The organism is Alcaligenes sp. GW821-FHT11D07, assembly GCF_058808495.1.
Window position 1 is genome coordinate 577,103 of sequence record NZ_JBXART010000001.1, and the last position, 461,373, is coordinate 1,038,475.

General features: G+C 55.2%; 413 protein-coding genes, 5 tRNA genes, 2 pseudogenes and 1 riboswitch (2 of these 421 only partly in view). Of the genes and pseudogenes, 278 read left to right on the plus strand and 142 right to left on the minus strand.

The annotated features are described in order from the left end of the window. The 9 genes from paaN to AC1RSM_RS02695 form a co-directional block, all read left to right on the plus strand. Positions 1-1,626, plus strand: the 3' portion of a protein-coding gene (gene paaN / locus AC1RSM_RS02655) for a phenylacetic acid degradation protein PaaN (RefSeq protein ID WP_492929213.1). The gene continues 39 nt to the left of window position 1, outside the view; the window shows 1,626 of its 1,665 coding nt (coding positions 40-1,665); its start codon lies beyond the left edge, outside the window; it ends in the stop codon at positions 1,624-1,626. A 14-nt stretch (positions 1,627-1,640) separates the two neighbouring features. After that, positions 1,641-2,432: a 2-(1,2-epoxy-1,2-dihydrophenyl)acetyl-CoA isomerase PaaG gene (gene paaG, locus AC1RSM_RS02660; RefSeq protein ID WP_492929215.1), complete on the plus strand. Its 792-nt coding sequence runs from the start codon at positions 1,641-1,643 to the stop codon at positions 2,430-2,432. Beyond that, on the plus strand, positions 2,432-2,893 hold the full coding sequence (paaI, locus tag AC1RSM_RS02665; protein ID WP_492929217.1) for a hydroxyphenylacetyl-CoA thioesterase PaaI: 462 nt from the start codon (positions 2,432-2,434) through the stop codon (positions 2,891-2,893). The genes paaG and paaI overlap by 1 nt, the downstream gene beginning before the upstream one ends. 75 nt (positions 2,894-2,968) lie before the next feature. Then, the gene (gene paaK / locus AC1RSM_RS02670; protein ID WP_492929218.1) at positions 2,969-4,282 is read left to right on the plus strand and encodes a phenylacetate--CoA ligase PaaK; all 1,314 of its coding nucleotides are present in this window, start codon (positions 2,969-2,971) and stop codon (positions 4,280-4,282) included. Positions 4,283-4,411: 129 nt separating this feature from the next. Next, positions 4,412-4,870 (plus strand): holo-ACP synthase, encoded by a 459-nt coding sequence (gene acpS, locus AC1RSM_RS02675; RefSeq protein ID WP_492929220.1) that lies wholly within the window; start codon positions 4,412-4,414, stop codon positions 4,868-4,870. After that, positions 4,867-5,922: a beta-N-acetylhexosaminidase gene (gene nagZ / locus AC1RSM_RS02680; protein ID WP_492929222.1), complete on the plus strand. Its 1,056-nt coding sequence runs from the start codon at positions 4,867-4,869 to the stop codon at positions 5,920-5,922. The genes acpS and nagZ overlap by 4 nt, the downstream gene beginning before the upstream one ends. Beyond that, entirely contained in the window at positions 5,885-7,708 is a 1,824-nt protein-coding gene (gene uvrC, locus AC1RSM_RS02685; RefSeq protein WP_492931423.1) for an excinuclease ABC subunit UvrC, read from the plus strand. The genes nagZ and uvrC overlap by 38 nt, the downstream gene beginning before the upstream one ends. 39 nt (positions 7,709-7,747) lie before the next feature. Beyond that, positions 7,748-8,320: a CDP-diacylglycerol--glycerol-3-phosphate 3-phosphatidyltransferase gene (gene pgsA, locus AC1RSM_RS02690; RefSeq protein WP_492929225.1), complete on the plus strand. Its 573-nt coding sequence runs from the start codon at positions 7,748-7,750 to the stop codon at positions 8,318-8,320. Between the two features lie 5 nt (positions 8,321-8,325). After that, positions 8,326-9,576: an MFS transporter gene (locus AC1RSM_RS02695; protein ID WP_492929228.1), complete on the plus strand. Its 1,251-nt coding sequence runs from the start codon at positions 8,326-8,328 to the stop codon at positions 9,574-9,576. 167 nt (positions 9,577-9,743) lie between these two features. On the opposite strand, the gene queF is transcribed toward AC1RSM_RS02695, so the two are convergent. Further along, a complete protein-coding gene (gene queF / locus AC1RSM_RS02700) occupies positions 9,744-10,571 on the minus strand; it encodes an NADPH-dependent 7-cyano-7-deazaguanine reductase QueF (RefSeq protein ID WP_492929229.1) in 828 nt (275 codons plus the stop codon). Between the two features lie 309 nt (positions 10,572-10,880). Between queF and aceA the strand changes: the two genes are divergently transcribed. From aceA to AC1RSM_RS02750, 10 genes are all read left to right on the plus strand, one after another. Continuing rightward, entirely contained in the window at positions 10,881-12,188 is a 1,308-nt protein-coding gene (gene aceA, locus AC1RSM_RS02705; RefSeq protein WP_492929232.1) for an isocitrate lyase, read from the plus strand. 705 nt (positions 12,189-12,893) lie between these two features. Further along, on the plus strand, positions 12,894-13,862 hold the full coding sequence (locus AC1RSM_RS02710; RefSeq protein WP_492931425.1) for a hypothetical protein: 969 nt from the start codon (positions 12,894-12,896) through the stop codon (positions 13,860-13,862). Position 13,863: 1 nt separating this feature from the next. Beyond that, positions 13,864-14,049: a cbb3-type cytochrome oxidase assembly protein CcoS gene (gene ccoS / locus AC1RSM_RS02715; protein WP_492929234.1), complete on the plus strand. Its 186-nt coding sequence runs from the start codon at positions 13,864-13,866 to the stop codon at positions 14,047-14,049. A 182-nt stretch (positions 14,050-14,231) separates the two neighbouring features. Then, positions 14,232-15,719: a cytochrome-c oxidase, cbb3-type subunit I gene (gene ccoN / locus AC1RSM_RS02720; protein ID WP_492929236.1), complete on the plus strand. Its 1,488-nt coding sequence runs from the start codon at positions 14,232-14,234 to the stop codon at positions 15,717-15,719. 10 nt (positions 15,720-15,729) lie between these two features. Further along, complete coding sequence (ccoO, locus tag AC1RSM_RS02725) at positions 15,730-16,389, plus strand: cytochrome-c oxidase, cbb3-type subunit II (protein ID WP_492929238.1); 660 nt, start codon at positions 15,730-15,732, stop codon at positions 16,387-16,389. Further along, positions 16,390-16,566 (plus strand): cbb3-type cytochrome oxidase subunit 3, encoded by a 177-nt coding sequence (locus AC1RSM_RS02730; RefSeq protein WP_492929240.1) that lies wholly within the window; start codon positions 16,390-16,392, stop codon positions 16,564-16,566. It abuts the gene before it with no gap. Further along, positions 16,559-17,473: a cytochrome-c oxidase, cbb3-type subunit III gene (ccoP, locus tag AC1RSM_RS02735; RefSeq protein WP_492929242.1), complete on the plus strand. Its 915-nt coding sequence runs from the start codon at positions 16,559-16,561 to the stop codon at positions 17,471-17,473. The genes AC1RSM_RS02730 and ccoP overlap by 8 nt, the downstream gene beginning before the upstream one ends. A gap of 37 nt (positions 17,474-17,510) precedes the next feature. Then, positions 17,511-19,010, plus strand: a complete 1,500-nt coding sequence (gene ccoG / locus AC1RSM_RS02740; RefSeq protein WP_492929244.1) for a cytochrome c oxidase accessory protein CcoG — start codon at positions 17,511-17,513, stop codon at positions 19,008-19,010. 18 nt (positions 19,011-19,028) lie between these two features. Then, positions 19,029-19,232 carry a FixH family protein gene (locus AC1RSM_RS02745; RefSeq protein WP_492929246.1) on the plus strand — a complete coding sequence of 68 codons (204 nt, stop codon included), beginning with the start codon at positions 19,029-19,031 and terminating at the stop codon, positions 19,230-19,232. 65 nt (positions 19,233-19,297) lie between these two features. Then, complete coding sequence (locus AC1RSM_RS02750; protein ID WP_492929248.1) at positions 19,298-19,552, plus strand: hypothetical protein; 255 nt, start codon at positions 19,298-19,300, stop codon at positions 19,550-19,552. Between the two features lie 149 nt (positions 19,553-19,701). Here the strand turns inward: AC1RSM_RS02750 and AC1RSM_RS02755 are convergent, their stop codons facing one another. Next, positions 19,702-20,430 (minus strand): helix-turn-helix domain-containing protein, encoded by a 729-nt coding sequence (locus AC1RSM_RS02755; RefSeq protein WP_492931427.1) that lies wholly within the window; start codon positions 20,428-20,430, stop codon positions 19,702-19,704. A 330-nt stretch (positions 20,431-20,760) separates the two neighbouring features. On the opposite strand from AC1RSM_RS02755, the gene clpB reads away from it, so the two are divergent. Further along, entirely contained in the window at positions 20,761-23,352 is a 2,592-nt protein-coding gene (clpB, locus tag AC1RSM_RS02760) for an ATP-dependent chaperone ClpB (protein WP_492929249.1), read from the plus strand. 271 nt (positions 23,353-23,623) lie between these two features. On the opposite strand, the gene AC1RSM_RS02765 is transcribed toward clpB, so the two are convergent. Beyond that, positions 23,624-24,322 (minus strand): epoxyqueuosine reductase QueH, encoded by a 699-nt coding sequence (locus AC1RSM_RS02765; RefSeq protein WP_492929252.1) that lies wholly within the window; start codon positions 24,320-24,322, stop codon positions 23,624-23,626. Positions 24,323-24,423: 101 nt separating this feature from the next. Next, a complete protein-coding gene (glnE, locus tag AC1RSM_RS02770) occupies positions 24,424-27,174 on the minus strand; it encodes a bifunctional [glutamate--ammonia ligase]-adenylyl-L-tyrosine phosphorylase/[glutamate--ammonia-ligase] adenylyltransferase (RefSeq protein ID WP_492929254.1) in 2,751 nt (916 codons plus the stop codon). Between the two features lie 101 nt (positions 27,175-27,275). Between glnE and AC1RSM_RS02775 the strand changes: the two genes are divergently transcribed. Continuing rightward, on the plus strand, positions 27,276-30,878 hold the full coding sequence (locus AC1RSM_RS02775) for a YhdP family protein (protein WP_492929256.1): 3,603 nt from the start codon (positions 27,276-27,278) through the stop codon (positions 30,876-30,878). 79 nt (positions 30,879-30,957) lie between these two features. Next, positions 30,958-31,839, plus strand: a complete 882-nt coding sequence (gene bla, locus AC1RSM_RS02780; RefSeq protein ID WP_492929257.1) for a class A beta-lactamase — start codon at positions 30,958-30,960, stop codon at positions 31,837-31,839. A 16-nt stretch (positions 31,840-31,855) separates the two neighbouring features. Here the strand turns inward: bla and AC1RSM_RS02785 are convergent, their stop codons facing one another. Continuing rightward, positions 31,856-32,536 carry a GntR family transcriptional regulator gene (locus AC1RSM_RS02785; RefSeq protein WP_492929259.1) on the minus strand — a complete coding sequence of 227 codons (681 nt, stop codon included), beginning with the start codon at positions 32,534-32,536 and terminating at the stop codon, positions 31,856-31,858. Next, the gene (locus AC1RSM_RS02790) at positions 32,529-33,017 is read right to left on the minus strand and encodes a V4R domain-containing protein (protein WP_492929261.1); all 489 of its coding nucleotides are present in this window, start codon (positions 33,015-33,017) and stop codon (positions 32,529-32,531) included. The genes AC1RSM_RS02785 and AC1RSM_RS02790 overlap by 8 nt, the downstream gene beginning before the upstream one ends. Positions 33,018-33,199: 182 nt before the next feature. Here AC1RSM_RS02790 and AC1RSM_RS02795 point away from each other — a divergent pair, with 182 nt between their 5' ends. The 7 genes from AC1RSM_RS02795 (at position 33,200) to AC1RSM_RS02825 (ending at position 41,179) form a co-directional block, all read left to right on the plus strand. After that, positions 33,200-34,723, plus strand: a complete 1,524-nt coding sequence (locus tag AC1RSM_RS02795; RefSeq protein ID WP_492929263.1) for an ABC transporter substrate-binding protein — start codon at positions 33,200-33,202, stop codon at positions 34,721-34,723. A gap of 81 nt (positions 34,724-34,804) precedes the next feature. After that, positions 34,805-35,818 carry an ABC transporter permease gene (locus AC1RSM_RS02800; protein WP_492929265.1) on the plus strand — a complete coding sequence of 338 codons (1,014 nt, stop codon included), beginning with the start codon at positions 34,805-34,807 and terminating at the stop codon, positions 35,816-35,818. Next, complete coding sequence (locus AC1RSM_RS02805; RefSeq protein WP_492929267.1) at positions 35,815-36,699, plus strand: ABC transporter permease; 885 nt, start codon at positions 35,815-35,817, stop codon at positions 36,697-36,699. The genes AC1RSM_RS02800 and AC1RSM_RS02805 overlap by 4 nt, the downstream gene beginning before the upstream one ends. Continuing rightward, positions 36,699-38,585, plus strand: coding sequence for a dipeptide ABC transporter ATP-binding protein (locus tag AC1RSM_RS02810; RefSeq protein WP_492929269.1), 1,887 nt, complete (start codon positions 36,699-36,701; stop codon positions 38,583-38,585). The genes AC1RSM_RS02805 and AC1RSM_RS02810 overlap by 1 nt, the downstream gene beginning before the upstream one ends. 32 nt (positions 38,586-38,617) lie before the next feature. Next, positions 38,618-39,931, plus strand: a complete 1,314-nt coding sequence (locus AC1RSM_RS02815) for an aromatic ring-hydroxylating oxygenase subunit alpha (protein ID WP_492929271.1) — start codon at positions 38,618-38,620, stop codon at positions 39,929-39,931. A 5-nt stretch (positions 39,932-39,936) separates the two neighbouring features. Next, positions 39,937-40,551: an aromatic-ring-hydroxylating dioxygenase subunit beta gene (locus AC1RSM_RS02820; protein WP_492929273.1), complete on the plus strand. Its 615-nt coding sequence runs from the start codon at positions 39,937-39,939 to the stop codon at positions 40,549-40,551. 7 nt (positions 40,552-40,558) lie between these two features. Next, positions 40,559-41,179: a flavin reductase family protein gene (locus AC1RSM_RS02825; RefSeq protein ID WP_492929276.1), complete on the plus strand. Its 621-nt coding sequence runs from the start codon at positions 40,559-40,561 to the stop codon at positions 41,177-41,179. A 224-nt stretch (positions 41,180-41,403) separates the two neighbouring features. On the opposite strand, the gene gdhA is transcribed toward AC1RSM_RS02825, so the two are convergent. The 3 genes from gdhA to trxA (AC1RSM_RS02840) form a co-directional block, all read right to left on the minus strand. Beyond that, positions 41,404-42,744 (minus strand): NADP-specific glutamate dehydrogenase, encoded by a 1,341-nt coding sequence (gene gdhA, locus AC1RSM_RS02830; protein WP_492929279.1) that lies wholly within the window; start codon positions 42,742-42,744, stop codon positions 41,404-41,406. Between the two features lie 141 nt (positions 42,745-42,885). Next, entirely contained in the window at positions 42,886-44,142 is a 1,257-nt protein-coding gene (rho, locus tag AC1RSM_RS02835) for a transcription termination factor Rho (protein WP_492929281.1), read from the minus strand. 69 nt (positions 44,143-44,211) lie between these two features. Beyond that, entirely contained in the window at positions 44,212-44,538 is a 327-nt protein-coding gene (gene trxA, locus AC1RSM_RS02840; protein WP_492929284.1) for a thioredoxin TrxA, read from the minus strand. Between the two features lie 234 nt (positions 44,539-44,772). Here trxA (AC1RSM_RS02840) and AC1RSM_RS02845 point away from each other — a divergent pair, with 234 nt between their 5' ends. The 9 genes from AC1RSM_RS02845 to AC1RSM_RS02885 all read left to right on the plus strand — a co-directional run bounded on the left by AC1RSM_RS02845 (position 44,773) and on the right by AC1RSM_RS02885 (position 56,506). Then, positions 44,773-46,734, plus strand: coding sequence for a DNA topoisomerase IV subunit B (locus tag AC1RSM_RS02845; RefSeq protein WP_492929285.1), 1,962 nt, complete (start codon positions 44,773-44,775; stop codon positions 46,732-46,734). A 20-nt stretch (positions 46,735-46,754) separates the two neighbouring features. Next, positions 46,755-49,064 carry a DNA topoisomerase IV subunit A gene (gene parC, locus AC1RSM_RS02850; protein WP_492929287.1) on the plus strand — a complete coding sequence of 770 codons (2,310 nt, stop codon included), beginning with the start codon at positions 46,755-46,757 and terminating at the stop codon, positions 49,062-49,064. A gap of 61 nt (positions 49,065-49,125) precedes the next feature. Beyond that, on the plus strand, positions 49,126-50,160 hold the full coding sequence (locus tag AC1RSM_RS02855; protein ID WP_492929289.1) for a CDP-6-deoxy-delta-3,4-glucoseen reductase: 1,035 nt from the start codon (positions 49,126-49,128) through the stop codon (positions 50,158-50,160). A gap of 39 nt (positions 50,161-50,199) precedes the next feature. Beyond that, positions 50,200-51,453 carry a D-amino acid dehydrogenase gene (locus AC1RSM_RS02860; RefSeq protein WP_492929290.1) on the plus strand — a complete coding sequence of 418 codons (1,254 nt, stop codon included), beginning with the start codon at positions 50,200-50,202 and terminating at the stop codon, positions 51,451-51,453. Positions 51,454-51,460: 7 nt separating this feature from the next. Further along, positions 51,461-52,774, plus strand: a complete 1,314-nt coding sequence (locus tag AC1RSM_RS02865) for an extracellular solute-binding protein (RefSeq protein WP_492929292.1) — start codon at positions 51,461-51,463, stop codon at positions 52,772-52,774. 103 nt (positions 52,775-52,877) lie between these two features. Continuing rightward, on the plus strand, positions 52,878-53,792 hold the full coding sequence (locus AC1RSM_RS02870) for a TrbG/VirB9 family P-type conjugative transfer protein (protein ID WP_492929294.1): 915 nt from the start codon (positions 52,878-52,880) through the stop codon (positions 53,790-53,792). After that, positions 53,789-54,631 (plus strand): hypothetical protein, encoded by an 843-nt coding sequence (locus tag AC1RSM_RS02875; RefSeq protein WP_492929297.1) that lies wholly within the window; start codon positions 53,789-53,791, stop codon positions 54,629-54,631. Before AC1RSM_RS02870 ends, AC1RSM_RS02875 begins: the two co-directional genes overlap by 4 nt. Beyond that, positions 54,628-55,941 (plus strand): hypothetical protein, encoded by a 1,314-nt coding sequence (locus AC1RSM_RS02880; RefSeq protein WP_492929300.1) that lies wholly within the window; start codon positions 54,628-54,630, stop codon positions 55,939-55,941. The genes AC1RSM_RS02875 and AC1RSM_RS02880 overlap by 4 nt, the downstream gene beginning before the upstream one ends. Then, entirely contained in the window at positions 55,934-56,506 is a 573-nt protein-coding gene (locus AC1RSM_RS02885) for a hypothetical protein (RefSeq protein WP_492929302.1), read from the plus strand. The genes AC1RSM_RS02880 and AC1RSM_RS02885 overlap by 8 nt, the downstream gene beginning before the upstream one ends. Before the next feature lie 327 nt (positions 56,507-56,833). On the opposite strand, the gene AC1RSM_RS02890 is transcribed toward AC1RSM_RS02885, so the two are convergent. After that, on the minus strand, positions 56,834-58,066 hold the full coding sequence (locus tag AC1RSM_RS02890; RefSeq protein WP_492929303.1) for a urate hydroxylase PuuD: 1,233 nt from the start codon (positions 58,064-58,066) through the stop codon (positions 56,834-56,836). A gap of 58 nt (positions 58,067-58,124) precedes the next feature. Further along, the gene (gene uraH / locus AC1RSM_RS02895; RefSeq protein ID WP_492929305.1) at positions 58,125-58,478 is read right to left on the minus strand and encodes a hydroxyisourate hydrolase; all 354 of its coding nucleotides are present in this window, start codon (positions 58,476-58,478) and stop codon (positions 58,125-58,127) included. A gap of 283 nt (positions 58,479-58,761) precedes the next feature. Here uraH and AC1RSM_RS02900 point away from each other — a divergent pair, with 283 nt between their 5' ends. The 7 genes from AC1RSM_RS02900 to trmD all read left to right on the plus strand — a co-directional run bounded on the left by AC1RSM_RS02900 (position 58,762) and on the right by trmD (position 65,438). After that, positions 58,762-59,439, plus strand: a complete 678-nt coding sequence (locus tag AC1RSM_RS02900) for a GntR family transcriptional regulator (RefSeq protein WP_492929307.1) — start codon at positions 58,762-58,764, stop codon at positions 59,437-59,439. 11 nt (positions 59,440-59,450) lie between these two features. After that, positions 59,451-60,386 carry an allantoinase PuuE gene (gene puuE, locus AC1RSM_RS02905; protein ID WP_492929309.1) on the plus strand — a complete coding sequence of 312 codons (936 nt, stop codon included), beginning with the start codon at positions 59,451-59,453 and terminating at the stop codon, positions 60,384-60,386. A 284-nt stretch (positions 60,387-60,670) separates the two neighbouring features. Next, positions 60,671-63,298, plus strand: coding sequence for an alanine--tRNA ligase (alaS, locus tag AC1RSM_RS02910; protein ID WP_492929311.1), 2,628 nt, complete (start codon positions 60,671-60,673; stop codon positions 63,296-63,298). Next, complete coding sequence (locus tag AC1RSM_RS02915; protein WP_492929313.1) at positions 63,298-63,552, plus strand: sulfurtransferase TusA family protein; 255 nt, start codon at positions 63,298-63,300, stop codon at positions 63,550-63,552. Before alaS ends, AC1RSM_RS02915 begins: the two co-directional genes overlap by 1 nt. Before the next feature lie 142 nt (positions 63,553-63,694). Then, complete coding sequence (gene rpsP, locus AC1RSM_RS02920) at positions 63,695-63,955, plus strand: 30S ribosomal protein S16 (protein ID WP_492929315.1); 261 nt, start codon at positions 63,695-63,697, stop codon at positions 63,953-63,955. 32 nt (positions 63,956-63,987) lie between these two features. Continuing rightward, positions 63,988-64,587: a ribosome maturation factor RimM gene (gene rimM / locus AC1RSM_RS02925; RefSeq protein WP_492929317.1), complete on the plus strand. Its 600-nt coding sequence runs from the start codon at positions 63,988-63,990 to the stop codon at positions 64,585-64,587. Positions 64,588-64,679: 92 nt separating this feature from the next. Further along, complete coding sequence (trmD, locus tag AC1RSM_RS02930; RefSeq protein WP_492929319.1) at positions 64,680-65,438, plus strand: tRNA (guanosine(37)-N1)-methyltransferase TrmD; 759 nt, start codon at positions 64,680-64,682, stop codon at positions 65,436-65,438. Positions 65,439-65,512: 74 nt separating this feature from the next. Here trmD and AC1RSM_RS02935 read toward each other — a convergent pair whose 3' ends face one another. Beyond that, positions 65,513-66,481 carry a DMT family transporter gene (locus AC1RSM_RS02935; RefSeq protein WP_492929321.1) on the minus strand — a complete coding sequence of 323 codons (969 nt, stop codon included), beginning with the start codon at positions 66,479-66,481 and terminating at the stop codon, positions 65,513-65,515. Between the two features lie 76 nt (positions 66,482-66,557). On the opposite strand from AC1RSM_RS02935, the gene AC1RSM_RS02940 reads away from it, so the two are divergent. Next, positions 66,558-67,430, plus strand: coding sequence for a LysR family transcriptional regulator (locus AC1RSM_RS02940; RefSeq protein WP_492929322.1), 873 nt, complete (start codon positions 66,558-66,560; stop codon positions 67,428-67,430). Positions 67,431-67,656: 226 nt separating this feature from the next. Here the strand turns inward: AC1RSM_RS02940 and AC1RSM_RS02945 are convergent, their stop codons facing one another. After that, positions 67,657-70,509, minus strand: a complete 2,853-nt coding sequence (locus AC1RSM_RS02945; protein WP_492929324.1) for a valine--tRNA ligase — start codon at positions 70,507-70,509, stop codon at positions 67,657-67,659. Positions 70,510-70,763: 254 nt separating this feature from the next. Here AC1RSM_RS02945 and ndk point away from each other — a divergent pair, with 254 nt between their 5' ends. The 19 genes from ndk to rpoD all read left to right on the plus strand — a co-directional run bounded on the left by ndk (position 70,764) and on the right by rpoD (position 91,778). Further along, positions 70,764-71,189, plus strand: coding sequence for a nucleoside-diphosphate kinase (gene ndk / locus AC1RSM_RS02950; RefSeq protein WP_492929326.1), 426 nt, complete (start codon positions 70,764-70,766; stop codon positions 71,187-71,189). 152 nt (positions 71,190-71,341) lie between these two features. Next, the gene (rlmN, locus tag AC1RSM_RS02955) at positions 71,342-72,490 is read left to right on the plus strand and encodes a dual-specificity RNA methyltransferase RlmN (protein ID WP_492929328.1); all 1,149 of its coding nucleotides are present in this window, start codon (positions 71,342-71,344) and stop codon (positions 72,488-72,490) included. Next, entirely contained in the window at positions 72,487-72,981 is a 495-nt protein-coding gene (locus tag AC1RSM_RS02960) for a helix-turn-helix domain-containing protein (protein WP_492929331.1), read from the plus strand. Before rlmN ends, AC1RSM_RS02960 begins: the two co-directional genes overlap by 4 nt. Then, positions 72,978-74,264 (plus strand): flavodoxin-dependent (E)-4-hydroxy-3-methylbut-2-enyl-diphosphate synthase, encoded by a 1,287-nt coding sequence (ispG, locus tag AC1RSM_RS02965; protein WP_492929333.1) that lies wholly within the window; start codon positions 72,978-72,980, stop codon positions 74,262-74,264. Before AC1RSM_RS02960 ends, ispG begins: the two co-directional genes overlap by 4 nt. 42 nt (positions 74,265-74,306) lie before the next feature. Further along, complete coding sequence (hisS, locus tag AC1RSM_RS02970) at positions 74,307-75,590, plus strand: histidine--tRNA ligase (protein ID WP_492929335.1); 1,284 nt, start codon at positions 74,307-74,309, stop codon at positions 75,588-75,590. Between the two features lie 2 nt (positions 75,591-75,592). Then, a complete protein-coding gene (locus tag AC1RSM_RS02975) occupies positions 75,593-76,228 on the plus strand; it encodes a YfgM family protein (RefSeq protein ID WP_492929337.1) in 636 nt (211 codons plus the stop codon). A gap of 3 nt (positions 76,229-76,231) precedes the next feature. Beyond that, positions 76,232-77,407: an outer membrane protein assembly factor BamB gene (gene bamB / locus AC1RSM_RS02980; protein ID WP_492929339.1), complete on the plus strand. Its 1,176-nt coding sequence runs from the start codon at positions 76,232-76,234 to the stop codon at positions 77,405-77,407. Then, the gene (gene der, locus AC1RSM_RS02985) at positions 77,404-78,762 is read left to right on the plus strand and encodes a ribosome biogenesis GTPase Der (RefSeq protein ID WP_492929342.1); all 1,359 of its coding nucleotides are present in this window, start codon (positions 77,404-77,406) and stop codon (positions 78,760-78,762) included. Before bamB ends, der begins: the two co-directional genes overlap by 4 nt. Then, complete coding sequence (gene hisC / locus AC1RSM_RS02990; RefSeq protein WP_492929344.1) at positions 78,762-79,844, plus strand: histidinol-phosphate transaminase; 1,083 nt, start codon at positions 78,762-78,764, stop codon at positions 79,842-79,844. The genes der and hisC overlap by 1 nt, the downstream gene beginning before the upstream one ends. Before the next feature lie 116 nt (positions 79,845-79,960). Continuing rightward, a complete protein-coding gene (hfq, locus tag AC1RSM_RS02995) occupies positions 79,961-80,197 on the plus strand; it encodes an RNA chaperone Hfq (protein ID WP_003799329.1) in 237 nt (78 codons plus the stop codon). A 78-nt stretch (positions 80,198-80,275) separates the two neighbouring features. Continuing rightward, a complete protein-coding gene (gene hflX, locus AC1RSM_RS03000) occupies positions 80,276-81,364 on the plus strand; it encodes a GTPase HflX (protein WP_492929347.1) in 1,089 nt (362 codons plus the stop codon). Then, positions 81,348-82,667 carry an FtsH protease activity modulator HflK gene (hflK, locus tag AC1RSM_RS03005; protein WP_492929350.1) on the plus strand — a complete coding sequence of 440 codons (1,320 nt, stop codon included), beginning with the start codon at positions 81,348-81,350 and terminating at the stop codon, positions 82,665-82,667. Before hflX ends, hflK begins: the two co-directional genes overlap by 17 nt. A 9-nt stretch (positions 82,668-82,676) precedes the next feature. Further along, a complete protein-coding gene (gene hflC / locus AC1RSM_RS03010) occupies positions 82,677-83,564 on the plus strand; it encodes a protease modulator HflC (protein ID WP_492929351.1) in 888 nt (295 codons plus the stop codon). Positions 83,565-83,733: 169 nt separating this feature from the next. Beyond that, positions 83,734-84,891 (plus strand): ATP phosphoribosyltransferase regulatory subunit, encoded by a 1,158-nt coding sequence (locus AC1RSM_RS03015; protein WP_492929354.1) that lies wholly within the window; start codon positions 83,734-83,736, stop codon positions 84,889-84,891. 74 nt (positions 84,892-84,965) lie between these two features. Continuing rightward, complete coding sequence (locus AC1RSM_RS03020; RefSeq protein ID WP_492929356.1) at positions 84,966-86,261, plus strand: adenylosuccinate synthase; 1,296 nt, start codon at positions 84,966-84,968, stop codon at positions 86,259-86,261. A gap of 153 nt (positions 86,262-86,414) precedes the next feature. Further along, positions 86,415-86,960, plus strand: a complete 546-nt coding sequence (locus AC1RSM_RS03025; protein WP_492929358.1) for a phosphoribosyltransferase — start codon at positions 86,415-86,417, stop codon at positions 86,958-86,960. Between the two features lie 124 nt (positions 86,961-87,084). Then, positions 87,085-87,297, plus strand: coding sequence for a 30S ribosomal protein S21 (gene rpsU / locus AC1RSM_RS03030; protein ID WP_003799344.1), 213 nt, complete (start codon positions 87,085-87,087; stop codon positions 87,295-87,297). Further along, positions 87,294-89,297, plus strand: coding sequence for a DNA primase (gene dnaG, locus AC1RSM_RS03035; protein WP_492929360.1), 2,004 nt, complete (start codon positions 87,294-87,296; stop codon positions 89,295-89,297). Before rpsU ends, dnaG begins: the two co-directional genes overlap by 4 nt. Before the next feature lie 258 nt (positions 89,298-89,555). After that, on the plus strand, positions 89,556-91,778 hold the full coding sequence (gene rpoD, locus AC1RSM_RS03040) for an RNA polymerase sigma factor RpoD (RefSeq protein WP_492929362.1): 2,223 nt from the start codon (positions 89,556-89,558) through the stop codon (positions 91,776-91,778). A 218-nt stretch (positions 91,779-91,996) separates the two neighbouring features. Here the strand turns inward: rpoD and AC1RSM_RS03045 are convergent, their stop codons facing one another. From AC1RSM_RS03045 to xdhA, 7 genes are all read right to left on the minus strand, one after another. Beyond that, positions 91,997-93,301, minus strand: coding sequence for a sensor histidine kinase (locus AC1RSM_RS03045; RefSeq protein WP_492929364.1), 1,305 nt, complete (start codon positions 93,299-93,301; stop codon positions 91,997-91,999). Between the two features lie 3 nt (positions 93,302-93,304). Next, positions 93,305-93,979, minus strand: coding sequence for a response regulator transcription factor (locus tag AC1RSM_RS03050; protein ID WP_492929366.1), 675 nt, complete (start codon positions 93,977-93,979; stop codon positions 93,305-93,307). Between the two features lie 58 nt (positions 93,980-94,037). Next, on the minus strand, positions 94,038-95,339 hold the full coding sequence (locus AC1RSM_RS03055) for a methyltransferase family protein (RefSeq protein ID WP_492929368.1): 1,302 nt from the start codon (positions 95,337-95,339) through the stop codon (positions 94,038-94,040). A gap of 194 nt (positions 95,340-95,533) precedes the next feature. Then, positions 95,534-96,859 carry a guanine deaminase gene (gene guaD / locus AC1RSM_RS03060; RefSeq protein WP_492929370.1) on the minus strand — a complete coding sequence of 442 codons (1,326 nt, stop codon included), beginning with the start codon at positions 96,857-96,859 and terminating at the stop codon, positions 95,534-95,536. Positions 96,860-96,884: 25 nt separating this feature from the next. Further along, positions 96,885-97,853: a xanthine dehydrogenase accessory protein XdhC gene (gene xdhC, locus AC1RSM_RS03065; protein WP_492929372.1), complete on the minus strand. Its 969-nt coding sequence runs from the start codon at positions 97,851-97,853 to the stop codon at positions 96,885-96,887. Then, entirely contained in the window at positions 97,850-100,177 is a 2,328-nt protein-coding gene (gene xdhB / locus AC1RSM_RS03070) for a xanthine dehydrogenase molybdopterin binding subunit (protein WP_492929374.1), read from the minus strand. Before xdhB ends, xdhC begins: the two co-directional genes overlap by 4 nt. Continuing rightward, positions 100,177-101,670 (minus strand): xanthine dehydrogenase small subunit, encoded by a 1,494-nt coding sequence (xdhA, locus tag AC1RSM_RS03075; RefSeq protein ID WP_492929376.1) that lies wholly within the window; start codon positions 101,668-101,670, stop codon positions 100,177-100,179. Before xdhA ends, xdhB begins: the two co-directional genes overlap by 1 nt. A gap of 144 nt (positions 101,671-101,814) precedes the next feature. On the opposite strand from xdhA, the gene AC1RSM_RS03080 reads away from it, so the two are divergent. Both AC1RSM_RS03080 and AC1RSM_RS03085 read left to right on the plus strand, forming a co-directional pair. Next, positions 101,815-102,756 carry a LysR family transcriptional regulator gene (locus tag AC1RSM_RS03080; RefSeq protein ID WP_042481505.1) on the plus strand — a complete coding sequence of 314 codons (942 nt, stop codon included), beginning with the start codon at positions 101,815-101,817 and terminating at the stop codon, positions 102,754-102,756. After that, positions 102,753-103,511 (plus strand): LamB/YcsF family protein, encoded by a 759-nt coding sequence (locus AC1RSM_RS03085; protein ID WP_492929378.1) that lies wholly within the window; start codon positions 102,753-102,755, stop codon positions 103,509-103,511. The genes AC1RSM_RS03080 and AC1RSM_RS03085 overlap by 4 nt, the downstream gene beginning before the upstream one ends. Here AC1RSM_RS03085 and AC1RSM_RS03090 read toward each other — a convergent pair whose 3' ends face one another. The 3 genes from AC1RSM_RS03090 to AC1RSM_RS03100 form a co-directional block, all read right to left on the minus strand. Continuing rightward, complete coding sequence (locus AC1RSM_RS03090; protein WP_492929380.1) at positions 103,512-103,700, minus strand: DUF3008 family protein; 189 nt, start codon at positions 103,698-103,700, stop codon at positions 103,512-103,514. 114 nt (positions 103,701-103,814) lie between these two features. Beyond that, positions 103,815-105,017, minus strand: coding sequence for a benzoate/H(+) symporter BenE family transporter (locus AC1RSM_RS03095; protein ID WP_492929382.1), 1,203 nt, complete (start codon positions 105,015-105,017; stop codon positions 103,815-103,817). Positions 105,018-105,045: 28 nt separating this feature from the next. Continuing rightward, positions 105,046-105,810, minus strand: a complete 765-nt coding sequence (locus AC1RSM_RS03100) for an AraC family transcriptional regulator (protein ID WP_492929384.1) — start codon at positions 105,808-105,810, stop codon at positions 105,046-105,048. Positions 105,811-105,905: 95 nt separating this feature from the next. On the opposite strand from AC1RSM_RS03100, the gene AC1RSM_RS03105 reads away from it, so the two are divergent. Continuing rightward, entirely contained in the window at positions 105,906-107,120 is a 1,215-nt protein-coding gene (locus AC1RSM_RS03105) for an MFS transporter (RefSeq protein WP_492929386.1), read from the plus strand. A 177-nt stretch (positions 107,121-107,297) separates the two neighbouring features. Here AC1RSM_RS03105 and AC1RSM_RS03110 read toward each other — a convergent pair whose 3' ends face one another. After that, entirely contained in the window at positions 107,298-108,518 is a 1,221-nt protein-coding gene (locus tag AC1RSM_RS03110; RefSeq protein WP_492929388.1) for an MFS transporter, read from the minus strand. A 1,133-nt stretch (positions 108,519-109,651) separates the two neighbouring features. Here AC1RSM_RS03110 and AC1RSM_RS03115 point away from each other — a divergent pair. After that, on the plus strand, positions 109,652-110,440 hold the full coding sequence (locus tag AC1RSM_RS03115) for a deaminated glutathione amidase (protein WP_492929390.1): 789 nt from the start codon (positions 109,652-109,654) through the stop codon (positions 110,438-110,440). A 7-nt stretch (positions 110,441-110,447) separates the two neighbouring features. Here the strand turns inward: AC1RSM_RS03115 and AC1RSM_RS03120 are convergent, their stop codons facing one another. After that, positions 110,448-111,095, minus strand: coding sequence for an alpha-ketoglutarate-dependent dioxygenase AlkB (locus AC1RSM_RS03120; RefSeq protein WP_492929392.1), 648 nt, complete (start codon positions 111,093-111,095; stop codon positions 110,448-110,450). Positions 111,096-111,173: 78 nt separating this feature from the next. On the opposite strand from AC1RSM_RS03120, the gene AC1RSM_RS03125 reads away from it, so the two are divergent. Beyond that, a complete protein-coding gene (locus tag AC1RSM_RS03125) occupies positions 111,174-112,040 on the plus strand; it encodes a pirin family protein (protein ID WP_492929394.1) in 867 nt (288 codons plus the stop codon). On the opposite strand, the gene AC1RSM_RS03130 is transcribed toward AC1RSM_RS03125, so the two are convergent. After that, positions 112,018-113,430, minus strand: a complete 1,413-nt coding sequence (locus AC1RSM_RS03130; RefSeq protein WP_492929396.1) for an MFS transporter — start codon at positions 113,428-113,430, stop codon at positions 112,018-112,020. The two genes, AC1RSM_RS03125 and AC1RSM_RS03130, sit on opposite strands and share 23 nt — an antisense overlap. Positions 113,431-113,496: 66 nt before the next feature. On the opposite strand from AC1RSM_RS03130, the gene AC1RSM_RS03135 reads away from it, so the two are divergent. Continuing rightward, entirely contained in the window at positions 113,497-113,934 is a 438-nt protein-coding gene (locus AC1RSM_RS03135) for a helix-turn-helix domain-containing protein (RefSeq protein WP_492929398.1), read from the plus strand. A 305-nt stretch (positions 113,935-114,239) separates the two neighbouring features. Here AC1RSM_RS03135 and AC1RSM_RS03140 read toward each other — a convergent pair whose 3' ends face one another. The 3 genes from AC1RSM_RS03140 to AC1RSM_RS03150 all read right to left on the minus strand — a co-directional run bounded on the left by AC1RSM_RS03140 (position 114,240) and on the right by AC1RSM_RS03150 (position 115,959). Continuing rightward, a complete protein-coding gene (locus tag AC1RSM_RS03140) occupies positions 114,240-114,947 on the minus strand; it encodes a glutathione binding-like protein (protein ID WP_492929400.1) in 708 nt (235 codons plus the stop codon). 112 nt (positions 114,948-115,059) lie between these two features. Further along, the gene (locus tag AC1RSM_RS03145) at positions 115,060-115,284 is read right to left on the minus strand and encodes a DUF3820 family protein (RefSeq protein WP_492929402.1); all 225 of its coding nucleotides are present in this window, start codon (positions 115,282-115,284) and stop codon (positions 115,060-115,062) included. Positions 115,285-115,296: 12 nt separating this feature from the next. Continuing rightward, positions 115,297-115,959, minus strand: coding sequence for a dienelactone hydrolase family protein (locus AC1RSM_RS03150; protein WP_492929404.1), 663 nt, complete (start codon positions 115,957-115,959; stop codon positions 115,297-115,299). Positions 115,960-116,104: 145 nt separating this feature from the next. On the opposite strand from AC1RSM_RS03150, the gene AC1RSM_RS03155 reads away from it, so the two are divergent. Further along, on the plus strand, positions 116,105-116,347 hold the full coding sequence (locus AC1RSM_RS03155) for a hypothetical protein (protein WP_492929406.1): 243 nt from the start codon (positions 116,105-116,107) through the stop codon (positions 116,345-116,347). Positions 116,348-116,460: 113 nt separating this feature from the next. On the opposite strand, the gene AC1RSM_RS03160 is transcribed toward AC1RSM_RS03155, so the two are convergent. The 6 genes from AC1RSM_RS03160 to AC1RSM_RS03185 all read right to left on the minus strand — a co-directional run bounded on the left by AC1RSM_RS03160 (position 116,461) and on the right by AC1RSM_RS03185 (position 123,252). After that, positions 116,461-117,003: a GNAT family N-acetyltransferase gene (locus AC1RSM_RS03160; protein WP_492929408.1), complete on the minus strand. Its 543-nt coding sequence runs from the start codon at positions 117,001-117,003 to the stop codon at positions 116,461-116,463. Positions 117,004-117,319: 316 nt separating this feature from the next. Then, the gene (locus AC1RSM_RS03165) at positions 117,320-118,450 is read right to left on the minus strand and encodes a TIGR03364 family FAD-dependent oxidoreductase (protein ID WP_492929410.1); all 1,131 of its coding nucleotides are present in this window, start codon (positions 118,448-118,450) and stop codon (positions 117,320-117,322) included. Further along, a complete protein-coding gene (locus tag AC1RSM_RS03170) occupies positions 118,450-119,469 on the minus strand; it encodes a putative 2-aminoethylphosphonate ABC transporter substrate-binding protein (RefSeq protein WP_492929412.1) in 1,020 nt (339 codons plus the stop codon). Before AC1RSM_RS03170 ends, AC1RSM_RS03165 begins: the two co-directional genes overlap by 1 nt. A gap of 37 nt (positions 119,470-119,506) precedes the next feature. Beyond that, positions 119,507-120,373, minus strand: a complete 867-nt coding sequence (phnX, locus tag AC1RSM_RS03175; RefSeq protein WP_492929414.1) for a phosphonoacetaldehyde hydrolase — start codon at positions 120,371-120,373, stop codon at positions 119,507-119,509. A 10-nt stretch (positions 120,374-120,383) separates the two neighbouring features. Then, on the minus strand, positions 120,384-122,087 hold the full coding sequence (locus AC1RSM_RS03180; protein WP_492931429.1) for a putative 2-aminoethylphosphonate ABC transporter permease subunit: 1,704 nt from the start codon (positions 122,085-122,087) through the stop codon (positions 120,384-120,386). Positions 122,088-122,175: 88 nt separating this feature from the next. Next, the gene (locus AC1RSM_RS03185; protein ID WP_492929416.1) at positions 122,176-123,252 is read right to left on the minus strand and encodes a putative 2-aminoethylphosphonate ABC transporter ATP-binding protein; all 1,077 of its coding nucleotides are present in this window, start codon (positions 123,250-123,252) and stop codon (positions 122,176-122,178) included. Positions 123,253-123,392: 140 nt separating this feature from the next. On the opposite strand from AC1RSM_RS03185, the gene AC1RSM_RS03190 reads away from it, so the two are divergent. Next, positions 123,393-124,268, plus strand: coding sequence for a LysR substrate-binding domain-containing protein (locus AC1RSM_RS03190; protein ID WP_492931431.1), 876 nt, complete (start codon positions 123,393-123,395; stop codon positions 124,266-124,268). A 6-nt stretch (positions 124,269-124,274) separates the two neighbouring features. Here AC1RSM_RS03190 and AC1RSM_RS03195 read toward each other — a convergent pair whose 3' ends face one another. Next, positions 124,275-126,299, minus strand: a complete 2,025-nt coding sequence (locus tag AC1RSM_RS03195; RefSeq protein WP_492929418.1) for a DUF4139 domain-containing protein — start codon at positions 126,297-126,299, stop codon at positions 124,275-124,277. 233 nt (positions 126,300-126,532) lie between these two features. Here AC1RSM_RS03195 and AC1RSM_RS03200 point away from each other — a divergent pair, with 233 nt between their 5' ends. From AC1RSM_RS03200 to AC1RSM_RS03210, 3 genes are all read left to right on the plus strand, one after another. Continuing rightward, complete coding sequence (locus AC1RSM_RS03200; RefSeq protein ID WP_492929420.1) at positions 126,533-127,213, plus strand: prepilin peptidase; 681 nt, start codon at positions 126,533-126,535, stop codon at positions 127,211-127,213. Between the two features lie 199 nt (positions 127,214-127,412). Next, entirely contained in the window at positions 127,413-129,383 is a 1,971-nt protein-coding gene (gene goxA, locus AC1RSM_RS03205) for a CTQ-dependent glycine oxidase GoxA (RefSeq protein ID WP_492929422.1), read from the plus strand. A 10-nt stretch (positions 129,384-129,393) separates the two neighbouring features. Further along, a complete protein-coding gene (locus tag AC1RSM_RS03210) occupies positions 129,394-130,464 on the plus strand; it encodes an NAD(P)/FAD-dependent oxidoreductase (protein WP_492929424.1) in 1,071 nt (356 codons plus the stop codon). 167 nt (positions 130,465-130,631) lie between these two features. Here AC1RSM_RS03210 and AC1RSM_RS03215 read toward each other — a convergent pair. Continuing rightward, a tRNA-Leu gene (locus AC1RSM_RS03215) sits at positions 130,632-130,716 on the minus strand. 169 nt (positions 130,717-130,885) lie between these two features. Between AC1RSM_RS03215 and AC1RSM_RS03220 the strand changes: the two genes are divergently transcribed. Continuing rightward, entirely contained in the window at positions 130,886-131,458 is a 573-nt protein-coding gene (locus AC1RSM_RS03220) for a PadR family transcriptional regulator (RefSeq protein WP_492929426.1), read from the plus strand. A gap of 2 nt (positions 131,459-131,460) precedes the next feature. After that, on the plus strand, positions 131,461-132,261 hold the full coding sequence (locus AC1RSM_RS03225) for a siderophore-interacting protein (RefSeq protein WP_492929428.1): 801 nt from the start codon (positions 131,461-131,463) through the stop codon (positions 132,259-132,261). Here the strand turns inward: AC1RSM_RS03225 and AC1RSM_RS03230 are convergent. Beyond that, entirely contained in the window at positions 132,258-132,602 is a 345-nt protein-coding gene (locus tag AC1RSM_RS03230; RefSeq protein WP_492929430.1) for a hypothetical protein, read from the minus strand. The genes AC1RSM_RS03225 and AC1RSM_RS03230 overlap by 4 nt on opposite strands. A 118-nt stretch (positions 132,603-132,720) precedes the next feature. Further along, positions 132,721-132,814, minus strand: a riboswitch (SAM-I-IV-variant riboswitch). Positions 132,815-132,967: 153 nt separating this feature from the next. Between AC1RSM_RS03230 and AC1RSM_RS03235 the strand changes: the two genes are divergently transcribed. Continuing rightward, positions 132,968-133,052 (plus strand) — tRNA-Leu (locus AC1RSM_RS03235). 95 nt (positions 133,053-133,147) lie between these two features. Here the strand turns inward: AC1RSM_RS03235 and AC1RSM_RS03240 are convergent. The 7 genes from AC1RSM_RS03240 to AC1RSM_RS03270 all read right to left on the minus strand — a co-directional run bounded on the left by AC1RSM_RS03240 (position 133,148) and on the right by AC1RSM_RS03270 (position 139,402). After that, positions 133,148-134,482 (minus strand): four-carbon acid sugar kinase family protein, encoded by a 1,335-nt coding sequence (locus AC1RSM_RS03240; RefSeq protein ID WP_492929432.1) that lies wholly within the window; start codon positions 134,480-134,482, stop codon positions 133,148-133,150. Between the two features lie 13 nt (positions 134,483-134,495). Further along, a complete protein-coding gene (locus tag AC1RSM_RS03245) occupies positions 134,496-135,770 on the minus strand; it encodes a ribulose-bisphosphate carboxylase large subunit family protein (RefSeq protein WP_492929434.1) in 1,275 nt (424 codons plus the stop codon). Positions 135,771-135,782: 12 nt separating this feature from the next. Next, the gene (locus AC1RSM_RS03250) at positions 135,783-136,322 is read right to left on the minus strand and encodes a VOC family protein (RefSeq protein ID WP_492929436.1); all 540 of its coding nucleotides are present in this window, start codon (positions 136,320-136,322) and stop codon (positions 135,783-135,785) included. 128 nt (positions 136,323-136,450) lie between these two features. Next, entirely contained in the window at positions 136,451-137,251 is an 801-nt protein-coding gene (locus tag AC1RSM_RS03255) for a transporter substrate-binding domain-containing protein (protein ID WP_492929438.1), read from the minus strand. 43 nt (positions 137,252-137,294) lie between these two features. Continuing rightward, a complete protein-coding gene (locus AC1RSM_RS03260) occupies positions 137,295-138,023 on the minus strand; it encodes an amino acid ABC transporter ATP-binding protein (protein WP_492929440.1) in 729 nt (242 codons plus the stop codon). Positions 138,024-138,046: 23 nt separating this feature from the next. After that, a complete protein-coding gene (locus AC1RSM_RS03265) occupies positions 138,047-138,715 on the minus strand; it encodes an amino acid ABC transporter permease (protein WP_492929442.1) in 669 nt (222 codons plus the stop codon). A 3-nt stretch (positions 138,716-138,718) separates the two neighbouring features. Further along, positions 138,719-139,402 carry an amino acid ABC transporter permease gene (locus AC1RSM_RS03270; protein ID WP_492929444.1) on the minus strand — a complete coding sequence of 228 codons (684 nt, stop codon included), beginning with the start codon at positions 139,400-139,402 and terminating at the stop codon, positions 138,719-138,721. A 185-nt stretch (positions 139,403-139,587) separates the two neighbouring features. On the opposite strand from AC1RSM_RS03270, the gene AC1RSM_RS03275 reads away from it, so the two are divergent. After that, positions 139,588-140,628: a LacI family DNA-binding transcriptional regulator gene (locus AC1RSM_RS03275; protein ID WP_492929446.1), complete on the plus strand. Its 1,041-nt coding sequence runs from the start codon at positions 139,588-139,590 to the stop codon at positions 140,626-140,628. Between the two features lie 11 nt (positions 140,629-140,639). Here AC1RSM_RS03275 and AC1RSM_RS03280 read toward each other — a convergent pair whose 3' ends face one another. Continuing rightward, on the minus strand, positions 140,640-141,518 hold the full coding sequence (locus AC1RSM_RS03280) for a LysR family transcriptional regulator (protein WP_492929448.1): 879 nt from the start codon (positions 141,516-141,518) through the stop codon (positions 140,640-140,642). A 155-nt stretch (positions 141,519-141,673) separates the two neighbouring features. Here AC1RSM_RS03280 and AC1RSM_RS03285 point away from each other — a divergent pair, with 155 nt between their 5' ends. The 3 genes from AC1RSM_RS03285 (at position 141,674) to AC1RSM_RS03295 (ending at position 144,892) form a co-directional block, all read left to right on the plus strand. Beyond that, positions 141,674-143,056 (plus strand): M20 family metallopeptidase, encoded by a 1,383-nt coding sequence (locus tag AC1RSM_RS03285; RefSeq protein WP_492929450.1) that lies wholly within the window; start codon positions 141,674-141,676, stop codon positions 143,054-143,056. Positions 143,057-143,109: 53 nt separating this feature from the next. Next, positions 143,110-144,384, plus strand: coding sequence for an MFS transporter (locus AC1RSM_RS03290; RefSeq protein WP_492929452.1), 1,275 nt, complete (start codon positions 143,110-143,112; stop codon positions 144,382-144,384). Between the two features lie 253 nt (positions 144,385-144,637). Beyond that, the gene (locus AC1RSM_RS03295; RefSeq protein WP_492929454.1) at positions 144,638-144,892 is read left to right on the plus strand and encodes a heavy-metal-associated domain-containing protein; all 255 of its coding nucleotides are present in this window, start codon (positions 144,638-144,640) and stop codon (positions 144,890-144,892) included. A 362-nt stretch (positions 144,893-145,254) separates the two neighbouring features. Here AC1RSM_RS03295 and AC1RSM_RS03300 read toward each other — a convergent pair. Then, positions 145,255-145,339 (minus strand) — tRNA-Leu (locus AC1RSM_RS03300). Positions 145,340-145,447: 108 nt separating this feature from the next. Here AC1RSM_RS03300 and rnr point away from each other — a divergent pair. From rnr to AC1RSM_RS03315, 3 genes are all read left to right on the plus strand, one after another. Then, entirely contained in the window at positions 145,448-147,925 is a 2,478-nt protein-coding gene (gene rnr, locus AC1RSM_RS03305; protein WP_492929456.1) for a ribonuclease R, read from the plus strand. Between the two features lie 69 nt (positions 147,926-147,994). After that, positions 147,995-148,741 carry a 23S rRNA (guanosine(2251)-2'-O)-methyltransferase RlmB gene (gene rlmB / locus AC1RSM_RS03310; RefSeq protein WP_492929458.1) on the plus strand — a complete coding sequence of 249 codons (747 nt, stop codon included), beginning with the start codon at positions 147,995-147,997 and terminating at the stop codon, positions 148,739-148,741. Positions 148,742-148,898: 157 nt separating this feature from the next. Beyond that, positions 148,899-150,134 (plus strand): cystathionine gamma-synthase family protein, encoded by a 1,236-nt coding sequence (locus AC1RSM_RS03315; RefSeq protein WP_492929460.1) that lies wholly within the window; start codon positions 148,899-148,901, stop codon positions 150,132-150,134. A 13-nt stretch (positions 150,135-150,147) separates the two neighbouring features. Here AC1RSM_RS03315 and pdxR (AC1RSM_RS03320) read toward each other — a convergent pair whose 3' ends face one another. Next, positions 150,148-151,620, minus strand: a complete 1,473-nt coding sequence (pdxR, locus tag AC1RSM_RS03320; RefSeq protein WP_492929462.1) for a MocR-like pyridoxine biosynthesis transcription factor PdxR — start codon at positions 151,618-151,620, stop codon at positions 150,148-150,150. A 332-nt stretch (positions 151,621-151,952) separates the two neighbouring features. On the opposite strand from pdxR (AC1RSM_RS03320), the gene AC1RSM_RS03325 reads away from it, so the two are divergent. The 3 genes from AC1RSM_RS03325 to AC1RSM_RS03335 are packed head-to-tail and all read left to right on the plus strand — an operon-like array spanning position 151,953 to position 154,887. Next, a complete protein-coding gene (locus AC1RSM_RS03325; RefSeq protein WP_492929464.1) occupies positions 151,953-153,500 on the plus strand; it encodes a cytochrome D1 domain-containing protein in 1,548 nt (515 codons plus the stop codon). Between the two features lie 13 nt (positions 153,501-153,513). Then, positions 153,514-153,858: a c-type cytochrome gene (locus tag AC1RSM_RS03330; RefSeq protein WP_492929466.1), complete on the plus strand. Its 345-nt coding sequence runs from the start codon at positions 153,514-153,516 to the stop codon at positions 153,856-153,858. A 48-nt stretch (positions 153,859-153,906) separates the two neighbouring features. After that, on the plus strand, positions 153,907-154,887 hold the full coding sequence (locus AC1RSM_RS03335; protein ID WP_492929468.1) for a precorrin-2 dehydrogenase/sirohydrochlorin ferrochelatase family protein: 981 nt from the start codon (positions 153,907-153,909) through the stop codon (positions 154,885-154,887). A 1,117-nt stretch (positions 154,888-156,004) separates the two neighbouring features. Here the strand turns inward: AC1RSM_RS03335 and nirJ are convergent. The 7 genes from nirJ to cobA all read right to left on the minus strand — a co-directional run bounded on the left by nirJ (position 156,005) and on the right by cobA (position 161,569). Further along, entirely contained in the window at positions 156,005-157,300 is a 1,296-nt protein-coding gene (nirJ, locus tag AC1RSM_RS03340) for a heme d1 biosynthesis radical SAM protein NirJ (RefSeq protein WP_492929470.1), read from the minus strand. Positions 157,301-157,302: 2 nt separating this feature from the next. Then, positions 157,303-157,800: a siroheme decarboxylase subunit beta gene (gene ahbB, locus AC1RSM_RS03345; RefSeq protein WP_492929472.1), complete on the minus strand. Its 498-nt coding sequence runs from the start codon at positions 157,798-157,800 to the stop codon at positions 157,303-157,305. A 1-nt stretch (position 157,801) separates the two neighbouring features. Continuing rightward, complete coding sequence (locus tag AC1RSM_RS03350) at positions 157,802-158,287, minus strand: Lrp/AsnC family transcriptional regulator (protein WP_492929474.1); 486 nt, start codon at positions 158,285-158,287, stop codon at positions 157,802-157,804. Then, a complete protein-coding gene (gene ahbB, locus AC1RSM_RS03355; RefSeq protein WP_492929476.1) occupies positions 158,280-159,266 on the minus strand; it encodes a siroheme decarboxylase subunit beta in 987 nt (328 codons plus the stop codon). Before ahbB (AC1RSM_RS03355) ends, AC1RSM_RS03350 begins: the two co-directional genes overlap by 8 nt. Then, positions 159,256-160,416, minus strand: coding sequence for a cytochrome D1 domain-containing protein (locus AC1RSM_RS03360; protein ID WP_492929478.1), 1,161 nt, complete (start codon positions 160,414-160,416; stop codon positions 159,256-159,258). Before AC1RSM_RS03360 ends, ahbB (AC1RSM_RS03355) begins: the two co-directional genes overlap by 11 nt. After that, entirely contained in the window at positions 160,413-160,721 is a 309-nt protein-coding gene (locus tag AC1RSM_RS03365; RefSeq protein WP_492929480.1) for a c-type cytochrome, read from the minus strand. The genes AC1RSM_RS03360 and AC1RSM_RS03365 overlap by 4 nt, the downstream gene beginning before the upstream one ends. A 65-nt stretch (positions 160,722-160,786) precedes the next feature. Continuing rightward, positions 160,787-161,569: a uroporphyrinogen-III C-methyltransferase gene (gene cobA / locus AC1RSM_RS03370; RefSeq protein WP_492929482.1), complete on the minus strand. Its 783-nt coding sequence runs from the start codon at positions 161,567-161,569 to the stop codon at positions 160,787-160,789. 572 nt (positions 161,570-162,141) lie between these two features. Here cobA and AC1RSM_RS03375 point away from each other — a divergent pair. The 3 genes from AC1RSM_RS03375 to AC1RSM_RS03385 all read left to right on the plus strand — a co-directional run bounded on the left by AC1RSM_RS03375 (position 162,142) and on the right by AC1RSM_RS03385 (position 163,982). Then, entirely contained in the window at positions 162,142-162,414 is a 273-nt protein-coding gene (locus AC1RSM_RS03375) for an HU family DNA-binding protein (protein ID WP_003799450.1), read from the plus strand. A 92-nt stretch (positions 162,415-162,506) separates the two neighbouring features. Continuing rightward, a tRNA-Val gene (locus tag AC1RSM_RS03380) sits at positions 162,507-162,582 on the plus strand. Positions 162,583-163,001: 419 nt separating this feature from the next. Beyond that, positions 163,002-163,982, plus strand: coding sequence for an MBL fold metallo-hydrolase (locus AC1RSM_RS03385; protein WP_492929485.1), 981 nt, complete (start codon positions 163,002-163,004; stop codon positions 163,980-163,982). A gap of 213 nt (positions 163,983-164,195) precedes the next feature. Here AC1RSM_RS03385 and AC1RSM_RS03390 read toward each other — a convergent pair whose 3' ends face one another. Next, positions 164,196-164,795, minus strand: a complete 600-nt coding sequence (locus tag AC1RSM_RS03390) for a lysozyme inhibitor LprI family protein (RefSeq protein WP_492929487.1) — start codon at positions 164,793-164,795, stop codon at positions 164,196-164,198. 352 nt (positions 164,796-165,147) lie between these two features. On the opposite strand from AC1RSM_RS03390, the gene AC1RSM_RS03395 reads away from it, so the two are divergent. From AC1RSM_RS03395 to AC1RSM_RS03445, 11 genes are all read left to right on the plus strand, one after another. After that, complete coding sequence (locus AC1RSM_RS03395) at positions 165,148-165,747, plus strand: class I SAM-dependent methyltransferase (RefSeq protein ID WP_492929489.1); 600 nt, start codon at positions 165,148-165,150, stop codon at positions 165,745-165,747. A 158-nt stretch (positions 165,748-165,905) separates the two neighbouring features. Beyond that, positions 165,906-166,925 carry a sulfate ABC transporter substrate-binding protein gene (locus AC1RSM_RS03400; protein WP_492929491.1) on the plus strand — a complete coding sequence of 340 codons (1,020 nt, stop codon included), beginning with the start codon at positions 165,906-165,908 and terminating at the stop codon, positions 166,923-166,925. 101 nt (positions 166,926-167,026) lie between these two features. Beyond that, positions 167,027-167,866, plus strand: coding sequence for a sulfate ABC transporter permease subunit CysT (gene cysT, locus AC1RSM_RS03405; protein ID WP_492931433.1), 840 nt, complete (start codon positions 167,027-167,029; stop codon positions 167,864-167,866). Continuing rightward, positions 167,863-168,753, plus strand: a complete 891-nt coding sequence (gene cysW / locus AC1RSM_RS03410) for a sulfate ABC transporter permease subunit CysW (RefSeq protein WP_492929493.1) — start codon at positions 167,863-167,865, stop codon at positions 168,751-168,753. Before cysT ends, cysW begins: the two co-directional genes overlap by 4 nt. Before the next feature lie 18 nt (positions 168,754-168,771). Then, positions 168,772-169,869: a sulfate/molybdate ABC transporter ATP-binding protein gene (locus AC1RSM_RS03415; RefSeq protein WP_492929495.1), complete on the plus strand. Its 1,098-nt coding sequence runs from the start codon at positions 168,772-168,774 to the stop codon at positions 169,867-169,869. A gap of 251 nt (positions 169,870-170,120) precedes the next feature. Beyond that, on the plus strand, positions 170,121-170,894 hold the full coding sequence (locus tag AC1RSM_RS03420) for an energy transducer TonB (protein ID WP_492931435.1): 774 nt from the start codon (positions 170,121-170,123) through the stop codon (positions 170,892-170,894). Positions 170,895-170,903: 9 nt separating this feature from the next. Continuing rightward, a complete protein-coding gene (locus AC1RSM_RS03425; RefSeq protein WP_492929497.1) occupies positions 170,904-171,761 on the plus strand; it encodes a MotA/TolQ/ExbB proton channel family protein in 858 nt (285 codons plus the stop codon). A 2-nt stretch (positions 171,762-171,763) separates the two neighbouring features. Then, positions 171,764-172,264, plus strand: a complete 501-nt coding sequence (locus AC1RSM_RS03430) for an ExbD/TolR family protein (RefSeq protein ID WP_492929499.1) — start codon at positions 171,764-171,766, stop codon at positions 172,262-172,264. Positions 172,265-172,346: 82 nt separating this feature from the next. Continuing rightward, a complete protein-coding gene (locus tag AC1RSM_RS03435) occupies positions 172,347-173,027 on the plus strand; it encodes a response regulator (RefSeq protein WP_492929501.1) in 681 nt (226 codons plus the stop codon). 38 nt (positions 173,028-173,065) lie between these two features. Next, positions 173,066-174,205 carry a sensor histidine kinase gene (locus AC1RSM_RS03440; protein ID WP_492929503.1) on the plus strand — a complete coding sequence of 380 codons (1,140 nt, stop codon included), beginning with the start codon at positions 173,066-173,068 and terminating at the stop codon, positions 174,203-174,205. A 55-nt stretch (positions 174,206-174,260) separates the two neighbouring features. Further along, complete coding sequence (locus AC1RSM_RS03445; RefSeq protein ID WP_492931437.1) at positions 174,261-176,096, plus strand: potassium transporter Kup; 1,836 nt, start codon at positions 174,261-174,263, stop codon at positions 176,094-176,096. A gap of 128 nt (positions 176,097-176,224) precedes the next feature. Here AC1RSM_RS03445 and AC1RSM_RS03450 read toward each other — a convergent pair whose 3' ends face one another. The 7 genes from AC1RSM_RS03450 to AC1RSM_RS03480 all read right to left on the minus strand — a co-directional run bounded on the left by AC1RSM_RS03450 (position 176,225) and on the right by AC1RSM_RS03480 (position 182,869). Beyond that, entirely contained in the window at positions 176,225-176,602 is a 378-nt protein-coding gene (locus AC1RSM_RS03450; RefSeq protein ID WP_492929505.1) for a hypothetical protein, read from the minus strand. 194 nt (positions 176,603-176,796) lie between these two features. Beyond that, on the minus strand, positions 176,797-177,210 hold the full coding sequence (gene mnhG / locus AC1RSM_RS03455; RefSeq protein WP_492929507.1) for a monovalent cation/H(+) antiporter subunit G: 414 nt from the start codon (positions 177,208-177,210) through the stop codon (positions 176,797-176,799). Next, entirely contained in the window at positions 177,207-177,488 is a 282-nt protein-coding gene (locus AC1RSM_RS03460) for a K+/H+ antiporter subunit F (RefSeq protein WP_009461751.1), read from the minus strand. Before AC1RSM_RS03460 ends, mnhG begins: the two co-directional genes overlap by 4 nt. Then, positions 177,485-177,973: a Na+/H+ antiporter subunit E gene (locus tag AC1RSM_RS03465; protein WP_492929509.1), complete on the minus strand. Its 489-nt coding sequence runs from the start codon at positions 177,971-177,973 to the stop codon at positions 177,485-177,487. Before AC1RSM_RS03465 ends, AC1RSM_RS03460 begins: the two co-directional genes overlap by 4 nt. Then, positions 177,970-179,556 carry a monovalent cation/H+ antiporter subunit D gene (locus tag AC1RSM_RS03470; protein WP_492931439.1) on the minus strand — a complete coding sequence of 529 codons (1,587 nt, stop codon included), beginning with the start codon at positions 179,554-179,556 and terminating at the stop codon, positions 177,970-177,972. Before AC1RSM_RS03470 ends, AC1RSM_RS03465 begins: the two co-directional genes overlap by 4 nt. 44 nt (positions 179,557-179,600) lie before the next feature. After that, a complete protein-coding gene (locus tag AC1RSM_RS03475) occupies positions 179,601-179,942 on the minus strand; it encodes a Na+/H+ antiporter subunit C (RefSeq protein WP_492929511.1) in 342 nt (113 codons plus the stop codon). After that, positions 179,942-182,869 carry a monovalent cation/H+ antiporter subunit A gene (locus tag AC1RSM_RS03480; RefSeq protein ID WP_492929513.1) on the minus strand — a complete coding sequence of 976 codons (2,928 nt, stop codon included), beginning with the start codon at positions 182,867-182,869 and terminating at the stop codon, positions 179,942-179,944. Before AC1RSM_RS03480 ends, AC1RSM_RS03475 begins: the two co-directional genes overlap by 1 nt. Before the next feature lie 196 nt (positions 182,870-183,065). Between AC1RSM_RS03480 and hemN the strand changes: the two genes are divergently transcribed. Together hemN and AC1RSM_RS03490 are read left to right on the plus strand one after the other, a co-directional pair. Further along, positions 183,066-184,487, plus strand: coding sequence for an oxygen-independent coproporphyrinogen III oxidase (gene hemN / locus AC1RSM_RS03485; RefSeq protein ID WP_492929515.1), 1,422 nt, complete (start codon positions 183,066-183,068; stop codon positions 184,485-184,487). 123 nt (positions 184,488-184,610) lie between these two features. Beyond that, entirely contained in the window at positions 184,611-185,759 is a 1,149-nt protein-coding gene (locus AC1RSM_RS03490) for an NAD(P)H-dependent flavin oxidoreductase (RefSeq protein WP_492929517.1), read from the plus strand. A 102-nt stretch (positions 185,760-185,861) separates the two neighbouring features. Here AC1RSM_RS03490 and AC1RSM_RS03495 read toward each other — a convergent pair whose 3' ends face one another. After that, positions 185,862-186,398, minus strand: a complete 537-nt coding sequence (locus tag AC1RSM_RS03495) for a hypothetical protein (RefSeq protein ID WP_492929519.1) — start codon at positions 186,396-186,398, stop codon at positions 185,862-185,864. Positions 186,399-186,741: 343 nt separating this feature from the next. Between AC1RSM_RS03495 and AC1RSM_RS03500 the strand changes: the two genes are divergently transcribed. From AC1RSM_RS03500 to AC1RSM_RS03520, 5 genes are all read left to right on the plus strand, one after another. After that, positions 186,742-192,651 (plus strand): alpha-2-macroglobulin family protein, encoded by a 5,910-nt coding sequence (locus AC1RSM_RS03500; protein WP_492929521.1) that lies wholly within the window; start codon positions 186,742-186,744, stop codon positions 192,649-192,651. Continuing rightward, on the plus strand, positions 192,635-194,797 hold the full coding sequence (gene pbpC / locus AC1RSM_RS03505) for a penicillin-binding protein 1C (protein ID WP_492929523.1): 2,163 nt from the start codon (positions 192,635-192,637) through the stop codon (positions 194,795-194,797). The genes AC1RSM_RS03500 and pbpC overlap by 17 nt, the downstream gene beginning before the upstream one ends. 74 nt (positions 194,798-194,871) lie before the next feature. Then, positions 194,872-195,459, plus strand: coding sequence for a hypothetical protein (locus AC1RSM_RS03510; protein WP_492929525.1), 588 nt, complete (start codon positions 194,872-194,874; stop codon positions 195,457-195,459). A gap of 113 nt (positions 195,460-195,572) precedes the next feature. Further along, positions 195,573-196,028: a hypothetical protein gene (locus AC1RSM_RS03515; protein WP_492929527.1), complete on the plus strand. Its 456-nt coding sequence runs from the start codon at positions 195,573-195,575 to the stop codon at positions 196,026-196,028. A 160-nt stretch (positions 196,029-196,188) separates the two neighbouring features. Next, a complete protein-coding gene (locus AC1RSM_RS03520; protein WP_492929529.1) occupies positions 196,189-197,484 on the plus strand; it encodes an aspartate carbamoyltransferase in 1,296 nt (431 codons plus the stop codon). 163 nt (positions 197,485-197,647) lie between these two features. Here the strand turns inward: AC1RSM_RS03520 and AC1RSM_RS03525 are convergent, their stop codons facing one another. From AC1RSM_RS03525 to AC1RSM_RS03545, 5 genes are all read right to left on the minus strand, one after another. Continuing rightward, positions 197,648-199,168, minus strand: a complete 1,521-nt coding sequence (locus AC1RSM_RS03525) for a CoA-acylating methylmalonate-semialdehyde dehydrogenase (protein WP_492929531.1) — start codon at positions 199,166-199,168, stop codon at positions 197,648-197,650. A gap of 79 nt (positions 199,169-199,247) precedes the next feature. Further along, positions 199,248-200,816, minus strand: a complete 1,569-nt coding sequence (locus AC1RSM_RS03530) for a sodium:solute symporter family transporter (protein ID WP_492929533.1) — start codon at positions 200,814-200,816, stop codon at positions 199,248-199,250. Continuing rightward, positions 200,813-201,166 (minus strand): DUF485 domain-containing protein, encoded by a 354-nt coding sequence (locus AC1RSM_RS03535; protein ID WP_492929535.1) that lies wholly within the window; start codon positions 201,164-201,166, stop codon positions 200,813-200,815. Before AC1RSM_RS03535 ends, AC1RSM_RS03530 begins: the two co-directional genes overlap by 4 nt. 16 nt (positions 201,167-201,182) lie before the next feature. Continuing rightward, positions 201,183-201,977: a crotonase/enoyl-CoA hydratase family protein gene (locus AC1RSM_RS03540; RefSeq protein ID WP_492929537.1), complete on the minus strand. Its 795-nt coding sequence runs from the start codon at positions 201,975-201,977 to the stop codon at positions 201,183-201,185. Between the two features lie 44 nt (positions 201,978-202,021). Then, on the minus strand, positions 202,022-203,629 hold the full coding sequence (locus tag AC1RSM_RS03545; RefSeq protein ID WP_492929539.1) for a long-chain-fatty-acid--CoA ligase: 1,608 nt from the start codon (positions 203,627-203,629) through the stop codon (positions 202,022-202,024). Positions 203,630-203,743: 114 nt separating this feature from the next. Here AC1RSM_RS03545 and AC1RSM_RS03550 point away from each other — a divergent pair, with 114 nt between their 5' ends. Continuing rightward, a complete protein-coding gene (locus AC1RSM_RS03550) occupies positions 203,744-204,796 on the plus strand; it encodes a helix-turn-helix domain-containing protein (protein WP_492929541.1) in 1,053 nt (350 codons plus the stop codon). A gap of 18 nt (positions 204,797-204,814) precedes the next feature. On the opposite strand, the gene AC1RSM_RS03555 is transcribed toward AC1RSM_RS03550, so the two are convergent. The 4 genes from AC1RSM_RS03555 to AC1RSM_RS03570 all read right to left on the minus strand — a co-directional run bounded on the left by AC1RSM_RS03555 (position 204,815) and on the right by AC1RSM_RS03570 (position 209,712). Beyond that, entirely contained in the window at positions 204,815-205,714 is a 900-nt protein-coding gene (locus AC1RSM_RS03555) for a recombination-associated protein RdgC (RefSeq protein WP_492929543.1), read from the minus strand. 157 nt (positions 205,715-205,871) lie between these two features. After that, entirely contained in the window at positions 205,872-207,545 is a 1,674-nt protein-coding gene (locus tag AC1RSM_RS03560; RefSeq protein ID WP_492929545.1) for an MFS transporter, read from the minus strand. Between the two features lie 4 nt (positions 207,546-207,549). Then, positions 207,550-209,013, minus strand: a complete 1,464-nt coding sequence (locus AC1RSM_RS03565) for a sensor histidine kinase (protein ID WP_492929547.1) — start codon at positions 209,011-209,013, stop codon at positions 207,550-207,552. Positions 209,014-209,022: 9 nt separating this feature from the next. After that, complete coding sequence (locus AC1RSM_RS03570) at positions 209,023-209,712, minus strand: response regulator transcription factor (RefSeq protein WP_003799515.1); 690 nt, start codon at positions 209,710-209,712, stop codon at positions 209,023-209,025. A 206-nt stretch (positions 209,713-209,918) separates the two neighbouring features. Between AC1RSM_RS03570 and recA the strand changes: the two genes are divergently transcribed. Then, entirely contained in the window at positions 209,919-211,001 is a 1,083-nt protein-coding gene (gene recA / locus AC1RSM_RS03575; RefSeq protein WP_492929549.1) for a recombinase RecA, read from the plus strand. Positions 211,002-211,141: 140 nt separating this feature from the next. Beyond that, positions 211,142-211,639 carry a recombination regulator RecX gene (gene recX / locus AC1RSM_RS03580; RefSeq protein WP_492931441.1) on the plus strand — a complete coding sequence of 166 codons (498 nt, stop codon included), beginning with the start codon at positions 211,142-211,144 and terminating at the stop codon, positions 211,637-211,639. Positions 211,640-211,650: 11 nt separating this feature from the next. On the opposite strand, the gene AC1RSM_RS03585 is transcribed toward recX, so the two are convergent. Further along, on the minus strand, positions 211,651-212,571 hold the full coding sequence (locus AC1RSM_RS03585; RefSeq protein WP_492929551.1) for a LysR family transcriptional regulator: 921 nt from the start codon (positions 212,569-212,571) through the stop codon (positions 211,651-211,653). 116 nt (positions 212,572-212,687) lie between these two features. Here AC1RSM_RS03585 and metE point away from each other — a divergent pair, with 116 nt between their 5' ends. From metE to AC1RSM_RS03715, 26 genes and pseudogenes are all read left to right on the plus strand, one after another. Further along, positions 212,688-214,982, plus strand: a complete 2,295-nt coding sequence (metE, locus tag AC1RSM_RS03590) for a 5-methyltetrahydropteroyltriglutamate--homocysteine S-methyltransferase (protein ID WP_492929553.1) — start codon at positions 212,688-212,690, stop codon at positions 214,980-214,982. A gap of 272 nt (positions 214,983-215,254) precedes the next feature. After that, complete coding sequence (locus AC1RSM_RS03595; RefSeq protein ID WP_492929555.1) at positions 215,255-215,833, plus strand: DUF2889 domain-containing protein; 579 nt, start codon at positions 215,255-215,257, stop codon at positions 215,831-215,833. An 85-nt stretch (positions 215,834-215,918) separates the two neighbouring features. Further along, positions 215,919-217,079 (plus strand): ADP-forming succinate--CoA ligase subunit beta, encoded by a 1,161-nt coding sequence (sucC, locus tag AC1RSM_RS03600; RefSeq protein WP_492929557.1) that lies wholly within the window; start codon positions 215,919-215,921, stop codon positions 217,077-217,079. Between the two features lie 21 nt (positions 217,080-217,100). After that, positions 217,101-217,982: a succinate--CoA ligase subunit alpha gene (sucD, locus tag AC1RSM_RS03605; protein ID WP_492929559.1), complete on the plus strand. Its 882-nt coding sequence runs from the start codon at positions 217,101-217,103 to the stop codon at positions 217,980-217,982. 292 nt (positions 217,983-218,274) lie between these two features. Then, on the plus strand, positions 218,275-218,979 hold the full coding sequence (locus AC1RSM_RS03610; RefSeq protein WP_492929560.1) for a TerC family protein: 705 nt from the start codon (positions 218,275-218,277) through the stop codon (positions 218,977-218,979). Positions 218,980-218,983: 4 nt separating this feature from the next. Next, positions 218,984-219,109, plus strand: coding sequence for a hypothetical protein (locus AC1RSM_RS03615; protein WP_492929562.1), 126 nt, complete (start codon positions 218,984-218,986; stop codon positions 219,107-219,109). Further along, positions 219,106-220,068 carry a hydroxymethylbilane synthase gene (gene hemC, locus AC1RSM_RS03620; RefSeq protein WP_492929563.1) on the plus strand — a complete coding sequence of 321 codons (963 nt, stop codon included), beginning with the start codon at positions 219,106-219,108 and terminating at the stop codon, positions 220,066-220,068. Before AC1RSM_RS03615 ends, hemC begins: the two co-directional genes overlap by 4 nt. Before the next feature lie 6 nt (positions 220,069-220,074). Continuing rightward, on the plus strand, positions 220,075-220,875 hold the full coding sequence (locus AC1RSM_RS03625) for a uroporphyrinogen-III synthase (protein ID WP_492929565.1): 801 nt from the start codon (positions 220,075-220,077) through the stop codon (positions 220,873-220,875). Positions 220,876-220,947: 72 nt separating this feature from the next. Continuing rightward, positions 220,948-222,258, plus strand: a complete 1,311-nt coding sequence (locus tag AC1RSM_RS03630) for a uroporphyrinogen-III C-methyltransferase (protein WP_492929566.1) — start codon at positions 220,948-220,950, stop codon at positions 222,256-222,258. 3 nt (positions 222,259-222,261) lie between these two features. Beyond that, positions 222,262-223,767 (plus strand): heme biosynthesis HemY N-terminal domain-containing protein, encoded by a 1,506-nt coding sequence (locus AC1RSM_RS03635; RefSeq protein WP_492929567.1) that lies wholly within the window; start codon positions 222,262-222,264, stop codon positions 223,765-223,767. 28 nt (positions 223,768-223,795) lie between these two features. Then, entirely contained in the window at positions 223,796-224,332 is a 537-nt protein-coding gene (ppa, locus tag AC1RSM_RS03640; protein WP_492929568.1) for an inorganic diphosphatase, read from the plus strand. Continuing rightward, positions 224,329-225,024, plus strand: coding sequence for a fumarylacetoacetate hydrolase family protein (locus AC1RSM_RS03645; protein ID WP_492929569.1), 696 nt, complete (start codon positions 224,329-224,331; stop codon positions 225,022-225,024). The genes ppa and AC1RSM_RS03645 overlap by 4 nt, the downstream gene beginning before the upstream one ends. 371 nt (positions 225,025-225,395) lie before the next feature. After that, positions 225,396-225,899 (plus strand): sigma-70 family RNA polymerase sigma factor, encoded by a 504-nt coding sequence (locus tag AC1RSM_RS03650; protein ID WP_492929570.1) that lies wholly within the window; start codon positions 225,396-225,398, stop codon positions 225,897-225,899. Between the two features lie 81 nt (positions 225,900-225,980). Continuing rightward, a complete protein-coding gene (locus tag AC1RSM_RS03655) occupies positions 225,981-226,970 on the plus strand; it encodes a FecR family protein (RefSeq protein ID WP_492929571.1) in 990 nt (329 codons plus the stop codon). Between the two features lie 174 nt (positions 226,971-227,144). Then, positions 227,145-229,562, plus strand: coding sequence for a TonB-dependent siderophore receptor (locus tag AC1RSM_RS03660; protein WP_492929572.1), 2,418 nt, complete (start codon positions 227,145-227,147; stop codon positions 229,560-229,562). A gap of 100 nt (positions 229,563-229,662) precedes the next feature. Continuing rightward, complete coding sequence (locus AC1RSM_RS03665; protein ID WP_492929574.1) at positions 229,663-230,793, plus strand: YncE family protein; 1,131 nt, start codon at positions 229,663-229,665, stop codon at positions 230,791-230,793. A gap of 210 nt (positions 230,794-231,003) precedes the next feature. Continuing rightward, complete coding sequence (locus AC1RSM_RS03670; RefSeq protein ID WP_492929575.1) at positions 231,004-231,261, plus strand: hypothetical protein; 258 nt, start codon at positions 231,004-231,006, stop codon at positions 231,259-231,261. Continuing rightward, entirely contained in the window at positions 231,258-232,523 is a 1,266-nt protein-coding gene (locus AC1RSM_RS03675; protein ID WP_492929576.1) for a hypothetical protein, read from the plus strand. The genes AC1RSM_RS03670 and AC1RSM_RS03675 overlap by 4 nt, the downstream gene beginning before the upstream one ends. After that, entirely contained in the window at positions 232,520-233,122 is a 603-nt protein-coding gene (locus tag AC1RSM_RS03680; RefSeq protein WP_492929578.1) for a pilus assembly protein TadE, read from the plus strand. Before AC1RSM_RS03675 ends, AC1RSM_RS03680 begins: the two co-directional genes overlap by 4 nt. Next, positions 233,119-233,739 (plus strand): hypothetical protein, encoded by a 621-nt coding sequence (locus AC1RSM_RS03685; protein WP_492929579.1) that lies wholly within the window; start codon positions 233,119-233,121, stop codon positions 233,737-233,739. Before AC1RSM_RS03680 ends, AC1RSM_RS03685 begins: the two co-directional genes overlap by 4 nt. Further along, entirely contained in the window at positions 233,736-234,617 is an 882-nt protein-coding gene (cpaB, locus tag AC1RSM_RS03690; RefSeq protein ID WP_492929581.1) for a Flp pilus assembly protein CpaB, read from the plus strand. The genes AC1RSM_RS03685 and cpaB overlap by 4 nt, the downstream gene beginning before the upstream one ends. 68 nt (positions 234,618-234,685) lie before the next feature. Beyond that, positions 234,686-235,990 carry a type II and III secretion system protein family protein gene (locus tag AC1RSM_RS03695; RefSeq protein WP_492931443.1) on the plus strand — a complete coding sequence of 435 codons (1,305 nt, stop codon included), beginning with the start codon at positions 234,686-234,688 and terminating at the stop codon, positions 235,988-235,990. Continuing rightward, positions 235,980-237,623 (plus strand): TadA family conjugal transfer-associated ATPase, encoded by a 1,644-nt coding sequence (locus tag AC1RSM_RS03700; RefSeq protein WP_492931445.1) that lies wholly within the window; start codon positions 235,980-235,982, stop codon positions 237,621-237,623. The genes AC1RSM_RS03695 and AC1RSM_RS03700 overlap by 11 nt, the downstream gene beginning before the upstream one ends. After that, a complete protein-coding gene (locus tag AC1RSM_RS03705; protein WP_492929583.1) occupies positions 237,620-238,465 on the plus strand; it encodes a type II secretion system F family protein in 846 nt (281 codons plus the stop codon). The genes AC1RSM_RS03700 and AC1RSM_RS03705 overlap by 4 nt, the downstream gene beginning before the upstream one ends. A 2-nt stretch (positions 238,466-238,467) precedes the next feature. Beyond that, positions 238,468-239,328: a type II secretion system F family protein gene (locus tag AC1RSM_RS03710; protein ID WP_492929585.1), complete on the plus strand. Its 861-nt coding sequence runs from the start codon at positions 238,468-238,470 to the stop codon at positions 239,326-239,328. 440 nt (positions 239,329-239,768) lie between these two features. After that, positions 239,769-240,359: pseudogene (locus AC1RSM_RS03715) on the plus strand (TolC family protein); the annotation flags it as partial. A 5-nt stretch (positions 240,360-240,364) separates the two neighbouring features. Here the strand turns inward: AC1RSM_RS03715 and AC1RSM_RS03720 are convergent. Further along, positions 240,365-241,144: a BPSS1780 family membrane protein gene (locus tag AC1RSM_RS03720; protein WP_492929587.1), complete on the minus strand. Its 780-nt coding sequence runs from the start codon at positions 241,142-241,144 to the stop codon at positions 240,365-240,367. Between the two features lie 14 nt (positions 241,145-241,158). Next, positions 241,159-242,130, minus strand: a complete 972-nt coding sequence (locus AC1RSM_RS03725; protein WP_492929589.1) for a homoserine kinase — start codon at positions 242,128-242,130, stop codon at positions 241,159-241,161. Positions 242,131-242,333: 203 nt separating this feature from the next. Between AC1RSM_RS03725 and dusA the strand changes: the two genes are divergently transcribed. Beyond that, positions 242,334-243,335, plus strand: a complete 1,002-nt coding sequence (gene dusA, locus AC1RSM_RS03730; RefSeq protein ID WP_492929591.1) for a tRNA dihydrouridine(20/20a) synthase DusA — start codon at positions 242,334-242,336, stop codon at positions 243,333-243,335. A 9-nt stretch (positions 243,336-243,344) separates the two neighbouring features. Here the strand turns inward: dusA and AC1RSM_RS03735 are convergent, their stop codons facing one another. Both AC1RSM_RS03735 and AC1RSM_RS03740 read right to left on the minus strand, forming a co-directional pair. Next, the gene (locus AC1RSM_RS03735; protein WP_492929593.1) at positions 243,345-243,806 is read right to left on the minus strand and encodes a CBS domain-containing protein; all 462 of its coding nucleotides are present in this window, start codon (positions 243,804-243,806) and stop codon (positions 243,345-243,347) included. Further along, positions 243,790-245,172: a YihY family inner membrane protein gene (locus AC1RSM_RS03740; protein WP_492929595.1), complete on the minus strand. Its 1,383-nt coding sequence runs from the start codon at positions 245,170-245,172 to the stop codon at positions 243,790-243,792. Before AC1RSM_RS03740 ends, AC1RSM_RS03735 begins: the two co-directional genes overlap by 17 nt. A 56-nt stretch (positions 245,173-245,228) precedes the next feature. Between AC1RSM_RS03740 and AC1RSM_RS03745 the strand changes: the two genes are divergently transcribed. From AC1RSM_RS03745 to AC1RSM_RS03815, 15 genes are all read left to right on the plus strand, one after another. After that, positions 245,229-245,639 carry a DUF2069 domain-containing protein gene (locus tag AC1RSM_RS03745; RefSeq protein ID WP_492929597.1) on the plus strand — a complete coding sequence of 137 codons (411 nt, stop codon included), beginning with the start codon at positions 245,229-245,231 and terminating at the stop codon, positions 245,637-245,639. 9 nt (positions 245,640-245,648) lie between these two features. Beyond that, entirely contained in the window at positions 245,649-247,115 is a 1,467-nt protein-coding gene (locus tag AC1RSM_RS03750; protein WP_492929599.1) for a protein adenylyltransferase SelO, read from the plus strand. 98 nt (positions 247,116-247,213) lie between these two features. Next, positions 247,214-248,275 carry a chorismate synthase gene (gene aroC, locus AC1RSM_RS03755; protein WP_492929601.1) on the plus strand — a complete coding sequence of 354 codons (1,062 nt, stop codon included), beginning with the start codon at positions 247,214-247,216 and terminating at the stop codon, positions 248,273-248,275. Between the two features lie 67 nt (positions 248,276-248,342). Beyond that, on the plus strand, positions 248,343-249,170 hold the full coding sequence (locus tag AC1RSM_RS03760; protein ID WP_492929603.1) for a M48 family metallopeptidase: 828 nt from the start codon (positions 248,343-248,345) through the stop codon (positions 249,168-249,170). A 249-nt stretch (positions 249,171-249,419) separates the two neighbouring features. Continuing rightward, a complete protein-coding gene (gene leuC / locus AC1RSM_RS03765; RefSeq protein ID WP_492929605.1) occupies positions 249,420-250,823 on the plus strand; it encodes a 3-isopropylmalate dehydratase large subunit in 1,404 nt (467 codons plus the stop codon). Between the two features lie 13 nt (positions 250,824-250,836). Next, positions 250,837-251,481 (plus strand): 3-isopropylmalate dehydratase small subunit, encoded by a 645-nt coding sequence (gene leuD / locus AC1RSM_RS03770; RefSeq protein ID WP_230017937.1) that lies wholly within the window; start codon positions 250,837-250,839, stop codon positions 251,479-251,481. A gap of 39 nt (positions 251,482-251,520) precedes the next feature. After that, positions 251,521-252,597, plus strand: coding sequence for a 3-isopropylmalate dehydrogenase (leuB, locus tag AC1RSM_RS03775; RefSeq protein ID WP_492929607.1), 1,077 nt, complete (start codon positions 251,521-251,523; stop codon positions 252,595-252,597). 45 nt (positions 252,598-252,642) lie between these two features. Continuing rightward, positions 252,643-253,767: an aspartate-semialdehyde dehydrogenase gene (gene asd / locus AC1RSM_RS03780; protein WP_492929609.1), complete on the plus strand. Its 1,125-nt coding sequence runs from the start codon at positions 252,643-252,645 to the stop codon at positions 253,765-253,767. Positions 253,768-253,769: 2 nt separating this feature from the next. Then, positions 253,770-255,182 (plus strand): type IV pilus assembly protein FimV, encoded by a 1,413-nt coding sequence (locus tag AC1RSM_RS03785; protein WP_492929611.1) that lies wholly within the window; start codon positions 253,770-253,772, stop codon positions 255,180-255,182. A 12-nt stretch (positions 255,183-255,194) separates the two neighbouring features. Further along, positions 255,195-256,013 (plus strand): tRNA pseudouridine(38-40) synthase TruA, encoded by an 819-nt coding sequence (gene truA / locus AC1RSM_RS03790; protein ID WP_492929613.1) that lies wholly within the window; start codon positions 255,195-255,197, stop codon positions 256,011-256,013. A gap of 184 nt (positions 256,014-256,197) precedes the next feature. Then, positions 256,198-256,815, plus strand: a complete 618-nt coding sequence (locus tag AC1RSM_RS03795) for a TRAP transporter small permease subunit (protein ID WP_492929615.1) — start codon at positions 256,198-256,200, stop codon at positions 256,813-256,815. A gap of 2 nt (positions 256,816-256,817) precedes the next feature. After that, positions 256,818-258,491: a TRAP transporter large permease gene (locus AC1RSM_RS03800; protein WP_492929617.1), complete on the plus strand. Its 1,674-nt coding sequence runs from the start codon at positions 256,818-256,820 to the stop codon at positions 258,489-258,491. A gap of 62 nt (positions 258,492-258,553) precedes the next feature. Beyond that, positions 258,554-259,222: a phosphoribosylanthranilate isomerase gene (locus tag AC1RSM_RS03805; protein WP_492929619.1), complete on the plus strand. Its 669-nt coding sequence runs from the start codon at positions 258,554-258,556 to the stop codon at positions 259,220-259,222. 92 nt (positions 259,223-259,314) lie between these two features. After that, on the plus strand, positions 259,315-260,130 hold the full coding sequence (locus AC1RSM_RS03810; RefSeq protein ID WP_492929621.1) for a prolipoprotein diacylglyceryl transferase family protein: 816 nt from the start codon (positions 259,315-259,317) through the stop codon (positions 260,128-260,130). 150 nt (positions 260,131-260,280) lie between these two features. Then, positions 260,281-260,832, plus strand: coding sequence for a type 6 secretion system effector deamidase TecA (locus tag AC1RSM_RS03815; protein WP_492929623.1), 552 nt, complete (start codon positions 260,281-260,283; stop codon positions 260,830-260,832). 92 nt (positions 260,833-260,924) lie between these two features. Here AC1RSM_RS03815 and AC1RSM_RS03820 read toward each other — a convergent pair whose 3' ends face one another. Continuing rightward, positions 260,925-261,929, minus strand: coding sequence for a bile acid:sodium symporter family protein (locus tag AC1RSM_RS03820; RefSeq protein WP_492929625.1), 1,005 nt, complete (start codon positions 261,927-261,929; stop codon positions 260,925-260,927). An 86-nt stretch (positions 261,930-262,015) separates the two neighbouring features. Here AC1RSM_RS03820 and AC1RSM_RS03825 point away from each other — a divergent pair, with 86 nt between their 5' ends. Continuing rightward, the gene (locus AC1RSM_RS03825; RefSeq protein WP_492929627.1) at positions 262,016-262,843 is read left to right on the plus strand and encodes an AraC family transcriptional regulator; all 828 of its coding nucleotides are present in this window, start codon (positions 262,016-262,018) and stop codon (positions 262,841-262,843) included. Here the strand turns inward: AC1RSM_RS03825 and AC1RSM_RS03830 are convergent. Beyond that, positions 262,792-263,544 carry a glutamine amidotransferase gene (locus AC1RSM_RS03830; RefSeq protein WP_492929629.1) on the minus strand — a complete coding sequence of 251 codons (753 nt, stop codon included), beginning with the start codon at positions 263,542-263,544 and terminating at the stop codon, positions 262,792-262,794. The genes AC1RSM_RS03825 and AC1RSM_RS03830 overlap by 52 nt on opposite strands. Further along, the gene (gene crcB / locus AC1RSM_RS03835; RefSeq protein ID WP_492929631.1) at positions 263,541-263,927 is read right to left on the minus strand and encodes a fluoride efflux transporter CrcB; all 387 of its coding nucleotides are present in this window, start codon (positions 263,925-263,927) and stop codon (positions 263,541-263,543) included. The genes AC1RSM_RS03830 and crcB overlap by 4 nt, the downstream gene beginning before the upstream one ends. 200 nt (positions 263,928-264,127) lie before the next feature. Between crcB and AC1RSM_RS03840 the strand changes: the two genes are divergently transcribed. From AC1RSM_RS03840 to AC1RSM_RS03850, 3 genes are all read left to right on the plus strand, one after another. Next, complete coding sequence (locus AC1RSM_RS03840; protein WP_492929633.1) at positions 264,128-265,780, plus strand: acyl-CoA synthetase; 1,653 nt, start codon at positions 264,128-264,130, stop codon at positions 265,778-265,780. Between the two features lie 74 nt (positions 265,781-265,854). Beyond that, on the plus strand, positions 265,855-266,340 hold the full coding sequence (locus tag AC1RSM_RS03845) for a YajQ family cyclic di-GMP-binding protein (protein WP_492929635.1): 486 nt from the start codon (positions 265,855-265,857) through the stop codon (positions 266,338-266,340). A 48-nt stretch (positions 266,341-266,388) separates the two neighbouring features. Beyond that, positions 266,389-266,907, plus strand: coding sequence for a GNAT family N-acetyltransferase (locus AC1RSM_RS03850; RefSeq protein ID WP_492929637.1), 519 nt, complete (start codon positions 266,389-266,391; stop codon positions 266,905-266,907). A gap of 77 nt (positions 266,908-266,984) precedes the next feature. Here AC1RSM_RS03850 and AC1RSM_RS03855 read toward each other — a convergent pair whose 3' ends face one another. Together AC1RSM_RS03855 and AC1RSM_RS03860 are read right to left on the minus strand one after the other, a co-directional pair. After that, positions 266,985-267,746, minus strand: a complete 762-nt coding sequence (locus AC1RSM_RS03855; RefSeq protein ID WP_492929639.1) for an ABC transporter permease — start codon at positions 267,744-267,746, stop codon at positions 266,985-266,987. Beyond that, a complete protein-coding gene (locus AC1RSM_RS03860; RefSeq protein ID WP_492929641.1) occupies positions 267,743-268,687 on the minus strand; it encodes an ABC transporter ATP-binding protein in 945 nt (314 codons plus the stop codon). Before AC1RSM_RS03860 ends, AC1RSM_RS03855 begins: the two co-directional genes overlap by 4 nt. A 61-nt stretch (positions 268,688-268,748) precedes the next feature. Between AC1RSM_RS03860 and tadA the strand changes: the two genes are divergently transcribed. The 6 genes from tadA to AC1RSM_RS03890 all read left to right on the plus strand — a co-directional run bounded on the left by tadA (position 268,749) and on the right by AC1RSM_RS03890 (position 273,609). Then, complete coding sequence (tadA, locus tag AC1RSM_RS03865; protein ID WP_492929643.1) at positions 268,749-269,306, plus strand: tRNA adenosine(34) deaminase TadA; 558 nt, start codon at positions 268,749-268,751, stop codon at positions 269,304-269,306. Between the two features lie 39 nt (positions 269,307-269,345). Then, the gene (locus AC1RSM_RS03870; protein WP_492929645.1) at positions 269,346-270,308 is read left to right on the plus strand and encodes an LD-carboxypeptidase; all 963 of its coding nucleotides are present in this window, start codon (positions 269,346-269,348) and stop codon (positions 270,306-270,308) included. A 63-nt stretch (positions 270,309-270,371) separates the two neighbouring features. Then, positions 270,372-271,970: an ABC-F family ATPase gene (locus tag AC1RSM_RS03875; RefSeq protein WP_492929647.1), complete on the plus strand. Its 1,599-nt coding sequence runs from the start codon at positions 270,372-270,374 to the stop codon at positions 271,968-271,970. 9 nt (positions 271,971-271,979) lie between these two features. Then, positions 271,980-272,576 carry an IMPACT family protein gene (locus AC1RSM_RS03880; RefSeq protein WP_492929649.1) on the plus strand — a complete coding sequence of 199 codons (597 nt, stop codon included), beginning with the start codon at positions 271,980-271,982 and terminating at the stop codon, positions 272,574-272,576. A 202-nt stretch (positions 272,577-272,778) separates the two neighbouring features. Continuing rightward, on the plus strand, positions 272,779-273,321 hold the full coding sequence (locus AC1RSM_RS03885; RefSeq protein WP_492929651.1) for a peroxiredoxin family protein: 543 nt from the start codon (positions 272,779-272,781) through the stop codon (positions 273,319-273,321). A gap of 24 nt (positions 273,322-273,345) precedes the next feature. After that, positions 273,346-273,609 carry a DUF2024 family protein gene (locus tag AC1RSM_RS03890; protein ID WP_492929653.1) on the plus strand — a complete coding sequence of 88 codons (264 nt, stop codon included), beginning with the start codon at positions 273,346-273,348 and terminating at the stop codon, positions 273,607-273,609. A 60-nt stretch (positions 273,610-273,669) separates the two neighbouring features. Here the strand turns inward: AC1RSM_RS03890 and trxA (AC1RSM_RS03895) are convergent, their stop codons facing one another. Both trxA (AC1RSM_RS03895) and AC1RSM_RS03900 read right to left on the minus strand, forming a co-directional pair. Then, the gene (gene trxA, locus AC1RSM_RS03895; protein ID WP_492929655.1) at positions 273,670-274,050 is read right to left on the minus strand and encodes a thioredoxin; all 381 of its coding nucleotides are present in this window, start codon (positions 274,048-274,050) and stop codon (positions 273,670-273,672) included. A gap of 120 nt (positions 274,051-274,170) precedes the next feature. Then, a complete protein-coding gene (locus AC1RSM_RS03900) occupies positions 274,171-275,463 on the minus strand; it encodes an NCS2 family permease (protein WP_492929657.1) in 1,293 nt (430 codons plus the stop codon). Between the two features lie 184 nt (positions 275,464-275,647). On the opposite strand from AC1RSM_RS03900, the gene tsaD reads away from it, so the two are divergent. Next, positions 275,648-276,706, plus strand: coding sequence for a tRNA (adenosine(37)-N6)-threonylcarbamoyltransferase complex transferase subunit TsaD (gene tsaD, locus AC1RSM_RS03905; protein WP_492929659.1), 1,059 nt, complete (start codon positions 275,648-275,650; stop codon positions 276,704-276,706). A gap of 3 nt (positions 276,707-276,709) precedes the next feature. Here the strand turns inward: tsaD and plsY are convergent, their stop codons facing one another. After that, positions 276,710-277,351, minus strand: a complete 642-nt coding sequence (gene plsY / locus AC1RSM_RS03910) for a glycerol-3-phosphate 1-O-acyltransferase PlsY (protein ID WP_492929661.1) — start codon at positions 277,349-277,351, stop codon at positions 276,710-276,712. Between the two features lie 114 nt (positions 277,352-277,465). Between plsY and surE the strand changes: the two genes are divergently transcribed. From surE to rlmD, 4 genes are all read left to right on the plus strand, one after another. Further along, positions 277,466-278,206 (plus strand): 5'/3'-nucleotidase SurE, encoded by a 741-nt coding sequence (gene surE / locus AC1RSM_RS03915; RefSeq protein ID WP_492929663.1) that lies wholly within the window; start codon positions 277,466-277,468, stop codon positions 278,204-278,206. After that, positions 278,203-279,027: a protein-L-isoaspartate(D-aspartate) O-methyltransferase gene (locus AC1RSM_RS03920; RefSeq protein ID WP_492929665.1), complete on the plus strand. Its 825-nt coding sequence runs from the start codon at positions 278,203-278,205 to the stop codon at positions 279,025-279,027. Before surE ends, AC1RSM_RS03920 begins: the two co-directional genes overlap by 4 nt. A gap of 23 nt (positions 279,028-279,050) precedes the next feature. Further along, complete coding sequence (locus tag AC1RSM_RS03925; RefSeq protein ID WP_492929667.1) at positions 279,051-279,875, plus strand: peptidoglycan DD-metalloendopeptidase family protein; 825 nt, start codon at positions 279,051-279,053, stop codon at positions 279,873-279,875. A gap of 280 nt (positions 279,876-280,155) precedes the next feature. Beyond that, positions 280,156-281,466 carry a 23S rRNA (uracil(1939)-C(5))-methyltransferase RlmD gene (gene rlmD / locus AC1RSM_RS03930; protein ID WP_492929669.1) on the plus strand — a complete coding sequence of 437 codons (1,311 nt, stop codon included), beginning with the start codon at positions 280,156-280,158 and terminating at the stop codon, positions 281,464-281,466. Positions 281,467-281,553: 87 nt separating this feature from the next. On the opposite strand, the gene AC1RSM_RS03935 is transcribed toward rlmD, so the two are convergent. Further along, positions 281,554-282,237, minus strand: coding sequence for a TetR/AcrR family transcriptional regulator (locus tag AC1RSM_RS03935; protein ID WP_492929671.1), 684 nt, complete (start codon positions 282,235-282,237; stop codon positions 281,554-281,556). A 278-nt stretch (positions 282,238-282,515) separates the two neighbouring features. On the opposite strand from AC1RSM_RS03935, the gene AC1RSM_RS03940 reads away from it, so the two are divergent. Both AC1RSM_RS03940 and AC1RSM_RS03945 read left to right on the plus strand, forming a co-directional pair. Next, positions 282,516-283,877 carry an NAD(P)/FAD-dependent oxidoreductase gene (locus tag AC1RSM_RS03940; RefSeq protein ID WP_492931447.1) on the plus strand — a complete coding sequence of 454 codons (1,362 nt, stop codon included), beginning with the start codon at positions 282,516-282,518 and terminating at the stop codon, positions 283,875-283,877. Between the two features lie 150 nt (positions 283,878-284,027). Then, on the plus strand, positions 284,028-286,484 hold the full coding sequence (locus AC1RSM_RS03945; protein WP_492929673.1) for a penicillin acylase family protein: 2,457 nt from the start codon (positions 284,028-284,030) through the stop codon (positions 286,482-286,484). Between the two features lie 155 nt (positions 286,485-286,639). Here AC1RSM_RS03945 and argH read toward each other — a convergent pair whose 3' ends face one another. Continuing rightward, positions 286,640-288,061 (minus strand): argininosuccinate lyase, encoded by a 1,422-nt coding sequence (gene argH, locus AC1RSM_RS03950; protein WP_492929675.1) that lies wholly within the window; start codon positions 288,059-288,061, stop codon positions 286,640-286,642. Between the two features lie 143 nt (positions 288,062-288,204). Between argH and AC1RSM_RS03955 the strand changes: the two genes are divergently transcribed. Genes AC1RSM_RS03955 through AC1RSM_RS03965 form a run of 3 tightly spaced genes read left to right on the plus strand, consistent with a single transcriptional unit; the run spans position 288,205 to position 290,766 of the window. After that, positions 288,205-289,509 (plus strand): mechanosensitive ion channel family protein, encoded by a 1,305-nt coding sequence (locus AC1RSM_RS03955; protein WP_492929677.1) that lies wholly within the window; start codon positions 288,205-288,207, stop codon positions 289,507-289,509. A gap of 19 nt (positions 289,510-289,528) precedes the next feature. Next, positions 289,529-289,867 carry a P-II family nitrogen regulator gene (locus tag AC1RSM_RS03960; protein WP_003799650.1) on the plus strand — a complete coding sequence of 113 codons (339 nt, stop codon included), beginning with the start codon at positions 289,529-289,531 and terminating at the stop codon, positions 289,865-289,867. 56 nt (positions 289,868-289,923) lie between these two features. Continuing rightward, positions 289,924-290,766: an aldo/keto reductase gene (locus AC1RSM_RS03965; protein ID WP_492929679.1), complete on the plus strand. Its 843-nt coding sequence runs from the start codon at positions 289,924-289,926 to the stop codon at positions 290,764-290,766. Positions 290,767-290,797: 31 nt separating this feature from the next. Here AC1RSM_RS03965 and AC1RSM_RS03970 read toward each other — a convergent pair whose 3' ends face one another. Continuing rightward, complete coding sequence (locus AC1RSM_RS03970; protein ID WP_492929681.1) at positions 290,798-292,003, minus strand: MFS transporter; 1,206 nt, start codon at positions 292,001-292,003, stop codon at positions 290,798-290,800. 50 nt (positions 292,004-292,053) lie between these two features. Next, entirely contained in the window at positions 292,054-292,629 is a 576-nt protein-coding gene (locus AC1RSM_RS03975) for a chorismate--pyruvate lyase family protein (RefSeq protein ID WP_492929683.1), read from the minus strand. Between the two features lie 36 nt (positions 292,630-292,665). Here AC1RSM_RS03975 and AC1RSM_RS03980 point away from each other — a divergent pair, with 36 nt between their 5' ends. Beyond that, complete coding sequence (locus AC1RSM_RS03980) at positions 292,666-293,400, plus strand: pseudouridine synthase (protein WP_492929685.1); 735 nt, start codon at positions 292,666-292,668, stop codon at positions 293,398-293,400. Positions 293,401-293,415: 15 nt separating this feature from the next. On the opposite strand, the gene AC1RSM_RS03985 is transcribed toward AC1RSM_RS03980, so the two are convergent. Together AC1RSM_RS03985 and ugpQ are read right to left on the minus strand one after the other, a co-directional pair. After that, entirely contained in the window at positions 293,416-294,270 is an 855-nt protein-coding gene (locus AC1RSM_RS03985) for a 23S rRNA (adenine(2030)-N(6))-methyltransferase RlmJ (RefSeq protein ID WP_492929687.1), read from the minus strand. 23 nt (positions 294,271-294,293) lie between these two features. Then, complete coding sequence (gene ugpQ, locus AC1RSM_RS03990; protein WP_492931449.1) at positions 294,294-295,040, minus strand: glycerophosphodiester phosphodiesterase; 747 nt, start codon at positions 295,038-295,040, stop codon at positions 294,294-294,296. A gap of 285 nt (positions 295,041-295,325) precedes the next feature. Here ugpQ and AC1RSM_RS03995 point away from each other — a divergent pair, with 285 nt between their 5' ends. The 4 genes from AC1RSM_RS03995 (at position 295,326) to AC1RSM_RS04010 (ending at position 299,287) form a co-directional block, all read left to right on the plus strand. Continuing rightward, a complete protein-coding gene (locus AC1RSM_RS03995) occupies positions 295,326-297,284 on the plus strand; it encodes a SurA N-terminal domain-containing protein (RefSeq protein WP_492929689.1) in 1,959 nt (652 codons plus the stop codon). 69 nt (positions 297,285-297,353) lie between these two features. Continuing rightward, the gene (locus tag AC1RSM_RS04000; RefSeq protein WP_492929691.1) at positions 297,354-298,229 is read left to right on the plus strand and encodes a peptidoglycan DD-metalloendopeptidase family protein; all 876 of its coding nucleotides are present in this window, start codon (positions 297,354-297,356) and stop codon (positions 298,227-298,229) included. Between the two features lie 20 nt (positions 298,230-298,249). After that, on the plus strand, positions 298,250-298,933 hold the full coding sequence (locus AC1RSM_RS04005) for an AzlC family ABC transporter permease (protein ID WP_492929693.1): 684 nt from the start codon (positions 298,250-298,252) through the stop codon (positions 298,931-298,933). A gap of 9 nt (positions 298,934-298,942) precedes the next feature. Next, positions 298,943-299,287, plus strand: coding sequence for an AzlD domain-containing protein (locus AC1RSM_RS04010; RefSeq protein ID WP_492929695.1), 345 nt, complete (start codon positions 298,943-298,945; stop codon positions 299,285-299,287). A 558-nt stretch (positions 299,288-299,845) separates the two neighbouring features. Here AC1RSM_RS04010 and AC1RSM_RS04015 read toward each other — a convergent pair. The 7 genes from AC1RSM_RS04015 to AC1RSM_RS04045 form a co-directional block, all read right to left on the minus strand. Beyond that, complete coding sequence (locus AC1RSM_RS04015) at positions 299,846-302,125, minus strand: RelA/SpoT family protein (protein ID WP_492929697.1); 2,280 nt, start codon at positions 302,123-302,125, stop codon at positions 299,846-299,848. A 21-nt stretch (positions 302,126-302,146) separates the two neighbouring features. After that, complete coding sequence (rpoZ, locus tag AC1RSM_RS04020) at positions 302,147-302,350, minus strand: DNA-directed RNA polymerase subunit omega (RefSeq protein WP_003799665.1); 204 nt, start codon at positions 302,348-302,350, stop codon at positions 302,147-302,149. 36 nt (positions 302,351-302,386) lie between these two features. Continuing rightward, a complete protein-coding gene (gene gmk / locus AC1RSM_RS04025) occupies positions 302,387-303,031 on the minus strand; it encodes a guanylate kinase (protein WP_492929700.1) in 645 nt (214 codons plus the stop codon). A gap of 37 nt (positions 303,032-303,068) precedes the next feature. Continuing rightward, positions 303,069-303,398 (minus strand): hypothetical protein, encoded by a 330-nt coding sequence (locus AC1RSM_RS04030; RefSeq protein ID WP_492929702.1) that lies wholly within the window; start codon positions 303,396-303,398, stop codon positions 303,069-303,071. A 15-nt stretch (positions 303,399-303,413) separates the two neighbouring features. Then, entirely contained in the window at positions 303,414-304,196 is a 783-nt protein-coding gene (xth, locus tag AC1RSM_RS04035) for an exodeoxyribonuclease III (RefSeq protein ID WP_492929704.1), read from the minus strand. A 259-nt stretch (positions 304,197-304,455) separates the two neighbouring features. Next, on the minus strand, positions 304,456-304,899 hold the full coding sequence (locus tag AC1RSM_RS04040) for a PACE efflux transporter (RefSeq protein ID WP_492929706.1): 444 nt from the start codon (positions 304,897-304,899) through the stop codon (positions 304,456-304,458). Between the two features lie 538 nt (positions 304,900-305,437). Beyond that, a tRNA-Cys gene (locus tag AC1RSM_RS04045) sits at positions 305,438-305,511 on the minus strand. Positions 305,512-305,676: 165 nt separating this feature from the next. On the opposite strand from AC1RSM_RS04045, the gene AC1RSM_RS04050 reads away from it, so the two are divergent. After that, positions 305,677-307,947 (plus strand): Orn/Lys/Arg family decarboxylase, encoded by a 2,271-nt coding sequence (locus tag AC1RSM_RS04050; protein WP_492929708.1) that lies wholly within the window; start codon positions 305,677-305,679, stop codon positions 307,945-307,947. A 126-nt stretch (positions 307,948-308,073) separates the two neighbouring features. Here AC1RSM_RS04050 and AC1RSM_RS04055 read toward each other — a convergent pair whose 3' ends face one another. Continuing rightward, complete coding sequence (locus AC1RSM_RS04055; RefSeq protein WP_492929710.1) at positions 308,074-308,985, minus strand: LysR family transcriptional regulator; 912 nt, start codon at positions 308,983-308,985, stop codon at positions 308,074-308,076. Between the two features lie 287 nt (positions 308,986-309,272). On the opposite strand from AC1RSM_RS04055, the gene AC1RSM_RS04060 reads away from it, so the two are divergent. Next, positions 309,273-309,413: a hypothetical protein gene (locus AC1RSM_RS04060; RefSeq protein WP_492929712.1), complete on the plus strand. Its 141-nt coding sequence runs from the start codon at positions 309,273-309,275 to the stop codon at positions 309,411-309,413. Between the two features lie 67 nt (positions 309,414-309,480). Here the strand turns inward: AC1RSM_RS04060 and AC1RSM_RS04065 are convergent, their stop codons facing one another. Both AC1RSM_RS04065 and AC1RSM_RS04070 read right to left on the minus strand, forming a co-directional pair. Further along, positions 309,481-310,272: an isocitrate lyase/PEP mutase family protein gene (locus tag AC1RSM_RS04065; RefSeq protein WP_492929714.1), complete on the minus strand. Its 792-nt coding sequence runs from the start codon at positions 310,270-310,272 to the stop codon at positions 309,481-309,483. 62 nt (positions 310,273-310,334) lie between these two features. Further along, on the minus strand, positions 310,335-310,796 hold the full coding sequence (locus AC1RSM_RS04070) for a universal stress protein (RefSeq protein WP_492929716.1): 462 nt from the start codon (positions 310,794-310,796) through the stop codon (positions 310,335-310,337). Between the two features lie 193 nt (positions 310,797-310,989). Between AC1RSM_RS04070 and AC1RSM_RS04075 the strand changes: the two genes are divergently transcribed. From AC1RSM_RS04075 to AC1RSM_RS04185, 23 genes are all read left to right on the plus strand, one after another. Then, positions 310,990-312,171 (plus strand): acetyl-CoA C-acyltransferase family protein, encoded by a 1,182-nt coding sequence (locus tag AC1RSM_RS04075; RefSeq protein WP_492929718.1) that lies wholly within the window; start codon positions 310,990-310,992, stop codon positions 312,169-312,171. A gap of 443 nt (positions 312,172-312,614) precedes the next feature. Next, positions 312,615-313,796, plus strand: a complete 1,182-nt coding sequence (gene bktB / locus AC1RSM_RS04080) for a beta-ketothiolase BktB (RefSeq protein ID WP_492929720.1) — start codon at positions 312,615-312,617, stop codon at positions 313,794-313,796. A gap of 199 nt (positions 313,797-313,995) precedes the next feature. Further along, positions 313,996-314,757, plus strand: a complete 762-nt coding sequence (locus AC1RSM_RS04085) for a class I SAM-dependent methyltransferase (RefSeq protein WP_492929722.1) — start codon at positions 313,996-313,998, stop codon at positions 314,755-314,757. A 96-nt stretch (positions 314,758-314,853) separates the two neighbouring features. After that, entirely contained in the window at positions 314,854-315,822 is a 969-nt protein-coding gene (locus tag AC1RSM_RS04090; protein WP_492929724.1) for an ABC transporter substrate-binding protein, read from the plus strand. Positions 315,823-315,901: 79 nt separating this feature from the next. After that, positions 315,902-316,798, plus strand: coding sequence for an ABC transporter permease (locus AC1RSM_RS04095; RefSeq protein ID WP_492929726.1), 897 nt, complete (start codon positions 315,902-315,904; stop codon positions 316,796-316,798). Continuing rightward, positions 316,798-317,592 (plus strand): ABC transporter ATP-binding protein, encoded by a 795-nt coding sequence (locus AC1RSM_RS04100; protein ID WP_492929728.1) that lies wholly within the window; start codon positions 316,798-316,800, stop codon positions 317,590-317,592. Before AC1RSM_RS04095 ends, AC1RSM_RS04100 begins: the two co-directional genes overlap by 1 nt. 307 nt (positions 317,593-317,899) lie before the next feature. Then, a complete protein-coding gene (locus tag AC1RSM_RS04105; RefSeq protein ID WP_492929730.1) occupies positions 317,900-319,135 on the plus strand; it encodes an efflux RND transporter periplasmic adaptor subunit in 1,236 nt (411 codons plus the stop codon). Between the two features lie 5 nt (positions 319,136-319,140). Continuing rightward, positions 319,141-322,335, plus strand: coding sequence for a multidrug efflux RND transporter permease subunit (locus tag AC1RSM_RS04110; protein ID WP_492929732.1), 3,195 nt, complete (start codon positions 319,141-319,143; stop codon positions 322,333-322,335). After that, complete coding sequence (locus AC1RSM_RS04115; RefSeq protein WP_492929734.1) at positions 322,335-323,798, plus strand: efflux transporter outer membrane subunit; 1,464 nt, start codon at positions 322,335-322,337, stop codon at positions 323,796-323,798. The genes AC1RSM_RS04110 and AC1RSM_RS04115 overlap by 1 nt, the downstream gene beginning before the upstream one ends. 55 nt (positions 323,799-323,853) lie before the next feature. Beyond that, on the plus strand, positions 323,854-324,591 hold the full coding sequence (gene pdxJ, locus AC1RSM_RS04120) for a pyridoxine 5'-phosphate synthase (protein WP_492929736.1): 738 nt from the start codon (positions 323,854-323,856) through the stop codon (positions 324,589-324,591). Positions 324,592-324,641: 50 nt separating this feature from the next. Beyond that, a complete protein-coding gene (locus AC1RSM_RS04125; protein WP_492929737.1) occupies positions 324,642-325,211 on the plus strand; it encodes a nitroreductase family protein in 570 nt (189 codons plus the stop codon). A gap of 324 nt (positions 325,212-325,535) precedes the next feature. Beyond that, on the plus strand, positions 325,536-326,363 hold the full coding sequence (locus tag AC1RSM_RS04130) for an alpha/beta fold hydrolase (RefSeq protein WP_492929739.1): 828 nt from the start codon (positions 325,536-325,538) through the stop codon (positions 326,361-326,363). A gap of 18 nt (positions 326,364-326,381) precedes the next feature. Then, the gene (locus tag AC1RSM_RS04135) at positions 326,382-326,819 is read left to right on the plus strand and encodes a Zn-ribbon domain-containing OB-fold protein (protein WP_492929741.1); all 438 of its coding nucleotides are present in this window, start codon (positions 326,382-326,384) and stop codon (positions 326,817-326,819) included. Beyond that, positions 326,820-327,965: a thiolase family protein gene (locus tag AC1RSM_RS04140; protein ID WP_492929743.1), complete on the plus strand. Its 1,146-nt coding sequence runs from the start codon at positions 326,820-326,822 to the stop codon at positions 327,963-327,965. Beyond that, positions 327,962-328,768, plus strand: coding sequence for an IclR family transcriptional regulator (locus tag AC1RSM_RS04145; RefSeq protein ID WP_492929745.1), 807 nt, complete (start codon positions 327,962-327,964; stop codon positions 328,766-328,768). Before AC1RSM_RS04140 ends, AC1RSM_RS04145 begins: the two co-directional genes overlap by 4 nt. Beyond that, a complete protein-coding gene (locus tag AC1RSM_RS04150; protein ID WP_492929747.1) occupies positions 328,765-329,991 on the plus strand; it encodes a CaiB/BaiF CoA transferase family protein in 1,227 nt (408 codons plus the stop codon). The genes AC1RSM_RS04145 and AC1RSM_RS04150 overlap by 4 nt, the downstream gene beginning before the upstream one ends. After that, positions 329,988-330,821, plus strand: a complete 834-nt coding sequence (locus AC1RSM_RS04155; protein ID WP_492929749.1) for an alpha/beta fold hydrolase — start codon at positions 329,988-329,990, stop codon at positions 330,819-330,821. Before AC1RSM_RS04150 ends, AC1RSM_RS04155 begins: the two co-directional genes overlap by 4 nt. 8 nt (positions 330,822-330,829) lie before the next feature. Beyond that, positions 330,830-331,585 carry an SDR family NAD(P)-dependent oxidoreductase gene (locus tag AC1RSM_RS04160; RefSeq protein WP_492929751.1) on the plus strand — a complete coding sequence of 252 codons (756 nt, stop codon included), beginning with the start codon at positions 330,830-330,832 and terminating at the stop codon, positions 331,583-331,585. A gap of 24 nt (positions 331,586-331,609) precedes the next feature. Then, complete coding sequence (locus tag AC1RSM_RS04165) at positions 331,610-332,365, plus strand: SDR family NAD(P)-dependent oxidoreductase (RefSeq protein ID WP_492929753.1); 756 nt, start codon at positions 331,610-331,612, stop codon at positions 332,363-332,365. 27 nt (positions 332,366-332,392) lie between these two features. Beyond that, positions 332,393-332,929: a type II 3-dehydroquinate dehydratase gene (locus AC1RSM_RS04170; protein WP_492929755.1), complete on the plus strand. Its 537-nt coding sequence runs from the start codon at positions 332,393-332,395 to the stop codon at positions 332,927-332,929. A gap of 37 nt (positions 332,930-332,966) precedes the next feature. Then, positions 332,967-333,944 carry a TRAP transporter substrate-binding protein gene (locus AC1RSM_RS04175; protein ID WP_492929757.1) on the plus strand — a complete coding sequence of 326 codons (978 nt, stop codon included), beginning with the start codon at positions 332,967-332,969 and terminating at the stop codon, positions 333,942-333,944. A gap of 54 nt (positions 333,945-333,998) precedes the next feature. Then, positions 333,999-334,529, plus strand: a complete 531-nt coding sequence (locus AC1RSM_RS04180) for a TRAP transporter small permease (RefSeq protein WP_492929759.1) — start codon at positions 333,999-334,001, stop codon at positions 334,527-334,529. An 18-nt stretch (positions 334,530-334,547) separates the two neighbouring features. Beyond that, positions 334,548-335,834 (plus strand): TRAP transporter large permease, encoded by a 1,287-nt coding sequence (locus AC1RSM_RS04185; RefSeq protein WP_492929761.1) that lies wholly within the window; start codon positions 334,548-334,550, stop codon positions 335,832-335,834. A 121-nt stretch (positions 335,835-335,955) separates the two neighbouring features. Here AC1RSM_RS04185 and AC1RSM_RS04190 read toward each other — a convergent pair whose 3' ends face one another. Continuing rightward, complete coding sequence (locus tag AC1RSM_RS04190; protein ID WP_492929763.1) at positions 335,956-336,366, minus strand: MerR family transcriptional regulator; 411 nt, start codon at positions 336,364-336,366, stop codon at positions 335,956-335,958. A gap of 127 nt (positions 336,367-336,493) precedes the next feature. Here AC1RSM_RS04190 and AC1RSM_RS04195 point away from each other — a divergent pair, with 127 nt between their 5' ends. Beyond that, a complete protein-coding gene (locus AC1RSM_RS04195; protein WP_492929765.1) occupies positions 336,494-337,879 on the plus strand; it encodes a dihydrolipoyl dehydrogenase in 1,386 nt (461 codons plus the stop codon). A gap of 43 nt (positions 337,880-337,922) precedes the next feature. Here the strand turns inward: AC1RSM_RS04195 and pdxR (AC1RSM_RS04200) are convergent, their stop codons facing one another. Continuing rightward, positions 337,923-339,359 carry a MocR-like pyridoxine biosynthesis transcription factor PdxR gene (gene pdxR / locus AC1RSM_RS04200; protein ID WP_492929767.1) on the minus strand — a complete coding sequence of 479 codons (1,437 nt, stop codon included), beginning with the start codon at positions 339,357-339,359 and terminating at the stop codon, positions 337,923-337,925. A gap of 106 nt (positions 339,360-339,465) precedes the next feature. Here pdxR (AC1RSM_RS04200) and AC1RSM_RS04205 point away from each other — a divergent pair, with 106 nt between their 5' ends. The 3 genes from AC1RSM_RS04205 (at position 339,466) to AC1RSM_RS04215 (ending at position 341,078) form a co-directional block, all read left to right on the plus strand. Beyond that, the gene (locus AC1RSM_RS04205; RefSeq protein WP_492929769.1) at positions 339,466-339,903 is read left to right on the plus strand and encodes a GNAT family N-acetyltransferase; all 438 of its coding nucleotides are present in this window, start codon (positions 339,466-339,468) and stop codon (positions 339,901-339,903) included. A gap of 5 nt (positions 339,904-339,908) precedes the next feature. Next, positions 339,909-340,544, plus strand: coding sequence for an FMN-dependent NADH-azoreductase (locus AC1RSM_RS04210; RefSeq protein WP_492929771.1), 636 nt, complete (start codon positions 339,909-339,911; stop codon positions 340,542-340,544). A 72-nt stretch (positions 340,545-340,616) separates the two neighbouring features. After that, positions 340,617-341,078, plus strand: coding sequence for a carboxymuconolactone decarboxylase family protein (locus AC1RSM_RS04215; protein WP_492929773.1), 462 nt, complete (start codon positions 340,617-340,619; stop codon positions 341,076-341,078). Here the strand turns inward: AC1RSM_RS04215 and AC1RSM_RS04220 are convergent. Genes AC1RSM_RS04220 through AC1RSM_RS04240 form a run of 5 tightly spaced genes read right to left on the minus strand, consistent with a single transcriptional unit; the run spans position 341,075 to position 347,030 of the window. Then, a complete protein-coding gene (locus AC1RSM_RS04220) occupies positions 341,075-341,686 on the minus strand; it encodes an SCO family protein (protein WP_492929775.1) in 612 nt (203 codons plus the stop codon). The two genes, AC1RSM_RS04215 and AC1RSM_RS04220, sit on opposite strands and share 4 nt — an antisense overlap. 15 nt (positions 341,687-341,701) lie before the next feature. Next, the gene (locus AC1RSM_RS04225) at positions 341,702-343,774 is read right to left on the minus strand and encodes a M3 family metallopeptidase (protein ID WP_492929777.1); all 2,073 of its coding nucleotides are present in this window, start codon (positions 343,772-343,774) and stop codon (positions 341,702-341,704) included. 14 nt (positions 343,775-343,788) lie between these two features. Continuing rightward, entirely contained in the window at positions 343,789-344,652 is an 864-nt protein-coding gene (gene folD, locus AC1RSM_RS04230; RefSeq protein WP_492929779.1) for a bifunctional methylenetetrahydrofolate dehydrogenase/methenyltetrahydrofolate cyclohydrolase FolD, read from the minus strand. After that, positions 344,653-345,276 (minus strand): response regulator transcription factor, encoded by a 624-nt coding sequence (locus tag AC1RSM_RS04235; protein WP_492929781.1) that lies wholly within the window; start codon positions 345,274-345,276, stop codon positions 344,653-344,655. Then, positions 345,273-347,030, minus strand: coding sequence for a PAS domain-containing sensor histidine kinase (locus tag AC1RSM_RS04240; protein WP_492929783.1), 1,758 nt, complete (start codon positions 347,028-347,030; stop codon positions 345,273-345,275). The genes AC1RSM_RS04235 and AC1RSM_RS04240 overlap by 4 nt, the downstream gene beginning before the upstream one ends. A 266-nt stretch (positions 347,031-347,296) precedes the next feature. Between AC1RSM_RS04240 and aceE the strand changes: the two genes are divergently transcribed. From aceE to AC1RSM_RS04280, 8 genes are all read left to right on the plus strand, one after another. Next, positions 347,297-350,005: a pyruvate dehydrogenase (acetyl-transferring), homodimeric type gene (gene aceE / locus AC1RSM_RS04245; protein WP_492929785.1), complete on the plus strand. Its 2,709-nt coding sequence runs from the start codon at positions 347,297-347,299 to the stop codon at positions 350,003-350,005. Between the two features lie 11 nt (positions 350,006-350,016). Then, positions 350,017-351,732, plus strand: a complete 1,716-nt coding sequence (aceF, locus tag AC1RSM_RS04250; RefSeq protein ID WP_492929787.1) for a dihydrolipoyllysine-residue acetyltransferase — start codon at positions 350,017-350,019, stop codon at positions 351,730-351,732. A gap of 9 nt (positions 351,733-351,741) precedes the next feature. Next, complete coding sequence (gene lpdA, locus AC1RSM_RS04255; protein ID WP_492929789.1) at positions 351,742-353,535, plus strand: dihydrolipoyl dehydrogenase; 1,794 nt, start codon at positions 351,742-351,744, stop codon at positions 353,533-353,535. Between the two features lie 90 nt (positions 353,536-353,625). Further along, positions 353,626-355,017 carry a bifunctional tetrahydrofolate synthase/dihydrofolate synthase gene (gene folC / locus AC1RSM_RS04260; protein ID WP_492929791.1) on the plus strand — a complete coding sequence of 464 codons (1,392 nt, stop codon included), beginning with the start codon at positions 353,626-353,628 and terminating at the stop codon, positions 355,015-355,017. A gap of 38 nt (positions 355,018-355,055) precedes the next feature. Then, the gene (locus AC1RSM_RS04265) at positions 355,056-355,889 is read left to right on the plus strand and encodes an SPOR domain-containing protein (protein ID WP_492929793.1); all 834 of its coding nucleotides are present in this window, start codon (positions 355,056-355,058) and stop codon (positions 355,887-355,889) included. Continuing rightward, positions 355,886-356,374, plus strand: coding sequence for a CvpA family protein (locus tag AC1RSM_RS04270; protein ID WP_492929795.1), 489 nt, complete (start codon positions 355,886-355,888; stop codon positions 356,372-356,374). The genes AC1RSM_RS04265 and AC1RSM_RS04270 overlap by 4 nt, the downstream gene beginning before the upstream one ends. Before the next feature lie 23 nt (positions 356,375-356,397). After that, positions 356,398-357,882, plus strand: coding sequence for an amidophosphoribosyltransferase (gene purF, locus AC1RSM_RS04275; RefSeq protein ID WP_492929797.1), 1,485 nt, complete (start codon positions 356,398-356,400; stop codon positions 357,880-357,882). A gap of 260 nt (positions 357,883-358,142) precedes the next feature. Further along, a complete protein-coding gene (locus AC1RSM_RS04280; protein WP_492929799.1) occupies positions 358,143-359,345 on the plus strand; it encodes a serine hydrolase domain-containing protein in 1,203 nt (400 codons plus the stop codon). Between the two features lie 66 nt (positions 359,346-359,411). On the opposite strand, the gene AC1RSM_RS04285 is transcribed toward AC1RSM_RS04280, so the two are convergent. The 5 genes from AC1RSM_RS04285 to map form a co-directional block, all read right to left on the minus strand. Further along, positions 359,412-359,912 carry a disulfide bond formation protein B gene (locus tag AC1RSM_RS04285; RefSeq protein WP_492929801.1) on the minus strand — a complete coding sequence of 167 codons (501 nt, stop codon included), beginning with the start codon at positions 359,910-359,912 and terminating at the stop codon, positions 359,412-359,414. A gap of 4 nt (positions 359,913-359,916) precedes the next feature. After that, the gene (locus tag AC1RSM_RS04290; protein WP_492929803.1) at positions 359,917-360,630 is read right to left on the minus strand and encodes a MarC family protein; all 714 of its coding nucleotides are present in this window, start codon (positions 360,628-360,630) and stop codon (positions 359,917-359,919) included. 1,038 nt (positions 360,631-361,668) lie between these two features. Continuing rightward, entirely contained in the window at positions 361,669-362,463 is a 795-nt protein-coding gene (locus tag AC1RSM_RS04295; protein ID WP_492929805.1) for a DUF3472 domain-containing protein, read from the minus strand. 139 nt (positions 362,464-362,602) lie between these two features. Beyond that, positions 362,603-365,191: a [protein-PII] uridylyltransferase gene (locus AC1RSM_RS04300; protein WP_492929807.1), complete on the minus strand. Its 2,589-nt coding sequence runs from the start codon at positions 365,189-365,191 to the stop codon at positions 362,603-362,605. 3 nt (positions 365,192-365,194) lie between these two features. Continuing rightward, positions 365,195-365,995 carry a type I methionyl aminopeptidase gene (map, locus tag AC1RSM_RS04305; RefSeq protein ID WP_492929809.1) on the minus strand — a complete coding sequence of 267 codons (801 nt, stop codon included), beginning with the start codon at positions 365,993-365,995 and terminating at the stop codon, positions 365,195-365,197. 511 nt (positions 365,996-366,506) lie between these two features. On the opposite strand from map, the gene rpsB reads away from it, so the two are divergent. The 16 genes from rpsB (at position 366,507) to AC1RSM_RS04385 (ending at position 381,929) form a co-directional block, all read left to right on the plus strand. After that, a complete protein-coding gene (gene rpsB / locus AC1RSM_RS04310) occupies positions 366,507-367,256 on the plus strand; it encodes a 30S ribosomal protein S2 (RefSeq protein WP_492929811.1) in 750 nt (249 codons plus the stop codon). Positions 367,257-367,367: 111 nt separating this feature from the next. Continuing rightward, positions 367,368-368,246 (plus strand): translation elongation factor Ts, encoded by an 879-nt coding sequence (gene tsf, locus AC1RSM_RS04315; protein ID WP_492929813.1) that lies wholly within the window; start codon positions 367,368-367,370, stop codon positions 368,244-368,246. Between the two features lie 93 nt (positions 368,247-368,339). After that, the gene (gene pyrH / locus AC1RSM_RS04320; protein ID WP_094196819.1) at positions 368,340-369,056 is read left to right on the plus strand and encodes a UMP kinase; all 717 of its coding nucleotides are present in this window, start codon (positions 368,340-368,342) and stop codon (positions 369,054-369,056) included. 19 nt (positions 369,057-369,075) lie between these two features. After that, on the plus strand, positions 369,076-369,636 hold the full coding sequence (gene frr / locus AC1RSM_RS04325; RefSeq protein WP_492929815.1) for a ribosome recycling factor: 561 nt from the start codon (positions 369,076-369,078) through the stop codon (positions 369,634-369,636). 25 nt (positions 369,637-369,661) lie between these two features. Continuing rightward, positions 369,662-370,426: a polyprenyl diphosphate synthase gene (uppS, locus tag AC1RSM_RS04330; RefSeq protein WP_492931451.1), complete on the plus strand. Its 765-nt coding sequence runs from the start codon at positions 369,662-369,664 to the stop codon at positions 370,424-370,426. A gap of 13 nt (positions 370,427-370,439) precedes the next feature. Next, a complete protein-coding gene (locus tag AC1RSM_RS04335; protein WP_492929817.1) occupies positions 370,440-371,294 on the plus strand; it encodes a phosphatidate cytidylyltransferase in 855 nt (284 codons plus the stop codon). A gap of 40 nt (positions 371,295-371,334) precedes the next feature. Further along, positions 371,335-372,537, plus strand: a complete 1,203-nt coding sequence (locus AC1RSM_RS04340) for a 1-deoxy-D-xylulose-5-phosphate reductoisomerase (protein ID WP_492929819.1) — start codon at positions 371,335-371,337, stop codon at positions 372,535-372,537. A gap of 11 nt (positions 372,538-372,548) precedes the next feature. Further along, on the plus strand, positions 372,549-373,871 hold the full coding sequence (gene rseP / locus AC1RSM_RS04345) for an RIP metalloprotease RseP (RefSeq protein WP_492929821.1): 1,323 nt from the start codon (positions 372,549-372,551) through the stop codon (positions 373,869-373,871). 52 nt (positions 373,872-373,923) lie between these two features. Beyond that, the gene (gene bamA / locus AC1RSM_RS04350) at positions 373,924-376,266 is read left to right on the plus strand and encodes an outer membrane protein assembly factor BamA (RefSeq protein ID WP_492929823.1); all 2,343 of its coding nucleotides are present in this window, start codon (positions 373,924-373,926) and stop codon (positions 376,264-376,266) included. A 61-nt stretch (positions 376,267-376,327) separates the two neighbouring features. Beyond that, complete coding sequence (locus tag AC1RSM_RS04355) at positions 376,328-376,882, plus strand: OmpH/Skp family outer membrane protein (RefSeq protein WP_189390600.1); 555 nt, start codon at positions 376,328-376,330, stop codon at positions 376,880-376,882. Positions 376,883-376,888: 6 nt separating this feature from the next. Continuing rightward, on the plus strand, positions 376,889-378,016 hold the full coding sequence (gene lpxD / locus AC1RSM_RS04360) for a UDP-3-O-(3-hydroxymyristoyl)glucosamine N-acyltransferase (RefSeq protein WP_492929825.1): 1,128 nt from the start codon (positions 376,889-376,891) through the stop codon (positions 378,014-378,016). 13 nt (positions 378,017-378,029) lie between these two features. Continuing rightward, positions 378,030-378,485: a 3-hydroxyacyl-ACP dehydratase FabZ gene (fabZ, locus tag AC1RSM_RS04365; RefSeq protein ID WP_492929827.1), complete on the plus strand. Its 456-nt coding sequence runs from the start codon at positions 378,030-378,032 to the stop codon at positions 378,483-378,485. Positions 378,486-378,488: 3 nt separating this feature from the next. Beyond that, the gene (lpxA, locus tag AC1RSM_RS04370) at positions 378,489-379,277 is read left to right on the plus strand and encodes an acyl-ACP--UDP-N-acetylglucosamine O-acyltransferase (protein ID WP_492929829.1); all 789 of its coding nucleotides are present in this window, start codon (positions 378,489-378,491) and stop codon (positions 379,275-379,277) included. A gap of 77 nt (positions 379,278-379,354) precedes the next feature. Then, positions 379,355-380,536, plus strand: a complete 1,182-nt coding sequence (gene lpxB / locus AC1RSM_RS04375; RefSeq protein ID WP_492931453.1) for a lipid-A-disaccharide synthase — start codon at positions 379,355-379,357, stop codon at positions 380,534-380,536. Next, positions 380,533-381,138, plus strand: a complete 606-nt coding sequence (gene rnhB, locus AC1RSM_RS04380; RefSeq protein WP_492929831.1) for a ribonuclease HII — start codon at positions 380,533-380,535, stop codon at positions 381,136-381,138. The genes lpxB and rnhB overlap by 4 nt, the downstream gene beginning before the upstream one ends. 8 nt (positions 381,139-381,146) lie before the next feature. Beyond that, positions 381,147-381,929 carry a TrmH family RNA methyltransferase gene (locus AC1RSM_RS04385; RefSeq protein ID WP_492929833.1) on the plus strand — a complete coding sequence of 261 codons (783 nt, stop codon included), beginning with the start codon at positions 381,147-381,149 and terminating at the stop codon, positions 381,927-381,929. 263 nt (positions 381,930-382,192) lie between these two features. On the opposite strand, the gene ppsR is transcribed toward AC1RSM_RS04385, so the two are convergent. Beyond that, positions 382,193-383,026, minus strand: a complete 834-nt coding sequence (gene ppsR, locus AC1RSM_RS04390) for a posphoenolpyruvate synthetase regulatory kinase/phosphorylase PpsR (RefSeq protein ID WP_492929834.1) — start codon at positions 383,024-383,026, stop codon at positions 382,193-382,195. Positions 383,027-383,194: 168 nt separating this feature from the next. On the opposite strand from ppsR, the gene ppsA reads away from it, so the two are divergent. Continuing rightward, a complete protein-coding gene (gene ppsA / locus AC1RSM_RS04395) occupies positions 383,195-385,561 on the plus strand; it encodes a phosphoenolpyruvate synthase (protein ID WP_492929836.1) in 2,367 nt (788 codons plus the stop codon). Between the two features lie 313 nt (positions 385,562-385,874). Here ppsA and AC1RSM_RS04400 read toward each other — a convergent pair whose 3' ends face one another. Further along, a complete protein-coding gene (locus tag AC1RSM_RS04400) occupies positions 385,875-386,624 on the minus strand; it encodes a TetR/AcrR family transcriptional regulator (protein WP_492929838.1) in 750 nt (249 codons plus the stop codon). A gap of 350 nt (positions 386,625-386,974) precedes the next feature. Here AC1RSM_RS04400 and AC1RSM_RS04405 point away from each other — a divergent pair, with 350 nt between their 5' ends. Then, the gene (locus tag AC1RSM_RS04405; RefSeq protein ID WP_492929840.1) at positions 386,975-388,285 is read left to right on the plus strand and encodes an NAD(P)/FAD-dependent oxidoreductase; all 1,311 of its coding nucleotides are present in this window, start codon (positions 386,975-386,977) and stop codon (positions 388,283-388,285) included. A gap of 32 nt (positions 388,286-388,317) precedes the next feature. Here AC1RSM_RS04405 and smpB read toward each other — a convergent pair whose 3' ends face one another. Beyond that, positions 388,318-388,782 (minus strand): SsrA-binding protein SmpB, encoded by a 465-nt coding sequence (gene smpB / locus AC1RSM_RS04410; protein ID WP_492929842.1) that lies wholly within the window; start codon positions 388,780-388,782, stop codon positions 388,318-388,320. Positions 388,783-388,841: 59 nt separating this feature from the next. On the opposite strand from smpB, the gene AC1RSM_RS04415 reads away from it, so the two are divergent. The 5 genes from AC1RSM_RS04415 to mmsB all read left to right on the plus strand — a co-directional run bounded on the left by AC1RSM_RS04415 (position 388,842) and on the right by mmsB (position 393,000). Then, positions 388,842-389,276 carry a type II toxin-antitoxin system RatA family toxin gene (locus tag AC1RSM_RS04415; protein ID WP_207874872.1) on the plus strand — a complete coding sequence of 145 codons (435 nt, stop codon included), beginning with the start codon at positions 388,842-388,844 and terminating at the stop codon, positions 389,274-389,276. Then, positions 389,269-389,622 carry an RnfH family protein gene (locus AC1RSM_RS04420; protein WP_492929845.1) on the plus strand — a complete coding sequence of 118 codons (354 nt, stop codon included), beginning with the start codon at positions 389,269-389,271 and terminating at the stop codon, positions 389,620-389,622. The genes AC1RSM_RS04415 and AC1RSM_RS04420 overlap by 8 nt, the downstream gene beginning before the upstream one ends. A 150-nt stretch (positions 389,623-389,772) precedes the next feature. Then, complete coding sequence (locus AC1RSM_RS04425; protein WP_492929847.1) at positions 389,773-390,921, plus strand: acyl-CoA dehydrogenase family protein; 1,149 nt, start codon at positions 389,773-389,775, stop codon at positions 390,919-390,921. Next, the gene (locus tag AC1RSM_RS04430) at positions 390,918-392,045 is read left to right on the plus strand and encodes an enoyl-CoA hydratase/isomerase family protein (RefSeq protein WP_492929849.1); all 1,128 of its coding nucleotides are present in this window, start codon (positions 390,918-390,920) and stop codon (positions 392,043-392,045) included. Before AC1RSM_RS04425 ends, AC1RSM_RS04430 begins: the two co-directional genes overlap by 4 nt. A gap of 58 nt (positions 392,046-392,103) precedes the next feature. After that, positions 392,104-393,000, plus strand: a complete 897-nt coding sequence (gene mmsB, locus AC1RSM_RS04435) for a 3-hydroxyisobutyrate dehydrogenase (RefSeq protein ID WP_492929851.1) — start codon at positions 392,104-392,106, stop codon at positions 392,998-393,000. Here mmsB and ygfZ read toward each other — a convergent pair. Next, positions 392,975-393,901: a CAF17-like 4Fe-4S cluster assembly/insertion protein YgfZ gene (gene ygfZ / locus AC1RSM_RS04440; protein WP_492929853.1), complete on the minus strand. Its 927-nt coding sequence runs from the start codon at positions 393,899-393,901 to the stop codon at positions 392,975-392,977. The two genes, mmsB and ygfZ, sit on opposite strands and share 26 nt — an antisense overlap. Before the next feature lie 194 nt (positions 393,902-394,095). On the opposite strand from ygfZ, the gene mltG reads away from it, so the two are divergent. Further along, complete coding sequence (mltG, locus tag AC1RSM_RS04445) at positions 394,096-395,103, plus strand: endolytic transglycosylase MltG (RefSeq protein WP_492929855.1); 1,008 nt, start codon at positions 394,096-394,098, stop codon at positions 395,101-395,103. A gap of 85 nt (positions 395,104-395,188) precedes the next feature. On the opposite strand, the gene AC1RSM_RS04450 is transcribed toward mltG, so the two are convergent. Further along, positions 395,189-395,998, minus strand: a complete 810-nt coding sequence (locus AC1RSM_RS04450; RefSeq protein ID WP_492929857.1) for a deoxynucleotide monophosphate kinase family protein — start codon at positions 395,996-395,998, stop codon at positions 395,189-395,191. 136 nt (positions 395,999-396,134) lie between these two features. Here AC1RSM_RS04450 and holB point away from each other — a divergent pair, with 136 nt between their 5' ends. The 3 genes from holB (at position 396,135) to AC1RSM_RS04465 (ending at position 399,209) form a co-directional block, all read left to right on the plus strand. After that, the gene (gene holB / locus AC1RSM_RS04455; RefSeq protein ID WP_492929859.1) at positions 396,135-397,184 is read left to right on the plus strand and encodes a DNA polymerase III subunit delta'; all 1,050 of its coding nucleotides are present in this window, start codon (positions 396,135-396,137) and stop codon (positions 397,182-397,184) included. 17 nt (positions 397,185-397,201) lie between these two features. Further along, the gene (locus tag AC1RSM_RS04460; protein WP_492929861.1) at positions 397,202-397,972 is read left to right on the plus strand and encodes a TatD family hydrolase; all 771 of its coding nucleotides are present in this window, start codon (positions 397,202-397,204) and stop codon (positions 397,970-397,972) included. A gap of 349 nt (positions 397,973-398,321) precedes the next feature. After that, positions 398,322-399,209: an ankyrin repeat domain-containing protein gene (locus tag AC1RSM_RS04465; RefSeq protein WP_492929863.1), complete on the plus strand. Its 888-nt coding sequence runs from the start codon at positions 398,322-398,324 to the stop codon at positions 399,207-399,209. Between the two features lie 59 nt (positions 399,210-399,268). On the opposite strand, the gene AC1RSM_RS04470 is transcribed toward AC1RSM_RS04465, so the two are convergent. The 3 genes from AC1RSM_RS04470 to AC1RSM_RS04480 form a co-directional block, all read right to left on the minus strand. Continuing rightward, a complete protein-coding gene (locus AC1RSM_RS04470; protein ID WP_492929864.1) occupies positions 399,269-400,099 on the minus strand; it encodes a DUF2789 family protein in 831 nt (276 codons plus the stop codon). A gap of 62 nt (positions 400,100-400,161) precedes the next feature. Beyond that, positions 400,162-400,956, minus strand: a complete 795-nt coding sequence (locus tag AC1RSM_RS04475) for an RsiV family protein (RefSeq protein ID WP_492929866.1) — start codon at positions 400,954-400,956, stop codon at positions 400,162-400,164. 12 nt (positions 400,957-400,968) lie between these two features. Next, a complete protein-coding gene (locus tag AC1RSM_RS04480) occupies positions 400,969-401,667 on the minus strand; it encodes a glutathione binding-like protein (RefSeq protein WP_492929868.1) in 699 nt (232 codons plus the stop codon). Positions 401,668-401,789: 122 nt separating this feature from the next. On the opposite strand from AC1RSM_RS04480, the gene arsC reads away from it, so the two are divergent. Continuing rightward, positions 401,790-402,134: an arsenate reductase (glutaredoxin) gene (gene arsC, locus AC1RSM_RS04485; RefSeq protein WP_492929870.1), complete on the plus strand. Its 345-nt coding sequence runs from the start codon at positions 401,790-401,792 to the stop codon at positions 402,132-402,134. 33 nt (positions 402,135-402,167) lie between these two features. On the opposite strand, the gene AC1RSM_RS04490 is transcribed toward arsC, so the two are convergent. The 3 genes from AC1RSM_RS04490 to AC1RSM_RS04500 are packed head-to-tail and all read right to left on the minus strand — an operon-like array spanning position 402,168 to position 403,925. Then, entirely contained in the window at positions 402,168-402,740 is a 573-nt protein-coding gene (locus AC1RSM_RS04490; RefSeq protein WP_492929872.1) for a YceI family protein, read from the minus strand. A 55-nt stretch (positions 402,741-402,795) separates the two neighbouring features. Continuing rightward, positions 402,796-403,359 (minus strand): YceI family protein, encoded by a 564-nt coding sequence (locus AC1RSM_RS04495; protein WP_492929874.1) that lies wholly within the window; start codon positions 403,357-403,359, stop codon positions 402,796-402,798. Beyond that, positions 403,359-403,925 carry a cytochrome b gene (locus tag AC1RSM_RS04500; protein ID WP_492929876.1) on the minus strand — a complete coding sequence of 189 codons (567 nt, stop codon included), beginning with the start codon at positions 403,923-403,925 and terminating at the stop codon, positions 403,359-403,361. Before AC1RSM_RS04500 ends, AC1RSM_RS04495 begins: the two co-directional genes overlap by 1 nt. A 214-nt stretch (positions 403,926-404,139) precedes the next feature. On the opposite strand from AC1RSM_RS04500, the gene AC1RSM_RS04505 reads away from it, so the two are divergent. Continuing rightward, complete coding sequence (locus AC1RSM_RS04505; RefSeq protein WP_492929878.1) at positions 404,140-404,724, plus strand: hypothetical protein; 585 nt, start codon at positions 404,140-404,142, stop codon at positions 404,722-404,724. A gap of 123 nt (positions 404,725-404,847) precedes the next feature. On the opposite strand, the gene AC1RSM_RS04510 is transcribed toward AC1RSM_RS04505, so the two are convergent. Further along, positions 404,848-405,213 (minus strand): SH3 domain-containing protein, encoded by a 366-nt coding sequence (locus AC1RSM_RS04510; protein WP_492929880.1) that lies wholly within the window; start codon positions 405,211-405,213, stop codon positions 404,848-404,850. 270 nt (positions 405,214-405,483) lie between these two features. Here AC1RSM_RS04510 and AC1RSM_RS04515 point away from each other — a divergent pair, with 270 nt between their 5' ends. The 5 genes from AC1RSM_RS04515 (at position 405,484) to AC1RSM_RS04535 (ending at position 410,906) form a co-directional block, all read left to right on the plus strand. Beyond that, positions 405,484-406,608, plus strand: coding sequence for a site-specific integrase (locus AC1RSM_RS04515; protein ID WP_492929882.1), 1,125 nt, complete (start codon positions 405,484-405,486; stop codon positions 406,606-406,608). An 80-nt stretch (positions 406,609-406,688) separates the two neighbouring features. Further along, complete coding sequence (locus AC1RSM_RS04520) at positions 406,689-407,150, plus strand: GNAT family N-acetyltransferase (protein ID WP_492929884.1); 462 nt, start codon at positions 406,689-406,691, stop codon at positions 407,148-407,150. 322 nt (positions 407,151-407,472) lie between these two features. Further along, complete coding sequence (locus AC1RSM_RS04525; protein ID WP_492929886.1) at positions 407,473-407,922, plus strand: aegerolysin family protein; 450 nt, start codon at positions 407,473-407,475, stop codon at positions 407,920-407,922. Further along, positions 407,879-410,044 carry a hypothetical protein gene (locus AC1RSM_RS04530; RefSeq protein ID WP_492929888.1) on the plus strand — a complete coding sequence of 722 codons (2,166 nt, stop codon included), beginning with the start codon at positions 407,879-407,881 and terminating at the stop codon, positions 410,042-410,044. Before AC1RSM_RS04525 ends, AC1RSM_RS04530 begins: the two co-directional genes overlap by 44 nt. Positions 410,045-410,243: 199 nt before the next feature. Beyond that, positions 410,244-410,906, plus strand: a complete 663-nt coding sequence (locus tag AC1RSM_RS04535) for a hypothetical protein (RefSeq protein WP_492929890.1) — start codon at positions 410,244-410,246, stop codon at positions 410,904-410,906. 62 nt (positions 410,907-410,968) lie between these two features. Here AC1RSM_RS04535 and AC1RSM_RS04540 read toward each other — a convergent pair whose 3' ends face one another. Genes AC1RSM_RS04540 through AC1RSM_RS04550 form a run of 3 tightly spaced genes read right to left on the minus strand, consistent with a single transcriptional unit; the run spans position 410,969 to position 414,035 of the window. Then, positions 410,969-412,744 (minus strand): ABC transporter ATP-binding protein, encoded by a 1,776-nt coding sequence (locus AC1RSM_RS04540; RefSeq protein WP_492929892.1) that lies wholly within the window; start codon positions 412,742-412,744, stop codon positions 410,969-410,971. Between the two features lie 11 nt (positions 412,745-412,755). Then, the gene (locus tag AC1RSM_RS04545) at positions 412,756-413,145 is read right to left on the minus strand and encodes a RidA family protein (RefSeq protein ID WP_492929894.1); all 390 of its coding nucleotides are present in this window, start codon (positions 413,143-413,145) and stop codon (positions 412,756-412,758) included. Between the two features lie 11 nt (positions 413,146-413,156). Next, positions 413,157-414,035 carry a PhzF family phenazine biosynthesis protein gene (locus tag AC1RSM_RS04550; RefSeq protein ID WP_492929896.1) on the minus strand — a complete coding sequence of 293 codons (879 nt, stop codon included), beginning with the start codon at positions 414,033-414,035 and terminating at the stop codon, positions 413,157-413,159. 179 nt (positions 414,036-414,214) lie between these two features. Here AC1RSM_RS04550 and AC1RSM_RS04555 point away from each other — a divergent pair, with 179 nt between their 5' ends. Further along, a complete protein-coding gene (locus tag AC1RSM_RS04555) occupies positions 414,215-415,150 on the plus strand; it encodes a LysR family transcriptional regulator (protein WP_492929898.1) in 936 nt (311 codons plus the stop codon). A gap of 176 nt (positions 415,151-415,326) precedes the next feature. Here the strand turns inward: AC1RSM_RS04555 and AC1RSM_RS04560 are convergent, their stop codons facing one another. Continuing rightward, positions 415,327-415,830, minus strand: a complete 504-nt coding sequence (locus AC1RSM_RS04560; protein ID WP_492931455.1) for a 2-thiouracil desulfurase family protein — start codon at positions 415,828-415,830, stop codon at positions 415,327-415,329. 45 nt (positions 415,831-415,875) lie between these two features. Between AC1RSM_RS04560 and AC1RSM_RS04565 the strand changes: the two genes are divergently transcribed. The 15 genes and pseudogenes from AC1RSM_RS04565 to pap all read left to right on the plus strand — a co-directional run bounded on the left by AC1RSM_RS04565 (position 415,876) and on the right by pap (position 435,884). Then, positions 415,876-417,015 (plus strand): PFL_4669 family integrating conjugative element protein, encoded by a 1,140-nt coding sequence (locus AC1RSM_RS04565; RefSeq protein ID WP_492929900.1) that lies wholly within the window; start codon positions 415,876-415,878, stop codon positions 417,013-417,015. Between the two features lie 31 nt (positions 417,016-417,046). Further along, entirely contained in the window at positions 417,047-417,541 is a 495-nt protein-coding gene (locus tag AC1RSM_RS04570) for a hypothetical protein (protein ID WP_492929902.1), read from the plus strand. A gap of 66 nt (positions 417,542-417,607) precedes the next feature. Beyond that, entirely contained in the window at positions 417,608-418,045 is a 438-nt protein-coding gene (locus tag AC1RSM_RS04575; RefSeq protein WP_492929904.1) for a single-stranded DNA-binding protein, read from the plus strand. Positions 418,046-418,205: 160 nt separating this feature from the next. Then, on the plus strand, positions 418,206-418,394 hold the full coding sequence (locus AC1RSM_RS04580) for a hypothetical protein (protein ID WP_492929906.1): 189 nt from the start codon (positions 418,206-418,208) through the stop codon (positions 418,392-418,394). A gap of 579 nt (positions 418,395-418,973) precedes the next feature. Further along, positions 418,974-420,188 (plus strand): Druantia anti-phage system protein DruA, encoded by a 1,215-nt coding sequence (locus AC1RSM_RS04585; RefSeq protein WP_492929908.1) that lies wholly within the window; start codon positions 418,974-418,976, stop codon positions 420,186-420,188. 56 nt (positions 420,189-420,244) lie between these two features. Next, positions 420,245-420,385: pseudogene (locus AC1RSM_RS04590) on the plus strand (competence protein CoiA family protein); the annotation flags it as partial. A 165-nt stretch (positions 420,386-420,550) separates the two neighbouring features. Then, the gene (locus tag AC1RSM_RS04595; protein ID WP_492931504.1) at positions 420,551-421,906 is read left to right on the plus strand and encodes a hypothetical protein; all 1,356 of its coding nucleotides are present in this window, start codon (positions 420,551-420,553) and stop codon (positions 421,904-421,906) included. Next, the gene (locus AC1RSM_RS04600) at positions 421,903-423,822 is read left to right on the plus strand and encodes a hypothetical protein (RefSeq protein ID WP_492929910.1); all 1,920 of its coding nucleotides are present in this window, start codon (positions 421,903-421,905) and stop codon (positions 423,820-423,822) included. Before AC1RSM_RS04595 ends, AC1RSM_RS04600 begins: the two co-directional genes overlap by 4 nt. A 1-nt stretch (position 423,823) precedes the next feature. Then, complete coding sequence (locus AC1RSM_RS04605; protein WP_492929912.1) at positions 423,824-424,900, plus strand: hypothetical protein; 1,077 nt, start codon at positions 423,824-423,826, stop codon at positions 424,898-424,900. Beyond that, positions 424,890-430,418: a DEAD/DEAH box helicase gene (locus AC1RSM_RS04610; RefSeq protein ID WP_492929914.1), complete on the plus strand. Its 5,529-nt coding sequence runs from the start codon at positions 424,890-424,892 to the stop codon at positions 430,416-430,418. The genes AC1RSM_RS04605 and AC1RSM_RS04610 overlap by 11 nt, the downstream gene beginning before the upstream one ends. Before the next feature lie 358 nt (positions 430,419-430,776). Continuing rightward, a complete protein-coding gene (locus AC1RSM_RS04615) occupies positions 430,777-431,475 on the plus strand; it encodes a DUF3577 domain-containing protein (RefSeq protein WP_492929916.1) in 699 nt (232 codons plus the stop codon). Positions 431,476-431,887: 412 nt separating this feature from the next. Next, complete coding sequence (locus tag AC1RSM_RS04620; protein WP_492929918.1) at positions 431,888-432,502, plus strand: DUF3275 family protein; 615 nt, start codon at positions 431,888-431,890, stop codon at positions 432,500-432,502. A gap of 603 nt (positions 432,503-433,105) precedes the next feature. After that, entirely contained in the window at positions 433,106-433,567 is a 462-nt protein-coding gene (locus AC1RSM_RS04625; protein ID WP_492929920.1) for a hypothetical protein, read from the plus strand. Between the two features lie 112 nt (positions 433,568-433,679). After that, on the plus strand, positions 433,680-433,868 hold the full coding sequence (locus AC1RSM_RS04630) for a hypothetical protein (RefSeq protein ID WP_492929922.1): 189 nt from the start codon (positions 433,680-433,682) through the stop codon (positions 433,866-433,868). 486 nt (positions 433,869-434,354) lie between these two features. After that, on the plus strand, positions 434,355-435,884 hold the full coding sequence (gene pap, locus AC1RSM_RS04635) for a polyphosphate:AMP phosphotransferase (protein WP_492929924.1): 1,530 nt from the start codon (positions 434,355-434,357) through the stop codon (positions 435,882-435,884). Positions 435,885-436,020: 136 nt separating this feature from the next. Here the strand turns inward: pap and AC1RSM_RS04640 are convergent, their stop codons facing one another. The 4 genes from AC1RSM_RS04640 to AC1RSM_RS04655 form a co-directional block, all read right to left on the minus strand. Next, the gene (locus tag AC1RSM_RS04640; RefSeq protein ID WP_492929926.1) at positions 436,021-436,479 is read right to left on the minus strand and encodes a hypothetical protein; all 459 of its coding nucleotides are present in this window, start codon (positions 436,477-436,479) and stop codon (positions 436,021-436,023) included. A gap of 18 nt (positions 436,480-436,497) precedes the next feature. Beyond that, positions 436,498-437,700 (minus strand): formate-dependent phosphoribosylglycinamide formyltransferase, encoded by a 1,203-nt coding sequence (gene purT / locus AC1RSM_RS04645; protein ID WP_492929928.1) that lies wholly within the window; start codon positions 437,698-437,700, stop codon positions 436,498-436,500. A gap of 151 nt (positions 437,701-437,851) precedes the next feature. Next, entirely contained in the window at positions 437,852-439,444 is a 1,593-nt protein-coding gene (locus tag AC1RSM_RS04650; protein ID WP_492929930.1) for a multicopper oxidase family protein, read from the minus strand. A 540-nt stretch (positions 439,445-439,984) separates the two neighbouring features. Next, positions 439,985-441,052 (minus strand): DNA-binding protein, encoded by a 1,068-nt coding sequence (locus AC1RSM_RS04655; RefSeq protein WP_492929932.1) that lies wholly within the window; start codon positions 441,050-441,052, stop codon positions 439,985-439,987. Positions 441,053-441,236: 184 nt separating this feature from the next. Between AC1RSM_RS04655 and AC1RSM_RS04660 the strand changes: the two genes are divergently transcribed. From AC1RSM_RS04660 to AC1RSM_RS04680, 5 genes are all read left to right on the plus strand, one after another. Next, positions 441,237-442,436: a tyrosine-type recombinase/integrase gene (locus AC1RSM_RS04660; RefSeq protein WP_492929934.1), complete on the plus strand. Its 1,200-nt coding sequence runs from the start codon at positions 441,237-441,239 to the stop codon at positions 442,434-442,436. A gap of 166 nt (positions 442,437-442,602) precedes the next feature. Next, a complete protein-coding gene (locus AC1RSM_RS04665; RefSeq protein WP_492929936.1) occupies positions 442,603-443,523 on the plus strand; it encodes a LysR family transcriptional regulator in 921 nt (306 codons plus the stop codon). Positions 443,524-443,626: 103 nt separating this feature from the next. Beyond that, on the plus strand, positions 443,627-444,307 hold the full coding sequence (locus AC1RSM_RS04670; protein WP_492929938.1) for a DsbA family oxidoreductase: 681 nt from the start codon (positions 443,627-443,629) through the stop codon (positions 444,305-444,307). Between the two features lie 53 nt (positions 444,308-444,360). Next, positions 444,361-445,392 carry a cyclase family protein gene (locus AC1RSM_RS04675; protein ID WP_492929940.1) on the plus strand — a complete coding sequence of 344 codons (1,032 nt, stop codon included), beginning with the start codon at positions 444,361-444,363 and terminating at the stop codon, positions 445,390-445,392. Positions 445,393-445,595: 203 nt separating this feature from the next. Then, a complete protein-coding gene (locus tag AC1RSM_RS04680; protein ID WP_492929942.1) occupies positions 445,596-446,036 on the plus strand; it encodes a YtoQ family protein in 441 nt (146 codons plus the stop codon). Positions 446,037-446,136: 100 nt separating this feature from the next. Here the strand turns inward: AC1RSM_RS04680 and AC1RSM_RS04685 are convergent, their stop codons facing one another. Together AC1RSM_RS04685 and AC1RSM_RS04690 are read right to left on the minus strand one after the other, a co-directional pair. Further along, positions 446,137-448,599 carry a heavy metal translocating P-type ATPase gene (locus AC1RSM_RS04685; RefSeq protein ID WP_492929944.1) on the minus strand — a complete coding sequence of 821 codons (2,463 nt, stop codon included), beginning with the start codon at positions 448,597-448,599 and terminating at the stop codon, positions 446,137-446,139. 125 nt (positions 448,600-448,724) lie between these two features. Next, positions 448,725-449,042: a DUF4148 domain-containing protein gene (locus AC1RSM_RS04690; RefSeq protein WP_492929946.1), complete on the minus strand. Its 318-nt coding sequence runs from the start codon at positions 449,040-449,042 to the stop codon at positions 448,725-448,727. Positions 449,043-449,183: 141 nt separating this feature from the next. Here AC1RSM_RS04690 and AC1RSM_RS04695 point away from each other — a divergent pair, with 141 nt between their 5' ends. The 4 genes from AC1RSM_RS04695 to AC1RSM_RS04710 all read left to right on the plus strand — a co-directional run bounded on the left by AC1RSM_RS04695 (position 449,184) and on the right by AC1RSM_RS04710 (position 453,841). Then, positions 449,184-450,137, plus strand: a complete 954-nt coding sequence (locus AC1RSM_RS04695) for a LysR family transcriptional regulator (RefSeq protein WP_492929948.1) — start codon at positions 449,184-449,186, stop codon at positions 450,135-450,137. A 102-nt stretch (positions 450,138-450,239) separates the two neighbouring features. Beyond that, on the plus strand, positions 450,240-450,914 hold the full coding sequence (locus AC1RSM_RS04700) for an ankyrin repeat domain-containing protein (protein ID WP_492929950.1): 675 nt from the start codon (positions 450,240-450,242) through the stop codon (positions 450,912-450,914). Positions 450,915-450,974: 60 nt separating this feature from the next. After that, positions 450,975-452,192, plus strand: coding sequence for a cyanate transporter (locus AC1RSM_RS04705; protein WP_492929952.1), 1,218 nt, complete (start codon positions 450,975-450,977; stop codon positions 452,190-452,192). 116 nt (positions 452,193-452,308) lie between these two features. Continuing rightward, positions 452,309-453,841 (plus strand): FAD-dependent monooxygenase, encoded by a 1,533-nt coding sequence (locus AC1RSM_RS04710; protein ID WP_492929954.1) that lies wholly within the window; start codon positions 452,309-452,311, stop codon positions 453,839-453,841. A 19-nt stretch (positions 453,842-453,860) separates the two neighbouring features. Here the strand turns inward: AC1RSM_RS04710 and AC1RSM_RS04715 are convergent, their stop codons facing one another. Continuing rightward, the gene (locus tag AC1RSM_RS04715) at positions 453,861-454,196 is read right to left on the minus strand and encodes a c-type cytochrome (protein ID WP_492929956.1); all 336 of its coding nucleotides are present in this window, start codon (positions 454,194-454,196) and stop codon (positions 453,861-453,863) included. 261 nt (positions 454,197-454,457) lie between these two features. Here AC1RSM_RS04715 and AC1RSM_RS04720 point away from each other — a divergent pair, with 261 nt between their 5' ends. Beyond that, positions 454,458-454,883, plus strand: a complete 426-nt coding sequence (locus AC1RSM_RS04720) for a universal stress protein (RefSeq protein ID WP_492929958.1) — start codon at positions 454,458-454,460, stop codon at positions 454,881-454,883. 201 nt (positions 454,884-455,084) lie between these two features. Then, on the plus strand, positions 455,085-455,873 hold the full coding sequence (locus tag AC1RSM_RS04725) for a class I SAM-dependent methyltransferase (protein WP_492929960.1): 789 nt from the start codon (positions 455,085-455,087) through the stop codon (positions 455,871-455,873). Between the two features lie 4 nt (positions 455,874-455,877). On the opposite strand, the gene AC1RSM_RS04730 is transcribed toward AC1RSM_RS04725, so the two are convergent. From AC1RSM_RS04730 to AC1RSM_RS04750, 5 genes are all read right to left on the minus strand, one after another. Next, positions 455,878-457,041 carry a PQQ-dependent sugar dehydrogenase gene (locus AC1RSM_RS04730; protein ID WP_492931457.1) on the minus strand — a complete coding sequence of 388 codons (1,164 nt, stop codon included), beginning with the start codon at positions 457,039-457,041 and terminating at the stop codon, positions 455,878-455,880. Between the two features lie 154 nt (positions 457,042-457,195). Then, complete coding sequence (fumC, locus tag AC1RSM_RS04735) at positions 457,196-458,593, minus strand: class II fumarate hydratase (protein ID WP_492929962.1); 1,398 nt, start codon at positions 458,591-458,593, stop codon at positions 457,196-457,198. Positions 458,594-458,645: 52 nt separating this feature from the next. After that, complete coding sequence (locus AC1RSM_RS04740; RefSeq protein WP_492929964.1) at positions 458,646-459,689, minus strand: type I glyceraldehyde-3-phosphate dehydrogenase; 1,044 nt, start codon at positions 459,687-459,689, stop codon at positions 458,646-458,648. Positions 459,690-459,701: 12 nt separating this feature from the next. Next, a complete protein-coding gene (locus tag AC1RSM_RS04745) occupies positions 459,702-460,490 on the minus strand; it encodes an SDR family oxidoreductase (RefSeq protein ID WP_492929966.1) in 789 nt (262 codons plus the stop codon). Between the two features lie 3 nt (positions 460,491-460,493). Next, on the minus strand, positions 460,494-461,373 hold the 3' portion of the coding sequence (locus AC1RSM_RS04750) for a D-2-hydroxyacid dehydrogenase (RefSeq protein WP_492929968.1). Its footprint extends 92 nt past the window's final position; 880 of the gene's 972 nt are visible here — the last part of the coding sequence; the start codon falls outside the window, past its right edge — the gene reads right to left on this strand; it ends in the stop codon at positions 460,494-460,496.

The window sequence follows — 461,373 nt, forward strand, 5'->3', positions numbered from 1 at the left end:
GACCAAGCCTTGAGCAGCATTCAGGACCGCACTTTCTGGAGCGCATACCCTGAAAACCCTAGCCCGCGCGTCTATGGCGAAACGGCGGCTCAGGACGGTCAGGCTGCCTTTGACGCATACCGTGACAAGGCTTTTCCTTTGACGCTGGAAGGTGCTCAAGGTGAAGTAGGCAGCGAGCAGTCGCCTTTCGGTTTTGATCTGGGTATCCGTTACCCCAAAGTGCCCGTAGACCAGCTCTTGGCCCAGTCGCAATTGGCATTGGATAGCTGGCGTGATGCAGGTCCCCAGGCTTGGGTGGGTGTCTGCCTGGAAATTTTGAACCGCTTGAACAAGCGCAGCTTTGAAATCGCCCACGCCGTGCAGCACACCACGGGTCAAGGCTTCATGATGGCTTTCCAGGCAGGTGGTCCTCACGCTCAGGAACGTGCGCTGGAAGCTGTTGCCTACGCTTGGCAGGAAATGGCTCGTATCCCCGGTTTGGTTGAGTGGATCAAGCCCCAGGGCAAGCACGATCCCATCCAGATGAAAAAGCAGTTCAAAGTGGTGCCACGTGGCGTAGGTCTGGTGATTGGTTGCTCCACCTTCCCGACCTGGAACGGCTACCCCGGTTTGTTTGCTTCTTTGGCAACCGGCAATACTGTGATTGTGAAGCCGCACCCTGGTGCAATTTTGCCTTTGGCCATTACCGTTGCAATCGCGCGTGACGTGCTGACTGAAGCTGGCTTTAACCCTAACGTGGTGTTGCTGGCCGCTCACGAGCCCCAGGAAGATACGGCACAGCAACTGGCAATGAGCCCGGCTGTCAAACTGATCGACTTTACCGGCAGCAGCCAAAACGGCAACTGGCTGGAAGAAAATGCTCGCCACGCTTTGGTCTACACCGAAAAAGCAGGTGTGAACCAGGTCATTATTGATTCGGTTGAGGACTTCAAGGCCGTTGCTCGCAACCTGGCTTTCTCCTTTGCGCTGTACTCCGGCCAGATGTGTACCGCTCCTCAGAACATCTATGTGCCACGTGACGGTATCCGTACCGCTGATGGCGTGATGAGCTTTGATGAAGTGGCTCAGGGCCTGGCTCAAGCAGTACAAAAGCTGGTGTCCGATCCTGCCCGTGCCGTTGAAATTACCGGTGCTGTGCAAAACGAAGCTTGCGCACAGCGTATTGATCAGGCCCGCCAGCTGGGCATGCCCATCCTGGCCGACAGCCAGACACTGGAGCATCCCGCATTCCCGGGCGCTCGCGTACGTACGCCTTTGGTCCTGCAAGCCCGTATTGATCAGCCTGAGATCCAGCAAGAATGGTTTGGCCCCATCGTATTTGTGGTGCAAACCGATTCGACCGATCAAAGCATTGAAGTGGCTGGTCGTAACGTGATCGAGCACGGTGCATTGACCTTGTCGGCATACAGCACCGATGACGCTGTTACCGCCAAGATCCAGCGCATGGCCGAGCGTTCCGGCGTGTCCCTGTCCCTGAACCTGACTGGTGCTGTGTTCATCAACCAGACCGCAGCTTATAGCGACTTCCACGGCACTGGCGCCAACCCGGCCGCCAACGCGTCCCTGTCGGATTCGGCCTATGTCGCTAACCGTTTCCGTGTCGTTCAGACTCGCTGGCATTTCTAAAGGAGGGTGGCCAGGTGACTGACCAAAGCATTCAATTTCAGCTGGAAAATGGCGTAGCACGCATTACCTTGAATCGTCCCGACAAGCTCAATAGCTTCACGGCCGATATGCACGCTGCCTTGGCTCAAGCGCTGGATAAAGTGGAGCAGTGCGCTGATTTGCGCGTGCTGATCCTGACCGGTAATGGCCGTGGCTTTTGTGCCGGCCAGGACCTGTCCGAGCGTCAGATGAGCGCAGGTGACGCACCTGTGGATCTGGGTGCCACGATCGAGAAATACTACGCACCGCTGGTGCGCCGCCTGCGTGCCTTGGCTGCCCCTGTGGTGGTGGGCGTCAATGGTGTGGCAGCGGGCGCCGGTGCCAACTTGGCGTTGGCCGGTGACATCGTGATCGCCACCCGCTCGGCCAGCTTCATTCAGCCTTTTTGCCGCTTGGGCTTGCTGCCCGATACCGGCGGTACCTTCTTCTTGCCGCGTCTGGTGGGTACGGCACGCGCTATGGGCCTGTCTTTGCTGGGCGATAAGCTCAGTGCTGAGCAGGCGGCGCAGTGGGGCCTGATCTGGGAGTGTGTGGATGATGAGGCCTTCCAAGCTCGTTTGAACGAACTGGCAGCCCATTTTGCTCAGGCTCCGACCAAGGGTCTGGCCTATGCCAAGAAAGCAATTTACGCCAGTGATGCCCATTCGCTTGATCAGCAGTTGGACCTGGAGCGCGATTTGATGCGTGAACTGGGTGCCTCCGAGGATTATCGCGAGGGTGTTAATGCATTCCTGGGCAAACGTGCCCCCCAATTCAAAGGAAAGTGATGCAAAGCAACGCAATGGCTGTTGAAGATCCACAAGCACTGGCTCAACAGGTCAGTGAGCACATGTATGGCAATGACCAGGCATCCCAGGCATTGGGTCTGAGCCTGGACGCTGTGGCGCCCGGTGCGGCCGATATGAGCATGACGGTGCGCGCCGATATGCTCAACGGTCACAAGACCTGTCACGGTGGTTTCATTTTTGCTTTGGCTGACAGTACGTTTGCGTTTGCCTGCAACTCACGCAATGCACCCACTGTTGCGTCCGGTTGCACCATCGATTATCTGGCGCCTGCCTTTGAAGGGGATGTCCTGACCGCCCGTGCGGTCGAGGCGTCTCTGGCAGGTCGCACCGGTGTCTATGACATCGAGGTGGTGAACCAGAACAACAAGCGTATTGCCTTGTTCCGTGGGCGCTCGTACCGGCTAAATGGCACGGTACTGGGCGGAATTGAAAAGAAATAACTTTTTTGATGAAACATACCCTGTGGACCCGGGGGGGTCGGTAGTACCACACCAGCGGCAGGGCAGGAGTAGACCATGACAGCAATTAAAGAACAGGTTGGCCGCGATGCAATTGAGCATGCAAGTGTTGACGAAATTCGCAACTTGCAGCTGGAGCGTCTGAAATGGACGTTGCAGCACGCTTACGAGAATGTGCCACATTACCGGCAAAAGTTTGATGAAGCGGGCGTGCACCCCGACGATTTGAAGCAGTTGTCGGATATTTCCAAGTTTCCTTTCACCACTAAACAGGACTTGCGCGACAACTACCCCTTCAAAATGTTTGCGGTTCCCCGCGAGCAGGTAGCCCGCGTGCACGCATCCAGCGGCACTACCGGCAAACCGACCGTGGTGGGCTACACCGCCAAGGATATTTCCACTTGGGCGGATCTGTTTGCGCGCTCCATGTGGGCAGCCGGCGCACGTCCAGGCGACATCGCTCACGTGGCCTACGGCTATGGTTTGTTTACGGGCGGTCTGGGTGCGCACTACGGTGCCGAGCGTCTGGGTTGTACTGTGGTCCCCATGTCTGGTGGCCAAACGGAAAAGCAGGTTCAACTGATCCAGGATTTTCGTCCCGACGTGATTCTGGTGACCCCTTCGTACTTCTGCAATATTTTGGAAGAGCTCGAGCGTCAGGGTATGGACCCACGTGATACGTCCTTGCGTATCGGTATCTTCGGTGCCGAGCCCTGGACAGGACAGATGCGCCTGGATATTGAAAAGCGTGCTGGCATTGATGCTGTCGATATCTACGGTCTGTCCGAAGTGATGGGCCCTGGTGTGGCGATGGAATGTGTGGAGAGCAAGGACGGCCCGGTGGTCTGGGAAGATCACTTCTATCCAGAAATCATCAATCCGGAAACGGGCGAACCTGTGGCAGAAGGCGAGAGTGGTGAGTTGGTCTTTACCTCGCTGAGCAAAGAAGCTATGCCGGTGATTCGTTACCGTACCCGCGATTTGACTCAGCTGCTGCCACCCACCTCGCGCAGCATGCGACGCATTGGCAAGATTACTGGCCGCAGCGACGACATGGTAATTGTGCGTGGTGTGAACCTGTTCCCGACCCAGGTCGAAGAATTGGTGCTGAAGATGCCTGAGCTGGCTGCCCAATATCAATTGGTATTGAGCCGCAATGGCAATATGGATGAGCTGGAAATTCTGGTTGAAGTGCGTTCCGAGTTCAATCATCTGGACGAAGCTCAGCGCGAACAGCTGGGTCGCCGTTTGAGCCATTCCATCAAGACTTTTATTGGTGTCAGCGCACGAATTCGTGTGCAGTCCTCCGGTATGGTCGAGCGTACGATCACGGGCAAGGCCAAGCGTGTGGTGGACAAGCGCACGTTCTAAGCCCAGCTTGTGTAGATCAAAAACGGCTCTGCTCAGGCAGAGCCGTTTTTGTATTCGGCACTCTCACGGTATCATTGCAAGCTGGTAGGCGGCACATGCCGTTTTTGCTGTATTTTTTATAAAGACATCATGCCTCCAACACTGCCCGGTCTGATTGCCGGCATCGGCACAGACCTGATCCGTATTGAACGGATTGAGCGCGCCTTGGCTCGTCATGGTGAGCGTTTCGTAAAACGCATCCTGGGCGAGCAGGAGCGAGAAGTCTATGCCCGCCGTCAGGCGCGTGATCCGGTGCGGGGCCTGCGTTATCTGGCCACCCGGTTTGCAGCCAAAGAAGCTTTTTCCAAAGCTGTGGGCTTAGGCATGCGCATGCCTATGGCATGGTCGCGCATGCAGACCTTGAATGCTCCCGGCGGCCGCCCTGTGGTGCGCCTGTCTGCGGAGCTGCAAAGCTGGTTTGATGCCCGTTTCGGGGCTGTTCATATTTCCCTGACCGATGAATCCGATATGGCGATGGCCTTTGTGGTGCTGGAAGCCAAAGCGCCTGCCACTCCCTCTTTACCCTTAGCTGAGTCTGATACTAAATGAGTTCTTCCTCGCAAGCAGTATTGCCTCCGGGCCCGGTCATGGTGGACGTGCAAGGCACCGTCCTTACCGATCAGGAGCGCGAGCGCCTGCGCCACCCTTTGGTTGGTGGCGTGATCCTGTTCAGCCGCAACTTTGAAAACCGTGCCCAGCTGACTGCCCTGTGCCAGTCCATTCACGAGGCGCGTAACGAGCCCTTGCTGATCGCGGTTGATCACGAAGGGGGGCGTGTGCAGCGTTTCCGCGAGGATGGCTTTACGACTCTGCCCGCCATGAGTCAGTTGGGCCAGCTCTGGACACGTGATGCGGTCAAAGCAGCCGCCGTCGCAGCCGATACGGGCTACGTGCTGGCTGCCGAGCTGCGCGCTTGCGGAGTGGACATGAGCTTTACGCCCGTTCTGGACTTGGACTGGGGTGTCAGCAAAGTGATCGGTGATCGCTCCTTTCACCGCAGCCCGCGCGCGGTTTCCATGCTGGCTGCCGGTCTGATCCGTGGTCTGAACAAGGCCGGAATGGCGGCGTGTGGCAAACACTTTCCCGGTCACGGCGGGGTAGAGGCCGACTCGCACCATGAAATTCCGGTGGACGACCGTACGCTGGAAGAAATTCTGGACGAGGACGCCGCACCTTACGGTTGGCTGGGCACCTTGCAGTTGCCCTCGGTGATGCCCGCTCACGTGATCTATTCCAAGGTTGATCCTTTGCCCGCTGGTTTCTCGCCGTACTGGATTCAGCGAGTGCTGCGCAAAGCCCTGGCCTATGACGGCGTCATTTTCTCTGATGACCTGACCATGGAAGGCGCCACTGTGGTTGGTGATATTTTGGCACGTGCCCAAGCAGCTCTGGGTGCGGGCTGCGATATGGTGCTGGTATGCAATCGCCCCGATCTGGCGGACGATTTGCTGGCGCGCCTGGATTTCACGATCTCAGAGGAATCGCAAGACCGTATTCGTCGTCTGATGCCCACGACGCCTGCTTTGGACTGGGACGCCTTGCAAGCGGATGAACACTATCAATATGCCCGCGGACTTCAATCTAAAATCCTATCTGTCTGATTTGCCGAATTTGCCGGGCGTGTACCGGCATATCGACGAACAGGGGGAAGTACTGTACGTGGGCAAGGCGCGTGATCTCAAGCGTCGTGTCAGCTCGTACTTCCAAAAAACACTGAGCAGTCCGCGTATTGCCCATATGGTGGCGCGTGTCGCACGCATTGAGGTCACCGTCACCCGCAGCGAGGCCGAGGCCTTGCTGCTGGAAAACAACCTGATCAAGCGTCTGCGGCCGCGCTACAACATTCTTTTTCGAGATGACAAGTCTTACCCCTACCTGATGATTAGCGCCCACCAGGCGCCGCGTATTGCCTATTACCGGGGCAGTACCAGCGGGAAAGGGCATTTCTTTGGGCCATACCCCAACTCTTGGGCGGTACGTGAAACCATACAGATTTTGCAGCGTGTGTTTCGCCTGCGTACCTGTGAAGACAGTGTCTATGCCAACCGCAGCCGCCCCTGTCTATTGCATCAGATCGGGCGCTGTTCTGCGCCCTGTGTAAACCTGATCTCGCCCGAGCAGTATCAAGCCGATGTGCAGCGCGCCATCCACTTCCTGGACGGCAACACCAAAGAAATTCTGGGTGAGCTGCAAGACCGGATGATGCAGGCCTCCGAGGCGCTGGATTTTGAGCAGGCTGCCGCCTTACGCGATCAGATGAAAGCTTTGTCCGCTGTTTTGCAGCAGCAAAGCATGGAGCAGGTCGGCAAAGAAGACGTAGACATCATTGTGGTTCTGAATGCCGGCGGCAAGTTCTGTGTGAATCTGGCCATGGTCCGAGGTGGACGCCACTTGGGCGACCGGGCTTTCTTTCCGACCCAGATCAACGATGACACCCCCAGCGATGTCCTGGCGGCGTTTATCGCCCAGCATTATCTGGAGCGTCGCATGCCACCTGTGCTGGTTTGTTCACACTCCCTGCCAGATGCGGATTTGATGCCCTTGCTGGCGGAGCAGACGGGTGTAAAAGCACGTGTCGTGGTGCGACCCCAGGGAGTGCGCAAGATTTGGCTGGAGCAAGCCACCAAGAATGCAGGTCTGGCTCTGGCCCGTGTGCTCAGTGAGTCCACGGCGCGTGCCGACCGAACCCGAGCGCTGGCGGAAGCCTTGCAGCTGGATCTGGACGAGGCTCAACTGGATACCCTGCACATTGAGTGTTTTGACATCAGCCACACCGCTGGCGAGGCCACGCAGGCCTCTTGTGTGGTTTATAAACACCACGAGATGCAAAACTCGCTTTATCGCCGCTACAACATTGCGGGCATCACGCCGGGGGATGACTATGCCGCGATGCGACAGGTGCTGAACCGTCGTTTCTCGCGGGTTGCCGAAGGTTTAGCCCCACTGCCAGACATCGTTCTGATCGACGGTGGCAAGGGCCAAGTTGAAATTGCCCGCCAGGTTTTTGTGGAACTGGGCCTGGATATTCATGTTCTGGTTGGGGTGGCCAAGGGTGAAAAGCGTAAAGTGGGTCTGGAGACCTTGGTATTTGCCGATGATCGCCCGCCTGTGGCTTTAGGGATAGAGTCTGCTGCACTGATGCTGGTGGCCCAGGTGCGCGATGAGGCCCACCGATTTGCGATCACCGGTATGCGTGCCCAGCGAGCGAAAGCCCGCAATGTGTCACGACTGGAAGATATTGACGGGATTGGCGCCAAGCGGCGTCAGCGTCTGTTGGCCCGCTTTGGAGGTTTTAGCGGTGTTGCGGACGCCAGTATTGATGAGCTTAGTGAGGTTGATGGAATATCCTCTGAACTGGCCGAACGCATTTATCATGCTTTACGATAGGCGAGAGCCTTTGTTTTAAATTAGGTTGGTATCCAAGCTATGCCTTTTAATCTGCCCATTGCCCTGACGTGGCTTCGTATCGTTCTGATCCCCTTGATCGTGGCTTTGTATTACCTGCCCGAGGGATGGTTGGCCGCCGATACTCGGGATCTTTGGGCCGCTGCCGTATTTATTGTGGCTGCGGCAACGGACTGGTTCGATGGCTGGCTTGCCCGTCGCTGGAATCAGACCTCCTCCTTTGGTGCCTTTCTGGACCCGGTCGCCGACAAGCTGATGGTGGGCGCGGCCTTGCTGGTCTTGCTGGACTTGGGCCGTGTTGATGCCTTTATTGCCCTGATTATTATTGGTCGTGAAATCACCATTTCGGCGTTGCGGGAATGGATGGCCAAGATTGGCGCCAGTGGTAGTGTGGCGGTGCATCGCTTAGGTAAATTCAAAACGGCCGCGCAAATGATCGCCATTCCGTGCCTGTTGTATTGGTCCCCGGTGATGGGGCTGCCAACGCGAATCATTGGGCAAGCTTTGATTATTGTGGCGGCGGTACTGACGGTCTGGTCTATGTGCTATTACTTGCAAAAGGCTTGGCCGGAAATCAAGAAAAAGCAAATCTGAGACATATGGCTAATTCACAGACTTCCACGCTGGATGGGATGGGGCCGGATGGTTCGCAGGACTGGCGGGTAATTGGTGTCATTGGCATCGCTCATGCCAGTTCGCACTTTTTCCAGCTGATTCTTCCTACGCTCTATATTTCCTTGGGTCAGGAGTTCGGATACGACTTTCTGACCTTGGGCGGCTTGGTCACCACGTTTTATCTGGTGTCCTGTTTTGGGCAAGCGTCTTCCGGATTTCTGGTGGATCGTATCGGTGCCTTGCCGGTGCTGAAAGTTGGCCTGTCCTGTTTCGTGGTTGCGGCCCTGCTGATTGGTACGGCAACGGGATACGGCATGCTCTTGGCTGCCGCCTTGATTGGGGGCGTGGGCAATGCTGTTTTCCATCCTGTGGATTACTCCATCCTGAACCATCGCGTCAGTCCAGCTCGCTTGGGCCACGCTTTCAGCGCGCATGGCTTGACGGGTAATCTGGGTTGGGCGCTGACTCCTGTCTTTATTACTACGCTGACGATCTACTTTAATTGGCGTGTGGCTGTGTTGGCTGCTGCCGCCTTGATTGCAGCCATTCTGGTGCTGGTACTGTTTAACCGCGAAGCCTTGGCTGGAAAGTCCGCCTCCGGGGGCGCTCAGGCTCGGGCTCAAAGCAAAGAGTCTGTCTGGACGACCTTGTCGACCTTGCTGTCGCGTCCCTCTCTATGGGGGGCATTCCTGTTTTTTGCCTTTGCTACGGCGGCGATGGCGGTGGTGCAAAACTACACCATTCCCATGCTGCACAACACCTATGGCATTGATAAGGTAATCGCGGGTAGCGCCTTGTCTGGCTTCATGCTGGCATCGGCTGCAGGTATGTTTGTGGGCGGCTTTATTGCCTCCACGACACCGCGTTCCGAGGTCATTGTGTTTGTGTCCCTCTGCGTTTCGGGGACTCTGCTACTGATATTGGGCTCAGGTTGGGTCATGCCCTCGTTAGCTTTATTTGTGGTGGGGGCAGCCGGGTTCTGCTCGGGGATCGCTTCGCCCTCTAGGGATATGTTGATTCGCCGCGTTACGCCCAAGGGGGCGACCGGGGCTGTTTATGGTCTGGTTTATTCGGGCATGGATGTCGGGTCTTCGATTGCCCCTGTCGGCTTTGGTTTGCTGCTGGACGTTGGCCTGACTCAGGCACCCTGGTATGGGGCGGCTATTGGCTATTGGACGGCGGCAGGTCTGGCCGTTTATGTGGCTTCTACAGTAGGGCGTGCCACCAAGGCTTGAGCAAGCCGGTTCAAAAAAACTTAGGGCTTTAGCTTGCCCGATAAAAAACCCCAAAAGCACAATTGTGTTTTTGGGGTTTTTTAATGTTTGCCTGGTTTTCTACGCCGTTGTGGCGTTTACCCGCCAAGCCGGAAAGATGAGCGGGTCCTGGAGACAGCTAATACAGATTATTGGCGTGCCAGGCGCGGCTCTTGAACGCTATCAGCATGGCTGCTGCGCCAGGGGTTGATATCTAGTCCACCACGACGGGTGTAGCGTGCGTAGACCAACAGACGCTCAGGCTGGCAGCTTTGCAAAATATCGCTATAAAGGCGCTCGACGCAATGCTCATGAAACTCGGTATGGCGACGCAACGAAACAATGTAGCGCAGCAAGGAAGCGGGATCGATTTGTTTGCCGGTATAACGCACTTGCACGCTACCCCAGTCGGGTTGCCCGGTTACGGGGCAATTCGATTTGAGCAAATCAGACACTAGCGATTCGGTCACGATCTGCGCTTCTGGCAGGCAGCTGAGTAGCCCGCTTTGAGGTGTGTAGTCCTGAATGCTGATATCCAGTTCATCAATAGACTGACCTTCCAGCTTGGCTATGGGCTGACCCTCCAGGGCGCTTAAAGGAAGCAGTGTGACTTGCACCGCCGCACCGGCCACGGCGCTCAAGTCTTGTTCCATGCGCTGAATAAGACTGTCCATATCTTCCACGACCTCATCATTGAAAGAATTCAGATAAAGCTTGAAGGATTTGGATTCGATGATACGCGGGCTATTCCAAGGAATGACAAAACGGGCCAAGGCCACAACCGGCTTGCCCTTAGGATTGAGCCAGGAGATCTCGTAGCCATTCCAGATATCGGCGCCATGCCACTGCTCAGGAACATGGAGGGACTGACGGTTTAAGGCGCGTTCAATACCAAACAAGACACTGGGATCGTACTTTGTGGGATAAACCACATCGTGCCCAAGAGGCGAATCTTTAAGAGGGGAGGTGTTGCTCATCGGCGGGTGCTGCATGAATAAATCAGGAAACCGGTGTAGCAAACAGGCGCCCACCGGGCGATATAAGGACGATTATCCCACATTGTGAAATCCTTGTCTCAGTATGCAAAAAGAGGCTGCGGCGGTGCACTGTTTTTCATTTCACAAACAGGTAAGTCATTTCATATCTCGAAATTAATTATTTATCTATATGATTTTAAATAGAAAAATAATTACTCTTATATAAGATAGAAAACATGGTTGCAGTGCAGCATTTGGGTAGACTGTAGTCATCTTGTTTCACTGTTAAATCCTACCGAGGAGTCCATCATGAATGCTCGAGAAACTGAGATCCGCAATTTGCAAAAACGCTGGGCAGAAGATCCACGCTGGCAAGGTATCAAGCGTGGTTACACCGCTGAGGAAGTTATCCGTTTGCGTGGTTCTCTGGTCGAGGAGCACACACTGGCTCGCCGTGGTGCAGAGCGTCTGTGGCAGTCCATTAATCAAGAGCCGTTTGTAAATGCATTGGGTGCCTTGACCGGCAACCAGGCCATGCAGCAGGTCAAAGCTGGCCTTAAAGCTATTTACTTGTCGGGCTGGCAGGTTGCAGGTGACGCCAACAGCGCGGGCGAAATGTATCCCGATCAGTCGCTGTACCCCGTCAACTCCGTGCCGTCCGTAGTGCGTCGTATCAACAATTCGCTGGCCCGCTGTGATCAGATCCAGTGGATGGAAGGGGTAAACCCTGGCGATGAAGGTTATGTCGATTATTTCGCTCCTATCGTGGCCGATGCTGAGGCGGGTTTTGGCGGCGTGCTGAATGCGTTTGAGCTGATGAAAGCCATGATTGCTGCCGGTGCTGCTGGCGTTCACTTCGAGGACCAATTGGCATCGGCCAAAAAGTGTGGTCACTTGGGTGGCAAAGTGCTGGTGCCCACTCGTGAAGCTATCTCCAAACTGGTTGCCGCCCGTCTGGCTGCGGACGTGATGGATGTGCCCACTATTCTGGTTGCCCGTACCGACGCGGATGCTGCTGACCTCATCACCAGTGATGTGGACGAGTACGATCGCCCCTTCATTCTGGAAGAGCGTACGGTTGAGGGTTTTTTCCGCACCCGTGCTGGCTTGGATCAAGCCATTGCTCGTGGCCTGGCTTACGCCCCTTATGCAGATCTGGTCTGGTGCGAAACCTCGACGCCTGATCTGGAGTACGCACGTCGCTTTGCAGAGGCCATTCATCGCCAGTTCCCCGGCAAGATGTTGTCCTACAACTGCTCGCCCTCGTTCAACTGGAAAAAGAACCTGGACGACGCCACGATTGCCAAATTCCAGCGCGAGCTGGGTGCTATGGGCTACAAGTTCCAGTTCATCACCTTGGCCGGTTTCCACGCACTGAACTACGGCATGTTTGAACTGGCCCACGGCTACGCCCGTAACCAGATGAGCGCCTTCGTTCAGTTGCAGGAAAAAGAGTTTGCCGCAGCACCCCTGGGCTTTACCGCTGTCAAGCACCAACGTGAAGTGGGTACGGGCTACTTTGATGCTGTCACTCAGACAGTTGAAGCCGGTAAGTCCTCGACTACAGCATTGGCTGGCTCCACAGAAGCCGAGCAGTTTGCTGCCTCCGAGGTATAAGCAGGATAGGGAAGGGTAGATAGCCTCTTCTCTGGTTGCAGGCAGCCCACCGTACGCTCCAGTCGGTGGGCTGCTTTTTTATGGGCGACAGTTTGACTGAGGCTAAAAAAACAACATTTTTCCGTCAAGGAATTCTAAAAATCTCAAGCGTAAAGATAAGAGTTTCAGCAGAGCAACGAAGTGGCCTAGCAGTCATGAAGTTCGGTGTGCGAAGGCCGGTGGCGCGGGTGCCAGCCCTAGTCAATTTTTAAATTTAAGATTGAACTATTTGTGAACTGATTGGCATTCTCAGAGCCCATGAAAACTGTCATGGAAAGCCCTGATAATCAAGACGATCGGAGAGGAAATAGGCGTGGTAGACTTCAGCCGCACTAGGTGCTTGTGCCAAAGTGTAAACCGCAACTTTTGCGGCAGATGATTGCAAAGACAAGCAGGTCTGGCAGCAGTTTTGCAAGACCGTGTGGAGGTAGGTTTTGAACAGGCTTGAATCACAGCACAAAAGCTGAGGCAAATTGAGCCTGGTTCGTCCTGATGAAGAAGAAAAAAAAGGCTGCGGATAGCAGCCTGAAAGCATTGAACAGTTAGCGCCGTGTTGGGGGGGTAACGGCCTGAACAAGATGCATAAGGACAACGATATAGGATCGAAGCAAAGTCGTATTGATTTAAATCAAGAATGAAGAAATATCAGTGGCTTATAGTCCTTCCATGCGCGCATATTCGATTTTTTCTCTTCCCAAGCCTCTCACTGATGAACAGCGGTCGCATCGGCGGCACACGCTAGCCCGTTTGGGCTTGGCCTGGCTGGCCGCGATGCAAGTGATGATGTTCGCTTTTCCCGGCTATATGCGCTCCTTCAGCAGCACGCCTGAAGATATTGAATCCTTGTCGCAGGTCATTGTGCTCATGAACTGGGCCGGTTTGTCTTTGACCATGCCCGTGGTGCTGTACTGTGCCTGGCCCATTCTGAGAGGGGCCATCAAGAGCTTGTCCGAAGGCCGCGTCGGCATGGATGTGCCAGTTGCTCTGGGTATCGTCGGGGCTTTTCTGCCCAGCGTACTCAACACCTGGACGCATCAGGGTGAAGTCTATTACGACTCGGTCACCATGTTTGTCGCCTTCTTGCTGACGGCCCGTTATCTGGAACTGTGCGCGCGCCAGTCCGTGACGCAGTCTGCCTCGCATGATTTGATCGAGCGTTTTCGTCAGTCCGTGACGGGCCATTCCGATACTCTGGCTTTTTGGTTCGTCAGCATTCAGTTGGTGCTGGCCGCTGCTTTTGGGCTGGTCTGGTATTGGATGGACCCCTCGCACGTTGTGCCGGTAGTCGTGGCCATGCTGGTCATGAGCTGTCCCTGTGCCATGTCCATGTCGGTGCCTTCGGCTGTGGCTGCCGCCCATGCCGGTTTGCTGGCACGACCCGCCACCAATGAATTTGAAGTTGTGCAACTGACCCAGCAAACAGGGCGCATCGCCCGTCAGAACTTGTATGGGTCTATCGTCTGGCATTTGCTCATGACGCCTCTGGCGGCTTTGGGCATTGTGGCTCCCTGGCTGGCCGCCATCAGCATGCTGGTGTCCTCGCTGGCGGTAGCGGCGAACTCCTGGCGCATTTATCGCAGTCGCACCCGCGAGGTGCCTGCCCAGTGGACCGGCCCTGCCGCAAGGCAGAGTTGATATGTTCGGCTCTTTGCTGGTCCTGATTCCTGTCTCTATCTTTTTGGTTCTCGTTATTGGCATCGCGTTCTGGTGGGCGATTTTTGCTGGCCAGTTCGAAGATGCCAACAAGGCTGCAGACTCTATCTTGCTTGATGATGACTCCACCGTGAGTCTGTCCCGCACAGAGCGTCCACCCGATACCTGATACCTCCTGATTTGTTTTTGAGCCCTGCATATGGTCGGCGACACACAGTCTGCAGGGCGGAAACACGCGCGAGTGCGTGCTTTCCGAAGTTTTTTGATAAGCATCAAGTGGCGGATTACCGACTTGCTGGATGATGTACGTTGTTGTCGCTTGTATTAACAGTATTTGTTTAGGGGAAGCAAATGGGCACTTCCGATGCAGTCGGAAATAACGCCGAAGTCTTCAATTACGGGATAGTGAGGCAGTTCGCCATCATGACCGTATTTTGGGGCGTCATCGGCATGGCAATAGGCCTCTTTATTGCCTTGCAGTTGATTTGGCCAGAACTCAATTTCGACACGCCGTGGCTCAGTTATGGACGTCTGCGTCCATTGCACACGAACGCCGTGATTTTTGCCTTTGGTGGCACCGGCTTGTTCGCAACATCCTACTATGTGGTGCAGCGTACCTGTCAGGCCCGTTTGTTCTGCGACAAGCTGGCAGCGTTCACCTTCTGGGGTTGGCAAGCGGTGCTGGTTGCTGCGGTCATTACGCTGCCTATGGGTTACACCAGCTCCAAAGAGTACGCCGAACTGGAATGGCCCATTGACATCCTGATCACGCTGGTCTGGGTGGCTTACGCCGTGGTGTTCTTTGGCACGATCGTCAAACGCCGTGTGCGTCACATCTATGTGGCCAACTGGTTCTTTGGCTCCTACATTGTGACCATTGCTGTGCTGCACATTTTCAACAACCTGGAAGTGCCTGTCAGCTTCATGAAGTCCTACTCGGCCTACGCCGGTGTACAGGATGCGATGGTGCAGTGGTGGTACGGTCATAACGCTGTGGGCTTTTTCTTGACCACATCCTTTTTGGGCATGATGTACTACTTCATCCCCAAGCAGGCTAACCGTCCTATTTACTCGTACCGTTTGTCCATCGTTCACTTTTGGGCGCTGGCCTTCACGTACATGTGGGCAGGTCCTCACCACTTGCTCTACACCTCCTTGCCAGACTGGACCCAGTCCCTGGGTATGGCCTTTTCCCTGATTTTGCTGGCTCCTTCCTGGGGTGGCATGATCAACGGGATCATGACCTTGTCGGGTGCCTGGCACAAGCTGCGTACCGACGCCATTCTGAAGTTCATGGTGGTGGCATTGTCGTTCTACGGTATGTCGACGTTTGAAGGCTCCATGATGGCGATCCGTACCGTCAACGCCTTGTCGCACTACACCGACTGGACCATTGGCCACGTGCACTCCGGCGCTTTGGGCTGGGTTGCCATGATTACCTTCGGCTCCTTGTACTACCTGATCCCGCGTCTGTACGGCCGTACCGAAATGGCTCGTCCTCGTTTGATCGATCTGCACTTCTGGCTGGCTACCCTGGGCGTTGTCTTGTACATCGCTGCAATGTGGATTGCCGGTGTCATGCAAGGTCTGATGTGGCGTGCTACCGGTGTTGATGGCACCTTGACCTACAGCTTTGTGGAAGTGGTGAAGGCTACGTATCCCTTCTACGCCATTCGCGCTCTGGGCGGTGCCTTCTTTGTGACCGGTATCTTGATCATGTCCTGGAACGTGTTCCTGACAGTTCGTTCGGGTCAAAAAGGCGTCAACCCAGTTGTGCCACTCAAGAATCCAGATGCCCGCGACCCAGCGCTGGTGGGTCAAACCACTTTGCTGGCCTAAGGAGTAAATCATGGCTAATGACACTAATAAGCGCTTCTCGCACGCCACGATCGAGAAAAATACCGGGCTACTGATTATCCTCAGCATCTTGGTGATTTCCATCGCCGGTCTGGTTCAGATCGTGCCCTTGTTCTTTCAACATTCGACAACCCAAGCTACCGAGGGCATTGAGCCTTACGAGCCTTTGAACCTGATTGGTCGCGATATCTACATTCGCGAAGGTTGTGTGGGCTGTCACTCGCAGCAGATTCGTATGCTGCAGTCCGAGGTTCAGCGCTACGGCCCTTACTCGCTGGCCGGTGAATCCGTGTACGACCACCCCTTCCTGTGGGGCTCCAAGCGTACCGGTCCTGACCTGGCCCGTGTGGGTGAGCGCTACAGCGATGAATGGCACCGTATCCACTTGCGCAACCCGCGTGATGTGGTGAAAGAGTCCAACATGCCGGCCTACCCGTGGTTGCAGAAAAACTCGGTGGAAGGTGAAAACATTCAGGCTCGCATGAAGGTGTTGCGTTCGCTGGGTGTGCCTTACACGCAAGAACAAATCGATGCTGCTCCAGAGCAATTGGTAGGCAAGACCGAAGAAGATGCGGTTGTTGCTTATCTGCAAGGTCTGGGTGTGGCCAGTCGCGACGCAGCCGCCAAGGCTGTGGAGCAAGGGAGCTTCTAAATGGTAGCCATCATCAACGCCGTAATGACAACTTTGGCGATGGTGACCTTCCTTGGTATTTGCTGGTGGGCGTTCTCTCGAGGACGCCGCCAGGCCAACGAGGAAGCAGCTCTCCTGCCTTTCGCCTTGCCCGACGAGGGATGCAACGATAAAAACCCTGGGGGTTCGAATGAGTGACTTTTTTTCTAATGGCTGGAGCCTCTGGATTTCCGGCATCGCTTTGCTCGGTATCGTGTTTTGTTTGTGGTTGCTCTACACCCAGCGTTCATTCCTGGGCAAGGCGGCTGAAGTAGAGGAAACCGGCCACGTTTGGGACGGTGACCTGACTGAACTGAATAACCCCGTGCCACGCTGGTGGACCGTGATGTATATCGGTCTGTGTATCTTTGCTTTGGGTTATCTGGTGCTGTATCCCGGCCTGGGTAACTACAAGGGCACGCTGGGCTTTACCGCCGGTCAGCAGGTCAAGCAGCAACAGGCCGAGATCAATGCTCGCCTGGAGCCTGTGTACGCCCGTTACCGCGAAATGCCTATCGAAGATATCGCTCGCGATAAGGAAGCCCGTGAAATTGGTCAGCGCCTGTTCTTGAACAACTGCGCACAATGTCACGGTTCTGATGCCCAAGGGTCTCCCAGCTTCCCTAACCTGGCCAATAAAGCCTGGTTGTGGGGCGGTGAGCCTGAGCAGATTCTGCACACCATTACCGAAGGCCGTACCGGGATGATGCCGCCACAAGCGCAATTCAGCCCTGCTGAAGCGTCTGATGTCGCTCAGTACGTACGTTCTTTGTCGGGTTTGGCGGCGGATCCTCTGCGTCTGGTGTCCGGTAAACGCGTCTACGACAGTGCATGTTTTGCCTGTCACGGTGCCGATGCCAAGGGCAATGCGCTGCTGGGTGCTCCTGACTTGACGGACGATTACTGGCTGTATGGCAGTTCCGAAGCCACTATCGTTCAGACCGTCCTGCAAGGTCGCACCAATCAGATGCCTGCACAAAAAGGCACGCTGACTCCCGAGCAGATCCGCTTGCTGGCAGGTTGGGTGTGGGGCTTGTCCAATGCTGAGCCAGCCCCGGCTAACTAATGTCTTTTAAATCGATCTGACGCCTTCAGGACTTGCAATGAGTAGTGAATCTTCCCAACCCGGCGCTGACCAAGCGCAGGGAACTGTGCCCAAGTGGCAACCTCCACGTAACACCAAAGGAGCGGGTGGAACCTCTCCGCAAGTCGAGAAGGCGCTGGTCGATGTACGCAGCAAAATCTATCCACGATCCGTCAAGGGCGTCTTTGCCCGCTGGCGGGTCTGGATGGTGTATTTCACGCAGATCATTTTCTATGGTTTGCCCTGGTTGGAATGGCATGGCCGCCAGGCTGTGCTGTTTGACCTGCTGGAACGCAAGTTCTACATCTTTGGCATGATCCTTTGGCCTCAGGACGTCATCTACTTGACGGTATTGCTCCTGATATCGGCCTTTTCCCTATTCCTCTTTACCGCAATGGCTGGCCGCTTATTCTGTGGCTATGCCTGTCCGCAGACGGTCTATACCGAGATCTTCATGTGGGTCGAGCGCAAGGTGGAAGGGGACCGTCTAGCGCGTATCCGCTTGGATGAACAAGCCTGGAACGCCCGAAAATTACGTCTTAAAGCGACCAAGCATTTCCTGTGGGTGGTGATCGCTCTGTGGACCGGCTTTACCTTCATTGGTTATTTCGCTCCCATCCGTGAACTGGGTGGCGAGTTGATCGCCTTGTCCCTGGGCCCCTGGCAGTGGTTCTGGTTGTTGTTTTACGCGTTTGCCACTTGGGGCAATGCCGGCTTCATGCGCGAGGCCGTCTGTAAGTACATGTGCCCCTACGCACGATTCCAAAGTGCCATGGTGGACAGCGATACCTTTGTGGTGACTTACGACTTCGTGCGAGGTGAAACCCGGGGTGGGCGATCTCGCAAGATCGATCACAAAGAAGCTGGTATGGGGGACTGTGTGGACTGTAGCCTGTGTGTGCAGGTCTGTCCGACCGGTATCGATATCCGGGATGGCCTGCAATATATGTGCATTGGCTGCGGCGCCTGTGTGGACGTCTGTGATCAGGTCATGGACAAGATGGGCTACGAGAAAGGGCTGATCCGCTACACCTCCGAGCGTGCCATCAAAGAGCGCATGACGCAGCCGCAGGTGCGCCGACGCATGCTGCGCCCCCGGGTGATTTCCTACATCCTGATTCTGGCCGTGATCTGTGGTGCTTTTGTCTACACCTTGGCAACGCGTACACCGATGCGGGTAGACGTCATTCGTGACCGTGGAGCCCTGGGACGAGAAGTACCGGGTGGTCTGATTGAAAACGTGTTCCGTTTGCAGGTGATCAATACCTCCGAGGAGGCCATGGATCTGCAGCTGTCCGTGTCTGGTCTGGAAGGCGCCCGTATTTTCCTGACTGAAAATGGACAGGATCATATTCATGTGGCGGCGGCAGGCAACAGCTTATTGCCGGTCGTGGTGCAAGTCCCAATTAGTAGTGCCAAGCCTGGCCTGTATGATATTTCCATTCAGGCAGTGGGGGAGCACGAAAAGGGCCGCAAGACCTACGTGAACGAACGCAGCAGTTTTTATATTCCTCAGTAACTTTATAAAGAGCAAAACATGGACGATTCAAAAGACAGTGGACCTTGGTGGCGTGAGCCGTGGCCCTGGTTGTTGATGGCCGGGCCTGCTCTGGCAATTATTGGTTGTGCTATTACCATTGTCTTGGCGTTCCAGAACTTCAGTAATCAGGGGATTACTGATGGTGGGGTCAAGCAAGGTTTGGTTGTCAGCAAGTCCGAGCCTGCACGAGAGCAGCGCTAAGAGATTGGATTCACCGTTACGCTAGGGTTGAGAGAAGTATGTTTCCGTTCAAGAAGGGGGTACGAATGACCATCCGATCGTTGATGTGGATACTGTGGCCTTCATTCCTGGTCGCTGGTGTGCTCAGTGCAGTTGTGTTTGCTTTGGTGGACCCGCTGGACATTGTTGTGCTTGGTCATATGCAGGTAGATCGCCTGACCTTTTACACAGTCGCGTTTTTTCTGTTTTGGTTGGCTGTTTCGGTGGCGTGTGCGTTAAGCCTGTATATGTCGTCCGGTTCGCCAGCGGCATTGGCAGAGCCGGCCGACGGCCTGGACTGATTCAGGCCGTACCGAAGAAAAAAAAGCACATGCAAATTGCATGTGCTTTTTTTATGAGCTGGCTTTTCTGCCTTGCTGTCACAGCCTGGATAAGGCGGGCTGTAGAGCGTTTAATGCAAGGGCACCCTATGTGGTAGGAGGCTATCGATTTAATCGCACTCTGTGCCTGCCAGGGTGCGCAGGGCGGCTAGATCCAATAGATGGACTTCGCGTTGCGCGATTTTCAGCAAACCTTCACGTGCGAAGCGCGAGAACAGGCGGCTGACGGTTTCCAGTGTCAAGCCCAGGAAGTTTCCGATTTCTTCCCGGCTCATGCGCAGGATAAATTCGTAGGGCGAATAGCCAAGCAGCGACAAGCGTTGAGACAGATTCAACAAGAAGGCCGCCAAGCGTTGTTCGGAGCGCAGTCCAGCCAATGTCATCATCAGTTGATGGGCACGGTTGATTTCCTTGCTCATCAAACGGCGGAACTGCTGCTGCAAGATGGGCAACTGTGCCGACAAGCGGTCCAGATCGTCCAGGCGGATCACACAGACTTCACTGTCTTCCAGGGCGATAGCGTGTGATACATGTCGGTTCTCAACCAGGCTATCCATGCCCAGGATTTCTCCCGGCAATAAAAAGCCTGTAATCTGGATGTGGCCGGTGGCATCTTCCAGCTGCATCTTGATCGAACCGGAGCGCAGACCATAGATTCCCTCGACTGAATCGGCCAGTCGAAACAACACGCCGCCCTTAGGGATGCGGATGCGCTCCTTGACTAATTCATCCAGCCGCTCCATTTCGTGCTTAGGCATCCCAAGAGGCAGACAAACCTCATTGAGCATACAGCTGGAGCAGCGTATGGAGTCAGCGGTAACCGAGATACGTTTTTGCATAAGCATAAGGAATAGTTTCAGATGGCGAAACGCTAAATCTTTGAGTCAAATCAAGTGTAATTGTAGCTTTTTATTGATGGGTATTCCCGCTAATCCTTAATATGTTTAGTTCTTAAGGCTCGCAGCAAGCGGGGAACGGCTCCCCAAGCCGTGTACAGAGCAGTACGGCTTCAATTGTACCGTTGTTGTTTAAAAGCGATCTAAACACTTGAATACTGGGTTTTTGTCCTTATCTTCAATTCATCCTGTTATTTGTTGCGAGATCTGGGCACGCAGTATTTAGTAACTGTTTGCTTTAGCTTATCGCATGTTTTCTCAAGTGAAAATTTTATGCGAATCGATAAATTGACAACGAAGTTTCAACAGGCTTTAGCGGATGCGCAAAGCCTGGCTGTTCGCGAAGATAATCCCTATCTGGAACCCGCCCACGTACTGGTCGCCCTGCTGGCTGATGCCGATTCTGGCACTGGCAGCTTGTTGGCTCGTGCGGGTGTGGCTATCCCTCGTCTGGAAAATGAGCTCAATCGCCTGATTTCCAACTTGCCTAAAGTGCAAGGGGCAGAAGGTCAGCAGCAGTTAAGCTCGGCCCTGCAAGCGGCTTTGGCCAAGACGGACAAGGAAGCCGCCCAGCGTGGTGATACCTATATCGCTAGCGAACTGTTTCTTTTGGCTCTGGCGGACGACAAGGGCGAAACCGGTCGCGCCTTGCGAGATGCTGGTTTGCAACGTCGCGCCTTGGAAGCGGCTATTGAAGCCGTACGTGGCGGTTCCAATGTGAACGACGCCGAGGGCGATAGCAACCGCGAAGCCCTGGACAAGTACACCACTGACCTGACCGAGCGTGCTCGCTTGGGCAAGCTGGACCCAGTGATTGGCCGTGACGACGAAATTCGTCGCACCATCCAGATCCTGCAGCGTCGTACCAAAAACAACCCTGTGCTGATTGGTGAGCCTGGGGTGGGTAAGACCGCCATTGTGGAAGGCTTGGCTCAGCGTATCGTGAATAACGAAGTGCCTGAAACCTTGAAGGGCAAACGCGTGCTGGTGCTGGATTTGGCCGCTTTGCTGGCTGGCGCCAAGTACCGTGGCGAATTTGAAGAACGCCTGAAAGCGGTGCTGAAAGAGCTGTCCAAGGACGATGGCAAGACCATTGTGTTCATCGACGAGCTGCACACTATGGTGGGCGCAGGGAAGGCTGAAGGTGCGATGGACGCGGGCAATATGCTCAAGCCGGCTTTGTCGCGCGGTGAGTTGCACTGTATCGGCGCAACCACGCTGAACGAGTATCGCCAGTACATTGAAAAAGACGCTGCGTTGGAGCGTCGTTTCCAGAAAGTACTGGTCAATGAGCCGGACATGGAGTCCACCATTGCGATTTTGCGTGGTTTGCAAGAACGTTATGAGCTGCACCACGGTGTTGCGATTACCGACCCGGCTATTGTGGCGGCTGCCGAGCTGTCGCAGCGTTACATCACGGATCGTTTCTTGCCCGATAAGGCCATTGACCTGATCGACGAGGCAGCTGCGCGTATCCGTATGGAGATCGACTCCAAGCCCGAGGTCATGGACAAGCTGGACCGCCGCATTATCCAGTTGAAGATCGAGCGTGAAGCCGTGATCAAGGATACGGACGAAGCGTCTCAGCGTCGTTTGCAGGCCATCAATGATGAGATGGAAAAGCTGCAACGCGAGTACAACGATTATGAGGAGATTTGGAAGGCTGAAAAAGCAGCTGTCCAAGGTTCGCAGGTTGTGAAGGAAGAAATCGAGAAAGTTCGTGCCGAGATGGCCGAGCTGCAACGTAAAGGCCAGTTTGATAAGTTGGCCGAGCTGCAGTACGGCAAGCTGCCCGAGCTGGAAGAGCGCCTGAAAGCGGCTGAAGCCAATATGGACAAGGCTGATCAGGATAAGCCTCGTTTGCTGCGTACTCAGGTGGGTGCGGAGGAAATCGCGGAAGTGGTGTCGCGCGCTACCGGTATTCCTGTCTCCAAGATGATGCAGGGTGAGCGCGAGAAGCTCTTGCAGATGGAAGATTATCTGCATAAGCGTGTGGTTGGTCAGAGCGAGGCGGTACGCCTGGTGTCCGATGCCATTCGTCGCTCGCGCGCGGGCTTGTCTGATCCATCCCGTCCGTATGGTTCCTTCCTGTTCCTGGGGCCAACCGGGGTGGGTAAGACTGAGCTGACCAAGGCATTGGCCAACTTCCTTTTTGATTCCGAGGATCACATGATTCGTATCGATATGAGCGAATTCATGGAGAAGCACTCGGTAGCTCGTTTGATTGGGGCGCCTCCCGGTTATGTGGGTTACGAAGAGGGTGGTTATCTGACCGAAGCCGTGCGTCGCAAACCGTATTCGGTGATTTTGCTGGATGAGGTCGAAAAGGCTCACCCCGACGTGTTTAACGTGCTCTTGCAGGTGCTGGACGATGGTCGTTTGACCGATGGCCAAGGTCGTACGGTGGACTTCCGTAATACGGTAATCATCATGACCTCTAACTTGGGTTCGCAGCATATTCAGCGTTTATCGGGCGAGCCTTACGATGTGATCAAGGAAGTGGTGTGGGAAGAAGTGAAGCAGCATTTCCGCCCCGAGTTCTTGAACCGTATTGACGAGGTGGTGGTGTTCCACGGTCTGGAAGCGGAGCACATTGCGTCTATTGCCCGTATCCAGTTGCAGCGTCTGGATCAGCGCTTGGCTCAACGTGATATGCATCTGGATGTCAGTGAGGCTGCCGTGGAGCAGTTGGCCAAGGCTGGGTTCGACCCTGTGTTTGGTGCCCGCCCATTGAAACGGGCTATTCAGCAGCACATCGAGAACCCGGTGGCACGTTTGATTCTGGAAGGCCGCTTTGGTCCTAAAGATGTCGTGCCTGTGGACTGGAAAGATGGCGAGTTTGTGTTTGACCGCAGCATCCAGTGATGCCGAGGAGCTGAAGGCTGTAGGGCTACCGCTTGATGAGCTTATGCAAGCGGTAGCACCAAGGGTACAAGTAGCCTTAAGCTTAGGAGCAGCCTGACAAGCCGTCGCCATACCGAAGTAAAAAAAGCGCCTTGGAAATCCAAGGCGCTTTTTCTTTGCGTATGAGGCGGGGCGTAGGCCGGTTTTAAGGGTGGCAACTGGGACTGGTTTCTTGCCTAGAGGTGGTTCTTGGCGTGATGCAATCAGCCGCGTTCCAGAACCTTTTCTGGGTTTACGCGTTTTCTGGCTGAGGGGCAGGGGGAGGCGTCAGATCCAGCTCATCCTTGCCGTAGAACTTCACGCCGATTTCAACGCGGGGACGACCGGTGGCGCGGCGGTGGCGATTGGTATCGCGCAGCGAGTACACACAACCGCAGTATTCCTGCTGGTAGAAGTTTTCGCGCTTGCTGATCTCCAGCATGCGTTGCGAGCCGCCACCTTTGCGCCAGTTATAGGTCCAGTACTTCATTTCGGGATAACGGGCCGCAGCACGTTCGCCACAGTCGTTAATCTGGTCCATATCCTTCCAGCGCGAAATGCCCAGGACGCTGGAGATAATGTCGTAGCCATGCTCATGGGCATAGAGGGCGGTGCGCTCAAAGCGCATGTCAAAGCAAACGGTGCAACGTTCCCCACGTTCGGGGGCGTGTTCTAGACCGCGTACACGATCAAACCAGTTATCAACGTCGTAGTCGGCGTCAATAAACTCGATTCCGTGCTGCTCGGCAAAGCGAATATTTTCCTGTTTGCGCAGCTCGTATTCGCGCACCGGGTGAATATTGGGGTTGTAGAAGAAAACGGTGTATTCAATCCCGGAGGCATGCAAGGCCTCCATGACCTCGCCCGAACAGGGGGCGCAGCAGGAGTGCAGCAGTAATTTCTGGCGCTCCTGCGGCATGGTCAGGACTGGACGATTGGGCTGAGTGGACATGAATCTGAATCCGAGAAAAAGGCGTCCCGAGTCGGTCGCACAATAAATCAATGCGCCTATTGTAGATTCTTGGCAAAGTTTAGTGAAATCAATCTGTTGCCCTAGTACCCCAGCACCTGATCCCACAGACGGCTTACTGCCTGACGCTCTTGCGTCAATTCCGTTTGTGGAACACGCGCTTTCTCGGCTCCTTCCAGGCGCAAAGCGTGCTGGCGACGACGCAAACTGCGGTAGGCATCGGCCACTTCCTGAGCATGGTCGGTGTCTATCAAGCCCGCCTGTGCTGCAATACCCAAAAGAGCGATATTGCCCAGGTTTTCCAGCAGCTTGGGATGCTCCCGGCTGTAACACAGCACCAGGTACTGGGTGATGAACTCCACATCCACCATGCCACCGCGATCATGTTTCAGATCAAAAAGCTCACTGCGGTTGGGGTGTCCAGCGCTGATCTTGTCGCGCATATCCAAAATGTCGGCACGCAGTTTGCGGCGGTCGCGCTCCATCAGCAGAATGGAGCGGCGAATCTCATCAAAGCGGGCCTGAATCTGGGCATCACCCGTTACAAAGCGGGCACGGGTAATTGCCTGGTGCTCCCAGGACCACGCGCTGCGGGTCTGGTATTGCTCGAAAGCGTCTACGCTAACAGCCAGCAAACCAGCATCTCCATCCGGGCGCAGGCGCAAGTCAATATCGTAGAGTCGGCCAGAGGAAGTCATGGCGGACAGCCAACTGGTCATGCGGCGTGCCAGCTTGATGTAGCGCTCCACATTGTCCTGGCTGGGATCGTCGTAAAGAAACACCAAATCCAGGTCCGAGGCATAGCCAATTTCCTTGCCGCCCAGCTTGCCGTAGGCAATCACGGCAAAGCGCGGTGGGGTATCGTGCTCCGGCCCCAGGGAGCGGGGGCGCGTCAGCGGCCAAGTACGTTCCAGTGTTTCGGCCAACATCATATCGGCCAGTGCGGAGAGTTGGTCGGCCAGGGCCTCCACCGTCAGCACACCTTCCAGATCCTGCGCCAGCAACTGGAACGTAATCTGGTGCTGCCAGTCGCGCATCATATTCATTTGCTGTTCGACGTCGGCCTGACCATCAGGCAGGCGGCAGGCGTCCAGGTCGCGGCACATCTGTTCGGACAAGGCGTCAAAGTCCGGAATCTCCATCAGCGAATGCCATTCGATCAGGCTGTCCAGCAAGAGCGGGTACTGGGCCAAATATTGGGCTGCCCAAGGACTGGCCGACACAATACGAGCGACACGAGCCAGCGTGTCAGGGTATTCAGCCAACAAGGCCAGATAGGCGCTGCGCTGGGCAATCAGTTCGATCAGGTTGAACAGCCGGGTAGCTGTATTTTCCGGGTCTTGGGAGCGGCAGGCGTAGTCTTGGGCCAGGGGGATCAGACGCTGAACTCGGTCCAGGCTGGCATTGGGCAGACTACGGATGCGATGGCTGTTCAGCAGGGCTTGGCGTAGCTGCTCAATCCGCTCTTGCAGGGCCTGGCTTTGCTCTGCTTGGGGCTCGGGAGTGGCAGGGATTGCAAGAGGTTCAGCGGCCGCCTCTTCACCCATGCCGGCCAGCCGGAAAGCGTTGCGAAAGGTATGGGACACAAAGCTTCTGTGCAGAGCCAGTTCCTTGTCAAAATCGCCAAGGCTCATTCCCAAGGTGGCAGCCAGTTCCGTACGTACGTCATCGTCCTGCGGCAATAGGTGGGTTTGCTCGTCCTCACGATACTGCAGGCGGTGTTCGACACGGCGCAAGAAGGTATAAGCGGCCAGCAGTTTGTCGCAAACCTCCTGATCCAACAGACCGGCGGCACATTGGCCTTGCAGCGCTTTGTGCAAACTTTGGGTTTGCAAAGAAGGCTGGCGTCCCCCGCGAATCAGTTGGTTCAGCTGAACGACAAATTCAATTTCCCGGATACCGCCATCACCCAGCTTGATGTTGTGCCAGGTTTCCACTCCATTGCGATTCAGGGCGCGACGCGTCCAATCCTGCCGGATGCGCTCTCGCAGCCCGCGCAAGGCGGACAGGGCATCAAAGTCAAAATACTTGCGGTAAACAAAGGGCGTGCGCAGCGCCTCAAAATGGTGCACGTCGCTGGCCAGACGGCTGCCCTCAAACGCTTGTGCTTTGATAGGGCGAGCCTTGATCCAGGCATAGCGTTCCCATTCGCGGCCTTGATTGACTAGATAGTTTTCCAGTGCCTGCATGCTCCAGGCCAGAGGGCCTGCGTCGCCGTCGGGACGCAGGCGCAAGTCAGTGCGAAACACCTGCCCGAAGGCATCGGTATCTGACAGTACTGGCATCATGCGTTGCGTCACTTTGCCGTAAAACTCGTGGTAGCTGATCGGGCGGCGTCCATCGGTCTCGCCATCCTCGTCATAGAGCATGATCAGATCAATGTCGGAGGACACGTTTAATTCGCCCCCGCCCAGCTTGCCCATTCCCAAAATAATCATCTCTTGGGGCAGGCCAGTGTCCGGGTTTTTGGGAATGCCGTGTATTTCGGCCAGTTGCTTCGCTACTGTTTCGTAGGCCTGCGCCACCGCCAGATCGGCCAGGCTGCTCATGGCTTGCATCACTTCTTCAAGCGGCGCCCAGCCATTGATATCGCGGATCATCAGCACTAAAAACACCCGCTCGCGCAGCTGACGCAAAGTCTGGCGTACCTGAGCCAAGCGGTCATTATCAGGCTCGGGTAATAAAGTCCTATACCATTGCGCAATCAGGGCAGGGGTCAGCGCATGCTGGGACTGCTGCTCTAGCCAGTCTCCAAATTGTGGCTGAGCGTTTACTTTTCGACGCAAGGGGCCGGACCATTGCATCACCGGCTTCAATATAATGGACGGGCTCATACGATAAGAGGCTTTTCGGAGATAGGGGGAAGACCAGTGGCAATCACAGGTCTGACAATGCCGGAAATGACCGCATCTAACTATACTCGGGAATTGATTGCATGGTAGTTCGAGGGCTTGTGCGACTGGCGCTATTGCTCTATTTTGCGCTGATGCTGAGCCTTGTCGGGCTACGTTACCTGCTCGTGCCCCAACTGGATAATCTGCGTCCTTACCTGGTGCAAAAGATCAGTGAGCAAACCGGCTTGCAGGTCCAGATACAAGAATTAAAAGGCGACTGGCAAGGCTGGAATCCCAATATCACAGTCACCGGCTTATCGGTCTCGGAGCCGGGGCAAGCGCCCATGTTGCAACTGCCTAAACTGGATGCCGACATCAGTTGGAAGTCCTTGTTCAGTGGCTCTTTGCAGCTGCGTCAGCTGAACGTGCAAGGTTTGACGATTCCCGTGCGGCGCGATGCACACGGGCAGATCTGGGTGATGGGCCAGGCTGTGGACCTGGATGAGGACAGCACCGATGAGCCCCAGGCCTGGCAAGGCCCGGCTCGTTGGTTGCTTCAGCAGCGTGGCATACGCATTCAAGGCACCTCCTTGCAATGGCAGGACGATTTGCGGGGGGCTCCCACCTTGAGCCTGCCAGCGATTGATCTGCGGATGGGATATAGACAAGGCTGGCATGAAGTAAATATGGCAGCTGCCTTGCCCGCTCAGTTAGGTGAATCCATCACTTTGGCCTTGCGGGTACAGGGCAAGCGCCGTTTGCCTGCAAGTGCGGATGTCACTGAACTTCCCTGGGAGCTGAACGTACAAGCTCAAGGTGTGGACACGCCTGCTTTGCGCCCCTGGCTGGACGTACCTGTTGAACTGGATAAAGCGTGGCTTGATCTGCGAGCTCAAGCCAGCCAGACGCCAACCACCCAAGCAGTACACCTGGAGATGAGTGCTCAAGTGCGGGATCTGGCTGTGCTGGCGGACAGCGGCGAGCGTGTGCAATTGGGCCAAGCCTCTCTTGAGCTAGACGGGGATTTGATCAGCCTGCAAGACTTGATCCACGGCAGGCGCAGCGGAGATATGCAGTGGTCGCTGGGGATGAGCGACATGGGGTTGCGACTGCCAGACGTGTTTGCTCAGTATGTGGCCGTTGATCACTTGAACGCCCAAGGCACCATTAGCCGTGACGAGCAGGGCCAACTTACTTTAGGGCAGATGAATCTGGCGTTACGCAATCCGGATCTGGATGCCCAATTGAGGGGAAGCTGGCGTGAGGATGCGCACTTTGACGCCGGGGTGGCGGATTGGCAAGGACAGTTCAAGTACCTGAATCTGGGGGCCTTGGTGAATTACCTGCCTTTGACGGTGAATCCTCTGGCGCGCGAGTGGATGCAGGCTGGATTGGTGCAGGGCGCGGTACGGGACGGGACAATCCGTGTGCAAGGCGGCCTGGATACATTCCCTTATGGCTTAAGCCCGGATGACGGCAGCTTTGAGGTGGCCGGGTCTTTGGATGATGGCATTGTGGATTACCAGCCTGCACGTCCGACACGTTTGGCTTGGCCTCGTTTGGAAGGCGTGCAGGGCAGCATACGCATGCACAATGACAATCTGGACATCATGGCGCAGCAGGCACGCATGCCGATCGCCAAGCAAGAAGACATCCAGCTGCGTGATATCCGGACGTACATCACTGCCTTGGAAGAACACAGTTTCTTGAAGCTGGAGGGAGTCTCTCAGGCACCCGCAAACAGCTATCTGGGCTTGGTGCTGCAATCCCCTCTGGATTCCTTGCTGGATGGCCTGCTCTCCGAGAGCCGGGTCAAGGGTGACTGGATTGTTCCCATCAAGTTGCAGATCCCTTTGGATGATGCTGATGAGGCCCAGGTTCAGGGACAAATCCAGATGAGTAATGGAGAGTTCCAGTACATGCCGCAAGCGCCTTCAGTGACTGCTTTGAAGGGGGAATTGGCGTTCAATGAAAAAGGCGTGAGTGCCCAGACGTTGACGGGCAAGGTATTGGGCGGTGCTGCTCAGATCAGTGGGGTGCTGGAGCCGGGCAAGCCTGGTTTGCGCCTGAATGGAGTGCTGACTTCCCAAGGTCTGGAGCAGTATCTGGAACTAAAAGGTGTGCAGCGTTTGCAAGGGCAAACACCTTACAGCCTGTTGATGCGGCTAGACCCCAAAGGCTCGTTTTCTGCGTCTGCCGAGTCAGACCTGACCGGTCTGGCATTAAATCTGCCCGAGCCTTTCGATAAGCCCGCCGCGCGCGCTGCTAAGTTGAAGGCGGATTGGCGTAGTGACTCCGCGACCAAAATGGATCGTTTGCAGATCAGCCTGCAGGATAAGCAGACCTTTTTATTGAATCTGCTCCATGCCCAAGGCTCCAGTCAGGGTAGTTATTTCCAAAGTGGCAGTATGGGAACCCCCGGTTTGGTGGGCTGGCCCAGCCGTGGCCTGGAATTACACAGCCGTTATAAGCGGGTAGATCTGGATGCGTGGGAACAGGTGGTGCAGGAGTTCGGCCAGAATCTGGATGGCAGCCCCTTGCAGTCGTCCCCGCGTCCTTTATTGCCCTTGCTGGAGCGGATTCGTTTGAATGTTGACCAGGCCTTTTTCATGGGGCAAGTACTGGATCAGCTGGAGCTGGAAAGCACTGAGGATGTGGCGGGCAAACTGTATTTAAGCCTGAGAGCGCAGCAGGCAGAGGGGCGTTTGCAAGCACAGCATAAGGATGGTCGCTATACCGGCTTGTTTAGCGCTAATTTCGCCCGTTTGTACATTGATAATCAACGTCCTGATTGGGCGTGGCCGGCACTTGATCTGCCTGAGGATCAGGAGTTGCACCTGCCTGCCATCTTCTTGAAGGTAGATGAGCTGCATGTGCATGGCATGAACTTTGGCAGGCTGGAGGCCAAGGGAAAACCGGGTAGTGCGGGCACCCATTGGAAGCTGGACAGCTTCACCGTGAAGGCTCCCGGCATGCAGTTGAATGGACATGGGTCTTTGACCTTGCGTGGGCCTGAGCGTGGGCTGGAATTGATCGCCAATAGCCAGATTGATAATTTGGGCCACTTTGTCGATACCAGCGGCTTGCTCACCGAGTCGGTTAAAGACGGCGACGGCACCGTTCAGGCGGCTTTGTTCTGGGGGGACTTCCCTTGGACTTTTGATAAGCGCAAAATCAGCGGCCAGTTCAATGTTGATCTTAAAAAAGGGCGCTTCATCAGCTTGAAGTCTCGTTCAGCCAAGCTGCTGGAATTGCTAAGCTTGCAGTCTATTGCACGTTTGAGTCGTCTGGATCTGGACTTGTTTGGCGCCGTCAAACAAGGCTTTGCGTTCGATAGCCTGACTGGCCGCATGAACCTGGAACAGGGCAAGCTGGAGCTAGATAATTACCAGATTCGAGGCCCAGCGGGGGCAATCAGCCTGAAAGGCTGGATAGATATCAAGGATGAGACGCTGGATTTGATCGCTGTGGTCAACCCAAATCTGGATATGAGTGGCGCGGCGATTGCGGCGTACTTCACCGTAAACCCCATGGTGGGGGTGGGCGCTTTGCTGACGCAGTGGCTAATGCAAATTCCGATGCGTAGCCATTTGTCCGTCACCTATGCCGTAACCGGCAATATTGATGACCCGACCTTGAAAGAAATGGATGCGCCAGTAAAGAGCGAGACCAAAACAGAGGCGAGTGCCAGGGTTGAGCCCTGATCCTTGCCTGAATAAGAGCTAAATGGGCATTGGTGTCAGGATAGGGGTGGAAGAGCAAGTCTTCATAAAGGATGAGCAGATGGCGGCATGCAGAATTTCAGGACTATGGGCCGTGTTTGCGCTGGCCGCAGCAGGCTGCTCCCTGAATGTGCAAGGGGCAGGGCCTGATCCGATGATCCTGGCCGCTCAAGAGGCTGAGGCCAAGCTGCAAGCGCGAGTCGGGCTGGCAGTGTTGGATACGGCAGACGGGCGGGAGTGGCACTACCGTGCTGATGAGCGCTTTCCCATGGCCAGTACAAGCAAAGTACTGATTTGCGCTGCCTTGCTTGCTCGCGGGGATAAAGCGCTGAACACCGCGTGGCTTGTTCAAGCAGAAGACATACAGTCGTATGCGCCAAGCACCCAAGATTTGATTGGCCAGAAGATCCCTGCTGAGCAACTGTGTGCCATCACTTTGCGCAATAGTGACAATACCGCTGCTAACGGGGTTTTGGAGTTGCTGGGCGGTCCCGGGGCGGTGACCTCTTTTCTGCGCACGATAGGTGATTCGGTGACACGACTGGACCGCAATGAACCGACGCTAAACGAAGCCAAACCTGGAGATCCGCGTGATACCACCACCCCGGAAGTGATGGTGCAGACACTGCAATCGCTAGTGCTGGGCAGTGCGCTGGAAAGGCCTGCGCAAGAACGGCTGACGGCTTGGCTGCGTAATAACGAAGTAGGTGGGCCTTTGCTGCGGGCGGGCTTGCCAGCCGATTGGCAGATCGCTGACCGGACGGGCAGTGGGGGCTTTGGAACGCGTGCAGCCGTGGCTGTCATGTGGCCGCCAGAGCGTTCCCCCCTGATTGCAGCGGTATACGTGACGCAAACCGAGGCAACTATCGAAGAGCGCAATGCAGCCATTGCCCTGATTGCTAAAGCCATCGCCCACAGCACTCAACACAAGCTTGAGCCTTAAGGGCGACCCGTAGCCATTAACTGCTTTGGCGCTCCAGCATTTCGTCCAGCGTGGCGTAGTAACTCATGGACGCATGACGCAAGTTTGTGCGTACATGCTCTCGGGCTTGATCCGGGTCTTTGTCCAGAAAAGACTGCAAAATGCCACGGGTTGCCTGCATGGACAGCTCGCGATATCGAGTATCGCGCAAGGTGGCTAAACGCACTGCTTCCACATGGTCGCTCAGACGCAAAATCATGGTGCTCATGTGTGGGTTGGGACACAGCGTAATCCAGCTTTCCCGAAAGGCATCGTTGGCAATCATGTATTGCATGGGGTCTTGGGCCTCATGCGCTTTTTCGGCCGCATTGGCGGCCTTGTTCATCAAGGCCAGACCTTCCAGGCTGGCTTGTACGCAGGCGGCGGCCGCGGCCTCTGGCTCCAGCAGCATGCGTATCTCAAAAATCTGAGCAATATCAGCCGGGGTAAAGCGCCGCAGCATAAAGCCGCGTGATGTCCCCTCCAACAGACCTTCATTAGTCAGTTGCAACAGGGCTTCGCGCACCGGCATGCGCGAGACTTGCAGCTCGGCGGCAATTTCATGGTCGACCAGACGACTGTCATAGTTGATGTCGCCACTGCGCATGCGGCTGCGCAAGTGCTTATAGACCTGCTGGCGTATGTTCAGTTTGGGAGCGGCAGGCTGGTTTTTATTCATTGGTTTTGGGTAAGACGGTGAACAGGCAATCAGCATGTTGGCCCTGTGCGCAGCAGTGAATTTCCTGCACCTGGACGTGCTGATCGTAGATCAGTTTGCCAACGGCTGTAAGCATACCAACGATAGGTCGGCACAGGGGCTGATCATGGGGCCCAAACCCCCAGGCAAAGGGACTGTTTTTCACGCTGACCTGCAAACCTGCGCCAGCTGCCGTTTGAATATCCCAGTTCCCCCAGCCTAGCTGTGCCGAAATATCCGCAATGCTGTCCAGCAAAGCCTGCGGGTCGTGATTGATGGCGTCCCAATAGGCCTTGGCCGATAAGCCCCCTTGCTCCATCACAGCTTGCCCCAAGGCATCCAGCGCCTGCGTTCGGGCGGGTTCAGCCAGGCTGCGAAATAGCCCCATCAGTACATCGGCACGCATCATCAGGTAACGCCGATCGGCATCCAGAATCTGGCCCTGAGCTATATCCCAGTTCAATCTATCTTTGAAATCGGTCATTTTTAATAAAAAGTATATTGTTTTGTTTTTAGATAATATGCTGATTTTTAAGGGTATAAATTATAGGGAAAACCATTATCCAATTAATTTAAGAATAAACTATATACTTTTTAGCAAGGCGGGTTGCCGCTGGAGTGAAGTGAAAAAATAAAAGGGGACACATGGTGAAAGCGTTGCGAAAAAGCGTGATGGGGCTGGCCTTGGGGGCGGCCTTGATGATGGGCTGGGGGACGGCCAGCCAGGCCGCTGGGAATGAGTTGAAAATCGCTTTCCCGGTGGATATCCCGTCTTGGGACCCGACTTCGGTTACTTTCCCGGCCGGGCAATCAATTTACAAGGCTGTTTTTGATTCCCCCCTGTTTGTTGGTGACGATTTGCAGGTGGCGCCCCGCCTGATCGAGTCCTGGGAGTGGGCGGATGAGACGGGTCAGGCCTTGAAGGTCAAGCTGCGCGACAAGGTGAAATTCCATGACGGCAGTGACCTCACCGCTGAAGATTTGAAGTTCACTTTTGACCGTGCCATCAACAAAAAAACACTGGCGCTCAATGGCATGCTGCCCACGCTGGAGTCGGTGGAAATTACCGGACCCTTGGAGGCGGTGATTCATTTCAGCTCGCCCACACCCACAGCCCCTAAAGGCTTGGCGTTCCTGTCTGCCTATATCTTGCCCAAGGCGTACTTTGAAAAAGTGGGAGAGGTTGAGTTCCTGAAACGTCCCGTTGGTGCGGGGCCATACAAGCTGAGCGATTACCAGCGTGGTTCCCGAATTACCTTGGAAGCCTTTGAAGACTATTGGCAAGGCGCTCCGGCTTTGAAGCATGTGGTGTTCGAGATCGTGCCGGACTCGTCCGCACGGGTCGCCGCGGTGGAGTCAGGCCGAGCCGACGTGTCGGTACAAATTCCGGTGCGTGAAATCACCCGTCTGGAGAAAAATCCCAAGCTGGAAGCCAAGGTCTATCCCTACAGCGAGATCTATATCCTGCAGATGCCCAGCTATGTAGACAGCTTTAAAGATGTGCATGTGCGGCGAGCCATGAATATGGCGATCGATAAGGAAGGCTTGTCCCGCGCCTTCTACAAAAATGCGGCCCAGCCCTTGTCGGTGTTGGCCACTAAAGGTTCGCCGGGTGATGTGCCGGATCTGAACATTCCGTTTGATAAGAAAGCGGCCGTAGAGGAGCTGGCCAAGGCCGGTTACAGCACGGAAAAACCGCTGACCATCACCCTGTACTCCACCAACAATACCTTCCCCTCGGACTATGACGTGGCGCGCGCCGTAGCGCAGATGTGGAGCCAGATTGGCGTGCAGACTACAGTGGAAGAAATTACGGTAGCCAAGTATCTGGAGCTAAGCCATTCGTCCAAGCTAAGCGGTGTGATGCTGTATAGCTGGGCCAACGCGACGGGCGATCCGGAGATTTTCACGGGCCGTATTCTGGACCCGCGCCTGCGTTTCTCTACCTGGAAGGAAGAGCGTCTGGCTGGCACCCTGGATGAGCTGAATCGCCAGATGGATGAGAACAAGCGCGTAGCGGGCTATCAAGCTTTAAACCGCGAAGCGGCGGAACAGGCCTGGAGTCTGCCGGTGCTGCAGTCCATTTCCACGATTGCCTACAAGAAAGGGCTCAAGCTCAATACCTATCAGACGGGCTACATCTTGCCGCAGGAATACTCCTGGCAGTAAGCCTTTCATGCACCCCGCAGCCTGTGGCCGCGGGGTGGTCTACCGGGCTGGCCCCGGCGTATTTTTCCTGCGGTTCTGTTCATGAAAAACGTTTGCTTCCTGATGGCGCGCAAGCTGGTCTTCGTGCTGGTGACAGCCTTTGTGTTGTCCATGATCGTGTTCTTCATGCTGCGTGTCATTCCTGCGGATTCTTTGGGCATGATGCTGCCCCCGTCGGCTACAGAGGCCGATGCGCAGGCACTGCGTGTTGAACTGGGCATGGATGGTTCAGCCCTGCACCAGTACCAAGTCTGGCTAAGTGGTGTCTTTCGCGGCAATCTGGGCAACTCCATTTTCTTTCACCAACCCGTAACCGGTTTGCTGGCCCAGGCTTTGCCGCCCACCTTGGAGCTGGCCTGTATCAGCTTGTTGATGGCCTTGTTGATCTCCATTCCGGGCGGAATTGTCCTGTACCTGGTGGACAAGAAAAAAATCGAATTTGTGGCTGACTTTGTATTGGTGCTGCTCTTGTCAGTGCCCTCCTTTTTGTGGGGCATTATTTTGATTGTGGTCTTTGGGGTGCTGTTTCCCGTTTTGCCATTTATGGGCCGTATGGAAGGCACGCCAGCAGTCGATGGTGGCACGGGGTTTTTACTGTTTGACCTGCTGGTACGCGGTCAATGGCAAGCCTGGTGGGATGCCTTCTCGCACCTGATATTGCCCGCCCTGGCTTTGGCTCTGGCCTTCAGTCCCATCGTGATCCGGGTATTGCGCTCCAGCTTGATCGAAACTGCCAACAGCCAATACGTGAACGTAGCGCGTTTGCGCGGCGTGCCCGAGTGGCGTGTCTTGCTGGTGCACATGCTCAAGAACGCTGCTTTGCCCACCCTGACATTGATCGGTGTGCAGTTTGGTTTTTTGTTTGGTGGCACCTTGCTGATCGAGGTCATTTTCTCTTTCCCCGGCATAGGCAATTTGATGGTGCAAGCCATCAAGAACCATGACCTGCCCTTGATTCAGGGCGTGGCGCTGGTGTTTTGTTTGATGGTGCTGGCGGTCAATTTCTGTGTCGATGGCTTGTACAGCGTTTTGAATCCACGTTTGAGGTCCGCATGAGCGCGCATCCACATTCTTTTTGGCAAGCGCGGCTACGGCCGGTGCTGGCCCATCCCAAAGTCCTGATCGGTGGCACCTTGGTGCTGATCTTCGCTTTGGTCGCCTTGTTTGCTCCTTTGATTGCTCCCAATGATCCCAATGCCCAGGATCTCTTGGCCACGCTTTTGCCGCCCGCCTGGCAGGACGGTGGTTTGGCCCAATACCCCTTGGGAACGGACGGGCTGGGCCGATGTATTTTGTCGCGCTTGATTTATGGCAGCCGGGTTGCTTTTCAGGTTGCGGTAACAGCGGCAGCTGGCACGATGGTGCTGGGCACTGTCCTGGCCATTTTGGCGGGGTATATCGGCGGTTGGTTTGATCGCGGTGTCAGCTCGCTGGTGGTGCTGTGGATGGCCTTTCCACCCGTCGTTTTTTCCATGATGTTGATGGTGGGTTTAGGCACAGGTCTGTTTAATGTGATTTTGGCCGTAGTGCTGGTGGACTGGACGCGTTTTTACCGTGTCGTGCGTGCCGAAGTGCTGGTCGTGCGGCAGCGGGACTATGTGTACGCAGCGCATCTATTGGGATTTTCACATCTGCGCATCATGTTGCGTGAAGTCCTGCCCAGCGTGGCCCCGCTGATTGTGACCTTGTTCAGTTTGCAAATGGGCGTAGCTATTGTGGTGGAAGCCATTTTGAGTTTTGTGGGCTTGTCCGTGCCCTCGGATGTGGTGGCTTGGGGGGTAATGCTCGCTGATGGTCGTGACCAGATCTACCAGGCGGGCTGGGGATTGATGGCACCTGTCATTGGCATTGTGTTCGCGGTTCTGGGTTTCAATTTGCTGAGTGATGGCCTGCGCACCACGCTAGATCCTCGGCTCAAGCAACGGGGAGCACACTGATGAGCGTGCCAGTGATTGAATTCAAACAAGTCAGTGTGTCGGTGCCGGTGCAAGGGCAATCTGTCGAGCTGCTGCGCAAGGTGTCTTTTGCGGTGCACGCCGGCCGCACCTTGGGCCTGGTGGGAGAGTCTGGTGCCGGCAAGAGCATGATCGGACGGGTGATTTCCGGCATGTTGCCCAGTAATTTGCGCTTGTCGTCGGGACAGGTGTGTTTTCAGGGTTCGGTGGTGACAGGAGCGCAGATGCGTCGCTTGTTGGGGCGCAAGATTGCGTTTGTGCCGCAAGAGCCTTTGTCCTCCCTGAACCCCGTGTTGACCATACGCCAGCAGATGTTTGAGCATCTGGCTCGTCTGGGTATTGCCCGCAATGCGCGTGAGCAATATTGCCTGGAGCGTCTCGAAGAAGTGGGCTTGCCGGACCCGCCGTCCATGCTGGGGCGCTATGCGCACGAACTATCTGGTGGGCAATGTCAGCGGATCTTGATAGCGATGGCCTTTTCCGGCGACCCGGAACTGATCGTAGCCGACGAGCCGACTACGGCTCTGGATGTGATTACCCAAGCGCAAATCATCCGTATTTTGCGTGATGTGCAGCAGCGTCATCAAACCGCCGTTATTTTGATTACGCATGATCTGCGCATGGCTGCCCATGTCTGTGACGAGGTCGCGGTCCTGTATGCCGGCGATGTGGTCGAGCAAGGTCCTGCTGCTGACGTGCTGGATACGCCTTTGCACCCGTACTCCTGGGCGCTGAAAAATGCCACTCCGGCCTTGAATGGTCCGCTCTATGCCTTGCCCTCTTTGGCGGACATCATGCCCGGCCTGAAAGATATGCGTGATTTGCCTGGCTGCCGGTTTGCCCGCCGTTGCCCCAGTCGCAATGCCCTCTGTGAGCAGCGTGCTCCTGAGCTGGAAGTGGTTAGGCCCGGCCACAGCGTCAGTTGTGCGGGGCCCTGTATGACACGTGATGCCGCCAGCTCGTCGGCGCTCCATGTCTTGCCCCAGCCACCGTCAGACGAATTGGCACCCTTGGTGGAATTCCGTGACGTTGAACGCAGCTACCGCGTAATGCGTGGGGGGCGTCGTAGCCTGATGTACGCCTTGAAACCCTTGTCATTGAGTGTGCGGCCCGGCGAGATGGTGGGAGTGGTGGGCGAGAGCGGTAGTGGCAAAAGTACGGTGGCGCGACTGATGATCGGATTGCTGCAGCCCAGTGGTGGACAGGTGCTGGTGCAAGGGCAGGCACGTGAACAGTTCCAGGCCGGGCAGGGGGCCTCTTTGTCGCAGACGATTCAGATGGTGTTTCAGGACCCGGATTCGGCTCTGAACCCACGTCGCACCGTGCAGCAGCTTGTCACCCAGGTTTTAGAGTTGCAGCCCGGTTTGACGGCCGAGCAGCGACGTTTGAAGGCGGATGAATTGATGACTCAGGTGGGGATTGCCCAAGATGCGGGGCAACGGTTTTCATCCGAGTTGTCTGGCGGTCAAAAGCAGCGTGTGAATATCGCGCGGGCTTTGTGTGTGCAGCCGCGTCTGCTGGTGGCGGATGAAATTGTGTCAGGTCTGGATGTGTCGGTGCAGGCCTTGATTCTGAATCTTTTGCTGCGCCTGAATAAAGAGCTGGGAGTGGCTGTGGTGTTCATCTCGCATGACTTGTCGGTGATCCGCTATCTGTGTACTCGGGTCTTGGTCATGAAAAACGGGGAAGTGGTGGAGCAAGGTAATACCAGCGAGGTCTTTGCACATCCCCAGCACCCGTACACCCGTCTGTTGTTGGGCAGTGTGCCACCCGATGACTCCAGTCAGCGATGGCCTGCGCCCCTGGATTGTCAGGCCCCAACAGTGATGCAGGTGGCCCATGTTTCGTCACCTGCTTTAGCAGTCTGAATCTCGTTTTACTCGTATTTACAGGAAGCACTATGAGCTACGCCAATAACGAGGCCGCACTGTCTGGCCTGACCCAGGACCACCAGGTTCATCGGGACGCTTATCTGGATGAGGGGGTTTTCCAACTGGAAATGGAGCGCCTGTTCAGCCGCGCCTGGCTGTATGTAGGCCATGAAAGCCAAGTGCCCAAAACGGGCGACTATATTTCGGTGACGCTGGGGCAAAGCCCGGTCATCATGCTGCGCCACAACGATGGTTCAGTGCGAGTGGTGATGAACCGTTGTGCCCACAAAGGGGCGCGGCTGGTCAGCGAGTCCAGCGGGAACGTGGGCAAGATGCTGCGTTGCCCTTACCACGCCTGGACCTACAAGCTGGATGGCTCTCTATTGGCGGTGCCACTGAAAAATGCTTATGAAAACACGGAGTTCTCTCAGTGTCCGGCTGCTGGTGGCTTGTCCACACCGGGGGCGGTCGAGGTCTATCGCGGTTTTGTGTTTGCGCGCTTGAGCCCAGAGGGTTTCAGCCTGAAAGAGTATTTCGGGGATGTCTTGCAAGCGCTGGACAATATGGCGGACCGTTCGCCGGAAGGCCAGCTGCAGGTAGCAGGCGGTTCGATTCGCACTGTCATCAACTGCAACTGGAAGATGTACATGGAGAACATCAACGACACCGTGCATCCTATCTCCACCCATGAATCAGCCTCCAGCGCAGCGGCCAAGGTGGGCGAGGTCTTCAAAGAAGAGGACCCCACGGCATTGGAGCAGTTGTTGCCCTTTGGCTCAGGCTACGACTTCTATTCGCGTATGGGGGTGGAAACCTACCCGAATGGTCACAGCATTCTGGGCACCAAGTTCAGCATTCATACCGACTACTCCGGTATTCCCGGCTATGAGGCCATGATGAACGAAGCTTGGGGAGAAGAGAAAGCGTCTCGTGTCCTGGGGTTCAACCCGCAAAACGTGGTGTTTTACCCCAGTATGGCGGCCAAGGGTTCACCACAGATTATTCGCGTGCTGCGTCCTTTGGCGGTAGACCGCACCTTGCTGGAGGTCTGGGTATTTCAGCCTAAGGGCGCGCCGAGTGAAATGCTGGATCGCGGCCTGACTTATAGCCGTCTGGTTTATTCGCCCATGAGCGTTGTTGCCCATGATGATGTGCATTTGTTCGAGAGTCAGCAAGCCAGCCTGAAAGCCCAAGGCAACCCGTGGATCAATCTGCTGCGTCAATACGATGCACAGGAAGGGGTGCAAGGCAAAGGCAGTTTTGACGATGCCAATAATGAATGGGTGATACGTAACCAATACCGTGCCTGGAAGCAGGGCATGACGCAGCAGGAGCAGGAGTGATGGAGATGACGCAAGAGCAGGGTCAGCGTAGTGGCCAAGGAGAGCATGCATTGCAAGATAGTCTGCAACCGCAACAGCAATTTAAGGCGCAGGTGCAGCAGCAATTGAATCCGCAGCAAAGCCAGCGTCTGGAGCAAACGGAGAGCCTGCAACAAAGCCTGCAGAACTTTGTGTGGCAAGAGAACGCTTTACTGGACGAGGGGCGTTTTGATGAATGGTATGAGTTATTTGCGCAGGATGGCCTGTACTGGATTCCCGGTGAATCCGGCCAGGAAAGCCCCGAAGGGCGTATGTGCATTGCCTTGGAAAACCGCATGTTGATGCGCTTACGTATTGATCGCTTGTCGCACCATCGTGCCTTTTCCTTGCAACCCGGCGTGCGTGGTCTGCGCGTGATTCAAACCCCGCGCGTTCAGTCCGAACATCCTGACGAGGACGGCTGCTATACCGTTCGAACCAATCTGATTTATTCGGAGTATCAGAAGCAAAAAACCGAGGTTTTGCCCGCTACTGCTTCTTACCGTTTGCGCGCTGTCGATCAGGTTTGGGAGATCGTAGAAAAGCGGGTGGACTTGTTGAGTGTGGATGGATATTTGCCCACCATTCAGCTCTTCATTTAGGTCACCTATGCACACGACTGACACATCACCCAGCTATCGCAGCCTGTCTTGTGAAGGCATGGACGACAACATGGCCTATCGCCTGCTGACGTCCCTGATTGTGCCACGGCCCATCGCTTGGGTATGCACCTTGGAGGAATCGGGCAGTGTGAATCTGGCCCCGTTCAGCTCCTTTAACTACGTGGCGCACAGCCCGCCCATGCTGGCGATCAATATTAATCGCAATGAGGATGGCAGCCTGAAAGACACGGCCCGTAACTTGCAGGCCAATAAAGAATGTGTGGTGCAGATGTGTCGCCAGTCAGATTTAGCTGCTGTGCATGCCAGCGCAGCCGCATGGCCACCGGGGCATAGCGAGGTACTGGAGCTGGGCCTGAGCTTGCTACCTGGTCAGCAAGTTCGCGTCCCCCGTCTGGATGGAGTCGCCGTGCAAATGGAATGCAAGCTGGATCAGGTGGTGGATCTGGGACGTGGAATTAACCAGCTGCATATTCTGCAAGTGCTGGCTTTTCATGTGGATACGGCTTTGATAGACGAGCAGGGCAAGGTGAATATGCAAGATTATCAGCCTTTGGCGCGTTTGGCGGGGCCGTATTATTCGGTGCCGGGAGAGATACTGCAGCCTTGAATCTGCGGCTGCGTTTTTGGGGCGTTGATTGCTTACAAAAATAAAGCCATGCAGAGCTTTCTTAGCGGGCTTTGTTTATCCCTTTGGTAGCTCCTCTGTGTAAAGATTAAGGGCTTGACGATAAAGCGCTTGTTGACGGTCACAAGAGAGTCGTTTCAATCCCGCCAGGATAAAAAAAACCGCCTTGTGGGCGGTTTTTTTGACTACTGAGCAAGGCGCAAAACTTAATAAACGCCTTGATGACGCATGGCATTGGCGACTTTGACAAAGCCGGCAATATTGGCGCCGTTAACGTAGTTGATGAAGTCGCTTTCTTGACCATAGTTCACACAATTTTCGTGGATGTCACGCATGATGGAGTGCAGCTTTGCGTCAACTTGTTCGCGTGTCCAGCTCAAACGCTGGGCGTTTTGGCTCATTTCCAGACCGGATACGGCGACACCGCCCGCATTGCTGGCTTTGCCTGGGGCATACAGGATCTTGGCGTGGATAAAAGCATCGGCCGCATCCAGCGTGCTGGGCATATTGGCGCCTTCGGCAACGCAACGCACACCATTTTTGATCAGGATCTCGGCATCTTTGCCATCCAGCTCGTTTTGGGTTGCGCACGGCAAGGCGATGTCCACCGGGACGTGCCAAGGACGTTTGCCTTCTTCAAAGCGCAGACCGTGCTCTTGGGCGTAATCCACCAGACGACCACGTTGCACATTTTTAACGTGCATCAGGGCAGCCAGTTTTTCGCGGGTAAAGCCATCCATATCCACCACGCAACCTTGCGAGTCGGAAACGGTGACTACTTTCGCGCCCAGATCCAGGCACTTTTCAATGGCGTATTGAGCCACATTGCCCGAGCCGGAAACCGATACGGTCATGCCATCAAAGGACAGACCTTTGCGAGCCAACATTTCTTGTGCGAAATATACGGTGCCATAGCCTGTGGCCTCAGGACGAATCAGGCTGCCGCCAAAGCACAAATCCTTGCCGGTGAATACACTGGCTGCGCTATTGGAGAGCTTTTTCATCATGCCAGCCATAAAGCCCACTTCACGCGCGCCCACACCAATGTCGCCGGCAGGAACGTCTGTGTCTGGACCCAGATGACGGTACAACTCAATCATCAGAGCTTGGCAAAAGCGCATCACTTCGCCATCTGATTTACCTTTGGGATCAAAGTCCGAGCCGCCTTTGCCGCCGCCCATGGGCAGAGTGGTCAAGGCATTTTTGAAGGTCTGCTCAAAAGCCAGAAACTTCAAAATGGACAAATTTACCGAAGGGTGAAAGCGCATGCCGCCTTTGAAGGGACCGATGGCATTGCTGTGTTGAATGCGAAAACCGCGATTGACCTGAACCTGGCCGCGATCATCTACCCAGGAAATACGGAACTGGATAGCGCGTTCGGGTTCAACCAGACGTTCGAGCAGACCATGATCGGCGTACTGGGGGTTTTTCTCGATGAAGGGCCACAAGCTGGTCATGACTTCCCGAACGGCCTGCATGAATTCAGGCTGATGAGGGTCACGGGACTGCACTCTGGCTAGGAACTGTTCTAGAGAGATAGATTTCATTGCAAGCGAACTCTGTTTGCAATACTGAGATTTCGAGTAGAACTCAGCAGATTGAAAGAATGGATGCAGGGGAATGCACCCGATCATACGCCCATCGCAAGCAAGCCTCTCGTATAGAGAGGCTTGCGCAGGATGTTCGATTTACTTCTTCATCATGTCGAAGAATTCGGAGTTGGTCTTTGTGGCCCGGATTTTGTCCAGAATAAACTCCATGGATTCAATTTCATCCATCCCATGGATGAACTTGCGCAGGACCCAAACCTTTTGTAGAAGGTCGGGCTTGATCAGCAACTCTTCACGACGGGTACCTGATTTGTTCAGGTTGATGGCAGGGTAAATACGTTTCTCGGCCAGACGGCGCTCCAGGTGGATCTCGGAGTTACCGGTGCCTTTGAATTCTTCGTAGATGACTTCGTCCATACGGCTGCCGGTCTCGATCAGGGCAGTACCGATAATGGTCAAGGAGCCACCTTCTTCCAAGTTACGGGCAGCACCAAAAAAGCGTTTGGGGCGCTGCAGGGCGTTGGCGTCCACACCACCGGTCAAGACCTTGCCAGAGGCAGGGACCACTGTGTTGTAGGCGCGAGCCAAGCGGGTGATGGAGTCCAGCAGGATCACCACGTCTTTTTTCAGTTCAACCAGGCGTTTTGCCTTTTCGATGACCATTTCAGCCACTTGCACGTGGCGGGTAGCCGGTTCATCAAAGGTGGAGGCAACCACTTCGCCGCGCACGGTGCGCTGCATCTCAGTCACTTCCTCGGGGCGCTCGTCCACTAGCAGGACGATCATGATGGCCTCGGGGTAGTTGGTCGTGATGGCGTGAGCCATGTGCTGCATCATCACGGTTTTACCGGACTTGGGGCTGGCCACGATCAGGGCGCGCTGGCCTTTACCGATAGGCGAGAAGATATCCAGGATACGGCCTGTGATGTTTTCTTCGCTTTTGATGTCGCGCTCCAGGCGCATGGGCTGGTCCGGGTGCAGCGGCGTCAGGTTCTCAAACATGATGCGATGTTTGATGGCCTCAGGCTGCATGCCGTTGACTTTGTCGACCTTGACCAGAGCAAAGTAGCGCTCGCCGTCTTTGGGCGTACGCACTTCACCTTCGATCGAGTCCCCTGTGTGCAGATTGAAACGACGAATCTGCGAGGGCGAGATATAAATATCGTCTGTGCTGGCCAAGTAGGAGGTTTCAGGCGAACGCAGGAAACCAAAGCCGTCTGGCAAGACTTCGAGCACCCCGTCTCCGAAAATTTGTTCGCCTTTTTTGGCGTGCTTTTTCATGATGGCGAACATCAGCTCTTGCTTGCGCAAGCGGTTCGCGTTGTCAATTTCCAGAGTGGCAGCCATTTCTAGCAGCTGCGAGACGTGCAGAGCTTTTAATTCGTTCAGGTGCATGGGTGTGGGGAAGGGCTTTCAGCAGCAGACCGCAGGCCAGCAAAGGGCCTGCGTGCGGTTAATCAGAGATTACAGGGAGCTGTCGAGAAACGCGCTAAGTTGGGACTTGGAAAGTGCGCCAACTTTAGTTTCGGCTACTTTGCCGTCTTTAAACAGCATGAGCGTTGGAATACCGCGAACACCGAACTTAGCCGGGGTGTCGGGATTCTCGTCGACGTTGAGCTTAGCGATGATAACACGACCTTTGTACAGTTCGGCTGCTTCATCAAGCAAAGGAGCAATCATTTTACAGGGACCGCACCAGGCAGCCCAGTAATCAACAAGAACAGGAAGTTCCGATTGGAGGACGTCAGATTCGAAAGAGGCGTCCGTAATATGTGTGATGGAGTCGCTCATGGCTAGATATAAGAAAATAAAGGATGACGAAAAAACTATACGTGTGGCGTGACCTGAGCACAATGTATTCTACGGCCAATTGCGACGGTCTTGTTGCCAATTTTTGACAGGATACCATTGCGTCTGGTTGATAATGTGCGTTCGCTGTGGAAAGCGCGCCAATAAAGCGTTTCCCCACTGCCGCCTAACCACTCGTAAAATAGCGTTTTTCTGTACGATCTACCGGGAATCAAGTTGTCTACTACACGTTACGACGAATCATCTATACGGGTGCTCAAAGGGCTGGAACCGGTCCGTCAGCGCCCGGCCATGTATACCCGCACGGATAATCCCCTGCATATTTTGCAGGAGGTCATCGATAACGCGGCCGATGAAGCTCTGGCTGGTTTTGCCCGCACCTTGACGGTCACCTTGCTGGAGGACGGCGGGGTACAGGTTGAGGACGATGGGCGCGGCATTCCCGTCGGCTTGCATCCTGAAGAGAATGCACCTGTGGTGGAGCTGGTCTTTACCCGCTTGCATGCCGGTGGCAAGTTCGACAAGCTCAATGGCGGTGCCTATGCCTTTTCCGGTGGCCTGCACGGGGTCGGGGTCTCAGTGACCAACGCCTTGTCGCGCCGTCTGGAAGTGCTGGTCTGGCGCGATGGCCAGGCCAACGAAATTGTGTTTGCCGATGGCGAACTGGAGCAGCCACTGGCCCAAACGGGCACGGTGGCCAAGCGCAAAACGGGCACTCGCGTGCGAGTCTGGCCAGACCCCAAGTATTTTGACTCGGCCCAAATTCCCCTGGCACAGCTCACGCATATCCTGCACAGCAAGGCTGTCTTGCTGGAAGGGGTTACGGTGGAGCTGGTGCAACAAAAAACCGGCCAGCGCCAGCAGTGGTGTTATCAGGACGGTTTGCGTGGCTATCTTCAGGAAGAAATGAACGGGGTGGAACTGCTGGTGCCGCTGTTTGAAGGCCGCCAGTATGCACCGCAAGATGACGATAATTTCTCGCCTGGTGAAGGGGCCCATTGGGTGGTGGCCTGGACGCTGGACTCCAATATTGTGCGCGAGTCCTACGTCAACCTGATTCCTACCAGTGCCGGTGGCACGCACGAGTCCGGTCTGCGCGATGGCCTCTACCAAGCCGTGCGCAGCTTTGCCGAGCTGCACAGTCTGATTCCCAAGGGCGTTAAGCTGCAGGCCGAAGACGTTTTTGCCCGCGCCAGTTTTGTGTTGTCTGCCAAGGTGCTGGACCCGCAGTTTCAGGGGCAAATCAAGGAAAAGCTCAATAGCCGCGATGCAGTGCGCCTGGTCAGTGGCTATGTGCGTAATGCGCTGGAACTGCATTTGCACGCTAATGTGGATCAGGGGCGCAAATTGGCCGAAGTGGCCGTGCGTCAGGCACAGGCCCGCACGCGTTCGGCACAGAAAGTCGAAAAGCGCAAGAGCTCGGGCGTGGCCGTTTTGCCCGGTAAGCTGACCGATTGTGAATCGCACGATCTGGAAAATTCAGAACTGTTCCTGGTCGAGGGGGACTCGGCTGGCGGTTCGGCCAAGATGGGCCGCGACAAAGAGTTTCAGGCCATTTTGCCCTTGCGCGGTAAAGTCTTGAACGCGTGGGAAGTGGACCGTGATCGCCTGTTTGCCAATCAGGAAATTCACGATATTTCTGTGGCGATTGGTGTCGATCCCCATGATGCCCAGTCCGAGCCTGACCTGTCCGGTCTGCGCTATGGACGTATCTGCATCTTGTCCGATGCGGACGTGGACGGCTCGCACATTCAGGTTCTGTTGCTGACCTTGTTCTTCCGTCATTTCCCCAAACTGATTGAAGCGGGCCACGTATATGTCGCCCGCCCGCCTTTGTTTCGGGTGGACGTACCTGCCGCCGGGAAACGCCCGGCCCGCAAGATTTATTGTCTGGATCAAGGGGAGCTGGAAGCTACCTTGGAAAAACTGCGCAACGAAGGGATACGCAACGACTCCTGGAGCATCAGCCGCTTTAAAGGTCTGGGTGAAATGAGCGCGGAGCAGCTGTGGGATACCACCATGAATCCGGATACCCGTCGTCTCTTGCCCGTGCATTGGGGCGAGGACGGCATGGACGGAACACAGCAGATGTTCACCATGTTGATGGGCAAGGGCGAAGCCTCGGCGCGTCGCGCGTGGTTGGAAGAAAAAGGCAATTTGGCCGATCTGGATGTCTGAGTCCGCACTAAGAGTTACTTATGGATAGCAATCAATTAGATTTTGAACCGGCGGGAGCGGACGATAGCATCACGCTGGCCAGCTACGCCGAGCAGGCGTATCTGGATTACGCCGTGTCTGTGGTGCGCGGACGTGCATTGCCTGACCTGACAGATGGTCAAAAACCGGTACAACGCCGGATTTTGTACGCCATGGATGCGATGGGCCTGGGGCCCAATGCCAAGCCGGTTAAATCGGCGCGGGTGGTAGGGGATGTGCTGGGTAAGTATCACCCGCACAGTGACCAGGCTGCCTATGACGCCATGGTGCGTATGGCGCAGGATTTTGTGCTGCGTTATCCGCTGGTAGACGGGCAGGGCAACTTCGGGTCGCGTGATGGCGACAATGCCGCCGCCATGCGCTATACGGAAGCGCGCTTGACCCCGTTTTCGCGTCTATTGCTGGACGAGCTGGATGAAGGGACGGTGGACTTCATTCCCAACTACGATGGCAGTCAGAAAGAGCCTGTGGCGCTGCCCGCACGCTTGCCCATCATGCTGCTCAATGGCGCATCCGGGATTGCCGTCGGGATGGCAACCGAGATTCCTTCGCACAACCTGCGTGAAGTTGCCCAAGCCTGCGTTAGCCTGCTGCGCAACCCCAATTTGAGCGATCAGGAAATACACGAGATCGTCCCCGGTCCGGACTTTGCCGGTGGTGGCCAGATTATTTCTTCCACCGCTGATATTGCCGCGGTCTATGCCCATGGCCGTGGTTCGATCAAGGCCCGTGCGCGTTGGGTATTTGAGGAAATGGCCCGTGGCCAGTGGCAGTTGGTGGTCACTGAATTGCCGCCCGGTAGCTCCTCCCAGCAGATTCTGGAAGAAATTGAAGAGCGCACCAATCCCAAGGTGAAAGCGGGCAAAAAATCCTTGAGCACCGAGCAGCAACAGACCAAGGCCTTGATGCTGAATATGCTCGACGCCGTGCGCGACGAATCCGGCAAGCAAGCTGCGGTTCGTCTGGTGTTTGAACCCAAGTCCCGCGCAATTGACCGGGACGAATTTGTGACCACCTTGCTCGCCCAGACCAGTCTGGAGCGCAGTGTGTCCATCAACCTGGTGTGTATTGATGTGGATGGCCGTCCCGGTCAACGCTCGCTGCGCCAGGTTTTGCAAAGCTGGCTGGAGTTCCGCCGCCATACGATGGAGCGGCGTACCAGCTTCCGCTTGAATAAAGTCACGGATCGCATTCATGTGCTGCAAGGGCGCATGGTGGTGTATTTGAATGTGGATGAAGTCATTCAAACCATCCGCGAATCTGACGAGCCGCGTGCCGCCTTGATGGAGCGCTTTGAGCTGAGCGAGCGTCAGGCAGACGACATTCTGGAAATGCGCTTGCGACAATTGGCGCGTCTGGAAGGCTTCAAGATCGAGAAAGAGCTGAAAGAGCGCCTGGATGAACAGGAAGCCCTGCAAAAGCTGCTGGATGATCCCAAAGCCCTGAAACGCTTGATGATTCGTGAAATTGAGGCCGATGCCAAAACCTTTGGGGACGAGCGTCGCACCTTGATTGAGGCCGCAGAGCGCGCTGTGCTGGAGACTAAGGTCGTCGATGAGCCTGTGACCGTGATTGTTTCGCGCAAAGGTTGGTTACGTTCACGTCAGGGCCATGGCCATGACGCGTCTCAATTTAGCTTCAAGACCGGTGATGGCCTGCGCGATGCACTGGAGTGCCGCAGCACCACGGATCTGGTTGCCATGGGGACCGATGGCCGAGTCTATACTGTGCCGGTTTCCAGCTTGCCTTCGGCCCGTGGGGATGGTCAGCCTATTACTTCCATGATTGAAGTCAGCCCCAGTGCGCCTATCGAGCATATTTTGGGTGCACCGCTAGACCAGAACTATCTCTTGGCAGCCTGCGATGGTTATGGTTTTGTGGCCTCTCAAGCGGACATGAATACACGCCAGAAAGCGGGCAAGCAGTTTGTCACCATTGAAGAGGGCAAAAAACTGCTCAAGCCCTTGGCACTGCGTCCGGATGACCAGTACGTGGGGTTGCTCAGCGAGCAAGGGCGCTTCCTGGTAGTAGATATCAAAGAGCTCAAGGTGCTGTCCAAAGGCGGACGCGGCACGGTGCTGATCAAGCTGAACGAGGGCGATAGCCTGAGCCAGTGGGTTGCCTTTGGCGAGGCAGGCCTGGCCGTCAGCGGAATCAATCGCAAGCGTCAGTCCACGATAGTGATGGATCTGGACATGCTGGCCAATTACCTGGGCAAGCGGGCAGGCAAAGGCAAGACCTTGAGCCTGAAGCTGAATGACCCGGTTTTGCATCGGCCCGTGGAGTCATAAATTTTGATTGTCGCCGGAGGCTGGCCCTCCGCCTGATAGCTTTCTTTTTTGAGTGTTGGATATGAGTTTCAAAGTCACGGTTCAGCCCAGCGGGCATAGTTTTGAGGTGCAGCCTGGCCAGTCTGTCTTGGATGGCGCGCTAAACGCGGGGATCGTCTTGCCGTATAGCTGCCGCAATGGCACCTGTTCTTCCTGCCGCGGCAAAGTGATTGAAGGTGAATACGATGCGGGCCGTGCGCCTGAGCAACTGCTAAGCGAAGACGACCGGGCGGGAGGTTACACCCTGTTTTGTCAGGCCAAGCCCAGCAGCGATATGCTGATCGAGTCTCACGAAATTCGGATGGCAAGCGACATTCAGATTCGCAAGATGCCATCCCGTGTAGTGGGCCTGGAAAAAGTGCGTGACGATGTGATGATTGTGCGTCTGCAAATGCCCTCGTCCGAGCCATTTCGCTACTACCCGGGCCAGTACCTGGAATTTATTCTGAAAGATGGCAGCCGCCGTAGCTATTCGATGGCCACGCCACCGCGGGAAGATAATCAGGTAGAGCTGCACATCCGTCATATGCCCGGTGGTGTATTTACGGATCATGTGTTCGGTGCGGGTGCCACGGCCATGAAAGAGCGCGAAATCTTGCGAGTGGAAGCGCCTTTGGGCTCATTCTTCTTGCGCGAGGACAGCAGCGCGCCCATGGTGTTTCTGGCCAGTGGTACCGGCTTTGCACCGATCAAGGCTTTGATCGAGCGTCTTATCCAGACCGGAAGTCAGCGTGAAGTGGCCCTGTACTGGGGTGGCCGCCGTCCTAAAGACCTGTATCAGTCCGAGCTGGCCGAGCAATGGGCCCGTGAATTGCCCAATCTGCGCTTTATTCCCGTGATTTCCGATGCCCAGCCCGAAGATGGATGGACTGGTCGCACCGGTTTCGTACACCAGGCGGTGTTGGCTGATTTGCCTGATCTGTCTGGCTGGCAGGTATACGCCTGTGGCGCGCCCGGTATGGTGGAGGCAGCGCGTCAGGATTTTGTGGAGCAAGCTCAACTGAATCCTGATCATTATTTTGCAGATGCGTTTACGTCCCTGGCAGACGTAAAGTAAGCGTCTTGATCAATTGTTAAACAAGCGGACACAGCACACATGAAAGTAGCAGTTCTGGGCAGCGGCATTATTGGGGTATCAACTGCCTGGTGGCTGAGCCAGCAAGGTTGCGAGGTGGTGGTCGTGGATCGGGGAACCGGTCCTGCGCAGGAAACCTCGCGTGCCAACGGCGGCCAGATCTCGGTCTCGTATGCCGAGCCCTGGGCCAACCCGAAAATGCCGCTCAAACTGCTGAAATGGTTGTTGCAGGACGATGCGCCTTTATTGTTCCGTCCGCGCCTGGACCTGAGCCAGTGGCGCTGGTGTCTGTCTTTCTTGCGAGAATGCATGCCGGGCCGGGTCACTCCCAATGTCCGTGCCTTGGTTGCCATGGCCGAGTACAGCCGCAGCACGCTCAAGCAATTGCGCCCCAGCCTGGATTTTGATTACCGTCATCAGGAAAAGGGCATCATCACCTTCTACCGCGATGCGCAAAGCCTGGATGACTCGCAGCAAATGGCCGATGTCATGCGCGATATGGGCGTGGACCGGCGTATTATGAGCGTGGACGAGCTGATTCAGCTTGAACCGGCCCTGGCCTCGGCGCGCGATCAGATTGTGGGTGGTGATTACACCAAAGATGATGAGTCGGGCGACGCCAACCAATTTACCTGCGGTCTGGCAGCCATGGCCAAGCGTGCTGGCGTGGAGTTCCGTTTTTCTAGTCAGATCACCCGTTTGCTGACTGTTAAGGGCCGCGTTGTAGGGGTAGAGTTGATTGGCCCGGATGGCGGCTATGAGTCCTTGCAGGCTGATGCGTTTGTCGTTGCCATGGGCAGTTTCAGCCCTACGGTGTTAAAGCCACTGGGCATTGCCTGCCCGGTTTATCCGGCCAAAGGCTATTCGGCCACCTTCCCGGTCCTGGTGCCAGAGGGCGTGCCCACTGTCAGCTTGACCGATAAAGATAAGAAGCTCGTTTTTTCCCGTCTGGGAGACAGTTTGCGGGTGGCGGGAACCGCTGAATTGTCGGGCTATTCGCGTAGTTTGAGTCCCGCCCGCTGTCAGGCTTTGTTAACGCAAGTTGCTGATCTGTTCCCAAGCGCATTGGATTTTGATAATGTTCATTTCTGGTCAGGACTGCGTCCTGCCACAGCTTCAAATGTCCCACTGATAGGCCGATCTTCCATCCCTAACCTGTATCTGAATACCGGACACGGTACCTTGGGGTGGACGATGGGCATAGGCTCTGGCCGAGCCTTGGCCGACCTGGTCATGGGGCGCCAACCCGAACCTGAATTTCCTTTTTTATCTTGAAGGATGTATGAAAAATCTACGCGGATTACTGTTGAAACGTGGTGTCTTGGCTTTGGCGATGGCAGCGGGTGGCTCAGCCGCTTTGTTGTTTGGGTCCACTGCCCTGGCAGCCGTTGATATTCAGGTCTGGACCGCCTTGAACTCGCACAATCAGGACGAGTTTGAAGGCTTGGTTCGGGATTTCAATCGTAGCCAGAAAGACGTCAAAGTGACGGTCAAGGCTCATGATACGGAAGCCTCTTTAGAGCAGGTTTTGCAAGCGGGCAAAGATTTGCCCAATCTGGTGCAGTTGGGCGAGATGTCCGGCCTGGACGAAGTCGCCGATCGCTCTTACATCTTGCCGATGCAAACTTTGCTGGCTCGGGAAAAAATGGACAATGTGTCCTGGTTCCTGGCCTCCAACTCCTTTGTGCGCAATGGCCGTGGCCAGTTGCAAGGGTTCCCGTACATGGCGGAAATTCCGGTCATGTATTACAACCTGGACGCTTTTGATAAAGCCAAGATTGAGCCTGCTGTTCCCAGCCGTGTTTGGCTGGACCTGCAAGCCCAATTGGTAGATCTGGCCAATAAAGGATCACGCCGTTGTCCTTTGACCTCGGACCAGTCCGTCTCCATCAATCTGGAGAACCTGGCTGCCGTCAATAACCAGATCTATGGTCTGGCTCCTGGCGCGCAAGTGAAGGGCAAGGTTGGGTTTGAGTTTGACGTGATGTACATCCGCCATTTGTCCATGATGATCAGCTGGGTTAAATCCGAGCTGATGGTCAAACCTGACACCTTGCCTGAATCGCCCCAGCGCTTTGCCAAAGGCGAGTGTGCGGTGATGTTCTCCAACTCCGGTCATATCGGTGAGTACAGTGCAACACGTGGTTTGAAATATGCCATCACGGGCTTGCCGTACTACCCTGAAGTGACTCAAACCCCCGGCAAGCCGTTCGTAACCGGTTCTGCCTTGTGGGCGGTGAAGGGACACAACGCCGAGCAGAATCAGGCAGCAGCACGGTTCATCAGCTGGTTGGCTCAGCCTGAAAATGCAGCTCGCTGGTACCAGAACACTGGTTTCTTGCCGGTCAGCCGCGAGGCCTTCAGTGCCACTAGCAGTGACTACTACAAGGGCAAGGGCGACTGGCAGCATCTGGTAGGTGCTTACAGCAGCGGTGCATCGGGAACGGCCAAGGGCAATTTCCGCAACTATCGTCAGATTCGTGCTGTGTTCAACCAGAGCCTGGAAAGTGCTTTGGACGGACAACAGCCTGCGATGACGGCCTTGCGCACTGCCGCAACTGAAGCCAATCGCTTGGTGGCACAGAAAGGACGCTGATTTATCGCAGCGTATAAGCCGATCTAGCGTCACAGGCTGGCATCACTGAAGATAAACCCCATGCCCTTCAAGGGACATGGGGTTTTTTCTTTGGGTGTCTGCCATGTGTTTTTCTGCCCGTTTTTTCGTACTGATGCTGTGTTGGCTGGGCCTGTCTGCATGTCAGATAGGACGGGGGCCTGATGGCCTTTTGGCCGACCCAGGCGCCCGCGTCTTTAACTTTGATTGGCGCTTGTCAGGCGATCCTCAAGTAGGCCCTCTGCAGATTTTTGACAATGGAGTGCGTACCTGGCTGCATTTTGCGCCTGAGCAGATTCTGCCAGCGGTATTTGGACGGCGAAATGGGCAGGAAATACTCTTGTCTTTAAAACCGTCGGGGCAGTTTCAGCTTGTGGATGATGTATGGCCGGATCTTGTTTTTCGAGCGGGGCGGGCAGAGGCCAAGGCCAGTCCAGTGATCGAAGCAGCAAAAGCGGGCGGTCCGGGAGCCGGCATGGCTCAACAGGGCTCAGCATCCCCAAAGCTCTCTTTGGAGGAAGCCTCCTTACCTCCAAGCCCTATCCAGCAGCTCGCCCCTGCATCAAGTAGAGGCGAGCAAGGGGTAGTGCTTGCGCAGGAGGGCGCTGCAGCGTCTGTGGGGCTGGTAGCAGCGCAGTCATTCAAGCCTAGCTCCACGCTGATGCAAGTACAGGCGCAGGCTCTGGATGAGAAACCCTCGGTTCTGCCTGTGTTCGAGCTGCGCCTGAAAGACAGAACCCTGCGCCAAGCGCTGATGCGCTGGGCCAAACAGGCTAAATGGGTGTTTGGTTCCGAGCACTGGAATGTAGAGGTTGATTTTCCTATCAAGGCGGCCGCCCATTTTGAAGGAGGTTTTGAGTCGGCCGTTGCACAGTTGCTGGCTGCCGCGCAACTCAATGGCCATCCTTTACAAGCCTGTTTTTATTCCAATCAGGTTTTACGGATTCTAGATGGGGCGCAAGATTGTGACCCGGGAGCTGCACCGGAGGGCCGGCCATGAGGCGGTTTTTTCTGGTGGGGGCGGTTCTTCTGCTGGCCGCTTGTTCATCGCTATCCTCTGATCACTATGTGAATCAGCCCTGGCTGGAGAGTGCGATACCTCTGGAAGAGGAAGCAAGAGAGCCGTTCGGGCCTGCTGCGCAGTCCGTGAATAAGCCTTGGCTGCTCGGGGCGGCACAGCCCTTGAAACCATCCCCCGTTTTGCCTGCAATATTGCGCTCTACTCAGACCTTCAGCTTTTCTTTGGAGGAAGCTCTACCGTCTTTGGATGAGATGGCGCGCCGACTGTCTCAGTTGTCTGAGCTGCAGGTGACAATCAGCCCAGAAGCCCGTTTGCCCTTGGCGCATTTTTTGCCGCGCTTAAACGTAGATGAGGGCGTAGGGAAAGAGCCGTTACAGCAGGGCGGCCTGATTCTGGAGCAACTGCGCTTGCCGGAGCTGCTCAATCGTCTTGCCACGGCATACAGCGTGAGCTGGCGTTACCAGCAAGGGCGAATCGAGCTTTACCGAACTGAGACACGGCAGTTTCATTTGCCCACGTCCGTCGGTGCTTTAGCACTGGAAGCGTTAAACAAGCAGTTAAGCACAGGCCCAGTACCGCCTGAGTCGGTGTCAGGAGAGGGGCAGGGCGCGGCTGGTCTACAAAACCTGATAGAGCCCTTTTTGTCCCGCGCAGGCACCTTCAAGCTTGTAAGTGGGATGCCCCCCGTTCTGCTGGTGACGGATACCCCATCGCGTTTGGACGCCTTAGGTCTGTATCTGGATCAGCAGGCTGCACAACTTGTAGGGCGCCGGGGAGTAGCAAGAGAAGAGGCCGCGCTGAATAGGGGGCCGAGATGAGAGCTGATTATCCTGCCCGGGAGTACTGGTTCGGTTTGCAATGGTCCAATACAGCGCCGGGGGCGCGCTGGACTCATGCCCGGCAGGCAGGACAAGCACACTGGGTCTGCTCTATGGAGCCGGGCTTACAAGCTATTGCCTGGACTCCAGAAAAATGGCTTAAAAGCAGGCGAACTCGTTCTGTATTGCGCTTGGCGCAAAAAGGGCCACAGCGGGGCAGCTTGAAAAGGGTGCAAGCCTATTCTGCAGCAGCTTGTCTGGCTGCTCACCATCCCAAACAAAACGTGATGCTTTTGTGGGCGGTGGCGCCCGGCCTATTGTGGTTTCTGGTGCTGGAGCAGGGCGTGGTGGTGGAGAGCAGTGATTGCCTACTGGCTCAGCTTGAGCAGGTGCACAGCTTGCGGCAAACCATGAAGCAACGCTATCCGGACCTACGCGAATTACGACAGCCTGACGATTTATGGCTGTGCCTGGAGGAGGGCAGACGCGCGTGGGCCTGCCTGCAGCGTCAGCCAGAGAAACGACGGTGGGGTTTCAAGAAGATCCCGATACGCCTGTTGTTCTCCTCCTTGCTGGTTGCCACCCTGTCCTGGGCAGCCTTGTCTGCTGATTGGGGTGCCTGGGTAGGGGACGCAGCGGCGGGTGATGTCCAAAAGCCCAGCCCCGTTTCATCAGCCTCAGCAAGTACGCAGGCTGTCTTGAGACTGATTGAGAGCCTTCCCTATCAGGGGGCGGATTGGCAATTGCAGCAAGTTGACTGTCAACGTCAGGCTCTTATGTGGGAGTGCCAAGCCCGGTATGGGTTTGAGCAAGTTCAAAGCTTCAGTGTGGCCATGCAAAACCAAATTCGTGGGTCTACAAATAGGCTGGAATTGATGGCGCAAGGGCAGGCAAGCCTGACACTCAGGCAGCCTTATGTAGAGCAGATAGATGGCTTGCCTTTGCTTGCTCAGCCTCCTGATCTGTTTAGCGAGCTTGCCACCTTGCAGCCCGTCTTTATGCAGCTATCGCTTGATGCTGCTCGCCTGCTTGGGGATGACGATGCAGTTGGTGAGGCAGGGCAAGCAAAATGGCGTAGAGCATGGCGCAGCCAGTCACCGCTGCGCTCGGCTTACTTGCTTGCTGAACAGCTACCCGAATTGCAATGGCACACGCTTAGGCTCAGGCTGGAGTCGCAATCGTATCCCTCGCTGCTGGGCAGCGCGTTTATCGTGGAGTTGGAAGGCTATGTCTATGAAACGACGGAGCAGCAAGCAGCAGAGCGCGCGCAGATATTTGAGCATTCTGTTTGGGATGCTGCCGATGTGTAGCGTGTCCGCTCAGTTCGCGGACCGGAGCCTGGACTCCCACTTAGATCCAGTAGCAACGGTGGCAACTATTGTGCGCGATATGTTGTTGCTGGAAGCCGAGCAGGCTCGTCAGAACCTGTCGTCTTGCGACAGATCCCTCGCTGGCGCGAGTCAGATTGATACGGCGCTTACCGGCACCGTGCAGAGCAAGTCACCGGGGACTTTGCCGAAATTGAAAGCTATTTATGGGCGGGACACCCGTTTGCTAGCCGAAGTGCAGTACGAGGAGCGCGTGTTTTTGTTTCAGCAGGGGCAGCTTTGGCCGGTAGGTCGGGACCGGGATTCGCAGATGCGTTTACTGTCTTTGAATAGTCGTTGTATTGAGCTGGAAATGGGGTCGTCACAGGAACAAACTGAAGACCAAAGCCAAAGCCAAAGCCAAAGCCAAAGCCAAAGCCAAAGCCAAAGCCAAAGCCAAAGCCAAAGCCAAAGCCAAAGAGTGGGTCAGGGGGCAGTGCCAGTCCAGCGTTCAGTTTATGCCCCGGAGCCTGCTTCACACGTCACGAAACTGTGTTTGCCTTCATGACGGGTATTAGCTTATTTGAAATCTTGGTTTGGTTTTGTGAAGGGGGGGGGATGGATTGAAATGAGCGGCATGACAGCTAAGACGCTTGCGTGTACCAAGTGCTGCGAAAGGGGGAGCAATGGCAGCCAGCGTCGTAGCTCAAGTGATGTTGAGGGCAGCATTCAGAGCAGCTCTGACTAATTCCAGTCACCAGGTCATGACGTCTGCTGAATGGAGCCTAGTGCAGCCAGTTTTTAATACAAAAAACCCCGATACGATTTTCATCATATCGGGGTTGGAAGTTACTACGGAGCTAATTGCTCAGTCAGGCTTAAGCCTTATTATGCATTAGTCGCGTTTGCCGTTCCAGGCAGCAATGTCCGCACGTTCCTCGTCGCTCATCTGAGTCATATTGCCCAAAGGCATGTACTTGGAATGAACCACGGTTTTGACTTGTTCTGCATGCAACACGGTATTGTCGATGGTGTCGAGCAACATGCCGGCAGGGGCAGCGGTAAAGCCAAAGTCAGCGTTAGGCTTGGCGGCGTGACACTGCACACATCGAGCATCCATGATTTCCTGGATACGGGCGACCTTAATGGTCTCGGATGCTTCACCGGCCTGTGGGGCACTGGCAACTTCACCTTTCAGGTTGGCAGGAGCGGCCAGGTAGCCCACGATCAGCAGCAGCACCACACCAGCAGCCGGGTAGGCAGGCTTTTTGATGCCAGCGTGCATCAGCACGAAGTATTGACGGATCAGGGCACCGGCAAAGATGAACAGCACCATGATGATCCACGCATTCGGATTGTTATACGTGAACGAGTAGTGATTGCTCAGCATCAGCAGCAAGACAGGCAGCGTGAAGTAGGTATTGTGTACCGAACGCTGTTTGCCGCGTTTGCCATCCAGCGGGTTGGGCGTTTCGCCTGCTTTCAGTGCTTTGACCATGCGGCGCTGACCGGGAATGATCCAGAAAAACACGTTAGCCGACATGCTGGTCGCCATCACGGCACCGGTCAGCAAGAAGGCTGCACGACCGGAGAAGATGTGGGCGCTCAGGTAAGCCACCACAACCATCATGATGGCAACGGCAACGCTTAACAGACCGTCACGGTTCATGTTGGGGCTGATCAGGCGGCACAGGCCGTTATAGACCACCCAACCCAAAGCCAGGAACGCGATCGCCACCACGTTGGCTTGCGTGCCGCTCATTTGCGCAGCCCATTCCCACGGGCTGCCGGGGTTGACCAAATAGAACTCGGGCTTGGTCATGTAGAGCAGGGTGAACAGGAAAAAACCGGACAGCCAGGTGGTATAGGACTTCCAGAAAGACCAGTGCAGGTCATCGGGCAGTTCAGCCGGGTTGGTCAGGTATTTCTGGTTGTGATAGAAGCCGCCGCCGTGGACAGCCCACATCTCGCCAAACACGCCGCGTTTTTTGCTTTCTTCACCTTTGGGTGGTTTCAGCCCGTTGTCCAGCATCACAAAGTAAATGGATTCGCCAATCCAGGCTACAGCGGCGATGACGTGCAACCAGCGCAGCAGCAGGTTGCCGTACTCAAGTAGGTAAGCGTACATAAAGATCTCGTATCAGAGTGGTTTCGTATAGAAGCGAAAAGTCGACTTGGATACGCGATCAGCTGCCGCGATAGGTAGACCAGGACCAGGGGGTCACAACCAGGGGTACGTGGTAGTTGGCATTGGCATCAGCAATGCCAAAGCGAATACCGACCTGATCGACAAAACGTGGCTCGGGCAGGGCCACACCGCTGGCGGCAAAGTAGTCGCCGGCATGAAACACCAGTTCAAAAACGCCCGTGTGCAGGGCCTCGCCTTGCAGCAGGGGCTCATCACAGCGACCGTCGCTATTGGTGTGGGTGGTTTTGATCAGAGTGCGTTGATCGTTTTCGATGGAATAAAGATCGACGCGCACGCCGCTGGCTGGGCGACCTTGAGTAGTGTCAAGGACATGGGTTGATAGCTTTCCCATAAATGTCTCCGGTTTATGGTGATCAAAAAAGGTCCAGCGAGCCCAGTTTTGAGAACCGGCCGGGGGCCAACGGTGCAAGGATCAGTGCGCTGGGTTGAGGCCCCGAAACTGTCGCTCTGTTTGAGGAATCAGATTGTCGACAATTTATGTTGACGATTTTGTGGGGATACCGAATAATTGTCAATAGTCAATAACGAGAAATTCTATGCTTCAGATAAGGCGGCAAGAGGGGACGACGAGCGAATCCCAAGCGCCAAGCGCCTCCTCGCTGCTAGAGGGAGGCTTGGCAGATTCAGAGGTCGGGCGTGTGTATAGCCAGATTTTTGATGCGGTGGTTGATCGGCGTCTTTTGCCCGGCACCAAACTGACCGAAGCCACACTCTGCACTATTTTCGAGTGCTCACGGGCGACTGTACGCGCGGCGCTGGCAGCACTGGAACACGACAAGATTGTGGTCATTGAACCCAATCGGGGTGCCTTTATCTGGAAGCCCACGGCCAAGCAAACACGAGACGTGTTTGAACTGCGGCGTGATCTGGAAGCATTGATCCTGAAAAAACTGATCAGCTTTCCTGATTTGCCCACGCGCCTGGCGGATTTGTATGCGCTGGTAGAACGTGAACAGCGTGCATTCGAGCAGGGCGATCGCATCAGTTGGTTGCGTCTGTCCAATGCGTTTCACGTGATGCTGGCGCGCTGCGCAGGTAATGACGAGCTGACCGAGCTGATGCACACCTTGTGCGCTCGCACCACGCTCATCATTGCGTATCACGATACGCCGGGCGAGCAGGCTTGCTCGTTTTACGAGCACAAAGAGATTTTGGACAAGCTAAGCCAGGGTGACGCCGACGGCGCGCATCTGGCTATGCATCATCACTTAAGTGATTGTGAACATCGCATGAGCGAAGCAGGTGATGGCAGTGCTGCCGATCCTTGGCTGGCACTCAGCGTAAAACGCTAAACGGAGACGGTATGTCCTTGAGTAAGTCTTACCCTCGTGACCTGATCGGTTACGGCAAAAACGCGCCCGATGCACAGTGGCCTGATCAGGCGCGCATTGCGGTGCAGTTTGTCTTGAACTATGAGGAAGGCGGTGAGAACTGCGTGCTGCACGGTGATCCAGGCTCCGAGCAGTTCCTGTCCGAGATCATTGGTGCAGCTGCATACCCGGATCGCCACTTGTCCATGGAATCCATTTACGAATACGGTTCGCGTGCGGGTGTTTGGCGGATTCTGAAAGAGTTTGAAAAACGCGATTTGCCCATGACCGTGTTCGGTGTCGGTATGGCACTGGAGCGTCACCCGGAACTGGCGCAGGAGTTCGTGCGTCTGGGTCACGAGATTGCTTGCCACGGCTATCGCTGGATTCACTATCAGAACGTGCCCGAAGAGATCGAGCGCGAGCACATGCGCCAGTGCGTGAAAGTGCTGACAGATTTGTTGGGCCACCATCCAGAAGGCTGGTACACCGGCCGCGACAGCCCCAATACCTTGCGTCTGGTCGCAGAAGAGGGCCAGTTCCTGTATAGCTCCGACTACTACGGTGATGACCTGCCTTTCTGGGCCGAAGTGCCTATGAGCGATAACAGCGTCAAGCCACAGTTGATCGTGCCCTACACTTTGGACAGCAACGATATGCGCTTTGCCGCGCCCCAGGGTTTTAACACCGGCGACCATTTCTTTTCTTACCTGAAGGACGCTTTCGACGTGCTTTACGAAGAAGGTGAAGAAGCGCCCAAGATGCTGTCCATCGGTTTGCACTGTCGTCTGATTGGTCGTCCAGGTCGCTTCCGTGCTTTGCAGCGTTTCCTGGATTATGTGCAATCGCACGAGCGCGTCTGGGTTTGCCGTCGTGTGGATATTGCTCGCCATTGGGCCGAGCATCATCCCTACCAAGCCAAGGCCTAAGCGAGTCCAGGCCAGGGTTCAGAGCGCCTGGCCTGTTCGGCCCCCATCCTGAATATGAGCAGGGTGGTTTCACATTCCGACTCCGTGGGGTCGGAATTGTTGTTTCTGCCCGCTGAAAACAGTACTATTTGACGCTTACGCAGCCGCTCGTAGAGGGAGTGTGGCGTCCTGGCTATCCACTGCTTTGCCGGGGCGGCAGGTGTTGTGCCAGCGCAGCGCGCGCATGGGCTGCAAGGCTGATCGTCTTATAATAGGCAGTTAAATTTTCCATCGCGTTGCATGTAATGAAAACCTCAGAAATTCGTCAGAAGTTTCTTTCTTTTTTTGAATCCAAGGGACATCACATTGTGTCCTCGGCTTCTCTGGTTCCAGGTAATGATCCCACCTTGCTGTTTACGAACGCAGGGATGGTGCAGTTCAAGGATGTGTTCACGGGTAAAGAAACTCGTCCCTACCATCGTGCGACCAGCTCGCAGCGCTGTGTGCGCGCCGGCGGCAAGCATAACGACCTGGAAAACGTGGGCTATACCGCCCGCCACCACACCTTTTTTGAAATGCTGGGCAACTTCAGCTTTGGTGACTACTTCAAGCATGACGCCATTCGCTATGCCTGGGAATTGCTGACGACGGTTTACAAACTGCCTGCAGAAAAACTCTGGGTCACCGTCTATCAAGAAGACGACGAGGCCTACGATATCTGGGCCTCCGAAATTGGTGTGCCCAAAGAGCGCATCATCCGCATTGGCGACAAAGGTGGCGTGCGCTACAACTCGGACAACTTCTGGCAGATGGCCGATACCGGTCCCTGTGGCCCTTGTTCGGAAATCTTTTTTGATCATGGCCCGGAAGTGTGGGGTGGCCCTCCCGGATCGGCCGAAGAAGACGGCGACCGTTACATCGAGGTCTGGAACCTGGTGTTCATGCAGTTCGAGCGCTCTGCTGACGGCACCATGACACCGCTGCCCAAGCCGTGTGTGGATACGGGCATGGGTCTGGAGCGTATTTCGGCAGTGCTGCAGCATGTGCACTCCAACTACGAAATCGACCTGTTCCAATCCCTGATTCAAGCTGCTGCACGCGAAACCAAGACCAGCGACCTGAGCAATAACTCGCTCAAGGTGATTGCTGACCATATCCGTGCTTGCAGCTTTTTGATCATTGATGGTGTTATCCCCAGCAATGAAGGCCGTGGCTACGTGCTGCGCCGCATTATTCGCCGCGCTTTGCGTCACGGTCACAAACTGGGTCAGAAAGGCTTGTTCTTCTATCGCCTGGTTCAGGACTTGGGTCAGACCATGGGCGAAGCCTATCCTGAGCTGGTTCAGCAACGCGAACGTATTGAGCAGGTGCTGCGTCAGGAAGAAGAGCGTTTCAGCGAGACTCTGGAAAACGGCATGCGCATTTTGGAAGGAGCCCTGGTTGGCTTGTCCGACAATGCCAAGCTGGATGGCCAAACGCTGTTCACCTTGTATGACACCTACGGTTTCCCTGTGGATCTGACCGCTGACATCTGTCGCGAGCGTGGCATGGATGTTGATCTGGACGGCTTTGAAGTGGCGATGGAAAACCAGCGCCAGATGGCACGTGCGTCCGGCAAGTTCAAGACTGCTGAAGGCTTGAGCTACTCGGGCGTGCAGACCCGCTTTGACGGCTACACCACGCTGGAAGGCAGCGGTACGGTAACGGCGCTGTATGTGGACGGTACGTCTGTGCAGTCGGTGGCCCAAGGCCAGCAAGCAGTGGTGGTTCTGGATGCTACGCCTTTCTACGCCGAGTCTGGTGGTCAGGTGGGTGATGCAGGTGTCTTGAGTGGCGCCGATGGCCTGTCCTTCGAGGTGCAGGACACACAAAAAATTTCCAATCAGGTTTTCGGTCACCAAGGCGTGCTGAATGCTGGCACGCTGAGCGTGGGCCAGACTGTTCAAGCTCAGGTTGATACCGAGCGTCGTGAGCGTGTGATTCGTAATCACTCGGCCACTCACTTGATGCACAAAGCCTTGCGTCAGGTGTTGGGCGGCCACGTTCAACAGCGTGGTTCCCTGGTTGATGCGGACAAGACCCGTTTTGACTTCGCTCATGATGCGGCCATGACGGCCGAGCAAATTGCTCAGGTCGAGGCCATCGTGAACGAACAGGTTTTAGCTAACGAAGCTGTACAAGCCCAACTGATGTCCTTTGACGATGCCGTAAGCGGCGGCGCCATGGCCTTGTTCGGTGAAAAGTACGGCGACGAAGTGCGCGTGCTGGATATTGGTTTTTCGCGTGAGCTGTGCGGTGGTACTCACGTTCAGCGCACGGGTGATATCGGCTTGTTCAAGATTGTCTCGGAAGGCGGTGTAGCCGCTGGCGTGCGCCGTGTTGAAGCCATTACTGGCATCAACAGCCTGCACTGGGTGCAAGCGCAGGAGCGCTTGCTGAACGACGCTTCCGCCAGCCTGCGTACCCAGCCAGACGGTCTGGTTGCCCGTATCAGTGCTTTGCAAGGTCAGATCAAGGATCTGGAGCGTGAGCGCGAGCAAATGCAGTCCAAGCTGGCCGCCTCAGCCGGTCAGGACCTGCTGGGCCAGGCCGTGGCTTTGAATGACACTAGCCGTCTCTTGGTGGCCACCCTGCAAGGTGTGGAGCCCAAGGCGCTGCGTGAAATGGCTGACCAGTTAAAGAACAAGCTGCAATCTGCCGTGATTTTGTTGTCGGCTGTTGCTGATGGCAAAGTCAGCCTGGTGGCCGGTGTGACGCCGGACCTGACCTCCAAGGTCAAGGCAGGCGATCTGGTGGGCTTTGTGGCCTCTCAGATGGGCGGCAAGGGCGGTGGTCGTCCTGACATGGCCATGGGTGGTGGTAATGATGCCAGCGTCCTGCCGCAGGCCAATGCATCCGTGCAGGCCTGGGTTGAAAGCAAGTTGGGTGCGTAATGACAGCGTCCGAGACCGGCTCTTTGCCCGATAGCGATCTGCAGGTTGATGCCAGCGGGCTGAAATGCCCCCTGCCTATCTTGCGCGCCAAGAAAGCCTTGGCGCAGCTGGAGTCCGGGCAAGTGTTGCAAGTCATCACGACGGATCAGCACGCCATTCAGGATTTTCAGGCTTTTTGTCGTCAAACCGGCAACGAATTGTTGGCTCAAGACCAGCAAGCTGAAAAAACTCTGCATTTTTTACGCCGTCGTTAAGCCGTCGGCGGTAGAATACTGCTTTGTATGTTGCGTTTCTAGCACTGAATCTGGTGTTTTGCGTGTCTCTTTTGGCATGCATACCAGAAAGGTGCTAGAATTTTTTGTTTACCGTTTACCTTACACAATAAAGGGATTATCAATGGTGGTAATTCGCTTGGCCCGTGGTGGCTCCAAAAAGCGTCCTTTTTACAACGTAGTAGCCGCCGAGGCGCGTCAACGCCGTGATGGTCGCTTCATCGAACGTCTGGGTTTCTACAACCCGGTTGCTGGCGAAGGTCATGAAAACCTGCGTCTGCAAATGGATCGCGTAAAGCACTTCACCGACAACGGTGCTCAGGTTTCGCCTGCAGTGGCTCGCCTGTTGAAAGAATACTCGGCTAAGGTTGCTTCGGCTGCCTAAGTTGATTCACCTGTTTTTTTGTAGCGTTTAGTGTGAAACAATCCGCGATTCCTGCTGACCTTGTTGAGCTGGGACGCATTGTTTCCGCTTATGGTGTGCGCGGTTGGGTTAAGATCCAACCTCATTCTATGCAGACTAAGGCGCTGCTGCATTCAAAAACATGGTGGTTAAAAACGCCCCGGCCTGATTCTCAGGCGGGCGTTTTTGCGTCTGCGTCACCCAGACAAATCCAAACCGCAAAGCAGCATGGTGCAACCATCGTGGCGCAGTTTGAAGGTCTGGATAATCGAGAGCTGGCTCAAGCTCTTAAGGGGCATACCGTTTGGGTATCCCGCGCCGCTTTTCCCAAAGCGGACGAAGATGAATTTTATTGGGTCGATCTGATCGGTTGCCGTTTCTTTGGCGAACAGGATGGCCAGCCCCAAAGCATAGGCGAAGTGGTAGAGGTACTGGATAACAGTGCTCATTCCATTTTGGTTGTGCATCGTGGCCACTGGGATGCCGAAGGCGTGTTTACGCCCGAGAAAGACGAACAGGGCAGGCCGCTTGAGGAACTCGTCCCCTTTGTGCAAGCTATTGTGCATAGCGTGGACATGACTGCTCGCGAGCTGCACAGCCACTGGGCTGTTTGATCGTTTCCATCAGATAGTCTGTGAGCCACAGCCTTTGGGTCTGAATGGCGCTCAGTGCTATTTCTACCTGCTTTTTCTCTTGCTGAGTCCTCATGCGATTTGATGCCCTGACCTTGTTCCCGGACATGTTTACTGTGGTCAGCGAGGCTGGCGTCACAGGTCGTGCGCATAAGCAGGGCATCTGGCAAATGCGTACCTGGAACCCGCGCGACTACACCACAGATGTGCACCGCACCGTGGATGACCGTCCTTATGGCGGCGGCCCAGGTATGGTCATGCTGGCCGATCCTCTGAACGATGCCTTGGATCAGGCTCTGGCGGATCGGGGCGATCAGCCAGAGGTGATTTTGCTCAGTCCTACAGGGCGGCGCTTTGACCAGTCTGTAGCTCAGGAGCTGGCTCAAGGTCCTGGTGCGGTTCTGGTTTGTGGCCGCTATGAAGGAATCGATCAACGTTTTATTGATGCGCGTATTACTCAGGAATTGTCTCTGGGTGATTTTGTGCTGTCTGGCGGGGAAATTGCTTCCTTGGCCATTATCGATAGCGTGATCCGTCTTTTGCCGGGTGTCCTGAATGATGCGGATTCTGCGCGCCAGGACTCCTTTCATGCCGATAATAGCGGCCTGTTGGACAGCCCCCATTACACCCGCCCCGAGGTTTATCGGGATCAATCTGTGCCCGACGTTCTGATGTCCGGTCACCATGGTCGTATTCAAACGTGGCGACGTGAACAGTCTTTGCGTTTGACCGCTGTGCGTCGTCCTGAGTTGATCGAGCAGGCTCGTCAGCGTGGTGAGCTCAGTAAGGCGGACGAGCGTTTTTTGGCGTCTCTGGCGTCCTTGGGCGAATAGCCTCGTAAAAAATAGTCCGCTAAACCTTAACGGCCCGTTCGCAGACGGGCCGTTTTGTATCTGGGTCGCTTTGTTCAGTCGCTTTGACCAGGTTGCAGCTCCGGTTTTTTCGTGGGAATGTCGTCCTTGATATTCAGTGTCTGTCGCCCCCAGCTCATCAAGACCATTCCGCTAATTGCCAGCAAGCCGCCGCCTACCAAGGATGGGCTCAGTGCTTCTTTAAGCCACAGGCTGGAAAACAGAACACCGAACAAAGGCACCAGTGCCAGATACGCACCTGCCGATGTTGCACCCAGAATTTTCACGCCATGCATATACCAGGCAAAGGCCAGGGCTGTGGAACCTAAGGCCAGGGCAACTATGCTGTACCAGGCTTGGACTGGGACATCAATCAGGCCGCTCCAGGCCGAGATGCCCTCGATACTCAGGCTGCAGATTGACAAGAGCAGTGCGCCAATCAGTGTGGTCATGCTGGTGGCGGTCAAAGAATCCACGCTTGTCAGCACTGTGCGGCCTATCAAGGTGTAGCTGACCCAGCACAAGGCGCAGCCTAGCAACAGCCATTCACCTATCCCGTTTTGGCCGGGAATCAGGCTGCTGATAGAACCGGTGCTGAGTGCGTACAAGGCACCAGACACGGCCATCACCACACCCAGGCCCATCTTTTTATTGACCGGCTCGCGAAAGAGTAGCGAGGCCAGAATCAGGATCAAGACCGGATTCAGGGCAACGACCATGGCTGCCTTACCTGCGGGTACTAGCTTTAGTGACAGAAGAAAGAAAATTGAATAGCCAAACACCCCAAAGACAGAAGCATTGAGCAAGCCCAGCCATTGTCTGGAGCCAAGTGTGTACAGGGTTTTCAGGCGACCGCTCCAGCTCATCCAAAGCAGCAGTGCAACGCTGGCAATCAGAAAGCGCAGGCTGGCTGCCGCCAGAGGCGGCATGGCTTGAGCCACGACGCGGCCCCAAGGCCAGGAAGCGCCCCACAGGGCGGACATGCCAATCATGCTTAGGTGTACCGAGTAATTGGGAAATTTCATTAAATCCACTATGGGGAGAATTTCAGTGGATGTACTATTTACTTTTCTGGCTTCATAGTCGAATGAGTAAATACTCATGACCTTTACTCAACTTGAAATTTTCTCTGTGCTGGCCAGAATCGGTAGCTTTTCTCGCGCAGCGACAGCCCTGGGGATTACGCAAAGTGCCGTTAGTCATGCGCTCAAGCAGTTGGAGGCAGAGCTGGGGGTGTGCCTGTTTTCGCGTAGTGTTGCTGCCGTGACCCTGACGGAAGTAGGGGCTCGATTGTTGCAGCGTGCCAATGACATCCTTCAGCAAAAAGAGGCTTTGCATCAGGAGGCCTGCTACGAGCAGGGGATTGCCCGTGGCACTTTGCGTATTGCCTCCTTTGGGGCTTCCTCGTCCTTGCACGTACTACCGCATTTATTGGCCTGCTACCGGCAAACGCATCCCGAAGTGGAAGTGCAGATTGATGAGGGTGTGGACAGCGAGGTGGCGCAGTGGTTGCTGGAGCGGCGCGTCGAGTTGGGATTCGTGATCCTGCCAGATGATCGCTTCGACTTTTTGGCAGTAGCAGAGGATGAGCTGGTTGCTGTGCTGCCTGCAGGGCATCGCTTGGCTGTCTGTGCCAGCGTGTCCGCCAGTGATTTTCATGGCTTGCCTTTTATCCGTACAGCGGCGGGCTCAGGCCCGCATGTGGATCAGTTTTTGGCTGCGGCTGGGGCTGTCCCCAAGACGCTATTTCGTTTTGAGCAATTGTCTTCTATGTTGGGGTTTGTGGCTCAGGGTGTGGCCGTGACGATTGCGGGCAGGCTGGCTTTGCCAGAACCCCCGGAGGGCGTGATCTATCGGAGTCTGGAGCCACGCCGACCGCGTGAAATTGCTTTGGCTGCATTGAATTTCGAGCGGCTTTCGCCAGCGGCTCAGGCCTTTTTGCAGATCGCTCGGAAAATGCATCGCAAGAGGTGATGCTGTAAAGACGGCTTTGCTTCTTGATGCTGCGTTGGGTGTTCTGTTTTTCTGGTGCGACTGGTTTGTGCTTGTGTGGTGTTTTCTTGTTCTTTTGCGCTGTAGGGGCAAGCAGGAGGCGTCACGGGTAAACAGAACAGTTCTGCTGCGTTGAGGGTAAATAGATGCAAAAAGGCCCTGCAGTATTGCAGGGCCTTTTCTTGTCAGCGGGGCTTAGTTCAAGCAATTAGCCCAGACGATCAAACTGCTGTTTCACCTTGGCCAGGGTTTCACCAAACTGAGCCACGCGTAGGCGCTCTTGTTCAACCACGGCGGCGGGTGCGCGTTCCACAAAGCTGGCGTTACCCAACTTGCCTTCGGCCTTGCTGATTTCGCCTTGCAGGCGTTCGATTTCCTTGGACAGACGGATACGCTCCGCTTCCACGTCGATCTCTACGTGCAGCATCAATTGGGTGGTGTCCACAACTTGCACAGGGGCACCTGCGTCGGCGGGGAGCTGGTCCACGATGTCTACGCTTTCCAGTTTGCACAAGCTGGCCAGGTAAGGGCTGTTGGCCGTCAGGATTGCGGCGTCACCTTGGGCAACCAGAGGTACACGCTGGGCCGGCGAGAGGTTCATTTCGCCACGCAGGGCGCGAATGGCGTCCACCTGGGCTTTCAGCTCGGCAACTTGGGCCACGGCCTGCTCATCGATGGCAGCAAGGTTCGCAATCGGGTAGGGCTGGACCGAAATGCTGGTGGTTTCGTCAGCAGCGCGCTTGCCAGCGACAACCGACACTTTCTGCCACAGCTCTTCCGTAATGAACGGGATGATGGGGTGCGCGACGCGCAGAACCACTTCCAGAACGCGGATCAGCGTGCGGCGGGTGCCCAGTTGTTGCTCGGGCGTGCCTTGCTGAATTTGGGTCTTGGCCAGTTCCAGGTACCAGTCGCAGTACTCGTCCCAGACATAGTGATAGATGGCGTTGGCTACGTTGTCGAAACGGTAGTCGGCAAAGCCGCGCTCAGCATCTTGCTCCAGGCCTTGCAGCAAGCTGATGATCCAGCGGTCTGCAAAGGACAGCTCGGCGGGCGCATCGGTGTGCAACTGATGGCCTTCGGTATTCATCAGCACAAAGCGGGTGGCGTTCCACAGTTTGTTGCAGAAGTTGCGGTAGCCTTCGCAACGCTTCATATCGAAGTTGATGTTGCGGCCCAGTGTGGCGTACGCCGCCATGGTGAAGCGCAGGGCATCGGTACCAAAGGCGGGAATGCCGTCTGGGTAGTCCTTTTTGGTGCGCTTGGTGATGCTTTGCGCCTGCTTGGGGTTCATCAGGCCGAAGGTGCGTTTGTGCAGCAGGCCTTCCAGGTCAATACCGTCAATCAGGTCCACCGGGTCAATCGTATTGCCCTTGGACTTACTCATCTTCTTGCCTTCCATGTCGCACACCAGGCCGTGCACATAGACGGTATGGAAAGGGACGCGGCCGGTCAGGTGCATGCTCATCATGACCATGCGGGCAACCCAGAAGAAAATGATGTCAAAGCCGGTAACCAGCACGCTGGAGGGCAGGTAGCGGGCCATGTCCGGGGTTTCTTCAGGCCAGCCCAGGTCGGTAAAGGGCACCAGGGCAGAGGAGAACCAGGTGTCCAGCACGTCCTCGTCGCGGCGCAGCGGGCCAGTCACGCCAGCGGCGCGGGCTTGCTCCAGAGCGTCTTCTTCGGAACGGGCGACAAACAGACGGCCGTCTTCGGCGTACCAGGCAGGAATCTGATGACCCCACCACAGTTGGCGCGAAATACACCAGTCCTGAATATTGTTCAGCCACTGGTTGTAGGTGTTGGACCAGTTGTCTGGGTAGAAGCGCACACGGCCATCGGACACGACATCCAGGGCAACCTGGGTGATGCTTTTGCCGGGATGCAGCGAATCTTCAGGGGCGGGCTTGCTCATGGCGACAAACCACTGGTCGGTCAGCATGGGCTCGATCACCGTATTGGTGCGGTCGCCGCGCGGCACCATCAGCTTGTGAGGTTTGACGGCGTGCAGAAAGCCTTGGGCCTCCAGGTCGGCCACAACTTGCTTGCGGGCAGCAAAGCGCTCCAGGCCTTGGTAGGCGGCTGGAGCGGTGTCGGCAATGTGAGCGTCCAGCGTCAGAATGCTGATCATCTCCAGGCCGTGACGTTGACCCACTGCGTAGTCATTGAAGTCGTGGGCGGGGGTAACCTTCACCACGCCGGTACCAAAAGCCGGGTCTACGTAGTCGTCTGCAATGATGGGGATGGAGCGGCCAACCAGTGGCAGCGTTACGGTCTGGCCAATCAGACCAAGGTAGCGCTCGTCTTCCGGGTGCACCATCAGGGCGACGTCGCCCAGCATGGTTTCAGGACGGGTGGTGGCAACTGTCAGGTGGGTCAGCCCGCCCTGAGGGGTGGTCAGCGGATAGCTGATTTCCCACAGGTGGCCGTCCTCTTCCTCGCTGACCACTTCCAGGTCAGACACCGCGGTACCCAATACGGGGTCCCAGTTCACCAGGCGTTTGCCACGGTAAATCAGGCCCTGCTCGTACAGGCGTACAAAGGTTTCCAAAACACCACGGGACAGATTGTCGTCCATGGTGAAGTATTCGCGTTCCCAGTCACAGGAAGCGCCCAGGCGGCGGAACTGGCCGGTAATTGTATTGCCCGACTTTTCTTTCCATTCCCAGACCTTGTCCAGGAATTTTTCGCGGCCCAGGTCGTGGCGGCTGATGTTTTGGGCATCCAGCTGGCGTTCCACAATAATCTGGGTGGCGATCCCGGCGTGATCTGTGCCAGGAATATAGACCGTGTCGTCGCCTTTCATGCGGTGGTAGCGCGTCAGCCCATCCATGATGGTCTGGTTAAAGGCGTGGCCCATGTGCAAGGTCCCGGTCACATTCGGTGGCGGGGACTGGATGACAAAGGGTTCGGACTGATGATCACCCAAGGGCTGGACGTGTTGGCCGCCCTTGAAAAGGCCAGCTTGTTCCCAGCGCGCATACCAGCGCGTTTCGATTTCCTGGGGTTCAAAGCTCTTGGATAACTGGTCGTCAGAGGTCGGTGCAGATGAGTTGGTCATGGTGATGCGGTCTTTTTGCCTGCCAATGCGCGTTTGGACGCCCTGTGTGGCATGACTAATCCTGGGTAAAAAACGAATGTAAGATGCACTATTTTAAGATGTGGCCGTGCGTCTTTGGCGTGGTAAAATGCCGGGTTGCCGTAAATCTGATGAAAGTGCTTGTTTTCATTAAAAAATTTAGCGCGAACCGTCGGATCTGCATTTTGCTTTACGCAGCAAAGACTACACTATATTGTTCTTAATTGGATTTTCACATGGCTATTGAACGCACTCTGTCCATTATCAAGCCCGACGCTGTTGCTAAAAACGTGATCGGTCAGATTATTTCCCGCTTTGAAGGCGCTGGCCTGAAAGTGATCGCTGGTCGCCTGGTTCACCTGTCCCGTGGCGACGCCGAGCGCTTTTACGGCGTGCACGCCGAGCGTCCTTTCTTCAAGGATCTGGTTGACTTCATGGTCTCCGGTCCTGTGTTCGTACAAGTTCTGGAAGGCGAAGGCGCCATTGCCAAGAACCGCGAACTGATGGGTGCTACCGACCCCAAGAAAGCTGACGCTGGCACCATCCGTGCTGACTTCGCAGAAAGCATCGACGCTAACGCAGTTCACGGCTCTGACGCCCCTGAAACTGCTGCTGTTGAAATCGCTTTCTTCTTCCCAGAGTGCAACGTTTACAGCCGTTAATCGGCTAAACCGCGCAGTACTGGCGGCACTCTGATCAGGACTTGCCCGACCCACCGTCTTTTCAGTGAGCCGGGCAAGCCCTTCAAAAGAGGGCTTTTGGGCTGAATTAGCGCAGAAGCAATCGCCATACCGCGTGAGGGTATTAATTTTTTATGTCATCGCTCGAACCTACCAATCTTCTGGGCCTGGGCCCGGAGCAACTTGTTGAACTGGTCGCCCAATGGGGTGGCAAGCCTTTCCGAGCGCGCCAATTGCAGCGCTGGATCCATCAGCGTCAACAAAGCGATTTTGGGCAGATGACCGATCTGGCGCGCGAGTTTCGCGAACAGCTGACCGCCAATTGCGTTATCACTGCGCCCAGCATGTCGCACGAACATATTTCTGCCGACGGCACCCGTAAATGGCTGTTTGATGTAGGCAGCGACAATGCCGTCGAAGCGGTTTTCATCCCCGAGGACGACCGTGGCACCCTGTGTATTTCCAGCCAGGCTGGTTGTACGGTGGCCTGTCCTTTCTGTTCCACGGGTTACCAAGGTTTTAACCGCAACCTGACGACCTCCGAGATCATTGGTCAACTGTGGTTTGCCCGCCGTGCCTTGCTAAGTGCGCCGGAAACGGCCCGCATTGGCGATGCCGAGCAAACCGGGACCCGCGTGATCAGTAATGTGGTCATGATGGGCATGGGTGAACCCTTGCTCAATTACGACCAGGTTCTGGGTGCCTTGCGCCTGATGCTGGACGACAATGCCTATGGCCTGTCGCGCCGTCGTGTAACGGTCTCCACCTCCGGTGTGGTGCCCATGATGGACCGCTTGGCTAATGATTGCCCGGTGGCGCTGGCTGTGTCGCTGCATGCACCCAATGATGCGCTGCGTGACCGCCTGGTGCCGCTGAACAAGAAGTACCCGCTGCGTGAGCTTCTGGATGCCTGTAATCGCTATCTGGAACATGCCCCGCGCGACTTCATCACCTTTGAATACATCATGCTGGACGGCATTAACGATACCGACCAGCATGCGCAGGAACTGCTCGACATTGCGCGCAATGTGCGTTGTAAATTTAATCTGATTCCTTTTAATCCTTTTCCGCAGTCCGGTCTGAAACGCTCTTCAGCTGCACGGGTCAAACAATTTGCCCAACGGTTGATGGACGGTGGGGTGGTCACCACGGTGCGCAAGACTCGCGGCGATGATATCGCGGCAGCTTGTGGACAGTTGGCGGGCGATATTCGTGATCGCACCCGTATCGAACAACGTTTGCCTGATCGTGCTGTTATTCAAATCAAACAGGAACGTGCATGAGCGAGACTCTGGCCCCCTCCAACCCACCTGCTCCGCAAGCGGGTACAGGTGTAGGCCCTACATTGCGCGAGCTGCGTCTGGCGCGAGCCTGTACGCTGAACGAAGTCTCCACCCGTCTGAAGTTTTCGGTTCGGCAGCTGGAATCCCTTGAGGCCGAGGAGTGGGACCAGTTGCCCGGTGGACAGTCCTTGCGCGGCATGGTGCGCAACTATGCGCGTTTTCTGGATGCGGATATTTCGGCCGTGTTGGTAATGCTGGAGGCGCAGGTCAGTGACGCTGCGGCTCTTAAGCCAGTGCCACGCAGCACCTCTGGTTCGAGCCTGTCCAGTGCCGACTTGAGCCTGTATGCGGATTCGCGTTCCGGTTTTTCCTGGATCTGGATTCTGATCATTATTGTCTTGTTGGTAGTAGCTGGTTTTTATGCCATTGATCGGGGCTGGATTCCCGAAGAGTGGCTGGTATTTGACTGGCTCAAGGAATTGAAGAAATGACGCAGGGCCCCGAAATTTCCTCTGCTTGCCAACCCTTGCCAGTTGGCGCCCTGCCCAAACGGGTAACGCGTGCGGTTGACGTGCGCTGGGGTGATCATGTGGTGAAACTGGGGGGCTCAGCGCCGGTCGTGGTTCAGTCCATGACTAATACGGATACGGTCGATGCGATTGCAACGGCCATTCAGGTCAAGGAACTGGCGCGTGCCGGTTCGGAGCTGGTTCGTATTACCGTCAACACCCCCGAAGCGGCCCGCGAAGTGCCGGCTATTCGCGAACAGTTGGATCGCATGGGCGTGAATGTGCCCCTGGTGGGCGACTTTCATTACAACGGCCACAAACTGCTGGCAGACTATCCTGAGTGTGCTCAGGCCCTGTCCAAGTACCGGATCAATCCGGGCAATATGGGGGGTGGCAAGCGCCGGGACGACAATTTCGCCAAGATGATCGAAATTGCCTGCCGCTACGACAAGGCCGTGCGCATTGGTGTGAACTGGGGCAGCCTGGATCACGAACTGATGGCGCGCATGATGGACCAGAACAACGAGCGTGTTCATCCCTGGACGGCACAAGCTGTCATGCGTGATGCGCTGGTAATTTCAGCTATCAGCAATGCCCAGCGTGCCGAGGAACTGGGTTTGCCCGGCAGCCGCATTGTGTTGTCGTGCAAGGTCAGCCATGTGCAGGACTTGATCACGGTGTATCAGGATTTGTCCTCGCGCTGTGATTACGCTTTGCACTTGGGGCTGACCGAAGCGGGGATGGGCAGCAAAGGCATTGTGGCGTCTACCGCGGCATTGTCCGTATTGCTGCAACAAGGCATTGGCGACACGATTCGTATTTCCCTGACCCCTGAGCCGGGCGGTGATCGTGCCCGCGAGGTCGTGGTGGCTCAGGAGATTTTGCAGACCATGGGTCTGCGCGCCTTCACCCCTATGGTGGTGGCGTGCCCCGGTTGTGGACGCACCAGCAGTACGGTGTTCCAGGAACTGGCTAACGATATTCAAAGTTATTTGCGTGACCAGATGCCTGTTTGGAAGGATCTGTATCCCGGCGTCGAAACCATGAACGTCGCGGTGATGGGCTGTGTGGTCAATGGTCCGGGTGAAAGCCGCCATGCCGATATCGGCATCAGTTTGCCGGGCACTGGGGAAGTCCCTTCGGCACCTGTCTATGTGGACGGCGAGCGAGTCGTGACCCTGAAGGGTGATACTATCGCTCAAGAATTTCAGACCATTGTCCAGAATTACGTTGAGCGCCGCTACGGCAAGGCTCCAACGGTTTGATCAACACGCTTGTCAGTCTATGGCGAGCAAACCATTAGAATTATGACGCAGCAGTTTCAAAAGCTCCGCGCCCTGACGGGCATGAAAGACACCTTACCGGGTGAAAGCGCACAATGGGAAGCCTTGGAGGCTTTGGTGCGGGAATGGCTGGCCAGCTATGGCTACCGGAATATGCGCACACCTGTGCTCGAGCATACACAGCTGTTCGCTCGTGGTATTGGTGAGGTCACCGATATTGTCGAAAAGGAGATGTATTCCTTTACCGACTCGCTCAATGGCGACAAGCTCACCATGCGCCCGGAATTTACGGCGGGCATGGTTCGCGCCACCATCGAGCATAATCTTTTGTACGATCGGCCTCATCGCGTTTACGCCCTGGGGCCGGTGTTTCGTCACGAGCGCCCGCAGCGCGGACGCTATCGCCAGTTTCATCAGATTGACGTGGAAGCCCTGGGCTTGCCCGGTCCGGACGTAGATGCTGAGTTGATCGTCATGTTGGCACGGCTGTGGAAGATGCTGGGCCTGACGGACATCCGTCTGGAACTGAACTCGCTGGGGCAGGCTGAAGAGCGTGCGGCCCACCGTGCTGCCTTGATCGAACACTTGGAAGCGCATAAGGATGTGCTGGATGAAGAAGCCCAGCGCCGTATGTATACCAACCCCTTGCGCGTTCTGGATACCAAGAATCCAGCCATGCAGGAAATGGCGAATGCGGCTCCACGCCTGTTCGACTTTCTGGGTGAAGAGTCTCGTGCTCACTTTCAAGGTGTGTGCGAGCGTCTGGATGATGCCGGTATTGCGTACACCTTGAACCCGCGTCTGGTGCGTGGTCTGGATTATTACAATCTGACCGTGTTCGAGTGGGTAACGGATCGCCTGGGTGCCCAAGGCACCGTATGTGGCGGTGGCCGTTATGACGGGCTGATTGAATTGATGGGCGGCAAGCCTGCTCCTGCGGTGGGCTTTGCCATTGGCATGGAGCGTTTGCTGGATCTGTGCTCGCAAGATGGCGAACAACAGGCCGTGCCCGAATGCCAGGTTTATATGGTTCACCAAGGCGAGGCTGCGCAACGCAAAGCCGCGCTCTTGGCCGAGCAACTGCGTGATGCCGGTTTGCAGGTAATTGTTCACGCCGGCTCCAGTGGTTTCAAATCCCAGTTCAAGCGGGCTGACGCCAGTGGTGCACAGGCCGCCGTTATCTTGGGTGACGATGAACTCCAAAAAGAACAGGCCAGTGTGAAGTGGTTGCGAGCTGCGGATGGCGCCGAGCAGCAACAGTCTGTTGATTTTTCTGAACTCGCCAGTGTTTTGTCAGCAAGGATTTGAGCATGGCCTACGATCTTGAAGAACAGGAAAAACTAGATGCCATGCGCGCATGGTGGGACCGCTGGGGCACCTTGTGCATTGTGATTGCTTTTGCCGTTCTGGCCGCCGTGGCCGGTTGGCGTGGCTGGCAGTGGTATCAGGGTCATCAGGCAGGTCAGGCCATGGGTTATTTTGAAGCGTTGGAAAGCGCCGCTGCCCAGCCCGGAGAAGAATCGGATACCCGAATTTTGGCTGCCAGCAGCACTTTGCGCAGCGAATTTGCCAAGTCTGGCTACACGTCCCGTGGCGTATTGCTGGCGGCTCAGGCCTTGCAGCAACGCGGTAACTTGACCGCAGCACGTGAGCAACTGGAGTGGATGGTCAAAACGGACCACGATCACGCGCTGACACCGCTGGCTCGTTTGCGCTTGGCGGGTGTATTGCTGGAACAGAAAAATTACGATGAGGCCTTGGCTCAGCTGAATAATCCGCCTGCCAGCTTCGCTGGTTTGTTTGCTGATCGCAAGGGCGACATTCTGGCTGCTCAAGGGCAGTACGATGCGGCACGCGAAGCCTGGAAGCAGGCCGTGGAGTTGCTCAAGCAAGACCCCATTTCGCAGCTGGTACAGATCAAACTTGATGCCCTGGCAGGAGCTTAATACATGTCTCTTTCTACTCGCAAAACCCCGTCCTCTGCTATGCGTGCCTTGCGCCTGAGCGCTCTGGCTTTGAGCCTGACCGCGCTGGCGGGTTGCTCCATGTTCTCCAGCAAGGACCCACGGTTTGAGCCTACGCCCCTGACGGAATACACACCGGGTGTGGCTGCCAAAGTGTCTTGGAGCACCTCCATCGGTAGTGGCGCTGATTCAGGCTTTGCTCCTCAGCTGAACGGCTCTTCCGTGTACGCTGCCGCCGTGTCGGGTCAGGTCAGCAAAGTGGATCTGGACACAGGACGTGTGCAGTGGTCCGCCAATGCCGGCAAGAAGCTGACTGCCGGTGCGGGTTCTGACGGTGTGGTTACGGCCGTCGCCTCGGTGGACGGCAATGTCATCGCCTTTGACGATTCGGGCAAGGAATTGTGGCGCAGCCGCAGTAGCAGCGCTGTGAATGTGCCGCCTGTCGTGGGTGCCGGTGTTGTCGTGGTGCGTACCAGCGATTACCGTTTGCAGGCATTTGATGCTAGCACCGGTGATCTGCGTTGGAGCTTGCAGCGCCCCGGTCCAGCCTTGTCGCTGAAAACCAGCATGCAAATGCGCATCATCGACGGTCTGCTCTTGGCAGGTATGCCTAATGGTCGTCTGATGGCGATTGACGCTGCTCAAGGTCATCTGGTGTGGGAAGGCAGTATTTCTGTTTCCCGTGGCGCCACTGATCTGGAGCGTATTAATGACGTAGTGGGTGCGCCCCAAGTCGTCGATCCTTTGCTGTGCGGCGCCACCTATCAAGGTCGGGTTGCTTGCTTTGACGTCTCCCAAGGTGGACGTCTGGTATGGGATAGGGAATTTTCGGCCGGTACCGGTGTCGCAGCGGACAACCATATGTTGTATGCCGCCAATAGCCGCGATCAGATTGAAGCTTTTGCCATGACAGACGGGCAAACAATCTGGACGCAGAATGCTTTGCGTAACCGTGGTCTGGCTCCTTTGGCCGTCTTGCCGCAGGCGCTCGCCGCCGGTGACAAAGAAGGCTATGTTCACTTTCTGTCGCGTACCGACGGCACCTTGTTGGGCCGTGTCAGTGTAGGCGGTGGTGCCATTGTGTCGCCTTTGATCGGAACCTCGCGTGGGGTTGTGGTGCAAACCGGCAATGGTAATTTGGTCTTGGTTGGAATCAATTGAAAAGCGTTTCTTTTAAGCCCGTAGTGGCTTTGGTCGGTCGGGCCAACGTCGGCAAGTCCACTTTGTTCAATCGCCTGACGCGTTCGCGCGCGGCTTTGGTGGCGAACTTTCCTGGCCTGACCCGCGACCGTCATTACGGCGAAGGCCGGGTAGGTGAACGTCCCTACATCGTGGTCGATACGGGCGGTTTTGAGCCCGTCGCTAAAACCGGCATGTTGTTGGAGATGGCTCGTCAGACTCAGCAAGCGATTGCCGAAGCCGATGTCGTTGTCTTTCTGGTCGATGCCCGTGAGGGCGTCAATGCCCTGGACCTTGAAATTGCGCAGTTGCTGCGCAAGCTGGGTCAAAAAGTGCTGTTGGCCGTCAATAAAGCCGAAGGCATGCGCTATGAGGCCGGCGGCGCAGAGTTCCACGAGTTGGGTCTGGGTCAGCCTTACCTGATTTCCGCGTCGCACGGCGACGGCGTTGAAGAGCTGATCAATCTGGCTCTGGAACAAGTGCCCAGCCCAGAGTCTGATGGCGATGACCAGGACGAAGAAGCATTCCAGCATCGTATCAAGTTGGCGATTGTGGGCCGCCCCAACGTGGGCAAATCCACCCTGATCAACACCTTGGTGGGTGAAGAGCGGGTAATTGCCTTTGACCAGCCCGGTACAACGCGTGACGCGATCGAAATTGAGTTCGAGCGTAACGGGGTGGAATACACCCTGATCGACACTGCTGGCCTACGTAAGCGCGGCAAGGTGTTCGAGGCCGTTGAGAAATTCTCCGTGATCAAGACCCTGCAAGCCATTGAGGCGTGCAACGTGGTCTTGCTGATGATTGATGCCCATACCGAAATTTCCGACCAGGACGCCAGCATTGCCGGCTTCGTGGTGGAAACTGGCCGTGCCTTGGTGGTGGGGATTAATAAGTGGGACGGTCTGGACGAGTACCAGCGCGAATGGATTCAACGCGAGTTTGATCGCAAATTGCGCTTCCTGAACTTTGCCAAGATGCACACCTTGTCGGCCTTGAAAGGGCAGGGGATCAATCCTTTGCTCAAATCGGTCAACACTGCGCATGCAGCCGCTTTTGCCAAGCTGTCTACCCCCAAGCTCACCCGTGTGATGCAAGAGGCGGTGGAGCAGCAACAACCGCCGCGCAAGGGTATTTTCCGACCCAAGTTGCGGTATGCTCACCAAGGCGGCATGAACCCTCCGATCGTGGTGATTCACGGCAATGCCCTGGATGCGATTTCGGACAGTTACCGCCGTTATCTGGAAACGCGTTTCCGCGAAGCCTTCAAGCTGGAAGGCACACCGTTGCGGATCGAATTCAAATCATCTAAAAACCCTTATCTGAAGGATGCGTAATGAGTCGTTTGTGGAGTGACCATGTAGCTGGGCTTTCTCCCTATGTGCCAGGTGAGCAGGTGAAGCTGGATAATCTCTTGAAGCTGAACACGAACGAACATCCTTTCGGTCCGTCGCCTAAAGCGCTGGAAGCCATCCGGCAGGCGGCGACCGATGATTTGCGTCTTTACCCTTCCTACAGTGCGCAGGAACTGCGTGATGCCGTGGCCCAAAACCACGGTGTGAAAGCGAATAATGTCTTTTTGGGCAATGGCTCGGACGAAGTGCTGGCCCATGTGTTCAGCGCCTTGTTCCTGCGCGGCGTGCGCCCCGTCCTGCTGCCTGATATCACTTACAGCTTCTACACCACTTACTGTTCGTACTTTGGTGTACCGGCAGATATCGTGCCGCTGCGTGAAGACTTCACGCTGAACGTGCAAGATTATGTGCGTGAGCGCAGCCTGAAGCCAGCCGGCATTATTTTTGCCAACCCCAATGCGCCTACCGGTATTCCGCTTTCCCTGACCGACATTGAGGCCATTTTGGCCGCCAACCCCGACACAACCGTGGTCGTGGATGAAGCCTATGTGGACTTCGGTGGTGACTCGTCGGTGGGCTTACTGGAAAAGTATGACAATCTGGTGGTCATCCAGACCATGTCCAAATCGCGCGCCTTGGCAGGCTTGCGTGTGGGCTATGCCCTGGCCAGCACGGAGATCATCCAGGCGCTGGAGCGGGTCAAGGACAGCTTTAACTCCTATCCCATGGATACCATCGCCCAGGTAGGTGCCGTCGCGTCGCTGAAAGATGCCGAGTATTTTGAGCGTCAGTGCCAGGCCGTGATTGACGCGCGTGAGCAATTGCGTGCGGACCTGGAACAGCTGGGTTTTGAAATTTTGCCATCCAAAGCGAACTTTTTGATGGCAACGCACCCTAAGCATTCGGCAGCTGGTATTCAGCAGGCCCTGCGTGAGCAAGGTATTTTGGTGCGCCATTTCCGCCAAAGCCGTATTGAGCAGTATTTGCGCATTACGGTGGGTTCTCCCGAGCAATGTGCCCGACTGTGCAACAGTTTGCGGCAGATTTTGGGTCAAGGCGCCTGATATACACCTATTAGATAAATATCTCCAGATTGAAACGTGCGGATTCAGGGAAAACCCGGTAAAGTAGTAGGATTCGCTTCCACTTCTGGAAAAACAACATAACCGGAGCCTCACCAATGAGCAATAAAGGGCAAATACTACAAGACCCGTTTTTGAACGCACTGCGCAAGGAGCATATCCCTGTGTCGATCTACCTGGTTAACGGCATCAAGCTGCAAGGTCAGATTGAATCCTTCGATCAGTATGTCGTGCTGCTGCGTAATACAGTCACTCAGATGGTGTATAAGCACGCGATTTCTACCGTCGTTCCTGCACGCCCTGTTACTTTGGCTGCGGATGAGCAGGCTGAGTAAATCCTCACCCAGTTCTTTGTACTCTGAAAGACCCGTCTCGCGGTTCCCGCGGGCGGGTCTTTGTTTCTGGAGCAAGCGTTGAAGGCACTCGTTATTAGTGTGGATATGGGTGAGCTGGACTATCAGCCACATGCCGAAGAGTTCGTCATGCTGGCTGAAGGTGCAGGGGCCCAGATCGTCGAGTTGCTGGTGGTTCGTCGTTCTCGTCCAGATCCGGCTTACTTCATCGGTACCGGCAAGCTGGAAGAAGCTGTTGCCCTGGCCAAGGCCACGGGGGCAGAAGTTGTGCTGTTTGATCGGGCGTTGAGCCCGGCCCAGCAGCGTAACCTGGAGCGCAAGCTGGAATTGCGGGTGGTCGATCGTGTCGCCCTGATTCTGGACATCTTTGCTTTGCGGGCCCAAAGTCATGAAGGGAAACTGCAGGTCGAGTTGGCCCAGCTACAGCATCTGACTTCTCGCTTGACACGCATGTGGAGCCACCTCGAGCGTCAAAAGGGTGGTATTGGCATGCGCGGTCCGGGTGAATCCCAACTGGAGATGGACCGCCGGATGATTGGTGACAAGGTTCGCACCTTGCGCGAACGTCTGGCCAAGGTGCAACGCCAGCGCAGTACCCAGCGTCGAGCACGCTCCCGTAGTGGAACTTTGTCGGTGTCGCTTGTCGGTTACACCAACACGGGCAAGTCCACCTTATTCAACGCGCTGACTCGTGCCGACGCTTATGCGGCCGACCAACTGTTTGCCACCCTGGATACCACTACGCGTCGCGTCTGGATCGAAGGGGCAGGGCAGGTGGTTGTATCGGATACGGTCGGTTTTATTCGAGAGCTGCCGCCTACATTGATTGCAGCTTTCCGGGCCACGTTGGAAGAAACCGTCCATGCTGATTTACTGCTGCATGTGGTGGACGCCGCCAACCCACAACGCGATGAACAAATCGCCGAAGTTCACAAGGTTCTGGAGGACATCGGGGCCCATGAAATCCCCCGAATTCTGGTCTACAACAAAATTGACCAGGCCGGCTATGAGCCACGGGTAGAGCGGGACGAACATGGTACTATTGCCCGAGTCTTTGTTAGCGCTTTAGAGCGCATCGGATTGGATGGGTTGCGTACGGCAATCGTCGAATCAGGTCATTTCGCGGAAAACAATGCGTCTGAACAATAAAATTTTCAATCTCAATGATCCCGGTTGGGGACGAGACAGTGGCAAAAACGGTTCCGAGCCACCTCGCCGCCCCGAGAAACAAGATGGCCCGCCTGACCTCGACGAGGTATGGCGTGACTTCAACAGTCGGTTGGGATCTTTATTCGGTAAAAAGGGACGTCGCTCCCCTCCCGGGGGCATGCCTCCTGGTGGTAGCACGGGTCCATCCATGCCCAAAGGTTCGCCCAAACTGCTGGTTATCGGCGGTGTGGTGGCGGTGGGTTTGTGGTTGGCCAGTGGCTTTACCATCGTTCAGGAAGGTCAGGTTGCGGTCGTCACCCGTTTTGGTGAATACACAAAAACCTTGAACCCCGGTTTGCAGTGGCGTTGGCCCGCTCCGATCGAAGATCATCAAACCGTTAATATTTCCCAGCTGCGTACGTTTGAAGTGGGCTTTCGGGGTAGTGCTCGCAATAAAGTATTGCCTGAGTCCCTGATGCTGACCACTGACGAGAACATCGTCGACATGCAGTACGTGGTGCAGTACCGCTTGCTGCCAACGGGCGCGCCTGATTACTTGTTTAATACCAATAATCCGGACGAATCCGTGCGTCAGGCGGCTGAAACCGCGATGCGCGAAGTGGTGGGCAAACAACCGATGGACTCGGTTCTGTACTCCGGCCGTACCCAGATTGCGGTTGATGTTCAGCAATTGGCTCAGTCCATTCTCGATCGCTACCGTACTGGTATTCAGATCAGCACCGTGGCTATTCAGAACGTGCAGCCGCCTGAGCAGGTTCAGGCAGCCTTTGACGATGCTGTGAAGGCCGGTCAAGACCGCGAACGTCAGATCAACGAAGGTCAGGCTTACGCCAATAAGGTGTTGCCAGAAGCCGCTGGTCAAGTGGCTCGCATGATGCAGGAGTCTGAAGGTTACAAGGCTCGCGTTGTGGGTGACGCCAAGGGTGATACCGCACGATTTGGCAGTGTTGAAGCTGAGTACGTGAAGGCGCCTGGTGTGACTCGTGATCGTATGTACTTGTCTACCATTCAGGAAATTCTGGAAAGCACCAGCAAGGTGCTGGTCGACACGCGTAGCGATAACAACATGATCTATCTGCCTTTGGACAAGATCGTGCGTCAGGTAGGCAGTCGTGGCGAAGCGGATCCTTCCGCACCCGTCGCCTCGGCCGCTTCGCAAGGACAGGTCAGCCGTCCAGCCACTCCGGCTGTGGCACCGAAAGCACCCGCACCGGCTAATCCAGCCAATCTGGATACCTCGCTGGGTTCTTTGGTCAGTCCTTATTCCCCATACGCACGCTAGGAGAGCTTGATGCAACGTTTATTTCCTGCTCTAGTGGCCCTGGCGGTAATTGTCGGTCTGCTGCTGTCTTCCGTTTTCATCGTGCGTGAGCGCGATGCTGCTCTGGTTTTTGCTCTGGGTGAAGTGCGTGGCACGATCACCACTCCCGGTTTGTATTTCAAACTGCCACCGCCGTTTGAAAACGTTGTTTTCCTTGACAAGCGTCTGCAGACGATTGAAACCAAGGACCCCGAGCGTATTCAGACTGCCGAAAAGAAAAACTTGCTGATCGACTCCTACGTCAAATGGCGTATTGCTGATCCACGCTTGTTTTACGTGACCTTCGGTTCCACCGACCGTGGTGCTGTGGAGCGCTTGCAGGCCCAGATCCGTGACGCGCTGAACGCATCGGTCAACGTGCGTACCGTGAAAGATGTGGTGTCTACCGAGCGTGATGCCATCATGCGTGAAGTGCTGACGGCAGTAGAAGCTCGTGCCCGTCCTTTGGGTGTGGAAGTGATTGACGTGCGTTTGCGTCGTATCGACTTCGCTCCTGAAATTTCGGAATCCGTGTACCGTCGTATGGAAGCTGAGCGTACTCAGGAAGCCAACCGCTTGCGTGCAACCGGTGCGGCTGAAAGCGAACGCATCCGTGCTGAAGCCGAACGTCAGCGCGAAGAGCTGTTGGCCGATGCTTACGCACAGGCTCAGGCCATTCGCGGTCAAGGTGAAGGGGAAGCTGCAGCCATCTACTCCGAGAGCTATGGCAAGAACCCCGAGTTCTACCGTTTCTACCGCAGTCTGGAAGCCTATCGCAGTGCCTTCAGTCAGCAGACCGATACGCTGGTCATCAGTCCCGACTCTGATTTCTTCAAGTACTGGGGCAAGCAAGGATCGGCAGCAACGCCAGCTAACTGATCCACGCTAGAGAACTTAGGGCCGCGGGTGTTCCACCTGCGGCCCTGATCGTTTATACTAGCGTGTAAGTTACTAACACCACTTCGCACGCGACTTGGGCGGCTTACAAGCCCCAAGTCGCTTTTTGTTTGGCTGGAACTTTCGTTTATAAGTAGTCCGAGGCACGAGTATGTCCAATTGGTTGTTGCCAGAGAGCCTGGCTGATATCTTGCCTGCAGAGGCGCGCCGCATCGAAGAATTGCGCCGCGATTTGCTAGACTTGTATCGTACTTACGGGTTCGAGCTGGTTGCTCCGCCGCTGGTGGAGTATCTGGAATCCCTGCAAGCGGTTTCTGGCACAGATCTGAATCTGCGTACCAGTAAAGTTGTCGATCAGATCTCAGGTCGTACGATGGGTGTACGCGCTGATATGACGCCCCAGGTGGCGCGTATCGATGCTCACTTGCTCAATCGCGAAGGCGTGACTCGTCTGTGCTACTGTGGTTCGGTTTTGCATGCCCGTCCGGCAGGTTTGTTGTCGGATCGCGAGCTTTTGCAGATCGGCGCAGAAATCTTCGGCCATGCCGGCATCGAGTCCGATCTGGAAGTGGTGCAATTGGCGCTGGAAAGTGTGGGACGGGCAGGGGTGCATCATCCTCGTCTGGACCTGAATTACCCTGATCTGGGGCGCTTTCTGATCGAGCGCGATCCTATTTTGAAAACCCGCGTGGCAGAAGTCTGTGAGCTTCTGAACGCCAAAGATGTGTCTGGCCTGCGTGCCCTGGGCCGTGAGTCGGGCTGTCTGCCAGAAACTACTCGTTATCTGTTGGCGCTGACTTCACTGTATGGCGATGGCAGCGTGCTGGAGCGCGCTCGTAGCGTATTGCCCGATGAGCCGGAAGTGCGTGAAGCGCTGGGCAGCCTGCGCAGCTTTATTGATGCTTTGCCAGGTCACGAGATTACGGTGGACCTGGCCGATATTGGCAGCGGTTACGCCTATCACTCTGGTCTGATCTTCTCGGTGTACGCCGAGGGTTGGCATGATGCCTTGGTCAAGGGTGGGCGTTTTGATGGCATTGGACGCATGTACGGCCGTGCCCGACCTGCTACCGGTTTCAGCCTGGATTTGCGCAAGCTGTCCGCCGGCCTGGCTCCGGCGCAGGTAGCTCGTGCAGTTCGTGCTCCCTGGGGCAATGACTCTGACCTGATTGCAACCGTAAAACAATTGCGCCAAAGCGGTGAAATTGTGATTCAGATGCTGCCAGGACAGGTGCTGAGCCTGGATGAATTTGTGATCGACCGCGAGCTCGTCTTGCTGGACGGTCAATGGCAAGTTAGGGCGCTGTAAGCCAAACGGCTTGTGGCGCAGGTGATTGTTATCGGTCCGGCACTGTGCCGGCCTCCTTTATTCTGATACTAGACATGAGCAAAAACCTTGTGGTGATTGGCACCCAGTGGGGTGACGAAGGCAAAGGCAAGATCGTCGACTGGCTGGCCGAGTCCGCGCATGGCGTGGTTCGTTTCCAGGGTGGGCATAACGCTGGCCATACATTGTGGATTAATGGCAAGAAGACGATTCTGCGCTTGATTCCTTCGGGCATCATGCATGAGCACGTCACTTGCTACATCGGTAACGGTGTAGTGCTGTCGCCTGAAGCCTTGCTGACTGAAATTGCAGAACTGGAAGCGGCCGGTCTGGACGTGCGTTCGCGCCTGCAGATTTCGCCTGCTTGCCCGCTGATCTTGCCCTACCACATCGCTGTGGATCAGGCTCGTGAAAAGCGTAAAGGCGATGGCAAGATTGGTACGACGGGTCGCGGTATTGGCCCAGCCTACGAAGATAAGGTGGCACGCCGTGCCCTGCGCGTACAAGACTTGTACGACCCTGAAATCTTCGACGAGAAGCTGTCCGAGGCGCTGGATTACCACAACTTCGTGTTGACCCAGTACTTGGGCGCCGAGGCTGTCTCCGCCGAACAAGTGCGCGATCTGGCCATGAAGCATGCCGAGCAACTGGCTCCTATGGTGGCTGACGTCACCAACAATCTGTACCAAGCCAAAAAAGCAGGGCAGAAGCTCTTGTTTGAAGGTGCTCAAGGTGCATTGTTGGATATTGACCACGGTACTTACCCCTTCGTTACCAGCAGCAACTGCTTGTCCGGTGCTGCTTCCGCGGGCTCGGGTGTTGGTCCCCAAGAACTGAGCTACGTGCTGGGTATCGCCAAGTCCTACACCACTCGCGTCGGTTCGGGTCCATTCCCCACCGAGCTGCTGGATGACACCGGCATGCGTCTGGCTACCGTTGGCAAGGAATTTGGTTCGGTTACTGGCCGTCCACGTCGTTGTGGCTGGTTTGATGCTGCTGCCATGAAGCGTTCGGTCATGATCAATGGCATTTCGGGCCTGTGCATCACCAAGCTGGATGTGCTGGATGGTGTTGAGCAGATCAAGATTGGTGTGGGTTACCGCTATAAAGGCGAATTCCTGGACGTCTTGCCCTACGGTGCACACGCTGTTGCCGAAGCCGAGCCCGTGCTGGAAGAGATGCCCGGCTGGACTGAGTCCACAGTGGGTGTGACAGACTACGACAAGCTGCCTATCAATGCTCGTCGATATCTGGAACGTATTGCCGAGCTGTGCGATGTACCTATCGATATGGTGTCGACGGGGCCAGATCGCAACGAAACCATCGTATTGCGCGATCCGTTTACCAAATAAGCGATTTCTCGCGGTATAATGCCTTGCACCGTTGTACGGTGCGTACAAAGCGGCCCTTGGGCCGCTTTGTCGTTCTGGATGCTGCGCGGCCTACCAGACTCTTGTTTTGCAGGTATGAAAGGCGCAGCTATTGCATTTATATCTGGAATAATTATGAGTCTGCCCTCTAGTAGCGATACCGATGAATGGGTTTCTTGGGAACAATACAATCGTCTGATTGAACAATTGGCCCTAAGTATTCACGAGTCCGGTTGGAAATTCGAGAAAATTGTTTGCCTGGCCCGAGGCGGCATGAGAGTGGGGGACGTTATTTCGCGCATCTATGATGTACCCCTGGGTATTTTGGCTACCAGCAGCTATCGAGAAGCCGCCGGTACCGAACAGGGTGATCTGGATATTGCGCAATACATCACCATCACTCGAGGCACGTTGGATGGTAATGTGCTGCTGGTCGATGATATGGTCGATACGGGCAAGACTTTTATGCGTGTACGCGATCACCTGCGCGCGCAGTTCCCCGCGATCACCGAGCTGAAAACCGCCGTTTTGTGGTGGAAAGGCCACGCACAAGTCGACCCAGACTACTACGTGTCCAAGTTGCCCACAAATCCCTGGATTCATCAGCCTTTTGAGGACTACGATAGCATTCGCCCTCATCAGCTTGACGCTTGGATTCGCAAGGGTACAGGCCAGGCTTGATCGCTGGCATTCAGACACTTGGTGGATAGCCCATTTGCGCCTTGCTTGGTGTATACGAGCAATCGTGCTACCATAATGGGCTATCTGTTACGCTAACTCTTTATTTACAAAGGTCAGGGATTACATGTCCATTGTTCGCCTGAAAGAAAACGAACCTTTTGAAGTCGCTCTGCGTCGCTTCAAACGCACTATTGAAAAAACCGGTCTGTTGACCGAGCTGCGTTCGCGCGAATTCTACGAAAAGCCAACGGCTGAGCGCAAGCGCAAGCACGCTGCCGCCGTGAAGCGTCACTACAAACGCATCCGCAGCCAGCAACTGCCTCCACGCTTGTATTGATCCCTGAATCTTTTGTTCAGGAACTGCTCGCCCGTGTCGATGTCGTAGATGTCGTCGGGCGATATGTGCAGTTGCGTAAAGGCGGGGCCAACTTGCTTGGCCTGTGCCCTTTCCACAACGAAAAATCCCCTTCATTTACAGTCAGTCCCACCAAGCAGTTTTATCATTGCTTCGGTTGTGGCGCTCACGGATCGGCTATCTCGTTCCTGATGGAACACACAGGGGCTTCATTCCCCGAGGCGGTACGCAGCTTGGCTGGGTCCGTCGGAATGACTGTGCCCGAAGCAGACCGAACTCCGCGTCAACGTGCTGCCGATGCTCGTCGCAAAGACGAACTGTCGCGCCAGCATCAGATTCTTGAGACCGCCCAAGGGCACTACCTGCGTCAACTCAAACAGTCACCCATTGCTATCGACTATTTAAAACGTCGTGGCCTGGATGGGGAGACCGCTGCTCGTTTCGGCTTGGGCTGGACGGGTACAGAGCGACGTGGGCTATCGGCTGTTTTTCCGCAGTACGAAGACAAGCAACTGGTTGAATCGGGCCTGGTGATCGAGTCCGAGGACGGTCGCCGCTACGACCGTTTCCGTTCGCGCGTCATGTTTCCGATTCGCGGCACCAAAGGCCACATTATTGGTTTTGGTGGTCGTCTGATCGAAAAGGGCGAGCCTAAATACCTGAACTCGCCAGAGACAACGCTGTTTTCCAAGGGCCATGAACTCTACGGTTTATGGGAAGGACGTCAGGGCATACGCAAAGAAGGCTTTGTCCTGATTGTTGAAGGTTATATGGACGTGGTGGCCCTGTCACAAAGCGGCTTGCACAATGCCGTGGCAACCTTGGGTACCGCGACTACAGAACATCACATCACTAAATTGATGCGCGCCAGCGACCGGCTGGTGTTTTGCTTTGATGGTGATGCAGCAGGGCGCAAGGCCGCATGGCGTGCGCTCAATACATGTTTGCCATTGGTACGTGATGACGTGTCTATCCGTTTCATGTTCCTGGCAGACAATCACGATCCCGATTCCTTTGTGCGTGAATTCGGCGCGCCAGCGTTTCGCGAGCAGGCTCAGGAAGCGGCGGCCTTGTCGCGCTTTTTCCTGGATGAGCTGGCCGCGCGCCACCGCATGGATGAAGCCGAAGGCCGTGCCGCTTGTGTGCATGAAGCTTTGCCGCTATTGCTGGAGCTGGCCGACAGCACATTGAAGGTGCAGATTCAGCATGAATTTGCCCGGATGGTGCTGCTCACGCCCGATGAGCTGGCGCAGCGCTTAAGTACGGTTGAGCCTGTGCGTCGGCCCACTTTTGAGACACCTCCTGCGCAAGACGGTTTGGTGGCCAGACCCCCCATTCCTGCGCAGCCAGCCTCGTCTTCAGAAGGCATGGAGCCGTTTGATGACGGCTTTGATGGCTCGTTTGCCGATAGCCTGCCTATGGATGGCTGGCAAGAGGAGCCAGAGTGGCATGCGCCGCAGCCCTCGCAGGAACGGTCTTTTACCGGCCGTGGCAAGGGCAAGAATAATCGCCAGCGGCCCGAACGGGCTGTCATGGGTGGCAGCCGTGCGGTTACACCCATGGCCAAGCGATTGCTGCGCTTGTTAATTGCCCATCCCACCCTGGTGGGCGGGTTGGGCGACCAACAACTTGAAATTTTGGCGCAGAGTCCCCACTTACGTTTAGTGCAAGAGCTGATTGCCTTAAGTAATATCAGCTCGGCGCGTCACGCAGGCGCTTTACTGGAAGCCGTAGACCCCGAGTCTGACCTGGCCCCGGTATTGGAAGCGGTCGCCACGGAGCTGTTGGGCGAGGAAGAATTGCCTGATCCGCAAGGCGAATGGCGTGATGCGCTGCATCGCATCGAATTGGATGCGATCAAGGCAGAGCAGTCGGCATTGATTGCTACGGGCTTGAAAGAACCCGAACAGCGTCAGCGTTATCAAGAATTGACACGCCGTATTGCTTTGTTGAATGCTGCTTATACTCGGCAAGTGAAGTAAAATATTGGGTTATGTGTTGTGTTTGTGGCCGGCCAGGGGGTTAAAACTGGTACGCGAGCAAATGCGGCGGGTAGCGGATTGTGAACCACCATATGCCTTGAGCCCATGAGCCAGGGATTAAATTACTTAGGGTTCGCTGGCGCAGCACGCCCAGGAGCAAGCCGGTTATAGACACGCTCATCATCAGGCTCTTGCCTGTACGACTCGGTGGCTACATATTTAGTGCCACAGGGGTAAATGGCGTCTATGGAAGAAAATATGACTCAAACGACTGGTAAAACCTCGACGACGGTCTCTCGGTCTGCTAAGAAAACCTTGGCCGCGACAGCAAAATCAGGGGCATCAAGCTCGGTAGAGCTCGATGAACTTCACGAGAGTGGAGAGCCAGGCGCAGCGCCTGCCAAGAAGGCCGCTAAAAAGGCCGCTGCGAAAAAAACGGTAGCCAAAAAAGCGGCTGCCAAGAAAACGGCAGTGAAAGCCGCTACCGGCGGTCGCCGTGGACGTCCCGCAAAAAATGCCAATAGCGACGGTATTGACTTTGTCGATGACGACGAAATGGGCGAAGAAGAGGTCATTCCTGATCTCAAGCCAGTGGCCAAGCGTGGTGCCAAGCGTGCCAAAGCCGAAAAAGACGTATTCGGTGTGCGTGGTCAGTTGACACCTGAAGAACAGGAAGCACGCCGCAATCGCCTGAAAGCATTGATCAAGCTGGGCAAGGATCGGGGTTACCTGACCTACAGCGAAATCAATGACCACCTGCCCGATGACCTGGTGGACGTCGAAGCCATTGATGGCATTATCGGCACCTTCAGTGACATGGGCATTTCGGTCTACGACCAGGCTCCGGACGCTGACACCTTGCTCATGAGCGATAACGCGCCCATGGCATCCAGCGACGACGACGTCGAGGACGAGGCCGAAGCTGCTCTGACTACAGTGGATTCCGACTTCGGTCGCACCACGGACCCTGTGCGTATGTACATGCGCGAAATGGGTTCGGTGGAGCTGTTGACACGCGAAGGCGAAATTGAAATTGCCAAGCGTATCGAAGACGGCTTGAAACACATGGTCATGGCAATTGCTGCTTGTCCTACCACCGTCAACGAAATCCTGGCCTACGTTCAGCGTGTGCGCGAAGGCGTCATGCAGATCGACGAAGTCGTCGATGGTCTGGTGGACGATGATGGTGAAGAGTACGCCGGTTCTGGTGTGACGGCTGACGACGAGGACGAAGGTCCCGCCGGCGGCATGAGCAGCAAGCAAATCGAATACCTGCGCAACAAGTCGCTCAAGAAGTTCGACATTATTGGCGAATGGTTTGACAAGATGCGCGTGTCTTTCGAGACCGATGGCTACAAGAGCCCCGGTTACGTGCAGGCACAGGAAACCATCCTGAACGAATTCATGGGCATTCGCTTTACCGCCAAGATGGTGGAAAAGCTGGCCGACACCATGCGTGAGCAGGTTGCGATTGTGCGTCAGCACGAACGCGAAATCCTGAACATCTGTGTGGATCGTGCTGATATGCCACGTGCGCACTTCATCAAGGCTTTCCCAGGCAACGAGACCAATCTGGAATGGGTGGTGCAAGAGGTTGCTGGCAACCACGCGTACAGCGCCATTCTGGAACGCCATATCCCTGCCATTCAGGAAGTTCAGCAAAAGCTGATCGACCTGCAAACCAGCGTGGTATTGCCACTCAAGGACCTGAAAGAAGTCAACAAACGCATGACCACCGGTGAAGCCAAGGCTCGTAAAGCCAAACGCGAAATGACCGAGGCCAACTTGCGTCTGGTGATCTCGATTGCCAAGAAGTACACCAACCGTGGTTTGCAGTTCCTGGATCTGATTCAGGAAGGCAATATCGGTTTGATGAAGGCGGTGGACAAGTTTGAATACCGTCGTGGCTACAAGTTCTCCACCTACGCTACTTGGTGGATTCGTCAGGCCATTACGCGTTCGATTGCTGACCAGGCCCGCACGATTCGTATTCCGGTTCACATGATCGAGACGATCAACAAGATGAACCGTATCAATCGTCAGATCCTGCAGGAAACCGGTGTTGAGCCTGATCCCGCAACTCTGGCTCAGAAGATGGACATGCCTGAGGACAAGGTTCGCAAGATCTTGAAGATCGCCAAAGAGCCTATCTCCATGGAAACGCCCATCGGTGACGATGACGATTCCCATTTGGGCGATTTCATCGAGGACAACAACACTGTTTCGCCTTCGGACTCCGCTTTGCACGGTTCGATGCGCGACGTGGTGAAAGATGTCCTGGATTCCTTGACGCCACGCGAAGCCAAAGTGCTGCGCATGCGTTTTGGTATCGAGATGAGCACCGACCAAACGCTGGAAGAAGTGGGCAAGCAGTTTGACGTTACGCGTGAGCGTATTCGACAAATAGAAGCTAAGGCTTTGCGCAAGCTGCGTCATCCTAGCCGTGCTGACAAGCTAAAGAGCTTCCTGGAAAGCCAGTAAGTTTTTTAGCCAGGCATGATAAAAAACCCGACCTTTGCAGGTCGGGTTTTTTTATGTCCTTGATAAAGGTGGGCTTAGCTGCCTGCAGGTCAGGTTCAAAACGGGGATACTGCCAGCCGGTACCTACTACTGCTGCTGCTGAGTCGGGAGCCATCGCAATAGCGTCTATCGCTTCTTCATGCGTTTCCGACCTGAGCACCACGTTCCGCAATAGGCCGTCAGGAAGGGTTCAAATCCAGCGTGAACACGCAACCTTTGCCATTCGGCCCAGTTTGCACGCTTAAGCTCCAGCCTTGGGCCAGCGCCAGTTGGCGCGCCAGAGCCAAGCCTATGCCTCGGTGTTCGCCGTCACGTATATCCCATGTAATTTGTTTGCCACGGCTGAAATGCCGCTCGAAAATCAAAATTTGCTCTTGTTGGGCGATGCCGGGGCCGTCGTCTTGTAAAGTCAGCGTAGATGGGGAAACCCAGCTTAGCTGCAGTTTGCAGGGGGCAGCATGATCAATGGCATTGCGCATCAAGATGCGTAGCAACATGGACAGGGCGTAGGGGTCCAGGGTGTAGGTAAGCGTTTCGGGAAGCAGATTGCTCCAGCGAACCTTGCTGCTACCCGTATCCAACAAGGCGACGGCTTGCCAAGTTTGCTGGGACAGTTCTTTAAGCTCGACTTCGCGTACATGTCGCTCTGCGGTATAGGCCAGGCTCTCTGCTGCATCCAGGCTGGCGGTAACGGCATCAGCCTGTACCATCATGCGTTGCAGCCGCTGTCGTTGCGGGCCGTCGGGCAACTGGAGTACCAGTAGCTCGCAATCACTGCGTATGGCGGTCAGGCCCGTGCGCAGCTCATGCCCCAGATTGGCGGCGAATTCTCGTTCGTGGGTCAGCAGTTCTTCCACTTGTTCCTGCATGCGGTTAAAGGCTCGAATGAGCCGGCCCGCTTCGTCATCCTGGTGCTCGGGCAGTCCGGAGCGGCCAGGGGCCCAATTTTCCAGATGGCGGGACAGCGCCAGCATAGGAGCCACCGCATGGCGGGCCACGCGCCGCCCCAGCAAAAAGACCAGCAAAATAGTGACTGAACCGATCAGAATCAAAAACAAGCCAAATTCACGGACCCGGTCTTCGTGCGGTGTGGCTCGGTACACCAGATAGAGCTGGCCTTGCTCTTTATCCTGGCGCAGTACGTGCCAGGTATCGCTGTTTAAATGAAATTCATAAATGCCGGGTTCCGAAACCTGGGCGAACTTGGGCAGACCGTCAAGAGGCTGGCCGGGTACAAACCAATAGCTGTCCAGCTCGGCTCCCAGCGCTTCGCTGCGGTCATAGGCACTGTCAGGCAATAAAGCGGGATTGCGGGCATAGGACATCAACATGGCATTGACCATCTCGTCCTCCATACGCGCAAAGGCCATATAGGCCAAGCCGCCCATGATGATGACGAGCAGGGCGGCAATCATGGTCAGGGCCCAGGATACCCGCTGGGTCAGGGTGCTCATGAAGCGGCTGCGTCGCATCATTTTTGCCATCTCTTAGGCTTCCTTCTGCAAACGCCAACCCGCGCCTGGCAGGGTTTCGATAGAGCCTGCTCCGGCCTCGGACAGCGCACGGCGCAAAATGTGGATCTGGCTACGCAGAGCTTCGGCAGAAGGGGCGCCTTGAGGCCAAAGTGTTTTCTCCAGTGCCCGTCGCGTCAGAATAGCCTGGGGGTCTCGGAGTAGTGCCTCCAGCAATTGACGTGCTTTAAAGCTTAAATGCAGATCCTGACCGTTCACGCTGACCACTGCCGTGTCCAGGTTGTATTCCAAGGTTCCCCAGTGCAGCGAGCCATGTTGGACTGGCGAGGGGCCACGGCGCATCAGGGCGCGCAGCCGGGCTTCGACCTCGGCCAGTGCAAAGGGTTTAACCAGATAATCATCTGCCCCCAGATCGAAAGCGGTGAGCTTGCTTTCCAACTGGCTGCGCGCTGTCAGCACCAAGGTAGGAATGGGTGTTTGGCTGGATTGGCGCAGCGCCTGAAGCACTCCCAAACCGTCCAGGCCCGGCAGGCCCAGATCCAGCACCAAGGCATCGAAATCCTGTTCTTGCAAGAGTGTCAGAGCGCCATGGCCATCATAGGCAGCATCCACCACAAAGCCTTTAAGCTCCAGATAGGTGTAAAGATTCTCGGCAATGGTCGTATCGTTTTCAACAATCAATACACGCATGACAGCTTGTTCCACGTTGTTGGGGCAGTCTTGTACAGCTTAATCCAGGCCAGACCCATCAGGGTAGACGTAGTAGTACGGGGACAAGCTCATTGATTTGCAGCCACTGTGCCAGTGCGAAGACCGGCCAGATCAAGAAGTAGGGCAGCGCATCACGTAAGGTCCGGGCCAGCCCGCCTAAGGAGACCTCAAGCTGGTCGGGGCTGTTCCATAGACTCAGGCGGGGCGCCATGCGGGGTACGCGCTGGCAGTACGCCTGATAGGTGCTGCCAAACACTTTTTGCAGCAGGATTTCTTCTTCGTCGATCACATTGTTGAACACCGCGTAGACGAACAGGGCCAGTACGGGGCCTAGCAAGAGGCTGCCCGACAAGGCTCCCATGCCGGTGACCGCGCATAGGGAAAATACATACAAGGGGTTACGGCTGATCGAGTAGGGGCCTTGGCTAATCAGACTGGAACCCTTATGCCCGCCTAGATACAGCATGCACCAACAGCGGCCTAGCACCGCGATCAATACCAGGGCCAGGCCTGCCATGCGGGTAAATTGAAAAACTAGAGAGTCCGGCGTCCAGGTCGAGGAAAAAACGGGTAATAGCAGCAGCATCAAGCCCCCAAAAACGCCCAATGTGCGGCGGCGTTGAACTTGGATGGTAGCCAGATGCTCCCAAGCCTGGGCGACGCTTGCTCGTTCACTGTGAGAGGCTGACCAGCGCTTAGGGTTAACTATCAAGGGATAAAACGCCAGGCTACCCAGCAGCCAGACAATGGCCAGCGAGCCAAAGACCTGCGTTAGATTAATGCGTTCTTGATCTGGCTCCAGCACGCCCAGCAAAAAGGCGCAGACCAAGCCTGCCAGCAAACCACCCCAGCGCAGTCTGGCCTGATTCATGGCCCAGCCTGCAAAGTACAAGTGCAGCAGGCCGGCACCGACGGCCACAACTGCGCCTAGCTCCAGCAAGGGTTTGACTTCTGGTAGCCAGCGATAGACAGGTATCAGGCCGCTGGGGGTGGACTGACTTTGTACGACCAGCAAGAACAAGGGGACAGCCATGAATAGCCCTGCTCCCAGCAGCAGTATGGTCTTACTAGGCCGAGCCTCCTGCCCCCGCAAGCGCCGCATTTTCCAGGCAGTAAGGCACAGGCCTGCTGACACGATCAATGCAGTCAGCAGGGCTTGAAGCTCTTTCATTTCGTGAGCCATGTGACCGGCTTGTGGGTTGCCAGCCAGCAAAGGATTGGGCGGAGACCAGTTCTGGCTCAGACTCGCTAGCCAAAGAAACAAGACGGTGACCCCGACGACTTGCGTTAACAGGTAGAACAGGGAATTACGTTGCACCACTGACGATGTGCCGGACATAGTGAGATCTCGCCAAGAAAAAGGGGGAGCCGGGGCTGGCTCCTTATTGACGGGATCAATGTATCGCTGGCACCGTAAAATCCGCGTGAAATCGAAAAACGCGTGTAGATGCTTTTTTGAGTATGCAGAAGAGGGTTCCTGGCAGGCGCTGTAATGCCTGAAATTGCTAGCCAGGAGCCTTGTGTCAGAGGCGTTTAGTGATCGCGTTGATGTACGCAGCGGCCGGCGCTGTAGCTGGCCTGAATGCAGCGGTCATCGCCCAAAATGGCGAACATGAACAGTTGCTCTTCCAAGGAATTGAGCATGGTGCTGCGGCGGGCCATCAAGGGCGTGGCCTTAGGGTCCAGAACGATAAAGTCTGCTTCAGCACCGGGGGCCAGCGTGCCGATTTGACCTTGCATATCCAGGGCACGTGCAGCGCCCTCGGTAGCCATGTAGAACATGGAAGCGGCGGTCAGGTGATAGTGATTCAGGCGTGCCACTTTATGCGCTTCGTTCATGGTGCGCAGCATGGAAAACGAGGTGCCACCTCCTACATCAGTGGCCAGTGTGTGCAGAACCTTGTCCTGACGGATGGACTGGAAGTCGAACAAACCGCTGGCCAGAAACAGGTTGGAGGTCGGGCAGTGCGCCGCGATACTGCCGGTGTCGTGCATGCGGGCACGATCTTGCTCGTCCAGCCAGATACTGTGGCCGTAAATCGCACGCGGGCGCAGCAGGCCAAAACTGTCATAGACATCCAGGTAGCTGCGGTTCTTGGGGAATAGTTCGCTAACCCATTTGATTTCATCTTTGTTTTCAGCTACGTGGGTTTGAACGAAGACATCGGGGTAGGCGCGTGCCAGCTCACCGCAGGCGGCCAGTTGCTCGGGGGTGGACGTCGGTGCAAAACGGGGAGTCAGCGCATAGAGTTGACGGCCTTTGCCGTGCCAGCGCTTGATCAGGTCTTCCGAATCACGGGCTCCGGATTCAGCGGTGTCCTGCAGGTACTCCGGGCAGTTGCGATCCATCATGACTTTGCCGGCAATCATGCGCACATTGCGCTCATGGCTTTCTTCAAAGAAGGCGTCCACCGACTGCGGGTGCACGCTGCCGTAGACCAGGGCTGTCGTGGTGCCGTTACGCAGCAGCTCGTCCAAAAAGACGCTGGCCACTTCGCGGGCATGTTCACTATCGCCAAAACGGCCTTCAGTGGGGAAGGTGTAGGTCTCTAGCCAGGGCAGCAGACCGCTGGATGGGGAGGCAATAATGTCCGTCTGGGGAAAGTGCAGGTGAGTGTCAATCATGCCAGGCATGATGATCTTGTCGCGCAGGTCCAGTTGCTGGGTGCCTGGGGGCAGGCTGGCCGAGAGCTCGGCCCAGTCGCCACAGGATTCAATGCGTCCTTGCTCGTTTACAAGCAACAGCCCGTCGCTGTGATAACGCACTGCTTCGGAAGGATCTTCCAAGCTAGCAGGGTCAGCAATGAAGTACAGCAGTTGGGCGCGGTAGGCACAGGCAGAGTGCAATGGGGTAGTCATGTTTATCCTTGAGAACAACGTCGCATCAGCGACTGAGCTGGCCCATGTCATAGGCATGCGCCAGCAGCTCGGCAGCAACAGCCACGGCAATAATAGAAGGGGCTTTGCCCTTAATGCCGGGCACGCCGATAGGGCAGACCAGCTCTTGAATACGGGACTCGGGCAAGCCACGCTGTTGCAGGCGGCGCTCGAACTGGCGGCGTTTGGTCATGGAGCCGATCAGGCCGACATAGGCGGTATCGGGGCGACGCAAAATTTGCTGGCACAGGGCCAGATCCAGGCCGTGATTATGCGTCATCACCAGAAAATAGCTATTGGTAGGAGCCTGTTCGATCAAGGCATCCGGGATGTCGGTGATCTCCAGGCTGACATTGTCAGGGACTCGGGCGGGGAAAAGCTCAGGTCGCTCGTCAATCCACTGCACCCGGCAAGGCAGGGTGCCCAGGATCTGCACCAGCGCCTCACCCACGTGACCGGCGCCAAACAGCAAAATAGTCAATGGCGGGGGCGGTAGGTCTTCCAGCCAGACTCCTTGCGAACCGTCGTAGTCCAGGCGTGATTCATCCGCTACGGAGGGGCTTTGAATGTCTACTTGCTTGCTGCCGTCGGACAGCAATTGGGAGCGACGGCTGCTGGCTTGCCCGGCTCGTATAGTCTTGTCCAGTTCTTCTAGCCAGGACAGGTCCTCCGGGCCCAATGTTTCGTACAGCAAGGTCACCACCCCACCGCAGCACTGGCCCAGGCTGGGACCCAGCGGCAAACGGCTCAGGCTCCAGCTGGGGCCCGATGCCTGACTGAGCAGCACGCGCGCCTGCTCTGCGGCCACCCATTCCAGGTGACCGCCACCAATGGTCAGCCACTGTTCGGTTTGGCTGAACAGCATGGCCGTACCCGCCGTGCGCGGCGTGGAGCCCTTGGCCAGCGCGACCGAGCACAAGACCAGCCGCTCACCCGCTTTTAGGCGGGCGAGGGCAAGGGATGGCCAGCTACTCATTTCGCTTTACGGATTGCCGCGACTGCACGCATGACCGCTTCGGCGGTAGCAGGGGCGTTCAGCTCTGGCTCGATCTGATAGTCGCCCACGCTGGCGACGGCATCGCGGATCGCATTAAAGACGCAGAAGGGCAGCAGCAAAGGCGGTTCGCCGACGGCTTTGGAGCGGTGGATGGAATCCATCACGTTGCGGCCATCGAACAGATTGACCCGAAAATCCACGGGGCAATCGCTGATCGCCGGGATCTTGTAGGTCGAGGGGGCATGGGTGGTGAGCTTGCCCTGCGCGTTCCAAACCAATTCCTCAGTGGTCAGCCAGCCCATGCCTTGAATAAAGGCACCTTCAACCTGACCAATATCCAGGGCCGGGTTGATGGACTTGCCCACATCGTGCAGGGCGTCCGCACGCAGCAAGCGGGATTCACCCGTCAGGGTGTCAATCAGCACTTCGGCTACGGCGGCACCGTAGGAGAAGTAGTAGAAGGGGTTGCCCTTCATGGTCTTGGAATCCCAGTGCAGACCGGGAGTGGCGTAGAAACCATCGGACCACAATTGAACACGGGCTTGATAGGCGTGTTCAACCAATTGGAAGAAAGGCATGATCTGGTCGCCGATCTCTACCTGGCCGCGTTCAAACTTTACGCTGGACTCATCAACCGAGAACAATTGGGCGGCTACCGTCGTCAAACGCTGACGAATTTGATAGGCCGCGTCTTGAGCGGCTTTGCCGTTCAAGTCTGTACCGGTAGAGGCCGCTGTGGCCGAGGTATTGGCCACTTTGGTGGTGTCGGTTGCTGTTACCCGGATGTGCTCCAGGTTCAAGCCCAGTTCGTGGGCCACCACTTGGGCGACCTTGGTGTTCAGGCCCTGGCCCATTTCGGTGCCGCCATGGTTCACCAGGACGGTGCCATCGCGATATACGTGTACCAGCGCACCAGCCTGGTTAAAGGCAGGCACATTAAAGGAAATACCAAACTTCACCGGCGTCAAAGCCAGCCCTTTTTTCAGAATAGGGCTGCTGGCATTGAATTCCCGTACTTGCTCACGGCGCTGGCGGTACTCGCTGGTGGTTTCCAGTTCCGCAACCAGTTCGTGAATGATGTTATCCACCACGGTCTGGTCATAGGGCGTGATATTGCGGTCTTCTGTGCCGTAAAAGTTGATGCGGCGCACGTCTAGCGGATCTTTGCCCAGACGGCGGGCGATGCTGTCCAGCGCCACTTCCATGACCAAGGCACCTTGTGGGCCACCGAAACCGCGGAAAGCGGTATTGGACTGTGTGTTGGTGCGTCCGCACAGGGCGCTCATATCCACATCGGACAGGTAGTAGGCATTGTCAAAGTGACAGATTGCGCGGGTAGCCACCGGGCCAGACAAGTCGGCTGAGAAGCCAGCATTGGCGGTCATGTCCAGGCGCGCGCCCAGCAGACGGCCTTCGTCGTCGTAGCCAATATCGTATTCGTAGTAGAAACCGTGACGCTTGCCCGTAATCATGAAGTCGTCGTCGCGGTCCAGACGCAGCTTGATGGGACGCTGCAAACGCACAGCGGCCACGCTGGCCACGCAGGCGTACAGGGCCGATTGGGATTCTTTCCCCCCAAAGCCACCGCCCATACGGCGGCATTCCACATGCACCTTATGAGCTCCAACGCCCAGGCAGTGGGCCACCAGTTGCTGCATTTCCGAAGGGTGCTGGGTGGAACACCAGATATGTACCGCGCCATATTCCTTGGGGACAGCGTAGGAGATCTGGCCTTCCAGATAGAACTGTTCCTGACCGTTGCACTGGAACGTGCCTTTCAAACGATGTGGAGCTGCTTCCAAGGCTTTCTTTGCATTGCCTTGAGTCAGGCTCATCAAGGGCAATACACCGGCTTGCGCGGCTTTGGCCTCTTGCGGGGTCAAAATAGCGGGCAGCTCTTCATAGGTGATTTTGCCCAGACGAGCCGCACGGCGCGCCTGATCGTGGCTTTTGGCGATGACGGCAAAGATGGGCTGACCGAAGTAGTGCACGACCCCATCGGCCAGAATCGGGTCGTCATGCAGAATCGGGCCGCAGTTATTGGCGGCCGGGATATCGGCTACGGTCAACACGGCGATCACGCCTGGCGCCTGACGTACGGCTTCCAGGTCCACTTCCAGCAAACGTGCATGGGCTTTTTCTGACATGCCCAGGGCAATATGAGCGGTGCCTTGCAGTTCGGGCAGATCGTCCGTGTAGGTGGCTGTGCCACTGACGTGCAAATCAGCCGACTCATGCAGAAAGGACATACCGACGCGCTTGGGCGTAGCGGTGTTCAGATGCTCGATTTTGTCGATTTTCATCACAAAGTCTCCAGGCTGGCTTGAGCTCGGTGAAAGACATTCAGCTGTGCGGGACTCAAAGCGTGTTCAGGGTGAGTTTCCAGGAAGAAGCGGTACAGCAGGTTAGCGGCGCTTTGATTGCGGTACTCGCTGCTGGCACGCATATCACTGAGGGCCTGGTAGTCCTGCTGCAGGGCCTGCATGGCCGCTTGTACGTTTTCTTCGTTCCATTCCTGGCCTTGCAGGACTTGCTCGGCGTGGCTGGCACGTTTAGGCGTGGCCGCCATGCCGCCAAAGGCGATGCGGGCTTGTTTGACCGTTTTGCCATCCAGTTCAACGGCAAACGCGGCACATACGGCAGAGATGTCCTGGTCAAAGCGCTTGGACAGTTTGTAGGTACGGAATTTCCATTGGCCTTTGTCGCGCGGGATCAGCAGACCCTGAACGAACTCACCGGGCTGCATCGCTGTCTTCTGGTAAGCCAGATACAGGTCTTCCAGCGGCATGACGCGCTCGACCTGGCCTTTACGCAGAACCACACGGGTGCGCAGGGAGATCAAGGCGGGCATGGAGTCGCCAATGGGTGAGCCATTGGCCACGTTGCCCCCCAGGGTGCCTGCGTTGCGGATGGGGAAAGAGGCAAAGCGCTGATGCAGCTCTTTGAGCTCCGGATGGTCCTTGACCAAAGCGCCAAAGGCGTCGTTCAGCAATACACCCGCGCCAATGTACAGATCGTCTTCGCGTGCCGTCAGTTCGCGCAGTTCGGCAACCTGGCCGATATAGATCAAATGGGGCAGATCGCGGAACTGCTTGGTAACCCACAAACCAATGTCGGTACTGCCTGCCAGGATGCGGGCTTGCGGGTATTGTTCGCGCAATTGCGCCAGTTGGTCCAGATTGCGGGGGGCGTGGAAGGTTTGGCCTTGGTATTCATAGGCCAGCATGCCGTCCTGGCGAATGGTGCGCAGCTTGTTTTCAATAGCCTGGCGATCCAGGCTGACAGCGGGGTAGCTGTGCATGGCCTTGGCGGCGTCGATAATAGGGCGGTAGCCCGTGCAGCGACACAGATTGCCGGAGAGCACATCGTCGATCTGGTCTCGGGAAACCGGGCCGTCCTCTGGCGAATGCGTCATGTACAGGCCCCACAGCGACATGATGAAGCCGGGCGTACAAAAGCCGCATTGGGCGCCATGCCAGTCCACTATGGCCTGCTGCACCGGGTGCAGGGTGCCATCGTCCTGGCGCAGGTCCTCAACGGTGTAGAGCACCTTGCCATCAAGGGTAGGCAGCAGCTGGATACAGGCGTTGACGGCCCGCAATTGCAGTTGATTGTTCTGGTCCAGTTCGCCAATCATGACCGTGCAGGCGCCGCAGTCACCCTCGGCACACCCTTCTTTGGTGCCGGTGCTGTGCAGATCCTCACGTATATACTGCAAAACGGTTCGCGTGGTCGGGGCTTGAGCCACCTCTTGTACCTGGCCGCGATAAATAAAACGAATTGGTCTTGTCTCCATGATCTCACTCGACTGGTTTTTTACGGATCGAAGATAGCATCTGCTTAGGGCGCGAACATTTGCTTGTAATGATGTTCACTATATAGGCGTATGAGTGTCTACACGGATCTACGACAGGTAGCCAGTGCTTGTATTATTTAGACCATGCCAAAATTACGAGAACAACTAGACCTACATTTGCTGCGGGTATTGCAGTCGCTGCTCAAAGAGCATAGCGTCTCGCGTACGGCTATCCGCTTGGGCATGTCCCAGCCAGCTGTCAGCAATGCCTTGCGGCGCTTGCGCGAAATCACGGGCGACCCGATCTTGTTGCGCGGTAAAAAAGGGATGGTGCCGACCGAGCGCGGCCCTTTTTTGCTGGCACATGCTACGGAAGCCCTGCAAGCTATCGAGCGAATTTCTGCTACCGCAGAGCCTATGGACCCCAGCCAGTCCACCCGAGTGTTCAATTTGGGGGCACCGGATTATCTGGATGGGGCGTTTATCCCGGATATAGCCGAACGTGTACGCCGTCAGGCGCCGCAGGCCCGTCTGGTGGTGCATACCATCAATCCGGATCTGGACTACGTGCAGGCCCTGGAGGAGGGCGAGCTGGACGTGGTGATCGGTAACTGGCTGGAACCCCCGGAAAAGCTGCATCTGGCGCGCCTGTTTGACGATGAGGTGGTCTGCATGCTGGGCCGGCACCATCCTTTGGCCCAGCGCGGCCTGTCCTTGCAACATTATCTGGAAATGCCCCATTTGGCACCTTCTGCCCATGTAACGGACAAGCGCGGCTTTATTGACGGCTGCCTGGCCGAACAAGGGATTAGCCGTCAGGTGCAGATGGTGGTGCCGTATTTCGGCCTGGTTCCCGGTATTTTGAGCCGCACGGACATGGTGTTTACCACTAATCGTCAGTTTGCCGAGTACTATGCCCGCATCCTGCCCATTACGGTTTTGCCCTGTCCGGTTCACTTTCCACTGATGCGTTTTTACCAGCTGTGGCATCCACGCACGCATAATGCGGCAGAACTATTGTGGTTCAGGCGTTGTATCGCCCAGGCCGCGGGCAGACTGGATGGTTTATCAGAGGGGACACCATGAGCTTACGTATTGATTTGAATTGCGATATGGGCGAGAGCTTTGGCGCCTGGGTCATGGGCCATGACGAGCAAGTCATCCCCTGGGTGAGCTCGGTCAATATTGCTTGCGGCTTTCATGCAGGCGATCCGGCCACCATGCGTCAGACGGTAGCGCTGGCGTTGAAGCAGGGTGTCAAGCTGGGGGCTCACCCCGGTTTGCCTGATCTGGCCGGCTTTGGCCGTCGGGTGATGGCCGTTACCCCCGAGCAGGTATACGACATGGTGGTAGTGCAAGTGGGGGCGCTGGCGGCCGTGGCACGCACTCAGGGCGCGGCCTTGCATCACGTCAAGGCCCATGGGGCGCTCTACAACATGGCGGCACGCGACGGGAATCTGGCCCGTGCCATCGCCCAAGCGGTGGCCGATATTGATCGCAGCCTGATTCTCTATGCCTTGGCAGGAAGTGTGCAGGTTCAGGCCGGGCGAGATGCGGGCTTGAAAGTGGCTCAGGAGGTGTTTGCGGATCGCAGCTATCAGGATGATGGCAGCCTGACGCCACGGCAACAGAGCGGCGCCATGATTACGGATGCTGAGCAATCAGTCACGCAAGTGATGCAGATGATAGAACAAGGCACCGTCACCAGCTTGGCAGGTAAAACGGTGCCTTTATCCGCAGATACCTTGTGTTTGCATGGCGATCAGGCGGGAGCGGCGGAGTTCGCGCAACGTCTGCATCAGGCCTTCAAGCAACACGGTATCCGCGTTCAAGCTATCTGATTATTCCTTGTGCTCAGGCAAATTGCGGCGCGCGGTATCGGTGCTGGCCATCTCTTCCAGCTCTTTTTCCGACATCGTCTTGTACATTTCCAGCGACGCCCCTTTCAAACTGGACAGGGGCGTTTCGCCGCGTTTTGCAGATAAAGCCGCGCCAGCGGCTTTTTGTTGGGCTTGAGATAAAGCAGGCATGATGCACCTCCGAAAAGTGGTCACGCTTTTAGTGTGCCTACAAACAAAGACGGCCAAGCAAGCAAATGTGAAGCTTGTTTGCCGTCTTGAACAGAGGCGGGGCGAAAGGCCCGATCAGGACACTTTTCGTTTCTGAATCAAATAGATGGCCATGCCAAAAACCAGGCCCCAGAAGGCGCTGCCGATATTGAGCAGGCTCATGCCCGAGGCAGTAGTCAAAAACGTCACCAAAGCCGCGTCCCGGGTGTCGGGGGCTTCCAGAGCCATATGGATGCTGTTGCCAATTGTGCCCAGCAAGGCCAGGCCGGCAATGGCTGCGATCAATTCCGTGGGGAAGGCTGCGAACAGGCTGACCACCGTGGCACCAAAAATACCGGCTGCAAAATAGAAAATACCGGCCCAGACGCTGGCGCGGTAGCGCTGACGGGGGTCTGCATCGACTTCCGGGGTCATGCACAAGGCAGCGCTGATCGCAGCCAGGTTATAGGCGTAACCGCCAAAAGGGCCGAAGATCAGGCCAACAATCCCGGTCCAGCTGATGACGGTGGAGTTGGGCGCCTCGTAATTGTGGGCCTTGAGTACCGCCACGCCCGGTATGTTTTGCGAGCTCATGGTGACGATGAAAAAGGGAATTCCCACGCCGATCAACGCAGTCCAGGAAAATTCAGGCCAGACCAGAACCGGCGTAGCGGGTGTCCAGCTCAGAATCTCCATTTTCAGCAGGCCTTGCATTGCGGCGATCACCACGCCGGTTACCAGGGCCAAGGGCACCGCATAGCGTGCCGACCACTGGCGAATCAGCAAAAACACCACGAACATGCTCAGGCACATCAGCCATTGCGTTTGCATGGCGCCAAACAGATCCAGGCCAAAACGCAGCAAAATCCCGCCCAACATGGCACCGGCAATGCTGCGTGGCATGTACTGCATCAGCTTTTGAAAGCTGCCGCTAAGGCCACAGAGGGTGGTCAGCAAGGAGGAAAACAGGAAAATTCCTATAGCCTGGGACATGGGCAGGCCGACCAGGCCCGTGGCCAGCAAGGCTGCACCGGGAGTCGACCAGGCGGTCAGAATCGGAATTTTGTAGCGTAGCGATAAACCGGCAGACAGCAAGCCCAGGCCAATCCCCAAGGACCACATCCAGGAACCCAGTTCTGCGGTGCTGGCTCCGGCTGCCTGCGCGGCTTGAAACACAATGGCCGCTGAGCTGGTGTAACCGACCAGCACGGCAATAAGCCCCGCCGACATATGAGAGATCTGAAACCAACTTAACAAACGATGCAGATATCCGGCGCGGGGCAGGGGTGTGGAGGACATGGGTGTCTGTGTTGTGAGTAAGTAAGACTTAAGAGGATTGGGTCTGGCTTAGATAACGGCTGGGGGTTTCGCCCAAAATAGACTTGAAAACGGTAATGAAGGCACTGATAGAGGTGTAACCCAATTCCCTGGCCGTGCTCTTTACGGACATTCCCGAACCTAGCTTTTGGAGGGCCAGCATAATCATGAATTGTTGCCGCCAGCGCCCGAAACTCATCCCTGTGTGTTTTAGCATATGTCGGGCCAGGGTGCGCTCGCTCATGGCCAGTTCTTTTGCCCAGTCCGCCATTGTGGGCCGCGAGTCAGGGTGCTTGAGCATATGGTGAACGATGGCTTGCAAGACCTTGTCTTCCGGCACGGGCACATGCAACTGGCGCGTGGGCATTTGGTTCAGGGTTTCCAACAACACCAAGGCCAGACGGTGTGTCTGGCTATTCGGTGCATAGTCAGGGTTCAGATCGCTTAAGTGAATAATCATCTCGCGCACCATGGGGCTGATTTCCAGGGTGCAACAGTGATTGGGCAATTGATCCAGGCCAGGCTGAATGTACAGAAAGTGCATCAGGGCCTGATCGTCGGCGCGGGCTCGGTGGGGGATGCCGACCGGCACCCAGACCGCGCAAAGGGGTGGCACCATCCAGTAACCCTTGTCCGTCTGCAAGGTGACAGAGCCGTATTGAGTCAGAATCAGCTGCCCATTGGGGTGCGTGTGCAAGGGCTGTTCGGTGGTGGCGCCCATCTCCACTTTGATGCTGAAAACAGGGCCGCCCTGCGGATCAGTGCTAAAACTCATACATTGTCCGTTTAGAGGTATAAGTTGTCATAATATCCTGTTTGCGTCGGACTCGAAACAAGATAGAGTAGGGTTTTTACCTACTGGCCCTTTTCATGTCCCGCTCTCGTCTCTCATGGTTCTCCCATCCCCTGGTGGTTTTAATAGGGGTGTTGTTGATTGCAGGTAATCTGCGCGCACCAATCACCGGCATTGCGCCTTTGCTTGAGTTGATTCAGGCAGATCTGTCTCTATCCTCAACGCAGGCTGGCTTGTTAACGGCCATGCCTTTGTTTATCTTTGCCGTGGTCTCCTTGCTGGCGGCCTCCATGGCGCGACTGGTGGGGCTGTCCCGCTCCTTGTTCATCGCCTCTGTACTGATCGCTATCGGCGTGGTGATTCGGGTCCTGGGTGGGACCACGGCCTTGTTTTCCGGTATTGGCGTGTTGGCTATTGGGATTGCGCTGGGCAATGTGCTGCTGCCGTCCCTGGTGAAACGGCATTTCCCCATGCGTATCAGTTTCGTGACTTCCTTGTACGTGCTGTTCATGGGTCTGGTGGCAGCCTTTAACTCGTCCTTGGCAGTGCCGCTGGCCGAATGGACGGGGCAAAGCTGGCGCTGGTCGTCCTTGATTGTGGTCGGTGTGATGGCGATTGCCGGTGTACTGATCTGGGGAACTCAGTTGGGGGCGGACCGACGTGCTGCGCAAAATGCGCCTGCTGCGGCTCCTTCAACGGCACCCGTGTGGCGCTTGCCACTGGCCTGGTACATCACCTTGTATATGGGTTTGAACTCGGTGGCGTATTACATGGTGGCCAGTTGGTTGCCTGTCATGTTGGTTAACTACGGTTTCGAGCCCGATCATGCAGGCCAGATTCATGGGTTGATGCAATTGGCCACGGCGGTCCCCGCTTTGTTGTTGATGCCTTTGCTGAGCCGTTTGCACGATCAGCGTCTGGTCGCCTTGGCAGGGGCCTTATTGCAGACTCTGACCTTTGTCGGCTTTCTGGTCTTGCCGTCCTGGTCCTTGCTGTGGTCCTTACTGTTCGGGATTGGCAGCGGCAGCGTGTTCTTGATCGCCTTGTCCCTGATCGGGGTGCGTTCTACCTCCACCTCGCAGGCGGCTTCCTTGTCGGGCATGGCGCAGTGTATGGGCTATCTGCTGGCCGCATTTGGTCCTCCGGCCATGGGTGGCCTGCACGACTTGTTTAACGGCTGGGGATGGGCTCTGGGCCTTTGCTTGCTGGTTACCCTGGCCATGGCTTATGCCGGATGGCTGGCCGCTCGCCCCGCAGTGCCCGCACCGGTAGAAACAGTCAACGTCGTTTAAGACTGCTGACTTCAGCGAGAGATAGAAAAACGGCCTGTAATCAGGCCGTTTTTTGTGTCCGCTGCTGTGGCTGGGTTCGTCCAGGCTCATCTTTACGGGGGGTAAGTAGAACAAGTCTTGGCTTGTGTGCTTTTCCTGAACCTGCTTTGTACGAGGAGCCTAATCCGCCTATGAAGATTAATCCTTGATTCGCAGCGAAATAGAATGCAAAGCCAAGCCGCCCAAGGCCAGCAGCGCTCCGACCCAGGCGGTGGATGTCCAACCCCAGCCCGCGGCAATCGTCAGCCCGCCCAGCCAGGCGCCCAAGGCATTGGCCATATTGAAGGCCGAATGATTCAGCGCCGCAGCCAGTGTCTGTGCATCGCCTGCTACGTCCATCAAGCGAATTTGCAGTGCTGGGCCCAAGGCAACCAGCGTACCGATCAGCATGATGTTCAGCGGACCCAGGATTGGGTGGTGCGCCGTCACCATGAACAGCAACAGTACCGCCGTGGCCCAGATCAGCACCATCCGGATGCTGCGATCCAGATGGCTGTCTGCATAGCGTGCGCCCAACAGATTACCCAGGACCATGCCCACGCCAAACAAGGCCAGCACAAACGGAATGGTGCTGGCTGACAGGCCCGCCAGTTCCATCAAGGTGGATTTGACGTAGCTAAAGACAGAAAACATGCCGCCAAAACCAATCGCACCAATACCCAGCGTCAGCCAGACCTGTTTGCGCTTGAGAGCGCCTAGTTCACGCAAGGGGCTGGCCAGGGTGTTGGCGGGGACGTAGGGAACAAAGCGCAGCACCAAGCCCATGGTCAACAGGGCGATCACGCTGACAAATACAAAGGCAGCTTGCCAGCTGGACCATTGGCCCAGAGCAGTGGCAATAGGAACACCGGCCAGTGTGGCTACTGTCAGGCCCAGCATGACGTAGGCCACGGCCTGGGCTCGGCGGTGAGGCGGGACCAGACGAGCAGCTACTAAAGCGGCTACGCCGAAATAGGTGCCGTGTGGCAAGCCGGCCAGAAAGCGGGAAATCAACACGGTTTCATAGCTGGGTGCAATCACCGTCAAAAAGTTGCCAACGGCATAGCCGCCCATCAAGGCAATCAAGAGACGACGCCACGGCCAGCGCGCGCCCAGTACGGCCAGGACGGGAGCACCGATCACTACGCCCAGGGCGTAGGAACTGATTAAATGCCCGGCAGTTGGAATGTCTATGCCCAGGTCGTGGGCGACATCTGGCAGCAGGCCCATGATGACAAATTCGCCTGTGCCAATCGAAAAGCCGCCCACGGCTAAAGCAAGAATGGCCAGTAGCACCTGACCAGGAGAGGAGGAGGAAAGAGAAGGGGACAAGATGCCAACCTGTGAAACAAGATGCGGGTGCACGCCAGAAACAGGCATGCGAAAGGAAAGCAGTATTGTCGCGCAGTCTGGCTAGGCGGCTCAAGTTCTATGCAACCATCCGTAAGTTATTAGAAACAAGCGCTAATTCTGAATTTTCTGGCTTGGATTATTAATTGATTTATGTCCTAGCACAAATTTATTTATCTAGCTATAGCGTCAGCCCTAAACAACGTATGCAGATTTTTTTATTTATTTTATATAGAATCACGGTATTGGGTGTTTTGTATCCAATCATTTTCCTGTGGTAGCTTTCCCCTGATTTTGCAAGAAATCGGGGGTTTTTTTTATTCAAAATATTATGGATTTCAATCATTAGTGCATTGATAATCCAGGGCTGGAGTGGCGTGTGATCAGGGCCCTAAGGGCTTGTTCTCTGGTTCTTGAGGGGCCGGCCGCATTAAATAAGGGGCTGTGCATTTGCACTGGCCCCTTTGTTTTATTTGCTGCTTTTAAAGGCTTTGAATTAAGCCATATTCACTGAATTAATCAGCATTCTATTATGTCCGGTCATATTGGGTTTTTCCCGCCTGTTTGCCTGAGGAAAAACGGGTAAAGCCGCTTATTGATTGCTTGTTTCAAAAATTACGGCGACTGTAAATCTGCTTTGTTTAGAAAGTGATGATAGGGAAAATAAGAATCTCCCATATCTTATTTGGAATCGCAGCCATGATTCTTTTTCATGCCTTAATAAAAGCCGTTCCAAAATTTGTTTAATCGTGTTGTAAGGGGGATTGATGCGTAGATGCGGAGCAGGGTCGACACGAACATCCAAGCCCTGTAGAACCCGTGCTTGCAGCCCTGATTTTTAGAAATCCTGTTTATAAATCAATTGGGTAATCCTTGTTTTCCTTAAAGCGATTGATTGGACGTATTTGCAAAGTGTTTAGTTTTGCTAAACATTTGCTTATTCGATGCGCATGAATCAGTTCTTTTTATTTAGGGTTCCATTCCTTTTCCGGCTGAAGAGAAATGAAGTGCTGTCGGAAGATGGCAGGCGGGCAATCCCCATTTTTTTCCATTGGTGGCCATCAGGTGGTCAGTCGAGGAAATTGGGATGGGGCCGGTGTGGGGCTGGCCAAGACCGCTTGCTGCGTTAGAATTGTTTAGGCGGCAAATACGAGGAGCAGGTCATGAAAGTTGCATTGGGCCAGATGGCCGTTTCCAAAGATACGCAGGAGAACCTGGACGCCTGCCTGGGGCTGATAGAGCAAGCGATCCGCTCTTCAGCACAGCTGTTGGTATTACCAGAGGGTGTCTTGGCCCGTAATGTGGCAGACCCTGAAGTCGTCCTTAAATCCGCACAAGCCCTGGATGGGGAGTTTGTCAGCCGCTTGAGCGCGGCCACCCGTGACACGGATTTGACCGTGGTGTTCTGCATTCACACGCCCACAGGCGAGGGCAAGGTCTGGAATACCTTGGTGGTTTTGCGCGACGGGCAGGTGCTGGCTCACTACAACAAACTGCACTTGTATGATGCTTTTTCTGTGCAGGAGTCGCGCTATGTGCAGCCCGGCACCGAGATTCCGGCCTTGATCGATGTGGCTGGCTTCAAAGTCGGCCTGATGACCTGCTACGACCTGCGCTTTCCTGAAATGGCCCGTCGCTTGTGCGTGGATGGTGCACAGGTACTGCTGGCACCCTCGGCCTGGCTGAAAGGACCCTTGAAAGAGCATCACTGGCGCGTGCTGACGACGGCGCGTGCCCTGGAAAATACGGCGTATATGGTGGCTGTCGGGGAATGCGGCGAGCGCAATATAGGCCAAAGTCTGGTGGTCGATCCCTTGGGTGTTATTGTCGCCCAGGCGGCCGAGACACCGACCCTGCTATTAGTGGATCTGGACCGTGAACGGCTGGCTTACGCGCGTCGTATTTTGCCTGTTCTGGATAATCGCCGCTTTGCCTCCCCCGAGCTGAGCTAGTCCGCTGTCAGCCGGCCCGTCTAAAGGTCAAGTTCACCCGGCCTGAGCCCCATATTGGATGGGGCGGGCCTTCCAGGCGGCGCACCCCATGAAAGTTCATGCGGGATGGTCCCCACCAGACCAGCACATCGCCGTCACCCAATCGCAGTGTGCGCACGGGATCGCTACGCTTGGCCCCTCCCCATAAAAATAGGGCTTCACGGCCTAAAGACACTGAAATAATCGCGTGCTGCCAGTCACGCTCGTTTCTGTCCTGATGCAGGGACATATGGGCGTGCTCATCGTAATAGTTAATCAGGCAGGTATCGGGCTGGAACGGGCCCTGGCCAGAGGCCTGATGAATCTGCGCCAGCAGCGTGTGAAAAACCTCAGGAATGGCGGGCCAGGGCAGACCGCTTTGCGGGTCGATGGCGCTGTAGCGATAGCCGTGCTCGTCGGATACCCAGCCTAACTGCCCACAACTGCTTTGCGCCGCGGACATACGATGCCCCGAAGGGACCTGCATATGACGCCAGGGCGCCTGCTGCACGACGTCTTTGACGGCTTGGGTCAAGGCGGGGGCGTAGGGCAGAGCCAGACCGGGCAAGGCGATCAGGCCTTCATCCAGAGTCAAAGCGTTATCAGGTTCTGAGTCGAAAAGAGAGAAAGTGGACATGAGGCTTGGGCGAAGCAATCAGGGACCAGAGTATAGTAATCGGGATTGTATTTTTGCGACTTCCCAGTAGAGGTGTCTATGGTCGAGCTGCTTATTCCACAACGTCAACACAGCATTGGTGCGTTTGAAGTGGGGCGCGTTTTGCCCTTTCGCCAACGACGCATGGTGGGGCCTTTTATATTCTTTGACCGTATGGGTCCGCAAGAGCTGACGGCCCCGGTGGGTACTGAGAATGACGTGCTGCCACATCCGCATATCGGCCTGTCCACGGTGACCTATTTGTTTGAAGGTGCCATGACACACCGCGACAGCCTGGGCGTGGAGCAAGCGATTACACCGGGGGCTTTGAACTGGATGACGGCGGGTTCCGGCATCAGCCATTCAGAGCGCTTTGAGCCCATGCGCAACACAGGCGGTCGTATGGATGGTATCCAGGCCTGGGTCGCCTTGCCCGAGCATAAAGAAGAACAAGAGCCGGACTTTGCCCATTACGAGGCCGAGCACTTGCCCTTGATTCAGGACACCGGCTTGGAAGGGCGCCTGATTGCGGGTTCGGCCTTGGGCTTGTGCAGTCCGGCCAGTGTGAACTCGCCCTTGTTCTACATGGAGTTGCGAGTGCAAGCCGGGCAGTCCGTGCCTTTGCCGACAGGCCACGAAGAGCGGGCCATCTACGTCTGTGCGGGTGGGCTGGAAATTGGCAGTCAGCGTTATCCAGCGGGGCAAATGCTGGTGTTCGCCAAAGGGGATAGCCCACGCATTGTGGCCGATCACGATAGCCATTTGATGCTGCTGGGCGGGGAGCCTTTAGGGCCACGCCATATCTGGTGGAACTTCGTGTCCTCGCGCAAGGATCGCATTGAGCAGGCCAAAGATGATTGGCTGAATGGCCGTATTAGCCTGCCGCCTATGGATGATGAGCAGTTCATTCCTTTGCCAGCAATTTAAGGCCTGATTTGCGGTATCCCCACACAGCCAAGATTATGGCCAGCGCACAAAGAGCGGCTGTCAGCAAAAAAGTGAGTGAGAAGGCGTGGCTAATGGCCTGTGGGGTGCTATCGATTAGTGTTCGCGCTGGCAACCACGATGCGAACAGCAGCGGTATCAGGGAGGCACCAGTCATGAATCCCAGATTGCGTGACAGGCCCAGCAGACCGGAGAGCAGGCCCTTTTCCTCTTGTGACGCCGCGAGCATGACCTTGGTATTGTTCGCCGCCATAAAGAGCTGAAAGCCGGGGGTGATCAACAGTAGGGCCATCACATAGCCCGTCGCGTGGATAAAGTTCGGCAGGGTGGAGAAAGCGATCAGGCCGATGGTGGACAGGATCAAGCCAGCCAGCAGGGTTTTGGATGTGCCGAAACGGTCCGTAAGCCGCCCAGCAGGCACGCCAGATAGCGCAGCTGCCAAGGGGCCGGTTGCCATGACCAGGCCGGTGTGAGCTGCACTCAGCCCTAGCCCCAAAGACAGGAAAAAAGGGCCGACTACCAAGGTGGCCATCATGATGGTGCCTACAAGCACATTCATGCTGAGTGCGGTTGCCACATTTCGCTTGTACAGCACGCTCACAGGGATCAATGGATAAGCGGCGACTCGTTCCACTTGTATAAAGATCCCGCCCGTCATGGCGCTCAAGATCAGCAGCATCCATGGCTGGATACCTAATCCAGTTTTATTGCCGGTCGCAGCCAGAGCAAAGCTAAGCAAACTTATTGATAAACACAGGCTGCCTGGCCAGTCCATGCGTGCAGGCGTTAATTTTGGGGTGACGGAGCCGGGTAGGTGGGTGACGGCAAAGGCCAGCAAGATCAGGCCACACACGGCCAAGACGGCAAAGGCGGCGGGCCAGCCGAAGGTGCCAATCACAAGACCACCTAAAGACGGGCCCAGTGCGGTGCCTATGGCAGACATAGTGCCCAGCAGCCCCATGACACGGCCCAGACGCTCTTTGGCAAGCAGCTCTTTGGCCATGGCCATGGGGATCGACATCAGGATAGCGGCGGCCAGACCTTGAACGGCACGGGCGGCAATCAAGTAGTCCAGTGTTGGGGCCAGTGCGCATGCAACAGAGGCCAGCGTGAAAAGAGAGAGGCCAGCTATCAACACTCGACGGCTACCGTAAAGATCTCCCAGACGTCCTGCTTGGACGATAGTGGCGGTGACACTTAGCAGATAAGCCAGAACAATCCATTGCAGTGTTTGCATCTGCGCTGAGAAAGCCTGGGCCAAGCTGGGCAGGGCCACAGTGGCAATGCTGACACCCAGAGAAGCCAACAGGATGGAACCGGCCAAGGTGGCTTGCACCCACCTGCTACCGCTGGCTTGGGGCTGTTTTTTCATGGTGATTGACTGGAAACAAGTGGGCGATGGCTTACTATGCAACTTCAAGTCAACTTGAGGTCAAGCATGAAACTGATCGATATTGGCGTGCTGTCCAAGACCAGCGGCGTCCCCACTTCCACACTTCGTTATTACGAAGAAGTAGGCTTGATCCAGTCTGTGGCTCGCCATGGTTTGCGCCGCCAATACAGCGACGACACACTCTTGCAGCTCTCGCTGATTTCCTTGGGCAAGACCGCCGGGTTTTCCTTGGAGCAGATCGGCAAGATGTTTGATAAAGATCGCCCCCCTGATTTGCCGCGTCCGTCTTTGCACCAGCGCGCTGATGAGTTGGACAAGCAAATACGACGGATGAAATCCTTGAGCTATTTGCTGCGCCATGTTGCGGATTGCCCCGAGCCATCCCATTTGGATTGTGATCGCTTTCGGAAACTGTTGCGTCTGGCGTTCCCGCCTGTATCTCCGGCAGAGAAGGAACCGCCTCCTGCCACGCTACATGAGTAGCTCAGATGCTTGATTTAGCCCCGGGTGTCCGGAGCACAAAAAAAGGCCCTGGAAAGTCTCCAGGGCCCATAAGGGCTTGCGCGTCACGGCTGGTGGATTTGCCTATATCTGCTGCAAGAGCAGACTGGTTTTTTGTATGACGGCAAGCCAGCTTAAGCGGCGGTGAACCGCTTATGCAGGATGTTTAGGGGACCAATTGTACGGATACGGGCAAGCGCAAGTAAACAAGACCAGTTTGCTAGCAGGGCTATTGCTAGTCGTGGTGCCTAGGCTAGCTGTGGGCTCCATCAATTGTCCCCTGTGCCTTAGTCGCGTGCGGGGATTTGCAGGCCGCGTTGCACTGCGGGCCGGGCCTGAAACGCTTGCAGAACGCGGGCGATATTCTTGAACTGATCGTATTCCACCAGTTCACGCGCACCATAAAACCCGATCAGGTTTGCGATCCAGGGGAACAAGGCAATGTCGGCGATCGAGTAGGTGTTGCCTACCATCCAGTCCTTGCCTTCCAGGTGCTTGTCGATCACGCCCAGCAGACGTTTGGACTCATTGACGTAGCGATCACGGGGGCGTTTGTCCTCGTAGTCTTTACCGGCAAATTTGTGGAAAAAGCCCAACTGGCCAAACATGGGGCCTACGCCGCCCATTTGGAACATCAGCCATTGCAAGGTCTCGTAGCGCTGTGCCGGGTCAGTGGACAGCAAATGGCCGGTTTTTTCGGCCAGGTAGATCAGAATTGCACCGGACTCGAACAGGGCCAGGGGCTGATTGCCGGGACCGTTCGGGTCCAGAATCGCCGGGATTTTGTTGTTGCTGCTCAGGGAAATGAATTCCGGGCTGAGCTGGTCATTGCGCTCGAAGCTGACCAGATGGGGCTCGTAGGGCAGGCCCACCTCTTCCAGGAAGATGGAGACCTTGACGCCGTTGGGCGTAGGCAGGGAATACAGCTGCAGGCGCTCAGGGTGTTGAGCCGGCCATTTGCTGGTGATGGGAAATGCAGAAAGCGTGTTAGTCATGACGTCCTTCACAATGGGGTGTAGAGGAAGCCTTGATAGTAGCAAGCTGTACGGTGACAAACCAAGGCAGCCAAGTGCCCAGTAAGGTATTAGTGAGTGCGCAGGTGCTGATTCAGAATCGCCGCGGGCGCAGCGGATCCAGCAAGGACTTCAAGCCGTTGTGATCCAGCTCATGCGCCAAGGCAAGCAATTGGCCCAGCCGCCCGGAAGGAAAGCCTTCACGGGCAAACCAGTTCAGATAATGCCCCGGCAGGTCGGCCAGTAGCCGACCTTTGTATTTGCCATACGGCATGGGGGTGTTGAGCAGGGCAAGCAGATCGTCGCTGGATTCAAGCATGGGTGGTTGGGCTTAACGCAGGTGTTCGGCAAAGAAGACCAGTGTACGTTCTTGAGCCAGTTTGTAGGAGTCCGGGTGAAAGTCAGGACGCTGATCGCAGCCAAAACCGTGCCCGGCCGGTTCGTACACGTAGATTTCCACCTCTTTTTGGGCTTCTTGAATAGTCTGGATGGCGCTGGGCGGGATGGAGTGATCCTGCGCCCCAAAGTGCATCTGCACCGGGATCTTGGGAGTTTCCTGGGCATGCTGGGCGATTTGCGAACCATACCAGCAACTGGCGGCTTTCAGGCCCTGCAGGCGGCAGGCGGCTAACCAACTGAGCGATCCGCCCCAGCAGTAACCCACAATTGCGATCTTGCGGTTCCCCAGGGCCTCTATGCAGGCCTGAATGTCCATTAAGGTTTTTTCTACAGGAATGGCACCGCGCAAGGCCAGCCCGGCTTGTACATCCTCGCTGGTGTAGCCCAACTGTACATTCTTTTCCTGGCGGTCAAACAAGGCCGGGGACAGGACCCGGTAGCCTTGCTCGGCAAAGCGATCGCTCATGTTGCGAATATGTTGATTGACGCCAAAAATCTCCTGGAGCACGATCAGGCCGCGTTCGGCCTGTTCATCGCCCACGGCATAGGCCTCAAAAGAGTGCTGGTCTGCGCTGCTCAGGGTAAGGGTGCTCATTGTGGTCCTTTAGCCGTAAAACAATAATTCTCTCTTATAACAGCCGCCAAGGCTGGGAGGCCAGCCCCAGTACGTTTACAATCCCCCCATAGCTGCGGGCGCCTGGGTCGCCCGCCCAAGCTTTCCCTACTTGGATGGAATGATGATGCGTGACGTGCTAATGGACAGTTTGTTCTGGACGATTGTGATGCCCTGGTTTTTATTTTTGGGGCTGTTTCTTGTTCCCAAGCAGCCTTCCTGGCTGCGAAGCTATGCCTTTCCGGGCGTATTTATTGCGGTAGGGCTGGGCTTGATTGCCGCTGTGGCAACCGGCGTGGGTGTATTCAGTGTGGTTCTGGGCTTGATCGCTTTTGGCGTGTGCTACGAACGTCCCAAGGCCCGTGTCTGAGTGCTCCCAGACGGCTTGCAAAAAAACCATCGCTGCGCAACGCTGACGATGGTTTTTTTTATGCGGATGCGGCCTGGCGGGAGGGGGGGCGCTACCTAAGACGTCAACCGCTTTTAACCGTCCGCCGGTTGGGCGGGCGTATCCAGCAGCAGCAAGTAAAACGCCACATCCAGCCATCGGCCAAATTTGAATCCGACTTCCTTGAACGTGCCCGAATGGCTGAAGCCCAAGCTTTTGTGTAGATGAATGCTGCCTTGGTTGCTAGCATCCACACAGCCTACCAGTGCATGTACGTTCGCCTGCCGAGCGCGAATGATCAGTTCCGACATCAGTATTTTGCCCAGCCCTTTGCCACGATGCTCATGGTGCACATACACACTGTGTTCCATCGTGTATTTGTAGGCAGGAAAGGCCCGGAAGCTGCCCCAGCTGGCAAAGCCCATCAACGTGCCTGCATCGTTGACAACACCCACCACGGGAAAGCCGTTGGCGCGTTTGGTGGCAAACCAGTTCACCATGGCTTCGGGCGGGCGCGGTACATAGTCGTACAGGGCAGTGGAATTGACGATGGCCTCGTTCAGGATCTCTAAAATCGCGGTGGCATGGTGTTCTTCGGTGCAGTCTATAAAGCGCATTCCGCTATCACTGTCTGTCATGAATCCTGTCCTGGTGTGGGGGTAAGCAAGCACTCCCTCGCTTTATAGCGACCAGCACGGCCTTGTATCGCTGGATCACTAGCCTGTTCATAGAGCGAGATTGCTGCGTATTTTATTCCACTACAGGGAGTTTTTTGTAGAGCATTGTCAATATCGGGCGAGGAGTCCGTCAGGAAAATCCATGCTCAGCCTGCCCAGTGCCGTGGCTGCCGTATAAAGCAGAACGCGCAGCTTGGGGCCGCGCGTTTTGCTTTGGTTTTTGCCAGTGTCAAGGCTAGCTTGCTGCTAAGCCGGTCTGTTCAAGCCTGTAGCCTGATCAATCATAACGGGCAGCGATATTGCGCTCGCCAATGGCCAAGCCTGTCGTCATTCCCAGACCGGTGTGCATGACCGTGACTTGCGTGCTGCCATCGGCTTGCAGAACAGAAAAAGGCCCAGGGCCTTTGGCACCGTAGACACCTTGCCAGCGTTGCAGTACCTGCACGGGGCATCCCAAGACGGTTTGCGCCAGATCCAGCATAAGCCCGTCAGTCTCTTCTTGATTGAAGGGGCTGGCTTGCTGGCCGTAATCGTGCGAGTCACCGATGATCAGATCCCCGTCCGGTGTTGGGCTGATCAGCAGATGGATACCCTGATCCAGCAGTACGCCATGGCGTTGCTGTACTTGCTCGCGCAGCGCCTCGGCCAGTGGCAGGTCGCTGAATGCGCCGTAGTGCAAGCAGGACAGACCGGTCAACAAAGGACGATCCAGCGCCCAGCCAGCGTCTTTGGCCCTTACTTTCAGCATCTGCAGGCGAGTAACGGAAGGCTTGACGGTGTCCAGCAGCTCGCGATGCAGACTGCTGTAATCGTGTCCGGGGCAAACGAAAATACTGTTGGCCGTGAAATTGCCCACGCTGCTGTGCACCTGACCTTCTTGTGCGTAGTGCACATGGGCCTGGGTGTAGACATCCACGCCCATGGCTTGCAAGCGGCTGGTGATGGCGGGCAGGGCGTCACGCGAATAGATCTGTAGGTCGTCAAAACCTTGCAGTGCGCCGTGGTGATGAGCCAGACGGCCATCAAACAAGCCAGCCAGCTCTTTACCGCTTAGCATCTGGCAGGCCACACCCTCATCCTTGGCGCGGCCTTGGGCGAAGTCTTCCAGCAGCGCCAGTTCCAGATGATTGCGTGCCAAAACCAGCGAGCCATTGCTGCGTACGTGGAAACCGGCTTGCTCAGCCAGCTCTAGCCACAGACCACGGCTTTGGCGGGCCAATTCCATCATGATTCCCGGCGCCTGGCCGGTGATCAGAACCTGTCCAAAATTACGAATGGTGGCGCCTTGGGCCTGGTAGCTGCGCTCAAGCACAGCAACGCTCAGCTTGCGGCGGGCAGCCGCCCAGGCATGTGCCATGCCCAGGATGCCGCCCCCCACCACGATGACATCGTAGTGTTGTGTATTCATTACTTCTTGGCTTCCGATTTACCGTCGTAACGTTTGGTCCACTCTTCGATGATGCGCTCGCGGTTTTCAGCCGCCCACACGAAGTTGTTTTCGATCAGGCGCTGGTTCAAGTCCGCAGGCAGGTGCGGGTTGGCCGTGGCAATAGAGGGGATGGCCAGTACGGCGAAGTTGGTTTTGTACAAGTGGTTGGCTGCTTCGCTGGCGGAGAAGTCAGCCAGCTTTTGCGCGGCTTCCACGTTCTTGGTGCCTTTCATGATGCCAGTGGCTTCAATTTCCCAGCCCAGGCCTTCTTTGGGGAACACCAGTTCCAGTGGGGCACCGTCTTCTTTCAGGCGAGCACCACGATAGTCAAAGGACACGCCAATCGCGTATTCGCCTGCAGCAGCCATATTGCAAGGCTTGGAGCCGGAGTGGGTGTAGGCACCAATGTTCTTGTGCAGGCCATCCATGAAGGCCCAGCCCTTGTCTTCACCGAACAGTTGCAGCCAGGCGCTCACGTCCAGAAAGCCCGTGCCGGAGGAGGCAGGGTTAGGCATCACGATCTTGCCTGCGTATTCAGGCTTGGTCAGATCTTCCCAGGAGGTGGGCATGGGCAGCTTGTTCTTTTCCATCTCCACCGTATTCACGCACAGCGCGGCGGCATAGCCGTTCATGCCAACCCAGCTCGGTGGGTTGTTCTGATCGCGCATTTTGGCGTCGATTTTTTCCAGACCTTTCGGGCTGTAAGGCTGCAGCATATCCTGGGCAGCCATCAAACCCAGAGAGGAACCGGCCAGACCCCAGATCGCGTCTGCTTTCGGGTTGTTCTTTTCGGCCAGCAACTTGGCGGTGATGATGCCGGTGGAGTCGCGCACCCACTGGATCTTGATGTCGGGATTCTCTTTCTCAAAAGCAGCCTGGTAGGCTTTGAGCTGATCGGCTTCCAGCGCGGTGTACACGGTCAGGGTCGTGGCAGCTTGTGCCAGGGAAGCGGCGCCCATCAAAGCGGCAGCCAAGGAGCTCAGAACAATGGTTTTCATGGAGAAGTGTCCTTGTGTCAGCAAAAGGGGAGTGGGGTTAGAGAGAGTCACTGGGAAATTCACCCTGCGCCATGCGTTCGGTGATTTGTTCAATCACGGCGGGTAGCTGGGCAATGGTGTCAATCAGGTAGTGGGGCTGGGCATGGGCAAACGTTGCGGCAGCACGTTCGCGCAGGGCATGGAGCTCTGGTTCATCCAGAGCCAGAAACTCATGTTCAGTCAGACCGGCGGCGTTGCCCGACAGCAGCAAACCCACCGTCCACATGCCTGCGTTACGGCCTTCGTCGATGCCTACCGGGGTGTCATCGATCTTGACGCAGGCCCCCACATTCTTGATTTCCAGGCGAATGACGTTTTCCAGGGCCATGGCTGGCCAAGGGCGCGCTTGCGGGACTTCGTCAAAGGCGACGTGGTAGTCCACAAACACCTGTTGTTGGTGGGCGTGTTGCAGCAGGTTGTCCAGTACCAGACGTGGGTAGCCGGAGCAGGAGCCTATCTTCAAGCCTTGGCGACGTGCCCAGGACAAGGTTTCACGGGCACCGGGAATGGCAGCGGAGAACTCGCCCACACGTTCGTTTTGCAGGGGCAAAAAGGTGTTGTAGATACGGTCTACATCGCTGTCATCGGGTTCACGGTCATGCAGCGCCGTAAATTGCGCGTGGACCTCTGGCAGCTCCAGCATGGCCTTGATGTGGTCCCATTTGCCGATACCCATCGCACTGCGGGCTTGTTCCAGATTCAATGTCAGATCAAAACACTTGAAGGCTTCGACCAAAATTTGGGTGGGGGCAAAGGAGCCAAAATCCACCAGCGTGCCGGCCCAGTCAAAAATCAGGGCTTCAAGGCGGGGAGCTTGGGAAGCGGACTTATCAAGCTGCGTATTGGCGCAAGTTACGGATGACATTGCGGTCCTATCAGGTTGGAGAAAGAGGAGAGGGGGAGCGCCAGGCCTGGCTGCGGCGCAGGGCCGCACGGCTCAGTACATGAACCAGCAGGCAGACAAAGCCGGAGCTGAGCATGATCAAGGTGCACATGGCAGCAGCCGGGCCGATAAAGCCGGCATCATCCATGTTCATGACGGCGACGGACGCCAGCACCGTCTGTGGGCTGTATAAAAAGACCACCGCCGATACCGTGGTCATGGCTGAGACGAACAGATAGCGCGACACTGACAAGAGTGCTGGCAGGCACAACGGCACCGTTACCCCCATCAAGGTAGACAGGCGGGGCGCCTTCAGCGAGGCTGCTGCCGCTTCCAGTTCCGCCGGAATGGCCTTCAGTGCGGTCACAAAGTTCAGGTGAGCGCTGGTGTACAAGTGAATGACGGTACACAGCACCAGCAGGCTCATGGAGCCGTACAGGCCGGACAAGGGGTTGTTGGGATGATTGAAAAAGAAGATGTAACCCAGGCCCAGCACCAGTCCGGGAATGGCCATGGGGGCCAAAGCCAGCATTTGCAGCACGCCGTATAGTCCGCGTTCAGTTTGGCCACGGGCTGGCAGCTTTTCCAGCACCCAGGCACCCAGGAAAATCAGGGCTGATCCCAGAATGGCAGTAAACAAGGCCATCGTCAGACTGTTGCGCCAGGCCAGCCAGCCGCCGCCGTCCATATTGTCAAAGTCATAAGACTTCAGGGACAGGCTCAGGTTGTAGGGCCAGAACTTGATCAAGGAGGCCCAGACAGCCATGCCCACAATCGTCAGAATCGCCAGGGAAACCAGCAGCATGACCAGGGTGAAGTAACGGTCACGTTGGCGGTGTGGCAAGGGCGAATAGGCACTGAGTGAGCCTTGCGCTTGTCCGCTGGCACGGGCACGTAGATGACGATCCAGAAAGAAGGTCAACACAGCGGGGATCAAGAGCAGCACACCGATAGCCGCGCCTTTAGAGAACTGCAACTGACCAACCACGGCTTTGTACGCCTCCATGGCCAGCACGTTGTAGGACCCGCCAACGACTTTGGGGACACCGAAGTCGGTCACGGTCAGCGTAAAGACCAGGCAAGCGGCGGAGAACACGGCGTAGCGGCTGGCGGGCAGCGTGACCGTCAGGAAGCGACGCCAGGAATTAGCACCCATGGCTCGGGCGGCATCGTAAAGGCGGGCGTCCGCCAGGGCCAGTCCGGTGCTCAGAATCATCAGGGCGTGGGGGAAGGTATAGAAGGCTTCGCCCAGCACAATCCCCCAAAAACCGTAAATCGATTCCCCGCCCAGCCAGCTGCGCAGCACGCCTTGATTGCCAAACAGGTAAATCAGGGACAAGCCAGGCATCAGCGACGGGGCCAGCAAAGGCAGCAAACCCAGAGCACGAAACAGGCCAGCACCGCGTATGCAGCAGCGCTGCAAGGCAAAGGCAAAAGCATAAGCAGCAGGGATGACGATAATCAGCGTGCTGATACCGACCAGCACACTGCGACCCACCATCGCCATAAAACCGGGGGCGCTGATAATGGCCCAGAACTGGCCCAGTCCCACTAATTGCCCGTCGCCGTCCTGAATGGCACGCAGCAAAATGAAGATCATAGGCAGCGCCAGAAACAGAATCAGCAGCGCGAACAGGGCAATCAATAAGGCACGTCTTGCGGCTGAACCGATCCAGGCTGGCAAAACAGGGCGGATCAACGGGTGATTTACGCTGGCTTCAGCAACCGGCAAACCATACAGGCTGGTGTTGCCCAAAGCAGCAGCGCCAGGCTGGGGGCTGGTATCAGTGGTGTGCATGCAGCGCCTCGCTGGGAAGCTGGATACGGCAGCGGCGAGCGGCCAGCGGCGCCAGTAAACGGTCGCCCTGCTCGGGGTTGACGATGGCCTGAATGGTTAAGCCGTTCATGCCCTCGGGGCGCAGAATCAGCTTGTAGTGACGGCCCAGAAAAACGCCGTCCACAATGTCGGCCAGGAAGGTGTTCGAGGTACTGATGGGGCTGCTATTGTCCAGCACCCGGATATTTTCGGGTCGGATGAACAGGCGCCCGGCGGTGGTGGGGGCTTCGTGGTTCAAGTCCAGCCGTACTCGTTCGACCTGAACCGCGCAGTCCTGCATGGGGGTGTAGGGTAGCCAGTTGGCCTCCCCAATAAAACCCGCCACAAAGGGATCAGCCGGTTCACGGTACAGGGCCTGGGGGCGATCAAACTGCACCAGGCGGCCTTTTTCCATCACGGCAATCCGGTCCGCCATGACCATGGCTTCTTCCTGGTCGTGCGTCACCATCAAGGTGGTGATAGAGAGCTGTTTTTGCAGTGCGCGCAGTTCAATGCGCAAGCGTTCGCGCACCTGGGCATCCAGGGCCGACATGGGTTCGTCCAGCAAAAGCAGGGAGGGCGAAGGGGCCAGTGCGCGAGCCAGCGCCACCCGTTGTTGTTGACCACCTGAAAGCTGGGCAGGGTATTTGTTTTCTGAACCGGACAGGCCCACCAGATCCAGCATTTCCGATACGCGCTGAAGAACCTGAGCCGCCAGATTCTTGCGTGGCGACAGGCCGTAGGCGATGTTCTGGGCAACCGTCAGATTGGGAAACAGAGCGTAGGATTGGAACAGAATGCCGTAGTCGCGCTGCTGAGGCGGCAGGTGGGTAATATCCCGGCCTGCCATCACGATAATGCCTTGATCGGCCTGCTGTAGCCCGGCAATGCAGCGCAGCAAGGTCGTTTTGCCGCAGCCCGAAGGGCCCAGCAAACACACCAGTTCACCAGCCTGTATGTCCAGGCTGACCTGGTCCAAGGCTGTAAAGGAGCCGAACTGCTTGTGCAGTCCTTGTATGGTTAAAAATGCAGGCTTGGCGCTCATCCCGGAATTCCGACTTGTCATGAATGTCATGAACGTCAGTATGGGAGGCGTATATGGCGGCCCTATGACAGTACAACTAATTTCTGTAATACGAGCATCGGATAATTTGGGCTTTGAGTCTTCCCAAGGAGAGCGGCAGCATGCTGGCTCTGGAACTAAAGTCCTTTCATGCCACCGCTCATTGTGGCTCTATTACCAAGGCCGCCCAGCAACTGGGCATCAGCCAACCCACCGTGACCTCGCACCTGCGGCAGTTGGAAACCCGTTACGGCGTGGAGCTGTTTTACCGGCAGGGCAAAGGGGTCTATTTAAGTCAGCAGGGCGAGCGCCTGTTGCCGCAGGTAGAGCAATTGATGCAGCAGGCGGCTCAGATTGATTTCAGCCTGCGTGACCTGCGGGATTTGAAAAGCGGCTTGCTGCGCGTAGGGGCGACCGGGCCGTATTACATCATGGCCGTGTTACGGCATTTCCATCAGGCTTACCCCGGCGTAAAAATGCGTTTGAGCATTGATAACTCCCAGCGGGTCTTAAGTGCTTTACATGATTATCAGTTGGATGTGATTGCGTCCTCGGCGCTAGTTGATGATCCGCGCCTGGTGCGCTTGCTATTGGCGTCGGACCCTTTGGTGGCCGTACTGCGGGTGGATCATCCCTTGGCGAATCGGCAGCGGGTGCGCATTGTGGAGTTGTGCCGCTATCCCATCTTGATGCGCGAATCAGGCTCCATGACACGAGAACTGTGCCATCAGGTGTTTCGTCAGGCCGGGCAGGAGCCCACGCAGTTATTGGAAATTGGCAGTCGGGAAGCGATAGGCTGGGCCATTGCATGTGGCTTGGGGGCCAGCTTATTGCCCTTGCGCGAAGTGCCCGCGCACCCGGACATCATCAGCCTGCCTTTAAGCGATGTGTCGGCTCATTTAAGCGAGTTTGTGTACTGCTTAAAAGAACGCGCGCAAGGCCATGCCATACGCGCGTTTTTGGAGCAGGTGCAGGCAGAGCTGCCCGCACCGGTTTAGGACGATTTAGCCCAGTTCAGCCAGGGCCTTTTCAAAGGCTTCGCGGGCTTGTTGTACTCGTGCTCGCTGTTCCTGAACGACTTTGCGCTGGCTGGCAATCTGGTCTTCCTGCTGGGCCAGTTGCTCGCTAAAGCGTTCTCCCAAGCTGCTTTGGGCGCTGACGGCCGACAGGTTGGCGCGGATGCGCTCTTGTTCAGCCACGATGTCATTCAAGCCTGCCTGAGCCTCGTTCTGAGCTTGCTGGGCCTGGCTTAGCTGGCGGCGCAGATCAATCAGCTTGTCCATTTTGGCTTGTTGCGCCTTGTCATCGCCATTCCCACGCCACTGCAGCAGCATGTTCTCGTCGATGTCTTCCAGACGCAATTCCACATGGTCTTGCAGGCTTAGTTGAGCTGTGACAGTAACCGTCTTGCCTTTGGCGACTTTCACTTTCAAACGATGTTCCTGGGCGGTGTCGCTGTCATGGGCATCGGACTTGAGCGTCCAGCCATCCTGGCGGGGCAGTTGGATCAGGACGGTACGGTCCTCGTCGCTAGGGGCTTTGATTTCATAGCGGTAGTTCTGGATACGAGTCCATTCCGAACGCGCTACCCCATCGCTAACCCGCGTTTTGCTCAAACGATACTCTTCAGTCTGCTCTTCGCGAATCTGTACTTTGCTGTCCTGCGCGAAGTAGATCAGGCGTTGTTCGCCAGCCGGTAAACCTGCCAGTTCGGCATCGCCTACATGGCCATCTTTCTGATTGAAAACTGTGATGATGCCTGGAGGCAGGCTGGAAGCTTGCTCATTGTTCACCCAGATAGCCGCTGTGGGATGGTCGCCGCCTTGGCCACTGCGATAAACGGACAGGGACTCTGCTTTCAAAGAGGTATCAATGAAGGGGACGGAGACTGTTTGGCCTGTCGGCACGCTTAATGTCTGGGGCAGGCTGAAACGTACTTGAGTCAGACCTTCCTGAACCTGGGTGCTGGAGCCGGAACCGGCCGGGGCCCATTGGGGTTCGGCCTGGCTGTCAGCCATATAGCCAGCTGCGATAGCGGCAGACGGGGCAGGGGCCATGCGCATCTGCATGGCCTCGTTGTTGACTCTGCGGGCCTGTTTGGCTTGCAAGGTGGACTGCGTATCGGCCTGCGGTGCCATCGAACTGCCAACGGCCACTGGCAATTCAGGGCGCTCATTCCAGTAACGCTCCAGCAAGCGCTGGCGCAGCATGACCGGGGAACCTGAGCTCAGGGTGACTTTTACATCTTTCCAGTCTTCCCCGCTGGTGTTTTCAAAAATGGCCCATGCCTGCAAACGGGCTTTGCCATCTTCCATCATCAGACGGTAAGAGCTTTTCCAGACCGGAGCTGGAATCAGATAGGACAGGCGAGCGGTCTGGCTGTCTGTTTTGTTCAGAAGCAGCTGGATATCACGGGCTTGCTGATTGCTTTGGCCAGCCAGCACGGCGGTGGCTTGCTGCAACTGCTTCTGCAAGGTTTCGTCCAGTATTTCCAGACTGGTATCCGCACCCAGTTCCAGAGTCTGAACCTGGCCTTGTTCATTGAGCACGCTCAGGATGGATTGAGCCGGGCGTTCGTTGGTAGCTGCTGTGGTCTGTACTCCCAGCACCGCACCGCGTACCAGACGACCTTGCGAGCTGGCGCTGACTTGCTGACCGCGCAGCACTTGAGCCAAAGCGGCTGGAGAGCGCAAATCCTTGGCCGCGAAGGGCAGGCTGTCGAAACCTTCTTTCAACGGGGCCAGACCCGAGAGCGTCATCGATTCAATGCGGCTTTTGCCATCAATGGCCATCAGGGTTTTAAGAATGTCATCTACTTGCGTCAGCGGGACGCGCAGTTGGGCGCTACCGTTCTCACCGACGGGAATTTGGCGCTCGATTTCAGCCATACCGGCGCTGGATAAGGTAATGGCCTCGATCTGCTGGGCCCAGGCCGTATTTGCCGCAGCGCCCATCCAGACCAAGAGCAACGCACCGGTCAAAGAGCGTAGGCGAGGAGTACGCGCAGCGTGTGGCAAAAAGTCGTTCATAAAGCTTCCTTATTCATCCGTATGCGAAACAAAGGGTTGAGCGCATTATGCCTAGCCTTGCGAGCCTCTGTCTGTGATTCGGGTAACAAAAAAATGCCGATATCGGGTTTCAGCAGAGCAGGAGCAAAAAATGCTTACGTCATCAAAACTGCGCAGAGCTCTGCTAGGATTTGGGCAGCGTTCTGCTTGGGCTAAGCGGGAGCGCGGCCGTTCAACCCAAGTGAAGGATCAATATGATGTGGACGTCGTGGGGCAACGCCTGGGCCGGGATGGGGCTTGCTCTGGTGCTGGCCCTGGTTTTTTTCTGGCCTGCCGGGCGCTTGTCTTGGGACTTGCCGGTAGAGCTGGACCCGGATCTGAGCGAGCGTTCGCGTACGGCGTATCGTCAGTGGGGTTGGCTGTGTCAGGGGCTGGCCCTAGTGTTGATGCTGTGGGCAGGGTGGCGCTGGCAATTGACGCCCGCCACCTTGGCGGCTTGTGTGTTTATAGCCGGGACGGCCTTGCTGGCCTGGATTGATGCGGACACGGGCTACTTGCCTGATCGTCTGACCTTGCCTTTGTTGTGGCTGGGTTTGCTGGTGAATCTGGACCATACTTTCAGCCGCTTGCCCTTGGCCGTTCTGGGGGCGGCGCTTGGCTACGGCATCCTGTGGCTCTTGAATTATATTTTTTTGCGCATCACCGGGCGTGCAGGTATGGGTTATGGCGACTTCAAATTATTGGCTGCATTGGGGGCTTGGCTGGGAGTAGCAGCCTTGCCCGGAATTTTGCTTCTTGCCTCTGCACTAGGTTTATTAGTTGCTTTGGCCTTGCGTTTTAGTGGGCGCTTACAAGCTGGGCAGGCGCTTCATTTTGGGCCCTATCTGGTACTGGGCGGCTGGTTGATGTTATTTGCTCTACCCGGCAGTTTGTAAAAAAATGTCTCAGATTTTCAACAATTTTAAAAAAATTTAACTGCGATTTTTTCCCTGCTGTCATAGTGGCAAAAAGCAGAAAAGCTGATTGGGGAAGGGCCTGTTTCTTCCCGCTCAGCGCGAAATAATTCTGTTTGTAGCTACCATTTCTACGCGCACCGATACGCCGACTCCATAGCGGCGATCGAAGGGGACCATCATGAAACGTCGCGATTTTCTGTTCAGTGCCGCTGCGGTCAGCCTGAGCTCACCCATCTGGTTTAAATCGGCCATCTCGCCTTTGCAGGCGCAGGAACTGGCTCCCAAAGGAGCCAAGATTCACAAGGTGGCCATCTTTCCGGCTATTGGTTTTTCCAGAGTAGGCAATGCCACAGAATGGTTTGCTGCACCTGAAGTCCCTGGGCTGATGGCTGAGCCCAAAGGTGGCTTCAAAGATGCGCAGGGCCGTCTTAAAAAACAGGTGCAGCGCTTTCGTCTGTACGGCTACGACGAGCAAGGCCGTGTTGTGCGCGAACTGGATGCTTCCTTCAAACCGAATTGGACAGTACACGTCGCCAACACCAAGGCAGCCTGGTATGGCTTTGTGAATGCGATGGACCGGGGAGACGCCGCACCGGGGGTGCCGGGGGGGCAGCGCAATGCCTTCATCGGCGGAAACAAGCGGGCAGAGATGCTGGTGATCGACCCCGGCCCGCTTGCAATTGGCGGTGTGGCGGTCAACGCCGAGGGGACGGACGCGGCCTATCGTCTGCAAGGGCGGTTCTGGCAAAGTCTGGATGTGTCCCTGGGGCATTTACGCACGGACGATCAAGGGCGTTTGCTGGTATTTCCTGCTGATGGGGTATCGCGTACCGCTATCGAACAAAACCCCGTGCGGGACTTCACCAATAATGATGGCTGGCATGACGATTGGTGCGACGGCTGGGTAAAGGCGACGGTTCAGATCGATGGGCAGAAAGTGGAGTGTGAGCCTGCGTGGATTGTGTCTTGTGGTCCGAAGTTCGCACCGCAGATGGAACCGGTAGTCACTCTATATGATGCCGCGCGCGAAGCCATGATTGCCTTGGGCCAGTTGTCTGAACCGGGTGACAAAGTTTCTTTCCGACGTGATGTGCTACCTATTTTGCGTCGTAGTGGGCAGATGCAGTGGGTTGCCAGCGCGGTATTTTTAGGCTCGGCCTGGCAACATGTGGGGGACTTGTCCGATCCGGAAACCTTGGCAGCCTTGGCGGAGCCCGGCACGCAGACGCGTGATCAACGGCAACGCGTATTCAAGGCCTTCCGGCGGCCCGGCGGTGATGATCTGCGCTCCGATGCCTTGCCTTTGATGCTGGGCGATGGCGTGAACTATCCCGACAGTCCGCATTCCTGGCTGACACTGACAGATGCGCAATACAAGACGCTCAGTCTGTGGGCAGACGGTCAGTTCGAGAATGACTATCAGGATGCACAGATGGACTCTTACCAGGTGCTGGAGGATATCCCCTTGGCCCTGCAACCGGAGGCCCTGACCCGTGCAGCTTTGGATGCTTGTTCGGGTGGCGCTTTTCATCCGGGCGTGGAAATTACTTGGCCGATCCGCCATCCAGAACTGTTTCAGGGCAAAGACCAAACCCGTTTACCCTTCCGCCTGGCCCTGTCAAAACGGCCTGGATTGATTCAGGACATGGGCTATCAGCTCAACCCGGTCAATGTATTTAAGGGCAATCCGAATCTGACCGGGCAGGGCGCGCCCATTGGCCCACAAGCGCCGGGAGACTTGACGCGCTGGATGGGAGTGCCTTGGCAGGGCGATGCCTTTAGCTGCCAGGCGGTCCAAACGGCAGACGGTTTTCCCACGCCGATCTGGTGGCCTGCACTCTTGCCGGTGGATGTCCTGCCAGAGGCGTTTTACAAACAGTTGATGCGTGAAGACCTGAGTGTGGAAGAGCGCTTGCGTTACTACCACTCCCGTGTGCCCTGGGCGCGAGGCGCAGCAGGCATCGGTTTGCATGTGGAAGCGGGCTATACCGATGGCTTGCGTCGCATGATCGAGCTTTGGACTCGGATGGGAGTCGTGGTAAAACGTCCGGGGCCAGCGGGTCTGGCGGGAGTTCCGCCCCAGCTGTATGTAGAGGTACAGCGCGGTTCTATGGATATTGTTCCGCTTACAAAGCAGGCGGGAACCTGAGGATGAAGGCATGATTATTGTTGTTGGCGCCGGCGTGGCGGGTTTAGCGGCGGCGCGTCGCCTGAGTATGCAAGGTCAGAAAGTGACGTTGGTGGCTCCGCAAGAGCCGCAGCCTTCTTTTGGCGAAACCTTGTCCGAACGCGGGGCCTTGGTATTGACCAGCCTGGGTTGGGCCACTTGTCTGACCGAGAAGGTAGCGCTGCGTTCGCAAGGGCGTTTTTCGGTATGGGGTGGTGAAGGCTTGCGTACCGTGCAGGATGAAGACGGGCAGGGCTATTTGCTGGATAAGGCGCATCTGGAGCAAGAGCTGCTGGAACGCGTGCAAAAAGAAGGCATTCCGGTTTTGAACACCCGTATCTTGAGTCTGGAGCACACGCCCGAGGGGGTACTTGCGCAACTGGCGGACGGCAGCAGCCTGGAAGGTAGTGCCCTTATTGACTGTACGGGGCGTGCGGCCTTGTCGGCAGGTGCTGCCGCCGAGCGTCGTCGCCTGGACAGGCTGGTGGCAGCCTGGCAGGTATTTGATTTGCCCGAAGGGGCCGAACCTTTGGCTGCTTCTCTGATCGAAGCCGTAGAGTTGGGCTGGTGGTATTTGTCGCCCATGCCGGGCCATCGTTTGATGGTGGCCTTGTTCTCAGATTCGGATTTATTGCCAGATGGTTTAAGCCGTGATGGCACGGTGTGGGCCGGTTTGCTGAGCTGCGCCGATGCGGCGCGCGTCCGTATGGAAAGCCTGGGTCTGGAAAGTCAGATGGCAGACCACAGCCCTAAAGTGAGTGCCGCGGCTAGCTGCATGGTGTCCTACTTTGTGGAGGGCCGGATCTTGCGTGCAGGAGACGCCGGTGCGGCGATGGACCCCTTGGCCGCTAATGGTCTGGCAACAGCGTTGTGGAGCGGATCGCAAGCGGCCCAAGCTGCCGTCGCCCTGATCCAAGGCAATCCGGAGCCCGCTCGTAACTATGAAAAAGACTATTTGATGGGTTTGTTAGGCCATTTGAATGCTCAGCATGCCTTGTATGGCATGGAGCAGCGATTCAAGGCCCAGCCTTTCTGGCAACGTCGTCATCGGCCTTTGGACTGATAGAGGCGGGTAGGGCAGGCTGTGGCTGCAAAAACCGGAACTGGAGCTATCTCCGTTCCGGTTTTTTTTGTCTGGTTTTTCAGTGCAAGGTGTTTAAACACCTTAGTTTCCAGACGCGGAAAACAAAAAACCGACCATCTTTCGATGATCGGTTTTTTGAGGAATTTTGGTGCCCAGAAGAGGACTCGAACCTCCACACCCGAAGGCACATGGACCTGAACCATGCGCGTCTACCAATTCCGCCACCTGGGCTTTGAGATCCGGGCTGACGCCCGACTCAAGCATTAAATTATAGAGGAAAACCGCTTGAAAATGCAAGCACTCTATAACTCTTTATTTTAATTTCAATTTCTAGTTGATTGTCATTCTCATTCTCATTATCATTAGAATGTGTCGAGTGATATAGCATAAGAGTGTGAACATGAAATTCAACACAATGGATGTCGAGCGCATGCTGCTGGATATGGGTCAGGGTAGAAAGTACTCGGCCCGTGCCATGCAGCTCATGCTGATGGTTCTGCTCAAAGAGGGCAGTACTCACGGTTATCAACTGATCCGCCGTTTCGCGCAACTTAGCCAAAACAGCTATGTGCCCAGCGCCGGTGCGGTCTATCCAGCATTGGCCTATTGCGCGGCCCAAGGCTGGGTTTTGATTGAGGAAGAAGGGCGTCGCAAGATGTACAGCCTGACCCAGGAAGGTCGCGAGTATCTGGAAGGTCAGCAAGAAAAATGTGATTACCTCTTGCAGTCGCTCACCTACCGAGGACGCAAGCTGGTGTGGATACGGCAGATGTTGGCCGAGCACAGCAGTGACGAGGATTTGAAGGCCGCCCAAGATCAAACGGGCTGGCTGCCGGAATTTGTCCAGATCCGCCACACCTTGAAACAGGCCATGTTTGAACAATCAACGGCCAGCCTGGAGCGCCAGGCTGAGGTAGTGGCAATCTTGGAAAATGCCATTGCCGAAATACGAAATTTGCCTAAGGAGGCTTAAGAATGCAGTCTGAACAATTAACGCAAAAAGTTGCTCATACCTTGAAATTGCGTCTGCTGACCGTCAAGAAACGACGTGAGTTAGGCCCCGATATGGTGCGCATCACACTGGCAGGCTCGGATCTGGATGGTTTTTACACGCCCGGATTTGATGATCACGTCAAACTGATTTTCCCGGACCCTGTAAGCAAGGAACTGCGTCTGCCCCAGATGGGCGAGCGTGGCATGTCCTTTGGCGCGGGTCAGGAAAAACCACCAATTCGTGACTACACCCCACGCGAATATCGTGAGCAAGAACAAGAGATGGATATCGACTTTGTTTTGCATGGTGAAGGCCCGGCGTGCCAATGGGCCATGCAGGCTAAAGAAGGGGACAAGCTGGGCGTGGCCGGTCCACGCGGCTCTTTCCTGGTCAGCAAAGATCTGGATTGGCAAATTCTGATTGGTGACGAAACGGCCGTTCCCGCCATGGCTCGTCGCGTGCATGAGCTGCCCGCTACCGTTAAGGTGCAGGTGTATGTGCTGGCGCGTAGCTTGCTGACAGTAGGCACGATGGAGACGCCGGATCACGTTACGGTTAACTGGATTCCCTCTCTGGCCGGAGTGGATGGCGTGCTGGATGCATTGCGCGCAGCGCCTGAGCTTAGCGGCACGGGCTATGTCTGGGTGGCGGCGGAATATGCCGTCGCGCAAACACTGCGTGAGTACTGGATACAGGAACGCGGCCTGGACAAAGGGGCCATCCGGGCCAGCAGCTACTGGCGTATGGGCGATAAAGGCGAAGAAGCGCCGCGTCTGGACTAAGCGGCTTGTTGCTGCGGGTAAGGCTGGGCGCGCAAGCGTCCACCTACTTGCAGTACAGGTTCCAGGTCGGTGTCCAGCACGGTATCGGGGCGGCCTAAACGATGCTCGTCAATCAAACGGGCAATGGCATCCATATTCAACAGCAAGGTGCTGTCAATATTGTGTTGGAAGCGGGCCCAATAACCACCTCGGCAGCTGGAGCCCAGCCAACGGGGCTCATAGTCACCGACCGTATCAGCGTGCAACTCGCATACAACAGCTAGCCGGGAACAATCCGGGCGCAAGACAATGCGGTAGCTGTGCTGATCCAGAGTCAGGTGGTAGTAAAACGCAGTAGACATAAAACGCTCCTGTTTAGCTCTTGGAACCAGGTTCCGGGTGAGCAAGTTGGATTAAAGGACCCTTGGATGCCGGGTAGAGCAGCCATAAAAAAACCCGCTGGCAGCGGGTTCTTGTCTTAACGATCCCATTTATTGCCAGCTGGCCATATCTTGATTCCACCTTGTGCGGGTACACAGGTTGGCATGGGATGTCCCAACTCTTGATATAGCAATAAGCATAAAAGCGATTCTTATGAAGTGCAAGTGCCGCCCTTATTCCTGTTTGGCATGAAAGCACGGAAAATAGTTTGCGATTTTCAAAAATAGTGCTATAGTTCTCTTCTGTCTTGCTTAGGCGTGTTTATAAAACAAGTTTAGCAGTCAGAGCCCAGGTGGCGGAATTGGTAGACGCGCATGGTTCAGGTCCATGTGCCTTCGGGTGTGGAGGTTCGAGTCCTCTTCTGGGCACCAAAATTACTCAAAAAACCGATCATCGAAAGATGGTCGGTTTTTTGTTTTCTGCGTCCAGAGGGCAAGGTGCTCACGCACCTTAGGCCGGATGAGCTTCAGGCTTGATTGCCCGCAATCACGCGATCAAAGAAGTCAGCTGATCCCATTTGGCCTCCTTTTAGCACCAGTTCCAGACCATCTACCGCATCATCGCTGTGGCAAATGCAGGCAGCAACCCCCGGGCTGACCAAAGCTAAAAAGCTTAAGCCCCAGATTCCTAATGCTTGCGTGCATAAGCTGGACGTGTCTCCGCCCGCAATGCACAGACGTGACACCATGCGCTTTTGTCGAAGCTGCTGGACCAATATCCCCAAAAACTGAGCCGTGTCTTGTGCCACCACGTGGGTGGACAGGGCCCTTACTGCGTTCTGCCCGTGATCCACCGCTTTGGTTTGCAGCAAGGTATGACGTCCCTGTTGCAAGCTCTGGGTCACCGTTTTTTGCAGCTGTTCTCCGTAGGCGGCATCTTGATGCAGCTTATGCGGGTCCAGTTCAATGACCGTCGCCAGTCGGCAGTTTTCCAGCTGCATGGCTGTCACCGGGGATTGGCTCCCCACCAGGGTCAAAACTGGCTGCGTGCTGGGTGGCAAACCAGTTGTGGTCTTGGCTGTTCTTGTCTGCCGCTGGCTTAAGTAAGCCTGCGCCACGCTGCTGGAACCTGCTGCCAGGACGGTGCCGTGCTGGCTCAAGGTGTTGAGCAGCATACCCGCCTGGGCAATATCCTTTTCATGGGTAATATCCAGCAAGGGATGAAGGTGTCCCTTGGACTGGGCCAGCTCTAACCACTGCCGAGTTTGTGTGTCGGCGCAATAGCCCGGCTTTTGGTACTCCGTCCAGGGCAGCGAAGACATGTTCTCAAGCCCCTGCGCCTTTAAATGAAGCATTAAATCTGCCTCATTCATCGGGGTGACAGGGTGCTTACCCATGGTTGGGTGACGATCAATTCGGTACACCTGTCCGTCCTGTCCGGCTTGGGCAAAGAGATTCCCAAAAAGGCAGTAGCGTCCCAGATTGACCTGGCCACCCAGGATTGGGCTAACAGACACCTGAGCTAAGGTTCGCAAGCGCTCCAGGGCAACGGCAATATTGCCGACGTCCGGGCTGCTGTCGAAGGTGGAGCATATTTTGTAATGCAGTATCTTGGGCTGCAAACGGCCTAAAAAGGGTAGTACCTCATCCAAGGTATGGCGGATCTGCTCCGATGTCAGCGAACGCGTTGCCCCGGCCAGACCGATGGCTTCCATTCCTTGCAAGCTGCTCAGATTCTGTGTGCTGGGCGTGTGCAAGAGCAAGATGGCGGCCACGCCTCCTTGGCTGAGAGTTGCCAGGGTATCGCTGGCCCCGGTGAAGTCGTCGCCATACCAGGCGTAGTCAGGACGTAATACAGTCATGGTGTCTGCCCGATCAAGCCATTTTGGGGCCGAAAAAGTCCAGTGCCTGGGCCAGTTCGGCGCATGTTTTGGCCTTGTCCTGCAAGCTCATGCCCTGGTCTGCGGCTTGCCAAGCTTGTTGCAAGCTGAGAACACCAGCATGTGCGCCGCCGGGGTGGGCCAGGATGCCGCCCCCCGCCATGAACAGCACGTCCGTGCAGCCTGCTGCTTGCCAGGTAGCGGGTATGGTTCCCGCCCATTGGCCGGAGGAGACAACCGGCAAGACACGATCATCGCTTTGCTCATCCAGGCCACGCAGGCAATGCGCAATGGCTTCACGGACTTCTTGGTCTGGCTGGGCAAATTTACCCTCCAGGCCGTGAACGTGAATATGATCAGCCCCGGCCAGACGCCATAGCGTTTGGTAAGCAGCCACTGAAATTCCCAGCAAGGGATGACGCGACAGAGCGCCGTAGCCATTGCGATGCGCATGCAGCGCCAGGCCGGTGTGACGGCGCAGCGTCTGAAAGCCTGAATATCCCACCCAGTTTTGGCTAAGCATGACGCAACTGCCCCCTTCCTGTTCAACCAAATCCGCGTGTCGTTTCATGGCGTCCGTTTCATCGGTGATATTGAAGGCAAACATCACATGCTTGCCGCTGCGCTGTTCGTGCTCACGGATCACGGCCATGACAGCTGGAATACGCTCATGCAAGGGGGAATGGGCCGGGTCCGCGCAGACCTCATCGTCTTTGATGAAATCGACTCCGGCATCGCACAAGGTTTGCACCAGCTGCACCACATCGTCGGTACGTAGGCCCACACTGGGTTTGATGATGGTGCCGACCATGGCGTTTTGCGCAACGCCTGTGCGCGCGCGGGTGCCCGCAACCCCTAATGTCGGCATTTCAAACTGGCGTCGGTATGCTGCGGGCAGTTCCAGCGCTTCCAGACGCAGACCTGTCACTTCGCCCAGATCGAATAGATTGCCGGTTACGCAGGCAGCCAGAGTGGGCAGGTTGGCCGCAATATTGGCGATGGGGAAACGAATATCGACCAAGGCTTGATGGTAAGGGCCGGACGTCCCGCGTCGCTCCAGCAAGGCATTGGACAAGCTGGGCTCAGGTACGCTTTGCAGCTTTTGTACCCGCTCAACCGTCGCCCTGGCGCGTTCGCGCAATTCGTCAGTCTCCCCCGCAACGCGGGTAAAGGTGCCGCAGGATTGTTCACCAGCGATCACCTCGGCCACTTGCTCAGGGGCAAGCGGGGTTTCGATCAAGTAGCGGGCCAGAAAAGTGTCAGTGCTCATGCGTTGAAAGCCCTATAGCGTGCTTAGATCAGGGAAAGGGCGCACAGGATCGCTACCATCCCAGTTTTTGGAGGCGGCGCGTATCAGTGAAAACATTTTGCCCTTAGGGCCTGCAACTTCAGACAGTTCGACGACGGCACCGGGGTGAAACTCGGTGTCGAAATAGCAGAAACGTCCGCGCTCACCGACTTCGCCACTCATCACAAGCTTCAGGCCGTGGTCCAGTGCGCGTTGCAGATCCGCATCGTAGTTTTCCGTCCAGTAGGCCACGTGTTGCAAGCCCAGTTGTCCAGCTTGCAGAAAGTCCCGGTACATGGACGGAACATCATTGCGGCACTGAATCAGTTCTACTTGCACCGCGCCGGAGTTGGCCAGTGCCACCGAGTTATGCGGCTCATAGGATTCGCCGCGGTACTGGTAGTTCTTGATGCCGACTTTGGGGTTGTAAAACCAGGGGCCTACCCCCAGTTGGCGACTCCAGTAGTCCATCGCGGCTTCAATATCACGCACCACGTAGCCAAGCTGGCGGATTTCACCAAATAAGGTACTCATAAACAATTCCTGAGGGGTTGAAGGCGGCTGGGCCAGGGCGCAGCCGGTCCCGCGGCGCGCGCAGGGCGGCGCCGTCAGAGGGGTTGATCAAAGGGAAGGGGGGCCGGGTCTGTGTGCCCGGCTATGACTTATTGGCCGGAGCCTTGAACGATTTCGTCAGGAATAGGCACGCCAGCGTATTTCAGGTGGATTTCATTCAGTTTGCCGTTTTGCAGATTGGTCTTGACCCATTCATCGACCCAGCCTTTCAGCTCAGGCTCGTTCTGGCGCATGGCAATCCCCAGCTTGTAGGACTCAATGACGAACTTCACCTCAAAGGGGCGCGCGGGGTTGCGATCCGCAATCGCTTTAATGATGGGTGGGGTGATGGCAACAATGTCCGTCTGTCCGCTGGCTGCCGCCGTGATGGAGGCCGCTTCATCGTCAAAACGCACCAGGTTTGCCTTGGGGGCTCGTTCGCTGATCAGCTTGTCTTGCGGGCCGCCACGGGTCACCGCCACACGTTTGCCAACGAGGTCTTCCATGCCCTTGATCTCTACGTCTTTGGGCGCACCTACAGCGGCTTGAATCGCACCATAAGGAATGGAGAAATCCACGGCTTTGGCACGTTCCGGTGTAATCGACAGCGAAGAAATAATCAGGTCGGCCTTATTGGATAAGAGGTTAGGGATGCGGGCCGAGTTCGTGGTCTGGACAATTTCCAGCTCTACCCCCAAGTCCTGAGCCAGCAGGCGGGCCGCTTCCACATCGGAGCCCACTGCCTGCATCTTGTCGTCGATGTAACCGTAAAAAGGTGCGCCCAGGTCTATGCCGACGCGAATTTTTTTAGCGGCTTTGATATCGTCCAACGCGCTGGCGCTGGCCGCTGCGGACAAGCCAGTCAGGCCCAGGGCCAGAATGGTGGCACGCAAAAGTGTCGAAAGTGTCATGGTGCTGTCTCCGTCAGGGTGTTGTTATGGTGTCGGGAAAAATTTACAGGCCGTGTGCCAAAAAGGCTTGCAGCTCAGGGGTTTGAGGATGGCGCAGCATATCGCCGGGGCCGGTTTCCCAGACACGGCCCTGATGCATGAAAATCACCACGTCTGCCACACGCGCAGCAAACTCCATTTCGTGGGTAACCAGCACCATGGTCATGCCATCGGCAGCCAGGCTTTCAATGACGCGCAAGACTTCACCGGTCAGTTGCGGGTCCAGCGCGGAGGTCACTTCGTCAAACAGCATGACTTTGGGCTCCATCGCCAGCGAGCGGGCAATGGCAACGCGCTGTTGTTGACCACCGGACAATTGTTCGGGGTAGGCCTGGGCCTTGTCCGACAAGCCCACCTGCTCCAGCGTGCGGCGGCAGATCTCTCGGGCTTGTTCACGGCTGCGACCACGAACCACCTGTGGCGCCAGCATGATGTTGCGCTCTACAGTCAGGTGCGGAAACAGGTTATAGCTCTGGAACACAATGCCCACATCAGTGCGCAGGGAGCGCAGGCAGACATCAGGGTCATGAACCTGATGGCCGCAGACTTCAATCTGGCCGCGATCAATCACTTCCAGCCGGTCTATGCAGCGCAAGGCGGTGCTTTTGCCTGAACCACTGCGTCCGATGATGGCGGTGACCTGACCTTTGGGAATGGCAAAGGACACGCCATTCAAGACAGCGTTGCTGCCGAAACTTTTGTAGACGTCTTTAAGTTCAACGACGATAGACATAAAAACTCCTTGGCGATCCGAACTTATTTCTGCACCGGACGATGGGCAAAATGAAGGCGCATCTCCAGGCGGCGGCTCCAGGCCGACAAGGGATAGCACAGGGCGAAATACACGGCCGCAATCAGCACGTAAATAAGGAAAGGTTGGAAGATCGAGTTATTGATCAACTGGCCGGCGCGCACCAGTTCCACAAAGCCAACAATGGACGCCAGGGAGGTGTTTTTAACGATCTGCACCATAAAGCCCACGGTTGGGGGCGTGGCAATACGTACCGCCTGGGGCAAGATGACTAACCGCAGTCGCTGCCAGCGTGACAGGGCCAAGCACTCTGCCGCTTCCCATTGGGTACGAGCCACGGACTGGATGCTGCCGCGCCAGATCTCGCCCAAATAGGCGCTGACGTAAATCGTCATGGACAGACCGGCTGCAATCAAAGGCGGCAGGCTCAGTCCCATGATGCTCAAGCCGAAATAGGACAGGAACAAAATCACCAGCAGGGGAGTGCCTTGGATGATCTGGATATAGGCGATGGCCAGATAGCGCAGGGGACGCCATACGCTAATGCGGGCCAGCGCCACCAACGCACCGCCGATGCCGCCGCCAATAAAGGAAATCAGGGACAGCACAATGGTCCACAAAGCACCTTCGAGCAGGAAGTTCAGGTGATTGGCATTAAATCCGCTTGTGAACATGGCTTAGCTCCGGCCGCGCAGCGCACGCTGACGAGTAAAAACCAGCTGCCCGCTTAGCCACAAAACCAGACGCATCAGCAAGGACAAAGCCAGATACAAGACGGCAACCAGGATATAGGCCTCAAAGGGGCGGAAAGTATCGGCCTGGATGTGGTTGGCCATGGCGGTCAGCTCTTCAACCGAAATCTGCGAGGTGACCGAGGAGGCCAGCATCAGCAGCACATATTGGCTGCATAAGGACGGGTAGACGCGCTCCAGTGCGGGCAGCAAAATTACATGCCAATAGGTTTGGGCCCGGCTAAGACCCAGGCACTCCGCCGCTTCCAGCTGGCCCTTGTGAATGGAGTCCATCCCGGCGCGCATGATCTCGCAGGTATAGGCGGCCACGTTAATGACCAGAGCGGCCAGGGCAGCACCGAAGGCCGTCACTTTCCAGCCCAGCGTTGCCAGCCCGAAAAAGACCAGGAAAATCTGTACCAGCAAAGGTGTGTTACGGATCAGTTCTACATAAAAGCCGCACAGGCGCGATATCAGGCGGGATGAGCCGCGCCGGCCAATCGCCAGCAGCGTGCCGGCCATAAAACCCAGCACGGTGGCCGGAACGGATAACTTGATGGTCATCCAGGCCCCTTGCAGCAGTTGCGGCCACTGAAGCAGCACGCTTGAAAAGTCAAAGGTATAAGTCATGGCTGGATGGGTGAAGCCGTTGGCATCGAACGGAAGCAGTACATACTGATCCCAAAATGCCTGGCCTTGTCTCCCTCTGGTTTACATGTTTTTATGATGTTTTTTGCTGTGCTGTAGCACTAGCCTTTTTGTATGGTATAGAAGCCACTGAAAGCCTGTCCAGCCAATCCAATGATGGTTTTTGATTGAATAATAAAATTCCCAAAATCAGCGATATTGCCCGTGTGGCGGGCGTGTCTACGGCGACTGTAGATCGGGTGTTGAACCGGCGTCCAGGAGTGCGTCCCGGAACGGTTCAACACGTGCTCAAAGCGGCACGCAGGCTCAATTACATCAGCGATGCCGAGCTCAATGCCGATCGCTACACGAAACCTATGCACATCACATTTTTGCTGCCCGCGGGCAGCAATCGGGTGATTCATATGTTCGGTGATGCCATTGACTACTCACAGGCCCAGTTGCAGCCCTTTAATGTGGAATGCCATACCGAGGTATTCAATGGCTTCGATCATGAATCCCTGGTCAAGGCTTTGCTGGGTTTGCGTGGCCGCACGGACGGGGTGGTGTTCATGGCGCTGGAGCATCCTTTGGTACGAGAAGCCGTCGATACCCTGGTTGGCGATGGCATTCCCGTCGTGACCTTGATATCTGACTTGTCGGCCTCGGCGCGCTGTGCCTACGTGGGGCTGGAAAATGTGGCAACGGGCCGCTTGGCCGCCTATTTGCTCAGCCGCTTAAGCGGCGGGCAATCAGGTAGTTTTGGTTTGATAGCGGGCAGTCTTTGCTATCGCGCGCATTGCGATCGGGAGTCAGGGTTTTTGCAGCTGATGCAGGAAAAGGGCTGGGTGGGTCGAGTGATTGGCGTGCGGGAAGGGCATGACGATCCGGAGAGCAACTACAGACAGACCCGGCTGCTGTTGGAGCAGCATGCGGATTTGATCGGTATCTACAATATTGGCGGTGCGCCCGAAGGGGTTGCGCGGGCGCTTAAAGAAGCGCGGCGCGAAAAGAAGGTGATTGTGGTTGGCCACGGCCTGACCTCGGACGTGCGCGCCTTGCTGATAGATGGCACCTTGGATGCCGTCATCATGCAGGACCCTCAGCAGTCAATTTTGAATTGCGTGAGGGTCTTGACCAGCACCCGGCTGATGGGGGACGGGGCAGAGGCGGGCCTGAAGTTAAAACCCATGAACAGCATTGTGGTGTTCCGGGAAAATCTGCCCTGAAAATATGGGCATCAGGCATGACCAAGATCGCGAATCAAAGCCTGTAGAAAGTCTGTCACGCTGGCTGGCAAGACTCGCTTGCTCATGCTCAAAATCTGTATATCCCGTTCAAGGCGAGAGTCCTGCACGGCGATGGTTTTCAAGCCATTGTCCCGACTGCTGCGGTGGCTGATCGAGGCCCCCAAGGCAATCGCATTTGTGCGTCGTACAAACTCATGCAAGGCCCCCGAATAATTACAGGTAAAGACCTCGTTAAAATTCAGTTTTTCCATCTGACACACGTGGTTGAACAACTGCTTCTGAGTGGACTCTTCTCCCGGCATAACGATGGGATAAGGTTGTAATTCGCTGAGCGACAAGGTAGCCGACTTTGCCAAGGGATGCTCAGGCTGCATGATGGCAAAAATAGGGCTGCGGCAAGAGTAATTCACCTCTACGTCCGGCAAGGGCGCGGTGCTGAAAATGACGCTGATATCCACATCGCCATTTCGGACCAGATCCAGGCATTCGTGGGGGGTGCCGACTTTCAAGACAAACTGGGCTTTGGGGGTACGAAGCGCAAAGTCGGCCATGACGGCGGGCAGAAAATAGCGCGACAAGCCTTCAGTGGCGGCGACCCGAATCAAATACGCTTGGGCGTAGTCGTTTGAACGCAAGCTTTGCAGCAGGGCGTCTTCCTCCAGGCGTACTCGCAAAGCGTGCTCGGCCAGTGCCTGTCCGGCGGCAGTGAGCACCATGCCGCGACGCCTGCGCTCGAACAGGGTCACACCCACCGATTCTTCCAATAAAGCAATTTGCCGGCTGATGGCGCTGGGGGCAATGTGCAGCCGTGCGCTGGCGGCGGCCAAGGAGCCTGTCTCCATAACCGCCAGGAAGTATTTGTAGTCCATGAATGTGGCCGCTGGTCCTGTTGATTGCTCACTCAATTTGCTTCGTTTTTAGGGTTCTAAAAATTAGCGGTTTAGCTTCGAAAGATAGAAATATACAGAAGGAAGGCCAGATTTTATAGTCCCACTTTCTATATCAATGACAGAACACTAAGCGAATGGGAAAAAGTGAAGCATTAGCCAAGGTGCGTGCCTATTTTGACGACGGTGGCTTTGAAACCGAGCTGCGCCGCCGGGTTGCGATTCAAAGTGACAGCCAGACGCCCGAAAAGGCCGATCAGTTGTCTCTGTATTTGAATCAGGAATTGAGTCCCTCCTTAAGCAAGCTGGGGTTTTCGGTGCGCATCATGGACAACCCCCAGGGGGCGGGCCCAATTCTGGTCGCTCACCGACATGAGTCCGACACGCTGCCTACCGTCTTGACCTATGGTCACGGCGATGTGGTCCCTGGGCATGATCATCAGTGGCAAGAAGGCTTGTCGCCCTGGTCGTTAAAGATTGATGGCGAGCGTTGGTATGGCCGTGGTACGGCGGATAACAAAGGCCAGCACACCATTAATTTGGCGGCTCTGGAGCAGGTGATTCAGGCTCGTGGCGGACGCTTGGGTTTTAACGTAAAGGCTATTTTTGAGACCGGCGAAGAGCGCGGCTCGGTGGGTTTGCGTGAGTTCTGTGAGCAGCACGCCCACTTGCTGTCGGCAGATCTGTTCCTGGCTTCCGACGGCCCTCGTCTGAACGCCAGTCGGCCCACGCTATTTTTGGGATCGCGAGGCACGGCGCTCTTTGCCTTGGAAGTGGTGTCTCGGCAAGGTGGGCTGCACTCCGGTAACTGGGGTGGGGTGATGGAAAACCCGGCTGTCGTGCTGGCCAATGCGCTGTCGTGTCTGGTGGATGGCAAGGGCAAGCTTCTGTGTCGTGATTTGACGCCCGGCCCGATACCTGGGGACGTACGCGCCGCTATTGAAGATCTGGCCATAGGCCAAGAGACCTTGGGCCAGTCGTTGAGCGAGGATTGGGGCGAACCGGGCCTGTGCTACGGCGAGCGCTTGTTTGGCTGGAACACCTTGGAAGTATTGGCCTTGGAGGCCGGTAATCCACAGAAACCGGTGAATGCGATCCCGCCCAGGGCCAAGGCTTTTTGCAATCTGCGTTTTGTATTGGGAACGCAGTGGGAACAGCTGGAAACGGCGCTGCGTCAGCACCTGGATGCGCACGGCTTTGAGCAGGTTCGCATTCATATGGACCGGGTAACGCCTGCGACGCGGCTGGACCTTGCTAATGAATGGATTGCCCGGGTCAGGGAGGCCATACGGCAAGTGACGGACCAGCCCATTGCCTTGATTCCCAATTTGGCGGGCACGGTACCCAACGATATTTTTGCCGATGTGCTGGGATTACCAACTATTTGGGTGCCGCATTCTTATCCCGGCTGCGCTCAACATGCACCAAATGAACACATGCTCACACCGGTGATTCAGGAGGGGCTGGACATGATGACCAGCATCTTCTGGGAACTGGGCGAGCTGCACAAGAACACTTAAAAAAAGGGCAGCGTGCTGCCCATAAAACGACAGGAATAAGGAGGATACATACGATGGACAATAATCAGGCAGCGGCTCCCGCGCCGCGCTCATTCTGGAAGCCCGTTGCGGCTTCGCTGGTGGGCAACACGCTGGAATGGTTCGACCTTTCTGTTTACGCCTATTTCGCGCTGACAATCAGCCATGTGTTTTTTCCAAGCACCGACCCTACGGTGTCCTTGGTGCTGGCCTTTGCCACCTTTGGGATTTCGTTTCTGATTCGGCCTATCGGGGCAGCGGTAATTGGTTCTTATGCTGATACGCACGGCCGTAAAAAGGCCTTGTCTCTGTCCATCCTGCTGATGCTGGTGGGAACACTCATGATTGCGATTATGCCCAGCTACGCCAAAATCGGTGTGCTCGCACCTATCGGCATCTTGATTGCGCGTTTGATTCAGGGCTTTTCTGCGGGCGGTGAATTTGGCAGCTCCACAGCGTTCATGATGGAGCATGCCCCCAAAAATGCCCGTACCTTTGTGGCCAGCTTGCAGTTCGCCAGCCAAGGTTTTGGGGTGGTCTTGGCCTCTTTGTTTGGCTATGTCTTGACGTCCAATCTGAGCGATCAGCAAATGCTGGACTGGGGCTGGCGTACTCCCTTCATCTTCGGCTTGCTCTTGGGGCCGGTGGGTTACTACATCCGTAAAACGGTGGATGAGTCGCCGGACTTCAAAGAGAGCGAGCCGGGGAGCCAACCCTTGCGTGAAGTGCTGACGTCGCAGAAAACCTTGCTTCTGATTGCGATGGGAACGCTGATTATTTCCACGGCATCGAACTTCATCATTAAATACATGCCTTCGTATGCGGCCACCACCTTGCATATCCCGCAGTCAGCCGGGTTTCTGGCAACGCTGACAGGTGGTTTGATTCTGACCTTGGCCACGCCCATGGTTGGCTATGTGGCCGGTAAAGTCAGCCGAATCAAAATCATGCTGTTTGCGGCCGTGGTCTATGCGGTTGTGATTTTCCCCTCCTTTATGTGGCTGAACACGGTGGGTACACAGACCGCACTGATTTTGGTGGTGGGGCTGATGGCGCTGCTCAAGGCGGTCTACTTTGCCCCTTTGGCTGGTTTGATGGCCGATGTGTTCCCGGTGCGCACCCGAGTGACCGGCATGTCCTTGAGCTACAACCTGGGGGTGACCGTATTTGGTGGCTTTGCGCCCGTCATTGCAACCGGCTTGGTCTCGCTGACTGGCTCGCCTGTGGCTCCCAGTTATTACCTGATTTTCTCGGCGGTGCTCAGCATCGTGGCTTTGCTGGCAGCCAGCCGTAAGTTGGGGATGAGATAGGCGCCCATCCCTACACCAAGGTCTGCAAGAGCCGCTGACACAGCATCAGCGTCAAGGGAGTCATCGGCCAAGGTGTTTTTAGCCTGGTTTGCCTGTGGTCAGCGGGTAAGCCAGGCTTTTTTTATGTTTGCCTGTGTTGCCTGCTGTACTTGTCACTGATTGCCTTGCTGTATTCAGAAGATCTATTTAATATATATCTTTATGGGCGGTGGCTATTCATCAACTGCCTCACCTCATGTAAAAGGGACGAAAAATGCAAGTTGGAATGCTGAAACTAGCCGGTCTGCAACACCCCGAATGTGCCGATAAAGTGGCGATCGCTTTGGCGGCGATTGATGGCGTACAAGCGGCCGATGCGTCGTTTGAAAATGCCAAAGCTTCAGTACGCTTTGATGAAACCCAGGTCTCCCTGGAAGATCTGCATGCGGCCGTGGAGCGGGCAGGCTATCAAATTGCCAAACCAGCACATGGTGAAGATGGTGCATGTTGCGGAGGCTGCGGCGGTTAAACGCAGCACGCCCTGAAGCCCAGAACCGATTGCCTGTTTGCAATCGGTTTTTTTATGGCTGTAAACCGGTGAAAGAAGACGAGAGCGACACCTGATGACGGCTGCGCAGCGTATTGATTGTTTTAGTGCCGCGTTATTTTTTATTTCAGGTTTCTTTTCACAGGCTTGTAAAGAAAGCCCTTGATCATTCTATGATGATCTTTTCTGGAAGGCAGGCGGCGTGCAAAAAGAGTTCAGTGTGATTGACGTGAATCTTTTAGCTCGTGCGGACTCAATCTATTTTTATGCAGACTATGAAATTATGATTGGGCCACGCAATAAAAAAGGTCGACTATCTTGCGATAATCGACCTTTCGGAATTTTGGTGCCCAGGAGAGGACTCGAACCTCCACACCCGAAGGCACATGGACCTGAACCATGCGCGTCTACCAATTCCGCCACCTGGGCATATCGTTGTATGCTTATGTCTGTGCCAAAAGCCTTCAACGTCTTTACTGCGTGAGCAGCAAAGAAAAAGGATTATAGGCATAATTTATTAATAATGGAAGTGTCCTTTTGAATAAAAAACATCAAGACAGTACTGAGGACCGTATTCAATCAACGGGCCGTTATGAGTTGCCGCCTGACTTCGACCCGGATACCCCGACGCGGGAAGTGATCCTGGCGGCGCTGCGCGATGATGCGGACGGCTTGAGCATGCTGGATCTGGCCCAAGAGCTGGGCCTGGGCAAAGAAATTACGGTGGGTTTTGAGCGCCGAGTGCGCGCCATGGAGCGCGATGGACAGTTGCTGATTTCCCCCGAAGGCAAGATTCGCAAAAATAGCCAAACAGGCTTTATCGCGGGCAAAGTGTTGGGCCATCGCGACGGTTTCGGCTTCTTGCAGCGCGACGACGGACAGTCCGATCTGTTCCTGTCGCCACGAGAAATGGCCAAGGTGTTGCACGGTGACCACGTTATGGTGCGCATCGTTGGTGAATACCGCGGCAAACCCGATGCATCAATTGTTGAAGTTACGGCGCGTCACACCAGCAAACTGGTGGGACGTTTCTTGCGTGAGCGTGGCACCTTTATCGTGGTGCCTGAAGATCAGCGCATCAAGCACGACATTCTGATCCCCAGCGGGGAGCAGGGCGATGCCGAACCGGGTCAGGTTGTTACGGTAGAAATTACGCAGCAGCCCGAGCGCCACCGCCAGCCCTTGGGGCGGGTGGTTGAAGTGCTGGGTGAGATTGACGATCCCGGCATGGAAATCGAGATCGCGGTGCGCAAGTTTGAAGTGCCTGTCGATTTTTCGGACAAGGCTCTGAAACAAGCGGCCCGTATTCCCGCCAAGGTCAAACCTACGGAATACAAAGGCCGGGTTGATTTGCGCGATGTTCCCTTCATCACGATTGACGGTGAAGACGCACGCGACTTTGACGATGCGGTGTATTGCGAACGAGTCGATATTGGCACCGGCAAGCGGCCGCGTTGGGCCTGGCGCCTGCTGGTCGCGATTGCCGACGTAAGTCATTACGTGCGTTCTGGCGATGCGCTGGATGAGGATGCTCTGGAGCGTGGTACCAGTGTGTACTTCCCGCGCCGTGTAATTCCTATGCTGCCCGAGACTTTGTCCAACGGTATCTGCTCCTTGAACCCGTCGGTCGATCGTCTGGTCATGGTGTGCGATATGGTCATTCTGGCTGATGGAGCCAAGTCCGGTACGGTATCGGCCTATCAGTTTTATGAAGCGGTCATTCACTCGCACGCGCGCACTACGTATTCCGATATCTGGAGCGCCTTGCAGCAACCTAATGGCCCAGCGGCTACTCAGATACAGCATGTGCTGGAACCTGTGCAAAATCTGTACTCCCTGTACCGCGTTTTGGCAGAGCGACGCACCGCTCGTGGCGCCATTGATTTTGATACGGTTGAAACCAAGATTGTGTGCAATCCCTTGGGCCGGATCGAACGCATTGAGCCTTTGGTTCGTAACGACGCACACAAGCTGATTGAAGAATGTATGTTGGCGGCCAACACCTGCGCTGCCGACTTTATGGCACGCAGCCGTCGCAACGGCTTGTACCGTGTGCATGAAGGTCCAACACCTCCCAAGCTGGAGTCCTTGCGCGAATACTTGCGCACCCTGGGCCTGACGCTGGAAGGGGGCGAAGAGCCTACCTCTGCTGATTACGCCAAGGTTGTTGCAGCCGCTCGTGGCCGTCCTGACTTTGCGGTGATTCAGACCATGTGTCTGCGTTCCATGCAGCAAGCTATTTACAGCCCTGAGAAGACCGGTCACTTTGGTCTGGCCTATTCGCAGTACGCGCACTTCACTTCGCCTATTCGCCGTTACCCGGACTTGCTGGTACACCGCGTCATCAAAGGCATTTTGAAGGGTCAGCGCTATATCCCCGCAATTGCTGAAGAGCCGGGCGATGCGGCCTTGCCTGCCAGCAAGCGAGATTTTGCACGCTGGGAAAAATTGGGTGCTTTGTTGTCGGCGCGCGAGCGTCGTGCGGATGAAGCCTCCAAAGACGTGGAAGCCTGGCTCAAATGCTGGTTTGTCAAAGAGCATGTGGGCGAGGAATACTCCGGCAAGATCAGCGGCGTGACCAATTTTGGTCTGTTCGTGACCTTGGATACCTTGTACGTGGAAGGTTTGGTCCATGTGTCCGAACTGGGCGCGGACTACTTCCAATACAACGAAACGTCCAACGAGCTGCGTGGTGAACGCACCGGCCTGCGTTATCGCCTGACCGATGCTGTTCAGGTGCAGGTGGCTCGAGTTGATTTGGAGGCGCGTCGTATCGAGTTCCGTCTGGTCAAAGGCGTTGGCTTTAAGGCGGTGAAAGCGGCTGCCGAATCGCCCCAGACTTCCGAGCGTTCCATCAAGAAAGCGGCACCGACCAAACCGCTGGCTTTGAAGGGCACGACTGCTTCGCAGCGACGTGCTGCTCAGAAGTTGGCCGAGCGGGATGAAAAACGCAGTACGGAAAAGGCGGCCAAGTCTGCCAAGTCCACGCGCAGCCCTAGAGGGCGACGCCGATAGGCGTACAATGCCAAGCCGGGCTTTTTGCCCGGCTTTCTTTATTTGCACCTATTTCCTTCAAGGATTGTTATGCCTCAGCAGGTTTTGGCCGGTTTTCATGCCGTTATTGCCCGAGTTCGTTATAGCCCCGCTACGGTGCGTGAGGTCTATGTGGATCAGACCCGGCGCGATAAACGTATGCTTGCCTTTATCGAGCAAGTCGAGCAGGCCGGTTTGAAAGTCATGGCTGTGCCCATTGAGCGTCTGGAAGGTCTGGCCAGGGGCACGCGTCACCAAGGCGTGGTGGCATTGGCGCTGGAGCAAGAGCTGGCGGTGGATGTGAATGAATTGCTGGATGATCTGGAGGAGGCCGGACAGGTCCCCTTTTTGTTGATTCTGGATGGCGTGACAGACCCGCATAATCTGGGCGCCTGCCTGCGTAGTGCCAATGCTGCCGGTGCCCATGCCGTGATCGCTCCCCGTGATCGCGCAGTGGGCTTGAATGCCACCGTCTCCCGTGTGGCTTGCGGCGGCGCAGAGTCCACGCCTTACATTACGGTCACGAATCTGGCACGCACTATGCGCCTGTTGCGTGAGCGTGATGTCTGGCTGGTGGGCACCAGTGACCAGGCCACCCATACCTTTCATCAAGTCGATGCGCGCCGTCCTATGGCCTGGGTCATGGGGGCAGAAGGGGAAGGCATGCGCCGCCTGACGCGTGAGACTTGCGATGAGCTGGTTTCCATCCCCATGATGGGCGCGGTGGAAAGCCTGAATGTTAGCGTTGCCAGCGCCGTATGCTTGTACGAAACCTTGCGCCAGCGTAGCCAGCCTTAATTTCTTTTAAGTCTTGTTACTTTCTTAATTACTTATTTGTATAAAAAACGGCGGGCCTGAGCCGCCGCTTCACCAGATAATAGGTAATTGGCCGTCAGCCGGGCAAAATCCGATCAGTGCTGGCGGTGTACACACGCAATATGGGCTTAGGACGATCATGGACGAAAACGGCTTTATTACCTCTACCTTGCATTCTGACCGTCGCATGGGCACGCAGCATGGCGCTATACACCAGCCATTGCACCCTTCGACCGAGTTTGGTTTTAAGGATGCGCGTGAGCTGGCTGCAGTCTTTCAGGGCAAGTCCGGCTTTACGTATTCTCGCCAAGGGACGCCCACCACAGCGGCCCTAGAGGCCAAGATAACGCGCATGGAAAAGGGCATAGGCAGCGTCAGCTTTGCTACAGGCATGGCGGCGCTGACAGCCACCCTTTTTACCTTGCTGCGCCAAGGCGATCATTTGATTGCCAGCAAATTCCTGTTCGGCAATACCAATAGCCTGCTGGGAACCTTGCGGGATCTGGGTGTGCAAACCACCTTGGTGGACGCCACCGACGTTGCTCAGGTGCAGGCAGCCCGCCAGCCCAACACCCGCATGGTGTTTGTTGAAACCATCGCCAACCCCGGCACTCAAGTGGCGGATTTGAAAGGGGTGGGGCAGTGGTGTCAGGACGAAGGTCTGTTGTATGTGGTTGATGGCACCTTGTCGTCGCCCTACCTGTCTCCTGGCCGCGAGTTCAAAGCCTCTTTGGTGGTGAATTCTCTGTCCAAACACATTGGCGGCCACGGCAATGCTTTGGGCGGCATGGTGACCGACACTGGCCTGTTTGACTGGAGCACCTATCCCAATATTGCCGACGTTTACCGCAACGGTAATGCGCAGAACTGGGGTCTGGTGCAGATTCGTAAAAAGGGCTTGCGTGATATGGGCGGTACCCTGTCTTCGGACGTGGCTCACCGTCTTGCCGTAGGTTCGGAAACGTTGCCCTTGCGCATGGAACGCATCTGTTCCAACGCGCTGGCTTTGGCGCGCCACTTGAAGGCTCATCCGCAGGTTAAGTGGGTCCAGTATCCCGGCTTGGAAGATCATCCTCAGCACGAACGTACGGCGGAGTTGTTTGGCCAGCGCTTTGGCGGCTTGATGAGCGTGGTGCTCGAAGACGGTATCGAGATCTTCGATTTCCTGAATCGCCTGAAAGTCTTTGTACTGGCCACTCACTTGGGTGATAACCGCAGTCTGGTTCTGCCCGTGGCCCATACCATTTACCACGAGATGGGTGCCGAGCAACGTGCCCTGATGGGTATTTCCGACAATCAATTGCGTATCTCTGTTGGCATTGAAGAGATCATTGATTTGACGACGGACTTTGATCAGGCCTTGGCCCAGTCCTGAACGAATAGCGCATCTAGTCATGGCTCAGCCTGGGCTTGATCAGGGCTAGATGCTGCATCGCTTGTTGTAATTCCCTGACTTCCAGATTGGCATAGCCAAAAAGCAGATGGCGCGCATTCGTGCTATCTGTTTCCTGGCTGGCTGCCTGTGCCAACGGGTACAGCCGAATGCCCTGTTGCAGCGCACGTGCTGCAACCTGGTTGGCGTCAGGACTGCATTGGGGTAAACGAAAAGCCAGATGCATGCCGGCATTCTGCCCGCTGATCACCCCCGCATTTCCCCACACCTTGTTCAAGCCTTGCAGTAGCGTATTGCGCTGTTCCAGATAGCGACGGCGTAAATATTGCAGATGACGCGGATAGTCATACTCGTCAAAGAAGCGCGCCAGCACCGCTTGCGTCAGCCAAGGCGAGCCATTATTGAGCAAAGCTTTGCGGGCGATGAAGTCCTGGCTCAGATTGGCAGGGCACACCATATATCCCAAGCGCAGGCCTGGCCCCAAGGTTTTGGAGAAAGAGCCCAGATACATGACTTGCCCAGGGCTCATCGCCTTAAGAGGTGCTGGTAAGGCGGGGCCATAGCAAAAGTCTCCGTCGTAATCGTCTTCGATAATGAGTGCGCCACTGGTCTTGGCCCAGGCCAGCAACTCCTGCCTGCGTGCGACAGACAGCGTGTGCCCCAGCGGGTATTGATGGGACGGCGTGACAAACGCCAGTTGCACGGCTCTGTCGGGTAATTGCTCTGTTCGCAAGCCTTGCTGATCAACTGCGATGGCAATACCCTCTGCCCGGTGGCGAGTCAGCAAATGCTTAAAGCCGTTGTAGCCGGGGGATTCATACACAGCACAGCTGTTTTCATCCAGAAAATGCGAGGCGATCAGGCTAAGAGATTCCTGCGTTCCAGCCGTAATGATGATGTGGTCCGGATCGGCTAATACTCCCTTGCTGGCGGCCAGATAATCCGCAATTTGCAAACGCAATCCCCACAGCCCTTCAGGGGGCGGGTAGTCCGCCATGGCCGATCCCGCATAGCGCAGCAATTGATTGGACAGGTAAATGAACTGGCGTAGCGGGAAGGCATGGACCGAAGGGCGGCCGATCTTGAAATCAAAACGAATCGGTACGCTGGCCGCAGGGACATGCACACCACTGGCTTGGGCCGTATTCACGCGCAAGGAACGTGGGCAGTGCACGGTATCCAGCACGAAGTCTGGAGCCAGACGGCTACGTCCGTTTCGGGTTGGCGTGGCCACGAAAAACCCGCGGCTGGGTTCACTGTGGATCAGATTGGAATCGATCAATAAATCGTACGCTCCCATGACCGTGTTTTTTGAAACCTGCAGCAAGGACGCCATGCGATTGATGGAGGGCAAACGGTTGCCCTCTTGCAAGCGACCCGAACAGATCAGAGTTTCAATCTGACGAGCAATCTGTCGTTTGTAAGGCGGGCTATGCGTGTGTGAAAGCGTAATCGGCAAAGAGAGCATGGCAAGACCAGAAGAATAATCAAGGCCATCAAGGGCGAGTTGGGGCCGGGCAACTATAGGCAGCCCTCATTACTTTTAACTTGAGTTAGGTCAATTTGAGTATTCGATCGTGATAAATTTAGCCAGCTTATTGATCTGCCACCTGGAGCTTTGACATGGATGTTTTTATCTATGTAGGAGTATTTAGTTTCTTGTAATTGCGATATAAAAAAACCATCCCCATTGTGTAGTCTGTATCCATACCTTATCAACAAAAAATAACAATCGTTATAGTCTGTGTGGTCTTGCCCTTTAGCAAGGCAATTGTTGGAGGTAATGGAATGTATAGAAAAATGATGACCCTTGCTTTCCTGTCTACCGCCGTCAGTGCAGCAATGGCTGCCCCGACGCAAGAGCAACTGCGGGTAGATAACTTGTTTCAGCAAAACTGTGCGGTCTGTCACGCAGCGGATCGGGGAGGGTATATCGCACCGGGTTTGCATCGAGATCGCCTGGTTCAAAGTGAAATCGCCTTGCGCGGCACCATCATGACGGGTATCCCGGACACCTTGATGCCGCCGTTCGTCGGGCGTTTGCCGGACGAAGATATTCGGGCGCTGGCCAAGATGATCAAGAACGAACCTGTGGCCGAGCGTAGCTGGGGAATGGATGACATTCGTGCCAGCGTCAAAGTCTTGGTGGATGAATCTACCTTGCCCGCCAAACCTAATTACGACATCGATTCGGTCTATGACCTGATGGTCATCATGGCGCGTGGACGTTATGGCCGCGGGGATGGTGCCAACAAGGCCAGGGCCGTGTTCATCAACGGCAAAAACAACCAGTTGGTGGGTGAAATTGCCACTGTCGGGGCACCTCACATCATGGAGTTCAGCCCCAGTAACGAGCGTTGGGGCTACCTGAAAAGTGATGACGGCCATGTGTACAAGATCGATCTGTACACCTTGCAAATCGTGCGTCAGGCCAAAGTAGGTCTGACAGGCACAGGCATCGCCTTGTCCAAGGACGGCAAGTGGCTGGCCTTAAGCTCCTTTGTCCCTAATAGCATGGTGATCTTGAAGGCCGATACCCTGGAGCCTGTGAAGTATTTGGCACTGGAAGGCGAGGACCCGGATGGCAACTTCATCAAGTCTGCCGGTGGCCCTATCATTGGCAGCCGGATCAATAACAAGTTCGCGCTCACCTTGCGTCAGGCAGGGCAGATTTGGATTATTGATCCCGACAAGCCCGATATGCCGGTAACCAAACTCAGCAAAGTAGGGCGCATGCTGCACGACACCTTCCTGACACCAGACGGCCGTTACTCCATGGTTGCCTCGTATGACGATAATAAATACGTGGCCATCGACTTAAAAGACGACAAGGTGGTACGTGATATTCCGGCAGGCTGCCAGCCGCACGCAGGCTCCGGGGCGGTGACGGAAGTGGATGGCCGCATGCTTGCATTTGGCACCAATATGGGCAGTTGCAAACTGGGCTCTGTAGTCACTGTCTGGGACACCAAGGACTTTTCAGTCGTGAAGCAAATCCCGGTCGCCGGGGCAACGGAATCACCGGCTGCGCATCCCAATGCACCTTATGTTGCCGTGGACATCATCGATAAGGACAAACGTGCTGCCTGGATTCAGCTGATCGATAAAAAGACCTTGTCCGTAGCCAAAACACTGGACGTAGGCGGCCATGCCTTCTTCCCCAACTACAACCGCACTGGCGACTATCTGTACATCAGCTCGGGCTATTGGGGTGACCGCTTGAAGATTTATGACAGCCGTAGTCTGGATCTGGTGGCCGAGCACAAGATGGAAAGCCCATCGGGCATTTTCTCCCGTGCTCGTACTCGCTGGCTCACGATTGGTCAGCCAGAAACCCAAAAATTTTAAGCAAGGGAACCACATGAAACAGCTTTTTATCAGCTTGGCGCTTGTCGGCCTCTTGGGTTCCAGCGCAACCTGGGCAGCGGAAAAGCCAGTCGGCTTGCAAGGCACGCATGGGCAGTCTGAACTGTCCACTCAGGCCTCCTCCATGCTGCCCTTGTGTGCCTCGTGTCATGGCCTTGAAGGCATCAGCACAGAGGGCATGTACCCCAACTTGGCCGGACAGAAAGTGGAGTATCTGGTCAAGCAGCTGCAGCAATTCAAAACTCGGGAGCGTAACGATCCCATCATGAGCCCCATGGCCGAGCCCCTGAGCCCGGACATGGTGAATGAATTGGCCGGCTATTTTTCCAGCCTGAAGTAAGTATGAACCGGGCGCCAGTATCTACTGGCGCCTTAAGGATGTAGTGCAATGAATGTGTTTCCCTTGTTTTTCAATCTGAAGGGTAAAGCTGTCACAGTGGTGGGAGGCGGCACAGTGGCAGAACGCAAAGTCAGGCTATTGCTGCGTGCCGGAGCCGTAGTCACTGTGGTTGCTCCCGAGCAAACCCCCTGGCTACGTGCCAGTGCTCAAGCAGGTGCCTTGAACAGCTTGTTTACCGTGTTCACCGCCGAGCATGTTCGCCAGGCCTGGCTGGTTATTGCCGCCACCGGACGGCGTGAGGTCAACCGAATCGTGGCTCAATCAGCCGATGCATTGCGCCTGCCCTGTAACGTGGTGGATGACGGGCAACTGTCTACAGTGCAAGTGCCCGCCATGATTGATCGGTCCCCCTTGATGGTGGCCATTTCCTCTGCTGGCTCGGCACCGGTGTTGGCGCGGCGAGTGCGCGAATGGATAGAAAGTGAGCTGCCAGAATCGCTGGGGGACTTGGCAGGTTTGCTGGCCAGCCGTCGAGCAGATATTAAGCAGGTTTTTCCGGACGTGCATACACGCCGGCACTTCTTTGACTACGTGCTGGATAGCCCTATCCCGGATCTCTTGGCACAAGGGCAAGGGGCAGAGGCGATTGCCGCTTTCGAGGCAGCCTTGCATTCTCAGACGCCTCAGCAGTCCATTCAAGTGACTATCCTGCCTATCGCCGACTTGGAGGCAGTGGACTTGCTCAACTTGCGATCGCTACGCAAATTGAACCAAGCTGATTGGGTTTTGTACCTGCCATTGATGCTGCCCGCAATACTGGAAAAAGCTCGCAGAGACGCACGTTTAGTGGCCCTGGATCAAGAGGGGGGAGTGCTGCAGGATACCTTGCTGAACTCTCAGTTTTGGAAGCCGCTGCGTGATTCTTGGGTAGCCGGCGAGCGTATCGTCATTGCGTGGAAATCATCCTGGGATGCACAGCCTCTAATTGATTTATTACGGAAAGAAGGCTTGGAGTGTGCGCTGGCCTAAGCTGAGCTGATGACAAGTGACAAGTGACAAGTGACAAGTGACAAGTGACAAGTGACAGGTGGCAGGTGACCGATTGCCGATGACAGCCGCTAAGTGACGGTGGGATGCTGGTTGCAGACTGCTTCCTGCTTCCTGCTTCCTGCTTCTTTCCTTCCTCCCTCCCTCCCTCCCTCCCTCCCTCCCTCCTCATCCTTCTACTCCTTGCTTTCTACTTTATTTGCTACTAGCTATCGGCGAATAGTGAGTAGAAAGTAGCCTTTTGCCATCCCCATCCCCATCCCCATCCCCATCCCCATCCCCATCTTCACCTTCCATCTCCCGTTCTTCGTCTCTGGTTTGCTGTTTTCCGCTTCTTTTCCGCCATCGGGCATCCGCGCTGTGTCACCTGTATTTGATTTTCAGCTAACTTTTTTTAGCTGCACGGTGTTCTTTATTGAGGGTAAAGGGAGGGGGCTCCCTGAATTTGGACGATACGAGGCAAGGTGTTTGCCTCTTTTTTTTTGAGGCTTGTTAGCTGCGCTGCTGCGGGTGCTTTAGATTGGCAAGGACTCGAGGGAAAGAGCATAGGGCGGTGTTGAGAGAAGTCAGAGTCGAGTGTTAGGTGTACCAACTTCGCTACACACTGCTGCTTGTGCCAGGATTGTTTATGGTTGCCAGGGCTGATCAGTGTTTATCGCAGCGCTTCATGGATGGGGCGCTTAGCGTGCCAGGTTAGGGCTCGGATTACGAAGCGCCTTTCAATGGTCTTGCTTTACAAGACTTCCAGTCAGCTTGTTCTTATAGTTAATTGTTCATAGCACTTGCCTAGCCAGACTAGAACCTAGATCAGACTGGATAAGGCAAGGCAAGGCAAGGCAAGGCAAGGCTGAGTAGAGTAAAGGAAACGAAAGCGATGTGGGAAAGGTCGGGGCGACTTAGATCAGGGGCTTGGGTGTTCTTGATGTGATGTCACCTCACCTCACATGACCTAACCTGATGGAATAGGCTTGGATGAAATGAGATTGAGGTGGGGTGGAATAGAACGGAGCAGAACAGAAAAGAAAAGAAAAAGAACAGAACGGAGCAGGGCAAGGCGGGGCTGGTAAGCCAATTGTCTCTGTCCCCCAGCCGCCTAACATCAAGCCTGAATTTCTTGATCGTTCAGATAACAGCCAGGGTCTTCAGCCCATACATTGCCTGTGCTTTTTTCAGCCCGAGTGCGCGTATTGCCATTGCAGATATCCAGGTAAAAGCACGTTGCACAGCGGCCTTGTACGGGTCGCGGTCGCTGACGTAGGCCCGCCAGTAAGGGCTCTTGCTTGTCAGACCAAATTTCAGAGAAAGGGCGTTGCAACACATTCCCTAGCGAGTAATGCCACCACATCGTATCCGGGTGCACATTGCCACGATTATCGATATTAGCGACTCCCTGCCCGGATGAGTTCCCGCCCCATTGGCGTAATAGGGCGAGAGTTTTTGCAGCATGCTCAGGGTAGTGACGACGCACCCAATGCAGGAAAAAAACGCCGTCGGCATCGTTGTTGCCAGAGGTGAACTCCTTGGGATTCCCGGCTTGTTGGTACGACATACAGGTGATGAAAAGTTGTTCCATCGCCAGCCGTGTCACTGCGTGGTGGCTGGCCAGGGCGCGATTGCTTAAACCGCGACCTGCAAAGTTCAAATGGGACAGGTAAAAGCGATCGATCTGCTCTTTGTCCATTACAGCCAGCAGGCCCGGCAGGTCTATGGCGTTTTCTTGGGTCAGGGTAAATCGCAGCCCGACTTTGAGCTGACGGTCCCGGCATAGTCGCAATCCCTGTAAGGAAGCGGCATAGGCTCCTTCCTGTCCCCGAATGCGGTCGTGTCTCGCCTGTAGACCATCCAGTGAAATACCGACGTAATCGAAGCCGCAATCGGCAATCTGATCAATGTTTTGCTCGTCGATTAAAGTTCCGTTTGAGGACAGGCCTATGTACATACCTAGGGCTTTGGCATATCGGGCCAGCTCATAGATATCGGGCCGCAGTAAAGGTTCGCCACCGGACAGGATCAATGCGCGCACGCCGAACTGATGTAAGTCGTCCATGACGGCGCACACTTGTTCGTAATTGAGTTCACCCGGAAAGTCTTTGTCCGTGGAGGCTGAATAGCAGTGGCTGCAATGTAGATTACAACGACGTATCAGGTTCCAGATCACAACTGGCGCTTGAGCTAGGCGAATGGCGGGAGCAATTGCAGAAGGTGTGGGCGTTGCTGTAGAGCAGGGGATGGGTGGCTGATGGGACGCATTGGCGGAAGAAGAAGCAGAGGTGGCAGAAGCCATGTTCGCGACAGCAGCACAAGCCGCTGAAGTGCTAGTTGCACGAACAGGGCTTGCTGCGCGAGTATGAGTAGCGCTGTCCAGGGCCGAGATGAAACGGGATATGCGAAACATGCTTATGGGCTCCGAAGACGCAAGCCAGTCTTTTTAAGAATGGCGGTGGAAAACAGAATGTCGTGTTCTCCCAGAGTTTCTGGAAAACGCTGCTTGATTTGTTCGCTAATAGCGTTTGATTGCTGGCGTACAGTGTCGTGGTCTTTGCCATGCAACATGGCAAACAAGTTGTAGGGCCAGGCGGGCAGGCGGCGAGGGCGTCGATAGCAATGACTGACACCGGCTTGTGAGCCTAGCCAGGTACCAACAAGGTCCAAGGCAGGGTCTGCAATATCCCAGACGCACATGCCATTCGCGACGTAGCCCAAGGCGTAGTGATTGGGAATGGCTGCAATGCGGCGGATCAGGCCTTGTTCCTGCATGGTTTGGAAATTCTGCAGTACCTGCGCTTCTGACATGCCTAGTTCCAGAGCCAGCTTTTTGTAGGGTTGCGGTTCTATGGCTAAGCCTTGTTGCGAGGCCCGGATCAGCGCGGAGTATGTGGAATGTAGATGATCCATTTCAAAGCTCCAGTTTCAGACTAAGGGCATACTCCCGCTCTTTGGGAAACGCCAGTACGGGTAAGCCTGTTTCCGTCTCAATCTCGTGCAGGCACCGTTCAATTTCTTCTGGCTGGGCGGTCGCCAGTACGAACCACATATTCAGCACGTGGTCGCGTTGGTAGTTGTGCGCAACCTCGGGGTGGCGATTGACCGCCTTGACGGTACTGTCCCAACGCTTATCTGGAACAGCGATGGCCGCTAGACAGTACGCACCGCCTAGCGCTTCTACTTGAAAAAGAGGTCCGAAACGTGTCAGCACGCCCGATGTCCGCAGGCGAGATACGCGGGCGATTAGCTCCAATTCACTCAGAACAAAAATAGGAGCCAGCTCAGCAAAAGGGCGCGAGCAGATTGGGAAGCCGTCTTGCAAGTGATTGATAATGCGTCGATCTGTGTTGTCCAGCTCGACGGATGAGTGCTTATGATCGATATGGGTATCAGTCATGGTGGGGAGACTTCAGCAAGGCGCCGCGTTGCTTGAAGCAGCGAGTGGAAAAGAGCAGCTCGTGTTTAAACTGGCTGAGCCCCAAACGGGTATTGAGCGAGGCATGTAATTTCCTGACTTGTTCCCGATCTTTACCGTGAATCATGCAAAACAACTGGTGTTGCCACTCAGGTGGATGGGGGCGGCGTCGGTAGCATAGGGTGATGTCACTTTGCTGAGCCAGCTGTTCCCCCAGAGCATCAATCAAGGCATCGGGCACGGTCCAGACGCACATGGCATTGGCGCGATAGCCCAAGGCCCGATGGCGTAGCACCACACCGAATCGTCGGAAAATGCCCTGTTCTAAAAATAGCTTGATGTGCTGCAGGACCTGCTTGTCGTTCATGCCTGCCTGCTCTGCCCAAGGCTTAAAGGGTTCAGCTTGGATTTTTAAGCCTTGCAGAGTGCATTCCAGTAGTGTTCGCTCCGGGCTACCGTCTGCGGGCAGGCAAGCGCTAGTGGACAAGGGGCTGGTGACTTTGTCGTGATCGACCAGGCTAAATCCTAGGTCAATGTGGTAGGCCTTGATCATGGGCAGCGACAGGGGGAGTAGCCCGGTGTGCTTAGTGATGTGGTTCAGCGTGGCTTGACGTTCCTTCGCATCAGCGCAGGTCAGCACAAACCATAGATTGATGGTGTGTCCGCGCTCATAGTTATGGTTGACGGCGGGCAGCGTGCTCACCCACGTAGCTACAGACTCAAGACGTTCGGCTGGAACGTGCATCCCCACTAGAGTGCTGCTCATACAGGCAGGGTTTAGTACGGGACCAATGCGGCTGATGATGCCTTCTGCATGCCATTGCTGAAAATAGTCCAGTACGTTTTGTTCACTTAAGCCCAGTAGCAGTCCGAGCTTTCGGAAGGGACGTTGCTCCAAGGGAAATCCGTGTTGCCAAGCATTGAGCAATTGGAAGGCCGACGGGGAGAGATCAGAAACCAATGCGACTGCTCCGATGAGTAAAGAACACTCCGCTGGGTTGCTGAATATCCAGGGATTTCAAGCGCTTGAAAGTGTGAGTGTCGTACACGCTGACCCGGTTGTCGTCGCGCGCAGAAATCCAGACTGCTTCGCCACGTGGTGTGAATTCCATATGCAGGACGGCCTTACCTACCTCCAGGGTCTGCGTCACTTGCAAGGTGGAGACATCGATGACTTGAACCTTGTCGTTATCAGGAAAGGCGAAGTTCACCCAGATTTGACGGCCATCAGGCTGAGCCATGACAAACACGGGCTGCCCTTGAACTGGAATGCGGGTTTTTTCCTGCCAGTTGAGGGTGCTGGCGACCAAGACTTCATGGCGACCTATAGCCGGTAAAAACAGGTCTTGTCCTGCCATGGACCATCCTCGTAGGTGAGGCATTTTGTAGACAGGTAGGGCGCTCTGTCCACGACCGTAGCCCTCTAGTATTTTTCTTACTCCGGCCTCTGAATTCCATAAGTCCAGCATGGCCAATGCGTCTTCCCCAAACAGGCCTGCAATGTAATAGCGACCGTCGGGCGTGACCATGGCATCGTAGGGCTGAAGGCCTGCAGCAAAGCGCCGAGTTTGCGGGTGAAAAGGGTCAGATAAGTCTGTGAGCCAGATTTCACCCGCTTCAAACAGGGAGTAGGCAAATTGCTGATTGGGCAGGTCGGCCAGCCCGACTACTTTCGCGCGTTGGCCGGGAGCGTATTCGGCAGGGACTTCGCTGATCAGGTCTAAGGACTGAGCATCAAAGACTTTGATTCCGCCAGGTTCGTAGTTTTGAACCACAATGAGTTTGCCGTTTTGGGAAATTGCCCCGCCGATGGCATTGCCAGATTGAATTATGCGACGCTCTACGACCTGTTTCAGCAGATCAACTTTGCTTAAACCCCCATCCCGTCCGAACACATAACCGTAGCGTCCGTCGCGGGAATAAGTGATATGGGCGTGGGAGAGGTCACCCAGGCCACTCATACGTGCAAGCTGGCTGGCATGAGAGGTCTCAACCAAGGCGACACTGCCACTGGCGCGCTCCACAACCAGGCCTAGGTCATGCGTGCCTCGGGGAGGGCTGGCGCAAGCGACAAGTCCCAAAGCCAGACCAAGAGTGATGAGTGCTTTCATGGCGCAGTATCCGAAGCGTATAGTAGAAATCCGGCCAGCCAATGGCTTTCCGCAGGATCAATAAATGGACTCCAGCCCGGCATGGCCGTACCAGGGCGTCCATGCAGAATCGTCCAGGCAATTTGCTCTACGGTTTGACCTTGCAAGGCAGAGGCGTTCAACGCCGGGCCCAACCCTCCTTTCAGGTAAAGACCATGGCAAGAACCACATTCTTGATGGAGCAAAGTACGTAATGCAGCCTGACGATCGGGGGAGGGCGGGCCTTCAGTGGCTGCTGTGGGCTGAGGTAGGAGCAATGCGCCCACAAGGGCGATGCTTAGAGCAAGTACAGGCCGCCTGCCGTTTCGTTTCATGGAAGAAAGCAGGCCGTTCACGTCAAGGCCCAGGAGGACTCGTGTGTGAGCGTAGCGGATGATGATTGGGCGGTGTTTGGGTAGTCAGGGTGCAGTTGCACGACCTGCCCGATGATCAGCAAGGCCGGTGGTTGGAAGCTCTGGGCGAGTTCAGGCAAAGCTTGCAATGTGCCCAAGGCCCAGCGTTGGCTTTTAAGCGTGCCATCTTGCGCTAGAGCGATAGGTGTCTGGGGGCTGCGACCATGTTGGATCAAGGACTGTACGATAGGGTGGCAATTGGCCATCGCCATGTAAAAGACGAGGGTACAGGATGGGTCGGCTAAGGACTTCCAATCCAGCTTCAGCCCCTGATTGTCCCGTAAGTGACCGGTGATAAAGCGTACGCTGCTGGCCAGCCCCCGGTGGGTCAAGGGAATGCCCAAGGAGGCCGCACACCCTGTTGCTGCGGTAATCCCAGGGACAACCTCGACAGAGATACCGTGCTGGTGCAGATAGGCTTGTTCCTCGCCCCCGCGCCCAAAGATAAAGGGGTCTCCGCCTTTGAGGCGCACCACGCATTGATGGGTTCTGGCCAAGGACAAGAGTGTGTGGTGGATATCCTCCTGCATGCTGGGTTTGCAGGCGGCTACTTTGCCTACATCGTGCAAATCGGCATCGGGGTTGATGCAATCCATAATGGCTGGGCTGACCAGTCGGTCATAGACCACAGCATCTGCGTTCTGCAGCAGATATAACGCGCGTAGTGTCAGAAGTTCAGGGTCGCCAGGCCCCGCTCCGACCAGATAAACCTTGCCATGCATCGCTGTGCTCCTTGACAGTAGAGACTGCCGAAATGCAGTCAAACAATGCAGAAAATTGTAGGGGTGCAAGGCGATCAAACATGGGCACAGTTGATGCCCGTGTGAAGGATGCAGAACCAAGAAACTCAGGGCTAGGGCGGGTAGGCAGAGTAATACTAAGTTGTTGGCCGATAAGGAGGGCGGCTTAATTCACTGTTTTTCAGTGTCCTGTAGTGGTGACATAAGTGCCTGAAAAATCATTCAAAATCACAGTATCAGCTGGCTAATTTTGAGGTTGCTCAGGCCCCAAATAACATATTTGCGGCACCCTGTTAAGCTTCTCGATGCAAAATAGGGAAAGTCCTGTAACTTGTATCAACAGTGAGCAATGATGCGGGTTACAGGGGTTTTTTTGCTTGACACGTGTATTAAAGGAAGGCTTAATACGCGGTAGCCAACCGGGGCAGTTGTGCGCCTGGTTGCAATGCAGACGGTAGTGCTTGGATGTTCTGTCGTTGTCACTATTAAGTCTGGCCGTCACAAACTGGTTCCCGCTGGGGGCCCGTAAAATAATTTTCAGGGGTATTTTCTCAATGAATAAAACCGAGCTTATCGAATTCATTTCCACCAAAGCCGATCTGTCCAAAGCTGACGCTGGTCGTGCACTGGATGCGTTTATCGATGCCGTGACCACCACGCTGAAAGAAAAAGATACGGTTACTCTGGTTGGTTTTGGCACCTTCGCTGTGTCGGAACGCGCTGCCCGTTCGGGTCGTAACCCACGTACCGGTGAAACTATCGAGATCGAAGGCGCAAACGTGCCTAAGTTCCGTCCCGGTAAGGCTCTGAAAGACGCTGTAAATTAATTTTTTAAATTAATTTACGCAAAAGGCTTGCATAAAGAATTCTTTGGTCCTATAATTCTTCTTCTTCATAAGAAGAACGGCATCACTGAAATGGGTGCTTAGCTCAGCTGGTAGAGCGGCGCCCTTACAAGGCGTAGGTCGGGGGTTCGAACCCCTCAGCACCCACCATTTCTTTTGCTAGTCGAATCAAGCACTTAGGTAAAACTAAGTGCTTTTTTTGTTTCTGCTTCTTGTGCAGCTATCGCCATCAGGTTGTCCTTTCTGCCAGCCAGTAATTTCATCAATTGCTTGCTCTTGATTCACGTTACCAACTGTATCGGTAAGCTGGTGCTTGAGTTAGCAATAGCAGCGAGCGGATAAGGCTGCTTATCCAGGTGATAGTGAATATCGCCATTCTCCCGATCCCTTGTCCACTGACACCTGCCCTCGCCTGGAACTAGGCACTTGTTGAGTGGCAAGCAGTCCATGTCCCCATTCCACTTTTGCTCTCTGCCTCCCTAGGGAAATACCTAGCTGCATATCTAATTGTATGTAATAACATATGATTGTCTCGATTAGTTTAGGCTTCAATAATTGGGAGAGGGGATATGAGGCGATTGTTAAAGGCGGTGTGTACTGGGATTCTGTTGGGATTGGCGGCGGTCAGTCAGGCGGGGAGCATGAAAGTCGTGTTGTTAGGCACGGGGACGCCTGCTCCTTATGCGGAGAGGGCAGGTCCTGCGACTTTGGTGCAGGCTGGCCCAGAAACGCTGCTGTTCGATACGGGGCGTGGAGTGGCGACACGATTATTTCAGAAGGGAGTAGCCCCTGATTCGATCACGGCCCATTTCTTCACCCATCTTCATTCAGACCACACGGTGGGTTTACCAGATTTGTGGCTGACCGGCTGGTTTGGCAGACCCTGGCCGGGCCGCACGACTCCTTTGCGTATCTATGGCCCAAAGGGCACCAAAACGATGACAGACTATTTACCCAAGGCTTACGACGAGGACATTCGTATCCGTGTTCAAGATCAGGGGCTGCCGGTGGAGGGAGTGAGCTTTCTGACGCAGGAGTTCGATAAAGGCGGGGTGGTTTATAGCAAGAACGGGGTGACCGTCACTGCAGTGGAGGTTGATCACGGGGGTGATTTGATCCCCGCTTTCGGGTTCATTGTGGAGTATGACGGTAAAAAGGTCGCGATCTCGGGGGATGCGACCTACGATAAACGGCTCATCGAGGCAGCTCACAATGCGGATGTCTTTGTGCACTCTGTGGCGCTCATTGATCCGGCCTTTTTGAAAGTTCGCCCGGTTCTGAATGAGACTCTTAAGCACTTTGCGACGCCTGAAGAGGTTGGGAAGGTGTTTTCAGAGAGCAAGCCGGCGGTGGGGGCGTACACCCATATTATTTATTATTCGCCAGAATCAGGATCTCGTATTCCCGAGCAGACTTTGTTGGAGCGCACACGCAGCACCTATCAAGGGCCAGTGGTGATGGGACAAGATCTGACGGAGTTCTTGATTGAGGAAAAAGAAGTTCTAGTGCATGACCCCGCAGGTGCCCAGGTATTGCAGGTGCAGCGTTAGTAAGGCTAAGGTTTAGTGCATCTGTATACGCTGCTGAGCTTCGGAGGAGGAGTGATCATTAATCGAAATCATTCGTTTGGCGGCCCTCTTATATGCTCTGTTTAACGGTTTCAGCCCCTGGCTGTATCATCTCAGTTTCAAAGGGGTCGGCAGCTTCCTGGTAGTGTTTTTTTGTGGGGTGATGTTTTATGGTTTTTAATATCACCCTGGTTTTTATAAAATACCAAAAAATATGAATGCAGCAGATAAGGTGTAGAGGATGTAGACCGCTTTTGGAATGGTTCTATTGTTTTTATATCCTGTCTTGAAACGCCTATCCTTTTTAGGTGTTATCCATTGTGCTAGTGCAAAAAAAGCAATGGCAAAAACAAAAAATAAGGATTTGTCGGTTTTAGAGCTCGGCTCAGGGACGGCCCGAGACTGTGGGGAAGAAGGTGTGACCTGTCTGCTAACACTACGGGGAGTGCTTGCGGTGTCATTGATAAGGGTTAATGCGGTGATTCTAGCCCGATAGGCATCTTTCAGACATTCAAGGTCATTGCAGGCATCCCGAGTGCTTGTCAGCCACAGCCGTTGTTGCTGCTTAATAGCCTCACGATTATTGCTCTGAGTGCGTGCAATCTTATATTTTTCGTTAAGCGTCTCATCGAGTTCAGATAGTTGAGGATCTGCACAGATTTGGTGTTCGATGGAAGTAGCGGCTTTATTGCAATCAAAGCTGGCAGCAGGTGACCATATAGTCCAGCATGTTGTTAATAAAAATACGATCGCTCTTAATAATTTAAATTCTATATTTTTTATAAAATTTTTCATATTTCTGTATTCTAAAATCAACTCTTAATTCGGTCTTTATTGGATCGTGAGTTTGGTGTCTAGCTTAGTGAGCACGTTCTATCCGAAATTTTGGGTTGAGTAGGAATAGTGATGTAAGGAAGGTTTTATAGGTCAGGGATACCATATTCGATAGCTCGCGGTATAGGCAGGTTGAATATGAGGGGGATTACGTATCTTTTTAGAGCATTGGGTTTTATATCTAGTAGATAGGGATGCGTTGGCCGCTAGCGTTCTTATCCTGTAATCCTTGAGCGTGATTGGTAGCAAGGGGCTTCCTCAAGTACAGTCTTAGTTCATTCCAGCAGTTCTCCCACGCAAGGAAGTCCCATCGATGTTCTCCGACCCCTGGCTTGATCGTTGGCTGCCTCTTGTTATTCAACATGGGGCAGTATCGCTCGTCCTAGAGATTGGCTGCGGTTTTGGTGATGACACGGTCACGCTTAGCCGGGCAGGGTTGGATGTGATTGCCTTTGATTTATCTCCGGGGTGCGTCGCAACGGCCAGGCAACGTGCGCCAGATGCGCATATTGAATGTCGGGACTCGCGTGATCCTTTTCCAGCAGCGGCCACAGACTTTGGGGTCGTCATCGCCAGTCTGTCTCTGCATTACTTTCCCTGGCTTGAAACCAAGGCAATGGTGCAACGGGTGTGGGATAGCCTGAAACCCGGTGGGATTTTTCTGTGTCGCCTCAATTCCACTGAAGATGTGAACTTTGGAGCGGGGCAGGGGGAGTTGATTGAAGAGAACTTCTACAACGATCAAGGCAAGCAAAAGCGCTTCTTTGATCAGGCCGCGCTGGACAGGCTTTTTGGGCAGGAGTGGCAACGAATCTCGGTACAACACATGACATCGCGCAAATATATAAGGCGAAAGGCGATGTGGGAGTTGGTGTTGGTTAAACCCGAGTCCAAGCCAGGCCTCCAAGCGTGAACTGTGTTTAAGGGCTCTTTGCTAGGCTTTCTTGGTAAACCGCCCTCAGCCCCTCCATCTCTGCGCTATATCTAATCAAAGAATCGGTATTTAGCTAGGCGAAACAGCCTTGCTAGACTCGTTCTCATTGCTTGGAAATGGTTTCTAGGGGATGGGAAATGAAGCGGATTCAACAGAAGTGGAAGGGCGTCAAGGCGGGGGCCTTGCTGGCGTTAGTGCTGGCTGCGGCGACGGCGGTGGCCGCCGAGGTCAGTATTCTGAATGTCTCTTACGACCCGACTCGTGAGCTGTACTCTGAATTCAATAAGGCCTTCCAAGCCCATTACAAAGAACAAACTGGCGACAGCGTGGTGATCCGCAGTTCCCACGGTGGCTCCAGCAAGCAGGCCCGCACCGTGATTGATGGCGTGCCTGCTGATGTCGTGACGCTGGGCATTTCGTCCGATATTGATCAGATTGCGCAGTCTGGCTTGCTGGACGCAGGCTGGCAGGCGCGTTTGCCGGATAACAGCACACCCTACACCTCCACCATTGTGCTCTTGGTGCGCAAGGGCAATCCCAAAGGTATTAAGGATTGGGATGATTTGATCCGTTCCGATGTGAAAGTGGTCACGCCTAACCCCAAGACCTCGGCTGGGGCGCGCTGGAATTATCTGGCCGCTTGGCTTTATGCCCTCAAGCAAGGTAATGGGGACGAGGACAAGGCACGAGATTTCGTCTCCAAGCTGTATCGCAACGTCAGTGTTCTGGATTCCGGAGCGCGCGGATCGACAACGACCTTTGTAGAGCGTGGCATTGGGGATGTGCTGATTGCCTGGGAAAACGAGGCTCTGCTGTCGGTCAAGGATTTGGGGCCAGATCGCTTTGATATCGTTGTCCCGTCCAGCAGTATTCTGGCTGAGCCTCCCGTGGCCCTGGTCGATGCTAATGCGGCCAAGCATGGCACCCAGAAAGTGGCCCAAGCGTATTTGGAGTATCTCTACAGCCCTGAGGGTCAGGAGATTGCTGCCCGCCATTTTTATCGTCCTCGACTGGAATCGGTCGCAGCAAAATACCGTGATCAGTTCCCGAGCTTAAAGCTCTACAAGGTGGATGATGAGCTGGGCGGCTGGACTCAGGTACAGGCCAAGCACTTTGCCGATGGCGGCGTATTTGACAGCATTTATTTGAGCAAATGAGCCCCGCCACCACACCGGACCGCAGTCTGCCCCAAGCCCGCCGATGGGGCTTTTTGCCAGCCGCTCGCAAACAGCGTGCCTTGCCAGGTTTCGGCCTGACTATGGGTTTATCCATCAGCTACTTAAGCCTGATTGTGTTGATTCCCTTGTCCGCCGTCCTGCTCAAGACAACAACAATGGGGTGGTCGGCCTTTTGGGAAACCATCAGCGCTGCCCGCGTCCTGGCTTCCTTGAAGCTGACCTTTGGTATGGCAGCGCTGGCAGCTTTGATTAACGGCGTATTTGGCCTGATTCTGGCTTGGGTGTTGGTGCGCTACCGCTTTCCGGGCCGTCGCATCGTGGATGCCTTGATTGATCTGCCCTTTGCTTTACCCACTTCGGTTGCAGGGATTTCGCTGGCAGCCATCTATGCCCCAACGGGTTGGATTGGTTCCTGGGCGGAGCCTTATGTGGGCCAGATCGCCTTTACTCCTTGGGGCGTGTTGATTGCGCTGGTCTTTATTGGTCTGCCATTTGTCGTGCGCACGGTGCAACCTGTGCTGGAAGAGCTGGAGCAGGAGCAAGAGGAAGTCAGTGCCTGTTTGGGAGCCGATCGTTTCCAGACCGTCTCCAAAGTGATTTTTCCGGCCATTTTGCCTGCTTGCCTGACGGGTGTGGCCTTGGCCTTTGCGCGGGCAGTGGGTGAATATGGCTCGGTCATTTTTATTGCCGGTAATGTGCCCATGGTCTCGGAAATTACCCCTTTGCTTATCGTGATCAAGCTGGAACAGTTTGACTATGCCGGAGCCTCCGCGCTGGCGGTGTTGATGATGGTTTTGTCTTTCATCATCCTGTTGGCCATCAATCGCTTGCAGTGGTATCTGCAGTCCCGTCATTCTGGACAGGCTCGCGGTAAAGCGGCCAAAGTGGCCGCGCCGCTGTCCTTGGAGGCCGCCCGATGAGCACGACCTTGGTGATGGAATCGAATGTGCAGGCGGTGCCGGTGCATACGGCGCGTTTGCGGGCCGCTCAGGATGAGAGCAGGCTGGTCAAGGTGGTACTGATTAGTATCGCCTTGCTGTTCTTTGTGCTGTTTTTGCTCTTGCCTTTAGTGCTGGTTTTTATGACGGCCTTTAGTCGAGGCGTCATGCCTTATCTGTCGGCTTTGAGCGAAAGTGATACCTTGCACGCCGCCAGTCTGACCGTTCTGGTTGCTGTCATTGCCGTCCCCTTGAATATTGCTTTTGGTCTGGCGGCTGCGTGGGCGATTTCGCGGTTCGATTTTCGTGGCAAAAGCGTGTTGACTACCTTGATTGATCTGCCGTTTTCGGTCTCGCCCGTAATTGCCGGATTGATGTTCCTTCTGATCTTCGGGCGGCAGGGGCCGTTCTGGGACTGGCTGGATGCCAATAATATTCGTATTGTGTTTGCCTTGCCGGGGCTGGTATTGGCAACCTTGTTTGTGACCTTTCCCTTTGTGGCGCGGGAACTGATTCCCCTGATGCAAATGCAGGGTAGCGAAGAAGAGCAGGCGGCCCGGGTTCTGGGGGCAAGCGGACGGCAAATGTTTTGGCGGGTGACTCTGCCCAAGATCAAATGGGGCCTCTTGTATGGCGTAATTCTGTGTAATGCGCGTGCAATGGGTGAATTCGGGGCGGTGTCTGTGCTGTCAGGTCATATACGTGGTCAGACCAACACACTGCCTTTACATGTCGAGATTGAGTACAACGACTATCACACAGTGGGCGCCTTTGCGTCGGCCTCTGTGCTGGCAGTATTGGCTTTACTGACGTTGGCGCTTAAATTGTGGTCCGAGCGCAAAATGGTTCAAGACGGTCATCGTGGATGACCGCATTCGGAGTTCATTATGAGTATCGAAGTTCGTCATCTATCTAAACAGTTCGGTGCGTTTACCGCCTTGGGTGATGTGACATTGGATTTTCCGGCGGGCGAACTGGTGGCCTTGCTGGGCCCTTCAGGCTGCGGCAAGACGACCTTGCTTCGCATCGTGGCGGGCCTGGAACATGCGGATGCGGGTCAGGTGCTGATCAACGGCAAGGATGTGGCTGCGGTTGGCACACGGGACAGGCAAGTCGGGTTTGTGTTTCAGCACTACGCCTTGTTCCGTCACATGACTGTGTTTGAGAACGTGGCCTTTGGTCTGCGTATCAAGCCTCGCAAGCAACGTCTGCCTGAAGCGCAGATCCGTCAGCGTGTGCACGAACTGCTGGAGCTGGTTCAACTGGACTGGCTGGCGGATCGTTATCCCGCCGCCTTGTCAGGCGGTCAGCGACAACGCATCGCCTTGGCCCGTGCTTTGGCGGTAGAGCCAGGCGTGCTCTTGCTGGATGAGCCCTTCGGAGCGCTGGACGCCAAAGTTCGCAAAGAATTGCGCTCGTGGTTGCGGCGCTTGCATGATGATCTGCATATCAGCACCTTGTTTGTGACGCACGATCAGGAAGAGGCGATTGAAGTCGCTGACCGTATCGTGGTTCTGAACAAGGGCAGGGTGGAGCAGGAGGGTGCGCCGCAAGACGTGTACAACCATCCGGCCAGTCCCTTTGTGTATGAGTTCCTGGGGGCGGCCAACCGCTTGCCGGGGCAATTCCAGCAAGGGCGCTTTGTGGCTGATCCTCAACTGGGACAATTTGAGTCCAGTCAGGCCTTGAATGGACAAAGCGCCGGGCAAGGCGAGGCAGTAGGCTATGTCCGTCCCCATGACCTGGATTTGCAGCGTCAGCTGGATGGCCAAGGGATTGTGGTGGCTGTGCAGCGGATCATTCCCTTGGGGGCGACGGTGCGGGTTGAACTGGCCTTAAACGAGGGGGATCGTGCCTGGGAAGCCGAGTTCGATCACCAGCGTTGGTCTCAGCTCGGTTTGCGTCCTGGCGAACGGGCTTTGGCCTTGCCACGCAAGTTCAGCGCCTTCCCCTTGGAACCCCAGGCTGAAGTACGCGTTTCCTAGCCTTTTTTGCAAATTATTCTCAACAGGCTGGCCTATGGTCAGCCTGTCTGCGTTAGTATCTGGGAGGTTTTTGCAGGGCGGATTTTAGGCAGGAAATATTCCAGGAATTTAGTATTGAGAATCATTCCTGTTTCTGTTAAGATTCGATACTTCACTGGGCATCCTGTCCGGTCCCGTCATGGTCCATGCGGGTTGCAGAATGTGTAGAACGGATTATGACCGGAATTGCTTCTCAAATGAATAATCGCTCGATGCTGGCCTTGAAGGCAACGGGACTGGCATTAGCACTGGGATTGCACGTTGGTGTCTTGGCTACCCTCTTGTGGACAGAAACCCCCAAGATAGTGGGTGAACCAGCCCCTATGGATGTTGTTGGGGTGACTTTGCTGGAAGTTACAGAGTCCCCGCAACAACAGGAACAGGTCAGTGCACCCCCTGAAGAGGTAGTGGCTGAACCGGAGCCGGAACCCGAGCCAGAAGTGGAACCCGAACCAGAGCCTGAACCGGAACCGGAACTTGAGCCGGAACCCGAGCCAGAGCCTATCGTGGAAAAACCACCGCTGCCCGAGCCGCCCAAGCCAAAACCCAAGCCCAAACCAAAACCTAAGCCCAAGCCACAACCGAAGCCCGAAGTGCCGCCGGCAGAAACGCCGCAACCGGCTCAGCCTGCAGCTCCTGCTGCCCAGGCCGGTCCGGCCACGGACAATACGGCTCAATCTGCTGCCCGTTCTACGGATGGCGATCGGCCCAAGCTGATTGGTCGCGTGGACTATTTGGGGCGTCGCCCTGTGCCTGTCTACCCACGGGCATCGGAGCGTCGTCGCGAACAGGGGCGCGTGGTGGTTCGCGTAGTGATTTCAACCCAAGGAACAGTGTTGGAAGCCAAGGTACAAAACTCATCCGGTTATGAGCGTCTGGATGAGTCGGCGCTGAGGGCTGTACGCACAGCACGTTTCAAACCATATACGGAAAATGGTGTGGCCTATCGTGCCATGGCCGATATTCCTTTCGACTTTGTTTACTAGGATATATCAATGATGCAGGAACTATTTCAAAGCGTATGGGTAAGCCTGGCCCAGGTTGCAGGGCCTGTCGCCGATCAGGCTGCCGCCAGTGTGGTTGCCGCTGAAGAGGCAACCGGCGTGCTGCATTTCATCCAGCAAAGTGATGTGGTCGGTAAAACGCTGTTCGTGATCCTGGCGCTGATGTCCGTTGCCAGCTGGTATCTGATCATCGTCAAAGGTGTGCTGTCTTTCCGCCTGAAGCGTCGCTCGCAGGCATTTATGCGCGATTTCTGGTCTGCCAGCTCCCTGGAGCAGGTTGAGAACGAAATTTCTACCCACGGTGCGCGCGATCCGTTCAGCCACCTGGCCAGCCACGCTATCCATGCGCAAAAGCACCACGTGAAATACGGTGCCATGCGTCTGGAAGAGAAAGGCTCTACCGATGCCTTTGTGTCGCGCATCATGCGTAAAGTCATGGACGAAGAAACCGCCAAACTGGAAAACGGCCTGACCTTGTTGGCCTCGGTCGGTTCGACGGCTCCTTTTGTTGGTCTGTTCGGCACGGTGTGGGGCGTTTATCACGCGCTGATCAATATCGGCCTGTCCGATGGCGTCACCCTGAACAAGATTGCTGGCCCTGTAGGCGAAGCGCTGGTGATGACCGGTCTGGGTCTGGCCGTGGCGATTCCTGCTGTGTTGGCCTACAACGCCTTTGTACGTACCAACCGTGTTTACTTGTCCCAGCTGGACGCGTTTGCGCACGATCTGTTCACCTTCCTGACTACCGGTCAGCCTGTGCAAGATAACCAGCCTGTTCTGCGTCGCGTTCCCACTTCGGGTGGCGGCACGGCATCCAGTTCGGCAGCGGCTACCAAGCGGGAGCACTAATCATGGCCTTTGGCAGCTTTGATAATCGCAATTCGGGCTCGGCCTTGTCCGAAATCAATATGGTGCCGCTGATCGACGTCATGCTGGTGCTCCTGGTGATTTTTCTGATCACGGCTCCGCTGCTGTCTCACTCCATCAAGATTCAGTTGCCTCAGGCGTCTTCGGAACCGGTACAGCAAGATCCCAAGACCATTGATCTGGCTATTGATGCAGAAGGGCAGATCTTCGTGAACGAGCAGCCGGTTGATCTGGAAGACCTGACAGCCACGTTGGCCCCGTATTCCAAAGATCAGCCTCAGCCCGAGTTGCGCATTCGTGCTGATACCGATACTCGCTATGAAGTGCTGGCCCAAGTCATGAGCCGCTCCAAAGCATCCGGTATGACTCGTTTGGGATTTATCACTCGCCCGGGTCCTACGACCAAGGCAGCCGGTGAAGCAGGCGAGACCAAGGAAGGGACAGCGGTTGCTGAAAAGCCTGCCGCAGCCCAGCCGGCTCAGTAATACTCGCCCCCGTGTTGTTTTTTCTGGCCCCTCGCATTGTGACTGCAACGCGAGGGGCCAGTTTCGTAATAAAATCGTCCAAATGCGTGTACTAGTTATCGAAGACGACGCCATACTGGGCGCCGCACTGCAAGAATTTCTGAGTGATCAGGGCTATGCCGTTGATTGGCTCCAGGAAGGCGAAAGTGCCTTGAAGGAGCTGGGCGCCCAGGTCTACGACCTTCTGCTTTTAGACCTGAACCTTCCCGGCATCAGTGGCCTGGATGTGCTGCGTCAGTTGCGGCAGAAAGGCAATGCCATCCCCGTTCTGATTCTGACCGCCCGAGATGGCGTGGATGATCGTGTGGGCGGGCTGGACGCCGGTGCAGATGACTATCTCATCAAACCTTTTGATCTGTCTGAGCTGGCTGCTCGCGTGCGGGTGTTTGGTCGCCGTCGCAGTGGTCAGGTGCAACCGGTCATTGATGTAGGGCCGCTCAGTTTTGACACCATAGGCCGTGAGTTGCGCTGCGCAGGTCAACGTGTCACCTTGTCAGTACGCGAACTGTCTGTGCTGGAAATGTTGATGATGCGGGCAGGGCGAGTGGTCACCAAGCAGCAAATTATTAACTCCTTGTCCGCCTGGGATGCCGATTTCAGCGACAATGCGGTCGAAGTCTACGTTTATCGTTTGCGCAAACGCCTGGAAGGCACCGGGGCTGTCATACAGACTGTGCGCGGCTTTGGCTATTTGCTCGATGTGGAGAGCGTGGCCGGAGCGTAACGGTAGCCATGCCAGCTACCTGAAACTTTAGGTCAACCATGCCCGATCAGCACCTTTCTTCAGCCGCCAAAGCCTCTGTATTGAGAGCCTGGCTGGAGCGCTTTCTTGCTCCCGGCTCTTTGGCCCGCAAATTGATGGGCCGGCTATTTCCCCCTATTTCCATTCTGGTGGTGCTCGATTTGAGCGTCACCTGGATTCTGACGCGCCGCATGAGCCTGGAAGATTGGCTGCTGCGTGATATTTTCTGGACGATGGCCTTGAGCCAGGTTTTGCTCGTCAGCCTGATCGCCTGGGTGCTGTTGTCGGGCATTCGCTCCCAGCTTGCCTCTATTGATGATTTGTCCCAGCAGATCCGCAATCGGGCTGATGATGACTTCGAGCGTCTGGATGCCAGTGCCTTGCCTGCCGAGATCGTGCCTTTGGTGGAGCACTTTAACGAATTGCTGGAACGCCAGCGTGATACCTTGCAGGCACAAAAACGGTTTATTGGCCATGCCGCTCACCAATTGCGTACGCCTTTGACGGGCTTGCAGCTGGAGTCCGAGCTGATGCTGGCGCGGCCTTTGCCCGACGATATTCGACAGCGTGCCGAACGCATTAAAAGTGTGTCGGACCGTATGATTCGCCTGGGGCAGCAACTGCTGGTATTGGCGCGTACGGATGCCGATACCAATATCAAAGACAGTTTTGTACGCCTGGACTTGTGCGAATGGACGCGTGAAGAAGGCGGAGACTGGTTTTTGCAGGCACGCCAGCATGGTGCCGAGATCCATTTGCTGGCACCTGAAAAACCAGTGTGGATTGATGCCGCCCCTGTACTCTTGCGTGAATTGCTCTCGAATTTGATGGATAACGCGCTGCGTTACGGGAAAGGGACAGACCGAATTGTGCTGCGCGTAGCCAGCAACCCGCCTTCTTTGTCGGTGGAGGATCACGGTCCCGGTATTGAGGCCAGCGAGCAGCAGCGGGTCTTTGAGGCCTTTTATCGGTCTCCCGGCAGTCAGGCCGGCGGTTCGGGCCTGGGGCTGGCGATTGTGCAGGAAATTGCCCGTGCACACGGGGCCTGGTGGAGCTTGATGAGTCGCCCTGATTTCCCTGGTACCCGTGTCACCATTGTTTTCCCCGGTCCGCGCATTGGTGCGCGTCTGACCCGGCACGATTCTTTAATTGGAAATTAAAGCCTTGAACACAACTACAGAAAACCCCAGAAAAGCGGCTCAGGCCGCCTTGTTGATGGGCGCTTTAGGCGTGGTGTACGGCGATATAGGGACCAGTCCGCTCTACACCATGAAGGTGGCTCTGAGTGCTTACGGGCAGCCCGGTGCAGAGCAGGTCTACGGCGTGCTCTCCTTGTTGTTCTGGTTGCTGACCTTGGTGGTGTCCATCAAATACGTGACGGTCGTGCTGCGCCTGGACAATAAGGGGGAGGGTGGCACCTTGGCCTTGATGGAGCTGGCCGCTCGTGGGCTGCAGGGCCCGCGTAGGCAGGTGATTGTGGTGCTGGGCCTGATCGGGGCGGCCCTGTTTTACGGGGACAGCATCATCACACCCGCAATTTCGGTGATGTCTGCGTTGGAAGGGATAGGCATGGTGTCCCATGTGCTGGACCCCTGGGTAGTGCCTTTGGCCTTGGCGGTTTTAGTAGCTTTGTTTCTGATTCAGTCGCACGGCACCGGCACCATGGGCAAGTTGTTTGGTCCCATCATGCTGCTGTGGTTTCTGGTTCTGGGTGGCCTGGGCTTGTGGCGCGTGATTGAGCATCCGCAAGTTCTGATGGCCTTGGACCCACGATGGGCAATTGCCTTTATTGCCGAGGCTCCCTGGCAAACCTTTTTGCTTCTGGGCGCTCTGGTGTTGGCGCTGACGGGAGCGGAGGCTTTGTATGCCGATATGGGCCATTTTGGTCGTCCCATGATTCGCCGGGCCTGGTTTCTGATTGTGATGCCTTGCCTGGTGCTGTGTTATTTCGGCCAAGGGGCCTTGCTGATTTCTGATCCGGCCGCTATTCGGAATCCCTTTTTCTTTCTGGCTCCCAATTGGGCTTTGGTGCCTATGGTGATGCTGGCAACCGTAGCCACCGTGATTGCGTCCCAATCTGTGATCTCCGGGGCGTTTTCGGTGACTCGGCAGGCGGTGCAGCTGGGATTTTGGCCCCGCATGGTTATTCAACACACGTCGGCCAAGGAAGAGGGGCAGATTTATCTGCCGCGAGTCAACCTGTTGCTGTGTGTAGCCGTCATGATTTTGGTGGTCAGTTTTGGCTCTTCGGATAGTCTGGCTCACGCTTACGGCTTTGCGGTAACGGGCACCATGCTGATGACCAGCCTGCTGGCTATTGTGCTGTTGCCCCGCCAAGCCAGTGGCATCAAGCGTTGGGCTTGGCTGATTTTGCTGGCTATCTTCTTGATTCTGGATGTGTTGCTGTTTTCGGCCAATGCTCTCAAGGTGCTGGATGGTGGCTGGCTGCCTCTGCTGGTGGGAGCGGTTCTGCTGGGATTGATGCTGACCTGGAGACATGGTCGTGCTGTTTTGCACGAACGTTTGCTGGAAAACAAACAACCTTTAAAAGAGTTTTTGCTGAATCTTGAGGAGTATTCGCCCACCCGTGTGCCTGGCACAGCGGTGTTCATGAGCACCATTCCAGATTCGGTGCCACCTGCCTTATTGCATAACCTTAAACACAATAAAGTGTTGCATGAACAGGTGCTGTTTTTGACAGTGACCAGCGAAGGTGTGCCCTATGTTCCCTTTGGGGAGCGTTATACCTTGCAGCGTTTGGGGCGCGGCAGTTGGCAGGCAATCGCATCATGGGGCTTTAAACAAGAACCCAACGTGCCGCAATTACTGGAACAGATTACGTTGGAGCACCCCGAGCTGAATCTGGAGCCTATGCAGACTTCTTATTTCTTGTCGCGTCAGACAGTAATGATTCAGTCGCGGCAGCCGTGGTATTTGGGCTGGCGCCGCCGTTTGTTTGCTTTCATGGCTAGAAATGCCAGCCGAAGCACACGATTTTTCAAGATTCCGCCCAATCGAGTGGTAGAGATGGGCATACAGGTCGAGCTATAAGCTGAAATGAAGAATGGGCCGTAAGGCCCATTCTTCATTAAGGATCAAATTTGATGTCTGCTAGTTGGGACAAATCAGATTTGAGCCTGTGTCACTGCTAGTCGTGCAGTTATCCAGTGTCGGTACATTTACTGCACGGGGACCACCGTGGTGGTTTCGCGCAAAATACCGCCGCCTTCCACACTACCGCGTACGGTCGTATCTTGACCGGTCATGGACTTCAAGCAGTCTTGCTGGCGGTCAACAGGTAGGCGATGGCAGCGTGCCTGGCGGTTCGCATCCAGATTGGAATTGTGCTGCTCCAGCTTATTGTGGCGTTCTGCCTGCAGGGCTGCACCCGCTTCACGTCGGCAGGTCTTGCGCTGCTCGCCGCTGAATTGGTCGCAGTGCTGCACATCTTGCTGGTAGTTATGGGTAGCAGTTTGAGCCCAGGCAGCAGAGGACAGTAAACCTAGACTAAGCAGGCCGGCACTCAAAATTCGTGTTGGGCGTGTAGTTAAACTCATCTATCTCACTCCTTGACTTGCTAAGGGAATCACCGGCTTGGCGAGCACTGTTATGAGTCATCATGAGCAGGCCGCAAAGCCCCGAAAATAACTGCGTAGGAGGCAAGCCTCGATACGCAGTGAACACTAGTCAGTATAAGTGTTGCTCTTGTAAGTGAGGGCAATAAAAAATTTCTAAAGCCCTTGCCGTCTTTTTAGTCCTTGCTGGTGTCGGATTCAACAGGCTGTTTGGGAGCGGGTGCCTTGTGGGGCATGTCCAGGTAGCCAGGCTCGTCCGGGCCATACTCGGCCAGACGTTGGCGGTGTTCGCGTTTGATCGCGGCGCGCATCAAGAAAATAGCGGTGACTGGCGAGGTGATGATCAGCAGCACGCTAATGATGAGCGGATGCAAAATAGGCCGGCTCATCAGGTGGCTGGCGCTGATCGCGACGGCCAGAACCATGAAAAACGTACCCAAGGTATTACCCATGGTGGGTGCGTGGATACGTGAATAAAAGTGCTTGAAACGCAGTAAACCGGCAGAGCCCACCAGCGAAACAACGCCGCTCAGTACAAGTAAAAGTGCGACCGGCACAGCCAGCCACCAAGGCAATAGAGGCGTACTCATGGCTCGATAACCTCCGCGCGCAGCAGGAATTTGGCCATAGCAGCCGAACCTACAAAGCCAAACAGGGCAATGAGCAGGGCTATGTCAAAGTACAGGGTGGAGTCAAAACGGATACCCAAAGCCAGCAAGGCCAGCATGCCGTTGATGTACATGGTGTCCAGCGCCAGCACGCGATCGGCTGCCGAGGGGCCTTTTAGCAGGCGTATGACGGCGCAGCCCATGCCCAGCACAAAGCAGCCCAAGGCAAACTGACAGGCCCAATAAACAATGTCTATCATTGGAAAATCTCCAGTAGCGGCGACTCGTAGCGCTTCTGAATGGTGTCTAACCACTGCTGTTCGTCTTGCAGGTCCAGAATATGCAAGGTCAGGATGCGGGTTTCGTAATCGAAGCCGGACCAGACCGTACCAGGGGTGTAGGTAATGATGCAGGCCAGTGCCGCCAAACCGTGCGGGTCTGTCAGGCGTAGCGGAATGGCCAGAAAACCGGGGCGCGGTGCTTTGCTGCCTTTTAAAACCAGGTGGCCCACTGCGATATTGGAGAGCACGATATCCCAGGCAACCTGAGCAATCAGCTTCAAAGCCAGGAAAGGGTGACGGATACTGGCTTTGACAGGGCGAAACGGAATAGCGGCCAGGCTCAGCGCGCCTGCCAGAAAAAGACCCAGCACCAAGTAACCCGGTGAGACCGAATCGTTTAGCAGCAGCCACAGAGCCAGCAGTAGCAAGGGCAGGAAGAGATGTTTGGTATAGCGTCTCATCATAATCCTTCAGCTTGGACAGAACGCATGGGGTTTTGCCGCAAGACGGAACCGATATAAATACGGGGCTCATCCAACTGGTGGGCCGTTTGCTCCAGATAAGTGGTAATGGGGCCTGCGTACCAGCTCAAGATCCCGCAAGCGACGATGATGCTGGCAATGGGTGCCGCTTCGATCAGCTTTAAGCGCGGAATAGTCAGCGAGCTATTGCTCCAGAACAGACGAATCCCAACCCGGACCATGGCGATCAAACCGGCTACCCCAGAAATCAGCACGGCGGCGGTCAGAATCCAGGCGTTCAATGGCTCGGGAGATTGGCCCGAGGCTTTCAATGCCGCGGTCAACAAGGACAGCTTGGCGACAAAGCCAGACAGGGGCGGCAGGCCCACAATCAGCAAGGCACAAGCAATAAAAGACATACCCAGGAAGACCATCACGCCTGGAATGGCGACCCCGACCACATCGTCGCTATGGTCGTCAGATTCCGGGTCATCTAGGTCGAAAACTTCCTGGCTGACGGCCAGAAGGTCGGCACCAAAGGGCTTGGTACGGCTGACCAGTTCCAGCAGAAGGAAGAACGCCCCCAACGCCAACACACTGCTGAGCATGTAGTAGAGCGCGGGGCCGGTCAGGATGACGCCGGGCATGCCCAACGCCGCCAGCAAGGTGCCCGAGGACACAATAATGCAGTAGCTGGCCAGTCTTTCTGGTTGCTGTGCCGCCATCACCCCGATAGCACCGAAGGCCAGAGTGGCAATACCGGCTGGGAACATCCAGGCAACCCCAAAAGCAGCGGGAGCACCGGTGGGCAACAGCAAAGAGCCGATGCGCAGCAGGGCGTAGATCCCCACTTTGGTCATGATGGCAAACATGGCCGCAACCGGGGCGCTGGCATTGCCATACGCATTGGGCAGCCACAGGTTCAAGGGCCAGGCGGCAGCCTTGATCAAGAAGGCAATTCCCAAGATAGCCATTGCCGATTCAAAGACCAGACGGTCCGAGTCCGGCATAGAGCCTGCTCGTAAGGCCAGATCCGCCATGTTCAAGGTGCCAGTCACGCCATAGACCATGGCAATGGCAATCAGCAGCAAGAAAGAGGAAATCAGGTTGACGGCAATATAGTGCAGGCCAGCGCTGACGCGGGCTGCGCCCGAACCGTGCAGCATCAGCCCATAGGAGGCCGCCAGCAGGACTTCGAAGAATACAAACAGGTTGAATAGGTCGCCCGTCAGGAAGGCACCGTTCAAACCCATGAGCAAGAGCTGGAACAAGGAGTGGAAATGCACCCCGACGCGATCCCAGCGGGCCAGCGAATAGAACCAGCAGCAAAAAGCCAGGACGTTGGTCAGAACCAGCAAGAAGGCAGCCAAGCGATCGACCACCAGCACAATCCCAAAGGGAGCTGGCCAGTCACCCAGCAAATAGACGCCTACGGCTTGTGGCCAGATCGGGGCCAGCGTGCCATCGGCCAGCAAAAGAAGGTAGACAGCACAAAACAGCTGGGCCAACAGGGAGCTGAAAGCAACCAGGAGTTTGTAGTGACGACGCTTGTCGCGCAGCATCACCATCAAAGCCGCTGCGATCATGGGAATGGCAACGGGCAATACGGGCAAGTGTTGATTGAGTAGACTCACAGATCGTCTTCCTCACGGCCATCAACGTGGTCAGTGCCGCTCAAGCCGCGATTGGCCAGAATGACAACCAGAAACAGGGCGGTGGTGGCAAAGCCGATCACAATGGCGGTCAGCACCAAAGCCTGGGGCAGGGGGTCCGCATAGCTGGCCCCCAGATCGTTGGAATTGATCACCGGTGCTGCACTGATTTTGAGCCTACCCATACTGAAGATAAACAAGTTGACGGCATACGAGACCAGAGCCAGTCCCATAATGAATTGAAAGGTACGAGGGCGTAGCAAGAGCCAGACGCCTGAGCCTGCTAATACACCGATGGCAATAGAGAGCACGAGTTCCATTATTTGTTCTCCATCCCGGAAACGGCGTCCGAGGCGGAACGCAAGGAAGGCAGTTTGCGATAAAAACGTAGGGATTGGTGAGCCAGGGCGACCAGAATCAAAATGGTGGAACCAATGACCAGCATAAAGACCCCGATGTCGAAGATCAGTGCGCTAGAGGTATGCACATCGCCAATCAAAGGCAGGTGCAGATCCCAGTTCTGGGCCGCCAGGAAGGGCTTGTTAAAGGCCCAGACCAGCATGGCAGCAACGCCAGCGGTCAGCAGGCCTAAACCAATCCAGGTCTGTGGCTGAATCAAAGGACGCGATTCCATCCACACCACACCACTGACCATGTATTGCAAGATAATGCCGGTGGCCATAATCAGGCCGCCCACAAAACCGCCCCCGGGCAGATTGTGGCCGCGCAGCAGGAAGTACAAGGCAATAAGAGTGGAAATGGGCAACAGCAAACGCAGCAAGACAGCTGGAATCTGCATAATGCCTTCCGGTAGCTCCGCTTTGGGATCGGGCTCCACAAAGACAGCTTCGCGGCTATCGGCTACATTCTGGCGACGTGCCAAGGGCTGAGCAATCGCTTCGATTGGTGGACGGAAACGCCGCAGCAGAGCGAACACAGTCAGGGCCACAATGCCTAGCACCACGATCTCACCGAAGGTATCAAAGCCACGGAAGTCGACCAGAATCACGTTGACCACGTTAGCTCCACCGCCCAAGGGCAGTGCTTTCTCAATAAAGAAGGGCGAGATACCGCTGGGGTGAGGGCGGGTCATCATGGCATACGCCAGGGCGGCAATGCCGGCTCCAGCCAAGATGGCAATAATCAAGTCACGACTACGGCGCAGCAGCGCACGGCCACTATTGTCCTGGCCGCCAGGCATATCGCTGACACGCTGGGGCAGCCAGCGCAGGCCCAGCAAAATCAGCACCACTGTGACCACTTCTACCGCAAGCTGCGTGAGTGCCAGATCGGGGGCAGACAGCCAGGCAAAGGTCAGACTGGTGACCAAACCAGCACCGCCAGACAGCAGCAAGGACGCGGGTCGGTGGAATTTGGCCTGACGAGCCGCACCAATGGCACATGCAATCCCGACAGCCCACATAAGCGCAAAGAATGGGTCAATCGGAGTGAAGATCATGGACTTGAACCAGTTGCCACGCGCCAGAGGCAGGGCGGCCACGCACAGTGTTGCCACGATAATCAACAGCATCTGTCGTTGCAGGCGGGGCGAGTACAGCTTGCCCACGGCCCAGTTGGAGGCCACTTCCAGATACTCCATGATGAGTTCAAAGAAGCGACGTCCGTCGGCACGCGTCAGCAAGGGGGTACGGCCTTGGCGGTTCTTGTAGAAACGGTTGATGATCAATACCAGCAACACGCCAATCACTGTTGCCACCAGACTCATGATCAAGGGCAGATTCACCCCATGCCACAAGGCCAGATCATACTGGGGCATGTCCGAGCCCAGGATGGCACTGGCGGCGGTATGCAGGAAAGGACCAAAGGTCAGGCTAGGAATGACGCCGACCAGCAGACAGGTCAAAACCAGAATGGCACTGGGGATCAGCATGCGACGCGGGGGCTCATGCGGTTCACGCGGCAGGTCCTTGGCGACAGGGCCAAAGAATACCTGGGCAATAAAGCGCAGTGAATAAGCCACGCTGAACGAGCCCGCGATCACGGCCACAGCGGGCAGCAGGTATTCCCAGGTACTGCCGTTGCTGGCCAGTATGGTCTCGGCAAAGAACATTTCTTTGGAGATAAAGCCATTGAGCAAAGGCACACCGGCCATGGCTGCCGCCGCCACCGTGGCAAGCGTCGCCGTCAGGGGCATGGCATGGCGCAGGCCCGACAGACGGTTCAGGTTACGAGTTCCGGTCTCGTGATCCACAATGCCCGCCGCCATGAACAAGGAGGCCTTGAAGGTAGCGTGATTCATCATGTGGAAAAGAGCGGCCACCAGCGCCAGCGGGCTATTTAAGCCCAGCAGCAAGGTAATCAGCCCAAGGTGACTGATGGTGGAATACGCCAGTACGCCTTTCATGTCGCGCTGGAACATGGCCACATAGGCACCCAAGGTCAGCGAACACAGACCGGCGCCGCCAATAATGACGGCCCACTCGGTGGTGCCCGCCAAGGCAGGCCATAGACGTGCGAGCAGGAAGACCCCCGCCTTCACCATGGTGGCCGAGTGCAAATACGCAGATACCGGGGTAGGTGCCGCCATGGCGTGGGGCAACCAGATGTGGAAAGGAAACTGGGCGCTTTTGGTCAGCGCACCCAGTGCAATCAGAATCAGCATCCCGGTGTACCAGGGATGGTTACGGATCTGATCACCAGAGGCCAGTACGACGCTCAGGTCGTAGCTGCCAGCGGCCTGACCCAGCATCAGTACACCGGCCAGCAGGCAAAAACCGCCGGTGCCGGTAATGATGAGGGACATACGCGCCCCCCGGCGAGCATCCATGCGGTGATACCAATAGGCAATCAGCATGAAAGACGACAGGCTGGTCAACTCCCAAAACACCACCAGCTGAATCAGGTTGCCTGACAGGACAACGCCCAGCATGGAGCCCATAAAGGCTTGCAGGAAGGAGAAAAAGCGTCGAACCGGATCCTGCGCAGACAGGTAGTAGTGCGCGTACAGGGCAATCAATGCCCCCATCGAGGTAATGATGACGCTAAACAGCCAGGCATACCCGTCCATGCGCAGCTTGAAAGTCAGCCCATGCGCAGGTATCCAGGATCGAGAAGACTCAAGTACCTCTCCCGAAGCGATATCGGGATAGGCGTAGAGCGTGAGCAGGGCGCAAGTAACGGCGACCGTTCCTGCAAGAGATGCCTGGAGTTTGCGAGAGTTCGCGGGCATCAGGGAAGATAGCAGGCTACCAATAAATGGCAGTGCTAGGATCACGAGCAAATACATCTGACTCCAACAGGCGGTAATTTAGGCGGCTAGCGCTTAATAATACGATATATGAAGCTAAATTCAGCCCAACAGTGATAAAAAAAGCGTTTTTTTAGTTATTGCGGTCTTGATGCAGGTCAAGCGGCTGCCTGCGGTTTTCTCTCACAATGAATGCTTGTCAAGAAGAAACAGGTCTCTAGCAGGAGGACCCTTTATGCCGCAAACCCTGGAAGCATCGGACGCCAATGTGCCCACTGCGCAGGATATAGAAATCTCTGAAGCCCTGATCAGGCGCTTTGATCGTTCCGGACCGCGTTATACCTCCTACCCCACCGCAGACCGTTTTTTCCAGGACTTTCCCGCCCAGCCCTACATCCACGAACTGTCACGACGTGCCCTGAGCAGTAGCAACCCGCCCTTGTCGGTTTATCTGCACATTCCGTTTTGCCAATCGCTTTGCTATTTTTGCGCCTGCAACAAAATCATTACGCAAGATCGTAGCAAGAGCGAACAGTATCTGGATTACCTGCTGCGCGAAATCGACATGGTTACCCAATATATGGGGGAAGACCGTCGGACCGAACAGCTGCACCTGGGTGGCGGTTCCCCTACTTTTCTGGACAATGAACAACTGGCCCGCCTGATGGCCAAGCTCAAGGAGCATTTCTCGTTCACCGCCGATGCCGAACTGGGCATCGAAATTGACCCCCGTACACTGGCAGACGGTACGCTTCAGAACTTGGCGGCTCTGGGCTTTAACCGCACCAGCTTTGGGGTACAGGACTTTGACCCCCAAGTGCAAAAGGCGATCAATCGTATCCAGCCTTTCGAGATGGTCAAACGTGCGATTGAAGATGGTCGGGCGGCCGGCTTTCAATCCATCAATACGGATTTGATCTACGGTTTGCCCCTGCAAACCCTGGATAGTTTTGCAGTCACCATCGACTCCCTGGTGCAACTGCGCCCTGACCGCATCGCTCTCTATAACTACGCGCACCTGCCTACACGCTTCAAGGCTCAGCGCCTTATCAATGAAGAAGAGCTGCCGGACGCTGATCAACGCCTGCAATTGTTCCTGATGTCTTCCCAGCGCTTGCTGGACGCAGGTTACGTCTATATCGGTCTGGATCACTTTGCTTTGCCCTCGGACGAACTCAACCTGGCTCGTCTGGACGGCAGTTTGCATCGCAATTTCCAGGGCTACACCACACGTGCAGCCTGTGACCTGGTTTCCTTCGGGGTTTCGTCTATTGGTCAGGTGGGCAGCATGCACGTGCAAAACGCCCGCAGTCTGCGCAATTACTACGCCGATATTGATCGGGGTCGCCTGCCTATCGAGCGGGGGATTGTGATGCAGCAGGATGATCGTTTGCGTGCCGAAGTCATCATGCATTTGATGTGCAGCATGCCGGTGCCCATTGTGCGCCTGGAAGCCCGCTATGGCATTGATTTCGCCAGCTACTTTGCTGGTGAGCTGCAAGAGCTCAATAGCTATGCAGAGGCAGGCTTGCTGACGGTGGACAGCCAGTCCATTCAGGTCACGCCCAAAGGCCGCTTGTTTGTACGTGCCTACAGCATGGTATTTGACAAGTACTTGAGCCAGGAAAGCGGCGCTCGTTACTCCCGCCTGATTTAACTTAGTGGCCGTTCTCTTTGAGGCGGCCACGATTCTTTTGCCCTGTTTCTGGTCCCGACGTGGCCGGCAGGTTCTTGCATCAACCTAAGGTATAACATCGTGCTAAAGACGGATTTACGTCTCATGTCCCTGAAGGGAAAACTGCTTTTGCCTATTGTTCAAGGAGGCATGGGAGTCGGTGTTTCGGCTTCTCGGCTGGCTGGAACTGTAGCTGCTCTGGGCGGGCTGGGGACGATCTCCAGCGTGGATTTGCGGCGGCATCATGAGGATTTGATGGACAGCACTCAGGGTGATGTCGAAAAAGGCGTGGTGGATGCCGCTAACTTGCAGGCCTTGGACCGCGAAATCACGCGTGCTCGAGAACGCTCGGCGGGCAAGGGGGCAGTAGCGGTCAATATCATGAAGGCCGTTTCGCAGTATCCCGAATATGTGCGTCAGTCCTGCGAGAGCGGGGCGGACGCGGTGGTGGTGGGCGCTGGCCTGCCTCTGGATTTGCCTGAACTGGTTCAGGATCATCCCAAAGTGGCTTTAATTCCAATTTTGTCCGATGTGCGCGGTGTGACTTTGCTGGTCAAAAAATGGCTGCGTCGCAAGCGCTTGCCAGATGCCGTGGTACTGGAAAATCCCCGATTCGCCGCAGGCCACTTAGGTGCCCCGGATGACCAATCCCTGAGCAAACCCGAATACGCGTTTCAGCGTGTTTTGGAAGGTTGCCGTGCCTTGTTCCGTGAAATGGGTCTGGAAGCCGAGCGTATCCCCTTGATCGCTGCCGGTGGTATCCATCGCCCTGAACAACTGCGCCAGTTAATGGATTGGGGCGCGGACGGGGTTCAGATGGGGACCGCATTTGCAGTCACCGACGAAGGCGATGCGCACGAAAATTTCAAGCGGGTGCTGTTGAATGCCGAAGCCAAGGATATCGTTACCTTCATGAGTGTGGCAGGTTTGCCCGCTCGTGCGGTTCGTACCCCTTGGCTGGATGCCTATCTGCATAAAGAGCAGAAGTTGCAGTCGGTGGCGCGTGAGCGTGCTTGCTCTGAAGGCTTTGATTGCCTGGCCCATTGCGGTCTGCGCGATGGCGTTCAGCGTCATGGGCAGTTTTGTATCGACCGCCAGTTGGCTTACGCCTTGAAAGGGGATGTCCAGCGTGGCCTGTTCTTCCGTAGCTCGGAAGCGCTGCCTTTTGGCAAAGCCATGAAGTCGGTGCGCGAGTTGATGGACTATATGCTGAATGGGCGCAGTAAAGAGCCAGGCGTGATTCCCGCTGGCTGAGCTTGCCGTCACCATTACTAGGTTTGTTTAGTCACAAAACAAGAAACGGAGCCGTATTGAAGGGCTCCGTTTCGTTTTTTCAAGACCGACAGTTCCAGGGCACTAGCCCTTGATTTCGCGTATTAAACCTTCTTCGCCGCCATCAATCGTATGAACGGCTTCGCGTCGCTGGCTTTCAAGCCTGAGGCGTCGGGCGATTTCGTAGCATTCATCAATATGTTGGTTGCCCACTTTGCGCAGCACGATATAGCTGATGGAGGCCGAAATGGCGCTACCGATTAAAGGTACATATTTCGCACCGTATTTACCCGCCAGTTTTTTTGCACCCAGACGCACCAGAATATTGATCACCCGATCCGTCGTTAGCACGCGTCCTGCCAGACCCAGGCCCATGCTGGCCCCACCGACGACCACTAGCTTTTTAAGTTCAGGACTTAGGCCGTCCACATCTTGCGCAGTCAGCCCAAAACGGGAATTGATGATGGGGATGATCTTCATCAGGATCGCGACGTCCGCCCCCACATCCACACCGGGAATGGGCACTACCGCAGCGGCCGCTGAGAGCAGGGCACGCCGGCTGATCAACTTGCGGCATTCTTCGCGGGTCTTGTCCAGCTCTTCTATTGTCATTGTGCTCATGAGTCAGTCCTGAAATCTAGGCGGGTTCACAGGTGCAAGCATTAACACATATGGGGAGTATGGGCGGGGTTTCCAGTTAATGCGGGGGGTGACTTTGTTTCTTATCGTAGTTTATGCCGTCTGTTTAGGTAAAAAAGGGAGGTATTGGTCGCATTTGAAATTTTTGCTTTCAAATGCCACGGGTGTCAGGAGAATAGACCGATCGGCTCCTTTAAATTCTGGTGTCTTTTTCTGTTGCACTTCAAGGCTTTTTTATCGCGCTATAGGGCTGAATAGACACGCTCAGACAGCCTGATTTCCATTAAACTGGCGCCGAAAATAGCATATCCATAGGGGAAGAATAATGCATCGCCAGGCTTTGCTGGGTTTGATGTTAGCGCTGGGTGTTAGTAGCGCCCAAGCCATTACTATTAGCAGTTTCTCGCCCCAAGGGGCGACCTCAGAATTGCGGGACGTGAAGGTCACCTTTGCCACTCCCGCCGTCCATTTCGGTGATTCACAACTGCCTGCGCCCGTGCAAGTGGAGTGTGACGATCCGGCCGTGATCGGCCAGGGCCGTTGGCTTGATAGCCGTCGTTGGATTTATGAGTTTGATGAGCGTCCCGGACCTGGCTTAAGTTGTACGGCCACGGTGTCCAAGAGCTTTCGTAGCATTAATAATGAAGCGATCAGCGGCCCGGCCCAATATCGCTTTAATTCCGGTGGTCCCATTTTGGACAGCAGCCGGCCTTACTACAACTCTATAGACGAAGATCAGGCCTTCCTGTTCAGCTTTAATGCGCCTGTTAATACCGCCTCTTTGGTCAAGAGCGGCTACTGCCGTGTAGAGGGTATTGGCGAGCGTATTGGACTGAAAGCCATCGAGGGCAAAGAGCGCGACGCTTTGATTCGCTCCGAGTTCTATGTTGATGAAATCGACGACCGTTACCAGGCCGTTCAGTGTGCACGTCCCTTGCCCAAAGAGGCCAGTGTGTCCGTGGTGCTGGAACCGGGCATCATGACAAAAATTGGTGATCGTAAAGGTGTGCCTAGCTCTGACCGCTATGCCTTTGACTTTACGGTGCGCCCTGACTTTACCGCCTCCCTGTCTTGCATGCGTGAACGTGCCGAAGCACCTTGCACGCCAGTGGGCCGTTTGGCGGTGAATTTTTCTGCTCCGGTCTCTTATGAGCAACTGCAGCAGATTCGCCTGGAGTCCGGCAAGCAAACCTGGGAGCCGGTGTCTGATAGCAATGAAGCTTGGCAGGACCGTGGTCCAGGTACCAGTGTCAGTTTCGAGGGCCCATTCCCTGAAAATGCACGCTTGACGGTTAAAACCGCTAAGGATTTGACCGACGACGCAGGTCGCCCGCTGACGAACCCACAGTTGTTCACCCAAGGTGTCAGCACGGGTAACTACCCGCCGCTGGTGAAGTTTGCGGTGGAGCCTTTCGGCATTGTCGAGCGCTTTGGTCATGCTGATCGCGATGGTTCGGACGACTCTGATCCGCCCGCCTTGGGCTTGAGCCTGCGCAACGTCGAAGCCAATCTGGTGACCGAGCAGATGCTGGTGTCGGCAGGGCAGGTGGGTGCGATGGCTGTGAAGGACGATGAAGAGGTCCTGGCCTGGTACGCCCGCATGCGCCAACTGAACTATTCCTGGATGATCAACGCTGATTCTTTGAAAAACATCATGGGTCGCGATTTCCGCGTGACGGCTCCGGTTGATGAGAACGGCATGCTGGATTTGCGCGGTCAGCCTCTGTTGGATGGCAAAGAAGTTAAAAAGCTGGATTTGCCGGGCATGGATCAAAAAGACGAGCGTCCTTTTGAACTGATTGGCGTCCCGCTGAAAGATCCAGGTTTCCACGTTCTGGAGGTGGCTTCGCCGCGCCTGGGCGCTTCCTTGCTGGAATCGGCTGGGACCATGTACGTGCGCAGCTCGGTGCTGGTGACCAACTTGGGCGTTCACATCAAGAAAGGTGGTGATGACCTTTTGGTGTGGGTAACGACGTTGGATGACGCCAAAGTGGTGCCTGATGCCCTGGTCCGTGTGCTGAACTGCCGCGGTGAGGAGCTGGTGGTAGGCAAGACCGATAAAGAGGGTAAGTTCTACCATCCACACCCTGTGTCGGCACCTGATTATTGTAATGAAACCCAGTTGGGCGGCTTGTTTGTCACAGCCCGGATTGACAAGAACAATCCTATGGCTCGCGGCAAGGATGAGTTCAGCTTTGCCTTGAGCGAGTGGAATTCGGGCATTGAGCCTTGGCGCTTTAATGTGCCTTACGCCTGGGGTGGTCGTGATGAGCCGGTTGCACACAGTGTGCTGGATCGCAACTTGTTCCGCGCTGGTGAAGTGGTGCACATGAAGCATTACTTGCGTGAACGCGTGCGTGAAGGCTTCCAAGCCCCTGACCGTTATCCATCAGAAATGGTGATCGAGCATGAGGGTAGCGGCAAGCGAATTGAACTGCCCTTGAAGTGGCAAAAGACGGCCGGTGGCAGCGTGTTCGCTTTGAGTGATTGGAAAATCCCTAAAGATGCCGAACTCGGTGTGTATCGCATGAGGACGGAAGGCGAAAACCAGTACTTCACTTTTGGTGATTTCCGCGTTGAGCAGTTCAAGCTGCCTGTGCTGGGTGGCAGCATCAAACTGGGTGACGGCCAGGATCGGCCATATCTGGTGAATCCTAAGTCCATGCAGGCCGATGTGCAGTTGCAGTACCTGTCTGGTGGTCCTGCTGATTTCCTGCCCGTTCAGTTGTCTGGCGTGTTGCGTACCCAGTCGCCATCCTTTAGCGCCTACGATGATTTCAGCTTTGCGCCTCCTCCTAAAGAGGACGAACCGGCTACATCGGAATCGCGGGTATTCCTGAACAAGAAGCGCTTCCAGCTGGATGCGCAAGGTGGCCTGCGTGCCGCGCTGGATGACTTGCCCGCTGTGGAGCAGCCCTCTGAGTTCTTGGTGGAAGCCACCTTTGCTGACCCCAATGGTGAAATTCAGACTCTGACGCAAACCGTGTCCGTTTGGCCTGCTGATGTCGTGGCTGGCTTGCGTGCCGGTAACTGGTTGACGGCAGGTTCGTCCACCACGTTGACAGCTATTGCCCTGAGCCCGGATGGCAAGCCGTTGAAAAACGTGCCTGTGCGTATCGAAGCGGCTAATGTGCAGCGCTTCTCGGTTCGCAAACGCATGGTGGGTGGCTTCTACAGCTACGACAACCAGGAACAGCGTGAAGACCTGGGCAAGATCTGCGAAGGTCGTAGCGATGAACAAGGTTTGTTGCAGTGTGATGTGACCCTGGAAAAAGGCGGTCAGGTCGAGCTGCGTGCAATCGCCCGTGATGGTGATGGCCGCGAATCTGTGACGGCCAGCAGCCTGTGGGTTAGTGGTTCGGGTTATCTGTGGTTCGGTGGCGAAAACGACGATCGTATCGACGTGATCCCTGCCAAGAAAACCTGGGCTCCCGGCGAAAAAGCCGAGTTCCAGGTGCGTATGCCTTTCCGTGAAGCCACCGCCTTGGTGTCGGTTGAGCGCGAAGGGGTGTTGCAAGCTCAAGTGGTGCAGTTGGAAGGGGACAACCCGACCGTCAGCGTGGAGATCAAGCCCGAGTGGGGCCCGAACGTCTATGTGTCCGTGCTGGTATTGCGTGGCCGCTTGCGTGAAGTGCCTTGGTACTCCTTCTTCAGTTGGGGTTGGAGCCAGCCTATGAATTGGTACAAGGCTTATTCGGAAGGCGGTGGTGAGTTTGTGGCACCGACAACAACCGTGGACTTGTCCAAGCCTAGCTACCGCTTTGGTCTGGCCGGTATTGAAGTGAGCAGCCAGCAAGAGGTGCTGGATGTGAAGGTGACCACAGACCGTAGCCAGTACGCGATTCGCGAACAGGCCAAGGTGGATATTCAAGTGCTGAAGTCCGATGGCACACCGGCTGCGGGTGCCTCTGTTGCTCTGGCCGCCGTGGATCAGGCCTTGCTGGAATTGAGCCCGAACAACAGCTGGAATTTGCTGGGAGCGATGCGTGCTCTGCGTGGTTATAACGTGCAGACCGCGACAGCCCAGTCCGAAATCGTCGGTCGTCGTCACTATGGTCGTAAAGCCGTAGCGGCAGGCGGTGGTGGTGGCAAGAGCCCAACGCGTGAGTTGTTGGATACCTTGTTGCTGTGGAAGGGTAACGTCGAACTGGATGGACAGGGCCGTGCAACGGTAACTGTGCCTTTGAACGACTCGCTGACTCAGTACCGCATCGTGGCCGTGGCTGATTTGGCGGGTGACCGCTTTGGTAGTGGATCGGCCCAGATCGTGACAACGCAGGATCTGCAAATCATCTCTGGTTTGCCTGCCATTGCCCGTGAGGGTGACGAGTACCAGGCTCAAGTGACGCTGCGTAACAGCAGCCCACGCAGCATGACGGTCAAGGTGAAAGCAGATTACAGCGGCAAGGGTCTGCCGTCCGCAGTGCTGCCTGAGCAGACGCTTGAATTGGCTTCGGGTTCGGCCAAAGTAGTGTCTTGGCCCATGACGGTGCCGGTATCCAGCGGTTCGGCGGATTCGCACCAAATGGAATGGACGGTAAGCGCCCAAGAAGTCCAGGAATCCGGCGCTGGCAAGAAGTCGGCCCGGGACAGCTTGGCTGTCAAACAGGAAGTCTTTACCGCCACCCCCGTAGCCGTGCAGCAAGCCACCTTGACCTCGGTCTCGGTGGATCAGGCCTTGAATATGTCGGTGCAAGTGCCGGCGGGGGCTCTGAAAGATGAGCAAGGCACGCTGCGGGGTGGTTTGCAGATGCTGTTCCGTTCCTCCTTGGGGGGTGGACTGGAAGGGGTACGAGCCTGGTTTGAGCGCTACCCTTACACCTGCTTTGAACAGCAAGCCTCGCGCTTTATGGGCCTGCGTTCACAAGACAGTTGGGCAAACCTGATGCAGCGCATGCCTTCTTATATGGATCAGAGCGGCTTGTTGCGTTACTTCCCAAGCAACTACGGCTCGGGTAGTCGAGTACTGACCAGCTATATCCTGGATATCAGCTACATCGCCGAATCGATGGGTTTGAATTACCCCATCCCTTCGGGCTATCGCAACGAAATGCTGCAGGGTCTGGAAAATGCGGTCAACGGTCGTTTGACGGACATGCGTACGGTATCGCGTCAAGAACGTGATATTGAAGTGATTCGTATGGTGGCTGTGCTGGCCAAATACGATCGTGCCCGCATCAATATGCTGGATTCGGTTGAAGTGAATCTGCAAAGCTGGCCTACCGAAATTCTGCTGGCTTGGGTGGACCTGACGCAGCGTCTGCCCGGTATCAAGCAGGCAGAGCAGACTCGCAAAGAGGCCCTGGGTCTGATCCAGGCTCGTTTGGTCAGCCGTGGCACACGTCTGGCCTTTGGCGAGGACTCCCTGAACGGCAGTCCGTGGGCGATGACCAGCCGAGTCACCAACCAGGCCCGTTTGATGCTGTTGGCCAACGCCATGCCGGAGTGGGCGGAGGATATGCCCCGTCTGGCACAAGGTCTGTTGGCTGAGCAGCAGCGTGGCGCATGGCGCATGACGACGGAAAACCTCTTCGGTAGCTTGGCGATTGAACTGTTCAGCCGCCATCACGAGCAGTCTCCAAGCGGTCAGTCCATGGTGATTCTGGGTTCAGAAAGTGCTCAGGTTGTGGACTGGGATATGCTCAGCCCCGATGGTCAGGGCCTGCGTTCCACCAAGATCGATGTGCCTTGGCGCGGCGATCAGGTGGATAACCTGAATGTCGAGCAAATGGGTGAAGGCAAGGCATGGGTGGAAGTGCGTTCGCTGGCTGCTGTGCCAGTGACCAAGGCCATCGCTGCCGGTTTGAGCGTGGAGCGACAGGTTCAGGCCGTCGAGCAAGCTAAACCCGGTATCTGGAGCCGCGGTGACATCATGCGCGTGACCTTGAAGATTAAGGCGCAAGGTCCGGCCAGCTGGGTGGTGGTGTCCGATCCGATTCCTGCCGGTGCCACGATTCTGGGCAGTGGCTTGGGACGTGATTCGGCCATGGCGACAGAAGGCGAGGAGCGTTCCGGTCATTGGGCCAGCTTCGTGGAACGCCGTTTTGATGGCTACCGTGCTTACTACGAGCGCTTTGAAGAAGGCACCACGGAAGTCAGCTACACAGTGCGTTTGAATACGGTGGGCCAGTTTGTCCTGCCAGCCACGCGCGCTGAAGCCTTGTATGAGCCCGATGTGTTCGCCCTCTGGCCTAACGAGCAAGTTCTGGAAGTTGTGGATGCACCAGCCAATTAAAGCAGGATTGCTGGTGTTGGGATTGGCCCTGTGGGCCAGTCCCGGGCAGGCCATGCCCAGCTATAAGGAAGTTCGGCAGTCCTATCGATCTTCCGATGTGCAGGTCCTGGATCGTCAGGGCCAGCTTGTTCAGCGCATCCGTCTGGATTTTCATCAACGACGGGGCGAGTGGGTGGCGCTGGAGCAGATTTCTCCAGCCCTGCAAATGGCGGTCTTGATGTCTGAAGACCGCCGCTTTGAATCCCACGGCGGGGTTGACTGGTTATCTGTTGGCTCTGCTGCTTGGGACGGGGTGTTTGCCGGTCGCAGTCGGGGCGCGTCCACCATTACCATGCAGTTGGCCGGTTTGATGGATCAAGACCTGGTTGGTGGTCGGGGTGGTCGCTCGGTCTGGCAAAAATTGGATCAAGTGGTTGCTGCGCAATCGCTGGAAGATAGCTGGACCAAACCGGAGATTCTGGAAGCTTATCTGAATCAGGTAGCCTTTCGTGGCGAGTTGGTCGGGGTGGATGCGATGGCACGCACCCTGTTCCAAAAGCAGGCCGTGGCGCTGGATGCGCGAGAGTCCGCCATTGCCGCTGTCTTGCTGCGTGGGCCCAATGCTTCTGCCTTGACGGTCGAGCGTCGCGCCTGTGTGACCTTGCAGGAAATGGGACACGGCCAGCAATGTAGGGAATTAAGTAATCTGGTGCCCGTGGCCTTGCGTCGTGCGGCTCAGCCCCCGTTGGGGCAGGCACAACTGGCGCCCCATTTCGCGCGCTGGGTATTAGAGAATAAGGCCGACGTAAAAGCCGGTGATTCGATTCGCACCACGCTGGATGCTCGACTGCAAAGTCAGGTGCAAGCCAGTATGCGACGACATCTGCTGGATTTGCGCACGGCGCGCGTGCAGGATGCCGCTGCCCTGGTGTTGGATAATCAGACCGGACAGGTGCTGGCCTATGTGGGCTCCAGTGGTGATTTGTCCGAGGCGGCAGAGGTGGACCACGTCCGTGCCTTGCGGCAGGCGGGCTCCACTCTTAAGCCGTTTCTGTATCAGTTGGCCATTGAAAAACGGATGCTGACCGCCGCCTCCTTGCTGCAGGATTCCCCTTTGAATCTGCCTACTGGCAATGGCCTGTATATTCCGCAAAATTACGACAAGCAGTTTGTGGGTTGGGTGAGCGCTCGCAATGCGCTGGCCTCGTCCTTGAACATTCCCGCCGTACGTGTCTTGACCTTATTGGGTCCCGCTGTTCTGGTAGAGCGGCTGCGTGAGCTGGGTTTGAATCTGCGTCAGGATGGTGATTTTTACGGCTTCAGTTTGGCCCTGGGCAGTGCCGATGTCACCTTGCTGGAATTGACGAATGCCTATCGTGCACTGGGTAATCTGGGTCGGGCCCAGGCCGTGCAGACGCGCATGGATCATCCAGCTGGGGCGTTTCGTCCGGTGATGGATGCAGGGGCTAGCTGGATTGTGGGCGATATGTTGTCGGACCGGCAGGCCCGTGTTTTGACCTTTGGTCTGGACAGTGCTTTGAGCACCCCATTTTGGAGTGCTGTTAAAACCGGGACCAGCAAAGACATGCGTGATAACTGGGCCTTGGGTTGGACCGAGCATTACACCGTGGGGGTGTGGGTCGGAAATAGTGCCGGGCAAAGTATGCAAGATGTATCCGGCGTCAGTGGCGCAGCGCCCATTTGGCATGAAGTGATGAGCGTATTGAGTCAGCGCCGGCCAGGACGTCAGACTGCCCGACCCGCCCTTGTTCATGCGCAGCAAATTGAGTTTGTGCCGGCCTTGGAGCCGAGCCGGGAAGAGTTCTTCCTGGACGGCACGCAGACAGAGCGCGTGGAACTGAGCGATGGCAATCAGGCTTACGCCGGGCCAGCGCGTATTCGCGAGCCCGTCAGTGGCACCATTCTGGCTTTAGACCCGGATATTCCACCGCAGAATCAGCAATTGCGTTTATGGGCGCAAGGGCAGCTCACTGAACCGTTGGTGTGGTGGGTGCAAGGTGTAGAAGCAGGTAAGGGGGCGCAGATACGGATACCTTTGGTACCCGGTAATTTGCGCATTGAATTGAAAACAGAACAAGGCCGCTTAATGGATCAGGTCAGCGTACAAATTAGAGGTGCGCAAATGACAAGCTTTAACAAAGATTAACCGCTTGCGCTTTTACATGACTGATACACTGCTAACCTTATTGATTCTTCGTAAAGAGAGGGGGGAACTTCACCATGATGACTTTACGCACACTCGCCCGAATTTTGGCTCCTGTTGGTCTGGTGGCCTTGGCTGCTTGTCAAACCGTTCAAGAAAAACCAAGCGATCAAGCTGGCACGTCCAGCAGCTCCACGACGCAAACTCCCTCCACCCCTGCAACAGCAGCGCAGCAGACTCCCGCTCAGCCGGGTGCTGAGCAAGAAGCCGCTCCCGTACAGATTTTCCTGGCAGATACCCAGGAACAAGCTGGTTGGGCACGCGTTGATGTGCAGCCCAATGGCGCTTTGTTTGTAAACCCACGTGCTGTTGTTGTACGTGAAGACTTGGTAGGCGTGCAGGCAGGCACCAATGACAGCAAAGAAGGTTTGCTGGCTTTGGATCTGACTCCTGAGGCCGCCCAGCGTTTGCTGCAGGTAACCACTCAGTTCCCCAAGAAGCGTCTGGCTCTGGTGGTGGGTGACACCATGTTGGCTGCCCCTGCTTATGGCGCGCCCGTTAAAGATGGTCGTTTGATTTTCATGGTCGGCACTGAAGCGAATGCTTTGGCTGCAGCCCGTGCGATTGCTGGTCCACAAGCCACACAGACCAACGGTAAGAAGTAAGCTCTGCTTGCTGGCTTAAAGGCTGGCCTGGTCCTGGGTTTCACACTGCCCGGCTTGTTGAAAAATGCGGTGGGCGCCAGCCCGCCGCTCTTGTTAATAACAGGAAAGTCGGTATGGTGACCCCGCCAGGCAGTCTTGCTTTTTATATCCTTTCTTTTCGGGTTCTGATCGGCTTGCATGGAGCCGCTCTTTTGCTTGTCATGCTGATGGGCAGCGGGGTGGTCGAATCCGTCTTCTTGCCGTCCTGGCTGCGACTGCCTTTGTTCGTCTTCATGCTGGGTCTGGTATCGGCCTTTCTGGCCTTGTGCTGGAGCCACTGGACGCTGGCTTGGCATAGCTCCAAAGTAGGGCGGCGCTGGGCCTGGATACCCGGTTTCTGTTCGGCCTTTTTCTTGGCCCTGAGTCTGGCGCTTTTCTTGATCGGTTTATGGGGTACCTTGGGTCTGGCTGATTTTGCCTATCAGCACAGCGAGTGGCTCAGTTCCGGCCCGCAAGATCCTGAAGGCTTTTCCTTCCCCAATAACGATCGCGCTGCACCCTTTAGCATGCCTTATCGGCAGCATCCTTAAACACGCTATGGCTCTGCCAGTGCCACTCCTGTCTGCCAGGATGTGGCCCTTCGTCTGGCTGTCGTTGTATTTTTTGCAATAGCCTGCATTCCCACTCGCTTTTTTGTCGTCTACGGTCTTAAAATGTGCGCATTGCGTATATTTCATAAGCGAGTGCGATATGGCCGTCTCCCAACAAGTTTTTTTGCGTGATGCAATGCGTCGCCTGAACCTGACTCGTGACGTTTTTGCGGCACGTATAGGGGTGAAGCGGCGTGCACTGGATACGTGGCTCTTGCCTGAAGGCTCTTTAGAGTCGCGGGCCATGCCTGAAGTGGTTCAGCGTTTCGTCACGGAAATCGTGGAAAACGAGGCTTTGTTGAGCAAGTATGCGCAAAGCGCACAGTCAGGCCCCTTGCGCGACCGGATTGCAACAGGCGGCAAGCATCAACTGTTGTCGGTAGATCAGTTCACCCGCGAGACGGTTGAAGAGCTGTGCAGTTTGGCCGATATCATGCAGCCTATCGCCCGTCGCCAAAAGGTGTCTCGCGTGCTGGAAGGTGCCGTTTTGGGTAACCTGTTTTTTGAAGCCTCTACCCGTACTCGTGTCAGTTTTGGCTCGGCCTTTTGCCGCTTGGGTGGCTCGGTATGTGACACCACCGGCTTCACTTTTTCGTCCATGGCCAAAGGCGAATCTATTTACGACACCAGCCGCGTTATGAGTGGTTACGTGGATGCGATGGTGATTCGTCACCCCGAGCAAGGCTCCGTCGCTGAATTTGCACGTGCCACCAATATCCCTGTTGTGAATGGCGGCGATGGCGCGGGTGAACACCCGAGTCAGGCCTTGCTGGATCTGTACACCATCAGCACCGAGTTTTCTCGCTTGGGCAAATTGCTGGACGGTGCGCATATCGCTCTGGTTGGTGACCTGAAATACGGCCGTACTGTGCATTCCCTGATCAAGCTGCTGGGCATGTACCGTGGCTTGAAATTCACCTTGATTGCGCCTCCCGGCCTGGAAATGCCTGAGCACATTGTGGAGCAGGTCGCCCGCCAAGGTAAGCATGTGATTGAGCAGACGACCTCTTTGGAAAAAGGTCTGCCCGGTGTGGACGTGATTTACGCCACGCGCGTACAAAAAGAACGTTTTGAAGAGGGCCAGGACGGCAGCTTTACGGCTGATTTCCAGGTGAACAAGGAAATCATTGATCGTTGCTGCGGTCCTGATGTGATTGTGATGCACCCGCTGCCACGTGATAGCCGCGAAGGCGCGCATGATTTGAGCGTGGACTTGAACCATGACCCTCGTCTGGCCATCTTCCGTCAGGCTGACAACGGCATTCCCGTACGGATGGCCATTTTTGCGGTGCTGTTAGGGGTGGAAACGCTGGTGCAACATTCCATGCGTGACGTGACCTGGAACCCGCCGTCGCACGTCGGGCCAGAAGATGCCGTTTTCCACGGCATGTATTAAGTCATTCGGCAGGCAGTAAAAAGCCGAGGCTCTGATTCAGAGCCTCGGCTTTTTTTATCGTCCCAAAAGGGTTCTCGTTCAGCAAGGGCGGCTTTATGTCGCCCCTACGTGCTGAACTGAACAAGCTAGAAGCCGCGTTCAGCTCGGCATGAAAACCCTGTTATTACTTGGACGTAGGCATGGCAAATTCTGCGCCTTTGGAGATGCTTTCAGGCCAGCGCTGCATGATGGATTTTTGGCGCGTGTAGAAACGCACGCCTTCTTCACCGTAGGCGTGCATATCGCCAAACAGGCTCTTCTTCCAGCCGCCAAAACCGTGCCAGGCCATAGGGACTGGAATAGGGACGTTGATACCGACCATACCCACATGGATGCGGCGGCCAAATTCACGGGCCACGTTACCGTCGCTGGTAAAGCAAGCCACGCCGTTACCGAACTGGTGCTTGTTGATCAGCTCGATGGCGCTGGCCAGATCCGGTACGCGTACGCAGGACAGCACAGGGCCAAAGATTTCTTCCTGGTACACGCTCATGTCGGGAGTGACGTGATCGAATAACGTCCCGCCCATCCAGAAGCCGTCCTCGCAACCTTCGCCGGCTTTAGCGCCGTCAAAGCTGCGACCGTCCACCAGCAGTTTGGCACCTTCCTGTACACCCTTGTCGATGCAGCCACTGATGCGTTCGCGTGCTTGTGGGGTCACGATGGGGCCCATTTCTGCCGCCGCATTGGTGCCGTTCAGAATCTTCAGGCTGCGAGTACGTTCTTCCAGCGCAGGCAGGACGCGCTCGGCGGAATCACCCACCAGCACCGCTACCGAGATGGCCATGCAACGCTCGCCAGCCGAGCCGTAGGCAGCGCCGATCAGGGCGTCCACGGTCAGGTCGATGTCGGCGTCCGGCATGACAACCAGATGGTTCTTCGCACCGCCCAGGGCTTGCACGCGCTTGCCACCGATTGCGCCCATTTCATAGATGCGGTTGGCAATCGGGGTGGAGCCCACAAAGGACACGGCTTGCACATCTTGGTGATTGACCAAAGCCTCAACAGCGTCTTTGTCGCCTTGCACCACGTTGAACACGCCATCGGGCAGGCCGGCTTTTTTCAGCAGCTCGGCAATGAACAGGCTGGGGCTGGGGTCGATAGGGCTGGGCTTGAGCACAAAAGTGTTGCCCGCCGCAATCGCCACAGGGAACATCCACATGGGCACCATGACCGGGAAGTTGAAAGGGGTGATACCAGCGACCACGCCCAGCGGCTGGCGCATGGTCCAGTTGTCGATATTGGTGCTGACCTGCTCAGTGAAATCACCTTTGAGCAACTGAGGAATGCCGCAGGCAAACTCCACAATTTCAATACCGCGGGTGACTTCACCCATTGCATCGGACAGAACCTTGCCATGCTCGGCGGTAATCATGGCTGCCAGCTTTTCCTTGTTCTCATTGAGCAAGGCCAAAAAGTTGAACAGCACGCGGGCGCGGCGTAGCGGTGGGGTGTCGGCCCAAGCGGGGAAAGCGGCTTGGGCACTGGCCACTGCGGCGTCAATATCTTCTTGGCTACCCAGTTTGACCTTGGCGCTGACCTGGCCGGTGGCCGGGTTGTACACCGGTTGCGTACGTGTACCGGCGCCAGCCTGCTGGCCACCTCCGATGTAGTGAGCGATTTCGGGGGTGTTTAACTCTGTCATGGTGATGCTCCTGCTGAGATGAATTAAAACAAGGGGCGGCAGTCCGATCGGGCTGGACTACCGCCAGAGTACCAAGTACTCAGTGAGAGACAGCCGCAATGCCAACGGCGGTTTCAGCCCGGACTTCCTGGGCGTCAAAACCGGCCCTGTCCTGGCTGGCCCGGCTGCTGCGGTCCAGTTTCGATACCAGATAAATCGTAATGAATGCCAAAGGCATGGAAATTAAGGTTGGGAAGTCGTAAGGGAATACGGCTTCGGAAAAGCCCAGAATGCGTACCCACACGGCTGGCGACAAAATCACCAGGCCCAGGGCCACCAGCAGACCGGCCATACCGCCATAGATAACGCCACGAGTGGTGATGTCACGGCAGTACATGGACATGAGCAGGACCGGGAAGTTGGCCGATGCGGCAATACTGAAGGCCAGGGCCACCAGGAATGCCACGTTCTGATCACGGAACAGCAAGCCCAAGAAGATAGCGACAAAACCAATGCCGATAGAGGCCAGACGGTTGACTCGCATCGCCTGCGAAGGTGTTACGTCGTCGCGGCGGATGACTTTGGCATACAAGTCGTGTGCGACAGCGGAGGCACCCGCCAAGGTCAAACCACTGACCACGGCCAGAATCGTGGCAAAGGAGACGGCAGCCAACAAGCCAAACAGGAGGTTGCCGCCCAAGGCCGTGGCCAAGTGCATGATAGGCATGTTAGAACCACCCAGCACCATACCGCCAACCTTGCCATCCACGTAGAACTCGGGGTAGTTGGGCAGGATCGCCATGGCACTCAAGCCCAGAAAGCAGATCACTACAAAGAACACGCCCATCAGACCGGTGGCCACAAATACCGATTTGCGAGCCGCGCGGGCATCGGGCACAGTGAAAAAGCGCATCATGATGTGGGGCAAACCGGCAATACCAAACACCAGTGACACGGCCAGAGACAGACCCGAGAAAGGATCGGCCATCAGCTTCCAGGGACCCTTCATGGCTTCGCCAGCCTGATGATGCTCGGCAGCAGCGTTGACCAGGGCAGAGAAGTCGAAGTTAAAGTAATACAGGGCCAAGCCTGCCATCAGAAAACCATTGCCCATCATCAAAATGGCCTTGATGATCTGTACCCAGGTAGTGGCCACCATACCGCCCACCACCACGTACACCATCATCAGCAAGCCCACAGCAATCACGGCGTAGCTGTAATCAATGCCAAACAGCAACTGTACCAACTGACCGGCACCTACCATTTGTACGATCAGGTAGAACAGCACCACGGTCAGCGAACTGATGGCGGTAAAGATGCGTGTGCTGCGTTCATCCAGGCGGTAAGAGACGATGTCGCTCAGGGTATAGCGTCCCAGATTGCGTAAGCGCTCGGCAATCAGGAACATGATGACCGGCCAGCCTATAAAGGCGCAGACGGCATACAGCAGCGAATCAAAGCCGTTAGTAAAGGCCAGGGAAGAAATCCCCAGCAAGGTGGCTGCCGACATATAGTCGCCCACAATGGCCAGGCCATTTTGGGTGCCGGTAATACCGCCCCCAGCCGTGTAAAAGTCCGAACTGGAGCGGGTGCGCGAGGAAGCCCAATAGGTAATGCCCAGGGTGACCAGGACAAAAGCGCCAAAGATCATGATGGCTTGTGTATTCATGCGCGCACCTTAGCCAGTACACGTTCGCACAGCGGATCAAAGCGGGTGTTGGCGACGTGGATATACACTCCGGTTAACAGCCAGGACACAAAAATCAGTCCTATTCCATACAACATGCCATTGGTAACAGCTCCTTTACTGTCCAAGGCATGGCTTAATGCACCCGGCCAAAAAATGGCCGTCACAATAAACAGGCTGGTCAGCCCCAGGCAGATGCCGGCGCAGGCAAATGCCAGGCGCCGACGCTGCGACTTGAGTTGCTCATATTCCTGTAGTCCAGACAGTGCCTGGCTTAACTCTTGATGCGACAGCATGGTTTTGTCTCCGTCTTTGTTGTGATTAATGCCCATGTCCGCATGGCCAACACTATTTGGTCGGCTTTACTTTATGAGCTTTTTTATTAACAAACTCCCCCAGACGGTCCTGCACATCCCGCCCGGTTTGTACTACCGCTGCCATCAAGCCCTCGGCAAAGAGGCCATCGGTGGCAGACATGTCGGCAATGCGGCTGATCGAGCTGACGATGGCGTAGTTCGATAAGAGAGCATTGCCTGCAATGCGCTGGGCCAGTTCCAGGCTCAGCTCATAGGCTGTTTTCGGGTTGGCTTCGTTATTGCACACGTAGTGCGCCAGCCCCAGTCGTTCTCCCTCCACGGCATCGAGCACGCGGCCCGTCAGCATCAGTTCAATCATGCGGTTGGGGGAGATGATCTTGGCCGTGCGCACGGTTGCGCCACCGCCGGTGAAAATGCCGCGAGTGCCTTCAGGCAAGGCGAAAAAGGTGCTGCTGTCCGCAACGCGAATATGGGCGGCGCTGGCCAGTTCCAGGCCACCACCCACCACGGCACCTTGCAGGCAGGCGATGACAGGAATGCCGCCGTGTTCGATCTTGTCAAAGGCGCGGTGCCAGCTCTGGCAAACACGCAGGAAATCGACTGCGCCGCGTTCCTTGTCGTGGTGCTCTTTCAGGTCCAGGCCAGCGCAAAAGTGGTCGCCTTCTGCTTTCATCAGAATGACCCGGATGTGCTCGGGAATATTGGAGAAATACGCATCAATTTCGGCAATCGCGTCTTCATCCAGGGCGTTGCGCTTGTGCGCTTTGTTCAGCGTGACAATTCCGATGTTGTCCAGCTCGGTGGTGAGCAGGAAAGGGGCGGCCATAATAAACTCCTTGGGTAATGTTAAAGCGTGGGCACGTGGGCCAATTAGCGGGGATCTGTTTGATCCGCCAGCATTTTGCGTAGTGCCACTTTTTGGATCTTTCCAGTTGCTGTCATGGGCATCTGGTCAATAAAAATAACTTTGTCCGGGACGGACCAGCGGGTCACGCGGTCCTGATAGCGTTCCAGCATGTGCGCTTCATCCAGCTCGGCGCCTTCGCGGGCCACCACAAACAGCACGGGACGTTCACCCCATTTGTCGTCCGCCTGGGCGATGCAGGCGGCCATTTCGACTAAGGGTTCTTCCATCGCGATGTTTTCTATTTCGATGGAGGAAATCCATTCGCCGCCGGACTTGATCACGTCCTTGCTGCGGTCGGTAATGTAGACATAGCCGTCGGCGTCGATCGCGCCTACGTCACCCGTGCGAAACCAGCCGTCTTCACTGGCCAGATCGGGCTTGCCGTAATAGCGATCCAATATCCAGTTTCCCTGGATCAAAAGGTGGCCGCTGCTTTTGCCGTCGCGTGGCAAGGTGTCGCCGTGGTCATCCACGGTTTTCAGGCGGGCACCGAACAGGGCGCGGCCTTGCGAGGCCAGTACGTGCTGTTTTTGGGCTTCAGGCAAAGTCTGGTGCTTGGGCAGTAATTGGCAAACTGTGCCCAAAGGCGACGTTTCTGTCATGCCCCAGGCGTGACGCACGGTAATGCCGTAGGACGCCCAGGTGGCGATCATATTGGGCGGGCAGGCCGAGCCACCAATCAGAATGCGCTCCAGTGTGCTGAAAGCCTGGTTGTTAGCCTTGGCGTAATCCAGGACTGTTTTCCAGATGGTAGGCACGCCGGCCGATAAGGTGACACCCGCACGCTCACACAAGGAGTAAATGCGCTCTCCTTGCAGATTGGAGCCTGGCAGCACAATCTTGGCACCGGACATCAAACCCGAGTAAGGCAAGCCCCAGGCGTTGACGTGAAACATGGGCACCAAAGGCATGACAGCATCGGCGCTGGCAATGCACAGGGCATTGGGGTGGGCCGAGGCATAGGCATGCAAAAGCGTGGAGCGGTGCGTGTACAAGGCGCCTTTGGGCTCTCCGGTAGTGCCGGAGGTGTAGCACAAGCCACTGGCGGTATTTTCGTCAAAGACCGGCCATTCAAAGCCAGCCGTGTCATTGCCCAGCCAGCTTTCATATTGGTCGGCTAAGGGACCGTCGGTCTGGCTGCCCATGCGTACCCAGTGTTTTACCGTTGGGCATTGGGTTTGCAGATACATCACCAGTTCGTCGAAATGTTCGTCGTAGAACAGCGCCGTGTCTTGGGCATCATTGATGATGAATGCAATTTGCTCGCGCGTCAGACGTGGGTTGACGGTGTGGCAGACCAAACCGATGCCCGAGGTGGCGTAATAAATTTCAAGATGGCGGTAGGTGTTCCATGCCAAAGTCGCCACGCGCTCCCCGGTCTGCAGCTGACGTGCGCGCAGTCCTTGGGCCAGATCCTGAACGCGGTGGGCAAATTCAAGATAGGTGTAGCGATGAAGCTCGCCATTATCCAGTGCGGTGACTATTTCCTGCTCAGGGTTATTCTCTACGGCGTGGGTGAGAATCGAACTGATGAGCAAGGGCATTTGCATCATATTTCCAGTGCCTAACATGGTGATGTCTCCTTGTATTATGCTTGTCAGCATAGGATGGTTTAGAGCCTTACCCAATAGCCAATACTGACGCTGAATATGCAAAAAGTGACAATCTTTGAGAGGTCATAGGAAATGAATGCTCCACCCGGCGCGCTTCCCGTGCCTGTAGATGCTGCCCGTACCGCCACAGTGGCGTTGGATCTGGTGCAAGACTGGTTTCAAAGCCTGCGCACCAGTTATTCCGAAGAGGTACTGGACCACTGCTTGAAGCAGGCGGGAATTGTGAAGGGCTTTATTGATCGGCCTGGCGCCCGGCTGACACGGGACCAGTTAGTACGCCTCTATCAGGAAAGTGCCAAAAAAACGGGCGATGAAATGATGGGCTTTTGGACGCGGCCGGTACGCTCGGGGGCCTTGAAATACATTGTGCGCACCGTGCGGGACGCACCTTCCATCAATGTGGCCTTGTATCGCTTTACCCAGTTTTGGAATCTACTGCTGGATGATTTCAGTTTGAACCTGATTCGTACTGATAAAGAGCTGGGCATCGAATTGGTGCCGCGCTATTCCACTGCCTTTGTGCACCGCTTCGGCCATGCGCTCATGCTGAAATTCACGCACGGCATTGTGTCCTGGTTGATGGGGCGTGAAGTGCCTGTACAGCAGGTGGCTTTTGCGTTTCCCCGTCCTAGCTTTGCCTCGGATTATTCCGTGCTGTTTCCCGCCACCGTCAGTTTTGATGCGCCCTGTTCGCACATCTTGTTTGGCGTGGAGTTGGGGCAGGTGCGTCCGCAGCGCACGCAAGTAGAGGCGCGTGCCTTTCTGGAGCGGGCTCCGCGTGACTGGATTTTTACCTCTTATCACGAGCATGCCCTGCGCTTGAAAGTGCGTGAAATTCTGCACACGGATGTGGGCTATACCTTGCAGGACGTGTCGGGCAAATTGCACATGTCGCCGCGCACACTGATACGTAGGCTGCAGGAAGAGGGCCTGTCGTTTCAGGGAATCAAGGATGAGTTACGCCGGGACTTGGCGATTTTCAAGCTGCTGCGCAAAGATATGTCGCTGGCTGAAATTGCGTATGCACTCAAGTTCAGCTCGCCAGCGACCTTTCACCGGGCCTTCCGTCATTGGACAGGAATGACGCCCGGTGTGTACCGCGCCGCCCAGCAGGATCTGGCCTGAAGGGCGGCTGTATCGGCATCAGGACTTGCGTTCGCCGCCCAGGACTTCCACCAGATCGCTGATCATTTTGGCCAGCTCGGCGGTCATCAAGGTCATGTCGGCGTCAAAGATTTCATCGTCATTGACGGCAGTCACGTCCTGCTTTTCAGTCAGGATATCCAGCGGAGCGACACGTTTGATGTCCATGGCATCGGTCAACACAAAGCTGATGCGATCGGCCCAGGTCATTGCCAAACGGGTGCACTGCTTGCCGGCCTGAACGTGCTTGCGCACTTCGTCGATATCCGCGCTTTGCTTGACGTAGCGCACGGCGGCGCCGCTGTCGCCGGTGGAGCGCAGTTCGGTGTCCTGATCTATGGTGAAGTTGCTCAGTTCCTCTTGCTCTACCAGCCAGGAGGTCATGGCAGCACCGGGAGACTGTTCGGTGTATAGCGCAAGAACGGGGAAGGGCTCCACGCTCTTGGCCAGCAGGCCCAGAACTTCATCGCTCTTGGCGGTAGCAGCCGCGTCGATGGCCAGCCAGTGATTGCGAGTATCCAGCCAGACGCGGGTATCACGCGAAACGGCAAAGGCACGAGGCATCAAGTCAATAATGACTTGTTCCTTGATTTCCTTCATTTGCTTGCGGCCGGGTTTGTAGCCTTGCTGCTCTTCGATATCGCGGGCCTTTTCACGAGCGACCTGATTGATCACGGTGGTAGGCAGCAGTTTCTTTTCAGCACGTAAAGCGATCAGGTACTGGCCGTTGACTTCATGGACCAGAGCGCCGTTCTCGCGTGGGCTAACCCAACCCAGGCTTAAAGGGTCTTGGCTGGAGCCAGGAGTGAAGCTGTGTTTGGCCAGAGCTTCTTCCAGCTCATCGGCGGAACATACCCAGTCGGGGGAGAGACGATAGATGCGTAGATTCTTAAACCACATGGATACGAAGATAAAAAAAACGGAGTAATGGAGCGGGCAAAAAGCCCGAGGCAATGTTCGATTGTACGCGCAGATCTTCTCGTGTCGCCCGCCGATTTACCGACCCTTGCATTTGCGCGGCAGTGCTAGGTTTGCGTGTGTCCGGCAGCTTTTAGCACTAGCGATTGATGTCGTTATGGCGCGTTTCACGCACGAAAGGAGCACCAATGGCGACGGTCAACAGACAGATCAGGATGGGATACCACAAGCCATCGTAAATATTTCCGGTGACAGCAATCATGGCAAAGGACAGCGTGGGCAAAAAGCCCCCGAACCAGCCATTGCCAATGTGATAGGGCAAGCTCATGGAGGTGTAGCGGATGCGGATGGGGAACATTTCCACCAGCATGGCCGCGATGGGGCCATACACGGCTGTAACCAGCCCGACCAGATAGGTCAGCAGGACAACCAGCATGACTTTATTGATCCGTTCGGGGTCTGCGCCGTCCGGATAGCCGTACTGGCGCATGGTTTCCTTCAGTTCATTTTTCAGCTCTTGCGAATGCAGGGCGAAGTCGGCGCGGCTTAAATGAGTACCCTCGAACGCGTCAATGATGTGATCGCCAATGCGCACTTGGGCGACTTGGCCTGGTGAACCCTTCACGTTGTTGTAGCTGACCGCGTGGCTGGCCATAAAGGACTTCACAATATCGCAGGAGCTGGTGAAGGTATGGGTGCCTACGGGATTGAACTGGAAGGAGCAACTGGCCGGATCAGTAATAACGGTGACGGGCGCCTGTTTCTGGGCTTGCACCAGAGCAGGGTTGGCGAAATAAGCCAGACCTTGAAAAGCGGGGTAGTAGGTCAGGGCGGCCAGTAAACAGCCCGTCAGAATAATTGGCTTGCGGCCAATTTGGTCGGACAGCCAGCCAAAGAAGATAAATAAAGGCGTAGCCAGCAGCAGGGAAATCACCATCAGGGTCTGGGCTAGATTGGCCTGTAAACCCAGCATTTGGGTGATGAAAAATAAAGCGTAGAACTGACCCGTGTACCAGACCACGCCTTGTCCGGCGGTCAAGCCGAACAGGGCCAGCAAGGCGATGCGCAGATTCGCCCAGCGACCGAAAGATTCCGTAATGGGCGAGCTGGAGAGCGTGCCTTCTTCTTTAATGTGCTGGAAGGCCGGGGACTCTTTCAAGTTCATCCGTATCCAGACCGAAATTGCCAAGAGCAGCACGGAAATCAGAAAAGGAATGCGCCAGCCCCAGACGACGAAGGCTTCTTCACCCACGGCGCTGCGTATGCCCATGATGACAAGCAAAGACAGAAGCAGTCCCACGGAGGCCGTGGTTTGAATCCAGCTGGTGTAAAAACCGCGTCTATGCTGTGGCGCGTATTCCGCAACGTAGGTAGCGGCGCCACCATATTCCCCACCCATGGCCAGGCCTTGCAGCAGGCGCAGCACAATCAGCATGATGGGGGCGGCCATGCCGATGGCCTCGTAGCTGGGCAGAACACCGACCAGAAAGGTGGACAGGCCCATCAACAAAATGGTGATTAAAAAAGTGTATTTGCGCCCAACCCGGTCCCCGATGCGGCCAAAAATCAGCGCTCCGAAAGGGCGTACCGCAAAGCCGGCGGCAAAGGCCAGCAAGGCGAAGATAAAGCCTGCAGTCGGATTGACGGCGGAGAAGAAATGCTGGGCCAAAATGGCGGCCATGGAGCCGTAAAGATAAAAGTCATACCACTCGAACATGGTGCCCAGCGCCGAGGCAAAAATGACCTTTCGGCCTTGGGCATCAAGCTTTCCTTTGGGCTTGGGAATGGCTGCACTGGTGATTGTCTGGGGCATCTGCTCAAGCTCTCCAAGGCAAAGACAGTGGGAAAGTGACTCGCAAGCGCAGGCCGCTGTCCTGGCCCGCGCTTAGCGGCATGAAATCAATGGAGGCACCGTGGATGTCGGCAATCTCGCGCACAATCGCCAGCCCCAGGCCGCTACCGTCTGCCTGATTACCCATAATGCGATAGAAGCGGTCAAAGATTCGATTCTGATGCTCGGGCGGAATGCCCGGCCCGTTGTCTTCAATTTCCAGCCATGCCTTGTCTTGGAATTGACCTGTACGCATGGTGATCCAGCCGCCAGCCGGGGTGTAGATCAGGGCATTGTCCAGCAGGTTGTTAATCAGCTCATCCAGCAGCACCGGGTCCGCCTGCAAGAGGATAGCGGTGGCGTGGTTTTCAAGCCCTAAGTCCAGCCCCAGTTTCAAGGCATCAGGAACGCGTTGGGTCACATAAAGCTCGGTCAGCGTATTCAGGTCCAGCGTCTGTTTGGTGGGGGCGTACAGGGCATCGCTGCTTTCAGCACGTGCCAGCGCCAGCATCTGGGTCACTAAACGCGTAGCGCGATCTGTGCCGCGCACCAGTTGTTGCAGGCTGGCTTCGGTTTGCTTGGGGTCGCGTTCACGCAGCGCCAATTCAGCTTGGGTGCGTATGCCAGCCAGCGGTGTTTTTAATTGATGGGCTGCATTGGCCACAAATTGCCGCTGTGTGGCAGAGAACTGGGCCTGCTGGGCCAGTAGTCCATTCATGGCATCGATCAGGGGGACGATCTCAGCCGGGGCCTGTGCTTGATCGACGGGAGACAGGTCTCCGGCGGCACGAGCACGCAAACGCGCCTGCAGCAGATTCAGGGGCTCCAGGCCGTGCGTCAGGCCCAGCCCTGCCAGCATAGCCGCCAGCGGCACAAGAATGAATTGAGGGGTCAGCATCCCGATCAGAATTTCTCTGTGTAGAACGGCCCTATGTTCATTGGTTTCAGCCGCGACCGCCAGAAAAGGCGTGTTGTTTTTGTCCCTTCCTCCCCAGACGTAGGCCAGGCGCAGGCTCTGCTCATCCAGAACCACGTCCCTGTAGCGCAGCAAGTCGGTGTCGTAACTCCAGCTGTCTGGTACGGGAAGATTGGCATTGCCGGCCAAAGGTTCACCATTGGCATCGCGGATCTGCCACAGCGTGGGAGTGGGGCTGTCCTGCCGCAAAATAGTCTGGGCGCCATGGGACAGATGAATGGGCTGATTCAGATCCTGTTGGCTGATTTCCACCCTGAGCAAATCCAGATGATCACGCAAGGTGCGGTCATAGGGTGAATTGGCAATGTGCTGAGCAATGAAGTAAGTGATGACAATGCCGATTGTCCACAGCAAGAACAAGGGCCCGAAAATCCAGATCATGATCTTGTGGATGAGCGGGCGCGGGGTGACGCGCTTGCGGCTGGCAGGCTTTGCGGGGCGAGGAGGATCGGACGGGGGTGACGCGTGCTGCATGACGATCCCTTAGGCTGGAGCGTCTTCTCGCAGTTTCTCGGGTTCCAGGCAATATCCCAAGCCGCGTACGGTCAGAATGCGAACTCCGCTGGGCTCCAGTTTTTTGCGTAGGCGGTGAATGTAGACTTCGATAGCGTTAGGGGTGACTTCCTCACCCCACTCACAGAGCAGGTCCACAAACTGATTTTTGCTGATCATGCGGCCGCTGCGGGACAGAAAGATTTCCAGCAGGCTGGTTTCACGGGCCGACAACTCAAGAGGTTGGTTGTCGATGTACGCCATGCGGCCTTTCAGATCGAAGCTGAGCCGTTTGTGATGCAGCAGGGCGCTGCTGGTGCCGGTGCTGCGGCGCGTCAGGGCACGTACGCGTGCTTCCAGCTCGGTCAGTGCAAAAGGCTTGGACATATAGTCGTCCGCGCCTAAATCCAGGCCGCGCACGCGCTGCTCCACCGTGTCGCTGGCGGTCAAAATCAAGACAGGCAGGGTATCCTGGCGTTGGCGTATGGATTGCAACACCGATAAGCCGGGTTTTTTGGGCAGATCCAGGTCCAGGATCAGAAGATCGAAGCTTTGCAGTTGCAGGGCCGAGTCGGCGCTATCGCCGTCGTGCACCACATCGACCGCATAGCCTTCGTAGCGTAAGGAGCGAGAAAGTCCATCCGCGAGAATACTGTCGTCTTCGGCTATGAGTATGCGCATGACCCTACACAAACAAATGATTTAACGGCTGTCCGGCATTGTTGCACAAGGCCGGGAGGCGGGTCAGTAGGGGATAACGATGGCGCCTAGTTAATTTATTTGGATATCTGTGTATATATACAGTATAATTTGATGCAATAATTAGGTTTGGTTTTTAATTGCCGTGCCCGTCCGTTGGGGCGCCATTCCACAGTCAAGGATTTTTCATGGACGATAAAAATAGCAAAGCAGTGGCCTCGGAACGTTCCAAAGCGCTGGCCGCCGCTCTGACGCAAATCGAAAAGCAGTTTGGTAAAGGTTCGATCATGCGTTATGGCGACGACACCGTCGAGCATGACATCCAGGTTGTTTCTACGGGCTCTCTGGGTCTGGATATCGCCCTGGGCGTCGGTGGCTTGCCTCGTGGCCGCGTTATCGAAATTTACGGTCCGGAATCGTCGGGTAAAACCACCTTGACGCTGCAAGTCATTGCCGAGATGCAAAAGCTCAAAGGCACATGTGCCTTTATCGATGCGGAGCACGCTCTGGATGTGCAGTACGCGCAAAAGCTGGGCGTCAATCTGGCCGATTTGCTGATCTCTCAGCCCGATACCGGCGAACAAGCGCTGGAAATTACAGAAGCTCTGGTGCGTTCCGGTTCGGTAGACCTGATTGTTATTGACTCGGTAGCCGCCCTGACCCCCAAGGCTGAAATCGAAGGCGATATGGGCGACTCTCTGCCCGGCTTGCAAGCTCGTTTGATGAGCCAGGCCCTGCGCAAGCTGACCGCCACTATCAAACGCGCCAATTGCATGGTGATCTTCATTAACCAGATCCGTATGAAGATTGGTGTCATGTTTGGCAACCCCGAAACCACCACAGGCGGTAATGCCCTGAAGTTTTACTCTTCCGTGCGTTTGGATATTCGTCGTATCGGCTCCATCAAGCGTGGTGACGAGATGGTGGGTAACGAGACACGCGTCAAAGTGGTCAAGAACAAGGTTGCGCCGCCGTTCAAGCAAACCGAATTCGACATCATGTACGGCAGCGGTATTTCACGCGAAGGCGAGATTATCGATCTGGGCGTGCAGGCTGGTGTGGTGGACAAGGCCGGTGCCTGGTACAGCTACGATGGCAATCGTATCGGTCAGGGTAAAGACAATGTTCGTGAATACCTGAAAGAGCGTCCCGAGATGGCACGTGAAATCGAAAACAAGGTGCGTGAAAAACTGGGTGTCGCTTTGATGAGTGCCACCGTTAACCGTAATGAAAGCGCCCCTGTTGTTGCCACACCTGAGGGAGGCGTCTGATTTTCCCCCCAGAGTTCGATGATGAACCCTTTGAGACCGACCCGGAGGAAATCCGGGAACGGAAGCAAGCTCAAAGGGAGCGTATAGCTGCTTTGTCTGCCCAGCCTAATCAGGCGGGCAGCAGGGCAGTAGCGGGTGACTTGGGCGAATCCACTGCTCAAGCCTCAGAAAAAAAGCCCGCTTCACGACGCCCAGGGCTGTCGTTGAAAGCCCGGGCTTTGAATTTCTTGTCCCGACGCGAGTATTCCCGGATGGAATTAGGGCGGCGCCTGGCCGCTCATGCTGAAAGTGCGGAAGAAGTTGAGGCCTTGCTGGACGCCTTGGTCGAGCAAAAATGGCTCTCTAACGAGCGCTTTGCTCATAGCGTGGTTAATCGTCGGGCCTCACGCGTAGGAACTCGAGTCATCTTGCAAGAGCTGCGTCAGCATGGCGTGGATGTGCACCAGACAGAAATCATCAAAGAAGAATTGATGGCAACGGAGTTGGAGCGGGCCAAGCAAGTGTGGGGCAAAAAGTTCAGCGCTCCGCCAGAAGATGCGCGCAGCTATGCCAAACAATATCGGTTCATGGCCAGCCGTGGTTTTTCCGGCCGCATTCTGCAGCAAATATTAGGCGATTGGGAAGAAGATCCCGCCTAAACCGCCGGCTTTTAAGGCTGTACCGCCACAATTCCTTGCAAACTCTTGAAGCAGGTTTCTCGTGCTTGGGCCAGAAAGGCTTGTACGTAGTCTGCTTGCAAATCCTCACTGCGTACCGTCGCATAAAGTGTGCGCCAGATACCTTGTTCTCCCAGTCGGCACGTTCGGATGGAGCCCGGATGGATAAATTCCGTCAAAGCCCAGTTCGGCAAGGCTGCCACGCCGCGTTGACTGGCAACCAATTGCACAATCATGGGTGTCAACTCTGCTTGGCGAAGGCTGGCTGGTTCAATATCGGCGGGCGTCAAAAACTGCGTGAATATATCCAGGCGATTACGTTCCACCGGATAGGTAATCATCACTTGATCCGCCAACTGGAACGGCTCCACATAACGGTATTGCGCTAAAGGGTGTTGGCTGGCTACGGCCAGCACCAGCTCGTAGCGAAATAGCGGCTCGTAGTGTACGGCCGGATTGTCCTGCGGGTCGGAGGTGATCACCACATCTAGATCACCCCGCAGCAGGGCGGGCAAGGGTGCAAAGGAAAAAGCGGCGCTTAAATCCAGTGTGACATCCGGCCACTGTTGCCGGAACGCGTCCAGTGCGGGCATCAGCCATTGAAAACAAGAGTGGCAATCAATCGCGACATGTAAACGACCAGTGCGGCCCGCAGCTAGACGCTGCAAGTCGCGCTCGGTGGCGCGCACGCGCGGCAAGATATCGTCGGCCAACATCAAAATGCGCAAAGCGGCAGTGGTCAGACGGGCAGGGCGAGTGCGGCGGTTCAGCAATTGAACTTGCAGGCGCACTTCCAGATCTCGCAACTGGTGCGATAAGGCGGATTGGGTCACATGCAAGCGCTCAGCAGCCTCTTGCAAGCTCCCGCTGTCGCGAATGGCGCTCAGGGTTTCTAAATGTCGGATTTCAAGCATGTTGAGGAAAATTCATAATTAGCATGGTGTATTTGATTTTTTTTCAAGGAATTATACAGGCACAATAAGTTTCATGTACCTGATGGGGTGCTCCGATTTCTAATTTTGGATTTAATATGACTATTATTCATAATCTGGGTTTCCCCCGCATGGGTGCACAACGCGAATTGAAGCGTTCCTTGGAGGCTTATTGGGCTGGCAAGGCCAGTCAAGAGGATTTGTTGACGACGGGCAAAGCCTTGCGCGCTCAGCACTGGGAGCGGCAAGGTAAGGCAGGTCTGGACACCGTTCCTGTGGGTGACTTTGCCTGGTACGACCAGATTTTGGAGTGGAGCACGCTATTAGGTGCTGTTCCTGCTCGTTTTGGTCAGGCCGACAACGCTCCGGTTTCTCTGGATACCTTGTTTCGCATGGCTCGTGGACGTGCTCCTAGCGGCACTCCGGCAGCAGCGTGTGAGATGACTAAATGGTTCGATACTAACTATCACTACATCGTTCCTGAGCTGGTTCCCGGCCAAACCTTCCGCATCGCCCGTGATTCTCTGTTTGAGCAGATCGCAGAGGCGCAAGCCTTGGGCTATAAAGCCAAACCGGTAATTCCGGGGCCCTTGACTTGGCTGTGGCTGGGTAAGGGCGATGCCTTTGAGGGTTTGGCGGATGTGGGCAAGCTGGCTTTACTGGATGCGTTGCTGCCCGTTTACGAAGAGGTTTTGGCACGCTTCAAGGGGCAGGGCGTAGAGTGGGTGCAGATTGACGAACCTATTCTGGTGTTGGACTTGCCACAAGAATGGCGAGACGCTTTTCGCCGTGTCTACCAGAATCTGGACCAGGCTGGACTTAAGGTTTTACTGGCGACCTACTTTGATGATCTTCATGAAAATCTGGCAGTGCTGAAAGATCTGCCTGTGGCGGGCGTTCATATTGATGCTATCCGTGCACCTGCCGCGTTGCAGGCAGTACAGGCGGTCCTGGCTCCGGCCCAAGTCTTGTCCGCAGGTGTGATTTGTGGTCGAAATGTCTGGCGTACCGATTTGGAGCATGCTGCTGACATTCTTCGTCCTTTAAAGGCTGCTTTGGGTGAGCGCCTGTGGATAGCGCCTTCTTGCTCGCTCCTGCACGTCCCGGTGGACCTGCAGGGTGAGACAGGTTTGGATGCGACGCTAAAAAGTTGGCTGTCTTTCGCTGTGCAAAAACTGGACGAATTGAAGTTGTTGCAAGGCTTGGTCGATGGTTCTTTGGATGAGGCCGGACGGCAAGCGGTCCAGGCGCAAAGTGCCGCCTTGAAAGCCCGTCGGGAGTCGACTCGCACGCATAATGCCTCTGTTCGGGCTCAGATGGCCAAGATTGATCAGGTCAAACGGCAGCGAGCCCCTTTTGCTCAGCGAGTCCAGGCGCAGCGCGATAAATTGAAGCTGCCCGCTTATCCCACGACTACTATTGGTTCCTTTCCCCAAACGAACGAAATCCGCACAGCCCGTCGTGACTGGCGCGATGGCTCTTTGACTGACTCGGCCTACGAGAAAGCCATGCAGGCTGAAATCGAGCAGGTCATACGCTTTCAGGAACGGATCGGGCTGGATGTGCTGGTGCACGGTGAAGCCGAGCGTAACGATATGGTTGAATACTTTGGTGAACTGCTGGGTGGGTTTGCCTTTACGCAAAATGGCTGGGTGCAAAGCTACGGTTCGCGTTGCGTGAAACCTCCCATTATTTTTGGTGACGTGGTTCGTCCCGCCCCTATGAGTGTGGGCTGGTCCTCCTATGCCCAATCTTTGACCGAGCGGCCTGTCAAAGGCATGTTGACCGGGCCGGTCACCATGCTGCAGTGGTCTTTTGTCCGTGACGATCAGCCGCGTGCGGATACCTGCCGTCAACTGGCTTTGGCCTTGCGTGACGAAGTCTGCGATCTGGAGCAGGCCGGTATCCATGTCATCCAGATTGATGAACCCGCCTTCCGTGAAGGCCTGCCGCTACGTAGGGGAGATTGGCAAGCCTACCTGGGTTGGGCGGTGGATTGCTTTCGCTTGTCCACCAGTGCAGTGAACGATGCCACGCAGATCCACACCCATATGTGTTACTCCGAGTTCAATGACATCATGCAGTCGATTGCCGACATGGATGCGGACGTGATCACCATTGAGACCTCCCGTTCCAATATGTTGTTGCTGGAAGCCTTCGAGGACTTTGAGTATCCCAATGATATTGGCCCGGGCGTGTATGACATTCACTCGCCGAACGTGCCGGACAAGGATTGGATGGTGCGTCTGATGGGAGAGGCGGCCAAGCGTTTGCCAGCGGACCGTTTGTGGGTTAATCCAGACTGTGGTCTGAAGACGCGGGGTTGGACGGAAACCGAGGCCTCTTTGCTCGCAATGGTGGATGCTGCCAAGGCCTTGCGTGCTGCTGCCTGAAAAAGATCAAGCTTGAAATAAGCCGTCCCTTCTAGGTGGCTGGAGGAGGCTTTGCCAGCCCGCTTGTCGGATTTCCTGCTCAAGATCAAAACGACCGCCCATCAGACGGTCGTTTTTTTCATCTTAATTTGGTATACCGTAGGGTCGGCACCGCGTAAATCCAGTGTTTGGCTGGCTTTTTGAGCGCTTACGGATTATGTAAGTGGCTGATACGGAACATACGAGGTGCGTTATACTTGATCGGTTTCAACCTTGCCGCCTCGTTCATATCAATGCCTTTGCCTCCACCGTCCGTTGCCCGTGAACCACTGCACACTCGTACCATCACGGTACAGTCGTTTGCACGTGAAGATGGCCTCTGGGACTTGGAAGCTTCGCTGCTGGATGTGAAGTCCTACGACTTTCCCATACGTAACGGCCAGACCCATAAGGCCGGTGATCCTGTCCACCTGATGCATCTGCGTGTGACCATCGATAGCAGCTTTGCCATTGTGGATGCCGTGGCGGTCTATGACGCAGCTCCGTACCAGGAGAACTGTTCGTCCATCTCGGATGCCTACCAAAAGCTGGTGGGCCTGAACCTGCTCAAGCAGTTTCGCCAAGGTGTCAAAGAACGCTTTGGGCGCTCGGCTGGCTGTACGCACATGAGCGAGCTGGCACAAGTGTTGCCGACGGCCGCTGTGCAAACGATGGCGGGCCGGCGACGCAGCAGCGGCGAATCGGAAATTTATCGCACCGACAAGCAGCCATTCCATCTGGATGGTTGCCATGCCTTGCGTTTGAGCGGTCCTGTGGTTGAGGAATTTTATCCAGTCTGGTATCGGCCCACGGTATCGGACCGGGTGGATTAGTTTTTTGTTTTAGTCAGGTCTGGGGCTTAGGCCTTGGGTTCCTGCCTTCTTTTTTTTATTGTGTTTTTAGACTGACAGGTATCACATGAAAATTCACGAATATCAGGGCAAGGCACTGCTTAAGCAGTTTGGCGTTGCCGTGCCACGCGGAATTCCTGCCTTCTCCGTCGATGAAGCTGTTGCAGCTGCACAAGAGCTGGGTGGCTCTGTGTGGGTTGTTAAAGCTCAGATTCACGCCGGTGGCCGTGGTAAGGGCGGTGGCGTCAAGCTGGCTCGCTCGATCGACGAAGTGCGTCAACTGGCCTCGGAAATCCTGGGCATGCAGCTGATCACTCACCAAACTGGTCCTGAAGGCCAGAAAGTGGGTCGTTTGCTGGTTGAGGAAGGCGCTGACATCCAGAAAGAATACTACGTCGGTATCGTTACCGACCGTGCCACCCAGCGCGTTGCCGTGATGGCATCCCGCGAAGGCGGTATGGAAATTGAAGAAGTGGCCGAGCGCAATCCTGACGCCATTTTGAAAGAATTCGTGGACCCAGCCACCGGCCTGACCAACGAGCAGGCAACTGCCTTGGCGCGTGGTATCGGCGTACCTGACGCTTCGATCGAAAAAGCGGTTGCTGAATTCCAGAAGCTGTATAAGTGCTACACCGAAACCGACGCTGAACTGGCCGAGATCAACCCGCTGATCCTGACCGGCTCGGGCGACATCATCGCTCTGGACGCCAAGTTCAACTTCGATAGCAACGCCTTGTTCCGTCACCCCGATATCGTGGCTTTCCGTGACTTGGCTGAAGAAGATCCTGCTGAAGTTGAAGCCAGCAAATACGATCTGGCCTACATCCAGCTCGATGGCAACATCGGTTGCCTGGTGAACGGTGCCGGTCTGGCCATGGCTACCATGGACACCATCAAGTTGTTTGGCGGTGAGCCAGCCAACTTCCTGGACGTGGGCGGTGGCGCTACGGCCGAGAAAGTGACTGAAGCCTTCAAGATCATGCTGGCCAACAAGGGCGTTAAAGCCATTCTGGTCAACATCTTCGGTGGCATCATGCGCTGCGACGTGATCGCTGAAGGCGTGATTGCTGCATGCAAGGCCGTCAACCTGAACGTGCCTCTGGTGGTGCGCATGAAGGGTACCAACGAAGAGCTGGGCAAGAAAATGCTGGCCGATTCCGGTCTGCCCATCATCAGTGCTGACACGATGGCCGAAGCGGCGACTGCTGTTGTCGCTGCCGCCAAGTAAGAAAAGGTTGAGGATTAGCAAATGTCGATTCTGATCAATAAAGACACTAAAGTCATCACGCAAGGGATTACCGGCAAGACCGGCCAATTCCACACCCGCATGTGCCGTGAATACGGTAACGGCATGGAAGCCTTTGTGGCTGGCGTGAACCCCAAGCGTGCTGGTGAAGACTTCGAAGGCATCCCAATTTTTGCCTCCGTGTCCGATGCCAAAGCTGAAACTGGCGCGACTGTGTCGGTTATTTATGTTCCACCCGCAGGCGCTGCTGCTGCAATCTGGGAAGCCGTTGAAGCTGACCTGGATCTGGTAATTTGCATTACCGAAGGCATCCCTGTGCGTGACATGCTGGAAGTGCGCAACCGCATGCGTGCTGAAAACCGCAAAACCTTGCTGTTGGGCCCGAACTGCCCCGGTCTGATTACTCCTGACGAGTTGAAGATCGGTATCATGCCTGGCCACATTCACCGCAAGGGCCGCATTGGTGTGGTCAGCCGCTCCGGCACGCTGACTTACGAAGCGGTTGCTCAAGTAACCGAACTGGGCCTGGGTCAATCCTCGGCTGTGGGTATCGGTGGCGACCCAATCAACGGCTTGAAGCACATCGACGTGCTCAAGATGTTCAACGACGATCCTGATACCGATGCCGTTATCATGATTGGCGAGATCGGCGGTCCAGACGAAGTCAACGCGGCTTTGTGGGCTAAAGACAATATGACCAAGCCTGTTGTTGGCTTTATCGCTGGTGTGACAGCGCCTCCCGGAAAACGCATGGGCCACGCTGGTGCCCTGATCTCCGGTGGTGCCGACACGGCCGACGCCAAACTGGAAGTCATGGAAGCTTGCGGTATTCGTACCACTCGCAACCCATCCGAAATGGGCAAATTGCTCAAGTCGGTGCTGTAAAAAAGTAGTGCGGGCCCGCTTTGGCGGGCTCTTTGTCTGGCTGCTCACGCAGCCAGACAAGATTGGCCAGCCGGTTTCGTAGAAAAATCACCACATCCCGGCGTATTCCTTCCCGAATCTGGCCAGCCTGATAATGCTGAAACAATTTACGCAAGAAAAAAAAGGTCCCACGCAGCACTCACTGTCTACGGTTTGCTATCCTCCAAAAAGATCTTGGATCAGGATGGCCCGGCGATGACAAGGTGTCTGTCCTGAATGGGAAATAGCTAAGGTTTAGCAAAACGGGAACACGATGATTGAATTCCTCCAGACCCTGCATTGGGGTTCACTGTTTCAAATTGTACTGATTGATATTTTGCTGGGCGGCGATAACGCTGTCGTCATTGCGCTTGCCTGTCGCAATCTGCCCAAGCAACAACGCATGCAAGGTATTTTGTGGGGCACTGTTGGCGCGATCATTTTGCGCGTCGTGCTGATTTTCTTTGCACTGACCTTGCTGGATCTGCCGTTCCTGAAAATCGTCGGCGGTTTGCTGCTGCTGTGGATTGGCGTCAAGCTCTTGATGCCTGACGATGACGCACACGGCAATATCAAAGGCAGCGGCACGATCCTGGCTGCCGTCAAAACCATCATCATCGCCGACTTTGTCATGAGTCTGGACAATGTGATTGCCATCGCAGGTGCGGCGCAAAATGCCCATCTGGATCATCAATTGGGTTACGTGATCTTTGGTTTATTGCTAAGTGTCCCCATTATTGTCTGGGGCAGTACCCTGGTTCTGAAGTTGATTGACCGCTTCCCGGTGGTGGTGACCTTAGGGGGTGCCTTGCTGGGTTGGATTGCAGGTGGCATGCTTGTGACCGACGGGATTGTGGAAAATCAATTCGGTGTCCAGCCCCAGCCTGTTAAACTCGGGATCGAGATTGTTTGTGCCTTATTAGTGGTGGCGCTGGGCAAATGGCTGGCGCACCGTAAAGGTTCTACCAAGGAAGCATAGTTCTATGGCAATTTTTAAATCCTCCGACGCCAAAGGCCAGGAAAGCGGTATGTCCCTGCTGCAAGGCTTAGGGATTCTGGCCCTTATCGGTATTGTTGCAGCAGCCATCGTGCGCTATTTTGCTGCATGACCGCTGTGGCTTCTACCCCTCAGGAATTGGTGATTGCCACTCGTGCCAGTCAACTGGCCTTGTGGCAAGCCAAGCATGTTCGCGACCGTTTGCAGCAGTTGTACCCGCAGTGCCGTGTGTCTTTGCTGGAAATGACTACGCGTGGTGACCAGATTTTGGACCGTACCTTGTCCAAAGTGGGTGGCAAAGGCTTGTTCGTCAAAGAGCTTGAAACCGCCTTGCTGGATGGGCGTGCTCATCTGGCCGTGCACTCCTTGAAAGATGTGCCAGTGGTGTTGCCCGAGTCCTTTGATCTGCCCGTTATCATGGAACGGGATGATCCTCGCGATGCCTTTGTGTCCAACACCTATGCCAATCTGTCGGCTTTGCCTGCGGGTGCCATTGTCGGTACCTCCAGCTTGCGACGTGAGTCCCAGATCCGCGAGCGCTATCCGCATCTGGATATCCGTCCGCTGCGTGGCAATGTACAAACCCGTCTGTCCAAGCTGGATCGCGGTGATTACGATGCCATTATTCTGGCCTCGGCAGGTTTGCGCCGCCTGGAATTGGCCGAGCGCATCCGCGATTACATCTCGGTAGACGACAGTCTGCCAGCAGCCGGGCAGGGTGCTTTAGGTATTGAAATCCTGAAAACCCGGGACGATGTGGCTCAGTGGCTGGCGCCCTTGACCGATGCCCCCAGCCGCGTTTGCGCCTTGGCTGAACGCGCTGTATCGCGCGCTTTGGGTGGTTCCTGTCAGGTTCCCCTGGCAGCCTACGCCACTTTGCAAGGCGAGCAGCTCAGTTTGAGCGGCTTGGTTGCTGAACCCGATGGTTCTACTGTGTACCGTGCCCAGATCAGTGGCCCGGCACAAGAGGCAGAGGCCTTGGGCCTTTCTTTGGCTGAAGACCTCAAGCAGCAGGGCGCGCAAGCTATTTTGGACCGCTTGCTCACGGAACAGCCACAAGAAGGTCATTAATACGGCATGAAACTGCCTCAAGTATTGTTGACCCGCCCTGCGGGGCGGAACGAAACCCTGTCGGCCTCCTTGGCCGAGCAGGGTTTTTCTTCATTGATCCTGCCAGCCTTAGCGCTGGAACCTCAGCCTCTTTCCGAGGGAGAGTGGCAAGACCCAGCCAGTTTCGACCTGCTCATGTTTGTCAGCAGCAGTGCCGTCAATTTTTACTTTGACGCCTTGCGGGAACGAGGATTGAACTGGCCCAGTGGAGTGTTGTTCGCAGCGGTAGGTCTGGCAACAGCGGCCTGTTTGCGCGCCCAGCCCGGTGTCGCTCCTGAAAATGTGCTGTGCCCGGATAGCCCGGACTCTTTGCAGGATTCAGAAGCGCTTTGGGCTGAGCTGGAACCTCGGCTGGGACGTATTGGCCGTGTTCTGATTGTGCGCGGTCACAGTGGCCGCGAATGGTTAGGCCAGCGTTTGGAAAGTCGGGGCGTGCAGGTGCACAGGCTGGCTATCTATCAGCGTAATGGCGCCATGTGGACTCCCGAGCAGGGCAATCAATTGCAGGAAAGTTTGCAAGCGGGCCCCTTGGCAGTACTGCTGAGCAGTTCTCAAAGCGCCGATGCCGTGTTTGCCAATGTGCTCAGACTGGGTTTGCGGGATGCCTGGGCTCAGTGTGCGTATGTGGTCATTCACCCGCGTATTGAAGAACATTTACAGTCCTTATTGTCCCAAGCTGGAATACCAGCGCCACCAATGGTAAAAAGGTGTACGCCAGACGATGACGATATTGTCGCTGCCTTGATGGCGGTGCTCTCGCGCGATTAGCCTCACACGGATTACAATCTTGCCATGAACGATAAAACAGATAACGCATCCGCAAGCGAATCGGAGACTTCCATGCCCAGCACAGCCAACACCAGTGCTGCTGCTGCTTACTCCGAACCTAAAGACAGCCCCAAGCCGCGCGAAACACGCAAAAGCGGTGCGGGTCCGGCTTATGCACTGACGGCGCTGGTTGTAGTTCTGGCGGGTGCCGGTCTGTGGTACCAGAATTCGATTCTGGAAAAACATAAAGCCGAGCTTCAAGCCCAGTTGGCCACAAATGTCAGCACGACAGAGCAAGCACGCCAGACGGCGCAGCAAGCCTTGGCGCTGGCACAGCGTCAGTCTGACAAGCTGGCCCAGCTGGAAAAATCCTTTAACGATTCCACCGAGCAGTTTCATGATCTGAGCCAGGCTTTCCAGACCATGACAGACAGCGGCTCGGAATTGGTCTTGCTGAACGATATTGATCATCTGGCCACCATTGCTCAACAGCAATTGATGTTGGGCGGCAATGTGGCCAATGCCATCGTTTCTTTGGAAGCGGCTCAGGCACAGTTGGCTCGTGCCAATCGTGTTGGCCTGGCTTCCTTGCAACAAACCTTGAATGGTGATCTGGAACGTCTGCGTGCCGCCTCTACGGTGGATGTGGCGTCGTTGTCGCGTCAACTGGATACCCTGTCGCGCTACGTCTCTGAAGCTCCTTTATTGGTGCCCGACGATGTAGCCGGCGGCGCCAATACCGAAGCTTTGGACTTGCAGTCCGGCGAGGTAGTGCCTGCTGCAGAGTTGCCCGCTGATGCGGCTTGGTGGGAGCGTGGCTGGAATACGGTGGAGCAGTGGAGCAGCTCGGCTTGGCGCTCGGTCAGTCATGACCTGGGTCAGTTCGTCTCGATTCGTCGTGTAGACGATGCCGCCGCCTTGCTGATGTCGCCTGATCAGGCTGCTCGTCTGCGCGAGAACCTGCGCCTGCGCATCATGGCTGCCCAATTGGCCATGATGATGAATCAGTCCGCTGTTTGGCAGACCGAACTCAATGCGGTCGCAACCGCGTTGGAAAAACGCTTTGACACCCAGTCCGGACAGGTGCAACAAGCCTTGCGCCTGACTCGTCAATTGCAAGACACTCGTATTGGGGCACGTTTGCCCACCGTCAATAACACGCTGGCAGCCATCGAGAGCTTGCGTCAGGCGCAAGCTGGACGCAATCAGGATAACGCGGATGATGCGGTTGACGAGCAAGGCGATACGGACCACATTCTGTCTGACCCTCCTCAGTCGGCCGAGCCAGCCAGCCCCGAGTCCGAGGCTCCTGCTGCTGAGCAGCCTGAGTCTGGCAATGCGGCCCAATCAGAGACGGATCAGCCCGCTCAGGCACAGGGGTAAGGTATGCGTACTTGGTTCTGGACCCTCATCTTATTCATCGCAGCCGTCGCTTTGGCGCTGGTCTTGCGTGAACACGCCGGTAATGTTTATTTAGTCACGCCACATTATCTTGCCCGTGCATCGTTGACCTATGTGGTCTTGTGTACGCTGGGTATCTTCATTGTGCTGTATGTGCTGCTGCGCTTGCTGGCCTGGTTTGGCGATGGCCCCGAGCGTTTCCGCTTGTGGCGTGGTCGTCGCGCTCAACGACGCGATCAGGCCTTATTGGAAACAGGCTGGATCAGCATTCTGGAAGGGCGTTACGAGCAAGCTGAAAAAGACTTGATGAAGCTGATGAGCAAAACGCGTTCGCAGTCCAGCAAGGTAGTAGCTGGTCTGGCCGCTGCGCGAGCCGCTCATTATCAAGGTCAGATTACTCAACGGGACGAAGCCTTGGCGGCAGCCCGTGCGGCTGCGGGCGATGATGTACGTTTGAAAGAAGCCAGTGCTGTTGCCTCTGCTGAGCTGTATCTGGACCAAAACCGGACTGAAGAAGCCATTGAGCTTTTGCAAGGTTTGCAAGATGCCAGCTCCCGCCATTTGCATGCCACCCGTTTGCTGCTGCGTGCTTACCGGCAGCAAGGCAATGCCGAGCGTGTATACGAACTGACTCGCTTGCTGACGCGACGAAGCGGTATCGATCGCCAAGAGGCGTTGGGCCACATTGAATTTGCGGGCGCGGCTCGTTTGCGCGCGGGCGGTAGTGAACAGTTCAAAGCTCTGTGGTCGGATCTGAAGTCTGAAGAAAAACTGCTGCCGGGCGTGGCCTTGGAAGCTGCTCTGATTCAAGAGCAAGAAGGCAATTACGAAGAAGCTGGCCGTATTTTGGAACCGGCTATCGCCGCCAGCTTTAACGGCCGTTTGTTGGAAGCTTATGCGCAATGCCCGCCTGAGTTCGTGGGCCGCCGTTTGGCTAAAGCCGAGGAATGGTTGCGTAGCCAGCCCAACAATCCAGTCTTGCTGTCCACCCTGGGGCATTTGTGCCTGACCAGTCAGTTGTGGGGGCAGGGCGAACATTACTTGCTGCGCAGCTTGAAGATTCAGGGCGATCTGCGCAACCACGCTTTGCTGGGCAATCTGTACGACAGCTTAGGCCGCCACGAAGAAGCCGTGTCCTACTGGCGTAAAGCTGCCTCTATGGCGGGCACCTTGCCTATTCTGGCCATTAGCCGCGCCTTGCCGGCGGCGGATACGCGCCATGATCCTAGCCACACGGATGCGGACAGTCTGCCATCGCAGGACGATCATGATTTGCCGCATTACACGTATGCACCTAGCGCAGTCGCCGAGGACTTGCCCGATCATGGCCGTCCTTTGCCTGTCGTGGCCGAACCTGTCCCGCCAGCGAATGCACCTGGCCAAGATACTCTCAGCTCCTCGTCGGATCTGGATGATTATTTCGATACGGCTCCCATTCCTGGGGTCGATCTTTCACAAACTTCGGATCGTCCTCGACGCTCCAACGATTAATTTTTTTTATTTTTAAAGGTTTGCACGAATGAGCCTCGCCCAAGTACCTGCTGGCAAGAAACTGCCCGACGAGATCAATGTCGTTATTGAAATCCCAATGAACTCGGATCCCGTCAAGTACGAAGTTGACGAAACCGGCGTGGTTTTTGTGGATCGCTTCATGTTGACTGCGATGCACTACCCCTGCAACTACGGCTACGTTCCTCAAACCATCTCCGATGACGGCGACCCGGTTGACGTTCTGGTGATTGCTCCTTTCCCAATCCAGATTGGTGCTGTTATTCCTTGCCGTCCTATCGGCGTGCTGCACATGGACGACGAAGCCGGCGGCGATGCCAAATTGCTGGCTGTGCCTACCGACAAGCTGTACCCCTTGTACCGTCATATTCAGTCGCCTGATGATCTGCAGCCTGAAGAGCTGGAGCGCATTAAGCACTTTTTCGAGCACTACAAAGACATCGAAAAAGGCAAATGGGTCAAGGTTAAAGGTTGGGACGGTATCGAAGCCGCCAAGAAAGAACTGGTTGACGGTGCCAAGCGCTTCGTGGACAGCCAAGCAAAATGAGCACCGTTATCCCTGCACCAGCAATTGCGGCATTGAACGTACAGGACAGTGAACAGGTTTTTCCTGTGCGCCGAATTTATTGCGTCGGCCGCAATTACGTTGAGCATGCCCAGGAAATGGGTTTCACCGGTCGCGAAGATCCTTTCTTCTTTTGCAAACCGGCAGATTCCATTTTGAATGTGCTGCCCGGCCAAGTCTGCGACATGCCTTATCCCCCCCGCACCCAGGATCTGCATCACGAGATCGAACTCGTCGTGGCTTTATCCAAAGGCGGGCGTGATCTGTCGGTGGAGCAGGCTGCTGAGTGTGTGTGGGGCTACGCGGTGGGTCTGGATATGACCCGTCGGGATCTGCAGACCCAGGCTAAAAAAGCCGGTCGTCCCTGGGAAGTGGGCAAAGCTTTTGACCACTCCGCACCGACCGGTGCTTTGGTGCCACGCAGCCGTATTGGCGATCTGGCCCAAGGTGCCATCACCTTGGACGTCAACGGCGAGCGCCGTCAGACGGGTGATTTGAATCAGCTGATTTGGAATGTGGCTGAATCCATTGCCTACCTGTCCGGCCTGTTCGAGCTGCACCCTGGCGACATCATCTTTACGGGTACACCAGCCGGTGTTGGCGCGGTAGAACGTGGTGATGTAATGCACGGTGCGATCGACGGATTGGGCAGCATAGACGTACGCTTGGTCTGATCCTGATTTGCTTGAAGAAAAACCCGCCTGACGGCGGGTTTTTTTATGGCTGCTGCATGCGGCGAAATAGCGTGTAGAGACAGGATTCTTGTCTAGGCTGAGTGAGGTCGGGAAGAAGACGAAGAGCAGGAAGGCGAAGGAGAAGGAGAAGGAGAAGGAGAAGGAGAAGGATCAATCTTGCGGACTTCCTTCGGAAAATATTGATCTCGATGCGATTTAGGCGGGACAGACGTTGGAGAACATCGAGCCTATCCACGTCACTATCCATAGTCTTGAGGAGTTTTACTTAGTAAAAATCAAAATCCAGGAATAATAATGAGAATCGTTGTTATTATTATGCCTTTCCAAACTTACTCTCCTAGTGCTGGTCTATGTCGCGTTTTTCGTCTTCGCGTAAAAGCTGGCTCGTGAATTATCACGAGCTGGTCAAGACGTGGACGCGACGTGCATCATCCCGCTTTGATGGGGAGGATGCAGCACACGATGCGATTGCAGGTATTCTCGAGCAAGATGGAAGCCGAATCGCTAATCCACGCGCTTATCTGCACCGTAGCGCCGCCAATAGCTTGATTCAGCGGCATAAGCGCGACCAGCAGCACCTGACTTCACCTTTGCATGACTTAGCCGAACAAGACCACCCGGCAGTGGGCGGAGCGGAGGAGGCGGCTCGTTGCGGCCAGTTATCGGATGCTTTATTGGCTGCTTTAGATGAGCTGCCGCCCGTCTGTCAGCAGGTGTTTTCCTGGCATCGCTTGGAGGGGTGGACAGTACCGGAGATTGCCGCTCACATGGGCTTGTCCGTCAGTTCTGTGGAAAAATATCTGACTCGCAGCATGCGCCATCTGCAATGTAAACTGCGGCAGTTTTCTTCTTAATATATCGATGCACGCCGTGTTCACTATTCTCACTTCATCCGCTTTGGCACAGGGATCAACTGGCGAGCTATCGTAGCGACTATGAGCGTATCCCCTTCACTTTCCATCCCTGACGATCCTCACGATGCTGCCGCGTTCTGGTTTACGCGCGTGCAGGGCGGGCTGATGCAGGAAGGTGACCAGGAACGGCTGCAGCAGTGGTGTCAGCATGACACACGCCATGCGCAGGCCTATCAGGATATGGAAGCGATGTGGTCGATCGCCCAGGCAACACCGGATGAGGCTTTTAAAGCGCGTTTAGTGGCCAGAACGGGCTCTCCTGCACCTACATGGGGCAGAAGGGCGTTCATTGCCGGTTTAGGCTCGGCCTGTGCCGCTGCCGCGGGGATCGCTGTCCTGGGGCCACAGCGGTGGCTGGAAAGCGAACAGCATGCTCAGCGCTACATTAGCCATAAAGGCGAGCGCCAGGAACACCGCTTGCCCGATGGATCACAAATTAGCCTGAATACCGATAGCGCTGTGTATGTGTCTTTCTACAAGTCCGAGCGGCGTGTGGTGCTGGAAAAAGGCGAGGCGTTTTTTCAGGTTCAGTCCGAGGCGGATCGGCCTTTCAATGTGGATGCAGGCCAGGCTTTAATCAAGGTGACTGGCACCCGTTTTAATGTGCGGCGCGATGCTGACATTGTTGATGTGGCGGTGGAGTCCGGCTCAGTGCGAGTCGAGAGTGGGCCTTGGTGGAACAGTGCTCATTACGACTTGGTGGGCAAGCAGGGTTTGCGTCTGGGAAGCGCGCAACTGACCTCCGTACAGTCACGCAATATGGTCCAGGCCTTGGCCTGGCGTCAGGGTAAAGCTATTTTTGATGCGGAACCGCTGGAGCACATTGTGGCTGAGCTCAATCGTTATAACGAGCCAGCCATTGTGTTGCACAGCCCTTCATTGCGTGGCCTGCGTGTGACGGGTGTATTCAATGTGCATGATCCTCAAAGCTTTTTAGAGGTTTTGCCGTCTTTGGCGCCGGTGCTGATTGTTCAAGGACCAGATGGCCAATGGGGTATTGCGGCTCCTTGAACCGACCTTGATTTATTCCATAGATACAATTGCTTTCAAATTAATAACGAGAATCATTACGGGGTTTTTTCTTTATTGACTCTTATGAGGGAAGGGACTGTTTTGCGTCTCTGATTGCCTTTGGCCAAAGGGCTTGTCGCTTTCTGCGTCGCTTTCCTTATAACGAGTATTACGGTGTATCCACAGAACACAAATAAACGATTGCCTCTTTTTGCTTTACGCCCGGTACAGGGTGCGCGCTTAACCGTATTGGCATTGGCCTTGTCGTTCAGCCCTTTGGAGCAGGTGATAGCGCAGGATGCGCCCGCGCTGTCGATTTCCATTCAGGCCCAATCTTTGAATCAGGCTTTGCTTGAGCTGGGGCAGCAGGCCGATATTCAAATTTATTATTTGCCGCAGACCGTCAGTGGCTTGCAGGCAGCGCCGGTCAGTGGGCGTATGACGCCCCAGCAGGCCATGCAAAGCTTGCTGAAAGGAACGGGCGTGCAAGCCGATTGGAATGGGCGAACGGTTTCCTTAACCCGCCCAGATCGTGACGACACTACCCAATTGGCTCCTATCACGGTCACTGCCAATACGGGCCTGGCGACAGAAGGGAGTGGCTCGTACCTTGCCACGGGACCGAGTGCTTCGGCCAGCGGGCTGGAGCTCTCACTGCGAGAAACACCGCAATCGATGACGGTGATTACACGTCAAAAAATGGAGGACAAAAATTACCGTGCTTTAGATGAGTCCTTGCGTGACGCGCCGGGGATCGTCGCCGTACAGGGCAATGGTGATTCGCGCTGGGAGTATCTGGCTCGCGGTCACAGCATCTCCAATATTCAGTACGACGGTATTACCACGTCCACACAAAGCTATTCACGCGATATCTTGGCTGATGATGATTTAGCCATGTACGACCGAGTGGAGATCGTGCGTGGTGCCACCGGTTTAATGGAAGGGTCTGGCAACCCATCGGCGTCGGTTAATCTGATCCGCAAAAGACCGACATCGACCCCGCAATACTCGGCTCGAGTGACTGCATCGTCGTGGGAAAACGCGCGAGGAGTGGTCGACATGTCCAATGCGCTCAACGAGTCGGGCAGCGTGCGCGGCCGTGCAGTGATTGTTGCTGGGGGAGGCAAACTTTATCGGGACTACAACCGCCAAAAGGAACAGCTGTTCTATGGAGTGGTGGACATGGATCTTACGCCAGCCACCACACTTAGCCTGGGCCTGTCGCGGCAGCGGCAACATAATGATGGCTACAGCTGGGGCGGATTTCCGACCCGGGCAGACGGTTCTTTCTACGACTTGTCGCCCCATGATTTTCTAGGTAGTGACTGGGAGTATCTGGACCGTCGTCAGACGACTCTGTATGCGGATCTAGAGCATCGGTTTGATAGTGGTTGGGTGATGAAGGCGTTGACACGTGCGGCGTGGGCCGAGTCCGCCTATATCGCGAGTTACCCATGGTATACGGGCGGTGCGCTGCGCAAATTTACCCAGAGCGCGGACATGCGGGACAAGCATTATGCCTTCAACGTCAATGCGAATGGGCCACTGACCTTGTTCGGGCGTGATCACGATTTTTCGATCGGTATCAATGCCAATAAAGAAAATGAGCGGGTGGACGGCAGTTCTGCCGCCAACATCCCCCTTGATCCGGAGAATTGGAATCCTACTTCGCAGCCAAAACCGACGTTTGGCCTGAACCCGTACAACGTAGACGAGAACAAGGAAGAGTTGGGCCTCTATGCCTCGGCCCGCTTCGATATCGCCGATCCATTGAAACTCATACTGGGCGGCCGTGTCAGCTGGTTCAAATCCAAATCGCAATACTACAAGACGGACTATTCGGCGGATGCCGAATTTGTGCCCTACGTGGGCTTGGTGTACGACTTAAACGAGACTTACTCGGTCTATGCAAGTCACACCGGCATCTTCAAGCCGCAAAGTTATTACGACATCAAGGGCTCCTTGCTGGACCCGGTAAAAGGGACCAATAGGGAACTGGGCCTGAAGGGCGAATTTCTGGATAAACGCCTTAATGCATCGATCGCGCTGTTTCAGTTGGAGCAGTCGAATTTGCCGACGCAGGTAGCCGGCGTGACGTACTGCAATCCCGCTGTGCTGTATTGCTATGAGGCGGCAGATAAGGTGCGTACGCGCGGCGTGGAGCTAGAGCTTGCCGGGGCACTCACTGATCGATGGAATATCAGCGCTGGCTATACCTACGCACGTTCTCAATATGCCTCGGGTAACAAAAAAGGTGAGTTCTACAACGAGCGAAGCAGTCCAGAGAATATGGTCAAGCTCTTTACGACTTACAAGCTGGGCGGCGCCCTGGAAGGCCTGACTCTGGGCGGCGGTGTGCGCTGGCAGAGCAAGGTGTTCTATAAGGGATCGAATTTCCGCATCGAGCAGCCTGGCTACGCCATCGTTGACCTGCTGGCCAGATACGACATCAACCGCAGTACATCCGTGCAGTTGAATATCGATAACGTGGCCAACAAGCAGTATTACTCAAAGATCGGCTCGAGCATCAGTACCGGCAACTATCTTGGCAAGCCGCGTCAGGTGCTGCTAACCGTCAATCACCAGTTCTAAGGCCGGTTTGCGTCTTGCAGCAGGACTGCTGCTGCACTCCATTTTTGCGATTTTTTTTTTCCTGGCGTCTTTAGCCAGACCTATTTCCAAAAAGGTTGTTATGTCTGAGAAACCTACGTACTTCACGCGTGCAAAGCATTCCATTCTGCTTGCCGCACTGCCGCTATTTTTGCTGACGGCGGTGTCACATGCCGCGCAAGAGCCAGTACCTGAAAGCTCTGTCGCATCTGCCCAGGTGTCCGGGGCCGTCCTGCAAAAGGATGTTGTGCCGGGAGTCTATGAGCTGGTTTATAGCCCTGTGTCCAAGGCGGTGTTTGTGGCGAGTGCGCACGAGTTGAAGAGCAAAGGGGGCGGCGCGATTTATCAGCTTGACCCGACGACGCTGGCCGTACAGAAAAAGATTGATCTGCCCTTTATGCCTTTTGCCCTGGCCTTGGATGCGCGCACCAACACGCTGTATGCCGGTCATACCCGGGATGGGGCAGTTTCAGCCATTGACGCTTCAAGCGGTACGGTAAAGGGAACCCTGCATCACGGTGTCAAAGATGCCAAGGGCGAGCCGGTGCACACGCGCCAGATCGTGGTGGATGAAGCTGCCGGACAGGTTATTGTCAGTGGTGTGACGGACCTGGGTTTTCTTTGGATCATTGATAGCAAGACCTTCTCCACGAACCGTATTCTCCGTGATCTTGAGGCGCCTACTGCTGGCTTGACCCTGGATGCAGCGAATCATAAGTTGCTGGTCAGCGGCACGGCAGCCTATGCTGTGTTTGACACGCAAAGTTGGGAAAAAGTTGGCGAAAACCGCATCCCCGAGAAGCTGTCTCCTAGCGATATCAGACGACGTTTTCTAGTCAATACCGTCTTGGACAGCAAGAGTGAACGCTTGTTTGCCAATCAGCTTAATAATAGTGAAGGCACCTTGGTGTTTGACCTGAAAACAGGGGCCATCCTGCACAAAATCCCCACGGGATACATGCCGGTGGGGATACGCTATAACCCGATTCGCAATGAGGTGTATGTAGCCAGCCGAGGCAGTGGAACGCTGAGCGTCATCGATGCTAGCAGCTATGCCATCAAACATACGATTGCGCTGCCCGTGCATCCCAACACGATTTCCATGACGCCTGATGGCCAACTACTTTATGTCAGTGTGAAGCGGCCCTTTGTGAAAGAAGGGGAGCCGGCCTTGGTGGATCAGGTAGCTCGTATTGACCTGCAGGCATTGTGACATGTGAAGGGCAAGCCTTTGCGCTCGATCGCTCAGTGAGTTCTTAACAAAGCGGGCGCATAGCAGTTTATGCGTCCTGTGGACCTGCTGACGGCCTTTGCTCTGACCGCGTTGCGCCAACAGCCGGACAAGCCCATCCGGCTCGGCTTTTGCGAATATCCTGGCCCGCTGCCCAGAGGCAGACTGTGAACTGACTTTTGGGAGATTCCAATGAGACGGTTCAGCAGTCGGCAGCGCGGCCAGGGCATGGTCGAATATTTAATTATTGTGGCTTTGGTTGCGGTTGCAGCCATTGCCGTTTACCAGTCCTTTGGGCAGGTGATTCGAAACCAGACCGCGGCCATGGCCAAGGAATTGGCGGGTGAGGACGGTTCCGAACAGACCCAGCAGGCGCAATCTGCTGCCTCTGCAGCGGCCGCCCAAGGTAGTGCCAAGAGCCTGAAATCCTTTACCGGCAATGCGCAATGAGGCAGCTCGCGCATCATCAAGAGGGGGCGGCGCTGGCCTGGGGCCTGATCGCGCTGGCGCTCCTGTCTGTCGCTTGGGGCAGCTATTTTCATGTGAACCAGATTGCCGAGCAGCAAGGGCGCTTGTCCTTGGTCTTGGATGCTGCAGCTTATGGAGCGGCGACTGAGCAAGCCCGTACCCTGAATCTGCTGGCCTACATCAACCGGGCGCAGCTGGGGCATCAATTGGCCTTGGGGCACTTATTGACCTTGGCAACTTGGGACAGGGCAGCGCACACCCAGTCTGGGCAAGCGCGTCGGGCTAATCCACCTGCACATCTGGTCGCCATGATGTTTGGCTCAGCGCATGGGCTTGCGTACACTCAGGCGCGCTCTGCCGGGGATGAACAGCGGGCTTTAGAACAAGCCTTTCAAGCCCATCAACACTTGATTCACGAAGTCTTGCTTAAGGCTCAACAAGAGCTGGTAGAGGGTTTGCCAGAGCGTCGACGAGCCATTATCCAGGCAACGCTGAAGGGAAGTTTGCCGGATTGGCCGGATCACGCACTGAACTGGCGTATTGACCGTGATGACTGGCCGCAATTCCTGTCTTTGCAATCCGGGCAAGCGCAGTGGCAGCCTGGTTTGAGTCATTTGGTCTCTCTGTATGGCTTTCTGGCACCGCGTGACTTCGAGGCCCGCTCTTATCCGGGTGTCGATCGGCGTTGTCCTTTGTGGCGCCATCGTTTGCGACGCTCTGGCCGTACCGAGCTCGATAGTTCCGGGCGTTGGCATTCCAGTGATACGCAATCCATGCATATGGTGCGATCTAACCGTTGGATAGGCTGCTATTTTCGCGAATATGCCATGGCATGGGCCTTGCAGACGCCCGACTCTACGTCGGGTATAGATGCGCCCGCAGACTTCTCAGGACAGAGTTTCTGGAAATGGGCGATGGAGCAGGGCAATGGCTCTTTGCTGTCGGCACAAGGCAATACGGTGGCGCATTCGTGGGCGCGACGTGATGCCCAGCCCTGGAGCCAAAGAGCCTGGGTGGATGGGTACAGCTTGGCTGATCCAAGCAGTCTGACAGGGCCGGACCTCCTCCTGACACTGAAAGCCCACGGTCATTTGGCCCAGACCATCCACACACGAGCTGCTGCTCAGGCCTTCTTTTCTCCGCCGCCGGACATCGCCGATAGGAGCAGAGAGGCATCCAGCTTGTTTCTGCCTTTTTGGCAGGCTCGCTTAGTGGACGCCGGCAGTAGGGGGCGTCATCAATGAAGCCGCAACAAAAGGGGATGGCCCTAGTTGAGGCCTGCTTAGTGGGCCTTGTATTGGGCTTGATGATCTTGGCGGGTCGCTGGCTGATGCAACAGCAACATCGTTTGCAGCATATGCAGCAAAGCGCGCATTTAGCTTTGTTCAGCCATGATGCTCAAGGCAAACCTGTTCCTGTCGTTGCTGACCCTGGCCAACACCTGGAGCCGAGTCGATTCCTTGCCTCGCAAGGCTCCGCAACGGAGTCTTTGCAGCAGGAACTATTAAAAATGCACAGCGGTGCATGGACGGCTCAGTCGCGTGTTTCTGTACCCTGGCCTCGCTGGTTAAGCGCTTTATCCAAACACACGCAGCTACATCGGCAATCACAATTGTGGGCAGGTGCGGGGCAAGCGGCGAGCACCCAGCAAACCCGGCAGCGTTTGGAAAGCAGTGCTACCGCGTGGGAAGAGGCTGCGTCATCTAGCCGCTCAGCCGCCCGCGGCACGGTAGGGCACGTTAGACCTTTGGATAGCGCCTGGGGGAGAACCCAGCCAGATTTGGACTGGTTGGGACGATGGCAGGACTTCGTTCCTGATCAGGTGAACAAGGGGGCCTTATGAAGCCGTTGCTCGCTTTGTTGTTGATGACCTTGCTGATGCTTAGCCCCGTCCCTGCCAAGACACAGAGTGTGCCCGAACCGATAAAAGATCCTCAGATCAGTTGGGATCAAGGTCAGATTACACAGACGGATGTGGGGCCGGTCCACTCTTGGGCTTTGAGTACAGAACTGGGCCCGCAAGCCTTGTCCTCGCGTCTGGAGCCTTTTTGTGGTGCCAGCTTTGGCGCGATGAGGTTGGAAGAGCAATGGGTGTTCTTGAGCGCAACGGATAGCAAGAACTGCGTTTTATGGCTGGACAGTGTGCAGGCCCAGCCTCGTTCAGGATTGTTGAGTATGGCCGAGCAAAGTCAGCGGATGAGTTCGTCTTTAAACCTGGCTGAAGCACCTGTTTCAGGCCCCGTGTTATGGCAACACGAACAGCTAGGGCAGGCACAAAGCTGGTTACTCATCGGCGAGTCGGACTGGCAAGAGGCCCTGCGTCGCAAGGGTTGGGGATCTGAGGCGGGCGAGCGTTTTTGGCGTAGAGGCCCAGCCGAACTGGATGTGATGGAACTGGAGTATGGGCAGGAGCGCTACTTGCTGTTGATTTGCCGTGCTTGTGAAAAGGAGGTCTCATGATTCGCACAAAATTCTTATGGCTATGTCGCCATCCGACGGTTGGATTTGGGGTTTTGGCCTTGTTGGCGGGGGTGATGGCGGCAGGGACTAGCAGTCGCTATCTGGATCGCCAGGAAGAGGCTTTGCGACAGGCTGCGCACCGGGTGCAATTGGACAGGGTTGTGGCTGCGTCCAATTTGGCGGCAGGAACCGTGCTTGAAGCCGTACATTTGGCGGCCCGTGCCTATCCCGCAGACTTGGTCCCTAGCGATAGCTGGGATGTGGCCCAGTTTGAAAGCTTGATCGGGCAAATATTGAGCCAGCCTTTGCGTGCGGGAGACTTGATCAGCAAGGCCCATGTGCAGGAAGCCAGCAGCCCCTTTTCGCAGCAATTGCTTTCTGGCCGACGGGCATTAACCGTACCAGTGGATGCCATCAGCTCGGTATCGGGCCTGATTCGGCCTGGGGATTGGATTGATATTTATGTCAGCTTTGATGACAGGCAAAGACGGGTGACAGCACCTTTATTGCAGTCTGTTCTGGTGCTGGCCACAGGTCAGAAAGCGGGTGAAGGTACGGTATCGAATCGTCTCGACAAAGAGGCTTACAACACGCTCACGCTGGACGTAGGACCCGATGATGCCTTGAAGCTGTTGGCAGCCAGACAGCATGGTCGCATCAGTGCCTTGCTGCGCAATCCTGATGATCACACTCCTCATCAAGCGGCGGTGCGTGGTGAGCTGGCCGATATTCTGGGTCTGGGGCAGGGTGGGGCGCCCAGACAGCCCGTGCAGGTCTTGTACGGTAATCGACCGGGTGGGCAGATCGGCCCGGCGGAGGAGGAGCGCCTGGGGTGGCTGGCGATGCCTGACAGTTTGTCAGTGGGGCAACGGCCATGAGCAGAACGATTCATTGGCAACACAGAGCCGCCTTCAGCGTGTTATCCAGCATCTTGTTCGGTCTTGGCATGCCCAGCCATGCTCAGAGCCTAGGTTTGCAAGTCGGTGAATTGATGGTTTTGCCCGAGACTCAGGTTGAACGCGTAGCGGTTGGCGATGGCGAGATTGTGCATGCGGTCACCACCGAATCAGGGGAGTTGATTCTCTTTGCGCGCAAGACAGGCAGCACGGTGGTGCAGGTCTGGTCCAGCTCTGGGCAAAGCCAGTCCTATCAGGTAGAGGTATCACCCGAGAATCAGCGGCAGATACTTGCTGAGCTACGAAGTTTGCTGGAGCGCATTCCTGAACTGCGTATCAGTGAGCTAGGCGGCAAATTGGTGTTGGAAGGTGAGGGTTTAAGCGATCAGGACAAGCAAAGAATTCAGGCCTTGAGCCAGGAGCATCCCCAGTTATTGGACTTTACCCAGCAGGACGGTTGGGAACCTATGGTCTTGCTGGATGTGCAGGTCGTGGAAGTGCCACGTAACAGCTTGCGGGAGCTGGGTGTGCGTTGGGATGGGAGCTCTCAGGGAGGCTTAAGTATGGGCGGTGGCTGGGATGCCGCAACGCATCAGTTTCTGGAGCGTCCCGGTGAAGCCGTTTTGCCCTTGGCTTTCCCGGCCCGTCAGGGGGCGGCGTTCTTTGGTGTTGGAGCCTTGATGTCTGCCCGTGTTCAGGCCATGGCGCAGGAAGGTCATGCCGTCGTATTGGCGCAGCCGCAGTTATTGGCACGCAGCGGGTCGCAGGCGGAGTTCCTGGCTGGGGGCGAGCTGCCCTACACCACCACGGATGACAAAGGAAACAGCAAGACCAGTTTCAAGCCCTATGGGGTGTCTTTGCGCATCGTGCCCAGAGTGGAGCGGGGCGGTTTGGTGCGTTCACAGATTGAAGTAGAGGTCAGTTCCGTGGATGCTAGCCTGTCTCAACCAGCCGGGCCATCCTTGAAAACACGCCGGGCGTCGACTGAATTCAATGTGCGTTCGGGGCAGACCCTGGTGTTGGCCGGGTTCATTTCCCGTGAGGAGTCCCGTCATGTAGACCGCTTGCCTGGTCTGGCCAGTTTGCCGGTACTGGGAGCCTTGTTTCGCTCAGAGCGCTTTGCCAGACAGGAAACAGAACTGGCGGTATTTGTGACGCCTACCTTGGTAGCCGCCGAGCATCCCGACTTGTTGGCCCGGCAGGCGAATGCAGCACAGTGGCTAGATCAGACCTTCCCCGATGCCCCTCGGCTGAATACACCGGTGCGTCCCGCGCCTAAGGGGGCTGGTACCTGGCAGGGCAGTCGTTCTCAATGGATAGAGCCAGACAGTGAGGTATTTCGTGTTGAACCTTGAGCTTGAATCAGAGCTGGGGACGACGCGTCCCTGGTCAGTCAATCTGCCCGCCCTGATAGGACGCGATCCGGCTTGCGATGTGGTCTTGCCATCCTGGCGAATTGCGCGTCAGCACGCAAGCCTGCTGGAACGGGCTGGAGCGGTCTATATACAGGATCACGGCTCGCTGACCGGCGTGCAGCTTAATGGCAAACGGGTGTATGACGATGGTCCCTTGCGTCAGGGGGATGTGCTGGCTTTGGGCGGTTTCAAGTTACGAATCGCTGGTTTTGGGCAGGCCTCCTCATTCCAGACGGAAACCGATGCCCATAAGCCGATGGCGGGTGTTAAGGGCAATGAATCTTTGGTCTTGGAAGAACCTGGGCGGGCGGTCACGCGTGATGGTCACGCACCGATTCCTGATCAGGCACCTATGCTGTCTTCCAATAGTGATTTGTTCAGGCAAGAACAACAACGTCTGCACCATGCCTTGCTTAGTGCCTTGGAGCTGGAACGTCGGGACTTGTCCAGGGTGACGGACAAACAATTGGAGCAGGAGGCTTTTGATTGTCTGGGGCGTTTGATTCAGGCGCAGTGTGCTGTACCCGAGCATGAACGGGCCAGATTGCAGGCCAGCGTTTGTGCTGAGGCCGTAGGTCTGGGCCCTTTGGAGTCATTGTTGGCAGACGCTTCGGTGTCGGAAATCATGGTCAATCACTACGACCGGGTTTTTGTGGAGCAGGCGGGGCGATTGCAGGCCCATCCCTTGGTATTTAGTAGTGAAACCGCTTTGCGGGCCATTATTGATCGTATCTTGGCGCCCTTGGGCAGACGGCTGGATATTAGCTCGCCTGCTGTGGATGGGCGCTTGGCGGATGGTTCACGTTTCCATGCAGTCTTGTCACCTGTGGCGGTCAAGGGAACCTGCGTGACCATACGCAAATTCCCCAAGCGACGCTTGGGCTTGGAGGACTTGTTGCAGACGGGCAGCTTGTCTTCCGAGATGGCTCGCTTTTTGCAACAGGCAGTACAGGGGCGCTGCAATATCCTGGTCTCGGGCGGCACGGGTACAGGTAAAACCACCTTGCTGAATGTGCTCAGTACCTGCATTGATTCGGGGGAGCGCATTGTGACCCTGGAGGACGCCGCTGAATTGCAGTTGCAGCACAGCAATTGGGTGGCCTTGGAGTCTCGGCCCGCCAATGCAGAAGGCCAGGGGCAGGTGGATATACGCAGTCTGTTGCGACAAGCCTTACGCATGCGACCCGACCGGATTGTGGTCGGAGAGTGTCGGGGTGCGGAGGCTTTCGATATGTTGTCCGCCATGAATACAGGCCACGAAGGATCGATGGGGACCTTGCACGCGAACACCCCACGCGATGCCTTATCGCGACTGGAAGGCATGGTTTTGATGGCGGGTCTGGATTTGCCTTTGCTGGTCGTGCGGGAGCATATCGCGCGGGCTTTGCACATTATTGTGCAACTTAGCCGTTTGCCCGACGGCAAGCGTTTGGTTCACGAGATTGTGGAAGTGACGGGTATAGAGGCGCAGCGTATTCAATTGCAGACTCTGTACAGTTACCGCCCGGAGTTTGGTTTTACGGCCAGCGGCTTAAGGTCTGAATATGTCCCCCCATCAGAGGGGCAGTCATGAAGTTTCTTAGTATTTTGCTAACCGTCTTTGGCACTACGGCGTTGGCTTACCTGTTGCTTCGCTTGGGGCAGCGTCTTGCCAGGCGCTATAGGCAGCAATTGCTTCAGCAGTCCGAACAGAGCCTGCAATCGCATTTTGTATTTGTGCGCAGTCAGTATCTTGCCTTTGGTGCCTGGACCTTGCTGGCTCTGGTCTTTCTGGTGGCGTGGTGGCTGATACATTCCTTGTGGCTAGCTGTACTTATCACCGTGATTGCTGCCGTGACGCCTTTGGTGGTTTTGCGCTGGATGGGGCGTCGACGCCTGGCGGCCTTACGACGGCAACTGCCAGATTTTGTCTTGTCCTTGGCTTTGAGTCTGCAGGCGGGGCTGGCTTTGCAAGCAGCCTTGCAGCAGCTAGGGCAATCTGTGCCTGCGCCTTTAGGGCAAGAGCTGCGTTTGTTGTTACGCCAGCAGCGCTTGGGTTTGAATGCCAAAGATTCCTACCAAGACTTGTTGGAGCGTGTGCCGGTGTCGGAGTTGGCCATGTTCGTCAGTGCCCTGCAAATGGGGCAGAGCACAGGGGCGGGACTGGGCGAGCGCTTGAAAATACTGGCACAAACGATACGCGCCCGTCTGACCATTGAGGACAAGATTGTTGCCTTGACGGCTCAGGCCCGCTTGCAGGCTCGAATCATGTTCTGCCTGCCGGGTTTTGTGGCGGGAGCGTTGTATCTGCTGGATGCCACTGCATTTGAACAAGCCTGGTTCAACACCGTGGGCGTGTGGGTGGCAGGAGGCATTGTCGCCATGCTGATGATGGGACTGTGGTGGATGCAGGTGATTTTGCGAGGAGAGGCGTGACTATGCTGGCCTTAATTTGGTCGCTCTCTGCCTTGAGCGCCGCCCTGTTTTTGATTGCCTGTTTATGGGCTTGGCGAGGGCGGTATCTACTGTTGCTGCAAGGTGGCAGCAGCCTGAAACAAGCTGCCTGGCAGGCGTGGGAAGCGCCGTTTTCCAGAGTCTTGAATGTCTGCCTGTCTTTACCCTTTGTGCATGCCTGGCCGGAGCGCCTATGGGGCTCGTATGCGAACGAGATACGGATTTTTCTTAGTAAACGTGTAGCCTTAACCGCCTTGTTCACAAGCTTGGCGGGGGTCTTCCTGCTCAGTCAAGGAGCGGCACTGGTCGATATTGCTGGCCTGATCGCGACCGGGTTTTTGTTGAGTCTGTTGCAAGCCATCTCGCGAGGTAAAAAACTGCAGCGTCAGCATCACTCCCGTTGTCGCCGGGATCTGCCGTTTTTTCTGGATTTATTGGTGCTGGCCGTCGAGTCCGGCTTGGGGCTGCAACAGGCCTGGGTCCGTGCGATGGAGGCTGTGCCTCAAGGAAGCTTGCTGCTCAGCCTGAGCAAGGTACAGGGCGAGGTTCGGGCAGGGCGACGCTTGCCACAAGCCATGCGTAATGTCGCTTTGAGCGTCAGGCAGGCGGAGCTGGAGGAGTTGGCTTTGTCTTTGGAGTTGGCTCAGGACACCGGTTTGTCCTTGGCCTTGCTTTTGCGATCTCAAGCGGAAAAACTGCGTGCTCATCTGCATTTGGAGGCGGAGCAAAGAGCCCTCAAGCTGCCTGTGTATTTGTTGGCACCCTTGGTTGTGTGCATATTTCCCTGCACGTTTTTGGTGATTGCCATGAGTCTGTTAGGCCCCTGGTTGGCCGGCGGAGGCTAGGGTGGTGCTGATATCAACCCTGACCAAGCAGCCGCTGCCAAAGACGCTACCGCAGGAGCAAGCGCAGCCCTTGTATTTATTCGATGCCAGTACTTTCTGGGCGCGGTGGCGTGGTTGGAAGGCATTGCCGCAGAGCAGGGATTTCGCAGTAGCGGTGTGGCTGCGACCATGCAGAGCGATCCATTTATGGGGAATGCGACAGGCTCTGGATATCTGCTTTCTGGATGAAAGAGATCAGCCCTTGAGGTTTTGTCCGGCTGTCTCGCCAGGAAAGGCACGTTGGCATAGAAAGGCCAAATCCGTATTGGAAGCCCCGCTGGGCTATCTGTCCGGGCCGGAGCAGTTTGCTCCTTGGGCCGTAGCCTTGCAGGAAGTACGGAAAACCAAAGGGGTCACGGGCGCGCAAATCCAGCAATCGGCAGGATGCCGAAGATGCGCTTCAGGATGTGGTTGTTTTGGTCGCCCGCTTGGAACAAGCCTGGGCGATGGCGCACATGGTCGGCGTATCGCGTGGGCCGGATGTCTTCATGGATCTGAATGCTTCCCGACAGGGGCGGCTGGGTGCAAGCCCGGATACGGCGAGGTCGAAATTTGCGCTGGGTCTGATGGTCAGTTATGAACTTGATCTTTGGGGTCGCTTGAGTGCCGAACGTGAGTCGGCGGTATTTCATGCCGTGGCCAGTGAATGGGACGCGCAGACTGTCGCTTTGACAGTCAGTGCGGAGACGGCGGCAGCGTGGATCAGAATGAATGGCTTGCGCCAACGGCTCGCTATCGCCCAGTCCGATCTGACCAGTGCCAAGCGCCTGGCGGCAGTAGTGCGTACTCGCGTCCAAGCGGGTTCAGAGTCTCCGCTGGCCTTGGCACAACAAGAAACTCTGGTGGCCAAGCAAGCTGCGAGTATTTCCTTGTTGAGTCAACAGACGGCACAGGCGGAATCGCTGCTTGCGCAGTATCGTCAGGCCGACCGCCTATTGGCGGCGGTGGGCCTGTATCGTGCTTTGGGAGGGGCCTGGCAGGATCAGGAGTAAGCGTGTCAGACGGTTTGGGTATCGCCAGCCGGGTCACCAAATACGCTGCGGTAGGCAGGGTAGAAGCTGGCGTACAAGACCGCTGCCATCGCCAGGTTCAGAGGTGTCAGAACTAGGGTGGCGGTGCTGGGGCTAAGACCTGCACCTAGCAACAAGCCACCCAGCGTCTGGATGCCATAGAAGGCCGCGGCCCAGCACAGGCCGTAGAGCAGAAAGGCTGCCTTATTGCGCCAGCAAGCCACCATGGAAAAGAACAGGGCTTGTTTGATGGGAATAGCGTGCCAGCCCACCAGGGCGGGTGCGTGCCAGAACAGCAGCGATAAGCCCAGGTACAGCGCAAAGAACAGATAAATTGGCTTGCGCAGGGTTGCCATGATGGTTTCAGGGCTGGCGTTGTTGCCGCTTTCCATCAACTGAGTCAATTCATTGACGAAGGGGGACGTCGCGATAAAACCTGCCGCCAGACAGGCCAGCAGATAAATAAAGCCGAGCTTGATCAGGCGGTTACGAACTTGTACGGGTTTAAGCGGCTCGGTCCACATCCCCAGGCGCATCAGCTCACCATTCTGGATACGCCGGCAAGCGTTCTGGATAATGAAGGTCATGGTGGGTACCAGGACGATCAGCACCATCTGGCCCACAATGGGGAAAATGTTGGCCAGATTGATCAGGATGGAGGTTATTAGGCTCCAGAAAAACAGGGCGGCGGGTTGTAGCTTGAACAAGCGCAAGCCTTCCTGTATCCAGTACCACCCGTAAAGAAAGGGGAGCTTTGCTGCTTGCATATCAATATCCGTGTTTATCGTGGAAGCGCTGGTACGGCGTGCTCGCGGCGCTGGCGCAGTACACGTTCAAAATGCCGTGGGTCGTGCGGCTTGAGGGTCTGGGCAGGGCGGGGCAGGTAAAAGTCGTACAGGCGCGAGATCCAGAAGCGCAGTGCGGCAGCCTGAATCAGTATAGGCCAGGCGCTGTGCTCGGCTTCGGTAAAGGGGCGCACCTGGGCGTAGGATTGCAGCCAGGCCTGGGCTTTGTCCAGGTTCAAGGCGCCGGTCAGGCGATCAATGCACCAGTCGTTCACGGCCACGGCCACATCGAATAGCCAGGTGTCGCAACCGGCAAAGTAAAAGTCGATGATGCCGCCCATCTGCGGGGCCTCGGACGTACCGGCAAACAGCACGTTGTCACGAAACAGATCGCAGTGTGCCGGGCCTTGAGGCAGGGCGCGGTAGGTATCGCTGTCGGCAAAGCGGCTTTGCTCTTGCAAGACGGACTGAATCAGTTCGGACTGGCTTGCATCCAGAAAGGGCAAGACCTGGGGAACCGTGGTTTTCCACCAGCTCAGGCCGCGTAGATTGGGCTGTTCCAGGGGAAAGTCCTGCGCAGCCAAGTGGGCCTGGGCCTGAGTGCGGGCAATTTGCCGGCAGTGCTCTACTGTCGGTTCGGGTTCGTATCCACCACGCAGGCGGGTCACGATGGAGCAAGGCTTATCGTGCATGACGCAGATACGTTTGCCGTCGCGGCGCGTCATGGGCTCGGGCACCGGAACACCCTTGGCGGCCAAGTGGTGCATCAGCTCAATGTAAAAAGGTAGTTGCTTCAGTGTCAGAACCTCAAACAAGGTCAGAACGTACTCGCCTTGGGTGGTTGTCAGAAAGTAATTGGTGTTTTCAATGCCGGCGGTAATGCCACGTAAGGAAACAAACTCGCCAATTGTGTAGTGTTCCAGCAGTTCGCGGGCGTCAAGTTCGCTGACAGAAGTAAAAACAGCCATGCTTTCAGTGAGGGTCCGGTTGTGGCGCACTAGTTAGGCGCGCAAGTATGTCAAACGGCCGATTTTAGACCACTGTGCTCGGTTTTTGGGGGCTGACTCCAATTTCCCGCGCTTTATCTTCATCCCGTGAACGTCTTAAACCATTAAAATGAATTTTTTTCCCTCTGAACCGGCCTGCACTCAGGCTGTGTAATTCCCCCTTTATGACTGATTTTGTGATGCCAAGCCGCCAGATGTGGCGTTTAAGTGTGGCGCCCATGATTGACGTGACCGATCGGCACAGCCGTTTCTTTCACCGATTGCTGGCACCGCAGGCGCTGCTGTTTACCGAGATGATTACCACGGGTGCGCTGACCCATGGCCATCAGGCTCGTCACCTGGATTTTGACGCGGCCGAGCATCCTGTTGCCCTGCAACTGGGCGGCAGTGACAGACAGGCTTTGGTCACCAGCGCCTTGGCTGGGGAAAAGTGGGGCTACGACGAAATCAATCTGAACTGCGGTTGCCCCTCCGAGCGTGTGCAAAAAGGCGCTTTCGGAGCCTGTTTGATGAGCGAGCCTACGCTGGTCGCTGACTGCATCAAAGCCATGCAAGATGCGGTCTCGGTCCCGGTGACAGTCAAGCACCGCCTGGGCCTGGATTACAACGAGTCCTATGACTTTGTACGGGATTTCGTGGGGATCTTGTTTGAGGCCGGCTGCCGCGTCTTTACGGTTCATGCCCGCAATGCGGTATTGAAAGGTTTGTCTCCTAAAGACAACCGTGAAATTCCGCCGCTGCGTTACGACGTGGCCATGCAATTGAAAAAGGATTTTCCGGAAGGTCTGTTCATTTTGAATGGAGGCATTCAGGAAGTGGATCAGGCTGTCGAACTGGAGCAGCAATTCGATGGGGTGATGCTAGGCCGTGCTGCCTGGCATACGCCAGCGGTATTGAGCGAGATTCACCGCCGTTTGTGGCCAGAGGTGCCCATCATGGATGATGACGCTGTGGTGGAGCAGATGGTGGCTTACGCCCACAAGCACGTGCAGGCCGGGGTGCCCTTGCGCATTGTGATCAAAAGCATGTTGGGTTGGCCCCATGGCAAAAAGGGCGCACGTCAGTGGCGCCGTACTTTGTCCGATTCGACTTGGCTGGCTAAAAACGACCCAGGCCTGCTGGGGCAGGCCTGGGAAGAGTTGCAAGGTCGCCAGAAAGACGACTGATCGCTGGTCTTAGGAAGCGCTGGCCGCCTCGGAATCGGTAGGCCAGTCGCGGATATAGGCTTTAAGCATATTGTTCTCGAACTGCTGGGCGTGAACAATTGCACGGGCCATATCGAAAAAGGAAATAACTCCCATCAAGACCGGGCCGTCCATGACGGGCATGTAACGCGCGTGATTGTTCAGCATCAGGCGCTGCACTTCGTCGGCGCTGGTGTTGGGTGTCACACTGACGGGGGCGTCATCCATAATGCTGCGCACGGTAAACCCCTGGGCTTTATTGCCCTGAGCGTGCCAGTGACGAATGATCTCGCGAAAGGTCAACATACCCACCAACTGACCATGTTCCATGATCACCAGCGAACCAATATCCAGCTCGCTCATGCTCTGTACCGCTTTTTCTACGGTCATGTCGGGGGTGCCTGTATAAAGCGTGTCTCCCTTGACACGCAGGATTTCACTGACTTTTAGCATACTGGGTCTCCTGACCGGGATCGGCGTTTAGTATGGCTGGCGCTTCTGTCAGAATGCCTTGCGGCGACTCAAACAGTTCTTCCAGATTGGATAGTCGCTGATCGAAAAACTGAGAAAGGTAATTGAGTACATATTCTAGCGGACCCTCGTGCGTATGGGCGCGATCCAGAAGAAATGCCTTGGAGAGTTGTTTCAGGCTGACCAGACGCAGATCGCAGCTCAGGACCCACTGCTCGTCATTGTCTTGCTGCGTATCGGCAATCAAGCCCATGGACTTTAACTGGCACAAGATGGCGTAGAGCTCGTCGGGGTCCCGCTCCAGGCTGTGGCTAAGCTGGCGTATGTTCAGGCCCGGCTGCGACTCCTTGCGATTCAGCCAGAGCTGATAGAGCAGGTTGATGGCATCGGTAAAGGCGATGCCAGGCACATTCATCTTGACCCATTTGCGGCCGCGCCAGTCCGGCAAAATAGCCACCATGGACGCGCCCAGCAAGACGATCAGCCAGGAAATATAAATCCACAGCAAGAAAATCGGGAAGGCGGCAAAGGCACCGTAAATAATGGTGTAGGTCGGAAAGCGAGTCAGATAAAAGGCGAAACCTGCTTTCATCAATTCCAGCGCCGCGGCCGTTGCAATACCGCCAATCAGGGCATCACGCCACCAGACGCGCCGGTTGGGCACATACATGAACAAGGCGGTCAGGCCCAGTGCACTGAACATGAAGGGTACGTAGGCCAGAGCAAAGGACACAATGCCTGACAGGTTGCCGATATAACCCAGGGATTCACGCGCCAGTATGGATGTGGCCCATAAGCTTGCACCGGTCAGAATGGGACCTAAAGAAATAATGGCCCAATACACCAGCAAGCGCTGGCCCAGGGGGCGTTTGACGTGAACCTGAAAAATATCGTTGAAGGTTTCGTCGATGGTCATGATCAACATGATGGACGTCACGATCAAGAACAAGCTGCCCACCGCTGTCAGGCTGGACGCCTTGGCGGCAAACTGGTTCAGGTACATCATGATGTTGTCGGACACGACCTCCGGCATCAGGCTGCGGGTCAAAAAACCTTCCAGGGCTTTCTCAAACTCCTGGAACAGAGGAAAGGCCGTAAACAGCGCCAGCACCACCGTCAGCATGGGCACAATGGCCAGGATGGTGGTGTAGGTCAGGCTGGAAGCCACCTTCATCAAATCTTTTTCCGCCACGCGTTTGATCGCAAAGCGAGCCACACTTAAAAAGTGGTGCTTGGCCGTGGGTTCTGGCGGGGGCTCTGGGCGGGAGACAGGCTGGATGTCGTCAGGATTCAAATCTGTCTGATCAGCTTGAGCAGAGGGCATAGAGGAGTCCTCGTCGTTTTTCATAGCGGTTTGGTGCGGCGGGCGCTGCTTTTCGACATGGTTCAGGTGATAATAACAGCATGCATGAACCTTTAAACCCCATACTTCACCGAGTAGCGGCCGTCGCTTTGGTCGCTTTGATTGCCTTGTGCCTGGCTTGGGAGCTGCATTTTGCGCCCTTAAAGCCCGGTGGCTCTTGGCTGGTGCTGAAAGTCATCCCGCTGGTGCTGCCGCTGCGCAGTGTGCTCAAAGGTAATTTATATACCTTGCAGTGGACTTCCATGATGATTCTGCTTTATTTCGCAGAAGGCGTCATGCGAGCCTGGTCGGACCCGGTCGAGACCGTCCTGCCTTGGGCGATTGCGGAAATCGTCCTGTCTCTGATTTATTACTTCTGCGCTATTTTTTATCTTTGGCCTGCCAAAAAAGCGGCCAAACAGCGCAGCAAGGCTGAAAAAGCCCAGGCAGAAAAATCAGCCAAATCGGCTTAAGAGGTGTCTATGTCCAGCCTGTTTGATGGCCTTGCCATCAGTCATCGTTTTGCTGATTTGCCGTCTGCTTTCCATACGGTCGTCCCCCCTCAACCTTTGGCCAATGCGCGTCTCTTGCATGTCAATAAGGAGTTGGCGGCACAGTTGGGCCTGGATGTGGCCCGCTTGGACCAGGCCGAGTTTTTGGATGTCGTCAGTGGTCAGGCGCCATTGCCAGGCGGCCTGACTGTGTCGGCGGTCTATAGCGGCCACCAGTTTGGTGTGTGGGCCGGGCAGCTGGGCGATGGTCGGGCGCATTTGCTGGGGCAAATTGACACCCCTACAGGCCCGCAAGAATTGCAGCTGAAGGGCGCTGGTAAAACGCCGTATTCCCGTATGGGTGATGGTCGTGCGGTGTTGCGCTCCAGCGTGCGTGAATATTTGGCCAGCGAAGCGATGGCCGGTTTGGGTATTGCCACCAGCCGCGCGTTGGCCTTGGTCACATCCGATACGCCGGTGTATCGCGAAACAGTGGAAACCGGGGCGATTGTGACCCGTGTTGCGCCCAGTTTTGTGCGCTTTGGCTCCTTTGAGCATTGGGCTAATGATGCGACGCGTGTGCGTGAGTTGCTGGATTACGTGCTGCGGGAGTTCTACCCAGAATTAATCGTAGAGGGCGACTCTGATCAAGAGCGTGTGGGCCGTTTTCTGCAGGAAGTCACCCATCGCAGCGCCACCATGGTGGCGGACTGGCAAACCGTGGGTTTTTGCCACGGCGTCATGAATACGGACAATATGTCCATTCTGGGTCTGACGATTGATTACGGCCCCTACGGTTTCATGGACCGCTTCCGGGTCAACCACGTCTGCAATCACAGTGACAATCAAGGCCGCTATTCCTGGAACGCCCAGCCCGCGGTGGTGCATTGGAATTTGTACCGTCTGGCCAGTGCCTTCATGGTGCTGGATCTGGATGCGGATCTGCTGAAAGAGCGTCTGCAAACCTTTGAAAGCAGCTTCCTGAGCCGCTATCACGCTAATCTACAGGCCAAGTTCGGTTTGCGTACCTGGCAGGCTGATGATGCCCAATTGGTGGATGATTGGTGGCGTTTGCTGCATAACAGCGGCGCAGATTTCACCCTGTCGTTCCGTGCTCTGGCGCACGCTGGCCAGGCTCCCGAGGCGTTTTTAGCCTTGTTTGAAGGTTCAGAAGATCAGGCTCAGGCATGGTGGCAGGCCTACAGTCAGCGTCTGGCGCTGGATGGTTCGGATACACCCGAGCAGCGCGCTTCCATGAACCGCGCCAATCCTTTGTACGTGCTACGCAATCATCTGGCCGAGCAAGCGATCCAGGCCGCAGCCAAGGACGATGCCAGCGAAATCGAAACCTTGTTGATGTTGCTGCGCGACCCCTATACCGAAAGGGCAGGCTACGAGGCCTATGCCATGCCGCCGCCCGAAGGCAGTGCCGAGCTGGCAGTCAGTTGCTCCTCTTGATAGGCCGGGCACGGTGGTGCGCATGTCCTGATGCGTGAACAATGCCATAATCGTGCCTGTCTTTTATTTTTCTTCCTTTCTTTGCGTTCAATTTATCTATGTCCGGCAATACTCTAGGCAAAAGCTTCCGCGTCACTAATTACGGTGAATCTCATGGCCCTGCAATTGGGGCAGTGATCGATGGCTGCCCTCCGGGCCTGGAGCTGTCTGAACAAGATATTCAGTTTGAACTGGATCGTCGCCGTCCTGGCACTTCGCGTCACGTGACACAGCGCCGCGAACCCGATCAGGTAGAAATTCTGTCTGGCCTTTATGAAGGTCGCACTACCGGCACGCCCATCAGCTTGTTGATTCGTAATGCTGATGCGCGCAGCAAGGATTATGGCAATCTGCTGGATACTTTCCGTCCCGGCCATGCTGACTACACCTATTGGAAGAAATTCGAGAACCGCGACCCACGTGGTGGTGGCCGCTCGTCGGCGCGCTTGACCGCGCCTACGGTCGCCGCTGGTGCCATTGCCAAAAAATGGCTGGCTGAACACTTCGAGGTGAAGATTCGCGGTTATATGAGCCAGTTGGGCCCGATTGAAATTCCCTTCAAAAGCTGGGACGTCGTCGAGCAGAACCCGTTCTACGCTCCGGATCTGGACGTCGTGCCGCAGCTGGAAGCCTATATGGACGAGCTGCGTAAAGAAGGCGAATCCATTGGTGCCCGAATTGAAGTCGTGGCAGAAGGCGTGCCCGCTGGTTGGGGTGAGCCTATTTATGACCGTCTGGATGCCGATATTGCCCACGCCATGATGGGTTTGAATGCCGTCAAAGGCGTGTCTATTGGTGCTGGCTTTGACTGTATTACGCAAAAAGGTTCGGAGCACGGTGACGCGCTGTACCCGGATGGTTTCAAGACTAATCAGGCCGGTGGCGTTCTGGGTGGGATTTCCTCGGGGCAGGCCGTAACGGTCTCCCTGGCGATCAAACCGACTGCCAGTATTCGCACCATGCGTCCTTCTATTAACCGTGCGGGTGAAGCTGTTGAGGTGCAAACCCTGGGCCGCCATGACCCCTGCGTGGGTATTCGCGCTACACCGATTGCCGAGGCTTTATTAGCCATCGTCTTGATGGATCATTGCCTGCGTCACCGTTCGCAGTGCGGCGCCTGAATCTGTTTATTTGAGCAGGACGTGTAGCACTGCATTTTCTTGTCTGGTCTGTTTGTTGGAGCTGAGCATGAAAGGATTTGCGAAAGGAAAACGCGTTTTGGCGGTCGCGCTGGTTCTGGCCATGGCTGGCTGTGCCACAGTGCAAACCACACAAGGCGGGGCAGTAGGCGTAGAGCGCAAACAGTTCATTTCGGGCCTGGTGTCCGAGGCGGAGCTGAATCAGGCTGCGGCTCAAAACTATGCTCAAGTTCTGTCTCAAGCCCGCCAGCAAAAAGCGTTGGATACCGATGCCGCCCAGACTCGGCGGGTTAAGGCTATCGCTCAGCGCTTGATTAGCCAGGTTGGGGTTTTTCGTGCGGATGCCAGTGCTTGGAACTGGGAAGTTCACGTCATCAACGAAGATGAGGTCAACGCCTGGTGCATGCCGGGTGGCAAGATTGCGGTGTACAGCGGCCTGATCAATCGTATTCAGCCTAGCGATGCAGAGCTGGCCGCAATTATTGGACATGAGATGGCCCATGCCTTGCGCGAGCATTCCCGCGAGCAGGTGTCTCAGAAAATGGCCACGTCTTTTGGGCTGACAGTGATCTCGGCCCTGACAGGAGTACAAGCAGTCAACGATTTGGGCGGCACCTTGAGCGAGGTCATGTTTGAATTGCCCAATAGCCGCACCCACGAATCGGAGGCTGATTTGATCGGGGTCGAACTGGCTGCGCGTGCAGGCTACGACCCGCGTGCTGCGGTCACTTTATGGCAGAAAATGGCGGCGTTGGAGCAAGGCAGAGCGCAGCCTGAATTCTTGTCTACACACCCCTCTTCCTCTACCCGGATTGCCGACTTACAGGCGATTTCGGAACGCGTGATGCCCTTGTATCAGCAGTCTCCCAAGCCTTAAGCCAGTACATTAAGGCTGTACAGATAAAAAACCCAAACCTGACTGCGGTTTGGGTTTTTTTATGACTGGACGATAGCTATCTATTTGCGCCTGCTAAGTGCCACGCGATTGAAGGTCTTTATCATGGTAGTGCTGATACTAGGATGGTAACTGGTCTTGTCCCAGTTACTGCGCCTGTCATAATAAGAAAAAATTTATGTGCGGCCCCGTCTGTACGGGCTGTAATCTCAACTGAATCGCGAGAGCGCAATGGCAAAAACCTTATACGATAAGTTGTTCGACGAGCACGTCGTGCATCAGGATACGGATGGCACCTGTCTGATCTACATTGATCGCCACTTGCTGCATGAAGTGACCAGCCCCCAGGCGTTTGAAGGCCTGACTCTGGCCGAGCGCAAACCTTGGCGTATCAGCGCCAACCTGGCTGTGGCCGATCACAACGTACCCACTACCTCCCGTCAGAACGGTATTGAAGATCCCATCTCCCGTCTGCAGGTAGATACGCTGGATGCCAACTGTGAAACCTACGGCATCACCGAATTTCGTATGAATGATGTGCGCCAAGGCATTGTGCACATTGTGGGTCCGGAGCAGGGCGCAACCTTGCCCGGCATGACTGTGGTCTGTGGTGACTCCCACACCAGCACGCACGGTGCTGTGGGCGCCTTGGCTTTCGGTATCGGCACCTCCGAAGTCGAGCACACGCTGGCCACGCAAACGTTGCTGATGAAGAAAAGCAAAAGCATGCTGATTCAGGTGGATGGCAAGCTGCCGTTTGGCTGTACGGCCAAAGACCTGATCTTGTATGTGATCGGTCAGATTGGTACGGCCGGTGGTACGGGCTACGCTATTGAGTTTGGCGGCTCGGCCATTCGTGCCTTGTCCATGGAAGGCCGCATGACCGTGTGCAATATGGCCATTGAAGCTGGTGCACGTTCGGGCATGGTGGCGGTGGACGAACAAACGGTTCAGTACCTGCGTGGCCGTCCTTACTCGCCCAAAGGCGTGCTGTGGGATCAAGCCGTAGCGTACTGGAGCACCCTGCACTCGGACGAAGGTGCTGAGTTTGACCGCGTGATCCGTTTTGACGCCAGCCAGATTACTCCGCAGTTGACCTGGGGCACCTCGCCTGAAATGGTCTTGCCGATTGATAGTCGTGTACCCGATCCTGAGAAAGAAAAGGATGAAGTGACGCGCAACGGCATGGAACGCGCACTGGAATACATGGGTTTGACGCCTAATATGGCATTGACCGATATCCGTATCGACCGTGTCTTTATCGGCTCCTGTACCAATGCCCGGATCGAAGATTTGCGTGCTGCCGCCACCGTGGCCAAAGGCCGTAAAGTGGCGTCCAACGTCAAGCAAGCCATGATTGTTCCCGGCTCAGGTCTGGTCAAGCGCCAAGCCGAGCAAGAAGGCCTGGACAAGATTTTCCTGAACGCTGGTTTTGAATGGCGCGAGCCAGGTTGCTCCATGTGTCTGGCCATGAACGCCGACCGTCTGGAGCCCGGTGAGCGTTGCGCATCGACCTCCAACCGTAACTTTGAAGGGCGTCAGGGGCAGGGTGGTCGTACTCACCTGGTTAGCCCAGCGATGGCTGCCGCGGCTGCAATTGCCGGCCACTTCGTCGACGTGCGTTCGTTCAACTGAGGAGTTTCCAACCATGCAAGCATTTACCACTCATGAAGGTCTGGTCGCTCCCTTGGATCGGGAGAACGTGGACACGGACTTGATCATCCCCAAGCAGTTCCTGAAATCCATCAAACGCACTGGCTTTGGCCCTAACCTGTTTGATGAATTGCGCTATCTGGATCACGGCGAACCCGGCATGGACAACTCCCGCCGCCCGTTGAACCCGGATTTTGTGCTGAACCAGGACCGCTATCAGGGCGCCTCTGTGTTGCTGGCCCGCAAGAACTTTGGCTGTGGTTCCAGCCGTGAGCACGCGCCTTGGGCCCTGATGCAATATGGCTTCCGTGCCATTATTGCGCCTTCCTTTGCCGATATTTTCTTTAATAACAGCTTCAAGAACGGCTTGCTGCCTATCGTCTTGAATGAGCTGGATGTGGCTCGCCTGTTTGACGAAGTCAAAGCCTTTCCGGGCTACAAGCTGCGTATCGATCTGGCCGAGCAGCGCGTGATTACGCCTGAAGGCCGCGAATTGCCTTTCACGATTGACGCCTCGCGCAAGCACAGCCTGTTGAACGGCCTGGACGAAATTGGCCTGACTTTGCAGAAAGCAGACATGATCCGTCAGTACGAAGCCGAGCGTCTGGCCCGCCACCCCTGGCTGGTCGGTCAGCCTTAAGCCTGAACCTTATTCTTTAATTTTTACGTCCTATTCATCATGACTCATAAAATTGCAGTATTGCCCGGTGATGGCATCGGTCCCGAGATTACCGAACAGGCTCAGCGCGTGCTGGGTGCTCTGGGCATGGATCTGGAAATGACTGTGGCGCCCGTGGGCGGCGCTGCTTACGATTTGCACGGCCACCCTTTGCCTCCTGAAACCCTGAGCCTGGCGCAAGGCTCCGACGCTGTGCTGTTCGGTGCCGTGGGTGATTGGAAATACGATTCGCTGGAGCGTCATCTGCGCCCCGAACAGGCCATTTTGGGCTTACGTCGCGCCATGGGTTTGTTTGCCAACCTGCGTCCCGCCATTTTGTACCCGCAGTTGGCTAACGCCTCGACCTTGAAGCCAGAAGTGGTTTCTGGCCTGGATATCCTGATCGTGCGTGAATTGACGGGCGATATTTACTTCGGTCAGCCGCGTGGCGTGCGTACCGTGGAAGAAGGCAGTTTTGCAGGCGAGCGTCAAGGTTTTGACACCATGCACTACGCGGAAAGCGAAGTGCGCCGTATTGCCCACGTGGGTTTCCAGGCCGCACAAAAGCGTCAAAAGCGCCTGTGCAGTGTAGACAAGTCCAATGTGCTGGAAACATCTCAGTTCTGGCGCGACATCATGATTGATGTGGCCCGTGAGTATCCAGACGTGGAATTGAGCCACATGTACGTGGACAATGCGGCAATGCAATTGGTGCGTGCACCAAAAGAATTCGACGTGATTGTCACAGGTAACCTGTTTGGCGATATTCTATCGGATGAAGCCGCTATGCTGACGGGCTCCATTGGTATGTTGCCCTCGGCCTCCTTGAACGCATCCCAGCAAGGTTTGTACGAACCTAGCCACGGGTCGGCACCCGATATCGCCGGTCAGGACAAGGCCAATCCTTTGGCCACGATTTTGTCCGCTGCCATGTTGCTGCGCTACTCGCTGAATGCGGAAGACCAGGCTAAGCGTATCGAAGCCGCTGTGGCCAGCGTGCTCGAGCAAGGTCTGCGCACCGGCGACATCTATGAAGACGGTTGCCAATTGCTGAGCACCAGTGCTATGGGGGATGCAGTGCTCAAGGCTTTGCGATAGTATCTTTTATCGTTTTATTTTTTTATATATCCAGGTGGTATTACCATGACTCAAGCGGTAGGTTTGGTCGGCTGGCGTGGGATGGTGGGCTCCGTGCTCATGCAGCGCATGCGCGACGAAGGCGATTTTTCCCTTTTTCAGCCGGTGTTTTTCTCGACTAGCAATGCTGGCGGCGCAGCTCCTTCGTGGGCTGACGGTGCTGGCCCATTGCAGGATGCTCACGATATTGACGCTTTGAAAAAGCTGCCGATTATTGTGACCGCCCAAGGCGGGGATTACACAAGCCAGGTCTACCCTAAGCTGCGTTCTGCCGGCTGGAATGGTTTGTGGATTGATGCGGCCAGCACGCTGCGCATGGATGAAAACTCCGTGATCGTGCTGGACCCTATCAACCGTTCGGTTATTGATGCTGCGCTGGCCAAAGGTGGCAAGCAGTTCATCGGTGGCAACTGTACCGTCAGCTGCATGCTGATGGGTCTGGGTGGTCTGTTCAACCAGAATCTGGTTGAGTGGATGACCAGCATGACCTACCAGGCAGCGTCGGGTGGTGGCGCGCAGCACATGCGCGAATTGCTGACTCAGTTCGGCCTGATCAATCAGTCCGTCTCCAGCTTGCTGGAAGATCCTGCTTCGGCCATTTTGGATATCGATCGTGGTGTGTTGCAGACACAGAACGATCCTAATCTGCCACAGAAAAACTTTGGCGTTCCTCTGGGCGGCAGCCTGATTCCCTGGATCGACTCCGATCTGGGCAACGGCATGACTCGCGAAGAGTGGAAAGCCGGTGTGGAAACCAACAAGATTCTGGGCCGTGGTGCACAGGACAAGCACATTCCTATCGACGGTTTGTGCGTGCGTATCGGTGCCATGCGCTGCCACAGCCAGGCATTGACCATCAAGCTGACGCGTGATGTTCCTCTGGACGAGATCACCGACATCCTGGCGCAAGGTTCGAAGTGGGCCAAAGTCATCCCCAATGTGCGTCAGGCAACGGTTGAGCAGCTCACCCCTGTAGCTGTGACTGGCACCCTGGATATTCCAGTAGGCCGTCTGCGCAAATTGAATATGGGCCCCGAGTACCTGAGCGCCTTTACCGTAGGCGATCAGTTGCTGTGGGGTGCCGCCGAACCGCTGCGCCGTATGCTGCGCATCGCATTGGGCGAGCTCTAATCATGGCTGGCCGCCTGCATCCTGCACGTACACTGGGTTCGGCCCTGCTGTTGGCAGGGATGCTGGCGGCTGCGCCGGTTTCCGCCTTGGAAATCGGTCATACTCGTTTTGTGTCATCTCCCAATCAGGTTTTTAAGCTGGATGTCGGTATTCGGCAGATCAGCGCGGAAGAAAATCTGTCTTTGAAGGTGACACCGGCTCCCTTGTCGGCCTGGCAGCACGCTGGCTTGACGCCTCCGGTGGATCTGGCTTCTTTAAAAGCCGTGATTGACCGGGACGAAAAGGGTCAGGTGCGGCGCATTCGACTCTCGTCCGAGCAGATGTTCTCGGGCTCGGTGGCCGATGTGCTGTTGCAAATTCAAAGTGATAGCGGGCAATTTCTGCATCAGGTCAGCGTGCTGGCTCCAGCCCCGGTGGCCGTGAAGGCAGTGGCTCAAGCAGCAGTCGGACATCAGGCACCCGTTTCAGTACAGGTATCCAGTGCATCGGCAGACCCTGCTGCGGTGCAAAGCACTCAGGCGCTGCGCGTGCAGTCTGGCGATACCTTGCATGCCTTGGCACGCCGCCATGCGCCGGACGGTGTCAGTGCCTATCAATGGATGATGGCGGTTCAAAAGCAGAACCCCGATGCCTTCATCGCTCAGAACATGCATCGCCTGAAAGCGGGTAAGACCTTGCAGATCCCTGATGCGGCGGCGATGTTGTCGCTGGATGATGCGCAGGCTCGTCGCTTCTACATGGATCAAGCACAAGCCTTGCGCTCAGGAGCGCAGGCTGGGCAGGACCAGAGCGATGCTTCTCAGGGCGTGGCACAAACCGCTTCCAGCGAGCCGGGTGCCCAGGCCCAGGGGCAAGACCGTTTGCTCTTGTCAGCGGGCGGCGCCCAAGCCAATGATGCCAAACAGCAATTGCAGCACGAGTTGCGCGATACCGGCGAGCGCGTCTCGCAGTTAGAAGATAATGTCAGCACGCTAAGCCGTGCTCTACAGTCCCAAGGCGAAGCCGCCAAGGATTTGATTATGGATTCGGCCGGTGGCTTGGGTCTGAGCGATTCCGGCGGCGACGCAGCGGCAAGTCTCACACAATCTGGCGCCCCGGGCGCCACCTCTTCTGCCGCTACGGCAGGAGCGATTACCGTCCCTGCCGAGCCCGGATCGGGCAAGGTGGCCGGTGCAGTTAACAAGGCAAAAAAGACCGTGTCCTGGATTCAAGAACATATGTTGGCCGTGATGGCCGTAGTACTGGCCCTGATCGTCATTCTGGTGACTTGGGTGTTGCGGCGCGCCAATAGCGAAAATCGCAATGGCGATGATTCCCCCGCGCCAGTCAGCGAAGCAATGGTCAGGGAAAAACTAGAAAAAATTAATCTGGATCTGGATCAGCCGCCTTCGGACGAGCCTCCTGTACGTCAATAAGGCAAAGCCACTATGAGACGTATCGCACTGGGTGTCTGCTATGAGGGGACATCCTGGCTAGGCTGGCAAAGTCAGGCCGGTGGCAACACCGTTCAAGATGTTCTGGAGCAGGCACTGGGTCGTTTTACGGCCCAGTCTGTTTCCACAATCTGCGCCGGTCGTACTGACACCGGCGTTCATGCCTTAAATCAGGTGGTTCACCTGGATACCACGGCCGAGCGCAGTCTGGAGTCTTGGGTACGCGGGCTCAATGCCTTGCTGCCTGACTCCATTGCCGTGCAGTGGGCGCATGAAGTACCCGATGATTTTCACGCACGCTTTTCCGCGCAAGGGCGGCACTACGTGTATCTGTTGCGTCAGCATCGGGTGCGCTCCCCTTTGTTGCAGGGACGAGTGGCCTGGGTGTTTCGACCTTTGGATCTGAGCCTCATGCAAGCGGCCGCCCAGCATTTGGTGGGTGAACATGATTTCAGCGCTTTTCGATCATCACAGTGCCAGGCGGCCAGCCCGGTGCGAACCATGTCGCAGATTCATATTGAGCAGCAGGGCGATTTCTTCCTGTTCCGCTTCAGTGCCAATGCCTTTTTGCATCACATGATCCGCAATCTCATGGGCATGCTGATTTATATCGGGCAGGGTCGTCAGCCCGCATCCTGGGTGCAGCATTTATTGGCTCAGCGGGATCGGCGTTTGTCGGCTCCCACCTTTGATGCCAGCGGCCTGTATTTAGCCGGCGTGGATTATCCCGATCAGTTCGGCATCCCACGTACCGATCCCTACCAACTGCTCTATGAATTAAGTGGTTTGCAGTTTGGTGAAACAGCCCGCTAAATAATCCTGGTTTTTGCCCTTTGCTAAAGGGTTTATCCCCGGTATCGGGGCACGTTTCATATGCTTCAATCGTATAAAATGTGAAGCCATTTTCTTTTGTTAAATTCTTATCTGTATAAGGCCGACAACCTTCAGGGGTTAGCCACAAGCGAATCCTGAGGGCGACCATATCCTGAGCAAGGCCATGAAATTCTTCTTACGATTGTCTAGTTTTATCGACCGTCTCAACACGGTAGTGGGTAAGTCTGTGACGTGGCTGACCCTGATCGTAGTGCTAGTCAGCGCAATCAACGCCGTAGTGCGTAAAGTGTTTGGCGTCAGCTCTAACTACTGGCTTGAATTGCAGTGGTATTTGTTTGGTGCGATCTTCTTGCTGGCCGCTGGCTATACCTTCTTTGTCAATGAGCACGTACGGGTGGATGCCCTGGCGGAACGTTTCCCGCCCCGCTTGCAGGTCTGGATCGACGTTATCGGCGTGATCTTTTTCCTTTTGCCTGCCACGCTGCTTATTTTCTGGCTCTCCATTCCCTTCTTTGAACAGTCCTATGTGCTCAACGAGCAATCCTCCAATACCGGGGGGATGATACGTTGGCCGGTCAAGTTATTGATTCCAGTTGGATTTGGCTTATTGGCCCTGGCCGGTATTTCTCATTTGATCAAATGCATAGGCTTTTTGCGTGGTGCCTGCCCCAATCCTTTAATGGCGTCCGGCGGCATGAGCGCGGAAGAACAACTTGCCCAGGAAATCCGCGAGATGGCCCAGGCAAATGAAGCAACAATCACTGTTTCTAAGGGCCAGTAACAATGGAATTCCTGGTTGATAATCTGGCCCCGATCATGTTCATTAACCTGATCGTGTTTTTGCTATTGGGTTTCCCGGTCACATTTACCTTGTCGGCTATCGGTGTTCTTTATGGACTGGTAGCGATTGAACTGGGCATGATGCAGCCCGCTTTGTTTCAGGCTTTGCCGCAGCGGGTCTTTGGCATTGTTGAAAACGACACCTTATTGGCGGTTCCTTTCTTTACCTTGATGGGGCTCATCCTAGAGCGCTCAGGGATGGCGGAGGACTTGCTGGAGACCATCGGTCAATTGTTCGGCCCCTTGCGGGGTGGCCTGGCCATTGCCGTGGTGCTGGTGGGCGCCATGCTGGCAGCCACTACCGGTGTGGTGTCGGCTTCCGTTATTTCCATGGGCCTGATCTCCTTGCCCATCATGCTGCGCTACGGGTATGACCGGCGACTGGCAACCGGGGTCATAGCGGCCTCAGGCACCTTGTCGCAGATCATCCCGCCGTCCATCGTGTTGATCATTTTGGCTGACCAGTTGGGCCGCTCGATTGGCGATATGTACCGTGGTGCCATGCTGCCTGGTTTGCTGCTGACTGCGGTGTACATCTTGTACATCGTTGTGATGTCTTACATCAAACCCAAATCGGCTCCTGCCTTGCCTCCCGAAGCCCGCATCTATGTGGAAGATAACGGCAGTCGTGGTTTGACCTCCCTGGTCATCTTGACGCTGGTGGCCTCCGCGGTGGCGTACTTTGGTTCGCAGCATTACTTTGCGACGCACCCCAATATCCCGATGGACGAGCACATTGTGGTCTTGCTCCTGTTGTGGGGGATGACGGCCTGGCTGATCGCTTTGGTCAACAAGCTGGCCAAGCTGAAAATGTTGTCCAAGATTGCCGAGCGCGTGGTGTTCGTGATGGTGCCACCGCTGTTCCTGATCTTCCTGGTGCTGGGTACGATCTTTATCGGTGTGGCTACACCGACTGAAGGTGGTGCCATGGGTGCGGTCGGTGCCATCATCATGGCCGTATCGCGTCGTCGCCTGACCTGGAAGCTGCTGCGTCAGGCCATGGAATCCACAACACGCCTGTCTTGCTTTGTGGTCTTCATTCTGGTGGGTTCGACGGTCTTTAGCCTGAGCTTCCGTGGCATCAATGGCGATTTGTGGGTCGAGCACCTGCTGATCGACATGCCCGGCGGGGAGTGGGGCTTTTTGATCATCGTCAGTATCCTGACCTTCCTATTGGCCTTCTTCCTGGATTTCTTTGAACTGGCCTTTATTATTGTGCCGCTGCTCGGACCTATTGCCGACAAGATGGGGATTGACCTGATCTGGTTCGGTGTCTTGCTGGCGGTGAATATGCAGACCTCGTTCATGCATCCGCCTTTTGGTTTCGCGCTGTTCTTCCTGCGCTCAGTGGCACCCAAAGAGGATTACACGGATAAGGTGACTGGCGAGCGTATCAAACGCGTGGCAACCACCGATATTTATTGGGGGTCGGTGCCCTTTATCATCATTCAGTTGTTGATGGTGGCAACCGTGCTGGTGTTCCCAGGTTTGGTCACGCATTACAAGCATGGCGAGGTGCTGCTGGAAGATTCTCAAATCCAGTTCGGCACCGAATCGACCTACGGTTCGGACAGCTATGGTTTTGGTACGGATGACGCCGCCAGCGGCTTCCAGTAAGCTTGGAAAAATGATGAACACGGGGGCATCTTGCCCCCGTTTTTTTTATTCAAGGATATGAGATGTTCAGCCGTACCCGAGTCAAGATTTGTGGCTTTACCCAAGCGCAGGACATTGATGCCGCCGTGCAGCTAGGCGCAGACGCGGTGGGCTTTGTGTTCTATCCAAAAAGTGCCCGTATGCTGAGTACGGAACAGGCAGTTGCCTTGCGCGCCCGTGTCCCGGCATTTGTACAGGCGGTCAGCTTGTTTGTAAATGCCGCGGATAGCTTTGTGCATGAAATCCTGACGCAGGTACAGCCGGATCTCTTGCAGTTTCATGGTGAAGAAAGCCCGGAGCAGTGCCGACAGTATGCGCATCCCTACATCAAGGCCTTTCGGGTTGGTGCGCCTGGCCTGGATACGGTAGACGGGCTGCTGGAGCATTGTCTGCAATATGGTGATGCCCGAGGTTGGTTGATGGATGGTTACCATGACGCCTATGGCGGCACAGGCACGGCCTTTGACCCGGAGCTGATTCAGGGCTTGCAGGTGCGTTTAGAGGGCAAGGAGAGCTTGCCGCCGTTGATCCTGGCCGGAGGCATGCGCATCAGCAATGTCGCTGAACGTGTTGCTTTACATCGTCCTTACGCGATTGATGTCAGCAGCGGAGTGGAGGTAGAGCCGGGCATTAAATGCCATACGAAAATGGGCCAGTTCATGCAGGTGCTCAGCGACGCATCACGGCGCTAGGGAATCTTTCAGCCATTGTGCTGTCCATTCTTCTTGGCCCGACCCGCTCATGGCGGGTTTCTTTTTATTTGGTCTTGTCAGGATTTATGTTTATGCAAAGCATACAGCTCGGTCCCTTCACCTTTGCCACGTCTTTGTTTGCTTTTATGGTCGCGGCATTTCTGGGGCTGTTTCTGGCCGCCTGGCTGGATAGACGCAAGCAAACTCGCGCAGAATCCGTATTATGGCGTGCCATCTTGCTGGCTGTGCTGGTCGGGCGCTTGGGCTTTTTGATTCAACAGTGGGACTTTTATCAGAACGAACCCCTAAGCTGGCTGGATCTGCGCGATGGTGGCTTGATGATTCCCGCCGCGGTGGTGACGGGGTGGCTGTATGTTTTGTGGCGAGTACTGCGTGACAAAGCCATGTTACCTGCGGTATCAGGGGGATTGGCAGTCGGGGTGGCCGCTTTTTCGCTCATCATGGTCGCTACAGGCCGAGGAGGGGTAGAGCCCAGCATGCCCCTGCCCGAGATTGACCTGATTCCCTTGCAGGCCCAATACAGTGCGCCGGAAAATCTGGAACAGTACAAGGGCAAGGTAACGGTGGTGAACCTGTGGGCCACCTGGTGCCCTCCGTGCCGCCGTGAAATGCCGGCCTTTAAGCAAGTGCAGTCCAGCCGTTCCGATGTGAATATCGTGTTTGCGAACCAGGGCGAAGAGCTGGCCGACATCCAGAAATACCTGAGTGATGAAAATCTGGAGCTGGGCAATATGTGGCGTGACCCGCAGATGAAGCTGGGTCAAGCTGTGCGCAGCCGAGGTTTGCCAACCACCTTGTTCCTGGACGAGCAAGGCCGCCTGATTGATGTACGCGCTGGAGAACTATCCGCAGCGACTTTAAATGACAAAATCAACAAAATTAAATAGTTTTATTACTGGATTTTATGAGTTTTTAATAATTCACGATATTTAAAAATAAGTATTTGTTCTTTATTTTTATTTAAATAAAGTAAAGCTGCTAATTAGGCTATAGCTCGTTTTTCGATTGTTTAATTCAATGGCTCAATCGGACTGTTTATGGATTATGAAGACAGGGGCACTGCTACTATGTGCCTGGGTTTTTCTTCTGTTCACAAGGATTTAGCCATGAATTTGACAGAGAAGGGAACGAAAATAGCCAAGCTGTCTGCTCCTGACAGAATTATCTATGCAGATAATCATCTGATACACGGGCCGGATGATATTACGGCGTATATGAAAGGGGTGTGTTATGACGCCGCTGCATATATGCGCTATTTGTATAATGCGAAAATCAGCTTTGATCAATTGAACGCTATATCAGCCCAAAACTGGTTGCCTTTGTTTAATTTTGCTAAAGGCAGAAGATGGGATGGCCAGACTTCCTTGCCGGGCGGCAAGGCCATTGGGTTTTGCCGGGTCAGTGGCATGCAGTTCTTTCATGCCGGGATTGCTGTGGGTGGCACCGAGATTCGGGCTATCAATGGCGGTTTATTGGGGGCGGGCTGGCTGCTTCCGGTGGATTTGCGCAAAGTACTGAAGCAAAAAAATCCTGATGGCTCTTTCAAGTACGACGGCACCGATATTTTTGTCTACATTTCGGACCTATAAATAAAGAAACCGGCTTATTGCCGGTTTTTTTATGTTCTGCTGCAAGGGATTGCATGGCCCGGTTTTCACCGGGCCATTGTGCTATTTGCTGATCAGGCTTTTTGCAGGCTGACTGCCTCGTCCGTGATTTCAGGACGTTGGGCATATTTATTGGCAATGAATGCGCAAGCCATCAACTGAATCTGGTGAAAGATCATGATGGGCAGCAAGGCCGGGCCAATAGCAGCGCCGGTAAACAAGACCTGTGCCATAGGCACACCGGTCGCCAGGCTCTTTTTGGAACCGCCAAACACAATAGTGATTTCGTCTTCTTTATTGAACCCCAGCTTGCGTGCCATCCAGGTGGTCAGGAACAGAATGATGGCCAAGAGCACCAGGCACACCACGGTCAAAATCGCCAGAGACTTAGGTGGAACGGCTTGCCACAGGCCGCCGATCACGGAAGCACTGAAGGCCGTGTAGACCACCAGCAAAATCGAGGACTGGTCCACGCTACGCAGCCATTTGCGGTTGCGGTCCATCCATTTGCCGATCAGGGGGCGCATCAGGTGGCCGACCACAAAGGGTAGCAACAATTGCAGACTGATCTTCTTGATGGCATCCAAGGTAGAGGTGGCCGAGCTGCCATCAGCATCCAGCAGCAGCTTGAGCAGTACCGGTGTAAGCACAATACCGATCAGGCTGGAGGCAGACGCGCTGCAAATGGCGGCGGGTACGTTTCCTCGGGCGATAGAGGTAAAGGCAATGGCCGACTGCACGGTGCCGGGCAGGGCGCACATATACAGAATGCCAATAAACAAAGGCATGCCCAGCAAGGGCAGCAGCAGCGGCTTGGAAATCAAGCCCAGCAAAGGGAACATCACGAAGGTGCAGCCGAAAACCAGCAAGTGCAAACGCCAGTGTGTGGCCCCGGCAATAATGGCTTCGCGGGACAGCTTGGCACCGTGCATGAAAAATAGCAGGGCAATGGCCAAACCTGTGATCACTTCAAAGATCACCGCGCCTTGGCCGTAGGCGGGAAAAAAGGTCGCCAGTGCCACTACGCTGATCAGGATCAGGGTGAAGTTGTCAAAAAGCAGTCGCAGTTGTGAGTACATGGGCTTAGGTGAAGGCTTAAAAGGCTTGCGTAATGAAAGGCACCACTTTACCGTAGACTTTTTTGGGTGTTTATCGTTAAACGGATATGGATTATCGACCAACGGACATTTTGGTGCCTGCTGAGCCTGTTCCAAAGAGTTTGCATCAATTGCGCTATCTGCCACGGCCCTTGTATGGGCAGGAGCGCACCTTGCCCAATCAGGCCATTTCCCGCCCGCATCGGCATCCCTGGGTGCAGTTTTCCTATGCCCTGACCGGTGTGATTGAAGTGCGCACGGCCAGCGGGCGCTTCATGGCTCCTCCACAGCAAGCTGTGTGGGTGCCTGCCGGTATAGAACACGGTGTACGTAGCTCGCCCGACGCCCAGATTCGCAGTCTTTATATTGATGTCAGTGCCTTGCCCGAGGCCCCGCAAAGTTGCCGGGTCGTGGTGGTGGACCGCTTGTTGCGCGAGTTGATCCGGGAGTTCAGCCTCTTGCCGGTTCTTTACGAGCGTGAAGGCGCACAAGGGCGCTTGGTTCACGTCCTGCTGGATCGCCTTTTGGCTGCGCCAGAAAGCGGCTTGATCTTGCCATGGCCGTCCGATCCCCGCTTATTGCAGGTGTGCGAGCAATTGCAGGCACAGCCAGCAGGGGATTGGAGCTTGCAGGATCTGGCGCAGGAGCAAGGTTTATCAGAAAAAACCTTGAGCCGTTTATTTCGTCAACAAACTGGCCTGACTTTCAGGGTCTGGCGTCAGCGCTTGCGCATCATGAGTGCCTTGCCATTGCTGGAGCGACAAGAGCGTGTGACTGATGTTGCGCTAGCCTGTGGTTATGAAAGCATGTCGGCCTTCGTGGCAGCCTTCCGGGACCTGATCGGTCAAACGCCGGGAGAGTTTTGTCGCCGCCCTTTGGGTCCGCTGGACGAGTAAGTCTGCACAAAATTGCAGAGCAGACGGTGGGCATCCGGAGTGTCTTGGATGGGGTCCGCCAAGCTATGCGGATCGATTCCTTGGCTCTTCCAGTGCTCGGCTTTGCGCAAGACACAGTAGCGCAGCAAGCCTGCAAAAAACTCAGGGTGAAACTGCACAGACCATTGCGCAGGGCCATAACGCAGGATTTGATGCGGGTCGTGCGCGGAGCTGCCCAGGATTTGTACATGCTCCGGCACTTTCAGCACACTTTGTTGATGGGTCAGCAAGGCAGGAAATTGCGAGGGCAAGTTGGCCAACAGCTCATGCTCGTGGGCTTGTTGCGCCAAGTGAATCGGCAGATAGCCCACTTCGCTGCCTTGGGGGTGGTAATCCACCTGTCCGCCCAAGGCATGAGCCATCAATTGATGGCCATAGCAAATGCCTAATAACGGCGTTTGTGCCTGATATCGTTCACGAATCCAGGCCGCCAGATTTTCGCTCCAGTCCAGCCTGTCGGTGACCATGCTCCAGGAGCCGCTGATGACGACCGGCTCGGGACAATCGGGTGGGGGCAAAGCCTCATCCTGGTGAACGCGCCAGGTATGGATGTTGACATCCAATGGCTGTAAAGCGCGTTTGAACCACGCGTTTTGATTGCCAAAACGCTGCTCTACATCCGGAGGTGGAGGGCCGGCTTGCAGAAAGTGCACATCCGTCATGCTTGTCCTCGAATCAAACTCCACGTTGCCATGCCCAGCCCCAGCATCAGCAAGGAGCCGACAACGTGAATGGCAATGCCGCCCATCGCCCATAGATAACGCTGCTGCATCATCAGGGTCATGATTTCGGCGGAGAAGGTGGAAAACGTCGTCAGTCCGCCCAGAAAGCCCGTCATGATGAACAGGCGCCAGCCTTCGTGGCCCAGGCCCAAGCCGCTGAAATAGGCCATGGCAATGCCCATCAAGTAGCCGCCAATCAAGTTGGCCAGCAAGGTACCGGGGGGCAGGGTGGGGAACAGGACATTTAAAGCTTGGCTTAAGAACCATCGCGCCAGGGCGCCCAGGGCACCACCGGCAGCGATATACAAGATGGCTACGGGCATGAGCGGCCTTCAGGTAGGGGGCTAACTGTCAGCGGGCAGTCAGCCGATCGCGATATATACCTTAGATAGCTTGTCATTATGCGCTCCCGTGGCTGAAAAGGCGACCTTGCCCAAAGACCCGTAGCCAGCTAATGTAAGAGCGCAACTATCAGACGGATCGCCGTGAATTGCGGTTAGCCCGCCCTTTTTTTGGAGACTTTGTGGTGAGTATTTACGATCAGGATTTGCCCCAGACAGACGCCAATTATCGTGTTTTGTCCCCGCTGGATTTCATCGAGCGCAGTGCTTTTGTCTACCCTGACTACCCGGCTCTGGTTTATGGGCCCGCTCAGGACGGGATCAAAATGAGCTGGTCGCAGTTGTACGCCCGTACTCGCCAATTGGGGAGCGCGCTGTCCAAGGCCGGTGTGAGCAAAGGCGATACCGTTGCCGTGATGCTGCCCAATACTCCACCTATGGTTCAAGCGCATTTTGGCGTGCCCATGTGCGGCGCCGTGCTCAACACCTTGAACACCCGTCTGGATGCCAGCACCATTGCCTACATGCTGGATCATGGCGAGGCCCGTGCTGTGCTGGTTGACAGCGAATTTGCCACTGTCATGAAAGAAGCGCTTAGCCTGCGTGAAAGCAAAGAGCCCATTTTGGTCATCGATGTGGTGGACAGCTACTTCGATACGGGCGCCGAACGCATCGGCTCGCAAACGTATGAAGACTTTGTTGACGGCGGCGATCCCGATTACGACTGGCAATTGCCAGCCAATGAGTGGGATGCGATTGCCCTCAATTACACCAGCGGCACCACGGGCAAGCCTAAAGGCGTGGTCTATCACCACCGTGGCGCGTATCTGGGTGCCTTGTCCAACGTGCTGGAATGGGACATGCCCAAACATGCGGTCTATTTGTGGACCTTGCCCATGTTCCATTGCAACGGTTGGACCTTCCCGTGGGTGGTGGCGGCTCGTGCAGGCGTGAACGTCTGTTTGCGCAAAGTGGAAGCCAAGGCCATGGTCGACAATATGGTGGACTACGGCGTGACGCACTACTGTGGTGCGCCTATCGTGCATTCCCTGCTGGTCAATTCCGATGATGCCTTGAAGTCCCGCTTGCCCAAGGGTGTGTCCGCCATGGTGGCAGGCGCCGCACCACCGGCAACCATGATCGAAGGGATGGAACGCATGGGCTTTGCGCTGACTCATGTCTACGGCCTGACGGAAACCTATGGCCCGGCCTCAGTCTGTGCCCAGCATGCCCCTTGGGGTGATCTGGATATTCAGGAGCGCGCCAAGCGCAATGCCCGTCAAGGGGTGCGCTATCACTTGCAGGGTGATGTTCAGGTACTGGACCCGCACACGATGAAGCCGGTCCCCGCGGATGGCGAAACCATGGGCGAGATCATGTTCCGCGGCAATATCACCATGAAGGGTTATCTGAAGAACGCCAAAGCCACTGAAGAGTCCCTGGGTGGCGGCTGGTTCCACACCGGTGATTTGGCCGTGTGCGAGCCCGATGGTTATGTACGCATTAAAGACCGCAGCAAAGACATCATCATTTCTGGGGGCGAGAACATTTCCTCTATTGAAATTGAAGATGTCATGTATCGCCATCCTGCCGTACAGGCAGCGGCAGTCGTGGCTCAGCCTGATGAGCGTTGGGGTGAAGCGCCGCATGTCTATGTAGAACTGCGCCCCGGGGCAGAAGTGACGGTGGAGGAATTGCGGGAACATTGCCGTCAGTACCTGGCTGGCTTTAAAATACCGCGACATTTCAGTTTTATGGAGTTGCCAAAAACGGCAACGGGTAAAATACAGAAATTCGCGTTGCGCCAGCAGGCTAAGCAGACCGCTGCAGACTGAACGTAGCGTTTTCTAAAAAGCACACAGGTCGCTTTGGGCGGCCTGTCTGCACTTAAGGTACAGGACGGTTAGGAATGCCATCTTTTGACGTTGTATCCGAGGTCAACACCCACGAACTGCGTAACGCAGTTGAACAAGCCAGCCGCGAGCTGGCCACCCGTTTTGACTTCAAAGGTACGGATGCCAAATTTGAACTCGAAGACGAAAATACGATTATGCAATCGGCCCCCAGCGTGTTTCAGCTGGAGCAGATGATGCAAATTTTGCGTGGCCGTATTGCCGCCCGCGGTATTGATGTGCGCTGCCTGGACACGGAAAAGGTATTGGAAAACGTGGCCGGCGCTCGTCAAAAAATTAAAGTGCGTCAGGGCTTGGATCAGCCTACTTCCAAGAAGCTGATTGCTGCCATCAAGACTGCCAAGCTGAAAGTAGATACGCAGATTCAAGGTGAAAAGCTGCGTGTGAACGGCAAAAAACGCGACGACTTGCAAGCGGCCATTGCGTTGCTGAAGCAAACGGAAGTAGAAATTCCTTTGCAGTACGAAAACTTCCGCGATTAAAACGATTGAAACGGCACGGGGGCTTGGTGAAGTCGCCGTGTAAGGGTTATGAGTTTACGAATTGAATTAATGCGTGTGCACGACTTGAGCCAAGTACTGGACGTTCAAGCGGATGTGTACGACGCCGACATTCTGGAAGACCGCAGCTTTTATCAGAACCGCCTTGATCTGGCACCCGAGAGCTGCTGGGTGGCGCGTGATGCCCAGGATCAATTGCAAGGCTATCTGGTGTCCTACCCTTGGGCCGGTTTGTTGCCACCATCCTTGGGCGATGCGCTCAGCAGCCTGCCATCGCAACCTGATCAGTGGTTCATCCATGACTGTGCGGTCATGCGTCGTGCACAAGGGCGGGGTGTGGCTGGGGCCTTGCTGCAAGCAGGTCGCCGTTATGCCTGGCAACGCGGCTTGCGCCGTTGCAGCCTGGTGTCCTTGGGGCCTGCGGTGGGCTATTGGCAGCGCCTGGGATACAGGCCGATTCAAGGCGTGCCGGTTCCTGTCTTGGAAGCTAAGCTGCGTCAGTATGGGGATCAAGCCAGTTTTATGGATTGCCCGGTGAGTTTGGACTGAGGTCAGTCCCCGCTTGGCAAACCGCTGTCTCTGTCTGTCAGAGAAAAAAGGCCCGGATTTTCCGGGCCTTTTTATATTTACGGTCGCAGTCTATAACCGGTCTTGAAAATCCAGCTGGCAACGCCCAGAAACAGGCTTAGAAACAGCAGCGTCATCCCTAAGCTTAGCCACACATTCACATCGGCCAGATTAAAAAAGCTCCAGCGAAAGCCGCTGATCAGATACAGCACCGGGTTAATCAAGGTGAGTTTTTGCCAGAACTCCGGCAGCATATCAATGGAGTAAAAAGTCCCGCCCAAAAAGGTGAGCGGCGTCAGGATCAGCATGGGAACGAACTGCAACTTCTCAAAGTTGTCGGCCCAGATACCAATAATGAAACCCAGCAAGCTGAAGGTCAGGGCGGTCAGCACCAGAAAGCACAGCATCCAGACAGGGTGGGCAATTTCGTAGGGCACGAAGATCCGGGCGGTCAGCAAAATGATGGCAGCCAAGAATAGGGATTTGGTGGCCGCGGCTCCCACAAATGCCAGCGTCACTTCAAAATGCGAGATAGGCGCGGACAGAATCTCGTAAATATTGCGGGTAAAGCGCGGGAAGTAAATGCCGAAGGCGGCGTTGGACACGCTATGGGTCAGCACGGACAGCATGGTCAGCCCCGGCACAATGAAAGCGCCGTAAGGAATCCCACCGATTTCATTGATGCGATGGCCGATAGCGGCCCCAAACACCACGAAATATAAGGCGGTGGAAATGACGGGCGCGACGATACTTTGCAGCAAGGTGCGCCGGGTGCGCGACATTTCGTAGCGGTAAATGGCCAGAATGGCGTACCAGTTCATGACTGTGCCCCCACAAACTCAACAAAGATATCTTCCAGACTGCGCTCGCGGGTGTGGATATCGGTAATCCTCAAACCCGCCTGACCGACGGCGGCCAACAAGGCGCTTAAATCATGCTCTTGCTCGCGATTATTCAAGGGGTAAAGCAGACTTATGCCATCGGCAGTTACCTGCAAACCCATCGACTGCAAAGTGGAGGGCAGGGCGCTGACGGGATCCGCCAAACTTAGGCTTAAGGTTTTGCCACCCAGGCGGCGCATCAAATTGTCTTTAGTCTCAACCAGTTGCAGCGAGCCTTTATTAATAAAGCCAATGCGGTCCGCCATTTCCTGGGCTTCTTCGATATAGTGCGTGGTCAAGATAATGGTTACGCCCTGGGCGCGCAGTTTTTTCACCAAGGCCCACATGCCTTGCCGCAAGGCTACATCCACACCGGCGGTAGGCTCGTCCAGAAACAGGATTTCCGGCTCGTGAGACAGGGCTTTGGCAATCAGCACGCGGCGCTTCATGCCGCCTGACAGCGTGATCAAGGGGCTGTCTTTTTTGTCCCAGAGCGACAAATCTTTCAGAATCTGTTCGATCAGTGCCGGGTTGGGGGCTTTGCCAAACAGGCCGCGGCTAAAGCTGACGGTATTCCAGACGGTTTCAAAGGAGTCAGCGCTTAACTCTTGTGGCACCAGACCAATTTTTTGCCGGGCCCGCTTGTAGTCCGTCACGTTGTCTGCACCATCAACCTGGACGGTGCCGCTGCTGCGGTTAACCAGTCCACAGATAATGCTGATCAAGGTGGTTTTGCCCGCGCCATTGGAGCCGAGCAGGGCGAAAATCTCGCCCCGCCAGATATCCAGGTCTAAAGAATGTAGGGCATGATGACCGTTTGCGTATTGTTTGCTCAGGCCTCGAACACGCAAAATAGCGTGAGAATCAGGAGTGTTCTGCATAGGCAGTAAAATTACCCTTTTGCTGTGCTGACAGGGTTTGAATAACGCAATGGATTTGACGATGCCAACTAGCTTACCACCGCAAACCGAGGGTGAGGTTTTGAGTGATGCCCAGGCAATGGCTTTAGCACTGGAGCAGGCCAAAAAAGCTGCATCCATGGGAGAGGTTCCCGTCGGGGCGGTTTTGTTGGATGCGGATGGGCGGCTTTTATCCTGCGGTGCGAATCGTACCGTGTGTGATCATGACCCAACCCAGCATGCCGAGATCGTGGCCTTGCGCGCCGCCACTCGTAAGGTGGGCAATTACCGCTTGCCAGGGGCCAGCCTGTTTGTGACTTTAGAGCCTTGCATGATGTGTCTGGGCGCTTTGCTGCACGCTCGTTTGTCACGCGTTGTGTGGGCCGCGGCAGATCCCAAGACCGGGGTGTGTGGCAGTGTGGAGTCCTTGCATTTGCACCCGGTGTTAAATCACCACACGCGTGTTTCCGGTGGTTTGTTGGCCGAAGACGCCGCCCAGGCCTTGCGTGATTTTTTCCGCGAGCGGCGGGAGCAGAAAAAGTTGCAAAAACAGGCCCAGTCCGCTCAGACTGTTCAATCCCCGCTGGATGGGGCCAAGTAGTCTCGATAGAATATCAGCACTTAATTTTCAAGGTTAATCATGAGCAGCCCCGAGCACGACCACCATCACCACCACCACGAGCATGGCGAATGCCATTGTGGGCAGCAGGACAGTTCGGGCATTTACTTGTTTTCGCCCTCTGGTCATTTGCGTGAGCCCAAACGGCTGGAGCTGGCGCGCCAGCGTTTGAACGAGCTGGGCTTTGCGGTCGACATTGATCCTGATGCGCTCACCGTGCATGAACGCTTTGCGGGAACGGACAAGCAACGTCTGGCTGCTTTGCAGCGGGCCTTGCGTCAGCCTCAACCTATTGTGATGGCCACGCGCGGCGGCTATGGTTTGAGCCGTATATTGGGGCAGATTGACTGGTCTGCGGTGGCCGACAGTGGCAAGCGCTTTGTGGGCATGTCGGATTTCACCGCGTTCAATTTGGCTTTACTCGCCAAGACCGGGGCGATCAGCTACACCGGCCCCACTGCTATTGCCGATTTCGGGGGCGACCAAACTGATGAGCTGACCACGGAGCTATTCGGCGAATTGATGCGTGGTGAACTGGAGTTGTTCAGCTTCGAGTCCGAGGACTCTGACGCGGTCGATGGCCACGGCGTATTGTGGGGTGGCAATCTGGCTATGGTTTGCTCTTTGCTGGGGACACCGTACTTTCCCAACATCGACGGCGGTATCTTGTTTCTGGAAGACGTAGGCGAAGCGCCGTACCGCGTGGAGCGCATGCTCACGCAGTTGTGGCATGCCGGCGTGCTCAATCGCCAGATGGCGATCGTGCTGGGACGCTTTACCGAATACAAAAGCGGTGCCAATGACAATGGCTTTGATATGGATTCGGTGGTGCGCTGGCTGCGTGAAACCGTCAAGGTTCCGGTCGTAACAGGCCTGCCTTATGGCCATGTGGATGTCACCGTAAGTTTGCCTGTGGGCAAGGAAGTGGGCCTGGCCACCGAAGACGGCATGGCTTATCTGGTCCTGGATGAGCATGAACACTAACGGATTTCGCGTGTGCTTGATACACTACTAGGTTGAACTCAACCTTTTTCAAAGTACGTTTACGTGATCTCCACCGCTAATTTAACGATCCAGTTTGGTGCCAAGCCCTTATTTGAAAACGTCAGTGTCAAGCTGGGCGGAGGCAACCGTTACGGCCTGATTGGTGCCAACGGGTCGGGCAAATCTACCTTCATGAAAATCATAGGCGGCGACCTGGAGCCTAGCGGGGGTAATGTATCGCTGGACCCGGGCGTGCGTCTGGGCAAGCTGCGTCAAGACCAGTTTGCCTACGAAGACCTGCGGGTACTGGATGTGGTCATGATGGGCCACACTGAAATGTGGAGCACCATGCAAGAGCGTGATGCCATCTACGACAACCCGGAAGCCACCGAAGAAGACTATATGAAGGCCGCCGATCTGGAGGCCCGTTTTGCCGAGTACGACGGCTACACCGCCGAAAGTCGCGCTGGTGAATTGCTGATGGGTCTGGAAATCCCGGTCGAGCAGCATCAATTGCCCATGAGCGAAATTGCTCCTGGCTGGAAACTGCGTGTGCTGCTGGCACAGGCCCTGTTTTCCAACCCCGATATCTTGCTGCTGGACGAGCCGACCAACAACCTGGACATCAACACGATCCGCTGGTTGGAAGATGTGCTCAATGGCTACCAGAGCACCATGATCATCATCAGTCACGACCGCCACTTCTTGAACCAGGTTTGCACCCACATGGCTGACCTGGACTACGGCGAGCTGCGTGTCTATCCCGGCAACTACGACGATTACATGCTGGCATCGGTGCAGTCGCGCGAACGTGTCGTGGCCGCTAACTCCAAGGCTAAAGAGCGTATTGGTGAATTGCAGGACTTTGTGCGCCGTTTTGCCGCGAACAAGTCCAAGTCCCGCCAGGCTACGTCACGCTTAAAGCAGATTGGTCGCCTGAAAGCAGACACGATCGAGGTCAAGCCTTCCTCGCGTCAAAACCCCTTTATCCGCTTTGAGCAGAAAAAGGTGCTGCACCGTCTGGCCGTGACCATTGAAAATCTGAGCAAGTCCTACGATGCACCCGTCATTAAGAATTTCTCTACCATGATTGAAGCAGGCGAGAAAATTGCGATTGTGGGTGCGAACGGCGTGGGTAAAACCACTTTGCTGCGCTTGCTGGCGGGGGATCTTGCCCCCGATAGCGGCTCGGTTGTCTGGTCCGAAAACGCCGATATCGGTTATATGGCGCAGGACGTGTCTGACGAATTCAACACTCAGGACAATGTGTTTGATTGGCTCAGCAATTTCCGTCAGCCTGGCGACGATGACCAGTCTTTGCGCTCGGCATTGGGTCGCATGTTGTTTTCCGCCGATGACATCATCAAACCCGTCAAAGTATTGTCCGGGGGCGAGAAAAACCGCATGACCTTCTCGCGTTTGATGCTGGGCCGTCACAACGTCATGTTGCTGGACGAACCCACCAACCACCTGGACATGGAATCGATTGAATCCTTGCAGATGGCGCTGGAAAAATTTGAAGGCACCTTGATTTTCGTCTCCCATGACCGCGAGTTCGTCTCCGGCGTGGCAACCCGCATTATCGAAGTAATGCCGGAAGGTCGCCTGGTTGACTACCGTGGTGGTTACGAAGACTACCTGGCCAGCCGCGAGCAGAGCTGAGGCTAAAGGGTGGCGGTCTTTACCCTGCGTGAGCCCGTGAGCTTGGAGCAGGACATCAAAAAAAGCCGCTTCCTGGCACTGGCTGCGCCCGTAGACAGTGCCAGCCAGGCCTTGGCGTTTTTTCAGGCCAAGGGCGTGCCGGATGCCACCCACAATTGCTGGGCCTACAAGATCGGTTCTGAATACCGCTTCAATGATGATGGCGAACCCGGCGGCACTGCCGGGCGTCCCATTTTGCAAGCAATAGAAGGGCAGGACTGCGATCGGGTCGCTGTACTCGTGATTCGCTGGTTTGGTGGCGTCAAGCTGGGTACCGGCGGCTTGATGCGTGCGTATGGCGGCGTAGCGGCACAGTGTCTACGCCTTGCAGACAAACTGGAACTGATTCCCATGGCCGCCTTGCGCTGCCGTTGTTCCTTTGCCGATCTGGCCCTGATTCAATCCCGATTCGAAAGCTTTGGCGTGCAGGTTCAGGACGAGCAATTCGACGCTGAAGGCGTACGCTGGATTGTGAATCTGCCTGTACAGCACAAGACGGATTTCCAGCAAGCCTTTATCAATATGACGCGTGGCCAGGGCGAATGCGAGCCCCTGGAACAAGAGTAGCTCGTCTGGCGCTTTGAAGGCTGGCCTGCAAGGGGCTGCCATTGTCTTGAATCTTATCGACTGGACGCAAAGGTATCTTTTCCAGACGATTGTCTCGCTGTGCCGTCCATCCCATTGCCATACTAAACAACTTTGATTCGTTCTGAGTCCAGTTCAGACCTGCGGGTATGATCGGGCTTGGTCAGCATTATGGGTGTATGTCATGTCCTATGAGATCCATGCCAGCCAGTGGCTTAATACCGCTGCACCACTTAGCTTGGCGTCTTTACGTGGCCGGGTGGTGGTTGTTACGGCCTTTCAGATGCTTTGCCCCGGTTGCGTCATCAATAGCCTGCCGCAAGCCAAGAAACTGGATACGCTGTTTTCGCGAGACGATCTGCGCATCATCGGTCTGCACAGTGTGTTCGAGCACCACGACGTCATGGGCCCGGCTGCCTTGCAGGCGTTTGCTCACGAATATCGGCTGAACTTCCCCATTGCTATCGATCACGCGTCCGAGAGCGGGCCTCTGCCACGCACCATGAAAGAGTGGGGGCTGGGCGGGACACCTTCCACCATTATTTTTGACCGGGACGGGAATCTTGCCTTGAAGGAATTGGGCCATTTGGATGATTTGCGTCTGGGCGCATTTGTGGGCCAACTGATTGCGCGCCGTCCCAACGGACAGGACGCGTTAAAGGAAGAGGCACCAGCCGGGGCGGGCAAGGGCCATGCGCAGGCTGGCGGGCCAACTTGCACCTATTAAGTTTTTTGCTGAAAAGGGTATGTCATGAAGATTGCGGTATTTGATACCTATGTAGTGCGTCCCGACGGGCGTCGCATGCACTTTGATATTTTGGTCGATGACGGGGCCAAGGATATGGACAAAGTCCTGAGCTATGGCCAACGCTATTTGGCGGCCAAAGGGGTGAATGTAGAGAATTTCACCTCGCGCGAGTGCCGGTTTTGCCATACTGAAAGCGCCTCGGCACCGGTAGAGAGCGAAATCAAGCGCAGCGGCTTTGCGATTATTGAACTGGAAAATTGCGATTAAGCCTGCGTGCGCTCAAAAAAAACGCCAGACAAATGTCTGGCGTTTTTTTCGTCTGGCCGTTTAGGCTTGATCAGGCTGCTTGTCTTGCTGGGCAGCAATTTCAGCATGCACTTTTTCCATGTCCACGGACTGGACCTGTTCGATCAAGTCATCCAACTGAGCGGCCGACAAGGCGCCCGCTTGGGAGAACAACAAGACACGCTCACGGAACACCATCAAGGTGGGAATGGAGCGAATGCGCAACGCTGCGCTTAGCTCTTGTTCTTCTTCGGTGTTGACCTTGGCAAAGGTTACGTCCGGGTGCTTGGCCGCTGCCGCGTCAAAGACGGGAGCAAATTGGCGGCAAGGACCGCACCAAGGAGCCCAGAAGTCGATGATCAGGGGCTTGCCGTCTTCTACCGCAGCCTGGAATGTTGCTTCGTTAAGTTCGACGATGCTCATGGGGGAGCCTCCGCAATAAAAAAGCGGCTGATAATGCTCAGCCGCCTCGTTAAACATGCAATTAGTGTACTCGTTTTCAAGAAAGCGCTAAAGCGCCAAACGAATTTGCTTCATGGTTTTTCATTCAGTAGCGATTGCGTACTTGATGACGAAAAGAATCGCAACGATCAGCGTAGCCAGGTGGATACTGCGCCAGCGGCCGGTGCTCAGCTTCAGGATGACGTAGCTGATAAAGCCAAAGGCCAGACCATTGGCAATCGAATAGGTGAAAGGCATGGTGAAGGCGGCCAGTGCAGCGGGTACGGCTTCGGTCATGTCGTCCCATTTCACTTCCGTGATCTCGCGCATCATCAGGCAAGCTACGTAGAGCAGGGCTGGGGCGGTGGCATAACCGGGAACGGTAGCCGCCAGAGGCGAGAAGAATAGAGCCAGCAAGAACAATACGCCAATGGTCAGGGCGGTCAGGCCGGTACGGCCACCGGCCTGCACGCCAGAGGCACTTTCCACATAGGCGGTTGTGCTGCTGGTACCCAGCATGGAACCGGCCACAATAGCAGTACTGTCTGCCAGCAAGGCACGGCCCAGGCGGTTGGGTTTGCCTTCTTCGATCAGGCGCGCACGTTTGGCAACCCCGATCATGGTGCCGGTAGCGTCAAACACCTCGACCAGTACCAGCACCAGAATGACGTGCACAAACCCCGTGTGCAGTGCACCCATGATGTCCAGTTGCATGAAGGTAGGCATCAGGGAGGGCGGCACGGAAGTAATGCCGGCAAACTGGCTGTGGCCGGTCAGCATGGACAAGACGGTTACGGCCAGAATCCCGATCAGGATGGCACCGCGAACTTTCAAGGCATCCAGAGCGGCAATGATGAAAAAGCCCAGAATCGCGTACAGGGCAGCAGGCTGGGTCAGATCGCCCAGACCGATTTTGGTGGCGGGGTGAGCCACCACAATGCCCGAGTTCATCAGGGCGATCAGGCCCAGGAACATGCCGATACCGGCGGCAATGGCGCTTTGCAGCGATTTTGGAATGCCTCGAATTAGCCAGGACCGGATTCCGGTCACCGTCAGAATCAGGAAAATAACCCCGGAAATAAAGACGGCACCCAGCGCCTGTTGCCAGCTATAGCCCAGGGTGGCAACAACGGTGAACGCGAAAAATGCGTTCAGGCCCATGCCCGGCGCCATGCCGATCGGCCAGTTGGCCACAAAGGCCATGATGAAGGTACCCAGAGCAGCGGCCAGGCAGGTGGCTACAAAGATGGCATTGCGATCCATACCTGTCGAAGACAGGATGTCGGGGTTCACAAAAATGATGTAGGACATGGTCAGGAAGGTAGTAATACCTGCCAGGACCTCGGTACGGACGTTGGTGCCATGCTCAGAGAGTTTGAAGAGACGTTCAAACATGGGCAGCCTCCTTGTGATTATTAGGCGATTGGAGCGTAAAAACAGTGATGCGGGATTTTAACCACGACTTTGCCGTGGCGTCGCCCCCTGTCGTGATGCGACGGCACAACTGAGACACTATCAGCTTATTGTGGCTTGGGGATAAATTCCTATTTTCCCCAATACAGCAGGCTAAAATAGCGCCATGAATATTCTTGGATTTGAAAGTTCCTGCGATGAAACCGGCGTGGCGCTGGTCAGCACGGAACAGGGTCTGTTGGCCCATGCCTTGCACAGCCAGATTGCCATGCACCGTGAATACGGCGGCGTGGTGCCTGAGCTGGCCTCTCGCGACCATATTCGTCGGGTGCTGCCTTTGACGCGTCAGGTCTTGGCCTCGTGCAATATGCAGCTCGATCAGGTGGATGCCATTGCCTACACCGCCGGTCCTGGCCTGGCGGGTGCGCTGTTGGTCGGTGCCAGTGTGGCGCAGGCGATTGCCTGGTCCTTGAACAAGCCAACCATTGCCATTCACCATTTGGAAGGCCATCTGCTCTCGCCCTTATTGGCCGAGCCGCGGCCTGAGTTTCCCTTTATCGCCCTATTAGTGTCTGGGGGCCATACTCAGCTGATGCGTGTCGATGGCGTTGGCCAGTACGAGCTCTTGGGTGAGACCCTGGACGATGCCGCCGGTGAGGCTTTTGATAAAAGCGCCAAGTTGATGGGCCTGGGCTATCCCGGTGGTCCCGCCTTGTCCCGCTTGGCGGAGCAAGGCGACCCTGGCGTGTACGACTTGCCTCGCCCCATGCTTCACAGCAAAGATCTGGACTTCAGCTTCAGTGGCTTGAAGACGGCAGTATTGACGCGCTTGCGCAAGCTGGAAGGGCAAGAGGGTGGCATGAGCGAGCAGGAGCGTGCGGACTTGGCCGCTGCAACTGAAGCGGCGATTGTGGATGTGCTGGCTGCCAAAGCGATCAAGGCCTTGAAGCAAACCGGCTTAAAGCGTCTGGTCGTGGCTGGCGGGGTGGGTGCCAACCGCCACTTGCGTGGCTATTTGCAAAAAGCAGTCGCCCGTTTGCGGGGCGAAGTGTTTTTTCCGCCACTGGAGTTCTGTACCGATAACGGCGCCATGATTGCCTTTGCGGCGGCGATGCGCGTCAAACATGGACTGGTCAAGCTGGACGCCAGCCACCATGGATTTGCGATTCGGCCCCGCTGGGAGTTGGCGGCTGTGAATCAGCCCGTCTCCCAGCAAGAGGTGTAGCACTTATTTTTTCTTGGAACCGATCTTGCTTTCTTTGCCCGTCATCAGGCGACGAATATTCTCCTGATGACGCCACAGCAGGAATGCACTGATCAGGACCAGAGCCGTGGCAATAGAGGCATTCATGGGCCAGACCACCTTGGCGCCGAGCAGGTAAAACAAGGGGGCGAAAATGGCACTGATGATGGCGGCCAGCGAGGAGTACCGGCTGACATAGGCAATAATCAGCCAAGTGGCGGCGCTGGCCAAGGCCAGCCAAGGCAGCAAGGCCAGGATCACGCCCATGGCGGTCGCGACACCCTTGCCGCCTTTAAAGCCCAGGAAAAGCGGGTAAAGATGGCCCAGAAAGGCAAAGAAGGCACTGATTCCAAGCAAGGCAGGGGACCAACCCCAACTGATAATGGCTTGTTGAGTTAAAAAGACGGCCAGCCAACCTTTGAAGGCATCGCCCAGCAAGGTCAGAATGGCTGCTTTTTTATTGCCGCTACGTAGTACATTAGTGGCTCCCGGGTTTTTCGAACCAAAGGTTCTCGGGTCTTGCAAGCCCATGATTTTGCTGACGATCACGGCAAACGGCAGTGAGCCCAGCAAGTAGGACAAGAGGGCGACAAGCGGGGCGGCCACAGCGAAAGAAACGGCGTTCATGAGGATTGAGCTCCACAATTATTGTTGCGCGGATTCTACCGGCCTTGCAGCAAAATACCAAAGGCAGCGGGTACAATTTGCTACCCCTGTTAGATTTTTAACGGAAAGTAAACCATGCGTATTCTGGTCTCTAACGATGATGGCTATACAGCAGCCGGTATCGAGGCCTTGTATCAAGCCTTGCAAGGACTGGGCGAGCTGACGGTCATTGCACCTGAGACCAACTGCAGTGGCGCCAGCAATTCGCTGACCTTGAACCGTCCTTTGTCGCTGCGCCAAGCCAGCAATGGTTTTTATTTTGTTAATGGTACACCGTCCGATTGCGTGCACGTGGCCCTGACAGGTTTGCTGGATTTTCGTCCGGACCTGATTGTCTCGGGCATCAATAACGGCGCGAATATGGGTGATGACACCCTGTATTCCGGCACGGTGGCGGCCGCGATGGAAGGCCATTTGTTTGGCATTCCGGCGATTGCCTTTTCCTTGATTGAACGGGGATGGAAGAATTTGGATAGTGCGGCTCGTGTTGCGCGTGAGTTGGTTCAGCGTTGCCAAGCGCAACCGCTGGCGGCCAACACCTTGTTGAACGTCAATATTCCTTGCTTGCCTTATGAGGCATTGAAAGGGATGCAGGTAACTCGTTTGGGCAAGCGCCATCCGTCTGAACCCGTTGTCAAAAGCCAGACGCCTTATGGCGAGCCGGTGTATTGGATTGGGCGTGTGGGCGGGGTGTCCGATAGCGAGCATGGCACCGATTTTGGAGCTATTGAACAAGGGGCTGTGTCGATCACACCATTGCGTGCGGATTTAACCAATCACGATCAGCTGGCCGGTTTGAGGGACTGGGTGCAATGACAAGTAAACCAGGCAAACGCTTTCCTTTTGCGGACGGCACCCGAAACCGGTTCGGTAAATCCAGCCTGGGCAGCGGCTTATCCGCCAGCAACAGCAATACACGCATTGTGCAACGGGGGCAGCTGCAGCCGACGCCGTCGTCTGCTTTGTCACCGCAAGTGTCAACAAGTGTCAATCTGGGTTTGAACTCGGAACGCTCGCGTGGCATGATGATCGAGCGCTTGCGCCGGCAAGGAATCACGGACGAACGGGTGCTGGCTGCGATGCAAGTAGTGCCGCGCCATCTGTTTGTAGATCAGGGTTTGGCCAGCCGGGCCTATGAAGAAGATGCCTTACCGATCGGCTTTGCGCAAACCATCTCCCAGCCGTGGGTCGTGGCCCATATGATCAGCTTGGTGTGCGACCAGAAAATACCGAATAAAGTCCTGGAAGTGGGTGCTGGATGTGGTTATCAGGCCGCTGTTTTGGCACAATTGGTCAAAGAAGTTTATGCCATAGAACGCATCAAGGGATTGTGCGATATGGCACGGGATCACATGCGCCAATTAGGCCTGTCCCAACGTGCTCGAATAATGTTTGGTGACGGAATGCAAGGGTACCTCGCCGCAGCACCATATGATGCTATTGTTGTGGCGGCAGCCGGTCCGGTCATTCCTAGAACTTTGCTGGAACAATTAACATTGGGGGGGCGACTGATCGCCCCTGAAGGTACGGCGCAGCAGCGCCTGGTTTTGGTGGAGCGCACCGGACAGGCTACTTGGCGTCGTGAAGAACTTGATGCGGTTCGCTTCGTGCCGATGCGAGCTGGAACTCAGATTTAGACAGATATTCTCAGGAGATTTATATGCAGCATGCAGTCAGGTTACCGTTAACCGCTGCTTCCACCAATAGTCAGTGGTTCTTGACGCCTCGTCAGTGCCTGGTGGCGGCTGTGGTCACCAGTACCCTGCTGGCTGGTTGTGCTAGCCGCAATGAGCGCGCACCAGTCACTGACCTGAGTTCTTCTTCGGCGGCGGGCAGCGTCAGCAATGCGACGGGTACCTATGTAGTGCGACCCGGCGATACGCTCTACAAGATTGCTCAAGCGCACGGCATGGACGTGAATTCGTTGATCCAGCTGAATCAGATCACCGATCCATCCATGCTGCGCGTGGGCCAAACCCTGCGTCTGGATGGCAATACCTCGATGGCGGCGACGACAACGCGCCCGGCCAGCGGTGGTGGCACACAAACCTCGCCAGTCAGCCCGGCTACCCCGGTCAAGACTGAGACGGCTGTGTCGGCCCCCCGCGCGAGCGATGCTGCCTTGATCGCCTGGGGTTGGCCTGCCAGTGGCAAGGTCATTCAAGGGTTCAATGCCTCCACTAAAGGTATTGATATTGAAGGCAAGGTTGGCGATCCTGTGGTCGCCGCGGCTGATGGCAAGATCATGTATGCCGGTAACGGTGTGCGTGGCCTGGGTTCCATGGTTCTGGTGGGCCATAGCAATGGCTTCATTACTGCCTATGCCCATAACAGCACCTTGCACGTCAAGACCGGTCAGCAAGTTAAAAAGGGTCAGCGTATTGCGGACTTGGGGCAGTCTGATACGACTTCGCCACGCCTGCACTTCGAGATCCGTCGTTCCGGTACGCCAGTCAATCCGATGTCGTATTTGCCTGCTCGTTAAGAGACAGGACTGGACTGAAAAAAAGCGGCCTGCGGGTCGCTTTTTTGTGCCTGTTCTTGGTGGCCGGAGAATGCTGTATGGGCCACTTAAAACCGGCTTGTCCCCCATCCAAAAGGTTTCAAGGTGGTGGATCTCCCATGCTTTAGGCTGCAATGATCGCGTTCTGGTGGTTTTTACCCTTTGTGCTGAAGGCTCTTGTAAAATCAGCGATTCGCCATCGCTAGCGGCAGTGCAAATCCGCCATTCTGATTGGCAGGACGCTTATTTAGGTTGTTATCGAATGTCTGACGTATTGTTTATTGAATCGCTGGATCTGGAAGGACGCGGCGTCGCCCATAAAGACGGCAAAGTGGTGTTTGTGGAAGGGGCTTTGCCAGGCGAGCAGGTGCTGGCGGAAACCGTGCGTTCCAAAGATTCTTACGATAAAGCCCGTATGACGGCTTTGTTGAAGGCCTCTTCGCAGCGCGCCGAGCCTCCCTGTCCCAACTTTGGTGTCTGTGGTGGCTGTGCCATGCAGCATCTGGAGCCCTCCGCCCAAGTGGCGGTCAAGCAGCGCGTATTGGAAGATTCCCTGGGCCATATTGGCAAGGTTAAACCCGGACGCGTTCTGGCTCCCTTGCATGGCCCTTACTGGGGCTATCGCTACCGGGCTCGTTTTTCCATGCGCTATGTGCCTAAGAAGGGCGGGGTACTGGTTGGTTTTCGGGAAAAAAATGGTCGCTACGTGGTGGACATGACTGAGTGTCGTGTTCTGCCTGCGAAAGTGTCTGCCTTGCTGGAACCGCTGCGATCCTGTCTGGCCGGTTTGTCCCGTCCAGACCGTTTGCCCCAGATTGAGCTGGCAATGGGCGACAAGATCACCACCTTGACCTTGCGTCATATGGAGCCGCTGACCAGCGAAGATATCCAGCGCCTGCAGGACTTTGGCCAAGAGCACGATATCAGTTGGTGGTTACAGCCCAAGGGCCCGGAAACTGCACACCCTTTGCTGCGTGAAGATGCCGACAAGCTGGCGTATGCCTTGCCTGAATTTGATTTGCGCATGCCGTATCGGCCTACCGATTTTACGCAGGTGAATCATGACATCAACCGCAGCTTGATCTCGCGCGCCTTGACCTTGTTGGAGCTCAAGCCCGAGCACCGTGTGGCTGACTTGTTCTGCGGCCTGGGTAACTTCAGCTTGCCGTTGGCGCGACGTGCGGCAGAGGTGGTGGGGATTGAGGGCAGCACCACGTTGACAGAACGGGCCGGTGAAGCTGCAGTGGCGCATGGCTTGCAGGACAAGGCCAAGTTCACCACCTTGAATCTATTTGAGGTGGATGTGCAATGGCTGCGTGACCTGGGCTACTTTGATCGCATGTTGATTGACCCGCCTCGCGATGGCGCTTTTGCTGTGGCCACCGCCTTGGCGCAGCTGGAAAAGCACGAACGCCCAGAACGCTTGGTCTACGTATCCTGTAGCCCTGGTACTTTGGCGCGTGATGCTGGTGTGTTGGTCCATCAAGGTGGCTACACCCTGGAATCAGCTGGTGTGGTGAATATGTTCCCGCACACCGCGCACGTAGAGTCTATTGCGGTCTTCACACGCTAAACACACCTAAACAGCACATGCTAAAACGCCCCGGCCATTGGATACTGATCCAATGGCCGGGGCGTTTGATTGGGAAAGCTGATTCAGCTAGCTTTTGGGCTGACTGCGCTTGGATGGTGTTGCCGCCTTGCTGGCATGCACGATCAGCCCATCGTTAATCAGTTCCATCATCATCTTGAAAACCTGTTCTGTTTGCAGATTCACAAAACGCGGCAGGATCTGCCGCAGCAGGGGGACATCGTCCGCTGGCCATTGTTCCAGCTCGATCAATTCTTCCTCGGTCACGGGGCGAATCAGTCCCCCCAGCTCTCCTTGTATCAAGCCATAGACGGCGGCGTACCAGCCCACACAGGCGGCCGGCATCTCTGCATCGCTCAAGCCGCCATCGCGCAAGGCGCGGTACACCTGTTCGATCACTAAATAGTCCGCCTTGCCCGTGTTCAGAAAACGCTGCATCTGCTGAAAGGTATGCGGATGGTTCAGCGCCAGTTCGCGGTACTGGCGGGCAAGCTCATACAGCCTGTCTGTCCAGGGCAGGGCGTCGTCCACCGCCTGGATGCGTCCCGTCAAATAATCGGCCATGGCACGTAGCAAACCCTCTTTGGATTTGAAGTGATAGAGCACAGCCATTGGGTCGCAACCGACTCGTTCGCCCAGTTTGCGTAAGGAAAAACCACTGGCGCCAGCTTCTTCCATTAGGGTGACGGCAGCCAACACCAGTTCATCTTTATTTAGTTTGCGTGTTCGCGTAGCGGGGGGCGAGGGGGGCAAGACGTCTCCTTTATTCTGTTGAACGACAGTCTGTAAGTGATTTTGCCAATTTTAACTCTACAGGGTAGAATAGGTTAATTCTACATCGTAGAAGAAGATCGTTCCATCAGGCGGCATGCCAGGTGTTGATAACGAGACAGAACGGAACGCCACGTTGACGGGGCGTCACCGGGGCATTCCGCTCTGTGATCCGGCGGCCAAAGGGCCGTGACAGACACAGGACATTTATGAGTATCCCCAAACCCGGTTTTTTAAATGATGTATCCAGCGCAGACAGTATGCTGGACAGTAATCCACGCTTGTGGAATTGGCGCAAAGATCACAATAATAAATCTGCCGAACCGGCCACGTATTACGAGGCCTCTCTTGCGCCTTGGACCCGATTTGAGCCGCTGCAGGCTGATACCCAGTGTGACGTATTGGTAGTGGGCGGTGGCCTTTTGGGCGCTTCTACCGCTTTGCACCTGGCCCGTTCGGGTCTTGATGTGGTGCTGGTTGAAAAAGACAGTATTGGTTCGGCCGCCTCGGGTCGAAATGGTGGGCAGTTAACCCCCGGCTTGGCCCGTTGGGAAGCCGAGGACATGATTGCCCATTTACCTTTGGACGAGGCCCGCCGCTTGTGGCGCTTTGCCTCGCACGAGGCCATGGATCTGCTGGACCAGTTGGCCCAGGACTACGAGCTGGATTTTGACCGTCGCCGTGGCCACCTGACCGCTGCTATTCATGCTGGCCATATGGGAGCCTTGGTAGAGGGCGCCGATGCGCGTCGCTACCTGGGTGATGCCAGTGTGGAGGTGGTGGGCAGTTACGAACTGGAGCAGGAAATTCGCTCTCCGCTGTACCACGGTGCTGTGGTCGATACCTTGGGTGGCCAGGTCCATCCCTTGGCCTTATTGCGTGGCCTGATTTATGGCCTGACGCAGCATGGCGGTCGAGTCTATGAAGGCAGCCCCGTTCAGGAAATTGAGCAGACTGAAAAAGGCGCCTTGGCCATTACTCCTGGTGGCACGATTTTGGCGCGCAAGGCCTTGGTATTGGCCGTGCATGACACGACCTCCCAGTTCTTGCCATCCCAATCGAACACCACCGTGCCGTTCTACACCTATGTGGGTGTGACCAGTCCGCTGGAATGCTCGGTCAGCGAGCTCTTGCCAACGGACCGAGCCGTCTACGACACGCAGTTCCAGATCGACTATTACCGGGCTGTGCGTCATAACCGCCTCTTGTTCGGTGGTCAGGGTACGGGAACCAGTTGGTCGCCGGAACGCATTAACGACTATTTGCTGGATCGCATCCAAACAGTGTTTCCGCAGCTGGAGCAGGTGGAACTGGAGTTTTCCTGGAGCGGCATTAGCGACTTCACCTTGAATGGCGCAACAGACTCCCGCAAGACCGATGCGGCGGTGCCTGTGTACATGGTGCATGGCTGGAGTGGGCATGGCGTGGCGCAAACCGTGCGTATTGGTAAAGCCATTAGTGATGATGTTGCCGGTCTGAATCAGGACTTTGCCATGCTGACTGACATCACTCACCGCAGTATCCCCTTGGGCCGTCAGTTGTCCGGTTTTGCAATCCCTGTTGTGAAAGCGGCAATTGGCATGATGAGCGCGGTTAACCCAGGGCGTTTGGTGTCGTTTTGACTTGGTTTGATTCCCTTGAACAGACAGTCTGATTAGGGCAAGCCCCCTCTTGTTTTAAAGCCCGATTACGTTAAATTTATGATCGCCTAATTATATTGGCTTCAATATTTTAGGTTCATAATAAATTTATGTATCACAAGAGGGGCAAGTATGCAGACAGGGTTTGTTCGTACAGGGGTAGCCGTCGCCGGTTTAGCCTTGGGGATGGCGTGGGCGGGAGCACCGGTGTACGCCCAGGTGCAGTCGGTTGAAGTTCTGCGAGACAGCTATGGTGTGCCGCACGTGTTCGCCGATACTCACTATGGCCTGTATTACGGCTATGGTTACGCGCTTGCTCAGGATCGCTTGTTTCAGATGGATATGGCACGGCGCTCTTTTGTGGGAACAACGGCGCAAGTATTGGGGGCGGGTGAAGCGGATGTCTACGTCAAGTACGACATGCAGGTGCGCCAGAATTTCAGCCCCGCATCCATAAAACGCCAGATTTCAGCCCTGTCCAACGAGGAACGCGATATTTTCCGGGGCTATGCCGATGGCTTTAATGCCTATCTGGAAAAAGTGCGCCGTAATCCCGATTTGCTGCCCAAAGAGTATGTGGACTTTGATTTTCAGCCCCAGCCTCTGAGCGAATTTGATGTGGTGATGATCTGGGTTGGATCGATGGCGAACCGGTTTTCGGACACCAATCTAGAGCTTAGTGCGCTGGCGTTGCGACAGTCTCTGGAAAAACAGCATGGTCCCGAGCGTGGCCCTGCGTTATTTGACGAACTGCTGTGGGTGAACGACACATCGGCGCCTACCACTGTGCCAGCTCAGGCGTCCGCGCCCAAACCATGGGTACGGGCAGACTCTCAGGATCTTGCCCAGGTCTCTTCGCAGGCTTTGGCAACAGAACTGGATCGCCAGGACAAGCACTGGGGCGGTCAGGGTCCAGATTTTGCACCCAAGGCCAGCAATCTGTGGAGCACTCGGCCTGAGCGCGTTCAGGAAGGAGCCACTGTTTTGGTGAACGGCCCGCAGTTTGGCTGGTACAACCCCGCTTACACCTATGGCATAGGCCTGCACGGCGCAGGCTTTGAGGTGGTGGGCAACACACCTTTTGCCTATCCCATTATTCTGTTCGGGACCAATAGCGAAATTGCCTGGGGAGCAACAGCAGGCCCGCAAGATGTCGTGGACATGTATCAGGAAAAACTGAACCCGGCCCGAGCGGACCAGTACTGGTTCAACAATGCTTATCACACGATGGAGCAGCGCAAGGAACGAATCAAGGTTCGTGGACAGGCGGACAGAGAGCTTACCGTCTGGCGCACCGTGCATGGCCCAGTCATGCAGTTTGACTACGAGCAAGGCGTCGCTTACAGCAAAAAACGCAGCTGGGATGGTTACGAGGTGCAGTCTTTGTTGGCCTGGTTGAATGTGGCCAAGGCGCGCAACTGGACAGAGTTTTTAGACCAGGCCAGCAAGATGGCGATCTCCATCAATTGGTACTACGCAGACAAGCACGGCAATATTGGCTATGTCTCGCCCGCCTTCTTGCCTGAGCGCCCATTGAATCAGGATATCCGCGTACCTGCCAAGGGGGATGGCAGCATGGAGTGGCTGGGCATTAAAGGCTTTGATGCCATTCCCAAGGCCTACAATCCGCCTCAAGGGTATCTGGTCAATTGGAACAACAAGCCTGCACCGGACAAGACCAATACGGATACCTACTACTGGACCTACGGTGATCGTATGAACGAATTGGCCACCCAGTACCAGCAAAAAGAAGTTTTTAGCGTCCAGGAAATTTGGGACTTTAACAAGACAGCCTCGTATCGCGATGTGAACTGGCGTTATTTCCGTCCGCATCTGGAAAAACTGGCAGAGCATCTTCCTGCGACGGATTCCAGTAAAGCCGCCTTGGATGTCTTGTTGGCCTGGGACGGTATGGAGAGCGATCAAGGCGGGCGCAATGCCGGAACAGCGCGCCTTCTGTTTAAAACTTGGCTGGAGGAAATGTACAAGCAGGTCTTGATGCCGGTCGTACCTGAATCGCATCGCGCCATGTATAGCCAGACGGGTTTTGCCACGCAGCAAGGCCCCAATCCGGGTTCCATCAACTTGAGCATGGGTACCAAGGTTCTGTTGCGTGCCTTGGCCCTGGAGGCCAATCCTGATCCCCAGCGTGTGAATGTCTTTGGCGAGCGTTCCTCTCAAGAAGTCATGCACACGGCTTTGCAACATGCGCAGGCTCGTTTGAGCCAGGAGCAGGGCACTCAGATGGAGCGCTGGACTATGCCGACCTCGGTGCACCGCTTCAGCGACAAGAACTTCACAGGCACCCCGCAGACGACTTCGGGCAATACCTTTGCCTTTACCGGCTATCAGAACCGTGGCACGGAAAACAACCGTGTGGTGTTTGATACCCAGGGCGTGGAGTTCTGCGATGCCATGCCGCCCGGCCAAAGCGGTTTCACCGACCGTAATGGTGTGCGTAGCCCGCATTATGATGATCAGTTAAAGCTGTATGAGAACTTCGAGTGCAAGACCATGGATGTGACGCACTCGGATATTCGCCGCAATGCGCAAAGCAGCACGATGCTTTTGATTCAGCCGCAGCACTAGTCCTGAGGGGGCACGATACGTGGTCGTTGAGGCATGTATCGTGTCGCTGCTAGCTATGCGGAGCTTGGCTGACGACAGTTAGCCATACCGCCGTACACAAAAAAAGCCGCCCCTGATTCAGGGGCGGCTTTTCAGCTTTCAGCAGTCGCTGCTTATCAGCCTGGAATGCGGTCCAGGATACGCTGAGCTTCGATACGAACACGCTCGGGGGCGGTGCCACCGATGTGTTTGCGCGAAGCGACTGAGCCTTCCAGTGTCAGCACTTCAAAAATATCGGACTCGATACGGCTGTCGAATTTTCGCAGTTGCTCCAGGCTCAGATCAGCCAGATCGCAACCCAGCTGCTCGCACTCGCGTACGGCCAGCGCCACGGATTCGTGGGCGTCACGGAAAGGCAGGCCTTTTTTGACCAAGTAGTCGGCCAGATCGGTAGCGGTCGCAAAGCCTTGCAGGGCTGCGGCGCGCATGGCATCAGGTTTGACTTTGATACCGGAGATCAAGTCGACAAAAATGGTCAGCGTGTCGCGGATGGTGTCAGCCGAATCGAACAGACCTTCTTTGTCTTCCTGATTGTCCTTGTTGTAGGCCAGTGGTTGGCCTTTCATCAGGGTCAGTAGGGCGATCAGGTTGCCATTGACGCGACCTGTCTTGCCACGGGCCAGTTCGGGAACGTCGGGGTTTTTCTTTTGCGGCATGATGGAGCTGCCGGTGCAAAAGCGGTCGGCCAGATCAATAAAGCCGACACGGGGGCTCATCCACAGCACCAATTCTTCCGAGAAGCGGGAGATGTGCGTCATGATCAACGCGGCAGCAGCACAGAATTCAATGGCAAAGTCGCGGTCCGATACAGCATCCAGCGAGTTGCGGCACACATCATCAAAATCCAGCAGCGTGGCGACCATCTCGCGGTCGATCGGGTAGCTGGTGCCGGCCAGGGCAGCAGCACCCAAAGGCAGGCGGTTCACACGTTTGCGGCAGTCTTGCAAACGCTCGGCGTCACGCTGGAACATCTCGGCGTAGGCCAGCAGATGGTGACCAAAAGTGACCGGTTGTGCCACTTGCAGGTGGGTGAAACCTGGCAAAATGGTGTCTGCCTGGGCCAGGGCCAATTCAGCCAGTTTGCGTTGCATCTGAGCCAGCAGGTCCAGAGCAATGTCGATTTCATTGCGCAGCCACAGGCGGATATCGGTGGCGACCTGGTCATTGCGTGAACGGCCAGTATGCAAGCGTTTGCCCGCATCGCCGATCAGCTCGACCAGACGTTTTTCGATATTCAGGTGCACGTCTTCCAGATCCAGCAACCACTGGAATTGGCCTTGGGCGATTTCGTCCAGAATCTGGCTCATGCCGCGTTCGATGTCCGCTTTGTCCTGGTCAGTGATGACACCGACGGCGGCCAGCATGCTGGCATGGGCCAAGGAGCCCTGAATATCAAAGCGAGCCATACGCTTGTCAAAGTCCACCGACGCTGTGTAGCGTTTGACGAGGTCAGAGACGGGCTCGGAAAAGCGAGCCGACCAGGCCATTGCTTTATTGGCGAACTGGTCTTGGGAGGGGGAGGGGGTGTTTGTTGACATAGAAGGCAATTATAGAGGATTGGACGGGCTGACAGGGGTCATCCAGTCCCGCAGGAAACAGACGCTGTGCAGTATATTAGATAGTTTTCAGACTCTAGGAAACCATGCGGGCCCTTTTGGGGCTGGCTGGACAAGGAAGATACATGGAGCAAGAACGCACCTTTGCCGATTTGTTGGGCTGGCAATGGATCGAAGCGTATTTACCGCAGGATCGCTGGGTACAGATACTGGCCGGTCTGGCGATGTTGACCGTGCTGGTCTGGGTCGTCAGCTGGTTGACCAGTTCCGTACTCTCGCGGCTGGTGCGACGTTTATTGAAAGTGGCCGGCAAAGATGATTGGGCCCGGGCACTGGTGAAAACGCGCTTTGTGCGCAATGTGGGTTATGCCGTGCCCTTGCTGGTGGTTAGCTCCAATCTGACCCTGCTGCCGCTGGCTAAAACCTTGCTGGAAGTGATTGAGCGGGTCGCGTTGCTGGGCTTTCTGGTCTTTTTGATCATGGCACTTGTGAGTTTGCTGGGTGCCTGGCAGGAGGTCTACGCCAATTCCAGCCGTGGCCGTACCAAATCCATCAAGGGCTATATTGAAGTTGCCAAGATAGGGGTCTGGGCGATTGGCGTCATTGTCATGATTTCCATCGTGCTGGATCAGTCGCCCGTGCTGTTGCTCTCCGGTTTGGGTGCGCTGTCAGCGGTCTTGTTGCTGGTATTTAAAGATACTTTGCTATCGCTAGTGGCCAGCACGCAAATGAGCACCAATGACATGCTGCGCATTGGTGACTGGATTGAGATGAAGCAGGCCGGCGCTGACGGCTTTGTGATCGACATGGCTTTGCATACCGTCAAGGTTCAGAACTGGGACAAGACGGTCACCACCATCCCCACCTACAAGCTGTTTTCTGAAAGCTACCGTAATTGGCGGCAAATGTTTGAATCGGGCGGACGGCGGATCAAGCGTACCTTGAGCATTGACGCTTCCAGTGTGCGCTTTTTGACGCCCGATGAAGTGGAAAGTCTGTCTCGTTTTGCTTTGTTGCGCGACTACCTGAACGAGAAAAAAGAAGACCTGGAGCGTTCTAATCAGGAACTGAGCCGTGCGGGTATGGATGCGGTCAATTACCGCCGCCTGACCAATCTGGGCACCTTCCGTGCTTACTGCATGGCGTATATCAAGCGTCACCCCGAGATTCACCAGGATATGATCCAGATGGTGCGCATGATGGAGCCCACGGCAGACGGGATTCCTATCGAGGTGTACTGCTTTACCAATAAAACGGCTTGGGTTGACCATGAGCGCATCCAAGGCGATATTTTTGACCATATTCTGGCTGTGCTGCCGGAAATCGGCCTGCGTCTGTTCCAGTCGCCCACAGGCCGGGACTTGAGCCTGGGCTTGAGTCTGGCAGCAGAAAGCCACCGACCCCTGCCGGGTGTCAAAGACCCTCTTTAAATTTGACGTGCGAGTAACCATGAAACAAATTACGGCCATCATCAAACCCTTCAAACTGGATGAAGTGCGCGAAGCGCTGGCAGAACTGGACGTCAATGGCCTGACGGTCACAGAGGTCAAAGGTTTTGGCCGCCAAAAAGGCCATACTGAGTTGTATCGCGGCGCTGAATATGTCGTGGATTTCTTGCCTAAAATTCGTGTGGATATCGTGGTGGCGGCGGACCGTTGCGACGCCATTATCGAAGCCATTATCAAAGCGGCCCATACGGGCAAGATTGGTGATGGCAAGATTTTCGTGACCCCTGTTGAGCAAGCCATCCGGATTCGTACCTCCGAAAGCGGTCGGGACGCGCTCTAAACGCCTGGCAGTGTGTCGGGCTGGTGCTAAGAAGGCCTGCAGGAAAGGAGAAGCAGATGCAATATGGGAAGCTGGGTTCAGCCCCCCGTGTTTCGCGGGTGGGGCAGGGTAGCTGGTATGTAGAGCAGGCCGACTGGCCACAAAGCATTGCTGCCTTTCATGCCGGTTTAGATGCGGGTATGAACCATATCGACACGGCTGAAATGTATGGCGATGGCCAAGCAGAAACCTTGATTGCCCAAGCCTTGGAAGGCCGGCGCCATGAAGCCTTTCTGGTCTCTAAAGTCTTGCCCTTTAATGCCAGCCGTCAGGGTGTGATCCGTGCCTGTGAGGCCAGCTTAAAACGCTTAGGCACGGATTATCTGGATTTGTATTTATTGCACTGGCCCGGTCAGGTTCCTTTGGAGGAGACCTGTGCGGCTTTCGATAAGCTGGTGCAACAAGGCAAGATCAAGCAATGGGGAGTCAGCAATTTTGACGTGCCCGATTTGCAGGAGCTGTATGACATCGTGGGGCCGGGCGAGATCGCCTGCAATCAAGTTCTATATCACCTGAATGAACGCGCGATTGAACATGCTGTCATGCCCTGGTGCCAAGAACATCAAGTCAGCGTGGTGGCATATAGCCCCTTTGGGCATGATGATTTTCCAAGCCCGGACTCCGTGGGTGGCGCGTTACTGGCTGATATTGCCAGTCACTATCAAGCCAGCCCCAGGCAGATAGCCCTGGCCTTTTTACTGCGGGACCCTGCTGTGTTTGTTATTCCTAAGGCCTCGCAAGCTCGTCATGCCCAGCAAAATGCGGCAGCAGCTGATCTGGTACTACTGCCAGAACATATACGGGCCTTGGATACGCAGTTTGCGCGCGGTCCCAAACCTGCTTATCTGCCCATGATCTAAGATCAAAAAAGCCGCCCTCGGGCGGCTTTTCTTAACTGGCGATGTGGGGCTGGCGCTTGTTTTGGATATACAGCCAGGCCAGAGCCACCATGACCACACCGGAGATGGGCAAGGTCCAGGTGTTCACGCCATACCAGCCGTACACGGCCAAGACGCGGCCCGAGGTAAAAGAGGACAAGGCGACACAGGTGAAGATGATGAAGTCATTCAAAGCCTGCACACGGCCTCTTTCTTCGGGCCGGTAGCAGTCCACCACCATATTGGTTGCGCCGATAAAACCGAAGTTCCAGCCCAAGCCCAAAAGAATCAGGCTGACCCAGAAGTGGGGGACGCTCATGCCCAGCAAGGCCACAATGCTGGCCAGTCCCAGCAAAAACACGCCAGCAAAGGTAACGGGAATCTTGCCGAAATGCTTGATCAGGGTGCCGGTAAAAAAGCTGGGGCCGAACATGGCCAGAATATGCCACTGAATGCCCAGTGTGGATTCTTTTACGCTGTGGCCATGCATGACCATGGCCAGGGGCGAGGCCGTCATCAGGAAATTCATCAAAACGTAGGACGCGACGCCCGCCAGGACCGCAATAATGAAATAGCGGTTAGAGGCAATTTCACGCAATGGACGTCCGGTATACGGAGTTTTGACGGCTTGCTGTGTCGTGCGTCCCAAACGCAGGGCAAAGGCAAAGGGCAGAACTAGGGCGGCCAGCACAGCCTGGGCTAAAAACGCAGCTGCGAAGGGATGCTCAGGCCAGACGTCCTGCGTCCTAATAATGGTTTGAGTCGCAATAATGGCCCCTAACAGCCCACCGGCCATGACCCAGGAAATGGCTTTGGGGCGGAAGGCCTCGCTGGCGTGGTCAGCCGCCGCAAAACGGTAGCTTTGTACGTAAGAGGCATAGAGCCCGGCCAGAAGCGTGCCGACACAGAATAGGGTGAAAGACAGGCTATAAATTCCGGCTGCAGCCAGTAAACCCGCTCCTATGCCTAGCAAGGCACCAATGATGTAGCCGCCTTGGCGACCCAGACGGCGCATCAGATAAGCCGCCGGCAAAATGCCGATTGCCAGTCCCAGATTGAAAATGCCAACGGGCAAGGTTGCCAGATCGGTACTGCTGGCCATTTTCTGGCCGACTAGGCTGCTGAGAGCCACCACCAGCGCCGGATTGGCCCCGCCCAATGCTTGCATTCCAGAAAGAATAAAGGCGTTGCGGCGGCTTTGATCAGCTTGGGTGGCCATAGTCAGTCTCGGTATATAACTTTGGTTTATTAGTTAATGTTGAATTTTGGCTAAACCAGTGTAGCACCGCGCGCCCAAAAGGCTGGCATAAAGGACTCGGCCACCAATAAAGGTTGGCCGTGACGCCAGAAAACCGAACAGCGGGACAGCACTTGCTGGGCCTGGGGCAAGGGCTCGTCGCTCTGGGCTAATGCGCGCTCAATTGTGCGGAAAAAGCTCATACTGCGGTTTAAACGACAGCTTAAAAAGGCAGAACGTTGTATCTGGGCATCGTTGTAGAGCATGTCGGCCAAGGGTCGGCTGCGTAGTCGCCGTATGCCTTGCCAGACGCTTTGCGAAGCTGGCAGCGGCGTGAAACTGCGGGCAATGACACAGCGAATACCGTCAACGGACATGGACACTTCACGTATCCAGGCCAGCGTACCTGGCGGCTTTTGAATCAAAGCGGCTTCTTGCGAGTTCAGGCGACAAGCGTATTCACTGACCACTTCCAGGTGGACTTTACCCAGACCGCGCAGGCCGGCGGTCAGTGCGCCGGGACGGTGTAGCCAGTACTTTTGAGCCGGAGTAGCGGAGGGGTGAACCCGGTCATGCCAGGGTTTTTTTGTGCTGGATGGAAATTTCATGTCCTGTATTATCGCCAAAGCCATAAAATAGCGCTCATGGAAAAAGAACGTATCTCAAAATTAATGGCCCAGCGCGGCATGTGTTCACGCCGTGAGGCGGATGCTTTCATCGAGCGCGGCTGGGTGCGTGTGGACGGTCAAATCGTCTCTGAATTGGGTAGCAAGGCCTACCCCAATCAGAAAATCACACTGGAAAAACAAGCGCGTCAGCGTCAGACTCAACGTGCCACGATCTTGCTGCACAAACCCGTGGGCTATGTCTCCGGGCAGGCCGAAGCCGGTTATCGCAATGCCGTCTCCTTGATTGGCGCGGCGACGCAGTACAAGGGTGGCCGTGGCGGCCAGCGCTTTGATCCTTCGCATCTGCGTGGTCTGGCACCGGCGGGTCGTCTGGATATTGACTCCACCGGCTTGCTGATCCTGACTCAGGACGGCCGTATCGCGCGCCAGATTATTGGCGAAGATTCGGTGATCGACAAAGAGTATCTGGTGCGTGTAACCGGCAAGCTGAGCGAACGCGGTCTGGAACTGCTTAACTTCGGCCTGAGCCTGGATGGCAAGCCCTTGTTGCCCGCCCAAGTGTCCTGGCAGAACGACGATCAGCTGCGTTTTATCCTGCGCGAAGGCAAAAAACGCCAGATTCGCCGTATGTGCGAACTGGTCGGCTTGAAGGTCGTGGGTTTGAAGCGTGTGCGTATTGGTGATCTGGTGTTGGGCGATCTGCCCGTTGGCCAGTGGCGCTACATGAAAGAATCTGAGCATCTGGCCTAAGGGCAAGAGGGGCGCTTACAGCCCCGAATGATGTAGTTGATAGCTGGCCTTGTCATCCTGGGCCAGCGTTTTTGTTAACCAGGGCAGGCTTTGTTCCAATGCCTTGAGCAGCGTCCAAGGGGGATTGCTGATGAACAAGCCACTGCCATGCAAACCCAAACCATTTTTAGCCGGAGCACGAACCGATAGGCTCACATGTAGCCACGGTGTAGGCAGTTGCTCCAGTTTGCGCTGCATGGCCTGAACTTCGGGCCGTTGCACAATGGGATACCACACCACAATACAGGCCTGAGAAAAGCGCTTGAGGGCGTTTTTGACGCTATTGAGCACCTGCTGATAGTCAGACTTGGCCTCGTAAGACGGGTCCATCACCACAATCGCGCGTCGCGATGGGGGCGGCAGCAAGCGTCCCAACTGATCAAAACCATTTTCCGGATACAGGCGCACACGGCGATTGCCCTTGGGGAACAACTGCGCCACGTTTTCACTCAAGACCTCAAATTCGGTCGGATGCAGCTCAAAGCCGTGAAAGCTGTCTTGCGTGCGCAGTCGTTCCAGTGCCAGCCAGGGAGAGCCGGGGTAAAAGCGCGCCACACCGTCCGGGTTCAGATCGGCGATGGCCTCAATATAGTGTTCCAGCAGTTCAGGGCGTGACTCTTCTTGCAAGACACGGTCCAGGCCGTCATAGAACTCGCCTTTGGTTTGGGCCCAGTCGTGCTCCAGATCATAAATACCGGCACCGCAATGGGTGTCGATAATGCTGAAGGCGCTGTCTTTTTGGGCGTAGTAGTTAAAGATATGCAGCAAGGTGGCGTGCTTGAGCACGTCAGCATGATTGCCGGCATGAAAGGCGTGGCGGTAACTGAACAAGAGAAATCCTGGGGTGTAGCGGTTTAAAGAGTATCGGGACGAATGGTCGTGACTTTATCAGTGAAAACGCCATTGCAGCCCCATTCCAGCAGCTCGCGCACCCGTTCGGCTTCGTTCACGGTCCAGACCGCCACGGTATAGCCTGCATTACGGATGTTTTGCACCAAGGCCTGATTGACGAAGCGCTCGTTCAGATTCAGGCCCATGCAGCCTAGACGCTCCAGGCGTTTTTGCCAGTCGGCGGGGACTTCTTCTTCAATCAGCAAGGCGCGTGGCAGCGTGGGGACTGCTTCCTGGGCGGCTTGCAGGGCGACTTCCGAAAAAGAGGACAACAAGGGTGGCAAACTGGCTTGCGCCCAGAGGGTGTGGGCAGCCAGGGCCACAAGGCGGCCCGTTTCGGCCTCATCGCCGCTTGTGGGCTTGATCTCGATATTGCTGTGGATTTGATTGGCCAGGGTAAAACCGGCAATCGAACTTAATGTGGGGATGGGCTCGCCTGCATAAGCGGTGGAGTGCCAGGCACCGAAATCCAGCTCGGACAATTGGGCCAGTGTCAGCCTGGAAGCCAGGCCCTGACCATTGGAGGTGCGGTCCAGATCATCGTCGTGCAGCAGCACGGCAATGCCGTCACGGCTTAATTTAACGTCGTACTCCATCATGCGAAAACCGTTCTGGGCGCCGACTCGAATGGCGGCTAAGGTGTTTTCCGGAGCAACCTTGCCAGCGCCGCGGTGGGCGATCAAGGCGTGATAGGGCCAGTGGTGATTCATTGAAGGCATGGCGGACTCGCAAGGGGCGTGATAAAAAGCCAATGTACTATTTTAACCGGGGCTGTACACTGTACGGTTACGGTTTTGGATTTACAATCCGATCCTAGGCAAAATCAAGCATCCATGACGCCACCACCTGCGCAGCATGGAACTTGCTTTATTGAAGCCACAGTTTAAGTCAAACACACTTGATCCAAACACGGTATATTTTCAGGCCGAGCCTGGCTCCCCGGCCTGATGCGCCGCCCGCAGCACCCGGCTGCAAGCGAAAGTAGGTGATGATTAATGTTCGAGATTATCCGTAAGAACCAACGCGTCATGCAGCTGGTCCTGTTAGTGCTGATTCTGCCGTCTTTTGTACTGATTGGCGTCAGCGGCTACTCCAGCTACGTTTCTGGCGATAGCGATATTGTCAAAGTTGGCGATAGCGCCATTACTTCCCAGGAATTTGATCGTGCGCGTCGCATGCAGCTTGACGAGATGCAGCGTAACAATCCTTCCGGTTTTGACCTGGCCCAGGCCGACAGCGTAGAGAGCCGTCGTCTGCTGCTGGAATCCTTGATTGATCAGCGTGTGCAAATTGAAGTGGCAACCGCCGCACGCTTTAATGTGTCCGACATGGCTCTGCGTGACAATATCGCGACCTTGCCTGAATTCCAGGAAAACGGCACCTTCTCCCCCGCACTGTATAGCCAGGTATTGGCATCGGCTGGCATCAATACACGAGACTTTGAACAAAGCCAGCGTGGTCAATTGGCGCTGCAACGTGTGCTGGGTCCCGTGGCCGCCAGTTCCTCCATGCTGCCTAGCGTCATGAACAAGCTGGAAATCGCCCTGACTGAAGAGCGCGGTGTGCGTACCCGCAGCTTTCTGACCCGCGATTTTGAATCTAAAGTACAGATCAGCGATCAAGACCTGCAAGCCTGGTACGAAACCAATAAGCAATCTTTGGAGCTGCCTCAGCAAGTTAAGGTCGAGTACCTGCTGCTGAACGAAGCGGCTGCATCTACCGATTTGTCCACGCCGACTGAAGATCAGCTCAAGCAGTACTACGAGCAGAACAAAGCTCGTTACGTGCAGCCTGGCCGTGTAAACATCAGCCACATTCTGGTAACACTGCCTGCCGGTGCATCGGATGCGGAGCGCGAAACCGCCCAGACCAAGGCGCGTGAACTGGCCGAAAAAGCCCAAGCCAATAAAGAAGCTTTTGCTGACTTGGCACGCGAGAATTCGCAAGACGGCGGCAGCGCCCGCGAAGGTGGCGAATTGGGTTGGATCAGCAAAGGCTCCTGGCCCTCCGTGCTGGAAAGCGCCGTGTTTGCCTTGAAGAAAGGCGATGTTTCTGGTGTGATCGAAGGCCCTAATGGCTTCCACATTTTCAAGAGCAACGATGTTCAGCCTGAACAAGGCGAGTCCTTTGAACAGGCTCGTAACAAGGTGCTGGACGAAGTGCGCAAGCAACTGGCTTCCGAGCGTTTCGCCGATATGGCCAGCAAGCTGACCAATCTGGTCTACGACAACGAAGACAGTCTGGAAGCTGCGGCTAACGCGCTGGGTCTGAACTTGAAGCAAGCCGAAGGTATTACTCGTCAGGGTCTGGTTCCGGCCTCGCAAGTGGACGGTGATCTGGCTGCTGCCAAGAGCCCGGATGCGGCTGTGCTGGATGATAGCCGTGTGCGTCAGGCCTTGTTCAATGCCGAAACTCTGGCGTCGCGTAAAAACGCCGGTGTAGTGGAAGTCTCGCCCGATACCTTGATTGCACTGCGTGTGGTGGACGTGAAAGACGCCCATGTGCCTGGTCTGGATAAAGTACGCCCCATTGCTGAAGAAAACCTGCGTCGCGAAAAAGCGGCTGCCTTGGCGATCCAAGCTGGTGAAGACTACTTGAAGAAGCTGCAAGAGGGTGCAGAACCAGAAAGCTTCTCGGCCCAATTTGCCGTGAGCCGTGCTGAATTCCCTGAAATGGACGAAGCCTTGCTGAACAAGGTGTTGGCCAATCCCGTGGACAAATTGCCTGCCTACGTGGGCGACCGTCAGCCTCAAGGCTATACCGTGGTGCAAATTCTGAGCCACGAGCCGGGCAAAGCCGGTAATCCAGGTCTGGATATGCTGACAGCCCAATTGAATCAAGCCTTGGCCCGTACAGAGACTCAAGCAGTCTTGCAGGCCATGCGCGTTGAAGAGAATGTGCAGCTCTTGCCTGAAGCCGAAAAAGAACTGACGGCCAGTGGCGATAACGACTAAGTCTTATCCAGTCAGAACCTATACCCTGGGGCGTAATTTACCCCAGGGTATTTTTTAAAGAGCCTTCTGATGACTCATCCTGAGATTTCCTTAGTACGGCGGCGCCTTTTAGGCGCCGCAACTGTTTGTGGCCTGACGGCATCGTGGTGGGCGCAGGCGCAGGCGGCCCCCCTGGGCACGTTTATTGAACGTACCTTGAACCGACCCGTACCGGGCGGGGTAGCCGTGCTGGATTTGGGAGCAGGGAACCAGGCGCCTGTCGTGAACTTTAACGGGCATCGTGTCCTGGTGATTCAGGACGCCGATCAGCGCTGGAAAGCGATTGTCGGGCTGGATCTGAAAACAAAGCCGGGTCAGCACAGCGTATCCGTGCAAGGGCAGTCGAGTGTGGCGTTTCAAGTGGGTAGCAAGCGCTACCGCGAGCAGCGTATTACCTTGAAGAACAAATCCCATGTGAATCCAGACCCGCAGCAGCAAGCGCGGTTTGAGCGCGAGTACGAAGAGCAGATGCAGGCTTATGCCAGCTTCCGCACAGAAGGCCCCAGCAATGTGGTGTTTGAAAAGCCCGTGCCCGGTCGCTTGACCAGTCCTTTTGGCCTGCGCCGTTTCTTTAATGGTGAAGAGCGTAATCCGCATTCTGGTCTGGATTTTGCCGCCGCAACCGGCACTTCCGTCAAAGTCCCTGCGGATGGTGTTGTCACTATCGTGGCAGATTACTTTTTTAACGGCAAAACCGTATTTGTTGATCATGGCCAGGGCCTGATCACCATGTTCTGCCACTTGTCGGCCTTTGATGTGAAGGTGGGCGATAGCGTGCGCAAGGGCGATGTGATTGCGCGCTCCGGGGCGACGGGCCGTGCGACGGGGCCCCATTTGCACTGGAATGTCAGTTTGAATAACGCACGGGTTGATCCCGCTATTTTTATTGGCGCTTTCCAAGCTTAGGCAGGGATGTAAGGTTTCCTATGATGATCGGGTCAGCATATCGACGAGGCTTGCGAGACAGTGCCTCTATTGCTTTAGGCTATGTGCCGGTGGCAATTTCCTTTGGCCTGACAGCCGTGCATGCGGGCCTGTCACCTTGGTTCGCGGTATTGGTGTCCATCATTGTCTATGCCGGGGCCAGCCAGTTCATTTTGATCAGCCTGTTTGTGGCGGGTGCGGCTTATCCCAGTATCTTGGGGATTGTGCTGGTCATGAATCTACGCCATGTTTTTTACGGGCCTACCTTGATGGGGTTTTTTACTGGCCCGAGAAGCGTCTCCAGCCTATTTATGGCTCCTGGTCTGACCGATGAGGTCTTTGCCGCTTCAGCGGCAGGCGTGGCGCGTCAACCCGCTCACGAGCAGGAATCCTGGTATTGCGGCTTGCAACTGGGTTCGTACCTGTCCTGGGTTCTGGGAACGGCGATCGGGGCGTTTTTTGCCAGCGATTTGCTGGGGCAATCGCCCGTGCTGGAAAAGACCTTGGGCTTTGTCTTGCCTGCGCTATTTTTTGCCCTGCTGCTGGAAATTCGCCGGTCTGCCTCCGCGCCGGTTCTGGTGGCTGCGGGCTTGGGGGCCTTATTGGCCATGCTCGTGTTGCCTTCTTATCTGGCCATTATCGTGGGCATGCTGGCCGGTGGTTTGATGGCCTTGCGCCGCGCTTAAGGAGTGGAGATGGATTGGAGTTTTCTGCTCATGATTGTGCTGGCGGGTCTGGGCACATTTTTGATTCGTTATCTGCCCTTGCGTTTAGGTGGGCGACAAGGCAAGGCGGACCCAAGCCGTGTTTCGATCTGGCCACGCCTGTTCGGAGCAATAGGCCCGGCCGGGGTGGTAGCTTTGCTGGTGGTGTCCTTGATTTCCTTGCTGCGTCCCGAGCATATGTCACTGGATTTGCCGCCTTTGCTGGCGGGTTTGGCTGGTGTGTTGTTGGGACGCTGGTGGCCAGGAGGGATTGCGGGGTCGACACTGACCGGAGTGCTGGCTTATGGTCTGTGCGTGGCCTACGTGGGGGTTTAAAACTTCACTGAGAGCCGTTTAGGGCGTACTCAGCATGTTTCTTGGGCCGTGAGCCACGGCTGGGGCAAGCGGCTTCCCCAGTGCAAGCGATTGAACGTCAGCCTAAGCGTGGCCGTTCTGTTCAACGAGTATCAAGTACCGTCTTGCATGATGGTGCACGCATGACATTACGGCTCCGAGTGCACGGTAGTGAGCATGCTTAGCTATTGCGATTAATCGTGTTTAAGGAGCAGGGTAGAGTTGCTGATTGCCCATGCCTTGCCCAGAATGGTGGCTGTGATGCTGTGATGCTGTGATGCTGTGATGCTGTGATGCTGTGATGCAGTGATGCAGTGATGCAGTGATGCTGTGATGCTGTGATGCTTTAGTGCGCTCTGTACCTTGCACCCTTTACGGCTGTTGATTGTTCTGTGCTCGTATCGCGGGTAGATTTCTGCCAGCTTTATGCTGGGGCAAAAAATGCGCGGCTGCTCAGAACAGACTCAGATCAGAAAGCAAAAAATGCCTACTGAACACAGTAGGCATTTTTGATGGCCAAGGCTTGCTTAGTTGTAGAGCCTAGCCCTTCACTCGCACAATCTTCTGGACTTGCGGTACGTGACGAATAGAGCGGATCACGCGAGCCAGGTGAGTACGGCTATCAACCTGAACAGTCAGGTGCAGCACCGACGTAGCGGCAGATTCATCCGGCATGGAGATATGCAGGATATTGGAGTCGGCATCAGTAATCTCAGCCGCCAGACGACCCAGCACGCCGCGCTCGTTAATAGCGGTCACGTCCAGACGTGTGGACAGGTGGCGGGCGGTATTGCTGTCCCACATCACCGGAACCCAGCGCTCGGGCTCTTTGGCCTGGGCGCGCTGTGCAACAGCACATTCAGCCATGTGGACGACTAGGCCATGACCCAGACGGATGCCGCCAATAATGGCGTCGCCCGGCAAAGGACCACAGCAAGGAGCCAATTGCACCGCCTGACCTTCGTTGCCGTGGATCAGGATAGGTGCAGAGGTATTGGCGTTAATCTCGTCAAACTCGGCGGCAGTGGTTTCCAGCAAGGTGTTCTCGGGGGCGAAACGGCGAGCCACGACGGCGGCCAAGCGCTTGCCCAGGCCGATGTCGGCCAGGATTTCCTCGCGGGAAGCGGCGCCTGAACCTTTGGCCAGCTTGTCCCAGTTCGGGTCATCGTCGCTTGCGTGTGGCAGGCCCAGCTGATCAAAAGCTTGATCCAGCAAGCGGCGGCCAAAGGCCACGGATTCTTCGTATTTAACCGTGCGCAGATAGTGGCGAATTTCCGAACGGGCACGGCCCGAACGAACATAGTTCAGCCATTGCGCGCTGGGGCGGGCAGCAGGGGAGGTAATGATCTCCACCGAGTCGCCGCTCTTGAGCTCTGTGCGCAGCGGGGCAAATTCACCGTTGATCTTGGACGCAACGGCGTGATTACCAATATCGGTATGGATGCTGTAGGCAAAGTCCACGGGTGTGGCACCGCGCGGCAGGGAAATAATCTTGCCTTTGGGTGTGTGGACGTAAACCGCATCGGGGAACAGGTCAACTTTGACATGTTCCAGGAATTCTGTGGAGTCACCCGTTTGGCTTTGAATATCCAGCAAGGACTGCAACCAGCGATGGGTACGCTTTTGCAGATCGTTCAGGGTGACATCGTCTTCTTTGTACAGCCAGTGCGACGCGACACCTTCTTCGGCCACATGGTCCATTTCGCGGGTGCGGAACTGGAACTCCACGGGCGTGCCGTAGGGGCCAATAAGAGTAGTGTGCAGGGACTGGTAGCCATTCACTTTGGGGATGGCAATATAGTCCTTGAATTTACCGGGCACTGGACGGTAGAGCTGGTGCAGCGTACCCAAAGACAAATAGCACTCGGGCAGCGTGTGCACGATGACGCGAAAGCCGTAAATATCCAGCACGTCTGAAAAAGACTTTTTCTGCTCGACCATCTTGCAGAAAATGCTGTAGAGCGACTTTTCACGACCAGAGATCTCGGCATCAATCCCGGCGGCAGGCAAGGCAATCTTGACCGCATCCGTAATCTTGCTCAGAACTTCACGGCGGTTGCCACGAGCGGCCAGCAAGGCTTTGTGCAGCACCTTGTAGCGGTTTGGATAGATGGCTTTAAAGCAACGGTCCTGCAGTTCGCGAAACAGGGCGTTCAGCCCTAAGCGATGCGCAATGGGGGCGTAAATATCCAGGGTTTCCTGGGCCACACGGCGACGTTTCTCAGGCTTGACCGCATCCAGCGTGCGCATATTGTGCAGACGGTCAGCCAGCTTGATCAGGATGACCCGTACATCGCGCGACATGGCCAGCAGCATTTTGCGAAAGCTGTCGGCCTGCTGCTGCGTTTTGGTGGCAAATTCCAGCCGTTCCAGTTTGGAAAGGCCGTCCACAATCTCGGCCACGTCGGTGCCGAATTTTTCGGCCAGTTCCTGCTTGGTGACGTCCTGATCTTCGATGACGTCATGCAGCAGGGCTGACATCAGCGCATCTGTATCCAGCTTCCAGCCCGCACAGATTTCCGTGACGGCAATGGGATGCGAGATATAGGGTTCGCCACTGGCACGAAACTGCCCCAAGTGAGCCTGATCGGAAAAGCGATAGGCTTCCCGTACCCGCTCTACATCTTTGGGGTCCAGGTACTGCGAGATGATCTTGTGTAGCGGAGCCAGCGAGGCGATTGGAGGACTGACACTTTCCTGCGCGCTGCGTTCAATCGCCGGGGAGTTCTTTTCTTTAGGCTTGCGACGACCTAGCCGCGAGCCTTTTTTAAGGACGGCCAAAAGCCCAGAAGATGCGCCCCGTAAACCTGAAAATGCCATACCGTGCTCCGCTAGTGCCTATTAGGTAGGAACTTTGCGCAGCATCTCCAGCCCGGTCGCGCCCGAAGCGATTTCTCGCAAAGCGGTAACCGTAGGCTTGTTCTTGCTTTCCAGACGGGGTTCGTGGCCTTGGGCCAGTTCACGCGCACGGTAGGCAGCTGCCAAGGTGAGCTTAAAGCGATTGGGGACCTGCTCCAGGCAGTCCTCGATAGTGATGCGAGCCATAGATAGACCTGTTATCAAAAAGAAATAAGAAGGAGATCAGCCCTGGTTCAGCAGGGCATCTGCGCCTAATTGTTGAAAGAGTTGGCGATGCCGTACTGACTGAGTGGCAGTGCGCAAACGACTGGCCTGCACAATACTCAATAGCTGCTGTAATGCCGTATCAAAATCCTCATTGATAATAGCATATTGACAGTCCCGAACATGGGCGATTTCGTGCTCGGCAGCCAGGACGCGCCGGGCAATGATCTCTTCGCTGTCCTGGCCGCGTTTACGCAAGCGTGCCTGCAAGGTAGGCAGCGAGGGCGGCAGAATGAAAATACCCACGGCTTCCGGGAAATGCTCGCGTGCCAGGCGGGCGCCTTGCCAGTCGATTTCCAGCAACACATCACGACCCGCGCTCAAGGCTTTCTGGATGGGCTCACGCGGGGTGCCGTAGTAGTTGTCGTGTACCTTGGCCCACTCCAGCATGGCGTTTTCAGCACACATCTGCTCAAAGCGGGGTTTATCGACAAAGAAGTAGTGTTCACCGTCTGTCTCTCCGGGGCGGGGCGCACGAGTGGTGGCCGAGATAGACAGCATGATGTTGGAATCGTGGGCCAGCAGGGCGTTGACCAGACTGGATTTGCCAGCCCCGCTGGGGGCGACAACCATAAAAACGGTGCCAGGATAGCTCGTGGACATGGAGAGCAGACTCTAGAAGAAAATTTTTATAAAAGAATTAATTGCTGGGGGCGTCGGTCTGGCCAAACTCAGTGAGCACGGCTTGCACGCTTTCATTGTCAGCACACAGGAACACCACCGTATCGCTGGGGTTCATGGAAAACAAAACCTCTTGCACTTCCTGGGCGGCATCGTCTGCCTGGGCAATTGCCATGACGTGCACATCCCCACCGGCTTCAAACTGCTCGGGCGGAACGATGGAGGCAACGGCATCCAGATCAGGCTCGCTTATAGCCAGATAAGCCCAGATCTTGTGCTCTTGTTCCAGGGTGATCTCAAGTACATAGACCGAGTCAGTCTGCTCAATGATTTGGCTTTGTATTTGCATAATTCAATGGCTGTGTCAGCTAAAAGACAGAGTGGCGGTGACGGGCGCGTGATCCGAAGGCTGTTCATTGGCGCGCGGGTCGCGGTCAATGTCGCAGGCTGTGCAACGATCCTTCAAAGCGTCGGACAGCAAGGCATGATCAATTCGCAGTCCGGCATCGCGGCGGAAGGCAAAACGGCGATAGTCCCACCAGGTAAAGGGGCTGCCGCTTTGTTCAAACAAGCGGTAGGCGTCGTGCAAGCCCAGCGCCAGCAAACGCTCGAAGGCGGCGCGCTCGGGCGGGGAGACCAGCACATCATCGGCCCATTTAGCAGGGTCATGAACGTCCTGGTCGGCTGGGGCAATATTATAGTCGCCCAGGATGGCCAGGCGGGGGTACTGCTGCAATTCTTTTTCCAGCCACTCGTGCAAGGCGGCGAACCATTCCAGCTTGTAGACGTATTTGTCGCTCTCCAGCGATTGACCATTCGGGCAGTACGCGCAGATCACTCGCACCGGGCCGTCCGGGGAGGGGTAGGTGGCGGCTAGCAGACGCTGTTGCGGATCCTCGTAATTGGGCAGATTGCGCTGCACATCGGTGCCCGGCTCTCGGGAAATCAGTGCGACACCGTTGTAGGTCTTCTGGCCCGCCCAGTGAGCGTGGTATCCCATTTCCTGAAACGCCTCTAAAGGGAAACGCTCGTCGGGCAACTTCAGCTCTTGCAGACACAAGACGTCTACCGGGTTGGCTGCCAGCCATTCCAGGACTTGGGGCAGACGCACGTTCAGGGAGTTCACGTTCCAGGTGGTTAATTTCATGGTGTACAGAAAATCTATATAAATCAGACAGAAGCGCGTGGGCGACGTTCTGTCGTAAAGGGGCGAGGTTGGTTTTGACCTGGGTAGGGACGATATCCAGCCCCAGGGCGGCCAGCCGGCACGAATGCCGCCATCATATCAGCGCAGACGCGGGTTTCGTTCGATCAAGGCTTATCTGTCTACCGCTGTGAGGGTCTTGGTCTTTGGACAAAAAACTGCCCCGGCCTCCTGTATCGAAGGCGGGGCAATCTATTCGGGTCTATGCCGGTTTGGCTGCAGGCTGTTGTTGTGGCAGGGTAAACAGCTTGTCGAATAGCCAGGTGAAGATGAAGGTGTACACCAGAAAAAACAGCATAAGCGCCAACACCATAGTGAAAGCTGTCCAGGGGCCAACCCGGTACCACAACATATAGATGGGCAAACACACCAGGACTAGGCCGCCTTCAAAGCCCAATGTATGTACAAGGCGAACCCTTAGGGTGCGAGATCTTATGTTTTTTCTTCGCTCCCATGCCTCAAAGCCCAGGTTGAAAAAATAGTTCCACACCACGGCGACTGTGGACACGATGACGGCAAGAGGGAAGGAGTCATCCGTTTTTGATCCACTCAATAGGCTCAAGAACAGAGTGGCTAGAAGGATGGCGAAGAATTCAAACGTACATACGTAAACGAGACGTCGCTTAAGCGAGCTTAAAGTAAACACAACTAACTCCATCGAGCATGCCGCTCTTAGTCGTTAAAGAGCCGGCCCGTCCCGGAATTCAGAGGTGAGTAAGCAGAGCTACGGTTTCCGCTCGCGCCAATAATTTTATGTAAGTGGCTTGTTTTGTCAATAAAGACGGGCTTGATTCCGGATTTATTGTCTGCCCTGGTCTGTGTGTGCTTTGTTCTAGGTCGTAGCGCAAAAAAGACAGTTTGCGGAAATAAATTAGGTCTCGAACGGTATGCATGTAACAGCTACAAAGATGGGACTCAAGACCTGAAAGGCGCTTGGGGCAAATTGATGTTTTTTGGGCACTAAAAAATGGGTTTTTAGACTGGACCTGGGGGCTGCTTATGTTAAATTGCAGGCCAAGTTGGAACGGCAGGCCAAAGACGATGAAAGTGCTTGGCCGCAGCGCGTCGTACAAGGGTTTGATGCTCGGGAAACAGGAATAAAAAAATCGCCGTAAAGGCGACTTTTTCTGTGTGCTTGAACCCGTTTGTAGGGCCAGTTTTGTCTGTCTGGAATGCAAGCTAGATGGAGGCGCGTGCTGGAATCGAACCAACCTGAACGGATTTGCAGTCCGTCACATAGCCAATCTGTCACCGCGCCTTTTGTTTTGTCCTAGGACATGTAGAATTATGCCCAAGGACGTAGGGAAAAGCAAGTGTCACATGACGGGACGTGAAACTCGGTACGATCTACTGCACAGCAGCAACTCCGTCCCTCCCTTTTTTTGCCGCTTGATGCGGCACTCCCTTGTATTAAGGACATGGCATGCAATATCAATTCCCCATTGTGATCATCGATGAGGATTTTCGTTCTGAAAATGCGTCTGGTCTGAGCATTCGTGTATTAGCAGATGCGATCGAGGCTGAAGGCTTCGAGGTGTTGGGAACCACCAGTTATGGCGACCTGAGTCAATTTGCCCAACAGCAAAGTCGTGCCAGCGCGTTTATTTTGTCCATCGACGATGAGGAGTTCACGCAAGACGGTGACAGTGCCCCCGCGCTGGTCAATCTGCGTGCCTTTATTCGGGCTGTGCGTCGTCGCAATACGGATGTACCTATTTATGTGTATGGCGAGACCAAAACGGCTCGTCATATGCCAAACGATATCTTGCGCGAGCTGCAAGGCGTCATTCACATGTTCGAGGACACGCCCGAGTTTGTGGCGCGTCATATCGTGCGTGAAGCGCGCAGTTACGTGGAAGGCGTCAAACCCCCGTTTTTGAAAGCCTTGCTCGATTACGCCGAGGATGGCTCCTATTCCTGGCATTGCCCCGGCCACTCCGGCGGCGTTGCCTTCTTGAAAAGCCCGGTCGGGCAGATCTTTCACCAGTTCTTTGGTGAAAACATGCTGCGTGCCGACGTGTGTAATGCCGTCGAAGAACTGGGCCAGTTGTTGGATCACAATGGTGCGATTGGTGCTAGCGAACGCAATGCCGCGCGCATTTTCAATGCCGATCACTGCTTTTTCGTGACCAACGGCACCAGCACCAGCAACAAGATTGTCTGGCATCACGCGGTGGCTCCTGGCGATGTAGTCGTGGTGGATCGCAACTGCCACAAGTCAATTTTGCACAGCATCGTGATGACAGGCGCCATCCCTGTGTTTTTGCGCCCCACGCGCAATCACTTTGGGATTATTGGCCCTATCTCACGCAGCGAATTTGATATCGAGACGATTCGCGAAAAGATTCGCCAACACCCCTTGTTGTCGCATGTGGATGCCGACACGGTAAAACCACGTGTTTTGACGCTGACTCAGTCCACGTATGACGGCATTATTTATGACACTCAGGTGATCAAGAATGCCGTGGATGGTTATGTGGAAGTGCTGCACTTTGATGAAGCCTGGATTCCGCATGCGGCGTTTCACCCGTTCTATGGCCAGTTCCATGCCATGGGCAAAAACCGTCCCCGTCCGCAAGAGACGCTGGTGTTCTCTACCCAGTCCACACACAAGCTGCTGGCCGGTTTGAGCCAGGCCAGCCACGTGCTGGCGCAGGATTCGGTCACACGCAGTCTGGATCGCCATTTGTTTAACGAAGCGTATCTGATGCACACCAGCACCAGCCCGCAGTACGCCATTATTGCGTCCTGCGATGTGGCTGCGGCCATGATGGAGCCGCCCGGCGGGCGTGTTCTGGTGGAAGAAAGCATTATTGAAGCGCTGGACTTCCGTCGTGCGATGCGCAAGGTTGAATCCCAGTTTGAGGAAGACGACTGGTGGTTCAAAGTTTGGGGGCCACCAACACTGGCGGATGAGGACGGTGTAGGCAAGCCCGAGGACTGGATCATCACGGACGACCCAGAGCATAGCGAGTGGCACGGTTTTGGTCCTTTGGCTGATGGCTTCAATATGCTGGACCCCATCAAGGCCACCATTGTTACGCCCGGCCTGGACCTGACTGGGACCTTTGGGGAAACCGGTATTCCGGCCTCCATCGTGACCAAGTTCCTGGCCCAGCGCGGCGTGATCGTAGAGAAAATTGGTCTGTACAGCTTTTTCATCATGTTCACGATCGGCATTACCAAAGGCCGTTGGAACTCTCTGGTGACGGCTTTGCAGCAGTTCAAGGACGACTACGATCGCAACCTGCCGGTATGGCGTGTGCTGCCGCAGTTTGCACGTCAGTACCCGGGCTACGAAGAAATGGGTCTGCGTGATCTGTGCCAGCACGTGCATCAGATGTACGCGAAGCACGATATTGCGCGTTTGATGACAGACATGTACTTGTCCGATGTGGTGCCTGTCATGCGTCCCGCTGACGCTTTTGCCTGCATCGCACAGCGCCGTACTGAGCGTGTGGAAATTGATCAGTTGGAAGGGCGTGTGACAACCAATCTGATCACACCTTACCCACCCGGCATTCCGCTGTTGGTGCCAGGCGAAGCCTTCAACAAGACGATTGTGGATTTCCTGAAGTTCTCGCGAGAACTGCATCGCCAGTGCCCTGGCTTTGGTACGGATATCCACGGTTTTGTGGAAGAGGTGGACGCGTCGGGTCAAAAGCGCTACTACGTGGATTGCGTAGCGCAATAAGTTTGCCGCCAGGGCAGAGGCCCGGGCAGTAAGGCATCCGTGCTCAATAAGCGGGCTTGTTGGGGTATCTGAAAGAAGGGGGCTTCATGCCTTGTTCTGGACGGTGTTTCAACAGGCCCGCTTTTTTTACTGACCGTTCTTTATTTGAAGGCTTTGGGCGATACGCAGAGCACATTCCAGTAGCCGGGCAGTCAGTGCTTGCGGATCTCGATCAGCTCGCTGGATCGCTACGACACGGCGTTGCAATGTGGGTTGCGAAATAGGGTATTTGTACAGATTGTGTTCATGCAGCAAAGAGTTTGGAATGCGGCTGGGCAAGATACAGTCTCCCAACCCCGAGGCAACCAAACGCAGCATGGCATCGATGGTCTCAACTTCAGCAACAAATTCCGGGCTTAAGCCGCTGCTATGGATCATGCGGCGTAAGGCGTAATGCGGCGGAAAGCCGACCAGCCGCACTTGGCGACTGCCCAGATCTACGCTTGGCGCACTGTCTTTCCGGGCCGAGATCAGGCACATATGGTCATCAAACAAGGTGTGTGAGATTAGGCCCCCGCAATCCACTGCCGAGTCATACACAAAACCGACATCGGCCTTGCCACTTTTCACTAAGGCAACCACCTCTGGCGAGCTGCGACCTAGCAAAGACAAGTTCACTCCGGGGTGAGCGCTCATGAAAGCGGCTGCCACATCCGACATAAAGTAGTAGCTCAAGGTATGGACGGTAGCCAGCCTGACCGTTCCTTGGCTGACGCCGTGGTCTTGCCGTACAGCATGAATGGCCATATCAATGCGGCGGTAGGCCGGTTCGATTGCTTGGCGCAGTAGCTCACCTGCATCATTCAAAATAACGCCGCGCCCGGTACGGGTAAACAGGGGCTGACCCAAACTTTGTTCCAGTGCGCTTAGTTGCTTGCTTAGACTTGATTGGCTCTGGCCCAGGTCATCCGCGGCTTTACTAACGGAGCCTAATTGGGCGATGCGCAAAAAGCAGCGCAAGGAACGATCCAAATGATCGGAAGGGCGGTTGTCTTGCATGCCATGTCTCTTTTTTTGTTGTGCTTGGGCCTGCCTGAAAGCCTCTTTTTGCCATGTCCGTCATCCTTGCTTTGCGGTGGGCTAAATAGATGGGCGATTCAGGGCTGAAACGTCTATGAAAAAGCGCTGTTTGAAACTGCCTTTATTTTGCTCTAACGTCGCCTAATTTGCTTTCATAATGAGCTCATATCATAAACAAAATTGATTTGTGGTCTAATCATTGATATAATAAAGAAATCGGGGCGCTAAGGGCAGCGCCCCCTGTCGATATTGAGCAGGAGTTATTCGTGAGCAAATCGAAACCAGTACGTCGCAAGCAAGCTTTTGTAGTTGAGCCCCTCAATTGGGTTGCTCCTAAAAAAGCCGATTCCGAAACCGATCAGGAAGCCAAAGTAGACGCGAGCAGCGAACAGGCTCAGGACAACTAAGTACGGCCTGATGGGTTAAAAAGCGCAAGCACACCAAGCTTGCGCTTTTTTTATGCCTGTTCGAATCTCAGCGGGACGCCAAAGGCCGATGCGGCTGAGTAGGGGGCAAGTGTCCTTGCTCCAGAAGTTGCCGGCTGGCCTCTTCAAAGCGACCCCAGGTGGCTAAAGCCAGTTGTGAGCCCGTGCTAACTCGACGCACACCGATCGCGGCCAGGTCGGCAACGGTCAGACCCGGATGAATCAGCAAAACATTCACGGGCGTAGGAGCCAAGGCTTGAACAAGCCGGGCAATGTCGTCCAGCTCACGCAGGCCGGGCGCATAGACAACATCGGCACCGGCTTGAACAAAGGCTTGCAGGCGAGAGATGGTCTGGTCCAGATCCAGCAGCCCCAGAAGAATGCCCTCACTGCGCGCTATCAGTAAGACATCTTCACCGCTGGCACGAATCGCTTCTTTTGCCGCTCGGATACGGGAGACAGCCAGCTCCTGCTCGTATAAGACATCGTTGTAACGGTCTTCAATAGACAAGCCTGCAATTCCGGTGTCGATGGCCAAGGCGACATTAGCCGCTACTTGTTCCGGTTCGTGGGCAAAGCCGTTCTCAAAGTCCGCATTCAGCGGTAAATCTGTGCTGGCAGCCAGCTCTCGTAAATGCGCCAGCAGCGCATCTCGGCCAACCTCAAAATCTTCCAATCCTTCTGACCAGGCAAAGGCTGCACTGCTGCTGGCCAGGGCCTTTGCGCCCAATATTTCCAGGCGTTTGGCACTGCCTCTATCCCAGGGGTTGGGTAAAACCAATAAACCACTTTCATGCAGGGCGCGAAAGCGGCGACGTTTTTCCTGTGTACTGATGCTCATGGCGGACTCCTGAGAGTAAAAAACGCAAACCGAAGTTTGCGTTTTGATGCCTGGCAGAAATTTTATTTTTTCTTGGGTTTCTTGCGAATAACCAGAACGGGAACTTCCGAGCAGGTCAGGACGTGCTGGGTTTCACTGCCCAAAAGCAGGCGCTTATAGCCTTTGCGTCCGTGCGAGGACATGACAATCAAATCCGCTTTTTGTTTTTCAGCGGTAGAGATAATGGCATCGGCCACCAATTCGGATTTCACGACCAGGCCTTTAACTGACACACCAATGTCTTTACCCGCTTGCTTGACAGCGGCCAGCTCGGACTGTGCGTGCTCCACCCAGGATGCTTCGATACGGCTATCCAGCTTTTGATCAATAATGGGGCCGCCTTCCAGGTAGCTTTGGCGATAGCGTGGGATAACACGCAAAGCCAGCAATTTGGCACCGGTGGCCTTGGCCAGATTCAGTGCGTGAGTGACGGCGTGGGCAGACAGTTCAGAGCCGTCGGTGCATACCAGGATACGCTCGTACATGAGGGGGAATCCTATAAAAAAGGGTTATCAAGAGCTTGTCTTGTGGTCAAGGATCAAACCATACTGCGAATTCAGGTGTTTGTGTCTGCTTTACGGTTTTCCATAGCAGCCGTGTATATTGGAGCGGACGTTTTTATCAGCTTGGCTTTTTTATGCCGGTCATCACATCCCAACGGGATTGAGGGAGATTCATATGAAAGAAGTGGTTGTAGTCCAGGCATGCCGTACCGCTATTGGTGATTTTGGGGGTGGACTGAAAAATGTGTCACCCATTGAGATGGGGGCGACGGTATTGCGCGCAGTACTGGATCGAAGTGGTGTGTCGGCAGCAGACGTTCAGCATGTTGTGATGGGCCAAGTGATCCAGACAGAGCCACGTGATATGTATCTGTCGCGCGTGGCTTCGGTGCAGGCCGGTGTTGGCCATGGCACACCAGCGATGAACGTTAACCGTTTGTGCGGTTCTGGCTTGCAGGCGATTGTGTCGGCAGCGCAAGGGATTTTGCTGGGGGATGCCAAGGTTGCTCTGGCCGGTGGTGCTGAAAGCATGAGCCGCGCGCCTTATATGTCCAGTGCCCATCGCTGGGGCGCCCGCATGGGCGATTCGGTCATGATGGACATGATGACGGGAGCCTTGACGGACCCGTTTGACCGCGTGCACATGGGCATTACGGCTGAAAACGTGGCACGTCAGTACGGGGTGACTCGTGCCGATCAGGACGAGCTGGCGCTGGAATCGCACCAGCGCGCACGTCGGGCCATTGAACAGGGCTACTTCAAAGAACAGATCGTGCCCATCATCCAGAAAAGCCGTAAAGGCGAGGTCGTGTTCGATCAGGATGAGCACGTGCGCATGGATGCCACGATGGATAACTTCACGGGCCTTAAGCCTGTGTTTTTGCCTGATGGCGGTAGCGTGACCGCAGGTAATGCCTCTGGGCTGAATGATGGTGCTGCAGCGGTGCTTCTGATGTGTGCTGAAGAGGCGCGTCAGCGCGGTTTGACTCCTATGGCCCGCCTGGTTGCTTGGGGACATGCGGGTGTGGACCCTAGCATCATGGGTATTGGCCCCGTGCCTGCCAGCCGTCTGGCGTTGGAGCGTGCCGGCTTGAGCATATCGGACTTGGACGTGATCGAGTCCAACGAGGCGTTTGCCGCCCAAGCTTGCGCCGTCGTGCGCGAGCTGGGTCTGGACCCAGCTCGAGTTAACCCGAACGGGAGCGGCATTAGTCTAGGTCACCCCATCGGCGCAACGGGGGCGGCTATTACTGTGAAAGCCTTGCACGAGCTGCAACGCGTTCAGGGTCGTTATGCCTTGGTCACCATGTGTATTGGTGGCGGTCAGGGGATTGCCGCAATTTTTGAACGCCCTTGATGACATGCTGATTGCCATGCTTCGGTTTTGACTGGAGTGGCGAGAAGAAAAATAGCCGGAAGTAGAGAAATCTGCTTTCCGGCTATTTTTTTGCCCGGTATCTGGTGTCTGACGTCCGGGAGCGGCCCTGCCTGTTCGCGACGCCAGCTTGCCTTATTGCATAGCTCGTCTTGGGTCGGGGGACTGCCGCACTTGCCAATAAAAGACAATTTTAAAAAAATATCTTCAGTATTTGATTCTTTTTATCTGCTGATAAGGCTGCCGAATAATTTAAATCCCTTTAAAAATAACGCTTTGAAGTTTTGATGGAGGCTTGGGAATCTAGGTTTCGTTCAGGTTGTAAAAGGTCTTTAACGTTATGGCTGTTTTTAAGGCAGCTAACTCTGATTTCAAATGGTTCTACTGCTAAATGCCTATCCCCTTAGGGGTAAAAGGATATTCTTATGCAAGAAGTCGTTCTGGTTCAAGCAGGTCGGACCGCTTTCGGCAGCTTTGGCGGTTCTTTGAGGAATGTGTCCCCCATTGATATGGCAACGGCTGTCTTTCAGGCCGTTTTGGAACGTAGCGCAGTCTCGGGGGCGAGTGTAGATCACGTATTCATGGGGCACGTAATCCAGACCGAGCCCCATGATGTTTACCTGCCCCGTCTTTCGTCAATGCGCGCTGGTGTCAATCATGCGGCAGCAGCTATGAGCGTTAACCGCTTATGTGGCTCAGGTATGCAGGCAATCATTTCAGCGGCGCAAGGCATCGTTTTGGGAGAAAGCAAGATTGCTCTGGCTGGTGGCGTTGAAAGTATTAGCAAAATTCCCTACCTGTGCTCCGGTCAGCGCTGGGGCATGCGCTTGGGGAATTCAGTGCTGGTCGATATGTTGACGGGTGCTCTGATCAATCCCTTTGGGATGGAACACATTGGCGCAACGGGCGACAACGTAGCCCAAAAATACGGTATTTCACGTGAGGATCAGGACTTGCTGGCCTTTAATTCTCATCAGCGAGCCCGCCATGCGATTGAACAGGGATATTTCAAAGAGCAAATTGTGCCGCTGACCGTGCAAGAGAACGGCAGGCAGATCTTATTTGACCAAGATGAAAATGTACGACACGACCTTAGCCTGGAAAGCTTGGCGGCTTTGAAGCCTGTTTTTCGTCCTGAAAACGGCACGGTGACAGTGGGCAACACCTTAAGTTTGGCCGACGGGGCCGCCGCTGTCTTGTTGATGAGTGCGCAGGAAGCGGGTCGCCGGGGCTTGAAACCCTTGGCCCGGCTAATGTCTTGGGCCCATGCCGGTGTTGAGCCTGATCTGGCGGGGATGGGGCCGGTGCCGGCGACGCGGATTGCCTTGGAGCGAGCAGGGCTCACTGTTTCCGATCTGGATGTGGTGGAGTCCAACGAGGCGTTTGCTGCCCAGGCCTGTGCAGTAGTCCGGGAATTAAACTTGGACCCGGAGCGCGTCAATCCAAATGGTAGTGGCATTAGTTTGGGGCATCCTTTTGGGACCACCGGGGCGGCTATTACGATTAAAGCTGCTTATGAACTGCACCGTACTCAAGGGCGTTTTGCTTTGGCGACCATGTGCTTGGCTGGCGGGCAGGGGATCGCGGTGATTCTCGAGCGCCCCTAAGTCCGGCCATCCCTATAGGGTGATCGCTGTTATGATGGCGCCTTGCTAAAAAAGGCCGGAAGTGGCGCAATGCCGCCTTCCGGCGCTGTTTTCTCTGTCTATAAGGCGGCTCAAGCATCTATATAGATAGTCTGTGCGCGCGGTGCCGGATCGCGCGCGTGGGTCCAGAACGCCTGACTGGTTTGCAAGGAAGAGTTTCATGGGTGGTGCGCAGGGGGACGATAGTCCCACGTTGTCTGAAAGCGAAGGTATCCGTTATCTGCATTTTGGGACGGAGTGGATTCAAGGTGCCATGCGCATCCGTAAACCCGCTGAACTGGTGTTGGCCTATACCCAGCAGATGATGGCCTGGTTATTGTTCACTGAGCCCAAGCCAGAGCATAAATTGGCGATTCTGGGCTTGGGGGCGGGCTCTTTGCTGCGCTTCTGTCTGAAACAGACCAGCAGCCAAGTACAGACAGTGGAATGGAATCCTTCAGTTATTGGCATGTGTAATGCCTTTTTCCGCCTGCCACGCAGCCCGCGCTCCTTGATCGATCAGGCCGATGCCGGTGTGTGGGTGCAAGACAGCGAACAGCACAGCCAGTATCGCGCCCTGATGGTGGATTTATATGATGCCCATGCCGAAGGCCCGGTGCGCGATAGCTTGGAGTTTTATCAGGATTGCCGCGCTATTTTGGACGATGAAGGCATTATGAGCGTCAATCTGTTTGGTGCCCACCCCAGCTTTAAACACAATATCGACAATATCCGCGAAGCCTTCAATGGCAAGGTGCTGCTCTTGCCTGAAATGGACGAGGGCAATCAGGTTGTCCTGGCCTTTAAGGGCAGTACGCTGGAGATGACGGCTGGAGAGCTGCTGAAACGCGCCGAAGATGTGCAAACGGAATATGGTTTGCCGGCTACGCGTTGGGCACGAGAACTGCTGTCCTTTCGTCGGCAGATTCGCGCTGAAGAATGAGTCGGGGCAGGGATTACCTCAAGGGGCAAAGTCCTTCTGTTCGCGTTAGACTTAATTGCCTAAAATTATCGTTTTTTTGCATCTAAGGAGTAATGGATGAAGCTGATCAGATCGGTGCATCAGGTGGCGGCCGCTTTGGCGTGTGTGGGATTGATGTCGAGCGCAGCAGTTCAGGCGCAATCTGTATCGGTATCGTCGATTGTGGAACATCCGGCCTTGGACGCCATTAAGGATGGGGTACACAAAGCGCTGACCGATGCCGGCTACAACGAAGCGTCGGGCTTCAAATGGCAGTTCCAAACCGCTCAGGGCAACCCTGCCATTGCGGCCCAGATTGCCCGTAAGTTTGTAGGCGACAAAGCGGATGTGATTGTGGCCATTTCCACACCATCGGCTCAAGCAGTGGTGTCAGCAACAAAAACGATTCCCGTTGTGTATTCGGCGGTGACGGACCCTGTGGTGGCTCATCTGGTGCCCAGCATGGCGGCCTCCGGCACGAACGTCACGGGTATATCCGACGCACTGGCGCTGGAAGCCCAAGTGGATCTGATCAAGAAAGTGGTGCCGGATGCCAAGCGCGTCGGTATGGTTTATAACCCCGGCGAGGCCAACTCCGCTGTTGTGGTCAAGCAGATGAAAGAGCTGCTGCCCCAGCATGGCATGACGCTTGTAGAGGCAACGGCTCCTCGCACCGTGGACGTGGGCGCTGCCGCTCGTAGTCTGGTGGGCAAGGTCGATGTGATCTACACCAACACCGACAATAACGTGGTGTCGGCTTACGAGTCCTTGGTCAAAGTCGGTAACGATGCCAAGGTGCCCTTGATCGCTTCGGACACCGATAGCGTGGCTCGCGGCGCGATTGCCGCTTTGGGTGTGAACTACTACAACCTGGGTCTGCAAACGGGTCAGCAGGTCGTCCGTATTCTGAAGGGTGAAAAACCCGGCGATATGGCGTCCGAGACCAGCAGCAACCTGGAACTGTATGTCAATCCCGGCGCTGCTAAGCGCCAAGGCGTTTCGCTCAACGAGGACTTCGTGAAGTCCGCTACAAAAATCGTCGAATAAGCCTGAGCAGACTGCTTCTTGCAGGTGGGTTGCCACAAGCTGCCCGCCTGTTTCTTTTGTATCCTAGACGTCCAACAATATGTCTATTTATTCAATGTGGGGGGCCCTGGAGATTGGTCTGATTTTCGGACTGGTTGCTCTGGGTGTTCTGATTTCTTTTCGCATCTTGCGATTTCCTGACCTGACGGTCGATGGTAGTTTTCCTTTGGGTGGGGCGGTTGCTGCCATCCTGATCAGCCAGGGGAACGATCCGTTTCTGGCTACCGTAGTGGCCACCTTTGCAGGCGCAGTCGCTGGCACCATTACCGGCTGGCTGAATGTACGCTTGAAGATCATGGATCTGCTGGCCAGCATCCTGATGATGATTGCCTTGTATTCCATTAACTTGCGCATTATGGGTCGTCCCAACGTGCCGCTGATTATGGAACCGACGGTATTCACTATTCTGCAGCCTGAATCCATTGCGGATTACATTGCACGTCCCTTGCTCCTGGTTGGCCTGGTCTTGATTGCCAAGCTGGCGCTGGACTGGTTCTTTGGTACGCAAACAGGTTTGGCCATGCGCGCAACCGGTGCCAATGCCCGTATGGCTCGTGCCCAAGGTGTGGCAACGGGCAATATGTTGCTGCTGGGCATGGCGATTTCTAACGCCCTGGTTGCATTGGCCGGTGCCTTGTTTGCTCAATCGCAGGGCGGGGCCGATATCTCCATGGGTATCGGAACCATCGTAATTGGTTTGGCCGCGGTGATTGTGGGTGAAAGCATTTTGCCGGCCCGCAAGTTGTTCTACGCAACCTTGGCCGTGGTTCTGGGTGCCATTCTGTATCGCTTCTTTATTGCGCTGGCGCTCAATGCCGATGTGATCGGCCTGAAAGCTCAAGACTTGAATCTGGTCACCGCCTTGTTGGTCACCGTGGCGCTGGTCATTCCATTGCTCAAGAAAAAGCGTGCTCGTAAACAGAAGGGGGCTCAGTAATGTTGGAAGCTAAAAACCTGGCCCTGACCTTTAATCCAGGTACGCCGATTGAAACTCGTGCTTTGCGCGGCTTGTCTTTGACGATTCCAGAAGGCCAGTTTGTGACCGTGATCGGTTCCAACGGTGCGGGCAAGTCTACGTTTCTGAATGCGATCTCCGGTGATCAGCCCGTCGATGACGGCCAGATCATGATCGACAATGTAGACGTCACCCGCCGTCCGGTCTGGGAACGTGCCAACTGGGTGGCCCGTGTGTTTCAGGACCCGATGGCCGGGACCTGTGAAGATCTGACCATTGAAGAAAATATGGCGCTGGCCACGTGCCGTGGCAGCCGCCGGGGCTTGAGCCGGGCGGTACGCCATTCCATGCGTGCGGAATTTGCCGAACGTTTGGAGACTTTGGGCCTGGGTCTGGAAAACCGTCTGACAGACCGTATCGGTTTGTTGTCCGGTGGACAGCGACAAGCGGTCAGCTTGCTGATGGCGGCCTTGCGTCCGTCCAAGATTTTGTTGCTGGATGAACATACGGCTGCTTTGGACCCACGCACGGCTGACTTCGTATTGCAATTGACTAACCGGATTGTGCGTGAAGGTGGGTTGACCACCATGATGGTCACGCACAGTATGCGGCAGGCTTTGGATGTGGGTGACCGTACGGTCATGCTGCATCAGGGCAAGGTGGTGCTCGATGTCAGTGGCGAGCAGCGCCAAGGTTTGGATGTACGTGACTTGCTGGAAATGTTTGAGCGGGTGCGGGGCGAAACGCTGGCCGACGACAGTTTGTTGCTTGGTTAGAAAGGCCTATTCCAGAACTGGAAAACCGCGTGAACTCTAGGGGTTAAACGCGGTTTTTTTATATTCAAAAAACCCTAGGTATATGATAATACGTGTTCTTTTGAGGCAAGCAGACGACGGAGCAAGTGTTAGGGGGTAGCTGGCTAATCGTAGTCGCCAAATGAATGCAAGATCGGAATGAGTCTCATCGCAAATTTTGCTGTTTGATTTGGGCTTTTTCGACATATACTTGCTGCTTGTCCAAACCATACAATCCAGTCAGTTTAAGCGTTAAACTCCCATGCAACGCTTAGCTCAGGAGTTCTTCATGTCATTTAAAAGCTTGCTGGGTCGGCAGCCGTTTCGTATTGCTGCCTTCTCTTCCTTGGTTCTGCTCGCTGCATGCGGCAATAAAGAGCCTCAAGCTCAGGCCGGCGGGATGAAGGTCCCGGTTAGTGTTGTTACCGTCCAACCGACCTCTACCGAGTTGTTCTCCGAGCTGCCTGGACGGGTCGAAGCCATCAAAGATGCGCAAATTCGCGCCCGTGTTTCTGGGATTGTGGAAGAAATCAATTTCGAGCAGGGCGCCGATGTGAAACAAGATCAGCTCTTGTTCACGATTGATCCGGCTCCTTACCGTGCGGTTCGTAATCAGGCCGCTGCACAGTTGAAAAACGCCCAGGCAGATGCCCAAAGCGCCAAACAACTGGCTCAGCGCTATGAGCGTCTGATCAAAGAAAACGCCGTGTCGCGTCAAGATTACGACAATGCCAAGGCTCGTGCCATGCAAGCAGAGGCGGCTATTGCGGCGGCTCAAGCAACCTTGGAAGGCGCCAATATTGATTTGGGCTACACCAAGATTGTCTCGCCTGTATCGGGCCGTATCGGCAAGTCTCTAGTAACAGAAGGCGCGCTGGTTTCAGCCACCAACGCCACTCATATGGCTACCGTTCAGCAATTGGATCGCGTCTACGTGGACGTTACGCGTTCTACGTCTGAACTGAGCCAGCTGCGTCGTGCCATGGCAGATGGCAGCCTGACTTCGGCAGGTGATGGCAAAGCCAAGGTCACCGCCGTTCTGGAAGACGGTTCGAACTACGATCACGAAGGCGCCTTGCTGTTTAGCGGTGTCAGCGTTGATCCTTCGACGTCTCAAGTGACCTTGCGTGCCGTGTTCCCGAACCCCGACGAAATTCTCTTGCCCGGCATGTACGTCCGTGTACGTCTGGAACAAGGGGTAATCCCGGATGCCTTGCTGGTGCCTGCACAAGCGGTTCAGTACACCTCTGACGGCTCGTCCAATTTGTACGTAGTACGTGATGAAAAAGCCCAGTCTGTTCCTGTTGTCTTGGGACCAGAAAGCAAAGGTCAATATGTGGTCAACAAAGGCTTGCAAGCCGGTGACCAGATTATTGTTGAAGGCTTCCAGAAGATTCGTCCTGGTGCACCCGTGCAGACCTCCCCTTGGAAGGGTGGACGCAATGGTGCGGCGGCAGAATCCCCGGCAGCTTCTCCTGCGCAGGAACCCGCCGCTGAGCCAACCGAAGCCAAGTCTAGCGAGTAAGCGACATGCCTCAGTTTTTTATTGAAAGGCCCATCTTTGCGTGGGTCGTTGCCCTGGCGATCACGCTATTTGGCTTATTGGCTCTGCCCAATATGCCAGTAGCGCAGTATCCCGATGTGGCGCCTCCAGCGGTCACGATCCGGGCCACATACCCCGGCGCGACGGCTGAAGACGTAGCCAGCACGGTAGCCAGTGTGATCGAAGATCAGCTCAACGGGGCCAAGGGTCTGCTGTATTACGAGTCCGTCAGTGACTCTTACGGTTCCACTGAAATTACCGCCACCTTCCGTCCTGGCACCAACCCTGACCTGGCTCAGGTGGACGTGCAAAACCGGGTCAGCAACATTACCGCGTCCTTGCCGACAGCGGTGATGGAGCAGGGCTTGCACGTAGAGCAGTCCAGTACCGGCTTCTTGCAGGTGGTGACACTGTCCTCTACCGACGGCAGCCTGGATCAGACGGCACTGGCCGACTATATCGAACGCAATATCAAGAACACGATTTCCCGTGTTCCTGGTGTGGCTCGCTTCCAGCTGTTTGCAGCCGGTCGTGCGATGCGTGTCTGGCTGGACCCTGCCAAGCTCGTGGGCTATCAGATGAGCCCAGCGGACGTGACCAATGCCATTCGTCAGCAAAATATGCTGGTGTCGGCAGGTATTTTGGGTGGCCCACCTAATCAGGAAAGCCAGCGCGTTGCTGCCCCGATTACCGTCAATGGTCAGCTGCAAACCGTGGCCGAATTTGAAAACATCATTCTGCGTTCGCAGGCTGATGGTTCGACGGTACGCATCAAGGATGTGGCTCGCGTGGAAGTGGGGGCCGATAACTATCAGTTCGGTGCCCGTCTGAATAGTCAGCCAACCGCTGCATTTGCCATTTCCTTGTTGCCAGAGGCGAACGCTCTGGATACGGCTGCGGCCATCAAGGTTGAAATGGAGAAGCTGGCGGAGTTCTTCCCTGAAAACATTCGCTACGACATTCCGTACGACACCTCGCCTTACGTGGAAAAATCCATTACCCAGGTGGTTTACACCTTGTTGGAAGCCATGTTGCTGGTGTTCATCGTGATGTACGTGTTTCTCCAGAACGTGCGCTACACCCTGATCCCTGCATTGGTGGTGCCGGTGGCAATTTTGGGTGCATTTGCGGTGATGCAGGTGCTGGGCATGTCGGTGAACGTGCTGACCATGTTCGCGATGGTATTGGCCATTGGTATTTTGGTTGACGATGCCATTGTGGTGGTCGAGAACGTTGAACGCATCATGGTCGAGGAAGGCATCTCGCCCAAAGAAGCGACCAAGAAAGCCATGCCGCAGATCAGTGGCGCTATTGTGGGTATTACGCTGGTGCTGTCGGCCGTGTTCTTGCCCCTGGCGTTCATGTCGGGCTCGGTAGGGGTGATTTATCGCCAGTTCTCGGTGGCTATGGCCGTGTCCATTGCGTTCTCGGGCTTTTTGGCTTTGACCTTCACGCCAGCCTTGTGCGCAACGATTCTAAAGCCGATTCCTAAAGGCCATCACGAAACCAAGCGCGGCTTTTTCGGCTGGTTTAACCGTGCCTTTACCCGTACCACCGATGGTTACGAGAGCTTCATTGGCAAGACGCTGCGTCGCGGCGGCCGCATGATGTTCATCTACCTGGTCATGGTGCTGGTCTTGGGCTTTTTGTACATGCGCATGCCTACGGCCTTCTTGCCTGAAGAAGATCAGGGCTATGTGATTGCCAATATTGAGCTGCCTGCCGGTTCGACTGCCAACCGTACGATTGAAACCATTACGGCTGTGGAAGACTACTTCAAGGGTCAGCCTCAGGTTGAAAACGTCATTACGGTACAAGGTTTCAGCTTTAACGGTAGTGGTCTGAACTCGGCTATCGCGTTTGTGCCGTTGAAAGATTTTAACGAGCGCAAGGGCAAGGAAAACTCGGCCCAGGCAATCTCGGGTCAAGCCATGGGACAACTCTTGTTTGGTCTGCCTGATTCCATGGTGATCGCGATTGTGCCACCCGCAATTTCTGCTCTGGGTAACTCCTCGGGTATTGATATGCGTCTGGAAGATCGTGGTGGCATGGGTCACGATGCCTTGATGGCGGCAGCGGATCAGTTGCTGGGTCTGGCCAAGCAAAGCCCTGTGTTCGATCCACAAAGCGTTCGTATCACTGGCTTGGGACCTGGCAAGCAGATTCGTCTTGAAATTGATCGCGATAAAGCGGCTGCACTGGGCGTGAACTTCCAGGAGGCCTCGGCCTTGATCGGTGGTGCCTTGGGTTCGTCGTTTGTGGGTAAATTCACCAACCAGGGACGCGTGCAAAGTGTCTGGGTACAGGCTGATTCCCCTTACCGCATGACGATCGAAGACGTGTTGAAGCTCAATGCTCGCAACAGCGAAGGCAAGATGGTTCCGCTGTCCGCCTTTGTGACCGAGACAACCGAGCAAGGCCCGGTTCAGATCGTGCGCTACAACAGCTACGAGTCGGTTCGTATCAGTGGTGGTCCCGCTCCAGGCTACACCTCGGGTGAAGCCATGCTGGAGATGGAAAACCTGATGAAGCAGTTGCCTAGTGGTTTTGGCGTGGATTGGACAGGTCTGTCTTATCAGGAACGTCAGGCTGCGGGTCAGTCCGGCATCTTGATGGGCTTGGCAGTTCTGGTGGTGTTCATGCTGCTGGCGGCCTTGTACGAAAGCTGGGCGATTCCTTTGTCGGTCATGTTGGCGGTACCGCTGGGTATGCTGGGTTCGGTCTTGCTGGTCTCCGGTCTGGGCATGCCTAACGATGTGTACTTCCAGGTGGGTATCGTGACGGTGATCGGTCTGTCAGCCAAGAACGCTATTTTGATTGTGGAGTTTGCCAAGGACGCTTATGCCCGTGGTGCCACCTTGACTGACGCTACCTTGGAAGCTGCTCGTCTGCGTTTCCGTCCTATCTTGATGACCTCCTTTGCCTTTGTGCTGGGTGTGGTTCCTCTGGCAACCTCCTCGGGTGCCGGTGCTGCCAGCCAGAACGCCGTGGGCCTGGGTGTATTGGGCGGGATGTTGGCTGCAACACCGTTGGCGGTCTTGATGGTGCCAACCTTCTTTGTGGTGATCCTCAAGCTCTTTAAAACCAAGCCGCGTTTGTTTGGTGAAGCTGCTCGCCTGCATGAAGAAGAACAGGCTAAACAGAGCGCGCAACCCGCTGGTTCCCAAGGAGGACAGCACTGATGTCTAGCATGTTTTTACGTAGTCCTGTGGTGCTGGCTGTGGCGCTTGCCTTGTCTGCTTGCTCCTTGTCACCCAAGTACGAGCGTCCCAACGCCCCCGTGCCGGCGCAATTCCCTCTGGCCCAGCAGGGCCAGGCGGATGCGGGGCAGGTGGCTGATCTGGGCTGGCGCGAGTTCTTTACCGATCCGCGTTTGCATGCCCTGATTGAACAGGCCGTGGAAAACAACCGTGATCTGCGTATCGCCACTCAGCGCATTGAAGAAGCACGTGCGCAGTACGGTGTGGCTCGTAGTGATCAGTTGCCCAGCATTGGTGTGCAGGCGGCTGAGCAGGCCACCCACACACCGGCTGATTTGCGGCCTGCGGGGCCTAATTCGCCCCCGGTAACCCGCACGTTCCAGGCCGGTGTCGGTATTACTGCCTTTGAACTGGACTTCTTTGGTCGTGTGCGTGATATGGCCCGTGCGGCTCGCGAACAATACTTCGCGACCGAGCAGGCTCAGCGCACTGCCCATATTGCCATTGTGGCGGGCACTGCTGAAGCCTATTTCAAGGTCCGTACCGCTGAAGAGTTGCACGCCTTGATGAGCAACACCTTGCGCAGTCGTCAAGAGACACTGCGTCTGGTGCAGTCCTCCTACGATGCTGGTACGGTGTCCGCTCTGGATCTGAATCAGGCCAAGGTGCAATACAACACGGTGCGCTCCGACATGCAGGCGGTCGAGCGTGATCGTCAGCGTGCCTTGAACGCCTTGCAGGTCTTGTTGGGTCGTGAGATTCCTAGCGATTTGCCTGCTGGCTTGCCCTTTACCCGCGCGCAGCTAATGCCTAGCTTGCCCGTGGGCTTGTCGGCAGAGCTGCTGGAACGTCGTCCGGATATCCTGGGCGCCGAACACGTTTTGCGTGGTTCCAACTACAGCATCGGTGCTGCTCGGGCGGCGTTCTTCCCGCGTCTGAGCCTGACTGGTTTGTTGGGCTTCATGAGTCCTGAGTTAGGTGGTTTGTTCAGTTCGGGTAACCGTTACTGGCAGTTCCAGCCGCAGATCACCATGCCGCTGCTATCGGGCAGCACCTGGGCCAATCTGGATCTGGCCGAGGCTCGTCGTGATATTGCGATCAGCCAGTACGAAAAAACCATTCAGGAAGCCTTCCGTGAAGTAGCGGATGCTCTGGCGGGCGAAGCGACATATGGTCAGCAGATTGATGCCTTGCAAGAAGTGGATCAGGCCGCCAGCGAAAGCCTGCGTCTGGCCAAGCTGCGTTACGAAGTCGGTATCGACAGTTTCTTGCAGGTCCAAACGGCTGAAGTCAGTTTGTACGGTACGCGCCAAGCCTATATTCAAACAGGTTTGGCTTCCCTCATGAACCGGGTCGAGTTGTACAAGGCTTTGGGTGGCGGCTGGACAGCAGAAACCGTCAAACCTGAAACAAAGACCCAGGACGCCGGGACAGCGCCGGAATAAACAGGCGATAATACGTCTGGTCATTCATCCCTGAAACTACGGAGGTCCTTGGGGAATGTTAGAACTGGGCGTCAATATCGATCATGTGGCGACGCTGCGCCAGCAGCGTCTGACCACATACCCTGATCCAATTCAGGCCGCTTTGCGAGCAGAAGAAGCCGGAGCGGACCTGATTACCTTACACCTGCGTGAAGACCGGCGTCATATTCAAGATGCCGATGTCGAGGCCATGCGTCCCGTGCTGCGTACCCGGATGAATCTGGAATGCGCCATCACCACCGAAATGCTGGACATTGCCTGCCGCATCAAACCTGACGATGTTTGCCTGGTTCCCGAACACCGTGCTGAACTGACCACCGAAGGTGGGCTGGATGTCGTCGGCCATCTGGAGCAGGTCAAGGCCGCTGTGCAGCAACTGCAAGCAGCCGGCATTCGCGTGTCGCTTTTCATTGATGCTGATCCCGCTCAAATTCAAGCGGCCAGCCAGGTGGGGGCCACCGTGATCGAACTGCACACCGGCACGTATGCGGACGCTCAAACGCCCGAGCAGGCCGCCAGCGAGCTGGAACGCATTCGCGCCGGTATCGCCCAAGGTGTCTCTCAAGGCTTGCGTGTCAACGCCGGTCATGGCTTGCATTACGGCAATGTACAGGCGATCGCTGTCTTGCCAGGTCTGTCTGAACTCAATATTGGTCACGCCATTGTTGCCCAAGCCGTTTTTGATGGTTGGGAAAAAGCTGTGCGCGATATGAAGGCCCTGCTGGTCCAGGCCTGCGCGGCCGGACAGGCCTGACCGAGCCCTGCCGCCAGGGCAGGGCACTCTTAATTGATTCTGGAAATACCATGAGTACCATTGATTCTTTATTGTCCCGCCGCTCCATCAAGCTGGTGCAAGGCCCCGGCCCGAACGAGCAGGAGCTGGAGCAGATCTTGCGCGCTGCAATGTGCGCACCCGATCACGGTCGTTTGCAACCTTGGCGCTTTTGCCTGATTCGCGGTGAAAATGTGCAGGCTTTGGGTGAACTGGCTATTGGCGCTAACGAGCGTGCCGGTAATCCCTTAACCGAACAAAAGGCTGCCAGTGTGCGCGCTTGGTTGTCCAAAGTGCCGATGCTGATTGCGGTGGCCAGCCATATCGACCATGCCGAGGAAAAAATCCCGGAACTGGAACGTGTCCTGGCAACGGGGGCTGCCGTCACCAATATGCTGCATGCGGCCCATCAGCTGGGTTTTGGTGCGTTCTGGAGCACTGGTCTGGGCACCTACGGTGAAGAAGTTCCCGAGGCGCTGGGCTTTGATTCCCTGGACTACCAGTTCCTGGGTTTCGTCTCCGTGGGTACGCCTATCCACAATCTGGGCCCTGCACAGCGCCCTGATCCTCAGAACTTTGTGCGTGAGTGGCAAGCCGCTTAAGTGCCGGTCCGTCAGTGACAGGAAGGGGAGCAGTTTCAAGCCCCGTTCCTCTTCACCTAGTGGGCTACCCCAGCAAGTTCTTAAGAAGCCTGAATCCTTAATGGGGTTCAGGCTTTTTTATTTGCCTGAGGCTCAAAATACCTGCGAGCAGCTTCGCTGTGTCTATGCCAGCCAGCCTCCTGACACTCATAACTATGCGCCGCTGACCAGCGGCTTTTTTGTGTTCCTAGGGTTTGTACTGATATGCACACCCTGGCCTCGCTTTTATCATTATTCCATACATCAGAACATAATTCCGTTAAACGGAATTTCAATGGAAAGATAATGGAACGAGACACGACGCAGCATCTCCTGCTTCCTGACGGGGCCGAACTACATTACGTAGAAATCGGACAGCCCTGCGTGTCCCGTCCATCGGTCTTGATGCTGCACTCTTTGTTCTTTAATGCAGCCATGTTCATGCCGGTGATTCAGTCCCTGCAGAATGACTGGCACATTATTTGTCCGGACCATCGGAACCAGGGTTTGAGCACTGCCGGCAGCCAACCCGCCACCATGCGTCAGTTGGCACAGGACTATGCGTTTCTGGCTCAAGAGCGTCAGCTGTCTGCTTTGCATGTGGTGGGCAGTTCGATGGGCGGCTACGTGGCGCAAGAGTTGATGCAGCTGGTTCCGCAAAAGATTCGTTCGGCCGTGCTCTCGTGCTGCACCTCGCAGGCCGAGCAGCAAAAGCAGCGCTTTGATCAATTGGAAGCGCAACTGCGTCGCGATGGTGGCGAACCCTACGTGGCAGCTTTGCTGCAGACCATGTTCGGAGAGGCGTTTTTGCAAGATACGGATTCAGCTGCGGTCGCCCAGCGTGAGCATTGGCGCGAGCACTTTGCGAATCTTCCCCCCAGCATTGCCGACTCCGTGAATGGCGTGTTTTCCCGCCCCGACTATCAAGCCTATTTGCCGGCCAACACCATCCCTCATCTGCTGATCAGCGGGGCCCTGGATAGAGCCAAAAAACCTCTGGATATGGAGCAGATGGACGCTTTGCTTCCTGACAGTACGCACCAGGTTTTTGAGCACTCCGGACATACCCCGCCAGTGGAGGCGGCTAAAGAATTTGCGCTGCTCATTGAGCGTTTCTGGAATCAAGTTAATTAATGATGCAAGGATTAATTCATGCAAGCGAATGAGTCTACTGTGCTGCCAACGGCGATGGCCTTTGGTGAAAACGCACAGCCGATACGAGATATTGCGTCGGACCAGCCCAGTCAGTTTGTGGTCCAAGACGGTGCTGTGCTGCTGCGTGGAAGCCAGAGCCGCTCCAGCGGTAGCAAGGCTTTTCCTGTACGTGAAGTCTGCATGGAAACCGGCGCGCGCGACATGCAAGACCTGTTTTTCGGTCCCGTCGGAACCTTGTACAGCTTCTCCACGATCCATGTTTCTGCCTCGCGTCCCACGCCCTATACCTTGGGCTATGTTGATTTCCCTAACGGGGTGCGCGTTCTGGCTCATGTCCGTTGTGACGATGTCAGTGCCTTGTATTGCGATATGCCGGTTACTACCGCCTCCGAAGGCGATGACTGGTTTGTAACTCCTACCTTGGCGGAGAAGTAAGTGAGTGAAGCTTATGTAGTGGGTGCGGCCATGATCCCGATGGCCCGCCACAAAGAATCCAGCTATACCGGTTTGGCCCTGCCGGCCATTCTGAATGCCATGGCCAGCGCCGGTGTGCAGGCTGATGACATTGATGCCGTGGTGTGTGGTCACGCCTTTGGTGGCATGTTGACCGGGCAGCGCCTGGTGAAAGAGATCGGTATTGGCACGGTGCCAGTGGTCAATTGCGATAACGCTTGCTCGGGTGGGGCTACAGCCATTCACCTGGCCTGGAAAGATATTCAGGCGGGCCGACACGACATCGTGCTGGTGATCGGTGTGGACAAGCTCACGCAGTTTGGTGGTGGCACTTTACCTTTGGTGCAAGAAGACCCTGAGGTACAGCAAGGTCTGGTGATGCCCGCTGTCTACGGCATGCGTGCTCGCCGTTACCTGCATGAACGCAATCTGGGCCCAGAGGTATTGGCGCAAGTCAGCGTGAAGGCGCGTACCCACAGCAAGCACAACCCGTATGCACAGTACCGCGACCCGCTGACGGTGGAGCAAGTGTTGGCTTCGCGTCCTATTTGTGATCCCTTGACCTTGCTGCAGTGCTGCCCGACGGGCGATGGTGCTGCTGCCTTGATCATGGTGTCTGAGCGTGCCTTGAAGCGTCTGCAAAAACCGGCCATGCGTGTAGCCGCCTCTGTTTTGCACTCCGGTCAGGCCACCAGTGGTTTTCGCGATATGACCCGCCCCGAGATCTCGGCGGAATCGGCGCGTGACGCTTACAAGATGGCAGGCATTACGGCGCAGGACCTGGACGCGGTAGAGCTGCATGACGCGTTTACAATCGCCGAACTTGTTTATTACGAAGCACTTGGTTTGTGTGAAGTGGGGCAGTCTGCTCAGTTCCTGCTGGATGGCCGTAGTACCTACGGCGGTGACGTGGTGGTGAACCCAAGTGGCGGTTTGCTGGCCAAAGGTCACCCGGTTGGAGCAAGTGGCGTGGCCCAGGCCGTCGAAATGTACTGGCAACTTACACATCAAGCCGCAGAACGTCAGGTGCCCAATGCGCGCTACGCCATGACTCATGTCACGGGGGGCGGTATTGCAGGCCTTGATCATGGTGCTTGTGCCATCCATATTTTCGAAGCCCAGATATGACCACACAAAACACTTCTACCCCGACTAGCTCAACCGGAACCGTAAGCCGCGCTTTACAGCTCTTAGCCGTATTGGCCGAGTCCGATGGTCCGGTAACCGTCAAACAGGTGTCCGAGCAGATGGGGCTGGCCCCATCGACCGCTCACCGTTTGCTGAATTTGCTGCGCAAAGATGATTTTGTTGCCGTAGCCAGTGGTGGAAGTGGTTTGTACAGCATTGGGCCCGAGTTTTATCGAGTAGCGGCCCAGGTAATGAGTGCCGAGTCCCGGCCCGCCTTGGCACAAGCGTCTTTGGATGCCATTGCTTCCGAGTTCAACGAGACGGTGCTGTTTGGCATGTACGCCGCCAGCGAGTCGGCCATGAGTTTTGCCGCTATCGCTCGAGGCGAGCACAAGCTGCAATACCAAATCGATTTGCACAAACCCATGTCTTTGGTGTGGGGAGCATCGGGCAAGGCCATTTTGGCTTACCTGGATCAGGGCGTCGTTGAGCGTTTGCATGCCAAGGCTGAAACCTCTCCCGCTCAGGATGCACCGTTGCCCGAGCTGGACACACTGTTGGCCGAACTGGCCGAAGTCCGTCAAAACGGCTACGCCCACAGCATGAGCGAGAAGCTGCCCGATGCTCGTGGGGTGGCTGCGCCTGTATTCGATAAGCACGGCATTGTGGGCTGTGTGTGTTTGACCATGCCCACAACACGTGTCCCCAGTGCTGGCTTGAGTGCCATTACCGAAGCCGTTATTCATCACGCCGCAAAACTCTCCGAGATGTTCGGCTACCGACATAGAAAAACCAAATTATGAGTCATACCGCTACTGCTCAGCCCCTGGCAGGCTACAAGGTCATAGACCTGACTACGTTTTTGTCCGGTCCTTTCTGCACTCAGGTGCTGGGGGATCTGGGGGCTGAAGTGGTCAAAATTGAAGCACCGGAAGGTGATTCCAGCCGCAGTATCCCGCCGCATTTTGTGGGCGAGGATAGTGCTTACTATCTCAGCATCAACCGCAACAAAAGCAGTTTGGCGGTGAATTTGAAAACAGCCGAAGGGCTGGACCTGGTACGACAGCTCATCCTGAAAGCGGATGTGGTCGTTGAAAACTACCGTCCCGGTGTGGCCGCACGTTTGGGCCTGGACCCCAAGACTTTGTGTGAAGAACATCCTGGTCTGGTGTGGGCTTCCATCAGCGGTTTTGGACAAACCGGTCCTGACCGTGACAAGCCTGCCTACGACATGATTGTTCAGGCCCTGTCCGGCGTCATGAGCTTGACCGGGGAAGAGGGCAGGCCTGCCGTGCGTCTGGGCATCCCGGCCGGTGATACGGTAGCGGGCTTGTACGCAGCAATCGCGATTAATGCCGCCTTGGCTGACAGAGAGCGCAGTGGGAAGGGCCGAATTATTGATGTGGCCATGCTTGATTGCCAACTGGCCATGCTGTCTTACCAAAGTGCGTATGCCTTGATTGCTGGAGTCACCCCGGCTCCGCAAGGCGCCAAGCACGACTCCATCCCCACCTATCGTTCTTTCCGTGGGGGCGATGGCCGGGAATTTGTCGTGACGGCCAATACCGACAGAATGTGGCAAGGTTTGTGCCGCGTGCTGGGCCTGGATCATTTGATTGAAGATGAACGATTCAAAAATGGTTCCAGCCGCCTGAAGAACAAGCAGGCTTTGTGGGAGCAACTGGAAAGCGCCTTTGCACAAGAACCTGCTGCGCATTGGATTCCTTTGCTGGAAGCAAACAGCGTGCCTGTGGCTTTGATTCAGTCAGTCCCAGAGGCTCTGCTGCATGCGCGTGACGCTGAGCGCAGTATGATCCTGGCGCTGCAAAATGAAGATCACAGCATCGAGGTCGTGGGCAACCCGATCAAGTTCGTGGGTGCAGAGGCCGCGCCATCCACCTTCCCCCCAAAAAAGGGCGCGGATGATGTCCGTGTTCTGGGCGAGTGGTTGAGCTTATCTGCAGACACGGTGTCGTCCCTGCAACGGGAAGGCGTCTTGCTCAACAGTACGTGTGGCCAAGCATGAGCGCGCCTTTGGCCATGCTGCATTATCCAGGCTCCTTATTCACGGTGGAGCAGGGCACGAGCAGTGACGAGTGTGTCATTGCCTTGCACTCCATTGGGGTAGAGGCGCATTCTTTTCGCCAACTGTTCAGCCAGTTGGCTGCTGTCCATCCGTGCCTGAGCTACGACTTGCGTGGCCATGGTACAGCGGCCGAGCTGCAAGAGTTTGATCTGGATGTGCTGGTCGAGGATGCCGTCAAAGTGGTGCAGTCCTGCCGTTTTAGCAAGGTCCATTTGCTAGGACATTCTATAGGCGGAGTGATTGCGGCTCTGGCAGCGGCGCGTTTGGCCAATAGTGAATCGCATCAGGTGCTGAGCCTAAGCGTTCTTGCCAGCCCGCCTACCGGTTTGGCGGTATTTGGCGAACGTGCTCAGGCGATGCAGCAGGAAAGTCGTGAGTCCATTGTGGACAGCACGATGCAGCGTTGGTTTGGCGGATTGGACCAGAGCGTTGAGCTTGCCCAAGCCATGGATTATGCGCGCCAGCAGTTGAGCCTTGTTCCGCTGCGCTCGCTAGTGAGCAGTTGGCAAAGCTTGGCCCAGTTTTCCGGCTATGGCGTGTTGGCTGCGCAATTGCCTGACACCTTGCTTGCAACTGGGGATCAAGACCTGTCTACACCGCCAGCAGCGATGCAGGCAATTGAAGATGCCTTGATCCACGCGGGCAAGACCGCAACACCGCTACACATTATTGAAGGGGGGGGGCATATGTTGCCTCTCACTCCACCCGATGCCTTGATTGAGCTGTTGATGACGCATTTCAAGGTATCTGGCGCCACACATTTTCGCTAGGAACCGCTATGTCTGACTTTGTAGGTCGAATCGCTATTGTTACAGGGGCCGCCGCCGGCATAGGCCAGGCTGTCTGCCAGCACCTGTTAGAGCTGGGAGCCATCGTAGGCGGTATTGACCGCCAGTCCGAGGGAATCCCGGCAGGGGTGACCCCCTTGATTGCGGATGTGACTGATCAGGACTCCTTGAACCAGGCCGTGGCCGAGTTTGCCAAGCAGCATGGCCGCCTGGATGTGCTGATCAATAACGCCGGGGTGAGCTTTGTGGGCACGATTGAAGATGGCAGCGATGAAGACTGGTTGCGCATCTTCAATATCAACGTCCTGGGCTATATGCGCAGTACACGCGCCTGCTTGCCTTATCTGCGGCAGTCGCCCAATGCGGTGATCGTGAACATGTCCTCCTGCACGGCCATTAACGGCTTGCCAGAGCGCGCTTTGTATTCAGCCAGCAAAGGGGCGATTCAGTCCATGACCCTGGCCATGTCGGCTGATTTGATTGCCGAGCACATTCGTGTGGTGGGAATCGCGCCGGCAACGGTTGATACGCCTTTCATGACTGAACTGGCTAATCGGACCAGCGACCCTGCTGCCAAGCGCAATGAGTTTCATCGGCGTCAGCCCACCGGGCAAATGGTCCAGCCTGAAGAGGTTGCCCGCCTGGTAGCCCATGTGGCTCATCCAGGGGCGCTGTCCTACACCGGCACCATCATCAATATTGATGGCGGCATGGCCACCTTGCGTATGCCGCATTCAACACATTAATACCCATACAAATAAGGAACTATCGTGAGATTTGACAATAAAACTGTGATCGTTACCGGTGCTGGCCAAGGTATTGGTCGTGCCTACGCCCAAGAGTTTGCCAAGGCGGGCGCAGCGGTTGTGGTGGCAGATTTGAACATTGAGAAAGCCCAGGCGGTTGCTGCAGAAATTCAGGCGGAAAACGGCAAGGCGCTGGCAGTGAAAGTAGATGTGTCGGATGACAAGAGCACGACGGAGATGGTTGCCCAGGCGGTCAAAGCCTTCGGTACGGTGGACGTGCTGATTAACAATGCGGCTGTTTTCTCCACCTTGAAGATGAAGCCATTTGAAGAAATTGATGCTGACGAGTGGGATTTCGTGATGGGCGTGAATGCCCGTGGCGTCTTTAACTGCGTCAAAGCCGTGTCGCCTTTCATGAAAAAACAGCAGAACGGCAAAATCATCAATATCTCGTCCAGCGTGGTGGTGACCGGTCGTGCCAATTACGCACACTACGTGGCATCCAAAGGCGCGGTCGTGGCTTTGACTCGTGCACTGGCGACCGAGCTGGGCGAGTACTGCATCAATGTAAACGCGATCAGCCCGCACGGCATCGTGACCGAAGTACCCCGTGACACCATTCGTCCCGAGCAGTGGGACGCCATCATTGCTGCCCAGACCTTGAAGCGCAAGGGCGATGTCAGCGACATGATTGGCGCCACCATGTTCCTGGCTTCCGATGACAGCAAGTACATCACCGGCCAGACACTGAACGTGGATGCTGGTCTGCGTTTTAACTAATCCAATTTAGCAAGAGGGCCTCCAGGCATGAGTACACATAACTTTACCGTCACCCGCTCTTCAAACCGCAAACATCTTATCGCTGTGATTGATGGCCCGAACATGTCGAGCCTGGGTAAGCGCAGCAAAAAAGTCTATGGAAATATCCAGTCCCTGGATGAGCTCAAGGAATGTGTGCGCAACTTTGGTGAGCAACTGGGTGTGGAAGTGGAGAACTTCTCCTCCAACCACATGGGCGACATTTTGGAATACATACACGAGTCGGCACACCGGGTGGATGGCTACATCATCAATCCCGCTGGCTTGACCACCATTGGGGAAGGGGTGCGCCATGCTTTGGAAGACACCGAACTGCCCGTGATGGAAGTGCACTTTTCCAATATTGCCGCCAGTGCAGGCGCGGCCCGTGGTTTGGGTGGTGGCAGCATTCAGTCCAGCTTTACCCACACGGCCACCGGCATCTGCATGGGCATGCGTCACTACAGCTACCTGGCTGCACTGACCGCACTGACTCTGGCGCTGGATGACCAAAGTTTCCTGGGTGCCCCTTCGGGACAGCAGTAATCCCTCTTCTCACATAACGATTAATACGGAGGAAGACATGAAAAAGTTTTCTTTACTCGCTACAGTATTTGCCGCCGTTGGTTTGTTCAGCAGCGCTGCGGTCCAGGCCGAAATCAAGCCTGTTACTTTGAAGTTTGCCCACATCTATGCGTCCCAGGATCATTGGGGCCAAACAGCAGAGCGCTTTAAACAAGCAGTGGAAGAGCGCTCTGGCGGCAAGATCAAAATCAATATTGATGCCAACGGTTTGACGGGCGACTGGCCACAGTCCATCGAAGGCCTGCGCATGGGCACCAACCACATCGTGCTGCAAAGTGTCGGTGCGTTGGACCGCTATGCAAAGTCCGCCGGTGTTGAAGCCTATCCCTACCTGATCCGCGATATGGATCACTACCGTGCTGTGTACAACGGCCCGGCCGGTCAAGAGCTGTACGAGCAGATCACCAAGGAAAGCGGCTTCAAGCTGGTGGGTGCCGCTTACCGTGGTGCACGTTATTTGACCTCGAATCGTCTGATTCAGAACCCGGATGATTTGCACGGCCTGAAGATGCGTGTGCCGCCCCTGCGCATGTACCGCAGCACCTGGACCACCTTAGGTGCCAGCCCGGTGCCAATGGGCATGGCGGAGCTGTTCACCTCCTTGCAGCACGGCATGATCGATGGCCAGGAAAACCCCCTGGAAGTGATCAAGAACGTCAACTTGTTCGAAGTGCAAAAGAACGTGGCTGAAACCCAGCACACCATCGGCGCCATGACCTTGATCTACTCCGCCGCTTACTTTCAGAAACTGCCCGAAGAGACACGACAGATTCTGCAAGAGGAAGGCGAGCGCGTCATGAAAGAGGCCACCGACCGCATGATTGTGGAAGAAGAAAACATGAAGCAGTTCCTGATCGGCAAGGGCATGGCTTTCAATGCGGTAGACCGCGACGCCTTTGCGACCAAGATCCAGGCCATGGATGCAGAGTTCCCTGAGCTGCAAGTGTGGCTGGATAAATTCCGCGCTGTTCAATAATGAAAAAGTCGGGGCATGGATTACCGTCATGCTCCGACCCCACTGGTAAAAGTTATGACAACTAACAACGTACCTGACGGGCCAGCAAACTGGGCCGATAAAACCGCATCTGTCATTGAGAAAGCATTGGACTGGATCATCGGCAGCATGATGTTTGTAATGTGTGCGGTTATTGCATGGCAAATCTTCTCTCGCTACGTCCTGAAAGATATGTCCTCCTGGAGTGAGGAGGTCGCCCGCTTTCTGATGGTGTGGATCTCTCTGCTGGGCAGTGCGGCTGTGCTGCGCCGTGGCGGTCACGTCACTGTCACCATTTTGCTGGATCACATTTCAGCCAAGCTCAAACGCCGCGTTTTGATTATCCGCGACCTGTTGATGCTTGCCACCCTGGTCAGCATTACCTACTACGGGTGGGAGTTTGCGCAAATCAACGCCGTTCAGCTGTCTGCCGCCATGGATATCCCGATGTCCTGGGTCTATGCCTCTTTGTGGCTGGGGATGGGCTTGTGCGTAGTGATTTTGCTGTTAATCCGCTTAGGCAGCCAGCCTGATTGGACCGCTGGCAGTACCGATGAGCATCCCTAAGTACGGAAACTACCTTCTATGATCACCGTAACCTTAATTACCCTGCTGACGCTCATTCTCATGCTGATCGGCATGCCGATTGGCTTTGCGATCACAGCAGGTGCCCTGGCGGCGTTGGTCGCCCTGGGCGACATCAGCCTGATGGCAGTTCCCCAGCAGCTATTTAGCGGTCTGGACAGCTTTTCCTTGCTGGCTATCCCTTTCTTTGTGCTGGCTGGTAGCCTGATGACCTCGGGCGGTCTGACAAGCCGACTGCTGGATTTTGCCAATGCTTTGCTGGGTCGCTTCAAAGGCGGTCTAGCCATGAGCGGAGTGCTGGCCTCGGGCATGTTTGCCGGCATCTCCGGCTCGGCGGTGGCCGACACCAGTGCGTTGGGTCGCATCATGATTCCGGCCATGATCCGTTCGGGCTATCCCCCCGGGTTTGCGGGTGGCGTGATTGCTGCCGCGAACGTCGTGGCTCCTATCATCCCGCCGTCCATCCCCTTTATTGTGGTGGCGGTACTGACGGGCCAATCCATCACGACGCTGTTTCTGGCAGGTGTGGTCCCTGGCGTGCTGTATATGCTGTCCATGCTGGTGATGAGCTGGTGGATCAGCCGACGCAATAACTTCCCGACTCAAGGCAAAGCCTCGGGCCGTGAAATCTGGACTACCTTCAAGAACTCGGCCTTCGCCTTGCTGCTGCCTGTGTTCATCCTGGGTGGTATCCGTAGCGGTATTTTCAACATTACCGAAGCGGCCATCATGGCGGTGATTTACGCTCTGGTTATCGGTACCTTCATCTACCGTCAGATCACCTGGAAAGTCTTTGTCGATAGCCTGGTCAGCGCAGCTCATACCACGGCTGTGATCATGATTATCGTGGCAGCGGCGCGTGTCTTTAGCTGGTTGCTGGCCTATGTCAGCATTCCTGAAGCCATTTCCGCTTTTGTGCTGGAAAACATCAGCAATCCTTTAGTGTTCCTTTTGTTTGTGAACATTCTCTTGCTGGTCGTGGGCATGTTCCTGGAAACCAACGCCGCCTTGGTGATGTTGATTCCAGTGCTCTATCCGATTGCCATGAAGCTGGGTATTGATCCCACTCACTTCACCGTGGTGGCGGTCGTGAACCTGTGTATTGGTTTGATTACGCCACCGGCTGGCCTGTGCTTGAACATTTCGTCCTTGTTGGCACGTATCTCTTTGGAGAAGGGTGTCGTGGGCATTGCGCCGTTCTTGCTGGCCGCTTTGGCCGTACTCACTATTTTGACCTTGTTCCCGCAAGTGTCGATCTGGCTGCCTAACCTGGTCGCCGGTTCTTAGAAATACGTTTCTGCTTTTTTTGCTGCTTCTCGGGCCACCTCGGTGGTTTGAGAAGCAGTTTTTTTATCTTCAAACAAGGGTCGCGCCCGGGGAATACTGCTTAGGCCTAAAGGGCGGCTGATTAATTAGACTTCTCTGGCGCACAGCAGCTGCCTTCCAGCCCATCCAGAATCGGGCAATCCGGGTGTTGGTCTCCATGGCATTGCTCGGCCAGCACCCGCAGCTTGGCCGCCATATCCAAGAGCATGGCAGCCCGGCTTTCCAGATCTTGAATGTGGGATTGGGCCAGTTGCTTGACCTCGCTGGAGGGGCGGCGCTGATCGCGCCATAGGCTGGTCAACTGCTGTATATCGCTTAAATTGAAGCCCAAATCTTTGGCGCGAACAATGAAATGCAAGGTGTCCAGGTCCTGGTCCTGGTAGACACGATAACCATTGGGAGCCCGTTCGCTATTGAGCAATCCCAGGTCTTCATAGTGCCGGATCATCTTGGGTGTCAGGCCGGTTACGCGGGCCGCTTCACTAATCAGCATGGTTTTCCTCGGGCAGTGCAAGGGGACTGCGTTATGATTGAAAGGGTCAATTCTGCACATTGTAGAACGGGCAGTCTGGCAGGTCATCAGGCCCCTGATTGCCTCGATACGGACTCAAGGAGCGTATATGAAAGAAATTCAGTGTGATGTTGCCGTGATTGGAGCAGGGACAGCGGGCATGACAGCGTATCGTACGGCAAAACGGGCCGGCAAGAAGACGCTGATGATCGAGTCGGGCCCCTACGGCACGATGTGCGCACGAGTTGGCTGTATGCCTTCCAAGTTATTGATTGCCGCTGCCGATGCAGCTCATCACGCACGTCGTACCGCTCCATTTGGTGTGCATGTAGACGGTGATATCCGCATTGAGGGCAAAGAGGTCATGGAACGCGTCCGTAAGGAGCGAGACCGCTTTGTGCAGTTTGTGGTGGACGATGTGGACGGTTTTGATGCCGACGATAAAGTCCGTGGCCATGCCCGCTTTATCTCCGAGAACGTGCTGGAAGTGGATGATCACACCCGTATTACCGCCGGGCATGTCATCGTGGCGACAGGCTCCACGCCAGTACGCCCCAAGGAGCTGGAACCACTGGGTGCGCTGCTGATCAATAACGACGATGTATTTGACTGGACCGACCTGCCGGAAAGCGTGCTGGTAGTGGGCACCGGGGTGATCGGCCTGGAGTTGGGGCAAGCCCTGGCGCGCCTGGATGTGAAGGTATCTATCATCAACCGCAGCCAGAGCTTGGCGGGTTTGTCTGACCCCGAGGTTCGTGAAGCAGGCCGCGCAATTTTCACCCAAGAGCTCAATATTCGATCTGATGTGACCGTGCTGGGCAGTGAAGTGGTAGATGGCAAAGCTCGTGTGCGTTTGAAGGTCGATGGCAAGGAACTGGTCGAAGATTACGACTACGTCTTGGGTGCTGCTGGCCGTCGTCCTCAACTGGATAATCTGGGCCTGGAAAACACATCTGTGCAATGGGATGAGAAAGGTCGAGCCGTCTACGACCCAGACAGCCTGCAATTGAAAGGCACCTCGATTTATTTGGCGGGTGATGTGAACCAGCGCGCCCCCATCTTGCACGAAGCGGCTGATGACGGTCGTCTGGCCGCTTTGCAGGCTGCCAGCAATGGGCGGGACGAACCGATGGCTCGTCGCGCACGCATGGCAGTGGTGTTCAGTGACCCACAGGTAGCCTCCGTTGGCACACCTTTTAAGTCGCTGCCAGAAGGGGCGGTGACCGGAAGCGTGAACTTTGGCAATCAAGGCCGCGCACGGGTAATGCTGGTCAATCGCGGTTTGCTGCACGTGTATGCCGACAAGCAGGGCAAATTCCTGGGTGCCGAGATGGTGGGGCCGCAGGCCGAGCATATTGCCCACTTGCTGGCCTGGTCTTTGCAGTCGGAATTGACGCTGGATCAGATGCTGGGCATGCCGTTCTACCACCCCGTCTTGGAAGAAGGCTTGCGCACGGCGCTGCGTCAGGCGCAGTCTGCCTTGAAATCTTCCTAATAGCTGCCTGACAGGCTTGGCAGCCTGTCAGGAAACAGCGAGATCAGGCTTGGCCGTCAGGATGCTGCATCAGGTCCTTGATACGGCGGCCGAGCAGCTCGGCCTGCTCCTGCGACTCTATATTGGTAAAGCCCAACAAAAGGCCCGAACCGCAAGCGGCTTCGCTTGTCCAGCGTGATAAAGCATGTGCATACATGCCGTTCTGGCGCAGGCGATCGGCCAGGGCACGATCAGTATTGTGACCTGGCATCCTGAGCAATAGATGCATGCCACCCGGTTGCGGATCAATGGACATGCTGGCGCCCAAGACCTTGGATAATCCTGCTGCCGTGGCATTGCGGCGCTCTGCATATAGCCTTCGCATGCGCTGAATGTGACGCGCAAAATGTCCTTCGAGCATGAAGGAGCTGAGCAAGGCTTGCGTCAGCCCTGGGATACCACTGCCCAATACCTGTTTGACAGCTTCAAAGCGCTGAATCTGTGCTTCAGGAACTACCAGATAGGCTAGGCGAATGCCGGGAAACAGCAGCTTGCTGAACGTGCCTGCGTAAATCACACGACCATGATGATCCAGGCTTTTCAAGGCGGGCAGGGGGCGGCTGATATAGCGATATTCCCCGTCATAGTCATCCTCTACGATCCAGCGCTGATTGCGCTCTGCCCACTCCAGCAAGGCTTGGCGTCGGGTCAAAGACAGCGTCACGCTAAGTGGGCTTTGATGGGCGGGCGTTACGATAGCCGCACTGGCCTGCGGCGCCTTCTGTATGCCCTCGGACACGTTCAGCCCCTGCGCATCAACGCCCACTGCCACCATGTTTAAACCCGAGTGCTGCAGTATTTCACGCGTTAATGGGTAACAGGGGTCTTCTACCCAGACTTGATCCTGGCTTTGCAAAAGCGCGTGGATGAACAGATGCAAGCTTTCTCGGTAGCCTGAGGTAATAAATACCTGCGCAGGCGTGCATTGGATGCCGCGCGCTACCTGCAAATGTGCGGCAATCGCGGCGCGCAGTTCAGGCAAACCATTTTGCGGTGGATAGGATAGGTCCGCAGCCTGCATGCTGCGCAAGTGTCGGGCGCCGAGACGCGCCCAGATTTTGCGGGGAAAAGCGTCCAGAGCCGGCAAGCCCATCTGGAACGGCATGGGCTCCTGCTCCCGAATCGGGGCCCTTGTATATAAGGTGGTGGCCAAGCGCGAGTTCGCTTCCGAGGGCCGCGCCTGTAGCCCCGGGGTGACTATCGTGCCCGCTTGCCCCCGTGGCTGCACATACCCTTCAGCATGCAGCAGGGAATAGGCCATCTCGACCGTGCCGCGCGCCACTCCCAATTCCGTTGCCAAGCCGCGTGCAGAGGGAATTCGGTCACCCGGACTCAGTGTGCCCTGAATGATGGCGACCCGGAAACGCTCATAAATCTGCTTGTACATGGGCTCGTTCTGGGCGCTGCTGGGTGCAATACCTTCAATGAATGTAGGCAACATGGACTAGTTAAAAAACCAATTTATGGATCTTTTATTGTGTCATGAATCCGCGCAAAATAGCCTCTGCTCCTGTCAGTTGGACAGAGATATTTAGGAGAAATCTCTCGTGGCTTGTCTGGAAATGCGCCATGTCGAAACCGCTCAAGAACTCAGAGCGTGCTTCGCACTTATGCAGCAATTACGGCCTCATCTGCTGGATGAGGATGAGTTTGTTAGCCAAGTGGAGAGTATGCGATCGCAACGCTACGCCTTGCTGGCAGTGTGGGAGGCGGGGGAGGTGATTGCGTTGGCTGGCTACCGCTACCAGCAAAACCTGATCTTTGGCCACTTTCTTTATGTGGATGATCTGGTGGTGAGCAAAGAGAAGCGCAGCGCGGGCCATGGTGCTAGTCTGTTGCATACGCTGGAGAGCCTGGCCCAGAAGGCAGGCTGCTCGCGGCTGGTACTGGATACCGGCCTGGATTTTGCACTGGCGCAGCGGTTTTACTTTCGGCAAGGAATGCTGAGCGCTTCCTTGGGATTTAGCAAAGTGTTAGGTAAGTAGATATCGTGACTATTCTTCGATTGGCTTGTAGCCCAAATGGTGTGGACTCGGAAAGCTTTCGCTTGTCGCAGTTCATCGTGCAGGCCCTGTCAAAAGCCGACGCTGCGCTTGGCACAGAAATCCTGGAAATTGACGCGAACCGTCTCTCGCATGTGGATGCGCCCTATGCCAGCGCTTTGGGCGGGCCTTGCGATCCAGACGACTATGACGGGACTTCTTTAGGGCGGTCCGATGAGTTGATCCGGAGCTTGTCCGAAGCGGATTATGTGGTCATTGCCACGCCCATGCATAATTACACCGTTCCATCTGCCTTAAAAGCCTGGATAGATCATGTTGTGCGGATTCGCCATACCTTCAGTGCAACGCCAGCCGGGAAAATTGGGAAGTTAGTGGATCGTCCCTTTTTCGTAGCAGTATCGTCAGGCGCCGTGTTTTCGGGCCCACAGGCGCATCAGCCAGATTTTTTGACACCTTATTTGGAAGCGGTACTCGCTACTATTGGATTTCAACACATCACCTTCTTTTCGGTGCAGGGCAGTGCCAAGGGCGGTCCTCTGCTGGAGCAAGCCAGACAGGAGGCGCAGGCCCAGATTGCCGAGCATTTTCTGAAGCGGTCGCTCAAGGAAGGAGCTGTTTCTTGAATCGCGCTGTGGTTCCATGCCTTTGTGGCCAATTAGCAGGACACCCCATCTTATTTACTCAGGGAGCAAAATATGACCCAACGAATTGACTATGCACAGGCTGCACCCGCTGGAACTAAAAGCCTGGGCTCGGTTTATGCCTACGTGCTGCAGTGTGGCTTGGATACCCAGTTTGTGGAGTTGATTTTTCTGCGTGTCTCGCAGATCAATAATTGTGCCTATTGTCTGGACATGCACACTCGTGATCTTCTGAAGCATGGGGTGAAAGTCGAGAAACTGGCCCTGCTTCAAGCGTGGGCTGAAGCCGGTTCACTCTTTAGCGAGCGTGAGCGTGCCGGTCTTGCCTGGGCTGAAAGTGTGACGAATGTGGCCCAGACCGGTGTGCCTGATCAGGATTATCAGGCGGCACGCAAGGTGTTTAGCGAAAAGGAATTGGTGGATTTGACGATCGCTATTGGGCTGATGAATACCTATAACCGTCTGGCAATCAGCTTCAGAAATCCGCCTCAAGCGGTCAAAGAGCAGCAGGCTTAGGGCAGCAAACTGCGAACACCGTCCGCTAGGACTTCTACCGACTCGGTGTCGGGGGCGAGATAGCGCGCCTTGCCTTGCTGATCAAAGATGTAGACGCCGCGACTGTGGGCGACCTCGTAGTTCTCCGGGGCCTTGGGATCGGGTTTTTCAATCTGATACGCCACACGGTAGCGGCGCGCTAAATTGGCGATCTGCTTTTCCGAGCCCGTCAGTCCAGTCGTGTTTTTGCCGTCAAAGGCAGCCACGTAACGGGCCAGCGAATCCGGGGTGTCGCGATGCGGATCGACACTGACAAAGATGATGCGCACTTGCTCGGCATCATCCCCCAGTTCGTCCATCACAGCGCCCAGCTGAGCCAAAGTCGTGGGGCAAATGTCCGGGCAACTGGCGTATCCAAAGAACAGCATTACTACCTTGTCTTTGAAGTCGTCTTGAGTAAGGGTTTTGGGGCCAGCGGCTTGCAGGGAAAAGCGCAGGTCGGGCAGAAAGCCGCGTACCGGGTGCAGATTGGCAGCGGTGGCGCTGCCTAACATGAACAAGCCCAGCACCAGTGTCAGGCCAAACTGTTTTAACAAGACAAGAATGGACTTCACTGGGCGGGGTGTCATAGACGTCCTCTGGGTTTAGGCAGGCTCTGGAGTGAGCCCGCTGTGACGGAGCAGGGCGGTAATGGAAGGGTCACGGCCTCGGAAGGCGCGGAAGGAATCAGCAGCAGAGCGCTCGCCACCTACAGACAGAATTTCGCGCCAGAAGCGATGACCCGTATTGCTGTCGAGCGTATCACGCGCCCCATCGGAATGGGTATAGGCTTTTTCCTCAAAGGCTGAGTACGCATCGGCAGACAGCACTTCAGCCCATTTGTAGCTGTAATAGCCCGCGCCGTAGCCACCTGCAAACAGGTGCGAGAACTGATGCGGGAAGCGGTGCCACTCGGGCGGGAACAGAACCGCCACTTCTTGGCGTACCTGATCCAGAATTTCCATGACGGCATCAATGCTCAGCCCGCTATCTCGCGAGTGAATCAGCATGTCGAACAAGGAAAACTCCAGCTGACGCACCATTTGCATGCCGCTTTGGAAATTGCGAGCGAGGTTCAGCTTGTTGTAGAGCGCACGAGGCAGATGCTCGCCGGTTTCTACATGAGCGGTCAGCATTTGTACGACGGGCCATTCCCAGCAGAAGTTTTCCATGAACTGCGAAGGCAGCTCAATCGCGTCCCATTCCACCGCCGCAAAGGCGGAAGCGGCAGGGTCGTCCACACGGGAGAGCAAGGTATGCAGAGCATGGCCGGACTCGTGGAACAAGGTGATCACATCGTCATGCGTGAGCAGGGCGGGGCGATCTGCCTGGGGCTCGGCAAAGTTGCACACCAGATAGGCGATAGGCAGACACAGATCCTCGCCCAGACGGCGGCGGCTGCGTTCGCTATCAACCCAGGCACCGCCTTGCTTGCCTTGGCGGGCATGCAGGTCCATATACAGATAGCCTAATACCTTGCCGTCGGAGGCGATCACCTCAAACGGGCGGACAGCAGGGTGCCAGGCAGGCACGTCGGCGGGACGTAGGGTCACGTCAAACAGGCGCTGGATCACTTTGAACAGGCCATTAAGAACGGCGGGTTCGGTGAAGTACTGCTTGATTTCGTCTTCCGAGTACGCGTAGCGCTGTTCGCGCAGGCGCTCGGCACTGAAGGGAACATCCCAGGCTTGAAGGGTATCCAGGCCCAGTTCTTTTTGGGCAAAGGCCTGCAGTTCGTCCAGATCCTGACGGGCGTAAGGGCGGGCTTTAGCGGCCAGGTCACGCAAAAAGCTCATGACCTCCTCAGGCGTGTCCGCCATGCGGGTTTCCAGACGCATATGAGCGTAGCTGGCAAAACCCAGCAGGCTGGCTTCCTGGGCACGCAGGTCCAGCAAGGTTTCGATTGCCTGGGAGTTATCGTATTGGGTATCGCCCTGATCGGAGGCAATGGTGGTGTACGCCCGGTACATTAGCTCGCGCAAGGTCTGGTTGCGGGCGTACTGCATGACGGGCAAATAGCAAGGCATTTTCAGCGTCAAACGCCAGCCTTCTTGATCATTCTCTTGGGCGGCACGTTGGGCAGCGGCCAAGACGTCATCCGGCACACCGTCCAGTTCGGACTGATCGGTGACCAAGTAGTGCCATTGGTCAATGGCGTCCAGGACATGCTCAGAGAACTGTTGCGAGGTCTGTGCCAGTTCGTCGGAAATACGGGCGTAGTCTTCACGCGCCTGACCTTCCAGTTGCACGCCGCTCAAGCGGAAATCGCGAAGGGCCAGGGTAACGATGCGTTGACGCTGGGGCGTCAGGGCGGCAAAGGCCGGGCTGTCGGCCAGTGCCTGATAACGCAAAAACAAAGCACGGTTCAGGCCCACCCAGGTAGAGAACTCGCTCATGCGCGGCAGGCACTGGTTGTAGACCGTGCGCAGTTCCGGCGTATTGATGACCGAGTTCAGGTGACCGGCCACCGACCAGGCGCGATACAAGGTCTCGGTGGCGTCCGTGATGGGCTCGACGATGTTGTCCCAGCTGGGTTCGCTATCGTCGTTGGAGACTGTGTCTACGGCTTGGCGGGCCAAGGCCAACAGATGATCCACCGCCTGCTCGATGTGCTCAGGCTGGATGGCGGGGTAGTCAATAAGGCTGTCGATAGGAACCAGTAAGGGATTTGTCGTCATAAACCGTTAATTAATTAAAGACTGATATTGGCCGAACGTTCGGCCGCTTCCAAGGTGTTGACCAGCAGCATGGCAATAGTCATGGGGCCAACGCCACCCGGTACGGGGGTAATGGCCGAGGCCACTTCGCTGGCACTGGCAAAGTCCACGTCACCGCACAGCTTGCCGTCTGCACCTCGGTTGATGCCAACGTCAATCACGACGGCGCCGGGCTTGACCATATCGCCGGTAATGATCCCGGGACGGCCAACCGCAGCTACCAAGACATCGGCGCGGCGGGTTTGAGCGGCCAGGTCGCGTGTCTTGGAGTTGCACAACGTGACAGTAGCCCCGGCTGCCAGCAAGAGCATGGCCATGGGTTTGCCCACGATATTGCTGGCACCCACCACCACGGCTTCTGCACCGCGCAGATTCACGTTTTCAGATTCCAGCATCTTCATGACGCCATAGGGCGTACAAGGGGCAAACAGCGGCTTGCCGGTCATGAGCATGCCCGCATTGCTGACGTGAAAACCGTCCACATCTTTATGGGGGGCAATGGTTTCAATAACCTTGTGCTCGTCCAAATGGGCGGGCAGGGGCAATTGCACCAAAATACCGTGTACCGAGCTGTCCTGATTCAGGCGGGTGATCAAGGCCAGCAACTTGGTTTCCGTGGTATCGGCCGGCAGGCGGATAATTTCGGATTTCAGGCCGGCGGCTTCACAGGCCAGCCCTTTGTTACGCACATAGACCTGGGAGGCGGGGTCTTCCCCCACCAACACCACCGTCAGACCGGCTTGCAGGTCATGTGTTTGCTTCAAAGCTGCAACACGTTGGGCAACTTCTGCCTTGATTTGTGTGGACAGCTGTTTTCCATCAATGATACGAGCACTCATTTACGCGTCCTCGGACTTGGTGAGGGCGATTTTCATGAGATCGGCAACCGTAGTAACTTCCAGTTTTTCCATGATATTGGCGCGATGCGCTTCGACAGTTTTAATGCTGATATTCAAGTCCCCGGCAATTTGCTTGTTCAGGCGGCCAGCCACGATGCGCTCCAGCACTTGCTGCTCGCGCGCGGTCAGGCGGCCCAGGACTTCTTGTTGATCTTTTTGTGCCTGTGCTTGCGAAGCACGTGCGGTAGCCTGCTCGATCATGCGGCCCACAATGGTGCGCAGGTCGGCTTCGTTAAAGGGCTTTTCCAGGAAGTCGATCGCGCCTTTTTTCATGGTGCTCACGGCCATAGGAACGTCGCCGTGGCCGGTGATGAACACAATGGGGATCGAGGATTTACGAGCGATCAGGGCTTCTTGAAGCTCCAGTCCGCTCATGCCGGGCATACGCACGTCCACAATCAGGACGGCAACCTGGGCCGGATCATAGCCGCCCAAGAACTCTTCGCCCGAGGCAAAGCAGCGGACCCGGTAGCCGTTGGCTTCCAGTAGCCAGCGCAAGGAGTCCCGTACGGCTTCGTCGTCATCGACTACGTAAATGGTGCATGGCATTTGCGGGCTGGTCATTCGGGTATCTCCAGTTTGTTATCAAGGGTGTCCGCTACATCGGGTGCCGCACAAGGTAGACTGAAACGGAAAATCGTTCCACCCTCTGGATTGCCGACTGCCCACAGGCGGCCGTGATGCGATTCAATAATTGTGCGACAGATATTCAGGCCCATCCCAAGGCCTTCGGACTTGGTGCTGTAAAACGGTTCAAACAGACGTTCAGGGTCTTTAAGACCATGACCGCGATCGATGACCGCCATCTCTAAAAGCGATTCTTGTTGGGTGATCACCAATTGGAGCACATGATGCTCGCTGTGTTCCATGGCTTCGATCCCATTTTTGAGCAGGTTCAATAATACCTGTTCTATGAGAATGGGGTCGGCAATGACATCGGGTACGGGATCGGGAATGCTCAGTTCTATCTCGATCTGGCGCTTGCGGGCGTCGATTTCGGCGAATCCGACCGCGTTTTCCACAATGCGCATGACCTTAACACGCTGGCGGCGCGGCTCGCTACGTTTCACGAACTCACGAATACGGCTGATGATCTTGCCCGCGCGCTCCGCTTGCTGGGCGGCTTTTTCCAACGCGGCCAGCAGGGTTTCAGGCTGATAGCGGCCAGATTTCAGCATGGCCACGGCACCCATGCTGTAGTTATTGATGGCCGTCAGGGGCTGGTTCAGTTCATGCGCCAGCGAGGAGGCCATTTCACCCATGGTGGTCAGACGGCTGGTCAGCTGCACTTTTTCTTGCTGAATACGAGAAGCTTCTTCGTGCTTGCGGCGGTCGGTGATATCACGGGCCACTTGCAGGCGCACGCGTCGTCCATCCGTCCAGGCCAACATGCGGTGATGCACCTCAAACCAGCGGGCGGCGGATTCGGAATAAATTTCCACTGTTTCGTCTGTAAAGCGACCTAAGCGACCACCCAGAAGTTCGGCATGACCATTGGACTGGGCACCGAAAAAGCGGCGGTAAGTACGGTTGGCAAACAGCAACTCCAGACCGTCCGAGGTGTCGGCGACCACAGAAATGGCATCGTCCAGACCTTCCAGCACTGTCATGAAACGCTCGTGAGCGGCTGTCAGCGCTTCGCGAATTCGTTTGGGCTCGGTGATGTCTGTCATGGAGGTCATCCAGCCAATTTGCTCGCCATTGGGCGCGCGCAGTGGCGAGACATACATACGGGCGGTGAAGCGAGAGCCGTCACGGCGCTGGGCTTCGACTTCCAGACCACTGCTGGGTGTGCGACCCGAGAGCAAAAGATCCAGGGTTTCCTGGTGCTGCTGGTGGCGCCCCGGTAACCAATACGGGAAGGGGGCGGTACGACCCACCAGATCGGCTTCGTTCCAGCCGATCATCCTACAGAAAGCCGGGTTTACATAAGCGATGCGGCCTTGCATATCAAAAACGCGCATACCGGTGGACATGGAGTTTTCCATGGCACGTCTAAAGCCGGTTTCTGCTGATTGGGCCGCCTCGGCATGGGTGCGAAAACGGGTGTAGCGCCAAAGCGCCAGGAGACTCACCACAATGACCAAAGAGAGTGCCAGAATCACCATCATCAGGCGTTGCTGGCGCGTTTCCTGATCGATGGTCACAAACATGACGCTATCGTTTTGTAGCCGCTGCAGCCACAGGAATACCCCCATGACGCACAGGTAGAGAAACAGCACCACAACCGGCGTTAACCAATAGAATCCGCGGCGATTCTGTTTGGCCTGGTCATAAAAGGTGGAGGGGATCAGAGACTTTTTAGAATGAGTGGCCATGACAGCAAGAATAGGAATATGGCTGAATTGTAATGTAGGGCTATTTTTTTTAGTGATATTTCATATTATGAAAACACATACCATAAAATGAAATTTTGCTTGAGCGTTTGTGTGTTCTTTCCTAGAATGAGCTGGTACAGGCGTACCCCGCCATGAACGCTCACAGTCCGCAATACCCGCTTCGGTCAGGATCGCTTTACTTCTTATAGATGGGCGGCTCAGCGTCGAGCAAGACCGGACTACTACCACATATATGGAGACACTATATGTCCTCAACCCAAGACAATAGTTCGGCTCAGGTCAGTCAAGACCAAGCCCTAGAAACAAAAGAGTGGCTAGACGCCCTGGAAGCGGTAGTGGACCGTGAAGGCCCGGCCCGCGCCCATGATCTGATTGAAAAACTGATTGATCTGGCCCGTCGCTCCGGTGCCCATATCCCGTTTTCGCCCAACACGGCTTACGAGAACACAATTCCTCCTGGTTTGGAACCGGCTCACCCCGGCAACCTGGTACTGGAAGAGCGCATTCGCTCCTATATTCGCTGGAACGCGATGGCCATGGTCGTGCGCGCCAACCGTGAAACGCCTCCTGATGGCGGCGGTTTGGGCGGCCACATTGCTTCGTTTGCCTCGCTGGCAACCATGATCGGTTGCGGTCAGAACCACTTCTGGCATGCCGAGACTGAAGATCGCGGCGGCGATATGGTCTTTTTCCAGGGCCACTCCTCGCCCGGTATTTACGCCCGCGCCTTCATGGAAGGCCGTATTTCCGAAGAGCAGCTGAACAACTTCCGTCAGGAAGTTGACGGCAAAGGCTTGCCATCCTACCCGCATCCCAAGTTGATGCCTGAATTCTGGCAGTTCCCCACCGTGTCCATGGGCCTGGGCCCATTGATGGCGATCTACCAAGCCCGCTTCCTGAAGTACCTGCATGCCCGTGGCATTGCCGATACCAGCGGCCGTAAAGTCTGGGTGTTCCTGGGCGACGGCGAGATGGATGAACCCGAATCCTTGGGCGCGATTGGTCTGGCCGCACGTGAAAAACTGGATAACCTGATTTTCATCGTGAACTGTAACTTGCAGCGCTTGGACGGTCCTGTGCGCGGTAACGGCAAGATCATTCAGGAACTGGAAGGCACCTTCCGTGGTGCTGGCTGGAACGTGCTCAAGCTGATCTGGGGCGGTTACTGGGACCCCTTGTTGGCCCGCGATAAAGAAGGCATCTTGCGCAAGGTCATGGAAGACACCGTGGACGGTGAATACCAGGCCTACAAAGCCAATGATGGCGCTTACGTGCGCGAACATTTCTTTGGCAAGCACCCCAAGCTGCTGGAAATGGTCAGCCGCATGAGCGACGAAGACATCTGGCGCCTGAACCGTGGTGGTCACGATCCACACAAGGTTTACGCTGCTTTTGATTCCGCCAGCAAGCATGAAGGTCAACCGACTGTCATCCTGGCCAAAACCATCAAGGGTTACGGCATGGGTCACGTGGGTCAGGCCAAGAACCCTTCGCACCAGCAAAAGAGCCTGGATCTGGACGCTGTGCGCGAGTTCCGCGACCGTTTCAATATTCCTGTTCCTGACGACAAGTTGGAAGAGCTGCCTTACTTTAAGCCTGCCGATGATTCGCCAGAAATGCAGTACCTGCACGCACGCCGTCAGGCACTGGGTGGCTACCTGCCCAAGCGTCGCAACAAGGCCGATGAACAGCTGACCGTACCAACTCTGGACGCGTTCAAGCCTATGCTGGAAGCCACTGCCGAAGGCCGTGAAATTTCCACCACTCAAGCCTTTGTACGCTTCTTTAACACCTTGCTGCGCGATAAGCAGGTGGGCCCTCGTGCTGTACCTATCCTGGCCGACGAATCCCGTACCTTTGGTATGGAAGGTCTGTTCCGTCAGATCGGTATTTACGCACCAGAAGGCCAGAAATACACCCCGGTCGATAAAGATCAGGTGATGTACTACCGCGAAACGGCCAATGGTCAGTTGTTGCAGGAAGGTATTAACGAACAAGGTGCATTCAGCTCCTGGATTGCGGCAGCAACGTCGTACTCCAACAGCAACCGCATCATGATCCCGTTCTTCATTTACTACTCCATGTTCGGCTTCCAGCGCTTTGGCGATCTGGCTTGGGCTGCGGGTGACATGAAGGCACGTGGTTTTGTGCTGGGCGGTACTGCCGGTCGCACCACGCTGAACGGTGAAGGTTTGCAGCACGAAGATGGCCACAGCCATATTCAGTCCTCGCTGATTCCTAACTGCGTGTCCTACGACCCCACCTTCTCGCACGAAGTGGCTGTCATCATGCAGCACGGTCTGAAGCGCATGGTTCAGGACCAGGAAGACGTGTACTACTACGTCACCCTGATGAACGAGAACTACGCTCAGCCCGGTCTGGTTGAAGGCGACGAAGACGGCATCTTGCGCGGTATGTACAAGTTCAAGTCTGTTGCCAAAGACAGCAAGCTGCGTGTTCAGCTGATGGGTTCGGGCACAATCTTGCGCGAAGTCATTGCCGCACAAGATTTGCTGGAAAAAGACTGGGGCATTGGCTCGGACGTCTGGAGCGTCACCAGCTTTACCGAATTGCGTCGTGATGGTCTGGATTGCGAGCGTGCTGCGCTGCTCAATCCGGAAGGCAAAGATCTGCCTGTACCGTACGTGACCACACAGCTGCAAAAAACAGAAGGTCCTATCGTGGTCTCTACCGACTACATCAAGGCCTTTGGCGACCAGATTCGTCCGTTCGTACCGAAGGATCGCACCTTCAAAGTGCTGGGCACTGATGGTTTTGGCCGTTCCGACTTCCGCTTCAAGCTGCGCGAGCACTTCGAGGTTGATCGTCACTTTGTGGTGCTGGCCGCTTTGCGCGCCCTGGCTGAAGAAGGCAAGATCCCGTTCAGCAAAGCGTCCGAAGCGATTGCCAAGTACGGCATCAATCCTTCCAAGGCTAACCCGCACCACGCATAAGGGACTGAACCATGAGCAATATCATTCAAGTCAAAATCCCGGATATCGGTGCCGACGACGCAGTCGAAGTGATCGAAATCTTGGTCAAAGAAGGCGAGACCATCGAGGTCGAGCAAAGTTTGATTACTGTGGAGTCCGACAAGGCCTCCATGGAAATCCCGTCGTCCGCTGCTGGCGTGGTCAAGTCGATCAAGGTCAAGCTGGGTGACAAGGTCAAAGAAGGCAGCCTGGTGCTGGAACTGGAAGCTGCTGACGCCGCACAAGCTGCGCCGGCAGCAGAAGAACCTGCCAAGGCTGAGGCGGCTCCGGCTGCCAAGGCCGAGCCTGCCAAGGAAGCCGCTCCTGCTCCAGCCCCTGCCGCCGCGGCGGCAGCGCCCGCCGGTGGCGAGCAACAAGTAACGGTACAAGTGCCTGATATTGGCGACGCCCGTGATGTGGACGTCATCGAAATCATGGTTCAGGTCGGTGACACGGTTGAAGTAGAGCAGAGCCTGATTACCGTTGAGTCTGACAAGGCTTCGATGGAAGTGCCGTCTTCGCACTCGGGTGTGGTAACGGCCATCAAGGTCAAGCTGGGTGACAAGGTCAGCCAGGGCAGCGATATTCTGGAACTGACCGTTCAAGGTTCGGCTTCTGCGGCTGCCCCTGCGAAAGCGGAAGAGGCTCCTGCCGCCAAGGCTGAGCCTGCCAAGGAAGCGGCTCCTGCTGCCTCTGCCTCCTCGTCTGTGGTGGTGGGGGCGGGTGCTCCTGCTCCTGAACGTGTTTCGCCTACGGCTGCCTTTGCCCAGGCTGACGCTACCTTGCGCAATCTGCCCCACGCCTCGCCTAGCGTTCGCAAGTTTGCTCGTGAACTGGGTGTGGACCTGAGCAAGGTCTACGGCTCGGGTGAGAAAGGCCGTATTACGGCTGATGACGTCCGCGGCTTTGTGAAACAAGCTCTGGCAGGCGGTGCGGCTCCGATCACGGCAGCAGGTACGGCTGCGCAAGTGGGTGGTCTGGATGTACTGGCCTGGCCCAAGGTGGACTTTGCCAAGTTCGGCGCGGTCGAAACCAAGGCCTTGTCGCGCATCAAGAAGATCTCCGGCGCTAACCTGCATCGCAACTGGGTCATGATTCCTCATGTCACCAATAACGATGTAGCCGACATCACGTCCTTGGAAGCACTGCGCAAGGAACTGAACGAGGAGTACAAGAAGTCCGGCGCTCGCGTCACCATGCTGGCTTTTGTCATCAAAGCGGCAGTGGCTGCCTTGAAGAAATTCCCCGAGTTCAATGCCTCGCTGGACGGCGACAATCTGGTGCTCAAACAGTACTACCACATCGGTTTTGCTGCTGATACGCCTAATGGCCTGGTCGTGCCGGTCATCCGTGATGCCGACAAGAAAGGCATTCTGGATATCGCCCGCGAAACGGGCGAGCTGGCCGCTGCTGCCCGTGATGGCAAGTTGAGCGCTGCTCAAATGCAAGGTGGTTGCTTTACGATTTCCTCGCTGGGCGGTATTGGCGGTACGGACTTCACACCCATCATCAATGCGCCAGAAGTGGCCATTTTGGGTCTGTCACGTTCCTCCATGCAGCCCGTATGGAATGGCAAGGAATTTGAGCCGCGTTTGATGCTGCCTTTGTCTTTGTCCTACGATCACCGCGTCATTGACGGTGCTTCCGCAGCCCGCTTCAATGCCTTCCTGGCAACGATGTTGGCTGACTTTCGCCGCATCGCACTGTAAGGAGTTGCCATGAGTCTGATTGATCTGACGGTCCCGGATATTGGTGACACCGGCGAGGTCGATGTTATCGAAGTGCTCGTGCAAGTTGGCGACACAGTCGAAGTCGAACAAAGCCTGATTACTGTGGAGTCCGATAAGGCCTCCATGGAAATCCCTGCCGCACAGGCAGGGGTGATCAAGGAGTTGCTGGTCAAAGTGGGTGACAAAGTCTCCCAGGGTTCGCCCATTGCCAAGATTGAAGCGGCTGAAGGCAAGTCCGCCCCGGCCGCTGCGCCTGCCAAGCAGGAGGAAGCTCCTAAAGCTGCCGCTCCTGCGGCTGCTGCAACGGCTCCGGCACCCGCTCCAGCTGCTGCGCCTGCTCCCCAGGCTGCCAGCCACCAGGGTGGCTCGGATGATGCCGTGGATGTCGTGGTTCTGGGCGCTGGCCCAGGCGGCTACAACGCAGCCTTCCGTGCTGCTGACCTGGGCCTGAAAGTGGCTCTGGTCGAGCGCTACAGCACCCTGGGCGGTGTGTGTCTGAACGTGGGTTGTATTCCTTCCAAGGCCTTGCTGCATACCGTGGCGGTCTACGAGGAAGCCAAATCCCTGGCCACCCACGGCATCAAGTTTGGCGAAGCCGAAATTGATATTGATGCGCTGCGTGACTACAAGAACAAGGTCATCGGCAAATTGACCGGTGGTCTGGCGGGCATGGCAAAAGGCCGCAAGGTACAGGTTGTGGTCGGCAACGGCCAGTTCCTGGACCCTAATCACATCGAAGTGACCGCCAATGACGGCACCAAGAAAGTCATCAAGTTTGGTTCGGCCATTATTGCGGCCGGCAGCCAGTCGGTAAAACTGCCATTCTTGCCTGACGATCCACGCGTGGTGGACTCCACCGGCGCGCTGGAACTGAAGTCTGTGCCCAAGCGCATGCTGATTGTGGGTGGTGGCATCATCGGTCTGGAAATGGGTACGGTGTACTCGGCTCTGGGCGCCCGCCTGGACGTGGTTGAAATGCAAACGGGCTTGATGCCAGGTGCAGACCGCGACGTGGTCAAGGTGTGGGAGAAGATGAACAAGCATCGCTTTGACCACATGATGCTGGAAACCAGCACCGTGGCGGCAGAAGCGCGCGAAGACGGCATCTGGGTGACCTTCGAAGGCAAGAACGCTCCGGCCGAGCCACAGCGCTACGACCTGGTTCTGCAAGCCGTAGGCCGCTCGCCCAATGGCAAGAAAATTGGTGCTGAAAAAGCAGGCGTACAAGTCACGGACCGTGGCTTTATCCCTGTCGATCAGCAGCAGCGTACCAACGTGCCCAATATCTACGCGATTGGCGACATTGTGGGTCAGCCCATGCTGGCGCATAAGGCCGAGCACGAGGCACACGTGGCAGCTGAAGTTATTGCCGGCCAGAAGTCCTTCTTTGATGCTCGCGTGATTCCTTCGGTGGCTTACACCGATCCGGAAATCGCCTGGGTGGGTCTGACCGAAGATCAGGCCAAGAAAGACGGGATCAAGGTGGAGAAGGGCGTGTTCCCGTGGGCAGCATCGGGTCGTGCCATTGCGAATAACCGCGATGAAGGCTTCACCAAAGTGCTGTTTGATGCTGAAACCCACCGTATCGTGGGTGGCGGTATCGTCGGTACTAATGCAGGTGAGCTGATCGGTGAGCTGGTTCTGGCTATTGAGATGGGCGTAGATCCCGTTGATCTGGCCAAATCCATCCACCCGCACCCCACCTTGTGCGAATCGGTTGGTAAAGCCGCCGCTGTCGCAGAAGGGACGTGCACGGACTTGCCTCCAGCGCGCCGCAAGTAATACCAGTGTCGGCCTGATAGTTAAGGCGTACTGGACCACGGCAGGTGCTATCATCAGCGCCTGCCGTTTTTTTTTGTAATTGGTATTGTCATGACGAATCCTGTACTGAAGGCCGACTCCGCGCTGAGTGACTGGCTATCCTATTTGGAAACTTTGCATCCTTCGGCGATTGATATGGGCCTGGGACGGATTCGTGAGGTGGCTCAACGCCTTGAGTTGAAACTGGATTCCGTCGTCATTACGGTGGGCGGCACTAATGGCAAGGGCTCAACCTGCGCCATGTTGGAGGCCATCTTGCTGGCGGCCGCCTATAAAGTGGGCGTGTACGCGTCGCCGCATCTGGTGCGCTACAACGAACGCATTCGTCTAAATGGCGAAATGGCAGACGACGCCCAGATCACGGCCCAGTTTGCGCGCATCAACGAAGCACGTGGCGATCTGACTCTGACCTACTTTGAGTTCTCCACATTGGCCGCTTTGTTGCTGTTCCAGGAACAGCGGGTGGATGTGGCCGTGCTGGAAGTGGGCCTGGGTGGCCGACTGGATGCCGTCAACATCATTGACGCCGATTGCTCCGTCATTACCAGCATCGATATTGACCACGCTGAATACCTGGGCAATACCCGCGAGCAAGTCGCCTGGGAAAAAGCCCATATTTTTCGTGCCGATCGTCCTGCCATCTGTGCTGATCCGGTGCCTCCGCAAACCATGCTGGATTACGCTGAAGAAATTGGCGCCCAGCTGTGGCTGTTTGGTAAAGATTTCAACTACTCGGGCGACCGTCAGCAATGGGCCTATGGTGGCCGCAATCAACGCCGTGCGGCATTGGCCTACCCGGCCCTGCGCGGTGCGAATCAATTGTTGAATGCCTCTGCGGCACTGGCCGCCCTGGAGTCCCTGCATCCGCGTCTGGCAGTGCCTGCCCAGGCGGTGCGCGCAGGTTTATTGCGTGCTCAAATGCCAGGTCGTTTCCAGATCCAGCCCGGTCTGCCTTGCGTGATTTTTGATGTGGCTCACAATCCGCATGCGGCGGCTGCCTTGGCGCAGAATCTGGATAATATGCCGTCTTATCCCAAGACGATTGCCGTCGTTGGCATGTACAAGGACAAGGACGTCGATGGGGTCATTGCTCGTATGGCGACTCGGATTGACCATTGGATGTGCGCCAGCCTGGACGGGCCACGCAGCCTATCGGGTGAAGAACTGGCCGAGCATGTGCGTGCTGTTTTGGCCCGTGGTGAGGCGCCTGATGATGTTCTGGCTCCCGAAGCGGAATCCACGGCGCATCGCCCAGGGGTTCGGCCGGTTGCACGCGCTTCGGTCAGTAAAGCGTCAGCCGTCGTATCCAGTTACAACAGTCCTCAGCTCGCTTACCAGGCGGCGCTAAAAGAGGCCAGTGACAATGATAGAATTGTTGTGTTTGGCTCGTTTGCGACGGTAGGGCCGATTCTTGAAGCCGCAAACGACCGTTCATCTTCCTGAATATCGGCAAGACTGCTTATTTCATAGGTCTGAGGCTCATGGGTTTATTTTCACGTAACGATACTTCTTCATCGTCGGGTCGCCGGACGACCGGTTCCAGCGACTCACAATTATCGGAACTGCGTGGACGGGCTCGGCGCCGTCTGATTGGTGCATTGGCACTGGTGCTGGCTGTTGTCGTGCTGGTGCCCATGCTGACCGCGGACAAGACGCCGCCCGAGCCGGAACAATCACTGGCGCTGGGGCCTATTGGTCAACATGCTGGTCAAGGCTCGGCACAAACTCGCCCCGGTGAGCTGATTGTGCAAGAGGGCACGCCTACTCCCACGATCGAGCAGCCTGACGAACCCTTGGTGACAGATCCATCCACAACGGATGGTGGTTTGGCTGTGGTCAACCCAGGTCTGGAAACGGACCCTGCGCATGTGACAACGCCTACCCCTGAAGCGCCGCCACCTGTGACCACCCGCCCAGAAACTCCCAAGCCTGTGGAAAAACCCAAGCCTGTTGAGAAGCCTAAGCCAACTACTCCGGCTCCAGGCAACCGTACGGACGACGGTTCCTACGCTTTGGCGTTGCTGGAAGGCCGTGTACCGGACAAACCCGCTCCTGCCGCCAGCAAGCCTGCTGCACAGCAAGGCAACTTTATTTTGCAGATTGTCGCCTATTCCAACCAGAGTGATGCTCAGTCGCGTCGCGATCAGCTGGTATCGGCCGGTGTGACCAATGCCTATGTAGAAACGGCACAAAGCGGGGGCAAGGCAACCTATCGTTTGCGTGTGGGGCCATTCCCCACCCGTGAAGCGGCTCAGGCCGCCCAGGCCCGCTTGCGCTCGCTCGGCTACGAGAACAGTTTTATCTCGGCTAAGTGAGCAGCTTCGACTATATCGTCCTTGGAATTGTGGGCGTATCAGGCTTTCTGGGCCTGATACGCGGATTGATCAAGGAAGTTCTTTCGCTCAGCGCCTATTTGTTGGCTTTCATGGCCGCAATCTGGTGGGGGCCACGCACATCAGGCTGGATACAAGTCTGGATAGAAAACGGCTTATTACGTACGGCTTTGGCCTACGGAGCCGTTTTTTTTATGGTCTTGTTACTGGTGGGCTTATTGAACATGCTGCTGGCCAGTCTGATAGAGCAAACAGGTCTGACACCAGCCGATCACGGCTTGGGTGGCCTGTTTGGCTTGGCTCGCGGGGTGTTGCTGGTGTTGATCCTGGTGATATTGGCCGGGCATACCGATTTACCTAAAGAACCGTGGTGGGAGCAGGCCAAGCTGGCCGAGCCTGCGATCCGCGCGGTGCAGTCGATTAAGGCCATGCTGCCGCCGTCTTTGGCAGAATGGCTACCTTATTGAGAACACACTAACGGGAACCAATCATGTGTGGAGTTGTAGGGGTTGTTGCGCGCAGCCCTGTAAATCAGTTGATCTATGACAGTTTGCTCTTGCTGCAGCATCGCGGGCAGGATGCGGCGGGGCTGGCAACTTGGGAAGATCAGTTCTTTAGCATGCACAAAGCCTTTGGCTTGGTGCGGGACGTGTTCCGCACCCGCAATATGCGGTCCTTGCCGGGTAATAGCGGTATTGGCCACGTGCGCTACCCAACGGCAGGCTCCAGCGAGAACGTTGCCGAGGCACAGCCTTTTTACGTGAATGCTCCCTTTGGCATCACCTTTGTGCACAATGGCAATCTGACTAACTGGCGTCAGCTGCGTGAAGAGTTGTTCACCATTGATCGACGCCATATCAACACCAATTCGGATTCCGAAGTGCTGCTGAACGTGTACGCTCACGAACTGCAACGTGCTGCCACTGGCCCCGAGCTATCCCAGGATGAGGTGTTCGAAGCGGTTTCGGCCGTTCATCGCCGTGCCCGTGGCGCATACGCCGTGGTGTCACAGATTGCTGATTTTGGTCTGGTTGCTTTCCGTGACCCCAATGGCATCCGTCCTTTGTGTATTGGTCGCAATGTGACCGACAAGGGCGAAGAGTGGATGATCGCTTCTGAGTCTGTCGCCCTGACGGGTTGCGGTTTTGAGTTGATCCGCGACGTAGAGCCTGGTGAGGCCATCATCGTGGATTTGGACGGCAATCTGAGCAGCCGTCAGTGCGCTGAAAATCCACGTTTGAACCCCTGTGTCTTTGAATACGTCTACTTTGCCCGTCCGGATTCCACCGTGGATGGAGTATCTGTCTACGATGCTCGCCTGCTGATGGGGGAGTATCTGGCAGAAAACGTGGCCAAGAACCTGCGTCTGGCGGACATTGATGTGGTGATGCCGATTCCGGACTCGGCTCGTCCCTCGGCCATGCAGCTGGCAGCGCATCTGAACCTGGATTACCGCGAAGGCTTCATCAAGAATCGCTATATTGGCCGCACCTTCATCATGCCAGGCCAGGAAGTGCGCCAGAAGTCGGTGCGCCAGAAGCTGAGCGCCATTCCTATGGAGTTCCGTGGCAAGAATGTGCTGCTGGTGGATGACTCCATTGTGCGTGGTACAACCAGCCGACAGATTGTGGACATGGCTCGTGCCGCTGGCGCGAATAAAGTGTTTTTTGCCTCCGCTGCGCCGCCAGTGCGCTTTCCGAACGTATACGGCATCGATATGCCCACCGTGTCCGAGCTGATCGCAACCGGCCGGGATGTGGATCAGGTCGCCAAGGAAATTGGTGTGGATGGTCTGGTTTACCAAGATCTGAGCGATCTGGAAAAATCCTTGAGCGATTTAAATCCACGCTTTGCTGGTTTTGAGTCTTCCTGCTTTAGCGGTGAATACGTAACGGGCGATGTGGACGAGGCTTATCTGAATCTGCTGTCAGAAGGTCGTAAAAATGGCCGCGATGTGCCGGACGTGACGGATTGATAAATCTGCTTAGTCTAGCTTGATTAAAAACCCGCTTTTATAGCGGGTTTTTTTATTTCTATGATATTTTTATTCTAGATCTATTTATTGATGCTTTAATTATTAGCCTATTTCATAAAATAAAGACATTGTTTTCAAAGGTTTGATAGTTTTATATTCCATTATTTATTTAGGGTTTAGGGGGGGAATTAACTTATATTTTTTCTTTGCTTCTTTCGATAAATCATGGGCATTCAAGCTCATTCCATCTGGAAACAAAGATGAAAGAACTAATCGATACTACGCAGTCTGCTCAGGCGACGCTTGAAGCCAGTCTGGCCCCTACTTATTCCTCTGTCTATTTGCCCACCTTGCACCAAGTGCTTGAACAGGCTTTAGATCGCAGCCAAATAATGGGTATGGTGGTACTGGTCGCTCATAAAGGACAGATCCTAGCCAGCTTTGCGGGCGGCTGGGCGGATAAAGAGCAGGCTCTGCCAATGCAGGATGACACGGTATTTAGATTGGGTTCTCTTAGCAAAACCATTAGTTCTTTGATGGCTTTGCGCTTGGTGGAGCAAGGGTATTTGTCCTTGAAAGATAGAATTACCCGTTACCTACCCCATTTTGGGCCTTCCTTTGAGGGGAGTTGTCCGCCCATCTCTATTCATCAACTGCTCACACATACCTCTGGGCTGAGTTACCGCTTTATTGACGGCGAAGAGAGTGTGTACGCGCAAGCCCAAATCAGTGATGGCATTGATCAGGCGGATCTGAGCTGGGAAGAAAACTTCAGACGACTATGCTCAGTACCCTTGCGCTTTGCGCCGGGGACGGCTTGGCGATATTCCCTAGGCGTGGATGTAGTGGGGCAAGCCTTGCAGGTGGCTACGGGACGCAGTCTGCCAGCGCTGTTGGAAGAGACGATGAATCGGCCTTTAGGGCTTAGGCATTGCTCGTTTTATGGGCGTGAGGATTTTCAGATAGCCGCCCATTATCAAAGTGGTGTACAGAATTTGACCCGCGTTGATCGCCTTCTGGATTTGGGCATAGGAACACTGCGTTTTGACGAGAAATGTATGTCTCATCCGCAGGTCCCCGTGTATGCAGGAGCTTCTTTGCTAGGTTCAGGGCCGGATTTGATGCGTATCTTGCTGGCGCTGCGTAGCGGTGATTTGCTGTCCCAACCCTACCGCCAGGCCGTGCTAAGCGATCAGGTGCCGTACTCCAGCAAGTGCATGTGGCATAACTGGGGTTACACCTATGGCGCCGCTATTTCCCGGCAAGAACCCGACGCAAATATGCCGCTAGCCGCAGGCAGCCTGCAATGGGTTGGAGCGTTTGGCCAGAAGTGGATGTTTGATCCACAGAATGACGTGATTATTGTCAGTATGAGCAATACGGCGCCTGAAGGCTTGTTTGGCGCTTTTCCAGATCAAGTGCGCGATGCCGTATATACCGATCTGGGTTTGATACCCGGCTGACTACTTCCGTTCACGCAAAAAAGCCCTGCACGGAGCAGGGCTTGATGTGGGTATGTCAGGATGGGATCAAGCGCCGCGGCGCTTGAATAGCGTCAGCAGCAGACCGAGGCCCAGAATGATGAACAGGCCCAGGCTCCAGTAGGCGTATTCAATCCCGAACAAGGGCTGGCGGGCGTCCATGCAGGAAGCATAAATGCCAAACAACCAAGGCAGGCCGCTTTCCAGACCCGATTGGGTGATGAAGCGGTCCGCAAAGGTTTGGTCACAGCTAAACAAGTGCTGTGCCACTGACACTTGATACCAAGCCGCCACGATACCGCCTACAGCCGTAGCCAGCCCCAGCAGATTGGCCAGTATCGAACTGCGTTGATAGCCCAGCTGACGCAATACACCAGCAATCAGGCTAAAGGCCCCCAGCACCAGAAAGATCAGGCGCTGCAGCACACACCAGGCGCAGGGCGGAATGCTGAAAAAATGCTGGGAAATCAAAGCAAAACCCACTGCTAAAAAAGACAGCAGGGCGATTAAGTAGTAGGGCACAGCAGACTGGCGAAATGTGGCGGCCATGGTATCAGGAAGCGCTCAAAGAGTAAAAGGTAGAAGCTTCGTGCAGCAAACCCAGGAAAAGTTCATGAAAACCGGCCCAGGTAATTTGTACGCCCAGACAGAGCAAAATGAAGGCTGACAGGCGCATCACGACAGCCGTGCCATTTTTACCCAGCTTGTACAGAAATTGCGAAGCAAAACGTAAGGCCAGAAACACAATGAAGCTGGCGGCCGCAATAGCGGGCAGGGCGCCGGCTAGTTTGCTCATGGTGCCGGCCACCGAGTTGTCATGCAGTGTGGCACCCACTGTCAGTGCCGCAGAGAGCGAACCGGGGCCACACAGCATGGGGAAGGTCAGCGGGTAAAAGGCTTTGGAGCGGATTTGCTCCCATGAATAGGATTCGGCCATGTTTTGCGCATGGGCTGCATCAAAGTCAGACGCATTGATCAGTCGCCAGGCTGTGCCGATCACCAGCAAGCCCCCGCCGATACGAATAATGGGCAGGGAAATGCCAAAGAAATTCAGCACAATATTGCCCGCGACCATAGCCACGGCCAGCATGATGAAAATATTGATGGAGACTTTCTTGGCAAGCCGGGCGCGGTCGGGCACGCTGGCCCCTTCGGTCAGGGTCAGAAAGATGGGAGCGGCCGCCGGGGGGTTAAGCATGGGCAAGAGGGTCGCCAATGCAAACAGGAAGCTGCGGCTGACATCAGCGAGTACGGAGGAGATTTCCATTACGACGGGGTGATTGGTTGATGTAAATAATGGAATCGTAAGATTAACCTACGATTGGGGGCCATTCGATTGATCAGAGCGTGTTAGGGGAGCTTTGGCGCAGGTAGTCTCGCGCTATAGGTGTCTGAGGTCGGTGCTTCTGGGACAAATTTGAGCCTTTGATCAAGGAGAGTTTCTGGTCCATTTTATCAACTGGGGGATGGAGAGGGCATAGAAGACTGGAACATCAGAAACCCTTGCTGAAAAATGACCCGAAAATACTCTTGTAAAGCTCAAGGGGCAGTACTCTGCTGGGGAAAAAGTCCACATTTTTTTGCCGGACTACGCGCAGAAGTAAGCCGTTCACTGCTGTACTGAAGGTGTGGCGGAAAGATGAGGGCTCGCCCTTACCCACCAAACAAACCCCTGCTATGCGATGCACCCCCCTGCATGACTTTCTCCCGTTGATACGACTGGCATCTTGAAGCTAGGCAAGAAGCACCGTTCTTTCATTCTCGTCAACCTGGGGCAGTTTGAGACAGACTTTCAGTGCATGCGCGTGATGACTTGATCGATGTTGCTCTAGAGCATGATGCTTTGTCGACAGGGGAGTCGGCGGTAAAAAACAAGGACTAGAAGCGGTGTTTGGCATCTGAACCGTCAGATTCGCGCATCGTGAAGTCAGTAGGTCAGATAACGGCGACAAGTTATGCAGTGATGAAAGAAGAAAAACATCATTGTCACTATAAACTGCCGATTTATCTTGAAAATTAAATTGGTTTTTGCTTTTGGTGCTAAAGTAATCGGCATACCAAGGAAGGTTTGAGGGAATCCTAGTCTGTAGATATTTATTTCTGAGTGGATAAATAAATTATAAGGAAAAAGGATAAAAATTTTAAATTTGTTTATTTAAAAGTATTGCTTATAAAATAAAAATTGTCTTATATTTAATAATTAAATAAAACAAAGTTTAAAGGAGTAAAAATAAAGTGGTATTCATAAAGAGAAGGGAGGGTTAAGTAACCATGCCTTTCTCAGAATTGCTCTGTACCTAAACCCTCAAGGGTCATTATCTTCCCCGTCATTTTGAATGATTGAAATGCCAGCGCGTTCATCGATGAAAGAAGAGAAATTAACAGAATGCGCGCAAACGCCAACTTTATAGGCTTTGTTGACGACGCTTGTTGCAATCGTGTTGGCGTCCAGCTGGGAGGTTCCCGCACTGAAATACGCTGAGGTTGCCGGAATCTCGGCGCAATTTTTAATGCCGGTGTAGTCTTCTATAAAGCCGATATTCGAACCAGACAGATACCCTAGCGTTTTCGGCGTTGCCCAAGCTCCGATCTTCACCTTCTCTTGAGTGGCAGCATCTGTAACGTAGCCCTCCCATAGATTTTCGCTTGCAGTCTCTTCTGTGAGAACCGCCAGGAAATCGTATGTATTACCTAGGGCGAAGGGTATCTTAACGGTGTTGCATGTTATTCCATTACCGCCATCAGCGCCTGAGGAGCAATGATCGATATCGATTGCACGCCCTCCCTTGCCAAAATAGGAAAATATGATCAGTGTCTGGCCATTACCTGCCGGCTGAATTCCGTAATAATAAGCTTCGTTGTCAGACGTGGGTGAATTGAAGTTGATATATTGTGAATAATAAAACTTCTCTGTTAAGGGGCCAGACAAGACGCTGATGGAGAAACTCAAGTTCTTGAAACCCTCTTTGGGCTTAGCGGGAAATGATCCCGTAAAGTTAGTTATATGAACTGCCCATTGAGTGTCGGAGAAACCCGCATAAGAGGTCGGTGTGGCCGCTAGGAAAATTGCCAAGACTGCCATGTTTTTTAACGATAGCATATGACTTCTCTGAAGATGATAGGGTGGAGATTTTCGAACTTTAGAGGATCAGCCTGCGCTACGTTTGAGTATATTGTTCGAATATGGGCTTTAAAAAATACAATGATGTAAGTGGAAGTAATTTTAACGTTTCAGAAACTTAGCTGGATGTCGAGCTACTGGCTTGTTGAGAGAGGGCTAAACGTATATCGCGCTCCAGGCGCAATTGATTACGGTTTTGTTCCAGGGCGGCACCACTGAGGATAAAGACGTCTTCAACACGATCGCCCAGGGTCATGACTTTGGCCGAGCGCAGCCGTACATCGTGATGCTCGAACACTTGGGCAAGGCTGTACAACAAACCACGCCGGTCTGTAGCACTAAGCGTCAAAATCCAGTCTTGACCCTTGTCATCGGGACGTAAATCGACGGTGGGCTGAATAGGAAAGACGCGTGCTCGGCGCGAGCGCACATCGCGGTAGTGTTTGTGGCTGTACTCGAAAGGGGGAAGGTCTTGTTCCAGCGCCTGGCATAGCTCGGTTTCAATGAGCAAAGGGTCGCGTCGCAAGGCATGGTCGTAGGCAGGCAGCATGACGATAAAGCTGTCCAGCGCCCAGCCATGGCGAGTGGTGTAGATGCGGGCATCCTGAATGCTCACGGCTTGGCTGTCAAAGTAGCGGCAAATCCGTAAAAACAGGCCGCTGGCGTCTTTGGTGTAGACCAGCACTTGCAAGGCATCAGTCTGGCCCGCAGGACGAATACGAACAATAGGTGTCAGGCTCTGGGACTGGTGGTAGAGCTGAATGGTGTGCCAAGCAATTTCACTGGCGTCATGGCGCAGGAAATAGGGCTTGTCCAGCCATTGCCAGAAGTCTTCACGGGCTTCGTCCAGCAGTCCGGCCAGACGGATTTCGCCGGCTGCATCGCGTTTGCGCTGGTCCAGTACGGATACCCCGTCTTTGGCCTGGCGGCCTAAGGCGGCCAAGGTCAAGTTATATAGGTCTTCCAGCAGCTTACCCTTCCAGGAGTTCCAGACGGTGGGGCTAGTGGCGCGTATGTCGGCTACCGTTAACAGATAAAGGGCAGTCAGGCGGCGCTCGGTACCAACGGTCTGCAGGAACTGGAAGATGACATGGGGATCGCTCAGGTCGCGCTTTTGCGCCACTTGGGACATGGTCAGGTGCTCTCTGACCAGAAACACCACCAACTCCGCGTCTATGGGCATCAGACCGTGGTCCTGGCAAAAGGCCAGGGCGTCTTGAGCACCCAGCTCCGAATGATTACCCCCTCGTCCCTTGGCAATGTCATGGAACAGCGCGGCGATGTACAGCAGCCAATGGCGGTCAAATCCGCTCATCAGCTGGTTGGCCATAGAGAGCTCTTCGCTATGCTCGGCCATGGTGAAGCGGCGCAGATTGCGGATGACTTTAAGTGTGTGCTCATCCACGGTGTAGGCGTGGAATAAATCGTGCTGCATCTGACCCACTATGCGCCTGAAAACAGGCAAATAGCGCGGCAGGAGATTGAGCAGATTCATAAGCCTCAAGGTATGTACAATCCCCTTGTTCTGCTGCAGTATTTCCAGAAAAAGACGTCGATTGCGTGGCTCGGCTCGAAACTTGGCATCAATCAAACGTCGTGCGTGCCATAAAGCACGCAAGGTGTCGGCTTTCAAGCCGCGCAGATTGGACTGCTGCTGCAAGTGCAGCATGGCCACAAAAATTAGGGACGGGTCTTGCTCGAAGCCGTCGGCTTGGCGCAATTCCAGCTGGCCGTGATGAATCTGGAAATGGTCGTCCAGGATCTGAGGTTCTTGATCGGTTTGCGGGAACAAGTCCTCTTCAATGCTGCGCATCAAGATCAGATTCAGCTGGCTGACAATCTTGGCTGCCCAATAATAGCGTTGCATCAGCAATTCACTGGCGCGGCGGGTGGCCGTGGGTTGGAAACCGTAGATTTCAGCCAGACGGGGCTGTAGATCAAAAAGTAGCCTGTCTTCAGCGCGGCCTGTCAGCAGGTGCAGTTCAATGCGCAAGCGCTTGAAGGCCTCTTCGACTCGTTGCAACGCTTTCAGTTCGGACTGGGTCAAAAGCTCGGATTGCCCCACATCGACCCAAGTGCGTCCCAGCCCAGCTGCCCGAGCCATCCAGAGCAGGACTTGCAAGTCCCGCAAGGCGCCGGGGGACTCTTTACAGTTAGGTTCCAGTGAATAGGGCGTGTCTTGCAGGCGGGCGTGGCGCTGCTGTTGCTCCGCTTGTTTGGCCAGAAAGAAAGCCTGAGGGTCCATCTGGCTTTGTAGCTGCTGTTGAGCATGGCGCAAAAGCAGCCGCGAACCGGCCAGCCAGCGGCTTTCCAGCAAGGCAGTCTCTATGGTGATGTCTTGGCTGGCTTGCTCCAGGCACTGAGCAGCCGTGGCTACGTTGTGGCTTGGGGCCAGGCCGATATCCCACAGCGCTGCGACCAAGGCTTGAATGCGGTCAATGTCCTGAGCATTGGGCTCACGCTGCAAGAGAATCAGCAAATCCACATCCGAGTGCGGATAGAGCTCGCCACGACCATAACCGCCCAGCGCAGCCAGGCTGGCCTGGTGGGGCAGGGGGTAGCGGTCCAGGAGTTCTCGCAGGCCTTGATCGCAAATCTGACACAGGCTTTTCAGCAGTCGATCACAATGCAAGTCCTGCCGGAAACGCTCGTAAACCTGTGCCCGGCGGCAAGCTATTCTGTCGCGAAGCTGGGCCAGGAAAGACATGGTTTACGCCTTGATGAAGGCCGGTGGAGCAGGCATGCCTGGGGAAACCGTCAAAACTTCGTAGCCGGTGTCGGTGACCAGCACAGCGTGCTCCCACTGCGCCGACAGGCTATGGTCGCGTGTTACCACGGTCCATTGGTCCGCCAGGGTGCGCAGTTCACGGCGGCCGGCGTTGATCATGGGCTCAATCGTGAAGATCATGCCTTTTTCCAGTTTGACGCCGGTTCCTGGCTTGCCGTAGTGCAAAACCTGGGGGTCTTGGTGGAATTTCTGGCCTACACCGTGACCGCAGTACTCGCGAACCACAGAAAAGCCCTGTTTTTCCGCGTGTTGCTGAATGGCGTGGCCGACATCACCCAAGGTGGCGCCGGGTTTGACTTGATCAATACCCAGCCACATGCACTCGTATGTGGTCTCTGCCAGGCGGCGCCCCAGGATGCTGGGTTCGCCCACGTAGTACATGCGACTGGTGTCACCGAACCAGCCATCTTGAATAATCGTGACGTCCATATTCAGAATGTCGCCATTTTTCAACACTTTATCGCCTGGGATGCCGTGACAGATAACGTGGTTGACGGAGGTGCAAATAGAGCCTGGAAAGGGCGGGTAGCCGGGGGGCGCGTAGCCTACCGTAGCTGACTTGACCCCAAGCTCAGCAATGCGCTCCTTGCACAAACGGTCCAATTCGCCGGTTGTAACACCTGCTTTCACAAAAGGAGTCAGGTAGTCCAGGATGGAGGCTGCCGTCTGGCAAGCGGCGCGCATTTTATCGAGATCAGTGGGGTCTGTGACGAGAATACTCATAGCAACTTGAACAGGTCTATTGAAAAATAGTAGAATTATAGGCTTTTGTGAATTTTGCAGTCTTGCACGGGCCTGGTTTGGCCTTTGGGGTGCACCCGCTGGATGCACCGGCCGCTGAGTAAAAACAGCGTTGAAACAGCGGTGCAAGGACAGCATGTGTTTTTGTCCATGCGCATTTGCAGAAAAATCACATCGAATAAAGAAGGTCAGCAAATCCAGGCTTTGCTGGATAATGCTGACGCTTTCCAATCCTCTAGGATACACCTGCCGGCTTAAGGCTGTATGCACGGTGTGGCCAGAAAAGTATCAGGCTTGGGTGGTCAAGGCGGATTTATCTGCCCTGATGCGCGAGCCCGTTGTTGTGAAGGCGTCTGTCCATGGTGGGCGACGTTTCAAATGTAGTGAGTAGTAAATCGCGTGACTGCCCGTCTCGGGGTGTCTGGAATGCAGCATGCGCTGCGGCCCTTACCGGATACCGGGTAGTTACAAGACCAAACCCTTGGAGAACTTTATGTCTTTAATGCGTGAAATGCTGGAAGCTGGTGTGCACTTTGGCCACCAAACCCGTTACTGGAACCCTAAGATGGCTCCGTTCATCTTCGGTCAACGTAACAACATCCACATCATCAACTTGGAAAAAACCGTCGTTCAGTACGACGAAGCAACCAAGTTCGTGCGTCAACTGGCTGCTCGCGGCGGCAATGTTCTGTTCGTTGGCACCAAGCGTGCTGCTCGCGAACTGGTCGCTGCTGAAGCTGAGCGTTGCGGTATGCCTTTCGTTGACAGCCGTTGGCTGGGTGGCATGATGACCAACTTCAAGACGGTCAAAACCTCCATCAAGCGTCTGAAAGAAATGGAAGGTCAGATGGCTGAAGGCCGTCTGGAAACCATGAGCAAGAAAGAAGCCCTGATGTTCGAGCGCGAACTGGACAAGCTGAACAAGGCTATCGGCGGCATCAAAGACATGAACAACCTGCCTGACGCACTGTTCGTGATCGACGTTGGCTACCACAAGATTGCTGTGGCTGAAGCCCGCACCCTGGGTATTCCTGTTGTGGCTGTGGTTGATACTAACCACTCCCCAGAAGGTCTGGACTACGTGATTCCTGGTAACGATGACTCGGCCAAGGCAATCGCTCTGTACGCTCGTGGCATGGCTGATGCTGTGTTGGCTGGCCGCGAACAGAACCTGAACGGTCTGGTTGAAGAAATCGCCGCTGACGAAGAGTTCGTCGAAGTTCAGGCTGACGCTCAGGAGTAAGAGGCACTTAGCTGTCTGCCTGACACGATAAGTTGTCATGGCAGATAGCTATATTTGCCTTTCGTATCGCCCCGGCTTGCCGGGGCATGTTCTACAGAATTGGAGAAAACCGTGGCTCAAATCACCGCATCGATGGTTAAAGAATTGCGCGAGAAAACCGACGCGCCCATGATGGAATGCAAAAAAGCACTGACTGAAGCCGACGGCGACATGGCACGTGCTGAAGAAATCTTGCGCGTGAAGCTGGGCAGCAAGGCAAGCAAAGCCGCCACCCGCGTTACCGCTGAAGGTCTGGTGGCAGTCTACATCGCTGAAGATGGCAAGACTGGCTCCGTGGTTGAAGTGAACTGCGAAACCGACTTTGTTGCCAAGAACGATGACTTCATCGGCTTTTTGAACAACGTTGCCGAGTTGGTCGCCAAGAGCAACCCTGCAGACCTGGCCGCTTTGGCTGAGCTGCCACTGGCCGACAGCAATGTCGAAACTGTGCGCGCTGCTCTGGTTGGCAAAATTGGTGAGAACATCTCGATTCGTCGCTTCCAGCGTTACGAAACAGCCGGCCAACTGGCCAGCTACGTTCACGGTGGCAAGATCGGCGTATTGGTTGACTTTGCCGGCGGCGACGAAGAAGTGGGTAAAGATCTGGCCATGCACATCGCTGCAACTCGTCCCAAAGCATTGGACGGTTCGGGCGTTGACGCTGCTGAAATCGAAGCCGAGCGCTCCGTGGCTGCTCAGAAAGCAGCTGAGTCGGGCAAACCTGCTGACATCGTGACCAAAATGGTTGACGGTGCTGTTGCCAAGTTCCTGAAAGAAGTGACTCTGCTGAGCCAGCCTTTCGTCAAGAACGACAAGCAAAGCGTGCAGCAAATGCTGGACGAGAAAAAAGCATCGATCGCTGGCTTTACCCTGTATGTAGTGGGTGAAGGCATTGAAAAGCGTGTTGAAGATTTCGCTGCTGAGGTAGCTGCTGCTGCCGGCCAAGCTTAATCTAGCTTGTTTTTTCAGGGCAGGCACCGTAGTGGCGGTGCCTGCCCTGCTGCTTTACACTCTCTTCTGTCTTCGTCACTTGGAATCCCACCCATGACTACCCCTCTTTACAAACGTGTCCTGTTAAAGCTCTCCGGCGAAGCGCTGATGGGCGAGGACTCGTTCGGTATTAATCGCAGCACAATCATTCGCATGACGGAGGAGATCGCCCAAGTTGCCCAGTTGGGGGTACAGCTGGCTATCGTGATTGGCGGGGGCAATATCTTTCGCGGCATCGCACCCGGTGCCCAGGGCATGGATCGCGCAACAGCCGACTACATGGGCATGATGGCTACCGTCATGAACGCGCTGGCTTTGCAAGATGCCTTAAAGCACCGTGGCCTGGATGCCCGCGTGCAATCTGCTCTGAACATTGAACAGGTCGTAGAGCCCTACATTCGTCCCAAGGCACTGCGTTACCTGGAAGAAAACAAAGTTGTTATTTTTGCGGCCGGTACAGGCAACCCGTTTTTCACCACTGATACGGCAGCAGCTTTGCGCGGCGCTGAAGTGGGGGCGGAAATCGTACTGAAAGCCACCAAAGTTGACGGCATCTACAGTGCCGATCCTAATAAGGATCCCGGTGCGACTCGTTATTCGCGCATCAGCTTTGACGAGGCCATTGTGCGTCGTCTGGAAGTGATGGACGCCACGGCTTTTGCGCTGTGTCGCGATCAGAAACTGCCGATTAAGGTGTTTTCGATCAACAAGCCCGGCGCCTTGACGCGTGCGGTTTGTGGCGAGGACGAGGGCACCCTGGTTCACGTTTAAAGTTATAGGAATTTAGTCCATGAGTCTTTCCGAGATTAAAGCATCGACCGATAACCGTATGGGCAAGTCCCTGGAGTCTCTCAAGACGGGCCTGGCCAAGATTCGTACTGGCCGCGCTACGGCAGGCTTGCTGGATCATGTTCAGGTCGAATACTACGGTTCCATGGTGCCTGTTAGCCAAGTGGCTAATATCACGGTGGTTGACGCCCGCACCTTGAATGTACAGGTATGGGAAAAGCATATGGCTGGCCCCATTGAAAAAGCCATTCGCGATAACGAACTGGGCCTGAACCCCATCTCCATGGGCGAGAGCATTCGCGTGCCCATGCCTGCTTTGACCGAAGAGCGTCGCCGCGATTTGGCCAAAGTGGTGCGTGGCGAAGGCGAAGATGCCAAAGTCGCTATCCGCAACCTGCGTCGTGACGCCAATGACACGCTCAAAAAGCAAGTCAAGGACAAGGAAATCTCCGAGGACGACGAGCGTCGCGCCCAGGATGAAGTCCAGAAGCTGACCGACAGGTACGTGGCCGAGGTCGATAAGCTGATCGCCCAGAAAGAAGCCGAGATCATGACGGTCTAACGGCTTTTGCACAGGTGGCTAGGTGATTTCTTTCAGTTCTACCCAAACTATTCCGGAACACGGTCAGGTTCCTGGCCACCTGGCGATTGTCATGGACGGCAATGGACGATGGGCTACCCGTCGTCTGTTGCCACGCACGGCAGGTCACTTGCGTGGTGTGCAGACCGTCCGGCGCATTGTCGAGGCCTGTGGCGAGCTCGGCGTGCGTTACCTGACATTATTCGCTTTCAGCTCCGAAAACTGGCGGCGGCCTCCTGAAGAGGTCTCGCTGTTGATGGGGCTGTTTGTCAAGATGCTGCAAAAAGAAGTGGCAACACTGAAAAAAAACGGCGTCCGACTTCATATCATTGGCGAGCTGTCCGCTTTCAGCGAAGAGTTGCGCGGCTTGATTGCCGATGCAGAAGAACAAACCCGCGATAACGACACCTTGCATTTGACGATTGCCGCCAATTACGGCGGTCGTTGGGATATCTTGCAGGCAACTCAAAAAGCCCTGCTTGCCAATCCCCACTTGGCCGAGCATCCCGAACAGCTGGATGAGGCCTCGTTCAGTCCCTATTTGGCGATGTCGTATGCCCCCGAGCCGGATTTATTCATTCGCACGGGCGGCGAGCGCCGTATTTCCAATTTCCTGATCTGGCAAATGGCCTACACCGAGCTGTATTTCACCGATGTGTATTGGCCGGATTTTGACCGGGCACAGCTGGAGCAGGCCTTCGAATGGTATCGTGGGCGCGAGCGGCGCTTTGGGCGCACCAGTGCCCAAGTGCAGGGCACTCCCGCGCCTTGACGGAGCCTTATCTATGTTGAAACAACGAGTCATCACCGCCCTGGTCCTGTTGGTCATTTTGGGCGCGGCCATGATTGCCCCGGTGCGCTGGCCATTGCTGGCTATTTTCGTTTTGATGAGTACCTTGGCTTGCTGGGAATGGGAGCGTCTTAGCTTGTCTGAAGGCCAGCAGCGCTGGGCGTGGCCCTTGGCTTTGCTCAATGGCGCCTTGATGGTCTGGCTAAGCGTCTACTGGTATCACACGGGCCCTCAAGGGCAGGCCGCAGATCTGGTCTATCGCGCTCTGGTGCCGCTAATGGCCGCACTGTGGGTGGTCGGTGCGACCAGCCTCGTTCTGCAAGGACAGGCTACGCAGCGTGCCCAAGGTGTTTTGCTCAGTGTGATGGGTGTATTGGCACCCTTGGTTGCCTGGGCAAGCTTGTATCTATTCCTTCATGATCAGGGCATTGTCTATGTGCTCTCTTTGCTGGTCCTGATTTGGGTGGCGGATATTGCGGCGTACTTCGCTGGCCGTGCCTTTGGTAAGGCCAAGCTGGCACCGCGTGTCAGCCCCGGCAAGACTTGGGCGGGTGCAGTCGGCGGCATGGCAGCAGCGGCGCTGTGGATGCTGGCCAGTGCGAATTGGCCCGGCAGTTTTGCGGCCGATGTGCTGCAACGCTGGGGTTGGGTAGCGACAGCCGCGCTGGGCGTGGTCTTGGCCGCTCTGTCCATTGTGGGCGATCTGTTTGAGTCCTTGCTTAAACGCCGTGCAGCCGTGAAAGATTCCAGTCAACTATTGCCCGGCCACGGTGGGGTGTATGACCGTATCGACGCCTTGTTGCCCGTTGCGCCCGTGGCTTTGCTGTTAAGCGGTGCGTGGCTCTTTTAATCCCGCCTGGATTTCAAGCCTTAGCGTCAAGGAAAGACTTATGAGTTTCCAGCATGTATGTGTGTTAGGAGCGACCGGCTCTATTGGTGTCAGCACACTGGATGTGATTGCTCGTCATCCAGAGCGGATGGCGGTATATGCCTTGAGCGGGCACAGTCGTATGGAGTTGCTGGCCCAGCAAGCTCGTGACAGTTCCGCCCGCGTGGTATTGGTGCCGGATGAGGCGGCTCGCAGTCGCTTTTTGGCGGCCTGGCAGGGTGGTAGCTTGCCCGAGATTCGAGTCGGCGCCCAGGCCTTGGCCGACACGGCAGCAGCTCCGGAAGTGACCACGGTTATGGCTGCGATTATTGGTGCAGCCGGATTGCCTTCCGCTTTGGCGGCGGCTCGTGCCGGCAAGCGTGTATTGCTAGCCAATAAAGAAGCCCTGGTTGCAGCTGGCAGCATCTTCATGCAGGCCGTTCAGGAGGGCGGAGCGCAGCTTTTGCCTATCGACTCCGAACATAGTGCGATCTACCAATGTCTGGCGGGCGAATTGCCTGCAGAGCCTGGTCAGCCTGTTGCCGGCTTGCGACGCTTGCTGGTCACGGCGTCGGGCGGTCCATTTCGTTCACGCCAGTTGTCCGAACTGGAAGCGGTCACGCCGGAGCAGGCGTGTGCTCACCCGAACTGGAGTATGGGCCGCAAGATTTCCGTGGATTCAGCCACCATGCTCAATAAGGGTTTGGAGGTGATCGAGGCCCACTGGTTGTTCTCCGTACCTGTGGATCAGATTGATGTGGTGGTGCATCCTCAGAGCGTCATCCATTCTATGGTGGAGTACATAGACGGTTCGGTCATGGCCCAACTGGGGCAGCCGGATATGCGTACCGCCATCGCCTATGGTCTAGGCTTTCCGGAGCGCCTCTACAGTGGCCTGGGCTTGCTGGATCTGGCTACGATGGGACGTTTGGATTTTGAACAGCCTGATTTCTTGCGGTTTCCCTGTTTGCGGCTGGCTTATGACGCCTTGCGCAGCAGTCAGGCCGCCTGCGTTACCTTGAATGCCGCGAATGAAATTGCGGTAGACCGGTTCTTGGAAAGACAGATTCGCTATACTCAGATCCCGGCTGTGATTGAACACTGTCTGGACAAGCTCAATGGCCGAGCCAGTTTGCCTCTGGATGCACTGGATGGCGTATTGGAGCTCGATAGCGAAACTCGTTCGCTGGCGCTGGATTATTGTCGTTTATCTGAGCGCACTTAACAGGAATTAACATGCTTTTCACCGTTCTGGCTTTTTTAGTAGCCCTGGGCGTGCTCGTGACTTTTCACGAACTTGGCCACTACTGGGTTGCACGCCGTTGCGGTGTCCGGGTAGAGCGTTTTTCCGTCGGATTTGGCAAGGTTCTATATCGCCGTTTTGACAAGAATGGCACCGAGTGGGCTGTTTCTGCCTTGCCTTTGGGTGGTTACGTGGCGATGCAAAACGATCCACCCGCCCACGCTACGCCTGCACAGGTTTCAGAGTCGTTTAATTGCAAACCGCTCAGTCAGCGCGCCGCTATCGTGCTGGCTGGTCCTATGGCCAACCTGATTTTGGCCGTCGTGATTTACGCCCTGGTGGGGCTGTTGGGCACCCAGGAGCCTATCGCACAGATCGGACCGGTTCCGGACCATACTCCCGCTGCACAAGCTGGCTTTCAAGCAGGGGACCGTTTGGTCTCGGTCGATGGTAAAGAAGTAGATTCCTGGTTGCAGGCGCGTTGGGCCTTTATGGATGCGCTCTCTTCGGGTGGCGAACTGAAGGTCGGCGTGCGGGATGCCTTGGGTCAGGAGCATGATCGCTATTTGAATCTGCCTGCCGGCGAAGTGTTGCCCGATGGTAAAGACTTGATGGCCGTGGCCGGCTTGTCGTTGCGCCCATCGCGCTCTATCGTCCAGGAAGTGTTTGAAGGTACCGCTGCTGAGCAAGCGGGCCTGCAAGAAAAGGATGTCATCCTTAGACTGGATGATCTGGTCGAGCCGGGGATTACTCAGTTTGTCCAAAAGGTGCAACAATCCGCGGACCGCACGGTGGAATTAGACGTGCTGCGCGCAGGTGAAATTCAACGCCTGCTGATTACCCCGAAAGGGGATAATGACGGCCAAGGCCGGATCGGTGCGCAGGTGGCAGCGGATATTCCCATGACGCTGGTGCGTTATGGTCCCATTGAAAGTGTACAGCGAGGTTTTACCCGTACTGGACAGACTTTCTGGTTCTCGCTGAAGATGATTGGACGCATGATTACCGGGGAAGTCTCTGTACGTAATGTCAGCGGCCCGGTTACTATTGCGGATTATGCTGGTCAGACAGCTCGAATTGGTATCATCGCGTATCTGAATTTCTTGGCCTTGATCAGTATTAGCATTGGTTTACTGAATTTATTACCCGTTCCTATGCTGGACGGGGGGCATCTACTGTACTATGCCATCGAAGCCGTGCGCGGCAAGCCGGCTTCCGAGCGTATGATGCTTGTCGGTCAGCGCCTGGGCCTGGCGTTGCTGGCCGCGCTGATGAGCATTGCTTTTTTTAATGACATCACCCGTCTTTTCAGTTGAGGGCGGGTGGCATACAATTTCCAACCATTTGACCGACCAAGGATTGTCCAGGATGTCGTTTAGCCGGAAACCTACTTTTGCGTTGCGTGTTCTGCCCATATTGGTGGCAAGTCTGCTTGCTCCCGCCTTGGCGAATGCATTTGCACCGTTTGTCGTGCGCGATATTCAAGTCAACGGTATCCAGCGGGTCGATCCCGGCGCCGTGTTCGCGTCTTTGCCTGTCAAGGTTGGAGAGTCCTTCTCGGAAGAGCAAGCCGCTGATGCGATTCAGCGTCTGTATGCCACGGGCTTTTTCAGCGACGTGCAAATCGACACCGGCACCAATGTGCTGATCGTCAATGTCAAAGAACGCCCAACCATTGCCTCCGTGTCGTTTAACGGCATGCGTGAGTTCGATGCGAAAAATATTACCAATTCCTTGTCTCAGGTAGGCTTTGGAGAAGGTCGGGTTTTTGACCGTTCCATGCTGGAACGTGCCGAATTCGAGCTGAAACAGCAATACCTGTCCAAGGGCAAGTACGGTGTGGAAATCACGCCTATCATCACGCCTTTGCCGCGCAACCGCGTGGGTGTGAGCTTTGACATCTTTGAAGGTGGTTTGGCCAAGATCAAGGAAATTCGCATTGTAGGTAGCGAAGCCTTCTCGCAGAGCCAATTGCTGGATCAGATGGAATTGACCACTTCGGGCATGATGACCTGGTACACCGGTACCGATAAATACTCTCGCGAAAAGCTGGAAGGCGATATGGAGCGCATCCGCTCCTTTTACCTGAATCGCGGTTTCCTGGAGTACTCGGCCGAGCCACCCCAAGTCTCGATTTCACCAGACCGTAAAGACATTTTTGTCACTTTGACCGTACACGAAGGCCAGCCTTATAAGCTGAGCAGCGTGAAACTGGCCGGTGACCTGCTGGGTCTGGAAGACAAGATTCAACCGCTGGTCCAGCAAAAAGAAGGCGATGTGTTCTCCTCGGATAAGACGAGCGGCACGGTTAAAGCTATTACGGACTACCTGGGTGGCTTGGGCTACGCCTTTGCCAATGCCAACCCTAACCCGGTGCTGGATCGTGAAAATCACACTGCTGACCTGACGTTCTATGTTGATCCCGGTCGCCGTGTATATGTTCGCCGCATTGAAGTGGGTGGCAACGTCCGTACCCGAGATGAAGTGGTACGTCGTGAAATGCGCCAGCAAGAAGCAGCGTGGTACGACTCGGAGGCCATCAAGTTCTCCCGTGACCGTATCGACCGCCTGGGCTATTTCAACGAAGTGGACGTGAACACCAAACCCGTTGCCGGTTCGCCTGACCAGGTGGACGTGAACGTGGAAGTGAAAGAAAAGCCAACTGGCCTGGTGAACCTGGGTATTGGTTACGGCTCCACCGACAAGCTGATGCTGTCGGCGGGTATCAGCCAGGACAATATTTTCGGTAGCGGCAACAGCCTGTCCTTGCAGGTCAATACCAGTAAAGTGAACCGTGCTGCGGTGATCAGCCACACCAATCCTTTCTGGACGGGTGACGGGATCAGCAAAACCACCTCGATTTACTACCGTCGTACTACGCCTTACCGCTCGGATGACGGTTGGGGTGATTACCAGAATACCGCCATTGGTACGGGTCTGAACTTTGGTGTTCCTATCTCGGAATACGATCGTGTATTCATGGGTGTGAACTTTGAGCACAACAAGCTCTCTCGTCTGAGCCCGCAATACACCCCACGTGCCTATCAGGATTACGTGAGCGAGTACGGTGAAGGCACGAACACCTTCATCTTTAATCTGGGCTGGTCCAAAGACACCCGTGACAGCGCGATTGCTCCCAACAAGGGTAGCTTGACCAGCTTGTCGGCAGATATGGGTACCGTGGATCTGCGCTACTACATGCTGCGCGCCAGTCACCAGCATTACATCCCGCTGGGCCGGGCCTACACTCTGGCACTGAACGGTGCCATTGACTACGGTCGTAGCATCGGCGGCAAGACCTTCCCGGTAATCAAGAACGTCTACGCAGGTGGTATCGGTTCGGTGCGTGGCTACGAAGGGGCTTCCCTGGGTGGCCGCGATACCTTGACGGGTGACTATCTGGGTGGTTCGCGTCGTATGATTGCCAACGCTCAGTTGTACCTGCCATTCCCGGGTGCAACGCGTGACCGTACGTTGCGCTGGTTTGTCTTTGCCGATGCCGGCAAGGTGGACAACACCAGCGGTGGTTGTGCCATGGGCCGACCTGACCGCCTGTCGGAAGATCCATGCGGCTGGAAATACGCTGCTGGTCTGGGCCTGTCCTGGGAATCCCCGCTGGGCCCCTTGCAGTTGTCCTACGGCCGTGCTCTGCGCGCCAAAGAGGGTGACGACAAGCAGGCCTTCCAGTTCCAGATTGGTACCGCTTTCTGATGTTCGTGTTTAGTGGCACAATTGCACTATTCTGCAGCCTAATTAGCAAGGTAGATTTTTCATGAAGTCAAACATCGCATTAAAACTTACAAACATCGCCCGTAGCTTGTCGCGTGGCAATAAAGCGCTCGTTCTGGCTGCCGCGCTGGGTGTTGGCGCCATGACCGCTGCACCTGTGGTTCAGGCACAGACCAAAATTGGTTTTGTCAGCACAGAGCGCATCTTGCGTGATTCCAAACCGGCCAAAGCTGCCCAGACCAAGATCGAAGCAGAATTCAAGCGCCGCGACGAAGAGCTGGAGCGCCTGGCTAACAACCTGCGTTCGCAAGCTCAGAAGTTCGACAAGGACGCTCCTGTGCTGTCTGAGTCCGACCGTGTGAAGCGTCAGCGTCAACTGGCTGATCTGGACTCCGATTTGCAGCGCAAGCGCCGCGAATTCCAGGAAGACTTCAACCGTCGTCGCAACGAAGAATTCTCGGCGATTGTTGAGCAGGCTGATGCCGCCATCAAGCGTATTGCTGATTCCCAAGGTTACGACCTGATCATTCAGGACGCCGTGACGGTCAGCCCACGAGTGGACATCACCGAGGAAGTCCTGAAAGCACTGGGCGGTTGATGCACTATGCCGGTATTGCTGAACGCTGAGCAGGCTGTATCGCTGTCTGAACTCATAGACGCCATCAACAAGACCGGACTGGATTGCAAGCTGCCTGAAGGCATTCAACAAGAGCCTATGCCCCGGATTCGGGGCCTAGGCTCTTTGCTTTCTGCAGGCCCAGAGGAAATCAGCTTTCTGTCCAATCCCAAGATGCAGGAGCTGCTGGAGCAGACTTCAGCGGCGGTCGTTATTCTGACCCCGCAAGTTTATGAAGAGCTGACCGCGACACCCTCGTTCATTCCGGTTTTGTGCTCCCAGCCTTATTTGATGTATGCGCTTTTGGCGCAGCGTTTTGATCAGGTCCGCATGGCAGACTTGCCCCAGGGGATTCACCCTACGGCCGTGATTGATCCCAGCGCCCAGTTGGGTGCAGGGGTGTCGGTTGGGCCCTTTTGTGTGGTGGAAGCCGGGGTTACGCTGGGCCAAGGTACACGCCTGGGCGCGCATTGCGTGATTGGCGCAGGTTCGACCTTGGGTCAGGACTGCTTGCTGCATGCCCGCGTCACCCTTTATCACCAGGTGCATATTGGCGATCGCGCCATTTTGCATTCGGGCGTGGTGCTGGGTGCCGACGGCTTTGGCTTTGCTCCAGATCCTGTTAAAGGGCAGGGGGCCTGGGCCAAAATTGCGCAGATCGGGCAAGTACGAATCGGGGATGATGTGGAAATCGGCGCCAACACCACGGTTGACCGTGGCGCGCTGGACGACACCGTGCTGGGTAATGGCGTCAAGCTGGATAACCAGATCATGATCGGGCATAACGTGCAGGTCGGCGAACACACGGCGATGGCCGCTTGTGTGGGGGTTGCCGGCTCTACCCAGATCGGGGCGCGTTGTACGATTGCGGGCGCTGCCATGCTCTCGGGCCATCTGGTCTTGGCGGACGATGTGCATGTGTCAGGCGGTACCGCCGTGACCTCCAATATCGGACAGCCCGGACGTTATACGGGGGTTTATCCCTTTGCAGGACACCAGGACTGGCAGAAAAATGCTGCCGTGCTGGGACAACTGAGCGGTTTGCGTCGTCGTCTGCGCTCCTTGGAGCGTCAGCAGACAAACGAATCATCTGAACATACCAATAAACAAAAATAAGCAGGACAGGACAATGGAACTCGACATTCGACAAATTATGGATCGCCTTCCCCATCGCTACCCGATGTTGCTGGTTGATCGCGTCTTGGAAATGGTGCCTGGGAAGAGCATTGTTGCCATTAAAAACGTGTCGATGAACGAACCCTTTTTTACCGGCCACTTTCCGCACCATCCGGTTATGCCTGGGGTTTTGATCATTGAAGCCATGGCTCAGGCAGCCGCTTTGTTTTCTTTTACCGATCCCGAAGACCCGTACGCCAAGGTTGACAACAAGTTGGCCTATTACCTGGTGGGTGTGGACGGTGCGCGCTTTCGCAAACCCGTTATACCGGGTGATCAGCTGCGCCTGGAAGTGGAAGCAGACCGCATTAGCCGGGCATTGTGCAAGTACACAGGGCGCGCTCTGGTCGATGGCCAGGTGGTTGCCGAAGCCAAGCTGATGTGCGCTATCCGTCAACTGGAAGAATAATTTATGCGTATTCATGAAACGGCCATCATCGAGTCGGGTGCAGTCCTGGCTGATGATGTCGAGGTCGGGCCCTACAGCATCATTGGGCCCAATGTCACGATAGGGGCGGGCACCAAGGTTGGCCCTCACTGCGTGATTGATGGCGTGACCACGATTGGTCGCAATAACCATTTCTACCGTTTCTGCTCCATCGGGGGCATGCCGCAGGACAAGAAGTACGCCGGAGAGCCCACCCGCCTGGAAATTGGCGATAACAATATGGTTCGTGAGTACGTCACCATCAACACCGGTACGGTGCAGGATGTGGGCGTCACTCGGCTAGGCAGCGATAACTGGATCATGGCCTACACCCATATTGCGCACGATTGCCAAATTGGCAATCACACCATCATCGCCAATAGCGTACAGCTGGGCGGTCACGTGCATATCGGTGATTGGGCTATTTTGGGTGGTCTGACCGCCGTGCATCAGTTTGGACGTATCGGTGCCCATTGCATGATTGGTGGTACCAGCTCGGTACGCCAGGATATTCCTCCTTACGTCATCGGCGCGGGTGATCCGTTCCGTCCCGTTGGGGTGAATAGCGAAGGCTTGGGCCGTCGCAGTTTTTCCCCTGAAGCCATTTCGGCCATCAAGGAAAGCTACAAGCTGCTGTATCGTCGCAAGTTGACTGTCGAGCAGGCGGTCGAGCAAATGAAGGCCTTGCAGCAAGCGCAGCCAGACTGCCACGACGCTGTTCAGGTCATGATCGACTTTTTGAATGACTCCAGCCGGGGTATTTGTCGTCCATGAGCAGCGCCTCCCGCCCATTAGCGGCACATTCAGCCGGTACGGGGCAGACTGGGGCCAAGCTAGATCTGCGTATAGGCATGGTGGCGGGCGAGCCGTCCGGTGACTTACTGGCGGCCCGCATTATCCAGGGCTTGCGTCAGGGCCATCCAGGTGTACAGGTTGAAGGCATAGGCGGGCTGGAAATGGCCGCCCAGCAATTTCAGCAACACTATCCCATGGACGCTTTGACGGTATTTGGTTACGTCGAGGCGCTTAAACGTATTCCAGGATTGGTCTCTACCTATCTGGGCATGCGCAATCAATGGTTGCGCCAGCGTCCTGATGTGTTCGTGGGGATTGACGCGCCAGACTTCAATTTGCGCCTGGAGCACCGTTTACGGCAGGCTGGTGTGCCCACCGTTCATTTTGTGGGGCCTTCGATCTGGGCCTGGCGTTATGAACGCATTCATAAAATCCGTGAAGCGGTTTCCCATATGTTGGTTCTGTTTCCTTTCGAGACCGAGATCTATGAAAAGGAAGGCATACCGGTAACGTATGTGGGGCACCCGCTGGCGGCAAATATTCCCATGCAGCCAGACAAGGCAGATGCACGCCGACGTCTGGGCTTGCCGGAATCGGGTCGTATTCTTGGTGTCTTGCCGGGCAGCCGCTCGTCTGAGGTCAAAATGCTGTCGCCCCGCTTTTTGCAGGCGGTACAGATTTTGCAGGATCAAGATCCTGAATTAAGTATTCTGGTGCCGATGGTGAACCCCAAGCGTCGGCAAGAATTTGAACAGGCTTTGGCTGAAAACCCAGTACGCAATTTGCACATCATTGATGCCAATACCGCTGGGATTCGGGAGCCTGACCCGCAAGGTGTTGTGCGCCCTCCCGCCTGGACGGTGATGGAAGCCAGCGACGCTGTGCTGGTCGCCAGTGGTACAGCCAGCCTGGAAACAGCACTGTACAAGCGGCCCATGGTTATTTCTTATGTGCTCAGCCCCTTGATGGAGCGCATCATCCGGTGGAAGTCCGGCCAAGATCGGCCTTATGTGCCGTGGGTGGGCTTACCTAATGTGCTGGCGCGTGATTTTGTCGTGCCGGAGCTGTTGCAGGAAGATGCGCAGCCTCAGAAGCTGGCACAAGAGTGCTGGAAGGCATTGAGTGATCAAGACTACGTTGCGCATATCGAGCAGGTCTTTACTGACATGCACGAAACCTTGCGACGCGATACCCCTGCCTTGGCTGCCGAGGTTATTTTGAATATGGCGCGTGGATGAAGCAGCTGGATTTATTGGTCAGTGATGTCTCGGCCGGTTTGGTGGCAGGTTTGGACGAGGCGGGGCGTGGCCCCTTGGCTGGCCCTGTTTTTGCCGCTGCGGTTATTTTGGACCCCAACAATCCCATTGAAGGCTTGAACGATTCCAAAAAACTGACGGCCAAACGCCGGGAAGCCTTGGCTGTTCTGATTAAAGAGCGCGCGCTGGCCTGGGAAATTGCCAGTGCTACCGTGGCAGAAATTGACGATATCAATATCCTGCACGCCGCCATGCTCGCCATGCAACGTGCTTGCAATGGATTGAGCACGCCCCCACAGCAAGCCTTGGTCGATGGCAATCGTATCCCTAAGGGCCTGTGTTGCCCGGCTGAAGCGATTGTGAAGGGTGATGCCAGCCATGCCGCTATTGCAGCAGCGTCCATCCTGGCCAAGACAGCACGGGATGCTGTGTGTATGGAACTGCATCGCGACTATCCAGAATATGGATTTGATCAACATAAAGGTTATGGGACTGCCTTGCATCTGCAGCGCTTGTCCCAGCATGGACCGTGCCCTGAGCACCGTCGAAGTTTCGCGCCTGTGCGCGCATCACTAGTTAGGTAAGTTGAACAATGAGGCTGATTGAATCCAAAGACAATGCGCTGTTTAAACGGGTGCAGCGCCTGGCTCACGACAAACGCGAGCTGGACGGAGGTGATCAGCTGATTTGGTTGGAAGGTATCCACCTGTGCCAAATGTGGCTGGAACGGCGTGGTTTGCCGGAGTTGGCCGTGTTCGAGATGGATCGCCATTCGGAAGAGCTGATGGAGATGGCCCGTTTTCTGCCTGGCCACAGCTGCATGACTTTCAGCCCCACCCTGATGAATGCGGTCTCTCAAGTCGGTCAAGGGCAGGGGATTGGCTTTATTGTCCGTGTGCCTCGTGGACAGGCGTGGTCTGTACCGACAGGATGCGCTATTTTGCTGGATCAGGTTCAAGACCCCGGCAATGTGGGAACAGTTCTGCGCACCGCAGTGGCGGTGGGTTTGGAAGCGGTATATTTGACGCCGGGCTGTGCCAGCGTGTGGTCGCAAAAAGTGCTGCGCAGCGCGCAAGGGGCTCATTTCTCCATTCAGCTACATGAGCAGGTTGACGCTGTGGAGTTGCTGGAAAAGGCATCCTTGCCCGTGTTGGTAACGTCTTTAGGCCCGGATACCCAGGACCTCTATGATTCGTCCTTGCCCGCCAAGGGAATCTGGGTTTTTGGAAATGAAGGGCAGGGCGTCAGCCCGAACTTGTTGGCTAAAGCCAGCCAACGCTTGTTCATTCCTCAAGCACCGGGTGTGGAGTCGCTGAATGTGGCGGTAGCCACGGCACTGTGCTTGTATGAGCAACGACGCCAGCATCAAGCCTAGTTTTAGTTCTCTCTATGCCTTACCCGGATGGCAGTGTGGCCTGATTGATGGCCCTACTGCCATTTTGTCGTGTACGTTGCTTTCTTTCTGTGGGGATGTAGGGGCGCCAGGCTAGGGGGCGCGGCAAGCTGTCGCGGTGATGTCCATAAAGCAGCGCAGCAAGCGCAAAAAAGGCCTGAATTCCTTGCTTCCGTATTCAGGCCTTTTTGTTCTCTGGGCGGCTGGCTGTGTCTTAGCCGCCTTGCGGAGCGGTCCGGCTCTTTTTAGTAAGAGCGGCGATCCAGACCCACATCATCCAGAATCTTGGTCGAGATTTCCTCGATGGATTTGGTGGTGGTGGACAGCCAAGGGATACCTTCCATACGCATCAGGCGCTCGGCCTCGGCCACTTCCATGCGACATTGTTCGACAGAGGCGTATTTGCTGTCTGGGCGGCGCTCGTTACGCACCTCGGACAGGCGGTCCGGGTGGATGGACAGGCCGAAAATCTTCTTGCGGTACGGCGCCAAGGTAGCAGGCAGGGTGCCGCGCTGGAAATCTTCAGGAATCAGCGGGTAGTTGGCGGCCTTGACGGCGTATTGCATGGCTAGATACAGACTGGTGGGGGTTTTCCCGCATCGGGACACGCCCACAAGAATAACGTCCGCTTGTTCCAGTCCATTGACGTACTGACCGTCGTCGTGCGCCAGGCTGAAGTTGATGGCTTCAATGCGGTTGTTGTAGCGCTTGGACATGCCGCCAGAATGGGAGCGGCCTACCGAACGGCTGGATTTCACCCCTAGGGCACGCTCAATGTGTCGTACAAAGGCACCAAACAAATCCAGGAAGGTGCAATTGGCCGCGCCAATAATATGCGCCATCTTGGGGTCGACCAAGGTGCTGAACACCAGCGGCTGTTGGCCTTGCTCTTGAGCGCATTGGTTGATGCGATCGGCCACAGCTTGAGCTTTCTCGATGGTATCGATGAAAGGGATACGGATGGCCTGAAACTCGAATTGAGCGAATTGCGACAGGACGGAGTTGCTGAAAGTTTCGGCGGTAATACCCGTGCTGTCAGAAACGACAAAGACGGTGCGCTCAATGGGAGAAGAAGTCATGGAATAAGTCGTGCACAAAGCTCGGGAAACGGTACAATTTGCAAGATTACCATTTACCGCTCCAATCAGGTGATGGAAAGGCAGGTTTGCTTAGGACAGATCGCAAAGGTGGCACTAAATGATCACTGCCTTAAGCAAACACGCTTTTTTTTCTATTCAAGGTGACTTATGTCTTACGTAATTGGTTTCGACAAGCTCCGCATGACGGACGTCGACACAGTGGGCGGTAAAAACGCTTCGCTGGGCGAAATGATCAGCCAGCTGGCGGATGCCGGTGTGCGCGTGCCTGGTGGTTTTGCCACGACAGCCGAAGCATTCCGCGTTTTCCTGAAAAACAACGATCTGGACAAGCGTATCGAGCAGCGTCTGACAACGCTGGACGCCGACGACGTGCGTGAACTGGCGGCTGCCGGTGCCGAAATTCGTCAGTGGATCATCGACACGCCATTCCCGGCCGAGTTCGAGCAAGCCGTGCGCGAAGCCTTTGCCGAGCTGGATGCAGATGGCAAGGGCTCTTTCGCTGTTCGTTCTTCCGCTACCGCTGAAGACTTGCCTGACGCTTCGTTTGCAGGTCAGCAAGAAACCTACCTGAACGTAGTGGGCATCGAGGAAGTGCTGGGCAAGATCCACCACGTGTTTGCCTCTCTGTACAACGACCGCGCTATTTCCTACCGCGTGCACAAGGGTTACGCCCACGCTGAGGTGGCTTTGTCCGCCGGTATCCAGCGCATGGTGCGTTCCGACAAGGGCAGCGCCGGTGTGATGTTCACCCTGGACACCGAATCGGGTTTCAAGGATGTGGTCTTTTTGACTTCTTCCTACGGCCTGGGCGAAACCGTGGTGCAAGGTTCGGTGAATCCGGACGAGTTCTACGTGTACAAGCCAACACTGGCTTCCGGTCACTACCCCATCATCAGCCGCCGTATTGGCTCCAAGCTGATCAAGATGGAATTTGATGAAGGCCGTACGACGGATCACGCTGTGCGCACCGTGGATGTGCCCGTGTCCGAGCGTAACCGTTACTCCCTGAGCGACGAAGAAGTCATTGAGCTGGCTCGCTACGCCACCATCATCGAAAAGCACTACCAGCGTCCTATGGACATTGAGTGGGGCCGTGACGGTATTGATGGCAAGATCTATATTCTGCAAGCCCGCCCTGAGACAGTTAAGTCCCAGCAAGGCAGCAACGATGTACAAGAGCGCTACCGCCTGAAAGCCACCGGTGAAGTGCTGGTGACTGGCCGTGCGATTGGTCAGAAGATTGGTTCGGGCAAAGTCCGCATCGTGGCTGACGCGTCCGAAATGGACCTGGTCAAACCCGGTGATGTGCTGGTGACCGACATGACGGACCCCAACTGGGAACCCATCATGAAGTTGGCTTCGGCTATCGTGACCAACCGTGGCGGTCGTACCTGCCACGCGGCCATTATTGCTCGCGAGCTGGGTATTCCTGCGGTTGTCGGTTGCAACAACGCGACAGACGTGTTGAAGGAAGGCCAGGAAGTCACCGTGTCTTGTGCTGAAGGTGATGAAGGCCGTATTTACGACGGTCTGCTGGAAACTGAAATCGAAGAGGTCAGCTGGGGCCAAATGCCCGAGATCGGCCTGAAGATCATGATGAACGTGGGTAACCCACAACTGGCTTTTGACTTCTCGCAAATCCCGAACGATGGCGTGGGTCTGGCTCGTCTTGAATTCATCATCAACAACAATATCGCCATTCACCCCAAAGCAGTTCTGGACTACCCCAATGTGGATAGCGATCTGAAAAAAGCGGTGGAATCGGCAGCTCGTGGCTACGCTAGCCCACGTGCTTTCTTCGTAGAAAAACTGGCTGAAGGTATTGCTACCCTGGCCGCTTCTTTCTACCCCAAGCCCGTTATCGTACGTTTGTCGGACTTCAAGTCCAACGAATACCGCAAGCTGGTTGGTGGTTCGCGTTACGAGCCCGAGGAAGAGAACCCGATGCTGGGCTTCCGCGGTGTCGCTCGCTACCTGTCCGAAGACTTTGCCGAGTGCTTCAAGATGGAATGCGAAGCGCTGAAGAAAGTACGCGACGAAATGGGTCTGACCAACGTCGAAATCATGGTGCCATTCGTGCGTACCCTGGGTCAGGCAGAGCGTGTGGTTGACCTCTTGGCTACTCACGGTCTGGCTCGTGGCGACAACGGCCTGCGCCTGATCATGATGTGCGAAGTGCCTTCCAACGCTATTTTGGCTGATCAGTTCCTGCAGTTCTTTGATGGTTTCTCCATCGGCTCGAACGACATGACTCAGCTGACGTTGGGTCTGGATCGTGACTCCGGCATGGAATTGCTGGCGGCTGACTTTGATGAGCGCGACGAAGCCGTCAAGTTCATGCTGAGCCGTGCTATCAAGGCATGTCTGGCACAAAACAAATACGTTGGTATTTGTGGTCAAGGCCCTAGCGACCATCCTGATCTGGCCAAGTGGCTTAGCGACGAAGGCATTATCTCGCTGTCCTTGAACCCAGATACGGTTGTGGACACGTGGCAGCGTCTGGCCAAGGTCTGATAAACAGGGTGTTTGCCAGCGTCTTGCTGGCAATGCACTGATTAAAGCCAGTCTTAGCAACACCCCCGATACGGAGTCATCCGTATCGGGGGTGTTGTCGTATGGGGCAAAGTATCCTGAGAGCCCAGCAGAGGCGTGCAGGATGCTCTACGCCTGCTCAGGCTAGGTCGTCATGCGGCAAAGGGGAGTTCGTATTGCCAAGGCCGCCCTGAGCGGGCGGAGGCATATTCGTTAGACGCTAGATTGCAGCTTGTGTGGCTGGCTATCGCTTTAGTTGCCGTGCAGGGCTGGGATAGGGCCCGAAAAGCGTCTCTTAGTCTTGCAGGGGTTCGGGCGAGTTTTGGTACACATGCAGGAACATATTCAAAATATGCTCGGTTTCATTCTGAACCCGCTCTTCGTTCCACGGCTCCATGGCACCCATCATCAGTACGATGATTTCGCCTTCACTCAGGCATCGCAGGTGATCAACCATGTGCTGCGGGCACAGCTTGCGCAGATTTCCGCGTTCAATATGACGGGTAAAGAAGCGGTGTACGCCGTCCCAAATCTGATCATCCAACATATCCATAAAGCGCTTGCCGATATCGCTGTGACCACCGACAGAGATCACAATGCGCAGCAACTGGGCAGTTTGCTTGGAGTAGAGCTTGCGTAGCATGGGCAGCAAAAAGCGTTGCAGCTCGTCGCGTATATCGCCTTCAGCATCCAGCTTGGTCAGCACTTGCTCGGTAAATTCCTGCGCGCCATTAAATAAGACGGCTAGCAGCAGATCTTCTTTAGACGGGAAGTAATTGTAGAGAGTGCCTTTGGAGCCGCCTGCCAATGCAGCAATCTGGGACATGGATGTCGCCTCAAAACCGTTCTCGCGGAAAACCTCGGAAGCCACTTCCAGGATTTTGTCGCGGCGTTCGCGCCCTTTTCGTGTGGCGCGTTGAGATTTTCGGGGAACATCGTCGTGCATAATGGCAGGCAAAAAGTAGGTGAATAGAACAAAGTCAGCATCATACCGTATCAATGGCTGATGTGCTGCCGTGTTATTTCGATCGTTAAGGGAAGGCAAGACCAACCCCTTAATTTTACGCCATGTGCTTCAACTGCAAGCATTTGTTTGCTTTAGCCTTTGATTTAGGTCCTGTTAAGGCACAAAGGAGTCTGCTTGAGCAGGCCCAAAAATAGCTGGTGAAGCGCAAAAACCAGCTCTTGCGCCAGGCGATGGGGATGTTCTGAGAGCAGGCCAGGATTCGTGCCTACATTTAAGGCCTTCATGTTTGGCGAAAGCTTGCTGCTCTACAGGGCAGCGCCTTCAGAGCAGGCCGTAGAAGAACGCTATAGTCCTTATCTGTTTTGATTTAAAGTATAAGGTGGCGGTTCTGATACTCTCTTTGCTGGACAAGGCCCAAGGAGTTTTGGATGTCTACTACGCAGTCGTATCAAGTGGTGATTGTTGGGGGCGGGGCAGGTGGCCTGGAGCTGGCTGCCAAGCTGGGGCGTCAATTTGGACGCAAGCATATTTTTTTGGTCGATAAAGACAGCGACCATATCTGGAAGCCGTCTTTGCACGAGGTGGCCGCTGGAACCTTGGATATCCACCGCGAAGGGCTGTCCTATTTCATGCTGGCCCGCGACTGTGGCTTTACCTTCATTCAGGGCGAGATGACCAGCATTGATCGTGAGCAGCGTTTCATTACGCTCGCCCCCGTGCTGGGGCCGGATCACGAAGAAGTCTTTCCCGAACGTAGCTTGTCCTATGGCACGCTGGTGATGGCGGTCGGCAGTAAATCTAACTTCTTCAATACACCGGGTACTCAGGAATACGCCTTGGCCCTGGACTCGACGTATCAGGCCGAACGTTTCCGGCTCAAACTGCTTAATGAATTGATCAGTGTCACCCGCCGTGCCCAGCGTGAGCCGGGCGCACCGTTGTATATCAATATTGTCGGGGGCGGAGCTACCGGAGTGGAACTGGCTGCCGAACTATTGGAAGCGCGTGCGGACCTGAGCATTTACAGCATTCCGGGTAGCAGTTCCGACCGGGAAGTGCGTATCACCTTGCTGGAAGGCGCGGATCGGATTTTGTCCGCCTTGCCGCCCAAGTTGTCTGCGACGGCTCAAAGTCTTCTGGAGCAGCGAGGCGTCGCAGTGCGCACCTCGGTGCGGGTCAGCCGTTTGGCGGCGGACCATATCGAGGACGTCAGCGGAGGGCAGTACCCCAGCGATCTGTGTGTCTGGGCGGCTGGTATTGAGGCGCCTGCGTTTTTGGCGAAGCTGGGTTTGCCCGTCAACCGTATCAATCAGTTGGTGCTGGATGCCTGTCTGGCGACACCGGACCCTTATATCTGGGCCTTGGGCGATTGTGCGCAAGTTCCCTGGAGCAAAGAGGGCGAGTTTCTGCCCGCGCGTGCCCAGGTCGCGCACCAGCAGGCTAATTACCTGCGTAAACGGCTGGCCGCTCGTATCCAGGGCAAGCCGGTGGACGAAGCTCCCTTCGTCTACAAGGACTATGGCTCGTTGGTTTCCGTGGGCCACAGCCGTGGCGTAGGCAGCCTGATGGGCGTGCTGTCGGGCAAGAGCTGGTTTGTGGAAGGCTTGCTGGCTCGCATTATGTATATGAGCCTGCACTTGATGCACCACATGGCCATTCTAGGGGCCGCGCGCACGGCAACCTTGGCTTTGGGCCGTTTGCTCAGCAAACGGGCCGCCCCTCGTGTTAAATTACATTGAGATGTGGAACAAAACGGGCTTTTTAGCCCGTTTTATTCATTGACCTTGCGGCGGGTGTCGTGTTTCATCAAGCGCTCTTGCTCACGCTTCCAGTCCTTATCGCGGGAAACATCACGTTTATCGTGTAGTTTTTTACCGCGGCCCAGACCGAAGTCCAGCTTGATACGACCTTTCTTGTAATGGAGGTTCAGAGGAACCAAGGCGTAGCCACGTTGTTCAACCTTGCCGATCAGCTTGCTGATCTCTTCAGCTTTGAGCAGCAGTTTACGCGTGCGGGTGGCATCGGGCCGGATATGGGTAGAGGCGGTCGGCAAAGCGCTGACGTGCATCCCTATAATAAACAGCTCGCCGTCGCGCACGATGACAAAGCTTTCTTTGAGCTGAACATGCCCAGCTCGGATCGCCTTGACCTCCCAGCCCTCCAGGACCAGACCGGCCTCAAAGCGCTCTTCGATAAAGTATTCGTGGGTAGCCTTGCGATTATCAACAATACTCATGAATTAATTGCCAACCATAGATTGTAAAATCAGAACATTCTATCTATTAACCAGACCTGATGCATACAGTAAAACGTTCCGTCCTTCTTCCGTATAGCTGCGAACAGATGTTTGATCTGGTTGCAGAGGTGGAAAAATACCCCGAATTCATGCCGTGGTGTGGGGGTGCCACTGTCAACCAGCGCGATGAAAAGGGGATGGAAGCCTCCGTCACCATCAGCATTGCGGGTATACGCCAGACCTTCACCACGCGCAACGAACACGATTACCCCAATCGCATCATTCTACGCCTGGTCAAAGGGCCTTTTTCGGCTTTGACGGGCGATTGGCAATTTACCCCCTTGGGGGAAGACGGCTGCAAAATCGTCTTCACCATGGAATACGAGTTCTCCAGTCGCGCACTGGAGATGGTGGTGGGACCGATTTTCAATCGGGTTGCCAACAGCTTTATCGACTCCTTCACGCGCCGTGCTCAAGAGGTCTACGGTGACTGAGTTATCCGTCACTGTCCTGCTGGCCACTCAGGCACAGGTCTGGAAAGCCTCTTTGCGCCTGCCAGCGGGCAGCCGTGTACGTGATGCCTTGCAGCAAGCCGGTATAGAGCAGGGCTTGCACGAATGCGGCCTGCCTCCGCTAGACCCGGCCCAGGGACTGGAAGCTTTGCAGGTGGGTATTTATGGTCAGCGCTGCCAGCTGGACCAGCTCTTGCAGGATCAGGACCGGGTAGAGATCTACCGCGAACTGGTTTTTGACCCTATGGATTCGCGCCGTCGTCGCTACGCGCACAAGCTGGCTGCTCGCGCTGCAGCCAGACCCCGCCGCAAACCAGCCCGCGCCTAGCCCTTTGTCGGTCTGATCATCAGGCCGCGACTTTCAGCTAGACTGTCGCCTCTCACCTTGCTGTACTCCCTATGGAAGGGCTGATTGTCATCAGCACGACAACTAAAGGGGGCAGCACGCATTATGGTGAATAAAAACAAGGAGACAGACATGATACTGACTGACGACCAGAACGCGTTTGCGCAAGCGGCTCGCGAATTTGCAGAAGGGGAATTGGCCCCGCACGCGGCGCGTTGGGATGAGGAACATATCTTCCCGACAGATGCGTTCCGCAAGGCCGGAGAACTGGGTTTTTGCGGGCTATACGCTCCTGAGTCCATCGGCGGTTTAGGCCTGGGCCGTTTGGAGTCCAGCCTGGTATTTGAGGAAATGGCGGCAGTTGACCCGTCCACCACGGCTTTTCTGACCATCCACAATATGGTCACTTGGATGGTGGGGACCTGGGGCACGGATGAGGTCAAATCCCAATGGGGCGAATTGCTGAGCAGCGGTCAGAAGTTAGGCTCGTATTGCCTGACCGAGCCCGGAGCCGGTTCTGACGCTGCCTCCCTGCGTACCCGCGCCGAGCGCGATGGTGACGATTTCCTGATCAGCGGCAGCAAAGCCTTTATCTCAGGTGCCGGTGATACCGATCTTCTCGTGGTAATGGCCCGTACGGGTGGCGATGGTCCCAAAGGTATTTCCGCCTTTGCTGTCCCTGCCGACGCCGCTGGTATCACTTATGGCCGTAAAGAACTAAAGATGGGCTGGAACAGCCAGTCCACGCGTGGCATCACCTTTGAGCGTGTGCGTGTTCCCAAGTCCGCCATGTTGGGTGCGGAAGGCGAAGGATTCAAATTAGCCATGAAAGGTCTGGATGGCGGGCGTATCAATATTGCTTGCTGTTCGGTCGGCGCCGCCCAGGGTGCTTACGATGCTGCGCGCCTCTATATGCAGGACCGCCGCCAGTTCGGCAAGAGCCTGGATCAGTTTCAGGCTCTGCAATTCAAATTAGCCGATATCTTGACCAGCGTGGTCGCCGCCCGCCAAATGGTGCGTTTGGCAGCCTCCCACCTGGATGCCGGCAGCAACCAAGCCAGTACCTACTGCGCCATGGCCAAACGATTGGCTACAGACCTGGGTTTTCAGGCTTGCGTAGATGCACAACAGCTCTTTGGCGGTTATGGTTACCTGAAGGATTATCCTGTCGAGCGTCTTGTCCGCGATACGCGGGTGCACCAGATACTGGAAGGCACCAACGAGATCATGCGTGTCATCATTGCTCGACAAATCATTGATCTTGGAGCTGATATTCGATGACGGATTCTGTTTTGTTTGATCGCCTGCCTGCTCAGAACGGGAAGGCGATTGGTGTAGCCACCTTGAACCGCCCGCAAGCACTGAACGGGCTTAATCTGGAAATGTGTCAGTTGCTGCTCAAGCAGTTTCAGCAATGGGCGCAAGATCCTGATATTGCCATGGTGGTGTTGCACGGTGCCGGTGATAAGGCCTTGTGTGCGGGGGGCGATCTACATTCCTTGTATGCCTCCATGCTGGAAAACAAAGAAGGCTCGGCCTGGGGGAATGAATACGCCCGCGAATTTTTCGACGTGGAATACCGCCTGGACTACTTGATCCATACCTTCCCTAAGCCGGTGTTGTGCTGGGGCGATGGCATTGTGATGGGCGGGGGCGTGGGTTTGTTTAACGGGGCCAGCCACCGGGTCGTTACCGATACCACGCGCTTTGCCATGCCAGAAATTTCCATTGGCCTGTTCCCCGATGTGGGCGGCACCTGGATGCTTTCCCATCTACCTGCAGGTATTGGCCATTTCCTGGCGCTGAGCGGTGCGCAAATCAATGCGTCGGACTGCTTGTTCCTGGGTCTGGCAGACGCCTATCTGCCCCGTGCGCAGTTTGACGCCTTGTTGCAGGGCCTGCAGGCGACAGACTGGCCTGAACAGCGTGCGGGACGTGACAGCCGCTTGCATCAGGTGTTGCGAACGCTAGCAGAGGGCGCAAGCCCCCCTGTGGGACCCTTGGAGCAGAATTACGGCATGTTGCGCGATGTGTGCGCCAGCCGTGAGTTCGAACGCATTTGCCAGGCTTTGCAGCAGTGGCAAGACAGTACCGACCCGTGGCTGGCACGTGCGGCGCAAACCTTTGCAAAAGGTGCCCCGGGATCGGCTCGCTTGTCTTTTGAGCTACTGGAGCGTGTTCATCACCTGTCTTTGGCTGATGTATTCCGCCTGGAATACATTGTGTCCTTGCAATGTGGTGTTCAAGGCGACTTCCAGGAAGGCATACGTGCACTCTTGATTGATAAAGACAAGCAGCCGCGCTGGAATCCGGCATCGCTGGAACACGCTGATGTGGCCTGGGTGGAACGCTTCTTTGTTCCTGCCTGGCCTGCAGAGACGACTCATCCCTTGGCTGACCTGTAAGACAGGCAGACCGCTGCGGCGCCAGAAGGCGCCGTTTTCATAATGACGAGGAGACAAAATGAGTAACACGATTGCATTTATCGGGCTGGGTCATATGGGCAAGCCTATGGCATTGAATCTGCTCAAGGCAGGCCATAGTCTGAAGGTGTTTGATTTGAATGCAGACGCCATGAAAGAGCTTCAGGAAGCGGGCGCTCAAGTGGGCGAGTCCGCGGTTCACATTGCCAATGATGCCCAACTGGTCTTTACCATGCTGCCCGCCGGCCGCCATGTCCGTCAGGTTTACGAAGGCGAGAACGGCCTGCTGCAAGCCGTTGCACCCGGCACAGTGCTGGTGGACTGCAGCACGATTGATGCGCAAACCAGCCAGGATCTGGCGGCACAAGCGGCCAAGCGGAATTTGATCATGCTTGATGCTCCGGTGTCCGGAGGGACAGGGGGAGCGATTGCAGGCACGTTGACCTTCATGGTGGGGGGCGAGGATGAGGCGTTGGAAAAAGCGCGCCCCTATCTGGAGGCTATGGGCAAGAATATTTTCCACGCCGGTCAAGCGGGTGCCGGACAGGTCGCCAAGATTTGCAACAATATGCTCTTGGGCATTTTGATGGCAGGAACTGCCGAAGCCTTGGCTTTGGGTGTGGCACATGGCTTGGACCCGGCCGTGCTTTCCACCATCATGGCACGTAGCTCGGGGCGCAACTGGGCCACCGAGTTGTACAACCCGTGGCCGGGGGTGATGCCCGACGTACCCGCTTCGCGTGATTATCAGGGTGGATTTGCTACCGGCTTGATGTTGAAAGATTTAGGCTTGGCCGCCGATGCAGCGGTGAGCCAAAGTAGTGCGACGCCTTTAGGCGAACTGGCGCGTAACCTGTTCGCTTTGCACGCCGCACAAGGTCAGAATGCCTCGCTGGATTTCTCCAGCATTCTTAATTTGTACCGTCCGAAGAGCTAAGCTCAGGCAAGGCGTAGGGCAGGGGCTGAATCTCCAGCGTCTGCCCTTGTTCCAGCTGAAATTGGCCTTGTTCCAGATCGGCTAGAACGACTTCCATCAAGACATACAGGCACTGCTGCTCGGCCAGCCAAGCCTGATTGATGATACGAGCGGCAGCAATGCGCTCTGCATTGGCATCTGTTTTGGATTTCAGGAACACATCCGCCGCTTCTTGAGTCTGGGGAGCGGTATCCAAGCTGGCTGTACGAGCTGCCATCATGCGGCGCTTGATCGTGCCCCGGTAATGGCTGCGAGCCACCACTTCCTGGCCCGGATAGCAGCCTTTCTGAAAATTAATGCCGCCGATCAGATCCAGGTTCAGCGTCTGAGGGATAAACAGATCCTGTGTGGCGGCGCCAATCCAAGGAAGACCTGCCAGAATATCGGCACTTTCCCAGCGTCCTTCGGAAGCCTGTGCGTGGGTGTTCGGCTGGGCAGTGACACGCCAGTGTCGGCTTAAGCCCTGTAATTCACCCGGTGCCTGGATCAAGGTATCCGCGCCGTCGCGTTGTAGCTCCCAGACGGGCTTGGCTGGGGACGCCTCGCCCACGCCATACACATGCAGGTCAGTCACGCTAATGATGACTTTGCTGCGCAGCACGAACATACGCAGTCGCTTGATCAGGGCCTCGCTTAGATCACGGCGCACCAGTGCGAAGACGGTGTCGTCTGCTTCGCGCCAAAGCACCATGGTCGCCAGGCTTCGACCCTTGGCCGTGCAATAGGCTGCAATACAAGCACGGTCGGCTGCCAAGTGCTCCAGATCATTGCTGACCTGAGCGTGCAAGAAAGAAACGGCGTCAGCTCCTTGAAACTGGAGGACACACAAATCGGGCAGGATGAAAGATACAGGTGCGGACATTCCGGTCATGGCTGAACGAAAATAAAATTTAAACGTCAATGATACCGTGTGTGTGACACATTCAAGGCCCATATCCCCGCTGGGATCAGGGCATGAGGCCTGACTTGGCCATCACCTCAGCACCGCAGCGCGGTGATCAACTGTGACACATATTCAAGAATAAGCCGCCTCATTCTGTTTACAATACGCCTCGCATGAAAAAAACTGTAAAGATTCTCTCTGCCCTGTTGGGCCTTTTGCTGGTCGCGGCCTGTTTGGCGGCGGGCGGTGCCTGGTATTGGGCTAAAAAGCAGCCCGTGGTCATGAATGCTGACCGTATCGATTATGTGGTGCCAGCTGGTTCGGGCCCACGCGCGATTGCTCGCAGTATGCAGCAGGCGGGGATCGATATTCAGGAAGATGCGTTCGTCTGGATGGCCCGTTTTTCGGGCTTGGATACGTCCTTGCAAGCGGGGGCGTATGAAGCGGTGCGCGGCGATACCCCTTGGGTGGTGATGGAACGTATGTCCAGCGGCAATATGCTGCAAACGCGACTGACCATCCCGGAAGGGTGGACCTACCAACGCATTCGTGACACGTTGGCCAGCAATCCCCAGGTGCGGCAGACCTTGAATGAGCTTAGCGATGCAGATTTGTTGCAGCGCCTGGGCGTAGACTCGGTGCACCCCGAAGGGCTGTTCTACCCGGATACCTATGTGTTTGTACCTGGAACAGCTGATATCGACATCTTGCGTCGCGGTTTTCAGGCGCAGCAAGAGTTGCTGGAGCAGCTATGGGCTGACAGGGACGCAGACTTGCCCCTGAAAACGCCTTACGAAGCCTTGATCATGGCCTCGATTGTGGAGCGCGAAACCGGTCATAGTCAGGACAGGGCGCGTGTTGCCGGGGTGTTTATGAATCGTTTGCGGGTAGGTATGCCCTTGCAAACCGACCCTACGGTGATTTACGGCATGGGCTCCGCCTACGATGGCCGCATCCGCAAGCGGGATCTGACCACAGATACCCCCTGGAATACCTATACACGGGCAGGCTTGCCCCCCACGCCGATTGCCAGTCCTGGTAAGGCGTCTTTGCTGGCCTCCCTGCACCCGGAAAAGCACAATTTTTACTACTTTGTGTCGCGTGGTGATGGAACCAGTGAATTCTCCGCCAATCTTGCCGCTCATAATCGAGCCGTCGCAAAATATATTCTGAAGCGTTAAAACTAACACGCCCCTTACGTAGGGGCCTGTTAGTTTTCAAGCGATACAGAGACAGCAGTTCCAGGAATAAGGCGCTGCGGCAGATTTATTCGCCCAGCTGATGCCTGTGTTTGAACCCGGACCATAAATCAGTCACTTGAGCAGCCAACTCTGGCAGGCCTGCATTATTCAGAATCAACTGATCCTGCGCAACGCGTTTGATGCCCCATTCAGAGGAGTGCTGGCTGATGACCGGATTGCCGGGACGCTCGATATGCCAGATCTCGCCACCATTTTGTCGGATGAAATCGGCTTCGTTTTCATAACGGATGTCTTTGATCAGCAGGCAGCGAGCCTGGCTCATATCAGGTAGCTGGTGGCTGGGCGGGCTCAAAGGCAGGGCCTGGCGGCGTTGTTCGTAGTCTGGGTAAGTGGCCAGAACTTGCTGGCGCAAGTGCTCGGCTGCCTGGCGGGGGCTCAACCCCCAAAAAGCATCTATGTGATCGGCTTGGGGATCATCGAGGCGGGTGGGTGCCATACCGTAAATCGCTGCCAGAGCCAAAGACCACACGGAGTGGTCCTGTGTTTTACCCAATAAGGTGGCGCCAGGGCCGAATTCCAGTACATGCTGGGCGCGACGTAGCCAGTGGTCGGGGTCACGCTGCCGCATCCAGTCCGTACCTACCAATTGAAAGCATTGGCGAGGCGAACGTTGCCAGAGCGGGATCGGAACTTCTTTCAAGCTGTCATCGGTCCAGGCTTGGGCTGGACTGAGCCCAAACAGCACTTCACACCCCATTTTCACGGGGTCAGCCAGTGCATAAGCCGCCAGCAGGGGGTTGTGTGCCAGCAAGAGACTGGCGACGGTGTCTTTGCCTGAGCGCGCTTTGGCGGCCAGCCCGATAAGTAAACTCACTTCATCATCCTAAGTGGTGGAGCAGGCATTTTACCGGTTCATATTACAATGTGCGCTGAGCTGTTCAAGGCGGTGCGAGTCTCTGGCTGCACTCACCTGAATCAGACCTTGTGATGTACAACGTTGAGGCAATACGGTGTCTGATAGTTTGACTTTTCTTCCCTGGCAAATCGAGACTGCCCAAGCATGGCTGGGAAATAAGGATCGTTTTGCCCATGCCTGGCTGATCCATGGTTTGCCTGGCATCGGCAAGACGCAGTTTGCTCGTGCGGCCGCAGCCAGTTTGCTGTGTGACCAGCCTATTGATGGCTTGGCTTGTGGCCAATGCCAGGCCTGTCAGTGGGTGCGGGGGGGGAATCACCCGGACTTGCGCTTGTTGCGACCGGATGCCGTGGCCTTGGAAGAGCAAGGGCCTGATACGCAGGACGGGGATTTGGCCAAAGATGCGGCTGCTCGTAAAAACCCCTCGCGGGAAATCCGTGTGGAGCAATTGCGCCAGTTGCAGCATTGGTTCAATACGGGAACTCATAGAGGCGGCTGGCGGGTCGCTGTTTTGTATCCGGCACAAGCTTTGAATCTGGTTTCCGCAAATGCCTTGCTGAAAGTGTTGGAAGAGCCGGCGGATCGCACCGTGTTCTTGCTGGTGGCCGATGCGCCGGACCGTCTCTTGCCCACGCTGGTTTCGCGTTGCCGACGCCTGCCTTTGCCTGCTCCCAATGCCCAGCAATCTACCCAATGGCTGCAAGAACAGGGCTTGGATCAGGCTTCGGATTGGTTGGCCGCTTGGGGTGGGGCACCGTTAAAAGCTTTAAGTGCCAGCCAGCAGATGGGCGCACCGTGCCCGGAGTGGCTAAGCGCCTGGATGGATGGTGTGCTGCGTGCTGGGCGGGAAGCGGACCTATCCTTGGCGGATACCCTGGAGAAGTTGCCCGTGCAGGAGTGGGTTGACTATTGGCAGCGTCTTTTCGTGGACATTCAGTTAGGCGGCTTTGGCCAGACAGCGCGTTACTATCCGTCCTTGCAAAGTCGTATTGATGCCCTGGCCGCTCAGTCTAATCCGGCAGCTGTCACCGAGGCACTGAAGTGGTTGGTACAGCAAAAGTCGCTGGGTAACCATCCGCTCAATGCTAAATTATTTATTCATCATGCACTGGATCGCTTGCACCAGGCATGTCGTCGTGTTTAAAAAAGTACCGTCTAATCATGTTTGTTGACTCGCATTGCCATCTTAATTTCCCCGATCTGGCTAAAAATCTGGACGATATCCTGAACAAGATGCGCCAGAACCAAGTGGGCTGTGCGCTGGTGGTCAGCGTGGATATGGACGACTGGCCCGGTTTGATGGACCTGGTGCGTCCTCATGCGCATTTGTTTGCGTCGGTGGGGGTGCATCCCGACTACGAGAAAGTGACCGAACCCAGCGTGCAGGAACTGCTGGAGCATGCGCGAGACCCTAAAGTGGTAGCGATAGGTGAAACCGGTCTGGACTACTATCGCTTGCAAGAACCCTTGGACTGGCAGCGTGAGCGTTTTCGAACCCACATTCGTGCCAGCCGAGAATCAGGTTTGCCCTTGATTATTCATACCCGCTCGGCCAGCGAAGACACTATTGCCATCATGCGTGAAGAGCAAGCCCAGGTTGCCGGGGGCGTTATGCATTGCTTTACCGAAACCTGGGAAGTTGCGCAGGCGGCGATGGAGTTGAACTTCTATATTTCGTTCTCGGGGATAGTGACGTTCAAGAGTGCGGTCCAGCTGCAAGAGGTGGCTCAGCGCGTTCCTTTGGACAGACTGTTGATCGAGACAGATTCGCCCTTTTTGGCGCCCGTTCCTTACCGAGGCAAGACAAACAACCCGTCTTTGGTCATTCATGTGGCCGAGAAGATTGCAGAGCTGCGTGGAATCTCTGTGAAAGAAGTGGAAGAGGCAAGTACAGAGAATTTCTTCAAATTATTCAATAAGGTACGACTTTAAGTTCATCTTATTTATAGCTTCTGCGCAGCATAATTAGTGCGATTTCTGCGACTTTGTTGCTAAGTACGGACTAGCCCTTAATCTTAAAGTTGTTTGTTGGAAGTCACAGTTAAGTCGATGTTTTTAAATAGTATTTTGGTTTTTTAATGCTATTTTCATGATCATTTGATATCTGCTTAGTACTATTCTTTTTGGTGATTGTTGTTATAAAACAGTTGCTTAGAGCTTGATGTTAAATAAATTTCTAGGTGTTTTGGGTGTGTATCTGTCTTTTTAGGACCTGTTAAAGCTAGCCTGTTCAGGGCTATTTTCAACGTGATAAAACGCTTGATAAAAAGGATGCAAGTTTATGAATAGTAAGAAAAAAATAGTTGGTTCGATCATCCTTTCTATGGTGTTCCCTCTTGCTGCCTGGGCGGCAGATCCCGTTTCGGCTCAGGGACCTGCGCTGGAAAGCCGTAATTGGTATTTAGCTCTGGAAAATGACAGGCCCAATATCATCGAGCAGGAGTTCATACGCGGGGCCAATCCCAATGCAGTGGACTCCCAGGGCAATCCTTCCCTGATGCTGGCCATGCGTAGCCAATCCTGGAAAGTGGTAGATGCCTTGTTGGCTAACCGCCGTACCGATGTGAATATTGAAAATCAGTCCCGTGAAACCCCCATGATGTATCTAGCCCTGATGGGGGAGACAGATCGCTTGCGTGCTTTGCAGGCCCGCGGTGGGCAGGTGAATCGGGTAGGCTGGTCGCCATTGCATTACGCCGCTTCTAAAGGGCACGAGGACACGGTGCGTTATTTGCTGTCACAAAAAGCCATTGTGAATGCCCCCTCGCCGGACGGCACTAGCCCCTTGATGATGGCGGCACTCTCTGGCAAACGTGCCGTGGTCGATTTGTTATTGGCCGCGGGGGCGGACCCCAAAATGCAAAATGCCCAAGGTTTGAGCCCAGCCGATTGGGCCCGCTCGGCTAATCACGAGCAACTGGCTAGCTATCTGGATCAGGCAGTCGCGCGCAAGGCGGGCTCTGTGAATACTGCTGGAAGCAATACTCAAAACTCCGTCCAAACCTATGGTGTGTCTGAACGGCCTGAACCAGTGGATTTGAATCGGGTGCAGACGGTAACGGTAGAGCCTGCGCCAGCACCAGCGGTGGAAAGCACTGAACCTGCTGCCTCCAGCAGTAGCAGCCGCTATTTCGATCTGGATCGCTTTGACAAGCCTGTACAGCCTTAAGCAGGCCAGAAGAAAAGGAGCCTTAAAGGCTCCTTTTTTATGATTGCGGCAACTAGGATTTAGTTTGCTTTCGCCTGAGCCACATGGCTGGCATGCACAAAGCTTTGAAACCCTTGCAGATAGGCGCTCAGCAGTTTCTGGATAGTCTCATCTTGCAGCTTGCCCTGGGCATCAAAAGAGTTTTGTGCCCGGGAAACCAGCAAAGAGCCCCCGGTATAGAGCGACATACCCAACATCTTCAAGGTAGGCAGCCAGGCGGCTTGCGAGCAAATAGTCCCAAAACCACCCATGGAAGCCCCGATCATGCCGGTAAGGCGTCCGGAGAAAATCGCTTCTTTGTCAGTGCGGGACAGCCAGTCAATGCCGTTTTTGAATACGCCGGGTACACCATTGTTGTACTCAGGGGTTACCAGCAGCAGGGCATCGGCATTCAGAATCTGTTCCTTCAGGTCCAACACCGCCTGAGGAATCCCTTCTTCGCTTTCCAGGTCACCGTCGTACAGGGGGATGCCGTGCAGGGTAGCGACCTCAATGACCATCCCCTCGGGCGCCAAAGTTTGTGCGGCGTGAGCCAGAGCGGTATTGAAAGAGCTGCTGCGCAGACTGCCCGACAAGGCCAACACGCGACATGCGGACAGATTCACCACACCGGATGCCTGTCTTAAGGCTTCGCTTAGCTGGTCAATGACCTGAATCCATTCAGGGGAGTCTTGCAATCGTTTTTCCCGAATGAACTCGGCTTGAGAGGCGTCCCAGAAGGGGGCGTCAGCCAGCAAGACATCATTGGGTAAAGGGCGGTGTTTTTCCAGGAAACTGGCAATCGCCTCTGGCGAGTTAGGCAGGCCCAACTGGGCAAACAGGTCATGGAAGCGAAACAAGTTATCGGACATGGTGGTATCAAAGCCTGTAGGAAAAATAAGAGGGAGTTGAGCTAGGCGTGTGATCGAACGACTTAATTCGCTGGCAGATACTCATTGCGCAAAATACCCTGTAGCTGCGTATAGGGCAGGAGCAACTCGGGTTGGCCGAACGAGTAAGGGGCGACTTCGTAGGGGTTGTACTTGATCAGCAAGCCTTGATCCGTCAGCGCGATATTTTCAGCGGGCTGGAACGGCCACATGCGATCCCAAGCAGCACGGTCTTCACGTGCTTCGCTCAAACTGGACACCCAGGTGTTGTGCGCCTGACGGACTAGGTCCTGGAAAGGTTTGATCTTGCCAGGGGCAATAATCCGGTCCAGGGGCAGGGCGGTCTTTAGGCGGTTGTCCCAGTTAATGAATTGCGTCGCCGTAATACCATGCGCCGCACCGGTCATATAGATGCCGGAGCTCAGCTCAAGCACGGTCAGATCGCGGTTGCGGTAGCGGGCACGCGCAGACAGTTGAACCTCATCCCGATTATTGGCTGTCGCCCAGTAGTAGTTCTCGAATTCCTTCAAGCCGCGATAGCCGGGGTGGCGTTCCGAAATGATGGTCATATTGGCCAGACCTTCGTCCACCAGCTTGGTCAGCTCGGCGTTGCCGGGGAAGATCAGGGATTGGACCTCCAGACGGGGGCATTCGCCCGTACAACCGGGTTTGACATGTTTGTAGTTAAGAGGCTGGGTAAAGACACCGTCTTTTTCGGTCTGGTCTTGGGTCTGGGTGGGAATTAGGGAAATGTTGGAGCTAGGCGTGCTGGAGCAGGCGGACAAAGCCAAGGCTGTCAGGCTCAGGAGCAATAACTGATAGGGGCGCTGTAAAGTCATGGAGTCGTAGTCCTATCGGATAGTTTTGGAATCTTGCCCAAAGAGAATCTGACGAGCCTTGTCGTCATGAGCGGGGGATCCGGGATTGATTTGTTCTACCAAGGCATAAGCGCGTTGGGTGGCTGGGCGTTCGGCAATACTTTGGTACCAGCGCTTCAAATGCGGGAAGTCGTCCAGGTTCTGTTGCTGGCGTTGATGCGACACGATCCAGGGGTAACTGGCCATGTCGGCAACAGAGTAGTCGCCGGCGATAAAGTCGCGCTGCTCCAGGTGCTTGTTCAGCACGCCGTAGAGGCGGCCTGTCTCGCGCACGTAGCGGTCGATGGCATAGTCAATCTTGACGGGGGCGTAGACAGAAAAGTGATGATTTTGACCGGCCATAGGGCCTAGTCCGCCCATTTGCCAGTACAGCCATTGCAAGGTCTCGGTACGGATGCGCAGATCTGCAGACAGGAACTGGCCAGTCTTTTCAGCCAGATACTGCAAGATGGCTCCGGATTCAAACAGGGCGATAGGCTCACCGCCATCTTGCGGGGCCTGATCAACAATGGCGGGAATGCGGTTATTGGGGGCGATACGCAGAAATTCAGGTTTGAATTGATCGCCCTGGCCGATATTGATGGGATGAATGGAGTAGGGCAGACCGGACTCTTCCAGGAACATGGTGATTTTATGTCCGTTGGGAGTGGTCCAGTAATACAGGTCGATCATGCGTTCTCCTTGCTAAGTGAAGACTCTGGCCTGTCCGTGGCGAGATACCAAGATGACGTATCCAGCAGCGCTGGGCTACTATTGTTCGCCTGAATACGGTTTATAGGAAGTCAAAGACTGTTATGAGCAAAATCTATCATAATCCGCGCTGCAGCACTTCGCGCAACGCCTTGGCCATGATGCAGGAAAAGGGCTTGGAGCCCGAGATCATTGAGTATCTGAAAACGCCTTTGTCTCGTCGTGAATTGAAGGCCTTGATTGCGGCAACGGGTTTGACAGTACGCCAGGCCATGCGCAGCAAAGAGGCTATTTACAGCGAACTGAATCTGGGCAACCCCGATCTGAGCGACGAGGATCTGCTGGCGGCGATTGAAGCCCATCCTATTTTGCTGAACCGTCCCATTGTGGTGACAGAAAAAGGGACGCGTCTGGCGCGTCCCCTGGAAGTCGTTCAGGAAATTCTTTGACCAGAACTGCCTGAGCGAATCGCGCAGCAGCTTTTACTGGGCGATGGCTTCCAATGCAATCGTAATGGTGACTTCGTCGCCCACGTAAGGCACGTTAGCGCCCATGTCAAAGTCGCTGCGCTTGATCTGAATCTTGCCGTCCGCGCCCAGGGCTGGCTTGTTCATCATGGGGTGCTTAGGCATGGTCAAGAAAGATTCGATCGTCATGGTCACTGGCTTGGTGATGCCCTTGATGGTCAGCTCGCCTTTGGCCGAGACTGGTTTGTCACCATCAAACTGAATGTCTTTGGACACAAAGCTGGCTTCAGGGAATTTTTCTGTATTGAAGTGATCCTTGCCCTGGATATGTTCGTTGAACAGGGGAAAGCCGGTGCTGACCGAACGGGTATCGACTTTCATGTCGATGCTGCCGGTTTTGGCTTCCTGGTCCAGGGTGACGGTACCTTGGGCCTTGTCAAAACGTTGGCTTTGCGTGCTCAAGCCCAGGTGCTTGTAGCTAAAGTGAACGAAGGTGTGGCTGGGTTCAACCTGATAGGTGACTGGAGCCGCCTGGGCAGCAAAAGCAAACAAAAAACTGGCGGACAGGGCAATCACTGGCTTGATCATGAGGGGGTAATCCTTGTTATGCGGGGAGGAAAGAGGGGCGCGCTGAGGCAGTTGCTTATTTCGCATCAATCTTGAAGTTGACGGTGATCTCGTTGGCCACGATGTCATAGCTGGACCAAGAGCCTTCACCAATCGCAAAGTCGCCACGTTTAATTTCGAAAGCACCGGAGAAGGTGGCCTTATCGCCTTCAGGGGCCATCTTGGCCATTACGGTGACAGGCTGCTCACGGCCTTTGATTTGCAAGACACCTTGCACTTCATATTGCTGAGCATCGATAGCGCGAAAACTCTGGGAGCTGAAAACAGCTTGGGGATGCGCGTCAATATCGAACCAGCGCTCATCCTGTAATTCGTCGTCGGCTTCATCCGAGCCGGTATCGACGCTATCCAAGGCTACTTTCAAGACCACCTTGGATTTGTCCAGGGCGTCGGGATCAAAATTTAACTCGCCTTCAAATTTGCGGAACTGACCATCCAGCTTGACGCCCATTTGGGAATACTGAAAGCCGATCTCGCTATTTTGAGCGTCCAGCGCCTGGTAGCTTTTGGCATGGGCCGACAGGGACGTGGCCATACCCAGCGTACCGATCACAAGGGACAGCAAGACAGATTTGCTCATTATTTGGTCTTTCCTAAAGAAAAAGTGATGCGGCTTAGCAGGCCGTCACGGTCAATAAACTGATGCTTGAGGGCCGCCAAAATGTGCAGGCTGACCATCGCGATCAGGATGTAGTTCAAGGTAATGTGAACTTGGACCAGTAATTCGCCTAAAGGTTTGTTCTTGGCGACCAGATCAGGCAGAGGCAGGACGCCGAACCACACTGTCTGAAAGCCTTTGGCCGAACTCATCAACCAGCCCGTCAGGGGGATGGCGGCCATCAAGAGGTACAGGGCGGCATGACCGCCGTGGGCCAGAGCGCGCGTAAATGGAGTCATGCTCGATGGCAGTGAGGGGGGGCGATTGAATAAACGCCAGCTCAGCCGCAAGATCAGCAAGAACAATAAGGAAATGCCTATCCACTTGTGCCAGGAGTAAACCTGCAGCTTCAAGGGAGACAAGGGAAGCGTTTTCATCGTGTAGCCCACGATAACTAATCCAATCAGGGCTAATGCCATCAGCCAGTGCAAGCTGCGTGCTACCCGTGTGTAGCGTTCACGGGTCACTGGAAGGGGGGAGGTGCTCATTGATAATGCCTTTCATTTACGAAGCCAAGGCACTTTAACCTGTTTGTAAGCATCCTAAAAGCCCCGATTTTGAAACGCTGTGATGCAAAAATGAAGGGTAATCAAGGCAAAGATCTGCCTGCTGACCGTTTTATTGCTGTTTTCACGTGGGGGCTTTTAGCAGCGGGTGGGGGCGGGCTACACTCGGTCTTTGGCTGTTTGGAAGGAAGTCCGTATGTGGAAAACCGTGTTGGCCGTCGCGATGGCGGGTTTGCTGGCAGCGTGCCAGGGGTCTAAACAGGCCGATGAGAACAATTTCAGCACGGCTATTCAGTCCTATCTGGATACGCGCGATGGTTTGTGTGTGGGCATACCGGGCCGGGTCTATCCGTATCAGGCCGAGCACGACTCGGCCTTGATAGTTCAGGACAGGGCGCGTCTCGCTGCTTTGGCAAAGACAGGCCTACTGCGCAATGTGGGTTCTGCCGACGCGCCACGTTATGAGCTCGAATCCAGTGCTCAGCCTTATCTACGCCGGGGGAGCTCAGAGCAGAGCAAAGGTGAGCATGACGCTTTTTGTACCGGACGCCTTGTTCTAGATCGAGTTGTATCGTTTACGGAGCCGGCCAGCTCAGGTGGTTTTACTCTCAGCCAAGTCAACTATGTTTATCACTTGGCGGATGCAGCCGCTTGGATCAAAGACCGGGCAGTGCTGGATAGCTATGAGGATCTAGAAGCCTTGATTGTTCCTGAAGTACAAGGTCAAGCCCGGATGATTTTGACTAACAAAGGCTGGATTCACCAGAATTTGTACAGATAGCTTTTGGCGGCCGTGGGTCTCACAGCTTATTGTCTGATCTCCGAAAAGTGCTTTGGTCGGCAGAGCCTGTGGATTCACGACACTGCCGGTTTGTGATTACGTAGGTGCTCACGGTGAGGCAGGCTAGGGCTGAGAGGGAAGGGGAGCCAGATGACTCAGAGGCACCCAACCTTGGGCTCCATCTTGGGGGCGCAGACACCAGCACCAGCCATTCAATATTCGGTCGCCTTCTAGCACTTGTGCCGGATCGACATCCATTTCTTGAGCGCTATAGTCCTCCCGCGCTCGTCCGGCGTTGCCCTCAGCCAGGCGTTCAATGATTTGCTCGGGCACCCAGCCGCCAGAGTGAGTTTGGGTCGAGCAATAAATCCAGTTTTCCCAGTTTTCAGGGCCTTGATAGAGCTCCCCAATGCTTAGCAGCTCACCACGTTTGAGCGTGAGTGGATCAGGGTATTCAGAACGATGAGACTCTGTGACGAGGTAGATCATGGCTGTGGATGCAAAGCAGTGTCAAAGGGGCTTTATTGTAAAAGCCATAGGTCTCAGCTTGGGGACCGAACTGCATAATAAGTAGGTCTTTAGTAGATGTCGTCTTAGCGCTGGAGCCTAAGCATCCGTGGCACTCGTTGTCCGTGTTGTCGTCCTCATTGCAGACATGGCGCTCATCCCCAAACTCATGCCTTGTGACATAGCATCAGCACCTTGCGGATCAGTCTACTCATCACATAAAATGCAATTAACGGAAAAGACGAGGACAAAATGAAAAAACGGTCTACACGAGAAGAAGGGCAGTTCGACTTGCCAATTTTAGGCTCGCAGGCCGTGGATATCTCGGCAGAGGCCTTGTTTGACACCTGGTTGCAGCACCAGCGACCGCCCATGGCACCCAGCACCCAGCGCGTTTATCGCACCTTATGGCGACGGTTTTTGCAGGCGCTGCAAGATCACAAAAAACAGTACACGCAGATCAAGCCTGTTGATATTCGGGAGTTTTTAAGCAATCTGAATGAGGTCCGTCGACCCCAGCGCGAACGCTATCAGCAAGTAATTGCCCGTGCCTACGAAGAGCTTTGCCGTCAGGATGGTCGATCAGAAAACCCCGCGCTGGCCCCCGCCATCAACGACCCCTTCAAGGAAAACTGGCGCCAGGCCCCCGATAATCAAGCCACCCAATTTCTTTCTGTAGATCAATGCCTTGCCACGATCAAGGCCCTACGCACCCGACTGCGGGTGCTTGAAATGGCCAGTGATATGACCATCGCTGCCCGCTGGCGGGAATATCGTGATATGACAATTGTGGCCGTGATGCTGGGCACAGGTTTGCGACCGGTGGAGTTGGGCCAGTTGCACCCTTCCGCGATAGGCCTAGCCAAACGTACAGCAGAACCCACAGAAACAGATGAAGCAGATGACGAAGAATCAGCCCACTGGCGTGACGGCACTGTCCTACTCAAGCTGGCTGGCGCGGCAAAACGTGAGGTCGTCGTGCCAGTTTGGTGTGAAGGCATCTTGCGTAGCTGGTTAATCTTTAGTGGAGCCGAAGACGCTTCAGCCTGGGCAAAAGATAGCCGAGTCTTTCCCGGCAGCCGTCAGATCAGTGCTGCTCGGCCCCAAGCGCAGATGAATCCCGCTACGCTGGCCCGTATCGTCAGCAAATGGGGCATAAAGCAGATGGATCTTTTAATGACACCTCAACGGCTGCGCAACACCTTTGGTGCGGGCTTGATCGAACGCGGTTTTTCTCTGCCCGAAATTGAGGAGATCATGGGCTACGCCCCGGGTGCTGCCAGCGCATGGCGTCTGCAAGCGTCCTGGTTGGCGTGGCTGTATGCACAGAAAACACCCGACAACCCCGCAATTACAGAGAATACGCAGTCGGGATGAAGGGGCTAGTCACAGATTAGTCAGCTACCGGAGGCATAATTTCAGGTCTATTTCGTCTATTCATTGATGAGGAGTTTGAAGTGGCGTCTACACCTGTTTTTCGTCGTGCTGTAGCAGCAGATCTGGAAGCGATTGTGGCCATGTTGGCGGACGATATTCTGGGTCAGAAGCGTGAAAACACCAGCTTGCCTTTGGCTCAGTCCTATCTGGACGCATTTGCAGCGATAGAGGCGGATCCGAACCAGTATCTGGCCGTTGTAGAGCTGAATGGCTCAGTGGTAGGAACCTTGCAGATTACTTATATGCCTGGTCTGTCGCACCAAGGTGCCTGGCGTGGGGAAATCGAGTCCGTGCGCATCGCCAGTTCCGCTCGTGGTTCGGGATTGGGGCGCTTGATGATCCAGTGGGCGGTAGAGCAATGCCGTCAGCGCCAATGTCGACTTGTGCAGTTGACCTCGGATATGGCGCGAACCGATGCACATCGGTTTTACGAGCAACTGGGTTTTACGGCTAGTCACAAGGGTTTCAAACTTACCCTGTAAGACAGCCTCTTTTTTAGAAATCTACGCCACTGTGTCATCGGGTTTTGTCTTTGGGTTATGAAAATAATTCTGCTGCCGAGAAGTTAATAAATATCTAAAAACCCTAGCTGCCTAATTAAAGAATAATAAATATTAAAATAATTAGGACGTGAATTATCAGATTATATTTATTAGTCTACAGATAACAATTCGCCTTATTTGGAAAATTGTTTTTAAATAATGGTTTGTTTGAGTTTTTGTAATTCGTCTGATACTCTTTGTTTGCCTAAGGCAAGCCCGTAACAATTAGGGGCTATTTAATTAACAAGCTGAGGAGTTAGATATGAATAGCAAAGCAGATAAAGATTTTTCGGATGAAGAAAAAACAATCCGTGCCTATGGTCAATGGATAGAGATAACGATTTTTGTGGTTAACTCAAATTTCAAAGTGAATGACGCTCATCTGGAGTGGGGGAAGTTTCATAAACCAGGGGATAAAGATAAAGAAATATCCGCCAGTGAAATAAATGGAACCATTATCAAGGATGAGGATTCCTACACAATAGCTTCCTGCGGGCGAGAGAGTGAGTCTTCCGGAACTGAAGGGAAATTTTCATTATATGAGGGCGATAAGGTTGTATTTCAATATAATTGGGACTGCCCGTGGAGTGGCTCAAATAGCGATAAATTGGATGTAAAAGATAAAGACAGATATACAGTTAATAAAAAGGGTGGCGGTAGCACAAGCGGTGCATCAGGAAATATTTTTATTACTGTTGTTAAAAAATATTAATGGTGGAATTATGGCTATAGAATCTAAATCTATAAATCCCTTATTAGGGATTACCGTCGGATCTACCGTTCTTGGAAATGATTTTTCGCCATCAGTATTGAATCAGCCGATTACCAAAATGATCACTCAAAAAGAAGTTGAGATGAGCATGAGTGGGAAAAGCCAGTATGTGTACACAGACTCTCTGAACGAAGGAACACTAGGATTTTCAGGGGCATATGGAGCATCGGGTGTCGCGAAGTTTACTTCTGCCGTTGCCGTTTCCGTAAGTAACGCGACTGCCTCAGAGTCTAAATCGATAAAAGTTTCTTATAATATTTCTATGATATCGGGCATAGAGTATATCGATTTTGATAACTTGCTGGTGGGAGATGTTTTAAATTCTTTAAGCGCAGGGCCTAAGCATCAGGCGTTGAGTGTCCTTGACAAGTTTATCGCTGCCCGTGACCACGTCGGCTCATCCAGCGAAAAAGAAAAGTTGATGAAGGAGTGGGTGCAGGAACTGCAACATTTCATCTCTTCATATGGTGATGGCTTGGTTGTTGGAGCCATCTGGGGTGGGATGGGTTCTGTTTCGACAGAAATGAGCAACAAGAAGTCGGAGGATAATTGGAAATACGGCGAAACAGCTGGATTTAGTTATTCAGGAGTCGGAGCTTCAGTATCTATAGAGCAAACATATAATGGTTCTCAAAAAAACCAGACTTCCGATGTCAATGTTTCTTGCAAGTCCCACGCGAGTGGCGGCTGCGTTGAAAGCCAGGTGAACTCATGGTTTGATGTAGTTGCTAATAAGTCCTTTGAAGAAATATCAGGGATCAGCTTGCTGGACAAAGCGCCAATGCAAAGTTCGGTCAGTCGCCCCCCTGAAATCCCTGAGTTTTTAAAACCTGAAAAAAATCCGGAAGTTGAAGAGAAACTGGAATCAATAAAAAAACTGGGTGACTCTGAGGAGTTTTCTATATCTTCGGGGTATGAGGAGGCAAAAAAAACTAACCCAGAGTTAACTATAGATAAATTTAGATCAATAATTAGAGATGAGAATAATATTGATGGTCTAAATAACTTGGCTGATAAGGTTAAGAAAAACTCATTGGATGTTTTATCAAAAGGGAAGGTTTATAAAGGAATCCCTAAGTCCTTGTTAAAGGGTGCCAGGGAAGGGGTTTTGAAATCAAGTTCTGACTATGCTGTTTTGGGCGCATGGATAGCAAACTGGTCTGATATTTTTCCTTGGATGTCTATGGGGTATATGAACGATATCAGCAATGATGAGGTGGCGGAATACATATTGAAAATTCGTTGTATGATGCAGGACTTGTCCACGTTAAATACTATCTATAATACGTTTAACGCATGCAATATCAATTTGGATTTTTGCCATCTTAAATCAGCATCCCAAGTGGCAGACTCTTTTAAAATTGCTCAAATAAAATTAAGCGATAATATGGGCCGAGACGATGCTATAAAAATAGCATTTGAATCATTAAGCGAAGAGGCCCAAGAAATTTATACTAAATGGAACCAGCTTGGATTTTTGCGTAACGCTGAACTCGGTTTAGGCCTGCTGCTTGATGATAAATCAGTAAGCAGTGAAATAATAAATGTTCATCCTGTGCCTTACCCGGAAATCACCTATAAAGCTGCTTATTGTAGCTATGGAAGTAATAATCCCACTGCTTTTAGCTCTTTTGTCAAGATGCTACCATTCATCGATACAAACGGTGATATTTATGCATTTGGTCCTTCTTTAATGCTTTTAAGAAAAGCGCTGCCTGAAAAGATGATATTTACTAAAGGTGGAGCAATCGCGCTGAAATTCGAGGCAAATAAAGAAAAAGGGATTTTGTTTAATGGTGATCTTCGTTTAATACCGATTCCATATTCTGCTGCTAAAGGAATTGAATGGCGTGGTCAAAGTCAGGGCCGAAGTCTTGCATCTAGCGAGTCTCTGCAAAGCCAATTCGAAGATTTGGAAAAAGAGCTTGGAAAACTCAATATTTGTACTTTGAGCAGCGACTCATGGTCTAAAAATTGGGATAGCAACGTTCCGTATACGCTGCGTAAAATAAGTACTAGCTATATTGGAACAGTTGAGAAAATCAGCAATATATTTGGGTGATTAATCAAAGAATAGTTTGAAAAATGATATTTTTGGGAAATGATGGTGAAAACCTATTCAGGCTTAATGATGCCTGAAGAGGTTTTGAATTTGAGTCCTTGTTAACCATATTGTTATCTATGTTTTTTAATAATTAAAAACATATAAATATCGGGGTTGTTGATCTAGGAATTAATATTATTAATAGGAAGATATTGAGATGACTGTTAAAGCGAAAATAATGAGTATTGCTATACAGCCAGGCCCCTCATGCGTATTTCTCGGCTACAAGTCCTCTGGTATTACGGCCAAGAATAAGAGCTACCGAGAAATCATAAAGTCCTACCCCGCAGGAGATAAAGACGATTGGGCCGGGCTGTATGTTGCCCAAGATCGGGCTACGGCGGAAGGTTACTTGCCGGACTCTTTGCCTAAAAACGGCACAGGAGATGCTTATATAAACCTGATTTACATTGAAGCCTCTACCGTTAATAGTTTTGATGGCAAAGGTAAGAAAACCCAGCTTGTCGATATTACGGGGAGCGAAATAGCAGACCCTAAGGTTCCACAAAAAGAAAAAGCCAAGCTGGTCAGAAAAGCGTTGAGCGAAATAGGAATTCAAATCCCTGAGAACAAACCGCTGATCGAGACGCTGGGATTGCAGGGGTATATCTACCGAGGCCCGCATACAGCGCAGGAACTGGAAATTATCGTTCCATTCAATTTTATCAACGCCAAGCAGGCTGTCTCTTTGGCCAACCTGCAGTCCTTTACATACAAAGGACACTTGCCGGTAGGCAATCCCGTGCTGAATCCGGCGCTTGGAATCGCAAACCCGGATACCTCCATGAAGACGAAACCGGCTTTACCCTTAGCACCTTAAGGCAATTAGGTCGGGATGGGCCGACCTTTACGCATTGCTGCAGTACGGACAGTCAGCCATCTCTACACCGGTGCACCAGCACGCAGAAGTTGGGCATAGACTCCGTCGAGTTCGGCAAGCTCGTCGTGTGTCCCTTGCTCAACAAGCTGCCCGGCTTTCAGCACGAAAATTCGATCCGCACGGCGTACTGTCGATAGACGATGAGCGATTGAGATGACCGTGCGATTTGAAGCCATCTTCGCCAGCGCTGCTGACATGGCGCTTTCGGTCGTATTGTCCAGCGCGCTGGTAGCCTCATCAAGCAGCAAGACAGGAGGATTGCGTAGAATCGTGCGCGCCAGTGCAAGCCGTTGTTTTTCCCCGCCTGAAAAACGATAGCCACGTTCGCCCACGGTGGTTTGATAGCCCTCCGGGAGGGAGGCGATCAGATCATGGATCTGTGCTGTCTGGGCGGCAGCAACAAGCTCCTCGTCACTGGCCTCTGGCTGCGCAAACCGCAAGTTCTCTGCGATGCTGGTATTGAGCAGAAATGGTTCTTGCATCACGACCCCTAGCGTGTTGGCTAATTGTTCGAAACTCATTTCGCGCAAATCGATGCCATCAATCGTGATGCGTCCAGCATCGGGGTCTGCCAAGCGAGCCAAAAGATAGCCCAAGGTAGTCTTGCCGGCCCCGGTAGGGCCGACAATTGCAATATGTGAACCGGCCGGAATATCCATAGACACATTGAGCAGGTTGCTCAGGCCCTTCTGGTAGCCATAGCTCACTGCTTCCAGGCGTACGTGACCAGTAGGGCCCGTGGCTGGGAAGCTCTTGGGATATTTGGGTTCCGTCACCTCTGGCTTGGTGTCCATGTACTCAAATATGCGAATAAAAAGCGCTCTGGTCGTGCGCAGTTGTACTGTGCTGGCCAGCAGAGCTTCAAGTGGCCACATCAGTTGCTCCTGGAGCGCAATCAGTGCAACCAGAGTGCCGATGGTGACAAGGGTTCCTTGACCAATCAGCCACCCACCGAGCAGTAGCGTCAAGGCTGGCAGCGCCCCCAGCAGTAAATAGATGATGGTCCATTGCCATTCTCCGGCCGTGTGTGCGCGTACTTCCAGTTTCGCAACATCGGCGGAGCTTCGTGCAAAGCGGTGTGTCAGGAACTCCGCCCGAGCCAGGGTCCGCGACAAAACAATGCCAGGCGCCGAAAGCGTTTCTTGTACTGCAGCCGACATCTCGGCATGGCCGGCTTGCTGTTCATGAGTTAGTCGTTCACGCCGCTCGCCGATTTTGCTGCTGAGCAGAACTAATGGCGGCAACACGGCAAAGGAGAATAGTGCCAACCGCCAGTCCAGCAGCATCATGGCAATGGACGTTGTGATCACAATGCTGATATTGCGAGCAAGTTCGGTCATTGTGTTGCTGACAACCGATTGCAGACCACCCACGTCATTGGCAATGCGTGATTGAATTTCTCCAGTGCGAGTTCGTGTGTAGAAACTCAAGGAAAGCGTTTGCAGATGACTGTAAAGCTGGACTCGAAGGTCATGCATGATTTCCTGACCAATCTTTGTGGACAGGATGGTCTGCACTACGTTGATGCCAGCGCCTACAGCAGTCACGCCTACCAGGCCGAGCGCAAGCACGGTTAGCAAACCCAGGTTCTTTTCGGGTAATGCCGAGTCAATGATTTCGCGAAGCAAGAAGGGCGAGGCCAATCCTATGACGGCACCTACTGCCAGTAAGCCCCCTAACAGCATGAGTCGAATGCGCCAGGGTTTAAACAGTGCCAGAACTCGGCCTGTGGGAAGATGCTGCGACGCAAGCGAGTTGTAGTCAGTACCTTGTTCCATGAGAGTGATGTCTATTGATGCGAGTCCAGTCGTATCACTGCCTCGACTTCGATAGCCGCCCCCAAAGGCAGCCATGCAACGCCAAAGGCAGTACGAGAGGGGTATGGGCTGGTGAACATTTCTTGCATAAGCTTGTTGACCAAGATCCACGAGTCCTGGTCAACAAGCAGTACGGTTAATTTGATGATGTTTGATAGATCTGCGCCTTCGGCTTCGCAGATTGCCCGGATGTTCTGGAAGGTCTGTCGAATTTGATTTTCAACCCCGTCTACAAGTTGCATCGATACAGGGTCAATGCCAATTTGCCCGGAGGTGTACAGGAAATCGCCTGTTCGGACGCCTTGGGAGTACGCTCCCAAAGTGCTGTGAGCATGTTCGGTTGAAATGATAGATTTGTGCATATGCAAGCCGCTTAAATTGAAATAAGACCATCGATCGTTGTCACGCTTTCGCCACCCACCTCAATACGTGAGTCCGGAGAAATTTTTAGCGTTATTTTTCCTTCGCGCCCAAGTGCCTGACCTTGCGAGCTTGAGAAGTGGTTGCCGAATACAGATGTTTGCTGAGTCTCGGCGATAAAAGCGGCGATTGCACCGTTGCCACTTCCGCACACGGGGTCCTCGTTGATGCCGAGTATGGGAAAGAAGGAGCGCGATTCGATTGCGGTCTTTTGATCTTTGCCTTGCGCACCGAATACGACGATGCCTGCCGTGTTGTGCGCTTTGCTGAATTCGTGCAGCTCATCAAGCTTGGGTGTCAGCGACAAGACATCCTGGGCAGTAGGTAGCTGCACCACCGTATGGATGGGGCCGACGTTCACAAACCTTGGTGTGACCGCAGACAGGGAAGGGGCGCCAAGTATGCCTCGAACGAGCTGAACTTCATTGGCGTTCAGCTCTACAAATGTGGCTTTGGGCAGCTCAAAGAAAATCTGCTTAGAGGCAGTGCCTTCACCCTCCACTCGGATGGGAATCAAGCCGACTTCACATTGCTGTGTAATCAAACCATTCTTCGGGTGGACGAGACCGGCTTCAATCAGCGCATGAGCCGTTCCAATCGTCGGGTGTCCTGCAAAGGGAAGCTCCGACGTTGGGGTAAAAATTCTGATTGTGTAGTCTGCTGCCGGATCTGTGGCAGCAGACACAAAGGTAGTTTCAGAGACGTTGGTCCAGTTGGCGATGCTTTGCATCTGGTGTGGGGTCAGGCCGGTGGCATCAAGCACGACTGCAACCGGATTGCCTTTGAACGAGGTGTTGGCAAAAACATCAACTTGCTTGAATTTAACCTGCATATGGGCGCCTGCTTGATAAGAGTATGGCTCTGGAGCGAGCATGTTTTTCTACCTTATCAAGAAATACAGGCGTCATTAGTGCGTATAGTGCACAACTGATATGCAAGAAAATAGTCTATCTTCAGCCCATGATTTATCAGGACTACTCCGTGAACATTAAATTTACCGTGAGGTGCTAAGTGAGCACTTCCTCGTTTACCAGTCAGCAGTCAGATGAATTTGCTGCATTTGTTGCAATTGTCCGTACCGGATCATTTACTGCCGCAGCGCTTAAACTACAACGTCATCCATCCATTATTTCTAAACGCATAGCCTCGCTTGAAGAGCGGCTGGGAGTACGCTTAGTTGAACGCTCCACAAGACGCATCAAGCTGACAGATGCTGGTGAGCGCTTTTATGAAAGGCTGAATGCCGCGGCTCAAATACTGGAAGAGGCGGAGCAGGAGGCAGGGCACTTATCCAAAGAGATTGTAGGCAGTCTGCGGATTAGCCTGCCTGGAGCATTAGGTCGGCTATGGCTCAGCCCGATTGTTTCCCGGTTTGCTCAGGCCCATCCCCGGCTGACGGTGCATGTAGATTACTCGGACAAATACGTGGATGTGATTGCAGAGGGGTACGACGCGTGTGTCCGCGTTGGGGCTTTAGAGGACAGTCGCCTGATTGCAAACAGGCTTTGTAGTCATAGCAGGATTCTGTGCGCATCCCCCCAATACATTGAGCGACATACGCGTCCTGCTCATCCCAAAGACCTGGCCAATCACAATTGTCTTGGTCATACAGGCTTGCGAACCTATCCAGAATGGGTCTTGTACCAAGGAGAAGAGACACTGGCTGTCACTGCAAGGGGCAATTTTGTCAGCAATGATGGCGAAGCCTTGCTGGATGCAGCGCGCCAAGGGATAGGAATACTGGGGTCCAGCAACTGGCTGGTTGCCAGAGATATAGCGGCAGGGACTTTAGTGCCTGTTCTTCCTGGTTGGACCTTCGACAGGCAGTCCGCCATCTACTTTATCCGTCCCTCCGCCAAGTTCACTCCATCGAAAACAGCTGCGTTCAAAGCCTGGGTAGAGAAAGCGTTTGCCAGCGGTGCTCCCTGGGAGAAGCTGCCTTCTTAGTTGATAGCCCTTGCTGAGTCTGGGCCAATCGTCGCTTTGGCCTTGAGACTACCGCTTTGCACGGCACAGGGAGTTTTTCTAGGGTAGGCAAACGCATGAATCCGGCTGCTTAAGGGGCAACAGGGCGGATTCTGATCGGCTAAACGGGGAAATGTTTCGCTAAAGGGCAGCTTGGTTTACTCCGTGATTTCATCTTCCAAACTGCGTAAATAGGCTTCAGCCTGTGCAAACTGCTTCTCGTTAAAGACCCGAATGCCTTCGGATTCCAATAGGGACGCAGTGACTCCTTGTCCCTGGACACGCTTACCGGTAAAGGTACCGTCGTAAATAGAGCTGGAACCACAGGATGGGCTGTCCTCTTTAAGGACGGCCACCCGAATATTCTTGAGTTTTGCTTGCTCCAAGGTTTGCACGGAGCCGGCTATAAAAGCGCGAGACACATCATTTCCTTGAGCGTCTACAACACGAGCCAGCCCGGAGAACACCTGCATTCCGCCGCCACCAATAATTTCGGCGGGTGGGCGGGGTACCGGCATTCCGCCTGCAAGTTCGGGGCATACGGATATGACGCGGCCTTCACTAAGCCAGCGTGCGAACACCTCATCCTCTGCCAGCTTGTGAGTGCCGTTGTAGCGGACAGGTTTGCCAAGCAGGCATGAACTCACTAAAACGAATTTCATCATGTCGGTTCGCTCTGTTATTTAGCGCAAGACTGGCAATTCACCATGCAGCGACGCAGCCTGAAGATAAAAAGACTGGGGAGTATAGCAACGGCTTGTAGCTCCAGCGACAAGCCCGCTGCCATTCCCGCACCCAAGTCTCTTATTGGGTTCTCTACAGAGGAGAACTCCCCCTTCACCGATGGGTATTCGATCACCGGCGAAGAAGCCTTGCTGGCCGCGTATATGGCAGGGCCGATGCGTGAGGATGATCCTCTTTATGAGCGGTATATCGAACTGGAAGATCGCAAAGATCAATTGGCTCGTATGCAGGCCAAGTTCCACACACGCAAGGGTTCTGATCCTGACGTCAAACCAGCTGAGTTCTTTGCCATGGATGATTTGGGCTCTCTGGTCGATTCAGAAGACGATCTGATGACCTTGCATACCAAAGAAGCGTTCAGGTTGTTTATGGGGCGTGTTCGTGAGCCTGGCTCGGATTTGGCACCTATTGTAGGTGGTCGTCGTGTCGCCAATTCGTTGCGCAGCTTATGGCTGTTGACGGGCAATGACAATCCCTATGCCGATTGGTCGTTGTTGCGTCATGAGCAATCCATGGAAGAAGTGAATGAGCGGCTGCAAGAGGAGATCAAGACTGCCGAGACTTTGCTGTCTAGCCAGCAGCAGCGAGGGTTGAGTTATTCAGTCCTGAAATCTGCCCAACCGCAGTCTTTGCATCTGGGGTTCCGATCCCCCTACGGATACAGCATACGCCGCTTGATTGTTGATTACGACTACTTCATCCGCTTGCAAAAGACCCTGGGTCGCAAGACGCTCTTAAGCGATCAGCAGATGCGCCGCTCAATCACGGAAATGACCCGCTTTATTCGTCGCGTGTTCAATGAGGTCGCCAGGTTCTCACGTTGGCTCATGCAGCCAGACATCAATGCGCTTTCCCGGCTGGACTTTATTACGGAACATGCTTCAGAAGAGGGCAAGCAGCGGGTGGAGTTCGTGCGTGAAGTATTCGGCATGGTGCCTGCCGATGTGTTTACCGCCAAGCTGCAACCACGCCATTCTCGACGCCGGTACACATTAACTGAGAAGGAAAGGAGCCTGTTGCAATCGGTCGGTGTGCAACTGGCTGAAGCTGAAGCACAGCGCGAAGCCGGCGAGTTTCAGGATGCCGATTCAGGCTTGGTGTGAAGAAAGGGTTTTGTGAGGAAAGGGCGAAAGGATGACGAAGCGAACTCGAAGTCTACGTGTCAATGTGGTTGAGTGGGCAAGGAAGACCTTGGAGAACGAAACGTGTCAGAGCGTGATTGACACAAAGCCCTTTACGGGTAGGGGCACCGCCCAGTCGCTGCGCCACCATCTCATGCAAGTTGACCAGGTTGAAGCAAACATGGTCGCGCTCTGTTCTGCCACAAAGAAAGTGGCTGGCTATTCCATGTATCTGGCCGAGCACCGTCGTAAAGCGGACGGCTATATGGCGCTGCGTTGGCGAGAGATTGGCACGAGAAAGCATCTGTCATGGGAAGAGGCGCACTCAAGATATGCGGTCCTACCGACCGTGCTGCGGCAGTGGTACGAACAGGCCAATGCTCAGGCACAAGAATTCAATTCACAACATCTCAAATTGCGCGGGCTCGTGCGTGAGCTGAAGTTACTGAGTCAGCAACGCAAAGTCCCCACTTTTGCCAGGCCTATCCCGAGCAGAAGTAGGACGTGATCCAGTTAATGCAGGGCGGTCTGACCATACGGTCAAATCGATTGTTTCTCACCGAAAGGAGTTGATATGCAGAACTTGTTTATTGGTAAGGGCAACCTGGGCGACTCGCCTACCTTGAAACGTATCCCGCGTAGAGATAATTCGGGCGAAGAGTTCAGCGTGTGCAGTATGCGCATTTACTTTGGCCGCTACGGCAAGGACCAGGCTACTGGCGAAGTGGGGCAGATCGGGGGCTTCTGGCGCGAGGTTGAGATCTACGGCAGCAAGGCGGAGGCGTGCGCACAGTTTTTGCGCAAGGGAGCTCGCGTACTTGTCATTGGTGAGGAGCGGGACTTCTTTGCCAAAGATGAGGCCACGAATGCCGAGGTACAAGTCATCAAAATCGTTGCTGAGGATGTAGCCCTGCAGCTCACTCGCATTGAGTCGATCACCTATAAACAAGCAAGCCGGCCTGCGGCAGCGCGTGATCAAGATGTGCCGTCGGATGAGGATGTTCCTGCGTAATTAACAAGAGAGGGGCAATGTTCATAGATATGGAGGTGTTATGAAAGAAGGTGCTGCCGTTGAATATTGTCCCAATCTCGCTTAAGGCTCCTGAGTTACTAATTCAAGCTGTTTTTGATGGTCGTAGGCTGAAGATAAGATCGTCATCTTTTGCGAGTACATGAGCATAGTCAATGCCATGCATGACGCCTTTACGGCGGCGGGCATCAAGGCAGTGCGCTTAGTCGGTGCAGATTCAGCCACGAAGCGGCAAAAGGCTATCGACACATTCCAGGATGACCCCCCAGGTTCGGGTGTTTATCGGGACTACGATGGCGGCTGGTGTCGGTATTACTCTAACCGCTGCTAACTGCGTGGCCTTTGCTTCTATGCCCTGAACTCCGGCGCTTATGCGTCAAGCCGAGGATAGGGCGTATCGAATGGGCCAGCAGCGGGATGTAATGGTCATCGTACCGCTCATACCTGGCACAATTGATGAAGCAGTATGGAGGATCTTGGAGGGTAAACGTGAGACGGAAATAGATGTGGTAGAAGCTGCCACAATGACACACACAAATCGAGCCGTTGCAATTACTAATGCTGTCTTGGAGAAATGGATGCAAGGCGAGTCTGCCTCGCTAGAACATGCTTAAGCTCAACTATAATGGTGGATTTGCCTATCTATAAAGTGCATTAACTCAAACTTAATTAGGATAAGGGAGTTTTCTCGCCGTTTGGCCACATAATCTTCCTCTGGTCAGTGAACGCTCAAGTACCCAACTCGGATACGCTCAGCTCACAATAGCTCTCCACGTCTTTCAGACTCTCTAAAAAATGAATCGTTGTACGAAAAATCTGTAGCTGGCTGTCTCTAACCTGTAGAACCAGTGCAATATAATTGTTGTAATGCTTTGAATTTCCTAGCGCTAGTCATATAAGAAAGTCAAAAATGTCACTAAAAAAAACCGGCAAAATTATTTCGCTTAGCAATCGAGAAGCTCTGCTAAAGCGAAGACTACGCAGGCATCTTGCGAGTCTCGGTTACAGCCGAGAACAGAGCGGTGAGCTAAAGGCTCCTGGGGATACAAAAGAGATTATTCGCCAACTACATTCACCTCAAAGAGCTGATGTTATCAGAACGCAGGCGAGCTTCATCGCGAAAAAACTTCCGAACTTGCAAAGCTACTTTGCTTCTGGCTCAGAAGTGCGCCCCACCGATATTCGCCCGAGACTTGAAAGGATATTTAGCGATACGTGGCAAGGAGACCTTTTCCGCCTAGCATCTCTCACGTGGTCCGTACCTGTTTCTAGTGGCTTCGGTCGGCGTCTCAGATTTCTAGTTTGGGATGATAACAATGGGAAATTAATAGGTATCTTCGCAATTGGCGACCCTGTTTTCAATCTATCAGTTAGAGATAGTTATATCGGTTGGGCTGGAACTGATAGAACCGACCGCCTGGTCAATGTGATGGATGCCTATGTGCTTGGCGCTGTGCCACCTTACAACATGATGTTGGGAGGTAAACTCATTGCGTGCCTCATACGCAGCAAAGAAATATATGAAGAATTTTCCTCTGTCTATGGAAGCACACGAGGGATTATCTCAAATAAGATCAAAGAAGCGCGGCTCTTGGCTGTAACAACATCCTCATCAATGGGACGCTCTTCTATCTACAATCGGCTAAAGCTGTCTGGTGTTGAGTATTTTAGAAGCCTAGGTTATAGCGGTGGCTGGGGACATTTCCATATTCCTGAAGGTTTATTTATAGAATTTCGTGAATATTTGAGGCAAATTGGCCATCCATATGCTGACACCCACGAGTACGGAGATGGCCCAAACTGGAGAATTCGAACTATACGGGCGGCAATTTCGTCACTGGGTTTTAAGGGTGATATTTTAAAACACGGGATTAAGAGGGAGGTCTTTATTTCCTTGTTTGCAGAAAACTCCTTAGAAATACTGAAAAAAGGCAGTGAGAACCCTAACCTACAGTCCTTGCTTTCGGTTTCGGAAGTCGGCGACCTCGCCATCAACCGCTGGATAATAGGCCGTGCCGAACGTAGGCCAGAATATTTAAATTGGTCTTATGATATGCTGCCGCAGTTAATTCAAACATCATATACGCAGCGAAAATCGCTAATTGAAGATATTGGCGTTGCATAGTACCTAATAATTCAGTATGGCACATTTGTGCTGTATAACGTTTGTAGGAGGGGGGGGTGCGAGAAGCCCTGAACTGGGCCGGACAATATGTTGATGCAGAAGTAGCGTCTAGCGGGCTCGGACTTTATGTCTGCCCAGAATGTCGTACGCCTGTCTCACTTCGAGCGGGAGGCTCAAAGCGCGCTTACTTTGCACATATGCCTGGCCGCAGCGGTAAAGACTGCCACTTATATGTAGAAGGCGGGGCGTCTGGCTCTGCGTTGACTGGCCTGGGCGAAAACAACAATAACGCTCCTATGGCGATGCATTTGGGGCTACGTCTAGCAAATACGCCTACGTCTAGGGGTTGGGGCTTGGAGCTCGTGGTTCCCATTGATGGCCATATTGGTCTTGAGTTGACGTTGGATGTAGGCGGAAGAACCGAGACTGTTCGTAGCACGAGTGATACCAAAAAGGAAATAAGTGCCATTGCTGAGCCGGCAAGGAACTATGAGATCCTGTCTATCTCCTCAGCCAGCCCTGCATATCTAGACAATTTAGTGCGAACGTGCGAAGGACTCAATTTAGAATATGCCACTGCATTTGGCGAAATCCGTCGACCCGGTAAAGAGCTCGCCCAGCGTGTTTACGAATTAAGCATTGGCCGAACTTACGCACTGGTTTGGCCCGCAAGCCTTGAGCCAGTATTCCCGGCTGCTCTTGAGTATGTACCCTTGAAGAGCCGCCCAAACTGGGAAGGAGCATTAATCACGTTGTCCTACCCGGTAGAGCCGTCTGTACGAAACTGGCTCCATGGTTTTACCAAACTTGAGATAGCAACAACCTTGCCGGAAATTGTGCCAGTATGGCCACCATTGGTACGACGGGTTACAGGTGGGCTAGTCGAGGTACCGACAAAATCGGCTGTAATCGTCTGCGCAGGACGTTTCACGCCTGCTGGAATAATTGGGGCTAACGCCCTCTTCATGAGGTCTTTACGCGGTGAGAAAGGACAGAATGCTAAATCAGTTAGCGAGCCGTTCTTCCATGCTGTTCTAGAAAGCGATGACTCAATAGAGTTGTCTTGCCTGGATCCAGCGCGAGTATCGCTTAATGTTGACGTTGTCACATCGCCAAAATATTTAGAACAAAGCACTGTCGGGCTTGCTGGCGTCGCCAGTAACGGTGAAATTCAATTAGTTGGACTTCATGAAAGCGAAGCTACTCGCTTACTGGCGGCTTTTCGCAATAAAACAGTTTCGCTTAGCTACCTGTCAATTCCAAAGAATGTCGTTGGTTGCGCTGCGATTGGCCGAGACGGAATTTGGGAGGACCGACTGAAGCTACATGGGTCCGATGTCCCGACGCCCCATGACAGTGGAGCGCGTCTGCTATGCCCGGATGACTTAACTACCTTAGCAGAAATCCTTTTCGATCAAGAATATGACGTCCTCCTTGATTTTGGGGCTTTCGGACGAATTATCTCTACTGGTAATGGTACTCCCGTCAACATCTCGGCGCTTTCCAGACGAATGAGAGAGCGGCTGCTAGCCTATTTGTTTCAGACTCGAGGCAAAATTCCATCGAGCCTGAGTGCGCGAAAGGCCAAGGATATGGAGATCATCTCGGAGTTTCTGAAAGAGCCTCTTGGCGCTGCGGATGCTACGTGGAGGTCGTTGAAATCTGCTCTAGAGCGTGAATTCGAAGTGTGTTCGCTCAACCCGTGGACAAGAATATGACATATACATATAGCGAAAGTGCACAACAGAGGATTGCTAAACAGGGACCTGCTGAGATAATCGCGTTCATTGAGGAGTTATCGGTGAACTCCCAGAATCAGATACTAAGCACGCGTGCCTCTATACCAGGATTTCGCAAGAATAGTCCTGCACTGCTCAAAAAGCAGCGCGAACTGCTTGGAGCTGCTATTGGCTACATGTCTAGCGATAATTTTCGACCTAAGCCATCTGACTGGGCAACGTTCGGTGCAATTTGGTCTCGTTGGGGGCTCCAGAAGTTCTCTGCTGCTTTCCCAAGTGGTCCCTTCAATTTTGCTGAGGCGACACCCGACGAGTCGCTGAATTTTGTTCGGGATTTGGTGGAAAAATGTAACTCTGGTTGCGCGCGAGAGGACATTGCCCGGTTGGTGTTGTTTAGTGGTCTGCCAACCACGGACTCAGTTGAGACATTTATCGCTCGCTTGCCACTAAAAGAGAGTCTCGAAAGAGACCAGGCTCTCGCGAAGCTTCCAGAAGAAGTAGGGGCTCTCCGGCATCAGACGAAAGAAATAGAGCGAAATCTAGGAAAATTGGCTAACGAACTGCAGGCCAAGGTCGAGGATGTTGAGAAAGCAGTACAGAGTGCACAACAGTCTGTCGACGCGACAACTGCTTTGCAAGAAAGTTTAGCGAATCTTGAGACGAAATTTTTCGCTTCGTCATCAAAGGATTCCTTGGCTATCGCAGATAGATTTTCCACCTATTCAAAACAGTTGGACCTACTTCGAGCAGACTATGAGGGTGCTCATCATACGCTCGACTTCGAGCTATGCAAGCAATATCAGTCTCTCCGGAAACATGTTGATGCTCTCTCTAAGGAAGTGGTCGAAGTGAGAGCGGGCATGGAAGCCATAATTAAAAATCAGCAGGAACTCGGTGATTCTTTGAATTCAAAGCACTTCAGTGGTGACGCTGTTACCGTTGGCCAAACATCAACGAGCAACAACGATGAATCAGGCGCCCACTATGCGGCTGTTTGGATGGATCTCGGGTTAGGTAAAGAGCCAAAGGACCAGGAGGAAATTGAAACCATCTTCCAACTCACCCAAGGAAACGTGCTTGCCTCTGGAATTCAGCAGAGCGATGTTGACCGCACTACCCGAACCATGGTTTCAGCAATGATTGCCGGTCAACTTCTTCAATGCTGTGGGTCGCTTGCTGATGTCCTTGGTACGACGGCTGCTATTAGTTGTGGGGGAGGGAAAGTGCTGTCATGGCAGGTTCCTCTTGGTCTAAGGAGCACTGTTGCGGCTGATGAGGTACAAAGAATTGCAGAAAGAAGTGCGGCCGGAGCCGTAGTGTTAAGGGGACTTAACCGGTCAGCTTTTGAGATATACGGTGCAGGCGTTCGCGATGTCGTTGTGCGTCGGCACGTCCAACGACAGGAAAGCATAGAGCAACTAGCTCTTATAGCAACCTATGCAGAGGGCCCTGCGACCCTGCCTATCAGTACATCATTAGTAGAGCTCGGTCCGCTCTTAGACACCGACACGCTGGTATGGGGCGAGAGTACCAGTTGGCAGAGTATAGAGTTAGGCAAATCAATGTTAAAGCTGCAGCACTTTCGTTCGCCACTAAAATTCCGGGACGAAGTAGATGAGATTCACCTGCTTGTTGATGCTCTCGGAGTACAGCCAACCAAGCTGTGGCGTATGGTCTTTTCGCGGTTCGTCAATGTCTTATTCCTTCTGCCCGGCGCGAGCTTTGAGAATAGCGTGTCAGTAGCACTGCATGCCTGGGTGTTGCCATGGGCTAAGGTGCAGGGATTGAAGAGAGAGTATGTTGAAGACGCAATTCGTACCCACGCAATCGAACAACTCAACGCTTCTCACGTGAAGAGTGTTCTTGACGGCCTAGATTCAGAGATTGGAGCATAGATTGCTCTCATCTTTCTCGCGCCTAGATGTCGTTCGTGTACTTGAGCAAGAGTTTGGTTTCTCGAACAATGAAACTGCTACTAAGCTGTCGGCGGTGAGTGAACACATACGGGCAGTATTACTCCTTGAAAGTCAGCCGCCGTCGCAGAGGCATATTACTCCCGTTTCAACGGTAACTATCACGCGAGCTGTAAGGCGGCGACTTGGTCCACTCTGGCCAGAGCTTGTTGAAGATATTCACGCAGATGGCAACATAGTGCTTAACGAATTGCGGCAGATGCAAAGATTGGGGGAGGTGGCTGAAACGGATGCCTCCTACTGGATACCCGCTCCGGCCCGTACTATTTGGATAGACGAGGCGACGCGCCTCCTTATTTCTGCTTTGCCACTTTCAAACCTTCATTTTCGCACTCGCAAAGCATTACAGGTAGTCGGGAGAGCCCGTTTAATTAGTACAGATGAAGTTGCCCCACAAGCCTATCCTCCATTGCAGCGTCTGGAAGACTGGCTTGGCTGCCCGCATGATGAGGTGGCAATCTGGTCAAAGGCTTTCATGGACCGTGTAGCTAGAATGTTGCAGCCTGTGGAGCAGTTTGATGAATTGGAGGTCTTCCACAATGGCCGTTGGATACCGCCCAAGAGCTTGATTGGACGACTGGGTAAGATAAATCTATATAGACGAAGAGTGCTTATCTATGGAAACCCATCCTACGAGTATGGCGTGTGTAGGTTGCAAGCTACAAGCGACGGTACGCTTCAGGTCATATCCTCTCTAGTTATCGATAAGGATGACGCGAGACGATTGCGAGACGGCATGAGTATGACGAACGGTCAGCAGCAAAATATTCAGTACAAAGAAATAGGTGCCCTGGTGGTGCTGGAGTTGCCTCGGTCGTTGCCAGCTCCCGAGCACGCATTTCTTAGTCTTGGATGGGGGGTGGCGGGGCGGCCTTCAACTGAATGGCCAAAGCAACTCGCCTTTTCGATTCGCCTTATGCCGTTGCTAAGAAGGGCTTTTAAACTATTGGGATATAAGGTGGCAGAACGTGCAAGCAGAGGATCAATTTATGCAGAATGATGAGGGTGCCAAGCGCTATGGGATGCATGGGACGGTTTCCGGTTTGCACGAGAGTCTTCGGTTATACATCGAAGCCCAGTACCACATCCGGGATGAAGGGTTAGTGGCGGAAAGGAATGCGTTACTTCAAGAGCCAAAGGTGATTGCGCAAAAAGCCTTTGTGGAGGCCACACCCGTCTACGCGTTTGGGAAGCCATACGAGAGCCTTGATATACCTGATAAGGCAAAGGCCGTATTGACAGCAATTTCGGCGGTTTCAGACAACAGCGGCCTGTATCCCACTCCATACAAGCACCAGGCGGATGCACTTGAAGCGTTTCTGGGACCCGAGCGTAGGGAACTGGTGATAGCTACGGGTACTGGCTCGGGAAAGACCGAGAGCTTTCTTATGCCAATCGTTGCAACTCTTGCTATTGAGAGTGAAGAAAGAGTCCAGAGTCGTTCACTGCCGGGGTGCCGCGCGCTATTGTTATATCCAATGAATGCGCTTGTAAATGACCAGGTAGCCAGAATTCGACGCCTTCTTGGAAATAACCGAGTCAGTGATATTGTCAGTGCCGGCCGTGACCGTCCAGTTCGCTTTGGCAGCTATACCGGAAGAACGTCCTACCCAGGGCCACGCACGAACTCCCGAGATGGCGCACGCATAGCGCCACTATTTGAAGACTTCTATAAGCGCATAGAGCAAAGACCAGAACTGAAGGCGACGTTGCAGAGCGTGGGACGTTGGCCAAGTAAAGACTTAGTTGGGTTCTACAATGACGACGCTGCTGTAAAGAAGGTTTACAAGGAGACCGCGAAGCGGGCGGGTCAGTCATACACAGACTGGAATTGGAAGCATCGTCTCATTACGCAGCAAGATGACAGGGAACTCATGACTAGGCATGAGATGCAGGAGTCATGTCCTGACATCTTGGTCACAAACTACTCAATGCTTGAGTACATGTTGATGAGGCCAATAGAGAGCGCAATCTTTGAGCAAACGTCGAAGTGGTTAGAAGCTGACGAGCGGAATGAACTTATTCTTGTCTTGGATGAAGCTCATATGTATCGCGGAGCAGGAGGAGCCGAGGTTGCCCTCCTAATTCGGCGTTTGATTGCGCGACTGGGGATTCCCCGTTCTCGGGTACGGTGCATATTGACGAGCGCGAGCCTGGGTGACAGTGATAGTGCCATTGCCGATGCTGAAGAATTTGCGCTTGACCTAACAGGCTCGTCTGATAGTGACGGTCCGTCGAGATTCCGGGTCGTCCGAGGCACGCTGGAGTCACGCCCGGAGGGGCGGCATGCAAATGCGACAGAAGTAGAGGCATTGAGTCAATTTCGTGTTGACCAATTCGGCAGCATCAGCAACGGCTCCTCAGAGGCTATTGAAGAGGTGAACCGCCTCGCGATTCGGCTCGGATGGCCCTCGCCGCCCAATGAGTACGAGGGGGTGCAAGACTACCTTTTTACTCAGCTCTCGTCCTTACCGCTCATTGATTTCCTAATCAAGCATGTTTCTGGAAAGGCAACGGCACTAGATGTGCTGACCAAACTATTATGTCCAAACAATTCTTCGGACACAGCAGCACGTGCTGCCGACAGCTTGCTTGCTTTGTGTTCTCATGCCAAGCGTCACAAGGACGGTAGGGTTCTCGTTCCGACGAGGTTGCACCTTTTCCACAGAGGACTGCCGGGTCTTTATGCATGTGCCGACCCTCAATGCTCAGAGCGACTCGCTCCGCATGAGGGTCCTACAATCCTTGGAAAGTTTCACACCAAACCATTACTAGCGTGCACTTGCAAATCTAATGCACGTGTTTTTGATTTTTACACTCATCGTGACTGCGGCGCAGCCTTCATTACAGGATGGGTCGACGAGAGCATCAGCTTTGTCTGGCATGAGCCTGAAGCCGCAGATTCGCGAAATCTCGGCAAGAAGCTTTTCCCGATAGAGATGTCCGTAGATGGCAAGGCTCATTCGGCTAGCAAGTATTCGGACGCTTGGCTGCACTACGAAACTGGGCGCTTAGTCAGAACCCCACCTAAACAGATGCAAGGATTTCGCCATGTGCGCATCCCTGCGAAGGATGTGCATGTAAAGGGAGAGCTCACGTTCGACGAGTGCCCGGTGTGCTGCCGAAAGACAAAGCGAGCGGCAACAGAACCGTCAAAGATTATGGACCATGTTACGAAGGGCGAAGCGCCGTTTGCTACGTTGGTTCGGGCTCAAATGTTCCATCAGCCTCCGAGTCGAGAAAAAACCGAGACATATCCCAACGAGGGGCGCAAAGTTCTCGTCTTCTCCGATGGCCGTCAGAAGGCAGCACGGTTGGCAAGGGATATGCCTCGCGACATGGAACTAGATGTCTTCCGTGCAGTGGTGGCCGTTGCAGCATCTATGCTTTCTGACTTGTCAGTGGAAGCAAAGCCAACGAATTCTATGTTGTACGTCGCATTCTTGGCGGTGCTTGCCAGGAACAATCTGTCGATGTTCGATGGAATCGACGCGGAACGCCTTGACCAGCATATCGCTACCATTCGCCATAGCTACGAAGGCGACTTGGAGACTGCGCTGGACGACAAGTGGTCCGTTGAGCCCCCATGGCGCTATCGATATGCCTTGCTCAAACTTCTGTGTGGTAGCTACTACTCCTTGAGTGGCACGACCATTGGTTTCATCGAACCGTCCAAACTCGCTTGGCGTCGTGTGAAAGAGATGCTTGGGGGAAAGGGTGTCGCACTGAGCGAAGCCCAGCTTCGTTCGCTCGCCGTCGCATGGATAGACGAGCTTCTCGACTCCTTCTCATTCGAGATGAACTTCCATGACTCTCTTCGAGAAAAGGCAAGTGGATTCCCACGAACTAGTTGGGGCAGTAAGGGGCAATTCCGCCCGCAATTCAGACTGGCTCTGGTTGGTAGTCTCGGCGAATCGGTTGTGAACTCGATTGAAGAGGTATTTCGTTCGTTTTTGGCGGAGAAAAAAGAGGGTTTCTTCGTCAATTCCAATTCGGTCAAATTGACTATTGACCTTCGACACAATTGGGTTCAATGCGACGACTGTACGGGCATTATGCCTGTGGAATACTCGGGCGGTTGTCTACTGTGTGGTTCCAAGCAGATACGTCTGTTGGACCCAACAACTGACCCCTACCTCAAAGCGAGAAAATCGTTCTGGCGGCTGCCCGTGGCTGAGGCGCTCACGCCGGGTGCTGCAATCAGCAATATGTCGGTCGAAGAGCACACCGCGCAGTTGTCAAACCGAGACTACCGCAATGTTCACTCCACCACAGAACTACATGAACTGAGATTTCAAGACATTCTGCTAAATGACAAGGATCGCCCGGTTGATGTGCTTAGCTGCACCACAACTATGGAGGTTGGGATTGACATTGGCTCACTTGTGGCAGTGGCACTTAGGAACGTGCCTCCTCAGCGTGAAAATTATCAACAGCGCGCGGGCCGTGCAGGTCGCCGCGGGGCATCCGTCTCATCAGTGGTTAGCTTCTCCCAAAATGGTCCGCACGACAGCTACTACTTTCTGAATCCGGAACATATGGTTGCAGGCTCTCCGCGCAGCCCCGAGTTGAAGGTTGAAAATCCCAAAATTGCCCGTCGGCACGTTCATGCGTATCTAATTCAGACTTTCTTCCAAGAAACATCAAGCAAGAGTTCAAACGACAGGACGCGAAGCGCCATGTTGCTGAAAGCGCTGGGGAAAACTCGAGATTTTTTTAGCAACGACGGTGAAGGGCCGAACCTAGAACTATTTACAAGCTGGCTGCAAACAGAGGTTTTTTTACCTCCGCACAACCAAGCTCTCATTGTGGCTAGCTGGCTTCCCGATGGCCTGACTGGCGAGGAGCAACCGGTGTTGGACTGGGTGCTCGAAGTCGCGCAAAGGCTGCTGGAAGCCCTTCAGGCGCTCTCTGCCAAGCAGGATACCGTCAAGCCCAAGCGGATGGCCGATAGCGAAGACGAAGACGACGAAGATCGAGAAATAGGATTGCTTCAGAATGAAGACCTCCTGGAGTTTCTGTTCTTTCACCAACTGCTTCCGACCTATGCATTCCCAACAAGCCTATGTAGCTTCTTAGTGGAAGAGTGGCGGCAGAACGCAAAGGGATACAAAGAAATAAAGCTGGAGCAGCAGCCGCAGCAGTCTACGGCACAAGCGCTGAGCGAATATGCACCTGGGCGACTCGTCGTTATCAACAAGAAAACCTACCGGTCTGGCGGAGTATTCGCCAGCGCTCCTGCACCTGATGGGAATCGAGCCGCGGAACTTTTTGAGCCAGACAACGCGAAATCAATCGTCATTTGCGAGGCATGCTCTTTTGTCCATGACCCATACGCGCCCGCGACGACCAAGCGTCATGATGTTTGCCCGGTGTGCGAAGCGCCGCTAAAAACCCGGCTGATGATTGAGCCACAAGTATTTGGACCGGAAAATGCCCGCGCGCTATCCGAGGAGGACCAAGAACAAGAGTTCACGTTCGCCACTATGGCCCAATATCCTCAACCAACGAACGGAGAAGCCTTCGATTTCGAGGATGGAGGACATTACCTTAGGTATGCTCACGCTACTGGTAAGCGATTACTTACGCTAAATAAAGGTAAGACCGTCCAAAGAGAAGGACAGGGTTTCTCTGTCTGCAATAAGTGTGGCTGCGCGGAGGTTTACGACGAAGTTCGACCTAGGGCGGGTAACCACACTAGGCCGTATCTACTTAGCAGCAAGATTGCTCCAGTAAAGTGTGATGGGGAGTTTGTTCAAACTTTCCTTGGATACAGTTTCTCTACCGATCTTTTGCTAGTTCGTATAAAGATTTCCCCACCTTTGGTAACAGACATCGGCATGTCGAATGATGTGCAAGTGCTCGAAAGTGCTGCGCACAGTATGGCTGAAGCGCTGCGTCTCGCTGCAAGCCGTCATCGACAACTCGATTTGGATCCGACGGAATTCGGTTCGGGACATCGTATCCTGCCTCTGGATGCAGACAGCAATGTCTTCCTCGATATCTATCTTTATGACACGCTGTCCGGCGGTGCTGGTTACGCAGAACTTGCAGCAAAGTATTTCAAGGAAATTGCAAGCGATACTCTTGCTCTGCTGGAGGGCTGTGATTGTGATACGTCTTGCACGGATTGTCTCGACCACTTTCACAATCAGCATTTGAAATCTCACCTTAATCGGAAGTTGGCCGCGTCGCTCCTTCGTTATGGGCTGTACGGAACAGTGCCGAGGAGTGCTGAAGCTCACATGCAGGAAATCTCTTTACGAGGGCTCGCAAGCTATTTATCGCTGGATGGCATCGAATGTGAATTTGGGGTCGTAACTCAAGGTAAGTCCATACCGCTCGTAGCTAGAGCGAATGGAAATGCGATAGCGATAAATCTATATCCTGCGTTGCTCGCGCGTTCAGACGTCGAATTCCCCAGAGAGGCAGTCAACTCAATATATCAACTAACGGAACTCGAATTGAGGCGAGACTTACCCACCATCCATGCTGAGATTCGTACGCGACTTACTTAATTCATTGCGTCGTCTGACAACAGTCATTCTTGCGATCGAATCTTGCCGTTCGGAAGATAAGAAGAGCGTATGAATGCAAAACACCCAATTTTCTTTCGCAACTGACGGGGGATTACCCACTTAGCTCATGCTATTGACTTTATCGTTACTCATTGATAATTTAATTCCGTGAATCGCCATAAGGCACCCCACAGCGGCGTCTCAACTCTTGAAAGACGCACGTACTGATCCTTTAAGACAGTACCAGAGTACCTCTTCTTCTTTGCTACCCGGACAGGGAACCCGCTTTCCCTGTCCAGGCCTTTCGGCTCTTGGGTGGGTGCGTGTTCCTCCAGTCCATTTTCTGGAGTTCACCATCATGACTACCGCTTCCACTCAAACTTTCAACCACTTCAATCTTCACGTTAACGGTGTCGGTTATCTGAACCGTGTACGCTGGGTTGAAACCAAAGGTTCTGGCCGCAAGGCACAGCCCTTTCTTGCTTGCTCGATTTCCGCCGTGCGTGGGAATACGGATGAACCTGACTACACCTACTTTGACCTTCGGGTCTCTGGGAGCGAGGCCATTAAAATGGTGGAGAAGCTCATGGGTGATGTTGAGGCGAAACGTAAGGTTTTCGTATCGTTTCGTGTGGGTGATATCTACACACACGTTTACATGCGCAACCTTCGAGATGAGAAGGGATGTACAACTGGCGAGCAAGAGCCTGCCGCACTTATCAAGGGACGTCTGTTGTTGATCAACAGTGTTACTGTTGATGGCGTTAATATTTTTCGACGTGAATTGCAAGAAGAGTCCAGCATGGATAACATTCCTTTTCAGGAGGACGCTCTTTTGCAGAACTCCTCGACCGATGATGAATCTTCTCAGGATGTGCCGGAGCAAGACCAGTCTGAAAATAAAGCACCACAGGAAAACGCTCAAGATAAAGTAGCTCCGAAGTTCAACAGCACTCCAGTGCCCGTGAACCAAGGTGCCGCGGCATACCAAGCAGGATATGGAGCAAGTAGTGCGCTTCAATACGCTGCAAGCTATGCCCATCAGAGCGTTGCTTAACTTTTTAATGCCTCATCAAAACCCTCGTTCCCGTCCCGATTCGGGGCTGCGCGAGGGTTTTCTTTTTCTTCATGCTGCGAAAATTAGCGACTAAACTAATTCTGTTTTGCGAGTGTTTTCAGGTGTCACTTGAATAACCTGATCGCCTTCGGGCACGACACGTCAACCCCTGAAACGTGAACGCTCTGTATAGAGTTGGGGTACATCTCACACGAGTACGTCCGTTGAATTGCACGTTCAAACAGGAACCTCACGTGCTCTAAAGTACTATCTGATCGCAAGTTGGATAGCCACCATTTAAGCCCCTCTGTACCCGTCCGGCGTAAGCTGCACGGGTACTTTCATTTCACACCCCACCGGGAGATCTCTTCCGGTTGGACGTGATCTCCCTGTCTTTATGAAGGAGATCACGATGATCCGTATAGATGGAGCGCAACTGCGTGTAAAGCGGATTCGACAAAGTCGAAATGGTGCGTTCTGCGTTGCAGACCTCTCAACTGCTGTTGGTGAGTTCAAGGTCAAAGACCCACTCCTGGATCAGTTTGAGGAAGGTGAATACCAGGCAACTGTGTGGATTAGTGAAATCTATCTGTCGCAATACATCGCGTTTGGCAAAGGTGTGACAGAAATTCGTGCTCGTTTGCACGATTTACAAGTTGAGAGCCAGGCCGAATTATCGACTGCTCATGAGCAAGCTGAGCCTGACCCTATTGACGAGCAACGGCCTGTACGGGTTGCAGCATCTAAAAAGTCAGTACCCCCGCCATCTACCGCAAAAGACTTCAGCCACTTTAATAAGGGTGGGAAGCCCCAGTCAGGGTCTTCGGGTTCTGGACCACAAGAGTCAACGCAGGGAGGGCACGATGGGTTGCTTGACGCAGAAATGCTCCGAGCCATTGCCAACCGAGATCCCATCAAACTTGATGCGACTGTAGAACGTGCGCTGCTACGACGGCAAGCAACTGAACTTGGCCAACGTCATGGCTACCGTTTCGATGCGAAACAACAAATCTGGTTTGCTCAGTAAGCCCTCATTTCTAAACCGCCCAAAGGTGGCGGTTTGACTTATGTTCTTGATGTAATCGAGACCATGAGCCAGACCGCACAGTGCATTGGTGCATCGTTGAATCTGGGAGGCGGCGTCCCCATGCGCCCGCAGCTTTTGCGCTAAGTCGGAGCTGGTGATAGCAAAATCAGCCACGTAACTTGCGCGCCGTTTCATTTGTCACCAGGACCTCCATGTCGGTGACGCACACCTTGGATCCACCAAGAGGAGTGAGGAGGTATGAATTTTAATTTGTTATGTAAGCCCGGAACCTAGATGGGTTCCCTTGCGAGCCAGGACAATCAGGCCCGGCCTGCAAGGGAAATCATCTAAGCAAACCAACGATGGTTTCAATCAGGTGCGTTCAACCCTGTAAACGCGCCAAGGCAGTAAGTGCTGCCTGGGTACATCGCTTTATTCATTCACGCAGATTTAACCTGCGCTTCTTACTAACCCCGTGGGGACACCGTGTCCCCTGGGGCTTGGTCGTCCCCATTTTTTGGAAGACGATCATGGCTCAACTGCATTTTTTCCCTATCACGACGGCTTAGCGCAAGAGTCTGCATTCCAATACACTGCTTTCACTTGCGTGGTGATGATGGCCAACGCGATTTAGTGGAGGTCGGCGGTGTGGATAGCTTAGGCAAACACACTGGCAGGTTGCCTAAACAAAACCTGTTTGGTCCTCTGGGGCAACTGTGGGTATTTGACAAGAATCTACAGGAGCCTGTCCGCGCTAATCGAATCGGTTGGGCTCTTCACTACTCAGCAGTGAGCGACCTAGCCAGCCTTAACGAGGCTCAGGAGAATGATCTCGATGATCGTGCCTGGCAACTGATTAAAAGCTTGTCGCCGGTGGCTCTTTTAGACCATTGGCGTGCAGAAGTGCTGGCGTGGTGCCGTGATAAGCAAGCTGTGCAGATAATGGGCAGCGATCTGTATCCCACGTTTGGCCCTGTCAAGGCAGTTCGGGTGAGCCTAAGTGAGCATTTTCTTGATTTCATCTCTGATGGGGTCAGGGTAGGGCGCCTACGTTTGCAGTTGTAGTTTTTCTAAGCTGATTGGCTGATTTCCGGATCCAGCCTTTTCTAAATTTTCTTCTAACCCATGCGGGGAGCAGCCCCGCTGGCTCCCCGTATTTCTTTTGTGGAGAGCCAGTATGGGCGCTATACATCCCCAGCTAGATACCCCAGAGCAAGATGCCGATGATCTGCATATGCCTCTGGCCAATTTTATTGATCAGTTTGGTGAGGGTTTGTTAGAGCAAGTCCGTCGCCAGAACCCGCCTATTTACGATCCGGACCTGGCCCCAATAATGTCCGATGCGGGCAGCATCACTAACAACTGACTGCATTTTCACGGGGCCCTGGGCGTGGGATATGGGGAGGTACTCATGTCGCGCAACCAGATTCAGATTGAACGCTAACTTCGCATAATGGAAAATGTTTAAACGGGCTCGTTTTCCTCCCTAGAAGACTGCTAGGAAATATCGCATAATGTATATTATGTAAAGTCAGTGATAGACGTGTACATCACTTGCTTCTAGGAACCTCTCCTTTCTCTCCTCAAGAGTTGTTTCCAATATCGGCTGCTGAGCAACTTATCAAAGCTGATTTCTACATCACCTATCCTGCCTTCGTCTATTTGCGCGCAATTGCCGGCTCCCTCCATCGGCACCCCCATCGTCCGTCTATTTTTACGAATGTTCGTTGCGACCTTCGGGCCGTCGGATGGTTCATACGCAGATATTTTTCGCCGCTACTCCGTTTGCCTGCAGCCCAGCTACCTACAAGATGGGTATAGTGGCAAACACAGTTAATTGGAGCAAAGCATCATGGGCCATGTACTACAGTTTGCCGAACGCGATCCTAGCTTGAGCGATGAACTGGCGAAGCCGCAGATAGATACGCTGCGCGAAGCCTTGTTATTGAAGCAATACGAGCGTTTGCACAAGGCGGATCAGACTCTGTTGATTGTGGTGGCCGGCTTGGATGGTGTTGGTAAAGGCACAGCCATCAACACGTTGAACACTTGGCTGGACCCTCGCCATGTGCACACGCTGGCGTTTGGTAAGTTGAACGAAGAAGAAGCCATGCGGCCTTTGATGTGGCGGTATTGGAATAGTTTGCCTGCTCGTGGTCAGACGGGTTTGGTCTTTGGCTCCTGGTATGCGCCTTTGATGAAGGAGTTGGGACGTAAAGAGCCTGATCCTGCCAAAGTTGCCCTCTATACGCATTTGATCAATCGCTTTGAGGCTCAACTGGCCTATCAAGGCGTGCAGGTGCTCAAGCTGTGGTTTCATCTTTCAGCTCAAGCGCAGCTGGATCGCTGCGCTACCTTGATGGCTGATCCCAATACTGCCTGGCGTGTCAGCAAGGCAGACTTGAAAGTTCATAAGCATTTCAACCGCTTACGTAATGCTGGCACTCAGACCATCAACTTAACCCACCGCAACTATGCGCCTTGGGTGGTGATCCCCAGCGCGGACAAAAACCTGCGTGATGTATCCCTGGCCAAGGTGGTCCTGCAGGCGATGGACAAACCTATTGTTCCTCGGCAGGTGAAAGAGCCTCATGCCTTCCCCTTTCGCTTGAACCAGCCCGCCGTTTCCCTGCTCTGCCCTCCTCCTGCGGAGCCAGTAAAGGATTACGACGCGGAGCTTTTGCATTGGCAAGGTCGTTTGTCTTTCGCGGTACGTAGCAAGGCCTTTCGCAAGCATTCCTTGGTGCTGGTGTTCGAGGGGCGCGATGCAGCCGGTAAAGGCGGCACCATTAACCGACTGACTGAAGCTTTAGACGTTCGGACTTACGACATTCATCCTATTTCAGCTCCGAACGAGGTGGAATTGGCACGCCCTTATTTATGGCGTTTCTGGCGAAAATTGCCACGGCTGGGAGAGTTATCTATTTTTGACCGCTCCTGGTACGGCCGAGTGTTGGTGGAGCGAGTGGAAAAACTGACTACTCGCGCTGCCTGGCAGCGTTCCTACGAGGAAATTAACGAGTTCGAGGCGCAATTGCTGGCCAATGGCACGGCGGTCATCAAGTTTTGGCTGGATATTGATAAGGATGAGCAGCTCAAGCGCTTCAAAGCCAGGGAGCAAACGCCCTTCAAGGCTTACAAGATTACCGAAGATGATTGGCGCAATCGGGATAAATGGTCAGCCTATCAACGTGCAGCAGAAGAGATGTTTGCGCAGACTGATACCCATATGGCGCCTTGGCATATTGTGCCCAGCAAAGACAAAAAAGCCGCCCGTATTCAGGTGCTGCGCACGGTGGTTGAAACGCTGGAGTCGCTGGATGAACACATGATCAGCCTGAACGAGCCCGCCTTGTCTGATCAGGTCAGTGAGCAGGTTTAGGACCAGTGTAGACAGTAGGTATTTGCCAGCGATCGTCAGTCAGTGACGAGGTATATCGGCTACCCACTCACGCGCTACCCCTACCGGGTGCCCTGTGAAGCGCCAAAAATGGCGAGCTAGGTCCCAGCCCTGAGCTTTACAGATCCTGCCCTGCGGCCAGACTGATTATCTTGTGCCAGCGCTTGGCTTCCGATTCGCTGCCAAGCTGGACATCCCAGCTTTGTGTTGGATTACGCAAGGCTAGTGTCAGCCCCCTGCTCTGCCTGCTTACGGAGTCAATATCCGCAAAGATAAAAGCCCGTGTGCCCTGCCCGGTTTGAATTTTCCCGCGTTTTTGCAGAGCATCCAGGGAGAGAGAGCCATCGGCGAAAGACAGCTCCAGCTTTCGTTGACCTGCTCGCTTTTTGCCATGAATCGCCAGATAACGGCGTCGCCAGACAATGAATGGTGCAATCAGAATGGCGGCTGCGATTAAAAGGCTCAGGATCGCAGCGATGACACCTGCACTAGCGCTGACCAGGCTAAAGAGTTGCATTCCACCATACACAAGCGCCGCAATAATCCCTATGAAAAGCAGGACGACGATAATGGGCATGGTGGAAAACTCCTTGTTTTAACGAGCCTGAACTTTGACGGTAGCTGCGGCCTGGCGGGCGTTTGCACGTGCTGTTTCCAGATCGGCGTCGGCGGCCAAAGCGACACCCATGCGGCGTTTTTCAAAGCTTTCTGGTTTGCCGAACAGGCGGATATCGGTTTGTGGGATACGCAGGGCGTCGGCCACATTCAGAAAATCCACCTCTTTTGCATCGACACCGCCGTAAATGACGGCGCTGGCACCGGGCATACGCAAGGCGGTATTCACAGGCAGGCCCAGAATGGCGCGTGCATGCAGCTCAAATTCGGACTGCCATTGGGTAGCCATGGTGACCATACCGGTGTCGTGTGGACGGGGGCTGACTTCGCTAAACCAGACCTGATCCCCCTTCACAAACAGTTCCACCCCAAACAGGCCTTGGCCGCCCAGGTTCTGGGTAACGGCTTGGGCGATGTCTCGTGCGCTTTGCAGAGCCTTGGGGCTCATGGGCTGGGGTTGCCAGCTCTCTACATAGTCCCCGTCCACTTGCGTGTGGCCGATAGGATCACAAAACTGAGTTTCGATTTGGCCGTCTGTGCCTACGGCTCGAACAGTCAATAAGGTGATTTCGTAGTCAAAGTCGATAAAACCTTCGACAATTACGCGGCATTGGCTAACACGGCCACCGGCCATGGCGTAGTCCCAAGCTTTAGCCACATCGTCCGGGCCGCTGATTTTGCTTTGGCCTTTGCCAGAGCTGCTCATCAAAGGCTTAACAACGCAGGGGTAGCCGATTTTGTCGTCGATGGCTGCTTGAAGTTCTTGCAGGGATTCGCAGAATTGGTAAGGGCTGGTGGGAACCCCCAATGTCTCAGCGGCCAGGCGGCGAATGCCTTCCCGGTCCATGGTCAAACGGGCCGCGCGGGCCGTAGGAATGACGCGCACCTTGCCTTGCGCTTCCAGCTCTTCCAGAACGCCAGTGGCAATGGCTTCAATTTCAGGGACGACCAGCGTGGGTTTTTCTTGTTCGATCAAAGCGCGCAATTGCTCAGCATCGCTCATGGTGATGGTGCGCGAGTGGTGAGCCACTTGCTGGCCGGGTGCGTTTTCGTAGCGGTCCACCGCAATGGTTTCGACCCCCAGGCGTTGCAACGCAATCAATACTTCTTTGCCCAGCTCTCCCGAGCCCAAGAGCATGATTTTGTCCGACGACGACGATAGAGGGGTGCCCAACAGGCTCATGGCGCGTGCTCCGCTGAAAGTGTGAAATTCAAAAGCGGTATTGTAATGCAGGCGGAGCCTGGTTTTTTTAAGCAGGATCGCTTTGTCCGTCCTGTCGGGTAAAGACCCGGACAGGACGGATGGGCTCAGGCTCTCAGCCCAGTGCCGCGCCCTACTCCACCATCAATTGCGCCATCATGCCCAAGTCTTCGTGCTCCAGGATATGGCAGTGGAACATGCGCAGCCCAGGCAGTTCCTGTCGGAATGCCAGTCTGACGGTTTCATTGGGACGCAGGTTCACCGTATCGCGCCAGGCACGGAAAGGTTCTGCGGCAGAATGCATGCCGGTTTGACGTGCCAACACCTGAAACTGGGTGCCGTGCAGATGGAAAGGATGATCCATGTGCGAGTCATTGACCACGTCCCAGTATTGCCATTGCCCGACTGGACAACGCAGGTCAATTCTGTCCATGTCGTAGACTTTATTGTTGATACGGAACATGGACCGCATGGCGCTCATGCCGGGCATCATTTCCGCGCTGTCCATGCCTGCCATCCCCTGATGATCCATGCTTGCTTGAGCCGTCGAGCTGGAGCCAGACTGCATAGGCATATCGTGATTCATGGGCATGACTTCGCTAAATACTACTTTAGCGGTGCTCGATGCCGCCGGGATGGCGGCTATGGCCCGGAGCTGTTGGGGCAGTTCCCGGTCTTGACGCTGAATTTGTACGGTGGCCAGGGTCAAGGTTTCCGGACGCTCCTGAACCATCATTTTCTGCCTATCGTAGTACAGGGCTTGCAGCGTGCTTTGCAGATCCTTATCGGCCTGAATAAAGAACTCGACTCGTTCGGCGGGGGCCAGTAAGAGAGACTTAACGGCTGGCCGGGGCTGCTCCAGCAACCCGCCGTCTGTTCCTACCTGAATCAAGCTTGCGCCAGGGATATGCAGGTTCAGATAACGGGCAGAGCAAGAGTTCCAGACGCGGATGCGGTTGCCGGTGCCAGCTTGAATATGCGGCTGCCGCTGACCGTTGAGCAAGACAAACTGCCCTTCCCGGCCATTCATCCAGTCCGGGCCGGTATTGGCAGGAATATGGCCGTCCATATTCAAGCGCAAATCGCTGATGACCCAGTGCTGTTCCTGGAGGGATCGCAGCGGGTCATCAGTTGAACGAACAATAATTGTGCCGCCTAGTCCATGGGCTACCTGCTGACCGCTTTTTCCATGGGGATGCGGATGGTACCAATAGGTGCCTGCACAGCCTTCGGGCAAGGTGAAGCGGTAGAAGCGACTTTCACCCGGTAAAACCGCATCTTGCGGGTTGCCATCCTGATCGGAAGGGACGGGCAAACCGTGCCAATGGATGGTTGTGGCTTGATCAAGCTTGTTTTCAAATTCGATCTCTACCTGATCTCCTTCAAACAACTCAATAAGCGGCCCGGGGATTTGCCCGTTATAGAGCCAAAGTTCGGTCTTTTTGCCACCGGCTAGCACCCGTTGCTCAGCCGAGGCCGTAATTTTGGCGGTGAACTGGCCTTTTTTCTGACTACTGTTTTTTAAAACAGGTAGGGCTTGCAAGGCTTGGCCCGCAGGCATTTTTTCGATGGGCATCAAGCCTTGGCCAGCCATCATGCCATGTCCTGCCATACCGCCTGCCATAGAGCCATGATGGCCCATCATGCCTTGCGCTACGCTGCGCAAAGGAAGGCTGCTCAACAGACTGGCACCCACCGTTAGTTTGAAAAAATCGCGTCGTTTCATGGTTTATCCATATCAATCATCAATATAAGTGCGCTGCCCAAGCCAAGCCCGTGAAGGTTTGGCCTTGCTAGAAAAAAGCAGCGAGTAAAGCGAGATGATTTAAGACGCGCGCGGAGGCGGTTGGGCGGGACCAATCAGCCTGGAGCTATAGTCCTGGCGCAAGGGAACGGGTGGATAAAGCAGTTGTGAAACGCCTTGCTTGAGCGGGGCAGATTCAGTGGCGATACAGGCACAACACGCACTTTTAAGTGGTGTGCTGCAATGGTTGGGAGCGCGGTGATGATGTTGCTCAAGAGAGGCTGGCAAAGCTTGGGTTTGGCCTTGCGTGCTATTTTGCCCAGCCATATGAGCGGTAGCAGTAGAACTCAAGCCCAGACTGACAAACAACATAATCAGGCTGGCTATGATCAGCCAGCCTAAGGTAGACAGTTTGTGGGTAGAGATCGCTATGTACTGCATTGTTTGAGCTTAGCACGCGGCGTGTACCCTGCGTTTATACGAAAACAGACCGTTACACGCTAGCTGTAGCCGTATATGTCCTTATTGCTCGGGATCGTTTTTGATCAAGCGCCGTTTGAGTCGTACCGGTCGGGCTTGCTGTGCCTGCGCCTGTTCCAGTTGCTGGTTCAGTAACTGCGCTTTCTGCTTGTTGTCTTCGTTTTCGCGCTCCAGCAAGGCGCTGCGGGTACGCAGCAACTGCACTTGGCCCTGCATTTCTTTGGCCAAGCTGTGGCTGATATCCAAAGCCGCCTGCATGGCACGGCGCTCGCCCTGCTCCTGACCTAACTCTTGACGCAGCTTTTGAAGCTGCTCTTGCTGCTTGCTCAACTCCTGTTCGTGGGCTTGGCGCTGAGCACGATTGGCTTGCTCGGCCTCTTCAATTTGTTGACGCAAACGCGTTTGAATCGAGCGCTCTTTGTCGATTTCCAACAAAGCCCGCCGTTCATTGGCTTGGGCGCGTTCTTCTGTCAGTTCAATCGCTTTTTGCAAGCGCTCCAGATCCTGGGTGAATTGTTCGCTTTGACGGCGCAGCTCTTGCTGAGTGAGCTGCTTTTCAGTCTCCAGCTCGTTTTGACGATGCTTGGCGTGCTGTAAGTCCTGTTTCAGCGCAGCTTGTTCCTGTCCTGCTGCTTGCAACTGCTTATTGATCTTTTCGATCTCGCCCTGGGCCTTGCTCAAGGCGCCCTGCTCTGCTTCCAGAGCTTCTTGTGCCTCCCGGGTTTGCGCCTGTGCCTGCGCCACTCGTTCATCCGCCTGGGTCTGGTAGTGCTGCATTTGTTGCTTGGAATGGCCCATGGCTTCCTGCCAGACGCGGCCCAGCAGATCACCCGTCAGGGTTTGCAGCTCTTCCGGCATATCGGCCACATCCAGCCGAACCCGGCTTTTGTCGCGCAAATCTTCCCAAAACGTCTGTAGGGCCTGAGCAGGTGCACTCATGCTGCCTTTGCGCACTAATTGGTACAGCTTATTGGCAGTGGGTGTGACGCCATAGCGGAAAAACAGGAGCGCAGCGACTTCCCGGTACAAGGTCTGCGTATGGCTGAAACGATCTCGTAATTCAGCGACATCGGCCAGAATTTGGCCCTCGTTTGGCTGGTTTTGCTCCATTTTCCTACCTTAGACAAGATTTTTATTGATAATACAACGTAATACGTTAAATTATCAACATATCTAATCCTATAATTTGACATTATCTCTATAATGTCAAATATTGATCCTTAAATAGGGCTAAAAGCGCCAGGTCAGGCGCTGCAGTCCTTCTTTGCCTCCACCCCCCCTTTCTTGCTGATCTATGGAAATTGCCCACTCTTTACCCACAACCGAGCTGGAATCGGACGATATCGCTCAATTGCTGGCTCGTTTCGATGGGCGGCAGGGAGCAAATCGCTCCGTAGGTGGGCGCGCTCAAATCGAGGCACAGACCGATGTGGAGGCGTTGCGAGCCTGGTTAGCTCGCTATATAGATAGTCCGCGCACGTATGCGAACTACCGCAAAGAGGCAGAACGCTTGTTGCTATGGGCGGTGCTGGAACGCCGTAAAGACCTGTCGTCGCTAAGCCTGGAAGATATCCTGGCCTACCGCCTGTTCTTGGCTGATCCCCAGCCTGCTCAGCGCTGGGTGGTTCAAGGGCGTGCCCGCCCTGCCCGACATCATCCAAGCTGGCGGCCGTTTGCCGGGCCTTTGTCCGAAAGCAGCCGCAACCAGGCTTTATTGATATTGAATTCTTTGTTCATCTGGTTGGTACAAGCGGGATATTTAGCGGGGAACCCTTTAGCCTTGTCCCATCAAGGGCGTCGTAGCAAGAAGTCGACCGCTCCTCAACAACGCTATTTAAGTCGGCAGCAATGGCGGTGGGTGCAAGACTATATCCAGTCTCTGACCGAAGAGAGTCAGACCGATTTACGCTACAAAGCCCGTGTGCGCTGGTTGTTTTCTATCTTGTACGGCGGCGCATTACGTATTTCGGAGCTGGTCCAAGCCCGTATGGCCGATGTTCAAGAACGAGCTGATGCCGGTGCGAGAGCGCAGTGGTGGCTGAATATTCATGGCAAAGGTGACAAGTGGCGGCGTGTGCCCTTAACGCAGGAGCTATTTAGTGAGCTGCTGCGCTATAGAGAAGTGCATGGGCTGAATGGCCCACCCCAGTCGCTGGAGCCGTTCCCTCTTTTGATGTCCGCGGGTGCTTCCGACAAGCATTTAAGCCGAGCGATGGCTCACATCTTGGTCAAACAGGTTTTTCAAGGTAGCGCGGATCGCTTGCGGACTTTGCACCCGGACCAGGAGTCTCAAGCCCGTGTTCTGGAGCAGGCTTCTGCTCACTGGTTGCGCCACTCGGCAGGCTCTCATCTGGCCGACCAAGGAGTGGATCTGCGTATCATCCGCGATACTTTGGGGCACGAGTCCATTGCTACTACCAATATCTATTTGCATACCGACGATGATCAACGTCATCAGGCCTTGGAGGAGTCCCACAACTTGGGCTGGTCCTAGTTGCCGCTTTTGTCTCTGATACGGACAGCGGCAAGGTGTTTCAGATGTCTGTTGCGGCTATATCGGGATATGATTTCTGACGCGCTGAACGCATTAACAAAACGCGTCCCAAAGACGCATCTATTGCCTGCCCTCTTTACCGCCGATTGCTGGAGCCCCATCCCTTATGGACACGTTTAATGTTATGCGCACCTTCAGGCGCATTGTCGAACTTGGCGGACTGGCTAAGGCAGCGGAAGACCTGGGCATTTCTGCGGCTGGTCTGAGCAAGCAATTGCGGACGTTGGAAGCGCATCTGGGCACCGTGCTGATACAGCGAACCACACGCAGCATGAGTCTGACAGATACCGGACGCAGTTACTACGCAGAGTGCTGCCGTCTGCTGGATGAATTGGAGGCCCTGGAGCGTTCCGTCAAACAGCAGTCGCAAGAAGTAAGCGGTACGCTGCGCGTCAATGCGCCTTTGTCATTCGCGCTGAGCGTCATTTCACCACTGATCACAGAGTTCCTGCGCACATACCCGGACTTGAAGCTGGAGCTGGTGATGGAAGACAGGCTGGTTGATGCGGTAGCGCATGGTTTTGACGTGTCGGTGCGTCTGCGCACCAGTCTGGAGGACTCCACGCTTATCGCCCGCCGTCTGGCCACGCTGGAACAAAAGCTGTGCGCAGCGCCGTCTTACTTGAAGCAGTACGGTGAGCCAGCCACGCTTGGCGAGCTACGAAACCACAAAATGATCAGCTACAGCCTGGCTAATACGCAAGGCATTGTGTTTGACAATGACGCTGACGGTCATGCCATCAGCGCAACGCCGCAGCTTTATTACGGCGAGCATAGTCAGGTGAACAATAGCCTGATGCTGCGTGATTTATTGATTGCGGGCTTAGGTATTGGGGCATTGCCGTCTTTTCTGGCGGACCCCGCCATTGCCAGCGGGCAGTTGCAACGCATCTTGCCGGACGTGGTCAATGAACCGCGTCATATCTATGCCGTGTATCCCACCAATCGGCATCTGCAGCCCAAGGTTAAAGCATTCGTCGATCATTTGGCGGACCGCTTACCCGCGCTTATGCCGCTAGACCCGTAAACGTGCCTTTCTGAACCCACAGTTAAAACTGTCTGCACCGCCACATACTTATTCTTAAGTAGCCTGGTCGGTATCGTGATGTCTGACATTCAAGGACAGCACAATGACACTTTCTACTCAAGCTACTGAAGCGGTTCAGCCTCCCTCCTCCCCTTTGCTTATCGACTTTTTTCATGATGCCGTCTGCGGGTGGTGTTATGTGATGTCCCCTCGACTGCGCAAGGTCGCTGCTGAACTAGGCATCCAGGTTCGCCACCACACCTTTGTCCTGCAAGATAGCCGTGAACAAATGGTGCAGGTGTTTGGCTCCATGGAAGCGGCCAAAACCGAAATCCTCAAGCATTGGCAGTCTTGTGCCCTGCACGACGATTCCCACTCCATCAATATCGAAGGTATGCGTCAGCAACACTTCGAGTACCCCAATGGACTGTTGTCCGCGCTTGCCTGCCAAGCCGCACAAGCTCTGGCCGGGGATCAGGGGCATTGGGACTATTTCGATGCAGTTCAGCGTGCCCACTTGGCGCAGAACCGCAATATAGGCGATGCAGAAGTCTTGCTGGCTATTGCCATTGAGCAAGGCTTCGAACACTCCGCCTTTCTGGCTGCGATGAATAGCGAAGCAGCCCGCCAAGGGGTCCAAGCGGATCGTATGGCTGCTGCAAGCTCGGGTATCCGCTCCATTCCTACTTTGATCGTTTCATCGTCTGCTGACGGGCGTGTGCAGGAGCGCTTGCAGACCATGTCCGTCGAACAGCTCAAAAGTCGTTTGCTGGCGTTGATGTAAACGGTTTTTCTCCCCCTTTTTTATCTTCACTATGTTTTTCACAAGGACAAATCATGTCTATTCGCCTCACGAACCGTCTCCTTGGCTCGCTTTTGCTCGGCACCGCCAGCTTGTGCGCTGTGTCTGCCCCTTCCGTCGCTCATACGAGCCATAAACCTGCCGCTGCGTTAAGCGGGCAGGAGGTGGGCATCAGCCCCTGGGGGCCGGATGATGAAATTGGCCGCCTTAATTTGATTACTCCTGCCTCGCGGGCTGCTATTCTTTCTCGCCTTGATGGCACAAAAGTTTACGACCTGGCAACGGACTACTACCTGGGCATGCCTAGCTGGCAAGATGCGGGCGACCCGCACTATCAGTTCTGGATGACCCACACGCCACGCGGCACTGAAATCGATGACCCCATGGGCGTGGGTAAAGATATGAATGCCGTTCGCAGCTACACGGGCACGGCTTTCTCCATGTACAGCCATACCGGCACTCATATTGATGCTCTTAACCACTTCGGCATTCATGGGAAGATCTGGAACGGCTTCAAGGCAGATGAACACCTGGGTGATCGTGGCTGGAATCGTACTGGCATCGAGAAATTCCCGCCCTTGATTGCGCGTGGCGTAATGATCGACGTGGCGGCGGCGAAAGGGGTAGAGATGCTGCCCGACCAGTACCGCATCACACGCAATGACTTGAAGCAGGCCCTGGCTCGTCAGAAAACGACGCTGCAAGAAGGCGATATTGTGTTGATCCGTACAGGACGCATGAAATTGTTTAATGACCCTAAGGCCTATATGGCCGCCCCTCCCGGAATGGGCTTGGATGCGGCGCGTTACCTGGTAGAAGAAGGCGGGGCCATGATTGTTGGCGCAGATAACCTAAGCTTTGAAACCTTCCCATCTGAAGTGCAGGACGATTACGTGCCTTTGCACACGTATCTGCTGGCACAACAAGGTGCGCCCATCATCGAGCTGATTGCCCTGGATGAGCTGTCCAAAGACCAGGTGTATGAATTCGCCTTTATTGGTGGCCCCCTGAAAATCCGTGGCGGGGATGCCGCACCCTTGCGTCCGGTGGCCATTCCTATCCGCTAAGTGATGTGCTCTTTTAAACCCGCCCCACCTCTTGGCTTGAACGGCTCTATTCACGTAGAACCACGCAGTGAATTCAGGTGGCTAATAAGTGCTATAGCGTTTGTCTGCTGTTAGAGGCGGGCCAATATGCTACTGTTGGGTGGGTTTGAATGCGCCGGGCGCCTGCAAAAAAGGCGTCCGGCTTTTTCTTTATGGAGTGCTTAATGACTTACACCGTTTATCTGTCCGGCGAAATCCACACTGATTGGCGCGAGCAAATTGCCCAAGGTGCAAAAGCGGCAGGACTGGATATCCGTTTTACCAGCCCGGTGACTGACCACGAGGCCAGTGATGCCGCGGGCGATCATCTGGGTCCGGCAAGCGAAGGTTTTTGGCGCGATCACAAATCCTCCAAAATCAATGCCATCCGAACCCGCAACTTGATCGAACAAGCGGATTTGGTGGTGGTGCGTTTTGGGGACAAGTACAAGCAGTGGAATGCCGCCTTTGACGCCGGATTCTGTGCGGCCTTGGGCAAACCTTATGTCACCTTGCATGCCGAAGATATTATCCACCCCTTGAAAGAGGTGGATGCGAGTGCCCAGGCATGGGCGACAACGCCCGAGCAGATCGTGGAGATTTTGCGTTATACGCTGAAAGCCTGAGCCTGAGCCTGAGTCGATAGTCTTCTGGCAGATCTGGACACAAAACAGCCCCCAAGAATACTTTGATTCTTGGGGGCTGTTGCTATACAGACCAGTAGGTTTAGCTCAGCTTGGCACGACGTAAACGCAAGGCGTTGCTGATTACAAAGACACTGGACAGCGCCATCGCACCGGCTGCAAACATGGGCGAGAGCAAGGTGCCGTTAAAGGGATACAGCACTCCTGCCGCAACGGGAATCAAGGCCACGTTATAGGCAAAAGCCCAGAACAGGTTTTGATGGATGTTGCGCATGGTGGCATGCGAGAGTGCAATCGCCGTCACAACGCCGCGCATATCGCCCGACATCAGAACAACGTCTGCCGCTTCAATGGCGATGTCAGTTCCCGTTCCAATGGCAATACCCACATCAGCAATAGCCAGTGCTGGTGCATCGTTAATCCCGTCACCGACATAGGCCAAGTGTTGATAGGTTTCACGCAAGGCTTGGACGGCTTGTACCTTGCCTTCGGGCATCACTTCAGCCACCACTTCATCAATATTCAGGCGACGCGCAATGGCGTTGGCCGTATGGCGGTTGTCCCCTGTAATCATGACAACTTTGATGCCACGGGCGTGCAACTGCTCGATAGCTTGTGGAGTGGTCTCTTTAATCGGATCAGCCACCGCCAGCAAGGCAACGATTTGCTTGTTGCGAGCCGCGTACATAGGCGTTTTGCCTTCTTCACCCAGAGTCTGCGCCTGCTGGCTGAACGCGCTCAGGTCTGCACCCAATTGCGTCATCAAACGGTCAGCGCCCACATGCCATTGATCATTGCCTATCTGTGCAGTCACACCCAGACCAGTCAAGGACTCAAACTGCTCCGCCTTAGGCAAGGTGATGTTCTTTTCTTGCGCAGCGGTGACAATGGCTTGAGCAATCGGGTGCTCAGAGTAGTTTTCCATAGAGGCAATGGCAGCCAGCACCTGATCCTGATCTTCGCCGGGAACGCAGATAAAGTCGGTCAGCTCGGGAGCGCCTTTGGTCAAGGTGCCTGTTTTATCGACGGCAACCACTTTCACATTGCGCAGCGCCTGTAAGGAATCCCCTTTACGGAACAGCACACCCGCTTGAGCGGCTCGTCCGGTACCCACCATGATCGAAGTTGGTGTTGCCAGACCCATGGCACATGGACACGCAATAATCAGCACGGCCACAGCGTTCACCAGCGCAAAGCTCAGTGCGGGCGATGGGCCAAAAATCAGCCAGACAATGGCGGTCAGCACGGCCAGCGTCATGACGGCAGGCACAAACCACAGGGTGATTTTGTCTACTACGGCCTGGATGGGCAGCTTGGAGCCTTGAGCCTGCTCCACCATGGAGACAATATTGGCTAAAACGGTATCTTGACCGACGGCCGTGGCTTCAAACTCCAGCGAACCTTTTTGGTTCACTGTGCCACCAATGACTTTATCGCCTTGGGATTTGGAGACGGCAATAGATTCGCCTGTCACCATGGACTCGTCTACATAGCTTTGGCCAGACACCACATCGCCGTCTACCGGGATGCGCTCACCAGGGCGCACCAGAACCACGTCGCCCGTGTGCAGATCGGCCAGGGGCAGTTCCATTTCCTTGCCGTCGCGGCGAACGCGGGCGGTTGGTGGCTGCAGGCTAAGCAAGCGTTGAATTGCTTCCGAGGTACGGCCTTTGGCGCGCGCTTCCATCACGCGACCCAATAGAATCAAGGCCACAATAACGGCAGCCGCCTCGTAATAGACATAGACAGACTCGGCGGGCAACAAATGCGGCGCGAAGGTAGCCACCAAAGAGAAGGTGTAGGCCGCCAAGGTGCCGACCGCAACCAGCGAGTTCATGTCCGGTCCACCACGCAGGAGAACGGGGATACCTTTGGTGTAGAACTCGCGGCCAGGGAACAAGAGAATCAGTGTGGTCAGCGCAAACTGGATCAGCCAGCTGGTTTGTGTGCCGATGGTGTTGGCAACCCAATGATGCAAGGAGGGCACCATATGGCCGCCCATCTCGATAATAAAGACGGGCAAGGCCAAAAGAGCAGCCATCCAGAATCGCTTGCGCAAGGTCTCGTAAGTTTGCTCGGCACGTTCGAACTGGTCATTATTGGCCGTGGCTTCGGCCAGGCTGGCCGGATACCCTGCCTTGCTAACAGCCTGAATCAGATCAGGGGTACTGACGCCTTGCACCGCCTGCACATGGGCTTTGGCCGTCGCCAGATTGACCGATGCTTTTTGTACGCCCGGCACCTTCAGCAAGGCCTTTTCAACCCGGCCTACGCAGGACGCGCAGGTCATGTCTTGCACATCTAAAACTATTTCCTGCAGGGAAACTTGGTAACCACCCTTTTCCACTGCCTGCATAATGGCTTCAATGGGAGCGGCGCCCTCAAAGTCTACAGTGGCTTTATTGGTCGCCAGGTTGACCTGGGCAGATTGCACCCCGGGAACCTTGGCAATTATTTTCTCAACTCGGCTGACGCAGGAGGCGCAAGTCATGCCCTCTACGCCTAAGGTGAGGCGTGAACCGCTATTTGAAGTGCTGTTTGTCATCGGAATCACCCTTCAATGGATTGTGAATGAAGCCACTTTAGGGCTTGACCCGATGGTAAGGTCAACAGCTGATATAAAAAAACGCCTCCTAAGAGGCGTTTCGAGAGAACAGGCCGGGCCTGAGCTTAGTAAGCAACAAAGTTACCGTTGCTGTTGTTCCACTCTTTGGCTTCAGCGGCAACCTGATCGCGGCTCAACTGAGTGCGGGTGTCGATACGGGGGTAGTCACCCATGGAACCGGTGCTGATGTAGCCTTGTTCCTGAGCAGCGGCCAGTTCTTGAACAACTTGCTGGCGGCTCAAAGGAGCGTTGGTCGATTCAACAGCGGGGTAATTCAGGTTTTCACCGGTAGCGACGTTGTTGCTGGCTGCCATTGCAGTACCGCTCAGAGCGGTTGCACCAAGAATCAGGCTGGCGATAGTTGCGCGTGCGACGTTTTTCATTATTTACTCCAAATCTAAGGTGTGTTTTTTCGGTGGTTCGCTTTATCTGTTAAGCGAATCGTTAGATGGAGTATGAGCCTTTCCAGACCTAGTAAAAACCCTTAATATTGCAAACGTATTTCCATTCATGGAACAATCCAAATGAGTACCATTATCGCCGGCCCCCTGCTCAACGACATCGCCATCTTTGTGGAAGTGGCGCGCGCTCGCCACTTTAGTCGTGCAGCCCAAGCCCTTGGCATGCCTGTGTCCACCGTGTCACGCCGTATCCGCGAACTGGAAAAAGAAGTGGGTGTGGCCTTGTTAAAACGCAGCACTCGCAATGTCGATGTGACTGATGCGGGCCAAGTGTACTTCGAGCGTTGTCTGGCCGTTGTCGAGCAAGCGCGTCTGGCTCATGAGCAATTGCTGGATGTGGCTCAAACTCCCAAGGGCCGACTGCGCGTGTCCATGCCGGCCAGCTTCAGCATCATCTTGATGCCTGCCGTGATTCGGGGCTTTAACCAGCAGTATCCCGACATCGAACTGGAATTTGACCTGACCATTCGCCCTATTGATCTGCAGTCGGACAATTACGACTGCGTCATCCGCGTGGGGCCGCAGCCGGACTCCAGTACGGTTGCCACTATGCTGGGGCAAATTCGATTGGGACTGTATGCCACACGCAATTATCTGGATCGCAAAGGTCGCCCCAAGCACCCTTCGGAGCTGGCCAGCCACACCTGCATCAGCGCCCGCCCGTCCAGCCCGGACCGGATTTGGTCCTTGCGTGGCCCCAATCAAGAGCGCTATGACGCCGTGGTCAACGGCCCTATTACGGTCAATAACGCCATCATGATGCGCAAGCTGGCCGTCCATGATTTAGGTATTACGGCCTCCTCCTTGCTGGAACGCCGTCTGGACCCTGACTGTGCGTGTCTGGAACGCGTGTTGCCGGATTGGGAGTTCGCTCCTTTTCCGATTTTGGCCCTGCTGCCATCGCGACTGATGCCTCAAAAGACCCGTGTTTTCCTGAACTACATGCGTAATGAGCTGGAGCGCATGATGTCGCAACCGGAGTTGGATGTGACAACAGCCGGTCAAGCATTTGCGTAAGAAAATAAGTGCTATGGCTTTGCGCCTGTGTTGGGTACGATCGATCTATGCTATCTATAAGCGTTTAATGCGGGAGATCGTTGCCATGACAGGAGGACGCGCATGCTAGGCAAAATGCAAGGCTTGCTGGCTGGTTTAGTGATCAATATGGTCGTGGGAAGTGGCAGTGCCTGGTCGCAAACGGTACTGCTGGAAGCGGTAGAGCAAGGGGATAGCGCCAAGGTGCGCGAGATCTTGTCAGAAAAGCGTGCTCGCAACAGTGTGAACGTGCCTGATGAGCAAGGGCAAAGTCCTTTGCTGCGTGCCACTTGGCTCAACCATATTGATATTGCCAGGCACTTGATCCGCTCCGGTGCGGACGTTAATCAGGCCGATGCCATTCACGACAGCCCCTACCTGGTTGCGGGTGCAGAAGGTCGCCTGGAAATCCTGCGCATGACCTTGGAGAAAGGTGCTGACTTACGTAGTGTGAATCGCTATGGCGGAACGGCCTTGATTCCAGCGGCCGAGCATGGCTATGTGAAGGTGGTGGACCTGCTTCTTAAAGCCGGTGTCGATCCGAATCACGTCAATTTTCTGGGTTGGACGGCCTTGCATGAAGCCATTGTGCTGTCTGACGGTGGGCCGGATCATCAAGAGGTGTTGCGGCTACTCATCAAGGCTGGGGCGGATGTGAATTTGCCGGACCGGCAAGGTGTGTTGCCCTTGACCTTGGCCCGACAGCGCAGTCAGTCCGAAATGGCGCAGATTCTGGAACAAGCCGGGGCTCATCCATAAGGGCCGTGCTGGACTTGCTCGTTGCCCGTCTTTTTTTTAATCACAACAATAACGATTTTTATGTCTTCTTCTCAGACTGCCCGGGCGTCATCTTCGACGGGCGCACAGGCCAGCCCCGGTTTGTGGCTGGCTTTTGTCATTTTGGTCGGGCTGAATCTACGCCCTTTTTTAACCTCCAGTGGGACATTGGCACGGCAAGTGGCGCAGGGTCTGGATATGCCCTTGAGCAGTCTGGCCTGGCTGACCTTGTTGCCCATGATGGTGATGGGCCTGGGGGCCTTCTGTATGCCCTCCTTGCGACGCGTGATGGCTTTGCGCCATGTATTGATCACGTCCCTGCTCTTGCTGTGTTTGGGCTGTGTGCTGCGCTGGTTCGTCCCTAATGGCGCCAGCCTGATCGGTACTGCGCTGTTGTGCGGCCTGGGTGTCTCCTTGCTGCAGGCGGGTATGCCGGGTTTGATTAAAGAGCAGTTCCCCCGCCATATCGCCCAAGTGACGGGCGTGTACTCCGCTACCCTGATGGGGGGTGGCGCCTTGGGGGCACAGGTGACTCCCTGGATCAGCTCTTTGACCGATAGCTGGCGTATTGCGCTGGCCTTTTGGGCCTTGCCGATCAGTGTGGCCTTGTGGATCGCCTGGAAAGTCGTACCGCGTGAAGTACCCGGTGCAAAATTAGCCCCCCCTTCCCTGTCCTTATTGCGTCGCCCTCGTACTTGGACGCTGGTTCTGTGTTTTGGCTTGATTAACGGGGGGTACGCCTCTTTAGTCACGTGGCTGGCAACTTTTTATCAGGATCGCGGCTGGACCGCAGAGGCTAGCGGCAGTTTAGTCGCCGTCCTGTCGGTGGCGCAGGCCATTGCTGCTTTTGGTTTGCCGACCTTGGCTGCCAAGAACAAGGACCGTCGGATGTGGGTATGGTTGGCGCTGGCTTGCCAATGCATCGGCTTTCTGGCGTTTGCCTGGATACCCGATATGGCCCCCTATCTATGGGCCATCATTATTGGGATTGGTTTGGGCGGCTGCTTTTCCTTGCTACTACTTGTGGCTCTGGACCATTTCCCGGATGCGGCTCGCGCAGGAACCTTGAGTGCGCTGATGCAAGGGGGCGGCTTCCCGATTGCAGCTCTGTTTCCCATGATCAGTGTGCAGCTACGTGAAGTCAGTGGTGGTTTTCAGGCGGGCTGGATCGTGCATGCGGTGATGGCCGTCATTGTGGCCGTCATGGCCTGGAGTTTTCAGCCTGAGCGCTACGCACAGAAGATGAAAGCAGAAAGTTAAGCGCTGCTTAAGTTGATCTTTTCAGGCACTGCGGTTGTCCCTGGAGTGAATGAGGAGTTTGAGGCTTTATGCCAAGATACGGACTCCTCGTTTCGATAAAAACCAAGGAGACTGCAGTGGATCAACAAGTCATTATTTCGGGCGCTGGCCCTGTCGGATGCTGGTTGGCTTGCGAGCTGCAATTGGCCGGCGTACAGACCTTGCTGATTGAACAAACACAGAGCATCAGTCCCCAGTCTCGTGCGCTGACCATTCACCCAAGAACGATCGAGGTCTTTGCCATGCGCGGGGCACACCACGAAATGCTGCAAGAAGCCGTACGCATTCCCAGCGGGCATTTCGCGATATTCGAGCACCGCCTGGACTTCAAGACCTTAAACACCGATTTCGCCTTCACTTTGGTGATTCCACAGGCACGGATCACCGAGATTTTGCAAGCACGTGCGCTTGCCTTGGGGGCGCTTATCCGCCGTGGTGAAAAAGTGTGCCAGTTCACTGAAGATGCCCAAGGCGTCCACGTACTGATTGAAAACCAACAAGGGCAATATACGGCGAAAGCTCAATGGTTGATTGGTTGCGATGGAACACGCAGCACGGTACGTAAACAGGCAGAGATCGCCTTTCCGGGGACCGATGCCACCGTGTTCGGTTGGCTCAGCGATGTCACACTGAGCCATCCCCCCCAAGGCCCCTTGGTGGGCAAGTGGGGCTTAGAGGGTACGGCTTTGATTGCTCAACTTCCAGATGGCCAGCACAGGCTGGTCGGCGTGTCTCCTGATGAGGTGGGAGGTCCCCGGCCAGGAGAACTGTCTTTGGAGGAGTTACGGGAAAAAGTACGCGCTATTTTTGGAAGCGATTTTGGTTTGCATAGCCCGACTTGGCTGTCTCGTTATGGCAATGCCAGTCGTCTGGCCGAACATTACCGTCTAGGACGTATCTTGTTGGCTGGAGATGCTGCCCACCAGCATATGCCGGCTGGCGGCGTGGGCTTGAATGTCGGTATTCAGGATGCCATGAATCTGGGCTGGAAGTTGGCCGCGGTTATTAATGAATGGATGCCTGATTCCGTGCTGGATACCTATCACCATGAACGGCACCCCGTGGGCCAGGATGTGCTGGAGCATACTCAGGCGCAAACAGCATTAATCAGCAATTTTTCAATCGAAGGCAAGGAACTGCGCTCCTTATTAAACAACCTGATCAGACAAACCCCCGACTTGGAAAAAACATTGGCTGAGCGGCTGTCTGGACTGAGTGTGGCCTACCCCGCTTCTGATCCTCACGCTCACCCTTTGGTGGGACGGCGTGCCGCGAATCATTCCTTAGACGATGAACACAGTCTGTTTACGCTGCTTGAGCGCGGCGTCCATGTGCTGTTGATGTTGGGGACTCAAGCCCTGGCAGATATTCATAGCTCCGAACACTTCGGGGCGCGAGTCGTCCTGCATACTGTGGAGCCCCGTAGGTGGAGTCCGGCTTGGCACGGTGCTAGCGCCTTGTTGGTACGGCCTGATGGCCATATCGCCTGGGCCAGCGGTGAATCAGACCCTGGACGATTGCAGGTCCACATTGCCCAAGTGCTGGAACCGTTCTCACATCCTGTGCCCATGCGGCTTGGCGCTGTTGAAAATTCGCGCCTTAGTGCTTGATCTCTTGCACTGGAGGGGCTTACTTCGTGGCACCCGCCATAATCCAGCCTACGATTGCCTGGATGTCACTATCTGAAATGCCGGCATTGGCGGGCATGGGCATAGGACCGTAAACCCCTTGGCTACCCTGACGAATATGCTGGGCCAGGATCTGGGCATTGGCCGGGTCATCTTTGCGTTTGGCGGCGATTTCCTGATAGGCAGGACCGACTACTTTCCTGTCTACGGTGTGGCAGGCTAAACAGGCGTTTTTGGTTAAAACGTCTTTTACCGCATCGAAACTGGGCTCAGCTGCCTGCGCGCTTAAACCGGCTGTCATCAAGGATGTACAGACCAGCAGGTGCTTGAACTTCATAAGACTATCTCCTAAGTAATACGGCGCAGGATAAGACAGGCTTGAGAAATACTGCGCTTCTCTTTTTCTGCACAGGTTTTCGGCATATTTGCCGGCTCATGTGGCATTCACATCGAGATCATACGGGTATGATAGAACAGCCTTGGACAAATCAGAGGCGTCTTTGATGCTGATCAAGCAGCCCTGGTCGCTTATTCTGTAATGTCCTATTAGCAGTCATTGCTTCAAACTTAAACAGTTCACCCACTACAAGAGGTCTCCATGCTTAATGTTCTCGTCCCCGTTGATGGATCTGATGCTTCCACGCGCGCCCTGAAAGCAGCCGTTGATATTTTGGGGGGCAAGCCCGAAGCCACTTTACATGTGTTGGCCGTGCCGACCCCTATCGTGTCGGGCAACGTGAAGCGTTTCTTCTCGGACGACGTTCTGCAGGCCTACTACCAGGACGAAGGCAGCAACGCCTTGCTGCCTGCTCGTGCTGTATTGGCGGACTCGTCCCTGAAAGTGAAAGAAAGCATTGTGGCGGGTAATGCAGCCCAAACCATCAAAGAATATGTCGAGAAAAATAATATCGACCATGTCGTGATGGGCACACGCGGCCTGAGCGCTCTGCCTGGTCTGGTACTGGGTTCGGTGACCACCAAAGTGCTCAGCATGGTCAATGTGCCCGTCACCCTGATCAAGTAAATTGAACTGATTGTTGGTCCGCACAAACCAATAGAAAAGGCCGTCGAAACGACGGCCTTTTCTATTGGTTTGTGCGTTGTAAGGGGCTAATACAGGACGCTAATCACGGTTATCAGGACCCAAGAAAAATCAATTTTTTGTCTTGAATAGAGTCAGGGCTGTGTTTCAATATACGGAATATTGGCCAATAAAAATTTCCTTATGTCAGATTCCTCTTTACTTGATCACAACGCTCGTGCGTGGGACAAACAGGCGCAAACCGAAAGCCCCTGGTCCTTGCCTGTCAGCAGCGAGCAGGTGGAGCAAGCCCGGCGTGGCACGTGGCAGGTCCATTTATTGCCTTCCCCCGTGCCCGCCCACTGGCTGGGTGATGTTCAAGGCAAATCTATTTTGTGTTTGGCAAGCGCCGGGGGGCAGCAGGCCCCGATTCTGGCCGCTGCTGGTGCGCGGGTGACTGTGTTTGATTTGTCCGCCGGCCAGTTAGACAAAGACCGGATGGTGGTGGAGCGTGATGGTTTATCGCTGCTTGTGGAGCAAGGCGATATGTGCGATTTGTCGCGCTTTGAGTCCAATAGCTTTGATCTGATTCTGCACCCGGTATCCAACCAGTACGTGCCGGATATCAGCCAGGTTTGGCAAGAGTGCGCGCGCGTGTTGCGTCCAGGTGGGCATTTGCTGTCCAGCTTTTTCAATCCGGCCGTGTTTATTGCCGATCGTGATCCCGGCTATGCTCAGCAAGGCTTGATTCGCCCCACGTTCACCGTGCCCTACTCGGATTTGACCAGTCTGGACGCGGAAGCCTTACAGGCCAAGCAAGACAGAATGGAACCCTTGATCTTCGGTCATTCTTTGGCGCAGCAGATAGGTGGGCAGTTGCAGGCCGGTTTGCATCTGGTCGATTACATCGAAGAAATGCACCCCGCCCCGCGTTTTGAAATTGAAAAATACCTGCCCAGTTTCATTGCAACTCGTAGTTGCAAGCCGGTTTAGATAGTCAGGGTTGGGGCCGCAGGCGCAATAGCTGGCCGTTTTTCTCATCGGTCAGCACATAAATATAGCCGTCGGGCCCGACTCGTACATCGCGGATACGCTGCTTCAAATCTTGCAGCAGACGCTCTTCACCCACGATATGGCCTTCCTCTTCATCGAACTGCAGCCGTATCAAAGCCTGTTCCTTCAAAGCACCCACAAACAGACTGTGGTCCCACTCTGGTACACGCTCATCGTTATAAAACGCCATCCCGCTGATGGCGGGCGATACGGACCAGTAATGGAAGGGTTCAGTCAGCCCGTCAATAGGCGTTGGGCTGGCGCCCGGGACGGGCTTGCCATCGTAACCTTGGCCGTGTGTGCGCAAGGGCCAGCCGTAGTTGGCACCCGCTTTAATACGATTGAGCTCATCCCCACCTTGAGGACCATGCTCGGCCACCCATAGATCCTGAGTCCAGGGATTCCATGCCATACCTTGTGGATTGCGGTGGCCGTAGGACCAGATTTCTGTTCGGGCATTACCATGCCGTTGGCTGCGGAAAGGATTGTCCCGTGGCACCATCCCGTCTGGCCGGATACGCACGACTTTACCCTGCAGATGATCCAGTTCCTGCGCGGTGGACGGCTGATTGTTCTCGCCCAATGCGATATACAAGTCTCGGCCGCCTGGATCAAAAGCTAGTCGGGTGCCATAGTGTTGGCCCGTCGATAAGGCAGGCTCTTGACGGAAGATTGGACGAAAGGCATCGATGCGCTTCAGATCGGAGGACAGCACCCCATAGCCCACGGTAGTGGCCGAGTTTTGTTTGTCGCGGCGTTCGGCGTACGCCAGATAAATACGGCGGCTGCGGAAAAAGTCCGGGGCTAGAGCGACATCCAGCAAGCCACCTTGTGACTGAGCATGGACCTTAGGCACTCCAGCGATGGGCTCGGACAAGCCATTTTGTTCAGTCCAGACGCGAAGACGTCCGGGGCGTTCGGTAATCAAGATACCCGCATTGTTTGGCAAGAAGGCCATGGACCACGGGTGTTCCAAGCCATCGATCACCGTGTCGATTGTCACGGCTGGCCCGCTGATAACAGGGACAGGTTCGGACTGCGCCCAGCTTGATGCGGGTGTAATGGCGGATGCCAAGCCCAGGACGGTGGCCGCCAAGGCTAAGGACACACTAAAGGTTTTTTTTATACGCATAAGGCAGTGAAAGACGGATAGGTGAGATGAGGCATTCCCCTACTCTTTCATAGGGACAAACGGACCGCCTTGATCGTTTGAATTTCCGCTGGGAGCGGCAAACGGTTTCAAAGCGGTCCAACACCGGCGCTTAGCCTGGGTGGGTCATATCCAGTGGCACAATCCACTGGTCGTACTGCTCATTGTTCAGATGGCCCGATTTCAGCGCGGCTTCGCGCAGTGTCAGGCCTTCTTTATGGGCCATCTTGGCAATGGCGGCCGCCTTGTCGTAGCCAATGTGGCGGTTCAAGGCGGTTACCAGCATCAGGTTTTGGTCCAGATTGTGCTGAATTCGTTCCATGACAGGCTCCAGACCTTGAGCGCAATGCTCGTCAAAAGCCAGGCACGCATCACTGATCAGGGCAATGCTTTCCAACACATTGTGCACCATCACAGGCTTGTACACGTTCAGCTGGAAGTTACCTTGGCTGCCGGCAAAACCTACCGCGGCGTCATTCCCGTATACCTGCACGGCCACCATCGTCAGTGCTTCGCACTGAGTCGGGTTGACCTTGCCGGGCATGATGGACGAGCCCGGTTCGTTTTCAGGGATTTGCAGTTCACCAATGCCACAACGTGGACCGCTGGCCAGCCAGCGCACGTCGTTCGCCATCTTCATCAAGGCACCGGCCAGTGTACGCAGCGAAGCGGACAAGTTCACCAGCGCATCGTGGGCCGATAGAGCGAAGAATTTATTTTCAGCGGCTTCAAATGGCAGGCCAGTGATCTTGGCAATATGAGCAGCCGTGCGCTCACCAAACTGAGGATGCGCATTCAAGCCCGTTCCCACCGCAGTGCCGCCAATCGCCAGCTGATAAATGCCATCCAGCGCTTTGTCTACGGTTTGCAGGCCGAAGTCAATCTGGGCAACCCAAGCACCGATCTCCTGGCCCAGGGTAATGGGCGTGGCATCTTGCAAGTGGGTACGGCCGGTTTTGACAATGTTATTGAATTGCTTGGCCTTGGCAGCCAGTGTGTCGCGCAACTGGCCTACGTCTTTACGCAGGCGGCGCTGACACTCCAGGCCTACCGCAATGTACATGGCGGTGGGAAAAGTGTCGTTGGACGATTGGCCGCGGTTCACGTGGTCATTGGGGTGTACGGGCTTCTTGCTGCCCTTCTCGCCGCCTGCCAGTTCAATGGCGCGGTTGGAGATAACCTCGTTCACGTTCATATTGCTTTGTGTGCCAGAACCGGTCTGGAACACCACCAGCGGGAATTCGGTATCCCACTTGCCAGCAATCACTTCATCAGCGGCTTGCACAATCAGGCGGGCCAGGTCTTCAGGCAATTCGCCCAGTTCCTGGTTGGCAAGTGCAGTGGATTTTTTCAGGATGCCCAGCGACTCAATCATGCTGCGGCCCCACTGGAAGCGGTCGCGGCCAATGGGGAAGTTCTGGATCGAGCGCTGTGTCTGGGCGCCCCAATAGTGGTCGGCGGGAACCTCGATGGTTCCCATGGAATCCTGTTCAATACGTGTCGTACTCATCATGGCTCCTGTAGAAATAAGGGTAGCGAGTCAGTTCAAAAAAATGGGGTGTTCACGGCTGGCGCAAAAAGCGCGCAGCCCACACACAGGCGATATCGAGCATGCGGTTGGAAAACCCCCATTCGTTGTCGAACCAGACCAGCATATTGACCAGCCCGTCTCCATTGGTTCGGGTTTGCGAGCCGTCCACCACACCGGAGTGCGGGTTGTGATTGAAGTCGATCGAGGCATGGGCCTGATCGGAATAATCCAGAATACCAGGCCAGTTTTGTACCGCTTGCTGGAACAGCTGGTTGATTTCGTCCCGGTGCGTATCGCGCTCCAGATTGACCATCAGGTCAATGGCAGACACGTTCAGGATAGGGACGCGGATGGATTTGGCTTGTACCTTGCCTTTGAGCTGCGGCAGCAGGCGCTCTACCCCTTGCGCCAGACCCGTGGAGACTGGAATCATGGATTGCAAGGCGGAGCGCGTGCGGGCCAGATCGCTGCTGTGATAGCCGTCAATCATGGGTTGGTCATTCATGACCGAGTGCAAGGTGCTCAAAAAGGCATGGCGGATGCCAAAGGTCTTATCCAGTTCGGCCAGCACCGGGATGATGGCATTGGTGGTGCAGGAGGCATTGGAGACAATCAGTTCGGAGCCTTGAAGTTGCTCATGGTTGATGCCCAGGACTGCTGTGAAGTCTACATCCTGAGCGCTATTGCCCGGGTTGGACAGCAGCACGCGTGGGCAGCCGGCATCCAGAAATTGTTGCAGCTCGGCGCGCCTGCCAAAAGCGCCACTGCACTCGATCAACATATCCAGATTCAGGGATGCCCAGTCTATGGCTTTGGGGTCTGTTTCATGCAGCACCCGTATGGGTTTACCCGCCACTATCAGCTCATGCTCGTTGTGTTCTACCTGGGCTGGAAAAACGCCATGAGTCGAATCAAAACGCGTCAGGTACGCCATCGTCGCAATGGTGGCGGGCTCGTTAATGGCCACGACATCAAATTGCTGGCCTCGTGGCGACTCGTGAATAGCGCGCAGTAAACAGCGCCCTATACGGCCATAGCCATTGATCGCGATGCGGATGGGTCGGGGTAGCGGCATGGTCAGGGAATGTCAGAAAGTAATGGAGAATCCGCCGTCGACCACCACAATGTGGCCATTGACGTAGGAAGCGGCCGGAGAGGCCAGGAAAACAGCAGCAGCGCGGATCTCTTCGGGGCGAGCCCAGCGTCCCAAGGGATTACGGCCCACGACCAGCGGGCCTTTGATGGGGTCTTGCGCCAACGCAGCATTGCTTTCCGTGGCAAAGGTGCCGGGGGCGATTCCGTTACTGGTAATCCCCTGCCCGCCAAATTCTACTGCCAGCGCACGCACCATACCGGCCAACCCCTGCTTGGCAATGGGATAAATGGCGTCCCCAGGCCGGGCCAAAGGTCCAGCGATCGACGTCAACGTCAGGATGCGCCCGTGCTGTGTGCGGGCTTGCAGCATGGCTTGGGCGGCAAACTTGGACAGTTTCAGGGTGGCCAGCAGATCTACCTGAATCAGATGCTCAATATCATCCCAGGCGGCATCCTGCAGGCTGCTGCGAAGTCGAACCCCGACGTTGTTGACCAGGATGTCCGGTGTGCCAATCTTTTGGCACATGGCTTGATAGGAGTCGGCCAGAGAATCCAGGTCGGCTAGGTCCTGCTCCCAGACATCCACTTGGGCGCCGGCGGCTTTCAAGCCTTCAGCCAGCGGGGCCAGTTTGGCCGCCTGCCGTCCGTTCAAAATGACGTGGGCTCCGTGGGCCGCATAAGCACGGGCGATCTCCAAGCCTAAACCGGCTGAAGAACCCGTGACCAAAGCACAACGACCCGCTAGAGAGAAATTAGCTTGATAAGAACTTAAATCATTCATTATTTACAGCACATGACGCGGCTCACCGCGATGAAAAGCCGCGATATTTTCAATGAGCTGATCAGCCAAAGCCTGCATGGCTTCCTGGCTGGCCCAGCCTATATGCGGCGTCAAAATGTAATTTGGTAAATCCAGCAAACGCATCAGGATATGATCGGCCGGTGGGGGTTCAGGGACGCAGACATCAATGCCTGCCCCGCCCAGCCAGCCTTGCCGCAAGGCGTGATCCAGAGCCTGATTATCAATCAATCCGCCACGAGCCGTATTGATCAGTAAGGGGCGGCGGGCGGCCATGCGCTCAAACTCCGGTCTACCCAGCAGGTTTTGTGTCTCGGCTGTTAATGGACAATGCAGGGACAGGATGTCGGATTGTTCCAGCACCTGTTCGAAGGGCAAGCGGTCTTGGGCATTGCTGACAATGGTTTGGCCACGACGCTGGGCAAAGATGACTTTCATCCCCAAGGCGCGCCCCATGGTAGCTACTGCCTGCCCCAAGGAGCCGGAACCAATCAGTCCCAAGGTGGAACCCGCCAGATCGCGGATGGGATAGTCAAAATAGCAAAATTGTTGGGCCTCCTGCCAGCGGCCTTCCTTGACGGACTGGCGATAGGCGCAGATGTTGCGGCGCAAGGCAAAGATCAGGGCAAAAACATGCTCCGGAACACTACGTACGGCGTAGTCCCGAATATTGCTGACCACAATGTTCCGTTCGCGGGCGGCATCCAGATCGACATTGTCACTGCCGGTCGCCGCCAAGGCGATCATTTTCAGCTTGGGAGCAGCTTGTAAATGCTCTCGGCGCAGCGCGACTTTATTGCTGATCACAATGTCAGCATCTGCAATGCGTTCTGCTACTTGCTCGGGGCGGGTACGCCCATACACT

Coding starts and splice junctions, on each gene's coding strand:
- paaI (WP_492929217.1), top strand. CDS start 2,432: ATGCAAAGCAACGCAATGGCTGTTGAAGATCCACAAGCACTGGCTCAA.
- paaK (WP_492929218.1), top strand. CDS start 2,969: ATGACAGCAATTAAAGAACAGGTTGGCCGCGATGCAATTGAGCATGCA.
- acpS (WP_492929220.1), top strand. CDS start 4,412: ATGCCTCCAACACTGCCCGGTCTGATTGCCGGCATCGGCACAGACCTG.
- nagZ (WP_492929222.1), top strand. CDS start 4,867: ATGAGTTCTTCCTCGCAAGCAGTATTGCCTCCGGGCCCGGTCATGGTG.
- uvrC (WP_492931423.1), top strand. CDS start 5,885: ATGCCCGCGGACTTCAATCTAAAATCCTATCTGTCTGATTTGCCGAAT.
- pgsA (WP_492929225.1), top strand. CDS start 7,748: ATGCCTTTTAATCTGCCCATTGCCCTGACGTGGCTTCGTATCGTTCTG.
- AC1RSM_RS02695 (WP_492929228.1), top strand. CDS start 8,326: ATGGCTAATTCACAGACTTCCACGCTGGATGGGATGGGGCCGGATGGT.
- queF (WP_492929229.1), bottom strand. CDS start 10,571: ATGAGCAACACCTCCCCTCTTAAAGATTCGCCTCTTGGGCACGATGTG.
- aceA (WP_492929232.1), top strand. CDS start 10,881: ATGAATGCTCGAGAAACTGAGATCCGCAATTTGCAAAAACGCTGGGCA.
- AC1RSM_RS02710 (WP_492931425.1), top strand. CDS start 12,894: ATGCGCGCATATTCGATTTTTTCTCTTCCCAAGCCTCTCACTGATGAA.
- ccoS (WP_492929234.1), top strand. CDS start 13,864: ATGTTCGGCTCTTTGCTGGTCCTGATTCCTGTCTCTATCTTTTTGGTT.
- ccoN (WP_492929236.1), top strand. CDS start 14,232: ATGGGCACTTCCGATGCAGTCGGAAATAACGCCGAAGTCTTCAATTAC.
- ccoO (WP_492929238.1), top strand. CDS start 15,730: ATGGCTAATGACACTAATAAGCGCTTCTCGCACGCCACGATCGAGAAA.
- AC1RSM_RS02730 (WP_492929240.1), top strand. CDS start 16,390: ATGGTAGCCATCATCAACGCCGTAATGACAACTTTGGCGATGGTGACC.
- ccoP (WP_492929242.1), top strand. CDS start 16,559: ATGAGTGACTTTTTTTCTAATGGCTGGAGCCTCTGGATTTCCGGCATC.
- ccoG (WP_492929244.1), top strand. CDS start 17,511: ATGAGTAGTGAATCTTCCCAACCCGGCGCTGACCAAGCGCAGGGAACT.
- AC1RSM_RS02745 (WP_492929246.1), top strand. CDS start 19,029: ATGGACGATTCAAAAGACAGTGGACCTTGGTGGCGTGAGCCGTGGCCC.
- AC1RSM_RS02750 (WP_492929248.1), top strand. CDS start 19,298: ATGACCATCCGATCGTTGATGTGGATACTGTGGCCTTCATTCCTGGTC.
- AC1RSM_RS02755 (WP_492931427.1), bottom strand. CDS start 20,430: ATGCAAAAACGTATCTCGGTTACCGCTGACTCCATACGCTGCTCCAGC.
- clpB (WP_492929249.1), top strand. CDS start 20,761: ATGCGAATCGATAAATTGACAACGAAGTTTCAACAGGCTTTAGCGGAT.
- AC1RSM_RS02765 (WP_492929252.1), bottom strand. CDS start 24,322: ATGTCCACTCAGCCCAATCGTCCAGTCCTGACCATGCCGCAGGAGCGC.
- glnE (WP_492929254.1), bottom strand. CDS start 27,174: ATGAGCCCGTCCATTATATTGAAGCCGGTGATGCAATGGTCCGGCCCC.
- AC1RSM_RS02775 (WP_492929256.1), top strand. CDS start 27,276: ATGGTAGTTCGAGGGCTTGTGCGACTGGCGCTATTGCTCTATTTTGCG.
- bla (WP_492929257.1), top strand. CDS start 30,958: ATGGCGGCATGCAGAATTTCAGGACTATGGGCCGTGTTTGCGCTGGCC.
- AC1RSM_RS02785 (WP_492929259.1), bottom strand. CDS start 32,536: ATGAATAAAAACCAGCCTGCCGCTCCCAAACTGAACATACGCCAGCAG.
- AC1RSM_RS02795 (WP_492929263.1), top strand. CDS start 33,200: ATGGTGAAAGCGTTGCGAAAAAGCGTGATGGGGCTGGCCTTGGGGGCG.
- AC1RSM_RS02800 (WP_492929265.1), top strand. CDS start 34,805: ATGAAAAACGTTTGCTTCCTGATGGCGCGCAAGCTGGTCTTCGTGCTG.
- AC1RSM_RS02805 (WP_492929267.1), top strand. CDS start 35,815: ATGAGCGCGCATCCACATTCTTTTTGGCAAGCGCGGCTACGGCCGGTG.
- AC1RSM_RS02810 (WP_492929269.1), top strand. CDS start 36,699: ATGAGCGTGCCAGTGATTGAATTCAAACAAGTCAGTGTGTCGGTGCCG.
- AC1RSM_RS02815 (WP_492929271.1), top strand. CDS start 38,618: ATGAGCTACGCCAATAACGAGGCCGCACTGTCTGGCCTGACCCAGGAC.
- AC1RSM_RS02820 (WP_492929273.1), top strand. CDS start 39,937: ATGACGCAAGAGCAGGGTCAGCGTAGTGGCCAAGGAGAGCATGCATTG.
- AC1RSM_RS02825 (WP_492929276.1), top strand. CDS start 40,559: ATGCACACGACTGACACATCACCCAGCTATCGCAGCCTGTCTTGTGAA.
- gdhA (WP_492929279.1), bottom strand. CDS start 42,744: ATGAAATCTATCTCTCTAGAACAGTTCCTAGCCAGAGTGCAGTCCCGT.
- rho (WP_492929281.1), bottom strand. CDS start 44,142: ATGCACCTGAACGAATTAAAAGCTCTGCACGTCTCGCAGCTGCTAGAA.
- trxA (WP_492929284.1), bottom strand. CDS start 44,538: ATGAGCGACTCCATCACACATATTACGGACGCCTCTTTCGAATCTGAC.
- parC (WP_492929287.1), top strand. CDS start 46,755: ATGGATAGCAATCAATTAGATTTTGAACCGGCGGGAGCGGACGATAGC.
- AC1RSM_RS02855 (WP_492929289.1), top strand. CDS start 49,126: ATGAGTTTCAAAGTCACGGTTCAGCCCAGCGGGCATAGTTTTGAGGTG.
- AC1RSM_RS02860 (WP_492929290.1), top strand. CDS start 50,200: ATGAAAGTAGCAGTTCTGGGCAGCGGCATTATTGGGGTATCAACTGCC.
- AC1RSM_RS02865 (WP_492929292.1), top strand. CDS start 51,461: ATGAAAAATCTACGCGGATTACTGTTGAAACGTGGTGTCTTGGCTTTG.
- AC1RSM_RS02870 (WP_492929294.1), top strand. CDS start 52,878: ATGTGTTTTTCTGCCCGTTTTTTCGTACTGATGCTGTGTTGGCTGGGC.
- AC1RSM_RS02875 (WP_492929297.1), top strand. CDS start 53,789: ATGAGGCGGTTTTTTCTGGTGGGGGCGGTTCTTCTGCTGGCCGCTTGT.
- AC1RSM_RS02880 (WP_492929300.1), top strand. CDS start 54,628: ATGAGAGCTGATTATCCTGCCCGGGAGTACTGGTTCGGTTTGCAATGG.
- AC1RSM_RS02885 (WP_492929302.1), top strand. CDS start 55,934: ATGTGTAGCGTGTCCGCTCAGTTCGCGGACCGGAGCCTGGACTCCCAC.
- AC1RSM_RS02890 (WP_492929303.1), bottom strand. CDS start 58,066: ATGTACGCTTACCTACTTGAGTACGGCAACCTGCTGCTGCGCTGGTTG.
- uraH (WP_492929305.1), bottom strand. CDS start 58,478: ATGGGAAAGCTATCAACCCATGTCCTTGACACTACTCAAGGTCGCCCA.
- puuE (WP_492929309.1), top strand. CDS start 59,451: ATGTCCTTGAGTAAGTCTTACCCTCGTGACCTGATCGGTTACGGCAAA.
- alaS (WP_492929311.1), top strand. CDS start 60,671: ATGAAAACCTCAGAAATTCGTCAGAAGTTTCTTTCTTTTTTTGAATCC.
- AC1RSM_RS02915 (WP_492929313.1), top strand. CDS start 63,298: ATGACAGCGTCCGAGACCGGCTCTTTGCCCGATAGCGATCTGCAGGTT.
- rpsP (WP_492929315.1), top strand. CDS start 63,695: ATGGTGGTAATTCGCTTGGCCCGTGGTGGCTCCAAAAAGCGTCCTTTT.
- trmD (WP_492929319.1), top strand. CDS start 64,680: ATGCGATTTGATGCCCTGACCTTGTTCCCGGACATGTTTACTGTGGTC.
- AC1RSM_RS02935 (WP_492929321.1), bottom strand. CDS start 66,481: ATGAAATTTCCCAATTACTCGGTACACCTAAGCATGATTGGCATGTCC.
- AC1RSM_RS02940 (WP_492929322.1), top strand. CDS start 66,558: ATGACCTTTACTCAACTTGAAATTTTCTCTGTGCTGGCCAGAATCGGT.
- AC1RSM_RS02945 (WP_492929324.1), bottom strand. CDS start 70,509: ATGACCAACTCATCTGCACCGACCTCTGACGACCAGTTATCCAAGAGC.
- ndk (WP_492929326.1), top strand. CDS start 70,764: ATGGCTATTGAACGCACTCTGTCCATTATCAAGCCCGACGCTGTTGCT.
- rlmN (WP_492929328.1), top strand. CDS start 71,342: ATGTCATCGCTCGAACCTACCAATCTTCTGGGCCTGGGCCCGGAGCAA.
- AC1RSM_RS02960 (WP_492929331.1), top strand. CDS start 72,487: ATGAGCGAGACTCTGGCCCCCTCCAACCCACCTGCTCCGCAAGCGGGT.
- ispG (WP_492929333.1), top strand. CDS start 72,978: ATGACGCAGGGCCCCGAAATTTCCTCTGCTTGCCAACCCTTGCCAGTT.
- hisS (WP_492929335.1), top strand. CDS start 74,307: ATGACGCAGCAGTTTCAAAAGCTCCGCGCCCTGACGGGCATGAAAGAC.
- AC1RSM_RS02975 (WP_492929337.1), top strand. CDS start 75,593: ATGGCCTACGATCTTGAAGAACAGGAAAAACTAGATGCCATGCGCGCA.
- bamB (WP_492929339.1), top strand. CDS start 76,232: ATGTCTCTTTCTACTCGCAAAACCCCGTCCTCTGCTATGCGTGCCTTG.
- hisC (WP_492929344.1), top strand. CDS start 78,762: ATGAGTCGTTTGTGGAGTGACCATGTAGCTGGGCTTTCTCCCTATGTG.
- hfq (WP_003799329.1), top strand. CDS start 79,961: ATGAGCAATAAAGGGCAAATACTACAAGACCCGTTTTTGAACGCACTG.
- hflK (WP_492929350.1), top strand. CDS start 81,348: ATGCGTCTGAACAATAAAATTTTCAATCTCAATGATCCCGGTTGGGGA.
- hflC (WP_492929351.1), top strand. CDS start 82,677: ATGCAACGTTTATTTCCTGCTCTAGTGGCCCTGGCGGTAATTGTCGGT.
- AC1RSM_RS03015 (WP_492929354.1), top strand. CDS start 83,734: ATGTCCAATTGGTTGTTGCCAGAGAGCCTGGCTGATATCTTGCCTGCA.
- AC1RSM_RS03020 (WP_492929356.1), top strand. CDS start 84,966: ATGAGCAAAAACCTTGTGGTGATTGGCACCCAGTGGGGTGACGAAGGC.
- AC1RSM_RS03025 (WP_492929358.1), top strand. CDS start 86,415: ATGAGTCTGCCCTCTAGTAGCGATACCGATGAATGGGTTTCTTGGGAA.
- rpsU (WP_003799344.1), top strand. CDS start 87,085: ATGTCCATTGTTCGCCTGAAAGAAAACGAACCTTTTGAAGTCGCTCTG.
- rpoD (WP_492929362.1), top strand. CDS start 89,556: ATGACTCAAACGACTGGTAAAACCTCGACGACGGTCTCTCGGTCTGCT.
- AC1RSM_RS03045 (WP_492929364.1), bottom strand. CDS start 93,301: ATGGCAAAAATGATGCGACGCAGCCGCTTCATGAGCACCCTGACCCAG.
- AC1RSM_RS03050 (WP_492929366.1), bottom strand. CDS start 93,979: ATGCGTGTATTGATTGTTGAAAACGATACGACCATTGCCGAGAATCTT.
- AC1RSM_RS03055 (WP_492929368.1), bottom strand. CDS start 95,339: ATGTCCGGCACATCGTCAGTGGTGCAACGTAATTCCCTGTTCTACCTG.
- guaD (WP_492929370.1), bottom strand. CDS start 96,859: ATGACTACCCCATTGCACTCTGCCTGTGCCTACCGCGCCCAACTGCTG.
- xdhC (WP_492929372.1), bottom strand. CDS start 97,853: ATGAGTAGCTGGCCATCCCTTGCCCTCGCCCGCCTAAAAGCGGGTGAG.
- xdhB (WP_492929374.1), bottom strand. CDS start 100,177: ATGAAAATCGACAAAATCGAGCATCTGAACACCGCTACGCCCAAGCGC.
- xdhA (WP_492929376.1), bottom strand. CDS start 101,670: ATGGAGACAAGACCAATTCGTTTTATTTATCGCGGCCAGGTACAAGAG.
- AC1RSM_RS03080 (WP_042481505.1), top strand. CDS start 101,815: ATGCCAAAATTACGAGAACAACTAGACCTACATTTGCTGCGGGTATTG.
- AC1RSM_RS03085 (WP_492929378.1), top strand. CDS start 102,753: ATGAGCTTACGTATTGATTTGAATTGCGATATGGGCGAGAGCTTTGGC.
- AC1RSM_RS03090 (WP_492929380.1), bottom strand. CDS start 103,700: ATGCCTGCTTTATCTCAAGCCCAACAAAAAGCCGCTGGCGCGGCTTTA.
- AC1RSM_RS03095 (WP_492929382.1), bottom strand. CDS start 105,017: ATGTCCTCCACACCCCTGCCCCGCGCCGGATATCTGCATCGTTTGTTA.
- AC1RSM_RS03100 (WP_492929384.1), bottom strand. CDS start 105,810: ATGAGTTTTAGCACTGATCCGCAGGGCGGCCCTGTTTTCAGCATCAAA.
- AC1RSM_RS03105 (WP_492929386.1), top strand. CDS start 105,906: ATGTCCCGCTCTCGTCTCTCATGGTTCTCCCATCCCCTGGTGGTTTTA.
- AC1RSM_RS03110 (WP_492929388.1), bottom strand. CDS start 108,518: ATGCCTGTTTCTGGCGTGCACCCGCATCTTGTTTCACAGGTTGGCATC.
- AC1RSM_RS03115 (WP_492929390.1), top strand. CDS start 109,652: ATGAAAGTTGCATTGGGCCAGATGGCCGTTTCCAAAGATACGCAGGAG.
- AC1RSM_RS03120 (WP_492929392.1), bottom strand. CDS start 111,095: ATGTCCACTTTCTCTCTTTTCGACTCAGAACCTGATAACGCTTTGACT.
- AC1RSM_RS03125 (WP_492929394.1), top strand. CDS start 111,174: ATGGTCGAGCTGCTTATTCCACAACGTCAACACAGCATTGGTGCGTTT.
- AC1RSM_RS03130 (WP_492929396.1), bottom strand. CDS start 113,430: ATGAAAAAACAGCCCCAAGCCAGCGGTAGCAGGTGGGTGCAAGCCACC.
- AC1RSM_RS03135 (WP_492929398.1), top strand. CDS start 113,497: ATGAAACTGATCGATATTGGCGTGCTGTCCAAGACCAGCGGCGTCCCC.
- AC1RSM_RS03140 (WP_492929400.1), bottom strand. CDS start 114,947: ATGACTAACACGCTTTCTGCATTTCCCATCACCAGCAAATGGCCGGCT.
- AC1RSM_RS03145 (WP_492929402.1), bottom strand. CDS start 115,284: ATGCTTGAATCCAGCGACGATCTGCTTGCCCTGCTCAACACCCCCATG.
- AC1RSM_RS03150 (WP_492929404.1), bottom strand. CDS start 115,959: ATGAGCACCCTTACCCTGAGCAGCGCAGACCAGCACTCTTTTGAGGCC.
- AC1RSM_RS03155 (WP_492929406.1), top strand. CDS start 116,105: ATGCGTGACGTGCTAATGGACAGTTTGTTCTGGACGATTGTGATGCCC.
- AC1RSM_RS03160 (WP_492929408.1), bottom strand. CDS start 117,003: ATGACAGACAGTGATAGCGGAATGCGCTTTATAGACTGCACCGAAGAA.
- AC1RSM_RS03165 (WP_492929410.1), bottom strand. CDS start 118,450: ATGAATACACAACACTACGATGTCATCGTGGTGGGGGGCGGCATCCTG.
- AC1RSM_RS03170 (WP_492929412.1), bottom strand. CDS start 119,469: ATGAAAACCATTGTTCTGAGCTCCTTGGCTGCCGCTTTGATGGGCGCC.
- phnX (WP_492929414.1), bottom strand. CDS start 120,373: ATGTCATCCGTAACTTGCGCCAATACGCAGCTTGATAAGTCCGCTTCC.
- AC1RSM_RS03185 (WP_492929416.1), bottom strand. CDS start 123,252: ATGAGCGCCAAGCCTGCATTTTTAACCATACAAGGACTGCACAAGCAG.
- AC1RSM_RS03190 (WP_492931431.1), top strand. CDS start 123,393: ATGCTGGCTCTGGAACTAAAGTCCTTTCATGCCACCGCTCATTGTGGC.
- AC1RSM_RS03195 (WP_492929418.1), bottom strand. CDS start 126,299: ATGAACGACTTTTTGCCACACGCTGCGCGTACTCCTCGCCTACGCTCT.
- AC1RSM_RS03200 (WP_492929420.1), top strand. CDS start 126,533: ATGATGTGGACGTCGTGGGGCAACGCCTGGGCCGGGATGGGGCTTGCT.
- goxA (WP_492929422.1), top strand. CDS start 127,413: ATGAAACGTCGCGATTTTCTGTTCAGTGCCGCTGCGGTCAGCCTGAGC.
- AC1RSM_RS03210 (WP_492929424.1), top strand. CDS start 129,394: ATGATTATTGTTGTTGGCGCCGGCGTGGCGGGTTTAGCGGCGGCGCGT.
- AC1RSM_RS03220 (WP_492929426.1), top strand. CDS start 130,886: ATGAAATTCAACACAATGGATGTCGAGCGCATGCTGCTGGATATGGGT.
- AC1RSM_RS03225 (WP_492929428.1), top strand. CDS start 131,461: ATGCAGTCTGAACAATTAACGCAAAAAGTTGCTCATACCTTGAAATTG.
- AC1RSM_RS03230 (WP_492929430.1), bottom strand. CDS start 132,602: ATGTCTACTGCGTTTTACTACCACCTGACTCTGGATCAGCACAGCTAC.
- AC1RSM_RS03240 (WP_492929432.1), bottom strand. CDS start 134,482: ATGACTGTATTACGTCCTGACTACGCCTGGTATGGCGACGACTTCACC.
- AC1RSM_RS03245 (WP_492929434.1), bottom strand. CDS start 135,770: ATGAGCACTGACACTTTTCTGGCCCGCTACTTGATCGAAACCCCGCTT.
- AC1RSM_RS03250 (WP_492929436.1), bottom strand. CDS start 136,322: ATGAGTACCTTATTTGGTGAAATCCGCCAGCTTGGCTACGTGGTGCGT.
- AC1RSM_RS03255 (WP_492929438.1), bottom strand. CDS start 137,251: ATGACACTTTCGACACTTTTGCGTGCCACCATTCTGGCCCTGGGCCTG.
- AC1RSM_RS03260 (WP_492929440.1), bottom strand. CDS start 138,023: ATGTCTATCGTCGTTGAACTTAAAGACGTCTACAAAAGTTTCGGCAGC.
- AC1RSM_RS03265 (WP_492929442.1), bottom strand. CDS start 138,715: ATGTTCACAAGCGGATTTAATGCCAATCACCTGAACTTCCTGCTCGAA.
- AC1RSM_RS03270 (WP_492929444.1), bottom strand. CDS start 139,402: ATGACTTATACCTTTGACTTTTCAAGCGTGCTGCTTCAGTGGCCGCAA.
- AC1RSM_RS03280 (WP_492929448.1), bottom strand. CDS start 141,518: ATGGACTACAAATACTTCCTGGCGGTTATGGAGACAGGCTCCTTGGCC.
- AC1RSM_RS03285 (WP_492929450.1), top strand. CDS start 141,674: ATGGGAAAAAGTGAAGCATTAGCCAAGGTGCGTGCCTATTTTGACGAC.
- AC1RSM_RS03290 (WP_492929452.1), top strand. CDS start 143,110: ATGGACAATAATCAGGCAGCGGCTCCCGCGCCGCGCTCATTCTGGAAG.
- AC1RSM_RS03295 (WP_492929454.1), top strand. CDS start 144,638: ATGCAAGTTGGAATGCTGAAACTAGCCGGTCTGCAACACCCCGAATGT.
- rlmB (WP_492929458.1), top strand. CDS start 147,995: ATGCCTCAGCAGGTTTTGGCCGGTTTTCATGCCGTTATTGCCCGAGTT.
- AC1RSM_RS03315 (WP_492929460.1), top strand. CDS start 148,899: ATGGACGAAAACGGCTTTATTACCTCTACCTTGCATTCTGACCGTCGC.
- pdxR (WP_492929462.1), bottom strand. CDS start 151,620: ATGCTCTCTTTGCCGATTACGCTTTCACACACGCATAGCCCGCCTTAC.
- AC1RSM_RS03325 (WP_492929464.1), top strand. CDS start 151,953: ATGATGACCCTTGCTTTCCTGTCTACCGCCGTCAGTGCAGCAATGGCT.
- AC1RSM_RS03330 (WP_492929466.1), top strand. CDS start 153,514: ATGAAACAGCTTTTTATCAGCTTGGCGCTTGTCGGCCTCTTGGGTTCC.
- AC1RSM_RS03335 (WP_492929468.1), top strand. CDS start 153,907: ATGAATGTGTTTCCCTTGTTTTTCAATCTGAAGGGTAAAGCTGTCACA.
- nirJ (WP_492929470.1), bottom strand. CDS start 157,300: ATGTTTCGCATATCCCGTTTCATCTCGGCCCTGGACAGCGCTACTCAT.
- ahbB (WP_492929472.1), bottom strand. CDS start 157,800: ATGGATCATCTACATTCCACATACTCCGCGCTGATCCGGGCCTCGCAA.
- AC1RSM_RS03350 (WP_492929474.1), bottom strand. CDS start 158,287: ATGACTGATACCCATATCGATCATAAGCACTCATCCGTCGAGCTGGAC.
- AC1RSM_RS03360 (WP_492929478.1), bottom strand. CDS start 160,416: ATGAAAGCACTCATCACTCTTGGTCTGGCTTTGGGACTTGTCGCTTGC.
- cobA (WP_492929482.1), bottom strand. CDS start 161,569: ATGCATGGCAAGGTTTATCTGGTCGGAGCGGGGCCTGGCGACCCTGAA.
- AC1RSM_RS03375 (WP_003799450.1), top strand. CDS start 162,142: ATGAATAAAACCGAGCTTATCGAATTCATTTCCACCAAAGCCGATCTG.
- AC1RSM_RS03385 (WP_492929485.1), top strand. CDS start 163,002: ATGAGGCGATTGTTAAAGGCGGTGTGTACTGGGATTCTGTTGGGATTG.
- AC1RSM_RS03390 (WP_492929487.1), bottom strand. CDS start 164,795: ATGAAAAATTTTATAAAAAATATAGAATTTAAATTATTAAGAGCGATC.
- AC1RSM_RS03395 (WP_492929489.1), top strand. CDS start 165,148: ATGTTCTCCGACCCCTGGCTTGATCGTTGGCTGCCTCTTGTTATTCAA.
- AC1RSM_RS03400 (WP_492929491.1), top strand. CDS start 165,906: ATGAAGCGGATTCAACAGAAGTGGAAGGGCGTCAAGGCGGGGGCCTTG.
- cysT (WP_492931433.1), top strand. CDS start 167,027: ATGGGTTTATCCATCAGCTACTTAAGCCTGATTGTGTTGATTCCCTTG.
- cysW (WP_492929493.1), top strand. CDS start 167,863: ATGAGCACGACCTTGGTGATGGAATCGAATGTGCAGGCGGTGCCGGTG.
- AC1RSM_RS03415 (WP_492929495.1), top strand. CDS start 168,772: ATGAGTATCGAAGTTCGTCATCTATCTAAACAGTTCGGTGCGTTTACC.
- AC1RSM_RS03420 (WP_492931435.1), top strand. CDS start 170,121: ATGCTGGCCTTGAAGGCAACGGGACTGGCATTAGCACTGGGATTGCAC.
- AC1RSM_RS03425 (WP_492929497.1), top strand. CDS start 170,904: ATGATGCAGGAACTATTTCAAAGCGTATGGGTAAGCCTGGCCCAGGTT.
- AC1RSM_RS03430 (WP_492929499.1), top strand. CDS start 171,764: ATGGCCTTTGGCAGCTTTGATAATCGCAATTCGGGCTCGGCCTTGTCC.
- AC1RSM_RS03435 (WP_492929501.1), top strand. CDS start 172,347: ATGCGTGTACTAGTTATCGAAGACGACGCCATACTGGGCGCCGCACTG.
- AC1RSM_RS03440 (WP_492929503.1), top strand. CDS start 173,066: ATGCCCGATCAGCACCTTTCTTCAGCCGCCAAAGCCTCTGTATTGAGA.
- AC1RSM_RS03445 (WP_492931437.1), top strand. CDS start 174,261: ATGGGCGCTTTAGGCGTGGTGTACGGCGATATAGGGACCAGTCCGCTC.
- AC1RSM_RS03450 (WP_492929505.1), bottom strand. CDS start 176,602: ATGAGTTTAACTACACGCCCAACACGAATTTTGAGTGCCGGCCTGCTT.
- mnhG (WP_492929507.1), bottom strand. CDS start 177,210: ATGAGTACGCCTCTATTGCCTTGGTGGCTGGCTGTGCCGGTCGCACTT.
- AC1RSM_RS03460 (WP_009461751.1), bottom strand. CDS start 177,488: ATGATAGACATTGTTTATTGGGCCTGTCAGTTTGCCTTGGGCTGCTTT.
- AC1RSM_RS03465 (WP_492929509.1), bottom strand. CDS start 177,973: ATGATGAGACGCTATACCAAACATCTCTTCCTGCCCTTGCTACTGCTG.
- AC1RSM_RS03470 (WP_492931439.1), bottom strand. CDS start 179,556: ATGATCGCAGCGGCTTTGATGGTGATGCTGCGCGACAAGCGTCGTCAC.
- AC1RSM_RS03475 (WP_492929511.1), bottom strand. CDS start 179,942: ATGGAACTCGTGCTCTCTATTGCCATCGGTGTATTAGCAGGCTCAGGC.
- AC1RSM_RS03480 (WP_492929513.1), bottom strand. CDS start 182,869: ATGTATTTGCTCGTGATCCTAGCACTGCCATTTATTGGTAGCCTGCTA.
- hemN (WP_492929515.1), top strand. CDS start 183,066: ATGCCGCAAACCCTGGAAGCATCGGACGCCAATGTGCCCACTGCGCAG.
- AC1RSM_RS03490 (WP_492929517.1), top strand. CDS start 184,611: ATGTCCCTGAAGGGAAAACTGCTTTTGCCTATTGTTCAAGGAGGCATG.
- AC1RSM_RS03495 (WP_492929519.1), bottom strand. CDS start 186,398: ATGAGCACAATGACAATAGAAGAGCTGGACAAGACCCGCGAAGAATGC.
- AC1RSM_RS03500 (WP_492929521.1), top strand. CDS start 186,742: ATGCATCGCCAGGCTTTGCTGGGTTTGATGTTAGCGCTGGGTGTTAGT.
- pbpC (WP_492929523.1), top strand. CDS start 192,635: ATGCACCAGCCAATTAAAGCAGGATTGCTGGTGTTGGGATTGGCCCTG.
- AC1RSM_RS03510 (WP_492929525.1), top strand. CDS start 194,872: ATGATGACTTTACGCACACTCGCCCGAATTTTGGCTCCTGTTGGTCTG.
- AC1RSM_RS03515 (WP_492929527.1), top strand. CDS start 195,573: ATGGTGACCCCGCCAGGCAGTCTTGCTTTTTATATCCTTTCTTTTCGG.
- AC1RSM_RS03520 (WP_492929529.1), top strand. CDS start 196,189: ATGGCCGTCTCCCAACAAGTTTTTTTGCGTGATGCAATGCGTCGCCTG.
- AC1RSM_RS03525 (WP_492929531.1), bottom strand. CDS start 199,168: ATGACAGAGTTAAACACCCCCGAAATCGCTCACTACATCGGAGGTGGC.
- AC1RSM_RS03530 (WP_492929533.1), bottom strand. CDS start 200,816: ATGAATACACAAGCCATCATGATCTTTGGCGCTTTTGTCCTGGTCACC.
- AC1RSM_RS03535 (WP_492929535.1), bottom strand. CDS start 201,166: ATGGGCATTAATCACAACAAAGACGGAGACAAAACCATGCTGTCGCAT.
- AC1RSM_RS03540 (WP_492929537.1), bottom strand. CDS start 201,977: ATGGCCGCCCCTTTCCTGCTCACCACCGAGCTGGACAACATCGGAATT.
- AC1RSM_RS03545 (WP_492929539.1), bottom strand. CDS start 203,629: ATGTTAGGCACTGGAAATATGATGCAAATGCCCTTGCTCATCAGTTCG.
- AC1RSM_RS03550 (WP_492929541.1), top strand. CDS start 203,744: ATGAATGCTCCACCCGGCGCGCTTCCCGTGCCTGTAGATGCTGCCCGT.
- AC1RSM_RS03555 (WP_492929543.1), bottom strand. CDS start 205,714: ATGTGGTTTAAGAATCTACGCATCTATCGTCTCTCCCCCGACTGGGTA.
- AC1RSM_RS03560 (WP_492929545.1), bottom strand. CDS start 207,545: ATGCCCCAGACAATCACCAGTGCAGCCATTCCCAAGCCCAAAGGAAAG.
- AC1RSM_RS03565 (WP_492929547.1), bottom strand. CDS start 209,013: ATGCAGCACGCGTCACCCCCGTCCGATCCTCCTCGCCCCGCAAAGCCT.
- AC1RSM_RS03570 (WP_003799515.1), bottom strand. CDS start 209,712: ATGCGCATACTCATAGCCGAAGACGACAGTATTCTCGCGGATGGACTT.
- recA (WP_492929549.1), top strand. CDS start 209,919: ATGGACGATAAAAATAGCAAAGCAGTGGCCTCGGAACGTTCCAAAGCG.
- AC1RSM_RS03585 (WP_492929551.1), bottom strand. CDS start 212,571: ATGCTTGAAATCCGACATTTAGAAACCCTGAGCGCCATTCGCGACAGC.
- metE (WP_492929553.1), top strand. CDS start 212,688: ATGACTATTATTCATAATCTGGGTTTCCCCCGCATGGGTGCACAACGC.
- AC1RSM_RS03595 (WP_492929555.1), top strand. CDS start 215,255: ATGCCTTTGCCTCCACCGTCCGTTGCCCGTGAACCACTGCACACTCGT.
- sucC (WP_492929557.1), top strand. CDS start 215,919: ATGAAAATTCACGAATATCAGGGCAAGGCACTGCTTAAGCAGTTTGGC.
- sucD (WP_492929559.1), top strand. CDS start 217,101: ATGTCGATTCTGATCAATAAAGACACTAAAGTCATCACGCAAGGGATT.
- AC1RSM_RS03610 (WP_492929560.1), top strand. CDS start 218,275: ATGATTGAATTCCTCCAGACCCTGCATTGGGGTTCACTGTTTCAAATT.
- AC1RSM_RS03615 (WP_492929562.1), top strand. CDS start 218,984: ATGGCAATTTTTAAATCCTCCGACGCCAAAGGCCAGGAAAGCGGTATG.
- hemC (WP_492929563.1), top strand. CDS start 219,106: ATGACCGCTGTGGCTTCTACCCCTCAGGAATTGGTGATTGCCACTCGT.
- AC1RSM_RS03625 (WP_492929565.1), top strand. CDS start 220,075: ATGAAACTGCCTCAAGTATTGTTGACCCGCCCTGCGGGGCGGAACGAA.
- AC1RSM_RS03630 (WP_492929566.1), top strand. CDS start 220,948: ATGCCCAGCACAGCCAACACCAGTGCTGCTGCTGCTTACTCCGAACCT.
- AC1RSM_RS03635 (WP_492929567.1), top strand. CDS start 222,262: ATGCGTACTTGGTTCTGGACCCTCATCTTATTCATCGCAGCCGTCGCT.
- ppa (WP_492929568.1), top strand. CDS start 223,796: ATGAGCCTCGCCCAAGTACCTGCTGGCAAGAAACTGCCCGACGAGATC.
- AC1RSM_RS03645 (WP_492929569.1), top strand. CDS start 224,329: ATGAGCACCGTTATCCCTGCACCAGCAATTGCGGCATTGAACGTACAG.
- AC1RSM_RS03650 (WP_492929570.1), top strand. CDS start 225,396: ATGTCGCGTTTTTCGTCTTCGCGTAAAAGCTGGCTCGTGAATTATCAC.
- AC1RSM_RS03655 (WP_492929571.1), top strand. CDS start 225,981: ATGAGCGTATCCCCTTCACTTTCCATCCCTGACGATCCTCACGATGCT.
- AC1RSM_RS03665 (WP_492929574.1), top strand. CDS start 229,663: ATGTCTGAGAAACCTACGTACTTCACGCGTGCAAAGCATTCCATTCTG.
- AC1RSM_RS03670 (WP_492929575.1), top strand. CDS start 231,004: ATGAGACGGTTCAGCAGTCGGCAGCGCGGCCAGGGCATGGTCGAATAT.
- AC1RSM_RS03675 (WP_492929576.1), top strand. CDS start 231,258: ATGAGGCAGCTCGCGCATCATCAAGAGGGGGCGGCGCTGGCCTGGGGC.
- AC1RSM_RS03680 (WP_492929578.1), top strand. CDS start 232,520: ATGAAGCCGCAACAAAAGGGGATGGCCCTAGTTGAGGCCTGCTTAGTG.
- AC1RSM_RS03685 (WP_492929579.1), top strand. CDS start 233,119: ATGAAGCCGTTGCTCGCTTTGTTGTTGATGACCTTGCTGATGCTTAGC.
- cpaB (WP_492929581.1), top strand. CDS start 233,736: ATGATTCGCACAAAATTCTTATGGCTATGTCGCCATCCGACGGTTGGA.
- AC1RSM_RS03695 (WP_492931443.1), top strand. CDS start 234,686: ATGCCCAGCCATGCTCAGAGCCTAGGTTTGCAAGTCGGTGAATTGATG.
- AC1RSM_RS03705 (WP_492929583.1), top strand. CDS start 237,620: ATGAAGTTTCTTAGTATTTTGCTAACCGTCTTTGGCACTACGGCGTTG.
- AC1RSM_RS03710 (WP_492929585.1), top strand. CDS start 238,468: ATGCTGGCCTTAATTTGGTCGCTCTCTGCCTTGAGCGCCGCCCTGTTT.
- AC1RSM_RS03720 (WP_492929587.1), bottom strand. CDS start 241,144: ATGCAAGCAGCAAAGCTCCCCTTTCTTTACGGGTGGTACTGGATACAG.
- AC1RSM_RS03725 (WP_492929589.1), bottom strand. CDS start 242,130: ATGGCTGTTTTTACTTCTGTCAGCGAACTTGACGCCCGCGAACTGCTG.
- dusA (WP_492929591.1), top strand. CDS start 242,334: ATGACTGATTTTGTGATGCCAAGCCGCCAGATGTGGCGTTTAAGTGTG.
- AC1RSM_RS03735 (WP_492929593.1), bottom strand. CDS start 243,806: ATGCTAAAAGTCAGTGAAATCCTGCGTGTCAAGGGAGACACGCTTTAT.
- AC1RSM_RS03740 (WP_492929595.1), bottom strand. CDS start 245,172: ATGAAAAACGACGAGGACTCCTCTATGCCCTCTGCTCAAGCTGATCAG.
- AC1RSM_RS03745 (WP_492929597.1), top strand. CDS start 245,229: ATGCATGAACCTTTAAACCCCATACTTCACCGAGTAGCGGCCGTCGCT.
- AC1RSM_RS03750 (WP_492929599.1), top strand. CDS start 245,649: ATGTCCAGCCTGTTTGATGGCCTTGCCATCAGTCATCGTTTTGCTGAT.
- aroC (WP_492929601.1), top strand. CDS start 247,214: ATGTCCGGCAATACTCTAGGCAAAAGCTTCCGCGTCACTAATTACGGT.
- AC1RSM_RS03760 (WP_492929603.1), top strand. CDS start 248,343: ATGAAAGGATTTGCGAAAGGAAAACGCGTTTTGGCGGTCGCGCTGGTT.
- leuC (WP_492929605.1), top strand. CDS start 249,420: ATGGCAAAAACCTTATACGATAAGTTGTTCGACGAGCACGTCGTGCAT.
- leuD (WP_230017937.1), top strand. CDS start 250,837: ATGCAAGCATTTACCACTCATGAAGGTCTGGTCGCTCCCTTGGATCGG.
- leuB (WP_492929607.1), top strand. CDS start 251,521: ATGACTCATAAAATTGCAGTATTGCCCGGTGATGGCATCGGTCCCGAG.
- asd (WP_492929609.1), top strand. CDS start 252,643: ATGACTCAAGCGGTAGGTTTGGTCGGCTGGCGTGGGATGGTGGGCTCC.
- AC1RSM_RS03785 (WP_492929611.1), top strand. CDS start 253,770: ATGGCTGGCCGCCTGCATCCTGCACGTACACTGGGTTCGGCCCTGCTG.
- truA (WP_492929613.1), top strand. CDS start 255,195: ATGAGACGTATCGCACTGGGTGTCTGCTATGAGGGGACATCCTGGCTA.
- AC1RSM_RS03795 (WP_492929615.1), top strand. CDS start 256,198: ATGAAATTCTTCTTACGATTGTCTAGTTTTATCGACCGTCTCAACACG.
- AC1RSM_RS03800 (WP_492929617.1), top strand. CDS start 256,818: ATGGAATTCCTGGTTGATAATCTGGCCCCGATCATGTTCATTAACCTG.
- AC1RSM_RS03805 (WP_492929619.1), top strand. CDS start 258,554: ATGTTCAGCCGTACCCGAGTCAAGATTTGTGGCTTTACCCAAGCGCAG.
- AC1RSM_RS03810 (WP_492929621.1), top strand. CDS start 259,315: ATGCAAAGCATACAGCTCGGTCCCTTCACCTTTGCCACGTCTTTGTTT.
- AC1RSM_RS03815 (WP_492929623.1), top strand. CDS start 260,281: ATGGATTATGAAGACAGGGGCACTGCTACTATGTGCCTGGGTTTTTCT.
- AC1RSM_RS03820 (WP_492929625.1), bottom strand. CDS start 261,929: ATGTACTCACAACTGCGACTGCTTTTTGACAACTTCACCCTGATCCTG.
- AC1RSM_RS03825 (WP_492929627.1), top strand. CDS start 262,016: ATGGATTATCGACCAACGGACATTTTGGTGCCTGCTGAGCCTGTTCCA.
- AC1RSM_RS03830 (WP_492929629.1), bottom strand. CDS start 263,544: ATGACGGATGTGCACTTTCTGCAAGCCGGCCCTCCACCTCCGGATGTA.
- crcB (WP_492929631.1), bottom strand. CDS start 263,927: ATGCCCGTAGCCATCTTGTATATCGCTGCCGGTGGTGCCCTGGGCGCC.
- AC1RSM_RS03845 (WP_492929635.1), top strand. CDS start 265,855: ATGCCATCTTTTGACGTTGTATCCGAGGTCAACACCCACGAACTGCGT.
- AC1RSM_RS03850 (WP_492929637.1), top strand. CDS start 266,389: ATGAGTTTACGAATTGAATTAATGCGTGTGCACGACTTGAGCCAAGTA.
- AC1RSM_RS03855 (WP_492929639.1), bottom strand. CDS start 267,746: ATGAACTGGTACGCCATTCTGGCCATTTACCGCTACGAAATGTCGCGC.
- AC1RSM_RS03860 (WP_492929641.1), bottom strand. CDS start 268,687: ATGCAGAACACTCCTGATTCTCACGCTATTTTGCGTGTTCGAGGCCTG.
- tadA (WP_492929643.1), top strand. CDS start 268,749: ATGCCAACTAGCTTACCACCGCAAACCGAGGGTGAGGTTTTGAGTGAT.
- AC1RSM_RS03870 (WP_492929645.1), top strand. CDS start 269,346: ATGAGCAGCCCCGAGCACGACCACCATCACCACCACCACGAGCATGGC.
- AC1RSM_RS03885 (WP_492929651.1), top strand. CDS start 272,779: ATGTCCTATGAGATCCATGCCAGCCAGTGGCTTAATACCGCTGCACCA.
- AC1RSM_RS03890 (WP_492929653.1), top strand. CDS start 273,346: ATGAAGATTGCGGTATTTGATACCTATGTAGTGCGTCCCGACGGGCGT.
- trxA (WP_492929655.1), bottom strand. CDS start 274,050: ATGAGCATCGTCGAACTTAACGAAGCAACATTCCAGGCTGCGGTAGAA.
- AC1RSM_RS03900 (WP_492929657.1), bottom strand. CDS start 275,463: ATGTTTGAACGTCTCTTCAAACTCTCTGAGCATGGCACCAACGTCCGT.
- tsaD (WP_492929659.1), top strand. CDS start 275,648: ATGAATATTCTTGGATTTGAAAGTTCCTGCGATGAAACCGGCGTGGCG.
- plsY (WP_492929661.1), bottom strand. CDS start 277,351: ATGAACGCCGTTTCTTTCGCTGTGGCCGCCCCGCTTGTCGCCCTCTTG.
- surE (WP_492929663.1), top strand. CDS start 277,466: ATGCGTATTCTGGTCTCTAACGATGATGGCTATACAGCAGCCGGTATC.
- AC1RSM_RS03920 (WP_492929665.1), top strand. CDS start 278,203: ATGACAAGTAAACCAGGCAAACGCTTTCCTTTTGCGGACGGCACCCGA.
- AC1RSM_RS03925 (WP_492929667.1), top strand. CDS start 279,051: ATGCAGCATGCAGTCAGGTTACCGTTAACCGCTGCTTCCACCAATAGT.
- rlmD (WP_492929669.1), top strand. CDS start 280,156: ATGTCTGACGTATTGTTTATTGAATCGCTGGATCTGGAAGGACGCGGC.
- AC1RSM_RS03940 (WP_492931447.1), top strand. CDS start 282,516: ATGCTGGACAGTAATCCACGCTTGTGGAATTGGCGCAAAGATCACAAT.
- AC1RSM_RS03945 (WP_492929673.1), top strand. CDS start 284,028: ATGCAGACAGGGTTTGTTCGTACAGGGGTAGCCGTCGCCGGTTTAGCC.
- argH (WP_492929675.1), bottom strand. CDS start 288,061: ATGTCAACAAACACCCCCTCCCCCTCCCAAGACCAGTTCGCCAATAAA.
- AC1RSM_RS03955 (WP_492929677.1), top strand. CDS start 288,205: ATGGAGCAAGAACGCACCTTTGCCGATTTGTTGGGCTGGCAATGGATC.
- AC1RSM_RS03960 (WP_003799650.1), top strand. CDS start 289,529: ATGAAACAAATTACGGCCATCATCAAACCCTTCAAACTGGATGAAGTG.
- AC1RSM_RS03965 (WP_492929679.1), top strand. CDS start 289,924: ATGCAATATGGGAAGCTGGGTTCAGCCCCCCGTGTTTCGCGGGTGGGG.
- AC1RSM_RS03970 (WP_492929681.1), bottom strand. CDS start 292,003: ATGGCCACCCAAGCTGATCAAAGCCGCCGCAACGCCTTTATTCTTTCT.
- AC1RSM_RS03975 (WP_492929683.1), bottom strand. CDS start 292,629: ATGAAATTTCCATCCAGCACAAAAAAACCCTGGCATGACCGGGTTCAC.
- AC1RSM_RS03980 (WP_492929685.1), top strand. CDS start 292,666: ATGGAAAAAGAACGTATCTCAAAATTAATGGCCCAGCGCGGCATGTGT.
- ugpQ (WP_492931449.1), bottom strand. CDS start 295,040: ATGAATCACCACTGGCCCTATCACGCCTTGATCGCCCACCGCGGCGCT.
- AC1RSM_RS03995 (WP_492929689.1), top strand. CDS start 295,326: ATGTTCGAGATTATCCGTAAGAACCAACGCGTCATGCAGCTGGTCCTG.
- AC1RSM_RS04000 (WP_492929691.1), top strand. CDS start 297,354: ATGACTCATCCTGAGATTTCCTTAGTACGGCGGCGCCTTTTAGGCGCC.
- AC1RSM_RS04005 (WP_492929693.1), top strand. CDS start 298,250: ATGATGATCGGGTCAGCATATCGACGAGGCTTGCGAGACAGTGCCTCT.
- AC1RSM_RS04010 (WP_492929695.1), top strand. CDS start 298,943: ATGGATTGGAGTTTTCTGCTCATGATTGTGCTGGCGGGTCTGGGCACA.
- AC1RSM_RS04015 (WP_492929697.1), bottom strand. CDS start 302,125: ATGGCATTTTCAGGTTTACGGGGCGCATCTTCTGGGCTTTTGGCCGTC.
- rpoZ (WP_003799665.1), bottom strand. CDS start 302,350: ATGGCTCGCATCACTATCGAGGACTGCCTGGAGCAGGTCCCCAATCGC.
- gmk (WP_492929700.1), bottom strand. CDS start 303,031: ATGTCCACGAGCTATCCTGGCACCGTTTTTATGGTTGTCGCCCCCAGC.
- AC1RSM_RS04030 (WP_492929702.1), bottom strand. CDS start 303,398: ATGCAAATACAAAGCCAAATCATTGAGCAGACTGACTCGGTCTATGTA.
- xth (WP_492929704.1), bottom strand. CDS start 304,196: ATGAAATTAACCACCTGGAACGTGAACTCCCTGAACGTGCGTCTGCCC.
- AC1RSM_RS04050 (WP_492929708.1), top strand. CDS start 305,677: ATGCAATATCAATTCCCCATTGTGATCATCGATGAGGATTTTCGTTCT.
- AC1RSM_RS04055 (WP_492929710.1), bottom strand. CDS start 308,985: ATGCAAGACAACCGCCCTTCCGATCATTTGGATCGTTCCTTGCGCTGC.
- AC1RSM_RS04065 (WP_492929714.1), bottom strand. CDS start 310,272: ATGAGCATCAGTACACAGGAAAAACGTCGCCGCTTTCGCGCCCTGCAT.
- AC1RSM_RS04070 (WP_492929716.1), bottom strand. CDS start 310,796: ATGTACGAGCGTATCCTGGTATGCACCGACGGCTCTGAACTGTCTGCC.
- AC1RSM_RS04075 (WP_492929718.1), top strand. CDS start 310,990: ATGAAAGAAGTGGTTGTAGTCCAGGCATGCCGTACCGCTATTGGTGAT.
- bktB (WP_492929720.1), top strand. CDS start 312,615: ATGCAAGAAGTCGTTCTGGTTCAAGCAGGTCGGACCGCTTTCGGCAGC.
- AC1RSM_RS04085 (WP_492929722.1), top strand. CDS start 313,996: ATGGGTGGTGCGCAGGGGGACGATAGTCCCACGTTGTCTGAAAGCGAA.
- AC1RSM_RS04090 (WP_492929724.1), top strand. CDS start 314,854: ATGAAGCTGATCAGATCGGTGCATCAGGTGGCGGCCGCTTTGGCGTGT.
- AC1RSM_RS04095 (WP_492929726.1), top strand. CDS start 315,902: ATGTCTATTTATTCAATGTGGGGGGCCCTGGAGATTGGTCTGATTTTC.
- AC1RSM_RS04100 (WP_492929728.1), top strand. CDS start 316,798: ATGTTGGAAGCTAAAAACCTGGCCCTGACCTTTAATCCAGGTACGCCG.
- AC1RSM_RS04105 (WP_492929730.1), top strand. CDS start 317,900: ATGTCATTTAAAAGCTTGCTGGGTCGGCAGCCGTTTCGTATTGCTGCC.
- AC1RSM_RS04110 (WP_492929732.1), top strand. CDS start 319,141: ATGCCTCAGTTTTTTATTGAAAGGCCCATCTTTGCGTGGGTCGTTGCC.
- AC1RSM_RS04115 (WP_492929734.1), top strand. CDS start 322,335: ATGTCTAGCATGTTTTTACGTAGTCCTGTGGTGCTGGCTGTGGCGCTT.
- pdxJ (WP_492929736.1), top strand. CDS start 323,854: ATGTTAGAACTGGGCGTCAATATCGATCATGTGGCGACGCTGCGCCAG.
- AC1RSM_RS04125 (WP_492929737.1), top strand. CDS start 324,642: ATGAGTACCATTGATTCTTTATTGTCCCGCCGCTCCATCAAGCTGGTG.
- AC1RSM_RS04130 (WP_492929739.1), top strand. CDS start 325,536: ATGGAACGAGACACGACGCAGCATCTCCTGCTTCCTGACGGGGCCGAA.
- AC1RSM_RS04135 (WP_492929741.1), top strand. CDS start 326,382: ATGCAAGCGAATGAGTCTACTGTGCTGCCAACGGCGATGGCCTTTGGT.
- AC1RSM_RS04145 (WP_492929745.1), top strand. CDS start 327,962: ATGACCACACAAAACACTTCTACCCCGACTAGCTCAACCGGAACCGTA.
- AC1RSM_RS04150 (WP_492929747.1), top strand. CDS start 328,765: ATGAGTCATACCGCTACTGCTCAGCCCCTGGCAGGCTACAAGGTCATA.
- AC1RSM_RS04155 (WP_492929749.1), top strand. CDS start 329,988: ATGAGCGCGCCTTTGGCCATGCTGCATTATCCAGGCTCCTTATTCACG.
- AC1RSM_RS04160 (WP_492929751.1), top strand. CDS start 330,830: ATGTCTGACTTTGTAGGTCGAATCGCTATTGTTACAGGGGCCGCCGCC.
- AC1RSM_RS04170 (WP_492929755.1), top strand. CDS start 332,393: ATGAGTACACATAACTTTACCGTCACCCGCTCTTCAAACCGCAAACAT.
- AC1RSM_RS04175 (WP_492929757.1), top strand. CDS start 332,967: ATGAAAAAGTTTTCTTTACTCGCTACAGTATTTGCCGCCGTTGGTTTG.
- AC1RSM_RS04180 (WP_492929759.1), top strand. CDS start 333,999: ATGACAACTAACAACGTACCTGACGGGCCAGCAAACTGGGCCGATAAA.
- AC1RSM_RS04185 (WP_492929761.1), top strand. CDS start 334,548: ATGATCACCGTAACCTTAATTACCCTGCTGACGCTCATTCTCATGCTG.
- AC1RSM_RS04190 (WP_492929763.1), bottom strand. CDS start 336,366: ATGCTGATTAGTGAAGCGGCCCGCGTAACCGGCCTGACACCCAAGATG.
- AC1RSM_RS04195 (WP_492929765.1), top strand. CDS start 336,494: ATGAAAGAAATTCAGTGTGATGTTGCCGTGATTGGAGCAGGGACAGCG.
- pdxR (WP_492929767.1), bottom strand. CDS start 339,359: ATGTTGCCTACATTCATTGAAGGTATTGCACCCAGCAGCGCCCAGAAC.
- AC1RSM_RS04215 (WP_492929773.1), top strand. CDS start 340,617: ATGACCCAACGAATTGACTATGCACAGGCTGCACCCGCTGGAACTAAA.
- AC1RSM_RS04220 (WP_492929775.1), bottom strand. CDS start 341,686: ATGACACCCCGCCCAGTGAAGTCCATTCTTGTCTTGTTAAAACAGTTT.
- AC1RSM_RS04225 (WP_492929777.1), bottom strand. CDS start 343,774: ATGACGACAAATCCCTTACTGGTTCCTATCGACAGCCTTATTGACTAC.
- folD (WP_492929779.1), bottom strand. CDS start 344,652: ATGAGTGCTCGTATCATTGATGGAAAACAGCTGTCCACACAAATCAAG.
- AC1RSM_RS04235 (WP_492929781.1), bottom strand. CDS start 345,276: ATGACCAGCCCGCAAATGCCATGCACCATTTACGTAGTCGATGACGAC.
- AC1RSM_RS04240 (WP_492929783.1), bottom strand. CDS start 347,030: ATGGCCACTCATTCTAAAAAGTCTCTGATCCCCTCCACCTTTTATGAC.
- aceE (WP_492929785.1), top strand. CDS start 347,297: ATGTCCTCAACCCAAGACAATAGTTCGGCTCAGGTCAGTCAAGACCAA.
- aceF (WP_492929787.1), top strand. CDS start 350,017: ATGAGCAATATCATTCAAGTCAAAATCCCGGATATCGGTGCCGACGAC.
- lpdA (WP_492929789.1), top strand. CDS start 351,742: ATGAGTCTGATTGATCTGACGGTCCCGGATATTGGTGACACCGGCGAG.
- folC (WP_492929791.1), top strand. CDS start 353,626: ATGACGAATCCTGTACTGAAGGCCGACTCCGCGCTGAGTGACTGGCTA.
- AC1RSM_RS04265 (WP_492929793.1), top strand. CDS start 355,056: ATGGGTTTATTTTCACGTAACGATACTTCTTCATCGTCGGGTCGCCGG.
- purF (WP_492929797.1), top strand. CDS start 356,398: ATGTGTGGAGTTGTAGGGGTTGTTGCGCGCAGCCCTGTAAATCAGTTG.
- AC1RSM_RS04280 (WP_492929799.1), top strand. CDS start 358,143: ATGAAAGAACTAATCGATACTACGCAGTCTGCTCAGGCGACGCTTGAA.
- AC1RSM_RS04285 (WP_492929801.1), bottom strand. CDS start 359,912: ATGGCCGCCACATTTCGCCAGTCTGCTGTGCCCTACTACTTAATCGCC.
- AC1RSM_RS04290 (WP_492929803.1), bottom strand. CDS start 360,630: ATGGAAATCTCCTCCGTACTCGCTGATGTCAGCCGCAGCTTCCTGTTT.
- AC1RSM_RS04295 (WP_492929805.1), bottom strand. CDS start 362,463: ATGCTATCGTTAAAAAACATGGCAGTCTTGGCAATTTTCCTAGCGGCC.
- AC1RSM_RS04300 (WP_492929807.1), bottom strand. CDS start 365,191: ATGTCTTTCCTGGCCCAGCTTCGCGACAGAATAGCTTGCCGCCGGGCA.
- map (WP_492929809.1), bottom strand. CDS start 365,995: ATGAGTATTCTCGTCACAGACCCCACTGATCTCGATAAAATGCGCGCC.
- rpsB (WP_492929811.1), top strand. CDS start 366,507: ATGTCTTTAATGCGTGAAATGCTGGAAGCTGGTGTGCACTTTGGCCAC.
- pyrH (WP_094196819.1), top strand. CDS start 368,340: ATGACTACCCCTCTTTACAAACGTGTCCTGTTAAAGCTCTCCGGCGAA.
- frr (WP_492929815.1), top strand. CDS start 369,076: ATGAGTCTTTCCGAGATTAAAGCATCGACCGATAACCGTATGGGCAAG.
- AC1RSM_RS04335 (WP_492929817.1), top strand. CDS start 370,440: ATGTTGAAACAACGAGTCATCACCGCCCTGGTCCTGTTGGTCATTTTG.
- AC1RSM_RS04340 (WP_492929819.1), top strand. CDS start 371,335: ATGAGTTTCCAGCATGTATGTGTGTTAGGAGCGACCGGCTCTATTGGT.
- rseP (WP_492929821.1), top strand. CDS start 372,549: ATGCTTTTCACCGTTCTGGCTTTTTTAGTAGCCCTGGGCGTGCTCGTG.
- bamA (WP_492929823.1), top strand. CDS start 373,924: ATGTCGTTTAGCCGGAAACCTACTTTTGCGTTGCGTGTTCTGCCCATA.
- AC1RSM_RS04355 (WP_189390600.1), top strand. CDS start 376,328: ATGAAGTCAAACATCGCATTAAAACTTACAAACATCGCCCGTAGCTTG.
- lpxD (WP_492929825.1), top strand. CDS start 376,889: ATGCCGGTATTGCTGAACGCTGAGCAGGCTGTATCGCTGTCTGAACTC.
- fabZ (WP_492929827.1), top strand. CDS start 378,030: ATGGAACTCGACATTCGACAAATTATGGATCGCCTTCCCCATCGCTAC.
- lpxA (WP_492929829.1), top strand. CDS start 378,489: ATGCGTATTCATGAAACGGCCATCATCGAGTCGGGTGCAGTCCTGGCT.
- lpxB (WP_492931453.1), top strand. CDS start 379,355: ATGGTGGCGGGCGAGCCGTCCGGTGACTTACTGGCGGCCCGCATTATC.
- rnhB (WP_492929831.1), top strand. CDS start 380,533: ATGAAGCAGCTGGATTTATTGGTCAGTGATGTCTCGGCCGGTTTGGTG.
- AC1RSM_RS04385 (WP_492929833.1), top strand. CDS start 381,147: ATGAGGCTGATTGAATCCAAAGACAATGCGCTGTTTAAACGGGTGCAG.
- ppsR (WP_492929834.1), bottom strand. CDS start 383,026: ATGACTTCTTCTCCCATTGAGCGCACCGTCTTTGTCGTTTCTGACAGC.
- ppsA (WP_492929836.1), top strand. CDS start 383,195: ATGTCTTACGTAATTGGTTTCGACAAGCTCCGCATGACGGACGTCGAC.
- AC1RSM_RS04405 (WP_492929840.1), top strand. CDS start 386,975: ATGTCTACTACGCAGTCGTATCAAGTGGTGATTGTTGGGGGCGGGGCA.
- smpB (WP_492929842.1), bottom strand. CDS start 388,782: ATGAGTATTGTTGATAATCGCAAGGCTACCCACGAATACTTTATCGAA.
- AC1RSM_RS04415 (WP_207874872.1), top strand. CDS start 388,842: ATGCATACAGTAAAACGTTCCGTCCTTCTTCCGTATAGCTGCGAACAG.
- AC1RSM_RS04425 (WP_492929847.1), top strand. CDS start 389,773: ATGATACTGACTGACGACCAGAACGCGTTTGCGCAAGCGGCTCGCGAA.
- AC1RSM_RS04430 (WP_492929849.1), top strand. CDS start 390,918: ATGACGGATTCTGTTTTGTTTGATCGCCTGCCTGCTCAGAACGGGAAG.
- mmsB (WP_492929851.1), top strand. CDS start 392,104: ATGAGTAACACGATTGCATTTATCGGGCTGGGTCATATGGGCAAGCCT.
- ygfZ (WP_492929853.1), bottom strand. CDS start 393,901: ATGTCCGCACCTGTATCTTTCATCCTGCCCGATTTGTGTGTCCTCCAG.
- mltG (WP_492929855.1), top strand. CDS start 394,096: ATGAAAAAAACTGTAAAGATTCTCTCTGCCCTGTTGGGCCTTTTGCTG.
- AC1RSM_RS04460 (WP_492929861.1), top strand. CDS start 397,202: ATGTTTGTTGACTCGCATTGCCATCTTAATTTCCCCGATCTGGCTAAA.
- AC1RSM_RS04465 (WP_492929863.1), top strand. CDS start 398,322: ATGAATAGTAAGAAAAAAATAGTTGGTTCGATCATCCTTTCTATGGTG.
- AC1RSM_RS04470 (WP_492929864.1), bottom strand. CDS start 400,099: ATGTCCGATAACTTGTTTCGCTTCCATGACCTGTTTGCCCAGTTGGGC.
- AC1RSM_RS04475 (WP_492929866.1), bottom strand. CDS start 400,956: ATGACTTTACAGCGCCCCTATCAGTTATTGCTCCTGAGCCTGACAGCC.
- AC1RSM_RS04480 (WP_492929868.1), bottom strand. CDS start 401,667: ATGATCGACCTGTATTACTGGACCACTCCCAACGGACATAAAATCACC.
- arsC (WP_492929870.1), top strand. CDS start 401,790: ATGAGCAAAATCTATCATAATCCGCGCTGCAGCACTTCGCGCAACGCC.
- AC1RSM_RS04490 (WP_492929872.1), bottom strand. CDS start 402,740: ATGATCAAGCCAGTGATTGCCCTGTCCGCCAGTTTTTTGTTTGCTTTT.
- AC1RSM_RS04495 (WP_492929874.1), bottom strand. CDS start 403,359: ATGAGCAAATCTGTCTTGCTGTCCCTTGTGATCGGTACGCTGGGTATG.
- AC1RSM_RS04500 (WP_492929876.1), bottom strand. CDS start 403,925: ATGAGCACCTCCCCCCTTCCAGTGACCCGTGAACGCTACACACGGGTA.
- AC1RSM_RS04505 (WP_492929878.1), top strand. CDS start 404,140: ATGTGGAAAACCGTGTTGGCCGTCGCGATGGCGGGTTTGCTGGCAGCG.
- AC1RSM_RS04510 (WP_492929880.1), bottom strand. CDS start 405,213: ATGATCTACCTCGTCACAGAGTCTCATCGTTCTGAATACCCTGATCCA.
- AC1RSM_RS04515 (WP_492929882.1), top strand. CDS start 405,484: ATGAAAAAACGGTCTACACGAGAAGAAGGGCAGTTCGACTTGCCAATT.
- AC1RSM_RS04525 (WP_492929886.1), top strand. CDS start 407,473: ATGAATAGCAAAGCAGATAAAGATTTTTCGGATGAAGAAAAAACAATC.
- AC1RSM_RS04535 (WP_492929890.1), top strand. CDS start 410,244: ATGACTGTTAAAGCGAAAATAATGAGTATTGCTATACAGCCAGGCCCC.
- AC1RSM_RS04540 (WP_492929892.1), bottom strand. CDS start 412,744: ATGGAACAAGGTACTGACTACAACTCGCTTGCGTCGCAGCATCTTCCC.
- AC1RSM_RS04545 (WP_492929894.1), bottom strand. CDS start 413,145: ATGCACAAATCTATCATTTCAACCGAACATGCTCACAGCACTTTGGGA.
- AC1RSM_RS04550 (WP_492929896.1), bottom strand. CDS start 414,035: ATGCAGGTTAAATTCAAGCAAGTTGATGTTTTTGCCAACACCTCGTTC.
- AC1RSM_RS04560 (WP_492931455.1), bottom strand. CDS start 415,830: ATGAAATTCGTTTTAGTGAGTTCATGCCTGCTTGGCAAACCTGTCCGC.
- AC1RSM_RS04565 (WP_492929900.1), top strand. CDS start 415,876: ATGCAGCGACGCAGCCTGAAGATAAAAAGACTGGGGAGTATAGCAACG.
- AC1RSM_RS04570 (WP_492929902.1), top strand. CDS start 417,047: ATGACGAAGCGAACTCGAAGTCTACGTGTCAATGTGGTTGAGTGGGCA.
- AC1RSM_RS04575 (WP_492929904.1), top strand. CDS start 417,608: ATGCAGAACTTGTTTATTGGTAAGGGCAACCTGGGCGACTCGCCTACC.
- AC1RSM_RS04580 (WP_492929906.1), top strand. CDS start 418,206: ATGAGCATAGTCAATGCCATGCATGACGCCTTTACGGCGGCGGGCATC.
- AC1RSM_RS04585 (WP_492929908.1), top strand. CDS start 418,974: ATGTCACTAAAAAAAACCGGCAAAATTATTTCGCTTAGCAATCGAGAA.
- AC1RSM_RS04600 (WP_492929910.1), top strand. CDS start 421,903: ATGACATATACATATAGCGAAAGTGCACAACAGAGGATTGCTAAACAG.
- AC1RSM_RS04610 (WP_492929914.1), top strand. CDS start 424,890: ATGCAGAATGATGAGGGTGCCAAGCGCTATGGGATGCATGGGACGGTT.
- AC1RSM_RS04615 (WP_492929916.1), top strand. CDS start 430,777: ATGACTACCGCTTCCACTCAAACTTTCAACCACTTCAATCTTCACGTT.
- AC1RSM_RS04620 (WP_492929918.1), top strand. CDS start 431,888: ATGATCCGTATAGATGGAGCGCAACTGCGTGTAAAGCGGATTCGACAA.
- AC1RSM_RS04630 (WP_492929922.1), top strand. CDS start 433,680: ATGGGCGCTATACATCCCCAGCTAGATACCCCAGAGCAAGATGCCGAT.
- pap (WP_492929924.1), top strand. CDS start 434,355: ATGGGCCATGTACTACAGTTTGCCGAACGCGATCCTAGCTTGAGCGAT.
- AC1RSM_RS04640 (WP_492929926.1), bottom strand. CDS start 436,479: ATGCCCATTATCGTCGTCCTGCTTTTCATAGGGATTATTGCGGCGCTT.
- purT (WP_492929928.1), bottom strand. CDS start 437,700: ATGAGCCTGTTGGGCACCCCTCTATCGTCGTCGTCGGACAAAATCATG.
- AC1RSM_RS04650 (WP_492929930.1), bottom strand. CDS start 439,444: ATGAAACGACGCGATTTTTTCAAACTAACGGTGGGTGCCAGTCTGTTG.
- AC1RSM_RS04655 (WP_492929932.1), bottom strand. CDS start 441,052: ATGGAGCAAAACCAGCCAAACGAGGGCCAAATTCTGGCCGATGTCGCT.
- AC1RSM_RS04660 (WP_492929934.1), top strand. CDS start 441,237: ATGGAAATTGCCCACTCTTTACCCACAACCGAGCTGGAATCGGACGAT.
- AC1RSM_RS04665 (WP_492929936.1), top strand. CDS start 442,603: ATGGACACGTTTAATGTTATGCGCACCTTCAGGCGCATTGTCGAACTT.
- AC1RSM_RS04670 (WP_492929938.1), top strand. CDS start 443,627: ATGACACTTTCTACTCAAGCTACTGAAGCGGTTCAGCCTCCCTCCTCC.
- AC1RSM_RS04675 (WP_492929940.1), top strand. CDS start 444,361: ATGTCTATTCGCCTCACGAACCGTCTCCTTGGCTCGCTTTTGCTCGGC.
- AC1RSM_RS04680 (WP_492929942.1), top strand. CDS start 445,596: ATGACTTACACCGTTTATCTGTCCGGCGAAATCCACACTGATTGGCGC.
- AC1RSM_RS04685 (WP_492929944.1), bottom strand. CDS start 448,599: ATGACAAACAGCACTTCAAATAGCGGTTCACGCCTCACCTTAGGCGTA.
- AC1RSM_RS04690 (WP_492929946.1), bottom strand. CDS start 449,042: ATGAAAAACGTCGCACGCGCAACTATCGCCAGCCTGATTCTTGGTGCA.
- AC1RSM_RS04695 (WP_492929948.1), top strand. CDS start 449,184: ATGAGTACCATTATCGCCGGCCCCCTGCTCAACGACATCGCCATCTTT.
- AC1RSM_RS04700 (WP_492929950.1), top strand. CDS start 450,240: ATGCTAGGCAAAATGCAAGGCTTGCTGGCTGGTTTAGTGATCAATATG.
- AC1RSM_RS04705 (WP_492929952.1), top strand. CDS start 450,975: ATGTCTTCTTCTCAGACTGCCCGGGCGTCATCTTCGACGGGCGCACAG.
- AC1RSM_RS04715 (WP_492929956.1), bottom strand. CDS start 454,196: ATGAAGTTCAAGCACCTGCTGGTCTGTACATCCTTGATGACAGCCGGT.
- AC1RSM_RS04720 (WP_492929958.1), top strand. CDS start 454,458: ATGCTTAATGTTCTCGTCCCCGTTGATGGATCTGATGCTTCCACGCGC.
- AC1RSM_RS04725 (WP_492929960.1), top strand. CDS start 455,085: ATGTCAGATTCCTCTTTACTTGATCACAACGCTCGTGCGTGGGACAAA.
- fumC (WP_492929962.1), bottom strand. CDS start 458,593: ATGAGTACGACACGTATTGAACAGGATTCCATGGGAACCATCGAGGTT.
- AC1RSM_RS04740 (WP_492929964.1), bottom strand. CDS start 459,689: ATGCCGCTACCCCGACCCATCCGCATCGCGATCAATGGCTATGGCCGT.
- AC1RSM_RS04745 (WP_492929966.1), bottom strand. CDS start 460,490: ATGAATGATTTAAGTTCTTATCAAGCTAATTTCTCTCTAGCGGGTCGT.